398 protein-coding genes, 1 pseudogene and 5 riboswitches (2 of these 404 only partly in view) are annotated in these 461,373 nt (G+C 71.7%); of the genes and pseudogenes, 154 read left to right on the top strand and 245 right to left on the bottom strand.

Annotation, left to right across the window (positions count from 1 at the left end):
• Together ACFYTT_RS03425 and ACFYTT_RS03420 are read left to right on the top strand one after the other, a co-directional pair.
• Positions 1-1,091, top strand: the 3' portion of a protein-coding gene (locus ACFYTT_RS03425) for an aspartate aminotransferase family protein (protein WP_387257501.1). It extends 274 nt beyond the left edge of the window; the window shows 1,091 of its 1,365 coding nt (coding positions 275-1,365); its start codon lies beyond the left edge, outside the window; it ends in the stop codon at positions 1,089-1,091.
• On the top strand, positions 1,088-2,026 hold the full coding sequence (locus ACFYTT_RS03420; RefSeq protein ID WP_387257500.1) for a phosphotriesterase: 939 nt from the start codon (positions 1,088-1,090) through the stop codon (positions 2,024-2,026). Before ACFYTT_RS03425 ends, ACFYTT_RS03420 begins: the two co-directional genes overlap by 4 nt.
• A gap of 30 nt (positions 2,027-2,056) precedes the next feature.
• Here the strand turns inward: ACFYTT_RS03420 and ACFYTT_RS03415 are convergent, their stop codons facing one another.
• The 4 genes from ACFYTT_RS03415 to ACFYTT_RS03400 are packed head-to-tail and all read right to left on the bottom strand — an operon-like array spanning position 2,057 to position 7,020.
• On the bottom strand, positions 2,057-2,812 hold the full coding sequence (locus ACFYTT_RS03415) for an SDR family NAD(P)-dependent oxidoreductase (RefSeq protein ID WP_387257499.1): 756 nt from the start codon (positions 2,810-2,812) through the stop codon (positions 2,057-2,059).
• Positions 2,794-3,939, bottom strand: coding sequence for an aminotransferase class V-fold PLP-dependent enzyme (locus ACFYTT_RS03410; RefSeq protein WP_387257497.1), 1,146 nt, complete (start codon positions 3,937-3,939; stop codon positions 2,794-2,796). Before ACFYTT_RS03410 ends, ACFYTT_RS03415 begins: the two co-directional genes overlap by 19 nt.
• On the bottom strand, positions 3,932-5,428 hold the full coding sequence (locus tag ACFYTT_RS03405; RefSeq protein WP_387257494.1) for an aldehyde dehydrogenase family protein: 1,497 nt from the start codon (positions 5,426-5,428) through the stop codon (positions 3,932-3,934). The genes ACFYTT_RS03410 and ACFYTT_RS03405 overlap by 8 nt, the downstream gene beginning before the upstream one ends.
• On the bottom strand, positions 5,425-7,020 hold the full coding sequence (locus ACFYTT_RS03400) for a thiamine pyrophosphate-dependent enzyme (RefSeq protein WP_176093774.1): 1,596 nt from the start codon (positions 7,018-7,020) through the stop codon (positions 5,425-5,427). The genes ACFYTT_RS03405 and ACFYTT_RS03400 overlap by 4 nt, the downstream gene beginning before the upstream one ends.
• Before the next feature lie 228 nt (positions 7,021-7,248).
• Between ACFYTT_RS03400 and ACFYTT_RS03395 the strand changes: the two genes are divergently transcribed.
• Entirely contained in the window at positions 7,249-8,268 is a 1,020-nt protein-coding gene (locus ACFYTT_RS03395; protein ID WP_387257490.1) for a LacI family DNA-binding transcriptional regulator, read from the top strand.
• Positions 8,269-8,353: 85 nt separating this feature from the next.
• Here ACFYTT_RS03395 and ACFYTT_RS03390 read toward each other — a convergent pair whose 3' ends face one another.
• The 5 genes from ACFYTT_RS03390 to ACFYTT_RS03370 all read right to left on the bottom strand — a co-directional run bounded on the left by ACFYTT_RS03390 (position 8,354) and on the right by ACFYTT_RS03370 (position 15,552).
• Positions 8,354-9,667, bottom strand: a complete 1,314-nt coding sequence (locus tag ACFYTT_RS03390) for an aspartate aminotransferase family protein (protein ID WP_387257488.1) — start codon at positions 9,665-9,667, stop codon at positions 8,354-8,356.
• 197 nt (positions 9,668-9,864) lie between these two features.
• Positions 9,865-11,064 (bottom strand): ABC transporter substrate-binding protein, encoded by a 1,200-nt coding sequence (locus tag ACFYTT_RS03385; protein ID WP_176093773.1) that lies wholly within the window; start codon positions 11,062-11,064, stop codon positions 9,865-9,867.
• 92 nt (positions 11,065-11,156) lie between these two features.
• Entirely contained in the window at positions 11,157-12,557 is a 1,401-nt protein-coding gene (locus tag ACFYTT_RS03380; RefSeq protein WP_387257486.1) for an aldehyde dehydrogenase family protein, read from the bottom strand.
• Positions 12,554-14,374, bottom strand: a complete 1,821-nt coding sequence (locus ACFYTT_RS03375) for an ABC transporter permease subunit (RefSeq protein WP_387257484.1) — start codon at positions 14,372-14,374, stop codon at positions 12,554-12,556. Before ACFYTT_RS03375 ends, ACFYTT_RS03380 begins: the two co-directional genes overlap by 4 nt.
• Complete coding sequence (locus ACFYTT_RS03370; RefSeq protein ID WP_387257482.1) at positions 14,371-15,552, bottom strand: ABC transporter ATP-binding protein; 1,182 nt, start codon at positions 15,550-15,552, stop codon at positions 14,371-14,373. The genes ACFYTT_RS03375 and ACFYTT_RS03370 overlap by 4 nt, the downstream gene beginning before the upstream one ends.
• Positions 15,553-15,719: 167 nt before the next feature.
• Here ACFYTT_RS03370 and ACFYTT_RS03365 point away from each other — a divergent pair, with 167 nt between their 5' ends.
• The gene (locus tag ACFYTT_RS03365; protein ID WP_387257481.1) at positions 15,720-15,935 is read left to right on the top strand and encodes a hypothetical protein; all 216 of its coding nucleotides are present in this window, start codon (positions 15,720-15,722) and stop codon (positions 15,933-15,935) included.
• A gap of 15 nt (positions 15,936-15,950) precedes the next feature.
• On the opposite strand, the gene ACFYTT_RS03360 is transcribed toward ACFYTT_RS03365, so the two are convergent.
• Positions 15,951-18,746 carry a BTAD domain-containing putative transcriptional regulator gene (locus ACFYTT_RS03360; RefSeq protein WP_387257480.1) on the bottom strand — a complete coding sequence of 932 codons (2,796 nt, stop codon included), beginning with the start codon at positions 18,744-18,746 and terminating at the stop codon, positions 15,951-15,953.
• A 513-nt stretch (positions 18,747-19,259) separates the two neighbouring features.
• Here ACFYTT_RS03360 and ACFYTT_RS03355 point away from each other — a divergent pair.
• The 4 genes from ACFYTT_RS03355 (at position 19,260) to ACFYTT_RS03340 (ending at position 26,029) form a co-directional block, all read left to right on the top strand.
• Complete coding sequence (locus ACFYTT_RS03355; protein WP_387257478.1) at positions 19,260-19,946, top strand: hypothetical protein; 687 nt, start codon at positions 19,260-19,262, stop codon at positions 19,944-19,946.
• A 400-nt stretch (positions 19,947-20,346) separates the two neighbouring features.
• Positions 20,347-20,931, top strand: coding sequence for a hypothetical protein (locus ACFYTT_RS03350; RefSeq protein WP_387257476.1), 585 nt, complete (start codon positions 20,347-20,349; stop codon positions 20,929-20,931).
• 269 nt (positions 20,932-21,200) lie between these two features.
• Entirely contained in the window at positions 21,201-24,569 is a 3,369-nt protein-coding gene (locus ACFYTT_RS03345; protein WP_387257475.1) for an endo-1,4-beta-xylanase, read from the top strand.
• A 338-nt stretch (positions 24,570-24,907) separates the two neighbouring features.
• Complete coding sequence (locus tag ACFYTT_RS03340; RefSeq protein ID WP_387257473.1) at positions 24,908-26,029, top strand: M14 family zinc carboxypeptidase; 1,122 nt, start codon at positions 24,908-24,910, stop codon at positions 26,027-26,029.
• Between the two features lie 100 nt (positions 26,030-26,129).
• On the opposite strand, the gene ACFYTT_RS03335 is transcribed toward ACFYTT_RS03340, so the two are convergent.
• Positions 26,130-27,782 carry an amidohydrolase gene (locus ACFYTT_RS03335; protein WP_176093767.1) on the bottom strand — a complete coding sequence of 551 codons (1,653 nt, stop codon included), beginning with the start codon at positions 27,780-27,782 and terminating at the stop codon, positions 26,130-26,132.
• A gap of 1 nt (position 27,783) precedes the next feature.
• Positions 27,784-28,362, bottom strand: a complete 579-nt coding sequence (locus ACFYTT_RS03330; RefSeq protein ID WP_131053353.1) for a TetR/AcrR family transcriptional regulator — start codon at positions 28,360-28,362, stop codon at positions 27,784-27,786.
• Positions 28,363-28,754: 392 nt separating this feature from the next.
• Between ACFYTT_RS03330 and ACFYTT_RS03325 the strand changes: the two genes are divergently transcribed.
• Genes ACFYTT_RS03325 through ACFYTT_RS03315 form a run of 3 tightly spaced genes read left to right on the top strand, consistent with a single transcriptional unit; the run spans position 28,755 to position 32,538 of the window.
• Complete coding sequence (locus ACFYTT_RS03325; RefSeq protein ID WP_387257470.1) at positions 28,755-30,410, top strand: MBL fold metallo-hydrolase; 1,656 nt, start codon at positions 28,755-28,757, stop codon at positions 30,408-30,410.
• A complete protein-coding gene (locus ACFYTT_RS03320; RefSeq protein WP_387257468.1) occupies positions 30,410-31,492 on the top strand; it encodes a hypothetical protein in 1,083 nt (360 codons plus the stop codon). The genes ACFYTT_RS03325 and ACFYTT_RS03320 overlap by 1 nt, the downstream gene beginning before the upstream one ends.
• Positions 31,489-32,538 carry a hypothetical protein gene (locus ACFYTT_RS03315; protein WP_387257466.1) on the top strand — a complete coding sequence of 350 codons (1,050 nt, stop codon included), beginning with the start codon at positions 31,489-31,491 and terminating at the stop codon, positions 32,536-32,538. Before ACFYTT_RS03320 ends, ACFYTT_RS03315 begins: the two co-directional genes overlap by 4 nt.
• A 24-nt stretch (positions 32,539-32,562) precedes the next feature.
• On the opposite strand, the gene ACFYTT_RS03310 is transcribed toward ACFYTT_RS03315, so the two are convergent.
• The 10 genes from ACFYTT_RS03310 to ACFYTT_RS03265 form a co-directional block, all read right to left on the bottom strand.
• Positions 32,563-34,059, bottom strand: a complete 1,497-nt coding sequence (locus tag ACFYTT_RS03310; RefSeq protein ID WP_387257464.1) for an FGGY-family carbohydrate kinase — start codon at positions 34,057-34,059, stop codon at positions 32,563-32,565.
• On the bottom strand, positions 34,060-35,694 hold the full coding sequence (locus ACFYTT_RS03305; RefSeq protein WP_176093762.1) for a fucose isomerase: 1,635 nt from the start codon (positions 35,692-35,694) through the stop codon (positions 34,060-34,062).
• 49 nt (positions 35,695-35,743) lie between these two features.
• Complete coding sequence (locus ACFYTT_RS03300; protein ID WP_387257460.1) at positions 35,744-36,625, bottom strand: dihydrodipicolinate synthase family protein; 882 nt, start codon at positions 36,623-36,625, stop codon at positions 35,744-35,746.
• Positions 36,622-37,644, bottom strand: coding sequence for an exo-alpha-sialidase (locus ACFYTT_RS03295; protein WP_176093760.1), 1,023 nt, complete (start codon positions 37,642-37,644; stop codon positions 36,622-36,624). Before ACFYTT_RS03295 ends, ACFYTT_RS03300 begins: the two co-directional genes overlap by 4 nt.
• Entirely contained in the window at positions 37,641-39,173 is a 1,533-nt protein-coding gene (locus ACFYTT_RS03290) for a tripartite tricarboxylate transporter permease (RefSeq protein ID WP_387257459.1), read from the bottom strand. The genes ACFYTT_RS03295 and ACFYTT_RS03290 overlap by 4 nt, the downstream gene beginning before the upstream one ends.
• Positions 39,170-39,664, bottom strand: coding sequence for a tripartite tricarboxylate transporter TctB family protein (locus tag ACFYTT_RS03285; RefSeq protein WP_176093758.1), 495 nt, complete (start codon positions 39,662-39,664; stop codon positions 39,170-39,172). Before ACFYTT_RS03285 ends, ACFYTT_RS03290 begins: the two co-directional genes overlap by 4 nt.
• Complete coding sequence (locus ACFYTT_RS03280; protein WP_176093757.1) at positions 39,664-40,629, bottom strand: tripartite tricarboxylate transporter substrate binding protein; 966 nt, start codon at positions 40,627-40,629, stop codon at positions 39,664-39,666. Before ACFYTT_RS03280 ends, ACFYTT_RS03285 begins: the two co-directional genes overlap by 1 nt.
• Positions 40,626-41,309 (bottom strand): GntR family transcriptional regulator, encoded by a 684-nt coding sequence (locus ACFYTT_RS03275; RefSeq protein ID WP_176093756.1) that lies wholly within the window; start codon positions 41,307-41,309, stop codon positions 40,626-40,628. Before ACFYTT_RS03275 ends, ACFYTT_RS03280 begins: the two co-directional genes overlap by 4 nt.
• A gap of 571 nt (positions 41,310-41,880) precedes the next feature.
• On the bottom strand, positions 41,881-42,933 hold the full coding sequence (locus ACFYTT_RS03270; protein WP_387257958.1) for a ribonucleotide-diphosphate reductase subunit beta: 1,053 nt from the start codon (positions 42,931-42,933) through the stop codon (positions 41,881-41,883).
• Positions 42,930-45,305, bottom strand: a complete 2,376-nt coding sequence (locus ACFYTT_RS03265; protein WP_387257457.1) for a ribonucleoside-diphosphate reductase subunit alpha — start codon at positions 45,303-45,305, stop codon at positions 42,930-42,932. Before ACFYTT_RS03265 ends, ACFYTT_RS03270 begins: the two co-directional genes overlap by 4 nt.
• A gap of 134 nt (positions 45,306-45,439) precedes the next feature.
• Positions 45,440-45,648: riboswitch (cobalamin riboswitch) on the bottom strand.
• Positions 45,649-45,768: 120 nt separating this feature from the next.
• On the opposite strand from ACFYTT_RS03265, the gene ACFYTT_RS03260 reads away from it, so the two are divergent.
• Positions 45,769-57,717, top strand: coding sequence for an amino acid adenylation domain-containing protein (locus ACFYTT_RS03260; RefSeq protein ID WP_387257455.1), 11,949 nt, complete (start codon positions 45,769-45,771; stop codon positions 57,715-57,717).
• On the opposite strand, the gene ACFYTT_RS03255 is transcribed toward ACFYTT_RS03260, so the two are convergent.
• From ACFYTT_RS03255 to ACFYTT_RS03155, 21 genes are all read right to left on the bottom strand, one after another.
• Positions 57,663-58,646: a DMT family transporter gene (locus ACFYTT_RS03255; protein WP_387257453.1), complete on the bottom strand. Its 984-nt coding sequence runs from the start codon at positions 58,644-58,646 to the stop codon at positions 57,663-57,665. The two genes, ACFYTT_RS03260 and ACFYTT_RS03255, sit on opposite strands and share 55 nt — an antisense overlap.
• A 69-nt stretch (positions 58,647-58,715) precedes the next feature.
• Complete coding sequence (gene cofC, locus ACFYTT_RS03250; RefSeq protein WP_131053163.1) at positions 58,716-59,414, bottom strand: 2-phospho-L-lactate guanylyltransferase; 699 nt, start codon at positions 59,412-59,414, stop codon at positions 58,716-58,718.
• A complete protein-coding gene (locus ACFYTT_RS03245; RefSeq protein WP_131053162.1) occupies positions 59,411-60,241 on the bottom strand; it encodes a nitrilase-related carbon-nitrogen hydrolase in 831 nt (276 codons plus the stop codon). The genes cofC and ACFYTT_RS03245 overlap by 4 nt, the downstream gene beginning before the upstream one ends.
• A gap of 109 nt (positions 60,242-60,350) precedes the next feature.
• The gene (locus ACFYTT_RS03240; RefSeq protein WP_176093751.1) at positions 60,351-61,358 is read right to left on the bottom strand and encodes an LLM class flavin-dependent oxidoreductase; all 1,008 of its coding nucleotides are present in this window, start codon (positions 61,356-61,358) and stop codon (positions 60,351-60,353) included.
• A gap of 42 nt (positions 61,359-61,400) precedes the next feature.
• The gene (hydA, locus tag ACFYTT_RS03235) at positions 61,401-62,816 is read right to left on the bottom strand and encodes a dihydropyrimidinase (RefSeq protein ID WP_131053160.1); all 1,416 of its coding nucleotides are present in this window, start codon (positions 62,814-62,816) and stop codon (positions 61,401-61,403) included.
• A gap of 47 nt (positions 62,817-62,863) precedes the next feature.
• Entirely contained in the window at positions 62,864-64,225 is a 1,362-nt protein-coding gene (locus tag ACFYTT_RS03230) for an aminotransferase class III-fold pyridoxal phosphate-dependent enzyme (RefSeq protein ID WP_131053159.1), read from the bottom strand.
• Between the two features lie 30 nt (positions 64,226-64,255).
• Positions 64,256-64,819, bottom strand: coding sequence for an amino acid synthesis family protein (locus ACFYTT_RS03225; protein WP_199489138.1), 564 nt, complete (start codon positions 64,817-64,819; stop codon positions 64,256-64,258).
• 129 nt (positions 64,820-64,948) lie between these two features.
• Entirely contained in the window at positions 64,949-65,818 is an 870-nt protein-coding gene (locus ACFYTT_RS03220) for a nitrilase family protein (protein WP_387257450.1), read from the bottom strand.
• Positions 65,812-67,296, bottom strand: a complete 1,485-nt coding sequence (locus tag ACFYTT_RS03215; RefSeq protein ID WP_387257448.1) for an NAD-dependent succinate-semialdehyde dehydrogenase — start codon at positions 67,294-67,296, stop codon at positions 65,812-65,814. The genes ACFYTT_RS03220 and ACFYTT_RS03215 overlap by 7 nt, the downstream gene beginning before the upstream one ends.
• A gap of 58 nt (positions 67,297-67,354) precedes the next feature.
• Positions 67,355-68,146: an IclR family transcriptional regulator gene (locus ACFYTT_RS03210; RefSeq protein WP_161594958.1), complete on the bottom strand. Its 792-nt coding sequence runs from the start codon at positions 68,144-68,146 to the stop codon at positions 67,355-67,357.
• A 113-nt stretch (positions 68,147-68,259) separates the two neighbouring features.
• A complete protein-coding gene (locus ACFYTT_RS03205; protein ID WP_387257445.1) occupies positions 68,260-69,438 on the bottom strand; it encodes an ABC transporter substrate-binding protein in 1,179 nt (392 codons plus the stop codon).
• Positions 69,439-69,458: 20 nt separating this feature from the next.
• Positions 69,459-70,280 carry an ABC transporter permease gene (locus ACFYTT_RS03200; RefSeq protein WP_131053155.1) on the bottom strand — a complete coding sequence of 274 codons (822 nt, stop codon included), beginning with the start codon at positions 70,278-70,280 and terminating at the stop codon, positions 69,459-69,461.
• Positions 70,277-71,068 carry an ABC transporter ATP-binding protein gene (locus ACFYTT_RS03195; RefSeq protein ID WP_131053154.1) on the bottom strand — a complete coding sequence of 264 codons (792 nt, stop codon included), beginning with the start codon at positions 71,066-71,068 and terminating at the stop codon, positions 70,277-70,279. Before ACFYTT_RS03195 ends, ACFYTT_RS03200 begins: the two co-directional genes overlap by 4 nt.
• A 38-nt stretch (positions 71,069-71,106) precedes the next feature.
• Positions 71,107-72,063, bottom strand: coding sequence for an ABC transporter permease (locus tag ACFYTT_RS03190; RefSeq protein WP_387257444.1), 957 nt, complete (start codon positions 72,061-72,063; stop codon positions 71,107-71,109).
• 375 nt (positions 72,064-72,438) lie between these two features.
• Positions 72,439-73,398: an ECF transporter S component gene (locus ACFYTT_RS03185; RefSeq protein ID WP_387257441.1), complete on the bottom strand. Its 960-nt coding sequence runs from the start codon at positions 73,396-73,398 to the stop codon at positions 72,439-72,441.
• Entirely contained in the window at positions 73,395-75,026 is a 1,632-nt protein-coding gene (locus ACFYTT_RS03180; protein ID WP_387257438.1) for an ABC transporter ATP-binding protein, read from the bottom strand. The genes ACFYTT_RS03185 and ACFYTT_RS03180 overlap by 4 nt, the downstream gene beginning before the upstream one ends.
• Positions 75,023-76,270 (bottom strand): CbiQ family ECF transporter T component, encoded by a 1,248-nt coding sequence (locus ACFYTT_RS03175; RefSeq protein WP_387257435.1) that lies wholly within the window; start codon positions 76,268-76,270, stop codon positions 75,023-75,025. Before ACFYTT_RS03175 ends, ACFYTT_RS03180 begins: the two co-directional genes overlap by 4 nt.
• A complete protein-coding gene (locus ACFYTT_RS03170) occupies positions 76,263-77,207 on the bottom strand; it encodes a hypothetical protein (RefSeq protein WP_387257433.1) in 945 nt (314 codons plus the stop codon). The genes ACFYTT_RS03175 and ACFYTT_RS03170 overlap by 8 nt, the downstream gene beginning before the upstream one ends.
• The gene (locus ACFYTT_RS03165) at positions 77,204-78,652 is read right to left on the bottom strand and encodes a prenyltransferase/squalene oxidase repeat-containing protein (protein ID WP_387257431.1); all 1,449 of its coding nucleotides are present in this window, start codon (positions 78,650-78,652) and stop codon (positions 77,204-77,206) included. The genes ACFYTT_RS03170 and ACFYTT_RS03165 overlap by 4 nt, the downstream gene beginning before the upstream one ends.
• Positions 78,653-78,798: 146 nt before the next feature.
• Positions 78,799-78,868, bottom strand: a riboswitch (cobalamin riboswitch).
• A gap of 125 nt (positions 78,869-78,993) precedes the next feature.
• Positions 78,994-79,482: a hypothetical protein gene (locus ACFYTT_RS03160; RefSeq protein ID WP_357214083.1), complete on the bottom strand. Its 489-nt coding sequence runs from the start codon at positions 79,480-79,482 to the stop codon at positions 78,994-78,996.
• Between the two features lie 40 nt (positions 79,483-79,522).
• Positions 79,523-80,578, bottom strand: a complete 1,056-nt coding sequence (locus tag ACFYTT_RS03155; RefSeq protein ID WP_387257428.1) for a peptidase — start codon at positions 80,576-80,578, stop codon at positions 79,523-79,525.
• Between the two features lie 96 nt (positions 80,579-80,674).
• A riboswitch (cobalamin riboswitch) is annotated at positions 80,675-80,804 on the bottom strand.
• A 103-nt stretch (positions 80,805-80,907) separates the two neighbouring features.
• On the opposite strand from ACFYTT_RS03155, the gene ACFYTT_RS03150 reads away from it, so the two are divergent.
• Both ACFYTT_RS03150 and ACFYTT_RS03145 read left to right on the top strand, forming a co-directional pair.
• On the top strand, positions 80,908-81,447 hold the full coding sequence (locus ACFYTT_RS03150) for a DUF4240 domain-containing protein (RefSeq protein WP_176093747.1): 540 nt from the start codon (positions 80,908-80,910) through the stop codon (positions 81,445-81,447).
• 375 nt (positions 81,448-81,822) lie between these two features.
• Positions 81,823-83,130, top strand: a complete 1,308-nt coding sequence (locus ACFYTT_RS03145) for a hypothetical protein (RefSeq protein WP_387257426.1) — start codon at positions 81,823-81,825, stop codon at positions 83,128-83,130.
• Between the two features lie 99 nt (positions 83,131-83,229).
• Here the strand turns inward: ACFYTT_RS03145 and ACFYTT_RS03140 are convergent, their stop codons facing one another.
• Together ACFYTT_RS03140 and ACFYTT_RS03135 are read right to left on the bottom strand one after the other, a co-directional pair.
• The gene (locus tag ACFYTT_RS03140; RefSeq protein ID WP_387257425.1) at positions 83,230-83,865 is read right to left on the bottom strand and encodes a Crp/Fnr family transcriptional regulator; all 636 of its coding nucleotides are present in this window, start codon (positions 83,863-83,865) and stop codon (positions 83,230-83,232) included.
• Between the two features lie 492 nt (positions 83,866-84,357).
• Entirely contained in the window at positions 84,358-85,281 is a 924-nt protein-coding gene (locus ACFYTT_RS03135) for a CDP-diacylglycerol diphosphatase (protein WP_387257424.1), read from the bottom strand.
• Positions 85,282-85,526: 245 nt separating this feature from the next.
• Between ACFYTT_RS03135 and sodN the strand changes: the two genes are divergently transcribed.
• On the top strand, positions 85,527-85,931 hold the full coding sequence (gene sodN / locus ACFYTT_RS03130; protein WP_131054169.1) for a superoxide dismutase, Ni: 405 nt from the start codon (positions 85,527-85,529) through the stop codon (positions 85,929-85,931).
• A 135-nt stretch (positions 85,932-86,066) separates the two neighbouring features.
• Here the strand turns inward: sodN and ACFYTT_RS03125 are convergent, their stop codons facing one another.
• The 6 genes from ACFYTT_RS03125 to ACFYTT_RS03100 all read right to left on the bottom strand — a co-directional run bounded on the left by ACFYTT_RS03125 (position 86,067) and on the right by ACFYTT_RS03100 (position 94,049).
• On the bottom strand, positions 86,067-88,460 hold the full coding sequence (locus ACFYTT_RS03125; RefSeq protein WP_387257422.1) for an RICIN domain-containing protein: 2,394 nt from the start codon (positions 88,458-88,460) through the stop codon (positions 86,067-86,069).
• A gap of 72 nt (positions 88,461-88,532) precedes the next feature.
• Positions 88,533-89,384 (bottom strand): sugar phosphate isomerase/epimerase family protein, encoded by an 852-nt coding sequence (locus ACFYTT_RS03120; protein ID WP_387257420.1) that lies wholly within the window; start codon positions 89,382-89,384, stop codon positions 88,533-88,535.
• Positions 89,385-89,390: 6 nt separating this feature from the next.
• Positions 89,391-90,575, bottom strand: a complete 1,185-nt coding sequence (locus tag ACFYTT_RS03115) for a substrate-binding domain-containing protein (RefSeq protein ID WP_387257418.1) — start codon at positions 90,573-90,575, stop codon at positions 89,391-89,393.
• A gap of 11 nt (positions 90,576-90,586) precedes the next feature.
• Positions 90,587-91,570, bottom strand: a complete 984-nt coding sequence (locus ACFYTT_RS03110; RefSeq protein ID WP_387257416.1) for an ABC transporter permease — start codon at positions 91,568-91,570, stop codon at positions 90,587-90,589.
• Positions 91,567-92,541 carry an ABC transporter permease gene (locus ACFYTT_RS03105; RefSeq protein ID WP_387257414.1) on the bottom strand — a complete coding sequence of 325 codons (975 nt, stop codon included), beginning with the start codon at positions 92,539-92,541 and terminating at the stop codon, positions 91,567-91,569. The genes ACFYTT_RS03110 and ACFYTT_RS03105 overlap by 4 nt, the downstream gene beginning before the upstream one ends.
• Positions 92,538-94,049 carry a sugar ABC transporter ATP-binding protein gene (locus ACFYTT_RS03100; RefSeq protein WP_176093739.1) on the bottom strand — a complete coding sequence of 504 codons (1,512 nt, stop codon included), beginning with the start codon at positions 94,047-94,049 and terminating at the stop codon, positions 92,538-92,540. The genes ACFYTT_RS03105 and ACFYTT_RS03100 overlap by 4 nt, the downstream gene beginning before the upstream one ends.
• A 437-nt stretch (positions 94,050-94,486) precedes the next feature.
• Here ACFYTT_RS03100 and ACFYTT_RS03095 point away from each other — a divergent pair, with 437 nt between their 5' ends.
• Positions 94,487-98,032 (top strand): ThuA domain-containing protein, encoded by a 3,546-nt coding sequence (locus ACFYTT_RS03095; protein WP_387257413.1) that lies wholly within the window; start codon positions 94,487-94,489, stop codon positions 98,030-98,032.
• A 93-nt stretch (positions 98,033-98,125) separates the two neighbouring features.
• Here the strand turns inward: ACFYTT_RS03095 and ACFYTT_RS03090 are convergent, their stop codons facing one another.
• Genes ACFYTT_RS03090 through ACFYTT_RS03075 form a run of 4 tightly spaced genes read right to left on the bottom strand, consistent with a single transcriptional unit; the run spans position 98,126 to position 102,449 of the window.
• A complete protein-coding gene (locus ACFYTT_RS03090) occupies positions 98,126-99,382 on the bottom strand; it encodes a mandelate racemase/muconate lactonizing enzyme family protein (RefSeq protein WP_387257412.1) in 1,257 nt (418 codons plus the stop codon).
• A 1-nt stretch (position 99,383) separates the two neighbouring features.
• A complete protein-coding gene (locus tag ACFYTT_RS03085; RefSeq protein ID WP_387257411.1) occupies positions 99,384-100,211 on the bottom strand; it encodes a carbohydrate ABC transporter permease in 828 nt (275 codons plus the stop codon).
• Positions 100,211-101,176, bottom strand: a complete 966-nt coding sequence (locus ACFYTT_RS03080) for a carbohydrate ABC transporter permease (protein ID WP_387257409.1) — start codon at positions 101,174-101,176, stop codon at positions 100,211-100,213. Before ACFYTT_RS03080 ends, ACFYTT_RS03085 begins: the two co-directional genes overlap by 1 nt.
• Before the next feature lie 4 nt (positions 101,177-101,180).
• Complete coding sequence (locus ACFYTT_RS03075; RefSeq protein ID WP_387257408.1) at positions 101,181-102,449, bottom strand: ABC transporter substrate-binding protein; 1,269 nt, start codon at positions 102,447-102,449, stop codon at positions 101,181-101,183.
• Positions 102,450-102,596: 147 nt separating this feature from the next.
• Between ACFYTT_RS03075 and ACFYTT_RS03070 the strand changes: the two genes are divergently transcribed.
• Complete coding sequence (locus tag ACFYTT_RS03070; protein ID WP_131052414.1) at positions 102,597-103,367, top strand: FadR/GntR family transcriptional regulator; 771 nt, start codon at positions 102,597-102,599, stop codon at positions 103,365-103,367.
• Positions 103,368-103,452: 85 nt separating this feature from the next.
• On the opposite strand, the gene ACFYTT_RS03065 is transcribed toward ACFYTT_RS03070, so the two are convergent.
• A complete protein-coding gene (locus ACFYTT_RS03065) occupies positions 103,453-104,844 on the bottom strand; it encodes an RICIN domain-containing protein (RefSeq protein ID WP_387257406.1) in 1,392 nt (463 codons plus the stop codon).
• 309 nt (positions 104,845-105,153) lie between these two features.
• Here ACFYTT_RS03065 and ACFYTT_RS03060 point away from each other — a divergent pair, with 309 nt between their 5' ends.
• Positions 105,154-105,615 (top strand): GNAT family N-acetyltransferase, encoded by a 462-nt coding sequence (locus ACFYTT_RS03060; protein ID WP_387257405.1) that lies wholly within the window; start codon positions 105,154-105,156, stop codon positions 105,613-105,615.
• A gap of 477 nt (positions 105,616-106,092) precedes the next feature.
• On the opposite strand, the gene ACFYTT_RS03055 is transcribed toward ACFYTT_RS03060, so the two are convergent.
• The 4 genes from ACFYTT_RS03055 to ACFYTT_RS03040 form a co-directional block, all read right to left on the bottom strand.
• A complete protein-coding gene (locus ACFYTT_RS03055; protein WP_387257403.1) occupies positions 106,093-107,283 on the bottom strand; it encodes a helix-turn-helix domain-containing protein in 1,191 nt (396 codons plus the stop codon).
• Positions 107,273-107,431, bottom strand: a complete 159-nt coding sequence (locus tag ACFYTT_RS03050) for a hypothetical protein (RefSeq protein WP_254876825.1) — start codon at positions 107,429-107,431, stop codon at positions 107,273-107,275. Before ACFYTT_RS03050 ends, ACFYTT_RS03055 begins: the two co-directional genes overlap by 11 nt.
• Positions 107,432-107,618: 187 nt before the next feature.
• Positions 107,619-108,764, bottom strand: coding sequence for a helix-turn-helix domain-containing protein (locus tag ACFYTT_RS03045; RefSeq protein WP_387257957.1), 1,146 nt, complete (start codon positions 108,762-108,764; stop codon positions 107,619-107,621).
• Positions 108,765-109,666: 902 nt separating this feature from the next.
• Positions 109,667-110,110 (bottom strand): GNAT family N-acetyltransferase, encoded by a 444-nt coding sequence (locus ACFYTT_RS03040; protein ID WP_176093731.1) that lies wholly within the window; start codon positions 110,108-110,110, stop codon positions 109,667-109,669.
• Between the two features lie 101 nt (positions 110,111-110,211).
• Here ACFYTT_RS03040 and ACFYTT_RS03035 point away from each other — a divergent pair, with 101 nt between their 5' ends.
• The 11 genes from ACFYTT_RS03035 to ACFYTT_RS02985 are packed head-to-tail and all read left to right on the top strand — an operon-like array spanning position 110,212 to position 121,913.
• Positions 110,212-111,510, top strand: coding sequence for an ATP-grasp domain-containing protein (locus tag ACFYTT_RS03035; RefSeq protein ID WP_387257402.1), 1,299 nt, complete (start codon positions 110,212-110,214; stop codon positions 111,508-111,510).
• Entirely contained in the window at positions 111,507-112,334 is an 828-nt protein-coding gene (locus ACFYTT_RS03030; RefSeq protein ID WP_387257401.1) for a Rossmann-like domain-containing protein, read from the top strand. Before ACFYTT_RS03035 ends, ACFYTT_RS03030 begins: the two co-directional genes overlap by 4 nt.
• Entirely contained in the window at positions 112,331-113,386 is a 1,056-nt protein-coding gene (locus ACFYTT_RS03025) for a PLP-dependent cysteine synthase family protein (protein WP_387257399.1), read from the top strand. The genes ACFYTT_RS03030 and ACFYTT_RS03025 overlap by 4 nt, the downstream gene beginning before the upstream one ends.
• On the top strand, positions 113,383-114,411 hold the full coding sequence (locus ACFYTT_RS03020; protein ID WP_387257397.1) for a dipeptide epimerase: 1,029 nt from the start codon (positions 113,383-113,385) through the stop codon (positions 114,409-114,411). Before ACFYTT_RS03025 ends, ACFYTT_RS03020 begins: the two co-directional genes overlap by 4 nt.
• On the top strand, positions 114,408-115,712 hold the full coding sequence (locus ACFYTT_RS03015) for an MFS transporter (protein WP_387257395.1): 1,305 nt from the start codon (positions 114,408-114,410) through the stop codon (positions 115,710-115,712). The genes ACFYTT_RS03020 and ACFYTT_RS03015 overlap by 4 nt, the downstream gene beginning before the upstream one ends.
• Before the next feature lie 29 nt (positions 115,713-115,741).
• On the top strand, positions 115,742-117,289 hold the full coding sequence (locus tag ACFYTT_RS03010; protein ID WP_387257393.1) for an ABC transporter substrate-binding protein: 1,548 nt from the start codon (positions 115,742-115,744) through the stop codon (positions 117,287-117,289).
• Positions 117,286-118,230: an ABC transporter permease gene (locus tag ACFYTT_RS03005; protein ID WP_387257392.1), complete on the top strand. Its 945-nt coding sequence runs from the start codon at positions 117,286-117,288 to the stop codon at positions 118,228-118,230. The genes ACFYTT_RS03010 and ACFYTT_RS03005 overlap by 4 nt, the downstream gene beginning before the upstream one ends.
• The gene (locus ACFYTT_RS03000) at positions 118,227-119,060 is read left to right on the top strand and encodes an ABC transporter permease (RefSeq protein WP_387257390.1); all 834 of its coding nucleotides are present in this window, start codon (positions 118,227-118,229) and stop codon (positions 119,058-119,060) included. Before ACFYTT_RS03005 ends, ACFYTT_RS03000 begins: the two co-directional genes overlap by 4 nt.
• The gene (locus ACFYTT_RS02995) at positions 119,057-120,598 is read left to right on the top strand and encodes an ABC transporter ATP-binding protein (RefSeq protein WP_387257388.1); all 1,542 of its coding nucleotides are present in this window, start codon (positions 119,057-119,059) and stop codon (positions 120,596-120,598) included. The genes ACFYTT_RS03000 and ACFYTT_RS02995 overlap by 4 nt, the downstream gene beginning before the upstream one ends.
• Entirely contained in the window at positions 120,595-121,218 is a 624-nt protein-coding gene (locus tag ACFYTT_RS02990) for a GNAT family N-acetyltransferase (protein ID WP_387257387.1), read from the top strand. The genes ACFYTT_RS02995 and ACFYTT_RS02990 overlap by 4 nt, the downstream gene beginning before the upstream one ends.
• Before the next feature lie 50 nt (positions 121,219-121,268).
• Complete coding sequence (locus tag ACFYTT_RS02985; RefSeq protein WP_176093722.1) at positions 121,269-121,913, top strand: helix-turn-helix domain-containing protein; 645 nt, start codon at positions 121,269-121,271, stop codon at positions 121,911-121,913.
• Between the two features lie 54 nt (positions 121,914-121,967).
• On the opposite strand, the gene ACFYTT_RS02980 is transcribed toward ACFYTT_RS02985, so the two are convergent.
• From ACFYTT_RS02980 to ACFYTT_RS02915, 14 genes are all read right to left on the bottom strand, one after another.
• Positions 121,968-123,062 (bottom strand): alpha/beta hydrolase family protein, encoded by a 1,095-nt coding sequence (locus ACFYTT_RS02980; protein WP_387257385.1) that lies wholly within the window; start codon positions 123,060-123,062, stop codon positions 121,968-121,970.
• Positions 123,063-123,073: 11 nt separating this feature from the next.
• Complete coding sequence (locus ACFYTT_RS02975; RefSeq protein ID WP_176093720.1) at positions 123,074-124,072, bottom strand: LLM class flavin-dependent oxidoreductase; 999 nt, start codon at positions 124,070-124,072, stop codon at positions 123,074-123,076.
• Positions 124,072-124,401 carry a TIGR04076 family protein gene (locus ACFYTT_RS02970; protein WP_387257383.1) on the bottom strand — a complete coding sequence of 110 codons (330 nt, stop codon included), beginning with the start codon at positions 124,399-124,401 and terminating at the stop codon, positions 124,072-124,074. Before ACFYTT_RS02970 ends, ACFYTT_RS02975 begins: the two co-directional genes overlap by 1 nt.
• Positions 124,398-125,402 (bottom strand): zinc-binding dehydrogenase, encoded by a 1,005-nt coding sequence (locus tag ACFYTT_RS02965; RefSeq protein WP_387257381.1) that lies wholly within the window; start codon positions 125,400-125,402, stop codon positions 124,398-124,400. Before ACFYTT_RS02965 ends, ACFYTT_RS02970 begins: the two co-directional genes overlap by 4 nt.
• Positions 125,399-125,812, bottom strand: a complete 414-nt coding sequence (locus ACFYTT_RS02960) for a nuclear transport factor 2 family protein (protein WP_387257380.1) — start codon at positions 125,810-125,812, stop codon at positions 125,399-125,401. The genes ACFYTT_RS02965 and ACFYTT_RS02960 overlap by 4 nt, the downstream gene beginning before the upstream one ends.
• Entirely contained in the window at positions 125,809-127,056 is a 1,248-nt protein-coding gene (locus tag ACFYTT_RS02955; protein WP_357214004.1) for an amidohydrolase family protein, read from the bottom strand. Before ACFYTT_RS02955 ends, ACFYTT_RS02960 begins: the two co-directional genes overlap by 4 nt.
• The gene (locus ACFYTT_RS02950; RefSeq protein ID WP_387257379.1) at positions 127,053-128,738 is read right to left on the bottom strand and encodes a hydantoinase B/oxoprolinase family protein; all 1,686 of its coding nucleotides are present in this window, start codon (positions 128,736-128,738) and stop codon (positions 127,053-127,055) included. The genes ACFYTT_RS02955 and ACFYTT_RS02950 overlap by 4 nt, the downstream gene beginning before the upstream one ends.
• A complete protein-coding gene (locus ACFYTT_RS02945; protein WP_387257377.1) occupies positions 128,731-130,419 on the bottom strand; it encodes a hydantoinase B/oxoprolinase family protein in 1,689 nt (562 codons plus the stop codon). Before ACFYTT_RS02945 ends, ACFYTT_RS02950 begins: the two co-directional genes overlap by 8 nt.
• A complete protein-coding gene (locus tag ACFYTT_RS02940) occupies positions 130,416-132,467 on the bottom strand; it encodes a hydantoinase/oxoprolinase family protein (protein WP_387257375.1) in 2,052 nt (683 codons plus the stop codon). The genes ACFYTT_RS02945 and ACFYTT_RS02940 overlap by 4 nt, the downstream gene beginning before the upstream one ends.
• On the bottom strand, positions 132,464-134,524 hold the full coding sequence (locus ACFYTT_RS02935) for a dipeptide ABC transporter ATP-binding protein (protein WP_387257373.1): 2,061 nt from the start codon (positions 134,522-134,524) through the stop codon (positions 132,464-132,466). The genes ACFYTT_RS02940 and ACFYTT_RS02935 overlap by 4 nt, the downstream gene beginning before the upstream one ends.
• 2 nt (positions 134,525-134,526) lie before the next feature.
• Positions 134,527-135,411, bottom strand: a complete 885-nt coding sequence (locus ACFYTT_RS02930; RefSeq protein ID WP_176092673.1) for an ABC transporter permease — start codon at positions 135,409-135,411, stop codon at positions 134,527-134,529.
• Complete coding sequence (locus ACFYTT_RS02925; protein ID WP_131054863.1) at positions 135,411-136,421, bottom strand: ABC transporter permease; 1,011 nt, start codon at positions 136,419-136,421, stop codon at positions 135,411-135,413. Before ACFYTT_RS02925 ends, ACFYTT_RS02930 begins: the two co-directional genes overlap by 1 nt.
• Before the next feature lie 18 nt (positions 136,422-136,439).
• Positions 136,440-138,095, bottom strand: coding sequence for an ABC transporter substrate-binding protein (locus tag ACFYTT_RS02920; protein ID WP_387257372.1), 1,656 nt, complete (start codon positions 138,093-138,095; stop codon positions 136,440-136,442).
• 202 nt (positions 138,096-138,297) lie between these two features.
• Positions 138,298-139,809 (bottom strand): DHA2 family efflux MFS transporter permease subunit, encoded by a 1,512-nt coding sequence (locus ACFYTT_RS02915; RefSeq protein WP_387257370.1) that lies wholly within the window; start codon positions 139,807-139,809, stop codon positions 138,298-138,300.
• A 199-nt stretch (positions 139,810-140,008) separates the two neighbouring features.
• Here ACFYTT_RS02915 and ACFYTT_RS02910 point away from each other — a divergent pair, with 199 nt between their 5' ends.
• Complete coding sequence (locus tag ACFYTT_RS02910) at positions 140,009-140,467, top strand: MarR family winged helix-turn-helix transcriptional regulator (RefSeq protein WP_387257369.1); 459 nt, start codon at positions 140,009-140,011, stop codon at positions 140,465-140,467.
• A 46-nt stretch (positions 140,468-140,513) separates the two neighbouring features.
• On the opposite strand, the gene ACFYTT_RS02905 is transcribed toward ACFYTT_RS02910, so the two are convergent.
• The 5 genes from ACFYTT_RS02905 to ACFYTT_RS02885 form a co-directional block, all read right to left on the bottom strand.
• Positions 140,514-141,269 carry an ABC transporter ATP-binding protein gene (locus tag ACFYTT_RS02905; protein WP_387257367.1) on the bottom strand — a complete coding sequence of 252 codons (756 nt, stop codon included), beginning with the start codon at positions 141,267-141,269 and terminating at the stop codon, positions 140,514-140,516.
• 3 nt (positions 141,270-141,272) lie between these two features.
• A complete protein-coding gene (locus tag ACFYTT_RS02900; RefSeq protein WP_387257365.1) occupies positions 141,273-143,327 on the bottom strand; it encodes a dipeptide/oligopeptide/nickel ABC transporter permease/ATP-binding protein in 2,055 nt (684 codons plus the stop codon).
• On the bottom strand, positions 143,324-144,334 hold the full coding sequence (locus tag ACFYTT_RS02895; protein ID WP_176092690.1) for an ABC transporter permease: 1,011 nt from the start codon (positions 144,332-144,334) through the stop codon (positions 143,324-143,326). Before ACFYTT_RS02895 ends, ACFYTT_RS02900 begins: the two co-directional genes overlap by 4 nt.
• A complete protein-coding gene (locus ACFYTT_RS02890; protein WP_387257363.1) occupies positions 144,331-145,887 on the bottom strand; it encodes an ABC transporter substrate-binding protein in 1,557 nt (518 codons plus the stop codon). Before ACFYTT_RS02890 ends, ACFYTT_RS02895 begins: the two co-directional genes overlap by 4 nt.
• 89 nt (positions 145,888-145,976) lie before the next feature.
• Complete coding sequence (locus ACFYTT_RS02885; RefSeq protein ID WP_387257362.1) at positions 145,977-147,185, bottom strand: MFS transporter; 1,209 nt, start codon at positions 147,183-147,185, stop codon at positions 145,977-145,979.
• 154 nt (positions 147,186-147,339) lie between these two features.
• Between ACFYTT_RS02885 and ACFYTT_RS02880 the strand changes: the two genes are divergently transcribed.
• Positions 147,340-148,158 carry an MOSC domain-containing protein gene (locus tag ACFYTT_RS02880; RefSeq protein WP_387257360.1) on the top strand — a complete coding sequence of 273 codons (819 nt, stop codon included), beginning with the start codon at positions 147,340-147,342 and terminating at the stop codon, positions 148,156-148,158.
• Positions 148,159-148,223: 65 nt separating this feature from the next.
• Here ACFYTT_RS02880 and ACFYTT_RS02875 read toward each other — a convergent pair whose 3' ends face one another.
• The 10 genes from ACFYTT_RS02875 to ACFYTT_RS02830 form a co-directional block, all read right to left on the bottom strand.
• Complete coding sequence (locus tag ACFYTT_RS02875) at positions 148,224-148,559, bottom strand: VOC family protein (RefSeq protein WP_387257358.1); 336 nt, start codon at positions 148,557-148,559, stop codon at positions 148,224-148,226.
• Positions 148,556-149,539 carry an LLM class flavin-dependent oxidoreductase gene (locus ACFYTT_RS02870; protein ID WP_387257356.1) on the bottom strand — a complete coding sequence of 328 codons (984 nt, stop codon included), beginning with the start codon at positions 149,537-149,539 and terminating at the stop codon, positions 148,556-148,558. Before ACFYTT_RS02870 ends, ACFYTT_RS02875 begins: the two co-directional genes overlap by 4 nt.
• 7 nt (positions 149,540-149,546) lie before the next feature.
• Entirely contained in the window at positions 149,547-150,518 is a 972-nt protein-coding gene (locus ACFYTT_RS02865) for an enoyl-CoA hydratase/isomerase family protein (RefSeq protein ID WP_131051572.1), read from the bottom strand.
• A 9-nt stretch (positions 150,519-150,527) separates the two neighbouring features.
• Entirely contained in the window at positions 150,528-151,526 is a 999-nt protein-coding gene (locus ACFYTT_RS02860; protein ID WP_131051571.1) for an LLM class flavin-dependent oxidoreductase, read from the bottom strand.
• Positions 151,526-153,073, bottom strand: a complete 1,548-nt coding sequence (locus ACFYTT_RS02855; RefSeq protein WP_131051570.1) for a class I adenylate-forming enzyme family protein — start codon at positions 153,071-153,073, stop codon at positions 151,526-151,528. Before ACFYTT_RS02855 ends, ACFYTT_RS02860 begins: the two co-directional genes overlap by 1 nt.
• On the bottom strand, positions 153,070-154,074 hold the full coding sequence (locus ACFYTT_RS02850; RefSeq protein ID WP_387257353.1) for an LLM class flavin-dependent oxidoreductase: 1,005 nt from the start codon (positions 154,072-154,074) through the stop codon (positions 153,070-153,072). Before ACFYTT_RS02850 ends, ACFYTT_RS02855 begins: the two co-directional genes overlap by 4 nt.
• Entirely contained in the window at positions 154,071-155,171 is a 1,101-nt protein-coding gene (locus ACFYTT_RS02845; protein WP_387257352.1) for an LLM class flavin-dependent oxidoreductase, read from the bottom strand. The genes ACFYTT_RS02850 and ACFYTT_RS02845 overlap by 4 nt, the downstream gene beginning before the upstream one ends.
• 81 nt (positions 155,172-155,252) lie before the next feature.
• A complete protein-coding gene (locus ACFYTT_RS02840; RefSeq protein ID WP_387257351.1) occupies positions 155,253-156,272 on the bottom strand; it encodes an acyl-CoA dehydrogenase family protein in 1,020 nt (339 codons plus the stop codon).
• 13 nt (positions 156,273-156,285) lie between these two features.
• Positions 156,286-157,437 carry an acyl-CoA dehydrogenase family protein gene (locus ACFYTT_RS02835; RefSeq protein ID WP_357213916.1) on the bottom strand — a complete coding sequence of 384 codons (1,152 nt, stop codon included), beginning with the start codon at positions 157,435-157,437 and terminating at the stop codon, positions 156,286-156,288.
• Between the two features lie 30 nt (positions 157,438-157,467).
• The gene (locus ACFYTT_RS02830; protein WP_387257349.1) at positions 157,468-159,015 is read right to left on the bottom strand and encodes an AMP-binding protein; all 1,548 of its coding nucleotides are present in this window, start codon (positions 159,013-159,015) and stop codon (positions 157,468-157,470) included.
• Between the two features lie 70 nt (positions 159,016-159,085).
• Between ACFYTT_RS02830 and ACFYTT_RS02825 the strand changes: the two genes are divergently transcribed.
• Complete coding sequence (locus tag ACFYTT_RS02825; RefSeq protein WP_387257348.1) at positions 159,086-160,069, top strand: MBL fold metallo-hydrolase; 984 nt, start codon at positions 159,086-159,088, stop codon at positions 160,067-160,069.
• Between the two features lie 3 nt (positions 160,070-160,072).
• Here ACFYTT_RS02825 and ACFYTT_RS02820 read toward each other — a convergent pair whose 3' ends face one another.
• From ACFYTT_RS02820 to ACFYTT_RS02770, 11 genes are read right to left on the bottom strand one after another with little or no spacing between them, the layout of a single operon-like run.
• Positions 160,073-161,629, bottom strand: coding sequence for a class I adenylate-forming enzyme family protein (locus ACFYTT_RS02820; protein WP_387257347.1), 1,557 nt, complete (start codon positions 161,627-161,629; stop codon positions 160,073-160,075).
• On the bottom strand, positions 161,626-163,149 hold the full coding sequence (locus ACFYTT_RS02815) for a class I adenylate-forming enzyme family protein (RefSeq protein WP_387257346.1): 1,524 nt from the start codon (positions 163,147-163,149) through the stop codon (positions 161,626-161,628). The genes ACFYTT_RS02820 and ACFYTT_RS02815 overlap by 4 nt, the downstream gene beginning before the upstream one ends.
• Positions 163,149-163,643 carry a VOC family protein gene (locus tag ACFYTT_RS02810; RefSeq protein ID WP_387257344.1) on the bottom strand — a complete coding sequence of 165 codons (495 nt, stop codon included), beginning with the start codon at positions 163,641-163,643 and terminating at the stop codon, positions 163,149-163,151. Before ACFYTT_RS02810 ends, ACFYTT_RS02815 begins: the two co-directional genes overlap by 1 nt.
• Position 163,644: 1 nt before the next feature.
• The gene (locus ACFYTT_RS02805; protein WP_387257343.1) at positions 163,645-164,568 is read right to left on the bottom strand and encodes an SDR family NAD(P)-dependent oxidoreductase; all 924 of its coding nucleotides are present in this window, start codon (positions 164,566-164,568) and stop codon (positions 163,645-163,647) included.
• Complete coding sequence (locus ACFYTT_RS02800) at positions 164,565-165,749, bottom strand: acetyl-CoA acetyltransferase (RefSeq protein WP_131051560.1); 1,185 nt, start codon at positions 165,747-165,749, stop codon at positions 164,565-164,567. The genes ACFYTT_RS02805 and ACFYTT_RS02800 overlap by 4 nt, the downstream gene beginning before the upstream one ends.
• Positions 165,739-167,169, bottom strand: a complete 1,431-nt coding sequence (locus ACFYTT_RS02795) for a zinc ribbon domain-containing protein (RefSeq protein WP_387257342.1) — start codon at positions 167,167-167,169, stop codon at positions 165,739-165,741. Before ACFYTT_RS02795 ends, ACFYTT_RS02800 begins: the two co-directional genes overlap by 11 nt.
• A complete protein-coding gene (locus tag ACFYTT_RS02790; protein WP_131051558.1) occupies positions 167,160-167,951 on the bottom strand; it encodes an ABC transporter ATP-binding protein in 792 nt (263 codons plus the stop codon). Before ACFYTT_RS02790 ends, ACFYTT_RS02795 begins: the two co-directional genes overlap by 10 nt.
• Positions 167,948-168,835, bottom strand: a complete 888-nt coding sequence (locus ACFYTT_RS02785; protein ID WP_131051557.1) for an ABC transporter permease — start codon at positions 168,833-168,835, stop codon at positions 167,948-167,950. Before ACFYTT_RS02785 ends, ACFYTT_RS02790 begins: the two co-directional genes overlap by 4 nt.
• Positions 168,836-168,840: 5 nt before the next feature.
• Positions 168,841-169,764 carry an ABC transporter permease gene (locus tag ACFYTT_RS02780; RefSeq protein ID WP_387257340.1) on the bottom strand — a complete coding sequence of 308 codons (924 nt, stop codon included), beginning with the start codon at positions 169,762-169,764 and terminating at the stop codon, positions 168,841-168,843.
• Positions 169,761-170,603 carry an ABC transporter ATP-binding protein gene (locus ACFYTT_RS02775; RefSeq protein ID WP_387257338.1) on the bottom strand — a complete coding sequence of 281 codons (843 nt, stop codon included), beginning with the start codon at positions 170,601-170,603 and terminating at the stop codon, positions 169,761-169,763. The genes ACFYTT_RS02780 and ACFYTT_RS02775 overlap by 4 nt, the downstream gene beginning before the upstream one ends.
• Before the next feature lie 2 nt (positions 170,604-170,605).
• Positions 170,606-172,129, bottom strand: coding sequence for an ABC transporter substrate-binding protein (locus ACFYTT_RS02770; protein ID WP_161594898.1), 1,524 nt, complete (start codon positions 172,127-172,129; stop codon positions 170,606-170,608).
• Between the two features lie 193 nt (positions 172,130-172,322).
• Between ACFYTT_RS02770 and ACFYTT_RS02765 the strand changes: the two genes are divergently transcribed.
• Genes ACFYTT_RS02765 through ACFYTT_RS02755 form a run of 3 tightly spaced genes read left to right on the top strand, consistent with a single transcriptional unit; the run spans position 172,323 to position 174,387 of the window.
• A complete protein-coding gene (locus tag ACFYTT_RS02765; protein ID WP_387257337.1) occupies positions 172,323-173,060 on the top strand; it encodes an enoyl-CoA hydratase/isomerase family protein in 738 nt (245 codons plus the stop codon).
• The gene (locus ACFYTT_RS02760; RefSeq protein WP_161594896.1) at positions 173,057-173,875 is read left to right on the top strand and encodes a VOC family protein; all 819 of its coding nucleotides are present in this window, start codon (positions 173,057-173,059) and stop codon (positions 173,873-173,875) included. Before ACFYTT_RS02765 ends, ACFYTT_RS02760 begins: the two co-directional genes overlap by 4 nt.
• Positions 173,872-174,387, top strand: a complete 516-nt coding sequence (locus ACFYTT_RS02755; RefSeq protein ID WP_161594895.1) for a flavin reductase family protein — start codon at positions 173,872-173,874, stop codon at positions 174,385-174,387. Before ACFYTT_RS02760 ends, ACFYTT_RS02755 begins: the two co-directional genes overlap by 4 nt.
• Positions 174,388-174,439: 52 nt before the next feature.
• On the opposite strand, the gene ACFYTT_RS02750 is transcribed toward ACFYTT_RS02755, so the two are convergent.
• Complete coding sequence (locus tag ACFYTT_RS02750) at positions 174,440-174,916, bottom strand: MaoC family dehydratase (protein WP_131051551.1); 477 nt, start codon at positions 174,914-174,916, stop codon at positions 174,440-174,442.
• A gap of 89 nt (positions 174,917-175,005) precedes the next feature.
• Here ACFYTT_RS02750 and ACFYTT_RS02745 point away from each other — a divergent pair, with 89 nt between their 5' ends.
• Entirely contained in the window at positions 175,006-176,157 is a 1,152-nt protein-coding gene (locus ACFYTT_RS02745) for an acyl-CoA dehydrogenase family protein (protein ID WP_387257334.1), read from the top strand.
• Positions 176,158-176,203: 46 nt separating this feature from the next.
• Here ACFYTT_RS02745 and ACFYTT_RS02740 read toward each other — a convergent pair whose 3' ends face one another.
• A complete protein-coding gene (locus tag ACFYTT_RS02740) occupies positions 176,204-176,839 on the bottom strand; it encodes a TetR/AcrR family transcriptional regulator (protein ID WP_131052241.1) in 636 nt (211 codons plus the stop codon).
• Between the two features lie 109 nt (positions 176,840-176,948).
• Positions 176,949-177,422, bottom strand: coding sequence for a MarR family winged helix-turn-helix transcriptional regulator (locus tag ACFYTT_RS02735; RefSeq protein ID WP_176093715.1), 474 nt, complete (start codon positions 177,420-177,422; stop codon positions 176,949-176,951).
• A 79-nt stretch (positions 177,423-177,501) separates the two neighbouring features.
• Between ACFYTT_RS02735 and ACFYTT_RS02730 the strand changes: the two genes are divergently transcribed.
• Together ACFYTT_RS02730 and ACFYTT_RS02725 are read left to right on the top strand one after the other, a co-directional pair.
• Complete coding sequence (locus ACFYTT_RS02730; protein WP_387257332.1) at positions 177,502-177,876, top strand: cupin domain-containing protein; 375 nt, start codon at positions 177,502-177,504, stop codon at positions 177,874-177,876.
• A 170-nt stretch (positions 177,877-178,046) separates the two neighbouring features.
• Positions 178,047-179,657, top strand: coding sequence for an MFS transporter (locus ACFYTT_RS02725; RefSeq protein ID WP_131052238.1), 1,611 nt, complete (start codon positions 178,047-178,049; stop codon positions 179,655-179,657).
• Between the two features lie 262 nt (positions 179,658-179,919).
• Here ACFYTT_RS02725 and ACFYTT_RS02720 read toward each other — a convergent pair whose 3' ends face one another.
• The 10 genes from ACFYTT_RS02720 to ACFYTT_RS02675 form a co-directional block, all read right to left on the bottom strand.
• Positions 179,920-180,447, bottom strand: a complete 528-nt coding sequence (locus ACFYTT_RS02720; protein ID WP_236145639.1) for a flavin reductase family protein — start codon at positions 180,445-180,447, stop codon at positions 179,920-179,922.
• A 57-nt stretch (positions 180,448-180,504) separates the two neighbouring features.
• Positions 180,505-181,635, bottom strand: coding sequence for an LLM class flavin-dependent oxidoreductase (locus ACFYTT_RS02715; RefSeq protein ID WP_357215224.1), 1,131 nt, complete (start codon positions 181,633-181,635; stop codon positions 180,505-180,507).
• Between the two features lie 5 nt (positions 181,636-181,640).
• Positions 181,641-189,773: an amino acid adenylation domain-containing protein gene (locus tag ACFYTT_RS02710; RefSeq protein ID WP_387257329.1), complete on the bottom strand. Its 8,133-nt coding sequence runs from the start codon at positions 189,771-189,773 to the stop codon at positions 181,641-181,643.
• A complete protein-coding gene (locus ACFYTT_RS02705; protein WP_387257328.1) occupies positions 189,770-193,030 on the bottom strand; it encodes a type I polyketide synthase in 3,261 nt (1,086 codons plus the stop codon). Before ACFYTT_RS02705 ends, ACFYTT_RS02710 begins: the two co-directional genes overlap by 4 nt.
• Position 193,031: 1 nt before the next feature.
• Entirely contained in the window at positions 193,032-198,332 is a 5,301-nt protein-coding gene (locus ACFYTT_RS02700) for an acyltransferase domain-containing protein (protein ID WP_387257327.1), read from the bottom strand.
• Between the two features lie 471 nt (positions 198,333-198,803).
• Complete coding sequence (locus tag ACFYTT_RS02695) at positions 198,804-199,481, bottom strand: response regulator (RefSeq protein WP_387257325.1); 678 nt, start codon at positions 199,479-199,481, stop codon at positions 198,804-198,806.
• Positions 199,478-201,073, bottom strand: a complete 1,596-nt coding sequence (locus ACFYTT_RS02690; protein WP_387257322.1) for a sensor histidine kinase — start codon at positions 201,071-201,073, stop codon at positions 199,478-199,480. Before ACFYTT_RS02690 ends, ACFYTT_RS02695 begins: the two co-directional genes overlap by 4 nt.
• A complete protein-coding gene (locus tag ACFYTT_RS02685) occupies positions 201,070-201,237 on the bottom strand; it encodes a hypothetical protein (protein WP_387257321.1) in 168 nt (55 codons plus the stop codon). Before ACFYTT_RS02685 ends, ACFYTT_RS02690 begins: the two co-directional genes overlap by 4 nt.
• Before the next feature lie 144 nt (positions 201,238-201,381).
• Entirely contained in the window at positions 201,382-201,750 is a 369-nt protein-coding gene (locus ACFYTT_RS02680) for a hypothetical protein (RefSeq protein WP_387257320.1), read from the bottom strand.
• Between the two features lie 129 nt (positions 201,751-201,879).
• On the bottom strand, positions 201,880-202,794 hold the full coding sequence (locus tag ACFYTT_RS02675; RefSeq protein ID WP_387257319.1) for an oxidoreductase: 915 nt from the start codon (positions 202,792-202,794) through the stop codon (positions 201,880-201,882).
• A 102-nt stretch (positions 202,795-202,896) separates the two neighbouring features.
• On the opposite strand from ACFYTT_RS02675, the gene ACFYTT_RS02670 reads away from it, so the two are divergent.
• A complete protein-coding gene (locus ACFYTT_RS02670; protein ID WP_131054499.1) occupies positions 202,897-203,718 on the top strand; it encodes a helix-turn-helix domain-containing protein in 822 nt (273 codons plus the stop codon).
• Between the two features lie 262 nt (positions 203,719-203,980).
• Positions 203,981-204,661 (top strand): lytic polysaccharide monooxygenase, encoded by a 681-nt coding sequence (locus tag ACFYTT_RS02665; protein ID WP_201272429.1) that lies wholly within the window; start codon positions 203,981-203,983, stop codon positions 204,659-204,661.
• A gap of 73 nt (positions 204,662-204,734) precedes the next feature.
• Here the strand turns inward: ACFYTT_RS02665 and ACFYTT_RS02660 are convergent, their stop codons facing one another.
• Genes ACFYTT_RS02660 through ACFYTT_RS02625 form a run of 8 tightly spaced genes read right to left on the bottom strand, consistent with a single transcriptional unit; the run spans position 204,735 to position 211,366 of the window.
• Positions 204,735-205,124 carry a VOC family protein gene (locus ACFYTT_RS02660; protein WP_131054498.1) on the bottom strand — a complete coding sequence of 130 codons (390 nt, stop codon included), beginning with the start codon at positions 205,122-205,124 and terminating at the stop codon, positions 204,735-204,737.
• A gap of 12 nt (positions 205,125-205,136) precedes the next feature.
• Positions 205,137-205,415, bottom strand: coding sequence for a helix-turn-helix transcriptional regulator (locus tag ACFYTT_RS02655; protein ID WP_131054497.1), 279 nt, complete (start codon positions 205,413-205,415; stop codon positions 205,137-205,139).
• Between the two features lie 57 nt (positions 205,416-205,472).
• Positions 205,473-207,041 carry a hypothetical protein gene (locus tag ACFYTT_RS02650; RefSeq protein WP_131054496.1) on the bottom strand — a complete coding sequence of 523 codons (1,569 nt, stop codon included), beginning with the start codon at positions 207,039-207,041 and terminating at the stop codon, positions 205,473-205,475.
• Complete coding sequence (locus ACFYTT_RS02645; protein WP_161595003.1) at positions 207,041-207,340, bottom strand: YciI family protein; 300 nt, start codon at positions 207,338-207,340, stop codon at positions 207,041-207,043. Before ACFYTT_RS02645 ends, ACFYTT_RS02650 begins: the two co-directional genes overlap by 1 nt.
• Entirely contained in the window at positions 207,337-208,656 is a 1,320-nt protein-coding gene (locus tag ACFYTT_RS02640; RefSeq protein WP_161595002.1) for a hypothetical protein, read from the bottom strand. The genes ACFYTT_RS02645 and ACFYTT_RS02640 overlap by 4 nt, the downstream gene beginning before the upstream one ends.
• A 43-nt stretch (positions 208,657-208,699) precedes the next feature.
• Positions 208,700-209,461, bottom strand: a complete 762-nt coding sequence (locus ACFYTT_RS02635) for an SDR family NAD(P)-dependent oxidoreductase (RefSeq protein WP_176093710.1) — start codon at positions 209,459-209,461, stop codon at positions 208,700-208,702.
• Entirely contained in the window at positions 209,458-210,438 is a 981-nt protein-coding gene (locus ACFYTT_RS02630) for an alpha-ketoacid dehydrogenase subunit beta (RefSeq protein ID WP_131057882.1), read from the bottom strand. The genes ACFYTT_RS02635 and ACFYTT_RS02630 overlap by 4 nt, the downstream gene beginning before the upstream one ends.
• A complete protein-coding gene (locus tag ACFYTT_RS02625; RefSeq protein ID WP_176093709.1) occupies positions 210,431-211,366 on the bottom strand; it encodes a thiamine pyrophosphate-dependent dehydrogenase E1 component subunit alpha in 936 nt (311 codons plus the stop codon). Before ACFYTT_RS02625 ends, ACFYTT_RS02630 begins: the two co-directional genes overlap by 8 nt.
• 130 nt (positions 211,367-211,496) lie before the next feature.
• Between ACFYTT_RS02625 and ACFYTT_RS02620 the strand changes: the two genes are divergently transcribed.
• Positions 211,497-212,627, top strand: coding sequence for a mandelate racemase/muconate lactonizing enzyme family protein (locus ACFYTT_RS02620; protein WP_387257314.1), 1,131 nt, complete (start codon positions 211,497-211,499; stop codon positions 212,625-212,627).
• Positions 212,628-212,683: 56 nt separating this feature from the next.
• On the opposite strand, the gene ACFYTT_RS02615 is transcribed toward ACFYTT_RS02620, so the two are convergent.
• The 6 genes from ACFYTT_RS02615 to ACFYTT_RS02590 all read right to left on the bottom strand — a co-directional run bounded on the left by ACFYTT_RS02615 (position 212,684) and on the right by ACFYTT_RS02590 (position 218,620).
• Complete coding sequence (locus tag ACFYTT_RS02615) at positions 212,684-213,001, bottom strand: L-rhamnose mutarotase (RefSeq protein WP_161595024.1); 318 nt, start codon at positions 212,999-213,001, stop codon at positions 212,684-212,686.
• 122 nt (positions 213,002-213,123) lie between these two features.
• Positions 213,124-213,957 (bottom strand): carbohydrate ABC transporter permease, encoded by an 834-nt coding sequence (locus ACFYTT_RS02610; RefSeq protein WP_131055423.1) that lies wholly within the window; start codon positions 213,955-213,957, stop codon positions 213,124-213,126.
• Positions 213,954-214,913, bottom strand: a complete 960-nt coding sequence (locus ACFYTT_RS02605) for a carbohydrate ABC transporter permease (protein WP_131055425.1) — start codon at positions 214,911-214,913, stop codon at positions 213,954-213,956. The genes ACFYTT_RS02610 and ACFYTT_RS02605 overlap by 4 nt, the downstream gene beginning before the upstream one ends.
• A gap of 61 nt (positions 214,914-214,974) precedes the next feature.
• Positions 214,975-216,273 (bottom strand): ABC transporter substrate-binding protein, encoded by a 1,299-nt coding sequence (locus ACFYTT_RS02600; RefSeq protein WP_254876823.1) that lies wholly within the window; start codon positions 216,271-216,273, stop codon positions 214,975-214,977.
• Positions 216,274-216,288: 15 nt separating this feature from the next.
• Positions 216,289-217,296, bottom strand: a complete 1,008-nt coding sequence (locus ACFYTT_RS02595) for a Gfo/Idh/MocA family protein (RefSeq protein ID WP_387257309.1) — start codon at positions 217,294-217,296, stop codon at positions 216,289-216,291.
• Positions 217,297-217,360: 64 nt separating this feature from the next.
• Positions 217,361-218,620, bottom strand: a complete 1,260-nt coding sequence (locus ACFYTT_RS02590; RefSeq protein ID WP_387257308.1) for a M20 family metallopeptidase — start codon at positions 218,618-218,620, stop codon at positions 217,361-217,363.
• A gap of 113 nt (positions 218,621-218,733) precedes the next feature.
• Here ACFYTT_RS02590 and ACFYTT_RS02585 point away from each other — a divergent pair, with 113 nt between their 5' ends.
• The gene (locus ACFYTT_RS02585; protein ID WP_387257306.1) at positions 218,734-219,603 is read left to right on the top strand and encodes an amidohydrolase family protein; all 870 of its coding nucleotides are present in this window, start codon (positions 218,734-218,736) and stop codon (positions 219,601-219,603) included.
• An 88-nt stretch (positions 219,604-219,691) separates the two neighbouring features.
• Here the strand turns inward: ACFYTT_RS02585 and ACFYTT_RS02580 are convergent, their stop codons facing one another.
• The 4 genes from ACFYTT_RS02580 to rpmB form a co-directional block, all read right to left on the bottom strand.
• Positions 219,692-220,366 (bottom strand): DUF6891 domain-containing protein, encoded by a 675-nt coding sequence (locus tag ACFYTT_RS02580; protein ID WP_387257304.1) that lies wholly within the window; start codon positions 220,364-220,366, stop codon positions 219,692-219,694.
• A 120-nt stretch (positions 220,367-220,486) separates the two neighbouring features.
• Positions 220,487-220,792 carry a 30S ribosomal protein S14 gene (gene rpsN / locus ACFYTT_RS02575; RefSeq protein ID WP_387257302.1) on the bottom strand — a complete coding sequence of 102 codons (306 nt, stop codon included), beginning with the start codon at positions 220,790-220,792 and terminating at the stop codon, positions 220,487-220,489.
• The gene (gene rpmG, locus ACFYTT_RS02570) at positions 220,792-220,959 is read right to left on the bottom strand and encodes a 50S ribosomal protein L33 (protein ID WP_095565727.1); all 168 of its coding nucleotides are present in this window, start codon (positions 220,957-220,959) and stop codon (positions 220,792-220,794) included. The genes rpsN and rpmG overlap by 1 nt, the downstream gene beginning before the upstream one ends.
• Complete coding sequence (rpmB, locus tag ACFYTT_RS02565) at positions 220,959-221,195, bottom strand: 50S ribosomal protein L28 (protein WP_131053864.1); 237 nt, start codon at positions 221,193-221,195, stop codon at positions 220,959-220,961. Before rpmB ends, rpmG begins: the two co-directional genes overlap by 1 nt.
• Before the next feature lie 147 nt (positions 221,196-221,342).
• On the opposite strand from rpmB, the gene ACFYTT_RS02560 reads away from it, so the two are divergent.
• Positions 221,343-222,599 carry a CobW family GTP-binding protein gene (locus tag ACFYTT_RS02560; protein WP_387257299.1) on the top strand — a complete coding sequence of 419 codons (1,257 nt, stop codon included), beginning with the start codon at positions 221,343-221,345 and terminating at the stop codon, positions 222,597-222,599.
• A 101-nt stretch (positions 222,600-222,700) separates the two neighbouring features.
• Here the strand turns inward: ACFYTT_RS02560 and ACFYTT_RS02555 are convergent, their stop codons facing one another.
• From ACFYTT_RS02555 to ACFYTT_RS02540, 4 genes are all read right to left on the bottom strand, one after another.
• Positions 222,701-223,657 (bottom strand): ATP-binding protein, encoded by a 957-nt coding sequence (locus ACFYTT_RS02555; RefSeq protein WP_387257298.1) that lies wholly within the window; start codon positions 223,655-223,657, stop codon positions 222,701-222,703.
• Positions 223,658-223,781: 124 nt separating this feature from the next.
• Positions 223,782-224,870: an LLM class flavin-dependent oxidoreductase gene (locus ACFYTT_RS02550; RefSeq protein ID WP_387257297.1), complete on the bottom strand. Its 1,089-nt coding sequence runs from the start codon at positions 224,868-224,870 to the stop codon at positions 223,782-223,784.
• Positions 224,860-225,252 carry an SCO5389 family protein gene (locus ACFYTT_RS02545; RefSeq protein WP_176093705.1) on the bottom strand — a complete coding sequence of 131 codons (393 nt, stop codon included), beginning with the start codon at positions 225,250-225,252 and terminating at the stop codon, positions 224,860-224,862. The genes ACFYTT_RS02550 and ACFYTT_RS02545 overlap by 11 nt, the downstream gene beginning before the upstream one ends.
• A gap of 141 nt (positions 225,253-225,393) precedes the next feature.
• Positions 225,394-225,801: a Fur family transcriptional regulator gene (locus tag ACFYTT_RS02540; RefSeq protein ID WP_131053868.1), complete on the bottom strand. Its 408-nt coding sequence runs from the start codon at positions 225,799-225,801 to the stop codon at positions 225,394-225,396.
• A gap of 265 nt (positions 225,802-226,066) precedes the next feature.
• Here ACFYTT_RS02540 and ACFYTT_RS02535 point away from each other — a divergent pair, with 265 nt between their 5' ends.
• Together ACFYTT_RS02535 and ACFYTT_RS02530 are read left to right on the top strand one after the other, a co-directional pair.
• Positions 226,067-226,201: a hypothetical protein gene (locus ACFYTT_RS02535; RefSeq protein WP_387257296.1), complete on the top strand. Its 135-nt coding sequence runs from the start codon at positions 226,067-226,069 to the stop codon at positions 226,199-226,201.
• A gap of 351 nt (positions 226,202-226,552) precedes the next feature.
• A complete protein-coding gene (locus tag ACFYTT_RS02530) occupies positions 226,553-228,076 on the top strand; it encodes a non-reducing end alpha-L-arabinofuranosidase family hydrolase (protein WP_387257295.1) in 1,524 nt (507 codons plus the stop codon).
• Positions 228,077-228,421: 345 nt separating this feature from the next.
• Here ACFYTT_RS02530 and ACFYTT_RS02525 read toward each other — a convergent pair whose 3' ends face one another.
• The 3 genes from ACFYTT_RS02525 to ACFYTT_RS02515 all read right to left on the bottom strand — a co-directional run bounded on the left by ACFYTT_RS02525 (position 228,422) and on the right by ACFYTT_RS02515 (position 231,424).
• On the bottom strand, positions 228,422-229,546 hold the full coding sequence (locus ACFYTT_RS02525; protein WP_387257293.1) for an AbfB domain-containing protein: 1,125 nt from the start codon (positions 229,544-229,546) through the stop codon (positions 228,422-228,424).
• 136 nt (positions 229,547-229,682) lie between these two features.
• Positions 229,683-230,897 (bottom strand): MAB_1171c family putative transporter, encoded by a 1,215-nt coding sequence (locus ACFYTT_RS02520; protein ID WP_387257292.1) that lies wholly within the window; start codon positions 230,895-230,897, stop codon positions 229,683-229,685.
• 14 nt (positions 230,898-230,911) lie between these two features.
• Complete coding sequence (locus tag ACFYTT_RS02515) at positions 230,912-231,424, bottom strand: ImmA/IrrE family metallo-endopeptidase (protein ID WP_387257291.1); 513 nt, start codon at positions 231,422-231,424, stop codon at positions 230,912-230,914.
• 316 nt (positions 231,425-231,740) lie between these two features.
• Between ACFYTT_RS02515 and ACFYTT_RS02510 the strand changes: the two genes are divergently transcribed.
• Positions 231,741-232,256 (top strand): phosphoesterase PA-phosphatase, encoded by a 516-nt coding sequence (locus tag ACFYTT_RS02510; RefSeq protein WP_236145902.1) that lies wholly within the window; start codon positions 231,741-231,743, stop codon positions 232,254-232,256.
• A gap of 9 nt (positions 232,257-232,265) precedes the next feature.
• On the opposite strand, the gene ACFYTT_RS02505 is transcribed toward ACFYTT_RS02510, so the two are convergent.
• Together ACFYTT_RS02505 and ACFYTT_RS02500 are read right to left on the bottom strand one after the other, a co-directional pair.
• Positions 232,266-232,676, bottom strand: coding sequence for a helix-turn-helix domain-containing protein (locus tag ACFYTT_RS02505; protein ID WP_131054994.1), 411 nt, complete (start codon positions 232,674-232,676; stop codon positions 232,266-232,268).
• A gap of 417 nt (positions 232,677-233,093) precedes the next feature.
• Positions 233,094-233,846, bottom strand: a complete 753-nt coding sequence (locus ACFYTT_RS02500; RefSeq protein WP_387257289.1) for an alpha/beta hydrolase — start codon at positions 233,844-233,846, stop codon at positions 233,094-233,096.
• 151 nt (positions 233,847-233,997) lie between these two features.
• Between ACFYTT_RS02500 and ACFYTT_RS02495 the strand changes: the two genes are divergently transcribed.
• The 15 genes from ACFYTT_RS02495 (at position 233,998) to ACFYTT_RS02425 (ending at position 251,361) form a co-directional block, all read left to right on the top strand.
• The gene (locus ACFYTT_RS02495; RefSeq protein ID WP_236145901.1) at positions 233,998-234,678 is read left to right on the top strand and encodes an HAD family hydrolase; all 681 of its coding nucleotides are present in this window, start codon (positions 233,998-234,000) and stop codon (positions 234,676-234,678) included.
• 230 nt (positions 234,679-234,908) lie between these two features.
• Positions 234,909-235,364, top strand: a complete 456-nt coding sequence (locus ACFYTT_RS02490; protein WP_387257288.1) for an STAS domain-containing protein — start codon at positions 234,909-234,911, stop codon at positions 235,362-235,364.
• 644 nt (positions 235,365-236,008) lie between these two features.
• On the top strand, positions 236,009-236,476 hold the full coding sequence (locus tag ACFYTT_RS02485) for a hypothetical protein (RefSeq protein ID WP_357215243.1): 468 nt from the start codon (positions 236,009-236,011) through the stop codon (positions 236,474-236,476).
• Positions 236,476-237,873 (top strand): hypothetical protein, encoded by a 1,398-nt coding sequence (locus ACFYTT_RS02480; protein WP_387257287.1) that lies wholly within the window; start codon positions 236,476-236,478, stop codon positions 237,871-237,873. Before ACFYTT_RS02485 ends, ACFYTT_RS02480 begins: the two co-directional genes overlap by 1 nt.
• Positions 237,870-239,273, top strand: a complete 1,404-nt coding sequence (locus ACFYTT_RS02475; RefSeq protein WP_387257285.1) for a VWA domain-containing protein — start codon at positions 237,870-237,872, stop codon at positions 239,271-239,273. The genes ACFYTT_RS02480 and ACFYTT_RS02475 overlap by 4 nt, the downstream gene beginning before the upstream one ends.
• Positions 239,274-239,287: 14 nt before the next feature.
• Positions 239,288-240,400: an AAA family ATPase gene (locus tag ACFYTT_RS02470; RefSeq protein WP_387257284.1), complete on the top strand. Its 1,113-nt coding sequence runs from the start codon at positions 239,288-239,290 to the stop codon at positions 240,398-240,400.
• On the top strand, positions 240,397-243,210 hold the full coding sequence (locus tag ACFYTT_RS02465; protein ID WP_387257283.1) for a DUF5682 family protein: 2,814 nt from the start codon (positions 240,397-240,399) through the stop codon (positions 243,208-243,210). Before ACFYTT_RS02470 ends, ACFYTT_RS02465 begins: the two co-directional genes overlap by 4 nt.
• A gap of 400 nt (positions 243,211-243,610) precedes the next feature.
• Positions 243,611-244,348: a GntR family transcriptional regulator gene (locus tag ACFYTT_RS02460; RefSeq protein ID WP_357215150.1), complete on the top strand. Its 738-nt coding sequence runs from the start codon at positions 243,611-243,613 to the stop codon at positions 244,346-244,348.
• 92 nt (positions 244,349-244,440) lie between these two features.
• Positions 244,441-245,262, top strand: a complete 822-nt coding sequence (locus ACFYTT_RS02455) for a cyclase family protein (protein WP_387257280.1) — start codon at positions 244,441-244,443, stop codon at positions 245,260-245,262.
• Positions 245,259-246,098: a cyclase family protein gene (locus ACFYTT_RS02450; protein ID WP_131053023.1), complete on the top strand. Its 840-nt coding sequence runs from the start codon at positions 245,259-245,261 to the stop codon at positions 246,096-246,098. Before ACFYTT_RS02455 ends, ACFYTT_RS02450 begins: the two co-directional genes overlap by 4 nt.
• Positions 246,095-247,444 (top strand): sugar ABC transporter substrate-binding protein, encoded by a 1,350-nt coding sequence (locus ACFYTT_RS02445; RefSeq protein ID WP_161594951.1) that lies wholly within the window; start codon positions 246,095-246,097, stop codon positions 247,442-247,444. The genes ACFYTT_RS02450 and ACFYTT_RS02445 overlap by 4 nt, the downstream gene beginning before the upstream one ends.
• Positions 247,445-247,577: 133 nt before the next feature.
• On the top strand, positions 247,578-248,450 hold the full coding sequence (locus ACFYTT_RS02440; RefSeq protein WP_217705998.1) for a carbohydrate ABC transporter permease: 873 nt from the start codon (positions 247,578-247,580) through the stop codon (positions 248,448-248,450).
• Positions 248,451-248,454: 4 nt separating this feature from the next.
• Positions 248,455-249,342, top strand: a complete 888-nt coding sequence (locus ACFYTT_RS02435; RefSeq protein ID WP_387257277.1) for a carbohydrate ABC transporter permease — start codon at positions 248,455-248,457, stop codon at positions 249,340-249,342.
• Positions 249,343-249,362: 20 nt separating this feature from the next.
• On the top strand, positions 249,363-249,884 hold the full coding sequence (locus ACFYTT_RS02430; protein ID WP_131053019.1) for a PPC domain-containing DNA-binding protein: 522 nt from the start codon (positions 249,363-249,365) through the stop codon (positions 249,882-249,884).
• Positions 249,874-251,361 carry an FGGY-family carbohydrate kinase gene (locus ACFYTT_RS02425; protein WP_387257275.1) on the top strand — a complete coding sequence of 496 codons (1,488 nt, stop codon included), beginning with the start codon at positions 249,874-249,876 and terminating at the stop codon, positions 251,359-251,361. The genes ACFYTT_RS02430 and ACFYTT_RS02425 overlap by 11 nt, the downstream gene beginning before the upstream one ends.
• A gap of 42 nt (positions 251,362-251,403) precedes the next feature.
• On the opposite strand, the gene ACFYTT_RS02420 is transcribed toward ACFYTT_RS02425, so the two are convergent.
• Genes ACFYTT_RS02420 through ACFYTT_RS02410 form a run of 3 tightly spaced genes read right to left on the bottom strand, consistent with a single transcriptional unit; the run spans position 251,404 to position 252,466 of the window.
• Positions 251,404-251,829, bottom strand: a complete 426-nt coding sequence (locus tag ACFYTT_RS02420; protein ID WP_131053017.1) for a hypothetical protein — start codon at positions 251,827-251,829, stop codon at positions 251,404-251,406.
• A 17-nt stretch (positions 251,830-251,846) separates the two neighbouring features.
• Positions 251,847-252,107: a hypothetical protein gene (locus tag ACFYTT_RS02415; RefSeq protein ID WP_131053016.1), complete on the bottom strand. Its 261-nt coding sequence runs from the start codon at positions 252,105-252,107 to the stop codon at positions 251,847-251,849.
• Positions 252,104-252,466: a DUF2089 domain-containing protein gene (locus ACFYTT_RS02410; RefSeq protein WP_357215134.1), complete on the bottom strand. Its 363-nt coding sequence runs from the start codon at positions 252,464-252,466 to the stop codon at positions 252,104-252,106. The genes ACFYTT_RS02415 and ACFYTT_RS02410 overlap by 4 nt, the downstream gene beginning before the upstream one ends.
• Positions 252,467-252,719: 253 nt before the next feature.
• Between ACFYTT_RS02410 and ACFYTT_RS02405 the strand changes: the two genes are divergently transcribed.
• From ACFYTT_RS02405 to ACFYTT_RS02390, 4 genes are all read left to right on the top strand, one after another.
• Complete coding sequence (locus ACFYTT_RS02405; RefSeq protein ID WP_387257956.1) at positions 252,720-253,547, top strand: class I SAM-dependent methyltransferase; 828 nt, start codon at positions 252,720-252,722, stop codon at positions 253,545-253,547.
• 111 nt (positions 253,548-253,658) lie between these two features.
• A complete protein-coding gene (locus tag ACFYTT_RS02400) occupies positions 253,659-254,366 on the top strand; it encodes a YcnI family protein (RefSeq protein ID WP_387257273.1) in 708 nt (235 codons plus the stop codon).
• A gap of 15 nt (positions 254,367-254,381) precedes the next feature.
• Positions 254,382-256,169, top strand: a complete 1,788-nt coding sequence (locus ACFYTT_RS02395; RefSeq protein ID WP_387257271.1) for a FixH family protein — start codon at positions 254,382-254,384, stop codon at positions 256,167-256,169.
• Entirely contained in the window at positions 256,166-256,786 is a 621-nt protein-coding gene (locus tag ACFYTT_RS02390) for a DUF1775 domain-containing protein (RefSeq protein ID WP_387257269.1), read from the top strand. The genes ACFYTT_RS02395 and ACFYTT_RS02390 overlap by 4 nt, the downstream gene beginning before the upstream one ends.
• Before the next feature lie 99 nt (positions 256,787-256,885).
• Here ACFYTT_RS02390 and katG read toward each other — a convergent pair whose 3' ends face one another.
• Positions 256,886-259,162 carry a catalase/peroxidase HPI gene (gene katG / locus ACFYTT_RS02385; protein ID WP_387257268.1) on the bottom strand — a complete coding sequence of 759 codons (2,277 nt, stop codon included), beginning with the start codon at positions 259,160-259,162 and terminating at the stop codon, positions 256,886-256,888.
• 40 nt (positions 259,163-259,202) lie between these two features.
• On the bottom strand, positions 259,203-259,628 hold the full coding sequence (locus ACFYTT_RS02380; RefSeq protein WP_387257266.1) for a Fur family transcriptional regulator: 426 nt from the start codon (positions 259,626-259,628) through the stop codon (positions 259,203-259,205).
• Positions 259,629-259,954: 326 nt separating this feature from the next.
• Here ACFYTT_RS02380 and ACFYTT_RS02375 point away from each other — a divergent pair, with 326 nt between their 5' ends.
• Positions 259,955-261,430 carry an NAD(P)/FAD-dependent oxidoreductase gene (locus tag ACFYTT_RS02375; RefSeq protein WP_387257264.1) on the top strand — a complete coding sequence of 492 codons (1,476 nt, stop codon included), beginning with the start codon at positions 259,955-259,957 and terminating at the stop codon, positions 261,428-261,430.
• Between the two features lie 21 nt (positions 261,431-261,451).
• On the opposite strand, the gene ACFYTT_RS02370 is transcribed toward ACFYTT_RS02375, so the two are convergent.
• Entirely contained in the window at positions 261,452-262,393 is a 942-nt protein-coding gene (locus tag ACFYTT_RS02370; protein WP_387257263.1) for an acyltransferase domain-containing protein, read from the bottom strand.
• Positions 262,394-262,407: 14 nt separating this feature from the next.
• Positions 262,408-262,686: a hypothetical protein gene (locus ACFYTT_RS02365; protein ID WP_387257261.1), complete on the bottom strand. Its 279-nt coding sequence runs from the start codon at positions 262,684-262,686 to the stop codon at positions 262,408-262,410.
• Positions 262,687-263,302: 616 nt separating this feature from the next.
• Between ACFYTT_RS02365 and ACFYTT_RS02360 the strand changes: the two genes are divergently transcribed.
• Both ACFYTT_RS02360 and ACFYTT_RS02355 read left to right on the top strand, forming a co-directional pair.
• Positions 263,303-264,157 carry a helix-turn-helix transcriptional regulator gene (locus ACFYTT_RS02360; protein ID WP_176093681.1) on the top strand — a complete coding sequence of 285 codons (855 nt, stop codon included), beginning with the start codon at positions 263,303-263,305 and terminating at the stop codon, positions 264,155-264,157.
• On the top strand, positions 264,154-264,342 hold the full coding sequence (locus ACFYTT_RS02355; protein ID WP_176093680.1) for a DUF397 domain-containing protein: 189 nt from the start codon (positions 264,154-264,156) through the stop codon (positions 264,340-264,342). Before ACFYTT_RS02360 ends, ACFYTT_RS02355 begins: the two co-directional genes overlap by 4 nt.
• 95 nt (positions 264,343-264,437) lie before the next feature.
• Here ACFYTT_RS02355 and ACFYTT_RS02350 read toward each other — a convergent pair whose 3' ends face one another.
• The 15 genes from ACFYTT_RS02350 to ACFYTT_RS02280 all read right to left on the bottom strand — a co-directional run bounded on the left by ACFYTT_RS02350 (position 264,438) and on the right by ACFYTT_RS02280 (position 277,047).
• Positions 264,438-264,794 carry a nuclear transport factor 2 family protein gene (locus ACFYTT_RS02350; protein WP_131052301.1) on the bottom strand — a complete coding sequence of 119 codons (357 nt, stop codon included), beginning with the start codon at positions 264,792-264,794 and terminating at the stop codon, positions 264,438-264,440.
• Entirely contained in the window at positions 264,791-265,258 is a 468-nt protein-coding gene (locus ACFYTT_RS02345; protein ID WP_387257257.1) for an SRPBCC domain-containing protein, read from the bottom strand. Before ACFYTT_RS02345 ends, ACFYTT_RS02350 begins: the two co-directional genes overlap by 4 nt.
• Complete coding sequence (locus ACFYTT_RS02340) at positions 265,255-265,602, bottom strand: helix-turn-helix transcriptional regulator (RefSeq protein ID WP_131052303.1); 348 nt, start codon at positions 265,600-265,602, stop codon at positions 265,255-265,257. The genes ACFYTT_RS02345 and ACFYTT_RS02340 overlap by 4 nt, the downstream gene beginning before the upstream one ends.
• Before the next feature lie 96 nt (positions 265,603-265,698).
• Positions 265,699-266,484, bottom strand: coding sequence for a spermidine synthase (locus ACFYTT_RS02335; protein ID WP_176093678.1), 786 nt, complete (start codon positions 266,482-266,484; stop codon positions 265,699-265,701).
• A 53-nt stretch (positions 266,485-266,537) separates the two neighbouring features.
• Positions 266,538-266,873 (bottom strand): hypothetical protein, encoded by a 336-nt coding sequence (locus tag ACFYTT_RS02330; protein ID WP_387257255.1) that lies wholly within the window; start codon positions 266,871-266,873, stop codon positions 266,538-266,540.
• A 68-nt stretch (positions 266,874-266,941) separates the two neighbouring features.
• Positions 266,942-268,102, bottom strand: coding sequence for a CaiB/BaiF CoA-transferase family protein (locus ACFYTT_RS02325; protein WP_176093677.1), 1,161 nt, complete (start codon positions 268,100-268,102; stop codon positions 266,942-266,944).
• Positions 268,103-268,114: 12 nt separating this feature from the next.
• Positions 268,115-268,633, bottom strand: a complete 519-nt coding sequence (locus tag ACFYTT_RS02320; protein ID WP_131052307.1) for a gamma carbonic anhydrase family protein — start codon at positions 268,631-268,633, stop codon at positions 268,115-268,117.
• A 3-nt stretch (positions 268,634-268,636) separates the two neighbouring features.
• The gene (locus ACFYTT_RS02315) at positions 268,637-269,785 is read right to left on the bottom strand and encodes an acyl-CoA dehydrogenase family protein (protein WP_131052308.1); all 1,149 of its coding nucleotides are present in this window, start codon (positions 269,783-269,785) and stop codon (positions 268,637-268,639) included.
• A 4-nt stretch (positions 269,786-269,789) separates the two neighbouring features.
• Positions 269,790-270,674 (bottom strand): ABC transporter permease, encoded by an 885-nt coding sequence (locus tag ACFYTT_RS02310; protein WP_387257252.1) that lies wholly within the window; start codon positions 270,672-270,674, stop codon positions 269,790-269,792.
• Positions 270,671-271,474 carry an ABC transporter ATP-binding protein gene (locus ACFYTT_RS02305; RefSeq protein WP_131052317.1) on the bottom strand — a complete coding sequence of 268 codons (804 nt, stop codon included), beginning with the start codon at positions 271,472-271,474 and terminating at the stop codon, positions 270,671-270,673. The genes ACFYTT_RS02310 and ACFYTT_RS02305 overlap by 4 nt, the downstream gene beginning before the upstream one ends.
• A 17-nt stretch (positions 271,475-271,491) precedes the next feature.
• The gene (locus tag ACFYTT_RS02300; protein ID WP_131052310.1) at positions 271,492-272,571 is read right to left on the bottom strand and encodes an ABC transporter substrate-binding protein; all 1,080 of its coding nucleotides are present in this window, start codon (positions 272,569-272,571) and stop codon (positions 271,492-271,494) included.
• A gap of 197 nt (positions 272,572-272,768) precedes the next feature.
• Complete coding sequence (locus ACFYTT_RS02295) at positions 272,769-273,782, bottom strand: LysR family transcriptional regulator (RefSeq protein WP_387257250.1); 1,014 nt, start codon at positions 273,780-273,782, stop codon at positions 272,769-272,771.
• A 132-nt stretch (positions 273,783-273,914) separates the two neighbouring features.
• The gene (locus ACFYTT_RS02290; RefSeq protein ID WP_161594924.1) at positions 273,915-274,592 is read right to left on the bottom strand and encodes a TetR/AcrR family transcriptional regulator; all 678 of its coding nucleotides are present in this window, start codon (positions 274,590-274,592) and stop codon (positions 273,915-273,917) included.
• Positions 274,593-274,651: 59 nt separating this feature from the next.
• Positions 274,652-275,488, bottom strand: coding sequence for an enoyl-CoA hydratase/isomerase family protein (locus ACFYTT_RS02285; protein ID WP_176093674.1), 837 nt, complete (start codon positions 275,486-275,488; stop codon positions 274,652-274,654).
• On the bottom strand, positions 275,485-277,047 hold the full coding sequence (locus ACFYTT_RS02280; protein WP_387257248.1) for a class I adenylate-forming enzyme family protein: 1,563 nt from the start codon (positions 277,045-277,047) through the stop codon (positions 275,485-275,487). Before ACFYTT_RS02280 ends, ACFYTT_RS02285 begins: the two co-directional genes overlap by 4 nt.
• A 210-nt stretch (positions 277,048-277,257) precedes the next feature.
• Here ACFYTT_RS02280 and ACFYTT_RS02275 point away from each other — a divergent pair, with 210 nt between their 5' ends.
• The 9 genes from ACFYTT_RS02275 to ACFYTT_RS02235 are packed head-to-tail and all read left to right on the top strand — an operon-like array spanning position 277,258 to position 285,646.
• The gene (locus tag ACFYTT_RS02275) at positions 277,258-278,031 is read left to right on the top strand and encodes an SDR family NAD(P)-dependent oxidoreductase (RefSeq protein WP_131052315.1); all 774 of its coding nucleotides are present in this window, start codon (positions 277,258-277,260) and stop codon (positions 278,029-278,031) included.
• A complete protein-coding gene (locus ACFYTT_RS02270; protein ID WP_387257247.1) occupies positions 278,031-278,822 on the top strand; it encodes a crotonase/enoyl-CoA hydratase family protein in 792 nt (263 codons plus the stop codon). The genes ACFYTT_RS02275 and ACFYTT_RS02270 overlap by 1 nt, the downstream gene beginning before the upstream one ends.
• Positions 278,823-278,824: 2 nt before the next feature.
• Entirely contained in the window at positions 278,825-280,000 is a 1,176-nt protein-coding gene (locus ACFYTT_RS02265; protein WP_131056650.1) for an acyl-CoA dehydrogenase family protein, read from the top strand.
• Complete coding sequence (locus ACFYTT_RS02260) at positions 279,997-281,409, top strand: 4-hydroxyphenylacetate 3-hydroxylase N-terminal domain-containing protein (protein ID WP_131056652.1); 1,413 nt, start codon at positions 279,997-279,999, stop codon at positions 281,407-281,409. Before ACFYTT_RS02265 ends, ACFYTT_RS02260 begins: the two co-directional genes overlap by 4 nt.
• Positions 281,406-282,470, top strand: a complete 1,065-nt coding sequence (locus ACFYTT_RS02255) for an acyl-CoA dehydrogenase family protein (protein ID WP_176093670.1) — start codon at positions 281,406-281,408, stop codon at positions 282,468-282,470. Before ACFYTT_RS02260 ends, ACFYTT_RS02255 begins: the two co-directional genes overlap by 4 nt.
• Positions 282,471-282,517: 47 nt before the next feature.
• A complete protein-coding gene (locus tag ACFYTT_RS02250) occupies positions 282,518-283,912 on the top strand; it encodes an acyclic terpene utilization AtuA family protein (RefSeq protein ID WP_387257245.1) in 1,395 nt (464 codons plus the stop codon).
• On the top strand, positions 283,909-284,217 hold the full coding sequence (locus tag ACFYTT_RS02245; RefSeq protein WP_131055210.1) for a DUF4387 family protein: 309 nt from the start codon (positions 283,909-283,911) through the stop codon (positions 284,215-284,217). Before ACFYTT_RS02250 ends, ACFYTT_RS02245 begins: the two co-directional genes overlap by 4 nt.
• A complete protein-coding gene (locus ACFYTT_RS02240; protein WP_131055208.1) occupies positions 284,214-285,242 on the top strand; it encodes a CaiB/BaiF CoA-transferase family protein in 1,029 nt (342 codons plus the stop codon). Before ACFYTT_RS02245 ends, ACFYTT_RS02240 begins: the two co-directional genes overlap by 4 nt.
• Positions 285,239-285,646: a YybH family protein gene (locus tag ACFYTT_RS02235; protein ID WP_387257243.1), complete on the top strand. Its 408-nt coding sequence runs from the start codon at positions 285,239-285,241 to the stop codon at positions 285,644-285,646. Before ACFYTT_RS02240 ends, ACFYTT_RS02235 begins: the two co-directional genes overlap by 4 nt.
• Here ACFYTT_RS02235 and ACFYTT_RS02230 read toward each other — a convergent pair.
• Both ACFYTT_RS02230 and ACFYTT_RS02225 read right to left on the bottom strand, forming a co-directional pair.
• Entirely contained in the window at positions 285,626-286,420 is a 795-nt protein-coding gene (locus ACFYTT_RS02230; protein WP_387257241.1) for an SDR family NAD(P)-dependent oxidoreductase, read from the bottom strand. The two genes, ACFYTT_RS02235 and ACFYTT_RS02230, sit on opposite strands and share 21 nt — an antisense overlap.
• Positions 286,417-287,556 (bottom strand): thiolase family protein, encoded by a 1,140-nt coding sequence (locus ACFYTT_RS02225; protein ID WP_387257238.1) that lies wholly within the window; start codon positions 287,554-287,556, stop codon positions 286,417-286,419. Before ACFYTT_RS02225 ends, ACFYTT_RS02230 begins: the two co-directional genes overlap by 4 nt.
• A 145-nt stretch (positions 287,557-287,701) precedes the next feature.
• On the opposite strand from ACFYTT_RS02225, the gene ACFYTT_RS02220 reads away from it, so the two are divergent.
• Positions 287,702-289,150 carry an aldehyde dehydrogenase family protein gene (locus tag ACFYTT_RS02220; RefSeq protein ID WP_387257236.1) on the top strand — a complete coding sequence of 483 codons (1,449 nt, stop codon included), beginning with the start codon at positions 287,702-287,704 and terminating at the stop codon, positions 289,148-289,150.
• A gap of 43 nt (positions 289,151-289,193) precedes the next feature.
• On the opposite strand, the gene ACFYTT_RS02215 is transcribed toward ACFYTT_RS02220, so the two are convergent.
• The gene (locus tag ACFYTT_RS02215) at positions 289,194-289,970 is read right to left on the bottom strand and encodes a hypothetical protein (RefSeq protein WP_387257234.1); all 777 of its coding nucleotides are present in this window, start codon (positions 289,968-289,970) and stop codon (positions 289,194-289,196) included.
• Between the two features lie 334 nt (positions 289,971-290,304).
• Here ACFYTT_RS02215 and ACFYTT_RS02210 point away from each other — a divergent pair, with 334 nt between their 5' ends.
• A complete protein-coding gene (locus tag ACFYTT_RS02210) occupies positions 290,305-291,480 on the top strand; it encodes a low temperature requirement protein A (protein WP_387257232.1) in 1,176 nt (391 codons plus the stop codon).
• Positions 291,481-291,508: 28 nt separating this feature from the next.
• On the opposite strand, the gene ACFYTT_RS02205 is transcribed toward ACFYTT_RS02210, so the two are convergent.
• The 3 genes from ACFYTT_RS02205 to ACFYTT_RS02195 are packed head-to-tail and all read right to left on the bottom strand — an operon-like array spanning position 291,509 to position 294,305.
• Positions 291,509-292,120 carry an LUD domain-containing protein gene (locus tag ACFYTT_RS02205; RefSeq protein WP_131052292.1) on the bottom strand — a complete coding sequence of 204 codons (612 nt, stop codon included), beginning with the start codon at positions 292,118-292,120 and terminating at the stop codon, positions 291,509-291,511.
• Positions 292,102-293,511 carry a lactate utilization protein B gene (locus tag ACFYTT_RS02200; protein WP_387257955.1) on the bottom strand — a complete coding sequence of 470 codons (1,410 nt, stop codon included), beginning with the start codon at positions 293,509-293,511 and terminating at the stop codon, positions 292,102-292,104. The genes ACFYTT_RS02205 and ACFYTT_RS02200 overlap by 19 nt, the downstream gene beginning before the upstream one ends.
• 17 nt (positions 293,512-293,528) lie before the next feature.
• Positions 293,529-294,305 (bottom strand): (Fe-S)-binding protein, encoded by a 777-nt coding sequence (locus tag ACFYTT_RS02195; RefSeq protein ID WP_387257227.1) that lies wholly within the window; start codon positions 294,303-294,305, stop codon positions 293,529-293,531.
• Between the two features lie 208 nt (positions 294,306-294,513).
• Here ACFYTT_RS02195 and ACFYTT_RS02190 point away from each other — a divergent pair, with 208 nt between their 5' ends.
• The gene (locus ACFYTT_RS02190) at positions 294,514-295,338 is read left to right on the top strand and encodes a trypsin-like serine protease (RefSeq protein ID WP_357215063.1); all 825 of its coding nucleotides are present in this window, start codon (positions 294,514-294,516) and stop codon (positions 295,336-295,338) included.
• Positions 295,339-295,389: 51 nt separating this feature from the next.
• Here ACFYTT_RS02190 and ACFYTT_RS02185 read toward each other — a convergent pair whose 3' ends face one another.
• From ACFYTT_RS02185 to ACFYTT_RS02120, 14 genes and pseudogenes are all read right to left on the bottom strand, one after another.
• Positions 295,390-297,816 carry an ATP-binding protein gene (locus tag ACFYTT_RS02185; RefSeq protein ID WP_387257225.1) on the bottom strand — a complete coding sequence of 809 codons (2,427 nt, stop codon included), beginning with the start codon at positions 297,814-297,816 and terminating at the stop codon, positions 295,390-295,392.
• A 152-nt stretch (positions 297,817-297,968) separates the two neighbouring features.
• On the bottom strand, positions 297,969-298,445 hold the full coding sequence (locus tag ACFYTT_RS02180) for an SRPBCC family protein (protein WP_387257224.1): 477 nt from the start codon (positions 298,443-298,445) through the stop codon (positions 297,969-297,971).
• Positions 298,442-298,825, bottom strand: coding sequence for a metalloregulator ArsR/SmtB family transcription factor (locus ACFYTT_RS02175; RefSeq protein ID WP_357215058.1), 384 nt, complete (start codon positions 298,823-298,825; stop codon positions 298,442-298,444). The genes ACFYTT_RS02180 and ACFYTT_RS02175 overlap by 4 nt, the downstream gene beginning before the upstream one ends.
• Positions 298,826-298,898: 73 nt before the next feature.
• Entirely contained in the window at positions 298,899-300,014 is a 1,116-nt protein-coding gene (locus ACFYTT_RS02170) for a MerR family transcriptional regulator (RefSeq protein ID WP_387257223.1), read from the bottom strand.
• 39 nt (positions 300,015-300,053) lie between these two features.
• Positions 300,054-300,512, bottom strand: a complete 459-nt coding sequence (locus ACFYTT_RS02165) for a hypothetical protein (RefSeq protein WP_387257222.1) — start codon at positions 300,510-300,512, stop codon at positions 300,054-300,056.
• Positions 300,513-300,638: 126 nt separating this feature from the next.
• A pseudogene (locus ACFYTT_RS02160) lies at positions 300,639-300,866 on the bottom strand (MerR family transcriptional regulator); the annotation flags it as partial.
• Positions 300,865-301,011 carry a hypothetical protein gene (locus ACFYTT_RS02155; RefSeq protein ID WP_387257221.1) on the bottom strand — a complete coding sequence of 49 codons (147 nt, stop codon included), beginning with the start codon at positions 301,009-301,011 and terminating at the stop codon, positions 300,865-300,867. The gene ACFYTT_RS02155 and the pseudogene ACFYTT_RS02160, both read right to left, overlap by 2 nt.
• 52 nt (positions 301,012-301,063) lie before the next feature.
• Positions 301,064-301,663 carry a hypothetical protein gene (locus ACFYTT_RS02150; RefSeq protein ID WP_387257219.1) on the bottom strand — a complete coding sequence of 200 codons (600 nt, stop codon included), beginning with the start codon at positions 301,661-301,663 and terminating at the stop codon, positions 301,064-301,066.
• Positions 301,660-302,994, bottom strand: a complete 1,335-nt coding sequence (locus tag ACFYTT_RS02145; protein ID WP_387257217.1) for a hypothetical protein — start codon at positions 302,992-302,994, stop codon at positions 301,660-301,662. The genes ACFYTT_RS02150 and ACFYTT_RS02145 overlap by 4 nt, the downstream gene beginning before the upstream one ends.
• Positions 302,991-303,791 (bottom strand): ABC transporter ATP-binding protein, encoded by an 801-nt coding sequence (locus ACFYTT_RS02140; RefSeq protein ID WP_387257216.1) that lies wholly within the window; start codon positions 303,789-303,791, stop codon positions 302,991-302,993. Before ACFYTT_RS02140 ends, ACFYTT_RS02145 begins: the two co-directional genes overlap by 4 nt.
• Before the next feature lie 68 nt (positions 303,792-303,859).
• Positions 303,860-304,660, bottom strand: a complete 801-nt coding sequence (locus ACFYTT_RS02135; RefSeq protein ID WP_387257215.1) for a hypothetical protein — start codon at positions 304,658-304,660, stop codon at positions 303,860-303,862.
• Entirely contained in the window at positions 304,657-305,214 is a 558-nt protein-coding gene (locus ACFYTT_RS02130) for an RNA polymerase sigma factor (protein ID WP_387257214.1), read from the bottom strand. Before ACFYTT_RS02130 ends, ACFYTT_RS02135 begins: the two co-directional genes overlap by 4 nt.
• A 136-nt stretch (positions 305,215-305,350) precedes the next feature.
• Complete coding sequence (locus tag ACFYTT_RS02125) at positions 305,351-306,265, bottom strand: aldo/keto reductase (protein WP_387257213.1); 915 nt, start codon at positions 306,263-306,265, stop codon at positions 305,351-305,353.
• Positions 306,266-306,334: 69 nt separating this feature from the next.
• On the bottom strand, positions 306,335-307,627 hold the full coding sequence (locus ACFYTT_RS02120) for a GAF domain-containing protein (protein ID WP_131053452.1): 1,293 nt from the start codon (positions 307,625-307,627) through the stop codon (positions 306,335-306,337).
• A gap of 402 nt (positions 307,628-308,029) precedes the next feature.
• Here ACFYTT_RS02120 and ACFYTT_RS02115 point away from each other — a divergent pair, with 402 nt between their 5' ends.
• Entirely contained in the window at positions 308,030-308,698 is a 669-nt protein-coding gene (locus tag ACFYTT_RS02115; protein ID WP_236145754.1) for a lytic polysaccharide monooxygenase, read from the top strand.
• A 518-nt stretch (positions 308,699-309,216) separates the two neighbouring features.
• Positions 309,217-309,567 (top strand): Lsr2 family protein, encoded by a 351-nt coding sequence (locus ACFYTT_RS02110; RefSeq protein ID WP_131053450.1) that lies wholly within the window; start codon positions 309,217-309,219, stop codon positions 309,565-309,567.
• A 465-nt stretch (positions 309,568-310,032) separates the two neighbouring features.
• Here ACFYTT_RS02110 and ACFYTT_RS02105 read toward each other — a convergent pair whose 3' ends face one another.
• The 9 genes from ACFYTT_RS02105 to ACFYTT_RS02065 form a co-directional block, all read right to left on the bottom strand.
• Entirely contained in the window at positions 310,033-311,952 is a 1,920-nt protein-coding gene (locus ACFYTT_RS02105; RefSeq protein ID WP_387257210.1) for a TOMM precursor leader peptide-binding protein, read from the bottom strand.
• A complete protein-coding gene (locus tag ACFYTT_RS02100) occupies positions 311,949-313,901 on the bottom strand; it encodes a TOMM precursor leader peptide-binding protein (protein WP_387257208.1) in 1,953 nt (650 codons plus the stop codon). Before ACFYTT_RS02100 ends, ACFYTT_RS02105 begins: the two co-directional genes overlap by 4 nt.
• Positions 313,898-314,785, bottom strand: a complete 888-nt coding sequence (locus ACFYTT_RS02095; RefSeq protein ID WP_131052332.1) for a TauD/TfdA family dioxygenase — start codon at positions 314,783-314,785, stop codon at positions 313,898-313,900. The genes ACFYTT_RS02100 and ACFYTT_RS02095 overlap by 4 nt, the downstream gene beginning before the upstream one ends.
• Complete coding sequence (locus ACFYTT_RS02090) at positions 314,778-316,385, bottom strand: hypothetical protein (RefSeq protein ID WP_387257206.1); 1,608 nt, start codon at positions 316,383-316,385, stop codon at positions 314,778-314,780. The genes ACFYTT_RS02095 and ACFYTT_RS02090 overlap by 8 nt, the downstream gene beginning before the upstream one ends.
• 1 nt (position 316,386) lies before the next feature.
• On the bottom strand, positions 316,387-317,184 hold the full coding sequence (locus ACFYTT_RS02085) for an ABC transporter permease (RefSeq protein ID WP_387257205.1): 798 nt from the start codon (positions 317,182-317,184) through the stop codon (positions 316,387-316,389).
• A gap of 1 nt (position 317,185) precedes the next feature.
• Entirely contained in the window at positions 317,186-317,980 is a 795-nt protein-coding gene (locus ACFYTT_RS02080; protein WP_131052334.1) for an ABC-2 family transporter protein, read from the bottom strand.
• Positions 317,977-319,002 carry an ATP-binding cassette domain-containing protein gene (locus tag ACFYTT_RS02075; RefSeq protein ID WP_387257204.1) on the bottom strand — a complete coding sequence of 342 codons (1,026 nt, stop codon included), beginning with the start codon at positions 319,000-319,002 and terminating at the stop codon, positions 317,977-317,979. Before ACFYTT_RS02075 ends, ACFYTT_RS02080 begins: the two co-directional genes overlap by 4 nt.
• 19 nt (positions 319,003-319,021) lie before the next feature.
• Positions 319,022-320,374 (bottom strand): glycosyltransferase family 2 protein, encoded by a 1,353-nt coding sequence (locus tag ACFYTT_RS02070; RefSeq protein WP_357215017.1) that lies wholly within the window; start codon positions 320,372-320,374, stop codon positions 319,022-319,024.
• Between the two features lie 119 nt (positions 320,375-320,493).
• The gene (locus tag ACFYTT_RS02065; protein WP_131052337.1) at positions 320,494-320,700 is read right to left on the bottom strand and encodes a hypothetical protein; all 207 of its coding nucleotides are present in this window, start codon (positions 320,698-320,700) and stop codon (positions 320,494-320,496) included.
• A gap of 425 nt (positions 320,701-321,125) precedes the next feature.
• Here ACFYTT_RS02065 and ACFYTT_RS02060 point away from each other — a divergent pair, with 425 nt between their 5' ends.
• Both ACFYTT_RS02060 and ACFYTT_RS02055 read left to right on the top strand, forming a co-directional pair.
• A complete protein-coding gene (locus ACFYTT_RS02060) occupies positions 321,126-321,683 on the top strand; it encodes a TetR/AcrR family transcriptional regulator (RefSeq protein ID WP_387257202.1) in 558 nt (185 codons plus the stop codon).
• Positions 321,680-323,239: an MFS transporter gene (locus ACFYTT_RS02055; protein ID WP_387257198.1), complete on the top strand. Its 1,560-nt coding sequence runs from the start codon at positions 321,680-321,682 to the stop codon at positions 323,237-323,239. The genes ACFYTT_RS02060 and ACFYTT_RS02055 overlap by 4 nt, the downstream gene beginning before the upstream one ends.
• A 17-nt stretch (positions 323,240-323,256) precedes the next feature.
• Here ACFYTT_RS02055 and aztA read toward each other — a convergent pair whose 3' ends face one another.
• Positions 323,257-323,895, bottom strand: a complete 639-nt coding sequence (gene aztA / locus ACFYTT_RS02050; protein WP_387257196.1) for a zinc ABC transporter ATP-binding protein AztA — start codon at positions 323,893-323,895, stop codon at positions 323,257-323,259.
• A 50-nt stretch (positions 323,896-323,945) separates the two neighbouring features.
• Here aztA and aztB point away from each other — a divergent pair, with 50 nt between their 5' ends.
• The 4 genes from aztB to aztD all read left to right on the top strand — a co-directional run bounded on the left by aztB (position 323,946) and on the right by aztD (position 328,173).
• Positions 323,946-324,824 (top strand): zinc ABC transporter permease AztB, encoded by an 879-nt coding sequence (gene aztB, locus ACFYTT_RS02045; protein ID WP_387257954.1) that lies wholly within the window; start codon positions 323,946-323,948, stop codon positions 324,822-324,824.
• Positions 324,821-326,005, top strand: coding sequence for a hypothetical protein (locus ACFYTT_RS02040; protein WP_387257193.1), 1,185 nt, complete (start codon positions 324,821-324,823; stop codon positions 326,003-326,005). Before aztB ends, ACFYTT_RS02040 begins: the two co-directional genes overlap by 4 nt.
• Complete coding sequence (aztC, locus tag ACFYTT_RS02035) at positions 326,002-326,916, top strand: zinc ABC transporter substrate-binding protein AztC (RefSeq protein ID WP_387257191.1); 915 nt, start codon at positions 326,002-326,004, stop codon at positions 326,914-326,916. The genes ACFYTT_RS02040 and aztC overlap by 4 nt, the downstream gene beginning before the upstream one ends.
• Positions 326,917-326,994: 78 nt before the next feature.
• Positions 326,995-328,173, top strand: a complete 1,179-nt coding sequence (gene aztD, locus ACFYTT_RS02030) for a zinc metallochaperone AztD (protein ID WP_387257187.1) — start codon at positions 326,995-326,997, stop codon at positions 328,171-328,173.
• Positions 328,174-328,299: 126 nt separating this feature from the next.
• On the opposite strand, the gene ACFYTT_RS02025 is transcribed toward aztD, so the two are convergent.
• Complete coding sequence (locus tag ACFYTT_RS02025) at positions 328,300-331,686, bottom strand: S8 family serine peptidase (protein ID WP_387257185.1); 3,387 nt, start codon at positions 331,684-331,686, stop codon at positions 328,300-328,302.
• Positions 331,687-332,484: 798 nt separating this feature from the next.
• On the opposite strand from ACFYTT_RS02025, the gene ACFYTT_RS02020 reads away from it, so the two are divergent.
• From ACFYTT_RS02020 to ACFYTT_RS02010, 3 genes are all read left to right on the top strand, one after another.
• A complete protein-coding gene (locus ACFYTT_RS02020) occupies positions 332,485-332,802 on the top strand; it encodes a MerR family transcriptional regulator (protein ID WP_131053302.1) in 318 nt (105 codons plus the stop codon).
• 28 nt (positions 332,803-332,830) lie between these two features.
• Positions 332,831-333,199, top strand: coding sequence for a VOC family protein (locus ACFYTT_RS02015; protein WP_131053303.1), 369 nt, complete (start codon positions 332,831-332,833; stop codon positions 333,197-333,199).
• A 115-nt stretch (positions 333,200-333,314) separates the two neighbouring features.
• Positions 333,315-333,602 carry a hypothetical protein gene (locus ACFYTT_RS02010; RefSeq protein ID WP_236145740.1) on the top strand — a complete coding sequence of 96 codons (288 nt, stop codon included), beginning with the start codon at positions 333,315-333,317 and terminating at the stop codon, positions 333,600-333,602.
• Positions 333,603-333,664: 62 nt separating this feature from the next.
• Here the strand turns inward: ACFYTT_RS02010 and ACFYTT_RS02005 are convergent, their stop codons facing one another.
• Complete coding sequence (locus tag ACFYTT_RS02005; RefSeq protein ID WP_387257181.1) at positions 333,665-334,498, bottom strand: NAD(P)H-binding protein; 834 nt, start codon at positions 334,496-334,498, stop codon at positions 333,665-333,667.
• An 89-nt stretch (positions 334,499-334,587) separates the two neighbouring features.
• Between ACFYTT_RS02005 and ACFYTT_RS02000 the strand changes: the two genes are divergently transcribed.
• The gene (locus ACFYTT_RS02000; protein ID WP_387257179.1) at positions 334,588-335,598 is read left to right on the top strand and encodes an AraC family transcriptional regulator; all 1,011 of its coding nucleotides are present in this window, start codon (positions 334,588-334,590) and stop codon (positions 335,596-335,598) included.
• Here ACFYTT_RS02000 and ACFYTT_RS01995 read toward each other — a convergent pair.
• Entirely contained in the window at positions 335,508-335,888 is a 381-nt protein-coding gene (locus ACFYTT_RS01995; RefSeq protein WP_131053306.1) for a VOC family protein, read from the bottom strand. The genes ACFYTT_RS02000 and ACFYTT_RS01995 overlap by 91 nt on opposite strands.
• Positions 335,889-335,976: 88 nt before the next feature.
• Here ACFYTT_RS01995 and ACFYTT_RS01990 point away from each other — a divergent pair, with 88 nt between their 5' ends.
• From ACFYTT_RS01990 to ACFYTT_RS01975, 4 genes are read left to right on the top strand one after another with little or no spacing between them, the layout of a single operon-like run.
• Entirely contained in the window at positions 335,977-336,375 is a 399-nt protein-coding gene (locus tag ACFYTT_RS01990) for a winged helix-turn-helix transcriptional regulator (protein WP_387257178.1), read from the top strand.
• 52 nt (positions 336,376-336,427) lie between these two features.
• Positions 336,428-337,018, top strand: coding sequence for a DinB family protein (locus ACFYTT_RS01985; RefSeq protein ID WP_387257177.1), 591 nt, complete (start codon positions 336,428-336,430; stop codon positions 337,016-337,018).
• Between the two features lie 43 nt (positions 337,019-337,061).
• Positions 337,062-337,559: a metallophosphoesterase family protein gene (locus tag ACFYTT_RS01980; protein ID WP_387257176.1), complete on the top strand. Its 498-nt coding sequence runs from the start codon at positions 337,062-337,064 to the stop codon at positions 337,557-337,559.
• A gap of 41 nt (positions 337,560-337,600) precedes the next feature.
• The gene (locus ACFYTT_RS01975; RefSeq protein WP_131053309.1) at positions 337,601-337,885 is read left to right on the top strand and encodes a DUF427 domain-containing protein; all 285 of its coding nucleotides are present in this window, start codon (positions 337,601-337,603) and stop codon (positions 337,883-337,885) included.
• Here the strand turns inward: ACFYTT_RS01975 and ACFYTT_RS01970 are convergent.
• From ACFYTT_RS01970 to ACFYTT_RS01960, 3 genes are all read right to left on the bottom strand, one after another.
• Positions 337,869-338,387, bottom strand: a complete 519-nt coding sequence (locus ACFYTT_RS01970; protein ID WP_387257175.1) for a hypothetical protein — start codon at positions 338,385-338,387, stop codon at positions 337,869-337,871. The two genes, ACFYTT_RS01975 and ACFYTT_RS01970, sit on opposite strands and share 17 nt — an antisense overlap.
• Positions 338,388-338,589: 202 nt before the next feature.
• Entirely contained in the window at positions 338,590-339,198 is a 609-nt protein-coding gene (locus ACFYTT_RS01965) for a TetR/AcrR family transcriptional regulator (protein ID WP_131053312.1), read from the bottom strand.
• A 58-nt stretch (positions 339,199-339,256) separates the two neighbouring features.
• On the bottom strand, positions 339,257-340,414 hold the full coding sequence (locus tag ACFYTT_RS01960) for a MalY/PatB family protein (protein WP_387257173.1): 1,158 nt from the start codon (positions 340,412-340,414) through the stop codon (positions 339,257-339,259).
• A gap of 65 nt (positions 340,415-340,479) precedes the next feature.
• A riboswitch (cobalamin riboswitch) is annotated at positions 340,480-340,683 on the top strand.
• 39 nt (positions 340,684-340,722) lie between these two features.
• On the opposite strand from ACFYTT_RS01960, the gene bluB reads away from it, so the two are divergent.
• Positions 340,723-341,358: a 5,6-dimethylbenzimidazole synthase gene (gene bluB, locus ACFYTT_RS01955; RefSeq protein WP_176093642.1), complete on the top strand. Its 636-nt coding sequence runs from the start codon at positions 340,723-340,725 to the stop codon at positions 341,356-341,358.
• 13 nt (positions 341,359-341,371) lie between these two features.
• Here the strand turns inward: bluB and ACFYTT_RS01950 are convergent, their stop codons facing one another.
• Positions 341,372-342,109: a VOC family protein gene (locus ACFYTT_RS01950; protein WP_387257171.1), complete on the bottom strand. Its 738-nt coding sequence runs from the start codon at positions 342,107-342,109 to the stop codon at positions 341,372-341,374.
• 159 nt (positions 342,110-342,268) lie between these two features.
• On the opposite strand from ACFYTT_RS01950, the gene ACFYTT_RS01945 reads away from it, so the two are divergent.
• From ACFYTT_RS01945 to ACFYTT_RS01930, 4 genes are read left to right on the top strand one after another with little or no spacing between them, the layout of a single operon-like run.
• A complete protein-coding gene (locus ACFYTT_RS01945) occupies positions 342,269-342,904 on the top strand; it encodes a SipW-dependent-type signal peptide-containing protein (protein ID WP_217705996.1) in 636 nt (211 codons plus the stop codon).
• Between the two features lie 9 nt (positions 342,905-342,913).
• Complete coding sequence (locus tag ACFYTT_RS01940) at positions 342,914-343,546, top strand: hypothetical protein (RefSeq protein WP_131053315.1); 633 nt, start codon at positions 342,914-342,916, stop codon at positions 343,544-343,546.
• Between the two features lie 12 nt (positions 343,547-343,558).
• Positions 343,559-344,806 carry a signal peptidase I gene (locus tag ACFYTT_RS01935; protein ID WP_387257170.1) on the top strand — a complete coding sequence of 416 codons (1,248 nt, stop codon included), beginning with the start codon at positions 343,559-343,561 and terminating at the stop codon, positions 344,804-344,806.
• A complete protein-coding gene (locus ACFYTT_RS01930) occupies positions 344,803-345,282 on the top strand; it encodes a hypothetical protein (RefSeq protein WP_357214985.1) in 480 nt (159 codons plus the stop codon). The genes ACFYTT_RS01935 and ACFYTT_RS01930 overlap by 4 nt, the downstream gene beginning before the upstream one ends.
• Before the next feature lie 28 nt (positions 345,283-345,310).
• Here ACFYTT_RS01930 and ACFYTT_RS01925 read toward each other — a convergent pair whose 3' ends face one another.
• On the bottom strand, positions 345,311-346,219 hold the full coding sequence (locus ACFYTT_RS01925) for a LysR family transcriptional regulator (RefSeq protein ID WP_387257168.1): 909 nt from the start codon (positions 346,217-346,219) through the stop codon (positions 345,311-345,313).
• A 110-nt stretch (positions 346,220-346,329) separates the two neighbouring features.
• Here ACFYTT_RS01925 and ACFYTT_RS01920 point away from each other — a divergent pair, with 110 nt between their 5' ends.
• Both ACFYTT_RS01920 and ACFYTT_RS01915 read left to right on the top strand, forming a co-directional pair.
• The gene (locus ACFYTT_RS01920; protein ID WP_387257166.1) at positions 346,330-347,286 is read left to right on the top strand and encodes an FAD-dependent oxidoreductase; all 957 of its coding nucleotides are present in this window, start codon (positions 346,330-346,332) and stop codon (positions 347,284-347,286) included.
• Positions 347,287-347,386: 100 nt separating this feature from the next.
• The gene (locus ACFYTT_RS01915) at positions 347,387-347,941 is read left to right on the top strand and encodes a hypothetical protein (RefSeq protein ID WP_131054579.1); all 555 of its coding nucleotides are present in this window, start codon (positions 347,387-347,389) and stop codon (positions 347,939-347,941) included.
• Here the strand turns inward: ACFYTT_RS01915 and ACFYTT_RS01910 are convergent.
• From ACFYTT_RS01910 to ACFYTT_RS01885, 6 genes are all read right to left on the bottom strand, one after another.
• Positions 347,928-348,305 (bottom strand): helix-turn-helix transcriptional regulator, encoded by a 378-nt coding sequence (locus tag ACFYTT_RS01910; RefSeq protein ID WP_176093637.1) that lies wholly within the window; start codon positions 348,303-348,305, stop codon positions 347,928-347,930. The two genes, ACFYTT_RS01915 and ACFYTT_RS01910, sit on opposite strands and share 14 nt — an antisense overlap.
• A gap of 64 nt (positions 348,306-348,369) precedes the next feature.
• Entirely contained in the window at positions 348,370-348,891 is a 522-nt protein-coding gene (locus ACFYTT_RS01905) for an SRPBCC family protein (RefSeq protein ID WP_387257165.1), read from the bottom strand.
• Between the two features lie 111 nt (positions 348,892-349,002).
• Complete coding sequence (locus tag ACFYTT_RS01900) at positions 349,003-349,644, bottom strand: response regulator (protein ID WP_387257164.1); 642 nt, start codon at positions 349,642-349,644, stop codon at positions 349,003-349,005.
• A gap of 52 nt (positions 349,645-349,696) precedes the next feature.
• Entirely contained in the window at positions 349,697-351,673 is a 1,977-nt protein-coding gene (locus tag ACFYTT_RS01895) for a GAF domain-containing sensor histidine kinase (RefSeq protein WP_254876817.1), read from the bottom strand.
• Between the two features lie 55 nt (positions 351,674-351,728).
• Positions 351,729-352,214 carry a hypothetical protein gene (locus tag ACFYTT_RS01890; protein WP_176093635.1) on the bottom strand — a complete coding sequence of 162 codons (486 nt, stop codon included), beginning with the start codon at positions 352,212-352,214 and terminating at the stop codon, positions 351,729-351,731.
• Positions 352,215-352,383: 169 nt separating this feature from the next.
• Positions 352,384-355,479, bottom strand: coding sequence for a hypothetical protein (locus tag ACFYTT_RS01885; RefSeq protein ID WP_387257162.1), 3,096 nt, complete (start codon positions 355,477-355,479; stop codon positions 352,384-352,386).
• Between the two features lie 413 nt (positions 355,480-355,892).
• On the opposite strand from ACFYTT_RS01885, the gene ACFYTT_RS01880 reads away from it, so the two are divergent.
• Positions 355,893-357,116 (top strand): serine hydrolase domain-containing protein, encoded by a 1,224-nt coding sequence (locus ACFYTT_RS01880; RefSeq protein ID WP_254877052.1) that lies wholly within the window; start codon positions 355,893-355,895, stop codon positions 357,114-357,116.
• Between the two features lie 86 nt (positions 357,117-357,202).
• On the top strand, positions 357,203-357,379 hold the full coding sequence (locus tag ACFYTT_RS01875) for a hypothetical protein (RefSeq protein WP_161595041.1): 177 nt from the start codon (positions 357,203-357,205) through the stop codon (positions 357,377-357,379).
• Between the two features lie 58 nt (positions 357,380-357,437).
• On the opposite strand, the gene ACFYTT_RS01870 is transcribed toward ACFYTT_RS01875, so the two are convergent.
• The 5 genes from ACFYTT_RS01870 to ACFYTT_RS01850 all read right to left on the bottom strand — a co-directional run bounded on the left by ACFYTT_RS01870 (position 357,438) and on the right by ACFYTT_RS01850 (position 361,378).
• Positions 357,438-358,004 carry a DUF2087 domain-containing protein gene (locus ACFYTT_RS01870; protein WP_176093632.1) on the bottom strand — a complete coding sequence of 189 codons (567 nt, stop codon included), beginning with the start codon at positions 358,002-358,004 and terminating at the stop codon, positions 357,438-357,440.
• 77 nt (positions 358,005-358,081) lie between these two features.
• Positions 358,082-358,873, bottom strand: coding sequence for a class II glutamine amidotransferase (locus ACFYTT_RS01865; protein ID WP_387257160.1), 792 nt, complete (start codon positions 358,871-358,873; stop codon positions 358,082-358,084).
• A 29-nt stretch (positions 358,874-358,902) separates the two neighbouring features.
• Positions 358,903-359,697, bottom strand: coding sequence for an amino acid ABC transporter permease (locus ACFYTT_RS01860; RefSeq protein WP_387257156.1), 795 nt, complete (start codon positions 359,695-359,697; stop codon positions 358,903-358,905).
• Positions 359,694-360,374, bottom strand: coding sequence for an amino acid ABC transporter permease (locus ACFYTT_RS01855; RefSeq protein WP_217705994.1), 681 nt, complete (start codon positions 360,372-360,374; stop codon positions 359,694-359,696). Before ACFYTT_RS01855 ends, ACFYTT_RS01860 begins: the two co-directional genes overlap by 4 nt.
• Positions 360,375-360,385: 11 nt before the next feature.
• Complete coding sequence (locus ACFYTT_RS01850) at positions 360,386-361,378, bottom strand: glutamate ABC transporter substrate-binding protein (RefSeq protein WP_387257153.1); 993 nt, start codon at positions 361,376-361,378, stop codon at positions 360,386-360,388.
• A gap of 225 nt (positions 361,379-361,603) precedes the next feature.
• Between ACFYTT_RS01850 and ACFYTT_RS01845 the strand changes: the two genes are divergently transcribed.
• The 6 genes from ACFYTT_RS01845 to ACFYTT_RS01820 all read left to right on the top strand — a co-directional run bounded on the left by ACFYTT_RS01845 (position 361,604) and on the right by ACFYTT_RS01820 (position 371,275).
• Positions 361,604-362,584, top strand: coding sequence for a LysR family transcriptional regulator (locus ACFYTT_RS01845; protein ID WP_387257150.1), 981 nt, complete (start codon positions 361,604-361,606; stop codon positions 362,582-362,584).
• A gap of 453 nt (positions 362,585-363,037) precedes the next feature.
• On the top strand, positions 363,038-369,511 hold the full coding sequence (locus ACFYTT_RS01840) for a hypothetical protein (protein ID WP_387257148.1): 6,474 nt from the start codon (positions 363,038-363,040) through the stop codon (positions 369,509-369,511).
• A gap of 158 nt (positions 369,512-369,669) precedes the next feature.
• A complete protein-coding gene (locus tag ACFYTT_RS01835) occupies positions 369,670-369,933 on the top strand; it encodes a hypothetical protein (RefSeq protein ID WP_131050847.1) in 264 nt (87 codons plus the stop codon).
• Between the two features lie 3 nt (positions 369,934-369,936).
• A complete protein-coding gene (locus ACFYTT_RS01830) occupies positions 369,937-370,197 on the top strand; it encodes a hypothetical protein (protein WP_131050848.1) in 261 nt (86 codons plus the stop codon).
• Entirely contained in the window at positions 370,194-370,850 is a 657-nt protein-coding gene (locus ACFYTT_RS01825; RefSeq protein WP_387257143.1) for a hypothetical protein, read from the top strand. Before ACFYTT_RS01830 ends, ACFYTT_RS01825 begins: the two co-directional genes overlap by 4 nt.
• Positions 370,847-371,275 (top strand): hypothetical protein, encoded by a 429-nt coding sequence (locus tag ACFYTT_RS01820; protein WP_131050850.1) that lies wholly within the window; start codon positions 370,847-370,849, stop codon positions 371,273-371,275. Before ACFYTT_RS01825 ends, ACFYTT_RS01820 begins: the two co-directional genes overlap by 4 nt.
• A 210-nt stretch (positions 371,276-371,485) precedes the next feature.
• Here ACFYTT_RS01820 and ACFYTT_RS01815 read toward each other — a convergent pair whose 3' ends face one another.
• Positions 371,486-371,722: a DUF977 family protein gene (locus ACFYTT_RS01815; protein WP_387257139.1), complete on the bottom strand. Its 237-nt coding sequence runs from the start codon at positions 371,720-371,722 to the stop codon at positions 371,486-371,488.
• Positions 371,723-372,263: 541 nt separating this feature from the next.
• Here ACFYTT_RS01815 and ACFYTT_RS01810 point away from each other — a divergent pair.
• The 5 genes from ACFYTT_RS01810 (at position 372,264) to ACFYTT_RS01790 (ending at position 375,722) form a co-directional block, all read left to right on the top strand.
• Positions 372,264-373,466: a helix-turn-helix domain-containing protein gene (locus ACFYTT_RS01810; RefSeq protein ID WP_387257137.1), complete on the top strand. Its 1,203-nt coding sequence runs from the start codon at positions 372,264-372,266 to the stop codon at positions 373,464-373,466.
• Between the two features lie 244 nt (positions 373,467-373,710).
• Complete coding sequence (locus ACFYTT_RS01805) at positions 373,711-373,980, top strand: hypothetical protein (protein WP_176093625.1); 270 nt, start codon at positions 373,711-373,713, stop codon at positions 373,978-373,980.
• The gene (locus ACFYTT_RS01800) at positions 373,973-374,587 is read left to right on the top strand and encodes a DUF6879 family protein (protein ID WP_176093624.1); all 615 of its coding nucleotides are present in this window, start codon (positions 373,973-373,975) and stop codon (positions 374,585-374,587) included. The genes ACFYTT_RS01805 and ACFYTT_RS01800 overlap by 8 nt, the downstream gene beginning before the upstream one ends.
• Before the next feature lie 49 nt (positions 374,588-374,636).
• A complete protein-coding gene (locus ACFYTT_RS01795) occupies positions 374,637-375,428 on the top strand; it encodes a DUF6082 family protein (RefSeq protein WP_176093623.1) in 792 nt (263 codons plus the stop codon).
• A gap of 9 nt (positions 375,429-375,437) precedes the next feature.
• Entirely contained in the window at positions 375,438-375,722 is a 285-nt protein-coding gene (locus ACFYTT_RS01790; protein WP_387257134.1) for a hypothetical protein, read from the top strand.
• Positions 375,723-375,789: 67 nt separating this feature from the next.
• Here the strand turns inward: ACFYTT_RS01790 and ACFYTT_RS01785 are convergent, their stop codons facing one another.
• From ACFYTT_RS01785 to ACFYTT_RS01775, 3 genes are all read right to left on the bottom strand, one after another.
• Positions 375,790-377,286, bottom strand: coding sequence for an alpha/beta hydrolase (locus ACFYTT_RS01785; RefSeq protein WP_387257132.1), 1,497 nt, complete (start codon positions 377,284-377,286; stop codon positions 375,790-375,792).
• A gap of 215 nt (positions 377,287-377,501) precedes the next feature.
• A complete protein-coding gene (locus tag ACFYTT_RS01780) occupies positions 377,502-378,104 on the bottom strand; it encodes a response regulator transcription factor (protein ID WP_131050853.1) in 603 nt (200 codons plus the stop codon).
• A complete protein-coding gene (locus tag ACFYTT_RS01775; RefSeq protein WP_387257129.1) occupies positions 378,101-379,249 on the bottom strand; it encodes a sensor histidine kinase in 1,149 nt (382 codons plus the stop codon). The genes ACFYTT_RS01780 and ACFYTT_RS01775 overlap by 4 nt, the downstream gene beginning before the upstream one ends.
• Before the next feature lie 107 nt (positions 379,250-379,356).
• Here ACFYTT_RS01775 and ACFYTT_RS01770 point away from each other — a divergent pair, with 107 nt between their 5' ends.
• From ACFYTT_RS01770 to ACFYTT_RS01760, 3 genes are read left to right on the top strand one after another with little or no spacing between them, the layout of a single operon-like run.
• Positions 379,357-380,238, top strand: a complete 882-nt coding sequence (locus ACFYTT_RS01770; RefSeq protein ID WP_131050855.1) for an ABC transporter ATP-binding protein — start codon at positions 379,357-379,359, stop codon at positions 380,236-380,238.
• Between the two features lie 25 nt (positions 380,239-380,263).
• Positions 380,264-380,983, top strand: coding sequence for an ABC transporter permease (locus ACFYTT_RS01765; RefSeq protein WP_131050856.1), 720 nt, complete (start codon positions 380,264-380,266; stop codon positions 380,981-380,983).
• A complete protein-coding gene (locus ACFYTT_RS01760) occupies positions 380,980-381,666 on the top strand; it encodes a GPP34 family phosphoprotein (RefSeq protein WP_387257126.1) in 687 nt (228 codons plus the stop codon). The genes ACFYTT_RS01765 and ACFYTT_RS01760 overlap by 4 nt, the downstream gene beginning before the upstream one ends.
• Here ACFYTT_RS01760 and coaD read toward each other — a convergent pair.
• Positions 381,663-382,106, bottom strand: coding sequence for a pantetheine-phosphate adenylyltransferase (gene coaD / locus ACFYTT_RS01755; RefSeq protein ID WP_387257124.1), 444 nt, complete (start codon positions 382,104-382,106; stop codon positions 381,663-381,665). The two genes, ACFYTT_RS01760 and coaD, sit on opposite strands and share 4 nt — an antisense overlap.
• Entirely contained in the window at positions 382,103-382,636 is a 534-nt protein-coding gene (locus ACFYTT_RS01750) for a DUF6817 domain-containing protein (protein ID WP_387257122.1), read from the bottom strand. Before ACFYTT_RS01750 ends, coaD begins: the two co-directional genes overlap by 4 nt.
• Before the next feature lie 285 nt (positions 382,637-382,921).
• Here ACFYTT_RS01750 and ACFYTT_RS01745 point away from each other — a divergent pair, with 285 nt between their 5' ends.
• The 5 genes from ACFYTT_RS01745 to ACFYTT_RS01725 all read left to right on the top strand — a co-directional run bounded on the left by ACFYTT_RS01745 (position 382,922) and on the right by ACFYTT_RS01725 (position 389,366).
• On the top strand, positions 382,922-383,677 hold the full coding sequence (locus ACFYTT_RS01745; protein WP_387257120.1) for a hypothetical protein: 756 nt from the start codon (positions 382,922-382,924) through the stop codon (positions 383,675-383,677).
• A 102-nt stretch (positions 383,678-383,779) separates the two neighbouring features.
• Complete coding sequence (locus tag ACFYTT_RS01740) at positions 383,780-384,934, top strand: LuxR C-terminal-related transcriptional regulator (RefSeq protein WP_387257118.1); 1,155 nt, start codon at positions 383,780-383,782, stop codon at positions 384,932-384,934.
• Positions 384,931-385,464 carry a hypothetical protein gene (locus tag ACFYTT_RS01735; RefSeq protein WP_387257116.1) on the top strand — a complete coding sequence of 178 codons (534 nt, stop codon included), beginning with the start codon at positions 384,931-384,933 and terminating at the stop codon, positions 385,462-385,464. Before ACFYTT_RS01740 ends, ACFYTT_RS01735 begins: the two co-directional genes overlap by 4 nt.
• Positions 385,465-385,674: 210 nt before the next feature.
• Positions 385,675-387,549 carry an ABC transporter ATP-binding protein gene (locus ACFYTT_RS01730; protein WP_387257114.1) on the top strand — a complete coding sequence of 625 codons (1,875 nt, stop codon included), beginning with the start codon at positions 385,675-385,677 and terminating at the stop codon, positions 387,547-387,549.
• Entirely contained in the window at positions 387,546-389,366 is a 1,821-nt protein-coding gene (locus ACFYTT_RS01725; RefSeq protein ID WP_387257111.1) for an ABC transporter ATP-binding protein, read from the top strand. Before ACFYTT_RS01730 ends, ACFYTT_RS01725 begins: the two co-directional genes overlap by 4 nt.
• On the opposite strand, the gene ACFYTT_RS01720 is transcribed toward ACFYTT_RS01725, so the two are convergent.
• Complete coding sequence (locus ACFYTT_RS01720; RefSeq protein ID WP_131050859.1) at positions 389,345-389,611, bottom strand: acyl carrier protein; 267 nt, start codon at positions 389,609-389,611, stop codon at positions 389,345-389,347. The genes ACFYTT_RS01725 and ACFYTT_RS01720 overlap by 22 nt on opposite strands.
• A 200-nt stretch (positions 389,612-389,811) precedes the next feature.
• Between ACFYTT_RS01720 and ACFYTT_RS01715 the strand changes: the two genes are divergently transcribed.
• The 4 genes from ACFYTT_RS01715 to ACFYTT_RS01700 all read left to right on the top strand — a co-directional run bounded on the left by ACFYTT_RS01715 (position 389,812) and on the right by ACFYTT_RS01700 (position 395,369).
• Positions 389,812-391,239 carry a condensation domain-containing protein gene (locus ACFYTT_RS01715; RefSeq protein ID WP_387257107.1) on the top strand — a complete coding sequence of 476 codons (1,428 nt, stop codon included), beginning with the start codon at positions 389,812-389,814 and terminating at the stop codon, positions 391,237-391,239.
• Between the two features lie 120 nt (positions 391,240-391,359).
• Positions 391,360-393,033: a lysine--tRNA ligase gene (gene lysS / locus ACFYTT_RS01710; RefSeq protein WP_387257105.1), complete on the top strand. Its 1,674-nt coding sequence runs from the start codon at positions 391,360-391,362 to the stop codon at positions 393,031-393,033.
• 114 nt (positions 393,034-393,147) lie between these two features.
• A complete protein-coding gene (locus ACFYTT_RS01705) occupies positions 393,148-394,269 on the top strand; it encodes an Ldh family oxidoreductase (protein ID WP_387257103.1) in 1,122 nt (373 codons plus the stop codon).
• Positions 394,266-395,369, top strand: a complete 1,104-nt coding sequence (locus ACFYTT_RS01700; RefSeq protein WP_176093576.1) for a glycosyltransferase — start codon at positions 394,266-394,268, stop codon at positions 395,367-395,369. The genes ACFYTT_RS01705 and ACFYTT_RS01700 overlap by 4 nt, the downstream gene beginning before the upstream one ends.
• A gap of 38 nt (positions 395,370-395,407) precedes the next feature.
• Here the strand turns inward: ACFYTT_RS01700 and ACFYTT_RS01695 are convergent, their stop codons facing one another.
• The 7 genes from ACFYTT_RS01695 to ACFYTT_RS01665 form a co-directional block, all read right to left on the bottom strand.
• A complete protein-coding gene (locus ACFYTT_RS01695) occupies positions 395,408-396,478 on the bottom strand; it encodes a sulfotransferase family protein (RefSeq protein WP_387257100.1) in 1,071 nt (356 codons plus the stop codon).
• Complete coding sequence (locus ACFYTT_RS01690) at positions 396,475-398,157, bottom strand: B12-binding domain-containing radical SAM protein (protein WP_131050865.1); 1,683 nt, start codon at positions 398,155-398,157, stop codon at positions 396,475-396,477. Before ACFYTT_RS01690 ends, ACFYTT_RS01695 begins: the two co-directional genes overlap by 4 nt.
• 64 nt (positions 398,158-398,221) lie before the next feature.
• Complete coding sequence (locus ACFYTT_RS01685; protein WP_131050866.1) at positions 398,222-398,692, bottom strand: DUF6027 family protein; 471 nt, start codon at positions 398,690-398,692, stop codon at positions 398,222-398,224.
• Positions 398,693-398,720: 28 nt separating this feature from the next.
• Positions 398,721-399,695 carry an arginine deiminase family protein gene (locus ACFYTT_RS01680; protein WP_131050867.1) on the bottom strand — a complete coding sequence of 325 codons (975 nt, stop codon included), beginning with the start codon at positions 399,693-399,695 and terminating at the stop codon, positions 398,721-398,723.
• Complete coding sequence (locus ACFYTT_RS01675; RefSeq protein ID WP_387257096.1) at positions 399,670-401,019, bottom strand: sulfotransferase; 1,350 nt, start codon at positions 401,017-401,019, stop codon at positions 399,670-399,672. The genes ACFYTT_RS01680 and ACFYTT_RS01675 overlap by 26 nt, the downstream gene beginning before the upstream one ends.
• Positions 401,013-403,049: a methyltransferase domain-containing protein gene (locus ACFYTT_RS01670; RefSeq protein WP_387257093.1), complete on the bottom strand. Its 2,037-nt coding sequence runs from the start codon at positions 403,047-403,049 to the stop codon at positions 401,013-401,015. Before ACFYTT_RS01670 ends, ACFYTT_RS01675 begins: the two co-directional genes overlap by 7 nt.
• Complete coding sequence (locus ACFYTT_RS01665) at positions 403,046-403,501, bottom strand: rubrerythrin (RefSeq protein ID WP_176093579.1); 456 nt, start codon at positions 403,499-403,501, stop codon at positions 403,046-403,048. Before ACFYTT_RS01665 ends, ACFYTT_RS01670 begins: the two co-directional genes overlap by 4 nt.
• A 346-nt stretch (positions 403,502-403,847) precedes the next feature.
• On the opposite strand from ACFYTT_RS01665, the gene ACFYTT_RS01660 reads away from it, so the two are divergent.
• The gene (locus ACFYTT_RS01660; RefSeq protein WP_201272239.1) at positions 403,848-404,600 is read left to right on the top strand and encodes a class I SAM-dependent methyltransferase; all 753 of its coding nucleotides are present in this window, start codon (positions 403,848-403,850) and stop codon (positions 404,598-404,600) included.
• Positions 404,601-404,665: 65 nt separating this feature from the next.
• On the opposite strand, the gene ACFYTT_RS01655 is transcribed toward ACFYTT_RS01660, so the two are convergent.
• On the bottom strand, positions 404,666-405,838 hold the full coding sequence (locus tag ACFYTT_RS01655; RefSeq protein WP_387257089.1) for a sulfatase: 1,173 nt from the start codon (positions 405,836-405,838) through the stop codon (positions 404,666-404,668).
• Positions 405,839-406,020: 182 nt separating this feature from the next.
• Here ACFYTT_RS01655 and ACFYTT_RS01650 point away from each other — a divergent pair, with 182 nt between their 5' ends.
• The 4 genes from ACFYTT_RS01650 to ACFYTT_RS01635 are packed head-to-tail and all read left to right on the top strand — an operon-like array spanning position 406,021 to position 410,146.
• On the top strand, positions 406,021-406,755 hold the full coding sequence (locus ACFYTT_RS01650) for a QueT transporter family protein (protein WP_387257086.1): 735 nt from the start codon (positions 406,021-406,023) through the stop codon (positions 406,753-406,755).
• A gap of 7 nt (positions 406,756-406,762) precedes the next feature.
• Positions 406,763-408,445: an ABC transporter ATP-binding protein gene (locus ACFYTT_RS01645; RefSeq protein WP_387257082.1), complete on the top strand. Its 1,683-nt coding sequence runs from the start codon at positions 406,763-406,765 to the stop codon at positions 408,443-408,445.
• Positions 408,442-409,239: an energy-coupling factor transporter transmembrane component T family protein gene (locus ACFYTT_RS01640; RefSeq protein WP_387257080.1), complete on the top strand. Its 798-nt coding sequence runs from the start codon at positions 408,442-408,444 to the stop codon at positions 409,237-409,239. Before ACFYTT_RS01645 ends, ACFYTT_RS01640 begins: the two co-directional genes overlap by 4 nt.
• Before the next feature lie 40 nt (positions 409,240-409,279).
• Complete coding sequence (locus ACFYTT_RS01635) at positions 409,280-410,146, top strand: HAD family hydrolase (protein WP_387257078.1); 867 nt, start codon at positions 409,280-409,282, stop codon at positions 410,144-410,146.
• Here the strand turns inward: ACFYTT_RS01635 and ACFYTT_RS01630 are convergent.
• Positions 410,091-411,284 (bottom strand): DUF455 family protein, encoded by a 1,194-nt coding sequence (locus ACFYTT_RS01630; RefSeq protein WP_387257076.1) that lies wholly within the window; start codon positions 411,282-411,284, stop codon positions 410,091-410,093. The genes ACFYTT_RS01635 and ACFYTT_RS01630 overlap by 56 nt on opposite strands.
• A 213-nt stretch (positions 411,285-411,497) precedes the next feature.
• Here ACFYTT_RS01630 and ACFYTT_RS01625 point away from each other — a divergent pair, with 213 nt between their 5' ends.
• Positions 411,498-412,253, top strand: coding sequence for a phytanoyl-CoA dioxygenase family protein (locus tag ACFYTT_RS01625; protein ID WP_161594865.1), 756 nt, complete (start codon positions 411,498-411,500; stop codon positions 412,251-412,253).
• 61 nt (positions 412,254-412,314) lie between these two features.
• Positions 412,315-413,946 (top strand): B12-binding domain-containing radical SAM protein, encoded by a 1,632-nt coding sequence (locus tag ACFYTT_RS01620; RefSeq protein WP_387257073.1) that lies wholly within the window; start codon positions 412,315-412,317, stop codon positions 413,944-413,946.
• Positions 413,947-413,977: 31 nt separating this feature from the next.
• On the opposite strand, the gene ACFYTT_RS01615 is transcribed toward ACFYTT_RS01620, so the two are convergent.
• Positions 413,978-415,399, bottom strand: a complete 1,422-nt coding sequence (locus ACFYTT_RS01615; protein WP_176093584.1) for a sulfatase-like hydrolase/transferase — start codon at positions 415,397-415,399, stop codon at positions 413,978-413,980.
• 119 nt (positions 415,400-415,518) lie between these two features.
• Between ACFYTT_RS01615 and ACFYTT_RS01610 the strand changes: the two genes are divergently transcribed.
• On the top strand, positions 415,519-416,463 hold the full coding sequence (locus ACFYTT_RS01610; protein WP_387257070.1) for an NAD-dependent epimerase/dehydratase family protein: 945 nt from the start codon (positions 415,519-415,521) through the stop codon (positions 416,461-416,463).
• A complete protein-coding gene (locus ACFYTT_RS01605) occupies positions 416,453-417,352 on the top strand; it encodes a PHP domain-containing protein (protein WP_387257068.1) in 900 nt (299 codons plus the stop codon). Before ACFYTT_RS01610 ends, ACFYTT_RS01605 begins: the two co-directional genes overlap by 11 nt.
• Here ACFYTT_RS01605 and ACFYTT_RS01600 read toward each other — a convergent pair.
• Entirely contained in the window at positions 417,305-418,807 is a 1,503-nt protein-coding gene (locus ACFYTT_RS01600) for a class I adenylate-forming enzyme family protein (protein WP_387257066.1), read from the bottom strand. The genes ACFYTT_RS01605 and ACFYTT_RS01600 overlap by 48 nt on opposite strands.
• Before the next feature lie 108 nt (positions 418,808-418,915).
• Here ACFYTT_RS01600 and ACFYTT_RS01595 point away from each other — a divergent pair, with 108 nt between their 5' ends.
• Positions 418,916-420,586 carry a thiamine pyrophosphate-binding protein gene (locus tag ACFYTT_RS01595; RefSeq protein WP_387257064.1) on the top strand — a complete coding sequence of 557 codons (1,671 nt, stop codon included), beginning with the start codon at positions 418,916-418,918 and terminating at the stop codon, positions 420,584-420,586.
• A 40-nt stretch (positions 420,587-420,626) separates the two neighbouring features.
• Positions 420,627-421,934 carry a protoporphyrinogen/coproporphyrinogen oxidase gene (locus tag ACFYTT_RS01590; RefSeq protein ID WP_387257061.1) on the top strand — a complete coding sequence of 436 codons (1,308 nt, stop codon included), beginning with the start codon at positions 420,627-420,629 and terminating at the stop codon, positions 421,932-421,934.
• On the opposite strand, the gene ACFYTT_RS01585 is transcribed toward ACFYTT_RS01590, so the two are convergent.
• The gene (locus ACFYTT_RS01585) at positions 421,923-422,816 is read right to left on the bottom strand and encodes an aminoglycoside phosphotransferase family protein (protein WP_131050884.1); all 894 of its coding nucleotides are present in this window, start codon (positions 422,814-422,816) and stop codon (positions 421,923-421,925) included. The two genes, ACFYTT_RS01590 and ACFYTT_RS01585, sit on opposite strands and share 12 nt — an antisense overlap.
• Positions 422,817-422,989: 173 nt before the next feature.
• On the opposite strand from ACFYTT_RS01585, the gene ACFYTT_RS01580 reads away from it, so the two are divergent.
• From ACFYTT_RS01580 to ACFYTT_RS01560, 5 genes are read left to right on the top strand one after another with little or no spacing between them, the layout of a single operon-like run.
• Positions 422,990-424,006, top strand: a complete 1,017-nt coding sequence (locus tag ACFYTT_RS01580; protein ID WP_131050885.1) for an ATP-binding cassette domain-containing protein — start codon at positions 422,990-422,992, stop codon at positions 424,004-424,006.
• Entirely contained in the window at positions 424,003-424,827 is an 825-nt protein-coding gene (locus ACFYTT_RS01575) for an ABC-2 family transporter protein (RefSeq protein ID WP_176093590.1), read from the top strand. Before ACFYTT_RS01580 ends, ACFYTT_RS01575 begins: the two co-directional genes overlap by 4 nt.
• Complete coding sequence (locus ACFYTT_RS01570; RefSeq protein WP_387257057.1) at positions 424,824-425,633, top strand: ABC transporter permease; 810 nt, start codon at positions 424,824-424,826, stop codon at positions 425,631-425,633. Before ACFYTT_RS01575 ends, ACFYTT_RS01570 begins: the two co-directional genes overlap by 4 nt.
• A 16-nt stretch (positions 425,634-425,649) precedes the next feature.
• Positions 425,650-426,726 carry a hypothetical protein gene (locus ACFYTT_RS01565; protein WP_387257055.1) on the top strand — a complete coding sequence of 359 codons (1,077 nt, stop codon included), beginning with the start codon at positions 425,650-425,652 and terminating at the stop codon, positions 426,724-426,726.
• Positions 426,723-428,600, top strand: coding sequence for a GMC oxidoreductase (locus ACFYTT_RS01560; RefSeq protein WP_387257053.1), 1,878 nt, complete (start codon positions 426,723-426,725; stop codon positions 428,598-428,600). The genes ACFYTT_RS01565 and ACFYTT_RS01560 overlap by 4 nt, the downstream gene beginning before the upstream one ends.
• Here ACFYTT_RS01560 and ACFYTT_RS01555 read toward each other — a convergent pair.
• Positions 428,578-429,807 (bottom strand): aminotransferase class V-fold PLP-dependent enzyme, encoded by a 1,230-nt coding sequence (locus tag ACFYTT_RS01555; RefSeq protein WP_387257953.1) that lies wholly within the window; start codon positions 429,805-429,807, stop codon positions 428,578-428,580. The two genes, ACFYTT_RS01560 and ACFYTT_RS01555, sit on opposite strands and share 23 nt — an antisense overlap.
• 52 nt (positions 429,808-429,859) lie before the next feature.
• A riboswitch (SAM riboswitch) is annotated at positions 429,860-429,975 on the bottom strand.
• Between the two features lie 477 nt (positions 429,976-430,452).
• On the opposite strand from ACFYTT_RS01555, the gene ACFYTT_RS01550 reads away from it, so the two are divergent.
• The 6 genes from ACFYTT_RS01550 to ACFYTT_RS01525 are packed head-to-tail and all read left to right on the top strand — an operon-like array spanning position 430,453 to position 444,327.
• Positions 430,453-434,046 carry a hypothetical protein gene (locus tag ACFYTT_RS01550; RefSeq protein WP_387257050.1) on the top strand — a complete coding sequence of 1,198 codons (3,594 nt, stop codon included), beginning with the start codon at positions 430,453-430,455 and terminating at the stop codon, positions 434,044-434,046.
• A gap of 52 nt (positions 434,047-434,098) precedes the next feature.
• Complete coding sequence (locus tag ACFYTT_RS01545) at positions 434,099-434,284, top strand: hypothetical protein (RefSeq protein WP_387257048.1); 186 nt, start codon at positions 434,099-434,101, stop codon at positions 434,282-434,284.
• Positions 434,281-436,713: a LamG domain-containing protein gene (locus ACFYTT_RS01540; RefSeq protein WP_387257045.1), complete on the top strand. Its 2,433-nt coding sequence runs from the start codon at positions 434,281-434,283 to the stop codon at positions 436,711-436,713. Before ACFYTT_RS01545 ends, ACFYTT_RS01540 begins: the two co-directional genes overlap by 4 nt.
• Positions 436,714-436,746: 33 nt before the next feature.
• Positions 436,747-438,021, top strand: a complete 1,275-nt coding sequence (locus ACFYTT_RS01535; protein ID WP_387257042.1) for a ComEC/Rec2 family competence protein — start codon at positions 436,747-436,749, stop codon at positions 438,019-438,021.
• A 2-nt stretch (positions 438,022-438,023) separates the two neighbouring features.
• Positions 438,024-442,499 (top strand): DUF6603 domain-containing protein, encoded by a 4,476-nt coding sequence (locus tag ACFYTT_RS01530; RefSeq protein WP_387257040.1) that lies wholly within the window; start codon positions 438,024-438,026, stop codon positions 442,497-442,499.
• A complete protein-coding gene (locus ACFYTT_RS01525; protein ID WP_387257038.1) occupies positions 442,492-444,327 on the top strand; it encodes a hypothetical protein in 1,836 nt (611 codons plus the stop codon). Before ACFYTT_RS01530 ends, ACFYTT_RS01525 begins: the two co-directional genes overlap by 8 nt.
• Positions 444,328-444,432: 105 nt before the next feature.
• On the opposite strand, the gene ACFYTT_RS01520 is transcribed toward ACFYTT_RS01525, so the two are convergent.
• Positions 444,433-445,269: an alpha/beta fold hydrolase gene (locus ACFYTT_RS01520; protein ID WP_387257036.1), complete on the bottom strand. Its 837-nt coding sequence runs from the start codon at positions 445,267-445,269 to the stop codon at positions 444,433-444,435.
• Positions 445,270-445,331: 62 nt separating this feature from the next.
• Positions 445,332-446,033 carry an alpha/beta fold hydrolase gene (locus tag ACFYTT_RS01515; RefSeq protein WP_131053149.1) on the bottom strand — a complete coding sequence of 234 codons (702 nt, stop codon included), beginning with the start codon at positions 446,031-446,033 and terminating at the stop codon, positions 445,332-445,334.
• Positions 446,034-446,492: 459 nt separating this feature from the next.
• Between ACFYTT_RS01515 and ACFYTT_RS01510 the strand changes: the two genes are divergently transcribed.
• Positions 446,493-446,795, top strand: a complete 303-nt coding sequence (locus ACFYTT_RS01510) for a hypothetical protein (protein ID WP_176093602.1) — start codon at positions 446,493-446,495, stop codon at positions 446,793-446,795.
• Between the two features lie 93 nt (positions 446,796-446,888).
• On the opposite strand, the gene ACFYTT_RS01505 is transcribed toward ACFYTT_RS01510, so the two are convergent.
• Positions 446,889-449,753 (bottom strand): BTAD domain-containing putative transcriptional regulator, encoded by a 2,865-nt coding sequence (locus ACFYTT_RS01505; RefSeq protein WP_387257032.1) that lies wholly within the window; start codon positions 449,751-449,753, stop codon positions 446,889-446,891.
• Between the two features lie 86 nt (positions 449,754-449,839).
• On the opposite strand from ACFYTT_RS01505, the gene ACFYTT_RS01500 reads away from it, so the two are divergent.
• Positions 449,840-452,587, top strand: a complete 2,748-nt coding sequence (locus ACFYTT_RS01500) for an ATP-binding protein (RefSeq protein WP_387257030.1) — start codon at positions 449,840-449,842, stop codon at positions 452,585-452,587.
• 119 nt (positions 452,588-452,706) lie between these two features.
• On the top strand, positions 452,707-453,186 hold the full coding sequence (locus tag ACFYTT_RS01495) for a sigma-70 family RNA polymerase sigma factor (RefSeq protein WP_387257027.1): 480 nt from the start codon (positions 452,707-452,709) through the stop codon (positions 453,184-453,186).
• Between the two features lie 7 nt (positions 453,187-453,193).
• On the opposite strand, the gene ACFYTT_RS01490 is transcribed toward ACFYTT_RS01495, so the two are convergent.
• A complete protein-coding gene (locus tag ACFYTT_RS01490; protein ID WP_131053144.1) occupies positions 453,194-453,730 on the bottom strand; it encodes a TetR/AcrR family transcriptional regulator in 537 nt (178 codons plus the stop codon).
• An 87-nt stretch (positions 453,731-453,817) separates the two neighbouring features.
• Here ACFYTT_RS01490 and ACFYTT_RS01485 point away from each other — a divergent pair, with 87 nt between their 5' ends.
• A complete protein-coding gene (locus ACFYTT_RS01485) occupies positions 453,818-454,708 on the top strand; it encodes an NmrA/HSCARG family protein (protein WP_387257024.1) in 891 nt (296 codons plus the stop codon).
• A 72-nt stretch (positions 454,709-454,780) separates the two neighbouring features.
• Here ACFYTT_RS01485 and ACFYTT_RS01480 read toward each other — a convergent pair whose 3' ends face one another.
• The 10 genes in view from ACFYTT_RS01480 to ACFYTT_RS01435 are tightly spaced (at most 22 nt apart) and all read right to left on the bottom strand, a layout consistent with a single transcriptional unit that may run on beyond the window.
• A complete protein-coding gene (locus ACFYTT_RS01480; protein ID WP_387257021.1) occupies positions 454,781-455,218 on the bottom strand; it encodes a RidA family protein in 438 nt (145 codons plus the stop codon).
• Positions 455,215-455,946, bottom strand: coding sequence for a 2-keto-4-pentenoate hydratase (locus ACFYTT_RS01475; RefSeq protein WP_387257018.1), 732 nt, complete (start codon positions 455,944-455,946; stop codon positions 455,215-455,217). The genes ACFYTT_RS01480 and ACFYTT_RS01475 overlap by 4 nt, the downstream gene beginning before the upstream one ends.
• Positions 455,943-456,980 (bottom strand): 4-hydroxy-2-oxovalerate aldolase, encoded by a 1,038-nt coding sequence (dmpG, locus tag ACFYTT_RS01470; RefSeq protein WP_131053141.1) that lies wholly within the window; start codon positions 456,978-456,980, stop codon positions 455,943-455,945. The genes ACFYTT_RS01475 and dmpG overlap by 4 nt, the downstream gene beginning before the upstream one ends.
• Positions 456,977-457,909 (bottom strand): acetaldehyde dehydrogenase (acetylating), encoded by a 933-nt coding sequence (locus ACFYTT_RS01465; protein WP_176093605.1) that lies wholly within the window; start codon positions 457,907-457,909, stop codon positions 456,977-456,979. Before ACFYTT_RS01465 ends, dmpG begins: the two co-directional genes overlap by 4 nt.
• On the bottom strand, positions 457,906-458,700 hold the full coding sequence (locus tag ACFYTT_RS01460) for a 2-keto-4-pentenoate hydratase (RefSeq protein ID WP_387257014.1): 795 nt from the start codon (positions 458,698-458,700) through the stop codon (positions 457,906-457,908). Before ACFYTT_RS01460 ends, ACFYTT_RS01465 begins: the two co-directional genes overlap by 4 nt.
• A complete protein-coding gene (locus ACFYTT_RS01455) occupies positions 458,697-460,208 on the bottom strand; it encodes a 2-hydroxymuconic semialdehyde dehydrogenase (protein ID WP_176093607.1) in 1,512 nt (503 codons plus the stop codon). Before ACFYTT_RS01455 ends, ACFYTT_RS01460 begins: the two co-directional genes overlap by 4 nt.
• Before the next feature lie 18 nt (positions 460,209-460,226).
• Positions 460,227-460,502, bottom strand: coding sequence for a EutN/CcmL family microcompartment protein (locus ACFYTT_RS01450; RefSeq protein ID WP_131053137.1), 276 nt, complete (start codon positions 460,500-460,502; stop codon positions 460,227-460,229).
• On the bottom strand, positions 460,502-460,828 hold the full coding sequence (locus ACFYTT_RS01445; RefSeq protein WP_176093608.1) for a BMC domain-containing protein: 327 nt from the start codon (positions 460,826-460,828) through the stop codon (positions 460,502-460,504). Before ACFYTT_RS01445 ends, ACFYTT_RS01450 begins: the two co-directional genes overlap by 1 nt.
• Positions 460,829-460,850: 22 nt before the next feature.
• Positions 460,851-461,141, bottom strand: a complete 291-nt coding sequence (locus tag ACFYTT_RS01440) for a BMC domain-containing protein (RefSeq protein ID WP_117230022.1) — start codon at positions 461,139-461,141, stop codon at positions 460,851-460,853.
• 10 nt (positions 461,142-461,151) lie between these two features.
• Positions 461,152-461,373: the end of a 2-amino-5-chlorophenol 1,6-dioxygenase subunit alpha gene (locus ACFYTT_RS01435; protein ID WP_357214820.1), read on the bottom strand. The gene runs 618 nt beyond the window's last position; only the last 222 of its 840 coding nucleotides appear in the window; its start codon lies beyond the right edge, outside the window — the gene reads right to left on this strand; the stop codon is at positions 461,152-461,154.

The raw sequence follows: 461,373 nt of genomic DNA, 5'->3' as shown, positions 1-461,373 counted from the left end.
TGATCCACGGCCACGTCCACCCGCAGGTCACCGAGGCCATCCGGGACCAGGCCGGCCGGGCCACCGCCGTGCTCGCCCCCAACACGGTGCAGATCGACCTCGCCGAGGAGCTGTGCGCCCGGGTGCCCTCGCTGGACCGGCTGCGGTTCACCAACTCCGGCACCGAGGCAACCATGATGATGATCAAGACGGCTCGGGCGTACACCGGTCGTGACCTCGTGCTGAAGATGGACGGCTCGTACCACGGCACCTTCGACGGCATGGAGATCAACGCGGCGACCCCCGGCTCCGAACGCGGCGCGCCGTACACCGCCGGGGTGCCGGCGAACCTCGCCGACAACGTGGTCATCGGGTCGTTCAACGACACCGACGGCGTGGTCTCGCTGATCGAGCGGTACGCCGACCGGCTGGCCGCCGTCATCGTCACCCCGATGGCCTCCATCGCCACCTGGATCCCGCCGGCACCCGGCTTCCTCGAGGCCGTCCGGGCAGCCGCCACGGCCCACGGTGTGCTCCTGCTCTTCGACGAGGTCATCGCGTTCCGGGTCGCACCCGGGGGCGCGCAGCAGCGCTACGGCGTCACCCCGGACCTCACCGCCTACGGCAAGGTGATCGGCGGCGGCATGCCGGTCGGCGCGTACGGCGGACGGGTCGACGTGATGGCGGTGACCGACGCGGCCGGTGGGCCCCGGCTGGCACACGCCGGCACGTTCAACGGCAATCCGGTGACCGCCGCCGCAGGGCTGGCCACGCTGCGGCTGCTCGACGCCGACGCGTACCCGCGCCTGGAACGGCTCGGTGAGCGGTTCGCCAGCCGGCTCCGGGGCGCCTTCGCCGACCTGGACCTGGCACTGGAGGTACGCCAGGTCGGTTCGCTGGTCAGCGTCGCCACCACCGAGCGCACCCCGGCAGCCTGGGGTGAGGTCAACGCCGCGATGCGGCTCGCCCTGCTCAACCGGGGGGTGTGCGGCTGGGGGGTGTTCGCGTTGCCGACCGTCTTCGACGACGCCGAGATCGACGAGGCGGTCGAGATCATCCACGACGCGCTGCGGGTTCCGGCGGCGGCGCTGCACGAGGTGCCGGTCGGATGAGCGCGGGACGGATCGTCACCGTGCTGGGCGAGATCGACCCGGCCACGCTCGGCACCACGCTGATGCACGAGCACCTCTACATCCGGCTCTGGGAGATCCCCGGCCGTTTCGACGTCGCCGGCCTGCCCGACGACGACGACCTGCTCGTCGAGGAGCTGACCGCCTTCACCGCACAGGGCGGCAACGCCCTGGTGGAGCTGACCGTGCCCGGCATCGGGCGGGAACCGGCACGGATGGCGGCGCTGGCCCGCCGCACCGGCCTGCACATCGTGATGGGCTGTGGGTGGTACCGGCAGCCCTACTACCCCGCCGCCGAGGACGTCGACCGGCGCAGCGTCGACCAGCTCGCCGACCGGCTGGTCGAGGAGATCCGGCACGGTGCCGACGGGACCGGCGTACGCCCCGGCATCATCGGCGAGATCGGCGCGGACAAGTCGTGGATCTCCGCCCAGGAGGAGCGCTGCCACCGGGCGGCGGCCCGGGCCAGTCGACGGACCGGGCTGGCGATCGCCACCCACTCCGTCGGCAGCGACGTCGGCCTGCACGCCCTCGACCTGTTCGAGGAGGAGGGCGTCGCGCCGGACCGGGTGGTGATCGGCCACGCCGACAGTCATCCGTCGCTCGCCTTCTATCGCACCGCGCTGGACCGGGGCGCCTGGCTGTCCTTCGACAACCTGGGCGCCTTCCCTCCGGCGTACACGGAACGGATCCTGGACGCCGTCGCGACCCTGCTCGGCGAGGGACACCACCGGATCGTGTTCTCCCAGGACGTGTGCAAGCGGGACATGTTCGCGCTGTTCGGCGGCAACGGGTACGGCTACGTGCTGGGCAGTGTCCTGCCGGGCCTGCGCGCCCGGGGTGTCGCCGAGAAGCAGTTGCACCGGCTGACCGTGGAGAACCCCCGCGAGGTGCTCACCGTGGCGGCGGTCGACTAAGAGCGGCACCCGTCCCGTGCGCGGGGCGGGTCACCCGCCCTGTTGCGCCCGACGCCACCGGGCACCGCCGTCGAGCACCACCACGGTGCCGTTGCCGGCGGTGCCGGTGACCAGCTCGACGGCGGCCCGCGCCACCTCGTCCACGTCCACCTCCGCCGCGCCACCGGCGGCCGACCCGCCGGAGTGCCGGGACGCCCACGGGGTGTCCATCCAGCCCGGCGCGATCGCGCTGACCGAGACTCCGGGCGGGGCGACGGCGGCGAGCCCCTGGGTGAAGGCGACCAGCGCCGACTTCGACACGGCGTACGGCAGGCTGCTGCCGGCCGGGTCGAAGGCCGACGTCGACGCCACGTTGAGCACCCGGCCCCAGCCGGTGCGACCCATCGCCGCGAACGTCGCCCGGCAGAGCGCCACCGGGGCGAGCAGGTTGACCCGCAGCAGCGACTCCCACACCTCGTCGTCGGCGGCGTCCAGGTCGTCGAAGGGGATGAAGCGGGTGGTGGCCGCGTTGTTGACCAGGATCTCGACCGGACCGAGGGCCGCCGTCACCGCGTCGACCAGGCGGGGCGCGGCGGCCCGGTCGGACAGGTCGGCGCCGACGGCGACCGCCTCGGCACCGGCCGCCCGGACCGCCGCCACCGTCTGCTCCGCGCCCCGCGCCGAGCTGGCGTAGTGCACCGCCACCCGGGCGCCGGCCAGCCCGAGCCGCACCGCGACGGCCCGGCCGAGTCCGCTGCCGGCGCCGGTGACCAGGGCCACCCGGCCGGTCAGCGTCGCGTCTGCCATGCGTCGATCCCCTCCAACAGTCGGTCGATGTCGTCGTCGTCGTTGAACCCGTGCGGGTCGACCCGCACCCGGCCGGACGGGTATCCCCACACGTCCACGCCGTGCTCACGCAGGTGACCGGCGAGCGCGGGGGCGTCGTCGACGGCGAACGCGACCACGCCGGCCCGCCACCGCGGCTGCGCCGGGGTGAGGACCGTCAGGCCCCGTCGGGCCAGCCCGTCGACGACCCGCCCCACCAGGTGTGTCACCCGGTCGGCGATGGTGTCGACGCCGGCGGCGCGGACCAGCCGGATCCCGGCGGTGGCCGCCGCGAGCAGCGGCAGCGCGGCCAACCCCACCTCGGTGCCGGCCGCGCCGGACGGTACCGGTGGGAGTTCGGTGAGCTGGTACGAATCCGCGATCCGGGCGCTGACGTAGCCGACGTCCAGCGGCGTGCCGGTGGCGGCGGCCTCCCGGACCGCGAGGAAACCGATCCCGGGCGGGCCGAGCAGCCACTTCATCGCGGTGCTGACCAGCGCGTCGATCCCGTCGCGGGCCATGTCGACCGGCACCACGCCGGTGGACTGCGCGGCGTCGACGAACAACCGCATCCCCCGGTCGGCGCAGAGACCGGCCAGGTCCGCCAGGTCGTGCCGGTAGCCGTCGAGCGCGGCCACGTGGGAGACGGCGAGACAGCTCGTACCCGGATCGGTGAGTGCGGCGAAGGCGTCCACCGCCGCCTCGTCCGGTGCCCGGCGGACCAGCCGGACCCGCAGGCCGTGGCGGAGCGCGGCCCAGGCCATCGTCGGGTACGTGGTGTCGTCGACCAGCACCGTCGAGCCGGCCGGCAGGCCCAGCAGCCGCAGTGCCAGGTTCGTCGCGCGGGAGGTGTTCTCGGTGATCGCGACCTCCGCCGGTGCCGCGCCGACCAGAGCGGCGAACTCGGTGCGCAACCGGCCCCAGTCACCGAAGTAGTCGGCGCGGTGCGTCAGCGGGTCGCCCGCCCACCGGTCGACCCAGGTCGCCATCTCGGCGCGTACCGGCTCGGCCAGCGGCGCGATCCCACCACTGAACAGGTACGCCCTGGTCGCCAGCAGCGGGACGGCGGCGCGCAGGGCGGCGAGCCGCTCCCGCTCGGGGTCAGTCATCGGTCCCACCCTCCCGTGCGGTCGCCACGTCGGCTTCGCCGAGGTGCACCACGACGTGTTTGAGTCGGGTGAACTCCTCGAAGCCGTACCGGGACAGGTCGCTGCCGTGGCCGGACTGTTTCACCCCGCCGTGCGGCATCTCCTCCGCGCCGACGCCGAAGGAGTTGACGCAGACCTGACCGACCTCCAGGTCGCGGGCGAACCGCATCGCCCGGCCGACGTCACGCGTGTAGACGGCGGCGGCCAGCCCGTACGGCGAGTCGTTGGCGCGGTGCAGCGCCTCGTCCTCGTCGTCGAAGGGCTGCACGGTCACCACCGGTCCGAAGACCTCCTCGGCGACGATCGGCGCGTCGTCCGGGACACCGGCGAAGACGGTCGGCGCGTAGAACGCCCCGTCGGGCAGCCCGTCCGGGTGCACGATCCGCCCGCCGGTCAGCGGGGTGTGGCCCGCCGCCACGGCGTCCGCCACCAGCGCCGCGACCCGGTCCCGGTTGGCCCGGTCGATCAGCGACCCCTGGTCCACCTCGTGCAGCGGGTCGCCGACGGTCAACCGGGCGGTCCGCCGGGCCAGCGTCTCGGCGAACTGTTCGTAGCGCGAGCGCTGCACCAGGAACCGGGCGGCGGCGGTGCAGTCCTGCCCGGCGTTGAAGAACCCGAGCGAGAGAGCGGCGTCCAGGGCCCGGTCCAGGTCGGCGTCGGCGAACACCACGAGCGGGCTGTTGCCGCCCAGTTCCAGATGGGTACGCGCGACGTGCCGGGCCGCCGCCGCTTGCACCCGTCGGCCGGTGGCCGTACCGCCGGTGACCGAGACCAGGTCCACGTCCGGGTGGGCGGCAAGCCGGTGGCCCTCCTCGGCCCCACCGGTCACCACGTTGAGCACCCCGTCGGGCAGGCCGGCGCGGGCGGCGAGCGGCCCCAGCGCCAGCGCGGTCAGCGGGGTCTGCGCGGCGGGCTTGAGCACGATGGAGTTGCCGGCGGCCAGGGCGGGCCCGACCTTCCACGCCGCCATCAGCAGCGGATGGTTCCAGGGCGCGAGTCCGGCCACCACGCCGAGCGGTTCGCGGCGCAGCATGCTGGTGTGCCCGGGGACGTACTCGGCGGCGGCGACACCGTCGAGATGGCGGGCGGCGGTGGCGAACCAGCGCAGCGCGGCGGCGGTGCCCTCGACGTCGACCGCGTGCCGCAGCCGCAGCGGCGACCCGGTCTCGGCGGTCTCGGTCCGGGCCAGTTCCGCGCCGTGTTCCTCGACCAGGTCGGCGAGGCGCAGGAGCACGGCGGCGCGGGCGGCCGGCGAGGTCCGCCGCCAGACCCCGCCGACGTAGCGCTGCCGGGCGACGTCGACGGCCAGGTCCACACCGGCCGTTCCCGGCCCGGCCAGTCGGCGTACCAGTCGGCCGCGCGCCGGGTCGGTGACCGGTTGTTCGGTGTCGCCGCCGTGCCAGGCGCCGTCGATCCAGGCGCCGGTGGCATCGGCGAGGAGGCCGGTCACGGGACCACCACCAGGGTCGGGCCGTCGGCGTCGAGGCCACGGGCCACCGCGGCGGCGAGGTCGGCCGGGTCGTGCGGTTCGGCGTACCGGCACCCGAGCGCGGCGGCCAGCGCCGGGTAGTCGGGGGCGCGCTGCTGGCAGCCGACCGGCCCGGCGCCCTGCTCGTCGAGCAACCGGGCGATCTCGCCGAATCCGCCGTTGCGCCACACGACGGTCACCAGCGGGATCTCCCGTTCGGCGGCGACCAGCAGTTCGGGCATGGTGAACATGAGGCCGCCGTCGCCGACGAGCGCCACGGTGGGCCGTCCCGGGGTGGCCACCGCCGCGCCGATGGCGGCCGGTACCGCGTACCCGAGGGTGCCCAGGCCGGAGGGGTTGAGCCAGCCACGCGGGCCGTGCACCGGGAACAACGGGGTGGCACCGTAGTAGTTGGCACCCGTCGAGTCGACGGCGAGACAGGCGTCGTCGGGCATGGCATGGCGCAGCGCGGCGATCCACGACGCGTACGGCGCACCGAGGGCGGCGGCCTCGGCGTCGAGCCGTCGACGGCAGGTGTCCGCCGACGCGGCGCCGGAGCGGTCCGCCACCGGCAGCCGGTCGGCCAGTTCGGCGAGGACGGTCGCGACGTCGGCGGTGAGGGCGATGTCGGCGGGCAGGTGGCGGCCGATGGCGACCGGGTCGACGTCGATGTGCACGAGTCGGCCGGTCAGCCTCGGCCGGGTGGCCCAGAAGTCGGTCGGGCCGAGTTCGGTGCCGACGGCCAGCACCACGTCCGCGCCGGTGAGCAGGTCCTCGGCGGCACCCTGCGGTACGCCGTACTGCTGGGTGACGATCCCGGCGTGCAGTCGGTGCCGGGCGTCGATGGTGCCCTTGCCGTTGAGCGTGGTCAGCACCGGGGCGTCCAGCCGTTCGGCGAGGCGACGCAGGTCGTCGGCGGCACCGGCCGCTCCCCCACCGGCGACGACCACCGGTCGGCGGGCGTCGGTGAGCAGTGCCACGGTCTCGTCCACGATGCCGGCGTCCGCCGGTGCCGGTCGGCGTTCCGATGCGGTCGGCCCGGTGCGGTCGGGGTCCACCGGGGCGTCCCAGAGGTCCTGCGGCACCTGGACCACCGCCGGTGCGGGGCGTCCCCAGCGGCGGGGTGCCAGGGCGTCACGGACCGCGTGCAGGACGTCCTCGGGTTCGCAGGCCCGGGTGACCCGGTCGGTGACGGCGCGCAGCAACGCGTCCTGGTCGCGCAGTTCGTGGGCGTGGCCGCCCCGGCCGCCGCGCTCGGCGCGGGACAGGTCACCGGCGAGCACCAGGATCGGCACCGCGTCGGAGTACGCCTGGCCGACGGCGGTGGCCACGTTGGCGATGCCGGGGCCGCAGATGACCGAGCAGGCGGCCACCTGCCCGGTCGAGCGGGTGGCGCCGTCGGCCATGAACCCGGCGCCCTGCTCGTGCCGGGCGGTGACGTGGTCGACCCGGGCGGCGTCGAGGGCCCGGTAGAGACCGAGGGTGTGTGTGCCGGGGATGCCGAAGACGCGGGTCACCCCACCGGCGGCCAGAGCCCGCACCACGGCGGTGCCGAGGGTCGTTCCGGGAATCATCGTCACTCCTGCCGAAGGGTTAGACGGTCATGGTTGAGTCGGCCGGCCCAGGCGGCTTGGAATACGTATGCATAGTGCTATGATGCGTTGGCCGCCGTCAAGGCCACCGCACCGCCGAGGTCGCGGGCCCGACCGGCCGATACGGACGCGCGGCCCACTGATGCGATGGATGGCGAGATGACTGGTGGACCCGGTGTCGAGGCACAGCCTCCCGGGCAACGTCGGAAGGTGAGCAGTCACGACATCGCCAAGCTGGCGGGCGTGTCTCAGTCGACGGTCTCCCGGGTGCTCAACAACAACCCCCGGATCACCGCGGTCACCCGCAACCGGGTGATCGCGGCCATGGAACAACTGCGCTACACCCCGAACGCGGCGGCCCGGACGCTCATCACCGGCCGCAGCCATTTGATCGGCCTGGTGGTCTCGAACATCACCAACCCGTTCTATCCGCAGCTCATCGAGGCGATCGTGGCCACCGCCGCCGAGCACGACTACAACGTCGTCCTCGGCAACACCCAGGAGAGCCCGCGCCGGCAGATGGACTACCTGAAGCTGCTGGTGGAGCACCAGGTCGACGGCGCGATCCTCACCTCGGCGTTGCAGAGCGGCGGCGACGACCTGCAACGCGTCATCCGCGCGGGCACCCCGGTCGTGCTGGTCAACCGCACGCTGTCGGGCAGCGCGGTGGACAGCGTGCACATCGACAACCGGCGCGGCGGGGCGATCGCCACGGAGCATCTGATCCGGCTCGGCCACCGCCGGATCGCGTTCGCCGGCGGGCGGGCCGACACCTCGACCAACCAGCTCCGGTTGGAGGGATACCAGCGGGCGATGGCCGAGGTCGGTCTGCACGTCGACCCGGAGCTGGTCGTGCACGGCGACTTCACCCACCTCAGCGGTGGCATCACCGCACACCGGCTGCTGACCGCCGGACAGCCGCCCACGGCGATCGTCTGCGCCGACGACGTCATCGCGCTCGGCTGCATCGACGCCCTGCACGACCGCCGGATCCGGGTGCCGCAGGACGTCGCGGTGGTCGGTTTCGACGACGTGCCGGTGGCGGCGTTGAAGGGGATCGGCCTGACCACGGTCCGCCAACCGGCCCCCGAGATGGGGCGACGCGCCTTCGACCTGCTGATGCACCGCATCGGCGGCGCGGACCGCCAGCGCCCGCCGGTCGAGGAGGTGCTGCCGGCCGAGCTGGTGATCCGGGACACCTGCGGGGCCCGGGCCGGCGGACGCGCCTGACATCACCGCCGGGCCGCCGCCGCCCCGTCGGGCCACCACGGCTCGGCGGCGGCCCGACGGGGCCGAGCGGTACGACCCGGTGCGCTCAACCGGTCCGGGCCGGTTGCGCCGCTGTGGTGATCGCCGCACCGAGCCGCTCGACGATCTGGTCGAGTTGGTCGTCGGTGAGCACGAAGGCCGGTGAGAGCTGGAGGCTGTCGCCGTTGATGACCCGCGTCAGCACGCCCGAGGCCCGGGCCTGCCGCACCACCCGGTCGGGCAGCCCGGGGTCCCGGTCGACGTCCAACGCGACCGCGCCGAGCAGTCCGGCGTGCCGGACCTCGCGGACACCGGGCAACCCGGCCAGCGCCGGCAGCCGGTCGGCGAGGCGCCCGGCCAGCACGGTCACCCGGGGCAGGAGGTCGTCCTCGGTGAGCAGGCGCAGGTTGGCGATCGCGGCGGCGCAGGCCACCGCGTGCCCGGAGTAGGTGTAGCCGTGGCGGAACACGCCCGCCGTGTCGTCGGTGAACGCCTCCCAGACCCGGCGGGCCGCGATCACCCCGCCCAACGGCACGTACCCGGAGGTGACGCCCTTGGCGAACAGCAGCAGGTCCGGCTCGATGCCGTAGCTGGCCGAGGCGAACCAGTCGCCGGTGCGCCCGAAGCCGGTGACGACCTCGTCGGCGACGAGCAGCACACCGGTGCGCCGGCAGATCTCGGCCACCTCGGCCAGGTAGCCGGGTGGCGGCGGGTGTACTCCCCCGGCCCCGATGACGGGTTCCACGAAGAAGGCCGCCACCTGCGCGGCGCCGATCTCGTCGATGGTGCGGCGCAGCGCCTCGGCGTCGTCGTGCGGCACCCGGTGGAAGCCCGGTGCCGCCACCCGGCCGTAGCCGGCACTGTTGGCCGCGATCCCGGCCAGGGCGGTGCCGTGCCCGTGCATGCCGTGGTAGGACAGGTCCCGGGAGATGACGACGCCGCGTTCGGGCTGGCCGCGCAGTGTCCAGAAGCGGCGGACCATCTTCACGGCCGTGTCGACCGCGTCGGAGCCGCCGGAGGTGAGGAAGACCATCGGGTCCGGCATCGGGGCGAGCTCGGCGATCCGGTCGGCCAACGCCAGCGCGGCCGGGTTGGCCATGTCGCCGAAGGTGGAGTAGGCGGCGAGACGACCGGCCTGCTCACCGACGGCGGTGGCGATCCGGGACTGGCCGTGGCCGACGTTGGCGTACCAGAGTCCGGCGGTGGCGTCGAGGTACCAGTTCCCGTCGCTGTCGCGTACCCGCGCACCGTGTCCCTCGACGATGGTCAGTTCGCTGGCGAGCGTGTCGCGAAGGTGGGAGAACGGGTGCCACAGCCGGGAGGTGGTCGGCGGCCGGTCGGCCGCCGAGGGTGGGCGACGACGGGACGGCGTGGTGGTCACGGGCAGGCTCCTTACTGGGCCCGGCGTCACACCGGTCTCGTGCCGGGCGACCGCCCGGGTGCCGGGGCGGACCGTGGACGCGCGGCAGCGCGCCGGGTCCTCGGGCGGCGTGCGGGGCACGAGTGGCGCGAGGCGGCGTGGGGACGGTGGGGGTGGTCGGCCGGGGCGGCCGGCGGTACCGGTCGCCCCGGCGACGGTCAGCCGGCGATGAAGCTCTGGAACCGTTCGTTGACCACGTCGTAGTTGCTGCGGTCGGTGCCGTTGTACGGCTTGTACCAGTAGAAGGAGTCGATCCGGAAGGTGATGTCGTTGGGGACGCCGCCGAGTTCGGGCACGTTGTTGGTGGACGTCGTCCAGTGGTCGGCGAGGGACTTGTCGGCGGCCTCGTAGATCGCCGTCGAGGGGATCGGCTGCCGCCACGCCTCACCGATGCGGGCGCCGATGCTCGGCTCGAACCGGAAGGCGATGCTGGCCATCGAGGCCTTCACGTTCGGCGCGCCCTTCGGTACGGCGAGGAAGTCCACGTGCGCGAGAGCCTGGTTGAGCGTGTACGCGACGGGGGCGCCCTGGTCGATCAGGTCCTCGATGCGCGCGTTGGACATCGCGACCATGGTCGCCTCGCCGGTGGCGAGCAACTGCTGGGCCTCGGTGCCGGAACCCCACCACTTCACCACGTGCGGCTTGATCTGCTCCAGCTTGCGGAAGGCGCGGTCGAAGTCGAGCGGGTACATCTGCTCCGGCGTGACGCCGTCGGCCAGCAACGCGGCCTCGATCACCTTCACCGGCTCGAAGTTCTGCAGGGACCGCTTGCCGGGGAAGCGCTCGACGTCCCAGAAGTCGGCCCAGGACGTCGGGCGCGAGTCCGCGTTCGGGTACGAGTCGAGGTTGTAGGCGAGCACGATGGACGCCTCGGCGTACCCGATCGCCTTGGGCAGTTTGTACTGGTCGTCCATGGTGTCCAGCACGTTCTTCGGGAACAGCGAGTAGTCGATGTCCTCCAGGCAGCAGTCGGCGAACTGCTCGTAGTTGCCGGCGGTGACGCTGAACTGGTCGATGTCGACGCGTCCGGCACCGACCTGGCTCTCGATCCGGTTGTAGATGTCGGTCGACCACGGCACCTCGACGACCTCGACGCCGGTGATCGCGGTGAAGGGTCGCCACACGTGCTCGAACTCGGTGTCGGAGAAGGTACCGCCGAAACCGACGTTGGTGATCTTGCCGCTCAGGTCACCCGTGTTCCACGGGCGTCCCTCGAAGTCGCCGGCGGCCGGCGCGTCCGATCCGGTGTCGCTGCCGCAGGCGGCGAGGAGGGTGACCGCGGCCAGTGCGGCGGCGGCGTGGCGCAGGGCCCGGCCGGTACGGCGGGCGTGGGCATATCGTCCGGTAGGTGGGGTCATGTCGATCGGCTCCATTTCATCGCTGGGCGCTCCGGCCCCGTTGACTGGCGCACTCGGTCGTTCGGCACGGTGGGGGCGGTGGTCGTCGCGCGCTACTCGGAGGTGGACGGCCCGGCCGGTGGCGGGCCGTACCAGTGGGTCTGGACGTTGGCGAACTCGCCGAACCCGTCGGCGGCGAGTTCGCGGCCGATGCCGGAGCGCCGGATACCGCCGAAGGGCAGCCGCCAGTCGCTCTGCACGATCTCGTTGACGAAGACCATGCCGGCCGGCAGGGCGTCGGCGAAGTGGTCGGCGCGTTCCGGCGAGGTGGTCCAGACGCTCGCGCCCAGGCCGTACTCGTCGCTGTCGGCGAGCCGCAGCAGGTCCTGCGTGCTGTCGGCGACGAGGACCGGTGCCACCGGCCCGAAGGTCTCGTCCCGCCACACGGGTGCGTCCACCGGCACGTCGGTGAGGATGGTCGGTGGGTAGTAGAAACCGGCGCCGGCGACCGGTTCGCCGCCGAGGACCACCCTCGCCCCGGCGGCGACCGACTCGCGGACCTGCGTGTGCAGCAGGTCGCGCAGGTCGGCGCGGGCCAGCGGGCCGACGTCGGTCCGTGGGTCGGCCGGATCGCCGACCCGGTGGGCGGCGAACCGGTCGGTCAGCGCGGCGAGGAACTCCTCGGCCACCGGCCGTTCGACGAGGAACCGTTTGGCGGCCACGCAGCTCTGCCCGGCGTTGCCCAGCCGGGACCGGGCGGCGGCGGACGCGGCGGCCTCGACGTCGGCGTCGGCCAGCACGATGAACGGGTCGGAGCCGCCGAGTTCCAGCACGACCTTCTTGACAGCGGCTCCGGCGGCGGCGGCGATCGCCGCGCCGGCGGTGACGCTGCCGGTGACCGAGACCCCGGTGACCGCCGGGTGGGCGATCACGTCGGCCACGGCCGACTCCGACACCAGCAGTGGGGTGAACACGCCGGGCGGCAGACCGGCCCGCGCGACGACGTCGGCCAGGGCGAGGGTGGAGAGCGCGGCGTTCGGCGCGGGCTTGATCAGGCAGGTGTTGCCGAGTAGCAGGTTCGGTACGGCCAGCCGTAGGGCCTGCCAGTACGGGAAGTTCCAGGGCATCACGCCGAGGATCACTCCGGTGGGACGCAACCGGATCCGGGCCGGCAGGTCCCCGGCCAGGGGCCGCCGGTCGGCGAGCAGGGTGTCGGCATGGTCGGCGAACCCGTCGCACAGCGCCCGGCACTTGTCGACCTCGGCCACCGACTGCGCCACCGGTTTGCCGATCTCGCGGACCAGCAGGTGGGCCAGGTCGTCCCGGGCCGCGCCGAGGGCGGCGGAGAGGGCCCGCAACGCGTCGGCGCGCTCCGCCGGCGGGCGCTCCCGCCAGTGCCGTTGGGCACCGGCCGACTCGGCCACGAGCTGCCGGGTCGCGTCGGGGGTCAGCGTCGCGGAGCGGCCGATCCGTTCGCCGGTGCGGGGGTCGACGCTGAGGTAGTCACGGCTCACAGGATCGATCCCTTCATGCCGGTACGGCGCTGGCGGAGACGGAGCATCAGGGCGACCACCCCGAGCACGGTGATCACCACGAGCATCTCGGCGACCGAGACGACCGCGAGGATCGGCGAGAAGCGCACGTGCAGGTCCTCCCAGAGCCGCAGCGGGAGGGTGCGCAATCCGGTGCCGGCGAGGCTGATGGTGAAGACGAGCTCGTCGAAGCTGGTCAGGAACCCGAAGAAGGCGGCGACGAGGAAGCCGGGCCGCAGCACCGGGAAGGTGACCGTGAGGAAGGCGCGCACCGGTGACGCGCCCAGACCGCGCGCGGCCTGCTCCAGCCGGTAGTCGAACGCGCGCAGGTTGGCCACCAGGATCAGGGTGACCAGCGGTACGGCCGGAATGGCGTGTCCGATGACCAGCCCGGTGAAGGACCCGTCCAGTCGCAGGTTGAACAGCACGAGGTAGAGCCCGAAGGCGAGCGCCACGCTGGGGATGATCAACGGGGTCGCGATCAGCCCCATGATCAGGTCCTTGCCGGGGAAGGTGCCCCGGACCAGCGCCAGCGCCGCGAGCGTGCTCAGGACGGTGACCAGAACCGCCACCACCACGCCGAGCCGGATGCTGGTCAGGAACGCGTCCACCCACCGCGAGTCGGCCAGGAACTCCTGGTACCAGTTCGTGGTCAGGTCGGTGGAGGGGAACGCGGCGAAGGTCGACCGCTGGAAGGACATCAGCACCGCCGCCAGCATCGGCACCAGGCACAGCGCCAACCCGAGCCCGGCCAGCAGGTGACCGGGCAGGCGGTAGACGGCCGACGGCAGCCGCCCGACCCGGGCCAGCACCGTCGCGCTGCGCCAGCCGGCGTCCAGGGCGCCACCGCCCCGCCGGGACACGGCGGCGTTCTCCGGACGCCAGATGGAGCCGATCGGCACCACCCGGGACACCGCCAGCAGCACCACGAACGCGGCCACCAGCAGCACCATCGACATGGCGGAGGCGAACGCGGGTTCGCCGACGGCGGTGGTGAGGGTGCGGTTGAGCAGCACCGGGTAGACCTGTTCGCCGGAGCCGCCGAGCAGGTCGGGCGTGATGAAGAAGCCGAGGCCGAGCATGAAGACCAGCACACAGCCGGCGAGCACGCCGGGCATGCTCAGCGGCAGGAACACGAAGGCGAAGGCGGCCGGGCCACCGGCGCCGAGCCCGTTCGCCGCCTGCGTCAGGCGGGGGTCGATGCGGCGCATCACGGTGTAGAGCGGCAGCACCATGTACGGCAACAGCACGGCGATCATGCCGATCAGCACCGCCTGCTGGGTGTACATCAGCTGGAGCGGTTCGTCGACCACGCCGAGCTTCAGCAGGACCGTGTTGACGGGTCCGTTACGGGCGAAGATGGTCATCCAGCCGAACGTGCGCACCAGCAGCGCCACGAAGAACGGGATGACCACGAGCGTGGTGACGGTGGCGCGGACCAGCCGGGGTCCGTGCGACATCAGGTAGGCCAGCGGGTAGCCGATGACGAGCGCGCCGAGCATCGCCACGGCGGCGTAGACGAAGGTACGCCCGAGCGCCTCCAGGTAGAGCGACTCGGTGAGCAGGGTGCGGTAGTGCCGGAACGGGTCGCCGGCGGGAAGGCTCTGGGTGGCCAGCCGGACGACCGGATAGGCCAGTGTCAGGGCGTAGAAGGCCAGCACCGGGAGGAGCAGCAGGGCGGTCCGGTCGAACCGCGACCGTCGGGTGGGTGCCGGTGCCCCGGCGTCGGTCGGGGGGTCCTGCTGCGGCGAGTCGGCGGTGGGCCGGAGGTCCGGGACGCGGACGGGGACTCCGGTCACCGCAACACCACCGCTTCGTCGGCGGCCCAGCGCAGGAGAAGTTCGTCACCGGCGGTGTAGCCGGCCATGCCGACGGTGTTCTCCCGGATCAGGTGCAGCACGGTGTCGCCGCCGACGAGGACCGTGTAGCGGCTGCGCTGACCCATGTACAGCACCTCGGTGATCCGCCCGGACATCCCGGCGCCCGGGCCGTCGGCGGCCGGTCCGGACCCGGCCGACAGGGCGATCCGCTCGGGTCGCACCACCACCACGGCCTCGTCCCCGGTGGCCAGGCCGGGGCTGGTCCGGCCGTACGCCAGGGCGCCGTCGGCGGTCCGCAGGGCGCAGGTGCCGTCGGTGATCCGCTCGACGCGGCCGCGGAACTCGACGGACTCGCCCATGAAGGTGGCGACGAAGGCGTTCGCCGGGCTCGCGTAGATCTCGCGCGGGGTGCCGACCTGCTCGATGCGGCCCTCGTTCATGATCACGATGCGGTCGCTCATGGTGAGCGCCTCGTCCTGGTCGTGCGTGACGTAGATGATCGTGGACGCGATCTGGCGGTGCAGGTTGACCAACTCGAACTGCACCGCCTCGCGCAACCTGCGGTCCAGCGCGCCGAGCGGCTCGTCCATCAGCAGCACCGGCGGCTCGAACACGATCGCCCGGGCCAGCGCCGCCCGCTGCTGCTGCCCGCCGCTGAGCTGACTCGGGTACTTGTGCGCGTGCGCGCCGAGCTGCACCAGGTCGACGGCGTGCGAGACCCGGCGCTTCAGCTCCGCCCCACGGATGCCGCGCATGCGCAGCGGGAAGGCCACGTTGCGCTCCACGGTCATGTGCGGGAACAGCGCGTAGCTCTGGAAGACCATGCCGATGTCGCGGCGCTCCGGGGGCAGCCGGTCGAGGCGTTGCCCGCCCAGGTGGATCGTTCCCGCCGTCGGCGTCTGGAAGCCGGCGACCATCGACAGGACCGTCGTCTTCCCGCTGCCGGAGGGGCCGAGCAGGGTGAGGAACTCACCGCCGCGCACCTCGAGGTCGAACTCCCGGACGGCCTGGAAGTCGTGGTAGCGCTTGGCGACCGCGGTGAAGCGCAGTTGCCGGTCGTCCGCGTCGGCGGCCTCCGACGCCGTGCGCGGCACGGCCGGTGAACCGTCCGTCTCGTGTGCGGTGGACACCCCACCGTGCTGGGCCCGGCTCGACACTGCTACCGCTCCTTGCTGTCTGGGACGGTTGTGCATACGTATTCGTAGCATGCGACCCACCAACAGGGGAAGATCCGATCCGCAGGTGGAATCCGATTCGATACCTTGCGTTCGCCGCGCTGCCGCGCAGCTTGAGGTCCTTGCATGACGATCCGCGAAGCATCGATGTGACAAATCTGCACCCGGCAACGGTGTGCATAGCTAGTACGGCGGGGCTGCTCTGGACGACCCGCGACGACCTGGCCGACCTGTACGGCGACCCGCTCGCCGTGTGGCGCCCGTGGGCCGACGACCTGCGCGGGCGCCCGATCGAGTCCGGTCACCACGTGGCCGAGGAGAACCCGGCCGGGCTGACCGAGGCCCTGCACCGCTTCCTCGGCTGACCGGCGCCGCGCCGCCTAGCCTGAGCGCGGCACCTCGGCGAGTCGCCGCCGGGCGCCCTCGGCGGCCGGGTCGCCCAGGTCGTCAAAGATGGAGGCGGCCAGCCGCCAGGCCGCCGTCGCCCCGTCGAGGTCGTCCATGGCGGCGCGGGTGTCGCCGAGACGGGTCAGGGTCTCCGCCTGGTGGTAGCGGTCGGCCGAGTTCCGGAACAACTCGATGGACTGCTCGTAGCAGTCCACCGCCGACTGGTACTCCCCCATGCCGTGATAGGCGAAGCCCAGGCTGTCCAGCGTCGCCGCCTGCCCGTTGCGGTCGTCGATCAGCCGTTGCTGGGCGAGCGCCTCGGTGCAGTCCGCGATCGCCTGCCGGTGGTTGCCCAGCACGGCGTGGAGGTAACCGATCGCGTTCAGCGCCCGCCCCTCGCCCGCCCGGTTGCCGACGAGCCGGTAGAGGCGCAACGCCTCGTGGGCGTGCGTCAACGCCTCGTCCCGTCGGCCGAGCACGAAACAGTGCTCGGTGTAGTTGTGCAGCGTCTGCGCCAGTCCGTCCTGGTCGCCGAGCTTCTCGTACAACGTGATCGCGCGCTGGAGGCGGTCACCGGCGGTGTCGTACTCGCCCAACCGGTAGGCGGCCCGGCCGAGCAGGCGGTTGGCGGTGGCCTGCGCCTCCAGGTCACCGAGACGTTCCGCCGACTCCAACGCAGCCTGCTGGGCGGTCAACTGGTCCTGCCAGAGCCCGCCCGGCGCGAGGAACGTGGTCAGCGCCCAGGCCAGCCGCCAGGCGTACGCGTCGAAACCGGTGGCGGTGGCCTGCCGGACCACCCGGAGCAGCACGTGCCGTTCGGCGGTGAACCAGGCCAGCGCGGCGTCCTGGTCGACCATCGGCACGCGGACGTTGCCGGGTAACGCCGGCAGCGCGGTGACCGGCGGCCACTGCGGCTGCAGCAGGCGACCGGCCGGTTCGGCGCTGTGCAGGTAGTGGTCGTACAACCGGCGATGGGCCGCCCACCGCTGGTCGGCCGGCTCGTCGGCGTGGGACAACTCGGCCGCGTACGACCGCAGCAGGTCGTGGAAGGCGTACCGGTCGGGGCGGTGCTCGGTCAGCAGGTGCAGCCGGGTCAGTTCGGTGAGCACCGGGGCGACCGCGACACGCGGCCAGCCGAGCAGCGCGGCGGCGGCGAAGCCGCTCAGCTCCGGTCCCGGGTGCAGGCCCAGCAGGCGGAACAGGCGTGCCGCGTCCGGGCTCAGCGCCTCGTACGACCAGGAGAACACCCGCCGTACGTCGCCGTCGGCGAGCACCGCGAGCCGGGTCTCCGGGGCCCGCAGCTCGGCGACGACCGCCTCCAGCGGGAACGTGGGCCGGGTGGCCACCCGGGCCGCGACGATGGAGAGCGCGAGCGGCAGCCGGCCGGCAGCCTCGATCATCTCGGCCACGGCGGCCGGTTCGGCGTCCAGACGGCTGCCGTCGACCCGGCTGCGCAGCAGGTGCGTCGACTCGGTGTCGGTCAGCACGTCGAGGGTCAGCAGTCGGGCGCCCTCGACGGCGACCAGCGTGCTGAGCTGGTCCCGGCTGGTCACCACGACGACGCAGCGACCCGCGCCCGGCAGGAGCGGGCGCACCTGGTCGGCGTCGCGGGCGTTGTCCAGCACGATGAGCATCTCGCGGTCGGCCAGCAGACTGCGGTACAGGCCGGTGCGGGCGTGCTGGCTGCTGGGTATGCGGGCCAGTGGTACGTCCAGCGCCTCCAGGAAGCCGAGCAGGGCGTCGGCCGGGGAGACCGTCTCGCCCTCGTCGTAGCCACGCAGGTTGACGTAGAGCTGCCCGTCGGGGAAGCGGTCGGCGGCCCGGTGCGCCCAGTGCAGCGCCAGGGCGGTCTTGCCGACCCCGGCCATCCCGCACACCACGGTGACGACCACGGAGGTCGGTCCGCCGGCCGGGTGTCCGACGACCGCGTCGAGGCGGGCGAGCTGCTCCCGACGGCCGACGAAGTCGGGCGTGGTGAGCGGCAGCTGCGCCGGGCGGGTCCGGGCGGTGGCGGGCGCGGGTTCGGCACGCGGTGGCGGGCCGGGCGGCGGGCAGCGGTGGTGCAGGATGTCGTCGTGCAGGCGGGTCAGCTCGGGCCCCGGGTCCATTCCGGTCTCCTCGGCCAGCACCTGCCGGGCCTGCCGGAAGGCCGCCGTCGCTCCGGCCACGTCCCCGCTGTGGTACAGGCCGGTCATCAGGTGCGCCCAGGCACGCTGCCGTAGCGGATGCCGTTCGAGCAGGGCCCGCAGTCGGGGGATCACCTGCGCCGCCGCACCGAGCGCGAGCTGGGTGCCGGCGTGGTCCTCCTCGGCCAGCAGACGCCGCTCGGTCACCTGCCCCACCCAGCGCGACAGGGCCCGGGGCAACGGCAGCCCGGCCAGGACGGGGCCTCGCCACAACGCCAGCGCCTGCGCCAACTCGGCCTCGGCACGAACCGGATCGCCGCAGGTCACGGCGGTGCGCCCGCGCGCCACGGCGGCGTCGAAGCGGTCCAGGTCGCGTTCCTCCGCCTCCACCCGCAGCAGGTAGCCACCGGCGGTGGTGACGATCCGGCCGTCGCAGTCGATCGCCTGCCGCAGCCCGCGCACGTAGGTGCGGATGTTGGCTGCGGCGGAGGCCGGCGGCTGGTCGCCCCAGAGCACGTTCACCAGTTCGTCGGCGGGTACGGCCTCACCGGGTCGGGTCAACATCAGGGCCAGCAGCAGTCGTTGTTTGACCGAGCCGAGGTCGACCGGGTGCCCGTCCCGGGACACCGACAACGGGCCGAGAAGGTGGAAGCGGAGAAGCATCAGTCACCTCAGCCGACGGCCTGAGTCATGGGACCGGACACCATCCGAACCGCGTCGTCGCGCGGCCGGACCGGCCGACCGCCAAGAGTCGAGGACAATTCATTTGTACGCCAATTGTGCGCGACGGATACGCCGGAGACCGTACCATCGGCCGCCAATCGATGATCTTCCCAAACGGTGGCTGTCGAGGTGTACATGCGGGAACGGATGCAGCAGCCGGCCGAGCGGGCGGCTTGACGACCGGCGGCGACCGACCCCACCCGGGGCCACTCCGGTGGGCGTGGGGGGGGGGGGGCGGGCGCGACGGGCCGCCCGCCGGGACCGGGCCCGCGGGCCGCGCCGAGGGGGGCGGGGCCCCCGCCCCCCCCGGGGGGGGGGGCGCCCGGGCGCCGGGCCCCCCCCCCGCCCCCCCCGCCCCCACGCCCACCACGGTGTGGGCGGGCCCGCCCACCGGCGGCCGGGCCGGTCGGGACGAAACGGCCACCGGCGTTCTGATCTCCTCCGGAGGTGTCGATGAGTGAGAACCCGCCGCCCCAGCACAACTCGTCGGGCGACCGGGCCACGGGCCTGGTTCACCCGGCCCGGCGACGAACGCCGCTGGCCGGTCGCCCCCTGCCACGGCTGCCGATCCCGGTGTCCCGGCTCTCCGGTGAGAACGTGGACCCTCTCCTGCGGACTCGGCGGCCGGTGCGGCGGTACCTCGCCGACCCGCTGCCCCGCGCCGACGTGCTGCGGGTCTGTCAGGCCGCCGTCGACGCCGCGCAGCCGGTCGCACCGGAGGACACCGACGCGGCCCGCTGGTTGGTGTTCGTCCGCGCGGTCACCGACACCACCCCGGGCGTCCACGAGTACCGCGACGGCGAGCTGATCGACGCGGCCGGGCTACCGGCGGCCGAGGCGATGGCCGGGCTGCCCTCGGGCCCGTTCGCCACGGCGCCGTGCGTGCTGGCGCCGGTGTGGGATCTGAACACCGCGCCGACCGGGCAGGGCGTCGACGTCCACCTCACCCTGTTGCTGCGTTCCGGCGCCAGCCTGCACGCCGCCCACCTGCTGGCGGTGCGGCGGGGTTTCGGCGGATGCCTGTTCCGGAATCCGCATCCGGCCGCGCCGTCCGGCGTCGCCGGTGGGTACGACCTGACCGCCCGGCCGTTCCTGGCGCTGGCCGTCGGCCGGCCGGACCCGCGGGAGCACGCCGGATGAGTCGATCGGGAGATCCACCGCCCGGTCAGCCGGTGGTCGACGCTCTTCACGACCTCGCGATGGCCCACGGGACGGAATAGCCACCTCGGCGACGGTCGATGTTGCCGGACCTGGTCCGCGCATGCTGGAATGGCTCATATCGCCGCAGCGCGGGGGCAAACGCGCTGGGAACGGCCAGCACGGGAGCAGTGCTATGCCGGCAGCGCGCCGCATCGGCAGACGGTCGCGCGCCGCATCGCCAGGCCATCACCACGACGACGGGCACATTTCCGGGCAGGTGTCCCCGCCGTACGTGTGTCCTTCGGTTCTCGTCAGCGACGCGGCTGCGGCGCGGACGTGCCGGGGGTGTCCGACGTGATCTGCCGACGCAGCAGAACCGGCGACGAGGTGAGAAGCAGTCATGATTTCCCTACAGAGTGTGGCGGGGTGGTACCGGAACCGCTTCGTGTGGGTGGCGGTGATCGTGCTGACGGTCTCGGTGACCGCAGTGGCGCTGGTCAGCGCGGCCGAGACGGACACGAAGCCGACGGACCTGCGCGGGCAGCTCATGACCTGGATGCGCGCCACGCTCGAACAGGCGGACCCGGGGCAGCACAACCACGCCGGCCATACGCCCCAGCAGGCGGCCGACGGGCAGGAGACGCCGCCGGAGGTGGTCTGCGGGGTCCACGTCTACGGCTTCGAGCCGGCCGAGGTGACCTCGATCGCCGACGTCCGGACGGTCTACGGCTTCCACCTCTGCGGGGTGGCCGAGCAGAAGCGCACCTGGGACTGGGCGGTCAAGCTGGCCGGTCCGGTCATCATGGACCGCTCCACCAACCCGCCGGGCATCCAGGTGGTCGAGGCGACCGAGGACGTCTTCTTCATCGACCGGCTGCGGCAGATGTTCCCGGCGAAGTACGCCGACCTGGCGCAGAAGGAGTCGCTGGAGCCCGGGGAGATGGCCGACCTGCGGCGCCGGTACGACGCGGCGGCCGGGCTGTGACCCGTACCGCCTGACGCGGCGACCGTTCCCGTCAGTTCCGGAGGTAAGGAAGGGTCCCCTGCTATCGCCTGGTGCATAGCAGGGGACCCTTCCTTACACATCGCTGTCAACCTCCGTCAGGCCGATCGTTACCGATCCATTTTCCGAAACTTTCCGGAAGTTCTGGTCACGACATTCGGTCCGACATAACATGCACGCGCTTGGATGCGTCCGGTACGCCTCCGGTGAATCACCCCGCCACCAGCCCCGATCGCGTAAAGGGAACACCGATGCGCTTCTGGAAATCCGCTCGCCGATCGCGACAGCGATCGCGACTTCTCGCCGTCCTCTGCACCACCACACTCGTCGCGGCGATCGCCGTCGCACCCGGTCCGGCCGCCGCCGCGCAGACCGTACTCTCCTCCGACTTCGAGTCCGGCTCGTACGCGCCGTGGGGGGCTCGGGGCGATGTGACCCTCGCTATCGCGCCGGAGGGCCACGACAGCGACAACAGCCTCTCGATCACCGGCCGGACGGCGAACTGGCAGGGCCCGGCGACCAGCGCGACGGCCCTGTTCACCCCCGGTACCCGCTACTCGGTCAGCGCCTGGGTGAAGCTCCCGGCCGGCACCGAGGGCACCGCCGGTGTGCACTTCACCGTCGAGTCGACGCCGGCCGACGGCGGCGACAACACGTACACCTGGATCGGCGACAGCGTGTCCGCGGGTGCGGACGAGTGGGTGCGGATCGGCGGCGACTACACGCTGCCCACCGGGCTCAGCGCGGCCACCCTCTACGTCGAGGCGGAGGGGACCACCCCGTTCCTGCTCGACGACGTACTGGTCACCGCGCCGGACGGCGGCACCGGACCGGCGCCGGGCACGGTGGTCGTCGACACCGACTTCGAGGACGGGTTGGACGGTTGGGGCCCACGCGACGGCGGGCCGGGGGCGCCGAGCGTCACGCTGACCGACGTCGCACACGGCGGGGAGGCCGCGGCGCTGGTCAGCGACCGGGTCAACCAGGGCGCCGGGCTCGGCCGGGACGTGACCGGGCTCGTCGAGCCGGGTGTGACGTACGAGTTCAGCGCCTGGCTGCGCTTCGCCGAGGGCCAGCCGACCGACGAGGTCTGGCTCAGCCTGGCCAGCACCAGCGGCGGCAGCCAGTCGTTCGCCACCCTCGCCCAGTTCACCACCGTCACCAACACCGGGTGGACGCAGGTGACGGCCCGCTTCACGGTGCCGGCGGCGGAGAGCGCGTACCTCTACGTCGAGACCCGCTGGCAGGGCGCGGACGTGCCCGGCAACACCAGTGACTTCCTCGCCGACGACATCGTCGTCCGGGTGCCCGAGCCGCCCGTGGTGGAGGACCTCACCGGCATCCACGAGACCACCGACTTCCCGGTCGGGGTGGCGATCGACGGCCGGGAGACCGAGGGTGCCGCCGCGCAACTGCTGACCCGGCACTTCAACCAGATCACGGCGGAGAACCACATGAAGCCGGAGGCCTGGTACGACGACGAGGGCGCCTTCCGCCCGCACGACCAGGCGCTGACCCTGATGGACTTCGCCCGCGACAACGACCTGAAGGTCTACGGTCACGTGCTGGTCTGGCACAGCCAGACGCCGGCCTGGTTCTTCCAGGACGCGGCCGGGCAGCCGCTGGGCACGTCCGCCGCCGACCAGCAGGTGCTGCGCGAGCGGCTGCGCACGCACATCTTCGCCGTCGCCCGGTCACTGAGTGAGCGGTACGGCGCCTTCGGCTCCGCCACCAACCCGCTGAACGCCTTCGACGCGGTCAACGAGGTGGTCAGCGACAGCGGCGAGTACGCCGACGGCCTGCGCCGCAGCGAGTGGTACCGGATCCTCGGCGAGTCCTTCATCGACCTGACGTTCGAGTACGCCGACGAGGCGTTCAACGACGTGTACGCGGTCGACGGCACCGACCCGGTGACCCTGTTCATCAACGACTACAACACCGAGCAGAGCGGCAAGCAGGCCCGCTACCGGGCACTGGTGGAGCGGCTGATCGCCCGGGGTGTGCCGGTCGACGGCGTGGGCCACCAGTTCCACGTCTCGCTGGCCACGCCGGTGAGCAGCCTGGAGGCGGCGCTGGACGCGTTCACCGACCTGCCCGTGACGCAGGCCGTCACGGAACTCGACGTCACCACCGGCACGCCGGTCACCCAGGCGAACCTGATCGAGCAGGGCTACTACTACCGGGACGCGTTCCGGATCTTCCGGGAGCACACCGACGATCTGCTGGCCGTCACCGTGTGGGGGTTGACCGACGGTCGCTCGTGGCGGTCCGGCAACGGCGCGCCGCTGCTCTTCGACGACAGCCTGCGCGCCAAGCCCGCCTACTACGGCGCGGTCGACGGTGAGCTGCCAGCCCGGCTGCGCACCGCCACCGTCTTCGCCGGGGACGTACCCCTGACGGCCGCCGCACCGACGGATCTGACCTGGAGCAAGCTGCCACTGCACCCGGTGGAGGAGGCGGCCCGGTTCCAGTTGCGCTGGGCACCGGACCACCTCACCGCCTACGTCACGGTCACCGATGCCACGGTCTCCGCCGACGACCGGGTCGAGTTCGTCCTGAACGGGGAGACCTACCGGGTCCGGCGGGACGGCACCGGTGACGTACCGGCGGTGGCGGCGGCCCGGGACGGCGGCTACCACCTGGTCGCCCACCTGCCGCTGACCGAGGCGACCCGGGGCGACACGCTCTCCCTCGACGTCCGGGTCACCGACGACGGCACCACCTCCGGCTGGAACACGCCGGGTGCGGTGGGCACCCTGACCCTGGTGGAGGAGTTGTCGTACCTGGAGGTGCGCCGGGCACCGAGCGCGCCGGTGGTCGACGGCACGGTGGACACCGTCTGGGCGCAGGCGAGCACGGTGACCACGGCGAAGCAGGTCTCCGGCACCGACGGGGCGGTGGCGCAGGTCCGTACGCTGTGGCGGGACCAGACGCTCTACGTGCTGGCCGAGGTGACCGATCCGGAGGTGGACGTCTCCGGGTCGGACCCGTGGACCCAGGACTCGGTCGAGATCTACGTCGACGCGGGCAACGCCAAGAACGGCTCCTTCCGCTACGACGACACCCAGATCCGGATCAACGCCGACAACGTGGTGTCGTTCGGCACCGGTGACGAGGGGTTCCAGGCGGGACGGTTGACCAGCGCGGCCGTGCGGACCGCGACGGGCTACACCGTCGAGGCCGCGATCAGCCTGCTCGAGTACGGCGGCATCGACACGTTCCACGGCCTGGACTTCCAGGTCAACGACGCCGCCGGCGGTACGCGCACGTCGATCCGCAACTGGGCCGAGCAGGAGGGTGTCGGCTACCAGAGCACCGCCCGTTGGGGCGTCGGCCGGCTGGTCGAGGGCTCCACCGTGGAGGTCACGCTCACCCGGGTGGCCCGGTGGAACTCCGACAGCGGCGGGGGCTACTGCGCCACCGTCACCGCCACCAACACCGGCGACAAGCCGGTGGCCTGGACCGCGATCGTCGACCTGGAGGGCGACATCTACACCGCGTGGAACTTCACCCGGGAACGCCAGGACGACGGCAGCTACCGGATCAGCGGTGTGGACTGGAACCGCACCCTGAAACCCGGCGCCAGCACCCACAGCGTCGGATACTGCGCCAACCTGTAGGAGTCGACTCCGGCCCCGGTCGACGCCGGGGCCGGAGTCGGCGGATGGCGGCCATCGCGCTGAGCGATGGCCGCCATCGGCGTACCCGGCAACGGGTGGCGGAGCGGGCCGCGTAGGACATTCGACGGAGCCGCGAGCACCCGATCCTGAACAGACGACGGAACTTCTTCACCGCCCTTGACCTGCGAAAACGCCCCCTTGTTGAATGAGCGCACCGCGGAGCCTTCCGACCGGGAAGGTCGCAGCCAGCCAGCACAGCGGCGCTCACCGGCGCGCGGAGTCGCACACGATCGTCTTGCTGGGCGCTACCCGCGGTCACCCGAGAAGGGACGTCACCAGTGTCCAGACCACGTCGCCGGCATCTCATCCTCCTCGCCGCGCTCCTGCTCGCCCCCGCCGTCGTACCCGGAACCGCCCAGGCGAACGGGCCTTTCGTGCCGCCGAACCAGGAGACCGTCAACCGCTCCTCGATGCTCAGCGCCGCCGAGGTCTCGGCCGAGCTGCGTGCGTTGCAGGCCCGCAGCAAGGGCGCCCTGCGGGTGCAGGAGGTCGGCCGCAGTGGCCAGGGCCGCCCGCTGGAGGTGGCCTTCATCGGCACCGGCAGCACCCGGATCTGGATCCAGGGCCGCATCCACGGCAACGAGCCGTACGGCGCCGAGGCCTCGTTGGGCTTCCTGAAGACGCTCGTCTCCGGCGGTAAGCACGCGCGGGAGGTGTTGCAGCAGGTCAGCTTCGCGGTCGTCCCGATCTATAACCCGGACGGTTCCGAGGCGTACCGGCGGCAGGACAGCGTCCACAACGTCGACCTCAACCGCGACTGGGGAGTGGACCGGCCGATCTTCGACCGGCTCAACGCGGTCCGGGCCGGTCTCGGTCAGGCGCCGCTGTCCGAGCAGACCTTCGCCAACTACACCCAGCACCGTGCCGTCGAGTCGCAGGCGTTCTGGTACGTCTGGGCCGACTTCAAACCACACCACATCATCGACCTGCACCACCAGGGCACGTACGTCGTCGGCGACACCGACGAGATGACCACGTTCTCGGTCGGCATCTCCCTCGACCCCGGCATGCTCACCCCGCAGCAGTGGGACACCGTACGCCGGATGGGCGTGGTGGCCGCGGACGCGGCGGGTCGCAGCGGAGTGGTCAACGTGACCCGCTACCCGTACATCAACATCCCGGAGGGCGTCACCTCGGCCGCCATGCTCAACGGCCCAGGGCCGCGCGGCGAGTACGCCAACTGGCGCAGCAACGCGATGTTCTTCGAGTCGCGCGGCGGCATCGGCCACAAGAGCAGCGGCTACCTGATCAAGCAGAACGTCGACGGGCTCTGGGCCATCGTCGACTCGATCAGTGACGGCTCGCTGGCCGACGTCGACGCCGACCGGTGGAGCGACATCCCGGCGCGGGGTGCCTCGATCTCCACCTGCGCCAAGTTCCCGCAGCAATGTGAGTTCTGATCTTCGACGCGATCGCTGACCCGACGGTGGTCCACGTTCCGGTCCCGGAACGTGGACCACCGTCGTCGCGTCGACCTGACCGTCTCGGGACGAGGGCGGCTCAGGCGGTCCGGCGGCCGGCGCACCAGGTGCCGGTGACGGCGATGTCGCCGAGATGGTCGGGGTCGGCGTGCACCGGGTCCTGGTCCAGTTCGACCAGGTCGGCGGCGGCCCCGGGGCGCAGCACACCGGCCCGGCCGGCCAGCCCCAGCGCCACGGCGGCGTCCCGGGTGTAGGCCGCCAGGGCTTCGGTGACGGTGAGACCCTCGTCCGGGTGGACGATGTCGCCGCCCGCCACGCGTCGGGTGACCGCGGCCTGGATGCCGACCAGAGGCGAGAGCGTGCCGGCGGGATAGTCGGTGCTGGCCGCCACCGACGCTCCGGCGTCGCGCAACGTGCGCAGCGGGACGAGCCGCAGCGGTGCGGGCAACGGGAGCACCGTCAGCTCCGCGCCGAGGTCGTGTAGGAAGGACGGCTGCGTGACCACGTGCACGCCCGCGTCGGCGAGCCGACGCGCGGTGGCCGGATCGCAGACCATCGCGTGCTCGATCCGGATCGGGGTGTCGAGCCCGTCGACGGCGGCGAGGGCGTCGGCGAGGGCACCGTTTCCGACCGCGTGCAGGGCCGGCGGCAGGCCACGGTCGACCGCCGCCCGGACAGCGGTGGTCAGCCGGTCACGATCCAGCACGCGAAGGCCGTTGTGCCAGCGGCCGTCCGGGCGGCGGGTCGGGGTGCCACCACGCCGGGACAGGGCCAGGGCCCGGCGCCCGTGCCGCAGCAGCGCCCGGGGCATGCCGGCGACCGAACGGAGCATCTGTCCACCCGTGAGGCACAGATCGCACCGCTCGCCGCCGTCGACGAGGAGCTTGAAGCCACCGAGCGGGGTACGGGGATGTCCGTGATCCCGATCCGGGTCGAGGTCGGGCAGGGTGGGGTCACCGATCTCGGCCGCGCCGACATGCCAGCGGTGCACGGTCACCGCCAACTCGGGCGCGGCGCGGGCGTACCGGGCGGCGCCCTCCGGCGGCACCGCGAGGTCGCCGATGCGGGTGATGCCGTGCCGGGCCAGGATCCGGCTGTGCGCGACGGCGCGATCCACCCAGGCGTCGTCGTCGCCGGTGGCGCGGCGGGTCAGCGACTCGGCGACGAAGCTGGCCTGTTCGACGAGGACGCCGGTGGGGCGTCCACGGCGGTCCCGTTCCAGGTGGCCGCCGCCCGGGTCGGGGGTGGCGCTGCCGTACCCGAGGGCGGCCAGGCCGGCGGAGTTGACCGTGGACTCGTGATAGGTGACCGAGAACAGGTGCAACGGCCGGTCCGGGCAGGCGGTGTCCAGTTCGGAGGCGGTCGGTAGGCGACCCTCGGCCAGGTGCAGCGGGCGTACCCCGTGCAGGCGCAGCCAGCCGGTGCCGTGGTCGGCACGGACGACGGCGGCGATCCGGTCGAGCAGCTCGCGCAGTGTCGCGGGATGCGCGTCGAAGGCCCGGGTGTGCTCGTCAGCGGCCACCAGATAGAGGTGGTGGTGCGGGTCGACGAAGCCGGGTAGCAGGGTCCGGCCGGCGAGGTCGTGCACGGGCGCGCCGGGGCCGGCGGCGGCGCGTACGGTCACCGCGTCCCCGGCCGAGAGAATCACCTCGCCGTCGATCGCCACCGCCTCGACGACCGGGTGGGCGGGGTCCATGGTGCGGATCGTGCCGCCGCTGAAGACGGTCCTCATGTCACGCTCCGAGTTGGGCGAGCAGCCCCTCGGCCCACGCCGCGAGGAAGCGGTCCCGCGCGACGTGTCCCGGCGGGCAGCCGTAGGTGAACTCGCTGATCGCGAAATAGAACAGCGACGACAGACTCACGGCGGCGACGGCCTCCGCGTCGAACCGGGGACGGTCGCCGGCGAGCTGCGCCAGCCAGGCGGCGACCTCGTCGAAGCCCGGTTGGAACAGCCGCTGGTAGACGTCGGTGAGGTCGACCGGCAGGTCGCCGCCGCCGCGTAGGACGAGTCGGTAGAGGTCCCGGTCCGCCTCGACGGTGGCGAGCACCGCCCGGCCGGCGACCGCGATCGCGGTACGCGGGGCGGTGAGGTCGGCGATCCCGGGTTGGGCCTGTGCGGCACGGCGACTGTGTAGGACCCGGTCGAAGGCGGCCACGAGCAGTTCGCGTTTCGACCCGACGTGGCGGTAGAGCCCGCCCGCGCCGGGAGACAGCCCGGCGGCGGCCTCGATCTGCGTGATCGTGGTGGCCCGGTAGCCCTGCTCGGCGAAGAGACGCAGCGCCACGTCGATGATCTCGTCCCGACGACCCATCACATAAGTAAACACTTACTTACCGGGTTCCCGCAACCGCTGCGCCACCCCGCTACCACCGCCGACGGTGGGCTCGGCGCGCGTGCCCCGCCCCGTTCGTGTCCGGCGGGGCCGGTTTGATCCGCCCGCTTCTTCTACGACGAGCGCCACGTCCGGCGGCACGGGGCGATCCCGGAACCGATCCGCGGCACGCTGTTCGGCAAGGGGGCGGCGGCGACCCCCGCACCGGCCACCGATGCCCCGGTGAACAGATCACCGTCGCGCTGCTGGGTGCGCCCGCCGCGCCGGATCGGGGTTCTTCACCGGCCGGTCACCGTCCGTTCGGCTCCCGTGCGTACCGTGGCCGTAGCGTCCGACGCCGACTCACGTATCGGGAGAAGGACGGGTTTCGGGTGTGGCTCGGGGCTGACAAGAAGGAGTTCGAGGCGTTCCTCGACTCCGCCGCTGTCTACTGGCGCAAGAACGTGGGCGCCGCGTCGTCGGAGCGGTACCTCGTCGTCGAGGTGTTCCACCAGGACATCCGAGTGGCGATGCGCAACCTGGCGGTCGCCAACGCGATCCGCCGGATCGTGCCCGCCCAGCTCGTCGTCGTCACCGGCGTCGAGCAGATGTGGCACGAGGCGCTGTGGACCGAGTTCGACGTCAGGCTCGTCGAGCGTCTCGCCCGGGCGTACGGCGCGACCGAGGTGGTGGACCTCTATCGGCTCGTCGAGGGGCCCGCCCGGTCGGGCACGCCCGAGCAGGTGCCGGTGGAGCTGTTCGGCAGGCGGTTGACCCCCGGCCCGTCGATCGGCGCGGCGACGCTGGCCGAGTTCGTCAGCGCCACCTACTGCCGGGTGACCAAGCGGCCCCGCCCGCCCGAGGACCCCGGCGCCGACCCGCGCTACCGGCGGCGGGAGGCGTTGGCCCGGGCCATCTCGTCCAGCTACGACGCCCTGCTCGGTGGCGGATCCGTGGTGGCGCTGGTGACCAGTCACGTCGACTACGACCACTGGGGGCTCGCGGTGGACTCGGCGCGGCGGGCCGGCGTACCGGTGGTGCACACCCAGCAGACCGGGTGCCTGAAGGCGTACGCGCTGTTCCCCGAGGCGGACACCGGCCGGCACACGTTCCGGGGTGAACTCACCCACCAGATCGGCGCCTTCTTCGCCGAACGCGTCTGGTCGCGGCGCGACGAGGTGCGGCGCAACGCGGAGTTGGTGGCCTGGCGGTCGAAGGTCAACCTGGGTCGGCCGAGCTGGTGGCGCGGCGGTGCGAGCGCCTCCGTGGACATCAGCAACAGCGCGGAACGGGCCCGGCTGCGGACCCACTTCGCGGCGCGGCTGGGCTTCGACCCGACCCGGCCGGTGGTCGCGGTCTTCAACCACGCGGTGTCCGACGCCCCCGGCACCAACCACCAGTCCTTCCCCACCCTGGCCGACTGGTTCGAGGAGACCGCGCGGTATGCCGGCACCTGCACGGAGGTGCAGTGGCTGTTCCAGGACCACCCGAGCCAGTTCCGCTACGACAGCACCGGCTTCTTCGACTCGGTCGCCGCCCGCCACGGGCGGCACCGGCACATGGTGTTCCAGCCCAGCAGCGAGCTGAGCAAGAACGGCCTGTGGAGCCTGGTCGACCTGGGTGTCACCGTCCGGGGCAGCGTGAGCAACGAGCTGCCCGCGTACGGCATCCCGGTGATCCAGGCGGGGTGGTCCGAGTGGAGCGAGTGTGGTCTGTCCACCGTGGTGGAGGATCCGGAGGCGTACCGGAAGGCGCTCGACGCGGCGATCAGCGGTCTCTGCGGTGGACAGGAGCTGATCTCGGTCGAGCAGGTCGAGCGGGCGCGACTCTGGCTCTGGTTCTATCGCAGCGCCAGCGACCTGGTCACCCCGCAGGTGCCGCACTGGGAGGTGTGGCCCACCGGGTATCTGCTCAAGGCGGTGCAGACCGCCTTCCGGCACATCGAGAGCGACGCCGATCCGCTGTTCGACGCCGTCGCACGGATGTGGACCCGGCGGGAGCCGGTGCTGACCCGGACGGACCTGCGGGCGCCGGAAGGAGTCCGGTAGTGGCCGTCGGCACGTGGTTCGCCACCGAGTTCGACGAGCCGGCCAAGCCACGCGGTCTGCCCGCGCTCTTCGCCTCGGGCGTGGACTCCGAGGTGCTGGTGGCCGACCGGATGGCCCGGGGCGTCGCGATCCTGGGACGGGTCCAGGGCGTCTCCGGCGCGGTCGTCCTCAAGGTCCGCACCGGCGGGCGGGCGGTCCGCGTCCGCGTCGACCTGCACGTCGACGGCGCCTCGCAGACCGCCTGGTCCCGGGTGGCCGCACCGACCCGGGGCGTCCGCGAGCTGCCCCGGCTGGTGATGGTCCGGGCACAGGGCACCGACCGGGTCGCCGCCCTGATCCGCCGTCAGCACGGCCGGCTACGGATGGTCGAGGCGCACGCCTGGGTCGAGTTCGACCTGGGCGCGGAGGAGATCGGCGCGGACGAGCTGCTGATCGTCGAGGTGGCGGAGGCGACGCTGCCGGCGTGGGCGTCCCCGTCGCTGAGCGCGCTGGCCGCGGTCGGTGTACGGATCAACCAGGTGGAGGTCACCGCACTCGACGACGTCGATCCGCCGGGCACCTCGGGCCGGGTCACCGGGCAGGCCGCCCAGCACACCGGGCTGGCCAGCGCCGGTGGTCTGGTGGGGGCACGCGGGCGCGGTGAGGGTCCCGCCCGCACCGGATTCGTCGTGGTCAACGCCGACGCCACGTCGGTACGGTGCCGGCTCCGGGTGACCACCGCCTCGGTGGCCCCCTCCGCCATCCGCGACCCCCGTCGGGCGTGGATGCGTCGCGGCAAGGCGCACACCGTGTTGAAGGCGGTCCGGGTGGCGCAGCGCGGGGCCGGATACGCGTTGTTCGAGGCGTCGCCGTTCACCGGGCCACCGCGCCCGGAGCAGCTCCGCGTACGCGCCGCGAACCTGGTCGACGGCGGTGACTGCCGGGTGGCGGTGACCACCGACGACGCGGAGACGCTCGACGTGGTGGTCACCCGGACGACGCCGGGTCCGGTGCTGATCGGAGTGGACGAACCCGACGCCACCGCGATGCGCCGACGGGTCTGCGAGGTCGTCTGCCGGGTCGTCGAGCTGGAGTGGTCGTGACCGGCTCCCCCGGCCACGACCCGGTACTCACCGACGACCCGACGGCCAACCGGGCCGCCGTGGCGCGGATCCTGGGGTCCGGGTCAGGCGGCACGCTGCGGCTGCCGGCCGGCACCTACCCGCTCGACCGGGGACTGGTCGTCGGCGACGGCTGGACCCTGGCCGGCGCCCCACCGGCGGACGGGACGGTCCGGACCTGGCTGACCTCGTCCACGTCGGACGGCGAGCCGCTGATCCACGTGCTCGGCTCGCGGGTCACCGTGCGGGACATCGGTCTGCGCCCGCCGCCGTGTGCCCCCGGCTCGCACGGCGGCGACCGGGGCACCGCCGTCACCGTCGGCAGGTACCTCTACCCGGCCGAGACGGAGTGGATCTCCGACGTACGGATCCACGGTGTCCGGGTGGAGCGTCCCGGCACCCGGACGGCCAACTGCGTCACCCTGGTCGGTGCGGTCCGGGACGTCGTAATCTCCGACGTGACGATCGTCGGCGGCTGCACCGGGGTCGCCGTGCACTGGGGAGCGGTCGGCGACGGGGTCGACGCGATCCGTGGCCCCTCCTACCACCCGCATCACGTCACTATCTCCGACCTGCGGGTCTCCGACGCCTTCGAGGGCTTCTACCTCAGCTCGGTGCACGACGTCGAGGTGGACCGGGCCTGCCTGTCGGAGGTGGAGATCGGCTTCCGGCTGCTGCCCGGCGACAACACCGACCGTTTCCACCGGGCGCACGGCACCTCGATCGGCGAACGCATCCGGGTGTCGCGGATCCACGTCGCCTGGAACGGCCCGTTGTACGCGGTGCGGGTCGCGGGCTGGGGACGCAGCGAGGTCGACCACTCGGTGCGGGTGCTGGAATACCGAGACGTGGTGGTCACCGACTGCACCCTCGTCCCGCTGCCGCCGGCCACGCCCGGTCCGGCCGATCCGCTGCGGGCCCGCGCCCCCGTCGTGGTCGAGCAGGCGACCGGGGTGGTCCTGGAGGCGATCCGTGTCGACCTGCGGACGCCGTCACCCGACCGCAGGTGCTGCCCGGCCGGCGCCTGATCGGTCCCCCGGCGATCCGGCCCGCTACCCGGTGCCGCTCTGCAACCGCGCGAGGGCGTGCACCTCGGCCCGCGTGTTGCGGTACAGCGAGGTGTAGCCGGCGTAGAGGCCGTCGTAGGTGGCGGTCACCGAGGGATCGGGGCGCACGATCTGCCCGGGCCGGGTCCAGTCGGTGTCCGGGGCGGTCAGACCGGCACCGATCGCGGCCAGCAGGGCGTCGCCGTAACTGGCCCCGATGGTCACCTCCGGCACCTCCTGCTCCCGGCCGGTGACGTCGCTGACGATCCGGGTCCAGAGTCCACCCTGGGTGCCGCCGCCCACCGCGACCAGCCGCGCGACCGGGTTCTCCGGGGTGTCGAGCAATTCCAGGATCTGCCGGATGCCGAAGGCGATCCCCTCGTACCCGGCGCGGAACAGGTGACCCCGGCCGTGCCGCAGGGTCAGTCCGGCTATCACGCCCCGGGCGTCCGGGTCGAAGATCGGGGTCCGTTCCCCGGCGAAGTACGGCAGCAACAGCAGGCCGTCCGCGCCCGGCGGCACCGCCGCCGCCTCCTCGACCAGCGTCTCGAACGGCACCTCGCCCACCAGGTCGCGCAGCCAGGTGGTGAGGCTGCCGGAGGTGGCCATGCCGGCCGCGAGGCAGTACGAGTCCGGAGACACCCCGACGGTGTTCCAGAGCTGCGGATGCCGGGCCACGCCCCGGAGTTGCTGGACGAAGAACATGGTGGAGCCGTACATCAGCATCAGGTCGCCGGGTCGGCGGACGCCGACGCTGACCGACTCGGCCCAGGCGTCCACAGTGCCGGCGCAGACCGGCGTGCCCACCGGCAGCCCGGTCGCCTCGGCCGCCGCCGGGGTCACCTCGCCGACGACCTGGGCCGACCAGGCCAGTCGGGGCGCGGGCAGGTCACCCATGATCTCGTCGTACCAGGGCCGGTGCCACTGCCGGGCCTCGATGTCGTACAGCGGCACGGACTGGCTGGCGGTGTGGTGGTCCAGGACGTACTCGCCGGTCAGCTTCCGCACCACGTACGAGCTGGAGTTGTACCACCGGGTGGCCCGCTCCCAGACCTGCGGTTCGTGGCGGCGTACCCAGAGCGCCTTGGGACCGACCGCCTGGGTGGTGATCGGGGTGGCCGCCCGCTCCAGCACCGCGTCGGCGCCGAACCGCTCGGTCAACTCGGTGATCTCGGCGGTGGCCCGCATGTCGATGCCGTAGAGGATCGCCGGGCGGACCGGTTCGTCCCGCTCGTCGCAGAGCACCAGACAGGGGCCGACACCGCTGACGCAGACCGCCGCGATCCGCGCGCCCTGGGCGGTGGCGGTCAGCTCGGCGGCGATGGACACCACGTCGGCCCACCAGACCGTCTCGGCGTCGACCTCCGCCCAGCCCGGCCGGGGCAGCGACATCGACCGGGGTCGGGGGCGGACGGCGGTGGCCAGCACCCGCCCGGTGGCGTCGGTGAGCACACCCTTGCTGCTCCCGGTGCCCAGGTCGATGCCGATCAGCAGCGGTGCCATCTACAGGTTCACCTGACCGCAGAGGTGCACCGCCAGGCCCAGTTCGGCGAACATGGCGGCCTTGGCGGCGAGCGCCCGGTCGGCGGTGGCGGCGTCCGGGGCGTACACCACGTTCAGGTGGTTGGCCTTGTGGCGGGCCATCAACTGGTCGCGGTCGACGCCGTGCAGGACGGCGTGCATGATCGGCCACTGCGGGGTGGTGGCGTCGAGGCGGCGCTGGGTCTCCTCGGCCGGCAACTCCACCGCGCTGCCCCGACCCAGGTCGACGTGGAGGACGCCGTCGGCGATGAAGACCCGGGACCAGACGATCTCCCCCGGCTTGGACACGCCGCTGAGGGTGCCGCCGCCGAGCGGGAAGTACATCGGCGGCTGCCGCATGCTCCAGCTCTTGTCGTAGCCGCCGTTGTGCGAGGCCGGGACCGAGCCGGAGATCTCCATGACCCAGACGAACCGGCCGTCGTACTCCTCGCCCCAGCGGATGTCGTGCAGGGTGGTCGCCGGGTCCAGCCCCATCGCGGTCCAGATCCGGTTGGTCACCAGGGAGTCCACCGCGACGCCCTCGTCGACCTCGTTGAAGTGCGGCAGCGGCGCGTCGGCGTAGAGTTCCCGGGCACCGTCGCGGCTGGTCACCGGCGGACGGGAGACGTTGTTCAGCAGCCCCTCGACCAGGTCGCTGGCGGGTACGACGTCCTTGAGCCCCTGCTGGTACTGGATGCCGACCGCGTCCAGGCCGAAGTCGTCGGCGATGCGCAGCGCGGCCACGTACATCTTGAACTGGCTGTGCAGTTGGGCGTCGGTCAGCTCGGTGGCCTCGTCGGTGCCGGTGTGGAAGGTGAACCCGGCCGCGTCCAGCCAGTCCCGAACGGCCTGCGCCTCGGCGTCGGTGACCGTCGCCATCTCGGCGACCAGGGCGCTCTGCGACAGCCGTTCCTTGTAGACGCCGAGCGGGTTGAGCAGCTCGTCGTCGATGATGGCGTTGTACATGCCCATGCAGCCCTCGTCGAAGACGCCGATGATGGCCTTGTCCCGGACGAGCTGCGCCGCGAGCGCCCGACCGAGCCGTACCTCCTCGGAGGCCGGCAGCTCCGGCAGATCCCGGACGTGGCTCTGGTCGTGCTCCAGCTTCCCGGTCTCCAGCCAGGTACGCAGCCGCGTCACCGCCCAGTCGTCGGTGAACTTCTCGCTCCACAGGATGGAGTGCGCCACGCCCGCCTTGGTGAGGCTGGCGGTCAGGCCGAGCAGGCCGACCAGGCCGGGGAACTCACCGCTCCAGTTCGCCACCACCAGGATCGGGCCCCGGTGGGTGCGCAGCCCGGCCAGCACGTGGTGGCTGTACTGCCAGACCGCCTCGGCGACGATCAGCGGCGCGTCGGGCGGGATCGACTTGAACACCTCGATGCCCTGGCGCTGGCTGGCGATGAAGCCGTGCCCGGCGGTGTCGTCGACCGGGTGTGCCCGCTGCACCCGGTGGCCCAGGGCGGTGACCGCCCGCTCCAGGTCGGCCTCGAACTGCCGCTGCACTGGCCAGCAGGTGACGTTGGCGCTGGGCCGCAGGTCGCCGCTGGCGACGGTCCAGACCACGCCGGGCTCGGCCACGGGCTGGTCGGTCAACTCGGGAAAGGCGTAGCTGCTCACGCGGGGCTCCTTCGAGGGCGGCGGTGTCGGGTGACGGCGGTGTCGGGGGTCAGAGCAGGTCGGCGACGTCGGCTTCGAGCGCGCGACGGTCGTCGGCCGAGATCGGGTCGAGCGGGGCACGCATGCCGCCGGCCGACAGCCCGCGCAGTTCCAGGACGGCCTTGAGGTGGGCCAGGTTGCCCTGCCGGGTGGCGGCCACCGCCCGCAGCGACCGTTCCCGGGCCACCGCGAGCGCGTCGGCGTCCCCGCTGCGCAGGGCGTCCCGGACCGCGAGGAAGGGTGCCGGCAGCGCCGAGCTGACCCCGGAGACCACTCCGGCGCCGCCGGCCGCGACGACCTCGGTGAACTCCGCGTCGGCACCGGAGTACGCCGGCAGGTCCCGGTCGCCGAGCGCGGCGAGGTACTCGGCCAGCACCGAGGTCGGCTCGCCGCTGATCTTCACGCCCGCCAGACCCGTCCCGGCCAGCCGGGCCAGCGACCGTGGCGAGACCGTCGTGGTGGTCCGGGCGGTGAAGAGGTACGCGTACACCGGCCGTCCGGCGGCGGCGGTCACCACCGCCTGGTAGTAGTCGAGCAGGGCCCGCTCGGTGGCCGGGAAGTAGTGCGGGGTGAGCGCCGCGAGTCGGGCCGCTCCCCGGTCGACGGCCGCCCGGGTGAGACGAACCGCCTGGTGGGTGCTGGCGTGCCCGACGTGCCAGTAGGTGCGCTCGGGCCCGAAGGCGTCACCGGCGGCGGCGGCGACGTCCAGCCGCTCGTCGTCGGTGAGGGTGGTGAACTCGCCGGTGGTGCCGGCGACGAACACCCCGTCGACGGGGTGCGCGGCGAGTTGGTCGTAGGCCGCCCGGGTGGCCTTGAGGTCGACCGCGCCGTCGGGGTCGAACAGGGTCGGCAGGGCGCTGATCAGGTTGGCTCCGGGGTGGGCCGTGGTCATGAGATGTGCTCCGAGGGATCGAGCAGGGCGAGCACGATGCCGCGCCGCTGCCAGGTGTACGTCACAGCGAGCCGGTCCCCGACGGGGATCAGGCAGGGGTACGAGAACTCGTTGTCGCCGGTGGTCAGGACCCCCGAGTCGGCGGGCCGATAGCCCTCGTCCGCCGTCTCGCCGAGCGATTCCTCAAGGGTCAGCCAGGGCCGGAAGGTCTGCCCCTCGTCGGTGGAGACGGAGACGGTCAGGGGCGCCCGGCTGGCCCAGTCCCCGGTGGTCGGGTTGTGGGCCAGGTGGACGCGGTCGCCGAGACGGGTCACCGCGATGCCGGAGTTGTTGTTCGGCACGGTGGACAGCGAGCCGGGCGACCAGGTGCGGCCGTCGTCGACGCTGGTGGCGGTGACGAGCCGGCCGGCGGTGCTGCGGGCCAGCAGGCGTACCTCGCCGGTCGGGGTCTGCCAGAGCGCGGGCTGGATGGCGCCCGCGCCGGGGAAGGTGGCGTGGTCGAGCCGGATGTCCGGGGACCGCTGCCAGGTGTCGCCGTCGTCGTCGCTGCGCTCCACGAAGCAGTCCCATCGGGGGCGCTCGCCCCACCTCTCGGTGGAGGCCCCGGCGAGCAGTCGGCCGGAGCGTAGGCGCAGCGGCGGGGTGCGGACCGGTCCCCGGCCGCCGGGCTCGGCGTCGCCGAGCGGTCGGGGCGTCGACCAGGTCCGGCCGCCGTCGGTGGAGACGACCCGGTGGGTCACCCAGGTCGAGATGGTCGCGCCGACCTTGAACCAGCAGACCAGGTCCCCACCGGTACGCCGGTGCAGCACCGGGTTCCAGCAGGGTGCCAGGTCGCCGCTGACCACCGTCGGGGCGCTCCACCGGTCGTCGGTCCCCCGGCTGAGCCAGATCCGCGAGTCGGCCGCCCCTTCGTGGTCGCCCTGGAACCAGGCGACCACGAAGGTGTCCTCGGTGACGCAGACGGTGCTGCCGTGGCACTGGCCGGGCACGTCCCGGACCACGAAGTGTCGTGTCGTCACCGGCTCGCTCCGGCGGGGACCGGCGGATCGGTCGGGGTGTCGCGGTCGGTGGGGCCCTGCCGACGCGCCTTCATCCGGCTGCGGATGCGGGGCACCGCCACGGCCAGCACGGCCAGCACGAGCAGGCCCACCGCGATCGGGCTGGTGTAGATGGTCTCCAGTCCGCCCAGCTCCATCGACCGGCGGAAGTTACGCTCGGCCAGCGGGCCGAGGATCAGGCCGAGCACGATCGGGCCGGCCGGGAAGCCGTACCGGCGCAGCAGCAGGCCGAGTACGCCGAACAGGACCATGACGCCGACGTCGAAGACGCTGTTGTTCACCGCGTACGTGCCGACGATGCAGAAGGCCAGGATCACCGTCCACAGGAACCGGCTGGGCAGCTCCAGCAGCTTGGCTACGCCGCGCATGCGCAGCAGGCTCAACCCCAGCGTCAGCACGGTGGCGAAGAACATGATGCCGGCGATCGAGTAGACCAGGTCCGGTTGCGAGGTGAACAGGCCCGGACCGGGCTGGATGCCCCAGATGATCATCGAGCCGAGCATCACGGCCATCACCGAGTCGCCCGGTACGCCGAGGGCCAGCGTGGTCAGCACGGACCCGCCTACACCGGCGTTGGAGGAGCCGTCGGCGGCGGTGAGCCCCTCCAGGGAGCCCTTGCCGAACTTCTCCGGCTCCTTGGAGACCCGCTTGGCCTGGTTCCAGGCGACGATTCCGCCGATGTCCCCGCCGACGGCCGGCAGCACGCCGACCACGGTGCCGACCGAGGATCCGACGGCGATCGGCTTGACCATCTGCCGGGTCTCCTGCTTGTTCGGCCACCAGCGGCCGAAGCTGGTGATCGCCTTCTGGGTGCTGTGACGACGCGAGATCATCTGGCTGAACACCTCGGCGATGCCGAACAGGCCGATGATCACCGCGATGAACGGAATCCCCTCGACCAGTTGCGGGATGCCGAAGGTCAGCCGGTCCGAGCCGTCCATCGGGTCCCGGCCGACGGTGCCCAGCGCCAGACCGAACAGGCCGGCGATGAGGCCCTTGACGAGTTGCCGGCCGGAGACCTCGATCATCATGGTGAGACCGAAGACCACCAGCGCGAACATCTCCGGCGAGCCGAAGCGCATGGCCACCGTGCTCAGCGGGATCGCGGCGACCATCAGCACCGCGATGCCGACGAAACCGCCGACCGCCGAGGCGAAGGCCGACGAGGTCAGCGCCAGGCCGGCCTTGCCCTGCTTGGCCATGGCGTAGCCGTCGAAGGTGGTGGCGATCGACGCCGGAGTGCCCGGGGTGTTGATCAGGATGGCCGGGACCCGGTCGCCGAACTGTGCGCCGATCAGGATGGTCAGCAGCACGGCCAGGCCGGGCAGCGGGTCCATGGTCAGGGTGAAGGCGCTGGCCAGGGCGACCGCCATGGTGGCGGTGACGCCCGGGAACGCGCCGACGAGCATGCCGATCGCGGCACCTGCGAGGACGCAGACCAGCATCTGTACGGAGAGGAGGGCACCGAAGCCCTCGACCAGTGCGCTCATAGCGGGACCCTCAGCAGCAGGCCGAACAGGCCGTAGATCAGCACGGTCACCCCGGCGGGGAAGAACAGCAGGTCCTTGATCCCGCGACCCCCGGCGATCCAGGTGAGTGCGGCGACGAAGACCAGTCCGGAGACCAGGAAGTGCAGGTAGTACCAGAGCACCCCGAAGGCGAGCGTGGCCGCGACGAAGCCGACCACCCGGGCGATCCCCGAGCGGGTGGCCGGTCCCTCCTCGTCCTCGTCGTCGGCCACGGCGGGCGTGGTGACGAAGGCGAGGACGATCTGCAGGGCCGACAGACCGATGATCCCGATGGCGAGCGTCTCCGGCCAGATCCGGGGACTCACCGCCAGGGCCCGGGCGGGCAGCTCGATCGAGCGGGCCAGCCACAGGAACACGGCGCCCAGTACCAGGAAGACCATCCCCGGTGCCGCCGCGCGCCAACGCGCGGCGGCACCGTGATCACCCTGGATCGGCGGGTGGTGGATAGCCATCAGCCGTAGATCTGGCCGAAGCGGTCGTACTCGGTCTGGGCGAACTGACTGGCCTCGTCCGGCGAGGTCGCCAGCGGCGTGTTGCCGGCCTTGGTCATCACGTCCTTGAACGCCTCCGAGGAGGCGGCCTTGCGGACGGCGTCGGCGAGCCGCTGCCGGACCTCGTCGGGCAGTCCGGCGGGGGCACCCATCAGGCCCCAGCCACCGATGACCACGTCGACGCCCTGCTCGGTGGCGGTGGGCACGTCCGGCAGCGAGGAGACCCGCTCCGGGGCCAGCACGGCGAGGATGCGTAGCTGGTTGTTTCCGGCCGCGGCGGCGGACTCGCTCACCCCGGCCATCACGGCCTGGACCTCGCCGGAGACCCCGGCGGCCACGGCCGGCGCGCCGCCGTCGTACGGCACCGGCTTGAAGGTCGCACCGGCCGCCTCGCCCAGGGCGAGGGTGGCGGCCTCCCAGATGGCGCCGGCACCTGAGTTCGACACGGTGATCGTGCCCGGCTCACGCTTCGCCGCGGCCAGCAGGTCGTCGAGGCTCTGGTACGGACTGTTCGTCGGCACCGACAGCGTGGCCGGCGCGTTCATCACCTGCCCGAGCACGGTGAACTGCTCCGGGGCGATGTCGGCGCCCTGGTGCCCGAGCATCGCCACCTCGACCGGGATGAACCCGATCGAGTACCCGTCGGCGGGCCGGCCCTTGAGGTAGGTCAGGCCCACCCGGCCGCCGCCACCGGTCCGGTTCTCCACCACGATCGACCGGCCGAGGTCCGCCTCCAGCTCCTTGGCCAGGGTGCGGGCGGTGAGGTCGGAGCCACCACCGGCGGCGGCGTGCACGACGAGGGTGAGGTCCTTCTCCGGGAAGTTCTCGCCGGAGGCGGTTTCGCTCCCGCCGCGGTCGGCGCAGCCGGTCACCACGAGGGTGCCGGCGACGGCCAACGCGGCGAGGCGCAGCATGCGTGATCTCATAGGTCGTTCTCTCTCTGGACGGGGGTCGGGGGGTTCGCGGAACGCAGCCGGGAGCAGGTCGTCTGCAGGTGTCGGTGCAGCTCGGCCTTGACCTCGGCGACCTTGCCGGCGGTGATCAGCCCGGCCAGGTCGTGGTGCTCCCGCGCCGAGGGCGCGAGGTCGGCCAGCCGCTTGCCGGAGGCGTGCAGCAGACCTTCGATGGTGGGGCGGAACTGGTCCCACAGGACGCTGAGCCGGGTCATCCCGGCGGTGGCGAAGAACGCGCTGTGGAACCGGATGTCCGCGGTCGTGAAGGCGACCGGGTCCCGGTCGTTCACCGCCGCGTCCATGTCGATCAGGGCGGTACGCAACTGACGGGCGAGGACGTCGCGCCGGACGGTGATGGCCCGCTCCACCGCCAGCAGCTCGAACGACTCCCGCAGAGCCATCAGCTCCTCGATGTCGGCGTCGTTCAGCGACCGGGTGACGGCGTTGCGGCCGGAGCCGGTGACCAGTCCCTCCGACCGCAGGATGCGGATGGCGTCACGGACCGGACCCCGGCTGACCTGGAAGGAGTCGGCCAGCTCCTCCTCGACGAGCCGGGTGCCCGACGGCACGTCGCCCACGATGATGCGACGGCGCAGCTCGCCGGCCAGCTTCTCGCCGAGGGACTCCGCCCTGATCGGCCTCACGTCCAACACGTTGTCCTCCTGATAACTGTTAACAGTTAACACTCGACTCATCCCACGGTCAACGGAAGATGACGAACGAGTTTCTCGATGTTTCCTGCCGGCATTTCGCCTGGTGGATGCCCCGGACGGGCCGAAGATCGGACCCTGCGCGTCGGTCACCGGCGCGCGGGGCGGGAGCACGAGGGCCGCCACGGGCCGCTCAGCGGGCAGCGGGGTCAGGCCCGGCCGCCGGTCCCCACGCCGTGGTCATGGCGACAGGGTACGGGCGCGGCCGTCTCGTCGACGCGCACGGAAGCGGGACGTGGACGAGGTCGGCACACTCAGGCTCGGTCGGTGTCCGGTACGAGCGCTGTCGAGCTGACAGCGGCGACGGATCGCGAGGCCGATAGCGCAACCGGTTCAGCTCGACAGCGGCCGACGACACGACCACGCCGGACACCACCTCCGCTCCGGCCACAGGGCCGGGCACCCGCCACAGGACCGGGCACCGCCACAGGACCGGGCACGGCCGGAGCCGAGCCGGAACGCCGAGGTCCCGGGTGGCGTCACGCCACCCGGGACCTCGGCACAGCCAGGTCGATCAGAAGTCGTCGTCGAAGCTGACCGAGCCGGTCACCCCGACCTGGTAGGCGGAGACCCGCCGCTCGAAGAAGTTCGACAGCTCCTGGACGTCCTGCAACTCCATGAACGCGAACGGGTTGCCGCTGCCGTACATCGGGGCGATGCCGAGGACGGCCAGCCGCCGGTCGGCCACGTGCTGGAGGTACTCCCGCATGTCGGCCGGCGACATGCCGGAGACGCCCTGCTCCAGCAGGTCGACGGCGAACTGCACCTCGCACTCGACCGCCTCGGCCAGCATGTCCTTGACCTGCTGCTCCAGCTCGGCGTCGAACAGGTCCGGCTCCTCGGCGCGGACGGTGTCGACCACGTCGAAGGCGAAGGCCATGTGCATGGACTCGTCGCGGAACACCCAGTTGGTGCCCGAGGCGAGGCCGTGCAGCAGCCCCCGGGAGCGCAGGAAGTAGACGTAGGCGAAGGCGCCGTAGAAGAACAGGCCCTCGATGCAGGCGGCGAAGCAGATCAGGTTCAGCAGGAAGGCCCGCCGGTCCTCGCGGGTCCGCAGCTCGCGCAGGTCGAAGATGGAGTCGATCCACGTGAAGCAGAACTCGGCCTTGCGGGCGATCGACGGGATGTTCTCCACCGCCGCGAACGCCTCGAACCGTTCCTTCTCGTCCGGAACGTAGGTGTCCAGCAGGTTCAGGTAGAACTGGACGTGCACCGCTTCCTCGAACAGCTGCCGGGAGAGGTACAGCCGGCCTTCCGGCGAGTTGACGTGCTGATAGAGGTTGAGCACGAGGTTGTTGGCGACGATGGTGTCGCCGGTGGCGAAGAACGCCACGAGCCGGGACACCAGGTGCTGCTCGGCCGGGGAGAGTTTGGCCAGGTCGGCGAGGTCGGAGTGCAGATCGACCTCCTCCACCGTCCAGGTGTTCTTGATGGCGTCCTTGAAGCGGTCGAAGAACTGCGGGTAGCGCATCGGCCGCAGGGTCAGGTCCATGCCGGGATCGAGCAGCAGGTGCCGCTCCCCCACGCCGGTGCTCGTGCTGGTGCTGGTCTCGGAGACGGTGGTCACTGGCATGCCTCGCAGCTCTCGGGGTTCTCCAGGGAGCAGGCCAACGCCTCGTCGTCGCTGACCGCCACGACCGGCGTGACGCTCGGGGTGACGGCGACGGTGGCCTGCTGGATCCGGGTCGCCGGACGCGACCGCAGGTAGTAGGTGGTCTTCAGCCCGGACTTCCAGGCGTACAGGTACATCGAGGAGAGCTTGCCGATGGTCGGCGCGCTCAGGAACAGGTTCAGCGACTGCGACTGGTCGATGAAGGGGGCGCGGGCCGCCGCCAGGTCGATCAGCGCCCGCTGCGGCAGCTCCCACGCGGTCCGGAACAGCTCGCGTACGTCGGCGGGCAGCTCGACCACGCCCTGCACGGAACCCTCGGCGCGCTTGATCTGCTCCCGGATCGGGGCCGTCCACAGCCCGCGCGCCTTCAGTTCGCGGACCAGATAGGTGTTGATCTGGAGGAACTCGCCGGACATCGTCTCGCGCTTGAACAGGTTGGACACCTGCGGCTCGATGCACTCGTAGCAGCCGGCGATCGAGGCGATGGTGGCGGTCGGGGCGATCGCCACCAGCAGCGAGTTCCGCAGGCCGTGCCGACCGATCGTCTCGCGCAGCGCGGCCCACCGCTCGGTCTGGCCGACCTCGGCGCCCCACAGGTCCGGGTGCAGCTCACCCCGGGCGGCGCGGGTCTCGGCGTACGCGGGATGCGGGCCGAACCGCTCGGCGAGCCCGGCGGAGGTCTCCAACGCGGTCAGGAAGATCTCCTCCTGCACGCGGGTCGACAGCTCCCGGGCGGCCGGGGAGTCGAACGGCAGGCGCAGCGTGAAAAGCGCGTCCTGGAGGCCCATCAGCCCGAGCCCGACGGGGCGCCAGCGCGGGTTCGACGCCGCCGCCTGCTCGGCCGGGTAGTAGTTGATGTCGATCACCCGGTCCAGGAACACCACGGCGGTCCGCACCGTCGCGCGCAGCCGCTCCCAGTCGACCCCGTCCGCGGTGACGTGCGCGCCCAGGTTGACCGACCCGAGGTTGCAGACCGCCGTCTCGGCGTCGTCGTTGACCTCCAGGATCTCGGTGCAGAGGTTCGACAGGTGGATGGTGTTGCCCGGGGCACCGGTCTGGTTGGAGAGCCGGTTCGAGGCGTCCTTGAAGGTCATCCACCCGTTGCCGGTCTGCGCGAGCGTCCGCATCATCCGGCCGTACAGGTCGCGGGCCTTGACGGTCTTGACCGCCTTCTTCTCCGCCGCGCGGTACGCCTCGTCGAACGCCTCACCGAACAGGTCGGGCAGCTCGGGAGCATCCGACGGGTCGACCAGCGACCAGTCGCCGTCCGCCTCGACCCGACGCATGAACTCGTCCGGAATCCAGTTGGCGAGGTTCAGGTTGTGCGTACGACGGGACTCCTCGCCGGTGTTGTCCCGCAGTTCGAGGAACTCCTCCACGTCCGGGTGCCACGGTTCGAGGTAGACGCAGGCCGCGCCCTTGCGACGACCGCCCTGGTTGACCGCGGCCACCCCGGCGTCCAGCGTCTTGAGGAACGGCACGATGCCGTTCGACCTGCCGTTGGTGCCCCGGATCAGGGCGCCCCGACCGCGCACCCGGGACCAGGAGATGCCGATGCCGCCGGAGAACTTGGACAGCTTCGCGACCTGGTGGTAGCGCTCGTAGATGGAGTCGAGCTCGTCGCGCGGCGAGTCGACCAGGAAGCACGAGGACATCTGCGTGTGCCGGGTGCCGGAGTTGAACAGCGTCGGCGAGCTGGGCAGGTAGGCCAGGCTGGACATCAGCCGGTAGAAGCCGATCGCCTCGCCGGGCGTCTGGGACAGGCCGCAGGCGACCCGCAGCAGCCAGTACTGCGGCGTCTCCACCACGAGCCGGGTCTGCGGGTGCCGCAGCAGGTACCGGTCGGCGACGGTGCGCAGGCCGAAGTACTCGAAGCGCAGGTCCCCCGCCGGGTCGACGGCGTCGTCCAGCTTGCGGGCGTTGCGGGCCACGAACGCGGCGGTGTCGACGCCGATCAGGCCCAGGCCGTGTGCGTACCGGATGGACTGGCTGAAGCTGGCCACCTGCTGTCCGCGGACCTCCTTGTCCACGTACGCGGCCAGCAGTCGGGCCGCCAGCTTCGAGTACTGCGGCTCCTCACCGATCAGTTCGGCCGCGGTCTGGATGGAGAGCTTGTCCATCTCGGCCGTGGTCGCGCCGTCGTACAGCCCGCTGATGGTCTTCGTCGCCACCCGCAGCGGGTCGATCTCGTCCAGGTCGGCGACCCACCGCTCGACCGCCTTGACGATCTTGTTGACGTCCACCGGCTCGGTGTCGCCGTTCCGCTTGCGGACCTGCATGACGTGCCGGCGTTGCTCCGGCCCCGCCTGCTCCTGGGTCACCGTCATGTTCCCCTCCTCACGCCTGTCCCCGAGATCGTCGGGTCCGCGCGGGAGGACGCCGCCGGTCTGCCGACGGCACTGCTGCCGTGACGACCAGCTCCTGGCGTCGGCCGTCCCACGCGGCCTTCGACCGCCGCACACGTCGCGTGCGGCGCGCTGGCAGGTCTTCGGACTCGTGGGCCTGATGCTCGCGCCTACTGGCCGTCGCTTCCCAGACCTGGCGGGTCCAGTGCGTGATGACGGCGGTCGTTCCCACTCACCGCTGCGGGGCAGTCCCGGATTCACACCGGGTTCCCTCTTGCCTCGACCGCCGTGGAGCGGCGGTCGAACCAGCTACGGGGCACACCATATATGGGTGCGGTGCGGAGATGGCAACACCAGATGCTGTGCCGGGCGTGTCGCGTGTCAGATGACGGGCATCCCGGCGACCGTCGGCCGGGTACTCGATCATGCCCACTAGCATCGTCGCGTGCAGACTGCGGCCGGACCCGGCGACCGACGGACACTGCTCGACGTCCTCGTCCAGGCCGCGGATCGCGCACCCGACCAGGTGGTCGTGCACGTTCGCGAGGACGGCACCGAGCGCACCGTCACCGTGCGGCAGTTGCGGGACGAGTCGCTGCGGGTGGCGGGCGGCTACCGGGCGGCCGGCGTGATCCCCGGCACCCCGGTGATCCTGGTCGCCGACGCCGGCGACGACTTCCAGCCGCTGTTCTGGGGGGCGCTCGCCGCCGGGCTGGTCCCGGTGCCGCTGCCGCCCGAACCGGCCCGGGTACGGGCGGTGCGCGAGCTGCTCGCCGACGCGGTGACCGTGGTGGACGACGCCACCGGGGCGGTCGCCGACGGGCTGGCGGGCCTGGTGCTGCGGCTGGCCGACCTGCGTACCAGCCCCCCGCTGGAGGAGTCGTTCGCCGCCGACCCCGACGACGTGGCGTTCCTCCAGTTCTCCTCCGGCAGCACCGGCACGCCGCGCGGGGTGGAGCTGACCCACGCCAACGTGCTGGCCAATGTGGAGCAGTCCCGGCTGGCCAGCGGCGCCGGGCCGGACGACGTGCTGGTCACCTGGATGCCGTACTTCCACGACATGGGGTTGATCGGCACCCACCTGACCCCGCTGGCCATCGGGTGCACGCAGGTCCGCGTACCTCCGATGGCGTTCGCCAAGCGCCCGGCACTGTGGTTCACCGCCGCCCACCGGCATCGCGCGACCCTGCTCTCGGCGGCGAACTTCGCGCTGGCGCTGGCGGTCCGCCGGGTCCCGACGGATCTTCTCGCCACGCTCGACCTGAGCCGCGTCCGGTGCGTGGTGGTGGGCGCGGAGCCCATCTCCCCCACGGTGTGGCGGGCCTTCCTGACGCACGTCCGCCCGGCCGGGCTCGCCCCGGCCGCCCTGCGACCGGTGTACGGCCTGGCGGAGGCGACCCTCGCGGTGACCTTCCCGCCGCCCGGGGAGGTCGCCGCGCCGCTGGTGCTGGACCGTGCCGCGCTGAGCCAGGGCCGGGCGGTGAGCACCGCGCCGGGTACGCACGCGGTGGAGCTGATGGACCTGGGACACCCCGTGCCCGGCTGCGAGGTACGCGTCGTCGACGAGCGGCACCGTCCGCTGCCCGAGGAGCGGGTGGGCCTGGTCGAGGTACGCGGCCCGAACGTGGCGCGCGGCTACCACCGGGATCCGCAGGCCAGCCGGGAGACCTTCGTGGACGGCTGGCTGCGCACCGGTGACCTGGGCTTCCAGCGCGCCGGCCGGCTCTGTGTGACCGGCCGCGCGAAGGACGTGATCTTCGTCAACGGCCGGACGTTCCACGCGTCCGACCTGGAGGCGGTGGCCGCCGCGACCGCCGGGCTGCCGGCCACGATGACCGCGGTGGTCGGCTGCACCGACCCGGACAGCGGCGGCGAGCGGATCGTGGTCTTCGTGGCCTGGGCCCGTCCGCCCGCCGGGGCAGCCGTGGTGCTCGACGCCACGCGGGCCCGGGTCGCCGAGGCGGCCGGGCACCACGACGTGCGGGTGCTGCCGCTTCCGCCCGGCGCGTTCGCCCGCACCACCAGCGGCAAGCTGCGGCGGCGACGGATGCGCGAACGCTACCTGGCCGGTGACTTCGCCGACCGGGAACGCCGCTGGCACCTGGCGGCGACCAGCCGCCCACGCCCGTCGACGTCCGACCCCACTCCACCGGCGACCTCGACGGACCCACACCCGGTATCCGCGCCGCCGTCCCCGGGGCCGCTGTCCCGGCGACGGGTCGAGCAGGTCGTCCGGGCGGTCTGGGCCCGGGTGCTGGACCGGCCCGCCGACACCATCGCGGCGGACGACCGCTTCCTGGCCATCGGCGGGTCGTCGCTCACGGCGATGGAGGTGCTGGCCGGGCTGGAGGACGCCCTCGGCACCACGTTCGATCCGGCGGACCTGCGGGACTGTCCCACCGTCGCCGCGCTCACCGACCGCATCCTGGCCGGGCCGTCGGCGACCCGGACGGCACCGCTCGGGAGTCCCGTCCCACCGGCACCGGACGACCGCTCCGGCGCGACGCCGCTCGCGGTCATCGGGATGGCCTGCCGGTTCCCCGGCGCGGACGACCCGGACGAGTTCTGGCGCGGGCTCGTCGACGGCGTCGACGCGGTGCGGCCGGTGCCGGAGCACCGGTGGACGCCGCAGGACGGCCGACCTCGCTGGGGGTCCTTCCTGGACGACCCGATGCAGCTCGACGCGGACTTCTTCGGGCTCTCCGACGAGGAGGCCCGGCTCACCGACCCGCACGCCCGACTGTTCCTGGAGATCGGGTACGAGGCGCTGGAACGGGCCGGGTACGCCGGCCCGCGCCGGCAGGGCCGACGTGTCGGCGTCTTCGCCGCCGTCGGCGAGAGCGCCTACCCCGAGCTGCTGGCCGCCACCGGTGCGGTGACCGGACCATCGGCGCTGGTCGGCAACCTGCGCAATCTCGTCGCGGCCCGGCTGTCGCAGACGCTGGACCTCGCCGGCCCGGCGATCGCGGTGGACACCGCCTGCTCGTCGGCGCTGGTCGCGCTGCACCTGGCCGCGCGCAGCCTGGCCACCGGCGAGTGCGACATCGCGGTGGTCGGCGGCGTGAACCTCAACCTCACCGAGACCGCCTACCGGCTGCTGGACGCCGCCGAGGCGTTGTCGCCGACCGGGCGGTGTCGCGCCTTCGACGCCGACGCCGACGGTTTCGTGCCCGGCGAGGGCGGCGCGGCGCTGGTCCTGTGCCGCCCCGACGACGCGTACGCCGCCGGGGACCGGGTGCTCGCGCTGGTCGCCGGCACCGCCGTCGGCAACGACGGCCGGTCGTTGAGCCTGCTCGCCCCGAATCCGCAGCGGCAGTGGGAGGTCATCGCCCGCGCGTACGCGGACGCCGGGCTCGACCCGGCCGCCGTCTCGTACGTCGAGGCGCACGGCACCGGCACCGGCCTCGGTGACCCGGTGGAGGCCCGATCACTGGCCGCCGCGTTCCCGCCCCGCCCCGACGGCACGCCCCGCTGGCTCGGGTCGGTCAAGACCAACCTGGGGCACCTGCTCAACACCGCCGGCATGCCGTCGCTGCTGAAGGTGGTGCTGGCCCTGCGGCACCGGCAGTTGCCGCCGTCGCTGCACCACGTCCGGCCGTCCACGCGGTACGACCTCGACGCCGCCGGTTTCACGGTGCTCACCGAGGCACGCCCGTGGACCGCACCCGGACCGCTGGTCGCCGGCGTGAACGCGTTCGGTTTCGGCGGCACCAACGCGCACGCCGTCCTGCGCGAGGCGCCGCCCCGGGAGCCCGTACCGCCGCCGGACGGCACCGGCGCGCACCTGGTGACGCTCACCGCGCGATCGGCGGCCTCGTTGCGGCGCAGTGCCCTCGACCTCGCCAGGCACCTGCGCGCCCGGGGTGACCTCGACGTGGCCGACGTGGTCGCCAGCGCCGGCACCGCCCGTGACGACGCGCCGTACCGGTTGGCGCTCGTCGCCGACGACTCCGGGCTGGCGGACCGGTTGGCGGCGGCCGCGACCGCGTACCGGGACGAACCGGTCGGCCGGCGGCCACGCATCGTCTTCGCCTTCCCGGGCGACGGATCGCCGCCGGACGCACCGGCGGTCCGTGACCTGCACGACCGGCTCCCGGTCTTCCGGGCCCTGCTGACCGGGGCCTGCGCCGCCGCCGGCCCGGTGGCGGGACGACCGCTGCTCGCCTGGTGCCTGCACGACGGGGCGGAACGGACGGACCGGCGGGTCAGCGCCCCGGCGGGCGTGGTGGTGGCCCTGGCCCTGGCCGGGCAACTCGCCGCCTGGGGGGTGCGGCCCGATGCGCTGCTCGGACACGGTGTGGGTGAGCTGGCGGCAGCCGCCGCCGGGGGCGCGCTGGGCGTCGCCGAGGCGGTCCGGCGGTCGGTCGCGCTCGCCGATCCGGCCGCCGCCGGGGACGGCCACGCCGACCGGGACGACGACGGGTACGCCCTCGTGGCGCTGCGGGGCGTGCCGGTGTTCAGCCCGGCGGCCGGGCGGTGGGATCCGCCGGACCCGCTGCGGTGGGCCACCGGGGCGGCGAGCGGAGCGCAGTGGCGTGCGGCGTGGCGACGGCTCCACGACGACGGGTACGACACCGTGGTCGAGCTGGGCGTCGCCGACTCCACCCGGGACACTGCCGCCCTGGCGCCGGACTCCGGCACCGGTGGCGTCGGCGCGACGGAGCATCGTGGCGGGCAGGTCGACGGAGCGGCCCATCCCATGGTCCGGATGGTCGCCGTGCCCGGCGGGCCCACCGCTACGGCGTCGTTGCTGGCCACGGCCGGACGGCTCTGGGTCCGGGGTGGTCCGCTCGACCGTCCCGCCCTGTACGCCGGGCGGCAGCGGGTGCCGGTGCCGACCTACCCGTTCGCGCGTCGCGCCTTCCCGCCACCGGGATCACCGCAGGCCGCACCGCTGCACGTCGTCGCCTGGCGGGAGGTGCCGGTGGTCGCGGGCGTACCCGCCGGGTGGGTGCGGCTGCGCGGCCCGGGGGTGGGCGGTCCGTTCGCCGACGCCCTGGTCACCGCACTCACCGCCGACGGGGTCGAGGTCCGCACGGCCGACACCCCCACGGTCGTCGCTGACGACACCCCCGGCGTCACCGTGCTGCTCGCCGGGGCGGCGGTGGACACGCCGGACGTGGCCGCGCTCGACGCCGCCGTCACCGCGCAGGTACACGCCGTCCGCGCCCTGATCGACGAGGACGCCGACCGGCCGGGCCGGTTGCTGGTGGTCACCGAGGACGTGCACGTCACCGGCGCGGCGGCGGAGCGTGCCCGCCCGGTGCAGGCGGTGCTGGCCGGGTTGACCGCCGCGCTCGCCGACGAGCGTCCGGGCCTGCTCGTGCAGACCGTGGACCTCTGCTCCTCGGACGGTACGGCGACGCGGGTCGACGCCGTCCGCCGCGAGTTGTCCGCCCTCGCGGCGGGCCCGGCAGCCGTCTCGCCCGGCCCGCGTGCGGCGACCGGGGTGGCCTGGCGGGACGGACGCCGGATGGCACGTTTCCTCGATCCGGTGTCGCCGGGCGCAGGAGGAGTCCCCGACCCGGTGGTGACGTCCGTCGACCGGGCCGTCGGCGCTGCCGGTGGCGGGTCTGCCGGGGCGGGTGCCGTGTACCTGATCGTCGGCGGTGCCGGTGGTGTGGGCGCGGCGCTCGCCCGGTCCCTGGCCCGCCGGGAGCAGCCGACCCTGCTGCTGGCCGGCCGGTCGGACCACGCACCGGCAGCGTTGCTGGCCGAACTGACCGCGCTGGGGGCGACGGCGACGTACCACCGGTGTGACGTGACCGTGGCCGCCGACGTGGACGCCCTGCTCGCCGCCGTGCCCCGGGTGGACACCGTGTTCCACGCCGCCGGCACCGTCCGGGTCGGCACCCTGCGCGCCAAGTCCGTCGCGGACGTCCTCGGCGTGCTGGGTCCGAAGGTACGCGGCAGCCACCTGCTCACCGAGGCGCTGCGGCGACACGGCCACGACCGGACGGCCCTGGTCGGGTTCTCCTCGGTCAGCGCGGTGCTGCCCGGCCTGGCCGGCGCGATCGGTGACTACGCCGCCGCCAACCGGTTCCTCGACGCGTTCGCGACCGCACACCGGGCCACGGGCCGCCCGGTCCAGGCGGTCGGCTTCGCCGCGATCAGCGACACCGGCATGGCCGCCCGGACCGGCGGTGGCGGCCCCGGTGCGATGCCGGTCGACGACGCGCTGCGCGCCCTGGCGCTCGCCCGTCGTGTCGACGCCGCACACGTCGTCGTCGCGGCCGGGCCGGAGAGTCCGGCCACCGCGCCGACGGTCGGCGTCCCGGTCGGGGCCGCCGTCGCGACTGCCGCCGTCGCGACCGCCACTGCCGACACCGGCGCTGTCGACGTGCCGCGTGGAATCGCCGGTGGGGACGGCGGACCGGGCCGGGACGAGGTGGCCGGGCTGCTGCGGCGGTTGCTCGCCGAACCACTGCACCGGCGGCCCGACGAGATCGCCGACGACACCTCGTTCCTCGCCCTCGGCCTGGACTCGCTGGCCGCCGTGGACCTGGTCAAGCGGCTGGAGGAGGAACTCGGCCGGGAGCTGCCGGTCACCCTGTTCTTCGAGTACACCACCGTCGCCGACCTGGCCGCCCACCTCACCGGGATGCGCGACGCCGAACCCGTGACGCGTACGCCGTCGGTCGGGTCGCGGACGTCGGTCGAGGGCGACCCGTTCCCGCTGACTGCCGTGCAGCGGGCGTTCCACGTCAACGACCGGCTGCACCCGACCGTGGCCAGCTTCGCCTTCGTCCAGCAGACCGTCACCGGCCCCCTGGACGCCTCGCTTCTCGGGCAGGTGCTGGCGCGTCTGGAGGCGCGTCACCCGATGCTGCGGGTCCGGTTCGCGCCCGGTCCGGGTACGCCTCGCCAGGTGGTCAGGCCCGTGCCGGCCCGACCGGCTCCGACGCCGGACTGGTACACGGTGCGGACGTTCACCGAGCCGTTGACCGAGGTGCGGGAGCGGCTGTGCAACACCCCGGTCGACCTGTCCCGGCAGCCGCCGTTGCGAGCGGTCCTCGTCCGGGAGGCACCCGATCGGGCCCACCTGATGCTGGTGCTGCACCATGCCGCCGGGGACGGGTTCAGCCTGAACCTGCTCAGCGAGGAACTGTGGGCCGACTACACCACCCTGGCCCACGGCCGTACGCCGGTGCACCGCCCGCCCGCGCCCGGGTTCGACACGTACGCGCGCGAGGTGGCCGTGCCCACGACGGCCGACCTGGCGTACTGGCGGGATCTGCTGGCCGACGGCACGACGCTGCGGCTGCCCTTCGACGGTGACCCGGACGGACCTCCCGGCCCGCCCCTGCTGACCCTGCCGAGTGAGGTGGCGCCGGATCTGGTGTCGGCGTTGCGGGACCGGGCCGCCGAGGCCGGCGTGACGCTGTTCCATCTGCTGCTGGCCGGGTACGTGCGCTGCCTGGCCCGGTGGGGTGGGCAGCGACGCGTGCCGGTGACGGTGGCGCGGGCCGGTCGCGACGCCCGGCTGGCCGGGATCGACCGCATCGTCGGACCGTTCGCCGACACCCTGCCTCTGGTCCTCGACGTGGACCCCGACGAGCCGCCCGGACGGCTCGCCGACCGACTCCGGGTCGCCTGGTCGGCGGCGCAGCGACACGGCTCGGTCACCAGCCTCGACCTGGCCCGTCTGCTCGACCGGCCCGGTGCCGGGCCGCGTACCGCCAGCCCGGCCGGGTTCAGCTTCGCCCGGTTCCCGGTCACTCTCGACCCGGACTGTCCGGTCGCCGTGACGCCCACGGCGGCCGGTTCCGGTTCCGCCGCCACCCGGTTGAGTCTGCTCTGCTGGGAGGCCGGTGACGGTCTCGGCCTGTCGTGGAACTTCCCGCGCCGACTGTTCTCCCCGGCGACGGTGGCCCGGCTCGCCGCCGAACACCGGGACGACCTCGTCGCGATCGCCACCGGCCGACCGCCGCTGTCCACTGGTGACTCCACGCGTCCCGCGACGGTCCTGGCGGTCGCCGACGCCGGGCGGCAGCCGGTCGGCGGGGGCGACGTCACCGCCCGGATCCGGGCGGTCTGCCGACGCACCCCGGACGCGGTGGCGGTGACGACCGGCGCCCGGACCGTGACCTACCGGACGCTGGACCGCGACGCCGACCGGGTGGCCGCGCTGCTCGCCCGGCACGGGGTACGCCCCGGCGACCGGGTCGGCCTGCTCACCGCCCCCGGACCGCAGACCGTGGTCGGGGTGGTCGGCATCCTGCGGGCCGGGGCCGCCTGGGTGCCGCTGGACGCGGCCCACCCACCGGCCCGCCTCGCCGACCACCTGGTCCGGGCCGGAGTCAACGTACTGCTGCACGACGACGACTCGACCGCCGTGGCAGCCCGCCTCGACGCTGCCGCACGACCGGTCCCCTTCGACGGGATCGCGACCGTCGCGGACCACGACGTGCCCTCGGTGCCCGAGGCGGCACCGGACCGGACCGCCTACGTGATCTTCACGTCGGGGTCGACCGGGCGACCCAAGGGCGTACCGGTCAGCCACGCGTCGATGCGCACGTACCTCGACTGGGCCGTCACCACCTTCGGCTACCGGCCCGGGGACCGGCTCGCCCAGACGGCGTCGAGCTGCTTCGACGCCTCGGTCCGGCAGATCCTGGCCCCGCTGCTGGTCGGGGCCACCGTGGTCACGTTCACCCGCACCCTGCTCCGCGATCCGCAGGCGTTGCTGTCCCGGATCGCCCGGGACCGGATCACGGTGTGGAGTTCGGTCCCCACGCTGTGGGAGCGGATCCTGCGCGCCGCCGAGGAGCACGGACGCCGGCACGGCGAGGTGCCCGACCTGACCGCGCTGCGCTGGGTGCACGTGGGCGGCGAGGAACTGTCGCCGGTGGCGGTCCGGCGCTGGTTCGACCTGTTCGGCGACGCCCGGATCACCAACCTGTACGGCCCGACCGAGACCACCGTCAACGCCACCTGGCACCTGATCGACGCGCGGCCGGACGACGCGGAACGCCGACTGCCGATCGGCCGTCCGGTCGGCGGGGCGGTGGTCCGCGTCGTCGACCCGGACGGTCGGGACTGCCCGCCCGGGGTGGCCGGCGAGCTGTACCTCGGCGGTGCCGGTCTCACCAGCGGCTATCTCGGCGAGCCGGAGCTGACCGAGGCGGCGTTCGTGATCCACGACGGCGAGCGGTTCTATCGCAGCGGCGACCGGGGCCGACTCGCGCCGGACGGGACCCTGGAGTTCCTCGGCCGCCTCGACGACCAGATCAAGATCCACGGTCACCGGGTGGAACCCGGCGAGATCGAGGCGGTGCTGCGGACCCATCCGGAGGTCGCCTCGGCGACCGTCCTGCACCGGGCCGATCCGCACCCTCGCCTGCACGCCTTCGTGCTGCCCGCGCCGCAGACCACCCCCACCACGGCCGCGCTGCGCGCCCATCTGGCCGCTCACCTGCCGGCGCACATGGTGCCCGCGCGTCTGCACCTGCTGGCCAGCCTGCCGTTGACCGCCACCGGCAAGGTCGACCGCGAATCGCTGGCGGCGCTGGCGGACCGCCGCGCACCGGCAACCGGCCGCACCGGTCCGGCCGGCACCGAAGCGGAGCTGGCCCGCATCTGGGCCGGTCTGCTGGACCTGCCGGTGGTCGGCCCGGACGACGACTTCTTCGCCCTCGGCGGCGACTCGATCCTGGCCCTGGAGGTCTTCGCCCACCTTCAGGAGCGCCACGCGGTCACGGTGAGCCCGACGCTCCTCTACGAGCACCGGACTCCGGCCGCCCTGGCCGCCGCGCTCGACGCCGGTGCGGCGGACGACGATGCCACGACGGGCCCGACGACCGTCGACAGTGGACCGGTTGTCGACGCCGTGCCGCAGACGGACTCCGCCGCGCCGTTTCCGGTCACCGCCGCCCAGCGTGGGTTCCTGCTCGCCGACGCCGTCCTGCCCGGTGCCGGGACTGCCTGGCTGGCCCGGTTGCGGCTGCACGGGCCGTTGCGCCGGGACGCCTTCCAGCGTGCGGTGGACCTGCTGGTCGCCCGGCACCCGATGCTGCGGACCGTCTTCCCGGCCGGTGCCCGGCCACCGGTGCAACAGGAACTGCCCGTCGCGATGCGGCTGCCGGTGGCGTACGAGAGCGTGACCGGCCCGGCCGAGGTGGCCGCTCGGGTGGCGGAGGAACGTCGCCGACGGTTCGAGCCGTGGGCTTGGCCCCTGCTGCGGTTGCGCCTGCTGCGGGTCGCACCGGACGACCACGTCCTGCTGGTGCACGCCCACCACCTGATCGGTGACGGCTACAGTGCCGCGCTGCTGGGCCGCGAGTTGCTGGCCGCGTACCACGCCGACGGGACGGCCGATCCGCTGCCGCCGCTGCGGGCCGGTTTCCGGGACTACGTACGGCTGCTGGCACAACGGGCCGCCGCCGCACCGGACCCGGCCGCGTACGCGTGGTGGTCGCAGCGGTTCGGGTCCGCGTACCGGCCACCGGTGCTGCGGGCGGAGACCGATCGGCGGCACGCCGACGGCACCACGGATCCGGGGACCCCGGTCCGCGCGTTCACGCTCGACGCCACGGTGGTGGCGGGACTACGCCGGCTGGCCACCGACGCGTCGAGCACCCTGTACGCGCCGGTGCTGACCGCGTACCACCGGGTGGTGGCCCGGTACACCGGTCAGGACGACCTGGTCCTCGGGTTGGCCGTGACCGGACGCGACCACCCGCTGCCGGACCTGCACCGGATCTTCGGGCCGTGTGCGGCGATGCTGCCGCTGCGCCTGACCGGCACCGAGCCCTTCCCGGTCCATCTGGCCCGGGTCGCGGCCGAGGTCAGCGCCGCCCGGCAGTACGCCGACCCGCCGTCGATCGCGGCGGCCGTGCCGGCCGGACGACCCGACGGCGCGCCGACCGGCGCCCAGTTCTTCTTCAGCTTCCTGGACTTCGACGCGCTCCGGCCCGCCGCGACGGGGACGGTCGGGCCGGACCGGCTCGACCTCTCCTGGGACGAGGACAGCGAACTCGCCCCGCCGCCGCTGGGCACCGACCTGTTCCTCACCGCCCGGCCGGTGGCCGACGGGCTGCGGGTCACCCTGCGCGGCTCCCCCACGGCGCTGAGCGCCGCCGACCTGGACCACCTCGCCGACCGGCTCCGCGCCGACCTGAACGAGGCGGCGACCGGGCCGGAGCCGGCGGCAGCCGGCCCGAACGCCGCCCCGTCCCCGACGAGCCCGGTGGCGACCGCACCGAGCCAGGGGCCGGCCTCGCCGCACACGAGCACGGCGGCGACCGTCCGACCGGGTCCGACGCCGACACTGACCGCCGCCATCGTCGGGTACCTGCCGTCGCCCGCGCAGCTCGCCGTGATCGCCGGGCTGCCCGCCGGGAGCCTGCCCCGCGAGCAGCTTCGCGAGCTGCTCTTCCCCGGCGGGCGACCCCGGCTGTTGGAGGAGCTGTCCACTCCGCTGGGCACCTCCGGCTTCGTCTGTCTCCCCCGTTTCGCCGACGAGCTGACCACCGCCGGGGACGGGCTCGCCACCGAGGCCGCCGCCGCCGTCGACCTCGCCGCCGGTCTCGGCGCGACCTGCGTCTCCCTCGCCGGCCTGATCCCCGCCCACACCGGGTACGGGGTGGGGGTGCTGCGGCGCACGCGGACCGCCACGGCGGTCACCACCGGTCACGCGGCCACGGTCGTCTCGGTGGTCCTGACCGTCGAGGCAGCGCTGGCGGCGACCGGGCGCAGCCTGGCCGGACGGACCGTCGCCGTGGTCGGTCTCGGCTCGATCGGGTTCTCCTCGCTGCGGCTGCTGCTGGCCCGCGCGCCCCGGCCACCGGCCCGGCTGCTGCTCTGCGACCTGCCGGCGACCGCGCCCCGGCTGGCCGACCAGGTGGACCGGCTCCGCGCCGACGGGCTCACCGCCGCCGTCGAGATCTGCCCCACCACCCCGGCGGTGCCCGACCCCGCGTACGCCGCCGACCTGATCATCGGGGCCACCAGCGCGGCCACCGAACCACTCGACGTCGACCGGTTGCGCCCCGGCACGATCGTGGTGGACGACTCCTTCCCGCACGCGCTGGATCCCGCCCGGGCGCTGGCCCGGATGCGGCGGGACCGCGACGTGCTGGTGGTCGGCGGCGGGCTGCTGCACGTCGGACCGACCAGCCGTACGGTGCCGGTGGACCTGCCGTCGGCGGCGGTCGCCGGACACGCGGCGGCACTCGGGTTGCCCGGCACCATCGCCTCCTGCCAGGTGGAGTCGCTGCTGCGGGCCGCTACACCCGCCCTGCCGCTGGTGCACGGCCTGGTGGACGACTCGACGGCGGCGGCGTACGCGGTGGCACTGACCGAGGCGGGGGTCACCGCCGGGCCGCTGCACCTGCTGCGTCACCGCGTCGAGTCGGACCTCCCGGCGGCGCTGCCGGAGGTGCCGACGACCTGAGGCACGCGCTGCTCCGGCTGCCGCACCGCCGGCCGGGAGCTGCGGTTCTCGTGCAGCGCGAGCAGGACCACCGAGGCCAGCACCAGCGCCAGGCCGACCCACTGGCTGGTGCCGAGTCGACCGTCGAGCAGGGTGAGCCCGACCAGGGCTGCGGTCAGCGGGAAGGCCAGTTCGGCGAGGGTCGCGTTGGACGCGGGCGTCCGACGCAGGGCGTGGTAGTACAGCGTCAGGGCGAGCAGGCCGGGGATGGCGGCGAGCAGCACCAGCCGGGGCACCAGCTCGATCGGCACGCCGACCGGGGTGCCGGTGGCCGCCGCGAAGGTGGCCAGCGTGACCAGGCCGACGCTGAACCGCAGCGTGGTGACGTGCAGGAAGGAGAGTTCGGCGCTGACCATCCGGCCGAGGACGGTCCCGGCCGCCCAGAGCGCCGCCGCGCCGAGGGCGAGTGCGGCCGCGGCCAGGCCGCGCGGCTGCGCCGCCAGCGGGTCGGGGAAGGCCAGCAGCCAGGCGCCGACGAGCGCGGGCACCGCGAAGAGCGGGAACCGGGGGCCGACCCGCTCCCCCAGCAGCATGGCGGCCAGGACCAGGGCGAGCACCGGTTGGAGCTTCTGCAACACCTGTGGGGTGATCGGGTCGCCCAGCCGGAACGCGGCGGTGAAGAGCGTGGTGGCCAGCGCCGAGGAGCCGGCGCCGATCACCAGCACGGCCAGCTTCGTCCGCGCCGAGGACCGGGCCAGCGCGCGGACGGCCGGGATCACCCAGGGTGACACCAGCAGCACCAGCACGACGTGTTCGGCCAGCACCACGCTCAACGCGGGGAGTTCCCGGGCCAGCGGCTCCCGCAGCAGGCTGGAGAAACCCCAGAGGCTGGCGGCCACGGCGACCAGCCAGGTGCGATCGCCGGTGGCCCGGCTGGTGAGCGGGCGCATCGTGTTCCTCCGGTGGGGTGCCGACCTCGTGATCAGTGAATCATTCTCGACGTCCGGGCCGAGGTCACCTCAGGCCGGGTGCCGGATGCCGTGCGGATGGGCCCGACGAACGGGCCGGGTGCCGACGGGCGGGCCGACGGACGGTGGTGTCGCGGCCCACGCCCGGGTGCCGGCCCCGAGGTCACCGACCCGCAGGTCCAGCAGGTGGGCCACGGTGTCCACGTCCCGGCGCAGCCCCGGGGCGAGCACCGGCAGGTCGTGGTAGCCGTCGGCGAGGAAGCGGCGGCGCGAGCCGGGCCCGAGGTAGGGACGGAAGTCGGCGGCCTCGGTCAGTGCCAGCAGGGTGGTGCCGGTACCGTCGGCGTCCGACACGACCGCCCGTGGGTACGCTCCGGCCGCCGCCAGCGCCGCGTCGAACTCCGCCGGACGGGCCGCGGCGAGGTCGGCCATCACCACGGCCAGGCGCGCGTCGCCGTACGCCTCGCCGGCGAGCCGGAGCGCCGCCTGGACCTCCGCGTTCAGGTCCGGCGGGCCGACGCGGCCGGCGACCACGGCACCGCAGGCCAACGCCGTAGCGGTGACCTGCGGGTCGGTGGTGGCGACGACCACGGCGCGGACCCGCCGGGCCCGGGTCAGCCCACCGAGCACGTCGGTCAGCATCGCCCGGGCCAGCGCGGCACGGTCGGTGGCGGCCAGGCCGACACACCTGGTCTTGGCCGCCGCGAAGGACTTGGCGGGTACGACCACCACCCACGGACCCGGGGTCACGTCTCCGGCTCCATCCGGGTCAGCCGACCGTACAGCTCGGGCCGGCGGTCGCGCAGGAACGGGCGGCGACGGCGGGACAGGTCCACCAGGTCCAGGTCGACCTCGGCCACCGCGATGTCGTCCCGGTCGTCGGCGGCCTGGGCGAGCACGTCGCCGTTGGGGCCGTAGACCGCGCTGAGGCCGAAGTACTCCTTGGTCCCCTCGGTGCCGACCCGGTTCGCGCAGATGACGAAGAGCCCGTTGAACACGGCGTGGGCGCGCAGCTCCAACTGGAACACCTCGCGCATCGGCGCGCTCGCCGAGGCGACCGGTACGCAGAGCACCGAGCCGCCGCGCAGGGCCACCACGCGGCTGAGTTCGGGGAAGTGCCGCTCGTAGCAGATGATGGTGCCGACCCCGGTCTCGCCGGTCTGCACCACGTCGGGCTCGGTGCCGCCCGGCTGGAAGTAGAACTTCTCCGGGAAGCCGTTGGAGAACGGCAGGTGCGACTTGCGGTACACCGACTTCAGCTCACCGTCGACGTAGGTGCAGGCCGTGTTGTGGTAGACGCCGGGGACCTGGCCCGCCTCGAAGATCGAGGAGACGACCGTCATCCGGTGCCGCTTCGACCGCTCGGCCGCCATCCGGTTCGAGGGACCGTCGAGTCCCTCGGCGTACCGGAAGTAGTCCAGGTCGGGTTCGGGCTGGACGAACGGCACCGCGAACAGTTCCGGCAGCAACAGGATCCGGGTGCCCTGGTCGGCGGCGGCGTCGATCAGGTCGGCGGCGCGGCCGATCGTCTCGGTCCGGTCGTCGGTGGCGCGGAGTTGCAGGGCGGCGAGTTTCACGAGGGGACCTTTCCGACCACCGGGGCGACGCCGGTCAGAGCCGGCCCCGAACGGTCTGCTACCGCTGATGAGCGCTGATCAGGACTGCGGTCAGGGGTTCCGGCCCCGGTCATGCCTTTGCGGCCTGGGCCAGCCGGGTGAGGGTCTGCTCCTTGTCACCGAGCGTGGAGATGATCGGGCAGCGCACGCCGGCCTCCTGGTACGCCTGGAGCTTCTGGAAGGCGTCGTCGGTGGTGCCGCAAGCGGTGACGTTCTGCACCAGGCTGTTCGGGACCAGGTGCATCGCCCGCTTGATGTCCTCGGGCGTGGCGGGCCACCCGGCGATCTCCTGCAACCGGTCGACGAGTTCCCGCTCCACCCCGCAGTGCTCGGCGATGTGCGGCTGCTGGCACAGATAGAGGGTGAGGAACGCCTTGCAGGCGTCGATGGCCTCCTGCGGGTCGTCGTCGTTGACGCTGCACGAGACGATCTGGGTCAGGTCGATGGCGTCGCGGCCGTCGGTCCGCTTGGCCAGGCCACGGCCGATCGCCTGCTTCGCACCCACCATGTACGACGGCGGCAGCAGGAAGTCCATGTGCACGCCGTCGCTGATCTCACCGGCGAGTTCGAGCATCCGGGGACCGACCGCGCCGATGTAGATCGGGATGTCGACCGGCTTGTTCTCCCGGTACATGCTGTCGAAGCGCACGTCCTGCATCTGGACGAACTCACCGTCGAAGTTGACGACCTCGTTGCGGAAGAACGTCTGGAGGACGGTGATGTACTCGCGCATCGACTTGAGCGGCTTGGACAGCGGCTGGCCGACCTTGGTCGCCAGCGGCTCCCACCAGGCGCCGATGCCCAGGATGGCCCGGCCCGGCGCGATCTCGTCCAGCGTCTTGAAGGTGACCGCCATCAGGGCCGCGTTGCGGCTCTTGTTGTTGACCACACCGGTGCCGATCTTCACGTTGCGCGTCTTGCTCGCGATGATCGCCGCCGGGACGATGCCGTCGCGGGCGAGTCGTCCCTCGGCGACCCAGACGGACTCGAACCCGTTCTGGTCGGCGAACTCGGCCTGCCAGTAGGTCTGTTCCAGGCTGAGTCGCTCACCGACGTGGATACCCAGGGGAAGTGTCATCTGTCCAGCTCCGCTCGTACGTGGTGCAGGGGATTCGGTGGGTCAGAGGAGACGCGGCGCGTCGCGGGTCAGGAAGGCGCCCCGGCCGGGGGTGTCGGTCCGCAGGCCGTCGGGGTCGACCAGGTGCTCGCCCCGGGAGAAGACGTGCACCGGTCGGCCGGTCACGCGCATGCCCTCGTAGATGTTGTAGTCGGTGCGCGTGTGCGAGCCCGCCGCCGTGATCACGTGGTCGGCGGCCGGGTCCCAGACCACCAGGTCGGCGTCCGCCCCGACCGCGACGACGCCCTTGCGGGGGAAGAGGCCGAACAGCTTGGCCGGGCGGGCGGCGACCAGGTCCACGAAGCGGCACGGGTCGATCACCCCGCTCACCACGCCGGACTGCCAGAGGACCATCAGCCGGTCCTCGACGCCGGGGACACCGTTGGGCACCTTGGGGAAGTAGCCGGGGCTGCGCAGCTTCTGCGGCGGCAGGTCGTCGGGTTGGTGCAGGCAGAAACCGGCGTGGTCGGTGGCGACGGTGGAGAGGGCACCGGTGGCGAGCATCCGCCACAGGCCGTCCTGGTTGCTGCGTTCCCGGATCGGCGGGGAGCAGACGTACGCGGCGGCCCGCTCCCCCAGGTCGGCGTAGTCCTCGTAGGCCACCACGAGGTACTGCGGGCAGGTCTCGCCGTAGACCCGTGACCCGGCGGCCCGGGCCCGGCTGATCTCGTCGGCCGCCTCCGCGCTGGACACGTGCACCACGTACAGCGGTGTGCCGATGGTGTCGGCGAGCACGACCGCGCGGTGCACCGCCTCGGCCTCGGAGTCGTGCCCGTGCGCCCGCATGTGGAAGCTCTCGGCGGTCCGGCCGCTGTCCACCAGGCGCCGCACCTCGCGGGCCACCATGTGTCCGTTCTCGGCGTGCACCATCGGCAGCACGTCGAGGTCGCGGGCCAGCTCGAAGCCGTCGAGCAGCTCGTCGTCGTCGACCATCTGGCCCGGGTAGGCCATGAAGAACTTCCAGCTCGTCGCGCCCTCGCCGACCAGCCGGCGCAGGTCGTCGAGGACGTCCGGCTGGGCGGCGCGGGGCGGGACGATGGCGTGCAGGCCGACGTCCACCACGGCCTTGGCCGCCGCCGTGTCCCGCCGCCGCAGGTACGTGTCGTACAGCGTCCGGTCGGGTTCCTTCTTGACGAAGTCGATGACCGTGGTGGTGCCGCCGCACGCCGCCGCGACCGTGCCGCTGTGGAAGTCGTCGGCGGTGTGGGTGCTGAAGCCGTCGACCGGGTACTCCAGGTGGGTGTGCGCGTCGATGCCACCGGGCATGACCAGCTTGCCCGTCGCGTCCACCACGTGGTCGGCGGTCCAGTCCGTGCCGGTGCCGAGGGCGACGATCCGGCCGTCGCGTACCAGCACGTCGGCGCGGATCGCGGCGTCGGCGTTGACGACCGTGCCGTTGGTGATCAGCGTCGTCGGCATCGTGCCTCTCCTCTCCCCGGCGGGTCCGTCACCCGCCGGGCCGTGGCTCAGTTCTGGTAGTGCTCGTCGGCGAGGTCGAGCACCTCGTCGAGGACGCCGAGCGCCAGGTCGATCTCGTCGGCGGTGATGACCAGGGGCGGGGTCAGCCGCAGGACGTTGAAGTTGGCGGTCAGGTAGACGCCCCGCTGCATCGCGGCCTTGAGCAGCCGGCCGACCGGTGCGGCGGCCGGTCCCTTGGCGTTGAAGGGCACGAGCGGTTCGCGGGTGTCGCGGTCGCGGACCAGTTCCACGCCGTAGAACAGCCCCCGGCCCCGGATCTCGCCGATGCTCGGGTGGCGTTCCGCCAGCGTGGCCAGACCGGCACCGAGCCGCTCCCCCATCGCCCGCGCGTTGCCCACCACGTCCTCGTCCTGCATGATCCGCAGGGAGGCCACGCCGGAGGCGCAGGCGAGCGGGTGCCCGGCGTACGTCAGGCCGCCCCAGAACATGTTGTCGCGCAGCCACTCGGAGATCCGGGTGGAGACCGTCATCGCGCCGAGCGGCACGTACCCGGAGTTCAGCCCCTTGGCGGTGGTGAGGATGTCCGGCACGACGTCCCAGTGGTCGCAGGCGAACCACTCGCCGGTACGCCCGAATCCCGCCATCACCTCGTCGAAGATGAGCAGGATGCCGTACCGGTCGCAGACCTCGCGCAGCGAGCGCAGGTAGCCGTCCGGCGGGTAGAGCAGCCCGTTCGTGCCGGTGACCGGCTCGACGATCACGGCGGCCACGGTCTCCGGGTTCTCGTACCGGAGGATCTCCTCCAGGTGCGGGCCGCCGGAGCAGACCGGGCAGGGGTCGGGGTGCCCGGCCGGGCAGCGGTAGGTGTACGGGTCGAGCATCCGCACCACACCGCTCATCCCCGGCTCGGCCGCCCAGCGGCGCGGGTCGCCGGTCAGCGACATCGCGCCCGCCGTGGCGCCGTGGTACGAGCGGTACCGCGCGATGACCTTCTGCCGGCCGGTGACGTGCCGGGCCAGCCGGACGGCGTTCTCGTTGGCCGCCGCGCCGCCGGTGGTGAAGAAGCTCATCTTGAGGTCACCGGGGGTGATGCCGGCCATCATCTCGGCCAGTTCCGCACGGGACCGTTCGGCGAAGCCGGGTCCGATGTAGCAGAGCTGTTCGGCCTGGGCGCGGATCGCCTCGACCAGTCGGGGGTGCTGGTGGCCCAGGTTCAGGTTGACCAGTTGGGACTGGAAGTCGAGGTAGCGGCGGCCGTCGTAGTCCCAGAACCACGAACCGGATCCGCCGGCCACGGGAATGGGGTCGAGCTTGCCCTGCACCGACCAGGAGTGGATGACGTACTCCTTGTCGGTCTCCTTGAGCCGCTCGCTGGTCCAGGTGGTGGTGTCGGTGTCGGTGATGGTCATCGGCTGGCTCCGTCCCGTCGAGCGCTGGCGTCAGTTGCTCTTGAGCTCGGCGCCGAAGGCGGCGAGGCGGGCCAGCGGGCGTCCGGTGTTCGACGCGGCGCAGACCACGAGGATCTCCCGGGGCCGGGGCACGTCGGCCACCTGGAGGGTCACCGTCTGGTGGTGGGACCGGGTCTTCGAGTCCAGCTTGTGCTTGAGCGGGATGTCGATCGGGCTGCCGGGTACGCCGACCTTCTCGGCGGCGGGCAGCAGCTCGGTGCCACCGGCGGCCGTCCGGAAGACGTTGCCGAAGCGCAGGTTGTGGATCAGCGCCGAGCCGTGCTCGACCTCGCCGTCGATGCCGACGAGCGCGGCCTTGCCGAACGCCTCGACCTCGGCCCCGAGCAGTTCCACGCAGGCGGGGCCGACCAGCTCGCCGATCTCCTGGCCGATCTCGTCGGCCAGGGTGACCAGGTCCTGCACGTACTCGCTGGGGTAGGGATTCTCGATGACCACGCCGGCGAAGGCGACCCGGTGCACCGGCTGCACCGCTCTGCCGTTCTCCAGCCGCGTCTCTTCGAGGTGACGGATCAGCTTGCGAACCCGGATGCTCACGATCACTCCTTAGTGGTTCATTGGATGAACCATTGGTTCATATCCTGGCGTTGCCGAGGGTGCGAGTCAATAGCCCCCAGGGACGTATCCGGCTATCCGGCGAGGTTCATCTCTCGCCGTCCACGCAGGTCAGCGCGGTGACGGCAGCACTGCGGGCAGAGCCGGTCCGTCGGTCACATAGAGATCGGTCCGCCGGTCGGCGAGCGGTTGGTTGAACGGGTTGTGCAGCCGTTGCGCCCGCGTACCGATCAGGTCCACCTCGGCCAGCACGAGTTCCTCACGGTCCCCGCTGGCCGGGCCGGCGATCGGCCAGCCGTCCGGTCCGACCAGGACCGACCGGCCGATGAAGGGTTGACCGCGTTCCGCCCCGATCCGGCTGATCCCGGCGACGTAGCACTGGTTGGAGTGCGCGCCGGTCATGCACATCAGGTTCGCCATCGCCGGTGCCGCCCTCGGCTGTCCCGGCACCGGCACCCAGTTCGACGGCAGCACCACCAGGTCGGCCCCCTGCACCGCGGCGCTGCGGAACGTCTCGGGGAACCAGGCGTCGTAACAGATCCCGATGCCGATCCGGCCCAGTGGCGTGTCGAAGACCGGGAAGCCGTCGACGTTGCGGTCGTAGATGTCCTTCTCGTCGTTCCACAGGTGGGCCTTGCGGAACGTGCCGAGGTGCCCGGTCGGACCGATCAGCACCGCCGAGTTGAAGACCGCGTCGCCGTCGCGCTCGGTCACCCCACCCACGATCCACACGTCCAGTTCGGCGGCGAGCCGCGCCCACGCGGCGACCGTCGGCCCGTCCGGCACCGGCTGGGCGTACCGGGTGGCCTCCGCCCGGTCGGCGAAGACGTACCCCGCCGAGGCCGCCTCGGGCAACACCACGAGTCGGGCTCCCCGCTCGGCCGCCGCCCGGATCCAGGCGGACGTGCCGGCGACGTTCGCCGCGACGTCACCGAAGACCGGGGCCATCTGCACCCCGGCGAGCAGGAAGCGGGTCACCATGGTGCCCGCACCGCCGCGTACTTGACGGTGAGGTACTCGTCGATGCCGACCGTCCCGCCCTCGCGCCCCAGACCGGACTGCTTGACGCCGCCGAACGGGGCCGCCGGGTTGGAGATGACGCCCTGGTTGAGGCCCACCATCCCGCTCTCCAGCCGCTCGGTCACCCGCAGACCACGGCCCAGGTTCTCGGTGAAGACGTACGCGGCCAGGCCGTACTCGGAGGCGTTGGCCAGGCCGACCGCCTCGTCCTCGTCGTCGAAGGCCACCACCGGGGCGACCGGGCCGAAGATCTCCTCGCGGATGCACCGGGCGTCGTCCGGCACACCGGAGAGCACGGTCGGCGCGAAGAAGTGCCCCGCTCCCTCGACCGGCCCGCCACCGGTGACGACCGCCGCACCGGCCTGCGTGGCGTCGGCGACCAGCTCGGCGACCGAGGTCACCGCGACGCCGTCGATGAGCGGCCCGACGTCGGTCGACGGGTCCAGCCCGTGCCCGACCCGCAGCCCGCCGAGTCGCTCGGCGAGCGCCTCGACGAAGCGCGACGCCACCGAGCGGTGCACATAGAACCGGTTCGCGGCGGTGCACGCCTCGCCGACGTTGCGCATCTTGGCCTGGACCGCCCCCTCGACGGCCAGGTCGAGGTCGGCGTCGGCGAAGACCAGGAACGGCGCGTTCCCGCCCAGTTCCATCGAGGTCCGCAGCACCCGGTCGGCGGACTGGGCCAGCAGGGTCCGGCCGACCGGGGTCGAACCGGTGAACGACAGCTTGCGCAGCCGCTCGTCGGTGAGCAGGGCCGAGGTGACCCGGCCGGACTGCGAGGTGGTGATCACGTTGACCACGCCCCGGGGCAGGCCGGCCTCCTCCAGGATCTGCACCAGCGCCAGCATGGACAGCGGGGTCTGCTTGGCCGGCTTGACCACGACGGTGCACCCGGCCGCCAGGGCGGGACCGATCTTGCGGGTGCCCATCGCCATCGGGAAGTTCCACGGGGTCACCAGCAGGCAGGGGCCGACCGGTTGGCGCATCACCACGACCCGCGAGTTGCCGCCCGGCGCCGGCAGGTAGCCGCCGTCGATGCGGACCGCCTCCTCGGCGAACCAGCGCAGGAACTCGGCGGCGTAGCTCACCTCGGCCTGGGACTCGGCGAACGCCTTGCCCATCTCCAGCGTCATCATCCGGGCCAGGTCGTCACGGCGCTCGATGATCAGGTCGAACGCCCGCCGCAACACCTCGCCCCGTTCCCGGGGCGGGGTCGCGGCCCACCCGGCCTGGGCCCGGGCGGCGGCGGCCAGCGCGTCCCGCCCGTCCTCGACCGAGGCGTCCGCCACCTCGGCGACGGTCGTGCCGGTCGCCGGGTCCTCCACGGGCAGGACGGCACCGTCCCGACCCGCGCGCCACTCGCCGTCGACGTACAGCCCCTTGGGGGTCTTGTCGACCACCGTCAGTGCCGCCGCCAACACCTCGGCTGGTACGGCCATTGTCTCCTCCTTCACCGCACACCTCGCCGTGGACGAGCCGGTGCGGTCGGCGGGTGCCCTAGCGTCTGGCGAAGGCACTCGGAATGTCGATGTCTGCGTTACTGAGCAGGTCGGTGAGCTGCCGGGCGGCCTTGATCACCGACTCCGCCATGGTGTCGATGCGCTCGCGGGTGATCCGGTACGTCGGCCCGCCGATCCAGACCGCGTACGGCGTGTTGCCGCGCAGCCGCACCGGTGCCGCGACCGATGCCGCCCCGACCTCAAGTTCGTCGTACGCGAAGGCGAATCCGCGCTCCCGGACCGCGTCCAACGAGGCCACGAAGGACTCCAGGTCGCCCACCTCCGGCGGGGCGTGCTCGGCGAACTCCTCGGTGAAGTCCTCCCACACCGACTCCGCGCTCAGCGCCGCCAGCAGCACCTTGCCGGTGGAGGTGGCCCAGACCGGCTGGGTACGGGGTACCGGCTTGAGCGTCTGCCCGATCAGCGACGGACCCGGCACCTGCGCCACGACCATCACCTGTGGTGGCAGCAGCACGTCGAAGCCGGCGGTCTCCCGGGTCTCCTCGGCGAGGTTGCGCAGCACCTCGCGCATGTGGCCGTAGGCGCCACCGCCGTCGAGCAGTCCGCCCACGATGGAGAGCAGACCGAGGGACACCCGGTAGCGACGGGTGATCGGATCCAGGGTGAGCCAGCTCTCCCGCTCCAGCACGGTGAGCACCCGATAGCAGGTGGCCTTCGGGATACCCGCCTCGCGGGCGACCTCGCTGAGCCCGACACCTTCCGGGTGCGCCGCCACCGCCCGCAGGAGCCAGATCGTGCGTCGCACCAGGCCCGCCTCACTGGGCGCCATCGCTACCTCCATCAATTGCCGTCAGCCGTGAGATACGGCCCACATCTTGGCAGAAGCCATCGGCTGCGGCCGGGTGCCGAACGGCGGGAGCCGCGCGGCACCCGGCCGCTCGCCTACCTGCCGCCTTCGGTGATCGTCACGGTCTCCGGCGTGTAGGAGTTCCCGTTGGCGTCGAAGCCGTCGGCGTTCAGTTCGTCGTTGGCGCGCTTCGACAGGTCGGTGCGGAACGCGTCGGAGTCCGGCACGCCCTTGAGCACCCCGCCGCCCATCGCGATCTTGATCGTCTGGTCCCAGGCCGCCTGGTCCATCATCCCGACGCCGTTGGCGGCCGGCCAGATCAGCTTGTTGATCTCGTTGAGCATCCAGGTCTGGTGTCCTTTGCCCAGCGCGCTACCGGCGTTGAGCACGATGTCCACACAGTCGTCCAGCTCGTCGCGGCAGAAGCCCCAGCCCCGGTAGGACGCCTTGAGGAACTTCACCGCCGTGTCCTGGTTGGCCTGCTCGTTGAGCCAGTCACCCCGGGCGTAGACGCCGTCCTCGAGGCTGGTGTAGCCGGCGTCCTGGAGGTTGATCACGGAGAAGTCCGACGGCTGGTACAGCTCGCCGGTGTCCGGGTTCTTGGTCTCCAGCAACTGGGCATACTCGTTGTAGGTCTTGGCCTGGGCGGCGTCGACCTCCTTACGCAGCAGCAGCGACATGTCGAACGGCTGCTGGATGATCTCGGCGTCCTTGGTCGGGTCGACACCGGCGTCCTTCATCGCGGCGAAGAGCACCAGCTCGTTGCCGTAACCCCAGCTGCCGACCTTCTTACCCTTGAGGTCGGTCAGCTCCTTGATGCCGGAGTCGGCCCAGGCGACCTGGAGGTACGCGCCGCGCTGGAACACCTGGCCGATGTTGACCAGGTCCGCGCCCTGTTCCCGGGTGACCATCGTCTTGGTGACGTGGCTGACCGCGAACTCGGCGTTGCCGGCGGAGAGCACCTGCTGGGGGACGATGTTGACGCCGCCCTCCTGGATGGTGACGTCGAGGCACTCCTCGGCGTAGTACCCCTTCTCCTTCGCCGCGTAGTAGCCGGCGAACTGGGCCTGGGCGACCCACTGGAGCACCACCCGGACCTTGGTGGTCGACTCGCAGTTCTTGGCGGCCTCGGCCGCGGACTCGCTCGGGCCGTCGGACATGCCGCCGCAGGCCGAGGCGGCGAGCAGGACGGCGGCGAGGCTGGCGGCGATCGTGATCGGGCGGTTCCTCCGCGAGGTCCGCCGTAGGTGCAGGGCCATATCTGACTCCAACATTTCGTGGGGGATCCGGGCTCTTAGGAGTCGCTGTCGTGCAGGGACTCGTGCCAGGGCATCAGGAGGCGTTCCAGCAGGGACGTGGCACCGAACAGCAGCAGACCGAGGGCACTGGCCACGGCGATCCCGGCCCAGGCGTACTCGAAGCGGGGCAGGGCCGCCTGGTAGGCGATGTACACCCCGAGCGCGTTGCTCGGTCCACCGAAGTACTCGGTCACGATCACGCCGATCACGGCGAGCGTGCTGCCGAGTTTGAGCGCGTTGAACAGGTACGGCAACGCGTTGGGCAGCCGCAGCATGAGCGCCACCTGTCGTGGCTGTGCCGCGAGCGACTGCATGATCTCCAGGTGCAGGGGTGAGACCTGGAGGAGTCCCCTGGTGGTGTTGACCAGGACCGGGAAGAAGACCATCACCGCGGCCACCCCCGCCTTGGACATCGGGTTGGTGACCCCGAACCAGTTGTTGAAGATCGGTGCGAGGGCCACGATCGGGGCGCAGTTGATGATGACGGCGGCGGTCAGCACCGGGCCGGACACGCCCGGGAAGCGGCTGAGCGCCAGCGACACCGTGACCCCGGCGACCGCGCCGAGGAAGAGGCCGAGGAGTACCGCCCGCACGGTGACCACCGAGGCCGACATGATCGTGCCGAACTCGGAGCGGAACGCGGAGGAGATCTCCACCGGCGCCGGCACGATGAACGACGGGACGTCGAAGACCGTGACGACCAACTGCCATGAGCCGAGGATCACCACCGCCGTGAGCACGACCGGCAGGAACCGGCCGAGGGCCGTCCGCACCGCGGCGGCGGGCGGGGTGGTCCGCGCGAGAGGCGTGGCGCTCATCGGGCCGCCTGCTCGGCCGGGGCGCCGTGCAGCGCCGCGCGCACCTCGGTCACCTTGGCGAAGAACGCGTCGGTGGTCCGGGTCGCCGCGGTCCGTGGGTACGGCAGGTCGACGTCGATGCTGGCGGCGATGCGGCCGGGCCGGGCGGACATCACGACGATCCGCGAGGAGAGGAAGACCGCCTCGGAGATGCTGTGCGTCACGAAGACGACCGTGGTTTGGGTGTCCGACCAGATCCGGAGCAGCTCGCCCTGCAGGCGTTCGCGGTTCATCTCGTCGAGCGCGCCCAGCGGCTCGTCCATGAACAGGATCTCCGGGTCCGCCGAGAGCGCGCGGGCGATAGCCACCCGCTGCTGCATGCCGCCGGAGAGCTGCCAGGGGAAGTGGCGGGAGAAGTCGGTGAGCCGGACCAGTTCCAGCATCTCGTGGGCCTTGGCCCGCCGGGTCGACTTGTCCACTCCGGCCACCTGCAACGGCAGTTCGACGTTGCGCTGCACGGTCCGCCACTCGAAGAGTCCGGCCTGCTGGAAGACCATGCCGTAGTCCCGGTCCAACCGGGACGCGGCCGGCGTCTTGCCGTTGAGCGACACCGTGCCGCTGGTCGGCTCGGTGAGGTCGGCCAGGATCCGCAGCAGCGTGCTCTTGCCGCAACCGCTGGGACCCAGCAGGGACACGAACTCGCCCCGCTCGATCGACAGGTCGATGTCCTCAAGCGCCGTCACCGTGCGGTCTCCGCCGGTGAACTGCTTGGTGACTCCTCGCACGGAAATGATCGCGGCCTCGGACATCAGCTTCTCTCCAGGAGTTGTGGAGGCGGACGGGGTGGTCACCGGGTCTGCCGGTTCCGGAGCGCCACGCGCTCGATGAGTGCCAGGGACTGCACGAAGACGATGCCGGCCGCCGCCGCGACCAGGACGGCCGCGTACAACTTCTCGGGGCCGTTGGAGTAGTAGTAGGCGAAGGTGAGGATGGCCCGGCCGATGCCCCGGCCGGTGCCTGCGGAGAGCTCGCCGACGATCGCGCCGACCACGCTCGCGGTCGCCGCGAGGCGCAGGCCGGCGAAGACGAAGGGCAGCGCCGCGGGCATCCGCAGCCACCCGAGTACCTGCCAACGGCCGGCACCGACGCTGCGCATGAACTCCAGTTGGACCTTCGGCGGCGACTTGAGGCCGCGCAGGGTGTTGATGGTGACCGGGAAGAACGCGAGGTAGGCGGCGATGCCGGTGACCGCCACCCAGGGGGGTGCGCCGGCCTTGCCGCCCCAGATCACGATCATCGGTGCGATGGCCACCAGGGGGACCGTCTGCGACGCCACCAGCCAGGGCATCAGCCCCTTGCTCAGCGGCACCACGTTCAGGAAGAGGACGGCGAGCAGCAGTCCGAGCGACGCGCCGGCCACCAGGCCGTAGAACGCCTCGCGCAACGTCACGCTGGTCTCGCCGAGCAGATAGACGCCGAGTGTGGTCGCGTCGCCGCGCCGGGCCGGTTCGACGAGTGCGCCGAGGATCGTCCACACGTGCGGCATCGACAGGTCGTCGGTGGCGACGGGGAAGGCGATCCGGGTGCCGGGCACGATGTCGCCGACGGCCCGGCCCACCGCCTTGTACCCCTCCCACAGGCCGGCGAGCGCCGCCACCACGAGGACGGCACCGACGGCATCGCGACCGCGTCTGCTCGCGGCGGCCAGTCGGGCGGATCGGCGGCGTGGTGTCGGCGGGTCCACCTGCCCGGCGGGTCCGCCCTGGGCGGCCACCGCGGCGGTGGTCGTTCTTGTCACGGTCATGCAGGCACTCTCCGAATCCCTCGGAAGCGTCGTCTGGCGTGGGATCCGCCGGGCTTCCCCCGGCCCGGATCGGATCACTGAGTGAACTGGTGGTTCACCATAGGAGCGTGAGCGAGGCCACGTCAACGGTTCTGAGCCGTCCTCAGATCACGATTTACGACCTCGTAACCCACGCTCACCTGCGGATACCGCAATCCGGGCAGACGTCCACCACTCGTCGCCACACTCCGCGACAGATCAGGCACTACACGTGTCGGCGGCCCCTGACGAGGCCGTGCAGCGGTCGTGGCGACGGGGGTCAGGACAGCGCGGAACCCCTTGTGTCGGCCGCCGACCGCGTCCGGGCAAACCCGTCCGCCGACCGGGCACCCCGGCTCATCGTTCGGGTGGCGTACCGCCCCCGGTTCGTCCCGGCAGGGCGGTCGGCACCGCGTCGGGCCCGACACCGTGCCCGCCGACGGGCGCACCCGACGCGGAGTCGACCGTCGCAGTGGCCGTCCCGGAGTCGACCGTCGGCGTACCCGACGCCGGGCCGACCGTCGGCGCGGCGAAGGTCACCGGGGCGTCGAACGCGGCCCGGCGGGCGGCCCGGCGCAACGCGGCCAGGACCGCTGGACCGACCAGGACGATCGCGACGGCGGTGGTGACCGCCCGGCCGGTGTCCCAACCGAAGGTGGAGGTGACGGCGGTGAAGACCGCGAAGCGGTGCAGGTTCTCCAGCATCGGCGCACCGGCGACGTACGAGAGCTGGGTGTCCGCGCCGACGCTGAACGGCCAGAACCAGAGGTTCATCAGCAGCCCGTACGCGTAGGCGGCGACCGCTCCGTACCCGGCCAGCACGGCGATCTCGGCCCGCCCCCGCAGCCGGGACGGCAGCAGCCCCGCGCCGAGCCCCAGCCAGGCGGCGGCCAGCATCTGGAACGGCAGCCAGGGTCCGACCCCGGCGGTGAGCAGCGCGGAGGCGAACAACGAGATGGCGCCCAGCAGGAAGCCAAAACCGGGCCCGAACACCCGACCGGCCAGCACCAGCAGGAAGAACACCGTCTCGATCCCGGCGGTGCCGGCGCCGAGCGGGCGGAGCGCGGCGTTGACGGCGGCGAGCACGCCGAGCATCGCCAGGGCCTTGCTGTCGATGCCGCCGGAGCTGAGTTCGGCCAGGACGAGGGCGAGCAGGACCGGCAGGACGACGATGAAGACCAGCGGCGCCTCCGTGGTCCGCGCCGTCGCCTCCGGCTGCGCGGGCACGAAGAACGGCCAGGTGAAGGTGGCGAACGCGGCGACGGAGGCCAGGGTCAGGATGACGGCCGTACGCGGGGCGACCCGCAGCACGCTCACCGCGCCGACCCGGATCGGGCCAGTGCCGTGGTGACCTGGTCCACTGTCAGCCAGGGCTGCGGGGCCAGGACCTTGGCGACCTGGGGCGCGAACGCCGGTGAGGCGAGCATGACCTCGGCGGCGGTGCCGTCGGCGACGATCTCGCCCTGGGCCATCACCACCACCCGGTCGGCGAGGCTGGCGACGAGTTCCACGTCGTGGGTGGCGACGACGACCGCCCGACCCTGCGCGGCCAGCCGCCGGACCACGGTGGCGAACTGCCGTTTGGCCCGGTAGTCCAGTCCCCGGGTGGGCTCGTCGAGCAGGACCACCGGCGGGGCGGCGGTGAGCTGGACCGCGAGCGCGAGGGCCAGCCGCTGTCCCTCCGACAGGTCCCGTGGGTGCCGGTCGGCGGGCAGTCCGGGGGTGAGGTGGTCCAGCAACGCCCGGCACGTGCCGGCGGGCATCTCGGACTCCCGATCGGCCTGGGCGCACTCGGCGTCCACCGTCTCCAGATAGAGCAGGTCGCCGGGGGTCTGCGGGACCAGACCGACCCGGCGGCGGGCCCGCGCGGCGGGCAGCGTCTTCGGGTCCGTGTCGCCGTCCGGGCCGGGCACGGTCACCGTGCCGCCCTGTCGGGGGCCGCTACCCTGCACCGCCCAGAGCAGGCTCGACTTCCCGGAGCCGTTGCGGCCCATCAGGGCGACGACCTGGCCCGGGTGCAGGTCGAGGTCGACACCGCGCACCGCCACCGTGCCCGGGTAGCGCACCACCACACCCCGCGCGGCCAGCGCCGGTACGCCCTCCGGTGCCGGTGCCGCCGGTGGGGGCGACGCGTCGGCGAGCCGTTGTCGGAGGTCGCCCGCGCGCCGTCGTGCGTCGCGGACGGAGAGCGGCAGGGGTGTCCAGCCGGCGGCACGACCCAACTCGATCAGCGGTGGGGCCAGGTCGATGTCGGCGAGGACGGCGTCCGGTGGCCCGTCGAGGACAGTGCCGTCACCGGGGAGGTAGAGCAGCCGGTCGGCGTACTGCACGACGCGTTCGAGTCGGTGCTCGGCCACCACCACGGTCACGCCGAGGTCGTGGACCAGGCGGGTGACGGCGGCCAGGACGTCCTCGGCGGCCGTCGGGTCCAGCGCCGAGGTCGGTTCGTCGAGCACCAGCACCTGCGGGTGACTGGTGAGGACCGCACCGATGGCGACCCGCTGCTGCTGCCCGCCGGAGAGTGTCCGCAGCGGACGGTCCCGCAGCTCGGCGATGCCGAGCAGGTCGAGGGTCTCCTCGACGCGCTTGCGCATGACCGGCGCGGGCAACGCGAGTTGTTCCATGCCATAGGCGAGTTCCTCCTCGACGGTGTCGGTGACGAAACCGGCGAGCGGGTCCTGACCGACCACGCCGACGACGTCGGCGAGGTCACGCGGCGGGTACGTGCGGGTGTCCCGGCCGTGCACCGTCACCGTGCCGTACAGGGTGCCGCCGGTGAAGTGCGGCACGAGGCCGTTGATCGCCCGCAGCAGCGTCGACTTGCCCGCCCCGGTACGCCCGGCGACCAGGCACAACTCGCCCTCCGGGATGTGTAGGCAGACGTCCCGCAGCATCGGTTCACGGCTCTCCGCGTACCGGACGGTGACCCGGTCGAAGTCGATCATTGGTGCGCCTCCGGCTGGGCGGTGTCGCGGCGCGACGTGTGGCCGGTGCGGCCCGTCGTCGCCGCCGAGGGGACGGCCAGCGTTCGCGCGGCGGGATTCGCCGTCGGTGCCGGTGGGGCCAGCCAGCCCGGCGCCACGGCCACCAGCACGGCGAGCACCACCAGGGGCGTCAACTCCGGCCAGGTGAGCGGACTGACCGGTGGGTAGAGCCGGTCCGGGTCCACCGTGCCGGCCGTCATCATCAGCGCAGCAGTGGCCAAGCCGCATCCGGCGACGGTCAGCTCGGCCAGCCGCCACCGGTCGGGACGGTAGCGGCTGCGGCGGACGTGGCGGCCCGCCAGCAGCATCCCGGCGACCGCCGTGGCCAGGCCGGCGAGGAGCATCGGCAGACCGAGGTAGCCCGGCACGGTCGCGTCGAGCAGGCCGTACGTGCCGACGCAGACACCGACCAGCCCGGCGAGCACCAGGGCACCGGTGAGGGCACGTCGACCGGCCGGCACGGCGGCGGTGCGTCCGTAGCCGCGCGAGTCCATCGCCGCCGCCAGCGCGAGCGACCGGTCCAGGGCGTCGGCCAGCACCGGCAGGGCGATGCCGCGCAGGGCACGCAGGCCACGCCCGGAAGCGCCGCGCAGTCGGCGGGCGCGGCGTACCCGCAACACGCTCTCGACCAGTTGCGGGGCGACCGACAGGGCGACCACCACCGCCGTGCTGATCGCGTACAGGGCACCGGGCACCGCCTTGAGCAGCCGTTTCGGGTTGGCCAGGGCGTTGGCGGCACCGAGACAGATCAGCATCGTCGCCAGCCGCAGCCCGTCATAGAAGCCACCGAGGAGCTGTTCGGCGGCGACCGGCCCGAACAGCCGGATACCGGCCGCCCAGGCCGGCAGCGGGATCTCCGGCAGGTGGAGCAGGACATGGTCGCCCTGGCCACCACCGAAGACGAGCCGGAACAGCACCCGCATCGCCACGATCACCGCACCGAGCACCAGGTACATCCGGAACGCCAGCGCCCAGGGGGCGTCGCCGCGACGGCGGACCACCACCAGCGCGGCCGCGGCGACGATCATCGCCAGCGGCAGCGGATTCGTGGTGTGGCTGGCCGCCGTCGCCAGTCCGAGCGCCCAGCACCACCACGCGCCCGGGTGCAGGCTGCGCGGCAACCGGCCGGCCCCGGCGGACCGGGCCCTGGACGGCACCGGCACCCGGGCGGGTGGGCCGCTGTCGACGACGGACCGGTCAGTCATCCGGTTCGGCGGTACGCCGACGACGGGCCGCGAGGACACCTCCGCCGACCAACGCGACCAGCAGGAACACGCCGGCCAGGGTGCCCAGCGGCAGGCCGTCGCCGTCCCGGGCCCCGGTGACCTCGACCGGCGGGAGCGATCCCGTCGGGTCGGTCGGTGGCGCGGGCGCGGCACCCAGCGGTGGGACGCCGCCTGTCGTCGGCGGCACCTCCGGCGGCGGGCCGGAGGCATCGCCGGTCGGCGCGACCGGGGCCGGGGCGGCGGGCGTACCGCCCACACCGGTCGGGGCGCCGACGCCCGGCGCCCCGGGTGCGCCTGCGGCCGGCGGCGGGACCACGGGCGGCGGGGCGCCCGGCGGTGGCGGGGCGGGTGCGGGTGGTGGCGGGGCCGGTGCCGAGGTGCGGGGCGGCGGCGGTGCCGCAGGTGTGGTGCGCGGGGGTGGTGCCGGCCGGTTCGGTGCCACCGCAGGCCGGGGCGCGTTGTCGGCGCTACGGTTGAAGGAGAACGACCAGCCTTCGAAGCTGCCCGCCGGTGGCTTGCGGTTGAGGACCCCCCGGTCGCTGTACGCCCACGAACCCCCGTCCGGCGCGTGCCAGTACGACCAGTAGGCGCTGGCCGGCGGGGTATCGACGCACTTCTCCGTGGCGGTCGAGGGTTTGCCCTCGATGCGGCAGATGAAGCCCTCGCCCCAGCGCAGGGTGCCGGCGATCTGGAACCCGGCGTTCTTCAACGCCGCCAGACCGGTGGCCTGGTCGCCCGGGGCGCAGCGGACCACCACCCCACCGCCGAGTTCCTTGAAGTCGACGACCACGGTCACCCCGTTGGCGTCGGGACAGTGGCCGGCACGGCCGGCGGCCTGTGCCGGAACCGCCCCGACGGCCGTGCTCGCGCCGGCCACCGCGAGCACCAGTGCCGCGCGGATCGCACGGCGGCTCATGTGGCCCGCCGGCGGCCCAGCACCAGCAGCACCGCTCCCCCGCCGACGAGCAGCAGCGCGGTGAGCACGTACGCGCCGATGGCCACGCCGGTCGTCGGCAGGCGTCCCGGGCCGCCCGCGACAGGGCTGGTGCTCACGGTCGGTGTGGCGACCGGCGTGGACGGCGTGTCACTCGGGGACAGACTCGGCGTCGCGCTGGCGGTGGGCGGGGCGGTCGGTGGCGGTGGCGAACTCGGCGTCGGTGACGCGGTCGGCGTCGGTGAGCCGGTGGGCGTGGGCGACGCGCTGGCCGACGGGGTGGGGCCGCCGGTGGGCGGCGGGTCGAGACCGATCCGCCCGAGCGGCACCTGGGCCAGGCCGAGCAGCGCCTGGGCGGTGGCCCGACGCCACTGGTCCCGGAGGTTGTCGGTGATGCCCGCGCCGACCGCCTCGGTCAACGCGTCGGTGTTGTAGGCGATGGCACCGGCCTCGGCCGCGGCGACACCGCCGTTGCCCGTGGTGAGCTGGAGTGCCGCCAACGCCTCGGCGGCCCGCTTCGCTTCGCTGTCCCGCCCCGCCGCGGCCAGGGCCTGCCCGGCGAGGCCGGTGCTGTTGGAGTTCGCGCCGCTGGTCGGCCCCGACCCGCCGAACGACCCGTCGGCGCGTTGCTGTGCCGCCAGCCACTGGGCACCGCGCTGGGCGGCGTCGTCCGCGCCGTCGGCCCCGCTGGCCAGCAGCGCCTGGACGGCCATCGCGGTGGAGTCGACGTCGAGCGTGGCGTTGCCCTGGGCGTCGCAACTCGGCGACGGTGCGCCGTCCGCGTCGGGATAGAGCCGGAAGCCGCCGGCCACGCACTGCTGCCGGACCAGGAAGTCGGCCGTCTCCTGCGGTGCGCCACCGCTGCGGGCCAGCCCGAGGAGGGCGAAGCTCTGGTCGAAGGTGTTGGACGGGTCCTGGCCGGACGCCTCGGTGGTGCGGCTGGTGATCCGGCCGTGCTGGTGGCCGGTGTCCGCGCCGGAGACTAGTGACAGGGTCTCCGCCCGCAGGTCCCAGCCGCCGAAGTCGGTCGGGTCACCACCGGCGGCGGAGGCGGCGTAGAGCAGCTTGGCGGTGGCCCCGCCGTCGGTGAAGCCCTCGATGCCCCAGTCGTCGTAGCTGTTGTAGGAGCGCACGTTCGCGGCGATCTGTGCGGTCGCCGCCTGCCGGGTCGACGCGTCGACGCCGGTGGCCGCGAGGGCGAGCACGCCGTCGATGGTGAGGCCCCAGTCGGCACCGCCGAACGGGCCGGGCAGGACTCCGTCGGCGTACTCGCCGGCGAGCCAGCGCGCGGCGTCGCCGGCGGCGGCGGTGTGGGTCGCGGTCGGTGCGGCCACCCCGCCCAGCGGTGTGGCGACGACGACGGCGAGCGCGGTGGCGGTCGCGGCGCCGAGTCCGGCGCCGACGCGCCGGAGCGAGCAGGAAAGCATGAGGGGTGCCTTTCGCAGAGCGGTCGGTGAAAGCTCCGGAAGGCACCGGCGGCATCCCGTACACGTGGTCGCGACGAGATGCCGAAAGTCGGCTACCCGGACCCCACCCTGTAGACCTCGACAGTGGAAGCCGCTCGTCCTGTTCGGGGCATTCCGGCTCGCGAGACAGAGCTCGCACACGGTTGCGGGTCAGCGCCGGCTTCGACCGGCTTCCCCCCGAACGGGACGCATTCAGTTGTGGCCCGGCAGGCCGGGTGTCGACACCGTACCGCCCGGTCGCCCTACGGCGCCAGACGGCGTCGACACCCGGCGGGCGCGCGGCCCGTCAGGCAACCCGCAGGTCAGGGGGCGGTGATGCTGGGTGCCGTGCCGGTGCCGAAGGACCATCCCTCGACCGTTCCCGGCGCCGGGTTGTAGCTGGTCGCCCCCAGCGTGCTGTAGGTCCAGGCGGCGCCGCTGCCGGAGGCGTGCCAGTAGGACCAGTACGCGCTGGCCGGCGGGGTGTTGACGCAGGGCTCGGTGGCGGAGGTCGGCTGGCCGTTGATCCGGCAGATGAACGCCAGACCCCATCGTTGCGTCCCGGTCACCGTGTAGCCGGCTCCCTGGAGCGCGGCCAGCCCGGTGGCCGGGTCGCCGAGCGCGCACGCCACCTGGACGCCACCGCCGAGCGGGCCGTAGTCGACCACGACGGTGACCCCGGTCGTGCCGGTGCAGGCGGCGGCGTGGGCGGCGCGCGGCGACGGTTCGACGGCGATCAGGCCGAGTGCGACGACGGCCGCGGCCAGCAGGCCGGCGAACCACCGGCGGGCGGGACTCTGGACATGGGACATGGGCACTCCTTCGCCTCAGGGAACGGGAATCGGTGGGTGATCAGAGGCAGGGCAGGGTGGGTGCGCCGGTGGCGGCGCCGACGGACGAGAGCCGTGCGTACCCGGTGCCGGTGACACCGAGGACGGCCTGGGCGGTGGCGCGGGTGGCGGTGCCCGGGTCGAAGGCCCCGCCGTCGAAGTCGACGGCGCCCCGGTCGGCCGTCGGCGCGGCGCAGCCGACCTGCAACCCGGTCAGGAAGATCCGGGCCCGCAGCCAGGCCAGCGGTCGGCCGCCGTCGCGCAGGGCCTGCGCCGCCAGTCCGGTGCTGTTGGCGTTGGCGATCCCGTCGGCGTTGACGAACCCGCCGTCGACCCGCTGCACCGACACCAGCCAGCGCAGTGCCGCGGCGGCATCGGAGTGTCGTCCGGCGGCCCGCAGCGCCTGCGCCGTCAGGGCGGTGGCGTCCACGTCGGAGTCGCAGACCGGCTGCGCCGGCAGCACCGGGTAGCCGCCGTCCGGGCACCGGGTGCCGACCAGCCACGCGGCGGCCGACGGGGGCACGCCCGCCACGGTCCGGCGCAACGCGAGGATCGCGAAGGACTGGCTGAACGCGTTGCTGTAGTCACCCCACGCCGACCGGTCGGTGAAGCGGCCGTCGGGCGCCTGCAACCCGCGCAGCCGGGTGACGAGGTCCACCCCGCCGACGTCGGTCGGGTCGCCGCCGCGTACCGCGACGGCGAGGGCGAGCTTGGCGGTCGCGCCCGCGTACGCCTCGGTGGTGCCGTCGCCGACATAGCCGTCGCGGACGTCCGGCCGGGTGACCCAGGCCAGCGCCGACGCGCCGAAGTCGTCGGCGACACCGGCGGCGGCGAAGGCGAAGACCGCGTCGAGGGTCAACCCCTGGTCCGGGTACGCGACGCCGTCGAAGACGGTCTCGAATCGTTCCCCGTCGACCAGTTGCCGGGCCAGCCAACCGGCGGCTGCGTCCGAGCGGACGCCGCCCACCTGGACGGGGGCGGCGATCGCCGGACCGGTGAGAGTCAGGGTCAGGGTGAGGGCGGCGAGCACGCCGCAGAGCAGGGTGAGCGGGCGGTGCCGGCTCAGGCGGACGACCATCGGGCGCGCCTTTCCGGCCCGGCGGTCGTCAGAAACCCGGCCCGCCCGTCAGGACGTGGCTGGCCGGCCTCCGACCCGTGGGCCACGACGGGTGAGGTGCAGGAGCGCGGGTACGGCAGGTATTCGGGCTCGCCACCGGGGTTACCCCCGGCGGCCCACCGTTGCGGGCCAGCGCCGGACTTCGACCGGACTTCCCCCACACGTGACCGCGGCTGTGGAATTGTCGGGCCAGTCTGATCGGCCCTCGCCGTCGCTGTCAATGTGCGACCGGTCGCACGCCGTGCGTCACGCCGACTCCCGATGTCGGTGCTCGCCGCTATCGTCCGGCCATGACGAACAGTGATCTTGCCGTCCCCCCGACGCTGCCGACGGCCGAGGAGGAGGACCGCTTCTGGGCGCTGGTGGAGCAGGCGTGGGCCGGGTTGGGGCCGGAGCCGGCGGCCCTGCGTCGCGCCCTGATCGACCGCGATCCGGCGCACGACGACGGGTACGCCATGGACCCGTGGCTCGACCCCTTCCTCGACGAGCTGCGCCGGCTCTCCGCCGACCTGTCCCGCGCGGAGTTGGTCGCCCTCGACCGGGTGATCGAGCGCAAGCTGTACGACATCGACCGCGCCGACATCCACGAGATCACCGACGGTTCCGACGACGGCTTCCTGTACGCGCGCGGCCACATCGTGGCGTTGGGCCGGGAGTTCTACGAGGCAGTCCGGGCGAATCCGGCGACGGCAGTGCCCGACGCCGGCTGCGAGGGCTTCTGCTACCTCTTCTCCCACCTGCATCACGAGCGGTTCGGTGACTGGCCGGAGACCGGCTCGGGGATCAGCCGGGAGTCGTGCAGCAATCCGGCCGGCTGGGCCGACGCGTAGCTCCCGTCGGCACGACCAGGACACCCCCGGACCGACGTCGTCTGTGAGGTATGTTCGGTTCGACTCGCTCAATGCCACACACACGCTATCGGCGTATGCACATAAGTGAGCAGACGATCTCCCCCGCGACCGGCACCGTAGTGGTTCCCGAGTCGCGAGGGAGGTGATTTTCATGAAGAAGCTCACGGTTCGCCGGCTGGAGTCGGTGAAGACCAGCGCTGTCGCCGCTGCGTGTGTCGTCTCCTGACGGTGACACGCCACCTGAAGGCCGGCACCCGGACGGCAACTCCGGGTGCCGGCCTTCATCGATCCGCATGAGATGAGCGAAAAGGACGACTGACCATGGCCGGCTACCCACCAGACACACTTGTCCGAGTGCGCCCGTTCGACCACCGCGCGGAGGGCGACACCGTCATCATCGGCGATGTCGAGCGGCAGGTATTCCTGTCGATCCCCGCCGAAGGGCTGGATCTGCTCCACTCGCTGGCCGCCGGCAACTCGGTGGGCGAGGCGGTCCGCCAGTACGAGCAGAAGTACTCCGAGACGCCCGACATCACCGACTTCCTGGACGCGCTGGGCGACGAGGGCTTCGTCGAGGTCGACGGCGAGGCCGCCGCACCCGGCCCCGCCCCGGCCCCCGCCCCGGCCGCGACGTCCCGCCCCCGGCGCAGCTGGAGCCTGAACTGGCTCAGCCCGACGGTGGCCCGCCGCATGGTCAGCCTCCCCGTGCTGCTGCTCTGCGTCCTGGTCATCGCGGGCGGCGTGTATCTCGCCGCCGACGATCCCGACCTGCTGCCCACGCCCGGCGAGACGCTGCTGTTCCCCATCCACTTCGCGGCGCTGACCTGGGCGACGTTCATCCTCACCCTGGTCGGGGTCGCGATCCACGAGGCCGCGCACATGGTCGCGGCGCGGGCGGCGGGCGTACCGTCGCGGCTCGTCATCGGCAACCAGATGTACATCCTGGTGGTCCAGACCGACATGAGCACGATCTGGATGGCGCCGAAGCGGCAGCGCTTCGTCGCGTTCATCGCCGGGACCCTGGTGGACGGTGTGCTCGCCTCGTCCTTCGTCTTCGCCCTCTGGGCGGGCCGGCAGGGCTACCTGCAACTGCCGGAGTGGGGCGCGCTGCTGCTCACGGCACTGCTCTTCACGTACCTGGTCCGGATCATCTGGCAGACCTTCCTGTTCCTGCGGACCGACGGCTACTACATCGTCGCCACCGCGCTCGGTTGCCGGAACCTGATGTCCGACACCGAGGACTACCTGCGCAACCTGGTCGCGCGGATGGTGCGGCGCGCACCCCGGGTGGACCAGTCCGGCCTGCCCCGGCGGGAGATGCGCGTCGTGCGCTGGTACGCCCTGGCGTGGATCGGCGGGCGCCTGATGGCCCTGCTCACCCTGATCTTCGTCGGGATCCCGCTGCTGTGGGGCTTCATCTACCAGTTCCTGCTCTTCGTCTCCGGCCAGGACTCCATGATGGGGTCGTTTGACTTCGTCACCATCGCGGTGATCAGTTTCCTTCTCGACGGCGGCGGGCTGCTGCTCTGGGGACGCAGCCTCTATCGGGGTGCCCGGGAGCGACGTCGCCGGCACGACGTCCGGTCGGCCCGGGAGCAGGCCCGCGCAGCCACCCCGAGCACCACGACGCAGAAGGTCGTGGAACCGAGCGGCCAACAGTGACCCCTCGGTCGTCTCCCCCGACTCCCGCCTGCGGCCGACGTGGTCGCAGGTGGGAGTCGGCGGCGTTGCGGGTGGCGGCCGGCGCAGGGCGCGCAGCGGTCACGCCACGGCGTCGGGACGAGCCAGCCGGCCCGGCCCCAGGCCCATCCGTTCCATCAGGTAGTCGACGATCAGGCGCGGATCGGCGTGGAGGGAACCGCACGGTGCTCTCCGGATCATCCCGCGATCGGTGAAGCGTTGCAGGAACAGTCCGACCCGGGAGCGGGTCGTGCCGATCATCGCGGCGTAGTCCTCGTGGCGCAGCTTGAGACCGATCCGGATGGTGCGTCCGGAGGCGGTCCCGAACCCCTGTGCCAGGTCGAGCAGTCGCATCGCCAGGCGCGCCTCGCAGTCGGATGTGGTGTGTTGCAGCAGCAGCGAGCGGTGCCGACGCGCTTTCAACATCTGGCTGTGCAACCACACGTCGCAGATGCTCGCGTCGTCGAGAAGGTCCCGCAGGACGGCGGTGTCGAGCACGATCAGATTCGTGTCGACAACGGCAGCGGGAATGTACTGGTTAGGCATTCCGGGAAGTGAGTCCTCGCCGAAGTAGTCGTTCCTCGACAACACGTCGATAATGGTCCGGCGACCGGTCGGAGAATAGTGCTCCAGGTATATCGCGCCACCGTCGATGAAATAGACACGACCGTCCGCGCCCTCCGTCTGGTGCAACAGATCACCGGCCGCGAGCGTCACCCGTCGGGCCGCCACCGTGTGTGAGTAGAGAGCGGACCGTACGCCCCTCATGAGGCGGTGTGTCAGCTCGGAGCCGCGCGGCACGAGCATGTCGTCCAGGACGTTCGTGGCGGTCCGCGTACTGGCCAGGGTCATCTCCGTTCACCGTCCCGATGTCTCGTCAGCGCGGTGGGTGCCCAGGGATCGCGCCGGACCATCAATGATCTTGACGTCCGTTCCTGATACGCTAGCGAGTCACCCGGCCGCCCGTCAGTCGCGCGTTTTACCGGCTCCGGCGGACCGAACGGTTCCTCAGATGTGACCACCCGGCCAGAATGGGTCCGATTCGACCGTGGCGTCAACCCGTGAAATGGCCGCTCGCACCGCTTGTCGCCCACCGCGCGAGGGCGTCCCGCTCCGCACGGCACACCACCGCGGCTGGTGTAGCATGTCGTGTTCCGCCGCCCGGGGCCGGACACGACACATCGTGGCCGAGGTGCCCGACCGCTCGGGTCACGCGTAGGCGAGCAGGAAGTCGACGGTGCCGGTGCCGCCGGGCTGGCCCGGCGGGACGGTCAACCCCGGCTCGCTGTTCAGGACGTAGAAGCCCCCGTTGCCGATCAGGCGTGGGGTCACCGCCATCGCCTGGGCCGCCATGGTCGATCCGGTCGGTCGTACCACGCTGTCGAGCAGGAGCCGGAAGAGATTGTCGTTGAGGTTGGCGACGTGCAGGACCCGGTAGGAGCGCGGGGCGGGGGCGCCGGTGCTGGTCAGCCCCCAGATCGGCACGATCTGGTCGCGCCACCGGGCCGGGTTGTTGGTGATCGAGGCGTCGTGGTTCTGTAGTTGGGTCTGGATGCCCGAGTGGATCCCGGCCAGGTGGATGTGGAGTTGGTCCTGCTGCCGGATCATCGGGTCGGCCGAGTTGATGCCGAGCCCGACGTGTGGATAGACCACGTGTCCGGGCTGGCCGGGTTGGGCGTTCAGCCACGCGTCGAGCCAGTAGTTCGGGGCGGCGGCGGTGGTGATGAACGGGCACTCGATGCCGCTGACACGGCAGGTCGGGACGAGCAGGTAGTCGTGGTTGGACCCGGACCCGCCGTTGAGGACCACGTACGTCGCGGTGGTGCGCAGGCACTGTGGGAACGGCGGTCCGGGCTTCGCTCCGGTGCAGACCTGCACCCGGTCCCACAGGTCGTACCGACCTCCGGTGTCGCTCGGGTAACCGCAGAGGGCGGAGGGCGTGGGACAGGCGGCGGCGCCCGGAGCACCGGGGACGTCCGGGTTCGCCGGGGGGCCTCCCCCGTCGGCGGGGCCGCCGTCGGCGCGCGCCCGACCGGCCGCGACCAGGCCCAGGAGGCCCGTGGCGCCGACCGTTCCCGAGAGCCTGACGAACTGGCGTCGGCCCAGTTCCGTACCGGTCCTGTCGTCGCCCACCGTCAGCCTCCAGGGTTCCCGATCCGCGCGGACGCGCCGGTGTCCACCTCCGGCAGGGACGCCGGGCGGACGAATCGGACGCGATGTCGACATTAGGGCGGAGAAGCCGAAAGCTCCTCGACGTCGAGGGCCGGTCCCCTGATCGTGTCCGCCAACCGGTGATCATCGTCTCCCGGCCGCCGCGTTGACCTGACGTGCGGTTGAGGTTTTAGCGTGCGAGGGAAGGAAACCGAGAAGGGCAAGCCATGCGACTGTCACGTCTGTTCACGCCACGCACGGTGGCGAGCGCCCACTGCGACCTGCCGTGCGGGGTCTACGACCCGGCCCAGGCCCGCATCGAGGCAGAGTCGATCAAGGCGATCTGCGAGAAGTACCAGGCGAGCGACGACCCGGAGTTCCGGACCCGCTCGCTGATCATCAAGGAGCAGCGGGCCGAGTTGGTCAAGCACCACCTGTGGGTGCTGTGGACCGACTATTTCAAGGCTCCGCACTTCGAGGCGTACCCGCATCTGCACCGGCTCTTCAACGAGGCGACCAAGCTGGCCGGGGCCGGCGGCGCGAAGGGGTCCGCGGACCCGGCCGTGGCCGAGCAGCTCCTGGCCCGGATCGAGGAGATCTCGACCATCTTCTGGGAGACCAAGAAGCAGTGACCGTGAGCCGGGCGGCACGTGCCGCCCGGCCTCGGCCGGGGTCGGGGGGGGGGGGGGCGGGGCCCCGCCCCCCCCCCCCACCCCCCCGGGGGGGGGGGGCGGGGGGGGGGGCCGCCCCGCCCCCCCCCGACGTCTTCAGCTACGCAGGTTCCACTGCTGGTTCGTGCCGCCGTGGCAGGCCCAGAGGTGCACCTTCGTGCCGTTCGCGGTGCCGTTCCCGCTGGCGTCGAGACAGAGCCCGGACTGGGCGCCGGTGATGGTGCCGTTCGGGTTGACCGTCCACTGCTGGTTGACCTGCCCGTTGCAGTCCCAGATGATCGCCAGGGTGCCGTTCGCGGTGCCCTGGCCGGACGCGTCGAGGCACTTGGTGCCGTACACCACGAGTTGCCGGCCGGCGGTGTACGTGAAGCGCTGGTTGGTGCCGCCGTGACAGTCCCAGAGCTGGGCCTGCGTGCCGTTGGTGGTGCTCGATCCGCCGATCTCCAGGCAGCGACCGGACTGCCCGCCGACGAGTAGGACGTTCTGCTGGCCGCCGCCGCTCTGCGGACCGGCCGCCGCCATCACCGCCTGCGCCCCGGCGGGCCAGTTGTTGTTGCTCACCGTCACGTTGCCGTTGACCACGTTGCCGCGATCGCCGTTGGTGACGTTGCTGCTGCCGTTGGTCGACCAGTTGTTGGTGACGGTGAAGTTGCCCATGTTCTCGGCGTACCAGTAGTTGGCGGTGGCCCAGGTGCCGGTCGACGAGAAGACGTTGTTGCGGGCGGTGAAGTAGCGGGAGCCCTCGTCGAAATAGAGCCCGAAGTGGCCGTTGGTCCGCAGGCAGTAGTTGTCGGCGATCAGTCCGCCCGGATTCGCCGACAGGGTGTAGATGCAGCCGCCGTCGTTCATCTGCTGCATGACGTCGTGCACGTAGTTGCCGATGACCCGGTTGTTGGACGCGGTGGTGGCGGTGCTGTAGCGCGGCTGGTAGTTGTACAGCCCCCGGTCGGCGTAGTGGTTGCTGCCCCCGGCGTCGTTGGAGCCCCAGCCGTACCCGACGGACATGCCGGTGTACGGCATGTTGTAGACCTCGTTGTACGAGACGGTGGAGTTGGTGACGTAGGTGGTCAGCACCGAGACGATGCCCCGGTACTCGATGCCCAGGTCGTGCAGCCGGTTGTTGCTGATGGTGATGTCCCGGTTGACCATGCGCTGGTCGCTGGGGTGGTGGGCGTCGGCGCGTACGCCACCGACGACGATGCCACCGGCGACGTTGCGGGCGATCTCGGACCGGGTGATGGTGATGGTGCTGGCCCCGAGGCCGACGCCGCTGCCGTGGGCGTTGGCGTCGTTGCCGATCCCGATGGCGGTCTGACCGAGGTTGACGAACGAGGAGTCGGTGAAGGTGACGTTGTTGGCGGCCGAGATCTGCACGGCGGCCGGCATCTGCTGCCAGTTCGGGCGGGTGGCCTCGAACTGCGGGCAGCCGTTGTGGCAGGAGGTGAAGGCGGGCCAGCTCCAGTTGCCGGCGATGTACGCGCCGGTCTGCTGGTCGACGTAGCCCTGGGCGCTGCTGGCGCCGAGCCAGCTCGTGCCGGTCACGGTGACCCCGCTGAACGTGATGTGGTGGGCCGGGGCCGCGTACGCGCCGCCGATCTGGATCAGGGACTGCACCGTCGGCAGCTCCACCCGGGCGGTGCTCATGTTCTGCCCGGCCAGCGGGATGTAGGAGAGGGCCCCGCTACCCGGGTCCAGATACCACTCCCCCGGCGTGTCCAGGAACTCGTAGGCGTTGCTCAGGTACAACGGCCCGGCCCGGTGCGGGCTGGTGAAGGTGTCGTACCCGAAGTTGTTGTTGCTCCAGCCGGGTTGCTGCATCCGGATCTGGTTGCCGCTGATGCTCTGCACCGACACGTACCGGTCGGTGAACGAGTTGACGCTCTCCATCTGGATGCGGCTCTGATTGGCCAGGTTGTTGAGGTAGCCCAGCGCGCTGCTGGTGAACCGCATCCCGGTGCTGTCGGCGGTGAAGTCGGCCCGGTTGACCTGGGTACGCGCCCGGGTGGCGACGGCACCGTCGACGTAGAGCTGCCGGCTGTCCAGTCCGGCGCCGACGTTGGCCCGCCAGATGTTGCGTCCGGCGTCCACGAGGGACCAGCCGGTGACCGCGCGGGCGCCGCTGATCACCGGGCGGGCCGACGGGGCGGCCTGCCACAGCACGCGGTATCCGTTGGTGCCGGAGTCGGCGGCGGTGAAGCGCAGCGGCGCGGTGAGCCGGTAGGTCCCGTCGGCCAGTTGCACCACGATGTCGCCGGACATCGCGCTGTTCAGGGCACGGACAGCGGTCTGCGCGCCGGTCAACGAACACGGCGCGGCGGCGCTACACGTGCTGCCGCTGCCCGTCGGCGAGGCGTAGAGGGTGGTGGTGGCGGCGAGGGCCGGGGCGGCGGAGGTGGCCACGACGGTGGCGGTGAGCACGCTGGTCAGCGCCACCGTGGTCACCGCGGCCAGCACCCGGCGGGGTGTGGAGGGACGAGGCGGTCCGGACACGGGAGGTCTCCTTCAGCTGGGACGGGTGGTGGTGATCGTGCGGGTGGTGGCCGTGCGGGGGTGGTGGCCGGCTCAGCCCAGGAGCCCGCGCAGGTAGGCCAGGCCGTCGAGGGCGAGCCGGTCCGGCGACGGGGCGAGGGGCCGCCAGATGGACGCGGCGGTGGCGATCGTCTCGTTCTCGGCGGTGAACGACTCGATGCAGACCGCACCCCGGTAGCCGGTGCCGGCCAGCACCGCGAACAGGCGCGGCCAGTCCAGGTGGTCGCTGCCGGGAGCGCCCCGGTTGGTGCCACTGACCTGGACGTGCTTGATGTACGGGCCGGCGACGGCGAGCGCGGCGTACGGGTCGGCCTCCTCGATGTTCATGTGGTACGTGTCGATCATCAGGCCGACGTTCGACGGCAGACCGTCGATCAGGTCCATCGCCTGGTCGATCGTGTTGACCACGCTCGTCTCGTACCGGTTGAGCGCCTCCACTCCGATGGAGACGCCCCGCGTACCGGCGTACTCGGCGACCGGGGCCAGGGCCCGGCGGAAGTCCGCGTAGCAGGCGACGCGTTCGGCCGCCGTCATCCGCCAGGTCCGGCCCACCGAGGCGTAGACCGGACCGCCGACGCTCGGCGCGCCGACGGCCGCCGCGCTGTCCACACAGCCCTTGAGGTACGCCACGGTGGCCGCCACCACCGCCGGTGTGGCGTCGACGAGGTCCCGGCCGGGCGGGGTGACCGCGCAGACGCCGGCGGCGCTCAGCCCGTGTGCCGCGAGCAGGTCCCGGGTCCGGACCGGGTCCCAGTCCCCGGGCTGCTCGATCGGCAGCTCGACCGTGTCGAAACCGAAGCCGGCGATCCGGGGCACCAGCTCGGCCAGGGCCGCGTCGTCGACCGGTGAGGTCCACACCCAGGGGTTGACGCCGATCTCGTACACCGGGGCCTACTTCCAGCGCTGGGGGTACCCGGGCAGGTCGGTGCAGCCGCACATCGCGTAGTGCAGCGGCGGCATGTCCGGGTCGAGGTAGCTGTCCAGGTTCTCCTGCGTGATGGTCGGCTGCGGCAGCTTCCACGGCTTGGAGACCTGCTCACCGTCGAGGATCCGCAGGGCGGCGATGATCGGCGTGCGCCACTGGTAGGTCGGGTAGGTCGGCGCGATGGCGGTGAGCCCGGCCTCCTTCCACACCTTGAGGAAGTCGAGCTGGTCCTCGCCGTTGATCGGCGGCACCGGCTTGCCGGCGTCCTGGAACGCCTCCACCGCCGCGACGGCGACCGCCCCGGCGTCCATCCAGACGCCGTCGATGGTGCCGTACCGCTGGAGGTAGTCGTCGACGATCTTCTTGGTCTTGGCCGGGTCGCCGTCGGTGAACTCGACGCCGACGACGTCGACGCCCGCCTTGTCGAACGCGACCTTCGCCGCCGCCCAGCGCGTCTCCAGCACGTCGACGCCGGGCAGGATGCGCAGCGCGAGCAGCTTGCCGCCGGGCTTCATCCGCTGGCTGACGAACTCGGCGCCCACGTGACCGAAGCCGTACCCGCCGATGGGGTTGATGAACGTCACCGGGCAGTCCGTGTCGACACCACGGTCGAAGACGATCACCGGCAGGCCGGTGCGGCAGGCGGCCTCCACCGCCGGGGTGAGGGTGGCGGTGGTGTTCGGCGAGACGATCAGGGCGTCGCAGTCGCGGCCGAGCAGGTCGTTGATGTCGGCGATCTGCTTCTGGTCCTTACCTTCGGCCTCCACGTGCACGAACTCGGCGATCCGGTCCCCCTGTGCGGCCACCTCGGCCTGCATGGTCTTGTAGCCGACCTGACGCCAGGGGTTGTTCAGCGCCGCGTTGGAGAAGCAGATGCGGTGCGGTCCGGCCTTCTTGTAGGAGGCGGTGTCCACCATCGCCGGGTCGAGCGCCTGCTCCCACGGTTTGTCCGCCGGGCCGGTCGGCGTGGCCTGCAACAGGGCCAGCTCGGCGTCGTACGCGGCCTGCTCGAAGAAGGAGGACTGTTCGCCGGTGCCGGCCCCGGCGGGCGCGGACGAGGCACCGGACGGGTTCGCGACCGGCTGGTCGGTGGCGCAGCCGGCGAGGGCGAGCAGTGTCACCACGCCGAGCGCGGCCAGAGAGCGTTTCATCGGGATCCCCTTTATCTGGACGTGGAACGTCGGGCCGCGACCGCCACGGCGACCAGGATGATGGCGCCCTGGACCGCCGGTCGGAGCGCGCCCGAGATGCCGTAGAAGTTCATGAGCGCGAAGAGCAGTTCGAGGGTGGTGGCGCCGAGCATCGCGCCGACGACCGAGCCCCGGCCGCCGCCCAGCGCCACACCGCCGAGGACGACGGCGGTGATGGCACCGAACTCCAGGCCGGCACCGGACTGGAAGGAGACCCCGCTGTAGCCGCCGATCAGGATCGCCGCGACCGCCGCCGCGAGGCCGCTGAGGACGAAGGCGGCGGTGCGGGTACGCCACACGCGTACCCCGCTGAGCCCGGCGGTGCGCGGGTTGTCGCCGACGGCGACCAGGATCCGCCCGAAGTCGGCGCGGGTCAGCAGCACCGCCACCGTGGCGACGACCACAAGGATCACCAGCGCGTACGGGACGCGGCCGAGCAGCGGCACGTCCTCGAAGGCGCGCCGGCCGTACTGCCGGAACTCCTCGGTGAGCCCGCCCTTCGGCGCCCCGTCGGACCAGAGGTAGACCGCGCCGACGAGGATCAGGAACATGCCGAGGGTGGTGACGAACGAGGGCACCCCGAGCCGGGTGGTGACCAGGCCGTTGACCAGTCCGACGAGTGCGCCGCCGGCGAGCAGCACCAGCACCACCGGCCAGGTCCGCGTCGGGTCGCTGTCGATCAGCCGGGCGGCCACCACCACCTGCGCGGTGACCAGGGCGCCGACGGAGAGGTCGAACTCGCCGCAGACGATCACGAAGTACTGACCGGCGGCGAGCAGGATGATCGGCGCCGAGCGGCCGAGGAACGACAACAGCGACGGCGGGCTGAGGAAGTCGGGCTGGCGGACGGTGATCAGGACCAGCAGCACCACCAGGATCGCGAGGATCGGTGCCAGGCCACCGGGCCGGGTCCACTGCGCCGGCTGGAGCCGACGCCGGAGGGTCTGCGTGCTCACCCGGCCGCCTTCCGCATGGTCCGGCGGGCGTAGACGGCCACCGCCGCGATGATGATCACGCCCCGGACCACCTGCTTGGCGAACGCGTCGACGGCGAGCTGGTTGAAGACGGCGTCGATGGTGGCGAGCAGCAGCACGCCGCCGACCGTGCCGATCACGCCGCCCCGGCCGCCGGCCAGCGCGGTGCCGCCGATCACCACGGCGGCGATCGACTCCAGGTCGTAGAGGCCCTCCGAGCCGACCCGGGGCGCACCCGAGCCGAGCCGGCTGGCGAGATAGATGCCGGCGATTCCGGCGCAGAGCGAGCAGAGCACGTGCGCGGTGACCCGCACCCGGTCGGTGCGTACCCCGGAGAGCCGGGCGACCTCCTCGTCACCGCCGACGGCGAGCAGATGGTGGCCGAACCTGGTCCGGGCGAGCGCGAACCAGGCCGCCCCGGCCACCAGGAGCAGCAGCAGGAAGGCCACCGGCACCGGCCCGACGCGCTGGTAGCCGAGGGTCTGCACGAGGGTCGGTGAGGTGCTGCCGGCCGGGCCGGCGTACCCGTTGTCGAGGTATCCCTTGAGCAGCAGCCCGACGCCGAGCGTCGCGATGAACGCGTTGATCCGCCCGGCGGTGACGAGCAGGCCGTTGAGCAGCCCGATCCCGGCGCAGACCAGCAGCGTCAGGCCGATCGCGGGCAGCATCGCGCTGTCCCGACCGGCCATCGCCTCGGCGGCGACCAGCGTGCTCAGGCTGACCACGTACGCGACGGAGAGGTCCAGCGAGCCACCGAGGATGACCAGGGTCTGCCCGACGGCGACGAAGCCCAGTCCGGCGGCGACGTGCAGCAGGCTCACCGTCGTGGACTGGTTGACGAGTTGACCGCCGTCGAGCAGGACGACGAGCCAGCCGATGGTGAGGGTGAGGGCCAGGGCCACGAACACCCCGGGCACCGGGCGTCGGGCGGGCAGCAGCGCGCGGGTGGTCACGCGGCGGTCTCCCGTACCGTGCCGAGGGCGAGCCCGACCACGTCCTCCTCGCGGCTGCCGGCGGGCAGTTCGCCCACGATCCGGCCGTCGCGCATGACCACGATCCGGTCGCTCATGCCGAGCAGTTCGGGCAGGTCGGACGAGATCATCAGCACGGCGGCGCCCTCTGCGGCGAGGCGGCGGACCAGGTCGTGGATCGCCGACTTCGCGCCCACGTCGATGCCTCGGGTGGGTTCGTCGAAGAGCAGGACCCGGGGGTGCAGGGCGAGCCACCGTGCCAGTACGACCTTCTGCTGGTTGCCGCCGGAGAGGAAGCGGATCTCCTGGTGGTCACCGGCGGCGCGGACCTCGACGGCGGCGAGCAGTTCCCGGATCCGGGCGGTGCGCGCGGCCCGGCCGGAGCGGATCGGGAAGGCGGCGCGGCCGGCCAGCAACGCGTTGTCGAGCACCGACTGGCGGCCGATCGTGCCCTCGCCCTTGCGGTCCTCGGTGACGTAGGCGATCCCGGCCCGCATCGCCGCACGCGGGGAGCGCAACCGGACCGGTCGGCCGTCGAGGCCGACCTCGCCGGTGGTGAACGGGGCGGCCCCGAACAGGGCTCGGGCCAGGGCGGAGCGGCCGGAGCCCTGGAGCCCGCCGACGCCGAGCACCTCGCCCGCGCGCAGGTCGAGGTCGATGTCGCGCAGTCTGCGGTTCCCGCCGCGCCGCACAGTGAGCCGGACCGCGCCGACGTCGGCCGGGGCGGCGCGCGGCGGGTAGTAGTGCGACAGCTCGCGGCCGACCATGTGCCGGACGAGGTCGTCGGCGCCTGTGTCGGCGGTGTCCGTGGTGGTCACCCGGCGGCCGTCCTTGAGGACGGTGATCCGGTCGGAGAGGTCGAAGACCTCGGCGAGCCGGTGCGAGACATAGAGGATGCCGATGCCCTGTTCCTGGAGCCGGCGCACCAGGGCGTAGAGCAGGGTCACCTCGTGGTCGGCCAGCGCGGCGGTGGGCTCGTCCATGATGATCAGCCGGGCGTCCAGGGCGAGTGCCTTGGCGATCTCCACGACCTGCTGTTGCGCGACGCTGAGCCGCCCGACCGGCGCGTCGGCCGGTAGGGCGGTCTCCCCGACCGAGGCCAGGAGCTGCCGGGTGCGTTCGCGCATCCGACGACGGTCGACCAGGCCACGGCGCGTCGGCTCGTGGCCCAGGAACACGTTCTCCGCGACGGTGCGTTCCGGCAGCAGGTTGAACTCCTGGTGGATGATGCCGATTCCGGCCCGCTGGGCGTCGCGGGGGCCGCCGAAGGCGCGCGGCTCGCCGTCGAGTTCGACGGTGCCCTCGTCGGGGGCGTACCCGCCGGAGACGATCTTCATGAGGGTGGACTTGCCGGCACCGTTCTCGCCGACGACGGCGTGCACCTCACCCGCGGCGACGTCGAGACCCACCCCGTCGAGGACGCGGACGCCGAGGAAGGACTTGCTGATGCCCCGCAACGCGAGCAGGGGCACCGGACGCCGGTCTGACATCGTCGAAGATCCTCACGGATAGTAGCCAAGATCGGGTGCCGTCCGCCGCCGAAGATCCTCCAGCGTGGACGGTCATACTGTTTTGTCATCCAGGTGCGGCACTTCGTGTTGTCGTGCGCAAACTTTCGCTTGACACAACCGAAACATCACACGTATGAAGATAGATGTTCGGGTATGAGTTCGCAATCCCCCGTCCGCCAGGGACTTTCGGGCACCGTCCCACCGGCGCGGACCGGGAAAAACACACCTGCGCGAGAGCCAGCACCGGCACGGAGACACCATCCATGGCGTCGTTAACATCCGACGACATCGATGCATGGTGCGCTCCGGCTTCCCACCCCCACCCGACGGCACCTCAGTCCGACATGACGGTGAGTCACCACCGGAAGCGTTGGCGCGCCACCCGTATCCCCCCGCCCGTCCCACGAGGAGACGCCATGCGTCGCACGACATCCATCATCGGAGTGATCGCGGGTCTGTTACTGACCTTCGCGGTCGTGAACCCGGCGGCGGCGGCTCCCGCCTTCCGGGCCCTGGTGTTCACCAAGACCGCCGGTTACCGGCACGACTCCATCCCGGCCGGCGTCACGATGTTCCAGCAGCAGGCGGCGGCCAACAACTTCGAGGTGGTGCACAGCGAGGACTCGGCCGTCTTCACCCCGGCCAACCTCGCCACCTTCGACGTCCTCGTGATGTTCCAGACCTCCGGCATGGTCTGGACCTCGGCCGCCCAGCGTCAGGCGGTGGAGGGTTTCCTCGCCTCCGGCAAGGGGATCGTCGCGGTCCACAACGCCACGGACATGGGCATCGAGGGTGAGTACCCGTGGTGGGACCAGACCGTCAACGGCGGCGCGCACATGCCGGAACACTCCCCCGGCGTCCTGCCCGGCACCGCCATCGTGGCCGACAAGAAGCACCCCTCCACGGCCACCCTGCCGGACCGCTGGAACCGCAGCGAGGAGTGGTACAACTTCGACAAGAACCCGCGCGGTGACGTGCACGTGCTGGTCACGGCCGACGAACGGACGTACAACCCCGGTTCCCGGGCGATGGGTCCGGACCACCCGATCTCCTGGTGCCGTGCCGTCGGCGGCGGTCGGGTCTGGGCCACCGCGATGGGCCACGCCATCGAGTCCTACAGCGAGACCCACTTCCGCAACCATGTGCTCGGCGGGGTGAAGTGGGCCGCCGGCAACGAGCCCGGCGACTGCGGCGGCACGGTCTGGGGCAACTTCGAGAAGCGCTCGCTGGACACCAACACCGTCGACCCGATGGCCCTGGCCGTGACCCCCGACGGTCGGGTGATCTACGTCCAACGCGGCGGCCAGATCAAGATCTTCAAGCCGAGTACGAGCAGCACCGTCACCGCCGGCACGCTCAGCGTCTACACCGGCGGTGAGGACGGCCTCACCGGGCTGGCCCTGGACCCGAACTTCGCCACCAACGGGTACGTCTACCTGTACCACTCGCCCGCCAGCAGCTCCACGGACATCAACCGGGTCTCCCGCTACACGCTGAGCGGTGACACGTTGAACATGTCCAGCGGGGTCACCGTCATCGACATCCCGGCGTACCGCGACCGGACGTACCCGGAGCCCGGCCACACCGGCGGGTACATGGACTTCGGGCCGGACGGCAACCTCTACATCGGCACCGGTGACGACGTCGCGCCCAACCTCGACCCCAACTGGCAGGGCTACGCGCCGCTGGACTGGCGCTCGGGCAAGCACATGCTCGACGCGGCCCGCACCGCCGGCAACACCAACGACCTGCGGGGCAAGCTGCTGCGCATCCGGCCCTCGGCGAGCGGCGGCCACACCATCCCGTCGGGCAACCTCTATCCGCAGGGCACCGCGCAGACCCGGCCCGAGGTCTACGCGATGGGCTTCCGCAACCCGTTCCGCTTCTCCATCGACCCGGCCAACGGCTGGGTCTACCTGGCCGACTACGGACCCGACCGGAACCCGCCGACCACCAACCGTGGCCCCGAGGGTCTCGTCGAGCTGAACGTGATCAAGGCACCGGGCAACTACGGCTGGCCCTTCTGCCACGGCGACAACCAGCCGTACGCGCCGTACAACCCGGACACCGGTGCGGTCGGGGCCAAGTTCAACTGCTCCTCCCCGGTCAACAACTCCCCCAACAACACCGGTTTGACCAGCCTGCGCCCGGTGGTCGCGCCGAACATGTGGTACGGCTACGGCACCTCGACCACCTTCCCGGAGCTGGGCTCCGGCGGCTCGGGGCCGATGGGCGGCCCGGTCTACCGCTACAACGCGGCGAACCCGTCGCAGACGAAGTTCCCGCCGTACTACGACGGGGTCCACTTCTTCTACGAGTGGTCGCGCAGCTACCTCAAGGAGGTGCACTTCGACTCGGCGACGGCGGTCACCCGGACCAACGCGTTCCTGCCCACCACCCGGTTCAACAAGCCGATGGACATGGAGTTCGGCCCGGACGGATCGCTCTACCTGCTGGAGTGGGGCACCAACTTCGGCGGCGGCAACAGCGACTCGGGTCTCTACCGGATCGACTACGTCCAGGGTGGACGGTCCCCGATCGCCAAGGCCACCGGCACGCCCACCAGCGGCAACGCCCCGCTGACCGTGCAGTTCTCCAGCGCCGGGTCGGCGGACCCGGACCCCGGTGACACGATCAGCTACCAGTGGACCTTCGGTGACGGCACCACGTCGACGGCGGCCAACCCGTCGCACGTCTACACCGCCAACGGCAACTACACCGCCCAGCTCAAGGTCACCGACAGCACCGGCAAGACCGGCTTCGCCAACGTGGCGATCACCGTCGGCAACACCGCTCCGGTGGTCACCATCACCACCCCGGCGCACGGCGGCATGCTCACCTTCGGTGACCGGGTCTCCTACCAGATCAGCGTCTCCGACCCGGGTGGGGCGGCGATCGACTGCTCCAAGGTGATCCTCAACCCGGCGCTCGGGCACGACGACCACGCGCACGAGACCACCGACCTGCCCGGCTGCTCCGGCACCATCCCCACCGACCTGCTCGGCGGGCATCCGGACGGCGCGAACCTGTTCTATGTGCTCAACGCGCGCTACACCGACAACGGCGGGGCGGGCGGGGCCGCACCGCTGACCGGGCACGCCCAGGTGATCCTCCAGCCCAAGCACAAGCAGGCCGAGTACTACAGCAGCCAGTCCGGCACCCGGGTGGTCGACCAGGCCGGTGCGGAGAGCGGCAAGCGGATCGGTGACATCTCCAACAACGACTGGGTGGCCTTCACCCCGATGAGCCTCTCCGGCATCAGCACGGTCAGCTACCGGCTGTCGTCACCGTCCGGCGGCGGCACGATCGAGCTGCGGGCCGGCTCCCCCACCGGCACGCTGCTGGCCACCACGCCGGTGCCGGCCACCGGCGGCTGGGACAACTACCAGTCGACACCACCGGTGAACGTCACGGCCCTGGCCGGTACGCACACCCTGTACCTGGTCTTCAAGGGCAGCGGTAACAACTGGTTCGACCTCGACTCGCACACCTTCGGCGGTGCGGGGGTCGGTGTCGGTGGCACCGGTGGGGTGGCCGGGCGGACCTGGACCCTCACCGCGCAGCACAGCGGCAAGGTGATGGACGTCAACGGGGTCTCCACCGCCGACGGCGCCCAGATCCACCAGTGGGCCGCCAGCGGTGGGAACAACCAGAAGTGGCAGGCGGTCGACGCCGGCAGCGGTGCCGTCACCCTCAAGGCGGTGCACAGCGGCAAGTGCGCGGAGATCGTCGGCTCGTCCACCAGCGCGGGTGCCTTCCTCCAGCAGGCCACCTGCGGCACCGGCAACCAGCAGAAGTTCACCGTCACGGCGACCGGCACCAGTGGTGTCTACACGGTCCGGAGCGTGCTGAGCGGCCTCTGCCTGGACGTCAACGGCGCGGCCACCACCGACGGCGCCCGGCTGGTGCAGTGGACCTGCCACGGCGGCACCAACCAGCAGTGGCGTTTCGGCGCGGCCTGACGACCGCGACGCTGACCCGCCGATGACAGCGGTCGGGACCGGCCTCCGCACCACGGAAGCCGGTCCCGATCGCCGTGCGCGGACCCGGTCGGTTCAGTGGCCGTCGGACTCGGCCAGCGGTGCGCCGGCCCGCCCGCCGTGGCCGTTCACGCCGCCGACCGTCGCGCCGGTCGGCAGGTACGCCGTCCGGGCCGGTGCCGAAGCGCCGTACTCCGGCAGCAGCCGCCGTCCCGCCGACCCGGGCCGGACGTCGGGCCCCTCGGTGCTGCGGGCCGCCGGAGGGCGGACGGCGGCGCGGATCGTTCGCTCGTCGACGCGGACGCCGAGGCCCGGCGCGTCGCCGAGGACGAAGGCACCGTCCTCCACGTGCAGGTCGAGCGTGACGCCGGCCGGTGGACGCAGGTCCTGCAACTCGCTGGTCAGGTGGTTGGGCACCGACGTCGCCGCGTGCAGCAGCCCGACCGGACTGTTGCCGATCGGGCTGACCGGCAGGTCGTGGGCGTGCGCCAGGGCCGACGTGCGCAGGAAGTGGGTGACTCCCCAGACGGCGGCGGTCTGGACGATGTCGACCGCCCCGGCGGCGATCAGCGGGCGGTACTGCTCCAGCCCGGTCAGGTTCTCGCCGGTGGCGACGGAGGCGCGCACGCCCCGCCCGACCGTGGCCAGGCCCTCGGCGTCCCAGCGGCGGACGGGCTCCTCGATCCAGATGAGATCGAGGGTGCGTTCGAGTTCGCCGACGTGGCGGACGGCCTGCTTGCGGGTCCACGCCTCGTTGACGTCGAGCATCAGACCGGGGCGGCGTCCGTGCCCGGCCTCGGTCAGCACCTCCTCGACCAGGCCCAGGCGATGCCGGTCGCGGGCGATGTCCAGACCTCCCTTGAGCTTGGCGGCACGCAGCCCGTGCGCGGCGTACGCGCGATAGGTGTCGACCAGCTCGTCGTCGGTCAGGCCGATGTCCAGGCCGGAGGCGTACGCGGGCACCCGCCGGTCGCGTCCGCCCAGCAGTCGCCAGAGCGGCTGGCCGGCGGCCTGCGCCTTGATGTCCCAGAGGGCGGTGTCGAGCGCGCCGATGGTGCCGAAGACGGAGCCCCCGTGTCCGGCCTTGAAGCTGTGGCGCAGCATCCGGTCGTAGAGCGTCGTGACGGCGCGCGGGTCCTCGCCGTCGAGGGCCGCGAAGATCCGTTCGATCTCCACGTGCGGGCCGAGGCCGACTCCGGAGATCCCCTCGTCGGTGTCGACGATGACGATCGACACCGGCACCACCCCGTCGGCGAAGACGCCGTTGGCGTCACCGACGGGGCGTCCCCATTCCTGCACCGTGCTGAGCGTCCGATATCCGGTGATCCGCATGTCAGCCCTTCGTGGAGCCGGCGGCGACGCCGTCGGCGATCTGGCGCTGGAGGAAGAGGTAGACCAGCAGGACGGGGAGCGCGGCGATCAGCACGCCGGAGGCGAAGGTCGGGATGTCGTCGGAGTACTGCCCGCGCAGCGAGGTGACGCCCACCATCAGGGTGCGCTGGTCGGCCGAGGGCATCATGACCAGCGACATCAGGACGTCGTTCCAGCAGAACAGGGCGTTGAGGATGCCGACGGAGAGCAGCGCCGGGGTGCCCAGCGGCAGCATGATCCGGCGGTACACGCCGTAGAGACTGTTGCCGTCGATCCGGGCCGCGTCGACGATCTCCGGCGGGATCGACCGGTAGTAGCTGGTCATCAGGAAGACGGTGAAGGGCAGGAACTGGGCGACGTAGACGAGGATCAACCCGGGGTACGTGTCGATGAGCGCCGTGTCGGCCATGATCCGGGCCAGCGGCACCATGATCACCTGGAACGGTACGAAGAGACCCGCGAGGCAGCCGAGGAAGAGCGCCCGCGACCCGCGGAAGCGCACCTGGCTGAGGGCGAAGCCGGCCATCGAGCCGAGCAGCAACAGAAGGAGCACCGACGACGACACCACGATCACCGAGTTGACGAAGTATCGGCTCATGCCGACGCTGCTCCACGCCGTCTCGATGTTGTCCCAGCGCAGCTTGTCGGTCAGGGCGAAGCGGTCGAGGATGTAGTCGCGCCGGGTCTTCATCGCGACGTTCGCGGTGAAGAGCAGGGGGTAGATCGTCGCCAGGGCGAGCACCAGCATCGGGACGGCGATCAGCCACCGCCCCGGCCGCAGGCGTGACATCAGTTCTCCCTTCCGGCCCGGCTGAGCAGTTTGATCTGCACCAGCCCCACCACGAGCATGATCACGAAGAGGACCGTCGAGGCGGCCGAGGCGAGGGCGGGACGGTTCATCTGGCCCTGCTGGATCCAGATGTAGTACTCCGGGAGGTAGGTGGACCCCTCCGGGCCGCCGCTGGTCATCACGAACAGCAGGCCGAACATCGAGGTCAACATGCCGATCATCGTGGTGACGAAGACGAACTGGATGGTCCGGGACAGCCCCGGGACGATCACGTGCCGGATGACCTGGGCCAGTGAGGCCCCGTCCACCCGGGCGGCGTCCAGCAGGGCGGCGTCGAGGGTCGCGAAGCCGGCGAGGAAGACCACCAGGGACATCCCGAAGGTGGCCCAGACGTGCACGCCGACCACCACGAACATCGCGATGTCCGGGTCGCCGAGCCAGTCGATCGGGCCGACACCGGCCGGGCCGAGCAGGGAGTTGAGCGGGCCGTCCACCGCGAGCAGCAGGTTGAAGATCGCGCCGACGATGACCGGAGAGAGCACGGCCGGAAAGAAGTAGACGCTGCGGTAGAGCCGGTGCCCGGGGACCCGGAGGTAGATGAAGGTCGCCAGCAGGCCGGGGATCGCCACCGCCACCGGCAGCAGCAGCACCAGCCACCCGACGTTGCCCAGCGCGGTCCGGAACAGCGGGTCGGCCAGCAGTTCCCGGTAGTTGTCGACGCCCACCGCCGTGCCGTCGCGGGCACCGTCCCCGGTGAACGAGAAGTTGACGCCGAGCAGCAGCGGATACAGCCGCAGCACCACGATGATCAGCACAGCGGGGGCGACCAGGACGTACGGTGCGAGGCGCTCGGAGCGCAGGCGGCCGGCGGCCCGCGTCGCACCGGTCCGGCGACGGTCGGTCGCCGCGTCGGTCCGTCCGGCCGGAGCCGGACGGACCGACGACTGTGCGTTCCCGATCGGCACGAACTCAGCCCGCCTGGTCGGAGGCGGCCAGTTGCCGCACCACCTCGTCGACGCCGGCCGAGCCGCTGAGCAGTTGCTGGGACAGTCGGCCCATCAGGTCCAGGGTCTTGGAGGAGAGCGCCACGTGCAGGGCCGGCTTGCCGTCCGCGGTCTCGGCCACGATGCCGGCCACCGCCGGACCACCCTGCGACACGTCGATCGTGGTGTCGGCGGCGATCGCGCCCGCGTCCGCGTAGAAGGCGTTGAGCGCCTCGGTCGAGGTGAGCGAGCGGACCAGGTCGGCGGCGACCTTCGGGTCCTTGGTCCACTTGGCCACGCCGTAGCCGATCCCACCATCGAAGGGCAGGCTCGGGGTGGTGCCCTCGGTGACCACCGGGGCGTTCATCACGCCGAGCTTCTCCGGCGTCAGGAACTCGTTGAAGTCCTTCCAGTGCCCGACGTCCGACATCAGCCCGATGACGTGGGCGGCCTTACCGGACTGGAAGAGGGCGAACCCGTCGTTGAACATCGCGGTCGAGTTGGCGCCGTCGGTGTTCAGCCCGGCGTCGCCGGCCTCCTGCCAGAGCTGGAAGACCCGCTTGACGTGGGGTGAGTTCCAGTCGCGCTTGCCGGCGATCCAGTCGTCGTACTCCTGCGCGGTGAGCGTGGCGGAGCCCAGTGCGGAGAGCCAGAACTGGATGCCCGCGCCCTCCTTGTTGCCCAGCGCGAAGCACTTGGCGCCGGCCTTGGCGATGGCGGCGCAGTCGCTGAGGAACTCGGTCCAGGTCGTCGCCGGGGCGGCGGGGTCGAGCCCGGCCTTCTCGTACACCGCCTTGTTGTAGTAGATGGGGTGGCCCTGCAACGTCACCGGGCCGGCGTAGGTGCGGCCGTCCTTGGTGAAGGCGTCCCAGCCGGCCAGGCGCTCCCGGTCCTCGGCGAGGTACTCGTCCAGCGGCACCAGCGCGTCGACCCGGTCCCGGATCTGACCGCCGCCGTTGAAGAGCATGACGTCCGGGCCCTTGCCGGTCTGGATCGCCGCGCCCAGCAGCGTGTAGTACTGGTCGAACGGCTGCGCGACGAACTCGACCGTCACGTCCGGGTGTTTCTTGGCGAAGTCCGCCTTGGCCTTGTCGAGGTACGGCGCGGCGGACGCCTCACCGGACTTCCAGTCCCACACCACCAGCTTGCCCTCGGCGCCACCGGCGGACCCGCCCGATCCGGTGGCGCTTCCACAGCCGGCCATCGCTACCAGTCCCACAACGAGGACGGCGGACCATATTGTGCGCTGTTTCATCGTTGTTCACCTCTGAACGGCAATGGCCGACGGCTCCACCGCAGGCCAACAATGTGCGAAAACGTAACTCGTATGACGTCTGACGTCAACGGTCGGACGTACACTGACCACCGGACGTCGTGCCACGGCAAGCAAATCGGAGGGGACATGACGCCATCGCAGGAGACGACCGTGGATGCCACGGCCGCCCCGGCCTGGACCCGCCGGCCGCAGAACCTGGCGCGCGCCGTCACCGCCGAGCTGGTGCAGCGGATCGTGCGCGGGATGCACCCGTCCGGGTCTCCCCTGCCCCCCGAGCCCGTGCTCTGCGAGACCTTCTCGGTGAGCCGGACCGTGGTCCGGGAGGCGGTGAAGGTCCTCCAGGAGAAGGGCCTGGTGCAGGTACGCCAGGGCGCCGGCACCACGGTCACCGAGCCCTCGAACTGGGACATGCTCGACGAACTCGTCCTCGCCGCCACCATCGCCGAGGACGACAGCCTCGCCATTCTCGACGACCTGGTGGTCACCAGACGGCTGCTCGAATCGGACATGGCGCACGTCGCCGCCCGGCAGGCCGACGCCGAGACCATCGAGCGCCTGCGGGCCCTGGTCGACCGGATGGACGAACTCGTCGACGACACGGTCGCCTACCACGAGCACGACCGGGCCTTCCACGACACGGTGATGCAGGCGTCCGGCAACCGGATCGCCCGTGGGGTGGTCCGCTCGCTGGAGAGCCAGGTCGCCAACACCGCCCGGTACATGGGTCGCACCCAGCGCTCGCTCTGCGTGGCGTCCAACCGGGGACACCGCCGCATCTACGAGCGGATCGCCGCCCGCGACCCGGCCGGTGCCGCCGACGCGATGTTCACCCACATCACCGAGGCGTGGCTGGTCCGCCGCAAGGGCTCCGGCAAGCCGACCCGACTGCAACGCTGACACCGCCCCTCCATTCGCCGCCGGCAGCCGTCACCGGTCGTCGACCGGTGACGGCTGCCGTGGTGATCCCGCTGTCCTGTCGAGGTCAGGAGAACTGCGCGAAGAACCGCCAGATCTCACCCTTGGTCCAGGTCGTGATGCCGCTCTCGCCGTACGTCCCGTCCACCGGGCCGGGCATGTGCCCGTTGTCGAAGGCCGCCCACTGCACCGGGTAACCCGACCGGCAGCCGGAGTACAGGGTGGTGATGTGGGTGCGGCTGCCGCCACCGGGCTCGGGCGGATTCTGCGCCGCGCACCCGTTGTTGCGGACGAACGTGTCGCGCAGCGCGCGCCCCTGACCGATGTTGAGCACGTTGTCCGTGATGCCGTGCAGCCCGAAGTACGCGATCGGCTGGGTGCCGCCGGAGCAGCCGCTGATCTGGGCACCGGCGATCACCGCGACGGCCCGGAACACGTCGGCCCGCGCGCAGGCCAGGGCGTAGCTCATGCCGCCGCCCCAACTGAAGCCGGTGGCGAAGCGCTGCCTCGGGTTGACGCAGAGGTCGGCCTCGATCCGCCGGATCATGTCGTCCACGAACGTGACGTCCTCGCCACCGGCGTTGCCCCAGCCGTTACCGAGCCCCTGCGGCGCGACCAGGATCGCGCTGTTGTTGGACTGCTCCTGCTGGCCGTAGTACGACCAGGCGGTCCCGCTGGTGCCGCCGTTGGAGATCTCCTGCATGGTGCCGCCCCGCCAGTGGAAAGCGAAGATCAGCCGGTACGGGTTGTTCGGCTGGTAGTTGGCGGGTACGCGCAGGATGAACGACCGGCTCTTGCCGCCGCTCTGGATCGTGTGGGTGCCGCTGGTCAGCGTGGGCGTACGGCCGCATCCGCTGCCGCCCGTCGGCGGCGGGGTGGGGTTGCTCCCGTCGACGCGGGCGAGCTGCCACTGCTGGTTGCCGCCGTTCCAGTCGGCGTACTGGACGATGTTCGCCCCGTCGGCGGTCGACGCGCCCTGGACCTCGACGACCTTGCCGCTGTGCCGGCTGACCAGCCGGACGTGACCGCCGTCCGAGTCGGCCAACCGGAACTGCTGGTTGGCCCCGTTGTTGTCCGACCAGGCGACGATCGGGGCACCGTCGGCGGTGGACTGGTTCTGCACGTCGAGGACCTTGCCGGAGTGCCGGGACTTGAGCCGATAGAAGCCGCCGCCGGAGTCGACGAACTGCCACTGCTGGTTCGCGCCGTTGTTCCGCGTCCACTGACTGATCCGCGCGCCGTCGTTGGTGGCCGAGGCGTACAGGTCCAGCGCCTTGCCGCTGGTCCGGTTCACCAGCACGTACCACGCGGTGGTGTCGACCGTCGCGGCGGACGCGGGCGCGGCGTTCACCGCCACGACCGTGCCGGCCGTCATGACCACGGCGAGCGCGGCGGCCAGTCCGGATCGTCGACCGCGTCTCGGCGGGGAGGCGGGACGGGCCTCGCCGATGACTGTCATGGTCCACTCCTTCGGTCGGGGTCGCTCGCGGGCGGGACCGCCCGCGAGCGCCCGGCTGGGGGTGCCGGCGTCGGGTGGTGGCGTCAGCACGTCGGTGTGTCGTGGGGATGCCCGGACGGCGGCGCCCGATCCGGCGACACGAGCCCACGAGGGAGCGGTCCACCAGGTCGGGACGCCGTGTCGACGCCGGACGACCGGACCGCTCGCTCATCGAAATCTAACGATGCAAACGTCATACGTCAAACGACAGATGTAGGGCTGGCCCGGAAAGTGGCTGCACTGCGCCTCGCCGGGGACCAGAATGGCGCGGTGCGGATCACCGAGATCGACCCCGGCGCAGACGAGACACTGGCCCGAACGCTGCTGTCGATCCAGCACGTGGCGTACGCGGTGGAGGCGTCGCTCATCGGCGACGACCGCATCCCACCCCTGCACGAGACGCTCGACGCGCTGCGCGCCGCGCCGCTGCGCTGGCTCGGCGCCCACCACGACGGACGGCTGGTCGGTGCGGTGGCCTGGTCGGAGAACCCCACCGAGCGGGACATCGACCGGCTCGTGGTGGACCCGACGGCCCACCGTCGCGGCACCGGCACCGCCCTGGTGCGGACGCTCCTCGCCTCGGCCGGCGACCGGCGGACCGTGGTCGCCACGGGCGCGGCGAACCTCCCGGCCCGCCGGCTCTACGAGCGTCTCGACTTCCGCCTGATCGGCGAGCGCGAGGTCGTCCCCGGCCTCCGGATCGCCGAGTACGTCCGCGAACCGGCCACCTGACCCGTGGGGCTCGGTCGAACCGTTGCCCGGGACGCTCCTGCGCCGGGGACGCCTGGGTGGGTGTCGGGCGCCATGGACATGTCATGTTGGCGCTCGGTATGCGGTATCGCCGAGATCATGGACAGTTTCCGTTAACGCGAAACGGAAACTGTCCATGATCTCGCGTCGGCCACGAGTCGTGCGTCCGAGCGAGGTCACCGAGCCCCTGCCATCCTGAGGCACTCGCGGAGTCCCGCGAAACTGACGGGCAGGATGGAGATCCGCCACACGTGGGCACCGGTGCTCTGTGAGAAGCTGCGGCTGGAGAACTAAGCCAGCGGTTTTCGGGCGAGCAGGAGAGCCGTTGTCTCGGTAATGAACGCCCAGGACGCTGACACCTCGGCGGGAAGTCGGCCATCCTGTTCACGCATCCGTGCGGGAACGTACCAAGCGGCGTTGACAATGATCTACCGGGCTTCGTCGCTGGGCCGCAGCGGTTCAGACCAGCCCGAGGCTGATGGCGAGTTGGGTGATCGTCGTCGACGCGTCCTGGTCGCGGGCGACGTGGGCGACCATCTCTCGTACCGCCGGCCGGTGCCGGATCTCGGCGGGCGCGGTGGCGTCGGCCTGGATCAGCACTCGGGCAGCGTTGGTGGCGTCGTCGGTGTCCAGGTAGGCGCGAGCGGCGTCGACGAGGTGCGCGGCGCGATGCTCGACGGGCAGCCACCGCCACTCGTCACGCCCGATCGCCTTCTCGTGCCGCGCGACGGCGTCCGAGGTGTCGCCGAGTGCGACGGCGGCGGTGACCCGGGCCAGTTCGACGGCGGTCGGGCCGAACGCCGTGCGGTGGTGGTCGTGTCCCTCGCCGACTCGGGCGGCCATCTCGGCGGCTTCGTCCAGCAGGTCAGCGGTGGCGCGGTCGTTGCCGCAGGTCGCGGCGATGAGGGCGGCCTGCACGAGCAGACTGCCGCAGAGCGACACCTCCGGTGGTTCGCCGGTGTCGGGGTCGGGTGGGGCGATCTGGTAGGCGGCGGCCAGCATCACCGAGCGCGCCCGCGCCGACGTCCGGAGCACCTGACCGAGCTGCACCGACGCGCACGCCAACAACAGTCGGTCACCGGTGGCGGCGGACATGGCCCGGTCGGCGGCCAACCAGGCAAGCTGATGCTCGTCCAGCTTGACCAACAACGCCGTGGTGACACGGTACGCCTCCACCACCAACGTCCGACCCGCCTCCGAGTCCTGGGCGTACGCCCGGTGCACCGTGGTCAACAGCCCTGGCAGCAGGTCGATCAGGTGCGGGTATCGGGCGTGCTGGTAGGTGGTCCACGCGTGCGCGACCTCCCGCGCCACCCGCTCCGACGGCATCACCTCGCCGCGCGCCGACGGTCGACCGAGAGCCATCTCGTACGTCGACATCGCCGCCCTGATCCGGGCGACACCCTCATGACGCTCGACCGCATCAGCAGGCTCGGCGTCACGGCCGAGCAGAGTCGCGGCATCCACCCGCAGCACGGTGGCGATGTCCCGGATGACCGACAGCCGCTCCAACGACCGCACGCCACGTTCGACCTTGTCCACCCAACTCTTCGACTTGCCCAGGCGGTCGGCGAACGTCTGCTGCGACAGATTCCGCCGCGCCCGCAGGTAGGCCACCCGCCGCCCGATCGGCACGGGATCACCGGGCACGACGCCACCGCCGATCCGGCACCGCCCGGGTCGTCTCCTCGACCGGTATCCGCTCCGCCTCAGCCTGCGCCAGGATGCGCTGCTTCGCGGCCTCCCGCTCCGCCGCTTCCGCCTGCTCGCCACGGCTGTGCCCTCGCTCGTGTTCCACGCCGCCCACGTACGACCCCTCATCGGACAGGGCACGGTGGTGTGGGTACTCGGGAAGATGTGGCCACCGCCGCGCCGGTTCAGAGGCGCGACCGCTGCACATCGAAGACGGACGAACATGCGGACCGCGCTGTAATCGGGACGCTACGGAACGCACACTTGCTAGCTGGAACGCTTACGCACCACCGCTACGCGGCGAGGCTCATCCGCTCGCACAGCCCCCGCAACTCCGGCGAGGTCGCGCCCTTACGCAGCAACGACCGTGCCGTCTCCCGCGCCGACACCGACGATCGGGCGTGTTGCGATCCGACCCGTTCGGCAGCGAGCAGCATCCGCACCGCATCTCGGTCCCGGCCGACCGCCTCGGCGGCACGGCCCATGTCGAGCCAGAAGTACACCTGCCGCACCGCTGGCAGGCCCGCCAGCTCCACGCCCGACGCCGTCTGCAACGCCGCCTCCGGACGCCCCGTGTCGAGCAGGAACGCCATCAGCCACAGCGCCACGTTCCGTGGCCCCCAGGCGAGGTCCCACCTGTCGGTCTCCCCGGTGTGCGCCGCGATCTGCCCCGCCTCGGCAAGGTGCTCCTCCGCCCCCGCCTGATCCCGCAGCCCGGCGAGGTGATGCGCCCGCGCCAGGTGCAGGAACCCCAACACGTCCAACGCGCCATCTGCTCCACTGCCCGAAAGATCGGCTGACGCGACGTCACACAGCGCCCGCGCCGGACCGTACGCCCCCGAGTAGGCCCACACCCGCGCCCGATTCGCCGCCGCGACCCCGGCCGCCACCGGATCATCAAGCAACCCGGACGCCTCGGCACACCGCTCCGCCGCCAGCCACGCATGCGCCGGGTAGCTGACGTTCAGCAACGATCCCATCGCCACGCCGTACACCGGCACCATCTCCGTCAACGCCGCTCGTCGATCGGTGAGGCCGTGCATCGCCGGCACCAGGTCGACAAGCCGCCGCAACGCGCCCGCGTAGTCACACCGCCCGTACAGGCCACGCACGAGCGCCGCCTCTCGGCGTACCTGCTCGACGGTCGCCACCGCATCGGAACGCTTGGACATCGGCGTGTCCATCATGATCCGCCACACCCGCTCGGCGTCGATGCGCGCCGCGTCGAGCTGCCGATCAGTCGGCGTGTACGCCTGCCCGGTCAGGTCCACTACCGAGCATTCAAGGGCCGCCGCCAGATCCACCACCATGTACCGGTCGGTGCGCTGCTGGCCACGCTCGATCCGCGACCAGGAGGTGTGGGAGATCCCCGCCCGACTTGCCGCATAGCGCACACTCCAACCACGCAACTCGCGGCGAGCACGAATACGATCACCAATCGAGGGATCAACAGGTATCGGCCGACGAGCCATCAGCGGCACTCCCAGTTCACACGAGAACCCCTGCCGACCATCCCCGGCAGGCTGCCACTCCGGACGGTACACCGATCAGCACCGACAGCACCCGCACGTGCTTGATCATCAAGCAAGCCGTCAGAAGTTGAGGCGGACCTTCGAGCATCCGCCACCAGCTGGAACGCTACTCAATCCCCATGCACACACGGTGCTCAAGGCTCTCACTGCTGGCCAACGTTTCACGGGGGTCCTGTTCCCCCGTCTCCAAGAGCGCATACGGTCTGCGGGTGGCCCGGTCGCGCCTCCTACCCGCTCGCGACCGTTCACGGCCTCACGCTTATGCCGATGAACGTACGTCGTGCGGTCGGTGATGTTCTCCGTGCCAAGGTCACGCTCGATCCTGGATCGAGTGGCATCTCTTCGCTTCCGTAACCACTCGATCCCGGATCGAGCACGACCTTGAGGCCGGCGAGCGAGTGCGCCGGCGGGACGTTGATCCGATGCCCGGACCTGCCCTCCGATGAGCTGTTCCAACGAGGGAGCCTGATCAACGCACTCCATCAAGCACGGCATGTGGAGGGCGATAGCCGTTGGGAGGCGCTGACGACTGCACGAGCTGACGCTCTGGAGGGCTTTGACAACCTGCTTAAGGTACTCAGCGCACGGTAGGCAACCACTCAGGTGGGCTTGGCTTGTCTTCGGGGTGCACCTGTCGTCAGTCACCCTGCCGGCGCGCCGACTCTACGAGCGTCTCAGCTTCCTCCTGGTCGATGAGCGTGAGGTGATCCCCCGCCTCCGGATAGCCAAGTGCGCTCACCGACTGGCGGACTGAGCCGGTACTCCGGACAGGCCAGGCAGCGCTGTCACCTGACGTCGAGCCGGAGCGGTCAGTCCAGGTAGAGCCGGTAGCCCTGGGCGGTGGGGCGCAGGCCGCATGACTCGTAGAACCGGTGGGCGTGGAGACGGTCCACGCGGGACAGCAACTGGACCTTGTAGCAGCCGGCCGTCCGGGCCAGGTCGACGACCGTGTCGAACAGGCGACCGGCGACGCCCAGACGACGCGCCGCGTGCGTGACAATGACGTTCTCGACCAGCATGAACGGTCGGCCGCCCCGGGTGAGGTTGGCGACCACCACGCCGTCGACGGTGCCCACCACCGCGCCGTCGCGCACTGCGACAAGCACGGTGCGGCCGGGCTGGCCGGCGATCTCACGCCAGATCCGCGCAGCCCGTTCGGGCGGCAGCACCGGATCGTCCGGGTGCAGTTCGGCGTAGAGACCCAGCAGCGCCGCCAGGTCATCCTCGGTCGCCGTGCGCACGACTGTCGTCACGGGCGTCACCCTACCGACACGCCACGCCACACCCCCTCCTTCCTCTCGCAAATGAAAACCGTTACCATTGCCATCGCCTGTTGCCGAGTGGGGAGGCGCCGATGGCGCACGTGTTGTTGGTGGAGAGCTGGGTCGGGGCGATGAGCCACCTCCTGCCGCGAGCGGTGTTGGAGGCCGGGCACCGGTTCTCGTTCCTGACCCGGGACCTGCACCACTACCTGCGCGGTGCGCCGCCCGGCGGCACACATCCGCTGCTGGCCGCGCAGAACGTGCTGACCGTCGACACCAACGACGTACCCGCGCTGTTGCAGCAGGCCGTGCGGCTGCACGCGGCATTGCGCTTCGACGGCGTACTCACCTCGTGTGATTACTACCTGGACACGGTCGCCCAGGTGGCCGCGCACCTCGGGCTGCCCGGTGCGGACCCGGCGGCGGTGCGGCGGGCGTACCGCAAGGATCTGGCCCGCACGGCGATGGCCCGCGCCGGTGTGCCGCAACCCCGGTTCGCGCTTGCCGACGGCTGGGCGGCCACCGCGCAGGCCGCGCGCGAGCTGGGGTATCCGCTGGTGCTGAAGCCGGTGGACCTGTGCGCCGGCATGTACGTGCGGCAGGTGGCGGATCCGACCGAGCTGCGCGCCGCGTTCGACGCCCTCGCCGCGTTCCCGGTCAATGCTCGGCGGCAGCCGAGGGTGCCGGTGGTGCTGCTGGAGGAGCTGCTGACCGGTCCGGAGGTGAGCGTGGAGACGGTCACCGTCGACGGCGTGACCACGGTCGTCGGGATCACCGACAAGAGTCTCGGCGGTGCCTCCGGGTTCGTCGAGACGGGCCACATGTTCCCGGCGGTGCTGGACCCGGCGACCCGTGAGCGGGTCGGCGAGGTGGCGGTGGCCGCCCTGGAGGCGGTCGGGTTGGACCGCGCGGTCGGGCACACCGAGCTGCGGCTGACGCCGACCGGGCCGCGCGTGGTGGAGGTCAACCCCCGGCCCGCCGGCAACCAGATCACCGAGCTGGTGCGCCGGGTCACCGGCGTGGACCTGCCGATGGTGTACGCGCAACTCGCGCTCGGCGAACACCCGGACCTCACCCCGGCCGACACCGGCGTACGCAGTGCCGCGATCGCGTTCGTGCTGCCGCCGCGACCCGGCGTCGTGGCGCGGATCGACGGCACCGGGACCTGGTCGACGGATCCTCGGGTGGTCGACTTGTCGGTGAAGCCGGACGGCCACCGGGCCGGGGACGCCAGCAGCAACAACGACTACCTGGGTCACGTGATGGTGGTCGACACCGCCGGTGCCGGTGCGCGGACGGTCGCCGACCGGCTGGCCGGGCAGGCCCGGGTCTCGTACCTCGACGAGAGCGTTCCGGCCGGTGCCGACGCCCGGGTCGGGGTCGGGGCGTGACCGCCACCTCGCCGGCCCGACCGGCGTACCGGTCGATGTCGGCGCTGGTGGAGGCGGTGCGCGCGGGACGGCTCGGGGCCGATCCGGCGCGGGCCACGGTCAGCGTCGGGTTCGTCACCCGGCAGGGCGTGCGGCACGCCTCGCGGGCGCACGGCTACCGCAACCACGTGCTGAGTCTGCGGGTCGACGCGGCGGTCGGATCGTGCGCCATCGAGCCGGGCGAGCTGCCCGACGAGACCGCGTACGACTGCGTCGGCGCGTCCGTGGCGGAGCTTCTCGCCCACCCGCTGCTGCCGGTGCGGGTGGCCGCGCTGGACGCGTACCTGATGGCAGTGCGCCCGCACGCCGAGGCGGCGGACGCGACGGTCACCGTGCCGGGCGGCGGGTCGCTGGCCAAGTCACGGGCGCGCGCCGAGGCGGTGGTGGACCTGCTGCCCGCGAGCAGCCGCACGGTGCTGGTCGTCGGGGTGGTCAACTCGCTGTTGGAGCGGCTGCGGGCGACCGGTCGCCGGTATCTGCCGTGCGACCTGGCCGGGGGCCGCACCGAGTGGGGCGAGCCGCACCTGCCCGACGCGACGGCGGTGCTGGACCGCTGCGACGCGATCCTGGCCTCCGGCATGACCCTCGGCAACGACACGTTCGCGCCGTTGCTGGCGCACGCCGCCGCCGAGCGGAAACCCTTCGTGGCGTTCGCGCAGACCGGCAGCGCGGTGCTGCCGTGGTTCCTGGGCGCGGGCCTGACCGCCGTGTCGGCCGAACCGTACCCGTTCTTCTGGCTCGACGGCGGGCCGACGACCCTCTACCGCTACGGGGTGTCCGGATGAGCGCGCCGCAACTGTTGAACCTGGTCGGACACACCCCGCTGGTCTACGTCGACGCGCCGCTGCCGCACCCGCACGGCGGCTTCTGGGCGAAGGTCGAGTGTGCCGCGCCGGGGGGCATGAAGGCCCGCGCGGCGGTCACCATGCTGGCCGGGGCGCGGCGTCGGGGCGAGTTGCGCGACGGCGCGCCGGTGGTGGAGTCGACGAGCGGCACGTTGGGGATCGGGCTGGCGTTCGCCGGGCACGCCTTCGGGCACCCGGTGGTGCTGGTGGTGGACCGTGAGTTGGAGCCGTCGATGCGGGCGCTGCTGCGCGCGTACGGGGCCCGACTGGAGGTGGTCGACCGGCCGCATCCGACCGGCGGGTGGCAGCAGGCCCGGCGGGACCGACTGACCGAGCTGCTCGCGACGCTGCCAGGGGCGTACTGGCCGGATCAATACCACAACCCCGACAACGTGGCCGGGTACGCGAGCCTCGGTGACGAGATCGCCGCCCAGGTCGACGCGGTGGACGTGCTGGTGTGCAGTGTGGGCACCGGCGGGCACAGCGCCGGGCTGGCCCGGGCGTTGCGGCGGTCCTGGCCCCGCCTGCGGCTGATCGGCGTGGACACGGTCGGGTCGAGGATCTTCGGTCAACCGGCCCGTCCCCGGCTGATGCGCGGCCTGGGCAGCAGCATCCATCCCGACAACGTGGACTATCCGGCCTTCGACGAGGTGCACTGGGTCGGTCCGGCGGAGGCGGTGGACACCTGCCGTCGGTTGGCGCGTACCGGCTTCGTCACCGGGGGGTGGAGCACCGGGGCGGTGGCCCGGGTCGCCGCCTGGGCGTCGCGGACCCGGCCGGACGCGCGGGTGGTGACGGTCTTCCCGGACGGCCCACACCGCTATCTCGACAGCATCTTCGACGACGGCTGGTGCGCCCGGCACGGGCTGCTCGACTCCGTACACGGACACCCGGTGGAGATCCCGCACCCCGGCGCGGTGGAGGTCACCCGGTGGAGCCGGTGCCGGACGGTGACCGATCCGGTTGCCGACCGGGGGCGGGTGCCGGCATGAGGCTGACCTGGCAGGCGTACCCGCTGGTGCTGCGGGAGCCGCTGCGCATCTCCCGGTCGGTGATGGCCCGTCGGGAGGCGGTGCGGCTGACCGTGACGCACGACGGTGTCACCGGGCACGGCGAGGTCGTCACCAGCAACTATCTCGGACTCGACCGGGCGGCGATCGAGGCGTGCTGCGCCGGGTGGGCGGAGCGGGTGGCAAGCTGCCCGGATCCGGAGACGCTCCGGGCCGAGCTGGGCGCGTATCCGGGGCCACCGGGGGTGCGCGGGGCGCTCGACGCGGCCGTGCACGACCTGCTCGGGCACGCCCGGGCCGTACCGGTGCACCGGCTGGTGGGGGCGCCGCAACCGACGCCGGTGGCCACCGCGTACACCATCGGGCTGGTGCCGGTGCCGGAGGCGGCGGCGACCGCCCGACGGCTGGTCGCCGCCGGGTTCTCGGTGCTGAAGGTGAAGGCCGGCGACGCGGACGACCTGGCCCGGGTGGCGGCGGTCCGGGCCGCCGCGCCGGACGCCCGGCTGCTGCTCGACCCCAACGGCGGCTGGTCCGCCGAACAGGCCGTACGGCAGCTCGACGCGCTCGCGCCGCACAAGCTGGACGCGGTGGAACAGCCCATCCCGCCGGGCCGCCCCGACCTGCTGGCCTGGGTGGGTGCCCGCAGCGGCACGCCCGTGATCGCCGACGAGGACGCCGCCGGTCCGGCCGACCTGGACCGGCTGGCGGGCGCGGTCGCCGGGGTGAACGTGAAGCTGGCGCGGTGCGGCGGCATCACCGCCGCCGGGGACATGATCGAGGCGGCCCGGCAACGGGACCTGGACGTGATGCTCGGCTGCCTGGTGGCCAGTTCGCTCGGCATCGCCCCGGCGGTGCACCTGGCCGGTCTGGCCCGCTGGGTGGACCTGGACGGCCATCTGCTGCTCGCCGACGACCCGTGGACCGGCATCGGCGGTCGGGACGGTGTGCTGCGCCTGTCGGGGGCGGCCGGGCTCGGGGTGGCACCGGCGGCGGAGGCACCCCGGTGAGGGCCACCTGGGCGTCGTGGCGCGGCTTCCCGGTGCCGATCCGGCTGCTGGTGGTCAACCAGCTCGGCGTCAACGTCGGGTTCTACATGCTGCTGCCCTTCCTGGCCGGCTATCTCACCGACCAGATCGGGCTCTCGGCCGCCCTGGTCGGCCTGGTCCTCGGGGTCCGCAACCTGAGCCAACAGGGACTGTTCCTGCTCGGCGGATCGGCGGCGGACCGGCTCGGCGCACGCGGGGTGATCATCGCCGGGTGTGGGCTGCGGGCGGTCGGCTTCGCGGTGTTCGCGGTCGGCGGGTCGCTGTCGGCGCTGCTGGTCGCCTCGGTGCTGACCGGTCTGGCCGGTGCCCTGTTCAACCCGGCCGTGCGCGCCTATCTGGCCCAGGCCGCCCCGGACCGGCGGGCCGAGGCGTTCGCCCTGTTCAACGTGTTCGCCAGCGCGGGGGCGCTGATCGGGCCGCTGGTCGGCAGCGCGCTGCTGCTGGTCGACTTCCGGGCGGCGGCGACCGGGGCCGCGCTGGTGTTCGCCGCGTTGACCGTGGCGCAGGCGCTGGTGCTGCCGGCCCAGCCGGTGACGGCCAGCGGGCAGAGCGTCGGCCGGGACTGGCGGGAGTCGCTGACCGACGGCCGGTTCCTGGCGTTCACGGTGGCGTTGAGCGCGCTGTTCGCGTTGCAGACCCAGCTCTATCTGGTGCTGCCGGTGCAGGCGGAGGCGGTCACCGGCACGCCGCTGGCGGTCGCCGCACTCTTCGTCGTCTCCACCGTGGTCACCGTGGCGGGGCAGGTCCGCATCACCGCGCGGCTGCGTCGCCGCGTCGACCGGGGCACCGCGATCGCCGCCGGGATGGCGGTGACCGGCGCCGGTTTCCTGGTGCCGCTGCTGCCGCTGGGCGGTCCCCCGGCGGTCCGCGTCCTGCCGGTGCTCGTCACCACGCTGGCGCTGGCAGTGGGGGTGATGGTGGCGCAGCCGTTCGTGCTGGAACTGCTGCCCGGATTCGCCCGCACCGGGCTCACCGGCACCTACTTCGGCGTCTTCTATCTCGCCTCGGGCGTGGTGGCGGCGCTCGCCACCACCGCCGTCGGCGGGCTCATGCAGACCGGATCGGACGGCGCGGCCGAGCGGGTCCCGGCCGGGGCGTGGCTGCTCTGCGCCGCCCTCGGACTGGCCTCGGCCGCGGCGGTGCGGGTGCTGCACCGCCGGAACCTGCTCGGCCCCCGACCGGTCGCCGACACCACACCGGACACCGTCCCGGGCGACGCGCGGATGCCCGCCGTCACCCCTCGCCGCCCTGGCGCGGCCTGAACACCGCAACACCTTCGAGAGGAAACCCCATGTCGATCCACCTGTCCCGCCGCACGCTGCTCGGCGGCGGCGCCGCCCTGGCCACCGCCCTGCTCACCGGCTGCGGCGGCGACTCCACCGGCGGCCCCGGTGCCGGTGACACCCCGAGGCGGGGCGGCCGGTTGCGGGTCGCGTTCGCCGGTGGCGGTGCCACCGAGACGCTCGACCCGCACCTGGCGAACCTGTTCAACGAGGCGTCGCGGGCCAAGGCCGTCTTCGACAAGCTGGCCGACTACGGCCCCGACGTGTCGATCCAGCCCCGACTGGCGCTGAGCTGGGAACCGAACGCGGACCTGACCCGCTGGCGGGTGGCGCTGCGCGAGGCCACCTTCCACGACGGTCGGCCGGTCCGCGCCGCCGACGTGCTCGCCAGCTACGCCCGCATCGTCGACCCGGACCGGGCGTTCCGGGCCCGCGCCAGCCTCGCCCTGATCGACCTGCGGGCCAGCCGGGCGGTGGACGACCGCACCGTCGAGTTCGCCCTGCACCGGCCGTTCGCCGAGTTCGGCAACGTCCTCGCCGCGTTCGGCGCGTACATCGTGCCGGAGGGTGCCGAGTCGTTCGACCGGCCGATCGGTTCCGGCCCGTTCACCGTCAGCAGCTTCACCCCCGGCCGATCGCTGCTGCTGGCCCGCTACCCGGACTACTGGGAGGGTGCCGCGCACCTCGACGAGCTGGAGTACGTGATCGCCAACGAGGAGTCGGCCCGGATCAACGCCCTTCTCGGCGGGCAGGTCGACTACGCGCACGACGTCAGCCCGACCACCGCGCGGACGCACACCGGCAACGACCGCGTCGCGATCACCCGGATGCCGAACAGCAACCTGCTCGGCTTCACGATGAAGGTGGACCGTCCCCCGTTCGACAACCGGGACCTGCGCGAGGCGATGTTCCTGCTCACCGACCGGGAACAGCTCGTCGAGACGGTGCTCTCCGGCACCGGGCAGGTCGGCAACGACCTCTTCGGCAAGGGCTTCCAGTACTACGCCGACGACATCCCGCAGCGCACCCGCGACCTCGACCGGGCCCGCGCACTGGTGGACCGGGCCGGTGCGCGCGGGCTGCGCATCCCGTTGGACACCGCGCCGGTCGCCGCCGGTTTCGTCGAGGCCGCCAGCGTCTTCGCCGACCAGGCCCGTCAGGTCGGGCTCACCGTCGAGCCGGTGCAGCGCAACAAGGACACCTACTGGCGGGACGTGCTCGACGGCGGGGTGATGGCCACCTTCCGCAGCGGTGCCATGCCGATCGAGACGCACATCTCGCAGCGGCTGCTGACCACCTCCACCACGAACGCCACCCGCTGGATGCGGCCCGAGTTCGACGCGCTCTACGGCACCGCCGTCTCCTCCACCGACGAGGCGGGTCGCCGTCGCGCGTACGGGGACATGCAGCGGATGCTGCACGCCGAGGGCGGGCTGCTGGTGTGGGGGTTCGCCGACTTCCTGGTGGCCACCGCCCCGAAGGTGCGCGGAGTCTCCGCCGAGGCGCCCGCGAACACCCTGGACTGGGCCCGCTTCGACAAGGTGTGGCTGGCTTGAGTCTGACCCGCTACACCGTGCAGCGGCTGCTGCTCGGCGTCGGGCAGGTCGCCGGCATCACCACCGTCGTGTTCGTCCTCACCGAGGCGCTGCCCGGGGACGCGGCGGTGGTGATCGCCGGTGACCATCCCGACCCGGAGCGGATCGCGCTGATCCGCGCGCAGCTCGACCTCGACCGACCGGCCTGGTGGCGCTTCCTGGACTGGGTGGTCGGGCTGCTGCACGGCGACCTCGGTGCCTCGCTGATCTCGCAGCGGCCGGTGCTGGACCTGATCGTCGGCGGGGCCGCCGCGACCCTGCTGCTCGCGGTCGCCACGCTGGTGCTGCTGGTGCCGCTCGCCGTCGGGCTCGGCATGCTCGCCGCCCGCCGCGAGGGGGGCCGGCTCGACCGGACACTCACCACCCTCGCGGTCGGACTGTACGCGGTGCCCGAGTTCGCCCTGGCCATCCTGCTGGTGGCGGTCTTCGGCGTCCGGCTGGGCTGGTTCCCGCCCACCGCTGTCGGCGCCGACCTGCTCGCCCAGCCGGGGGTGCTGGTGCTGCCACTGCTGGTGCTGCTGGCCCGGCCGATCTGCTCGATCAGCCGGCTGACCCGCGCCGGCATGGTGGACGCCCTGCGTACGGAGTACGTCCACCACGCCCGACGCCTCGGTATCTCCACCCGGCGGCGCTGGCTGGCGCACGCGCTGCCGACCGCCGCCGCGCCGGTCGTGCAGCAGGTCGCCCGCACCACCGACTGGCTGCTCGGTGGCGTCATCGTGGTCGAGGCGGTCTTCGTCATCCCCGGGCTGGGCACCGCCCTGGTCGACGCGGTCGCCGCCCGGGACGTACCCACCATCCAGGGGCTCTGCGTGGTCGTGGCGGTCACCACCGTGCTGGTCAACCTGGTCGCGGACCTGGTGGCGTTCCGGCTCGCCCCGCGTACGGTCGGTGTCCGGTGACGGCCCGACGGCGCAGACCCCGGGCGGTCGTCGGGATCGTGCTGCTCGCCGTGCCGCTGCTGCTCGCGGTCGCCGGACCGGTGCTGGTCACCGAGTCCGACGCGCGGACCCGACCGTTCGACGGCACGGGCCTGCTGGGCACCGACTTCGTCGGCCGGGACGTGGTCGGGCAGGTGCTGCTCGGCGGGTGGTCCGTCGTCGCGGTCGCGGTCGCCGCGACCCTGCTGGCCTATCTGCTGGGCGTGCCGCTCGGCCTGGTCGCCGCGCTGACCCGGCACCGACGGCTGGACGAGGCGTTGATGCGTCCGCTGGACCTGCTGCTCGCCATCCCGTCGTTGCTGCTGCTCATCCTGCTGGCCGCCACCGCGCCACGCGGGCCGCTGACCCTGGTGGTGATCGTCGCGGTGGTCACCCTGCCGGAGGTCGCGCGGATCACCCGCGCCGCCGCGTTGCCACTGGCCCACGGCACCGTGATGGAGGCGATGCGGCTCTACCGGGAGACCTGGTGGCGGCGGGCGGTCGGCTACGTCGCGCGGGGCATCCGCCGGGTCCTGCTCGCCGACGCCGGGGTGCGCTTCATCGGCGCGGTCTATCTCGTCGCGACGGCCAGCTTCCTCGGCATCGGGGTCGCCCCGGACGCCGCCGACTGGGCGGTCATGGTCGACCGCAACCGGGGCGGGATCTTCCTGCAACCGTGGGCGGTCGTCGTCCCCGCCGCGCTGCTCGTCGCGCTCGCCGTCGGCGTCAACCTGGTCACCGACGCGCTGTTGACCGGCCGGGAGCCGACGGTGGAGCCGGACGCCGCGCGTGTCCGGGAGGAGGTCCGATGATCCGGGTCGACGGGCTGGGTGCCGTCGCCGACGGACACCGGCTGCTGCGGGACGTGTCGTTCGCGGTGCCGGCCGGTGGGGTGCTCGCCGTCGTCGGTCCGTCCGGCAGCGGCAAGTCCACCCTCGGGCGGGCGCTGCTCGGCGAGGTCGGTCCCGGCGTACGCCTCACCGGCCGGGTCGAGATCGACGGTCGGGTGGTCGGTCCCGAAACCCCGGCGCCCGGTGGGCTCGTCGGGTACGTCCCGCAGCAGCCCTCGGCCGCGCTCACCCCGGTCCGCCGCGTCGGCCCCGTGCTGCACGAGATCGCCCGCCGACACCGTCCGGTCCCCGGCCGCCGGGCCCGCCGCGTCGCCGTCCGGGAGGCGGTCCGGGCGGTGTTGACCCGGGTGGGGCTGCCCGCCGACATCCTGCGGCGCTACCCGCACCAACTCTCCGGCGGGCAGCAGCAACGGCTGGTGATCGCGCACGCCCTGCTGGCCGGGGCCCGCGTCCTGGTCGCCGACGAGCCGACCACCGGGCAGGACGGCCTGCACCGCCGCGACGTGGCCGCCGAGCTGCGCCGCCTGGCCGCCACCGGGGTCACCGTCGTCCTGCTCAGCCACGACCTGCACCTGGTCCGCGCGATCGCCGACGACGCGATCGTCCTGGACCGGGGCGTGGTGGTCGCCGCCGGTCCGGCGCACGCGGTCGTCGGGGAACCCACCCGGTCCGCTCCGGCGGCCCGTCCCGACGCCGGGTCCCCGCCGCTGGAGGCTCTGCTGCGGGCCGAGGGGCTGACCGCCGCGCACCGGGGCGCCACCGTCCTGCACGGTGTCGACGTGACGCTGGGCGACGCGCAGTGCCTCGCGCTGATCGGTCGCTCCGGCAGCGGGAAGACCACCCTCGCCCGCTGTCTGGCCGGGCTACACCGGCCGGACACCGGCACCGTCACCCTCGACGGCCGTCGCCTGCACGCCTCCCTCGACCGGCGGGTCCCGCCCGACCTCGCCGCCGTCGGGTACGTCTTCCAGGACCCCCGGGCGAGCTTCCACCCGTACGCGCCGGTGCTGGCGCAGGTGACGCGGCCCGCCGTACGGCTGCGGCGGCAGGGACCCGCCGACGTGCTGGCGGCGGCCCGTGCCCTGCTGGATCAGGTCGGCCTCGACCGGGACCTGGTCACCCGTCGGCCGGAGCGGCTCTCCGGGGGCGAACTGCAACGTGCCGCCCTGGTGCGGGCCCTGCTGACCCGGCCACGCCTGCTGGTCTGCGACGAGATCACCTCCGGGCTGGACGGCGTCAACCGGGACCGGATCCTCACCCTGCTGGACGAGCTGCGGCAGGCGCACCGCCTGGCGTTGCTGGTCATCACACACGACCCGGAGGTCGTCGTCCGGCTCGCCGACCGGGTGGTCGTGCTCGACCACGGTCGCGTCGTCGAGCACGGTCGGGCCGCCGACCTGCCCGCCGGTGCCCGGTCCCCGCTGACCCGCGCGCTACTGGATCCGGCGATCGCGCTACCCGCAACCACACCCGACACCGAGGAGATGAGCAGGACATGACCGACGAGACGACCGGACCGTACGACATCCGCACCGCCGGGCCGCAACACCTCGACGGTGCCCGCAGCGTCATGCTGGACACCTTCTACCAGGTCTTCGGCTACGGCTACCAGCCTCTTTGGCACGCCGACGTCATCGACCTGGCCGGCACCTACCTGCGCCCGGAGCGGCACGCCCTGTTCGTCGCCACCAAGGGTGACGAGGTGGTCGCCACCACCGCCGTCCGCGCCGCCGCGCCGAACAGCCCGCCGCATCCGCGCTGGCTGGCGGAGCGCTACCCGGCGGCGAGCACGGCCCAACTCTTCCGGGTGTACGTCCGTCCCGAGCACCGGCGCAACGGGCTCGCCCGCGCCCTCGTGCGGCGTGCCGTCACGTTCGCCGCCGGGCAACCCGACTACCGGGTGGTCTATCTGCACACCGACACCCGGGTGCCCGGTGCGGAGGCGTTCTGGCGCGGCGTGGCCGACCTGGTGCACGACCCGCGCGACGGTGATCCACACGCCTCCCCCACCGTCCACTTCGAGATCCCGCTCCCCGGCCGCAGACCGGCACACGGGGACCGGATCGCCGCCGATTCGGCACGGTCGGGGGCTTCCCCAAGGGCCACCTCCGTTCGATAGCATCGAACACGGGTCCGGACGGGTTCCGGCCAGCGCGACAGGAGGTCCCCATGCGGTCCACGGGCAGTCATCCGGTCCCGGAGCAGGCCCGCCCCGACGGCGGGAGCAACGGCCACACCCCGGCCGACCTGGTCGGAGCCCGGATCCGCCAGTACCGCAAGGAGCGCGGGCTGACCCTGCGCGGCCTCGCATCCCGCTCCGGGCTGTCGATCGGCTTCCTGTCCCAGGTCGAGCGCGGCATCTCGTCCATCGGGCTGACCGCGCTCGGCAGCGTGGCCAAGGCGCTGGACCGGACGGTGGGCGACTTCTTCGACGCCAGCACCGCGCCGGTCGGGGGCACCGTCACCACGCTGCCCCACCACTTCTCGCTGACCAGGGCGGAGACCACCGCCACGCAGTACGTCTCCGGACAGCAGACCTATCGGATGCTCTCCGAACGCGGGCCGGACCTGCTGCTCGAACCGATGCTGGTGCACATCGCCCCCGGCGGTCGGCGGGAGAACGCGTACGGGCACGCGGGCGAGGAGTTCGCCTACGTCATCTCCGGCGAGCTGCTCTACGAGGTCAACGGCGTCGAGCACCGGCTGCACCCGGGCGACAGCGTGCACCTGCGCTCCACGGTGCCGCACACGATGTACAACGACACCGACGCGGTGACCACCGTGGTCTCGGTCGTCACGCCCCGACTGTTCTGACGGCGACCCCGGCTTGTTCACTGTGATGAAACAAGCCGGCAACTCCGGGCGGGCTCACCGTCCGAGGCAGCGCCCCACCTCATCCATGGTGGCCTGCCAGATCGCCGAGCCGGGACCGATCACGTCGAAGTGGTCGCCGGGCAGTTCGAGATGGGTCAGCTCGTCACCGGCCGCCCGAGCCGCCACCGCGTACCGGCGGTTGATGTCGACCAGGTCCGGGCTGTCGCCCGCCCCCTGCACCAGCAGCGTGGACACCCCGATCGGCAGTCGGGCCATCGGGTCACCGGCCGCATATCGCTCGGGGACGGTCGTCGGGGTGCCACCGAGGGCGGCGCTGACCGCACCGTCACCGAGCTGGCGGCCGTCGGCCTCGGCCAGGTCCAGCACACCGGCCAGCGACACCGCCAGGGCCACCCGTGGCCCCGGGCCGTCGCCGGTCGCCAGGTCCGCCGCCGCCCGCAGGGCCAGTTGCCCACCGGCCGAGTGCCCGAACACGGCGATCCGGTCCAGGTCCAGCACACCGGCGTCGGCCACGTCCGGCAGCACCGCCAGTGCGGCGGCCACGTCGGCGGTGGTGGCGTCCCAGCCGTGCCGGTCCGGCCGCCGGTACTCCACGTTCCACGCCGCGTAGCCGCGTGCGGCCAGGTCCACGGCGAGCGCGTCCATCAGGTCGGCTCCCCAGACGGAGCGCCAGAAGCCGCCGTGCAGCAGCACCGCGACCGGCACCGGACGTGCCGTGTCCGCCGTGGGCAGTCGCAGCTCACCCCACTGGTCGGCGTCCGCGCCGTAGCCGACGCGTACCGCCGGGGACCGGTGCTGGTGCACCGCGTGGCGGATCGCCCAGGCCAGACCCCACACGCCCCGGCCGGAGAGGTGGCGGGCACCGGCGACGGCCGTGGCCACGGTGAGGTCGTACCAGACGACGTGCGGGGCGGCCCCGCTCATCAGGGCCCGCGCGGACACCGTCGGACCGGGCAGCACCACCACCGGCGCGGCGGTCGCCGCCAGCGCCGATTCCAGCGCGGCGGCCGAGTCGACGGCCACCAGACGACCGGTGCCGCCGAGGTCGGCGGCGGTGGCCGTGGTGAGCGACTCCAGCAGGGCGAGGTCGGCGACGAGGTCCGGGCCGACCAGCACGGTGACGTCCATGGGGCTCTCCTTCAGCGACGCAGCAGGGGCAGGACGGCGGTGCCGAGCAGGTCGACGCCCCGGTCGTCGGTCAGCCCGTGCGGGGTGCCGAACTCCACCCGCCGGACCCCGGCGTCGATGAGCTGCTGGGCCTGGGCGGCGACCTGCTCGGGGGTGCCGGAGAAGGCGAAACGGTCGAGCACCTCGTCCGGGATCAGCCGACCGGCGGCGTCGTGCTCGCCCGCGTCGACCAGTTCCCCGACGCGCGCCACCAGGCCGTCCGGCAGGGTGACCGTCGGGTCCAGGTCGGCGACCACCGCGAGGTACATGGCGACCTCGGTCCGGGCCTTGGCACGCGCCGCCTCGCCGTCGGTGTCGACCACCGTCACGGCACCGAGGACGATGCCGACCTCGTCCACGTCGCGCCCGGCGGCGAGAGCACCGACCCGGAGCCGGTCCCGGACGACCGGCACCATGTCGGGGTTCGCGCTGCCGCCCACCTTGATCTCGTCGGCGATCCGGCCGGCCAGGGCCGCGCCCTTCGGTCCCCACGCCCCGATCAGCAACGGCGGATCGGGGCGCTGCACAGCGTAGCGCAGCGCGGTCTCCGGGGCCAGCGTGAAGACCTGCCCCCGGTAGCCGTCCCGGTCGCCGCGCAGCAGGCGGTAGACGACCGCCGCCGCCTCCTCGATGGTGGCCAGCGGCTTCGGTTGGGGCAGACCGACCGCGCCGAGCCAGGTACCGCGCGCCAACCCCAGGTAGGCCCGTCCGGCCGAGGCCAGGTCGAGCGCGGCGAGCTGACCGGCGATCTCGTACGGCGCCAGGCTGTACGGGTTGAGGCAGGCCGGGCCGAGGCGTACCCGGCTGGTGGCCTGGGCCATCTCCAGCAGCGGGAAGATCGGCGGCTGGTACATCAGGTCGCCGAAGACGGTCAGCACGTCGAATCCGTGCGACTCGGCGGCACGGGCCAGCCGGGCGTACGCGCCGGCCGGCTTGTCGCTCTGCAGACCGAGTCCGATCTCGACCGTCATCAGGTGAGGTCCGCCGAGTTCATCCGGCGTCGGCAGGTGCGTTCCACCTTCATGATCAGCCGCTCCTCCGGGTCCGGGCAGGCGAAGAGCGAGTCCTGGTCGAGCCAGTCCCCGGCGGCCAGGTCCCGCTGCTTGGCGGCGAGGAAGGGCAGCACGGCGGCGAGGGCGTAGACGCAGAAGTGCTTGCCCTCGGGCAGCTTCAGGTGGGCGCTGTTGACCAGGTCGAACGAGTCGCCGACGGCCATGCCGCAGACCGAGCGCCCCTCGATGCGGTCCACGGTCACCGTCAGGTCGTAGATCTCCATGTCGCCGTCCGGGCTGTCGGTCATCCTCGCTCCTCCTCGTCGAGTCGTACGATGATCTTGCCGGTGGTCCGTCGGGCGGCCAGGTCGTCCAGGGCCACCGGGGTCTGCGCCAGCGACACCACCCGGCTGACCGGGGGCCGGACCGCGCCGGAGTCACAGAGGTCGAACAGCGCCCGGTAGGCGGCGGCGACCGCCTCGGGACGACGCCACGGATACTGCGAGCCCCAGGAGAGCCCGATCAGGTCGGCGTTCGCCGCGATCAGCCGGGCCGGGTCGACCGGCGGTGGCGGTCCACCGGCCGCGCCGACGCTGACCAGGCGACCCTCGAACGCGAGGCAGTCCAGCGACCGGGCGAGCAGGTCACCGCCGACCGGGTCGACGACCACGTCCACACCCTGCCCGTCGGTGGCCTCCCGGACCCCCGCCACGAAGTCCTCGCCGGTGTAGTCGATCGCCACGGAGGCACCCTGGGTCCGGCAGACCTCGGTCTTCGCCGGGCCACCGGCGGTCGCCACGACCCGCGCGCCCCGCGCGACGGCGAGTTGGGTGACCGCGATGCCGACCCCACCGGCACCGGCGTGCACCAGCACCGTCTGCCCGGCGGTGACCCCGGCGCGTTCCAGGGCGAACCAGGCGGTCTGGTAGGTGACCGGCAGGGCCGCCGCCACCGTCGGGTCCACGGAGGAGGGACGGGGCACCACCACGGTCGCGTCCACCGTGACGGTGTCGCCGAGGGCGCCGCGCGGCAGCGCCGGGCAGGCGATGACCTCCTGGTCCAGCAGGTGCTCGGCACCGGCACCGGCCGCCACCACGCGACCGGCCGCCTCGACGCCCGGAGTCATCGGGGGCTCCGGCCGCACCGGGTACTCGCCCCGGCAGAGCGAGACGTCGAGATAGTTCAGCCCCACGGTGCGGACCGCGAGCTGGACCTCACCGGGACCGGGCGCGGGGTCGTCGGGCCGCTCGGCGACCGACAGCACCCGGCCGGGTTCACCGGTGTCGTAGGCGACCAGCCGCCGGATCATCGCGCCGCCACCGGCTCGCGGAGCGACTCGGCGTGGTGGTGCACGATCTGCCACCGGCCGTCGACGCGGCGCAGCACGTCGGTGACGCGGGCGGACGACGGCGGCTGCTCGGCGTCGGCCCGCGCGATCAGCAGGTAGCGGGCCAGGCCCACGTCGCCCCACACGTCGATGCGCTTGTCCTGCGCCGCGAGCACCGCCAACTGCGGGCGCTGACCGGCGGCGTCGCGCTGGTCGCGGTAGGCGTCCAGCTCCGCCCGGGTCCGCAACGGCCCGGGCAGGTGGGTCTCCCAGGTGGTCACGTCGGCGTGCAGGTGCCCGTCGAAGCGGTCGCGGTCCCCGGCGAGGAAGGCCGCGTACAGGTCGTCGATGAGCGCGGCGATGTGTGCCGCGTCGGTTGCCACGATCGTCATGTCGTCTCCGTCCGGTCGTCCCGGGCGATCCGCCCGCCCTTCATCACCCAGCGCACACCCCGGAACGCCGAGGTGGCGGCGAGCGGGTCCTCGTCCATCGCGATCAGATCGGCCAGCTTGCCGACCTCGACCGTGCCCCGGTCCTCCTCGACGCCCAGCCACCGCACCGGGCCCCGGGTGCCGGCGTGCAACGCCCGCGCCGGGCCGATCCGCTCGGCCATGTACTCCAGCTCCCGGACCGTGGCGTTGGTGCCCTCGAAGTGCCAGAACGGCGGCATGTCGCTGCCGAGCAGCACCTCCACCCCGGCCTCGACGGCCATCGCGAAGCTCTCCAGGTGCCGGGGTCCGGCCCCGAGCGAGCGGCACTGCATCCACTCCGGTACGCCCAGCTCGTCGAAGAACTCCTTGCAGCGGGTCACCAGCAGCGTCGGCACCAGTGCGGTGCCCTGCTCCGCCATCCGCGCCACCACCTGCGGGGTGAGCTGGTAGCCGTGCTCCACACAGTCCAGTCCCAGCTCCACCGCCGCGCCGATCACCTCGGCGGGCCCGGCGTGCGCGGTCACCTTACGACCCCAGGCGTGGGCCGTCTCCAGCACCGCGGCCAGCTCGTCGGCGAACAACTGCGGGGTGTTGATGCGCTCGTGCTCCCCGGCGATGCCGCCGGAGATCATCACCTTGATCAGGTCCGCGCCGGCCTTGATCTGGCTCCGCACGCCCTGACGGAAGCCGACCGGTCCGTCGCACTCCAGGGTGTCGCTGCTCTCGTGGCCGTGCCCGCCGGTGCAGACCAGCGCCCGCCCGGCGGTGTGGATACGGGGGCCCTGGGCCCGACCGGCGGCGATGGCGCGGCGCAACGCGAAGTCGGCGTGGTCCTTCTCGGCGACGCAGCGCACCGTGGTCACGCCGCAGTGCAGCGTGCGCCGGGCCCCGTCGGCCATGTAGTACGCCAGGTCGTGCGGCCCCATCGTCTTCACGTCGTCGCCGCCGGCACCGGGCAGCGACAGCGAGAAGTGGGTGTGCATGTTGGCCAGACCGGGCGTCAGGTACGCCCCGTCCAGGTCCACCTCGCGGACCGCACCGGCGGCCCGGGCCTCCTTCGCCACCTCGGCGTACGGGCCGACGGCCGCGATCCGGTCGCCGCGTACCCAGACGGCGGCGTCCGGGATCGGGTCCACGCCGTCCACCACGCGCGCGTCCAGCACGGTGCAGTGGGCCAGCAGCAGGTTCGGTTCGACGGCGCTCATGCGATCACTCCATAGGTCTCACGGGCGGCGTCGGCGGAGACGTATCCCTCCGCCACGTCACGGCGCACCGCCTCCGGATCCCGCAACGAGGGATCACCATGACCACCACCACCAGCGGTCAACAACGACACCCGATCACCCGCCACCACCGCAGTCCGACGCGTACTCACCCGCGCCTCACGATCCGTACCCGGAAACACCACCACCTGATTCGGCTCCGGCGACAACCCACCCGCCAACGCCCACGGCGCACTCCGCGTCTTCTTGATCACCGAAAGAAACTCCCCCGACGACACGAAACGAATATCCCGCCGCAACCCACACCCACCCCGGAACCGCCCCGCACCACCCGAATCCGTCCGAATCTCCACCCGCTCGAAGAACATCCCGGTGCGGGCCTCCAGGACTTCGACGGGGGTGTTGCGGGCCTGGGTCTGGCACAGGTGGTTCGCCGGGCCGATGCCGTCGTGGTCGACGGTGCCGCCCCAGCCCACCGGGTCGTTGTTGCTGACCGCGAAGATCTGACCGGTCTCCGGGTGCGCGCCGACCATCATGAACCCGGGCACGTCACCACCGCTGGACGCCGGCAGCCGCTCCGGCATCCCCTGCGCCAACGCCTTGTAGATCAGCTCCAGGGCGACCGTCCCGGTCCACTGGGTGAAGGTCGCCGCCGGGTAGACCGCGTGGAACAGCGTGCCGGGCTCGGCGCGTACCCGCAGCGGGGCGAAGTGCCCGGCGTTGCTCTGCTCGGTGGGGGTGGTGATCGCCTTGAAGGCGACCCGGCAGGTGGCGATGGTGGCGCCGAGCGGCAGGTTGACCGGGCCGGGGACCGCCGGTGAGGAACCGGCGAAGTCCACGGTGAACGTACCGTCGGCGACGGTCACCGTGGCCCGCATCAGGATCGGCTGGTCGGTGACGCCGTCGTCATCGAGCCAGTCCTCGGCCGTCCAGGTGCCCTGCGGCAGGGCGGCGACCGCCTCGGCGGCGGATTCGGCGGCCGTGGCGATGAGCCGCTCGACCACGGCGTCCACGGTGGCCGTGCCGTGCCGGCGGTACACCTCGGTGAGTCGGCGCTCGCCGGTGCGCAGCGCGGCGATCTGCGCGTGCAGGTCACCCAGCACCGCGTCCGGCATTCGCGAGTTGAACCGGATCAACTCGTGGATCTCCCGCACCGGCACACCCCGGGACACCACCTTCGTCCCCGGGAAGATCAACCCCTCCTGGTGCATGTCCGTCGAGTCCAACACGTACCCCGGGTCCTTCGCTCCGAGGTCCATCCAGTGCGCGCGGATGCAGAGGAAGCCGATCAGCTCCTCCCCGTCGGCACCTTCCGGGTCGGGCAGGAAGACCGGGGCGAACAGGGTGGCGTCGTAGCTGTGCGCGGCGTTCCAGTACGGGTAGTTGAGCAGCACCACGTCGCCGGGATGCAGGTTCTCCCGACCCACGTACTCCACGCCCCTGGCCAGCGAGTAGTCGTTCGCGCCGAGGAACCGGGACAGTCCGGTCGACTCCGCGACCAGCCGCAGGTCACGGTCGTAGACGGAGATGCCGAAGTCGTGCACCTCGTAGATGACCGGGTTGAAGGCGGTACGCACCAGCGTCACCCGCATCTCCTCGGCGGCGGAGGTGAGGTAGCTGCCGATCACCTCGACGGTCGCGCCGTCGACCGGGGGCTCACCCATCGACGTCCACCCCGTAGACCTCCCGGGCGGCGTCGGCGGAGACGTATCCCTCCGCCACGTCACGGCGTACCGCCTCCGGATCCCGCAACCCCGGATCACCATGACCACCACCACCAGCGGTCAACAACGACACCCGATCACCCGCCACCACCGCCGTCCGACGCGTACTCACCCGCGCCTCACGATCCGTACCCGGAAACACCACCACCTGATTCGGCTCCGGCGACAACCCACCCGCCAACGCCCACGGCGCACTCCGCGTCTTCTTGATCACCGAAAGAAACTCCCCCGACGACACGAAACGAATATCCCGCCGCAACCCACACCCACCCCGGAACCGCCCCGCACCACCCGAATCCGTCCGAATCTCCACCCGCTCGAAGAACATCCCGGTGCGGGCCTCCATCACCTCGATCGGCGTGCCCCGCCCGGTGCTGCCGGAGACGTGGGTGGCGGCCTCCATGCCGTCGTGCTCGGGGGTACCGCCCCAGCCGACCAGGTCGTTGTTGCTCACCGCGAAGATCTGACCCGTCTCCGGGTTCGCGCCGACCATCATGAACCCCGGCACGTCACCACCACTGGACGCCGGCAACCGCTCCGGCATCCCCTGCGCCAACGCCTTGAGGATCAACTCGACGGCGACGATGCCGGTCCAGAGCGTGAAGGTCGGCTGCGGGTAGACCGCGTGGAACAGGGTGCCCGGCTCGGCGCGTACCTCCAGCGGGGCGACGGTCCCGGCGTTCGACGGCTCGTCCGGCGAGGTCAACGACTTGAGGACGACCTTGCAGATCGCCTCGGTGGCACCGAACGGCATGTTGATCGGCCCCCGGGTGGCCGGTGCCGAGCCGGCGAAGTCCACCACGAAACGTTCGTCGCTGACGGTGACCGTGACCCGCATCTTGACCGGGTCCTCGGTGATGCCGTCGTCGTCGACCCAGTCCTCGGCCGTCCAGGTGCCCTGCGGGAGGGTGGCCAGCGCGGCCCGGGTGCGGGCCTCACCGTCGGCGATGATGTGGTCGACGGCGGCGGAGACGGTGTCGCGGCCGAACTTCTCGATGATCTCCAGCAGTCGACGCTCGCCGGTACGCAGCGCGGCGATCTGCGCGTGCAGATCACCGAGGACCGCGTCCGGCATCCGCGAGTTGAACCGGATCAACTCGTGGATCTCCCGCACCGGCACACCCCGGGACACCACCTTCGTCCCCGGGAAGATCAACCCCTCCTGGTGCATGTCCGTCGAGTCCAACACGTACCCCGGGTCCTTCGCCCCCAGGTCCATCCAGTGCGCCCGGACACAGAGGAACCCGACCAGGTCGCCGTCGGCGTCGGCGTCCGCCGGGTCGGGCCGGAACACCGGCGCGAACAGCGTCGCGTCGTACGCGTGCGCGGCGTTCCAGTACGGGTAGTTCAGCAGCACCACGTCACCCCGGTGCAGGTTCTCCCGACCCACGTACTCCACGCCCTTGGCCAGCGAGAAGTCGTTCGCGCCGAGGAAGAAGGTCAGCCCGGTGGCCTCGGCGACCAGGCGCAGGTCGGCGTCGTAGATCGACAGGCCGAAGTCGTGCACCTCGTAGATGACCGGGTTGAACGAGGTCCGGATCAGGGTGGCCCGCATCTCCTCGGCCGCCGACAGCAGATAGCTGCGGACGACCTCGACCTGCGCTCCGTCCAGTGTGGTCATGCCGACTCCTCCAGGGTGACCAGCAGGTAGCGGTGCTCGTCGACGGTGACGCGCTGGCCACTGGGCACGACCGTGGTGGAGGTGCCCTCGTCGACCAGGGCCGGACCGCTGAACGTGTCGCCCGGCTCCAGCGCGGCCCGGTCGTACACCGCGAACGGGACCACGGCGCGCGAGCCGAAGTCGTACGCGTCGCGGTGGGTGAGCAGCGCCCGGGACGGGTCACCGTCGCCGCGCGGGTGGGTGCCCAGCTCCGGGCGGGTGGTCCGGCCGATGCCCCGGACCCGCAGGTTGAGCAGTTGCAGCGGATTGTCCATGGTGTGGCCGTACCGGGCCCGGTGCACCTCGTCGAAGGCGCCGCGCACCGCGTCACGATCCAGCGTCGACCCGACGGTCACCATCAGGCTGTGCTCCTGGCCCAGGTAGCGCACCTCGAACTGGCGCTCCAGCACGGCCTGGTCGGCCGGCACGCCCTGCTCCACCAGCGAGGCGACCGCCTCCGCCTCGACGGCCTTGAACAGCTCCTCCAGCTCGTCCAGCCCCACCTCGTCGAGGCCGGCCATCACGGTACGGCTGAAGTCGTTCACGATGTCCGCCGACAGCATGCCCCAGGCGGAGAAGCCGGACGGCGCGAACGGCACGACGACCTCGCCGATGCCCATCTCGCGGGCCAGCAGCGGAGCCAGCAGCGGCCCGGCACCGCCGAAGGCCAGCAGCGAGAAGTGCCGGGGGTCGTGCCCCCGCTCCACGGTGATCTGGCGGACCGCACCCACCGTACGGGCCAGCAGCACGTCGAAGACTCCGGCGGCGGCGGAGGTGGCGTCCCGCCCGAGCGGCTGCGCCAGTTGCTCGTCGATCGCCGCCCGCGCAGCCTGGTCGTGCAGGCCCATGGTGCCGGCGAGGAACCGGTCCGGGTCCATGTAGCCGAGCACCACCGCCGCGTCGGTGACGGTCGGTCGGGTGCCGCCCCGGCCGTAGCAGACCGGTCCCGGATCGGCCCCGGCGCTCTGCGGCCCCACCTTGAGCAGCCCCCGGTCCAGCCAGGCGATCGAGCCGCCACCGGCACCGATGGTCCGGATGTCGTACGTCGGGATCAGCAGCGGGAAGTGCTCCAACTGCGCCTCGTACGCGGCCACGGCGGTGCCGCTCTCGATGACGCAGGCGTCCAGCGAGGTGCCGCCGATGTCGAACGTCAGCAGCCGCTCCCGGCCCAGCTCCGAGGCGAGGTACGCGGCACCGACGATGCCACCGGCCGGGCCGGACAGCACGGTGTGCGTCGGTGACGTCTTCGCCACCGCGCTGGTCATCGAACCACCGCCGGAGCGCATGATCAGGAACTGTCCGGTGAAGCCCCGCTCGGCGAGACCGGACTCCAACTCGTCGACGTACCGCTCGAAGATCGGCCGGATGTACGCCTCCAGCACGGTGGTGCTGGTCCGCTCGTACTCGCGGTACTCGCGCACGATGTCGGTGGAGAGCGAGAGGCTGACCTCGGGGAACTCCTCGCGGATCAGCCGGGCCGCCTCGCGTTCGTGGGTGGGGTCCAGGAACGAGTGCAGGAAGCAGATGGCGATCGAGGTCACCTGCTGGTCCACCACCAGCGTGCGGGCGGCGGCGCGGACGCTCGCCGGGTCCAGCTCCTCCACCACCCGGCCCCGGTGGTCGAGGCGACCGCGCACCCCGGCGGTGAAGCGGCGCTGCACCAGGCTCGGCGGGCGCTGGTACTGGAAGTCGTACATGTGGTCCGACGGCACGTTGCCCCGGCCGATCAGGAAGATGTCGCGGAAGCCCTCGTTGGTGATGATCCCGGTCCGGCCGCCGCGCCGCTCCAGCACCGCGTTGAGTCCCAGCGTGGTGCCGTGCGTGAACAGCTCCACCTCGGCCAGGTCGGTGCCGAGCGCCTCGATTGCGGCGAGCACCCCGTCGGCGGGACGGGCCGGGGTGGTGGACGCCTTGCGGAAGCGCACCCGGTTGGTCCGGGTGTCCAGTTCCATCGCGTCGACGAACGTGCCGCCGATGTCGACGGCCAGCCGGATGGGACGACGGGTCATGGCGTGTCGGCCTGCTTTCCGATCAGGGCGGGAAGTTCCGGGACACGCCAGCAGGCGGCCCGGCTCGCGCCGTACGACTGAAGTTCCTGCGGCTGGGAGCGACAGGTGTCGGTGACGAAGGGGCACCGGGCGGCGAGCGCGCAGCCGGTGGCCGCGTCGGTCTCCTCCAGGTCCTTGACCAGCTCCACCCCCGCGACGGACGCGGGCGGCGCGCCGAGTCGCGGCGCGCTGGCCAGCAGTGCCCGGGTGTAGGGGTGGCGGGGGTCGTCGAACACGACGTCGACGGGCCCCTCCTCGACCACGCGACCGAGGTAGAGCACCGCCACCCGGTCGGCGAAGCCCCGGACGGTGGCCAGGTCGTGCGAGATGAAGACCGAGGCCCGGTCGGTGTCGGCGGTGACGTCGGCGATCACGTCGAGGATCTGGGCCTGCACGGTGACGTCGAGGGCCGAGGTGGGCTCGTCGAAGACGATCAGGTCGGGCTCGCCGACCAGGGCGCGGGCGATACCGATGCGCTGGGCCTGACCGCCGGAGAGTTCGTGCGGGTAACGCCGCAGGATGGACCGGTCGAGTTCCATCCGGTCCAGCACGGCGGCGACCCGGGCCTCCCGCTGGGCGGCGGGCAGGCCGGCGGCGCGCAGCGGCTCGGCGATGGAGTCGCCGACGGTACGCCTCGGGCTCAGCGACCCGATCGGGTCCTGGAAGACGAGCTGGGCGCGGGTCCGCAGTCGACGCAGTTTCCGGCCCCGGGGTGCGGGGCGGCCCGGTTGCCGGACCAGGTGCTGCCCGGCGACGGCGACGGACCCGGAGGAGGGTGCGACCAGCCCCATGATGAGTTTGGCGAGGGTGCTCTTGCCGCAGCCGCTCTCGCCGACCACGCCGAGCGTCTCGCCGGGTGCCAGGCGCAGGCTCACGCCGCGCAGCGCGTGGTGTCCGCCGGAACCGAAGCGGCTGCGGTAGACCACATGCGCGTCCTCGATCTCCAGCACGGCGGACCCGGACTCCGTCGCGTCGGGTGCGACGGTGGGCGTGGGCGCCGCCTCGTCGGTGGTGATTGGGCCGGTCTGCGGGTGGTAGCAGGCCAGCGACCAGACGGCGGCGGGCGCGTCCGTCCCACCGGCCGGCACCGCCAACTCGGCGGTGGGCGCGTCCATCGGGGTGGTGGGCGGACGGCTGCTGGTGCAGGTGTCGTCGGCGTGCGGGCAGCGGGCCGCGAACGGGCACTGGTGCGGTGCCTCGCGCAGCAGCGGCATGGCGCCGGGGGTGGCCACCACCGGTCGACCGCCGACGTCGGGCACCGAGCGCAGCAGCGCCCGGGTGTAGGGGTGCGCCGGTTCCCGGAAGACCTGGTCGGCCGGTCCGCTCTCGACCACCGTGCCCGCGTAGAGCACCACCACCCGGTCGCAGACCTCGGCGATCGACGCGAGGTCGTGCGAGATCAGCAGGACACTGCGACCGTCCACCTCGGCGGCGTGCCGGAACTGGCGCAGGATCTCCCGGGTGAGCGTCACGTCCAGGCCGGTGGTCGGCTCGTCGGCGATCAGCAGACCCGGTGCGCAGCCGGTGGCCAGCGAGATCATCACCCGCTGGGCCATGCCGCCGGACAGCTCGTGCGGGTACGCCTCCAGGCGGCGTTGCGGGTTGCGGATGCCGACCGCCTCGAACAGCTCCCGCGCGGCTTCGCGGGCCCGTTCGGCGGACATGTCCTGGTGGGTGACGAGCCGGTCGGTGAGCTGGCGCCCGACGGTGCGGGTGGGGCTGAGCGCCCCGCGCGGGTTCTGGAAGCAGATCGCCGCCCCGCGTCCCCGGTGCGCGGCGAGGGCCGTCTCGTCCATCCGCAGCACGTCCGCGTCGTCGAAGCGGACCCGCCCGCTGGCGTGCGCGCCGGTGGGCAGCAGGCCGACCACCGCACGGGCCACCATGCTCTTGCCGCCGCCGCTCTCGCCGACCAGGCCGACCACCTCGCCGGGCCGGACGGTGAGGCTGACGTCGCTGAGGGCGGCCACCTGCCGGCCGGCACGGTGGATGACCACGGAGAGGTTCTCGATGGAGAGCATGGTTACCGCCGCTTCGCGTTCGCGCGTTCCTGCAGGCCCTCGCCGAGCAGGCTGAACCCCAGCACGGAGACGAACAGGGCCAGGCCGGGCGGCACGCTGGTCCACCACCGGCCGCCGACCACGTCCGGGGCGCCGAGGCTGATCATGGCGCCCCACTCGGCCTCCGGGATGCTGACGCCCAGCCCGAGGAAGGAGAGCCCGGCCAGGGTGAGCATCGCCCAGCCGCAGTTCAGCGGCGCGATCGTCCGGACCGGGGTGAGGCTGTTGGGCAGCAGGTGCCGCCAGAGGATGCCGGTCGTCGAGGCCCCGGAGGTCACCGCGGCGTCGACGAAGGGCAATTCTCGCTGGGTGCGTACCTCGGCGCGGACCAGTCGGGCGTACGCGGGGGCGTTCACCGCCGCGATGGTGATGATGAGGTTGACCGTGCCGTTGCCGAGCAGGGCCGCCACCGCCAGGGCCAGGATGAAGGTGGGGAACGCCTGGAAGATGTCGACGATCCGCATGAGCACGTCGTCGATCCAGCCGCCCCGGTAACCGGCCACCAGGCCGAGCAGCGTGCCGACCACCACCGCCAGGGCCACCGCGGCGACCGCGATGCCCAGGTCCAGCCGGGCCGCGTGCAGCACCCGGCTCCAGATGTCCATCCCGTTGGTGTCGGTGCCGAGCAGGTGCGCGCCGCCCGGGGCGGCCAGGGTGGCGTTCGGGTCGACCTCGGTGGCGCCCCAGGAGGAGAGCAGTGGCGCGGCCAGGGCGGCCAGCGCGACCACGGCCAGGATGGTCGCGCCCGTGATGATCAGGATGCGGGAGAAGCGGTCGTCCCGACTGCCGGTGACGATCACCGCGTCGGCGCCGGCGTCCCCGGGGCCGACACCGCGCAGGTCTGCCATCAGATCCTCACTCTCGGGTCGAGGATCGCGTGGACCACGTCGGCGATGAGGAACACCAGCACGTAGCAGAGCGCGATCACCACAACGGACGCCTGCACCACCGGGTAGTCCCGGTACAGCAGGCCGCGCAGCGCCCACTGGCCGAAGCCCTGCCAGGAGAAGACGTACTCGACCAGGACGGTCGAGCCGATGGCGGTGCCGAAGACCAACGCGGCCAGGGCCGGCAGCCGCAGCAGCGTGGAGCGCAGCAGGTAGCCGTAGAGCAGGGTCCGTTGCGGCAGCCCGTGCGCCGCCGCCGCGGTGTACGCCTCGGAGTTGAGCACCTCCAGCGCCGACGCCCGGACGCTGCGCAGCAGCGGTGCCATCACACCGACGACCAGGGTCAGCACCGGCAAGGCCAGGTACGCGGCGGCGCTGGCCAGCGCCGGTCCGTTCCCGGTCAGCGCGGCGTCGACGAGGCCGGCGCCGGTCAGCGGGGTCAGGTTCGTGTCCGGGTCGACCCGTCCGCTGGGCGCCGGGAACCAGCCCAGCATGCTGTAGCCGACCAGCACGAGCACCAGGCCCAGCCAGAACTCCGGGATGGAGTTGCCGACCAGGGCGAAGATCCGGACGCCGTGGTCGCCGAGGCTGTTGGCGCGCCGGGCCGACCAGACCCCCAGCACGGTCGCCACCACCAGCGCGATGGAGACCGCGATGACCACCAGCTCCAGGGTGGGTCCGATCCGCAGCGCCATCTCCGCGCCGACCGAACCGCCGCTCTGGATGGACGTGCCGAAGTCGCCGGTGACCAGCCCACCGAGGTAGTCGAGGAACTGCCGCCACAGCGGCTGGTCCAACCCGAACCGGGCGCGGGCCGCCTCGGCGTCCGCCTCGCTGGCGTTCTGGCCGAGGATGCTGCGGACCGGGTCGCCGGGCAGCACCCGGACGATGAGGAAGGTCAGGACGACCACCCCGAGCAACACCGGGATGAGCTGGAGCAGCCGCCTGACGACGAAACGAAGGATTCGCATGAAGGGAGCCGGCCGCGCCTAGGCCGACCTGGTCAGGTAGCGCAACCGGGCGAGGCCGTCCATCGGCTGCACCCAGCCGGCCACCGCCTCGCGGACCGGGAGGTTGAAGTTGGGCTGGCAGATCACCACCCACGGCACGTCCTCGGCGAGGATCTGCTGGACCCGCTGCCACAGCGCGTTGCGGGCGGCCTCCTCGACGGTGGTGTGCGACCGCTCGTAGATCTGCTCGATCTCGGCGTTCGTGTAGTTCGAGTAGTTGAGGTTCGCGCCCTTCACGAAGCTCGTCGCGAGCATGTACTCGACGTCGTTGACCCAGAGCTGCCCGGAGGTGAGCTGGAGCGGGATGTTCTTGCGGGTCCGCCGCTCACCGAGGGTCGCCGGGTCCAGCGGGGTCAGCTTGAGGTTGATGCCGGCCTTCGCCGCCTCGCTCTGCACCTGCACCGCGATGCGCTGCTGCTCCTCGTTGTCGGCCTCGAAGACCAGTTCCGACTCGACCGAGGCCCGACCGGCGGCGTTCAACGCGGCGCGGGCCCGGTCCACGTCGTGGGTGAACGGGTAGCCACTCTCGTCGTACCCGGGCATGTCCAGCGGCACCGGGCTCTTGGCGGCACGGGCGTCACCGCCGTACACGTTGTTGATGATCTGCTCGTACGGCACCGCCCAGGCCAGGGCCTTGCGGACGTCGACGTTGTCGAACGGCGCCGAGGTGACCGACATCTGGATCGCGACCTGGCGGTTGCTGGCCGCCGAGATCACCTTGACGCCGTCGGTGCTGCGCAGGTCCTCGATGTCGCGCTGGCTGACGCCGAGGGCGATGTCGATGTCACCGGCCTGGAGTTGCAGCCGCTGGTTCGAGGCGGCGGGCACCACGGAGATCCGGATGGTCGGCGTCTTGGGCGCGTCCGGACCCGGGTAGCCGGTGTTCGCCGCCAGCTCGATCTCCTGCCCCTGGGTGGCCTTGGCGACGTTGTAGTAGCCGCCGGTGGGGGCGTTCTTGGCGAACCACTCCTTGGCCCACGGGTCGTCGGCGGTGGCGTGCTTCTTGGCCTCCTCCGAGTCGAAGACGTACAGCGAGATCGCCTGGATCTGCCGGGTCAGCGCGCTGGGGAACGCCTGGTGGAACTCGACGGTGTAGTCGTCGACGACCTTGACCTGGTCGGCCTCGGTCAGGCCGATGGTGCGGTAGATGCCGGCCACGTTCGCCTGGGCGGCGAAGGCGCGGTCCTTGGACCACTTCACGTCGGCGGCCGTCATCTCGTTGCCGCTGGCGAACGTGACGCCCCGGCGCAGCTTCAAGGTCCAGACCTTCTGCTCCGCGTCCGGCTCGAAGGACTCGGCGAAGGTCGGGGTGACGTTCTGGGTGTCGAGGATCTGGCTGTCACCGGCGGTGGTGACGCCGTAGTCGATCATGTAGGGGAAGACGTTCTTGAACATCATCAGCGCGGTCAGGTCGAAGCCGACGAAGTCCTGATCCCAGCTGGACAGGTAGCTCGACACCGCGATCCGCAGCGTGCTGGCGGTCTGACCGCCGGACGTCGAGTCGTCCGAGTTCGAGTCGCTGTTCGCGGCGCAGGCGCCGGTAGCGAGCAGGAGCGCGAAACTGCCGCCCAGTTGCAGCACCCCGCGACGGGAGAAGGCGGGCGAGGAGGGGCCCACACCAGGTGTACGTGCCATGAAGTAGTCCTCCTAGAACTACGAGGCGGACGGGCCGCGCAGCGGACCCACTCGTGTTCTATCGGATTAAGTGGAAGTGAACAAGACCCCCAACCCTGTTCACGACCGAACTCCCGAAATTGTCAGCCAGACCCGGCCGAACGGCTGATGAAGTGCGGCGCAAGTGTTCACACAAGTTCACACAACTGATACGTACGGCTGTTCACCGCACCTCCGGCGTCACCCCGGTATTCGGGGCGCGCAGCGGTCCGGGCACGAACGCGGCGGCCAGTCCGGCCACGAGCGCGAACCCGACCACGAACCAGTACGTCCGGCCGTACGCCTCGGGGGCGAAGGTCCCGGCGGCGGCGAGACGGTCCTGGAGGGCAACCGCCACCACGGCGATGCCCAGCGACCCGCCGATCTGGTTGAGGATGAACAGCGCGCTGGTGGCCCGGGGCGCGTCGGCGGCACCGACGGCGAGGTACATGAACGCCATCACGCCCGGCACCGTGAACCCGATCCCGAATCCGCCGACGCCGAACGCGACGGCGGTCACCGTCTGCGACGTGTCCGGTCCGACGCCGGAGAGCACCAGCGCGGCGAGTGCGGCGAGCAGCATGCCGATCGGTGCGGTGGCCCGCGCGGTGAGGCGGGAACCGGTCTTGCCGACGGCGATGGCACCGGCGGCACCGAGGATGCCGGAGGGGACCATCAGCAGGCCGGCGTGCAGTGCGCCGAACCCGCGCGCCTGCTGGTAGTAGAGCGGGGTGAGGAACAGCAGCGCGTTGGCGACCGCGCCGACGAGCAGCATGGTGACCACCGACATGGTGAACCCGCGCTTCTGGAACAGCCGTACGTCGATCAGCGGTGCGCTGGTACGCAGGGAGTGCAGCACGTACGCCACGAGCAGGGCCGCGCCGACGACGAAGGCGGTGACCGCCCGCCCGTCACCGAAGTCGCCGCGGTGCGCGGCGGTGACGAGGCCGTAGATCAGCGCGGCGAATCCGGGCGAGAGCAGGGCCAGGCCGAGCAGGTCCAGTTTCGGCGCGGTGGTGTCCCCGGTGGGACCGTCGGCGGGCAGCACACGAAGCGCGAGCACCAGCGCCACCACGCCGACCGGCAGGTTGATGAAGAACATCCACCGCCAGCTGATGTCGTCGACGAAGAAGCCGCCGAGGATCGGGCCGAGCACCGGGCCGACGGTGAGCGGGATCGAGATGAGGCCCATCGCCTTGGTGACGCGGGCGGGGCCGGCGGCGCGGGCGATCAGTGCCTGCACGACCGGGAAGATCATGCCGCCGCCGATCCCCTGGACCACGCGGAACGCGATCAGGCTCTCGGCGGACCAGGCCAGACCGGACAGCAGCGAGCCGAGGGTGAACAGCACGACGGCGAAGATCCACACTCGTCGGCCGCCGAACCGGTCCACCCCCCACCCGGCGACCGGGGTGGCCATCGCGACGGCGAGCAGATAGACCGCGGTGACCCACTGGATGGTGGACAGCGGCGCGTCGAACACCGCGGTCAGGCGCGGCACCGCGACGTTGACGATCGTCTCGTCGAGAAGCGCCATGAGCAGGGCCAGCAGCAGGACCCCGGCCATCTTGAGGAAGGCCGGGTCGAGGCGGTCGTCGGTGACCGGGGTCGGGCCGGTGGGATCGGGCGCGTCGTCGGTTGCCCACCGCGACGCGGCCCCCTCGGTTGCAGCCAGAGACGGCGTGTCACTGGACATGGTGTGGACCTCCGAGCCGGGTGATCGGGGATTGACGCTGGGATACTACATGCATGTGCACACATTATTCTGGCGCACTTCAGCGTGCCTTACGCGTGTTTCCCTGCCCCTACTTGCAGTCAGGCACGAAAAGAAGATGCTGTTACATTGAATGAGCAGCGACATGTAGGGTAGGGCGGCAGCAGACGAAGGGGGCCCGATGGCGGAGCGACGCGACGGACAGCCCGACCTGCTCGCCCTGTGGCGGCAGCTGACCGTCCTCACCGGTCGACTCGGGCAGACGCTGGACCGACGGCTCACCCGCGACTTCGACCTGACCCTCACCGAGCTGCTCGTGCTCGACGAGCTGACCCGGGGCAACCCTCGGGGCATGCGCATCCAGGACCTCAGCGACGCGGTCGCCCTCGACCAGTCCTCGATGAGCCGCCTGGTCACCCGCCTGACCGCCAAGCAACTCGCGGCCCGGGTGAGCTGCGCGCACGACCGCCGTGGGGTCTACTGCCAGATCACCGAGCCCGGCCTGGAACGGCACGCCCTGGCCGCCCAGGCATGCCGGGCGGAGCTGGCCACCGCACTGGACGCCGCCGCCTTCGACGAGCGCCTGGCCTCCGTCGTCGCGCGGCTCACCCGCCCCGTCGGCCTGCCCGCCGAGATGTAAGGAGGGGTCCCCTGCTATCGCCTGGTGTATAGCAGGGGACCCCTCCTTACATCCGGGGGGCGGCGGCGAGCAGCGTGCGGGTGTACGGGTGGCGGGGCGCGGTGGTGACCTGCGCGGTCGCGCCCTGCTCGACGATGCGGCCCTGGTGCATGACCGCGATCCGGTCGGCGAGCTGCCGGACGACGGCGAGATCGTGGGAGATGAACAGGCAGGCCAGCCCGAGGTGGTCACGAAGGTCGCAGATCAGGTTGAGGACCTTCGCCTGCACCGACACGTCGAGCGCGGTGACCGGTTCGTCGCAGACCAGTAGGCGGGGACCGAGCGCCAACGCCCGGGCGATCGCCACGCGTTGCCGCTGCCCGCCGGAGAGGTCGCGGGGTCGGCGGTCACCCGCCGGTGGGTCCAGCCCGACGAGGTCCAGCAGTTCGGCGACCCGCGCGGCCCGGGACCGGGCGTCGCCGATCCGGTGGATGTGCAGCGGCTCCGCCACCGCCTGCCGCGCCGTCTGGCGAGGGCTGAGGGTCAGGTAGGGGTCCTGGAAGACCATCTGGATCTGCCGCCGGTGCGTGCGCAGCTCCCGACCGCGCAGCCCGTGTACGTCCACCCCGGCGAACCGGACCACGCCCGTGTGCGGCCGGTGCAAGCCGGTGATCACGCGGGCGAGTGTCGTCTTGCCGCATCCCGACTCGCCGACAAGTCCGACGATCTCCCCCGCGTCGACCCGGAGCGTGACCTCCTCGACCACCCGAGGGGCTGCGCGGGATCCGGAGTAGCCGGCGCTGACCTGGTCCACCCGCAGCATCGGTCAGCCACCGTCCCGTTCACCGGCGGCGGCCGGCAGCTCGGCGCGGCCGGGTGCCCGCAGGCACGCCGACCGGTGCCCGGTCCGTGGGTCCACCGTCACCGGTACGGGTGTCTCGTGGGCGCAGGCGGGCACCGCGATCGGGCACCGTGGCGCGAACGCACAGCCCGGCGCGTCGTCCGGGCCGGCACCGGAGCGCCCCGGCATGGTGCGGAAACGGGTGCCGGGTGCCGCTCCCGCTCGGGGGACGGCGTCGAGCAGACCACGGGTGTACGGGTGGGCGGGGTCACCGGTCACGGCGTCGAGCGGTCCGGACTCGACGATCCGGCCGGCGTAGACGACGGCGACCCGGTCGGCCAGCCGGGTCACCACGGCCAGGTCGTGACTGACGATGATCATGGACATGTCCAGGTCCTCGCGGAGGCGGGCCAGCAGGTCGAGCAGGTGGGACTGCACGGTGACGTCCAGGGCGGAGGTGGGTTCGTCGGCGACCAGCAGGGCGGGTCGCCCGGCGAGGGCGACGGCGATCTGCGCGCGTTGCCGCATCCCACCGGAGAGCTGGTGCGGATGGCGCCGGGCGACGGTGGCCGGGTCGGTCAGGCCCGCCAGGCGCAGCAGGTCTTCGGTGACGCGGCGGGTCGCCGCCCGGCCGCCACCGCGACCGGCGTTGCGGACGGCCTCGTCGACGTGCGCGCCGATGGTCCGCAACGGGTTGAGAGTGGCGAGGCTGTCCTGGAAGACCACGCCCACCCGGCGGCCGTGGAGTCGGCGGCGGGCGGACGGGGCGAGGCCGACGAGGTCGTGGACGTCGGGTCCGATCCGCAGCGTCGCCGAGCCGGAGACGGTCGCGCTCGGGTCCAGCAGGCCGAACGGGGCCAGCGCCGAGGTGGTCTTGCCGCTGCCGCTCTCGCCGACGATCGCCAGGATCTCGCCCCGGGCCACCTCGTAGTCGACTCCCGCGACGACCCGACGCCGCCCGCCGCCGGACGGATAGCTGACCACGAGGTCGCGGACGGACAGCAGGGCGTCGTCCCGCTCGCCGCCGGGCGCGACCCCACCGGGAACGGAAGGACCGCCGGGAGCAGCAGCACCGTCGGGACCGGCAACGTCACCGGGTCCGGAGGCTCCGCCGGATGCCGGAGCCTCGGTGGAAACGGAAGGTCCGCCGGGAGCAGGGGACGCGTCGGCCGACGGCGGACGCGGGATTCGCGGGCGCGTCGGGAGCACCCACCGCAGGATCGAGGGGCGTTCGTCGCCGGCCGCCAGGCGCTCGCCGAGCAGGTTGCTGGCGAGCACGATCGCGGTGATCGCGATGCCCGGCGGGTACGCCAGCCACCAGGCCGAGCCCAGATGCGGTCGCCCCTCGACGAGCATCTGGCCCCACTCGGCGTGCGGGGGCGGGATGCCCAGGCCGAGGAAGCTCAACGTGGCCACGCCGAGCACGATGGCGCCGACGTCGGTGCTGGCGTAGACCAGGCACGGGCCGAGCGCGGGCGGCAGCAGGTGCCGGCCGAGAATGCGGGCGGGTCCGGCGCCGAGCAGCCGCAGGGCGTCCAGGTGTGGGCTGTCGCGCAGACCGGCGACCCGGGCGCGGGCGATGCGGGCGTACGGGGACCAGGCCCACAACGACATCGCGATGACGAGATTCTCCGTGCCCGCACCGCGTACGCCGACGACGGCCAGCGCCACCAGCATGCCGGGCAGCGAGACGGCCATGTCGACGATCCGGGCCACGATCCGGTCGACCCGGCCGCCCAGGTACCCGGCGATCGTGCCGACCACCACGCCGACGGTCACCGAGATCGCCAGGACCGCCGCGGTGACGGTGAGGGAGATCCGCGCGCCGTGCAGGATCCGGCTGAGCTGGTCGCGACCGAGCTGGTCGGTGCCGAGCAGGTGCTCGGTCGACGGGGGCAGCAGGCTCGCGGCCAGGTCGTTGGCGGTCGGGTCGGCCGGAGCGAGCAGCGGCGCCAGCAGTCCGACGACCGCGAACACCAGCAGCGGCAGCGCCACCATCGCGGTCCGCAGGTGTCCGGTGATCCTCGGGAGGCGGCTCATGTCGGCTCTCCCCGGACGGCCGGGACGCGACGGGTCCCGGGTGGGCCGACGGTGCGGCGCGATCGCGGGTCGACGAGCCCCTGCACCACGTCGGCGAGCCGGTTGGCCAGGATGAACCCGCCGCCGAGCAGGAGCGCGCTGGCCTGGAGTGCCGGTACGTCGCGGGCGGCGGCGGCCCGGACGAAGTAGGCGCCGAGGCCGGGCCAGCCGAAGATCTGTTCCACCACGACCGTGCCCACCAGCAGGGTGCCGATGGTGAACCCGGCGACCGACAGGATCGGCCCGGCGGCGTTGGGCAGGCCGTCCCGGAACACGATGGACAGCGGTGAGCTTCCTCGGGCCTGTGCGGCCAGCACGTAGGGCCGGTCGAGCGCCTCGCGCAGCGTCACGGCCACCACCCGGCTGAGGACACCGGCCGCCGGCAGTCCGAGCACCGCCATCGGCATCACCCAGGTCGCCGGGCCCGCCATGCCCGAGGTGGGCACCAGGCCCAGGCGGAGCGCCAGCAGCAGCACGAGCAGGTAGCTGAGCCAGAACGCCGGTACGGAGGTGGCCAGCAGCGCCCCGACGCGCAGAGTGCCGCGCAGTGGGCCGCGACGCAGCACCGCCCCGGCGACACCGACCACCACCCCCACCGTCAGGGCGACCACGGTGGAGCCGGCCACCAGGCCGAGGGTCACGCCGATCCGGTCGGCGATCTCGGGTCCGATCGGTGTGTCGGTGCGCAGCGACACACCGAAGTCTCCGGTGACGGCGTCGCGCAGCCACCGCGCGTACCGCACCGGAGCCGGGGCGTCCATGCCCAGTTCGACGCGGACGGCCTCGACCTGTTCGGGGGTGGCCGGGCGGCCGGCCCGGGTCGCCGCGAGCATCGCCGCCGCGTCGCCCCGGGCCAGCAGGACGAGGGCGAAGGTGCCGGCGGAGAGCGCGAGGAGTACGCCGACGGTGTCGACGGTCCACCGTGCGACCCGACCGCCGACGCGGCGCAGCCACCCGGCCCCGGTCACCCGAGGGTGACCCCGGTCAGTTCGAGGTCCACGTCGCTGGGCGGCACGGCGAAGCCCTGCACCCGGTCGCGTACCGCCCACAGGCGCGGCCGGTACGCCAGCGGCACGAACCCGACGTCGGCGGCGACCGCGTCGTACAGGTTCTGGTGGGCCGCCGCGCGGGACGCGGGGTCGCGGGCGTACAGCGCCTTGTCCACCAGGTCCTCGGTCTGCGGGGTGACCCACAGCGGGGCCCTCGCACCGCTGGTGAACAGCGACACGATCGAGCTGGACGGGTCGTACGGTGCGCCGAGGGTCTCGAAGAACGTCAGGTCGTAGCGGCCCTCGGCCCGCTCGTCGTAGTAGGTGGCGGCGTCGACCGGGGCGATCTCCACGGTGATGCCCACCTCGGTGAGGGCGGCGGCGATCGCCGAGGCCATGGTGCGGGGGTCGAGTTGGCCCTCGGCGGGGGTGGCGGGGACGAGCAGCCGCAGGGCGAGCGGCGTGCCGTTCTTGGCGCGGGTGTCGCCGTCGCGGGCGTATCCGGCGGCGTCCAGGACCCGGTTCGCCGCCGCCCGGTCGAATCCGATCGGCAGGTCGGTGCCGGAGTCCGGCACGTCGGGCGGGAACACCCGCCGGGCCGGCTCGGCATAGTCCAGCAGCAGTGTCCTCGCCAGGGAGGTGGTGTCGACGGCCCGGCTCACGGCCTCCCGGACGGCCCGGTCGCCGGCCGGACCGTCCGGGTTGAACCCGAGCATGATGGAGACGTCCGGCGCGCCGGTGAGCAGCGTGACGTCGTCGCGTTCACCGAGGGCCCTGGCCTCGATCGGGGTGATCGGCGCGAGGTAGGCGCCGCCGATCAGGTCGATCTCGCCGTTGGTGAGGGCGTCGGCGCGCGCCTGGGAGTCCGGGATGACGCGGAACTCCAGCCGCTCCACCTCGGGTCGGCTGCCCCAGTAGTCGTCGTTGCGGGTCAGCACCGCACCGGTGGCGCTGGTCGAGTCCAGTTTCCACGCGCCGGTGCCGACCGGCTGCCCGAACGTGCCGTCGGCGGCCACCGACGCCGGGCTGAGCAGCCGGACGGGACGGACGATCGACAGTTCCTGGAGCAGTGGCTCGTACGGTTCGGCCAGGGTGAGACGGACGGTGTCCGGGTCGGGGGCCTCGACCGTGGTGATCACCCGGGACGCGCGGAAGAAGGAGAACCGTTCGTTGCCCACCCAGCGGTCGAAGTTCCACTTGACGGCGGCGGCGTCGACCGGCGTGCCGTCGGTGAAGCGGACGCCGTCGCGCAGGTCGAACGTGACCTGCCGGCCGTCCTCGGCGACGGTCCAGGACTGCGCCAGCCCCGGTTCCAACGCTCCGTCCCGGCCGTAGGTCACCAGCGGCTCGTAGAGGGCGTCGAGCAGCAGGAAGTTGCCGGTGAACGCGTGCGGGTCCAGCGCGCCGGACTCGGCGCTCAGCGCGATGCGCAGGGTGGTCGACGAGGCGGTGTCGTCGGCACCGGCACCGCAGGCGCTGGTCAGCGCCAGCGAAACAGCGAGGGCGGCAACGAGCGGACGGGGTCGCGGCACGAGTTCTCCCGGGGTGCGTCAGCCGGCGGCATTGCGGTGGCCGCTCGATAGGTCTAGTCGGCGAGGCGGCGTACCTGGTTCCCGCGACGTCACCGTGGACCGGCGGCTCGGGACCCGGCCGTCGCGTCCCGGCGACTCCGGACCAGCGCGCGTCCGCCCAGCAGGAGCGGCGGAAGCAGTACGCACTGGGCCGCCACCGCCAGCCAGAACCCCGGCAGCAGCCCGGCCGCCTCGAAGGCCCCGTACGCGTTGCCGCCGACCACCCCGCTGAGGAAGGAGCCGACGCCGACGGCCAGCCGCTGCTGCCCGAAGACCACCGTGGCGGACCGGCGCGACCGGGCCAGCGCCTCCAGGTCGTTCTTGAGGAACAGCACGGCGTTGCCGAGGCTGATCACGGTCACCCCGACCAGGAGGCTCGACCAGTGGCCGGCGGCGAAGGCGACCATCCCGACCGCCAGGCAGCCGAAGCCGACGGCCATCGCCGGCCGGTACGCCATCCGCCCGACCCGCTCGGCCACCAGTGGCTGGGCGAGGGCCAGGCCGAGGGAGTACCCCATCATGGCGGCCCCGAAGACCAGGGTGGCCACCCGTCCCTGCGCATAGCTGGAGAGGTACTGATAGAACTGCATGTAGAGATAGATGGAGAGCGCGGTCACGGCGAACGGCAACACCGCCACACCGGACAGCACCCGCCGGAACGGCTCCACCGGCACGGTCGGTGCACCCGACGGCTCGCGGGGCAGGAACAGGTGCCCGAGCGCCAGACCGGCGTAGAGCGCCGTGACGACGGTGAACATCGCCCCGGGGTACCGGATGAGCAGTGCTCCGACCACCGGTCCGAGGGCGATGCCGAGGTTCCCGGCGGCGTTGCCGGCGGAGACCAGGCGGGGCCGCGCCTCCGGGCCGACACCGTGCACCAGATATCCCCGGTACGCCGGTGAGTAGAGCGCGCCGCCGGCCGAGATCAGCACCAGACCGGCGACGGTGAGCCCCGGCCGCCCCTCCCCCGCCAGGAACCCGCATCCGCCCAGCGTGTACAGCACCGTCGCGCCGCGCAGGCACCGTTGCAGGCCGATCCGCTCGGCCAGTGCGGCGGTGACCGGTGCGCTGGCGAACTGCACCAGGGTCGCCACCCCGAGCAGTACGCCGATCTGCCCCATGCCCAGACCCATCCGCTCGCGCAGCAGCACCGCGAGGTACGGATAGATCGAGAACGAGCCGACGTTGACCAGCAGGCCGCTCGCCAGCACCGCCCACTGCGCGCCGCTGAAGGACCGCGCCGCCCCGCTCCCGGGCATCCCGCTCCCCCGCCTTCGCCGTCCGGCACCGCAACCGCTGTCGATCGCCTCCACGTACCGCGTCGTCCGACAGGCCGGTCGAGTTCCCGGCGTTCCGTCCGGTGACAGTTAACCTCGGACGGTCCAGGTTGGTGGGAACGCAAGGAAGGCAGCGATGCCGAAGGTCGTCGCGCTGCGGCGCTATCCGCTCAAGAGCGCACGGGCCGAGATCCTGCCGGAGGTCGACGTCGAACCGGCCGGCCTGCGGGGTGACCGGGTGTGGGCGTGCGTCGACGGACAGGACGCGACCATCGGCAGCGCCAAACACCCGCGACGGTGGGGACGCCTGCTCGACGTCGGTGCGACGCTGCGCGACGGCGATCCCGAACCGACGCTGACCCTGCGCGTCGACGGCCACGAGGTGCGGGCCGGGACCGCCGAGGCGGAGACGGTGCTCGGTCATCATCTCGGCCGCCCGGTGCGACTGATCCGGGAGGTGCCGTCCGACCCGAGGCTGCACCGGACCCTGCCGCAGGACGCGGGCCTGGTGCCGCAGTGGATGGACGACGTACCTCCCGGCCAGGACACCGTCACGGCGCTCGCCGGAGCACAGCCTGGTGGACGCTTCGTCGACTTCGGTGCCGTACACCTGGTGACCACCGGCGCGTTGTCTGCGCTGGGCGCACGGACCGGCGGAGCCGGCGCGGCGGCGGCCCGTTTCCGGCCGAACCTGGTGCTCGACGCGCCTGGTGATCCCGAGCCGGGTCAGGAACTGCGACTCGGTGACGTCCTGCTCCGGGTGGTCGTACCCACGCCCCGGTGCGTCGTCCCCGGGCTCGCCCAGGCGGACGTACCCGCCGATCGCGGCGTCCTGAGCGCGCTGGCCCGGCACTACCGCGTCCCGGTGGCCGGGTTGGGCCAGGCGGCCTGCTTCGGTGTCTACGCCGAGGTGGTCGAGCCGGGGCGACTACGCACCGGCCAGCACGTGCACTGACCAGCGCATCGCCGCAAGGGTGGTCAGCGGCCGGTCTGTGCCGCGCGGGCTCCGGTGGACGGCGGTCAGCCGAGGCGCTGGTAGACGACGAGCGGGTTGCCGCCCGGGTCGACGACGACCGCCCGTCGCTCGTGCGGGCCCACCACGACGTCGCCCGCCGTGCCGCCTGCGGCCGTCACCTGCGCGAGGCAGGCGTCCAGGTCGTCGACCTGGATACTGAGCAGGGTCCGGCCGGCGACGGGTTGCTGTGACGCGTCGGCCAGTCCCACGGTCACCGTGCCGTCGGTGAGCGCGGCGTACCGGTCGCCGTCCCGGAAGCGGACGGTCAGCCCGAGACGGGTGTAGAAGTCGAGCTGGGCGTCCAGCTCGTCGGCGGGAACGATCACGTGTCCGATCTTCATCTGCGGAACCTCGGCATGACCTCGCGGGCGAAACGTTCGACGATCCGCATCGAGTCCTCGATGGGCTGGCCGAGCCACTGCGCGCGGAAGACGAAGTGGTTGAATCCGGCGTCGGCGAAGTCCTGCACCTTCGCGGCGATGTCGTCGGGGGAACCGAAGAAGAGTGCCCGCTCCTTGATGGCCTCCCACTGGGATTCGAAGAAGTCCATGCCGTACTGCACGTACTCGCCGTAGGAGCGGCGGACCGCGTCACCGGCGAGGGCGTACGCGTCGTCGAAGGAGTCGGCGACGCAGAGGTCACGGTGGATCGGGAAGACCGCGCCCTCCTCGCTGAAGCCGGCCGCCCGGCGCTGTTCGCGGTAGTCGGCGAGGTTGCCGACGGCCCAGTTGCGCCGGACGTTGGACGGGGCCAGCCAGGGCAGTCCCTGACGGGCGATCCGGGCGATGCCGGTGGGGCCGTTGGCACCGACCCAGACCGGCGGGTGCGGCTGCTGGACGGGCAGCACGCTGCACCGTACGCCGTCGAGGGTGAAGTGCCGGCCCTCGTGGTGGACGGTCTCGCCGGTCCAGAGCCGCTGCATCACCGCGAGCGCCTCGTTCATCCGGGAGACCCGGGTGCGCCGGTCGATGCCGAACGAGTCGAACTCCACCTCCCGGTAGCCGGCGCCGATGCCCAGGACGAACCGACCACCGGACATCTGGTCGATGGTGGCGATCTCCTCGGCCCAGTGCACCGGGTGCCCGAGCGGCAGGATGAGGATGCCGGTGCCCAGCTCCATCGTGCCGGAGTGGTCGATCAGCCGGCTCAGCAGCGGCAACGGCTGCGGGGTCCGCAGCGACGACAGGTAGTGGTGGATGCCGTAGACCGAGTCGTAGCCCAGGTCGCGGATGTGCTGGACGTACTCGACGGTCTCGCCGAGGCGTCGACCCAGGTCGTCGTCGTACGCGTACTGGTGGTCGAGCAGGACGCCGAACTTCATCGTGCGCCTACTTCTCGCGGGCCCGGGAGTCGCTGAGCCGGAAGTACGGCGCGACGAGCCGGTCCCGGTCGGCCAGCGCCTGCGCGATGCCCTTCTCCCGCCGCTCCTTGAGGAAGTTCCAGTCGCCGTCGGCGAAGCTGACGTTGGTGGCCCAGCCGTGGCCGACCCACCCGGTCATCGCGCCCAGGCCCTTGCCCCGGGCCTCCATCACCACCTGCATCATCGACTTGCCCATCATCAGCGAGTCCAGCGGCATGACGGCGATCGCGTCGGCGTAGTCGTCCACCCACCGCGACAGTTCCTCGCGCTCGACGACCTTGGTGACCAGGCCCTTGCGTTCGCCCTCCTCGGCGCCGATGGCCCGCATGGTCAGCATGACGTCCTTCATCGTCGTCAGGCCGACCTTCTCGATCCAGTGGTACATGTCCTGCGGGGCCGGGCCGAGGTAGCGGAACGCCGGGTGGGTGAAGCGGGCGTCGGGGCTGGCGATGACGATGTCGGCGGAGAGCGCGATCTGGAAGTGCCCGCCGTAGCAGTAGCCCTGCACCTGGCAGATGGTGGCCTTCAACGACTCGATGATGGGCCGGGTGAAGCCGGAGCTGAGCACGTTGCGGTCGGGCAGGATGCGCTGCCGCTGCGCCGGGCGGCGGCGGGACGCCTTGTCGGTGCCGGTCTTGTAGCCGATGTAGTGGCCGAGTTCGGCGGCGTCGGCGCCGGTGCCGAAGTGGTCGCCCTCCCCCTTGAACACGATGACCTTCACCCGGTCGTCGGTCTCCGCCTCGCGGACCAGGTCACCGACGCGTTCGAAGGCGGCGACGGGGATGGCGTTGAGCCGGTCGGGGCGGTCGAAGGTGATCGTCGCGACGGACCGCTCCTCGTCCACGTCGTACCGGACGTACGTCGCGAGGACCTCGGGGTCGACCTCCATGTTCTCGACGTCCCACTGGTCTGCCAGCAGCTCGGCTTCGGTCTTCTTCACGGCGGTTCCTTAGGGTCGGCTGGTGCGGAAGGCGGGGAACACCTCGGTGGCGAACAGTCGCAGCGAGGCGCGCAGTCGCTCGGTCGGCATGCCGAGCCATCCGGGACGGAAGATGAGATGGTCGAAGCCGAGGTCCCGCAGGGCGGAGATGCGTTCGATCAGGAACTCCGGCGAGCCCAGCAGGAGGGTGTTGCGGACCAGGTCGTCGAAGCGGTCGCGCTGCCAGCGCAGCGCCGGGTACTCGGCGTAGGTGGAGTACTCCCGCCGGGCGTGCGGCAGGGCCTCCTCGACTGCCTGTTCGGTGGTGGGCGCGCAGTACAGTTCGACGCCGACCGGGCGCTGCACGGTGGCGGGGTCGCGGCCGTACTCGGCCAGCGCCTCGTTGTAGACGGCGAGGTGCTCGGGCAGGAACCGGCGGCTCGGTGAGTTGCCCGGCGCGTACCAGGCGTCGCCGAGGCGGGCGGCGCGGCGGACGGCCTTGCGACCGCCCGCGCCGATCCAGATCGGCGGGCCGCCCGGGGTCAGCGGTCGGATGCCGATGGTGGCGTCGACCTGCGGATAGAACTCGCCGTCGTGGGTGACCGGCGTGCCGCCCCAGAGGGCCCGGATCAGTCGCAGGCTCTCGTCGAAGCGGCGGAACCGGGCCTGCGGGTCCAGGCCGAAGGCGGCGAACTCGTTCTCCCGGTAGCCGGCGCCGACACCGAGGACCACCCGTCCACCGGAGAGGTGGTCCAGGGTCGCGAACTCCTCGGCGACGTGCACCGGATGGAACATCGGCAGCAGCAGGATGCCGGTGCCGAGGGTCATCTCACCGGAGCGCGGGATCAGGCTGGCCAGCATCGAGATGGGCTGCGGGGTGGCCAGGTTGGACTGGAAGTGGTTGATCGTCCAGACCGAGTCGTAGCCGAGTTCGGCGGCGAGTTCCACGGTGCCGAACAGGTCGCTCAGGTGCCGGCCGAGGTCGTCGCCGTGCGGATACTGGTGCGACGCCATGATGCCGAACTTCATCAGCTCCGACCTCCCTCGGCGGCGGGTGCCGCGACCCGACTGGTCTTGCCGGTGGTGCTGCGTTCCAGGGCGGGTACGAACTCGACGCGTCGGGGTGCCTTGAAGTGGGCGAGCCGGTCGCGGGCGAACGCGACGATGCCGTCGGCGAGGACCGCGTCGGGGATCGAGTCGTCGGTCCGGCGGACCACGAGGGCCACCGGGATCTCGCCCAGCCGGTCGTCGGGGCGACCGAGCACCCGGACGTCGTCGACCAGCGGGTGTTCGCGGAGTTCGTCCTCGATCTCCTCGGGCCACACCTGGAAGCCGCCGCACTTGATCATGTCTCGCTTCCGGCCGACCAGGAACAGCACGCCGTCGTCGTCGACGTAGCCGATGTCGCCGGTGTGCACCCAGCCGTCGCGGACCAGTTCGAGGGAGGCGGCCGGGTCGTCGACGTACCCCTTGGTCAACGCGGAGCGGACCACCACCTCGCCCTCCGCGCCGACCGGCAGCGCGGTGCCGGTCTCGTCGCGGATCTCCAGCTCCACCCCGGGATAGACCCGGCCGGCCGAGCCGGGCTTCCACCGACCGGCCTTCATGTCCCGGCCGTTCCACCCGGCGATGTGCCCGGCCTCGGTGGACCCGTAGTTGACCAGGATGGGTACGTGGTAGCGCTGCTCGAAGGCCCGCCGGACCGGCCAGGAGATGGCCTGTCCGGCGACCAGGACCGACTTCACGCCCTCGAACGGCAGGTCCCGTTCGGTGTGCACGATGTCGAAGACCATGGTGGGCAGGAAGAAGAAGTTGTCGAAGGCGAATCGTCGCATCAGTCCGTCGAGCCGGTCGACGCCGAAGCGTTCCCAGACCACCGCGGCCCGGCCGACGAAGTACGCGAAGAGCAGCGAGTGCTGGCCGCCGCTGTGGAACAGCGGCAGGGCGATCAGGTTGGGCTTCGCGTCGGTCGCGGCGCTGCCCTCGGCGTCGGTGCCGGTGGCCACCCGCGCCATCCGCATCAGCGACTCCCGTGAGCCGCCGTGGGTCACGCTGACCGCCTTGGGCCGGCCGGTGGTGCCGCCGGTGAACAGGATGCACGCCTCCGCGTCCGGTGCGACGTCGACGGCGGGTACCCGCGTCGGGCGTCGCCACGGCAGCGCCGGCGCCCCGGCGACCGGTTCGCTGACCGAGCGGACCGGCAGGTCGGTGCCGGCCAGGAACTCGGCGACGACCTCGGGCCGGCGGTCGTCGACGAGCAGCAGGCGCGGGGTGGTCTTGGCGACCGACTCGGCGAGTTCGGCGGCGTTGTAGAGGCTGCTGACCGTCACCGGCACCGCGCCGATCTTCCAGGCGCCGAAGAGGAAGAACACGACCTCGGGGCCGTTGGTCAGATAGCAGGCGACCCGGTCACCGGCGCCGACGCCCTCGGCGCGCAGTGCGGCGGCGACGCCCCCGGCCAGCAGGTCGATCTCGTCGAAGGTCCACGACCGGCCGTCCTCGCCGTGCAGGCCCGGCACGTCGCCCCGGTCGGTGCCGCGCCCGTGCAGGATCAGGGCGAGATTCGCGCCGCTCATCGCGTCGACTCCTCGGTGCTCGGGGTGGCGACCCGGCTGACGACCTCGGCGCCGAATCGGGCGAGCTGGTCCATCGCCTCCTCCTGACTGGCGCCGACGAACTGGTGCCGCAGGGACACCTCGGTGATGCCGAGGTCGTTCTCCCAGCGGCGGAGCTTGTCGACGATCTCGTCGGCCGACCCGACCAGACAGTCCTGGGCCAGGTAGCGGTCCAGGTCCAGCGACTGGGCCTCGTCCCACGACTTGTAGCCCGCGTACTGGCGTTGCAGGTGCGGGCGGACCGCCGCGACGGCGCTGCGGTAGCTGTCGCCGATGAACGCCTCGCGGCTCATCGGGTACTCGCGGACCGGGTCGAGGCCCCGTTCGGCGAGTTCGGCGCGGTAGACGCCGAGGAGTCGGGCGAGTTCGGCGTCGTCGCCCTTGGGGCCGATGAGCCAGGGGGCGTCGAGCCGGGCCGCGCGTCGGATGGCGGGTTCGGCGAACGCGCCGATCCAGATCGGCGGGCCGCCGGGCTGCACCGGGCGCAGCGGCAGGCTGGCCTGCGGCACCTCGCCCCAACTGCCGGCGGCGTCGATCGTCTCGCCGCGCCACAGGGCGCGCAGGAGCGGGACGTACTCGCGCAGGCGGCGCAGCCGGTCCTCCCACGCCACGCCGAAGGCGGTGGTCTCCCGGCGTCGGTAGCCGGCGCCGATGCCGACGGTCAGCCGACCACGGGTCAGCACGTCGAGGGAGGCGAGGTCCTCGGCGAGGGCGATCGGGTTCAGCAGGGGCGCCAGCAGGACGCCGAAGCCGATACGGATGCGGTTGGTGGCGTGTCCCAGGTGACCGGCGAGCGGGATCGGCTGCACGAACGCCGACCGGGCCAGGTAGTGGTGTCCGAGGTAGACGCCGTGGAAGCCGGCAGCTTCGGCGGCGGCGGCCTGGGCGAGGACGCCGTCGATGCCCTCGGTGGGCGACGCCGCCGGGTCGAACTGGGCGCTGAGGAAGCAGCTGATCCTCACCCGACGACCGCCTCGGCGGCGGCGGGCGCACTCACCGTGTCGTCCTTCGCGGCGGTGGCGCGGAAGTGCGGGATGACCTTCGCGGCGAACTCCTCCATCGACTTGAGCGCGGCCTTGCGGTCCAGCGACGGGATCCGCAGCCAGCCGATGTAGTGGTTGATGCCGAGCTGTTCGCGCAGCATCTCGATGGTCTCGATGACACGGTCGGCGGAGCCGAAGTTGCCGCCGTGGGTCAGGGTCTGCTCCAGCGTCAGCAGCTCGATGTTCTTGGCGACCGCCGCGTAGTAGGCGCGCTCCTTGTCGATGGCCTCCTCCGAGCCGGGGATGACCTTGCCGACGGACTTGTAGTAGTTGAGGGCGGCCTGGGCTGCCGCGCGCAGTCCCTCGCTGCTGTCACCGCACCAGACCTGCTGCATGAAGGGCAGGTCGTAGGTGCTGATGTCGAATCCGTTCTCCCGCATGCTCTGCCGGTAGAGGTCGAAGTTGCGTTGCATCACGCCCAACGGGGTGAAGTTCGGCGAGGTGATGATCGACTCGCCGAGGGCGCCGCGTTCGCGGAAGCTGTCCGGGGAGACGGTGCCCTGGAGGATGGGCGGACCACCGGGGGTGTACGGCCGGGGGTAGGTCGTGACGTTGTCGTACTGGAAGATCTTGCCGTGGTAGGAGAAGTTCTCCTGCGACAACGCGAGCCGCAGCACCTCCAGCGTCTCCTGGTAGCGCTGCTTCGACTCCTCCAGCGGGATGCCGAAGCCGGCGAACTCGGCGGGCTGGTAGCCACGGCCGACGCCGATGGAGACCCGGCCTCCACTGAGTACGTCGAGGGCGGCGATGTCCTCGGCCAGCCGCAGCGGGTGGTGCAGCGGCAGCACGAGGACTGCGGTGCCGATGGTGATCTGTCGGGTCCGCTCGGCGACGGCCATGCCGAAGTTCACCGGGCTGCCGAGGATGCCGTACTTCGAGAAGTGGTGCTCGGCCAGCCAGATCGAGTCGAACCCGAGCTCGTCGGCCAGCTGGATCTCGTCGAGGGTCTCTCGCAGCACCTGGTGATCGGATGTGCCGTCACTCACCGGGAACAGGTTCATGATTCCGAACTTCACGGCTTCTCCTCGTTTATTCCGACCAGCCGGTATGTTACCGCTGTGGTCGTCGACCTGCAAGGGTTTCGCAGGTCAGCGGGGTTACGACGAACGTCGAGAGGCGATGCGCAACTCGCCGGCACGGCGGCGGTGCCAGGAGCCGCGACCGAATCGGGCGTCGAGCACCAGGGCTCGGCGCAGGAACAGGTGCGGCACCGCCTCCATCGTGATGCCCATGCCGCCGTGCACCTGGATGCACCGCTCGGCGGCGAACACCGCCGCCGCCCCGGCCGCCGCCTTGGCCGCGTGCACCTGAATCTCCGCGTCCGGGCGTCCGTTGTCGACCGCCCAGGCGGCGTAGAGGGTCAGGTCCCAGGCGGCCTTGCGGGCCGTGGCGGCCTCGGCGAGCTGGAAGGCGACGCCCTGGAACGAGCCGATCACCCGACCGAACTGCTGACGGGTACGCGCCTGCTCGGCGGCCAGCTCGATGGCGCCCTGGGCGACACCGCAGAGTTCGGCGGCGACCACCAGCGTGGCGCGGGCCGCCCCGGTGCCGGCCGGCACGATCTCCTGCGGATCGGGCAGCGTGACGTCCGACAGCGGCACCGACGGGTCGACCGACTCGCGCGCGGTCACCTCGACCGGCACGCTGGTCCACACGCCCTCGGCGGCGCCCAGGGCGACCACCGCGTCCGCCTGTGCCGCGTACGGCACCAGAGTGCGGACCGCCGAGCGGGGCGACACCTGGTCCGCCCGCGCGGTGGCCCCCGGCACGTCCACCGCCGGGGTCAGCACCCGGCTGCCGTCGAGCACCTCGTCCGGCAGCGACGTACCGTGCCCGCTGCCGCAGAGCAGTTGCACCGCCGCCGCGTGCGCCGGGAACCGGCTCGCGACGAGCCGTTCGCCGAGCGCCTCGACGGCGACGAGCAGGTCGATCAGGCTCGACCCGATGCCGCCGACCTGCTCCGGCACCCCGAGGAGCCCGAAGTCGCGCAACAGCGTCACGTCACCGGTGGGGGCCTGCCAGTGCGTCGGCAGCCCGCCGGTGGCGCGTTCCGCGTCGGCCAGCGCGCCGACGGTCTTGGCGATGTCCTGCTGTTCCTGGGTGAATGTTGCCCGCACGCGATGACTCCGCTCAGCGTGAGCGGGGCAGGTTCAGCACCCGCTCCGCCAGGATCGATTTCTGGACCTCCTCCGTGCCGCCCTCGATGGTGTGGGCGCGGGCACGCAGGTAGCGGCGCATCCGGGCGGCGGCGCCGTCGCCGTCGAGCAACACCCCGCCCCCGTCGTCGAGGTGCACGGCGAGCCGGTTGGCACGCTGCACCACCCCGGCCCAGAGGCTCTTGAGGGCCGAGGTCTCCGGTCCGGGCACTCCCCCGGCGCGGCTCTCGCCGAGCATCCGCATCGACCCGATCCGCACCGCCTCGGCGTCGCACTGCAACGCGCCGACCGCGTCGACGAAGGCACTGTCGTCGGCCACCCCGCGCGCGATGCCGAGGTCGACGACCCGGTCCACCGCCTGGCGGGCCCACACCCAGAGGTTCAGCGCCATGCTGCCGCGCTCGAAGGCGAGCGTGGTCAGGGCCACCCGCCAGCCGTTGCCGACCCCGCCGAGCACGTCGGCGTCGGGGACGAAGACGTCGTCGAGGAACATCTCGTTGAACTCGGTGTCCCCGTTGATCATCGTCAGCGGCCGGACGGTGAACCCGTCCATCGGGGCGAGGAAGTAGGTGATCCCCTGGTGCTTGGGCGCGTCGGCGTCGGTGCGGGCGAGCAGCAGGCACCGGGAGGCGTTGTGCGCGTTCGACGTCCAGATCTTGGCGCCGTTGACCAGCCAGCCGCCGTCCACCTTCGTGGCGGCGGTCCGCAGACCGGCCAGGTCGGATCCGGCGCCGGGCTCGCTGAAGCCCTGACACCAGTACTCCTCGCCGCGCAGGATGCCGGGCAGGTGCCGGGCCTGCTGCTCGTCGGTGCCGTGCGCGATGACGGTCGGTCCGGCGAGCATCATGCCGACCCCGTTGAGCGGGTACGGCGCCCCGCGTACCGCGGCCTCCTCGTTGAAGATGGCCTGGGCCAGCGAGTCCAGACCCCGGCCACCGTGCGCGACCGGCCACGACAGCCCGGCCCAGTTGCCGGCGCAGAGCCGGTCCTGCCAGACCCGCGACCAGTTCTCGCGCTCGTCCTGCGACAACTCCTCCTGGTCGGGGACGTCGCTCAGCGCCTCGTCCAACCAGGCGCCGACCTCACGCCGGAACGCCAGGTCGGACGCGCTGTCATCGAAGTCCATCCGCCCCTCCCCTCGTGTCGTACCGTCCGGTCACGCCGTCACCTCGCGGGTACGCCGCAGCCGGGCCTTGTAGAGCTTGCCGTTCGGATCGCGCGGCAGCGCGTCGCGCACCAGGTAGGACACCGGGCGCTTCGGCTTGGCCAGGCGGTCGGCGAGGTAGCGGCGCAGCCCGTCGACGGCGGCGTCGCCCTCGGGCGCGTCGTCGCGCAGGACGACGTGCGCCTGCGGCACCTCGCCGAACTCCGGGTCGGGTACGCCGATCACCCCGGCGTCGGCGACCCACTCGTGGGCCAGCAGCGCCGCCTCGATCTCGGCCGGGTAGACGTTCACGCCGCCGACCAGGATCAGCTCCGACGCCCGGCCGGTGATGTAGAGGAACCCGTCGGCGTCGACGTGGCCGACGTCCCAGACGGTCATCAGGCCGTCGCGGCGGGAGCCCTCGGTCTTGCCGGGATCGTTGTGGTACTCGACCCGGTCGTTGCCCTGCCGCATGTACACGATGCCGGTCTGCCCCACCGGCACCTCCTCGCCCTGCTCGTCGAGGATCCGCAGGGTGGAGATGGACGCCGGGCGGCCGACCGTGCCGGGGTGCGCGAGCCACTCGTGCGGGCGGGCGATCGTGGTGCCGACCTCGGTGGAGCCGTAGTACTCGTAGACCACCGGGCCGAACCAGTCCAGGATCCGCTGCTTGACCTCCAGCGGGCAGGGTGCCGCGCCGTGCAGCACGTAGCGCAGCGAGGAGACGTCGTAGTCGGCGCGTACCGACTCGGGCAGTTGCAGCAGCCGGTAGAAGTGCGTCGGCACCATGCTCGTGCCGGAGACCCGCTGCTCCTGGACGCGCCGCAGGAAGCCCTCCGGCGTCCAGCCGTCCATCAGCACCATCGTGCCGCCGGCGTGCAGCGCGCCCATCGCCGGGGTGATGTTGGCGGAGTGGTACATCGGCGCGGAGACCAGCCAGGACGCGAAGGCCGGGCGTTCCATGCCGAACTCGGCGAACAGCCACCGGTAGGTCAGCGCCCCGGCGTCGGCGTCGATGCCGCTCAGCGGGCGCTTGACGCCCTTGGGGCGGCCGGTGGTGCCCGAGGTGTACATCATCAGCGAACCCGCCGGGACCTGTTCCGGACTCACCGCCGGCATGTCGGCGGTGAGCGCCGACAGCGGCTGCGCCCGGTCGGTCTGCGGGGTGCCGTCGACGAAGACCTGGATGCCGGGTGCGGCCTCGGCGGCGGAGACGACGACCTGCTCGACGCGCGCCGAACCGACCACCACCTTGGCGCCGCTGTCGGCCAGGACGTACGCGATCTCCGGCTCGGTGAGGTGGTAGTTGAGCGTGACCAGGTACAGGCCGGACTGCATCGCCGCGAGGTACATCGCGATCATGCCGGCGCTGTTGGTCATGACCGCGGCCACCGTGTCGCCGACCTGGAGCCCGGCCCGGGTACGCAGACCGTGCGAGATCCGGTTCACCTCGGCGAACAGTTCCCCGTAGGAGATCCGGCGGTCGTCGGGGGTGACCACCGCGCACAGGTCGGGTGCTGCGGTCGCCCACAGCCGAAAGCCGGTCCGCTCCTCGCTCATCGGACTCCTTGAGTTAGATTCCGACCATCCGGTATGTTGTGTTGTCCCACCGTAAGGGAGCCGAGCGACGATGTCCATACCCGCGATCGACGCCCACGCCGCCAGCTACCGCGCCCGTGAGGTGCCCGCACCCGCCCAGGTCGCGGACGGTGTCTGGGCCGTGCCCGTCCCCCTGCCCGGCAGTGCCCTGCGCTACGTCACCGTCTATCTCCTGGACACCGCCGACGGGCTCGTCCTCGTCGACGCCGGCTACGACCACCCGGCCTGCTGGCGCGCGTTCACGCAGTCCGTGGAGTCCCTCGGGCACCGGGTCGAGGCGATCGGCACCGTCCTGCTCACCCACAACCACCCCGACCACGTCGGCTTCGCCGCCCGGCTCCAGACGACCACCGGAGCCCGCATCGTGATCGGCCGCCCCGACGACTTCGCCACCATGCACCGCACCCGGGGCACGTTCCTCGCCCAACTGCGCGCCGCCCTCGACCTCACCGGAGCCCCCGCCGACGTGGTCGAGTCGATGTACGCCGACGCCGTCGACGTCGCCGTGCACCACGAGAGCCTGCGGCCGGACGTGACCGTCACCGACGAGACCGAGTTCCGCTTCGGCGACGTGACCGTGCGCGCCGTCCCCACCCCGGGGCACACGTACGGCCACACCGTCTATCTCGACACCCGGGGTCTGGTCTTCACCGGCGACACCATGATGGCCGAGGGCCCCACCCAGCTCGCCATCGTCAGCCGCCCCGAGGACGACCCGGCCGCCGACCTGTTCCGCAGCCTGGCCCGCATCCGCGCCCTCGACGCCGCGGTGGCCTGTCCGGCCCACCAGTTCCCGTACCGGGACGTCGCCGCCCGGGTCGACGAGCTGACCGCGTACCACCGCGACGAGGTCGACGCGGTGCGGGACCTGACCGTGGTCGACGACGACGCGTGGACGCTGGCCCGGCGGATGACCTGGCAGAAGCCGTGGGACGAGCTGGGTCGGGGCACCCGCCGCTTCCACCTCGTGCACGCCCTCGCCCTGCTGCGGACGGCGACCGGCACCGACCGGTGACGCTCAGCCGGGCCGCTGGTCGCCGTACGTCCAGTCCGGCCGTAGTGTCGGCCGCAGGTCCCGCAGGCTGCGCTTGAGCACCTTGCCGGACGGGTTGGTGGGCAGCTCGGTCACCAGGTAGACCTCCTTGGGCACCTTGAACCCGCCGAGCCGCTCCCGGGCGTACGCGATCAGCTCCTCGGCGGCCAGCCCCGGGCGGCCCACCACGAACGCCACCGGGACCTCCACCCACACCGGGTGCGGCGCCGCCACCACCGAGACGGCCAGGACCAGCGGATGGCCGGCCAGGACGTTCTCGATCTCGGCGCTGGACATGTTCTCCCCGCCGCTGCGGATCATGTCCTTGAGGCGGTCCCGGATGTAGAGGTAGCCGTCGGCGTCGAAACAGCCCACGTCACCGGTGTGGAACCAGCCGTCGCGGAAGGCGGCACGGGTCGCCTCCGGGTCGTCGAGATAGCCGGGGCTCACCTTCGGCCCGCGCGCGATCACCTCGCCGTTCTCCCCCACCGGCACGTCGTCGCCGTTCGCGTCGACCACCCGCACCTGGACCCACGGCGCGGGGATGCCGACCGAGCCCTGCTTGCTCTGCGCGTGGGCGGCGTCCAGATAGGTCAACCCGCTGCACGTCTCGGTGAGACCGTAGCCCTCGATCAGCCGCGCGTTCGGGAACAGGGTGCGCGCCACCGCGTACAGGGCCGCGCTCACCTGGGAGTAGATCACCCAGCGCACCGAGGAGAGGTCGGCGTCCACCGTGTTCTCGCTCTCGCGCCGGAGCATGTCGAGCATCGTCGCGGCCATCACCATCCCGGTGATCCGCTCGGTGCCGATCGCCTCCAGCACGGCCGCCGGGGCGAAGCGTCGCTGGAGCACCATGCAGCCGCCGACGTGCCAGATGCCGTACCCGGGCAGGTCGGTGCCGCCGACGTGGTAGAGCGGCGCGAAGTTGAGGATCCGGTCGCCCGCCCGCAGCCCGAGTTCGACGATCTGGGCGTGCATGTTCATGTTCACGTTGCCGTGGGTGAGCAGCACGCCCTTGGGCAGGCTGGTGGTGCCGGAGGTGTAGACGATCCGTTGCAGCGCGTCCGGATCGAGGTCGGCGTCGGGCACCCGGGCGCCACGGTGGGCCTCGATCAGCGCCCGCAGGTCGGTCCAGCCGTCGCCGATCGGTTCCAGCGCGTACCGGCGTACCTGCGGCAGGCGGGCGGTGGCCAGGTCGGTCAGGTCGGCGAACTCGGGGACGGTCGCGACCGCGCACACGTCGGCGTGTGCGAGCAGCCGCGCGATCTCGCCGGAGGTCAGCCGGTAGTTCAGCGGCACGAAGACCGCGCCGAGCTTCGCCGCCGCCAGCGACAGGATGAGGAACTCGGGCACATTGTTCGCCACGATCGCGATCCGGTCGTCCCGGCCCAGCCCCTCGGCGGCGAGACCGGCCGCGAGCGCGTTGACGTCCTGGTCGAGCTGCCGGTGGGTCCACCGCCGGCCCTCGAACACCAGCGCGTCGTCGTCGCCGAAGCGCCGCGCGTTGCGGGCCAGCATGGCGGCCAGGTTGGCGGTGCTCACCGGGCCGCCTCGATCTCGCGAAGCCCCTTCTTGAGCACCTTGCCGGAGTCGTTGCGCGGCAGCGTGGTGACCACCTCCACGTACTTCGGGACCTTGTACCGGGCCAGTTCGGCCCGGCAGTGCTCGCGCAGGTCCTCGCCGGTGACGGTGGCGCCGTCGCGCAGGATGACGAACGCCTTCGGCACCTCGTCCCAGGTCGGGTCCGGTACGCCGATGACGGCGACCTCGGCGACGTCCGGATGCTGCGCGAGAACCCGTTCGATCTCGGCGCTGGCGATGTTCTCCCCACCCGACTTGATCAGGTCGGCGCGCCGGTCGACGAACCACAGGTAGCCGTCGGCGTCGATCCGGCCCACGTCGCCGGTGAGGAACCAGCCGTCGCGGCGGGTCCGCCGGTTGGCCTCGTCGTCGTTCCAGTAGCCGGGCGACACCTTCTCGCCACGGACCACGATCTCCCCCTCCACCCCCGGTGGCACCGGCTGGAACCGCTCGTCGACGATCTCGATCCGGACGCCCGGGAACGGTGCGCCGAGCGCGCCGAGCTTGCTCTGCTCGTGGGCGGCGTCGAGGTAGCAGGCGCCGTTGCACAGCTCGGTCATGCCGAACGTGTCGACCAGCCGGACGGGCGGCAGCCGCCGTTTCACCTCCTGCCGCACGCGCGGCGCGACCCCGGCGAACAGCAGGTAGCGCAGCGACCGCAGGTCCGGCGGCTCGGCGAGGTCGAGCAGTCCGAAGAGGATCTGGGCGGCGAGGACCATGCCGGTGACGTGTTCCTCGGCGGCGACGCGGGCGATGTCGGCCGCCTTGAACGTCGGCGTCAACACCATCGTCGCGCCCGCGACGAAGGTGGCCAGGCCGGGTGCCTCCAGACCGCTGACGTGGAACAGCGGCGCGGAGACCAGGATCCGGTCCTGCGGGGTGAGTTCCAGTTCGAGCAGTTGGGCGAGGTGGTTGGCGGTCAGGTTGCCGTAGGTGTGGATCACACCCTTGGGGCGGGCCGTGGTGCCCGAGGTGTAGAGCAGGCGGTGCACGTCGCCGGGCTCCTTGGCCGCGTCCGGGACCCGGACGCCCGCCGGTTGGCCGGCCAGCAGGGCTGCCAGCCGCCGGGCGTCGCCGACCACCCGGTCGCCGTTGGCGACGGCGGTCCGCAGGCCGGTACCGGCCAGCAGCCGGCCCGCGTCGTCGGCGAAGTCGTCGTCGTAGAGCAGCGCGGTGATGCCGGCCTGGTCGATGACGTACGCCTGCTCGTTCGGGTGCAGCCGCCAGTTCAACGGCACCGAGATCGCGCCGATCCGGCTCAGGGCGAGCAGTTCGAGGACGTACGTGGCGGTGTTGCGCCCCAGCACGCCGACCAGTTCACCAGGGCCCAGCCCGGCCGCGAGCAGCGCCGCCGCATGCCGGTCGACGTCGGCGTCCAGCTCGGCGTACGTCCACCGGGCCGCGCCGTCGACCAGGGCCTCCCGGTCGGCGCGGCGCAGTGCCTGCCGGCGCAGCGTCAGCGAGAAGTTGCTGCCCGCCATCAGCCGTCCGCCTCCCGCCGCCGGGCGAGGATCTCCTCCCGCGACGGCAGCGACACGAACTCCAACAGGTTGCCGTCGAGGTCGCGGGCCGCGAACGCGGTGATGTACCCATAGTTCTCCAGCAGCACCCGGTTCGGCGGGGTGAGGCACTCGGCGCCGAGCGACACCAGTCGGGCGTGCAGCTCCTCCATCTCGTCCACGGGCACCGCGAAGCTGAGCAGGAAGGGGCCCAGTTCCAGGTGCCCGCCGGTGGCGGTCCGGGTCGGGGTGCCGTTCCACTCGATGAGTTCGAGCTGACCGATCTGGCTCGGCCCCTGGAGGTACTGCACCCGGCCGGTGGTGCCGGCGGGCAGCCCCAGCGACACCTCGATGCCCAGCCCGCCGACGTCGGTACGCAGCGTGCGGCGGTAGCCCAGCGCCTGCTCGTAGAAGTCGGCGGCCCGGTCGACGTCGGAGACGGTCACCGCCACGTGGTGCACTTCGCTGACCGGCATGTCACTCGCCTTCCGTACGGTCCGACGGGCCGGACAGGGCCTGCTGGATCAGGGCGACCTCGTCGGCACCGCTGTCCGGCACGATGAAGTCGTCCAGCCGGCAGATGTCGTCGATCGAGTCGAGGATGTCGTCGGGCGAGGCCGGTGCGACGCCGCCGTACCAACCGGGCGTGACGCCCAGGAAGATCCGCCCGACCCGGCCGCCGCCGACGGTGAGGATGTGCCGGTTGAGCTGGCACTGTTCGGAGGCGAGGAAGGTGGCCACCGACGCGACGTGCTGCGGGTCGAACCGCTCGGTCAGGTCGCCGAGGAGGTTCTCGGTCATCCGGGTCGCGGCGGTGGGGGCGATCGCGTTGACCAGGATGCCCCGGCGGGCGCCCTCCAGCGCGAGCACGTTCATCAGGCCGACCAGGCCGGCCTTGGCCGCGCCGTAGTTGGCCTGCCCGAAGTTGCCGAACAGCCCGGACGACGAGCTGGTCAGCACGATCCGGCCGTAGCCCTGCCCGACGAGGTGCGGCCAGGCGGGCCGCAGCACGTGGAACGCGCCGGCCAGGTGCACGTCGAGGACGGCGGTGACGTCCTCCTCGGCCATCTTCGCCAGCGTCCGGTCGCGCAGGATGCCGGCGTTGTGGATGATCCCGTCCACCCGCCCGTAGGCGTCGATGGCGCGGCCGACCAGGTCCGCGCCGCCGGCTGCGGTGGCCACCGAGTCGGTGGACGCGACGGCGGTGCCGCCGGCCGCGCGGATCTCGTCGACCACGGTCTGCGCGGCACCGGAGGAGCCCGAGCCGTCGACCGCGCCGCCGAGGTCGTTGACGACCACCTTGGCGCCGCGCGCGGCGAGCGTGTGGGCGTGCGCCCGGCCGATGCCGTTGCCCGCGCCGGTGACGATGACGACCCGGCCGTCCAGGCTGACCCGGCTCATCGCTCGCTCCCCAGGACCGCGACGAACGCGACGCAGGAACCCGGCTGGCCGCCCAGGTTCTGGGCCACCGCCACCCGGGCGTCGGGCACCTGCCGGGCGCCGGCCTCACCCCGCAGTTGGGTGAAGCACTCGAAGACCATCCGCAGCCCGGTGGCCCCGATCGGGTGGCCGAACGACTTCAGCCCGCCGTCGGTGTTGACCGGCAGCGCGCCACCGAGGTCGTACCGGCCGTCGAGGATGTCGCGCCATGCCTTTCCGCGCGCCGAGAATCCCAGGTCCTCCATCAACACCACCTCCGTCGGCGTGAAACAGTCGTGCACCTCGGCCAGCGAGATCTCGGTGGCCGGGTCGGTGATCCCCGCCTGCTCGTACGCCTGCCGCGCCGCCTCCACCACCTCGGGGAAGGTGGTGAAGTCGTAGCCGTCGGCGGCCAGCCCGGCACCGGACCCGGCGACGAAGCCCATCCCGCGCAGGAAGATCGGCTTGTCGGTGTACCGGTAGGCGTCCTCGGCGCGGACCAGCACCGCCGCCGCCGCGCCGTCGGAGACACCGGAGCAGTCCAGCACGCCGAGGTCCCCGGCGATCCGGGGCGAGCGCTCCACGGCCTCGGCGGAGACCGCCTTACGGAACTGGGCGCGCTCGTTCAACGCGCCGTTCGCGTGGTTCTTCGTCGCGACCTTCGTCAGGGCGCTCCGCATGTCCCGGGCGTCGACCCCGTACGCGCGCTGGTAGGCGGGGGCGAGCAGGGAGAACCCGGCCGGCGCGGTCCAGTCCACGTCGGTGCCGTCGGCCGGTGGGAAGACCGCCGACAGGCCGGAGTACGACGAGTCCTTCAGCTTCTCCACGCCGGTCGCCATCACCATGTCGTACGCGCCGGAGGCCACCGCGAACGCGGCGTTGCGCAACGCCTCCGAGCCGGTGGCGCAGTAGTTCTCCACCCGCGTGACGGGCTTGCCGACCAGCCGCAACGGGCGGGCCAGCGTCTGCCCGGACATGCCGGAGCCCTGGGTGCCGACCCAGAACGCGTCGACGTCGTCGAGGGTCAGGCGGGGTTGGGACGCCACGCACTCGCGGACCGCGTCGACCAGCAGGTCGTCGGCGGAGGAGTGCCAGTGGTCCCGGAACGGGGTGCAGCCCATCGCGACGATCGCGACGTCGTGGGCCAATCGCCTACTGGCCATCGAGGGTGTCCTTCCTCGGGCGGAGTTTCCAGAAGTAGTTGTGGATCGCGTCGGTGGTCCACAACCGTCGGAAGGTGGGTGTCATCGACATCCCGACGACCACGTCGGCGGGGTCGACGTCGGTCGCGTACGCGCTGAGCCGACCACCGCCGTCCACGTCGGCGACGACGATCGCCACCTCCGGTTCGGGCATGGTCGTCAGGTGGTCACGGGTCGACGAGACGACCTGGGCGGTGCGGTCGCGCAGCGAGACGGTGGTGGTGGGCTCCGCCGAGGCGGCGACGACGCCGCAGCGGGCGCAGACCCGGCTGGGCGGGGTGGTGACCGTGTCGCAGGCGGTGCAGCGGCTGCCCTCCAGCCGGTACTTCCAGCCGGCGCGACGGTGCATCGGCGGGGCGGCCGGTGCCGGTGCCGCCGGGCGGGCCGGGCCCTGCACGTCCAGCAGACCCCGCCAGCGCAGGTAGCGGCCGTAGCCGAGGCGGTGCCGCGGGTCGAGCTGGGCCCGGACGGACGGTCCGCCGCGCGCCGCGCGGACCTGGTCGCCCACCCGCAGGACGAACGCGTCGGCGCCCTCGGTGACCGACAGCAGCAGGATGTGCTGGCCGGGTTCGGCCTCGTCGAGCGTGGCGGCGAGCAGCAGGCCCGGGTGGGCGGCGCCGGTGAAGCCGGTGAGCCGTTCGATAGCCGCGTCCTGACCCGTACCGCCGAGCGCGCGCCGCAGGGCCGCCGCACACCGGGCGTTGGACGACGACACGACCACGTGGTCGACGCCGTCCCGGCCGGCCTCGGTCAGGGCCCGCCGGGCCACGTCGAGCCCCGCCTCGGCGAGGACCTCCGCGGTGAACCGCTCGTCCCAGACCCGGTCGTGCCGCTCCCCCGGCAACCGCCAGCGTTCCAGCAGCTCCACGGTCCGGCCGGTGCGGGCGAGCAGGACGGCGGCGCGGGTGCCGCCACCCACGTACGCGGCGGCGGCGTCGCCCTGGGCCAGTTCGTCGGGTGCGCCCGGTCGGGTGGTCCGTACGTCGGCCAGCGCGGCCACCGCGCCGGTCCGCAGGACCGTGTCGAGCGCGACCGCGCCGGACCGGTGGCCGTGCAGGTCGACCGCGCTGATACCGGGGTCCAGGCCGACGGCCTCGTGCACCACCGTGGCGGAGGTCTTCCCCTGGTAGGGGGCGCTCGTGGTGGCCAGCAGCAGGTGCCGGTCCGTCAAGGTGCCGGCGGCGATGTGCCGCAGCGCCTCGACGGCCATGGTGATGCTGTCCTCGTCGAAGGCGGCGACGCCGCGTACCGGTCCACCGGCGCGGGGCGGTCCGGTCGCGTCGATCCTGTTGTCGTCGAGCGCGTACGCCGGGAGGTACGCCGCGTACGCGTCGATGCCGTGCTGCTCGTGCATGGGTGCCGGGTTCTCCTTCAGCTCCACGAGGGGATGGCGGCGAGCAGTCGCCGTGTGTAGTCCTGCTCCGGCCGGTCCAGTACGCGTTCGGCGTCCCCCTCCTCGACGACGCGTCCCCCGCTCATCACCGCGATGCGGTCGCACAGGTCGCTGGCGAGCATCAGGTCGTGGGTGACGAAGAGCAGGCCGATGCCGAGTTCGTCGACCAGGGTGCGGAACAGCTCGACGACCTTGGTCTGGGTGGTCACGTCGAGGGCGGTGGTGCACTCGTCGGCGATCACCAGCGAGGGGCGGGTGACGACGGCGAGGCCGATCGCGACCCGCTGCTTCAACCCGCCGGAGAGCTGGTGGGGGTAGCTGTCCAGGACCCGGGTCGGGTCGGTGATGCGCATCTGCTCCAGCACCTGCACCGAGCGACGTTCGATCTCGGCCCGGGTGATGCCGGGAACGTGTCGTCGCAGCACCTCGGCGAGGTGGACACGGACCTTCATCAGCGGGTTCAGCGAGCGCGACGCGTCCTGGAACACCATGCCCACGGCGCTGCCACGGACCCGTCCGGTGCGGTCCACCCCGGGGGCCACCACCACGTCACCGGCGAGCGTGACCGAACCCTGCTCCACCCGGACGTTGCGTTCCAGCAGCCCGACGACGCAGCGGGCCAGGGTGGTCTTGCCGCTGCCGGACTCACCGACCACCCCGACGATCTGGCCGCCCCGGACCTCGAGGTCGACGGTGTCGAGCAGCCGCAGGTCGTCGGTGGCGAGCCGGGCGGTGACGGAGAGACCGCTGATGGTCAGCAGGTCGGTCATCGGCGCCTCTTCCGTGGGTCGTGGTGGGTGAGCAGCGCGTCGCCGAGCAGGTTGACCAGCAGCACCAGCAGGGTGATGGCGAGGCCGGGGAAGAACGCGAGCCACCAGGCCTGGCTCAGCTCGTCCTGACCGGAGGCGAGCATCGAGCCCCAGCTCGCCCGCGCGGGTCCGACCCCCAGGCCGAGGAAGCTCAACGCGCTCTCGATCAGGATCGCGGTGCCGACCTGGAGCGTGCCGAGCGCGACGATGGTCCCGGCGAGGTTGGGCAGGACGTGCCGGAAGACGATCCGGGCCTCGGAGGCGCCGGCGGCGCGCAGCCCGATCACGAACTGGCGTTCCCGCACTGCCAGGGTGGCCGCGCGGGTGACCCGGGCGCAGACCGCCCAGCCGGTGAGCGCCAGCACCAGGAACAGCACCGGAAGCGAGCTGCCCCGGTTCGAGATGATCGCGAGGGCGACCAGGATGAACGGCAGGGCGAGCTGGGCGTCGATGAGGATCGAGATGACCCGGTCGACCCAGCCCCGGAAGTAGCCGGCCAGCACGCCCAGCAGGGTGCCGGGGCCGATGGCGACCAGCGCGCCGACCAGGCCGATCATGATGGTGAGCTGGCCGGCGGAGACGAACTGGGTCAGCAGGTCCTGGCCGAGCTTGTCGGTGCCGAGCGGGTGTGCCCAGCTCCCGCCGTCGAGGAAGCCGGGTGGCTGGCGGGTCGCGTCCAGGTTCTGCCCGCGCTCGGGCAGCAGCCCGGTGAACGGCAGGACGAACACCAGGACGGCGACCACGGCCAGCGGCAGGGACAGCCAGAACACCGAGGTACGCGCGCGTCGGGCGGTGCGTGCCGGCGGCACCGGCGCGGTGACCGGGTCGAGTTCGAGTTGGCTCACGGCACTCACCTCACCCTCGGGTCGACGATCGAGTGGATGACGTCCACGAGCAGGTTGAGCAGGACGAAGACCAGGGCACCGAACACCACGATCGCCTGCACCAGCGGGAAGTCACGGAACTGGATGGCCTGCAACGCGAGCTGCCCGAGGCCGGGCCAGGAGTAGACGTACTCGACGGCGACGGCGCCGGAGAGCAGGATGCCGGTCTGCAGGACGACGATGGTCAGGATCGGCATCATGGCGTTCTTGAACGCGTGTCGCCAGACCACCCGGCGACCGGCGATGCCCCGGGCCCGCGCCGCGTCGACGTACGGCTCGGCCAGTGCCTCGCTCATCGAGGCCCGGGTCAGCCGGGCGATGTGCGCCATCGGGTAGACCGACATGGTGAGGGCGGGCAGGATCAGGTGCCGGAGACTGCCGGACTGCCCGGCGGGTAGCCAGCCGAGGTTCACCGCGAAGAGCACCACCAGCATCATCCCGAACCAGAAGACCGGCACGGACTGGCCGAGCAGGGCCAGCGTGGAGGCGGCCCGGTCCCACCAGGTGCCTTCGCGGGTGGCCGCGAGCACGCCCAGCGGGACGCCGACGAGCAGGGCGAGGAGCATGCCGGCGGCGACCAGTTGCAGGGTGTACGGCAGCCGGTCGGCGATCATGCTGGTGTTCGCCTGGTAGAACTGCAGCGACTGCCCGAGGTCGCCGGTGAAGACGCCCTTGAGGTAGTTCAGGTACTGCACCACGAGCGGCTGGTCGAGCCCGAGTTCGGCGCGCAGCGCCTCGCGTTGTTCGGGCGGCGCCATCGGCCCGAGGATCATCGTGGTCGGGTCGCCGGAGAGTCGGCCGAGGGCGAACGCCAGGCTGAGCGCGATGAGCAGCGACGCGAACAGCGACGCGAGGCGGACGCCGATCCGGCGTACGGTGCTGGCCTTCATCGGCGGTTCCTCCATCGCGCGCCGGGCATCGCGGCCAGCAGTTCGCGCGTGTAGTCGTGGCGCGGCGTCACGAAGACCGTCTCGCAGGGGCCCGCCTCGACCACCTGTCCGCGGTACATGACGTGCACGGTGTCGCAGACGGCGCGGACCACGGCCAGGTCGTGGCTGATCATCAGCAGCGCGGCACCGGTGGTCGTCCGGATCTCCCGGAGCAGGTCCAGCACGTCGGCCTGGACGGAGACGTCGAGACCGGAGGTCGGCTCGTCGGCGACGATGAGTCGGGGACGCATGAGCAGCGCGCGGGCGACGCAGACCCGCTGCGCCTGGCCGCCGGAGAGCTGGTGCGGGAACCGGTCGAGGATCTCCGGCGCGAGCCGGACCCGACCGAGCAGGTCGGCGTCGGTGATCCAGGAGGTGCGCCGGGGTTGCAGGGTACGCAGCTCCCGCAGCCCGGAGCGGACGGACTGGCGGGGGTCGAGGGAGCCGTGCGGGTCCTGGAAGACCACCTGCACCTCGGGGCGCAGTCGGCGCAGTTGCCCGCGCCCGATCGAGGAGAGCGAGTGGCCGAGCAGCCGGATGTCGCCCGTGCCGCGTGGCCCGAGCCCGGTCGCGGCCATCGCCAGCGTCGTCTTGCCGGAGCCGGACTCGCCGACGACGGCGACGCTCTCTCCGGCCGCGATGCGCAGCGACACCTGGTCCACCGCACGGAACACCTCCCCCGTGCTGCGGTTGCGGTGCTCGACGACGAGGTCGTCGACCGCCAGTACGGGCACGGCCGCCTCCGGGGTGCGGGGATGCCGGGTGTCGCCCGGCATCCCCGTCTCCACTGCCTCGGACATCGTCAGCGGGTCGTCTTCGTGAAGTCCACGGTGTTCAGGGGACCGAACTCGACGCCGGTGACACCGGGTGCGGTCGCGTAGTTGAACACCTGCCGGTACAGCGGCACGTAGCAGTGCTTCTCCACCACGCCCATCGTGTTGAGCTGCTCGTAGATCGGAGCGGCCTGATCGGCGTCGTCCTGCTCCAGCGCCTCCTGGGCCATCTCGTCGAAGCGCGGGTCGGGGCAGTTGCCGGTGATGGACTGGGTCTTCATGAAGCCACTGGCGAAGAAGTCCGGCACGGCGACGTTCGGCACCCCGGCGAAGATCGCGATGCCGGGCACCTGGCGGCCGATGACGCGCTTGACGAGCGTGCCGTAGTCGAGCGGCTCGTAGTTGACCTTGAAACCGGCCTGCTCCAGGCTGCCGCCCACGGCCTGCGCGACCTCCTCGATGTTGGTGTACTGCGCGGCCGGATAGGTGATCTGGACCGTCGGGCCACCGGAACCGACCAGTTGCTTGGCCCGGTCCAGGTTCGGGGTCACGCTCTGCGCCGGCTGCTCACCGGGCCGGACGTTGAGCAGTCCGGCGTCGGCGACCGCCTGGCCGTCGAAGATGCCGCGCACGATCGCGTCGCGGTCGATGGACAGGGCCGCCGCCTCGCGCAGTTCGGGCTTGTCGAACGGGGCCTTGGTCGAGTCCAGGAAGGCGATGATCTTCATGGCGGTCTCGGTGCTGACCACCTCGACGTTGGCCGCCTTGGCCGCGGAGGCCTGGGCCGGCGGGAGGTCGAAGGCGACGTCGACGCTCTTGCTCTGGATCAGGGCGAGCCGCTGGGCGGCCTCGTTGGCCCAGGTGAAGGTGATGCCCTGGTTGCTGGGCGCCGTTCCCCAGTACTCGGGGTTGGGCTTCACCGACATGTCGCGCCCGGCGTTTCCGCCCGCCCACACGTACGGGCCGGTGCCGACGGGGGCGGCGGCGAAGCCGTCCGAGCCCTTCTCCTCGTAGTACTTCGGGGGCACGAGGTAGACCGTGGTGAGCAGGTCCGGAATGTTGTACTGCGGGGCCTTGGTCTTGAGCACGACCGTGCCGGCGTCCGGGGCCTCGATCGAGGTGACGTTGCCGAAGTAGGACTTCAGCTGCGACGCCTCGCTGTCCCGGGTGAGGGTGATGGTGTTCGCGACCGCCGCCGCGTCGGCCTTCTCGCCGTTGCTAAAGCTGACGTCGGGCCGGACGGTGAAGGTCCAGGTGGTCGCGTCGGTGCGGGTCCAGCTGGTGAGCAGGCTGGTGTCGGCCGGGCCGAGGTTGTCGTCGGTGCCGATCAGCGTTTCGAGCATGGTGGCCCAGACGATCTGGCCGGACCGTGCGCCGACGATGGGGTCGAGGGTCGCGGGCTGGGCCGCGAGCAGCGCCCGGATGGGCGTGGAGTCCGACGCGCCGGAATCCGACGAGTCGGAGTCGCCGCAGGCGGTGAGGCCGATGCCGGCGAGCGTCAGTGCCGTAGCGAGCGCCAGTGTGCGCCGTGAGTGCGAGGATTTCATGATCATCATGGCTGTCCTTCACAGGGGATGGACCCGTCGTACCCCCGCGTGACGCGGCGGTGACGTTCGCCACAAAGTACCGACCAGCCGGTATCAAGTCAACGGGTCGAGCCGGTATCTCGTCCATGACAATCAGATCACATGAGCAGGTCAGGCCCGGACATTGCCTTCATACCGACCGGTACGTATTATGCCGAGGGTGACTCCCACACTCACCCACGAACGCGACGGCCACGTCGCCCGGGTGCGATTCGACAACAGCGCCCGTGGCAACTGTCTCGACAACACGACGCTTCGCGAACTCGTGGACACCCTGGAGACCGCGGCGGCCGACGAGGCGTGCGCCGTCATCCACCTCGACATGGCCGGCCGGCACTTCTGCGGCGGCTGGGACACCTCGGCGTTCGGCCGACTGCGCGGTGCGACCGCCGCGACGGTCGCCGCCGGACTACGGGACAGCGACGCCGCCCTGCACCGCGTCCGGCACCTCCCGGTACCCGTGGTCGCCGCCGTCCGGGGTCAGGTCGTCGGCTTCGGCGCCGGCCTGCTCGGCGCGATCCACCTGCCGGTCGCCGGCGAGGGCGTCCGGCTCTCCCTCCCGGAGGCCCGGTTCGGCTTCGCCCCCGCCGGGGTCGGCCACACCATCGCCCGGTCCGTGCCCCGCCCACACGCCTACCACCTGCTGACCGGTGCCGCGACGGCGACCGCCCGGGACCTGCTCGCCTGGGGCTTGGTCGCCCAGGTGGTACCCGACGACGACGTCGACCGCGCGGTGGACGCCCTCGTCGACACGCTGCTCGCCGTGCCGTCCCGGACGCTGCGCGCGGTGGTCCAGGTCGTCGAGTCGAGCCTGGAGTCCGGCACCGCCGACCGGGCCTACGAGATCTCCGCCGGCACCATCGTGGCGGGGCTGAGCACCCGGGAGGTCTCCGGATGAGTCAACCGTTCCGGCCCGGTGAGGCCGTCTGGGTGGAGTTGTGCACCCCACGGCCGGAGCAGGCCGAGGAGTTTTATCGCACGCTGTTCGGCTGGACCGTACGCACCGAGCGGCTCGGCACCACCACGTACCGGATGTGCAGCCTGGACGGCCGCGACGTGGCCGGCATCTCCGACGCCACCGCGCTGCACGGCGGCCGGCCCCGGGGCTGGATCGCCTACTTCGCGGTCCACGACATCCACCGCTCCGCCGCGCAGGCGGTCGCACTCGGCGGCGAGTTGGTGACCCCGCCGCGTTACCTGCCCGCCGCCGGGACCGGTGCCGCCGTCATCGACCCGTTCGGCGCCGCGTTCGGCCTCTATCAGGGCGAGTCCCGGGCCGGTGTGCAGATGCTCAACTCGGTCGGCGCGCTCTGCTGGAACGAGCTGGACACCGGGGAGCCGGACCGCGCGGTGGCCTACTACCGGTCGCTGTTCGGATACACCACCCGGCAGCACGGGGACTCCCCCACCGCCCGTCCCTACAGCCTGCTGATGCTCGGCGACGTCCCGGTCGCCGGCGTGCTGGCCCTGGACAACGACTGGCCGAACCTGATCCCGTCGAAATGGATCACCTACTTCGCGGTCGCCTCGCTGGACGACGCGCTGCGCCGGGTCGTCGCGCTCGGCGGGACGCCCACCGTCGGTCCGGTCGACAGCCCGCACGGGCGGCTGCACCTGGTGAAGGATCCCGGCGGGCACACCCTCTGCCTGATCCAGCTGGAAGACGGACTACGCCCGCACCATCCCTCCTCCGACCCGGCGGTGACCCGATGACGGCCGAGCCCCTGTTCGACTCCGCCGAGTTCCGTCAGGTGTGCGGACACTTCCCCACCGGCGTCACGGCGGTGACCGCGGTGACCGGTGACGGCACCGTCGCCGCGCTGACGGTGAACTCCTTCACCTCGGTGTCGCTGCGCCCCCCGAAGGTGCTGTTCTGCGTCACCAGCTCCTCGTCGAGCTTCCCGGTGCTGATGGACTCGGCCCGGATCGCCGTGCACATCCTCAGCCAGGACCAGGAGGACGTGGCGCGCCGGTTCGCCACCTCCGGGCTGTCCGGGGCGGACAAGCTCGACGGTGTCTCCTGGGTGCCCGGGCCGGACGGCGTCCCGCTGCTGCCCGGCACGCCGGCGGTCCTGGCCGGGCGCCGCGACACGGCGATCACCAGCGGCGACCACGTGATCATCCTGATCGACGTGGACCACGTGCACCTGAAGCCGACGAGCGTCCCGGCCCTGTCGTTCTATCGGGGGCGGTTCGTCGCGCCGTCGAGTACGCCGGGAGAGTGACCCGCCGAGACGGCGGGGAGGTGACCGCCGGTATGCCCGGCGGTCACCGCCGTCACGGCAGGTAGCGGAAGAGGATCTCCGCCACGCAGCAGGTGGTGGAGTCCTCGGCGAACTCCACCACCACCGACGCCTTGGCCTGCACGCCGCCCGGCACCCCGGCGATCGGCTCGGCGGCGAGCAGCGTCGCGGTGCCCTGGATCGGCACGCCCGGCGGCAGCGGCTTGACGAACCGGACCCGGTCCAGCCCGTAGTTGACGCCCATCGAGAACGTCGTGACCTCCAGGATGTCCGCGAGCAGACGCGGCACCAGAGCCAGGGTGAGGAACCCGTGCACGATCGTCGTGCCGAACGGGCCGGATCGGGCCCGTTCCACGTCGACGTGGATCCACTGGTGGTCCTTGGTCACGTCGGCGAAGCGGTCGACCTCGTCCTGGGTGACCACCTGCGGCTCACTGGCACCCAGCTCCCGGCCGACGAGGTCGAGCAGGTCGGCCGGGGTGGGCGCGATGGTGCGGGAGGCGGTACGCATCGGGCGGCTCCATTCGTGGGATCAGGGAGGATGAAGCATACCGACCGGATGGTATGCTCCCGCCAGGGTTCAGGACGAGGAGGTTCTCCGTGGCGTTTTCCGCGTACCAACTGCCCGAGGAGCATGAGGCCGTTCGCGAGGCCGTTCGGGCGGTCTGCGACCACCGGGTCGCCCCGCACGCCGCCGCCGCCGACGAGAACGCCGAGTTCCCGCAGGCCTCCTACGACGCCCTGCGCGCGGCCGACTTCCACGCCCCGCACATCCCCGTCGAGTACGGCGGTGCGGGCGCCGACGCGCTGGCCACCGCGATCGTCATCGAGGAGGTCGCCCGGGCCTGCGCCACGTCGTCGCTGATCCCGGCCGGCAACAAGCTCGGCACCATGCCGTTGCTGCTCGCCGCCGACGACCGGCTCAAGCAGCGGTACCTGCCACCGGTCGCCCGGGGCGAGGCGATGTTCTCGTACTGCCTCTCCGAGCCGGAGGCCGGCAGCGACGCTGCCGGTATGCGGACCCGCGCCGAGCGCGACGGCGACACCTGGGTACTCAACGGCGTGAAGCGGTGGATCACCAACGCCGGGCTGAGCGAGTACTACACGGTTTTCGCGGTGACCGACCCGGACGCCCGGTCGCGGGGCATCTCGGCGTTCCTGGTGGAGCGCACCGATCCGGGGGTCAGTTTCGGTGCTCCGGAGAAGAAGTTGGGCATCAAGGGCTCGCCGACCCGCGAGGTCTACCTGGACAACGTCCGGATCCCGGCGGACCGGATCATCGGCGCCGAGGGGACCGGGTTCGGCACCGCGATGAAGACCCTGGACCACACCCGGGTCACCATCGCCGCGCAGGCGCTCGGCATCGCGCAGGGTGCGCTGGACTACGCCAAGGGGTACGTGGCCGAGCGTAGGCAGTTCGGCAAGGCGATCGCCGAGTTCCAGGGTGTGCAGTTCATGCTCGCCGACATGGGCATGAAGCTGGAGGCGGCGCGGCAGCTCACGTACGCGGCGGCCGGCAAGTCGGAGCGGGGTGACGCCGACCTGACGTACTTCGGTGCGGCGGCGAAGTGCTTCGCCTCGGACGCCGCGATGGAGATCACCACCGACGCGGTGCAGTTGCTCGGCGGCTACGGCTACACCCGGGACTACCCGGTCGAGCGGATGATGCGGGACGCCAAGATCACGCAGATCTACGAGGGCACCAACCAGGTGCAGCGCATCGTGATGGCCCGCCAGCTGCTCAACGGCTGAATCGTGACGGCCCGGTAGCCGCTCGACGGCTCCGGGCCGGGTCGGGTCAGACCAGCCCGTCGAGCACCATGGCGCTGAACTGGCGTGCCACGTCGTCGACGCTGAGCTTGCCGCCGACGTTGAGCCACTGGTAGGCCCAGGCGCACATGCCGACGAGCCCGAAGGTGACGATCCGGGAGTCGACGTCGGCCCGGAAGACGCCGCGCGCCACGCCGTCCTGGATCATGCCGGCGAAGGCCGCCTCCAGCCGGTCGCGCTTGCGGGTCACCTCGGCGAACAGGTCACCGGTGAGGTAGCGCCGCTCCTGGTAGAAGATGGTGACGTGGGAGCGGTACTCGGCCACGCTGGTCAGGCTGAGCCGGATCAGCTCCGCGACCCGCACCTTCGGGTCGTCGCTGCCGCTCTCGATCCGCTCGATCGCGGCGAGCTGCGCCTCCAGGTACTCCTCCTGGATGTGCCGCAGCAGGTCGTCCTTGCTCTCGAAGTGGTGGTAGAAGGCGCCCTTCGTGAGCCGCGCCTGGTCGGCGATCTCCTGCACCGACGTGCGGTCGAAGCCCCGGCGCTCGAAGAGTTCGAGGGCGCTCGTGATCAGGGATCGACGGGTGTTCTCCGGGTCGTAGCCGTCGGGCCAACGCTGCCGGCGGCGTGTGGTTGCCGGGCGGCTGGACGTCGCACGAGCCATCTGTGGCCTCCGCCTTTCATACCCCGTCAATGTCCCGTCATCCTACCGCCCGGTCGGAAGGTTGTGGGGACCGCGCGCCCGGCGATTCACGCGGGTGACTCCGTGCCCGCTACCAGAAGGGTCGCAACGGCGGTACGTCGTCACCGGCGATGTTCCGGATCACCCGGGCGAGTTCCTGGCGCAGCGCGGTCAGCCCCTCGTCGTCCAGGCTGACGGCCAACCGGGACTCGATCTCGGCCAGGGTGCGGCCCGCCGTCCGCATGTGCTCGCGGCCCTTGTCGGTGAGGACGACGAGCTTGCGACGACCCCCGAGCGGGTACGGGCGGCGCTCGACGTAACCGGCCCCTTCGAGGTAGTCGACGATCTGCCCGGCCGCCTGCTTGGTCACGCCGAGTTGACCGGCCAGCTCGGTGCTGGTGGCACCCGGACCCTGCAGGAGCTGGAAGACGAATCCGTGGATGGGACGCAGGTCGTCGTAGCCGATCGCGTCGAGTTTGGTGACGAACTCGGTGAGGACGAGTTGGAACGCCATGCCCAACAGGAAGGTCAGCGGAGTTCGCTCGAGTGGGTCCGGTTCAGTCATGCAAAACAGCTTGACACAGCCTGCAAGCAGGACTTTACTGACGATACGCAAGTAAAGCTAATTTACTCGGAGGTCGCCGATGAATGTCATCAGTGAGACGGAAGCCCGCACCACCACCACTCCCGCCGGCCGGATGTTCGGTCTCGCCGGCCCGAGCCAGGGCAGCGCGGAGGTGAGCACCTGGCGAGTGGAGCTCGGCGAGGACGCCGCCACCCCGGTGCACGGCATCGACGCCGAGCAGGTGTGGATGCCGATCTCCGGCGCCTTCGAGGTCACCGTGGGCGACGAGACCAAGCTGGTCAAGGCCGGCCAGGCGCTCGTCCTTCCGGGCGGCGTCACGCGTCAGCTCAAGGCCGTCGGCGGCCCGGCCCAGGCCCTCGTCGCCATGAAGGTGGGCGGCAAGGCCATGCTCCCGAACAGCGACAACAAGGTGCCGCTGCCCTGGGCGGAGTGACCCGCCCCCGGGTGTCGACTCCGCCGAGGTACGGAGGCACCACCAGTCCCGGGCGGGCTGGTGGCGCTTCCTCTCCCCCCATCACCTGGGTTCGATCGCATTACCACCCCTCCGGTTGAGCCTTCGACGCCCGGGTTTGGCGTGGTGATGCCAGTCTGCAAAGGACGGCAATGCAACCCCAAGCTCCCGCGTTACCCCCGCTGACCCCGGCCCGGCGCCGGGCGATCTCGACGCTGATGGCGGTCATCGTACTGATCGTCGTCATGGACATCACCATCATCAACGTCGCGCTGAACCCGATCCAGCTCAGCCTCGGCGCCAGCAACGCCGAACTCCAGTGGTCGCTGGACACCTACCTGATCACGTTCGCCGCCTTCATCTTCACCGGCGGGGTCTGCGCGGACCGGTTCGGTCGCAAGAAGGTCCTCGTGGCCGGGCTGCTGATCTTCGGTATCGCCTCGACACTGGCCGCGTACGCCGCCGACGTCGAGTCACTCATCCTCTGGCGGGCCGTGATGGGCGTCGGCGCGGCCGTCATCCCCACCGTCACGCTGGCCGTCATCATGGCCACCTTCCCCCCGCCGGAGCGCCCGAAGGCCATCGCCACCTGGGCCGCCGCCGCCGGGGTGGCCTTCGCCGTCGGCCCGATCCTGGGCGGCCTGCTGCTGGAGAGCTTCTGGTGGGGCTCGATCTTCCTCATCAACGCCCCGTTGGTGCTGATCAGCGTCGTGCTGATCGCCCTCTGGGTGCCGGAGAGCCGCAGCCCGATGAAGTCGCGTTTCGACCCGCTCGGCGTCCTGCTGTCGATCGTGGCGATCGGCCTGCTGGTCTACGGCATCGTGGTCGGCGGCGAGGACAACGCATGGCTCTCGCTGCCGGTGCTGGGATCGATCGTCGCCGGGCTGGTGCTGATCGCCGTCCTGGTCCTCGTGGAGAGCCGGATGGCGAGCCCGTCGCTCGACGTGACGCTGCTGCGCAGCAGCCGCTTCTCCGCCGGCACGGCCGCCATCGCCCTGTGCTTCTTCGCCCTGATCGGCGCGATCTTCGTGATCCAGTTCTACTACCAGGCGGTGCGCGGCTACTCCCCCATGCAGGCCGGCCTGCTGATGCTGCCGATGGGCGTGGGCACCGTGCTCACCTCCGCGCGGTCGCCCAAGCTGGCGGCCCGGTTCGGGCCGCGCACGGTGGTGGCGGCCGGTGCCGTCGTCATGGCGCTCTCCTTCGTGCTGACCACCCTGATGGACCGGCAGACCGGGGTGTGGCTGCTCATCGTCGCGCAACTGCTGTTCGGCATCGGCTGGGGCTGCATCATGGCGCCCGCCACCGGCTCCCTGATGTCCGTGGTACCGCTGCCGAAGGCCGGTGCCGGGCAGGCGGTCACGCAGACCGCCCGCCAGGTGGCGGGTGCGCTCGGCGTCGCCGTGATCGGCAGCGTGCTGGGCAGCGTCTACCGCAGCTCCCTCGGCGACGCGGTCGACGTGCTCCCCGCCGGGCTGCGCGACGAGGCCGGTGACTCGATCGGCGGCACCCTGCGGGCGATCGCGTCCGCCGGCCTGACCGACGGACGGGCCACCCTGGTCGACGCCGGTATGGAGGCGTACCTCACCGGTATGCGCGCCGCCATGATCGTGGCCATCGTCGTCGTGCTCGGCGCGGCGGTGATCTCGCTGCGGTGGCTGCCGAAGCAGCTGCCCCCGCCGCCCATGCCGCCCGCGCCCCCGGCGCCACCGGCCACCTCGACGGAGCAGCCGCAGAGCGTGGCGGCCAAGCCGGTGGGCTGACCACTCCCCCGCGCGCACCCGGGTCCACGGCCGTTCACGGCCGTGGACCCGCTGCGTCGGGCCCGACGACGGGTCACCTCGGGGACACACACGACGAAAGCGCCGGGTCACGTCCTTGGTGTGGACGCGACCCGGCGCGTACTCCTGGCACCGGACCGTCGGGGATGGGGACGGTCGGCGGCCCGTCGGCGGGTGACCGGCGCGACCGTCGGTGCTCATGTCCCCCGGTCCGTCGACTGACCGGGGAAACAGTGGGCCGGGCTCAGCCCCCCGCGGGCTGCCCGGGCACGGGGACGTGGAAGCCACGGCGGTACCACAACAGCGGCCGCGCCTCGCCCGAGACGTGGACCTCGGTCAGGTGGCCCACCAACAGGTCGTGGTCGCCGACGGTGAGGCGGTCGGCAAGCGTGCAGCGGAACACCGCGTGGGCGTCGCCCAGGTACGGCACCGTGCTGCCGGCCAGGTCCCGGCAGTCCGATCCGGCGAAACGGTCGGCACCCCGGGCCGCGAACCGGCGGGCGGTCCCCTGCTGCTCCTCGCCGAGCAGGTTCACCGCGAACTCGCCGGCGTCCACCATGGCCGTGAAGCAGCTCGACTCGTGCCCGATGCCGACGACGAGCAGGGGCGGTGCCAGCGAGGCGGAGACCACCGAACTGGCGGTGAAACCCCAGCGTCGCCCCTCGCGGTCTCGGGTGGTGACCACGGTCAGCGGTGCCGCGAGAAGCGACATCGCGTCGCGGAACGCCACGCTGTCCAGGACTGGTCGTACCGCACCGACGGGTGTTCCCACGGCCGTTCCTCCCTCGTGCCTGACCGTGCCCGGATGCCCGGAGCACGGCGCGGACGGTCAACGGGGCGACGACGCCCGGCGGGCGGCCTCCCGGGCCTGTGCCGAGAAGTCACCGCGGTTCTCCGACACCCATCGCTGCGAGGCCCGGCGGCTCTCCAGCGCGCCGGTGAAGTGCGGCGCCACGTACCGGGCCAACAGCTCGTAGCTGTGCTTGGTCTGTTCCCGGGTGGCCCAGTCCTGGGTGTTGACGAGCAGGGTGCCGAAACCGCCGCTGTCGGCCTGCATGCGGGCGATCGCCTCGACGGCGTCCTCCACCGATCCGATGATGGCGGTGCGGGTCTCCATCGCCACCTCGGGTTCGCGTCCCTCCGGCAGCTTCGCCTCGGCGCCGACGGTGTCCTGGACGTACTCCCGGAACCAGCGGCCCATCCCGGCGCGGACCTGGTCCATCGCCTCCTGCCGGGTGTCGGCGATGTGCACGCAGATGGCGACGCGCCACGAGGCCCGGTCCATCGTCCTGCCGTGCGCGGCGGCCTCGTCCTCGGCCGCCGCCCACAACTGCGCCAACGGCGGCTCCACCATGCCGGGACGACCGGCGAAGGTCAGCGCGGACAACCCGTAGCGTCCGGCCAGTCGCATGCCGCGCTCCGAACCGGCGCTGGCCACGGCCACGTCCAGGGACGGCCGGGTGTACGGCTTCAGGTGCAGCCGGGCGTCGCGCAGCTCGAACCAGTCGGTCTTGCGGGTCAGCGGGGTGGGGTCGGTCAGCAGGTGGACGACGGCGTCGAGCGACTCGGCCATCATCCGCCGCTGGTCGGAGGCGGCGATGCCCATCATGTGCGCGTCGGCCGGCGAGACGCCCGCGCCGACGCCGAACATGGCCCGGCCCCGGCTCTGGTGGTCGAGCTGCACCACGCGGTTCGCGGCGGTGAGCGGGTGATGGTACGGCAGGCTGATCACGCCGGTACCCAGTCTGATACGCCGGGTCCGCTCGGCGGCGGCGGCCAGGAACACCTCCGGGGAACTGATCGTCGACCAGCCGCCGGAATGGTGCTCGCCGACCCACGCCTCGTCGATGCCGAGGGTGTCCAGCCATTCGATGAGGTCCAGGTCGCGCCAGATCGCGGTGGTCGGATCCTCGCCGAGGGAGTGGAACGGCGGGATGAACGCGCCGAACGTGAGGGACATCGAACTCACCCTTCAATCAGTGGGGAAACCTGCGGATCCGCTGCGGGCGGGGGCAGGAGCTTGCCGATCTCGTCGGCCAGCACGGCGAGGTGGGGCTGCTGCATCACGGTGTAGTGGTCGCCCGGCACGTCGAGACGGACCCCATCGGTGACCAGGTCCATCCACGCCTGTGTGGTCTCCACGTCGGCGCCGCCGTCGCGGGCGCGCAGGAAGCAGACCCGACCGGAGTAGGGCTGCGGCTGGTGGTCGAGCAGGGCCCGGAAGTTGCGGGAGAAGCGGTCCGCGATGGCGGTGAGCGTGTCCAGGTCCACCTCGGCCGGCAGGACCTCGCGGCGGCGCGCCTCGGCGTACAACAGGTCCAGCGCCGAGTTGTCCGCCTCGGGGGTGAAGGTGGCCGGGTCGGGTCGCCACACCCGGCCGGTCAGCCCGGCCAGGTCGCGGGCCAGCCAGGACAGCAGCACCGTCTCGTCGACGGCGTCCTCGCGTCGCCGGGGCGGCTCCATGATGTCCACGGCGAGCACCACCTCGACCTCCGCCCCGGTGGCGGTGATCTGGCGGGCCATCTCCAGCGCGATCATGCCGCCCATCGACCAGCCGCCGAGACGGTATGGTCCGGCGGGGAACTCCCGCCGCACCACGTCCACGTAGTGCGCGGCGAGCTCCGCCAGGCTCTGCGGGGCCGGGTCCACGTCGGGCACCTGCAACCCGTAGAACGGCTGCCCCGGTCCCAACCGGTCGGCGAGTCCGGAGTAGCAGAGCACGTCGCCGCCGACCGGGTGGACGAAGAACACCGGGACCGCGTCCCCGCCGGTCCGGATCGGCACCAGGGCCGCCCGACGGTCCGGTGCGGAGGTGTCCCGGACCAGGTCGGCCAGGTGCCGGATCGTCGGCCGGGCGAAGAGTTCCGCAAGCGGCAGCACTCGACCGGTACGCGCCCGGATCCGCGCCATCAGGCGTACCGCGAGCAGCGAGTTGCCGCCCAGGGTGAAGAAGTTCTCGGTGACGCCCACCCGGTCCCGCGCGAAGAACTCGGCCCAGAGGTCGGCGAGTTGCCGCTCCACCTCGTCGCGGGGCAGGGCCGACTCACCCTCGGCGTCGCCGCTGTCCGGCTCCGGCAACGCCGACCGGTCGATCTTGCCGTTGGCACTCATCGGCAACTCGTCCAGGACCGTCAGGTGCTGCGGCACCATGTACTCCGGCAGCATCCGCCGCAGCGCCTGGTCGATCGCCTTGACCGCGATCTCGCCCGGCTCGGCGTGGTCCGGGTCGGCGTGGTCCGGATCGAGCACCACGTAGCCGTGCAGGCGCTTGGCGCCCTGCCTGGCACCGTGCGCGACGACGGCGGCGGAGCGTACCCCCTCGCACTGCGACAGCGCGGCCTCGATCTCCCCCAGTTCGATGCGGTAGCCCTGCACCTTGACCTGGAAGTCCTCCCGGCCGAGGAACTCGATCAGGCCGTCCGGCAGATAACGACCCAGGTCTCCCGTGCGATAGAGGCGCTCGCCGGTGAGGGGGTGGCGGACGAAGGCGGCCCGGGTGCGTTCGTCGTCGTTGAGGTAGCCCTGCGCCAGGCCGACACCGCCGATGTACAGGTCCCCGGTGACCCAGACCGGGCAGGGTTGCAGCGCGTCGTTGAGCACGTGGAACTGCTGGTTGCGCATGGGCAGGCCGTAGGGAACGCTCGCCCAGCGCGGGTCGACCGCGTCGATCGGGTACAGGATGGACCAGATCGCCGCCTCGGTCGCCCCGCCCAGGCTCCAGAGGTCGGCCTGCGGCGCGACCTGACGGAGCCGGTCCGGCAGGGTCACCGGGATCCAGTCCCCGCTCATCATCACCACCCGCAGCGGGATCGGGCGGTCCTCGGTGCGGGTCAGGACGTGTTCGGCGAACATCTCCGCCAGGGCGGGCACGCTGTTCCAGATCGTCACCCGGTGCGTGGTGACCAGTTCACACCACCGTTCCGGTTCCCGTTGCGCCTCCGGCGGGGGCAGGACGACGGCGCCACCGACACCCAGGAGTCCGAACACGTCATAGACGGAGAGGTCGAAGTTGAGGGCGGAGAGCGCCAGCACCCGGTCCTCGGCGGTCACCCCGAAGCGCTCGTTGACGTCGTCGATCGTGTTCCGCGCGCTGGTGTGGGTGATCATGACGCCCTTGGGCAGGCCCGTCGACCCGGAGGTGAAGATGACGTACGCGAGGCTGTCGGGGCTGGCCTGGCGGGCACGGGCGGACCGGCGGGTCCGGCCGGCGGGCAGGGTGTCCACGGTGGTGCGGACCACGCCCTCCGGCCACCGGGTCCGCTCCTCGACCCAGGACTGGGTGAGCACCAGCGAGATCGCCGCGCTGTCCAGCAGCAGGCGGAGCCGCTCCGGCGGGACGTGGGCGTCGACCGGCACGTAGGTGGCGCCCGCCTTGAGGACGCCGATCACGGCGACGATCTGCTCCCAGCCCTTCTCCATCACGACGCCGACCAGGGTGCCGGGGCCGGCGGCGTTGTCGGCCAGCCACTGCGCCACCCGGTCGGAGCGGCGGTCGAGTTCCCGGTAGGTCAGGCGACGGTCCGTGGTGATCACCGCCGGCCGGTCCGGGTACCGGGCCGCCGCCTGGAGGAACGGGGCGTGCAGCAGCCCCGTCGGCACCGGGCCGGTGGTGGCGTTCACCGCGCGCCGGACCGCCAGGTCCGTCTCCGGGGTCAGCACGGGGGCCGGGCGACGCCAGGTCGACTCGTCACGGCACAGGTCGCGCAACGTCCCGACGTACGCGTCGAACATCGCGTCGATCATCCCGGCCGGGAACAGTTCCTCGATCACGTCCCAGTTGACGACCAGCGCACCGGCGTCCTCGACGACCTGGTGGTCCAGCCACACCTGGGGCGTCCGGATGGAACTGGCCACCTCGCGGCCACCGGAGCCGAGGTCGAGCAGGTGCTGGGCCAGCCCGGTGGCCGCCGCGCCGTCGTCCTTGGCGGCGAAGTTCACCGTGCTGGCGAAGACCACGGGCATGGTCGCCCGGGCCGAGCCGCCACCGGCCGCGTTCAGTTCGCGCAGCACCTGCACGCCGCTGAACTGGCTGTGTTCCAGGTCGCTCCAGAGCTGCCGTTGCACGCGGACGGCGCGGGTGCCGAAGTCGTCGGTGCGGGTGCTGTCGACCTCCAGCAGCGACGTGGTGCTGAAGTTGCCGAGCATCCGGCTGACGTCCGGGTGCACCGGTGCCCGGTTGAAGAAGAGCACGTTGAGGGTGAACCGGCTGGACTTGCTCCAGGCGGCCAGCACCTGCGCGTACGCGGTGCACAGGGCCGCCGAGGCGGTGACGCCCCGGGCGGTGGCGAACTGCTTGAAGCGCGTCCAGTCGGCCGTGTCCAGGCGTGCCGACCGGTGCGTGAAGACCGGCCGGTCCACCTGGGCCGGGCTCGTGGCCAGCGGCAGCTCCGGTGCCGGGGGCAGGTGTTCCAGCCGCCGCATCCAGTACTCCCGGGCCTCGGTGTGCCGGGGCCCGCCGATCTCCTGCTCGCGGGCCAGCACGTAGTCGCGGAACGTCAGCTCCAGCGGCGGGAGCGACGCGTCGTCGCCCCGGTAGGCGGCGGCCAGTTCGCGGAAGAGCATCGACGTGCTCCAGGCGTCGATGATGAGCGCGTCGAAGCCGAAGTGCAGCCGGGTGCGGTGCGCGTCGACCCGGGTCGCCCGGACGTCGAACAACGGCCAGACCGTGGTGTCGAAGACCTGGGTGGTCATCTCGGCACGGATCTCGTCGAGCCGCTCGTCGCGTCGCCGGTCGCTCTCGGCGCGCAGGTCGACCACCCGGATGCGGTACGGCGGCACCTGCGGCAGGACCCGCTGGTGGCCCTCGGGGCTGACCACCGCCCGCAGCATGTCGTGGCGGTCCACCATCCGGCGCAGTGCCGCGCCGAGGCGGTCGACGTCGAGCTGCTCGATGTCGACCTCCAGGAAGAAGTACGTGGAGGTGTTGCCGAGTTCGAACGCGTCGGAGCGACCGACCAGGTACGCCTGTTGCAGGTCGGTGAGCGGGAACGGTGCGTACCGGTCGGCCGGGGCCGGTCGTACGGTGGTGCTCTCCGGCCGTCCGGCCGGCGCGGGCCGGTCCGTCGACGCGGCACCGCCGAGGCGGGTGTGCGCCGTCTCGGCGAGGCTGACGATGCTGCTGCCGTCCAGGAACGCCACCATCGGCAGCGAGACCCCCAAGGCGGCGGAGAGCCCCTCCTTCACCTCCAGCGCCATGAGCGAGTCCAGGCCGAGGTTCTGCACCGGCTCGTGCCGGTCGAGCCCGTCACCGTCGGCAGCGCCCAGGGCACGGGCGACGGCGTCGGCGACCAGCTTCTCGACGGTCGACCGGTCCAGCGCGCCGGTGGGCACGGCGGTCGGCGGCGGTGACGCGGCCACCGTCGGTGCGGCGGTCACGACGGCTCGGGGTGCGGGGGCGTCGGTGCGCCTGAGGTTCTCCCGGCCGGCGCGCTTGAGCAGGACACCGTCGGCGGAGACGACCGCCCGCCCCGCGTCGTCGTAGAGACGCACCTCTGCGTGCAGCGTCGCCGGGCCCGCCGTGGGCAGCAGCCGTACGTGGCAGTACGACTCGCCGCCGTACGCGGGCATGCCGTGGAAGCGGAACCGTTCGATGCCGACGAGCAGGTAGGCGGCGTCGGCCTGCCGATCGGCGGGGAGGCAGGCGAACAGGGCCTGGAACATGGCGTCGGTGAGACCCGGGTGCAGCAGATAGTCGTCGGTCTCGCCGGGATGCCCGGCACGCATCCGGGCCACCGCCTCGCCGTCACGTTGCCAGACGTGGTCCACCCACTGGGCGGACGGGCCCAGATAGAGCTTGCGGTGCCACATCCGCCGATAGAACTCGGCTCCGGTCAGCTCCCCGGCCAGGTCGGCCCGGAGTGCGGCGAGGTCGACCGGGGACTCTGGTGCCGACGGCGGCAGCAGGCCGGCGTGGCCCCGGCTGTGCAGCACCCAGGTCGGGTCCGCGTCGGAGTCCGGGTGGGCGGCGTAGTACCGGTACCCGAGGTGCCCGGTGGCGTCCGGCTCGACCAGCAGGTGGGCGTCGACGGCACGTCCGTGTTCGAGGACCAGGCTCTGGGTCACCGTGCAGTCGGTCACCTCGATCGGGCCCGGTCCGCGCAGGTGCCGGACGGCGGCCAGGGCGGCTTCCAGGTAGACGCCGATGTTCACCACCGGCAGGCCGTCCATCACGCAGTCGCCGAGGCAGGGGTGGCGTGCGGCGTCGAGCCGGGACTCGAACTGGACGACGTCCAGCGGGGACGGCACCCGGCGTCCCAGCAGCGACCGTGATGCGGTGTCCGGGACGGCCGCCGTCGTCTCCCCGGCCCGGTCGGTCGGGACGGTGCGTCCCGGTTCCGCTGCGGGATACCAGTGCCGTTCCCGGCGGAAGACGCTGGTCGGCACCGGTACCCGGCGGCGTCCCCGGCCGAGCGTGGTCCAGTCCACCGCGACGCCCCGGCTGTGCAGCGCGCCGAGGCTGTCCAGGATGGTCCGGCAGTCGTCGTGGCCCTTGCGCAGCGACGGCAGGAACAGCCGGGGCCGGTCGCCGACGGGGGCGTCGTCGATCCGCCGCACCATCGCGGCGAGCACGGGCGCGGGGCCGACCTCCAGGAAGACCGTGTGGCCGTCGTCGAGCAGGGTCCGGGCGGCATCGGCGAAGCGCACCGTGCCGCGTACGTGCTCGCGCAGGTAGCGGGCCGAGAACCCGTCGGCGCCGTGGTAGGTGCCGGTGACGTTGGAGAGCACCGGGATCCGTGGCGGGTGGTACGTCAGCGTGCCCGCCTCGCGCTCGAACTCGGCGAGCACCGGGTCCATCAGCGGCGAGTGGAAGCCACGTGTGGTGGTCAGCCGCTTGCTGCGGATCCCCTGCGACTCCAGCGTGTCGAGCAGGGTCGCCAGCGCCGCCGGCTCGCCGGAGACGACCACGTCGGCGGGGCCGTTGACCGCGGCGACCGACAGCCGCCCGGCGTACGGCGCGAGTGCCGGTTCGAGCCGGGCCGGCGGAGCCGACACGTTCGCCATCGCCCCGGCGGCGGTGGTGTGCATCAGCTGGCCGCGTCGGGTGGCCAGTCGGAGTCCGTCGGCCAGGTCGAAGACTCCGGCGAGGCACGCCGCGACCAGTTCGCCGACGCTGTGCCCGAGCAGCGCCGCCGGCACGATCCCCCAGGAGCGCCAGAGGGCGGCCAGGGCGTATTCCACCGCGAACAGCGCCGGTTGGGTGTTGCGGGTGTCGTGCAGCGGCACGGCGTCCGGCGCGACGGGTGTGGGTCCGGCGGCGGCGAGCAGCGTCTGCAGCGGCGTGTCCAGCAGCGGTCGAAGCAGTTCCGCGCACTCGTCGATGACCTGCCGGAACACCGGTTCGGTCCGGTACAGCAGGTCGGCCATGCCCGGGTACTGGGCGCCCTGGCCGGTGAGCAGGAACACCACGCCGGGTGTGGCGTGCGGCCGGGCGTGGTCGCGGCGCAGTCCGGGCGCGGTCCTCCCGGCCCGCGCCGCCCGGAGCTGGTCACGCAGGTGGGCGGCGTCGGTGCCGACGGCGGTCAGCCGGTACGGCAGGTGGGCGCGGCCGGTGGCCGCCGAGTGACAGACGTCCGCCACCGCTCCGGCACCGGCCGGCTCGGCCAGCAGTGCCTCGTAGCGGCCGGCGAGTTCGTCGAGGGCCTGCGGGGAACGGGCGGAGAGCGGGAGAAGGTGGGCGGTCCGGGGGGACTCGTCGGGCGCGGCCACCGGTTCCGGTGGTCCCTCGGCGACGATCAGGTGGGCGTTGGTGCCGCTGGCACCGAAGGAACTGAGCCCGGCGATGCGGGGGCGGTCGCCGCTGCGCCAGTCCCGGGCGGTGGTGGGGATCTCCAGCGCCATCTCGTCGAGCCCGATGTCGGGGTTGACCGTATGCAGGTGCAGGTGCGCCGGGATCCGTTGGTGGCGCAGGCTGAGCACGACCTTGATCAGACCGGCGATGCCGGCGGCCGGTTCGAGGTGACCGATGTTGGTCTTCACGGAACCCACCAGCAGGGGCTCGGCCGGGTCCCGCCGGCCGAGGACCGCGTCGGCGGCACGTAACTCGATCGGGTCGCCCAGCGGTGTGCCGGTGCCGTGCGCCTCCAGGTAGCCGACCTCCTCCGGGCGTACCGAGGCGGCCCGCAACGCTGCGCGGATCACCTCCTGCTGGGCGCTGCCGTTGGGTACGGTGATGCCGCCGCTGCGGCCGTCCTGGTTGACCGCCGAGCCCCTGATGACGGCCAGGACCCGGTCGCCCTGGGCGAGCGCGTCGGAGAGTCGCTTGAGCACCACCACCCCGCAGCCCTCGCTGCGGACGTAGCCGTCGGCTGCGGCGTCGAAGGTCTTGCACCGACCGTCGGGGGCCAGCATCCGGGCCCGCGAGGCGACGACCGACCACTCGGGCGCGAGCAGCACGTTGACGCCGCCGGCCAACGCCATCGAGGTCTCCCCCGACCGTAGGCTCTGGCAGGCGAGGTGGACGGCCACCAGGGACGACGAACAGGCGGTGTCGACGGAGAGGCTCGGCCCGGTCAGCCCGAGCCAGTACGACAGTCGGCCGGCGGCGAAGGTCGAGGCGTTGCTCGTCAGCGCGTACGCCTCCAGCGTCGCCGCGTCGACCTCGCGCATCTGGCGTTGGCAGTAGTCGTACGTGGTGACCCCGAACCAGACGCCGGTGGCCGAGCCGGCCAACCCGTCGGGTGCCTGACCGGAGTCCTCGACGGCCTCCCAGCCGACTTCGAGCAGCAGCCGTTGCTGCGGGTCGAGCCAGGCCGCCTCGCGTTGGGAGATGCCGAAGAAGGCGGCGTCGAACTGGTCGATGTCGTCGAGGAAGCCGCCCCGCCGGGTGTACATCGTGCCGGGCGTCTCCGGTGACGGGTCGTAGTAGCGGTCCACGTCCCACCGGGAGGCGGGAACCTCCGTGATCGCGTCCTCGCCCCGGTCGAGCAGGTGCCAGAACTGGTCGGGGGTGCGGACGCCGCCGGGCATCCGGCAGGCCATCCCGACGATGGCGACGGGTTCGGTCGCCGCCGCGCGGGTCGCGTCGAGTTCGTCGCGCAGACGGCGGATCTCGCGCAGGCTCTCCACCAGGATCGCCTGGCGGTCCTTGGGGCCGGTCATCGGATCTCCCCGGTGCCGGTGGACGCGTTCAGTTCCTCGGCCAACATGTCGAGCAGTTCCTCCTCGGACAGTTCCTCGACGTGTTCCACCACCCGGTGCGGTGCCACCGGCGGCGCTACGTCGAGGTCCGGTGGCGCGTCGTCGCCGGCCCCGGCGACCAGGGCGGTCAGATGCGCGGTGAGTGCCGCCACGGTCGGGTGTTCGAACATGACGGTGGCGGGGAGCCGGCGGTCCAGTGCGGCGCCGAGCCGGGCACGGATCCGGGCGGCGAGCATGGAGTCCATGCCGAGCTGCACGAAGCCGTCGTGCGGCTCGATCCGCGAGGCGTCCATCCGCAGGATGTCGCAGACCACGTCGAGGACGAGCCGACGGAGATCGTCGGCGGTTCGGGCGGTCGGCCCGGTCGTCGGGTCCGGCGAGGTATCGGTCACCTCCGGTGTGCGCGGCTCCGGTGTGGTCGGCTCGGATGCGGTGGCCGTCGGCCGGGGCCGCGTACGCGGACGGTCGGTCTGGTCGAACCAGAGCCGCTCGTGCTGCCAGGTGTATCCGGGTAGCGGCACCATCGGCACCGGGTGGGGGGCCCGGCGGCGCAGGGCGTCGGACAGTCCGTTGGCGTGCAGGGCACCGAGCACGGTGGCCAGCCCGTACGTCTCCGGTTCGTCGCGTCGCAGCGACGCCAGTGCCAGGCCGTCGCGGTCCGCGCGGTCGAAGCCCTCCTCCACCGCGCCGGTGAGGATCGGGTGCGGGCTGAGCTCGACGAAGACACCATGGTCCTCGGCGACCAGTGCCTGGACCGCCGGCCAGAACATCACCGGCGCCCGCAGGTTGCGCACCCAGTAGTCCGGGTCGAAGCCGGAGCCGTCGCACCACTGGCGGGTCACGGTGGAGAAGACGGGCACCGTGCCGGCGCGGGGACGGATCCCGGCCAACTCGGTGAGCAGGTCGTCGGTGAGGGCGTCGACCTGCGGGCTGTGCGAGGCGACGTCGACGCGTACCGGCCGGCTGAAGACGTTGTCGGCCCGCAGCCGGTCGGCGATGCGGGCCAGGGTCACCGGGTCACCGGAGAGCACCGTCGAGGTCGGGCTGTTGCAGACCGCCACCGACACCAGGTGCTCGTGCCCGGTCACCAGCTCCTCGGCGGCGGCCGTGGGCAGTGCCGCCAGCAGCATCTCGCCCTGCCCGGCGATCCGCAGCAACAACGCGCTGCGCCGGCAGACGATGCGCGCGGCGTCGTCCAGACTCAACGCCCCGGCCAGATACGCCGCGGCGATCTCGCCCATGCTGTGCCCGACCACGGCGTCCGGTTCGACACCGGCGGCGCGGTAGCGGGCGGCCAGACCGACCGCCATCGCGAACAGGGCCGGTTGGATGACGTCGATACCGGTCAGTTCGGTGCCCTCGGGCAGGCCGTGCACCGCGTCGAGGATGCTGCGGCCGAGCACCCGACGGAACGCCTCGTCGCACTCGGTCACGGCGGCGCGGAAGTGCGGGCAGTGGCGCATCAGCTCCGCGCCCATGCCGGCGCGCTGTCCACCCTGGCCCGGCACCACGAAGACGACCTTGCGTCCGGCCCGGTTGCGGGCCCGGCCACGACTGACGCCGGACGCCTCGCCGGTGTCGAGCCACTCGGTGAGCCGTCGGGCCGCCTCCTCGTGGGTGGCGGCGACCACGGTGAGTCGGTGGTCGTGCTGGGTCCGGCGGACCACGGTGGCGTACGCGATCTCGGCCAGAGGTCGGGCCAGCGCCTCGGGGCTGCGTAGATGTGTGACGTAGGCCCGCGCCATCGCGGTCAACGCCTCGGGTGCCGCCGCGGTGAGGGACAGCACGACGGGCTCGCCGTCGGACTCGTCGACGACGACCGGGGTACGCGGCTCGGGCGCCGGCCCGAGCACCACGTGGGCGTTGGTGCCGCCGGCCCCGAACGAGCTGACCGCGCCGTAGCGGCGGTCGGTGGGCACCTCCCAGCTCTGCGCGGTGCGCGGAATGAACAGCCGCGTGTCGTCGAGGTCGAGATGGGGGTTGAGTCTCTCCAGGTGCAGCAGCGGCGGGATCGCGCGGTGCCGGATGCTGAGCGCCACCTTGATCATGCCGACGATGCCCGCGCCGGCCTCCAGGTGACCGAGGTTGGTCTTGGCGGAGCCGAGCGCACACCGGTCCGTCGCGTCGGTGGCCGCGCCGTAGACCTCCCCGAGCGCCTCGACCTCGATCGGGTCGCCGAGTTCGGTGCCGGTGCCGTGTGCCTCCAGGAGGGTGACCTGCCCGGCGTTGACCTGGGCGTTGCGCAGTGCCGTGGTGATGACCGCGCGCTGGGCGTGTCCGCTGGGCGCGGTGAGGCCGTTGGTGAGGCCGTCCTGGTTGACCGCCGAGCCGGCGATCACCGCCCAGATCCGGTCCCCGGCGGCGACCGCGTCGGAGAGGCGCTTGAGCACCACCACGGCGACGCCTTCGCCCCGGCCGTACCCGTCGGCGCGGGCGTCGAAGGTCTTGCACCGGCCGTCCGGCGCCAACGGCAGCCCTCGGGCGTGTGCCTCGGTCAGGGTCGGCGAGAGGATGACGTTCATGCCGCCGACCACGGCGGTGTCGCATTCCCGCGTCCGCAGGCTCTGACCGGCCAGGTGCACGGCGACCAGCGAGGACGAGCAGGCGGTGTCCAGGGTCAGGCTCGGTCCGCGCAGGTCCAGCAGGTACGACAGCCGGTTGGCGATGATGCAGCCGACGCCGCCGACCACCGTGTACGTGTCGACGTCGGCCGGTTCGGCGAGCTGCAACTGGAGGTAGTCGGTGGCGTTGGCGCCGACGAACACTCCGGTGGCGCTGCCCCGGAGCTGGTCGCGGGTGAGGCCGGCGTTCTCCAGCGCCTCCCAGGAGGTCTCCAGGAACAGTCGCTGCTGGGGGTCCATCCGGGCCGCCTCGCGCGGGGAGATGCCGAAGAAGTACGGGTCGAAGTCCGCCACCCCGTCGATGAATCCGCCCTGGCGGAACACGTCCCCGGGCGGCGCGTCCTCGGTGTGCCACCGGTCGCGCGGCACCTCCACGATGCCGTCGACACCGTCGATCAGCGCCTGCCAGAACGTCTCCGCCGAGGTGACGCCGCCGGGCAGCCGGCACCCGATGCCGACGATCGCGAGTGGTTCGCGGGCGGAGCGTTCGAGCGCGTCGACCTTCTGCCGGAGTTGCCGGACGGCGGAGAGGGCCGCGGTCAGCGTGGCCTGTGGTCCTGGTGTGGCCGGGTCTCCCGGACGAGATCCGTCGGCCATGTCAGATCATCTCCATCCGTCGGTTGAGCTCGGCGAGTTCCGCCGCCAGCTCCGCTTCGAGGCTGTCCAGCGATTCGTCCGCAGGCGTCGGTGCCGCCGTCGGCGCGGGCTCGGGTCGGCGTGCCGCCGCCGGTTGCCGGGCGTCTTCCGGTGGGCCGAGCCGGTCGGCCAGATGGCGGGTGATCTGGTCGATGGTCGGGTGGTTGTAGATCAACGTCGCCGACAGGCGCAGGCCGGTGAGCCGTTCCAGCCGGTGCCGCAGTTCCAGCGCCATCACCGAGTCGACGCCCATGCTGCGCAGCGGCGTACCCTCGTCGAGGCGGTGTTCCGGCAGGCGGACGACCTCGGCGACGTGGGTCAGCACCGCTGCGGCCAGCAGCGCGCGACGCTGCTGCGGGTCGGTGACCTCGGCCAGGGTCGGCCCGGTGGCAAGCTGCGTCGGGGTGGTGTCGTCCGGGGACGCCTCGACGGGCAGGCCACGGGTCCGCACCAGACCGAGCCCGCGCAGATCGACCAACAGTTCCCCGTCGGAGCCGAACAGGCGTACGTCCGCGACCGGGTACCGCTCGTCGGACACCGGCCGGTGCACCGCGTGCGCCCACGCTGAGGTGCCCGGGGCCCGGTGCACGACCACGCGTTCGGCGCCGGTGCTCAGGTACGCGGTGTCCGGCGTCGCCGTGGCCAGCAGCGGCGCGAGTGCGGACTGCAGGGCGGCGTCCAGCACGGCGGGATGCACGCGGGTGTCCGGCAGCGCGGCCGTGGTGGGCGACCCGATGCGTGCCAGCGCCTCGACATCGTTGTGGCGGATCTCCAGGATTCCCTGGTAGGCGGGGCCGAAGCGCAGTCCCCGGGTGGCGAGGTCGGCATAGAAGGCGGCCCCCTCGACCAGGGTGGGCGTACGGGCGGCCACGGCGGCCGGGTCCACCGGTGGTGGTGGGTCCCCGGTGGCGGCGGTGAGCAGGACACGCATCACCGGCGTCGGTCCGTCGTCGCTGACGCCGAAGACCTGGAGCTGTGCCGGACGGGTGGTGGCGTCGAGGGTGACCTGCACCCGGCGGCTGCCCCGGTCGGGGATGGCCAGCGCCTGGCTGAACACCAGGTCGGACAGGACCGGCGGGGCGCAGGGCAGGGTCTCGGCGGCGGCGCGCAGGGCGACGTCCACATAGAGCGCGCCGGGGACGACGACCTGGCCGCCGATCCGGTGGTCCCCGATGGCGGCGGTGTCGGCGTCGTACCGCATCTGCCAGTAGTGGTGCCCGGGGACGATCGGTGAGTCCAGGCGGTCGGCGAGCACGGCCGTGGCGGCTCCGGTCGGCGCGGCGACGGGCGGGGGCGTGTCGCCGCCGTCGAAGCCGGCCATGCCCTCCGGCCAGTACCGCTCCCGCTGCCAGGGGTAGGGCGGCAGGGTGACCCGAGCGTCGCCGGGGGTGAGTGCCCGGTCGAGCGCGACCGGGACACCGGCCACGTGCAGGGCGCCGAGGGTGGACAGCAGGGTGTCCCGTTCCGGTTCGTGCCGACGCATGCTGGGCAGGACGGTGACGGTGCCGTCGGAGGCGGCGACCACCTGTTCGACCGCCGGCAGCAGGATGGGGTGTGGGCTGGCCTCCACGAACACGCCGGCACCGTCGGCCAGCAGTCGGGCGATCTGGTCGCCGAAGAGCACCGGTTCGCGCAGGTTGTCGACCCAGTAGTCGGGCGAGAGGTCGGTGCCGTGCACGACCGTGCCGGTGACCGTGGAGTACAGCGGGAGGCGGGCGGCATGGTGGGTGAGCCCGTCGAGCGCGGCCAGCAGGTCGTCGCGGAGCACGTCCATCTGCGGGCTGTGCGAGGCGACGTCGACGTTGACCCACCGGCAGAACACGGCGGCGCGTTCCAGCGTCTCGGCGATCCCGGTAAGGGCCGCCACGTCACCGGAGAGCACGGTGGAGCGGGGGCTGTTGTTCACCCCGATGGACACCACCGCCTCGTGTCCGCTGATCGCCTCCCGGGCCTCGTCGACGGTCAGTTCCACGGCGAGCATCGCGCCCTGGCCGCTGAGCCGGCGCATCAGCCGGCTGCGTCGGCAGATGATCTGCGCGGCGTCGTCCAGGCTGAGGATGCCGGCGACGTGTGCGGCGGCGACCTCGCCCATGCTGTGGCCGACGACGGCGTCGGGGGTCACTCCCCAGGCACGCCACTGTGCCGCGAGCGCGACCTGCACCGAGAAGAGCAGGGGCTGCACCACGTCGATCGGGCCGAAACTCGCGGCGTCGGGCGGCTGGCGCAGCAGGTCGCGGACCGACCGGCCCAGGTGCGGGCGGCAGGCGGCGTCGCAGGCGCGGATCGCGGCGTCGAACGCCTCCGCGCGGCCCAGCAGACCCTGCCCCATACCCACCCACTGGGAGCCCTGACCGGGGAAGACGAACACGGTACGCGGCGGCGCGTCGACCGCCCGGTCGCTCACGGCGAGGCCGACGACGTGTTCACCGGCGGCGAACCGGCCCAGGTGCTCGGCGAGTTCGGGCACCTGGTGGGCGACCACCGCGAGCCGGTGCGACTGTCCGGAACGGCGGAGCGCGGCGGCGGCCAGGTCGGCCATGGAGGGTGGGTGTTCCGCCGGGGTGCCGATCGCGGCGGCGACCTGCCGGGCCAGGTCGCGCAGCGCCTGCGGGTGCTGCGCGGAGAGGGTCACCAGTTCCGCGGTGTCCTCGTGGTGGCCGGGCGGGCGGACGTCGAGGCCGAGGGCGCGGCACTCGGCCAGCGTTTCCGCCAGGCCGTGGTCGTCGTCGCGGCGCAGGGTGGGCAGCGCCTGCGCGGGCCGGTCGACGTTCTCGACGCTCTGCCGCAGCGCGGGCAGCAGCACCGGAGCGGCACTGATCTCCAGGAACAGGTCGTGGCCGTCGTCGAGGAGGAACCGGACGGCGTCGGCGAGCAGCACCGGCTGGCGCAGGTTCCGGACGAAGTAGTCGGCGTCGGCCTGCCGCCAGTCGAGCGGACGGCCGGTCACCGTCGAGATCATCGGTAGGCGTCCGGGGCGCGGGGTGAGCCCGGCCAACGCGGTCCGCAGGTCGTCGCTGACCAGGTCGATCGCCGGCCCGTGCGCGGCCAGGTCGACCCGGATCAACGAGCAGAGCACCCCGTCGGCCTTCCACTGCGCGACGAGCGTCCGCAGCGTCTCCCGGTCACCGGTGAGGGCGGTGGAGCGGGGTCCGTTCTCGGCGGCGACCACGGCGGCGAGGCCGCGCTCGGTGAGCAGGGCGGTCACCTCGGCGGCGGAGAGTTCGACCAGTGCCATCCCGCCGCCGGTGCCGGCCACCCGCCGCTGCTGGTCGCTGTAGTGGTGGATGAGGTGCACCGCGGCGGTGAGGTCGAGGATGCCGGCGATGACCGCGGCGGCCACCTCGCCGAGACTGTGTCCGACGACCGCGTCCGGCCGTATCCCCCTGTCCTCCAGCCAGGCGGCCAGGCCGACCTGGACGGCGAACAGCAGTGGCTGCATGACGCCCACGTCCTCGGCGTCCTCGCGGCCCCGGTCCCGGAACATCTCCTCGACCAGGGATATGCCGGTCAGGCGGTGGAACTCGTGGTCGCACCGCCGCACCACGGCACGGAAGACCGGTTCCGTCCGGTAGAGGTCGCGGCCCATGCCCGTCCACTGCTGACCGTACGGGGAGCAGACGAAAGCGACCCGGGGACGGGTGCCCTCGGGTCGGGTTCTCTCGACGGGCGGCACCGTCATCCGGGCGGGTTCTGTCCAGCCCTCCAGCACGAGGTGCACGTTGGTGCCGCCCCAGCCGAACGCGCTCACGCCGGCCAGCGGCGGCTGCTGCGCCGGCCACGGCTCCACCTCGGTGGGTACGCGCAGCCGCAGGTCGTCGAAGGCGATGTGCGGGTTGGGCCGGTCGAAGTGCAGGTTCGGCGGGATCGCCCGGTGCCGCAGCACCAGGACGGCCTTGAGCAGGCCGGCGACGCCCGCCGCGCCTTCCAGGTGCCCGATGTTGGTCTTGACCGAGCCGATGACCAGGCTCTGCTGCGGTGGCCGGTCGGCGCAGAGCACCGCGCTGAGGGCGCCAGCCTCGATCGGGTCGCCGAGCATCGTGCCGGTGCCGTGCGTCTCGACGTAGTGCACCTCGCCCGGGTCGACGCCCGCCCGCCGGTACGCCTCGCGCAGCACCTCCTCCTGCGCGACGGGGTTCGGTGCGGTGAGGCCGTTGCTGCGGCCGTCGTTGTTGGTCGCGGAGCCCCGGATCGTGCAGTAGATGTCGTCGCCGTCGGCCAGCGCCAGGCGCAGGGGCCTGAGCACCAGCGCGACGGCGCCCTCCCCTCGGCCGAAGCCGTCCGCGTCGGCGGAGAACGCCTTGCACCGGCCGTCGGGCGCCAGCCCGCCGAAGCGGGTCAGCGCCACCATGGACGTGGGGTCGAGCAGCAGGTTGACCCCACCGGCGATGGCCGTCGTGGACTCTCCCGCCCAGATGCTCTGGCAGGCCAGGTGCACGGCGAGCAACGACGATGAGCAGGCGCTGTCGACCACGACGCTGGGTCCGCGCAGCCCGAGGGCGTACGACAGCCGGTTGGCCACCATGTTGAGCGCACGTCCGGTCGCCGAGTGCGAGGTCAGCCGGGACGCGGCACGCTGGGCCAGGTCGGCGAAGTCGTGCCAGATGGCGCCGACGAAGACGCCCGTACGGCTACCGTCGAGTCGCCCGTCGGCCAGGCCGGCGTCCTCCATCGACTCCCACGCGACCTCCAGGAAGAGTCGCTGCTGGGGGTCCATCTCCTGGGCCTCGCGGGGCGAGATGCCGAAGAACAGTGGATCGAAGCCGTCGATGCGGCCGGGGAGGAACCCGGCCTGCGCGGTGACGGCCGTCGCCGGGTCGGCCGGTCCCCCACCGACCGGTGACTCCGGGTTCCATCGGTCCGGCGGCACCTGACGCACCGCGTCCGACCCGTCGAGCAGGGCACGCCAGAACTGGGCGGGTCCGTCACCGGCCGGTAGCCGGCAGGAGAGGCCGACGACGGCGATCGGGTCGTTGATGGTCGTCGGCGCGGCGGCGGGTGCCGCGATTCCGGTGACACGGACGCCGTCGAGCACGCCCTCCAGCAGGCCGGTCGTCAGGCTGCGGACGGTCGGTCTGGCGAACAGCAGCGTCACCGGCACCGGTCGGCCGAGCAGGTCGGCCAGAGCCTTCACGAGATGCGTCGCCCGCAGCGAGTCCAGCCCGTAGCTGGAGAATTTGTCGTCCTGCCTGATGGTGGCGGGATCACGACCTACGAGGCGGCCGATTTCCGCGAGGAGCCAGTCGGCCAATTCGTCGTAGCGCATCGGCGCAGAGGAATTCCTGTCTTCCGCCGTCAATTCTTACCCCCGTCGGGCAAAGCGGTTAACCGAGCTCTTGACTCATGAACATCAGCCAGCGCACCGCACGTTACAAGCTGCGTTTAAGGGATGTCAAGGAGCTTGACATAACCATCCGATTCGCGCTTTATGAGGGGATATTTCTGCCCGCCACCCACAAGGAATGGCCGTTTTGTCCGGAATAATGTTACAGGTGCCGCCGAACGGGTTCTTCTGCCGTTAACGCAAATATCCATCTTCCCGACATAGCCCGTGAAATTCTGGCGGTCCGCATTTCGCCTTGTCAGGGGAGGGCCGGGCCGGCGTCCGAGCGCGATGCACGACGACTTCCACACAAAACAACGGCACAGTGATTTACGCGCTTGACCGCGATGTGAACGATTGATAGAAGGGCCGGTCGACGCGGTCGGCAACCCGGTTGCCGCACACGCGTTCCGGTCAGCGTGGCGAGTCCGCCTGCGGCTCCAACAGCCCGGCCCGTTGTGCCAACATCGCGGCCTGCACCCGGTTGTCGCAGCCGAGTTTGGCGAACACCCGGTAGACGTGCGTCTTGACGGTGCCCTCGGAGACGAACAGCCGCTGGCCGATCTCGGCGTTCGACAGGCCCTGGGCCACCAGGACCAGGACCTCGCGTTCCCTCATGCTGAGCATGCCCACCTTGACCAGGTCCTCCTCCGGCCGCACGGTCGCGGCGGGTAGCCGGTCGAGGACCTGACGGGTGATCTTCGGGGACAGGTAGGCGTTGCCGGTCGCGGCGGCGCGGATCGCGTACGCGAGTTCGTCGGCGGCCGACTCCTTGAGCAGGAAGCCGGCCGCACCGGCGGAGAGCGCCTGCGCCACGTACTCGTCCTGACCGAAGGTCGTCAGCATCACCACCTGGACGGCCGGCACCAGAAGGCGGATCTCCCGGAGCGCGGCCAGACCGTCGAGAGCCGGCATCTGGATGTCCAGCAGCGCCACGTCCGGACGCTGCCGCACGGCCTGCTCGACGGCGGCCCGCCCGTCTGCGACCTCGGCGATCAGGTCGATGTCGGCGGCCGGGTGCAGGATCGTCCGGATCGCGGTACGGATCAGCGAGTCGTCGTCGGCCAGCAGGACCCGCCGGGGTGCGGTCATGACGGCTGCTCCTGGAAGATCTGCTTGTCGACGAGCACCCCGTCGCGGAAGCAGAACCGGTAGAGGGTCTGGCCGAGGTCGGCGTCGGTGTCGTGCCGGTCCAGGATAGACGCCTGGTAGTCGACGCAGACGGCACCGGGTACGTCCCGACCACCGACGACCCCGGCCACCGCCGCGTCGGCATCCGGCAGCAGATCGCGTACCTCGGCTTCGGACTGTCCGATCCGGACCGCATCGTAGGTGTCGCGGTCGACGATGACCAGCGCCGTCATCAGCCAGATCCCCGCCACGCAGAGCACCAGGCAACCGGCGACGGACAGCGCGGTCGCGGCGAGGACGAGCCGGGACCGGCGGCGGTCGCGCTCCATCAGCACCGCGAAGTCGGCCTCCGGCTCGGCGGCGGGCGGCGGCCGGTGCGCGGCGGTGGGCGCAGCGCGTTCGTCACCCGGGTACGGCAACGTGGCCGCCAGCCGGAACCCGCCGTCCAGGGTCGACCCGTGATAGAGCATGCCGCCGGCGACCCGGACCCGTTCGGTCAGCCCGAGCAGTCCCTGACCGGAGGTGGCCCGCACGACCCCCCGCCCCACGGTGTTGGTCACCCCGGCTACCAGCGCGTCCGGCTCGTACCGCAGCGACAGCACGATCGCGCCGCCCTGGGCATGGCGCAGCGCGTTGGTCAGGCCCTCCTGGATCACCCGGTACGCGGCGTGCTCGGTCAGTGCCGCCAGCGGTCGGGACTCCCCCTCCCGGACGATCTCCACCTCGGCACCGGAGGCACGTGCCTGCGTGGCGAGGTCGTCCAGGCCGGTCAGTGGGCGCACCGTGGACTGGCTGTCGTCCTGCCCCAGGATGCCGAGGATCTGCCGCAACTCGGTCATCGCCGCCGAGGACGTCTGGCGGACCAGGTCGGCGGCCTCGGATCGCCCGTCGTCGTCGGCCGTGCGCAGCATCCCTGCGTAGAGCGAGATCAGCGTGAGCTTGTGTCCCAGCGAGTCGTGCAGGTCCCGCGCGATGCGGGCCCGCTCCCGCGTCTGCGCCCGCCGGGCCACCTCACCCTGCTGGCGGTGCAACTGCACGTTGCGGTGGTGCAGGGCTGCCAACAGCACCCGCCGGCGACGGACCAGCCGCGCGACACCGGCCGGCAAGGCCGCCATCAGCACGAACAACGCCGAGTACATCACCACCAGGTCCACGCCCAGCGGGTCCGTCCATACGATGGACCCCACGAAGCAGACCCAGGCCAGCACCAGCCCGGCCGCGACCTGCCACCACCGGGCGAGGCGGTAGCCGAGCGAGGCGCTCAGCACCACGAGCAGCAGGCCGCTCGGCCCGCCGGTGCCCAGACCGACCAGAGCCGCGGCGACGTAGGCCGGCAGCGGACTGGTCAACCGCAGCACCATCAGGATCGGCGTGGTCACCGCGACCAGCCACGGCATCGACGGGTACCAGTCGGTGACGGCCGCCGCGATCGTCGCCGCCACGGTCACCAGCAGCACCAGGGCGATCTCGTAGACCCACCGCCACACCCCGTTCAGACCGGCCCGCTCCCGCCACCGGGTCACCCACAGCCACGTGTGACTGCCCACGGTCATCGGGTCGGTCCTCGCCCTCGGGTCTCGTCGTGGCCGATCCGGTCGACCGCCTCGTACGCCTCCAGCAGCCCGGCACCGGTCCGCCTCCGGTAGATCCTGGCCGACGACGCCCAGCCCGCGCTGTCGAGGGTGTCCCGTACCTCCGCGTGCACGATCGCTGTCATGCTCCACAGTGTCGCGACAGCCGGTCCGGGTCGGCGTCTGGCGGACGACGGAACCACGCCTCGCACTTTCGTTGACCCGCGTCCGTCACGAGAAGCCGCCCGGGCGGCGAACACCCGGGCGGCGGCTTTCTCTCCGTGTCCCGCTCATTCGGGAATGGTGATGCCCCGTTTCTCGGCCAGGGTCCCGTCGACGAAGCAGAATCGCCACAACTCCGGGCCCGGTTCGCCCAACGGCGCCACGGTGTAATAGATGCACGAGGCGCCGGCCGGGATGCCCTGCCGCCCCGGGTCGTCGGGGTAGAGGTCCTTGTCGCGCATCCCGCTCAGCGGCTCGGGCAGGGCGGTGCGGACGTCCGCTTCCGCCGCCCCCACCTGCTGCGCGTCGAACTGCTCCCGCGTGACGCCGGCACCGAGCACCTCCTTGCCCAGCGCGATCGCCTGGTAGACGGTCCACCCGATGCCACCGCACAGGACCACGATGACGGCGGCGATGACGAGGCCGACTTTTCGCATGACAGTTCCTCCGTCGTGATGGGGAGGTCCAGCGTCTCGGGAATCGACCGCCGAATCGTCAGTGCTTCGTCGGATCCGCGACGCGGCGCGGTACGACGAAAGTGCGACCGCGCTCTGTCCGCCACCGGCTCACAGATATCGGACGCCGGTCAGCCGGGCCGCCTCCGCCCACATCCGCCGGCCGTTCTCCGGGTCCTGTGCCGTCGCGCTCGCCCGCACCTCGGTGACCGGCCCACGGATCTCCTGGAAACCGCGCGGCCCGAAGAACTGCCCACCGCGTACGCCCGTCGCGGTGGCCGCGTGGAGCTGGGGTCTGGCACCCGCCTCGACTCGGCTGATCAGCAGCGGGCTGAGTCGACCCACGGCACGCAGGAGCACGGAGCGGTTGGCCAACGCGCGGGGGGTGAGGTTGGTCCGGGTCATCCCGGGATGGGCGAGCACGCTGATCACCGGTGACCCGCAGGCACGCAGCCGACGGTCCAACTCCAGGCCGAGGATGGTCGCGACCAGCTTGGACCTCGAGTACGCCGTCGGGCCGTGGTAGGACTTCTCGGAGTTCAGGTCGGCGAGGTCCAGGCCGCGCCGCCGGTGCACGATCGACGAGACGGTGACCACCCGAGGCTGCCGTCCGGCGGTCAACCGGTCGAGCAGCAGGCCGGTCAGCGCGTACGGGCCGAGTGCGTTGGTCCCCATCTGCATGTCGAATCCGTCCGCCGTCGGGGCCGGACGGGCGCCGGTCAGCGCCACCCCGGCGTTGTTGACGAGCAGGTCGAGCGGTCCGGGCAGGGCGGCGGCGAAGGCGCGGACGGAGTCGAGCGAGGCCAGGTCCAGTCTCCGCACCTCGACGTCGGCCCCCGGCACCCGGCGTCGGATGTCGAGGGCGGTCTGTTCACCGGCCGCGACGTCGCGCACGGCGAGCAGCACCGAGGCGCCGTGGCGGGCCAGTTCCAGGGCCGTGACCCGCCCCACGCCCGAGTTCGCCCCGGTCACCACCGCCCGGCGTCCCTGCTGGTCGGGAATCTGTTCTTCGGTCCAGTTCGGCATGGTCGTCGACGCTAGGAGGTGGCGCGGTCGGCCGGAGAGACCTCGCCAACCTGGGACCACCGGACCTACCCTGCGGCCGGACCGGACCGGCAGACTCGGGGGGTGACCACGGCCTACGCCCGCGAGTTGGCGGACTTCCTGCGCAACCGCCGCTCCCGGCTGCGGCCGGAGGATCTCGGTCTGACTCCCGGGCCGCGCCGCCGGGTCGCCGGCCTGCGCCGCGAGGAGTTGGCCCTGCTCGCGGGCGTGAGTACCGACTACTACCAACGTCTGGAGCAGGGACGCGACGTGCGCCCCTCCGACGACGTGCTGACCGGCATCGCCCGCGCGCTCGCCCTCAACGCCGAGGAGACCCGTCACCTGCACGCGCTGGCCCGCCGGGCGCAGCGGCCGCCGACTCCCCGGCGCCGTTCCCGGGAGACCGTCCCGGAGAGCATCCACCGGCTGCTGCACAGCCTGCACACCCCGGCCGTGGTGGTCAGCCGTCATCTGGACCTGCTCGCCTGGAACAGGATGGCCACGGCGCTCTACCCGGGCATCGGCCCGGGCAACGTGCTGATCGACATGTTCACCCATGCCGAGGCGCGCGACCGGTGCGCCGGGTGGCGGGAGACGGTGCTGGACTATCTGGGCTTCCTGCGCGCGGCGGTGGCCGTCGATCCGGAGCACCCGCGCGCGCAGGAGATCGTCGGCACGTTGACCATCCGCAGCGAGGAGTTCGGCAGGCTCTGGGCCCGTCACGACGTACGCGAGTCGGTCCACGGCAGCAAGGTCTTCGCCCATCCCCAGGTCGGGGAGTTGCGTCTGGACTGGGACGCGTACACGCCGCCGGGACGCACCGGGCCGATCCTGATCGCCTACACCGCCGCACCGGGCAGTGCCGCCGCCGAGCGGCTGTCGCTGCTCGCCGCGTACGCCGGGTGACGGCGGCGACCCACCCCGACCACAGCAGTGCGAACCGGACAGGAATCGACTTCCGGAAATCTAATCTCGGGCGATCGGCGAGCCTGGTCCATCCATCCTGAAAGCCCCGCTGAGCTGCGATTGCGGGCGACTCGGACCAACCGCATCCAGTCCGCCCACATCGATCTTTCATCGACCATCGTTGATAATCGGAAACATCGGTGTAATGCTGGGCCTTGGAAGCGCTCCCACATCGATCCGATCGCTGAACGGAGGACGTAACGTGCGTTCACACAAGCCCGACCAATCCGGCCCGCGAGTCCGGCCCGCTGCCCGCCAGCCCCTTCGGGCGCTCGTACTGCTGCTCGCCCTGGTGGCCGGGATGATCCCCTGGGTCGGGACCGCACAGGCCCACGGCACCATCATCAACCCGGCGTCGCGGGCGTACCAGTGCTGGCAGACCTGGGGCAGCAACCACACGAACCCGGCCATGCAGCAGCAGGACCCCATGTGCTGGCAGGCGTTCCAGTCCAACCCGGACACCATGTGGAACTGGATGAGCGCGCTGCGGGACGGGCTGGGCGGCAACTTCCAGGCCCGCACTCCCGACGGGCAGCTGTGCAGCAACGGCCTGTCCCGGAACAACAGCCTGAACCAGCCCGGGGCGTGGAAGCGGACCAACATCAGCAACAACTTCACGGTCCAGCTGCACGACCAGGCGAGCCACGGCGCCGACTACTTCCGGGTGTACGTCAGCAAGAACGGGTTCAACCCCGCCACCCAGACCCTCGGCTGGGGGAACCTGGACTTCATCACGCAGACCGGGCGCTACGCCCCGGCTCAGAACATCACCTTCAACGTCTCGACGTCCGGATACACCGGACACCACATCGTGTTCGTCATCTGGCAGGCTTCCCACCTCGACCAGGCGTACATGTGGTGCAGCGACGTGAACTTCGGCTGATCCGGTAACACCGCCCACTGCGGCATCGGCTCCGGCTCGGGACCTGTCCCGGGCCGGAGCCGCCGCGTACCCGCTACTTCATCGCGGCGATCTGGATCAGGTTGCCGCAGGTGTCGTCGAGCACGGCGGTGACCACCGGGCCCAGGTCGGTCGCGTCCTGGACGAACCGCACACCCAGCCCCTTGAGGCGTTCGACCTCGGCGTGGACGTCCTCGACGGCGAACTGGGTGTACGGGATACCGTCGGCGACCAGCGCCTCCTTGAAGGGTCGGGCCGCCGGGTGGCCCTCCGGCTCCAGCAGCAGTTCCACGCCGTCCGGGTCGGCCGCGGACACCACGGTGAGCCAGCGCGCCTCACCGGCCGGCACGTCGGTCTTCTTCACGAAGCCCAGCTTCTCGGTGTAGAAGGCGAGCGCCTTCGCCTGGTCGTCGACCACCACGCTGGTGATGTTGATGCGAAGCACGGTTGCTTCCTCTCAGTCGGTGGGCCACCGCTCGGCGATCGCGCGCAGCGGGCCGGTGTCGATGTGGTGGAACTTGTACCGGCCCTGTCGCCGGACGTGCACCAACCCGGCCTGTTCGAGCACCGCCAGGTGCTGCGAGATGGCCTGACGCGACGAGGTCAGGCCGTGCTTCATGGCCAACCGGCCGCAGATCTCGAACAGGGTCTGGCCGTCCCGGTCGACCAGCTCGTCCAGGATGATGCGCCGCGTCGCGTCACCGAGGGCCTTGAACAGATCCGGTTCCGCGTCCACCGACACAGTTATAGGCAAGTGCCTACTTGCCTGTCAAGCCGCCACGCGCCGTCCGGCTCAGCCGACCGAGTGGGCGTGCCGGACGGTCCGCTCGGCCAGCCACAACCAGCGACGCTGCACCTCTCCGCTGGTGGCGGCGACCATCGACAGGGCGTCGCCACCCACCTTGCGCAACGCCTCCGCCCCGGCTGCCGGGTCGTCGAGCAGCGCCGCGCCGTCGCGGAACGCCTCCGCCTCGCTCGACCCGCCGAACCGGGGTGCGACCTCGTCACGCCAGAAGTCGGCCCAGGTCAGCCCCGGATTCCAGGAGAACCTGGCGTACGCCAGGTAGCTGATCTCGTTGGTCGGGTGGTACGCGGACGCCTCGGCGAAGATGGTCAACCCGCGCATGCCGGCGGCGGCGGTCCGGGTGGCCATGTCCGTGTACATCTCCGGCACCCACGAGTGCCGCTGCCGGTTCCACTGCGACCCCGCGTGCGTGCGCAGCACGTTGGTGCGGTGCGGCAGTGCCGCCACGTGCTCGGCGGTCAACCGGTCCCGGTTGTCGTACCAGAAGCCCCGGTTGACGCAGTACTGGTACGCCACGTCGTCGGGCAGGTCGGCCAGCGGCCCCTGCGCGTCGAGGTCGAAGATGTTGTCCCAGTAGACCTCGACCAGGTGGCGCAGCGGCACCCCGGCCGGGCCGGGTCGGCGGGCGGTGTCCAGCAGGGTCGGGTACACCGACCGCATCGCCTCGTACGACCAGGAGGTGCGCTCGCCACCGGTGCGGTCGACACACCGCGCGCAGGCGCAGCTACCGTAGTCGCCGGTCTCGAAGTTGATCCCGCCGACCGGCAGGGTGTCCAGCAGCCAGTCGATGGCGTCCCGGTGCCACGCCAGGTTCTCCGGCTGCGACGGGCAGGCGGCCATCATGTACTCGCTGGCCGGGAAGTGCAGGTCGCCGAACTCGTCGATGTCGAAGCCGACCTTCTTCGGCAGTTCGGCCGCCAGATCGGGGCGCTGCCGCAGCCAGGTCGCGAGGTTGTAGCGGTGCCGTCCGTCGAAGTAGATGCCGCCGTAGGCGTTGATGCCCACCCCGGCGATGATGCGTACGCCCCGGGCGTTGGCGTACTCGCACAGGTCCCGGGCCGCCTCGACGCCACCGTGGGCGTCCCGCAGCAGCCCGTAGACCACGATCCCGCCGATGCGTTCGGCGCTGCAGAAGTCCACCAGTCGCCGGTAGTCGGCCCCGAAGGCGTCGGCGCCCTTGGCATACGGGTTCAGCGCGCCGATCTCCTGCTGGCCGAGCTGGCGCAGGTCCCAGTTGGTGGAGTGGTCCCAGGTCCACAGTGTCCGCAGCGGCAGCCCGGGTGCGCTCTGGTGTGACCCGACCGGCAGGCCGGCCGGGGTGGCCCGGGCCAGCAGGTCCCGGACGGCGTAGACCAGGCCGGCGAAGGGATCGCCGACGACGCGGATCTCCCCGGTGGCCGGCACCTCGACCCGGAAGCCGCCCTCGGGCAGCGTCGGGTCGGGGACGAACCGGACCGGCTCCGGCCCCTCCCCCAGCGTCTCGACCAGCAGGGTGGCCGCGAACGGCGCGTGCTCGGTGCCGTGCACCCGGACGCCGGAAATCTGGCGGTACGACATCATGACCTCCCGAGGGACTGCGGAGTGGCGGCCAGGTAGTCGACGACGTCGAGAGCCGTCCACACCCGGTGTCGCCAGTACGGATCGTGTGCGACGAGGGCGCGGGCGGCCGCCGCGTCGGGTGCCCGCAGCACGAGGACGGAGGCGCTCAGATCGGCGCGGGCCCCGGCGAGCAGGGCGGTGCCGTCGGCGAGCAGTCCGCGTACGTGGGCCAGGTGGGCCGTGCGGTGCGGCTCGCGTCGGTGGACCGCGTCGGCGGCGAAGGTGGCGGTGACCAGGAAGGTCGGTTCGAAGATCACGTGTCCGCCCCGATCGCCCCGACGAGGCGTTGCAGGGCCACCCGGTAGACACTCTGCGGCCGACCCGCGCCGGTGCTGACGTGCACGCCGACCTCCTCGGCGAACCCGGCCGCGCGCAGCGCCTTGAGCAGCCGGCGGGCCGAGCGGGTCTCCACCCCGTACGCGTCGGCCAGACCCCGCGCGGTCACCTGGTGGGGGTCCATCTGGTGCAGCGCCTCCAGCAGACGCCGGGTGGACAGCGGCCCGAGGCGCAGTTGCTCGGATACCCGCAGCACCCCGGGGGTGGTCTCGCGCAGCCGCTGCTTGACCGCGCTCTCCCGGGTGGAGTAGATCTCCCCGTCCGGGAAGACCACGTGCGTCTCGCCGCCCCGGCCCAGGGCGAGAGCCTGTCGGGCGTTGGCCTCGGCGGCGGCGATGGTGGTGCCGGCGCCGAAGCCGACGGTGTGGTCGCCGTCGACTCCGCGCAGGCTGAGCAGCGAGGCGTGCCCGGCCCGGTGCCGGGCGATGGCGCTCTCCACGGTGCCCCGGCTGGTGGTGATGACCAGCGTCCGGTCGTCGATGGTGTTGAGTCGCCCGCGCATCCGCTCGGCGTGTTCCAGCAGTGCCTCGCGCAGCCGCAGGCGCTGCCGTTCCGCCTGGTAGGGGTCCTGCGGACGGTTCGCCGACTCGGCCACCTCGATCATCATCACCGCGATCTGGGTGGCCCGGGACTGGCGTACCTCGGCGGCGAGCCAGGCTCGGCGCAGCGCGTCGCGGACCGAGGCACGGGTGTGCTCGACACGCCAGACCGGCACCCCGCGCTCGCGCAGTTCCCGGTGCACCGCGCCGAGGCAGGTCAGGCACGCCTCGACGGCGCCGGACTCGTACCGCTCGCGGTGGTAGGCGGTGATCTCGGCCAGACCGGAGAAGAGCAGGCCGGACGAGTCGGCGATCGGCAGGATGTCGGTGGGCGGGCTCAGTTCGATGTCGTGGTACGTCTCCCGGACGGTCTCCGCCTCGATGGTGTCCACACTGACCCGGGGCAACTGCCCGCCGCCGGCCAACAGCATCCGGGACAGGGTGCGGTACAGGTCGATCCCTGCGTGCCGGATGTAGTCGATCTCGGCACGCAGCCCACCGGCCGCCGCGGCGAAGGCGTACGGGATGCGCCCGGTGAACAGCAGCACCTGGCACAGGTCGTCCAGCTCACGGGCGAGGTCAGGGGCCTGCTCAGGGTCGGTGTACGCGCGGGTGGTCACCTCCTCCGCACGGCCCTCCCCGGCCGCCACCTCCTGCACGAGCCGGATCGAGTCCTCCGGGCCGATGATCCCGATCACGCTGCCGCCTCCACGTCGTCACCCTCGCCGTCGGTCGGGCTGCTCAGCCGGTGTAGACGGTGCCGGCGATGCCGGCGCTGGCCGGTGCCGCCAACAGCGTCAGCACCGACGCCACGTCCTCGGGACGACCCAGCGCCGCCTCGATCCGGGCGACCTGGGCACCGTCGGTGCCGTTGGTCCGTGCCTCGTCCAGCGACCGCCGCATCAGCGGTGTGTCGATGTCACCGGGACAGAGGGTGTGCACCCGGATCCCGCGTGGACCGAGGTGCCGGGCCAGCGTCAGTGCCAGGCCGTGCAGTCCTCCCTTGCTCGCGCCGTAGGGTACCGACCCGGATCCGGTCAGCACGCCGGCCTTGGAGCCGACCAGGACGAGCACCCCGTGACCGTCGGTCAGGTGCCGTACGGCGTGCTTGGCGACCAGGAACGGTCCGGTCAGGTTGACCTCGATCACCCGCTGCCACAGCTCCAGCGGCAGGTCGGTGACGTCGGTGCCCTGCCCGCGCATGATCCCGGCGACGTGCAGCACCGCGTCGATGCCGCCGAGGTCGGCGGCGACCGCGTCGAGCACCGAGGCGACCTGCGTCTCCCGGGTCACGTCCACGGCGTGGGCCACGGCCGTCGCCCCGACGGCGCGGGCCTGCGCGGCGGCACCGGCGGCACCGTCGGCGTCGGCGTCGAGCACCGCGACGGCCGCGCCCGCCGTGGCGGCGGCCCGGACCGTGGCGAGCCCGATGCCGGAGGCACCGCCGACGACGACCACCCGGCGGCCGGTGAGCAGGCCGGCCGTCGGGGCGACGCCGGTCACCGGCGGACCGTTCCGCGGACCGCCTCGGCGACGTGTTCCGCCTCGGGCACCACGGCCTTCTGCAATGCCGGGGCGGCCGGCATCGGCACGTCCGGGGCGGCCACCCGGGCCACCGGGGCCCGCAGGTCGGCGAAGCACTCGGACGCGGCCCGGGCGGCGATCTCCGCACCGAATCCGCCGGTCAGGTTCGCCTCGTGGGCGACGACCAGGCGGCCGGTGCGCGCGACCGACGCGCCGACGGTGTCGAAGTCCAGCGGGTTGAGCCACCGCAGGTCGATCACCTCGGTCTCGATCCCCTCCGCGGCGAGCTGGTCGGCGGCGGCCAGGGCTGCCGGGACCATCCGGGACCAGGCCACCACGGTCGCGTCCCGGCCGTCGCGGACCACGCGGGCGCCACCGATCGGCTCGACCGGTGCGTCGGTGCGTACCGGGCCCCGGGTCGGGTAGAGCATCCGGGCCTCCGCGACCACCACCGGGTCGTCGCTGACGACTGCGGTACGCAGCATCTGGTACGCGTCGTCCGGGGTGGACGGCAGCGCCACCCGCAGGCCGGGGGTGTGCGCGAAGTACGCCTCCACCGAGTGCGAGTGCTGGGCACAGGCGCCCGGCGAGTACCCCTGCTGCATCCGGATCACCAATGGGGCCTTCCACCGGCCGGCGCTGGAGTAGCGGATGGTGGCGATCTGGTTGACGATCTGGTCCATCGCCACGAAGGAGAAGTCGGCGTACATGATCTCGGCGATCGGTCGTAGACCGGTCATGGCCGCGCCGAGCGCCATGCCCAGGAAGCCGGTCTCGGAGATCGGGGTGTCGAAGATCCGGTCGCTGCCGAACCGCTTGTGCAGTCCCTTGGTGGCACCGAACGGGCCGCCGGGCAGGGCGACGTCCTCACCGAAATAGACGGTGTCGGATCGGCTCTCCAGCGACCAGGCCAGGGCCGCGTTGACGGCCTGGATGTACCGCAGCGACTCAGACATAGACGTACTCCTTGATGGTCGCCGGGTCGGGGAACGGCACCTCGCGGGCGGCCACGACGGCGGCCTCCACCTCGGCCTCCACCTCCGCGTCAACGGCGTCGAGCCGGGCGGTCAGCGCGGCGTCGGCGGCGGCCCGGATGCGGGCCAACGGCTCGCGTTCGCGGGCGGCGGCGATCTCCCCGGCCGGCCGGTAATGCTGCACGTCGCCGCTGTAGTGGCCGACCAGGCGCTCGGTCATGGCCTCCACGATGGACGGGCCCGAGCCCTCGCGGGCGCGGGTGACCGCCTCGGCGACGGCCTCGGCGACCGCGTCCGGGTCGTTGCCGTCGACGACCCGGCCGGGGATCCCGTACCCGGCGGCGCGCTCGGCGAGCTGTCGGATGCGGACCATGTCCTCGATGCGGGACATCTCCGAGTAGACGTTGTTCTCCACCACCAGGACCAGCGGCAGGTCGAGCACGGCGGCGAGGTTGATCGCCTCGTGCACGTTGCCCTGGTTCATCGCGCCGTCACCGATGCTGACCACCGAGACCGCGCCGCTGCCGGTGCGTTGCGCGGTGAGCGCGGCACCGGTGGCGATCGGTACGCCGGCGCCGACGATGGAGTTCTCCCCCATGAACCAGCGTCCGGGGTCGGAGAGGTACGGCGAGGCGGCCCGGCCGCCGTTGACCGCCGAGTCACGCCCCATCATCTCGGCGAACAGCCCGGTCATGTCCACGCCCCGGGCCAGCGCCCAGCCGTGCCCCCGGTAGGTCGCGGTCACGTGGTCACCGTCGCGCAGCGCGCGGGCGGCACCGACCGGGATCGCCTCCTGACCGTTGCACAGGTGGATCGAGCCCGGGATCTCGCCGTCGTCCTTGAGGGCGGCCAGCCGCTCCTCGAACCGGCGGATCCGGGCCATCGCCCGGTAGTCGTCCGGCAGACCCATCACACCCCCATAGATGAATTAGAGCCCTATTCCGGCTCGTTCGGATTGGAGCCTAGACCAGGGACATCATGCTATGGAAGAGTGCATGAGCAAGTTTGTGGCCGTTATAGGGCTCTAATTTGGGGGCAGCATGGAGATCACCGCCGTCGAGTCGGTGGTGCGGGGCGACGCGCACTTCGTCGCGGTGCACACCTCGACCGGACTGGTCGGCGTCGGACAGTCCGCCTGCTGGGGGTATCCGGGAGCGGTCCACGCGGTCGTGGAGGCGTTCCGTCCGCACCTGCTCGGCGCCGACCCGAGCCGGATCGAGCACCACTGGCACCACCTGTACCGGATGGGACCGTTCCGGGGATCGGTGCTCACCGCCGCCGTCTCCGCGATCGACCTCGCGCTCTGGGACCTGCTCGGCAAGCGCCTCGGCGTACCCGTCTGGCAGTTGCTCGGCGGTCGGGTCCGCGACCGGATCCGCCTGCACCTGCTGCTGCCCGGCACCGGCGCGCAGGACCTCGCCGCCCAGGCCGCGGCGGCGGTCGCCGACGGGTTCACCGCGGTGAAGTTCGACCCGCTGCCGGCGGACTACGGTGACCTGTCGCTGGCCCGACTGGTCACCGACACCGAGGCCACCACCGCCGCCGTCCGCGACGCGGTCGGATCCGACGTCGACCTGCTCATCGAGCTGCACCGCAAGCTCACCCCGTTGCAGGCCGAGGCGGTCGTCCCGGCGGTCGGTCGGCTGCACCCGCTGATGGTCGAGGACGCGATCCAGATCGACAGCGTCAGCAGCCAGGCTGAGCTGAGCCGCCGCGCGCTCGGGGTGCCGATGGCCAACGGCGAGCGGCTGCACACCATCTGGGAGTTCAAGGAGCTGCTGGCGCAGGGCGGGGCCCAGTACGTCCGGCCCGACCTCGGCCTGGCCGGCGGCATCAGCCACGCCCGTAAGATCGCCGCGCTGGCCGAGTCGTACCACGCGGCGGTGGTCAGCCACAACTGCCTCGGACCGCTGCTCACCATGGCCTCGGTGCACCTGGACACGGCGATCCCGAACTTCGTGACCCAGGAGTACTCCCCGCTCGACGACACCCTCGCCGACGGTCCGGCGCGGGCCTGCGTGCGCCGCGAGGGCGGCTTCCTGCCCATCCCCGAGGAGCCCGGCCTCGGCGTCACCCTGGACCTCACCGACGAGACCCCGCTGGACCTGACCGGCCGCCCGCTCACCCGCATCCCCCACCGCGCCGACGGCTCCATCGCATACGCCGTCTAGACGCATGTAAGGAGGGGTCCCCTGCTATACACGAGGCGTTAGCAGGGGACCCCTCCTTACATCCGACGGCCGGGATGGTGGAAGACGGGATACGCCCACAGCGGCTCGCCGTCGGCGTCGGCGATCTCGGCGAACAGGTGCGACAACGACGCCGTCCAGCGCGCCTGCACCTCGGAGGCGCCGGTGACCCGGCCGGCGTGCGCGAAGCCCCACCGGGTCCGCAGCACACAGATCAGCAGCAGACCGTGCCGGTAGATGTGGTAGTCGTACACGCCCGCCTCGTCGAGCAGGGCGGCCATCTCCGGCCACAGCTCGACGTGCCGGCGCTCGTACTCGGCCTCCGCCCCGGGACGCAGGCGGTACAGGTGGCACACCTGCACTCCCGGCCCACGGGCCGGTCCCGCCCCCGATCCGGTGCCGGGATCGGGGGCGGGACCGGGGTGACCCGCGCCCGGACAGTGAGGAGTATCCGGGTCGGGCCGGTCGGCCGGTGTGCTCACTTGCCGGAGCCGGCGAGCGCACCGGAGACGAGTTGGCGCTGGAACACCAGGTAGATGATGAGCACCGGGAGCAGGGCCACGATCAGGCCGGCGCTGACCAGCGGCACCGACACGTCGTACTGGCCGCTGAGCAGGGAGACGCCGACCATCAGCGTCTTGGAGTCCGAGCCGCCCATGATGACCAGCGGCAGCAACAGGTCGTTCCACATCCAGACGAAGTTGAAGATGGCCAGCGCCGCCAGTGCGGGGGTGGCGATCGGGGCGAGCAGTCGGAACAGGATGGTGAAGTGTCCGGCGCCGTCGACGCGGGCGGCCTCGATCAGCTCGTCGGGCACCTGCTGGAAGTAGCCGGCGAGCTGGTACGTGCCCAGCGGCAGACCGAAGGCCGCGTACGCCAGGATCAGGCCCTGGTACTCCCCGGACATACCCAGGTCCAGCACGGTCTGGTAGAGCGGGTAGATGATCGCCTGACTGGGGATGGTCAGGGTGATGATGATGAACAGGAAGACCAGCTTGCCGCCCCGGAAACGCAGCTTGGTCACCGTGTACGCGATCAGCATGGCGGCCAGCACCGACAGCACCAGTCCGCCGACCGTGGTGATGATGGAGTTGAACAGCAGTCGGGGCATGTTCATCCGCTTGAACGCCTCGACGTAGTTCTCGAAGGTGATCCCGGCCGGCAGTCCGAGCGGATCCCGGGCGAACCCGGTCTGCGTCTTGAGCGAGCTGACCACGGTGAACAGCAGCGGGTAGAGCGCCGCCACCGCGACCACCACCAACGCAAAGACCAACAGGTAACGCCCGATCTGGGCGGAGTGTCGCCGGTTCATCGCGGCTTCCGGGTCCCCTCTTTGAACATGTGCCGCACGCTGAAGATCGACAACACGGCGACGAAGACGAACAGGGCGATGCCGATGGCCGAGCCGTACCCCCGGTCGAGGAACTGGAAGGTGGTGAGGAAGACCAGGTACTCGGGGAGCATGGTGGCGTTGCCGGGGCCGCCCTGGGTCAACGCGTAGATCAGCGGGAACAGCCAGATCAGCACGCCGGAGGCGCAGAGCACGCTCCAGTACGCCACGGTGGGGCGCAGCATCGGCACCACGACGGAGTAGAGGCGCCGCCAGAAGTTGGCCCCGTCGAGGTACGCGGCCTCCAGCACCTCCTCGGGGATGGTGGCGAGCCCGGCCAGGTAGGTCATCACGCCGAGGCCGAAGAAGCTCCACAGGGCCACCGCGACGAGGGAGAAGAGCGCGCTGTTCTGCCCGTTGAGCCACTCGATGGCCAGCGGCTCCAGCCCGACGGCGCGCAGCAGGGCGTTGATCGGTCCGTCCGGGCTGAGGATCTGCCGGAACATGATGCCGACCACGATGGGCGCGATGGTGTACGGGACGAAGTAGACGGCCCGGAAGAACTTCCAGCCCGGTGCCCGCTGGTGGATCAGCACCGCCAGCACGAGCGGCAGCACGATCCAGACCGGCAGGGTGGCCACCACCAGCAGGGCGTTGCGGAAGCTGGCCAGCACCACCGGGTCGTCGAACATCCGGGTGTAGTTGTCCCAGCCGGCGAAGGAGCTGTCGCCGAACCCGCTGGAGGATTCGAAGCTGGTGATGACGCCTCGGATCAGCGGCACCAGTTTGAAGGTGACCGCCAGGGCCATTCCCGGCAGGACCAGCAGGGCGCCGAGCCACCATTCCCGGGCGTGCCGGGGTCGCCGGTTGCGGCGTACCGGCGGGGGTGGGTTCGTCGCGACGGCCGAATCGGCGGCCGACGCGGTGGAGATGCTCATCGGGCTGTCCTCCCCGGAGGCTGGCGGGTGGGGTGGCGCCCGGCCACCCCACCCGGTGCGACTAGTTGCCCTGCTTCTTCGTCGGGCTGCGCTCCAGCGCCTGCTGCATCTGGTCGGCCCACTTGTCGACGGTGAGCTGACCGAGGGTGATCTGCTGCCAGCCTCGGGCCAGTGCGTCGGCCTCCGGGCCGGAGAGCATGACACCGGCGTGCAGGGTCGGCTCGGCCACGAACTCCTGGATCTTCTTGAAGGCCGGCGACGAGGGCAGCAACGCGGGGTCGACGTTCTTGTTGAGCGGCTGACCCTTGGCGTGCTTCACCCAGAGCTCGCCGTTCTCCTTGCCGGCCAGCCAGGTGATGAACTCCAGGCCGGCTTCCTTCTTCTCGCTCCACTGCGTCACGCCGTAGACGGCGCCCTCGATGCCGGAGAACTTCCCGGCCAGCGGCGCGGACTGGTTGATCACCGGCCACCGGGTGACGCCGAGCTTGTCGTCGCCGAGGGCCTTGCCGAACGCCTCCCAGTTCACCGCGTCGGAGATGATGGTGCCGGCGAAGGCGGCGTCACCGCGCTGGAAGATGTCCGCGCCGTCGGGCAGCATCGTGATCGACGGGGCGTTCTTGTTCGTCCAGCCCTTGGTGGTGATCTCGGCGAGCTTCTCCAGGACCTGGACCAGCTTCGGGTCCTTCCAGGACAGCGTGCCGGCGAGCAGGCCGCGGATGTCGTCCTCGGTCAGGTAGTTGCGGGCGATCTCCGGGAAGTCCCAGTACGCCGGGAAGGTGCCGGACAGCCCCAGCGCCAGGCAGGTCTTGCCGGAGTTCTTGATCGCCTCGCAGGCGGCGCCGAACTCGTCCCAGGTGGCCGGCGGGTTCTCCGGGTCCAGCCCGGCGCCGCGCAGCACGTCCTTGTTGAAGTAGAGGACGTTGCCCTGGTAGGAGAAGGGCACGCCGAAGCAGGCCTTGCTGGTGTCGAAGCCCTCGCAGGCGCCGCTGTAGGTGACCAGGTCCTTGTTGATCTCGGCGGCCCGGTCCCCCAGTGGCACGTACGCGCCCCGCCGGTCGAACAGCTCCAGTCCGGCGTTGTTCGCCATCACGTCCGGCCCGGACTGCGAGGTGATGTACGGCCCCTGCACCTCCGGGTACTTGTCGAACGGGACCGACTGCAGGTCCAGCTTGATGTTCTGGTGGCTGGCCTCGAAGGTGGTCTTCACCTGCTGCCAGTACTCGGAGCCGCCCGGCTCCCAGGTGAGCACCTTCAGGGTGACCGGGCCGTCGGCGGCGTCGCCACCGCCCCCGCATCCGGCCAGCATCGCGGCGGTGGCCACACCGGCGGCGAGAACGCCGGTCAATCTACGTCGAAACATCGGCGCAAGCTCCTGTCAGGAGAGGGGTTCGAGGGAGGAGATCCGACGGGGTTCGCCACCGGCGGCGGCGCTGTCGGCCATGGCCGTGGCGACCTGCACCACGTGCAGTCCGTCGGCGAGCGGGACGACCGCCGACGACTCGGTGCCGGTCACCTGACCGACGAAGTGGCGTAGTTCGGCGGCGAGCGCGCCGCCGCCGTCGGCCGGCGAGAGCAGCCAGTCCGGCGCCTCGGTCCGCTCGGCCTGGACGAGCAGCGTGGGGTGGCCGAGGTCGACGTGGCCGACCCCGTCGGTGCCGTACACCTCGACCAGGTCCGAGGTGTGGTTGGGCGTGGTGTCAGGTAGGAGATAGCTGTTGCGGATCGACGACACGACGTCGTTGGCGTGCCGAAGCTCCGCCCACACCAGGACCGGCGAGGCCGGTCCCGGTCGGGTCCGGGCGGTCGCGCGGACCTCGACCACGGGCGACTGGGCGTACCAGATGGCCAGGTCGACGTCGTGCACGGCGGTGAGCAGGGCCGGGTGCTCGTCGGGGAAGATCCGGCTGAGTGCGCGCGGCCGGTCCCGACGGGAGGAGACGGCCAGCACCTGGCCGAGCCGGCCGGCGCGGACCGCGTCGTACAGCGCCCGGTGCGGGGCGCTGTGGCGCAGGATGTGTCCGGGCTGGCAGAGGACCCGGTGGGTGCGGGCCGCCGCGACGATCGCGGCGGCGTCGGCGACCGTCGCCGCGAGGGGCTTCTCGACCAGGACCGGCACCCCGGCGGCGAGCAGCGCGACCGCGACCGCGCGGTGGGCGGGTCCGGGCACGCAGACCGAGGCGGCCTGCGGGGCGCCGGCGGTGAGCAGTTCCTCGACGGTGCCGAAGGTGCGGGCGACGCCGTGCGCGGCGGCGGCCCGGTCGCGCACGGCGGGGTCCGGGTCGACCAGCGCGGTCACGGGTACGCCGAGCGACCGGTACGCGGCGACGTGCCGCAGCCCGAACGCTCCCGCGCCGACGACGGCGACCTCCGGCACGGCGCTCATGCCGCGCCTCCGCCGGAGCGGGTGCCCTCGACGGGTACCGGGGCAGCGCGCCCCGCCACGCGGTTCACGCCGTCACCGCCGCGACGGTCGCGTCCGGCCCGGCGGGTTCCGGTACGGCCACAGCGGCACCGGCGGCGGTAGCGCTGCCGGTCGGATCGACGGCGAGCCGTCCGTCCAACACCGCCCGGGTGAGCCGTTCGAAGGCGGTCACACCGACCTCTAGGCACCGCTCGTCGACGTCGAACGAGCCGGAGTGCAGGGGCGCGCCACCACGCTCGCCGGTGACGCCGAGCTTGACGTACAGGCTGGGGCCAAGTGCGCCGAGCAGCGCGAAGTCGTCGGTGGTCAGCGGCGGCACCGCGAGGTCCGTCACCTGCATGAGGCCGGGCAGCTCGGCGTGGGCGAGCGCGACGAGTTCGGCCGCGTTGCGGACCGGCGGCATCTCGTTGGCCCAGGTGAAGCGAACGCCGAGGTCGAGCGCGGCGGCCTGCTGGCGGGCGACCCGCTCGATGACCGTCTTGAGCCGCTCGCGGGTGCCCTCGTCGAGGGTGCGCAGCGTGCCGGTGGCTTCCGCGTACCCGGCGACCTGGCTCTGACTGGCCCCGCCGGAGATGGTGCCGATGTTGAAGGCCACGAGTTCGTCGGCGTTGCGTGACCGGGCCACGGCGGCGTGCAGCATGTTCACCATGCCGCTGAGCCCGAGGATGGCGTCGCGGCCCAGCGCCGGGGTGGCGGCGTGCGCGGCCCGGCCGAGGACCTCGACGCGGAACGCGTCCTTGGCCGCCATGGCGGTGGTGCGGTCCACACCGAGCGCGCCGACCGGCAGGTCGGGCCAGCAGTGCAGGCCGAGTACGGCGTCGAAGCGTCGGCCGCGCAGCGCCTCGTCGACGAGGACGGCGGCGGCTCCGGAGGTCTCGCCGAACGGGATCTCCTCGGCCGGTTGGAACAGCACGGTGACCGAGCCCCGGGCCGGCGGTGCGGCGGCGAGCCGGGCGGCGGTGCCGTAGGCGACGGTCATGTGCACGTCGTGTCCGCAGGCGTGACAGACCCCGGCGTTCGTCGACGCGTAGGGGGCGGTCTTGGCGTCCTGCACGGGATAGGCATCCATATCGGCCCGAAGAAGGACCGACGGCCCCGGGAGGGACCCTTCGAGTTCGAGGAGCAATCCGGTACCGGCGATTCCGGTCCGCAACCGCCCAAACGGCTGAAGCTTCTCGGCCAATGTCCCGGCCGTACGGTGTTCAGTAAACCGCAGCTCGGGGTGGCGATGGAGCTGACGCCTCAGCCGTACCAGCTCATCAACCCCGTCGTGTCCCCGCGCCACCCGGCCCACCCCTCGCTCGCGACCTGCAATCCGGACCTAATTGAGACAAGAACCTAAGTCAGGGGGGTGTCCGCGTCAATAACCCGCCAGAATTTGGGTTATCGTCCGTGACCATGGACCGCGCTGACGCCCATCTGCACCTGTTCGCCGACGGCTACCCGGGCAGGTACGGGCGCTCCCCTGCCGGCGGCCAGGAGATCGCCGCATATCAGGACATCCGTCGTGTGCACGGCATCGATCGGGCCCTCGTGGTCGGATACGAGGGCGAGTCGCGCTTCGCCGGGAACAACGACTACCTGGCCGGTCTCGCCGCCCGGCACCCCTGGATTGCCCCGGTCGCCTACGTTCCACCAGGTGGACCGGCGGACGGGCAGTTGGCCCGCTGGTGGGCAGCCGGGTTCGTCGGGCTGGCCGTGTACCTGACGGACGCCGAGGCGGCCGACCGCTTCACCGACTGGGTGGCCGGCTCCGCCGGCGACCTCATCACGGCCGGTGCGGTGCTCAGCCTCAACGCGACCCCGGCCGCCACCCGCCGACTCGGCACCGCGCTCGCCGCCCTCGACGGATGCCCGGTGTTGTTCAGCCATCTCGGGTTGCCCGGCAGCCGGGCGACGCCCCCCGACCCGCAGCAGGCCGCCGAGACCCTGACACCGCTGCTCGACCTGGCCCCGCTGCCGCACGTCGGGGTGAAGATCTCCGGCCTGTACGCGGTCAGCGAGCCGCCGCACGCCTGGCCGCACACGGCGGCCCGCCCCTTCGTCGAGCTGCTCCTGGAGCGTTTCGGGAGCCGCCGACTGTACTGGGGCTCGGACTTCCCGCCCAGCCTCGACCACGTGTCGTTCGCGCAGACGCTGGAGCCCGTCGGTCTGGACGACCTCTCCCCCACCGAGCGGGCGGACGTCTTCGGCGCCAACCTGCGCCGCGTCCTCGACCGGGCGACCGCCACGGGAGGCGACGTGTCAGCGGCCGAGCCGTCGTCCTGAGGTCGCGCCGGGGCACACCAGCCCGCCAGCCGGCAGTCCTACCGGGTGTCGCACCGGCGAGCCGGGGGCGGCCCGCCGGTGCCGACGTTCAGATCACCGACGCGTACCACTGGGCGCCGGTGACGCGGATCCGCTGGGACTGCTTGCGGTTCCACTCCACCCGCAGGCCGTGCTCGCGCAGCACCGGGAAGACGAGGTCGTCCAGGAGGCGTTCCAGGTCGGCCTGGTAGCCGGCCTGCTGCTCGGCCTCGGAGAGGGCGGCATAGGCGGCCTCGTCGAAGTCCACCGGCGGATAGGCGCCGTAGCCGAGCCAGACCTGGCCGTCCTCGCTGTCGATGAGCGACTCGGTGTCCTGCTGGTGATACCAGAGGTAACCGTGCCAGTGCCGGGAGTCGTCCCGCTCGTCGTGGATCTCGCCCGCCGCGCAGGTGCCGCAGCAGCTGAAGTTCTCCCTGGCCACCACTCCGCGCCGGTGGAGTTCGGCGAAGGCGCGGGTGAGGTTGCCGCACACCTCGCCCCACCCGCGTTGCTGCTCCCGCCGCGCCGCCAGCGCCGTCCCGTACGCCGCGCGCAACTCCTCGTCGGTGGCACCGTGGCGCTGCTCGTCCTGGTCGAAGAAGTCCACGAACTCGTCGGCGTCGGTCTCGCCGCGCACGATCCAGGCCCAGATCTCGGCCTCGATCTCGTCGCGTCCGGGCTCCCCGATGCGCTCGGTCAGGAACCGTACGCCCGTCGGACGCTCGTTGTAGATCCATTCGGTCACGGCGAGGATCTTCACACGCCCCTCCGACAGCCGCGCCCGCCCGACGTCGGCACCGGACGCCGGGCGGGACAATCGGGGTTCACCCGTCGGTGGCGGCACCGGGTCCCTCGGCGTCGCGTCTCAGCGGGACGCCTTGCGGACGCCGGGCAGCTCGCCGCGCAGGGCCATCTCGCGGAACCGGACCCGGGACAGCCCGAACCGGGCGAGAACACCTCGGGGGCGACCGTCGATCATGTCGCGGTTGCGCAGCCGGACCGGGCTGGAGTCGCGGGGCAGCCGGGCGAGTCGGCGTACCGCGTCCTCCCGGTCGGCCGGGTCGGTCCCCGGGTGTGCGATGGCCCGCTTGAGAGCGGCGCGGTGCGGGCCGTACCGGGCCACGAGTTCCACCCGGCGTTCCTGACGACCGACCAGGCCGGTGCGGGCCATCAGCGTGCCTCGCGGAACTCGACGTGCCGGCGCACGATCGGGTCGTACTTGCGCAGCACCAGCCGGTCGGGGTCGTTTCGGCGGTTCTTCCTGGTCACGTAGGTGTAGCCGGTGCCGGCCGTGCTGCGCAGGCGAACGATCGGCCGGACGTCGGTCTGCCGGGCCATCAGACCGTCACCCCCCTGCCGCGCAGTCGGGCGACGACCTTCTCGATGCCGTCGCGGTCCACGGTCCGCAGCGCCTTGGCGGTCAGCGTCAGCCGAATCCAGCGGCGCTCCGAGGGCAGCCAGTAGCGGTGGTTCTGCAGATTCGGGTTCCACCGGCGGCGGGTCCGCCGATGGGAGTGGGACACGGCGTTGCCGAAGCTCGGCTTCGCCCCGGTGACGTCGCAGCGTCGCGACATGGCCTGCTCCTTCACAGATGGAAACGACAGGACCGCTCCCGACAGGTCCGGGGTGCACGCCGAGGAGGCGGGCGCGACGGGCTTCGTCTCGGGAACGATCACGTGTATATAATGACAACCGTTTTCAACTAAGTCGAGAGGGCTGTGATGTCCACGTCATCCGTCACGTCGACCGGCCCGGCCGCCGTCCAGCGAGCCGGACCGCCCTCACTGACCGTGCTCAGTGGCTTCTGGCCGGCCGCGACCTACGCCGTCGCCCGCACGCTGCTCACCGCAGACCCGGCGCTGCTGCTGGTCCGGCACGACCTGGGCGACGTACGGGCCGGTGTCGTGCACCGGGTGGTCCGCGACCGGTCGGGGGTGCTGGAGGACGAGCGGATCACGCTGGCCCACGGCTGCGCCTCCTGCACACTGCGCGACGACGTGCTCCCCACTCTCGCCCGGCTGGCCGGCACCCATCCGCACCGGGACCTGGTGTTGATGCTGCCGGAGGTGGTCGAGCCGGAGGCGGTCGCCGCCGCCTGCGCCCACTGCCTCGTCGACGGCACGCCGCTGACCGACCTGCTGCACGTCGACTCCTACGTCACCGTCGTCGACGCCGAACACCTGCTCGACGGCCTGGCCAGCACCGACGACCTGAAGACCCTGGACATCCACGCCGCCGCCGACGACGACCGGGCACTCGCCGACGTCGTCGTCCGGCAGATCGAGTACGCCGACACCCACGTCCTGTGGGGACACTCCCCCGACGGCGGCTACGACACGCACCGCCTCGCGACGTTGCTGGCACGCATCGCGCCGTGGGCGATCCAGATCCGCGTCGACGACGACCTGGTCGACGCGCACGCCCTGGCCCGGCGGCTGCGCCGGACCGACCGGCACCGACCGGAGACCCCTGGCGTGCTGGTCCGCGGCCTGGAAGGGCACCTGCTCGGTGTCCACGAACCCCACCCCGACCAGGGGATCGTCTCGGTCGTGTTCCGGGCCCGCCGGCCGTTCCACGCCGAGCGCCTGCACGCGGTGCTGGAGGACGTCAACGCCGACGTGATCCGCTCCCGGGGGCACCTCTGGCTGGCCAGCCAACCCGAGGCGGTCGTCGCCTGGGACTTCGCCGGCGGCGGCCTCGGCCTCGGCTCGCTCGGGCGCTGGCTGACCTGCCTGCCGGACACGCACTGGGACGAGGTCTCCGACCATCGCAGGCTCGCCGCCGCCCTCGAATGGGATCCCTACTACGGCGACCGCAACCAGCACCTGGTCTTCGTCGGTCTGGACCTCGACCCGGCCGCGCTGCGGCACACCCTCACCGGATGCCTGCTCACCGACGCCGAACTCGCCGACGGCGAGGACGTCTGGCGCGGTTACCCCGACCCGTTCGCCGGGTGTTTCCCGATGACCGACGCCTGACCGGCGTCACCGGTCCGCGCGGCCGCTGCCCGGGTGGCAGTGCTCGCGCGGACCGCGTCCGGACGCGGCCCGTCGAACCCGGCCGCGCCCGCTGCCGCCGCTCAGGCGGGTACCGTCGCGGGGCCCATCTGGAAGTCCGGGTCGATCTGCGTGGTGAGGTCCACACCCGTACGGTCGTTGGCCCAGGCCACGGCGTTGCGCCGGTGGAACTCGTGGGCCCAGCGGGTGAACGCCTCCCAGTCCTGGGTGGTGGCGTCCACGACCTCGGCCAGCCGGCCCAGCGCGGCCCGGTTCTCCGCCTCCACCTCCTCCAGCGGTCCGAGGACGCCCCGCTCGGCCCGGCGCACGTACGCCGAGCGCCCCACCCAGGTCAGCAGGTCGTCGCCGACGTGCTCGCGGAGGAACTCCACGTCGGCGGCGTCCTCGACCTTGTTGCCGATCACGGACAGGGCCACCCCGTAGTCCCGGGCGTAGCCGGCGTACTGCTGGTAGACGCCGACTCCGCGTACGGTCGGCTCGCAGACCAGCACGGTGCGGTCGAAGCGGGTGAACAGCCCCGAGGCGAACGAGTCGGCACCGGCGGTCATGTCCACCACCACGTACTCGCCGGGGCCGTCGAGCATGTGGTTGAGCAGCAGCTCCACCGCACCGACCTTGGAGTGGTAGCAGGCGACCCCCAGGTCCTCGGCGGTGAACTCGCCGGTCACCGCCAGCCGCACCTCACCGACGGGCGCCACACAGCTCGTGTAGATCGGGTTCTCCTCGTCCACCCGGAGCAGGCGTGACCCCCGCCCCGCCGGGGTGGTCTTCACCATCTCGGCGGCGGAGCCGATGCGCGGGTTGTCGCCGCGCAGGTACTCCTTGATCGCGGGCAGGTGGGCACCGAGCGGCACGGGGGTGGCGGCGTGGTCCGGTCCACCGAGGGCGACGGCGAGGTGCTGGTTGATGTCGGCGTCGATTGCCAGCACCGGCCGGCCCGCGGCGGCGAGGTGACGGGCGTAGAGCGCGGTGAGCGTCGTCTTCCCGCTGCCGCCCTTGCCGACGAACGCTACCTTCACCGCGACCACCCCTTGACGCTAACGGGAACCGTTTCCACAAGCGCGATGGTAACGGGTGGTGCGGCTTCCGCCGCGCGGAACCCGCTGATCGCGTCAGAAAATGGTCACCGGGAGTCCGTCTCGATTACGGGGCGCCACCCCCGGCAGACCACGCCGTCTCCGGCTCGGTCTGCGGGACGGGCAGGTCGAGGACGTCCACGGCGAGCCGACGGATCGTGTCGAGGGTGGCGTCCCGGCCACCGGCCGCCTCCACCATGAACAGCAGATGGCGTACGCCCGGCAGCGCCGTCGCCCGGGCCACCGCCTCCCGGCATCGATGGGGCGAACCGACCGGGTGGATGTCGATCAGATGGTCCACATAGCGCTCCGGATCGCGACGCCCGCCCGCGGCACCGTCCAGCCGGACGTACTCCCGGGTGCCGGCCAGCAGCGGAGGGAGACCGGCGCGAACCGCCCGCGCCGCCGCGTCGTCGGTCGCCGCCACCTGGGCGACATGGGCGCTGGCGTGGTGGATGCCGGCCGGATCGCGCCCGTACGCGGTGGCCACCCGCGCGTGTCGGGCCAGCAGTTCCGCCTTCTCGGCCAGGTCGGCGTGCAGGCCGAGCAGGAGCGGAAGGCCGTACCGGGCGGCGAGGTCGACGGTGCCCGGGGTGGTCGCGGCCACCCAGAGCGGCACCCCGCTGCGCGGTCGCGGCACCACCGGCACCGGCCGGAACGGGAAGCGCGCGTTGCCGGCCACGGTCGGCTCGCCGGAGAGCCACCGCAGCAGCAGTTCCACCGAGTCGCCGAAGCCGTGCCGGAACCGGTCCAGGCCGGTACCGAAGACCTCGAGGTCCACCCAGGGGCCACCCCGGCCCACCCCCAGCCGGAACCGGCCGCCGGAGAGTTCGTGCAGCAGCACCGCCTCCTCCCCGAGTGCCACCGGGTGCCGATTGGACAGCACACAGGCGGCGGTGCCGACCGTGATGCGCCGGGTGGCGCCGAGCAGGTGCGCGGCGAAGGCGACCGCCGAGGGACAGACGCCGTACGGGATGAAGTGGTGCTCGGCGATCCACACCCCGGTGAATCCGGCGGTCTCCGCCGCACGGCCGTACCGGTGGGCGTCGGCGAGCGCGTCGGCGTGGGTGTCGCCGGGCCGCTGCCCGGCGAGCAGGAACAGGTGCGCGTGCACACCGCGTTCCGCTCGCCGGGTGCGGTGGTGATCAGCAGTCACGCAGCTCGGGCGACTGGTTGAGCAACTGGCCCCGGGTGGAGACGAACCGGCGGTAGGTGTCCGAGTCGACTGCCGCCGGCCGGAAGGCCGCGACCCGGTGGCAGTTCTGGAAGGCCAGCTTCACGCCGAAGTGACGCTCCAGGCTGGACCGGATGGCGTCGCTGGCCAGGGCCCGCAGCAGTTGCCCCCGCTCCGCCTCGCTGGGTGGCGGGAGCACGTTGTCGGCGAACTCCTCGCCCGAGGCAGCCAGATCCGACGCCACGCGGCTGACGGTCTGCCAGGCGTACGGCAACGACTCCCGTACGCAGGCCACGAACTCCTCGTCGTCGACCGGGCCGGACTCGGCGGCCCGCAGCAGGTCGGGCGGCACGGTGAGAGACATGCTCCTCCTCAGTTAACGATCACGGTTTTCGCTTTCGTTAGACTGAGCACACCATGCCGGTGACCACCCGTCAATGCCCGAACACGGAAAGCCACCACGGAGTCCGGCGAGCCACCCCCGTCAGCCCCGAGAGGAGCCGCGCTATCGGGCCGCGCAGTCGGCGCAGACACCCACGATCTCAAGCGTGTGGTTGAGGTCGGTGAAACCGTGCTGAGCCGCGACACCTTCGGCCCACTCCTCCACCGCCGGGCCGACGACCTCCACGGTGCGACCGCAGTCGCGACAGACGAGGTGATGGTGGTGGGTACGACTGCACCGGCGGTACAACTGCTCGCCGGAGGGCAGGCGTACCGTGTCGACCTCGCCCGCGTCCACCAACGCCTGGAGCGTGCGATAGACGGTGGTCAGGCCGACCGACGCCTTCTGGTCCCGCAGTTGGGCGTGCAACCCCTGGGCGCTACGGAACTCGGTCAGCTCGTCGAGCAGCCCGACGACCTCGGCCCGCTGCCTGGTGTTGCGGGCAGCGCCCGGAATCGATTTGATCGCCATCGCCACTCCCCTTCGTCCGGGCCTCGGGCCGGCGTGGCACCCTCGCGGCCGGGTCGGCGACGCGAGGCACATCGACTCGTCGCCGGGTCATTATGACAGCCACCGTCGCACCGGCCTCCGGCCACTGCGCGTCGCGGTGGTGTCCGCCACCGAGGCGGGCGTGCGCGGCAGGAGGCGGGCAGACGGTGGGCACCGACATCGACGGCGGCGTGGAGGTCCGGCCGGGAGGCGCGGGTTCGCCATGGTCGCCGGTCGATGCGCCCGGGTGGACGACCGGATTCACGAGTACCGGCCGACGAGCGCCGGAGAGCTCCTGGTCGGCAAGGCGAGCCATCACGGGCGCGCCTGGCACGCGGTGGCCGGCGACCACGTGCGACTGGTCGTCTGGTTCGACAGCTGACACGGCGGGTCGACTCCCGATCGCGACGACGGGAACTCCGGAGGCTCACCCCGCCGGCTCGTCGGGCGTGCACGGCCACCCCTGATCGTCGGTGCGGCAGCTCCGGCGCGGGGGTGTCGAGTCGGGAACGTTACGACTTGACGAACGGCATGTTATCGCTCACAGTCGATGCCTAAGGACGGCGCCTGCGGTCTACCGGGCAAGCTCGCTACGCCGGATCTGGGATCGGGCGCGCCCGAGGAGAGCGGCGATCATGTTAGCGCTGCCATCCCGTGCTCGCGTCCGACCCGTGCGTCACGGTGCGCCCGGCTCCGGGTGGACCGCTCATCTGTTGGTCATTGAAGGAGGATCATGTCTGCCTTCGGTAGATCTCCATCGATCGCACCGCCGTCGCGGCGGCGCCGGTGGTTGCCGCGGGTCATCGCTGCCGGCGTGGCAGCGGTGATGGTCAGTGGTGCCGCCGCCGCGGTGCTGGCGACGCCCGCCGCTGCGGCCACGGTCGACACCAACGCGTGGTACGTGCTGGTGAACCGCAACAGCGGTAAGGCCCTGGACGTGTACAACCTGGCCACGAACGACGGCGCGCGGATCACCCAGTGGACGCGCAACAACGGTAACCAGCAGCAGTGGCAGTTCGTCGACTCCGGTGGTGGCTACTACCGGTTGAAGTCCCGGCACTCGGGCAAGGTGCTGGACGTCTACAACTTCTCCACCGCCAACGGCGCGTCCATCGTGCAGTGGAGCGACGGCAACGGCACCAACCAGCAGTTCCGGCTCGCCGACTCCGACGGCGGGCACGTGCGCCTGATCAACCGCAACAGCAACAAGGCGGTGGAGGTGCAGGGGGCGTCCACTGCCGACGGCGGCAACATCGTGCAGTACGACGACTGGGGCGGCGCCAACCAGCAGTGGCAGCTCGTCCGCGTCGACGGTGGGACCACGCCCACCACTCCGCCGCCGTCGGGTACGTGTGGTCTGCCGTCGTCGTACCGGTGGTCCTCGACCGGCGCGTTGGCGCAGCCGCGCTCGGGCTGGGCGTCGTTGAAGGACTTCACCCACGCCCCCTACAACGGCCAGCAGCTCGTCTACGCCACCACCCACGACACCGGCACCAGCTGGGGGTCGATGAACTTCGGCCTCTTCTCCAACTGGAACCAGATGGGCTCGGCCAGCCAGAACGCCATGCCGTTCTCCGCCGTCGCCCCCTCACTGTTCTACTTCGCACCGCGCAACGTCTGGGTTCTGGCCTACCAGTGGGGCGGCCCGGCGTTCTCCTACCGCACGTCGACCAACCCGGCGGACGTGAACAGTTGGGGGCCGGCGCAGACGCTGTTCACCGGATCCATCTCCAACTCCGGCACCGGCCCCATCGACCAGGCTCTCATCGGTGACAGCCAGAACATGTACCTCTTCTTCGCCGGTGACAACGGCCGCATCTACCGGGCCAGCATGCCGATCGGGAACTTCCCCGGCAGCTTCGGCTCCAACTACACCACGATCATGACCGACACCACGAACAACCTGTTCGAGGGTGTGCAGGTCTACAAGCTCCAGGGCGAGAACCGGTACCTCATGCTCGTCGAGGCCATCGGCTCCCAGGGACGCTACTTCCGCTCCTTCACCGCCACCAGCCTCGGCGGCACCTGGACCCCCCAGGCCGCCACCGAGAGCAACCCCTTCGCCGGTAAGGCCAACAGCGGCGCCACCTGGACCAACGACATCAGCCACGGCGAACTCATCCGCACCAACGCCGACCAGACCATGACCGTCAACGCCTGCAACCTGCAACTGCTCTACCAGGGCCGTTCACCCAACTCCGGCGGCGACTACGGCCTCCTGCCCTACCGCCCCGGACTACTCACCCTGCAACGCTGATCACCCTGCAACGCTGAACCACCACCACACACCCGGCGGGCCCGCAGTGGGCCCGCCGGGGTGAGCACCCCGGCGGCCCTGTCCCGTACCCGTGGGACAGGGCCGCCGGTGGCGTCTCCGCCGGTCAGGTCTCGGGCCGTCCGGCGGTGGCGGCGAGGTCACCACGGTGTCTGGCGGCGATCATCCCGGCAGCGCGTCGCACCAGTTCCGCCGCGGCCGGGATATGGCCGGTCACGCCGCTCAGATCTTCGGCGTGCTGCCCTGCCCCACGTTGCCGTGCTCCACGATCAGCCGCCGCCCGAGCGGCTCCCAGTCCGAAAGCGGGGAGCGGGGTCTACGCGCATGTCACAGGGCAGGTCGGACCACGAAAGTGGCCGAGGACGCGGAGGCGCCGTCGCCGATCGGGGACACCTGCATCTGCCGCTGACCGTCGTGGCGGAGGTACCGGTTCGGGTAGTTGTAGGACCGCAGTGACGTGTGCGTACCGCCGATGCCGCCGACCTGGCAGAACGTCGCGTCGGCGCGGAACACGTCGCCGCCTTCGGCACGGTGCAGGAACACCCGGAACTCGTGGTGCCGCAGGTAGTGCCCGGGGAAGTTGACCGATTCGAAGGAGAGGCAGGCGCCGGCGAGGCCGGTACGCACGACGAACCCGGAGTCGGCCCTCGCACCGGCGCTGCTGCCGGCGTCGACGGCATCGACCTGGGCCTGGAAGCCGGCGTGCCGCACCCGACGGCCGGGCAGGGCGGCCACCTCCAGACCGATGCGGGTACCCGGGGTCAGGGCGGTGCCGGCCGGAGCCGTCGGCGTCGACGAGGGACTCGCGGGGACGCTCACCACCGGTGGTGGCACGGCGGGGACGGGACCCGCGGACGTGGGGGCCGCAGTGGCGCGGCGGGACACGCTGGCACCGCCGCCGTCGGTGGTCGGGATGGCGCCGGGAGACAGGGTGGGCACCCCCGTGGCTGCCGACGGTGTGATGGCGCCGAGGTCACCCGGGCCGAGCGGTTGCCCGTCCACGTCCGGGCCGGGCACCGCCGCAGCGAACTCACCGCGTACCGGTTCGGGCGCGTCACCGCCGTACAGTGCCGTCGCGCCGACGACGGTGCTCACGGCGACCACGGCGACCCCGCAGAGCAACAGCCTGCGCCGAACGTCGGCCGCGCCGGCACCGTCGGGCCGGTGCGGCCCGCCGGGCGGCGGAAGCAGGTCGGTGGCGGGCGCGTCACCCGCGAGTGCCGGACCGGACACGGTGCCGGCCTCGGCGGAGGTACGGGTCGGCCGGGCGGACGCGGACAGCACGATGCGGGGCAGGAGCGGGGACGGAGTGCTGCGTCGCGGCAGATCAGCGGGCCGGTCATGGCGACCGCCGCCCGATCGGACGGAGGCTGTCGGGGTGGCATCGGAGTCGGACGGGGAGAGCCAGCCGCCGATACGGAGACGTGGCTGGTTGGTGCCCTTCTCGGACATGGTGGTCTCCTGCCGCTTCCCGCGCACGCGCCCGCCCGGACAAGTCATCTGGTTGCGGCCCATACGCTCTCATCACCACACGGGTCGGCGCCAGTCCTCGTCGAGGACCAGGTGCCGTGCCGACGCCCCGGCCGACCTAGTGGGTGTCGAGGGTACCGGCGACGGAATCGCGGACCAGTGGCTCACCCAGCACCCTGGAGAGCGGCGCAAGACGCCGCGCGTCGGCCTCCACGTCGGCGGGTCCGATGTCTCCCGACGGCGGTTCGACGCCGGGCTCCACCGTGCCGCCGGCCACGTGTCCCTGCGCGTACCGCCGGACGGCGTCCAGGATCCCGGCGGCCTCCCCGGCGGCGGCGGTACGCGCCTCGTCCCAACCGGCCTCCTCGGCGCGCCGCCGGGCCTGCGCCACCACCAGCGGATCCGGGGGGCCCACCGCCTGAAGGCCGTCGCCGATCTCCACGCACCGCCGGTACAACCGTTGTCCGATCCCCCACACCCACCGGGGGTTGCGCTCCGGCCGGCGGGGCGGGTGCAGCGCGATGCTCGGCACGGCCTGGTACAGCAGGTGCCACAGCGGATGCAGGTCGCGGTGGAGCGCGCTCTTGCGGGGGAACGCCCGCAGACCGTCGACGGTCCGCCACACCGTGGAGAGCACGAAGCTCGAACAGATCAGGACGACCGAGAGCGTGACCAGTGACTGCGACGCGACCGGCTCGGACCAGGCGGGTGTGGTGTCGGCCAGTCTCCAGGCGAGGAACAGCGCCTTGTGCGCCACGAAGGCGGCGCCGAAGAACGCACCGGCACTCAGCAGCCGCATCACGACCTTCAGCCGGGTGCCGGCGAAACGCGCGTAGCCCAGCGACATGCGCAGGATGTCCACCACGGAGACGCCCAGGTACGCCAGGAAAGCGAGCATGTAGACGATGACCTGCGGCTTGTCGCCGTAGCGCTCGGCGAAGTGCATCGGCTCGGACTCGGCGAAGTCGGCCGCCCAGAACATCGTGATCATGACGGTGGCCACCACCGCCAGGAACAGCCATCGCCGTCGCATCGACCGACGCGCCCGCTGCGGATCCCCCAGGTGCAGGAAGAGGAACTGGATGGCGGTGGCGGTGATCAGGGCCGCGCCGTGCTCGACGGGCTTGGCCAGGTTCGGCACCCCGGACACTCCGTCGATGAAGCTGTGCACCGGGGCCCACCCTGCGGTGACGGCGACGCCGCAGCCCAGGCAGATCCCCAGACTGGCCAGGATCCTCGGGTTCGACGGGTCACGCCGTAGCGCGCCCAGCTTCACGACGAACGCCGCGACGGCGACCACCAGCGCCACGACGTGGCCCGCCGCCACCAGCATGCGTACCTCCCGGCTCAGTCGGTCAGCGTGGCGGCGATGCGGTACATCACCGCCGCCGTCTCGTCCGCGAGGTCGTCGAAGCCGCCCACCTGGCCGGCGGTGGCCATCTGTGCGCCGAGGTAGGTGGCCAGCAGCTCGGCGTCGTGTTCCTGGCGGTCGTGGAACGTCGACGACGAGCGGGCCAGCAGTGCCTGCACGTCCGCCGCGTCGGGCGGCTCCGGCGTGGTGGGCGGCAGCACCACCTTCCCGGTGTGTCGCAGGGCGATGTGCATCAACTCGTGCAGGATCGTCTGGGTCTGCAGGACCGGGGACGAGTCGCGGCTGTAGAGCACGTAGTCCGTCTCCGTGGTCGCCACCCACAGCCCACACGGACCGGCCTGCTCGCCCATCGTCATGGCAAGGACCTGGATGTCCCGGCGACGGGCGGCGGCCAGTGCGGAGATCGTCCCGGGAAGCGTCAGCGGTGCCGGCAGGTCGACCACGAGTTGGCGGATCAGCTTCTGGATCTGCCGTCTCTGCCGCCACATCGTCGCCGCGCCTCCCCCGTGCGAGCCTCCACCGAGACGATCCCGTGCCTGCCGTCCGCCCTCGTGTCCTGGTCCGACGTCCGGTCCATCGAGCCTCGCGCCGCGCCACAATAGTGGCGGCACAAGGGGGCAGCATAACCAACCGGCGTCGATCGCGGGATCCCCACGCGGCGCGAGCCCCTGCCGCGATGTCCCGGCCCGACGGGGCAGAATGCGGGACGTGCACGACACCAGGGAGGTCGAGGCCGGTCGACCGGCGCTACGGTCCGCGCGCGTGGTGACCGAGGTGTTCGCACCGGCGCTGCTGGCCGCGGCCATGCCCGTCGTCATCGGAGTGACGAGTGTGTCGCCCCTCGTCGACGGCCTCGGCTGGGCGCTGGTCGGCGCGCTGTTCTGCTCGGCGATCCCCAACGCGTTGATCTGGTGGGACGTCCGCCGTGGGCGGCTGACCGACCACCACATCCGGGTCCGCGAACAGCGTCGGACCCCTCTTTTGTACGGCCTGCTCTCCGTACTCGTGGGACTGTCGCTGATGATCGGTCTCGGCGCGCCCCGACCGGTCACCGCGATCATCGTGGTGATGTTCCTGCTCGGGGTGGCGGTGACCGCGGTGAACCTCGTCTGGAAGCTCAGCATCCACGCCGCGGTGGCCGCCGGGTCGGCGGGGGTGCTCGTGGTCGCGTTCGGTCCCGTGCTCCTCGCCACCGCCCCGTTGGTGGCGCTGGTCGGCTGGTCGCGCGTACGGCTGCGGGATCACACCGTCGCCCAGGTGATCGCCGGCACCGCAGTGGGGGTGCTCGTCGCGGCGCCGACGTTTCTCGCCCTGCGGTGATCGGGGGCGCTACGGGTCGAAGCGGTCCCGGCGCGCCTTGCTCCGTGCCTCCAGCGCGGCGACCTGCTCGACGATCGCCCGCAGGCTGGCCCGGGGCGCGCCGGGCGGCATCCGGCGGGCGAGCACGGTGATCGTCTCCAGATCCGGGTCGCTGACGGACTCGGCGTCGGTCACCCGGTCGAAGAAGAAGTTCGGCTCCACCCGGAAGAAGTTGGCCAGTTGCTGGATGGCCGAACGCGACGGATTGTCACGCTCTCCCCGGAGCAGGTAGTTGACGTAGCTGGTGGACAGACCGGTCGCCCTGGCCACCTCGTCCGGCGAGAACGCCTTGTCGGTGCCGGGCTTGAGTCGCGTCTCGAACAGGTGCCGCAATCGGGCCGCGAACGAGGTCGGCCCGTCGGCGCTACCAACGTCGGCCATGACCACCTTCCGATCCACCTGCGACATCCGTCGCGACCCGTCCGGGGTCGACCACGATAGTTGCTGAACGTCGCGGCGCTGTGCTCTACTGAGCTGCACCCGACAACTATTGTGGCAGTGACACCGTAGCGGACACTGCCCGATACCCAAAGACATCCACGGCCACCGGCAGATGTCGAATCGGTATCAGTGTCGGATGACGAGCGTCAGTGGTGGGCACGGCACGGGGAAACGCAGGCTGTCACGGCGTGCGTTGCCGCATCTCGGGCGGCCGGTAGCGGGCGCAGGGCTCGTCTGCCCTCCGCGTCCGGAACGCCCGCCCCCCTGGCGCCTGGCCCGGGGCGGTGCACGCCCCGGGCCACCTGGAATCACACATCACCCGACCGGCGGCGCCATGATGCGCCTCCCCGAGTCCGGTCAGGCGCTCGCGGATACCGGGCGCAGGTGCCGGGCGAAGAACCGGGCCGCGTCCTCCCCGGCGAACTGCGGGACACCGGTGTGTCCGCCCATGTTGGCGTGCAGCGTCTTCTCGGTCGAGCCGAAAGCGTCGAACAGGTCCAGGGCCGCCTGCCGGTCGTTCCCCTCGTCATCCCACTGCAACAGCACGTGAAGCGGAATGGTGACCTGGCGTGCCTGCTCGAACATGATGCGAGGCACGAGACTCCCGGCGAAGAAACCGGCGGCCACGATACGGGGCTCGACCACCGCGAGCCGGATACCAACGGAGATCAATCCCCCTGAGTACCCGACCGGGCCGCCGATCTCGGGCAGCGACAGAAGCACGTCCATGGCGGCCTGCGTCTCCGGGGCCGCCTTGTCGACGAGCGGTAGGACGAGGGCGTCGACGATCTCGTCGCTGACCGGCTCACCGGCCTCCAACGCCCGGCGCAGATCGACACGGGCCTGCTCGGCGGCGGCCCAACGGGGCCGGTCACCGCTGCCGGGAAGCTCGATGGCGGCTGCCGCGAAGCCCTCTGCCACGGCGTGCCGGGCTCGCGCCACCAGACGGGGGTACATCGTGCGCAGTCCGAGCGGGGGGTGGCCGAGCAGAATCAGCGGGACCGGCGCGGATGCGGACGCGGGCGTCCACAGAATGCCGGGAATCTCGCCGAGGACGAATTCGCGTTCGCGGACGCCGTCGTCGAGCCGATGCGCGGTAGTGAATCGCATGGTCGTGCCTTTCGGGAGTGCTCGTGAACGGCGCTCCCGGACGACCTATCGCCCGACCGTGGCCCCAGAGGGGAGCGCCCATTTCCACAACGTCACGGGTGCCACCTCCTCGGTCTCTCGCACGGACTCGGAAGAAGTCTACGCTGGGCGGGTGATCCGGGCCGTGATCGTGGACGTCGACGACACCCTGTGTCTCACCCAGGCCGCCGCGCTCGCGTTGGAGAACGAGGTGCTGGCGGAGATGGGACGACCTCCGATCCCCCCGCACGTCCACCTGTCGACGTGGGGCGCACCACTGCTGGACGCCATGCCCATCCGATCGCCCGGCCTCGACCTGGCCCGGTTCACCGCGTTGCACCAGCGGGCGCTGGAGCGGCACGTCGCCGACGGTCGTCTGGACGTGGTCCCGCCGGAGAACCTGCGGGCACTGGACGAGTTCGTGCTCTCCGGCCGGAAGGTGTTCCTGTTGACGTCGCGGACCGAGGCCGAGATCCGGCACATGCTGGCACCGGACCACGTCCTGGCCACCCGGATCAGCGGCGTCTACCACGCCGGGAACATGCGCTTCCGCAAGCCGGACCCCCGCGCCTTCGACGAACTCCTGGCGTCCACGGGACTGCCGCCGGCCCAGTGCGTCTACGTGGGGGACTCTCCCGGTGACGCGCTGGCTGCCGGCGGCGCTGGCCTGCACTTCATCGGCTGTCTGCAGAGCCGGATCCGGACGCCCGCGGACTTCGACCCCCGGTACGTCGACGCTTTCGTCGACGCCTTCCCCGCCATCGTCGACGCGGTCCGGCAGCTCGATCCGGTCACCCCGGTCTCCAGCGGGTGACCTGCGGCGGAACAGGGGTCGGCGGACGGCGATCCCGACCCCGGTCGGCCACTGCAGCACCGGCGGACGTGGCATCGGTCGCCGGCGGCGGGTACGGTCGAGGCAAGGCGTCCTACGCGCCACGTCGAGGTCGGCACCTGAAGCGCTGTCCTCCCCGGCGCCGGATCGATGGTGGCAACCTCATCCGGCCGCGCCAGTGCCCTTCGCCAGGGCAGGGACCGAGCATTCACATGAATGTCGTCACTGACCAGGAACTCCTGCAGTTCCACCACTATGACGCCAGCCCGAGCACCCGGCACGTGACCCTGTCCGGTGAGGCCGATCTGGCCACCGCCACGCGTATCCAGCACCACCTCGGACTACTCCTGGCCCCCGAGTGGATCACCCATCTGGAGCTCGACCTGACTCCGCTGAGGTACCTCGACTGCGCCGCTCTCTCCGCGCTGCTCGTGGTCAGGGAGACCGCCGTCGCACGCGGGCAGCGGATCACCGTCACCGCCACGAGCGGCACGGCGAGGGTGATCGCGCTCAGCGGCGCGGAGCACGTCCTGCGCGCGTCCGGCCACCTCGCCGGACCGACCGCGTCGATCACGCGCGAGGTGACCGGCCCCCACCGCCCGCCGGCCGCCGTCGTTCCGGGACGTCTCGTGGACGCGGGACAGTCGGATCGACCGGCATCCTGCTGACAGGTCAACCCGGCAGACAGCGTCCACGCCGGTGGCGGTCGGCCTAACCGGCGGCCCCGATGCCACCGACGGCCAGCCCGGCCGCCAACAGCACCGCCAGCGCTCTACCGGCGGCGACGGCGGACGCGATGCTCCACCAGGTCGAGTCGGTCCTGCGGGGGCCGCAGTACCGGCACCGCCTGGGTCAGCAGAATCCGGATGTGGTCGTCGTCGTACGTCACGCCCTACCTCCAGACCGCGAAGAGTTCGAGATGCGGATCCGCCTGCCCGCCCATACCTGACGAACTCGGCGAGACCGTCCGGCGGTCTCGCCTCCCCCGTGTCGTCGCATCTCCACCTCCTGATGCATGAACGCGATGGACGGGCCGCGAGGCTAACGCCGGGTTCCCCGTCGTCGCACCTGCCGGGTGCGGGTGAGAGAGCGCGCACTTCCCGTAGAGCATCCTAGGAGGATGGCCTGGTGGTCGGCGGATGGTGGGACGACCTCGGCGCGGCGGGATGTCGTACCCGTGGGCCATGATCTTGTCAGCACGGCGGCGCCGGGACCGGTCGGCGCACGCATCACCACGGCGGACGCCGAGTCCGCAGCGGGCGGGAGGATTGCGGTGACGGACCTGGACGGGACCGCCTGGCGGCGGCGGAGCGTGGTGGCGGTGGTGCCGCCGGCCCGCCCCCGCAAGCTGGCGAAGGTGCCCTTCGTCGAACTGGCCGACGGCCGATTGCAGGGAGTCGTCTCCAGCGGCTCGGACATCGAGCGGGTCTACGTCTCGTCGGTGACCGCCGGCACCCACGCCTACCACTGCAGCACCAACAACAACCGGCCATGCGGCGGGCTGCGGGGTGCGCCCTGCAAGCATCTCCAGGCCCTCGCCGAGGAGGCCGTCCTGCAGTACGGTGTCGCGCGCGTCGCCCGGTACCTGCGAGTCGACGCCGGTGACGAGGTGCGCGGCGGGGCCGACCTGCTGGCCCGGATGGACACCCGGCACGAGCCCACCCCGGCCGCCGTGGTGTTCAGCCGGTTCCTGCGCCACCTGGCCTACCTCGAACTGCCGGACAGCAGCACCGCACTGCCCGAGCTGCACTGGTTCCCGGCAACCGGGGCGGTTCGCTGATGCTCGGCACCCAGTTGGCACACCTGCAGCAGGACCTTCCGGCGGGCCTGGCCGACGCCGACACGGTGGTGGCCGGCTTCGACGCGGCACTGGTCAGCGGATTCGCACGGGTCGGGGACGAGGCCACGGCAGCGTTGACGGCACTGGCCGACGCGGTGGCGGGCACCCCGTTGGGCGCCTGCGCGGCCGACGCGGTGGGCCGGGTGACGGCGGGCGGGTTCGGCCCCGACGACCTCGCCGTCCTGGCGGGCGCCCGGTCGGCGCTGCTCGGCGCGGCGCACGACGCACTGCTCGACCGGTTCGACACCGCCGTCGGGCGGGACCGGGCCCCGTGGGCGGCACCGGCCGGCGCACCGGTCGAGACCACTGCCGCGAGCGGCGCGGCCGCAGCCTGGCTGCACGAGGTGGCCGTGGCCGGTTGGCGCGGCGTCGACCACGAGTTGCTCTCCGCCGTCGGCTCGCCGGTCGAGGCCGCCCTGGCCGAGCCACGGCTGCGCCGCATGGCGGTGCTGCTCGACGGGCTCTCCGCCGAGGTGCGGGCGAGCCTGCCGGTGGCCACGATGCCGCAGGTGCCGGCCCGACGCTGGGGTGACCTCTGGAGCCGCGCCGTGCTGCTCGCGCAGGACCGGTCCGGTCCGGTGGACGACGTCGAGCGGGTCTCCGGGCGTCTGCTCCCGCTCGGGGTGGACGTGCACGAGCACGCCACGGCGGTGCAGGTGCAGGTGCACGCCGTGCTCGAACCCTCCGACGGCGGACCGGCCCGACTGGTGCGTACGGCGGTGGCGGCGGCGAAGGTCGAGACGATCACCGGGCCGGCGGTGTGGCGGCTCCTGGCGGCGTACCCCGTGCTGCTGGCGGCGGTGGCGCAGCGTCGGTCGGTGACCGTCACCGACCTGCCGGTGCGCGGCGCAGACCTGACCTGGTGCGAGGCGCAGGCCCGGCCGGGCGAGCCGGCCGACCCGTTCGCCACCGGCCGGTTGTTGCTCGCCGACGCGACGGCGGCGGCCACCGCCCCGCTGGACCGGCATCCGGCCGCGATCGCCGAGCCGGTCCTGCTGGAGGGCTACCGGGTACGCAAGGGTGGCGACGGGCTCACCCTGGACCGGGACGGCGAGTCGATCGGCGTCGCCGTCGAGCGGCTGCCGGCGGCCGGTCCGCTCACCGCCGCACTCGTGGCCGCCTCGACCGCCTGCCTCGGCCTGGCCCGCTGGGACGACGGGCGGTGGTGGGTGCAGCCGCTGGCGGTGCAGGCCAGCGTCAAACGTGCGCCCGTCGAGGCGCACAACGGTGACTGGGCCGAGGGTGTCACCGACCCGAAGGTGGCCAAGGCCGAGGCCAGGGCGGGCGACGCCGTGGCCGTTCTGCGCGAACGCGCGGGACGGTTGCTGCGCCGATGACCCACTTCCCCGACGACCGGGCCGCCGCGAACCGGCGGCAGGTGCTCTACTGGCGGCTGCTGGGTCGGATCTTCGACCCGGACGAGCAGCCCACCCTGGAGTCGGCGAGCATGGCCGTGGTCGAGGACCTCGGCCTGCCGGCCGCCCTGCTGGACCCGTCGGTGTCGGTGGACACCGTGGTGCAGCGCTTCCCCGAGGTGGCCGACGAGTTGCGGGGCCTGCTCGTCGACACCGACCCCGGCACCGAGGCGGAGGCCAACCCCGAGCCGGAGGCCGGCACCGACGCGGAGGCCGACACCGAGGCGGAGGCCGGGTCGACCGCCGGGCCGCATCAGCCCGGCGAGGCCGAGGTCCGGCGCGCGGCGCTGGTGTCGAAGGTGCTGCTCAACGTCTTCGCCACGGGTGCGGGGCCGGTCACCGCCAATCAACTGGCCGGTTGGCAGGCGGACGCCGGGTGGTTCGAGCAGGCGCTCGGCAGCGCGCCCGGCGAGCTGCGCCGGCAGGGCACCGGGCTCGGCGCCACCCTCGCCGGGATCGAGGGTGACCTGGTCCGACGGATGCGCCTGCGGGAGGTGCTGGCGGACCCGACGCTGGCCCGTCAGCTCACGCCCAGCATGTCGCTGATCGAGCAACTGCTGCGGGACAAGTCCCACCTGTCCGGCGTCGCCCTGGCCAACGCCAAGGCACTGATCCGCCGCTTCGTCGACGAGGTCGCCGAGGTGTTGCGGACCCAGGTCGCGCAGACCAGCGTCGGCAGCATCGACCGCTCGGTGCCGCCCAAGCGGGTCTATCGCAACCTCGACCTGGAACGCACCATCTGGCAGAACCTGACGAACTGGAGCCCGGAGGACGAGCGCCTCTACGTCGACCGGCTCTACTACCGGCAGACGGCGCGCAAGACCACGCCGTCGCGGCTGATCGTGGTGGTGGACCAGTCCGGGTCGATGGTCGACTCCATGGTCAACTGCACCATCCTGGCGTCCATCTTCGCCGGGCTGCCCAAGGTCGACGTGCACCTGATCGCGTACGACACGCGGGCGTTGGACCTGACCCCGTGGGTGCACGACCCGTTCGAGGTCCTGCTCCGCACCAACCTCGGCGGCGGCAACGACGGGCCGTTGGCGATGGCGATGGCCCGCCCGAAGATCGTCGAGCCGAGGAACACGGTGATGGTCTGGATCTCGGACTTCTACGAGTTCGGCCGGTCCCAACCCCTGTTCGACGGCATCGAGGCGGTGCACCGGTCGGGGGTGCGGTTCATCCCGGTCGGCTCGGTCAGCAGCTCCGGCCAGCAGAGCGTCAACCCCTGGTTCCGGCAGCGCCTCAAGGACCTGGGCACCCCGGTCGTCTCCGGCCACATCCGCAAACTCGTCTTCGAGCTCAAGAGCTTCCTCACCTAGGAGAGACACCCCTGATGTCCGAGATGCTGCGTGCCCCCGCCGAGGTCAAGTACGCCGACGAACTCGACTTCCTGGAGTCGGTGGACACCGGTCCGAAGCCGTACTCCTGGCGGTTGAGCCCGCGCATGGTCCGGCTGTTCGTGCTCGGTTCGGAACGCGCCGACGGTCTGGACCGGGAGATCCCGCAGAAGTGGTTCGGCGACCGCAGCTTCGTCGAACGCAGCATCGTGACGCTGGCGTCGGACCGGGGCCTGCTGCTCATCGGTGACCCGGGCACCGGCAAGAGCTGGCTCGCCGAGCTGCTGTCGGCGGCGATCTGCCGCAACTCCACGCTCGTGGTGCAGGGCACCGCCGGCACCACCGAGGACCACATCAAGTACTCGTGGAACGTCTCGATGGTCATCGCCAAGGGACAGTCGCGCGAGTCGATGATCCCGTCGCCGATCATGACCGCGATGGAGCAGGGCGTGGTGGGGCGTTTCGAGGAGCTGACCCGCTCCACCAGTGATGTACAGGACGCGTTGATCTCCATCCTGTCGGAGAAGTACGTCTCCATCCCCGAGTTGAACGACGACAACATCGTCTTCGCCCAGCCCGGGTTCTCCATCATCGCGACCGCCAACAGCCGGGACCGGGGCGTCAACGACCTGTCGTCGGCGTTGAAGCGACGCTTCAACTTCGTCCGGATCCCGGTGGTCACCAACAAGCGCAGCGAGGCGGAGATCGTCCGGTTCCGCACCGAGGAGCTGCTGCGCCGGCACCACGTGGAGCTGGACGTGCCGCCCACGCTGCTGGACATCCTGCTGCAGAGCTTCGCCGACCTGCGGGCCGCCGCCGCGTCGGCGACCAGCGACGACGAGAAGCTGGAGTCGGCGCTCTCCACCGCCGAGCAGATCGGGGTGCTGGAGGACGCGATCCTGCACAGCCAGTTCTTCGGCGACCGGACGCTGCGCGCCGAGACGCTGGCCGGGTCGCTGATGGGGTCGCTGGCCCGACGCAGCCCGGAGGACCTGGCCATCCTCAACAAGTACCTACACGCGGTGGTGGAACCCCGGGCCAAGCAGGACGGCGGTGAGTGGCCCGGCTTCCTCGACGGCGGCCGTCAGGCGATCGCCGCCCTGTCATGAGCGCCCCGGCGACCGTTGGCGCGTTCGGCGCCCTGCGTGAGCAGCTCACCGACGCGGCCGCCGCGTTCGCGGGCGGTCCGGACGCGTTGGCCGACATCCTCGCCGGGATGGTCGACGACGTGGACCGGGCCCTGGGCGAGCGGCTGGAGATCTTCCCGGTCTGCCACCATTCGCCGGCCTCGGCGCTGGCCATGGTGCGCCGGTTGCGGAGCAAGCAGCCTCGGGTGATCTATCTGGAGCTCTGCGAGGACCTCCGACCGTTGCTGGGGGAACTGCGCAACTGTCGGTTGCCGGTGGCGGTGCAGGCGTTCGCCTCCGAACTCGACGGCTTCCCCGCCGCGTGGGGTCCGCTCAGCGTGATCGCGCCGGTCACCGAGGCGTCCGCCGAATACCAGGCGATCGCGTACGCGTTGGAGACGCCCGGGGTGGAGCTGGTGCTGGTCGACCGCTCCACCGATCACGTCTTCCAGTGGTCGCCCCGGGGCGAGACCCCGCCCCAGGGCGAGGCGGCCGGTGCGGAGAGCGGTGCCGAGGCGGGTGAGCAGGCGGCCCTGCACGGCGACGCGGTGGGTGTGGAGATCGGCGACCTGCGTCCCCGGTTCGCCGAGTTGGAGGCGCACCTGCTGCACCACGGCAAGGTGCGGCACTGGTCGGAGTGGTGGGACCAGTACGTCGAACGGCCGCTCACCGTCGCCGACCACGACACCTACCGGCAGGTGATGGTGCTGATCGGCAGCCTGTTCCGGCGGTTGCGTCCCGCCGGGTCGGACCGCACCGACCACGACGAGGACCGGGAACGCTACATGTGGACCCGGATCCGGCAGCACCTGGCCGTCTCCGGGGCCGACCCCGAGGACTGCCTCTACGTCTGCGGTGCCTTCCACGCCGCCAGCCGCGTCGCGCAGTTCGGCCTGGACTCCACCGCCCCGGACTTCGACATCTCCCCGCGTACCGCGACGCGGTGGCGGTACGGCCTGATCCCGTCCAGCCACTCGGCGATCGAGGCCCAGTTCGGTCTCGCACCCGGATCGGTGTCGATCGCGGCGGCGAGCTGGACCAATTCGGTGAGCGGGTCGCGCCTGACGCCGTACCGGCTGGACGGTCAGCGGGGTGGCACGCCCCGGGGCCGGCGGGGACGCGCCGCGCCGGATACGGCACCGGACGAGGCGGTCAGCGACCGGCTCTCCGGGTTCCTCGCCGCGCCACCCGCCCTCGACGGGCTCGACGAGGCGGAGCTGCGCCGGTGGTGCGTGGACATCGTCCGGCTGGCCCGGCGCAACGGCTACCTGGCCAGCACCGCCGACGCGATCGCGGTGTTCGAGACCTCGATCCTGTTGGCGGGGTTGCGCAACCGGGCCCGGCCCACCCCGTACGACTTCGCCGACGCGGCGGTGACCTGCATCGAGAAGGACGTGGTGCCGGGTCGACGGGACGTGCGGCGGCTCTGCGAGATCCTGCTCGGCGGGGACCGGATCGGGCAGGTCGGCTACGACGCCCTGCCGCCGTTGGCCCGCGACGTGCTGGACCGGCTCCAGCCGCTCGGTCTGGACCTGGAGAAGCGGACCATGCAGCGGGCGTTGCTGGATCTGCACGGCAACCCGGAGCTGGCCGGCTGCTCGGACCTGCTCTGGATGCTGCGGCACGTGCTGCCGCCGGACGCGGTCCGGCCGATCATGGGTGAGCGTCGGCTCGGCCACCGGTCCATCCAGGAGAGCTGGGATCTGGCGCTGGGCCGTCACCAACGCGCGCTTATCGAACTCGGGTACGAGGGGGTGACCGTCGAGCAGGTGCTGGAACAGCGCCTGCGTCGGGCGGCACACGGCCCGGACGCCACCGCCGCCGGTGCTCTCGCCGCCGTCGAGGACGCCATCCGGCTGCTGGACAGCCCTCGGCTGGTCGACGAACTGGGTGCCCGGGCGGTGGAGCTGCTCGCCGCCGAACGCACCGTCGACGACGCGCCGCGCGTGCTGCGCCGGATCCGCCGGCTGCTCGCCCACCACCAGGCCACCGCGCCGACGCTGCCGGCCTGGTGCGCGGCGTTCGTGACCACCGGGTACGCCCACTACTGCACGTTGCTGCCGACCGCGTTCGTCGAGGAGGAGACCGGCGTCCGGCAGGTCGGGGCGATGCTCGGGTTCCTGTTCAGCCTGGAGAGTCTGGCGCTCTCCCTCGGCTGCGACCGGTCCCAGCTCGAACTCGCGGTGGGTCAGTCCCATCCGGAGGCGCCGGCCAAGGTGGCCCTGCTCTGGGCGGCCCGGCACCAGCTCGGTCTGCTGCCTCTGACCGAGCTGCGGGCCCAGTGCCAGGAGCTGCTGGCCAACCCGCTGGTGGTGCCGGCCTTCCCGCAGTATCTGTCCGGGTTCGTGCACGCGCTGGAACCGGTGCCGGGGCTCGCGCCGTTCGTGGTGGAGACGATGTCCACCGCGTTCGCCCGACTGCCCGACCCGGTCCTGCTGCCCTGGCTGCCCAACCTGGTCACCACCCTGCGGCAGCACGGCGCCGAGTCGGTGCCGTTGCTGGTCCGCGAGGCGGGGCGCACGTTCCCGGGCACACTCTCCGAGTTGGACTCGTGGGTCCCGCCCTGGCTGCGTACCTCCCCCGCCGTCCCCACCGTCGCGCCGCGCGCCTCCGGTGGGGCGGCCGGGCCGGTGCACGCCCTGCTGGCCGCTCATCCGGAGCCGGTGGACGCGGTCGCCGGCCTCCTCGGTGTACGGGGCGACTGGTGTGCTCCCCGCAGCGGTGCGGCGGTCCTGGTGGAGGCGCACCCGAGCACCGCCGAGGCGGTCGCGTCACTGTTGTCCGACAGGTAGCACCGGCGGCGCGTGGGGCATCTGCGCCCCACGCGCCGCAAGCGGCGTCTGCGGGATGCATGGCGCCCGACCCCGTGCGGCGCGCGGTATGTATGCGTCGCCGCCGGCTCACTCCGCTCGGCCGCAGGCCACTCGTCCGTGCCCCCGGTTGATGCCCATCGACGCAATCCCGGATTCGGCTGTCACGTCCGCGCTACGGCGGCGTCGCGATGCTCCGGACTGCTCAGCGTCGACCCTTCGCTCACAGAGCGTCTACCAGCGCTTTCGGGCGTCCAGACCCGGCCGAACTGACCTCTTGACGGGTCATTCATGTTACGGCTACGTTTCCGTCTACCGTACACCGTCGACGATAAGTCGCCGGGCTTCATCAAATCCGGGCCCCCTTCGGGAAGGTTGTCGCATGGTCAACTCGGCCGAACCCGCATCGTCCGTCACCGCGCTGCGCGTGCCCCAGAAGGTCGTGCTCAGCGAGTCGACCTACGACGTACTGCGGGCGGCGATCCTGGACGGCACTCTGCCGCCGGGCACCCGGATCGTGGAGGAGTCGCTGGCCCGGCAACTCGGCGTCAGCCGCGCGCCACTGCGCGAGGCCATCTGGCTACTCAAGCGGGACGGCCTACTCGTCGAGGAGTCCGCGCGCACCACCCGCGTCGTCCAGTTGACCGAGGACGACGTCCACGAACTGCACATGGTCCGTACCGTGCTGGAGACCCTGGCCTACCAGCAGGCGTCACCGCGGCTGCGACCGTCCGACGTCTCCGACCTCGAGGATCTGATCTCCCAGATGCACGAGGCGTCGGCGGCCGGTGACACCCGCCGGATCGCCGACCTGGACTACCGGTTCCACCGCGCCCTCTGCGCGCCGTGCGGACTTCCCCGGATCATGAAGGCCTGGGACGAGCAGCATGTGCTCTTCCGTCTGTGGCTCAACATGGTCGGCCCGACGTTGGGCGTGCAGGACATCGCGGAGTCGCACCGGGTCCTGCTCGGCGTCGTGCGTGACGGTGACGCCGAGGCCATCTCCGAGCAGGTGATCCACCACGTCTACCTGGTCGGCGGCGTGATGGCCGACCAACGTAGCCGCTGGGCGGCCGCCCAGCCCCGTCTCTACTTTCCGCAGGCTGCCCCAGGCGCCTGATCGACCCCGTGCGCCGCCGGCGCCTGATCGACCCTGCGCCGCAACCTCGCCAGGCCGATGCCCCGGACCGCACCGAGAGATAGCGAGGCCCGATGAGAACAGTCAACCTGACGCTGCCGCTCTATCCGTTCATGCCGGTCGGCAACGTGTGGGCCTGGGACTCCCCGTTCCAGCTCACGCCCGTGACGACTCACGAACGGCAGGGTGTCTCGACCCACCACATGAGCTTCCACAGCGAGGCGGGCACCCGTCTCATGCTCGGCGCCTGCTACGACGACGACGCACCCCGCATCCACGAACTCGACTACGGCACGCTGGTCGACCGCGAGACGGTCGTCATCGACATCCCGAAGCAGGCCGGCGAGGAGATCGAGGCCGACGACATCGAGCTCGCCGTCGTCGGCGATCCCGACTACCGCGACGGTGACGCCGTGCTGCTGCGCACCGGGTGGGGCGACGACGAGCGCTACCGCACTCTCGGTGACGACTACGCGACCACCACCCCGCACTTCTCGCTGGACGGCGCGAAGCGGCTGGCGGAGGTGATGACCGAACGCGGTAGCGACCTGATGCTGACCGACTGCGCGTACATCGGCAATCTCGGCGAGGGCTTCATGTTCCCGGAGTGGGCCTCCCGCAAGCCGTGGGACCGTCCGCCGTTCCCCTCCCCGCAGGCCCGCATCTACATGCGGCACTACACGCCGCAACGCGGGGCCGGCGGCGGTGCCCCGGACTGGGGGTCGTCGGTCGTCCTGCATCTCGCGATGTCCCCGGTCGCCGCGGTGGCCAACTGCGGCGCGCTGCGCAGCAAGCGGGTCCGGATCACCGTGCTGCCCCTGTTCCTCGCGGGAGCCGAAGGAGCCCCGTGCACCGTGCTGGCCGTGGACGGCGACGAGGCGGGAGAGGCCCGATGACCCTGCGCACCATCAACCTGACCCGCCCGATCACCACCGAGTCACCGGCCGGCAGCTTCTTCCCCTGGGAGGCGCCGTACCGGACCGAGGAGATCGCCACCCTGACCTACAACGGCGCGAACCTCTTCCACATCACCATGGGCAGTGGCTCCGCGACCCGGTTGCTGGGTCCGGCGCTCGGTTCGCCGACCGGAGCCACCGTCGACCAGCTGCCACCACAGCGGCTGCTCGGCCGGGCGGCGGTCGTGCTGTCCTGCCCGGTGGGGCCGGGCGGCGAGATCTCCGCTGACGCGATCCGTGCCGCTCTGGACGACGCCGACCTGCGGGCCGGTGACGCGGTGGTCCTGGCCACGGGGTGGGGGGACGATCCGGATCGCTTCGCCGACGCGGCGTACTACCTCGACGGGCCCTACCTCAGCGTCACGGCGGCCCAGTTGCTGGTCGAACGCCTCCGCGCCAACTCGTCGGACATGCTGCTCACCGACTGCCTGTACCTCGACCGGCCGGGTGGCGACCACGCCCGGACCGAGTGGACCGCACTACAGCCCTGGCTTCGCCCGGCGTACCCGTCGGACGCTGCCACGATCTATCTCCACCACTACCGGCCCGAGAAGGTGCGGCACGACTGGGCCGCCACCCTGGCTCTGACCGAGTCCATCTGGACCGTGGCCGGACTGGTCGGATGCGGCGCCCTCGCCGGGCGCCGGATCCGGCTCACCCTCGCCCCGCTCAACGTGCAGGGCGTCGGCGAGGTGCCCTGCACCGTGGTCGCCCAGATTTCCGGCGACGACGGTGCGCCCGAAGCACCGGTCTTCTCGTCAGGAGAACCGACATGAAGCAATCATTTCGATCGATAACACGAACCCTCGCGATAGCCCTGACCGCGACCCTGGCCGTCACCGCCTGCGGCGGGGGCGGCGCCGGGAACCAGGGCCCGGAGTACACCGGCGACACCTTCGACTGGAAGCGCTACGACGGCCAGTCGATCAAGGTCTACGTGGCCGACACCGGTCAGGTGGAGAGTCTGCGGGCCGGGCTGGCCGAGTTCACCGACCTCACCGGCATCACCGTCGAGATCGAGGGGTCCGACGTCACCAGTTACCGGCAGAACCTGCCGGTGCGGCTCACCTCGCGGGCCTCGGACTTCGACGTCATGGCGACCTTCCCCGAGGTCGACGGCCTGCAGTTCGCCAAGAACGGCTGGTACACCGACCTCGGCCCCTACCTCACCAACCCGGGGATGACCAACCCGGAGTACGACTTCGAGGACTTCGGGGCCGGTATCCGCAAGGCGATGACGGTCGAGGAGCAGACCGTCACCGTCCTCTGGGAGATGCAGACCGATCTGGTCTACTACCGCAAGGACCTGCTGGAGAAGGCGGGTCTGGAGGTGCCGACCACCTTCGCGGAGTGGGACGCCGCCGCTGCGGCCGTGCACGACCCCGGCAACCGGGTGTACGGCTTCGCGCTGCGCGGCATCCCGTACCAGACGACCACACCGTTCTCGTCATTCCTGTACGCGCACTGCGGTGAGTGGGTCGCCGACGGCAAGGCCGCGATCAACACGCCGGAGGCGCTCAAGGCATACGAGGCGTACGGACAGCTCGGCACGAAGTACGGGCCGCCCGGCATCGCCGGATTCGACTGGCCGGTGCCCTCCCAGCAGTTCGCGCAGGGCAACGTCTTCGCCTTCCTGGACGTGAACCTGTTCGTCAAGGACCTGGAGGATCCGACGAAGTCCCGGGTGGCCGGCAACGTCGGGTACACCACCGTCCCCCGTGCCGACTGCGACGCCGCGCCGTTCATCGGCGGTTGGGGCTACGGCATCAACCCCTTCTCCGAGAAGGGTGACGCCGCCTGGTACTTCATCCAGTGGGCCACCAGCAAGCAGATGAACCTCGACCTGAAACTCACCGGCTGGCCCAGCCCGCGTGCGTCGGCCTGGGGGTCGCCCGAGTTCAAGCAGGCGGACAAGACTCCCGAGTTCACCCAGGTGGTGCTGAGCAGCACCGAGACGGCACGGGCCCGGATGAACCCGCCGGTGACCCCGGGCGTCGAGGCCCGCGAGATCGCGGGACTGGTCGCCAACAAGGGCCTGGAAGGCCAGACCGGCGACGCCCTCAAGCGGACGGCCGACCAGCAGAACGACAAGCTGCAGGGCCTGCTCGACGCGATGCGCTAGTGATCGGTCGCGGCCGGAGGCCCCGCCTCCGGCCGCGGACCTCGCAAGGGAGGACCTGGTCCCGATGGCTCCGCTCACCGAAAGCCCCCCACGGTCTGCGCACAAGCCCCCGCAGCCCGTACCCCGCCGCACGTTGCTCGACGTCCTGGACCGCTACGACCGGTACATCCTGCCGGCCCCGGCACTGATCGTCGTCGTCGCGATGCTGGCGTTCCCGATCGGCTACACCGTCTATCTCAGTTTCCACGAGTGGTCCGGCGGGCTGCGACCACCGGAGTTCGTCGGTCTGGACAACCTGACCCGCTCACTGGGCGACAGCCAGTTCTGGGGCAGCATCTGGCGCACCGTCTACTTCGTCACCCTGTCGGTGGGGCTGCAGGTCGTCCTCGGCGTCGGCGCGGCCCTGCTGTTCCACCAGCGCTTCCCTGGTCGAGGGGTGGCCCGCACCCTGTTCATGTTCCCGATGATCGCGACGCCGGCCGCTGTCGCCCTGGTCTGGAAGATGATGTTCGACCCGACCATCGGCATCCTCAACTACCTCGTGCAGTCCGTCGGTGGACCGACCCTGCTCTGGATCAGTGACGCCAACCTCGTCATCCCGGCGCTGGCGATCGTGGACACCTGGATGTGGACACCGTTGGTGATGCTCATCGTGCTGGCCGGGCTGGCCGCACTTCCGCAGGAGCCGTTCGAGGCGGCCAAGGTCGACGGGGCCGGGCCGGTGCGTACCTTCGTCAGCGTCACGTTGCCGCTGTTGAGCCCGGTCATCCTCGTCGCCGCGCTGTTCCGACTCATCGACGCCATCAAGACGTTCGACATCATCAAAGTCATCACGGACGGCGGTCCCGGCACCGCCTCGGAGACCCTCAACCTGTACGCCTTCAAGCAGGGCCTGTCGTACCTGCACTTCGGGTACGGGTCGATGCTGCTGGTCTGGCTGACCCTGCTGGTCTTCGTCGTGGCGATCGTCTTCACCCGCCTCCGGGCGCGGACCGACCAGGGGTGAACCGATGTCCGAGATCCTGACCGCCACCCGAGCCACCGCGCCACCGCCGACCCGACCGGTGGCCAGACCTCGCCGACGGCGTGGATCGATCCTCGGTCGGATCGCGCTCGCCGTCACCGTCACCGTCGCACTCGCCCCGGCGCTGTTCGTGTTCTTCTGGATGTTGACGTCGTCGTTCAAGCAACAGGTCGACATCTACACGATCCCGCCGAAGTGGTTCGACTTCACGCCCACCCTGGACAACTACCAGGCGGCGCTGACCCGCACCCCGTTCGCGCGCTACATGACCAACAGCCTGGTCGTCGCCACCTGCTCCAGCCTGCTCGGGCTGCTCATCGGTGTGCCTGCGGCCTACAGCATCGCCCGCTACCGGCAGACCAAACTGTCGCTGTCACTGTTGACCGCCCGTCTGCTACCCGGGGTGGCCTATCTGGTGCCGTTCTTCGTCGCGTTCACCGCGTTGCGGATGGTCGGTACCTACCCGGCACTGATCCTGTCGCACGTCATCATCACGTTCCCGCTCACCGTCTTCATCATGGTGAACTTCTTCGCCGCCCTGCCCGACGAGGTCCACGACGCGGCGCAGGTCGACGGGTGCGGGAAGCTGGAGACGTTCTGGCAGATCGCCGTGCCGCTGACCCGACCCGGCATGCTCACCGCCGGCATCCTCGCGTTCATCTTCAGCTGGAACGACTTCAAGATGGCGCTGATCCTCTCCGACGGCGACAGCCGCACCCTGCCGGTGGCCGTCTTCAACTTCGTCCACGAGGCGTCCCTGGACTGGGGGCCGATGATGGCCTACGCCTCGATCATCATGCTGCCCGTCTTCGTCCTCACCCTCGCCGCGCAGCGGCACATCGTGACCGGAATGACGATGGGCAGCGTCAAGTAACCAGCACCTCGGGAGGCACCATGACCAGCACCGTACCCGCCGTCGTCAGTCGCGCCGCCGGCAACGGCCGTGTGATCGCCGCGAGCATCAAGCCCGGCGCCCAGTTGACCGACTCGATCGAGCAGGTGTGCCGTGACCACGGCGTACACACCGCCGTCATCCTCTCGGTGATCGGCACCATCCAGGAGGTCTACCTGCGCAACCCCCGAGACATCACCACGCTGCCGATCCACCGCGAGCACGAGTTCGCCGACGAGATCGACACCGTCGTGCTGCAACGCCCGATGGAGATCCTCTCCATCCAGGGCAACGTCACCACCCTCGACGGCAAGCTGTGGGCGCACTGCCACGCCCTGTTCTCCGAGGCGGGTGGCAACGTCCGTGGCGGACACGTCTTCCGGGCCACCGTCTGGAGCCAGGGTGAGGTCTTCCTCCAGGAGCTGACCGACATCCGCATCGACCGCGAGTACGACCGGGAGGTCACCGGTCTGCCGCAGATCCGCCTGCACGGGTGCGACGCGGGACCTGCCGATGGCCGGTGACCCCTGCCTGCTCGGCGTCGATATCGGCACGTCGAGCAGCAAGGGCGTCCTCACCGATCCGGCCGGGGCCGTACTGGCCGTCGCGACCCGCCCGCACCGGGTGTCGCGGCCCCGGCCGGGCCACGTGGAGCACGACGCCGAGGCGATCTGGTGGGCAGAGTTCGTCGCCATCGTGCGGGACCTGCTCGCGGCGGTTCCCGGGCCGGTCGCCGCCGTCGCGGTCAGTGGCATCGGTCCGTGCGTCCTGCCGGCCAGCGTGGAGGGACGGCCGCTGCGACCCGCGATCCTGTACGGCGTCGACACCCGGGCGACAGCGGAGATCGCCGAACTGACCGATGCCATCGGTGCCGACGAGATCGTCCGGCGCGGCGGCAACCGGTTGACCAGTCAGGCTGTTGGCCCGAAGCTGCGGTGGGTCCGACGGCACGAGCCAAAGGTCTGGGCGGACACCTGTCGGTTCTTCATGGCCAGCTCGTTCCTGGTGTTCCGGCTCACCGGCGAGTACGTCCTCGACCACCACTCGGCCAGCCAGTGCGACCCGCTCTATGACCTACACGGGCAGTCCTGGATCGACGACCTGGCCACGCAGATCGCCCCGGGACTGGAGTTGCCGAGACTGCTGTGGCCCACCGAGATCGCCGGCCGGGTCACGCGTGACGCCGCACGGGCCACCGGCCTGCCCGAGGGCGTCCCGGTCACCGCCGGCACGATCGACGCCTGGGCTGAGGCCGCCAGCGTGGGTGCCACCAGAGCCGGCGACCTGATGCTGATGTACGGCACCACCATGTTCCTCACCCGCACGGTGACCGCACCGGTCGTCCATCCGAGGTTGTGGGCGACCACCGGCCTCTTTCCCGGCAGCTTCTGCGTCGCGGGTGGCACCGCCACCTCGGGTGCGGTGGTCGAGTGGCTGCGCGATCTCGTCGGCGGGACCGACTACGAGCGGCTGGCCACCGAGGCCGCCGTGGTGCCCGCCGGCGCCGACGACCTGGTGGTGCTGCCGTACTTCGCGGGCGAGCGAACTCCGCTGTTCGACGAGAAGGCGCGTGGTGTCGTCGCCGGCCTGACCCTCGACCACGGGCGTGGACATCTCTATCGGGCGGTGCTGGAAGGAATCGGGTACGCGGTCCGGCACCACCTCGACGAGATGGCCGGTCTGCTGACGCCACCCGAGCGGGTCATCGCGGTGGGCGGGGGCGCCCGTCCGCTGTGGACCCGAATCATCTCGGACGTCACCGGTCAGCCGCAGCTGGTCCCCGAGCAGACGATCGGGGCCAGCTACGGCGACGCGTACCTTGCCGGCCTCGCGGTCGGGCTGGTCGACAGCGACGACGACTGGACACGGTGGGCTGCCCGGGTGGAACCGGATCCGTCGACGGCCGCCGCTTACCACCGTGGCTACACGGCATACCGTTCCCTGTATCCGGCGACCCGGGACATCGTCCATGGGATGACCGAACGGGCGGAGGCCGGCTGAGACCTCCAGGGCCACGACGCGGAGTGACCTCCGGGGCGAGGGTCACTCGCAGAAGACCTGCACCTTGGCCTCGGACTGGTCCACGTCGATGGTCATGTCGTCGAGCTGTTCGACGAGGTCCTCGATGTGCTGGGGCTTGAGCTGGGTCAGGTCGATGGGTACGCCCGACTTGGCCAGTTCGACGTTGACCTTGCTGAGTGCCTGCGGGGGGACCAGGCTGGTGAGGCGTACCCCGGCGCGCAGCAGTTGCAGCGGAACCCGGATGTTGACCCGGCCCGGACCGTCCTCGTCCTGCGTGGTCACCATCACGCGCAGGTACTTGGGGCGGGCCTTCGGGCGGGTCAGGGTCGTCGCCGTCGGGGATTCCGGCTGCTCACGCTCCAGGGCGCCGATGAGCTGTTCCGCCTCGTCTGCGGTGATCTTCCCGTCGGCCAGCATCTGCAGGATCTGGCGGCGTTGCTCGTTCATGTGCCCTCTTCCTCGACTCATCTGACGCTTACCAGCAGGGTCTTGTCGCCCTGCGCGATCTCGATCCGGGTGCCGGGCAGTGCCCCCAGCACCTGTCCCACGCCCCGGAACGCAGCCACCGGGTTCACCCGGGTGACCAGGCAGGCGACCAGTGCGACCGGCACGGCGAGCAGCAGTAGTGGGCTGATCAGCAGCAGGACCGGTAGCACCGGCACGAACCGTCGCCGCCAGCGGCCGTCGGGACGGCGGTGACGGATCGTCACCAGCTGCGGGATCACCGCGATCTCTCCAGCTCCGCCAGCGCCTGCGCGACGTCGATCTCCCCTCGCCGCAGTCGGTCGACGACGTCGGCGCCGGTGGGCGCCGGGTCGGTGTCGACGAAGTCGAGCTGCGCGGCGATCCGGTTCAGACGGGACTTGATCGTCGGGTAGCTCACCCCGAAGATCCGCTCCATCTCCTTGATCGACCCGTGCGACCGCACGAAGGCGGCCACGAACACCTGGTCGTCGACACCGAGTTGCGCCAGTTGCGGCGGCTCGAACTGTCCTTCGACCGCGACGCCGCTGTCGGTCAGGCGGACCCGTTCGACCACGAACGGTTGCCCGCGGGTCAGATCCGTCAGTTCCTGCCAGTCCATCTGTGCCCCCTGTCGCCGTCAACCCGCGTGCGATTTATTTGTACCTTGATTTTCTTAATCGCGCAACGCCCAAGACTTAGGATAGTTAATGTGATCTTGTTCCAACGACCCCGCCGACCCGAGTCGAACGACGCGCGAAGACTGGAACGAATACCGTGATCGTTAAGGTCCGGGCGGGCGGGGTATAGAGGCACGACGATCGATGATTCGACGGCACCAGCAGAGACGCAGGGGGAAGCCCGTGAGTAACCGAATCAGCGCGAGCCGCGCCAGCCACGACACGGCGGCGGTGTTCGACCGCAGCGCCGCCACCTACGACCGCGTCGGTGTGGAGTTCTTCGGCCCGATGGGGCGGGAACTGGTACGCCGGGCCGGGGTGCGCCCGGGACAACAGGTCCTCGACGTCGGATGCGGACGAGGCGCCGTCCTGATGCCCGCCGCACAGGCGGTGGGGCCCGACGGCGATGTCGTCGGCATCGACCTGGCTCCGACCATGGTCGACCTGACCCGCGCCGACGTGGCCACCGCCGGCCTGCCGAACGTCCGGGTCGAGGTCGCCGACGCCGAGGACCCCCCGCTGCCGGAGGCCACCTTCGACACGGTGCTCGCCGGACTCGTCGTGTTCATGCTGCCGGCGCCGCTGCCCGCACTGCGCGCCTACCACCGGCTCCTGCGCCCCGGCGGGCGGCTCGGCGTCACCACCTTCGCCGCCTACGACCCGCGCTTCAGCGAGGCACTCGGGACGCTGGCCCGACACGTGCCGCCGGAGCGCCGCCAACCACCGGCCACCGGCCGGGAGGACGACTTCGCCACCCGCGAGTCGACCGGCGACCTGCTGCGCCGCGCCGGCTACCACCAGGTCACCGTCGAGGACGTACCGTTCGAGAGCCGGTTCCGCGACAGCGACCACTTCGTCGCCTGGGTCTGGTCACACGGATCCCGCGCGATCCTGGAGAGCATCCCGCCCGAGCGGTTGCCCGCTGCCCTCGCCGACGTGGCAGACGTGCTGTCCCCCGGCGGCGGAAGCGTCCGGCTGACCACCACCATCCGGTTCGCCCTCGGCACCCGCGCCGATTCCTGATCGGGGCAGAATTCCGACAATGCCGGGAACTCCGGGCGGGGCGTGCCCGACCAGGTAACCGAGGTGCGTACGCACCGGTCGCCGCGCCCCCTCCCGGAAGGTTGTCCAGACATGTTCTTCACACGTCGTCGGGTCGCACAGCTCGGTGCTCTCGGGCTCCTCACCGCCGCGACGGTGGCGCTGACCGGCTCACCGGCCGCCGCGCACGTCACCATCAGCCCGTCGGTGACGACCGCCGGCTCGTACGCGGTGCTGACGCTGGGTGTACCGCACGGCTGCGACGGTTCTGCGACGACCAAGGTGTCCATCCAGATTCCCGAGCAGATAGTCACGGTCACGCCGACGGTGAATCCGAACTGGACAGTGGAGAAGGTGATGGCGGACCTGAACCCGCCGGTCAAGGACAGCCACGGCAACGAGGTCACCCAGCGGGTCGCCGAGGTGGTCTACACCGCCAGGACGCCGCTGCCGGACGACCTGCGGGACACCTTCGAGCTGTCGGTGAAGCTGCCTGACGCCGCCGGTGAGACGCTGGCGTTCCCCTCGGTGCAGACCTGCGAGCAGGGCGAGACGCCCTGGGTGCAGCTGCCCGCCGAGGGCCAGAACGCCGACGAGCTGGAGTACCCGGCACCGAAGTTCGTGCTGACCGCGCAGGCCGACGGCGACGCCGACGACGCCTCGGTGCAGCCGGTGGCGCAGACGAGCACGGAGTCCAGCGACGGTGGCACCGGCGCGGTCGGGTGGATCGCCCTGGTCCTCGGCGCGCTGGGTCTGCTGGCCGGCGGGCTGGCGCTGGTGCGTACCCGCAGGACGGCCTGACGGGCGGAGACGCAGGTGACGTCCCCGAGCGGCCTGACGGCACGGCGGGCGGCAGCCGGCGGGCGGGCGCGGTGGGCTTGGTCCGCCGTGCTCGCCGTCCTGCTCGGCCTGCTGGCGGCCGTCGTGCCGGCGACCCCGGCCGCCGCCCACGCCGTCCTGCTGGGCACCGACCCGGCCGACGGTGCCGTGCTGGCGACCACGCCGGGCCAGATCACGTTGACCTTCAACGAACCGGTCGCGGTCCGCCCGGGTGGCGTGCGGCTGCTCGACGCGGCCGGCGAGGAGCTGTCCGGCGACAGCCGGTCGGTGGACACCACGGTGGTCCTGACCGTGCCGCCGGAGCTGCCCGGCGGCACCTACATCGTCACGTTCCGGGTGATCTCCGCCGACAGCCATCCCGTATCGGGTGGGTTCAGCTTCGCGGTGGGCGCGCCCAGCAGTTCCGCCGTGGCGGTGCCGGAGAGCAGTCCGGGACGCGGGCTGGACGTGCTGCGTCAGGTCTTCGAGGCGCTCGCCTACCTCGGCCTGTTGGTCGGTGCGGGCGTACTCGTCTTCCTGCTGGTCCTGCTGCGCGCCGACGCGCCGGTGCTGCGGCGGCGGCTGCGGCGGCTGGCCGCCTGGTCGGTGGGGCTGACCGTGCTGGCGCGGCTGGTCCTGGTGCCGGCCGTCCCCGCCTGGCAGGACGGCCGGAACCTGGACGGACTGGTCGACCCTGCCCTCTGGAGCGCCGGGCTCGGTGCGGAGGAGTCCCTCAGCTCCCTGTTGGTGCTGCTGGGTCTGGCTGCCGCCTGGTGGGCGACCGCTGCCGCCGGGCCGGCGCCCGCCACCGCAGCGGCCGGGGACACACCGACAGCCGCAGGCACACCGACGGCCGACGCCACCGGTGGCCGGCGGGCGGCGCTGACGGCCGTGGCGTTCGCCGGTGTCGTCCTCGCCTGGGGGGCGGTCGCCCTGGTCGGGCACACCCGCACCTATGGTCCGGCCTGGCTGGTCGTCCCGGCCGACGTGCTGCACGTGGTCACCGCCGGTGTGTGGCTGGGCGGGCTGGTGGCCCTGGCCTGGACGCTGGCCCGGTCGGCCGACCTGCCGCCGGGAGCGGCGGCGCGTACGGTGTCCGCGTTCTCGCGCACCGCCGCCGTCCTCGTGGGCCTGCTCGGCGTCGCCGGGGTGCTGCTCGGGTGGCGCATCCTGGGGTCCTGGGAGGCGCTGTGGGGCACGGCCTACGGTCTGGCCCTGCTGACGAAGGTCGGGCTGACCGTCGTGGTGCTGGCGGTGGCCGCACACAACCGTTTCCGGCTGGTGCCCCGGGTGGTGGCCACCGACCGTGACGAGGGACCTCCGGCGGCGTGGCGGCTGCTGCGCCGCTCGGTCCGGTGGGAGGCGGCGCTGCTGGTCGGTGTGGTCGCCGCGACCGGGTTCCTGGTCACGCAGAGCCCGGTCACCGACACCGGTACGCGTCCGCCGGCCGACGCCGGGGACCGTCCGATCGTGGCGGAGGCGCCGCTGGGGTCGGGTCGGGCCGTCGTCCGGCTGACCCCCGGGGTGGTAGGAGTGAACTCGATGGAACTGAACATCCTCGATGCGGCGGGCCAGCCGATCGCACCGGTCGACGACCCGAGGTTGACGGTCCAGCTGCCCGCGATGGACGTCGGTCCGCTGGAGCGGACGCTCTCGCCGACCGGGCCGGGCCGGTACGAGGCGGTCGTCGACCTGCCGCTCGCCGGTTCCTGGGTGGTCCAGGTCAGCGTGCGGACCTCCAAGTACGAGAGTCCGGTCGCCCGCGTCACGGTGGACGTCGGATGAGGTCGCGACGGTGGATCCGGGCGGCTGCCGTGGCGACCGGTGTCGTCGCGTACCTGGCGTGGGGGGCGGTGCCCGCAGCGGCGCACGTCGAGGTCGCGGAGGCGAAGCCGAACGGCGACGGCACCACGACCCTGACGTTCGCCTTCGACCACAGTTGTGACGACTCCCCCACCACCGAGCTGGTCGTCGCGCTGCCCGAGGGGGTGACCGCGATTGGCACGGTGGAACCGGAGGGGTGGTCCGCCGCGCTCTCCGGGAATCGAGTCACCTTCACCGGGCCGGGGCGGGAGACCGCCGAGGTGGGCGTGACCACTCGGATCGTGGCCCAGGCGGGCGACACGTTGCACTTCCCGGTGCTGCAACGGTGCGCCGACGGCAACTCGCTCGACTGGATCGACCGCACCGCCGACAGCGACTACCCGGCGCCACGGTTGATCACGACCAACGCCGTGCTCGAGACCCCGCCGGAGGCGACCGTCGCGCCGCCGGCCGCCGCTGGCGGCGGGACACCGTCGGAGGGCGGGGGCGCGACGCTGGGCCAGGCGTTGACCGTGGTGGTCGTGTTCGTCGTGCTCGCCGCCGGGGCGGGTCTCCTGGTCGCCCGTCGTCCCGCGTAGGGCGTCGGCGGGTTCTGCGTGCCCGTACGGTCCTTCGGAACGGGAGGGGCCCCGGTCGATCGTCGACGATCGGCCGGGGCCCCTGCGGTGCGACGTGGATCAGGCCAGGTCGAACCGGTCGAGTTCCATCACCTTGGTCCAGGCCGCGACGAAGTCGGCCACGAACTTGCCGTGGGCGTCGTCGCTGGCGTAGACCTCGGCCAGCGCCCGGAGCTGCGAGTTGGAGCCGAAGACGAGGTCGACCGCGGTGGCGGTCCACTTCACCTCGTCGGTGGCCAGGTCGCGGATCTCGTACACGTTCTCCTCGGACTCCGACGCCTTCCACCGGGTGCCCGGGGAGAGCAGGTTGGCGAAGAAGTCGTTGGTGAGCACGCCGGGCCGGTCGGTGAGGACGCCGTGGCGGCTGTCGCCGACGTTGTTCCCGAGGGAGCGCAGGCCACCGATCAGGGCGGTCATCTCGGGCGCGGTCAGGTTGAGCATGTAGGCCCGGTCGACGAGCAGGACCTCCGGCTGGGTCTTCTCACCCGGACGCAGGTAGTTGCGGAACCCGTCGGCACGCGGCTCCAGGACCCGGAACGACTCGACGTCGGTCTGCTCCTGGCTGGCGTCGGTGCGACCCGGGTGGAACGGGACGGTGATCTCGACCCCGGCGTCACGCGCCGCCTTCTCGACGGCGGCCGAGCCGGCCAGCACGATCAGGTCCGCCAGGGAGATCTTCGCGCCACCGGCGGAGTTGAACTCCCGCTGGATGTCCTCCAGGGTCTTCAGCACCGCGGCGAGCTGCTCCGGCTGGTTGACCTCCCAGCTGCGCTGCGGCTCGAGACGGATCCGGGCACCGTTGGCGCCGCCCCGCTTGTCGGTGTAGCGGAAGCTGGCGGCCGAGGCCCACGCGGTGGAGACGAGCTGGGCGGTGCTCAGCCCGGACTCCAGGACCTTGGCCTTGAGGGCGGCGACGTCGGCGTCACCGACCAGCTCGTGGTCGACGGCCGGGACCGGGTCCTGCCAGAGCTGGGCCTCGGGGACCCATGGGCCGAGGAAGCGGCTGACCGGACCCATGTCGCGGTGCAGCAGCTTGTACCACGCCTTGGCGAAGGCGAGCGCGAACTCGTCGGGGTTCTCCAGGAACCGGCGGGAGATCCGCTCGTACGCCGGGTCCACGCGCAGCGACAGGTCCGTCGTCAGCATGGTGGGCTTGTGCTTCTTCGACGGGTCGTGGGCGTCCGGGATGATCGCCTCGGCGTCCTTGGCGACCCACTGCTTGGCGCCACCCGGGCTGGTGGTCAGCTCCCACTCGTAGCCGAAGAGGATCTCGAAGAAGCGGTTGCTCCACTCGGTCGGCCGGTCGGTCCAGGTGACCTCGAGGCCGCTGGTGATCGTGTCGGCGCCCTTGCCGCTGCCGTGCGTGCTCAGCCAGCCCAGGCCCTGCGACTCCAGCGGGGCGCCCTCGGGCTCGGGGCCGACGTGGTCGTCGGCGACGCCGGCACCGTGGGTCTTGCCGAACGTGTGGCCACCGGCGATGAGCGCGACGGTCTCCTCGTCGTTCATCGCCATCCGGGCGAAGGTCTCCCGGATGAAGTGCGCCGCCGCCAGCGGGTCCGCGTTGCCCCGGGGGCCCTCGGGGTTGACGTAGATGAGGCCCATCTCGGTCGCGCCGACGCCCTGGGACATCTCCTGCTCGGAGACGTAGCGCTCGTCACCGAGCCAGGTGTCCTCCGGCCCCCAGAAGATCTCCTCGGGCTCCCACACGTCGGGGCGGCCGAAGGCGAAGCCGAAGGTCTTGAAGCCCATCGACTCCAGGGCCACGTTGCCGGCGAGCACGAGCAGGTCGGCCCAGGAGATCTGCTGGCCGTACTTCTGCTTGACCGGCCACAGCAGGCGGCGGGCCTTGTCAAGGTTGGCGTTGTCCGGCCAGCTGTTGAGCGGGGCGAAGCGCTGCCCGCCGTCGCCGGCGCCGCCGCGACCGTCCTCGATGCGGTACGTGCCGGCGGCGTGCCAGCTCATCCGGATCATCAGACCGCCGTAGTGGCCGAAGTCGGCCGGCCACCAGTCCTGCGAGGTGGTGAGGACCTGGGTGATGTCCCGCTTGAGCGCCTCGACGTCGAGCTTGGCGAACTCCTTGGCGTAGCTGAAGTCGGCGCCGAGCGGGTTGCCCTTCGACGAGTGGGCGTGCAGCACCGAGAGGTCGAGCTGGTTGGGCCACCAGTCCCGGTTGGTGTGCGGGCGACCGCCGGTCTTCGGGGTGGGCGAGTCGATCGCCGGGTTCTCGCTCTCGCTGCCGTGCGCGGTCACCGAGTCGTGCGCGACCGGGCAGCCGGACTCGGCCTTCTTGTCCACGCCCTGGGCACTCGACGGACCGTCGTGCTGTGGGTTACTCAATGTGCTTCCTTCCGACCTGGCGGATCACTGGTGGTGCGTGTCACTGGTGGTGCGTGCGGTCGCAGTCGGGGCAGGTGCCCCAGTAGACGACCTCCGCCTCGTCGACCACGAAGCCGTGGTCGTCGGAGGCGGTGAGACAGGGTGCGTCGCCGACGGCGCAGTCCACGTCGGCGATCGAGCCGCAGGAGCGGCAGACGACATGGTGGTGGTTGTCCCCGACCCGGGACTCGTATCGGGCGACGGCTCCGGCGGGCTGGATGCGCCGCACCAGACCGGCGTCGGTCAGCGCCCGCAGCACGTCGTAGATGGCCTGGTGGGACACGGTGGGGTGGTCAGCCCGGACCAGCCGGGTCACCGCGTCGGTGTCGACGTGCGGGTGGTCCCGCAGCGCCGCGAGCACCGCCAGTCGGGGCCGGGTCACGCGCAACGAGACCGCGCGGAGCTGGGCCTCGAAGTCGGACGTCATGCCGGCCAACCTACTCCACTCTTTTGGAATCAATCAAGTTTGCTGACGCTCCGCACGCCCGTGTCACGGTCTGTTCGCGTCGGCCCTCGCGTGGGCGACGGGCGACGCCGGTGAGCACCGTCACAGAGGCAACGGACGGCGCACGGTGCCGGACACGGCACCCTGCTCCGGGCGTGGCCGGAGCCACCATGGTGCGGGTTTCGCCGCCGACGCACCGGAAATCAGAACAGATTGGTCGAGCCGCCGGTTCCGCCAGGCCGGGAGCGCGCCTGAGGATGACGTGCAGACGCCCGAGGGCGTGGCTCACACCGGGACGGAGAGCGCAGATGAACCGAGACAGGACCGCCGACGGCACGGGCACCGGTGACCGGCGGCACCGGGTGGTGATCGTCGGATCCGGCTTCGGCGGCCTCTTCGCGGCCAAGGCGCTCCGCCGCGCACCGGTGGACGTGACGATGGTCGCGCGCACCACCCACCACCTGTTCCAGCCGCTGCTCTACCAGGTGGCCACCGGCATCCTCTCCCCCGGCGAGGTGGCGCCCGCCACCCGCGAGATCCTGCGTCGGCAGCGCAACGCCGAGGTCCTGCTCGGCGAGGTCACCGACATCGACCTGGAGACCCGGACGGTCACCGCGAACGCGCCGCTGACCACGTTCCGCGTCGAGTACGACAGCCTGATCGTCGCCGCCGGGGCGACGCAGTCGTACTTCGGCCACGACGAGTTCGCCGAGCACGCGCCCGGCATGAAGAGCATCGACGACGCGCTCGAACTGCGCGGGCGGATCTTCGGGGCGTTCGAGCTGGCCGAGTTGGAGACCGACCCGGCGACGATCGCGCGGTGGATGACGTTCGTGGTGGTCGGCGCCGGACCCACCGGTGTGGAGATGGCCGGGCAGATCGCCGAGTTGGCGCACCGGACCCTGCCGGGCGAGTTCCGCCGCATCGACCCCCGCAAGGCCAGGATCATCCTGCTGGACGCCGGTGACTCGGTCCTCGGCACGTTCGGGGACCGGCTCTCCGGCAAGGCGTTGCAGCAGTTGCACCGTCTCGGTGTCGACGTGGAGCTGGGCGCCACGGTGGTGGGCGTGGACGACGACGGCATCGAGGTGGCCGACCGGGACGGCCGGCGACGGCGCATCGAGTGCCGGACGAAGATCTGGGCGGCCGGTGTGTCGGGGTCACCGCTGGGCGCGCACCTGGCCTCCCGGGCCGGCGCCGAGACCGACCGGGCCGGTCGGGTCAGGGTCGAGCCGGACCTGACCCTGCCCGGTCATCCCGAGGTGTTCGTCGTCGGCGACCTGATGTCGCTGGACCGGCTCCCGGGGGTGGCGCAGGTGGCCATCCAGGGCGGGCGGTACGCGGCCCGGCAGATCCTGCGCCGGCTGCGGGGCGAGCCGGCGGATCAGCCCTTCCGGTACCGCGACAAGGGCAGCATGGCGACCATCTCGCGCTTCTCGGCGGTGGCCACCGTCGGTCGGCTGCGGTTGGCCGGACTGACCGGATGGCTGCTCTGGCTCGCCGTGCACCTGTTGTACCTGGTCGGCTTCAAGAACCGGGTCACCGCCGTACTGCACTGGTTCGTCAGCTTCATCGGTCGGGGCCGCTCCGAGCGGACCGTGACGTTGCAGCAGGTGCTGGCGCGTACCGCGTTGCGGGAGGCCACCGAGTCCGCCACGCCCGCGGTGACCGCGGCCGCCACCGGGTCGGACGGGTCGACGGGTACCGACGTACCCGGGCAACGGGCGGCCGTGCCGGGACCGGAGGCCGCGCGGCACGGCGCGCCGGAGCAGCCGACCGGCTGACTCCGGCACCGACGCGGATGGTCAGATCGGGAAATGCCCCCGACGCCAGTGCCAGTGGCGACCCGCGCGCAGGTGGTCGACGACCGCGCGGTGCAGCACGGTGCGGCGTGGCAGGTCGTCCAGGGGCGTGCTCAGGCTGCGGAACACGAACCGCCGCACCTCGACGTCGGCGTCCAGTCCCTCCGGCTCCTCGTAGGGCTCCAGGGTGAACCGGCGCTGGAACTGGACGATGTGGGAGTCCTCCGGCAGGTACTCCCGCAGTTGCGGGTCGAGCAGCCACGAGCCGCAGGAGAACGCCGTGTACTCCTCGTCGGGGAAGTGGCGCGGAAAGAAGGCGCGGGCCCGGTCGAGCGAGTCGTCGACCGCCTGCGGGCTCAGCGGCCCCGACTCGGGGACGTGCAGGCCGATGGTGTCGCCGCGTTGGTGCTGCAACCGGCCCAGCTCGTAGACGCTGCCGCGCGCGTGCAGGGTCAACCAGCTCTGCATGACCGGCCAGCCCTCGCGGTGCATCCGCCGGTCGATCGCGAGGTTGCGGCCCAGGTCCGCCAGGGTCGTCCAGGACACCGCGTCGGGGACGCCGTGGTCGCGGTGGAAGGCCCGCACCACGTCGAGCAGGGCCAGGTACGCGTACACGTACAGGTGCCGCCAGGCCGGTCCGCGATCGCGGGGCACCTCCGGGCCGGGCGGCAGCCACTCGTGTCCGCCGAGGTCGGCGCGGACCAGGGCGATCGAACGGTCGAGCAGCCACCGCAGCTCCGGGGTCCACAGCGCCGAGTCGGGATCGGGCCAGCCGGCCAGGATCTCGGCGGCGTCGTCCGGGCGTACGGCGAGCCGGTCCAGGATCTCGGGCGCGTCGGCCTTCGCGGGCAACGGGGCCGACGGACGGTCACCGGCGAGCCGGTCGACGCGCGTGACGTCCTCGACGGGTACGCCGAGCCGGGCGGCGATGTCCTCCAGGTCCACATCGACGAACCTACTCAGCGAGGTGACCGCCGCAAGCCCCGGCGACGCGCCTGCCCGACCGCCACGGGCACCGGGACGGTCCGCAGTCCGGCCGGCTGGACGAAGATCGCCCTGCGGTGGACCGCTTCTCCCCGATCGTTGACCTGGTAACCCTCAAGCCAGCGCCACCCGTCGTACGTGGTCCACTCCAGCACCCTGATCACGCGGAACAGGATCGGCCGGACGAACTGCACACTGGCCTCCGGCCCCACCCGCAGCAGGTCACCGGCCCGGGGTCTGCTCAGGTCAGCCATCCGAGGAACCTCCGGTGCAGCAGCCCCGCCGGGGCCCACCCCATGTCCCGGCTGGCCGCCAGCAGACACGAACCCATGTAGAGCGTCAGGGAGACCGGAGCCCGGTCGTACTCGGCCCGCAACTCCTGACGACGCGTCCGACACGGCCAGGGCGCACCACACCCCGCACACGTCCAAACCGGCACCACCGGCCCGTGCGCCGTCACGACGCCTCCCCCGGCCAGTGGCCCCGATTGATCGGCACCCGGTACCGCACCCGACACGGCAGATCCCGACCACACCGACACGTCACCCGCCTCAGCACGTGGTTCCACCTCGGCCGATGCCGACGCGCAAGCGTGAGAGCCGCCGCAAGCAGGAACTGGTCGTAGGTCAGATGCCAGGACATACCGCCCCCTGTCGATAGGGAGCATGGCGACCGGGCCACGCACGGTCATCCGGCCGCCACACCCGGTGCCAGATTCCCCGACAGGCGTGGATAGTGCAATATTTCATTTTGAATGAAACGTATTGGGGTCTTTCATATTGATAGATTCGGTTGCTAAGCGTGGCCGACAGGTGTTACATACCGAGCGCAGGCATCGCCCGGTATGTAGTCACGGAGAGGGATAGGTCAGTGACGACAGATACCGGCTCAACAGTCCCGAGGCGCCAGCTCGGTCGGTACCTGCGGCAGCTTCGCGAGGAAGCCCGCATGACGATCAAGGCGGCAGCCGAGTCGCTGGAATGGTCGACCCCGAAGATCTGGCGCATCGAGACGGGCGCCACCTCGATGCGCTCGCTCGACGTCGAAGCGATGTGCAAGATATACAGAGCGTCACCAGAATTGACCGAGGCACTGATGGGCCTCGCCAAGGAGACGAAGGGCCGTGGCTGGTGGCACTCGTATGGCGACGCCATCCCTGAGTGGTTCGAGCTGTACGTGGGGCTGGAAGCCGCAGCCGCTCGCCTGCGAACCTACGAAGCGCAGCTTGTCCCTGGCCTCTTGCAGACAAAGGCGTACGCCACCCGCGTCTACGAGGTGGCCCGACCCGAGATGACCCGCGAGGAGATACAGCGAGGCGTGGCCGTGCGCCTTGGTCGACAAGCTCTCCTGACACGCCTCACGCCCCGTGCCCCACAGTTCGACGTACTGCTCGACGAGTCCGTCCTACGGCGCGGTGCGGATACGGAGCAGCTACAGCACCTGGTCACGGTCAGTCGACAGCCGAACGTCTCGCTGCGGGTGGTCCCGATCGCCGTCGGTCTGCACCTGGGCAACATGACCAGCGGCACGTTCACGATCCTCGACTTCGACGGAGGAACCGAACCGTCGATCATCTATTCCGACAGTCTCACCGGTGCCCTGTACCTCGACAAGCCGAGCGAGGTCACAACGTACGGGGAGGCGTGGACCGCCATGGAGAAGCCGGCGCTGACCGAAGCGCAGTCCCGCAAGCTCATCGCATCGATCGCGGAGGAACAGACATGACGGCACTGAGGTGGAAGAAGAGCACGCGCAGCAACGGGGGCGGCAACTGCGTCGAGGTTGCCACCCCGTCCCAGATCGTCATGGTCCGCGACAGCAAGGACCGGCAGGGGTCGACGCTGTCCTTCACCGCCGACCAGTGGACCGACTTCGTCCAGGGCATCAAGGCCAGCCGTTTCGACGCCTGAGCACCGGTCAGCGAGTGTGGTGGCAGTCGGTCACCACACTCGCCGACCACCACCTTCCACAGCCCTGCGCGGTGATCGACCCGGCACCGCGTGCCTCAGGACAGCGGAACGACGTAGGAGTCGACGCGGGCGATGAACCCGTCGTGGAACGTGAACAGATCGTTGAAGGCGAAGCGGAACGGCCCGTGATCGACGCTGGTGCCACGTCCCTCGCCGGTGGCGACGACGACCGGGCCGTCCTCGTAGACACGCTGCACGTCGAGTTCGGGGCTGCCGGTGAAGCCCGGGTTCTCGATCTCGCCGTCGAACGCCGTCTTGCCGTGGGTGGTGCGGTGGCCGTGGATGACCCATTCGACGTCGTCGCTGAGGGTCGCGAGGATTCGCCGGTGGTCGCTCGTCCGGAATCCCTCGAAGTACTCCGCGACGAGGTGGCGTTGGGTCTGCTGGGTCATCGGGTGCTCCGTCCTGGCGTGACATCGGAATGGTGCAAGTGAGTGGCTAGTGCGTCGAGAATCGAGGCCAGCCCGTCGGCTGCCTGGGCCGTCCGCAGTTCGGGCGGCAGTCGGCGCTGGTGAACCGTGAGATCCGCGCCGCCGTCGGCAGGGTGAACGGTGACGGTGGTCCGCAGGCCCGTGGTGGACTCGTCGAACACGAGCCGGTGCGGTGCGTCGACGCTCACATAGACGAACCGGAGCCGCCGGGTCGCGCCGTTCGGCCCACGGGTGTCGAGCGCGAATTCTCCACCGGGACGCAGGTCGACGGTCACCGATTCGGGCGGCACGGTGGCGTGCGTACCGCCCCAGAACGCCGCGATGCCGGACGGCGAGGTGAAGGCCACCCAGACCCGCTCCGGTGCCGCCGGGAGACGCCGCCGTGCGATCAGTTCGTCGCCGTGCAGTTCCGCGCGGGCGGTCATCGTGGCGCTCCGTCGTCGGCGAGGTGCTGCGCCAGGACGTCGAGCCGGTCGTCCCAGATGCGGCGCTGATCGTCGATCCACGTGCTGAGCTGCGACAGGTGGTCGACCCGGAGCCGGCACGGACGCTTGGTGCCCTCGCGCCGCTGCTCCACGAGACCGCACCGCCGCAGGACACCGACGTGGTGCGAGATCGCCTGCGGGGTCATGGCGAACGGCGCGGCGAGTTCACCCACCGTGGCATCACCCTGTGCGAGGCGAGCCACCAGGGCACGGCGGACGGGATCACCGAGTGCGGCGAAGGCCGAGTCGAGGTCAGGCCCGGGTGCGACGAGCGAGGCTGGCATGACACCAACCCTAATACAAGCCACTGTTTGCACAAGCACTTGCTTGCCAATACGCCGTCGACGGGCAGGCGTCACGCTGGCGGAGAAGGCCGGGTGTCAGTGCCCGGCGTCGTCGGTGCGCGGTCGGGCACCGCCGACGAAGACGTCGAGCGTCGGTCCGTGCAGCACGTCGCCGGGTACCGGGTCACGGCGTGCCCGCTGTGTCAGGCGCGCCACCGGTAGCCGACCCGGGCTCCTGGCCGCCGCGAGCACCAGGTTGCCGTACCGCCGGCCGCGCAGCATCCGCCGGTCGGCGACGACGCAGACGTCGGCGAAGACCGCGCGCAGGGTGGCCGCCTGTACCCGGGCGAGGACCAGCGGCGGCAGGTCGGTGACGTTGACCAGGTAGACGCCGCCCGGCCGCAGCGTCCGGGCGACCTCGGCGGCGAACGCCACGGTGGCCACGTGCGGCGGCATCCGGGCCGCCCGGTAGATGTCCGCGAACACCAGGTCGTACGCGTCGGCGGGGGCTTCGGTGACGGCCTCGCGCGCGTCGTCTACCCGGATCTCGACCCCGGGCTGCCGCAGCGGCAGGTCCCGGGTCACCAGGTCGACCACGGCAGGGTCCCGCTCGACGACCACCTGTGCCGAGCCGGGCCGGGTCGCACCGACGTAGCGCGGCAGGGTCAGCGCGCCGCCGCCCAGGTGCAGCACGTCGAGCGGATCACCGGCCGGTGCGGCGAGATCGGCCACGGCGGCCATCCGACGCACGTACTCGAAGTGCAGGTAGGTGGGGTCGGCGAGATCCACGTACGACTGCTCGACGCCACCGGCCAGAAGCGTGCGCCCGGTGGGCCGGGCCGGGTCGACGACCAGTTCCAGCCGGTCGTCGGTGGCCTCCATGAGCAGGCAGGCTAGTCGACCCGCCGGGGCCGGGGCCGCACGACCCGACGGCCTCAGCTCCCGAGCATCGGCGGGCGGTCGCTGTTCAGGTGGAAGGCGCGCTCCTCGGCCTCCTGGCGGGCCGCGACGAAGTCGCGTTGCCAGTCGGGAGCGCCGTCCGGGATGCGGGCGACCACGTTCTCACCGTGGATCCGGCCGTCGGCGTCGATGAGGCTGACACCGACCACGGTGTGCCCACGCCCCGGGATGGCGTAGTGGCGCACCGTCCACCGCGCCGACACCTGCGCCGCGTGACGGCGACGTCGGGTGCCCGCCGTCAGCACCCCTCCGATGAGCGCAACGGCGGCCAGCACGACGAGGAGGACAGCCATGAACGCGATGATCCGCACCCGCCCGAGGGTACCCGGACTCCCGCCGGACCTGCACATAACGGCGACGCCACCCGCACCGCCCTCCCCTACTCACCTGGCAGGAGGGCCGCCCGCACCTCCGCGTCGTGGGCGCCGAGCGCCGGGCCGGGCCAGCGGATCGTGCCGGGGGTGGCCGACAGGCGTGGTGCCACGTTCTGCATCGGGATGGGACCGAGGTCGGGATCGGGCACCCGCACGATGCTCTCCCGCGCCTGGAACTGCGGGTCGTCGAGCATGTCGCGGGCGGTGTACACCCGGCCGGCCGGCACCCCGTGCTGCTCCAGGACCGCCAGGATCTCGTCGGCCCGGTGGTGCACGGTCCAACCGGCGATCAGGTCGTCGAGCTCGCGCTGGCGTACGCCACGGGCGGCATGGGTGGCGTACTCCGGCGAGGTGGCCAGGTCGGGTCGTCCCATGGCGGCGGCGAGGCGGCGGAACACGGTGTCCTGGTTCGCCGCGACGAGCACGAAGTCGCCGTCGGAGGTCGGGTACACGTTGGACGGTGCGATGCCGGGGAGCACGGCACCGGAACGCTGCCGCGTGACACCCGCGATGGCGTAGTCGGCCACCAGCGCCTCGGTCATGGCCAGCACGGACTCGTAGATGGAGACGTCCACGACCTGACCGGCGCCGGTGCGCTGGCGGGCGTAGAGCGCGAGGAGGGCGCCGTACGCGGCGTGCATCCCGGCGAGCATGTCCCCGATCGACAGTCCGGTACGGCTGGGTGGCCGGTCCGGGTCGCCGACGAGGTGGCGCAGGCCGCCCATCGCCTCACCGATCGAGCCGTATCCGGCCCGGGTGGCGTACGGCCCGGTCTGGCCGAAGCCGCTGACCCGGATGAGGATCAGTCGCGGGTTGGCGGCGGACAGCTCGTCCCAGCCGAGCCCGTAGCGCTCCAGGGTGCCCGGTCGGAAGTTCTCCACCAGGACGTCGGCCTGTGCGACGAGCGCGAGGACGAAGGCCCTGCCGTCGGCGGACTTCAGGTCGGCGGTCACGCTGCGCTTCCCGCGCGCGATCACGCTCCACGACAGCGACCTGCCGTTCTTGCTGTGGCCCCAGTGACGCATCGGGTCGCCCTGGTCGGGCTGTTCGACCTTGACGACGTCGGCGCCGAAGTCGGCCATCAACTGGCCGCAGAACGGTCCGGCGATGAGCTGGCCGAGTTCGACGACCCGGACCCCGTCCAGCGCCGGTATCTGCTGCTGCATCGATGTTGCCCTTCAGTCGATCCGGCGGAGTGAGGTGCGGTACCGGCGTGCCGACTCGACGTAGCGCGCGGCGTTGATCCGCAGGACGTCGGCATCGGGCGGGGTGTCGCGGATCGACACCGGCACGCCGAGTGCCATGGTGCGGGGCGGGACGACGAAGCGGGGTGGCACCAGCGCCGCCGCGCCGACCAGCGCGCCGGCACCGACCACGGCATCGGCGAGCACGACGGCCTGCGAACCGACGAGCGCGTCGTCCTCGACGACGCAGCCTTCCAGGTGGGCGAGGTGCCCGATGACGCAGCGCTCGCCGACCCGGGTGGCGTGGCGCTCGCTGGCGTGGACGACAGTGCCGTCCTGGACGTTCGTGCCCGCGCCGATGACGATCTCGTTGCCGTCACCGCGCAGCACCGCGCCGGGCCACACCGAGGTGTCGGCTCCGAGGCGGACACGGCCGATCACGACCGCGTCCGGGTGGACGTACGCGGAGGGGTCGATGTCGGGGACCAGGTCCCCGAGGGCGTAGATCGGCACGGGTCACAGCTCCAGGGACTTGCTGATGATGCTCTTGAGGACCTCGCTGGTGCCGCCGTAGATGCGGGTGACCCGCGCGTCGGCGTACATCCGGGCGATCGGGTACTCGGTGACGTAGCCGTACCCGCCGTGCAGTTGCAGGCACCGGTCGACGACGCGGCCCTGCATCTCGGTGCAGAACAGCTTCGTCTTGGCCGCGTCGGCCGGGGTCAGTTCCCCGTCCAGGTGCGCCCGCACCGCCGTGTCGAGCAGGGCCTGCCCGGCCTCCAGTTCGGCCGCCATCGCGGCCAGCTCGAACTTGGTGTTCTGGAAGTGCCCGAGCGGGCGGCCGAAGACCGTCCGCTCGCGGACGTACCGGATGGTGTGTTCGTGAGCGGTGGTGGCCTGCGCGACGGCGCCGACGGCGATCGCGAGGCGTTCCTGGGCGAGGTTGTGCGTGAGCGCGGTGAAGCCGGCGCCCTCCGGCCCGAGCCGGTTGGCGACGGGGACGCGCGCCCCGTCGAAGGCCAGCTCCACGGTGTCCTGGGTGGCGAGTCCGATCTTGTGCAGTCGACGCCCGACGGTGAAGCCCGGCGTGCCCTTCTCCACGACGAGCAGGGAGAGCCCGGCCCGGCGGTCGTCCGGTTCCCGTCCGGTGCGGACCACCACGACCACGAGGTCGGCCAGTTCCCCGCCGGTGATGAACGTCTTCGCACCGTCGACCACGTAGTGGTCGCCGTCGCGGACCGCGACCGTGCTGATGCCGGCGAGGTCGGAGCCGACGCCGGGTTCGCTCATCGCGATCGCGGTGTACAGGTCACCGGAGGCCAACCCGGGGAACCACCGCTCCCGCTGGCCCTCGTCGGCGAAGGCGAGCAGGTACGGCAGCACGATGTCCAGGTGGGTACGCAGACCGCCGAGGGTGACCACGGCGCGGGCGGTCTCCTCCTGGATCACCACGTTGTAGCGGTAGTCGACGGTGCCCGCTCCGCCGTACTCCTCCGGGACGGAGAATCCCATCACCCCCACCGCGCCCAGGGTGCGGAACAGGTCGCGGGGCACGATGCCGTCCTCGCACCACTGCTGGTGGTACGGCGACACCTCCCGTTCGATCACCTTGCGGACCAGGTGCCGGAACTCCTCGTGTTCCGGTGCGAACAACGTGCGCCGCATCGCCTCAGACGCTCTCTTCCTGTGCCGGGCGTTTGGCCTGGTCGTGGTCCTCCCAGAAGATGATCTTCCGGTTGAGCAGCGCGAGGATGCCGTGCACCGCCAGGCCGATCGCCGCCATCACCACCAGCAGCGCGAAGACCCCGTCGACGTGCAGTTGGGCGTTGCGCTGCAACAGCATGTAGCCCAGCCCCTGGGAGGAGCTGATGAACTCCCCGGTGATCGCGCCCAGCAGGCTGAACACGGCGGCGACCCGCAGACCGGCGAAGATGTACGGCAACGCCACCTTGACCCGCAGCATCCGGAACGTCTGCCACTCCGATGCCTGCAGCATCCGCATCAGGTCGCGTTGTTCGCGGGTGGAGGACTTGAGTCCGACGATGACGTTGACGAACACCGGGAAGAAGGCCAGCACGGTGGCCAGCGCGATCTTGGGTGCCATGCCGAAGCCGAACCAGGTGACCAGCATGGGCGCGATGGCGATCTTGGGGAAGTTCTGGAAGGCGATGATGTACGGGGAGAAGCCCTTCTCCAGAGGCGGGATGCGCACCAGGACCGCCGCGACGATGATCGCCGAGACCGAACCCAGCACGAACCCGATGCCGAACTCGGAGACCGTCACCAGCAGGTTCCGGTACAACTCCGTGCCGGTGAGCATGATCCACAGTTCGTCGAGCACGTCCAGCGGCGGCGGCAGGATCAGTGGCTCCACACCGAAGATCTCGATGGCCGACACCCAGGCGGTGAGCGCGACGAGCGCGATCAACGGACTGACGATGAGCGTGGGGTACCGGCGCACGAGTGACCGGGACCGACGCCTGCGCGCGGTCGGCTGCTCGGGACCGGTCGCCCCGGCCTCGCCCTGGACGGGCTCGCTCCTGGTCACGGTCATCCCACCGCTCCTCGTGCATGCAGGTGTCCACGGATGTGGCTGGTCAGCCTCGACGCCTCCGGCGAGTCCATGACGTCGAACGTGCGGGGACGGGGCAGGTCGATCCGGACCTGGTCGAGGATCGTGCCGGGACGGCCGGAGAGCACCACCACGACGTCGCTGAGGAACACCGCCTCGGCGATCGAGTGCGTCACGAACAGCGTGGTGGCGCCGGTCTCCGACCAGATCCGCAGCAGTTCGGAGTTCATCGTCTCCCGGGTGAGGGCGTCGAGGGCACCGAACGGCTCGTCCATCAGCAGCAGGCTGGGTCGGCTCATCAGGGCCCGGACGAGCGCGGCACGCTGCTGCATGCCGCCGGACAGCTCACGGGGGTAACGATGCTGGAAGCCGTCGAGACCGACCAGTTCCAGCAGGTCGGCAGCCCGTTGGCGGGCCTGGGGCGAGCGGTCCCGGGCGACGTCGGCCGGCAGCATGACGTTGCGGAAGATGGTCAGCCAGGGCAGCAGCACCGGCTGCTGGAACACCATGCCGAAGTCCCGTCGCGGCCCGTCGACCGGTGTGCCGGCCACCTTGGTCGTGCCACCGCTGCTGGTCTCCAGCCCGGCGACGATCCGGAGCAGGGTGGACTTGCCGCAGCCGCTCGGGCCGACCAGCGACACGAACGAGCCCTGCCGGACCTCCAGGTCGATGTCGGTCAGCGCGACCACGTCACCGGCGTTGGTGCGGAAGGTCTTCGACACCCCGCTGACCTCGATCCCGGGGGCCACGCCGACGGCACCCGGTCCGCTTGTGGATTGCATGGTCACGCTGACCTCCATCAGCTGGGTGCTGTCACGGCACGTACGGCCGCCTTGTCGAAGGTGTTGACGCCGGCGATCAGGGACCCGTCGTAGATCGCGCCGACCTCGACCGGCTTGGTGAGCTGCCCGTTCTCGGTGAGGTAGCCGACGATGTACTCCAGTTGGTCGGGGCGGATCGAGCCGTACTCGCCGTTGTCCGCCGCCTTGATGGCCTGTAGTCGGGCCGTCACCTGGGCCACGCCGGAGGCGATCACCGCCGCGTCGTCACCGGCGGGCTTGGTCTCCGGGAACTTGCGGTAGTGCAGCTTGACCGCTTCCTCGGGGTTGGCCTGCATCCACTCGGTGGCCTTGGCGACGCCCCTGGCCCACGCCTCCAGCGCGTCCTTCTTTCCGCTCATGTTGGACGTGGTGGTCGCCGCGACGACGCCGATGACGAGCTTGTCGTTGATCGCGCTGTCGAGCAGCTTCAGCTCGGTCCCGGCCTGCTGGAAGCCGACGACCGAGGTGTCGGTGTCGCTGACCGCGTCGACCTGACCGCTCCTGATGGCGTTGGCGGCCTGTGCACCGGTGCCGATCGCGACGAACGTGATGCTGTTCGGGTCGACGCCGGCCTCGGCCGCACCGGCCTTGGTGAAGGTGACCGCACCGCTGGCGAGGTTCGGCACGCCGACGGTCTTGCCGCCCAGGTCGCCGAGACCGTTGATCGCGCTGTTCGCGGGCACGGCGGTGACGACGATGCCGCGCTGGCTCAGCGAGTACGGGATCACGAAGGGCTGTCCCTCCGAGATCGGCGGGACGACCGCCTCGCCGGAGACGACCGCGACGTCGATCTGGTCACCGACCATCGCCGACAGCGCCACGGCGGTGCCCTCGATCCGGGTGATCTCGACCGTGAGCTTGTCCTCGCCCCAGAAGCCGAGCAGGTCGGGCAGCGAGGTGTACATGGCGGCACCGGGCGACAACACCGCTCCGGCGAATCCGAGGCGGAGCGTCATCTCGCCGTCGGCACCCGTGGTGCCGGAATCGTCGTCGCCACACGCGGTAAGAGGTAGGAGAGCGAGCGCGGCCACCATCGCCAGCGCCCTGCGCCTTTTCATCGTCGAAGCCACCGAATTCCTCCAAAGCCTGGAATAAATCCTGCGAATGCAGATGCGTGAGGGTCACAGGAAATGTGCTCGAAATCATCGTCACGGCCTGGGGAGCGGTGGTCAACGTACGATTCGGTCTACCGCATACCTAGTTCGACTGCACCCATAGCGGGGAAGTATCGGTCGCATTCGGCGACGCGCATGCGTCAGCTTGCGAGGCGGACCTGGCGACTCGCCGCGGCCGCGCGGGCGTCGCGGATCCGCGCGTCGACGGCGGCACCGGCGGCGACCAGACCGAGGCCGAGGTCCTGTTGCTCCTGTAGCGCGGTGACCCATCGTTTCGCGTCGGTGTGGATCACGCCGGTGAGGGCGTTGACGCCGACCGACCGGTCCCCCGGACGGCGGAGCAGCCGCAGCCGGCGGACCTGCGCGGGCGTGATCTCCTGGACCACCGCGCCACGTGCCCGAGCCTCGATCGCCAGGCGCAGGGTCAGGAACGTCGAGCCGACCCCGGCCAGCACGAGCGGGATCGTGGAGGAGGTGCGGGCGACCTCCACGACGACCGTGGCGGCGACCCCCCGCGCCGCCATCGCCCGTTCCACGTCCGTCCAGGCCTGACCTCGGCGGTCACCGACGACCATCGGCACGCCGGCGAGTTGTTCCAGCGGCACCGGCCCACCCGCGCAGGGCGTGCCGGGCGGCGAGACCAGCACGACGTGTTGCTCGCTGACCAGCAACTGCTCCAGTTCGTCGCAGACGATCAGGCCGGCGGTCAGGCCCAGCTCGCAGTCGCCGGAGCGGACGAGTTCGGCGACGCCGTCGTCACTCTCGCTCTCCTCGACCCGCACCACGGTGTCGGGATACTTGCGACGGAAGCGGCCGAGCCAGGGGGCGAGGGGGTCGGCGACGAGTCCCGCCCCGGCGGCGACGGAGATCTGCCCCGCGTGCAGTTCACGGACCCGCTGCACGGCGACCTGCGCCCGCTCCACCGAGCGGACGACCTGGCGGGCGGGGCCGACCAGGGCCTGCCCGGCCGGGGAGAGCACCAGGCCACGGCCGACGCGGAGGAACAGGTCGGTGCGCAGTTGCCGTTCCAGGCTGCGGATCGCCTGGGACAGCGACGGCTGGGACAGGTGCAGGGCCTTGGCCGCGCGGGTCACCCCGCCGTAGTCGTGAACGGCCAGGAAGTACTCGAGCTGACGAACCTCGATGCTGGTCATCCCGCACCTCACGCATCATCGCCGGGGGTTCTAGCCGGCGAGTGTTCCAGAATCAAGTCTGGTTTTCAACGGTTGCGTTAACGCGCGATATCGCCGATAGTGCCTGGTCAGAGACAGCCGCAGCGATCAACGTCACGGAGAGACAGAACCGGTTCTGCTGCCGACCGACTCCGGCGGCAGGTCCAGTAACCGGCACGCCAGCGCGATCTCGAACCGCGCCTCGTCCGCCGAGAGCAGACCGGCGATCCAGTTGCGGGTGGCCGAGCCGAAGCAACCGGCCACCACCCGCAGCACCATCCACGCCTCGTACCCGGGGGTGCTGTCGTGGCCGTGCGCGATCACCGAGAGCAGCCGTAGGTGCATCTGCTGGACCTCGTCGTGGGTCTCGCGGTAGTCCGGGTTCGTGCCGATCAGCACCCGCGCCAACGCCGAGGTGACGTGCGGTTGACGCTGCTGCGCGGCGAACTCCCGCAACAGGTACGCGCTGACCCGCTCGCCCGCGGTCGAGCCGGCCAGGTCGATGTCGGCCTGCTGGACCCGGACCAGCGCCCGCTCGAACCGGGCCCGGGCCATCGCCAGGAGAAGATGGTCCTTGGACGGGAAGTAGCGGTACACCGTCGCCAGCGACACCCGCGCGTCCTCGGCGACCCGCTTCATCTGCAACGCGTCCTCGCCACCCGTGGCCAGCATCGCCGAGGCGCTGGCCAGGACGCGACTACGCCGGTCGTGCTGGGCCGGGGTGCGTGGCTGAGCCGGAGCTGCGACCACGCGCGACGCGGCTACCTTCACCGCGGAGGCTTTCACCGTCACGTCGGACATCGTGGCGACGGAACGGCCCGCCGTCCACTCCGCAGCACCGGACTTGTCCGTCATCGCCCCTCGAACCGGGCGGGACGGCGTTCGCGGAACGCCGCGATCCCCTCCTGCGCGTCCGCCGAGAGCCGGTTGATCGACTGGGCCATCGTCTCCGCGGCGAGGGACTCCTCGACGCCACGGGCGAACGAGTCGCGGAGCAGTTGCTTGGTGAGCCGGGTCGCGATCGGTGGGCCCGCCGCCAGTCGCGCGGCGAGGGCCTCGACCCGTCCGGGCAGTTCGTCCGGCTCCACGACGTCCTCCAGCAGACCCCACTCGTGGGCGCGGTCGGCGTCGACGATCTCCGGCAGCAGGCACAGCCGGGTGGCCAGGCGTGGCCCGACCAGCCGGGGCAACAGCCACGATGTGGCGAAGTCCGGCGACAGACCACGGGCCAGGAACATGGTGCCGAATCGTGCCCGCCTGCTGGCCACCACGAAGTCGCAGGCCAACGCCAGGCCGAAGCCGGCGCCGGCGGCGAGCCCGTCGACCTGTGCGATCGTCGGCTGCGGGAGCGACACCAGGGTCTGACAGGTGCGGGCGACGGCCGCGAGCTGCGCGTGCGGATGCGGCGCCCGGTCGCCGCCGTCGAGGTCGCCACCGCTGCAGAACGCCCCGGCGGTGCCGGTCACCACCACCACCCGGGCGTCGCCGGCCGCCGCCTCGCTCAGGGCCGCGCCCAGCTCGTCCCAGGCCGCATAGGTCATCGCGTTGCGTCGTGCCGGACGGTCGATCGTGACGGTCAGCACCGGTCCGTCGCGGGTCACCCGCACCGCCTGCGCATCGGTGTCGCCGGACGCGGCCCCCGGGTCGGCCGGTCGGGCCGGCGGGACGCCGTGCTCCGGGGCGCTCACGTGGTCACCGCCAGGTCGGCGGCGAGTGCGGCACGGACCGTCTTTCCGGACGCGTTCTTCGGCAGCGCGGCGACGACCACGACCCGCGCCGGTGTCTTGTAGCCGGCCAGCCGGGACCGGCAGTGGGCCCGCAGCTCGTCGGGGTCGGGCACGGCACCGGGCGCGGCGACGACAGCCGCCACGACGATCTGCCCCCACCGCTGGTCCGGCAGGCCGACCACCGCCGCCTCGGCGACCGTCGGGTGGTCCACCAGCACGTTCTCGATCTCGGCCGGGAAGATGTTCTCGCCGCCGCGCAGGATCATGTCGTCGACGCGGCCGGCGAGATAGAGGTAACCCTCGTCGTCCCGCCAGGCCATGTCTCCGCTGCGGATCCAGCCGTCGACCACCTTGGTGGCGGTGAGCTCGGGGTTCCCGACGTAGCCGCTCATCACCGTGTCGCTGCGCGTGCGGATCTCGCCGACCGTGCCGACGCCGACCTCGTTGCCGTCCGCGTCGCACAACCGCAGGTCGACGCCGAACATCGGACGGCCGATCGAGCCGAGCAGGTGCGGCTGCCCGGCGAACGCGGCACGGTGGTCGGCCGGACGCAGGATCGTCTGCCCACCCCCCTCGGTGCCGGCGCCGAAGGTGTTGTACAGGTCGCAGCCGAACGTCTCGTGCAGCCGACGGACGAGCTCGGGAGGCATCGCGGAGCCGCCGTAGGCGATGCTGCGCAGGGCGGGGGCCGCACCCGCGTCCGGATGGTCGAGCAGTGCGACGACCATGCTCGGCACCAGCAGGCACCGGGTCACCACGCCGCTGCGCAGACAGCCCAGCACCGCCGCCGAGTCGAACTGCGGGAGCAGCATGAGCGCCGCGCCCCGGGAGATCGCGTAGTAGAGCCAGCCCATCCCGGAGACGTGGAACAGCGGGGTGCCCGCGTACAGGCACTCCCCCGGCTGGAATCCCTGTTCGAGCACGCCCTTGGCGGTGTTCGCCTTGAGCATCCGCTGGGTCTGCGCGACCACCCGAGGGGTGCCGGTGGTCCCGCTGGTCAACATCCACAGCAACACGTCGTCGTCGCTGGTCGCGGCCGGCAGGCTGGCCGGGCCGGGCGGGTCGTGCGCGTCGCCGAACTCCTCGATCGAGGCGATCCCGGCCGACGGTCCGTCCAGGGTCAACACCAGGCGCAGCCCCGGTGCCGCAGCCCGCAGGTCGTCGAGCAGGTGTGCGTAGCGCGACTCCAGCACCAGCACGGCCGGGTCGGCCAGCGCCGTCAACGCGGAGAGCTCGGCAGCGGCGAGCCGGTAGTTCAGCGGCGCGCCGATCGTGCCCAGCTTGAGCGAGGCGAAGAGCGTCACCGCGTAGCCGACGCTGTCGGTGCCCAGGATCGCTATCCGTTCGCCCGGTGCGATGCCGGCCGCCCGTAACGCGCTCGCCAGCCGCGACGCGCGGGCCTCCAGTCCGGCGAACGTCAGCGCGACCCCGTCGGGGGTCCGCAACGCCGGTGCGTCCGGGTAGGCGTGCGCACTCATGGTGGGCCAGTCACCCGGTCCGACCGAGGCCAAGGATCTCACCGGCTCACTCCCGCAGAATGTGCTTCCGAATATGCCCGCGCCACTGCCACGGACGACGTTAGTCGGCACACAATCCGTGTCAAGACGAAGGCGCCGAACCGTCCGATAGGCATCCCCTATCTGTTCGGCGCAGAGGTGTATTGGACGTGGCCGCGTTTTACCGTAATCGTCAATGGCGTCAGTGGTGCAATGGCGGCAGGAGAACTGAACGTGAATCTGGACAAGGCCACCGTCGTGGTGACCGGTGGGGCCTCCGGGCTCGGCCTGGCCACCACACGCCGACTCGTCGCCGGAGGCGCGACCGTGGTGATGGTCGACCTGCCCACCGCGACCGAGGCCGGCACCGCCGAGGCGAAGGCGCTCGGCCCGGCCGCGACGTTCGTCGCCGCCGACATCACCAGCACCGAGGAGATGTCCGCAGCCGTGGACGTCGCGCGGGAGCGCGGGCCGGTACGGGGGTTGGTGCACTGCGCCGGCCGGGGCAGCGACCGCCTGCGCATCCTGGACAAGGAGGGTCGACCCGCACCGATCGAGGGCTTCGCCGAGGTGGTCCGGGTCAACCTCGTCGGCACGTACAACGTGCTGCGTCTGGTCGCCGCGGCGATCGCGGAGGCCGAGCCGGTCGACGGGGAACGCGGCGCGTGTGTGCTCACCGCGTCGGTCGCCGCGTTCGAAGGTCAGATCGGCCAGGCGTCCTACACCGCCGCGAAGGCCGGGGTGCACGGGATCACGTTGGTCACCGCGCGGGACCTGGCGAGCCGGCAGATCCGGGTCAACACGATCGCGCCCGGGGTGTTCGACACCCCGATGCTGGGGCGGCTGCGCGACGACCTGCGCGCCGGGCTGGCCGCGAGCGTCCCGAGCCCGAAGCGACTCGGCGCGCCCGACGAGTACGCGGCACTCGCGGTGCACATGCTCTCCAACGGCTACCTCAACGGTGAGACCGTCCGCCTCGACGGGGCGATCCGGATGGCGCCACGCTGATGGCCGGCGCTCCGCACGCACCAGCCGACGCGCCCGCCGTCCTCCTGCACCGCCACGGTCACGTCGCGGTCGTGACGGTGAGCCGGCCGCACCGACGCAACGCGATCAACCGGGTCACGGCGGAGGCGCTGGCCGAGACGTTCATCTCGCTCGACTCCGACGCGAGCGTCCGGGCCGTCGTGCTCACCGGCGCCGGTGGCACGTTCAGCGCCGGGATGGACCTGCGTGACTTCCCGGTCCAGGGCCGGCCGAGTGTGCCCGGCCGGGGGTTCGCCGGGTTCGTGCAGTCTCCGCCGCAGGTGCCGATCGTCGCCGCCGTCGAGGGTTGGGCGCTGGGGGGCGGCTTCGAGATGGTGCTCGCCTGTGACCTGGTCGTGGCCGCCGAGGACGCCCGGTTCGGGCTGCCGGAGGTCACTCGCGGGTTGGCCGCCCGGGGCGGCGGCACGTTCCGGCTCCCCCGCCGACTGCCCTACGCCCTCGCGATGGAGCTCGTCCTCACCGGCGCACCGATCGACGCCCCGCGCGCCGCCGGGTGCGGGCTGGTCAACCAGCTCACGCCGGCCGGTGGGGCGCTCGACGGGGCACTCCGGTTGGCGCAGACCATCGCCGCGAACGCACCGCTCGCGGTCGCCGCCAGTCTGCAGGTGCTGCGGCGCAGCCCGGACTGGTCCGACGACGAGGCGTTCGCCCGGCAGGACGAGTGGTTCGACCCGGTGTTCGCCTCGGCGGACGCGGCCGAGGGCGCGCGCGCGTTCGCCGAGCGGCGCGCGCCGGTCTGGGCGGGGCGGTGACCATGCCGGACCCGACATTCGACGCGCTGGTCACCGAGATCCACGCGTTCGCCGCCGCCGAAGGGCTGGTCCGTCACGACCCGGAGGCCGTGGTGGACGAGCCCGGCGGCGGTGACAGCGGGCTGGCCGTCTCCTCGGCGTTCCAGCGACGGCTCTTCGACGCCGGCCTCGCCTGGTTCGACGGACCCGTCGAGCACGGCGGCCGGGGCCTGGACCCGGACGTCGCCGCCGCGCTGCGTGACGTCCTGTGCGGGTACGCGCTGCCCGACCAGGCGTACTTCACGGTCAGCCGGCGCATCGTCGCGCCGACGATCCTGGCCCACGGCACCGCGCCGCAGCGGGACCGCTGGGTCCGGGCCCTGTGGCGGGGGGACGCCCTCGCCTGCCAGCTCTTCTCGGAGCCGGAAGCCGGTTCCGACCTCGCCGCGCTTCGCTGCACGGCGGTACGCGACGGTGACGACTGGGTGCTCAACGGCCAGAAGGTGTGGTCCTCGTGGGCACATCTCTCCGACGTCGGCGAGTTGCTCGCCCGCACCGGGGCGCCCGCCGACCGTCACCGGTCCATCACCGCCTTCCTGGTGGAGATGGACCGTCCCGGCATCACCGTCCGGCCGATCCGTCAGATCAACGGCGACAGCCACTTCAACGAGGTCTTCTTCGACGACGTCCGGATCCCCGACAGTGCCCGGCTCGGTGCCGTCGACGACGGTTGGGCCGTCGCGATGTCCACGCTGACCAGCGAGCGCGCGGCGATGGGCAGCCGGGACAAGACGTACCTGAGCCAGCCGTTCCGGCGGCTGCGTGCCCTGGTCGGCGACCGGAACCCACTCGGCGAGGCCGACCGGGAGCTGCTGGCCGAGGCGTGGATCCGCGAGCAGCTCGCCGGGGTCACGGCGGACCGGGTCGCCACCGCGGGGCTCTCGCCGTCGGTGGGCAAACTCGCCCTCGTCGACGACCTCGGCTTCTACGGCCGCGCCGCCGCGCGGCTGCTCGGACCCGACCTGGTCGCCGACGACGGCAGCTCGGGCGGCTCCGCCTGGTCGGACTTCCTGCTCAGCTCACCCGCGCAACGCATCGCCGGCGGCACCGACCAGATCCAGCGCGGCATCGTCGCCGAGCGGGTGCTCGGCCTGCCCCGTGACCGGCACCCTCGAACGAAAGGACCCGCAGCGCCATGATGACCGGGGAACAGTACCGGCAGAGCCTCCGTGACGGCCGTCAGGTCTACCTCGCGGGCCGGCGGATCGAGGACGTCACCGAGGAGCCGCTGCTGCGGCAGAGCATCGCGATGACCGCCGCGAACTACGACGAGTTCTACCGGCCCGGCGACGACGCGTACGGGCCGCTGTTCTTCATCCCGCGCAGCGTGGAGGATCTGCGTTACCAGGAGGTGGAGCAGCTCAAGTGGGCCAATCCCACCCGCACCACGTCGGTGAGCCTGCTGATGCTGATGACCGCCGCCAGCCGGATCCGGTCGCAGTTGCCGGAGTACGCCGACCGGGTGATGGACTACTTCGAGCACGCCAAGAAGGTCGACCTGCGCTGCGTGCAGACGATCACCGACGCCAAGGGCAACCGGGCCCTGTCGCCGATGAAGCAGGACGACCCGGACCTGTACGTCCGGGTGGTCAGCCGGGACTCCGGCGGGGTGGTCATCCGGGGGGCGAAGCTGCACATCACCGGTGCCCCGATCGACCACGACCTCATCGTGATGCCGACCAAGCGGATGAAGCCGGGTGAGGAGGACTGGTCGATCGCCTGCGCGGTGCCGGTCAACTCGCCCGGCGTGAAGATCGTCGCCACCACGTACGCGCCGCGTCCGGACCTGCCGACCGACTACTTCCCCTACAGCGGTCGGCGCAACATGGCCGAGGGGTTCGTCATCTTCGACGACGTCTACGTGCCCAACGAGCGGGTGTTCCTCGACGGCGAGGTGGAGCACTCCGCCACGTTCGCCCACTCGCTCGGGCTGTGGGAACGCATCGGCAGTGTCGCGCACTACGTCGAGATGGCCGACACGCTCGTCGGTATGGCCCAGCTCATCGCCGAGGCCAACGGGTTGCAGCGCATCCCGCACATCCGCCAGAAGATCGCCGAGCTGATCAACTACGCGACGATGGTGCGGGCCGGGCTGGAGGCCGCCGTCAACAACGCCCAGTTCACCGCGGAGGGTTGGGCGTCCCCGGACGAGCTGATGACCAACGCGGCGAAGTACTTCGCCGCGTTGAACTACGCCGAGATGGTGCGCAACCTGCACGACGTGGCCGGCGGCAGCATCCTCACCGCGCCGATGCTCGACGACCTGCGTCACCCGGAGACGGGCGAGTTCGTCGCGAAGTACATGCGCACGATGGAGGGCGTCGACGCCGAGCACCGGATGCGGCTCTTCCACGGCATCCGCGACTTCACCGCCGACACGTTCGGCGGCTGGCAGAGCGTGACCATCCTCCAGGGCGGCGGAGGGTTGCACGCGCAACGCCTCATCGTCGAGAAGCACTACGACATGACGCACGCGAAGCACCTGGCCCGCAAGGTGTGCGGGATCGAGGAGCCGACCGCCGATCCGACGCCGGGAACCGTGTCGTGACCGCTGCGGAGGAGGTGGCCGCGGAGCTGGGCTCCGCGCTGCGGGACTTCCTCGGCGCGTACGCCCACCCCGTCGTGCCGGTGGAGGACGGCGGGCACGTGTGGTCGCGGCTCAGCGGCGAGCTGGGTCTGGCCGGGTTGCTCGTCCCGGAGTCGCGGGGTGGGCTGGGCTTCGGCGCGGCCGAACTGGTCGCCGTCGCGGCGGAGTTGGGCCGCGCGGTCGTCGGCGGCCCGTTCGTGCCGGGTGCGGTCGCGGCGGCGACGGCACTGTCGGCGGTGGACACGGCCCGCTCGGGTGAGCTGCTGGAGGGCATCGCCGCCGGGTCCCCGCTGCCCACGCTGGTGCACGTGCCGTTCGCCTCGGGCCGTCGGGTGGCCGCGTCGACGGCGGCGGACGGCGCGCTTACCCTGACCGGCACGGTCGGGCCGGTGCTGGCCGTCCCGCCGCCCTGCCCGATGCTGGTGCCGGTCGACGTGGCGGGGTCGCCGGTGCTCGCCCTCGTCGCGCCGGACGCACCCGGCGCGACGCTGACCGCCCTGCCGTCGCTGGACCTGAGCCGACCGGCCTGGCGGGCGGGGTTCGACGAGACCCCCGCCACCGTCCTCGCCGACGGTGCCGCCGCCGCCGGGGCGATCCGGCGGGCCGAGATCGCGACCTGCATCGCGCTGGGCGCCGAGTGCGTGGGCGTGGCCGGGCACGCGTTGGAGCTGACCGTCGACCACGCCAGGACCCGCCACCAGTTCGGGCGGCCGATCGGCGCGTTCCAGGCGTTGGCGCACACGCTGGCCGACCTCACCGTCACGGTCGAGGTGGCGCGGTCGGCCGCCGCGTACGTCACGCGGTGCGGCGGGGACGAGCGCAGCGCGCACACGCTCGCGGTCAAGGCGTCCGAGGCCGCCGTGACGGTCACCACCGAGGCCATCCAACTGCACGGCGGGATCGGCTTCACCTGGGAGTACCCCGCCCACGTCCTACTGCGCCGGGCGCACGCCGCCGCGGTGCTCGCCGGAACGCCGGACCAGCACCGGCGCGCACTGTTCGCACTGGTCGACGAGAGGTGAACGATGAGTACTGACGACCGGTCCCGGGTGCGGTTCGTCGCGCCCGGGTGCGGTTCGTCGCGCCCGCCGCCGTGATGGGCGGTGGCTTCTCCACGAAGTCGTTCCGCGCCGCGCTACAGACGAAGCCCGACTTCATCGCCTGCGACGCGGGCAGCACCGACTGGGGTCCGTACTACCTGGGCGCCGCGGCGAGCTGGGCCGGTTACCGGCAGACCCGCCGGGACCTGGAGCGCATGGTGATCGGCGCGCTCGACATCGGGGTGCCACTGCTCATCGGGTCGGCCGGATTCACCGGCAGCGACGCCGGGCTCACCTGGTTCCGTGGGATCGTGACGGACATCCTCGCCGCCCACGGCCGGACCGCCCGGATCGCCACGATCCGCACCGAGCAGCCGAAGGACTGGGTGCTCGGCAAGGTCCGGAGTGGACAGACGTGGGGACTCGACGGCCGCCCCGAGCTGACCGAGGCCGACGTCGAGCGGGCGACGCGGATCGTGGCGATGATGGGCCCCGAGCCCTACGCCGAGGCGCTCGACGCCGGTGCGCAGATCGTGCTGGCCGGCCGCTCCTCGGACGCGGCGATCTATGCGGCCGTCCCGCTGCTGCGCGGCATCGCGCCCGGCCCGGCCTGGCACATGGGCAAGACCGTCGAGTGCGGGTACGCCATCGAGGAGCCGATCGGTGCCGGCGAGTGCATCGTCGGCGAGGTCGACGACGAGGGCTTCACGGTTCGCCCGGTCGGCGGCCGGTCCCGCTGCACCGTCCGGTCGGTGGCCGCGCAGATGCTGTACGAGAACGCGACGCCGTACCTGTTGCGGGAGCCGCCGGGGACGCTGGACACGTCGGCGGCCCGGTACCTCCAGCTCGACGACCAGAGCGTCCGTGTGGTCGGGGCGACGTTCACCCCCGAGCCGTACAGCGTGCGGCTGGAGGGCGTCGAGCAGCTCGGCTACCGCAGCATGTGCCTGTTCGGGGTCCGCGACCCCGCCGTGGTGGCCAACGTCGCCGACTACACCGCCGCGATCACCGACCTCGTGCACCGCACCGCCCGGGACCGGTACGGCCTGGACGAGTCGGCGTACACGTTCGGGTTCCGCCGTTACGGATACGACGCCGTCCTCGGCGCCGCCGAGCCGAACGCGGCCACCGGGTACGCCGGCTGCTACGAGATCGGGTTGGTCGCCGAGGCGGTCGCCGCCGACCAGGAGATCGCGCACGAGATCGTCTCGGGGGCGATGCCGTTCTTCATGCACGGCGTACGGGTGCCCGGCGTCGCCAACTCGGCCAACGGCGCGCTCGCCTACGCCCCGTCGGTCGTCGACGTCGGGCCGGTGTTCACCTGGAGCGTCTGGCACGGCGCGGCACTGGAACACCCGATGGAACCGTTCACCCTGGAGATCACCGATTCGGCCGCCGTGGAGAAGGTGACGGTCAACGCATGAGCGACATCCGATCGGACTGCAGCACGTTCCGCACCCGCAACGCCGGGGCGTTCCTCGTCTCGGTGGACATGGTGTTCCGCACCGAGGAGGCGTACCTGACGTGGCGCGACTCCGGGGCCGTCACCGCCGGGACGGTCGCCGACCTGCTGCACGTCGACCCCGCGACCGTCCAGGTCATCGACTACCCGGCCGCCAACGCCATCAAGGTGACGATGCCCCGCCGGACGGTCGCCGGTGGCCCCGACGACACCGACCTGGACAGCGCGGCGCAGTTCGTGCCACTGCTCGCGCTGCGCCTGCCGTGAGTCGGGGGCCGCTCGCCGGGGTTCGCGTCGTGCTGCTCGCCGGTGCGGGCCCGGCGCCGTTCGCCGGGATGCTCCTGCGGGACCTGGGCGCGGAGGTGATCCGGGTGGACCGCCCGGGTGGCGGCGTCGGCGTCTCCGGGCTGCCGGCGCACCACGACTCCCGGTCGTCGGGGGTACGGGCGGTCACCGTGGACCTGAAGACCGACGAGGGTCGGGAGACGGTACGCCGCCTGGTGGCCACCGCCGACGTGTTCGTCGACCCGTACCGTCCCGGCGTCGCGGAGCGGCTCGGGCTCGGTCCGGCCACGCTGTGTGCCGCGTGTCCGGCGCTCGTCTACGTCCACATGACCGGCTGGGGCCACGAGGGGGCCTGGGCGCAGCGGGCCGGGCACGACATCAACTATCTCGCCGTGGCCGGGGCGCTGCACCCGACCGGTCCGGCCGACCGGCCGCCGCTGCCGCCGTTGAACCTGCTCGCCGATTTCGGCGCGGGTGGCACGTACCTCGTGATGGGGGTGCTCGCGGCGTTGCTGGAGCGGACCCGTACCGGACGGGGTGCGGTGCTGGACGTCGCGATGACCGACGCGGTGGCGTCGCTGACCACGCTGCTGCACGACATGCGGGCGGCCGGACTGTGGTCGGACGAACGGGAGTCCAACATCTTCGACGGTGGCGCACCGTTCTACCGCACGTACCGCACGGCGGACGGCGGGTTCATGGCCGTCGGCGCGATCGAGGCGGCGTTCCACGCGGCGTTCCTCACCGTCCTCGGGATCGACCCGGCCGGCTGGCCGCAGCACGACCGCAGCCGCTGGCCAGACCAGCGGCGGGAACTGGCCCGGATCTTCGCGTCCCGGACCCGGGCCGAGTGGGCGGAGGTCTTCGACGACGTGGACGCCTGCGTGACCCCGGTGCTCACGCCGGGTGAGGCACCCGAGCACCCCGCGCTCGCGTCACGGCGCACGTTCGTCGACTCGGGCGGGCGCCCGGCCCCCGCTCCGGCCCCGCGCAGGGTGGTCCGGTGACTCCCGCCGCGCAGACGCTGCTGCTGGAGGTGTCGGCGTTGCAGGCGGCGTACTGCCGAGGGATCGACGACCGCGACCCCGACCTGCTGCGCGCGGTCGTCACCGACGACGTGGAGGTCGTCGGCGCCGACGGGGTGCGGCGGACGGGGGCGGAGGAGTTCGTCGGGCTGTTCGCCCGGTACTGGACGGCCGCCGCGTCACCGGGCCTGCACCTGGTGTCCAACGTGGAGGTGCTCGGCGACGGCGATCCGGTGGCGGTCCGGTCACTGTTCCACGCGGTGTCGAAGGACGCCGACGGCCAGATCGTGCAGACCTGGGGTCGATACCAGGACCTCGTCACCCGGGCCACGCACGGCGGTCTGGTCCTCGCCGCCAAGCGGATCTCAGTAGTGCACCGCCGCTGACGTCCCGCCGGAGACCGTGAGCACCTGCCCGGTCAGCCCCGAGGACGCCGTGGACGCGAGGAACACCACCACCGCGGCGACCTCGGCGGGCTCGACGAAGCGACGCAGCGACTGGCGGGCGGCCAGACGTCGCAGGTGGTCCTGCGGGTCCGTGCCGGACGGAGCGGCGGCCAGCAGCATCGCCCGGACCTCACCGGTGAGCACCACACCGGGCTGGACGACGTTCGCGGTGATCCCGTCCGGGCCCAGTTCACGGGCCATCGAGTGGGTCAGGTGGACGAGAGCGGCGTTGCGTACCCCGGAGCTCACGTTGTGCCGGGCGATCCGTGCCGCCTCGCCGCCGATGTTGACCACCCGGCCGGAGCCACCGGCCCGCAGGTGTGCCACGGCGGCACGGACGACGCGCAGGTAGCCGACGACCTTCTCCTCGAAGTCGGTCCGCAGCAACGCGTCCGTCGTCGAGAACAGCCCGTCGGGCACTCCACCGGAGACCCGGGCGGCGTTGTTCACCACCACGTCGAGGCCACCGAGCGCGTCTGCCGCGTCGGCCACCGCGCGCCCGCACCCGACCGGGTCGGTGATGTCCGCCGCGTGCACCGACGGTGCCGGCAGGCCGGCGTCGGTGCACGCGGTGACCGCTGCGGCGGCACCGGCGGGATCCCGGCAGAGCACCGCGCAGCGGGCCCCCGCCGCTGTCGCAGCCTCGACGATCGACCGGCCGATCCCCCGGGAACCACCGGTGACGAGCACCCGCCGACCGGCCAGCAAGGTCACTCGGCCAGCTCGACGATCGTGGCGTTGGCCAGGCCGCCCGCCTCGCACATCGCCTGCAGGCCGTACCGGATGCCCTGGTCGCGCATGTGGTGCAGCAGCCGGGTCATCAGGATCGCCCCGGACGCGCCGAGCGGGTGGCCGACCGCGATCGCACCACCGAGCGGGTTGAGCCGCTCCGGTTTCGCGCCGGTCTCGGCGAGCCAGCCGAGCGGTACCGGCGCGAACGCCTCGTTGACCTCGAACGCGCCGATGTCGTCGATGCCGAGGCCCGCTCGGGCGAGCACCTTCTGCGTCGCCGGCCAGGGCGCGCTCAGCATGACGACCGGGTCGTCGCCGACGACCGTACCGCTGTGGAAGCGGGCCATCGGTGTCAGGCCGAGCGCGCGGGCCCGGTCACCGGTCGTCACGAGAAGGGCGGCGGCGCCGTCGGAGATCTGGGACGAGTTGCCCGCGTGGATGACGCCGTCGGGGCGGAACGCGGGTGTGAGACCGGCCAGGGTCTCCACCGTGGAGGTCCGGCGGATACCCTCGTCGGCGGTCAGCCTGGTGTCCGGCAACGTGACGAGTTGGCCGGCGAAGGCGCCCGCGTCGGTCGCCTGCGCGGCGAGCGTGTGCGACCGTACCGAGAACTCGTCGAGAGCGGTGCGGGACAGTCCGTACCGCTCGGCGATCATCTCCGCGCCCTCCCCCTGGCTGAAGGAGTCGCGGGCGTAACGGGCGCGGACCTTGGGGCCGTAGGGCATGCCGGTCGCGCGGGCCGCGCCCAGCGGTACCCGCGACATCATCTCCACGCCGCCGGCGACGACCGTGTCGGCCATGCCGGACAGCACGCTCGCGACCGCGAAGTGCAGGGCCTGCTGGCTGGACCCGCAGGCCCGGTCGATCGTGACGCCCGGCACCGTCTCGGGCCAACCGGCGGCGAGCGCGGACATCCGGCCGACGTTGGTGGACTGGTCACCGAGCTGGTTGACGCACCCGAACATGACGTCGTCGATCTCGGCCGGGTCGACCCCGGTCCGCGTGACGAGTGTGGTGAGCACCTCGGCGGCGAGATCCACCGGGTGCCAGTCGGCGAGGGCTCCGTTGCGCCTGCCGATCGGGGTACGAACGGCGTCGACGATCACCGCATCACGCAAGACTGCTCCTCAGGCCGCAGGGCTCCCTCTCCCCATCCCACCCGGCCGGGCAGAGGTACACAAAGACGAACCGCGTATCGCTCGATAGGCACTACCCATCACCGCGCGACCGCCGACGGTCTCCGGCCGGTCCTATGGTCGCCTGATGGGACAGGGACTGTACGTCGACGGCCGCTGGCGCGCGGCCTCCGACGGTGACACGGCGGACGTGGTGAACCCGGCGACCGAGGCGGTGATCGGCACCACGGCCGTCGGCACGGTGTCCGACGCGGCCGACGCGGTGGCCGCCGCACACCGGGCGTTCCACGACGGTCGCTGGTCCGGACTGCTGGCGGCCGACCGTGCCGCCGCCCTGCGCCGACTGCGGCGGAGGCTGAGCGACCGGATCGACCACCACGTGGCACTGTCGGTCGCCGAGTCGGGTGCGCCGCGGGGCCAGTCGGCGGCGTTCGTGGCCGCCGCGCTGGCGCACCTCGGGTACGCGATCGAGGTCGCGACCGGGGAACACGACCGGATGCTGCCCCCGCCGCCCCGTGCGGCCGGTAGCCCACCCCGGACGACGGCGAGTCTGGTGCGCCGGGTGCCGGTCGGGGTGGTCGCGGCGCTCACCCCGTACAACGCGCCGTTGCTGCTGACCCTGCCGAAGGTCGCGGCAGCCCTGGCGATGGGCAACACGGTGGTGGTGAAGCCGTCGCCGTACACGCCGTTGGAGATCCTCGCCCTGGCCGAGGCCGCCGACGAGGCCGGGATACCGCCCGGTGTGCTGAACGTGGTGACCGGTGGCGCCGACGTCGGCGCGGCGCTGAGCGGTGATCCCCGCGTCGGTCTGGTGACGTTCACCGGCTCGGACACGGTGGGGGCGCAGGTGATGGCCCAGGCCGCCCGCAACGTCACCCGGGTGGTGCTGGAACTCGGCGGCAAGTCGGCGCTCGTGGTCAGGGCCGACGCCGACCTCGCGATGGCGAGCCGGATCGGTGCCGTGAACACGACCACGCTCGCCGGTCAGGGCTGCGCGTTGCTCACCCGTCACCTGGTGCACCGCGCCGTGGTCGCCGACTACGTGGCGGCGCTCGCGGAGCGGCTCTCCGCCGCCGTACCGGGTGACCCCGCCGACGAGCGGACGACCCTGGGCCCGTTGATCAGTGCCGCGCACCGGGACCGGGTGTCCGCAGCGGTCCGCGCGGCGCGGGCCCGGGGCGCCCGGGCGGTCGTCGACGGTGGACCGGTCGGCGTCGACGGCCGTGGCTTCTTCCACGAACCCGTGGTCCTGACCGGTGTCGGCAACGACGACCCCGTCGCCCGGCAGGAGATCTTCGGCCCGGTCGCGGTGGTGATGCCGTTCGACACCGACGAGGAGGCGGTGGCCCTGGCGAACGACTCACCGTACGGGTTGGCCGGTGCGGTGGTGTCCGCCGACCGGGTGGCGGCCGTCGCGGTGGCCGAGCGGCTGCGCGCCGGACGGGTGAGCGTCAACGACGGTGCGACCCCTAACGTGCGGTTGCCGTTCGGCGGTTTCGGGCGCTCCGGGATCGGCCGGGAGTTCGGCCTGGAGGGGGTGCTGGAGTACACGGAGGTCCAGACGTTGCAGTGGTAGCCGATCCCGGGGCCGGGTGGAGCCCCGGGGCCGGCAGGGTGGGTCAGCAGCCGAGGCGGCGGCTGGCCAGGGCGATGTCGTCGATCCAGAGGTCGAACGCACCCGGGGTGGTGCCGCCCTGGTAGAGCTGCCAGCCGATCTTCACGGTGTTGACGTTCGGCAGGATGAACGGCACGTCGTTGCCGCCGTGCTCGGTGGTGGAGGCGGTCAGCTCCGGGTTCGCCACCCCGTCGATCCAGACCGTGACGCGGTTGTCGGTCGGGTCGATCTTCCACTCGAAGCACTGCCAGGTGTCCTCGACCACGGGGGCCGACTCCCGCCAGTTGGTCCAGTCGCCGGTCGGCCCGCCGTCGGCGCCGACGCCCCAGAAGATGCCGGGGACGGTGGGGGCGTACTGGCCGCCGACCGGCCGGACGACTTCGGTGCTGCCGCTGCCGGTGGCCTCCACGAGGGTGAAGTGCGCCCAGTCGGGGGCGGTGGGGAAGGCGTCCACGCGCAGCCGCATCCGGCCGTAGAAGCGGTTGCCCGGTGCGGCGAAGTCGTCGACGCGCAGGAAGGCGCGTCCGTTGTCGACGGTGTGGACGTGCAGCACCTGGTTGCCCCGGTGGGTGCGTTCCACGGCGAGCGTGCCGTTGCGGGTGTCGATGCCCCAGTTCAGGCTGCTGGCACCGCCGCGCGGCAGGCGTTCGAAGTCCTCGCAGAACAGCAGGTGCCGGGTGCAGGAGCCGCGTTGCGAGGCGTTCGCGGCGTCGGACGGGACGCTGCCGGCCGTGACGGCGAGCGTCAGCGCGGCGGTCAACGCGGCGAGAAGTGTGCGCATGCCTGTCCTCCGATGGTCGCCACTGCGGCGGTCCGCCGCCGGGCACCCGGCGTCCGACCTCCGGTGCGTCACGGGTGCCCAGGCGGGACGGTGGGACACGGGCCCGTCGACCGCCTGTGGAAGCGTTCCCATATATAGCAGACGGTGGATGTCTGCGCTGACCGTGCCCGGCCTTTTGGGCCCGGTCGGCGCGAGTCGGCACGGTTCGCGCGAGGAGGAGGCGCGTACTCGACGGACCGCGCACCTGACAGCCGGGACATTCATACGATATAGCCCATATGGAGACGCAAGGGGAATCCGCGGTGACGGTGCCGGCCGACGGCCGGATACCGCGATGACCTCTGTCAACAGCCTGCTCCGCAGTGCCGCCGCCCCGCGCCGGGCCACCTTCCTGGAGCTCTTCTTCGACCTCGTCTTCGTCGTCGCGCTCGCGCTGCTGTCCGAGACCCTGGTGACCGAGTTGACCTGGCGCGGCGTCGCCGAGACCGTCGTCGTGCTGCTCGCCGTCTGGTGGGTGTGGGTGCTGACCACACTGGTCACCGACCTCTACAACCCGGACAGCTGGGTCATCCAGGTGGTGACGGTCGGCGTCATGTTCGGCGCGCTGATGATGGCCGCCGCGCTGCCGTCCGCGTTCGGCGACCGCGCGGGCATCTTCGCCGGGGCGTACGTGGCCAGCCACCTCGGTCGAGGATTCCTCTTCTTTTTGACGTTGCACGAGCCGGTCCCGCGCCGACGGGCGGTGCGGATCTGGGCGTGGTTCGGGATCTCCTCGGTCGGGTGGATCGCCGGTGCCTTCGCCGACAGTGACGTACGCCTGTGGTGGTGGGGTGGGGCGGCGGCCGTCGACTACCTGGCCTTCGCGTTCGGTTACCCGTTCCCCGGTCGACGACGGATCGGCACGGCCCAGTTCAACCCGATCGCCGAACACACGGCCGAGCGGTACCACCAGTTCTTCATCATCGCCCTGGGCGACATCATCCTGGTCGCCGGCCTGACGTACAGCGCGTACCCGGTCACCGCCGACCGGACCGCGGCGATCGTGGTGGCCTTCGCCAGCGCCACGCTGCTGTTCCGGATCTACGTACACCGGGCCGCGGCGCAGTTGACCCAGGCCATCGAGAAGGCCCGGGAACCCGGCCGGTTCGCACGGTCCGCGCCCTACACCCACCTGCTGATGATCGGCGGGGTGGTGACCGCCGCCGCCAGCGCGAAGCTGATCATCACCGAGCCGGCCGGGACGGTCGGGCCGGAAGTGCTCGCCGTCGTCGTCGGCGGACCGGCGGTCTTCCTCCTCGGTCGGACCCGCTTCGAGTACGAGGTCTTCGGCCGGGTGGCCTGGCCGTTGCTGGCCGGTATCGCGCTCCTCGGCGTGCTCGCCCCGGTCGCGTCGGCACTCACCCCGCTGCTGGCGGTGGTCTGCGCCAACCTGGTCCTGTTGGCGATCGTCCTGTTCGATGTCGCACTCGGCGGACGCCGCAACCCCGTACCGGCCGCGCCACCGCTGTGACCCGCCGCGACAGCGGCCGGGCCACGCCTCAGGGCAGCAGGATGACGTGCAGCGTCCGGGGGCCGTGCACGCCCTCGACCCGGTGGAGTTCGATGTCGCTGGTGGCCGAGGGTCCGCTGATCCAGGTCAGTGGGCGGTGCGGGGTGAGGCGGGCGAGCGCCGCCGGCACCCCGGCGACCACCTGGGCGGCGCGGACGACGCAGATGTGCAGGTCCGGCAGGAGGCTGAGGACACGTCGTCCCTGGTCGGGTGAGCCGTCGAGGACGACGGTGCCGGTCTCGGCGACGGCGACGGCAGCGGCGGTGACGACACCGTCCGCGGCGGCGATCCGGGCGTTGTCGAGCCCGTCGTCGGGCAGCACGGTCACCGTCGCGGGCAGCCAGGCCGACGGCAGCCCCGGTGGGACGACCACCGTCGCGGAGGCCGGCAGGAGGTCGGCGATCGTCTCGGCGACCGTCGTCTCGGGCACGCGGTGCACCCGGGCCCGGTAGTCGGTCAGCCGGTCCACCAGCAGGTCCAGGTCGACTGCACCCTCCCGCCGGTAGTCGCGCGGCACCGGGATGCCGGCTCCGCTCTCGCCGATCGCGGCGCGCAGCCGACCGAGGACGACGTCCCGGCCGCTCACCGCTTCGACCACCATTCGCGGAAGGACTCGGCGGGCGGCTCGGGCAGGTCACGGCTGGCGGTCCAGCCGTCCAGGGGCGGCGGCAGGCCCCGCCCGCGCCGACCGAGCAGCCGGCCCGACCGGGCGGCGCGCTGGGCGGCCGCGTACAGGGCGGGATGGTCCATGGTGTACGCGGCGGCGGCCATCGCCGTCGCCTCGGCGCGCGGGTGGGGTGCCTGGTCGCGGAGGTGCACCAGCAGATCCGGGATGTTGATCTTCACAGGACAGGCGTCGTAGCAGGCGCCGCAGAGCGACGACGCGTACGGCAGGGAGGCGTTGTCGGCGATCCCGGTCAGTTGCGGGGAGAGCACCGCCCCGATCGGACCCGGGTACACCGAGCCGTAGGCGTGCCCGCCGGTGCGTTCGTACACCGGGCAGACGTTCAGGCAGGCCGAGCAGCGGATGCAGTGCAACGCCTGCCGGCCCACCTCGTCGGCGAGGACGGCGCTGCGCCCGTTGTCGAGCAGCACCAGGTGGAACGCCTGCGGGCCGTCGCCCGGGGTCACGCCCGTCCACATCGAGGTGTAGGGGTTCATCCGCTCGCCGGTCGAGGCCCGGGGCAACAGTTGCAGGAACACCTCCAGGTCGCGCCAGGTCGGCACCACCTTCTCCACACCCATCACGGTGATCAGCGTCTCCGGCAGGGTCAGACACATCCGCCCGTTGCCCTCGGACTCGACCACGGCCAGAGTCCCGGTCTCGGCCACCGCGAAGTTCGCCCCGGACACCGCCACCGGCGTGGTGAGGAACGTCTGCCGCAGGTAGCGTCGGGCCGCCGCCGCCAGGACCACCGGTTCGTCGGTCAGGGCCGGGTCCACCCCGGGCATGGCACGCAGGAAGATCTCCCGGATCTCGGCCCGGTTGCGGTGGATCGCCGGCACCAGGATGTGGCTGGGTCGGTCGTCGCCGAGTTGCACGATCAGCTCGGCCAGGTCGGTCTCCACCGGGGTGATCCCGGCGGACTCCAGGGCCTCGTTGAGGCCGATCTCCTGGGTCGCCATCGACTTGACCTTGATCACCCGGTCGCTGCCGGTGGCCGCGACCAGCTCGGTGACGATGCTGTTCGCCTCGGTCGCGTCGGCGGCCCAGTGCACCACTCCCCCGGCCGCCGTGACCCGTGCCTCCACCTGCTCCAGCAACTCCGGCAGCCGCGCCAACACGTCGGCCTTGATCGCCGAACCGGCCGCCCGCAACTGTTCCCAGTCCGGCACCTCGGCGATCACCGCAGCGGACTTCGCGCGGATCGTCGCCGTGGCGTGTCGGAGGTTGCGGCGCAGTTGCGGGTCGGCCAGGGCCCTCCGCGCGCCGTCCGGGAAGGGTTCCGCACCCCGCAACTGCCCCACACCCTGCGGTGCCGTCGCCGGCATGCCGAGAAAGGTCCGGCTCACGACCTCACCACCAGTTCGCCGCGTTGGTCAGGAGTATCGCCGCCCGGCTCGGTCGAGGCCAGGATCTCCGCCAGGTGCACGGTGCGCACCCCGGTCCGCAGCCGGGACAACCCACCGCCGATGTGCATCAGGCACGACGCGTCCCCCGCCGTGCAGACGTCCGCGCCGGTGGCGAGCACGTGCCGCATCTTGTCCGCCAGCATGGCCGTCGACGTGTCCGCGTTCTTCACCGCGAACGTCCCGCCGAACCCGCAGCACTGCTCGGCCGCCGGCAACTCGACCAGGTCCAGACCCCGCACCTCGCGCAGCAACCGCAGTGGCCGGTCCCCCACCCGCAGCACCCGCAGCGAGTGACACGTCGGGTGGTAGGTCACCCGGTGCGGATAGAAGGCACCCACGTCGGTCACCCCGAGCACGTCCACCAGCAACTCCGACAGCTCGTACGTGCGCCCGGCCACCGACTCGGCACGCGAGGCCAGCCGCTCGTCACCGGCCCGCCGGGCCACCACCCCGTGCTGGTGGCGTACCGACCCGACACACGACCCCGACGGCGCCACGATCACGTCGTACGGATCGAACACCCGCGCGTACCGGCGCACCAACGGCAACGCCTGCCCCTGGTAGCCGGTGTTGACGTGCATCTGCCCGCAGCAGGTCTGCCCCTCGGGGAAGACGACCTCATGCCCGAGCCGCTCCAGCAACCGCACCGTCGCCTTCGCCGCCTCGGGGAACATCGTGTCCGCCAGGCAGGTCACGAACACCGCGATCCGCACGTCACACCTCCGCCCGCCCCGCGATCGTCCGTGCCGCCGCACCGCCACGGTCAGACCGGCGGGGCGCGATCCGGTTGAGTCTGCCGCACCGGCCGCCGCCGCGCAGCCGGGTCCCCACCGTCCGACCGCCACCGGTGTCCGGGAACCGGCCGGACAGCAGACGGTCGGGCCACCGTGGGCGTACACCACCCCCGACGAAGGAGAACCGATGCTGAGAAGAAGTGGGGCGCTCGTCGCCCTGGCCGCCGTGGCGCTCGCGTCCACCGCCCTCGCGGCGGCACCGGCGGCGGCCGCGACGAGCTCCGGACCGGACATCCGGGTGCCGGTCACGTCGACCACGACGTATCCCGCCAGCGCCACCGTGCTGCTGACGTTCCCCGGCGGCCGGTGCAGCGGCTTCATGATCAGCCCCCGAACGGTGGCGACCGCCGGGCACTGCGTGCACACCGGAGGCTCCCGGGGCAGTTGGCGGACGAACGTCGTCGCGTACCCGGGGCACAACGGGACGACCGCACCCTTCGGCTCCTGCGCGGCGACCCAGCTCTTCGCACCACAGGGCTGGACCGGCTCGTTCACCCACCCCGGCGGCAGCGACCCGGCCTACAACTACGGGGCGGTGCAGCTCAACTGCGGCATCGGCAACGTCACCGGCTGGTACGACCTCGGTTACACCACCCAGCCGCTGACCGGCTCGTGCACCACGACGCACGGGTATCCGGCGGACCGGCCCGGACAGTGGACCAGCGTCGACCGCATCCGCTACGAGACCTCGACGCAGCTCTACACGTCGCACAGCTTCGGCGGCGGGCAGGACGGCAGCCCCGTCGCCTACACCCCCGACCCGGAGGACTGGTGCCCGCTGCCGCCGCGACTGGACTTCCCCTGGCCGAAGCCGCCCTGCCCGTGCCCGCTCGCCCGCACCGCGCTGGGGATCCTGACCAGCGGCCCGGACGGGGTCGGCCCCGGCGTGGCCTACAGCGTCGCCACCCGGCTCACCCAGCAGGCCGTGGCCAACCTCGCGCAGTGGCGGTGACTCCTGCCCACTCCGGCCGGGGCGGCCGTTCCCGAGTCCGCCCCGGCCCGGTCAGGCCGACCGGGCCGGCGCGGCGGTCAACCGCGCCCGGACCTGCGCGGCGTCCGCGTGGTCGAGTTGCTCCAGGATCTCCAGCGCCCCACACCAGGCGGTACGGGCCAAGTCCGGCTCGCCGGCCGCGCGGTGACTGTCGCCCAGGTGGGTCAACGTGGTCGCCTCGAAGTAGCGTTCCGCCGACTCCCGCCACAGCATCAGCGCCTGGTGATAGCACCGGATCGCCTGCGGCTGCCGGTCCAGCCGGTAGTGCACGAAGCCGAGGCTGTCCCAGGTGTGCGCCTGCCAGTACCGGTTGCCGACCTGCTGTTGCAGCGCCAACGCCTGCTGGCAGTGCGCCAACGCCTGCGGGTATTCGCCGAGCTGGCTGTGGTACCAGCCGATGTTGTTCAGCGCGTTGGCCCGGCCGCCGACGTTTCCCGCCCCGATGAACAGCTCCAGCGCCCGCCGGGCCTGGTCGAGGGCGTCCCGCAACCGTCCCTGACGTTCAGCAAGGATGCCGAGGTTCAGATGCACCCGGGCGCTGCCGACGGCGTCACCGAGACCGGCGTAGAGCGCCAACGAGGTGTCCAGGTGGGACCGGGCCTGCTCGTGGTCCTCCCGCCGTAGGCAGGCCACGGCCCGGTTACGGTGGGCGCGGGCCTGGCCGTCCCGGTCGTCCACCCGTGCTGCGGCGGCCAACGCCACCTCCTGCACGACCAGTTGCTCCGGCCAGGCGCCGATGCGGTCGAGATAGGTGTTCAGGGTCCAGGCGAGCTGCCAGGCGTGCGTGTCGAAGCGGGCCTGTGCGGCGAGAGCGACGAGCGTGAGCAGCACCCGATGTTCCCGGACGAGCCAGTGCCACGCCCCGGCACGGTCGGCGGGCGGATCGACCACCGCCCCGACGCGTGCCGGGACGAGGTCGATCGGGTCACGATGGTCGTACAGGAGCAGCGCGGCGGCGTACGCGGTGTGCAGGTAGTGGTCGAGGAGACGGCCGAGGGCCTCCCGGCGTACCGGATCGGGGTCGTGTGTGGCCGCCTGCTCGGCCGCGTAGGCGCGCAACAGGTCGTGCAGGACGTACCGGCCGGGCCGTGCTTCGGCGACCAGGTTCGCCTCGACGAGGGCCGTCAGTGCCCGTCCCGCCTGCGCGGCGGGCACGCCGGTGAGACTGGCCAGCGCCGCGACGGTGGCCTCCGGCCCGGGGTGCAGCCCCAGCAGGCGGAACGCCCACGCCGTGGTCGCGTCGAGACTCCGGTACGACCAGGAGAAGACCGCCCGGATGTCGAGCGTCCGGTCGCCGCCGGTGAATCCGTCGAGGCGCCCCGGCTCGGTCAGCTCGTCGGCGAGGCGACCGAGGCTGAGACCGGTCCGGGTGGCGGCCCGTCCCGCCACGATGGCCAACGCGAGCGGCAGTCCGGACGCCGCGCCGACGATCCGCGCCGCCGCCTGCGGCTCGCCGGACACACGCTGCGGACCGAGCCGCGCGACGAGCAGCTCGTACGCCTCCGGCGGCGTCAGCGGTGCGAGGACGAACGGTTGGGCGGCCTCGATGCCCACCAGTCCCGGCAGTTGGTTGCGGCTGGTCACCAGCACCAGGCACCCGGGCGAGTTCGGCAGCAGTGGACGCACCTGCGCGGCGTCCCGGGCGTTGTCGAGCAGCACGAGCACCTGCCGGTCGGCCAGCAGGCTGCGGAACAGTCCGGAGCGGCCGGACAGTCCCGCCGGGATCCGCGGCGCGGACACGCCGCACGCCTCCAGGAACTCCCGCAGCACCTCCGCCGGTTCCGGTACCGGCCCGTCCGGGTCGAACCCGCGCAGGTCGACGTAGAGCTGTCCGTCGGGAAAGCGGTCGGCGACCCGATGTGCCCAGTGCAGTGCCAGCGCGGTCTTGCCGACGCCGGCCGTACCGCTGATCAGCGCGACCGGAACGGTGCCCGGCGCGCCGTGCTGGCGTGCCAGCAACATCGCCAGCCCGGCGAGCACCGTACGCCGTCCCACGAACACGGGTACGGCCGCCGGAAGCTGCCGGGGTGTCACCGGCGGCGTCACGTGCGGGGCGGTGTCCTCAGCACGCCGGGCGAGCTGCGCGTGGGCGGCGGCCCGGAGCCGGTCCTCCGCACGGCCGGCGTCGACGGCGCGCAACAGTCGCCAGTGCGCCGCGTCCCAGCGGCTCAGCTCCGCCATCTCCGTCGGCACCGGGCGGCCGGTCTGCGCGGCGTGGGCCAGGCAGGCGGTCACGTAGGAGACGACGAACGGCCACTCGGGCAACGACTTCGCGTTGAGCTTGTCGCTGAGCGTGGAGCGGGCCAGCGCTGATCCCAGCGCCGTCGACACGGCCACCAGGGTGTTCAGCGACGGGGACCCGCAGTGTTGCCGCAGGCGCCTGAGGTCGTCGACGAACCGGGCCAGAGCCGCCTGCGCCTCCCCGGCCGGTCCGCTCATCCCGCACCCCTCCCCAGCCGGACGCGATCGCCAATCCATAGAGGATTGTCGACCCACTCGCTCCCGTCGTGGGTCGGCGAATCCGCTGATGTCGCGATATCTCGGGAAAACGTGTCCTGGCAGAGCGAGGCAGCGGACGCTGGATACGCCTGTCACTGCGCCTCGAAGTGCTCCTTCATCGCCGGGTAGTAGTCGTCGAAGTTCGGCCTCGGCTGACCGGTGTGCGCGGCGACCAGGGCGTCGAGGTAGTACTCCCACCCCGGCCCGACCTCGCCGGCGTGCTCCGTGCCGGTCAGGTAGTGGGTGAACCGCAGCTCGGTCACGCCCGCGCTCTCGACGAGCGTCATGTCCAGGTGCCAACTGCCGTACTCGTCCACCGCGGAGACCGTGAGCCGGCTCGGCGGTTCGCACGCCTCGATGGTCACGTCCATCCAGGGCTCGTCCTCCTCGTACGCCATCTGGACCTTGATCGTCCGCCCCGGTGCCGCGTCGCCCTGCCACGGGCCGAACCAGCGCGCCGTCCGTGGTGACTCGGTGAGGCTCGCCCAGACGTCGGCGACGGGTGCGCGGAACGTGCGGGTCAGCACGAGGTCGTCGCCGAACAGTCGGCCGGTCGGTGTCGGTGTCACGCCGTCTCCTTCGTCGATGGATGCCGTTCGGTGGTGATGGTGCCCCGCTCGGTGGCGGGGCGCCGTTCGCGGCGGGTGCGGTAGACCTCGGTCTCCAACGCGTCGAGGTGCTGCTGCCACCGGGACGGGCGCATCAGCCGTCCCAACCACCCGACCAGTTCGTCCAGGGGCGCGGTGGTCAGGGTGTAGACCCGCCGCCGCCCGTCGGCCGTGTCGCGCACCAGGCCGGCTTCCCGCAGCACACGCAGGTGCCGACTGACGGCCGGCCGGCTGATCACGAACCGGTCGGCGATCTGCCCGGCCGAGAGCGACTCGTCGCGCAGCATCAGCAGGATCTCCCGACGCACCGGATCGGCGATCGCCGCCGCCACCTCGTCCACGACTAAAGCGTAACCCATAGGTTACGCTTTAGACCACTCTCGCCTGAGCTGATCCCCGGTTCGATGCTGAGCTTCAGGCCACGAGGAGTCGCAGGCCCAGTTCGGCCGCGTCAAGGTCGGTGAGCTCGCGGTTGCGGTCGGCCCACCGGCCGGAGGAGAGGTCCTGTCGGAGGGCGCGTACGGCACGCTGCTCGGCCGCCGGCCCGACCCGGGTCCACACCGACACCGCGCGGCGGACCTGCTCCTCCAGGTACGCCTCGGGCCGGCGCCAGTACGCCTCGAAGAAGCCGTCGGCACAGTCCCACGGGACGAGCACCGGCTCCATGCGGGCCCCGATCGCGCGGGCCAGCTCGTCCACCGAGGGGCGGCCGACCACCAGGCCGGCGACCTCGGGGAGGTAGTCCCGGCTGAGCCAGAACCGCTGACGCCAGCCGGTGTCACTGGCGTCGTGCGTGAACACCACGACACGACGGGCCACCCGCCGCATCTCGCGTAGCCCGGCGATCGGGTCGTGCCAGTGGTGGACGGTGCTGAAGGCCAGCGCGGCGTCGAACGCCCCGTCCTCGAAGGGCAGGTTCTCCGCGCTGGCGGCCACGCACGGTGCCGCGTCCACGGGACGTTGCGCCCTCATGGTCGCCGCGGGTTCCACTGCGGTGACCTCACGATCGGCGGGCTCGTACGAGCCGGTGCCCGCCCCGACGTTCAGCACCGTACGGGCGTCACCGAGCGCTTCCCAGACCCGCGCGGCGATGCGCGGCTCGGTGCGTCGCGTCGCCGGATACGCGGACCCGATGGACTCGTACAACTGCGCGCCGCAGACCCGCAGGTGCTCCTCCGGCGTCATGCTGATGCCCATCGCCCGGGCCTCCAGTTCCCTGTCAATGGCGGTGACCGTGGCGATGGCCCGGTCCCGTTGTGCCAGCAGCAGGCCACGCAGTCGGTGCAGATGGGCCACCGCGTCGCTGGTCGGATCGTCGACCAGCGCGGCGATCTCCCGCAGGCCGAAGCCCAGCCGCCGGTAGGCGAGCACCTCCCGCAGTCGTTCCACGTCGCTCGCGGAGTAGGCCCGATGGCCGGCGCCGGTCCGGGCGACCGGTCGCAGCAGGCCGATCTCGTCGTAGTGGTGCAGCGTCCGCACGCTCACGCCGGCCATACTCGCCACGCGTCCCACGGTCAGGTACTCGGTCACCTCGTCGACGATGCGGCATGACGTCACGTGAGGTGCAAGCTAGCTGTCGTGCGACGGTGTCGGGACACCGGGCCGACCGATGGTTCGAGTCGGCGTGCCCCTCGTCCGTGCCGCCAGGACTGCGAGCGCGGTGACACTGACGAGTACGGCCAGGACGGCGACCGGACCACCCGGCCCGAGCGCGGGCATGACCGCCGGAACCGTCCCGTCGAAGAAGCTGCTCGCGTCGTCGTAGCGGATGGCGATGGCGACGGCAGAGCCGGCCGCAACAAGTCCGGCCGCCGCGCTGACCGCGAGGGGTCGGCGTGCGGGGGGCCGCAGCAGTGCCCACAGCGCCGCGCTGTACAGGACGATGACGGCGGCGAGGTGGACGAACCAGCCCGGAAATCGGTGCAGCGGTATTTCGATGCTGCCGTAGCCCGCCCACGGCAGCACCAGGACCGCCAACAGGTTGCCGAGAGCACCGACGATGACGGCGATCCGGATTGCCACTCTCATCTCCCGTCCTTCGCGTGCGCCGGCGTGGCGGGCGCTCCCGTCCGCCACGCCGACGACCGGTCACGAGGTCTGGAGCGAGACGCCCAGCACGGCGGTCGCCGCAGGTACCTCGGTGGACAGGATGTACTCGTACGAGCCGGTGCCCGCCCCGACGTTCAGCACCGCGCGGGCGTCACCGAGCGCTTCCCAGACCCGCGCGGCGATGCGCGGCTCGGTGCGTCGCGTCGCCGGATACGCGGACCCGATGGACTCGTACAACTGCGCGCCGCTGACCCGCAGATGCTGCTCCGGCGTCATCCCGCACCTGCTCGCGATCGTTCGCACTCCATGATCGCGAGCAGGTGTCGTCGGGTCAGTTGGACCAGGTGAATCCCGCCAGGTGCGAGGTCTCCTGGGCCTGGTCGACACCGAGGGCGGCGACCACCCCGGCGGCGGCCAGCAGGATGAGGGACACGACCGTGCGGCGCAGGCGCATGATGACCTCCATGACGAGCAGCACGAGCTCGATTTCCTCGAAGAGTATCAATCCTTCGCGCAAGCCGGGGGACGCCTCAGGGGATCGACTCGGTGGCTTCCCTGCGGGCCGGGCCGGCCAGCGAGTAGGCGATCAGCCCGCCGAGGGCGAACACCGCCGCCGTCACCGTTGCCGCAGTGCTGTCGGTCGGTTGGGCCTGCCAGGTCAGGACCGCTCCCCCGGTGCCCTGCTGGGGATACATGACCGCGACGGTGGTCCAGCCCAGCGGCAGGAACCACGATCGACCGGCGCCCACCACCGTGGCGCACAGCGCCGTCAACCCGAGCAGGCCGGCGGCGTCGCGGAACACCAGCGTGGCCGGCCCGAAGCGGGCCCCGGTGTACCGCGTGGCGAGCAGGGCCAGCAGAACCACCAGGAGGCCGGCCAACAGGTGCGCCGCACGCCGTGGCGGCCATCGCCGCGCGGCGGTCCGGTCCAGGTTCTCGTCCGGGGCGGTCAGGGTGGCCGAGAGCACCGCGACCATCAGCAGGACGGTCAGCACCACCATCGTCGGGGCGACGTCGCGCTCGTCGGCGACGGTCCGCCACAGCGTCCAGATCACCGCCGCCCCGCCGACGGCGACGGCCAGGGCCAGGGGTACGCGCCGGGAGCGCAGGTAGAGCAGCGTCCAGGTCACCGGGAACTCCGGGACAGCAGTTCGCTGGTGTCCTCGCAGGCGCGTTTGGCGTCACGGACCGCCGTCACCCGGGCCAGCGCCTCCTCGGCGGAGACCTCGCGCAGCCCGTTCCACAGGGCGAGCGCCTCGGCGTTGAGTTCGAAATCCTCCTGGATCATGCCCGGAATCAGCCCGACGTCGGATCGCGGCTCGCGGCCCAGCAGCCAGTACGCTGCCGCCCGGTCGACCGCCTCGTGGTGTTGCCGGCACTCGATGTCGACAGGTACGCCCAGACCTCGGACGACCTCGACGGCCACGACGTCCGGGTGCGCGAGCCCACCGAACTTGTCGATCCGGACCGGCACCTCGACGACGTCGTCGCGGGACGGCGTCTCCCCGTCGCGCCCGTACGTGGAGGTGTCCTCGTGCACGGCGGTCGGGGCGTCCGGGAGTTTCGCCAACGCCACCAGACCGTCACGGGCCAGCGGGGCCAGGTCGTCGAGGACCCTGGCGTTGACCCGGCTCACGCACACCGTCGGAGCGTCCTCGGTGCAGACCATCTCCCGGGCGACCGGGTCGACCGGTGCGTCGAGCACGGCCGGGTCCCGGGGCACCACCGCCACCGCCCCGACGAGCCCGAGCAGCACCGGCACCAACGCCGCCGTACGGGTCCGCCAGCTATCGCCGACGAACAGCACCAGGCCGGCGACGGCGAGTAGGGCAAGCCAGATCGCCAGCGCACCGCTGACCTGGTTGTCGATCGTCTGATAGGCGTGGAACTGGCTCGTGCCGTGGATCGGGGACAGCGCTGCGGCCAGCCACTCCGGGCGGAGGAACATGCTGAAGGAGACGAACAGGACGCCGGCCACGCCCAACGCGGGTGCGGTCGCCGGAACGGGGAGCAGACGCCCGATCCCCAGACCGAGCCAGGCCGCGGCGATCAGGGACAGCACGCCGACGCCGGTGACGACGGTGAAACCGAGCAGAGGCAGGTAGCCGGCGCTGGTGGCGATCCGGGCGACGCCCGCCACGGTCACCAGCAGGTAGGCGCTGCCGAGGGTGAGGGCCATCGCGCCGAGGACCGGCAGCATCCGCTGGACGGGCGGTCGGGCGGTGGTGCCGAAGAGCTCGGCGACGTTCGAGCGGTGCTCCCGACGCCCCTGCCAGGCGCCGGCGGCCAGCGCCAGCGGCCACATCAGCAACAGGTACTCGCGGGTGACCAGGGCCAGCGACATCAGGCCACCGGACCATCGGGCCGGAGCCACGTAGAGTGCGCCGACTCCGGCGAGCACGGTGATCAGCGCGGCACCGAGCGCGGCGGAGCGGCGGATCTCGACACCCAGGATGCTCATCGGACGGCCTCCGCGCGGTGCCGACGCAGGATGGCGGAGTAGCCCCGCTCGGTCGGGCTGTCGCCCGGGTGGCTCTGGTCGCCCTGGGCGCTGAGGGCCTCGGCGGTGCCCTGCCAGACCAGGCGGCCCTCGTTGATCAGGATGACGTCGGTGCAGGCCGCCGCCACGTCCTCGACCATGTGGGTGGAGACCACGACGCAACTGTCGGTGCCGAGGTCCCGCAGCAGCTCGCGGAAGTCGAGTCGTTGTTCCGGGTCGAGGCCGACGGTCGGTTCGTCGAGCAGCAGGAGCTGCGGGTCGTTGACGATGGCCTGCGCGATGCCGGCGCGGCGCAGCATGCCGCCGGAGAGGGTCTTCAGCCGGGTGTCGGCCCGGTCGGTCAGGCCGACGCGGTCGACGGCCCGCTGCACCGCCGCCGGGATCGCCGCCTTGGGCATCTCCTTGAGCCAGGCCATGTATCCGACGAACTCGCGCACCGTGAAGCGCGGGTAGAAGCCGAAGTGTTGCGGCAGGTAGCCCAGGCCGCGACGGACCGCTCGCAGGTCGACGCGGCCGTCGACCGGGTGTCCGAGCAGCGTCAGGCGCCCGGCGGTCGGCGCGAGCACGGTGGCCAGGGAGCGCATCAGCGTGGTCTTCCCGGCGCCGTTGGGGCCGAGCAGTCCATGGACCCCGGTGGTCAGCGCCAGGTCGAGGCCGTCGACGGCCAGGCGCCGCCCGGCGCGGACCCTCAGGCTCTCGGCGTGGACGACCCAGGGACTGGTGGTGGCGGCCGTCTCGGCCACGCTCAGGGCACGCATCGGCATCTTCCTTCGTTCGGGGTCGGTGGAGAGGGACGCGGCGTCGCGCGTCCGGTGGCGCAGAGGTCCTACTGCTGGGCGGCTCGTCGGAGCCCATCGGTCCGCAGCAGCACGGTGAGGGTCAGGGCGACCGTGGCCAGTGCCCAGACACCGGTGCTCTCCTCGGTCAGCACCAGTGGCGTCCGGGCGGCGGCGAGGCTGGGGGTGATCACCGCGAGTGTCCAGATCGCGATCAGTCCGATCGCGGCCCGGCGTACGCCGACGAGACTCCCCAGCACGAGCGTGGCGGCGGTGAACGTCAGGCAGGGCAACAGCGTCAGCGCCGGTGGCACGCCGGTGCCGTAGCCGGCGAGGGCGAGGGGCGGGATGACGACCACCAGCACCGTCGCGGTGCGGCGCAGCAGGGTCGTCAGACCGGCCCCGGGGGTGGTGGCGATCAACTCCCAGGCGGGATCGGCCCGGCGGTGCCAGGCGATCGCGACGCCGGGCAACGGGGCCAGTGGGGCGAGCAGCAGCACCAGCGACGGCAACGCGGTCCACAACTCGCTGAGCAGGACGGCGCAGGCGAGTACCGCGGCGGTCATGGCCAGCCAGGGGGCGAGCGTGCCGACCAGCCAGCGGCGGCGCAGCACCGTCCAGGACCGGCTGCGGGCGACCGGGGCCGGGGACGCGGCGATCTCCCGGTCCAGGGTGACGGCGACCCGGGCGAGGACGGTACGGGTGTCGGCGGTGGTGCTGCCGGCCAGCCGCGCCCGGCAGTCGGCGCAGTCCTCCAGATGCACCTCGATGGCCCAGACGCCGGGCTCGTCGAGGCGGGGGTCCGCGGTGGCGTACCGCTCGATCTGGGTGAGGGTCGGATGGGGGGTCATGACAGGGCCTCCCGTAGCGCGATCCGGGCTCGGCGGACACGGGACTTGACGGTGTTCTCGGGCACGCCCAGCAGCACGGACGCCTCCCGGGTCGAAAACCCGTCCAGGACGGTGGCGCGCAGGGCGGCCCGGACCTCGGGCGGCAGGGTGAGCAGTGCCTGTTCGAGTTCCTGTCCGATCCGCGCCGCCATCACCTCGTCCTCGGCGGCGGGTGCCGTGGCCGGCGTCAGCGGCACCTGCGGCAGTTGCGCCGTGCGGGCCCGGCGACGGAACGCGTCGACCAGTCGGTGGGCGGCGATGGTCCACAGCCAGCCCACGGCGGTGCCCCGCGCCCCACCGCCGCTTCCCGTCCGGGCTCCGGCGAAGGTGCCCGAGGCCCGCCAGACGGTCAGGTAGGTGTCCTGGAGGACCTCGGCGACGATGTCGGGGTCGGCGCACCGGCGGCGCAGCCGCACCTCCAGCCACGGCGCGGTACGCCGATACAGCTCGTCGAAGGCCCGCCGATCACCACGGGCGACGCGCCGCACGAGTTCACCCTCGTCCGCTGCGTCCATGCCGGTACTCACACCGGGTAAGACGACGGTCGGACCACGATCGGGTCCCGGATCACTGTGACGGCCATCACCTTCGTCCTGCCAGTCGGGCGCGGCGGCGGGCGTGCCCACCGGTGTCGGTGTCGCGCGTAGTCCGTCAGGTCCAGGGCAGGGCGGCGCGTTCCTGCCAGTAGCGGTCCGGCGGCAACGCCAGGTCCGCCCACCGGGTCGGGTCGACGGTGAGCGTCTGCGCCCGCAGGTTCGAGGCCAGTTGGTCGGCGGTGGCGGCCCCGGACAGGACGATCGTCGCCCACGGCTGGTGCAGCGCCGCCGCGAGCGCGGGCGCGTCACCGACGTCCTCGCGTACGGCGAGACGGCCGTTGGCGAGGGCCTCCTTGACGATGACCAGGTACCCCGCGTCGTGCGCCTCGGCCAGGGCCGGGCCGGCGCTGGGCTCCAGCAGATTCCAGGTGGCCTGCACGCTGCGGAACAGCGGCTCGCCGTCGACGCGGACGTCGAGCGCGTCGCGGATGACCTCGGCCTGCCTCGGTCCGCTGGTCGAGAGTCCCACCAGCACACCCTGCCGGCCGAGGTCGGCGAGTCGTCGGTGCAGGGCCACGTCGTGCAGGGCGGGACTCTCCGGAGTGACCGAGTGGATCTGGTAGAGGTCGAGGTGGTCGCCGAGCAGCGCGGTGGTCTCCGCGTACTGCCGGTCGAAGGTGGCGAGGCGATGGTCCTTGACCTCGTGCGTCTCGGCCTCGACGCGCCAGCCTGCGGTGTAGGTGTAGCCCCACTTGCTCCCGACGACGACGTCGTCGACGTCCGGCCGGCTCCGCAGCCAGTGCGCGAGGAACTCCTCGGCCCGGCCGTACGAGCGGGCGACGTCGACGTAGCGGACCCCGGCGGCGTACGCCTGGTCGAGGAGTTCGCTCGCGCGGGCGCGTAGCGCCTCGACGGTCCGCTCGGCCGGCAGGTCCGCGGCGCGTCCGAGATTGATGTAGCCCGGACGGCCGACGGCCGCCAGTCCGAACCCGATCCGGGAGCCTGCGGCCAGGCGCGCGATGGTTGCCATCAGCCCATCCAACACCGCAGGCCGCGCGCCGTCGTCGCCACCCGCGTCGTTCCCGGCCGGCACACCGGTTCAGCGGTGCAGGTAGGCGGCGAGGCCGCCGAGTTCCTCGTTGGCGATGAACACCGAGCGGACGTTGATGATGGCTTCCTCGACGTGGGTGGGGCAGCCCCACGCGGCGTCACCCCAGGAGTCGGCGATCTTGATCTCGGCCGGTGCGGCGCATCCGGCCGCACCGCCGAGTTGGCAGTGTTCGGGGTGCGGCACCGCGACCTGCGCGGCGGCGGCGGACTGCATCCGAGCGTTGAGTTCGGCGGCGGCGGCAGCACGGCGCTCGGCCTCGGCGCGGAGTTCGCGCTCGGCGCGTACCGCCTTGGCGAGTTCGTCGTGGGCTGCGGCGGCGCGTTCCTCGGCGGCCTTCTGCGCCCGCTCGATGTGGTGGCGTTCGATGGCGAGTGCCGCGGTGCCGGCGAAGAGCCGGGCGATGGCGAGATCGGTGTCCTGCGGGACGCGCGGAACGCGGTGGTACATGGCGAAGGTGCCGAGCAGGCCGCCGTCACGGGCCAGGATCGGCGTGGACCAGCAGGCGGCCAGCCCGGCCCGGTCGGCCAACTCGCGGAAGTCGTTCCAGAACGGGTCGGTCGCGATGTCGGTGACGACGACCGGCTGACGCCGGTGGGCGGCGGTGCCGCAGGAACCGACGCCCTCGCCGGTGGCGATGCCGTCGATGGCCTCGTTGTAGAAGTCCGGCAGGCTGGGCGCCGCCCCGTGGCGCAGGTGCCGGCCGTCGGGGTCGGCCAGCAGGACCGAGACGAGCACCTCCAGCGGCGCGAGGTTCTCGATGCAGCGGGCCATCCCGTCGAGAACCTCGGTCAGCGGTGCCTGACGGGCGATCTGCTCCAGCAGCGCGCGGTGTTCGGCCATCAACCACTGGGCGTGCTTGACCTGGGTGGTCTCCACACCGATCACCCGGATCCCGATCACGGTGCCGTCGGCGGCGCGGCGCGGTTCGTAGGTGAAGTCGAAGAAGGTCTCCCGGGCCTGCGGGCCGGTGCCCAGCACGACCCGGACGTCACGTCCGGTGTAGGGCTCCCCCGCGCGGTAGACCTGGTCCAGCAGGCCGATGAAGCCCTGACCGGCGAGTTCGGGCATCAGGTCCGCCAGCGGGACCCCGGTACGCGCGCGTTCCTGGCCGATCGTCGTGAAGAATGCCGGGTTCGCGGCCTCCAACACGTGCGACGGCCCGGCGAGTGCGGCGAATACGGCGATGGACTGGCCGAACAACGTGCGCAGGTCGTCCTCTGCCGCAGGCGTGGTCCCCGCCGGACCCGCAGCAGCAGGGCTCCGGCCCGATAGCGCCGTCATGATGTGTGGTCCGCCCCTCGCCGTCGATCCCGTTCCGAGCGCTGTCAACCTACGGGACGACGCCCATCTGCTCACAAGTCGTGGCCGTGCTGCCGCGCACGCCTCCTCAACCGCGTCGCGGGCGGTGCAGGCGGTCCGTGACCACGGCCGTCACCACCTCCGATTGCCCGTGCGACGTGGGATGTGCATTCCGCAGCGCCCGGAAAATTGTCGATCATCCTATGTCGACCTGTCGAGATCGATCCGAGGCGGTGCCGCCCCGGTGAATCCCGGCGACGACTTCAGTAGTTCCGAAACACCGAAAGCGAATAGACGATCATTGATATGCGCTACCCTCGATGCAATACTCGTTGGAAGCGCTCCCACACACCGTCCCGGAGCGCTCGGAACGGAGGATGCACCGTGCGTTCACACCACCCCCCTCGATCCCGGCCGGCCGTCCGCCGCCCCCTCCAGGTGCTCACCCTGGCGCTCACCATGGTGGTCGCGATGCTGCCCTGGGCCGGCGCCGCCCAGGCCCACGGCACCGTCATCAACCCGGCGACCCGCGCCTACCAGTGTTGGCAGAACTGGGGCCACCGGCACATGGATCCGGCCATGCAGACGCAGGACCCGATGTGCTACAGGGCGTTCCAGGCCAACCCCGACACCATGTGGAACTGGATGAGCCAGTTGCGCGACGGCCTGGGCGGGCAGTTCCAGGCCCGTACGCCCGACGGCCAACTGTGCAGCAACGCCCTCTCCCGGAACAACGCCCTGAACCAGCCGGGCGCCTGGAAGGCCACCACGGTCAGCCGGAGCTTCACGCTCCAGTTCTACGACCAGGCCAGCCACGGCGCCGACTACTTCCGGGTCTACCTGACCCGGCAGGGGTTCAACCCGGCCACCCAGCAGGTCGGGTGGGGGAACATCGACCTGATCCAGACGACCGGGCGGTACGCGCCGACGCAGAACATCTCGTTCAACGTCTCGACCTCGGGCCGTAGCGGACAGCACGTCCTCTTCGTGATCTGGAAGGCGTCGCACATGGACCAGACCTACATGTGGTGCAGCGACATCAACATCGTCTGATCCGCAAGGTCGCAATTACGCCGCTACTCCGGTCCGGGCATCTTCCGGGCCGGAGTAACGGTGCGTAGGGCGACACTCGCCGCCGCAAATGCCGCCCCACAATTCGTTCCGCCGCCCCGGCCAGCCGTTCCGCGAACAGTTCCTCGGAGCGCCACCACAGCCGCGCGAGGCCGGCGTCGAGGGCCTACACGGCACACGCCGACGACACGCGGACCGCGATCTCCCCGGGACGGGTGTCGCCGGCCTCCCGGCACCGGAAGAAGAAGGCCCGGCGGCAGCCACTTCCTCCGGCCGGAGATCGCCCGGCGGATCGCGCCTCCGCCGCGACACATAGTCGCCGTCCACTTACCGCACCGAACATTTTCGGGTCGCGCGGGACGGGCAGATCCGCACCGGGGATGGGACCGGTCAATACCTGGGCTGTTATGTGGATCCCGTTGACGCGACAAGTATCGCAGGCGCTATTGTGACTACCACGTTCGTGGAACTGTCTCCACTGGAAGGGAATGTGCTCAGACGTGGCTAAGCAGATCATTCATAAGCTGGTCGACGACCTGGACGGCGGCGACGCCGACGAGACCGTGAAGTTCTCTCTCGACGGCGTGCAGTACGAGATCGACCTGTCCAGCAGCAATGCCGCGAAGTTGCGGGAGGCGTTCGCCTCCTACGTGGCCCACGGCACGAAGGTGGGTCGCGGCGGTGTGGTCGTCGGTGGCCGGGCCGCTCGTGGTCAGGGTTCCGCCAGCACCGACCGGGAGCAGAACAAGGCGATCCGGGAGTGGGCCAAGAAGGCCGGTAAGGACATCTCCGACCGGGGCCGCATTCCGCAGGAGATCGTGGACGAGTACCACGCGAAAGCCGGTCGCTGACCGACCGCACGGCACCTCTCACACGGCGCGACGAAACGCTCGTTCCGGTGCGGTGAAGCTTCTGCCCACACACGGGGGCACGCGCACCGTGACGGGCCTTTTACCGGTGGTGCATGAATCTGCCCCGGTGACACAGGAATCGCATCGACGTCCGGTCACCGATCTCCCCATCGGTGCCGGCGTAGCGAAGGCGATAAGGCGCTCGCCACCGCAGTCACTGACAGACGTCGCGGCTTTTGCGCCGCGCAGGCCACCACCTACCTTCAGGCCGCGGCCGGTACAGCTGCACGCACGATCACACCGCCGACACCCGTCGCCGGTGCGGCAGTGCCGGATCGCGCACACGGCCGGCGTGGACCTGGTAGCTCACCCGCGAGGTCAGCCCGGACGTTCCCGGCGCGAGGGCACCAGCATGGTCGGTGGTGGCGGCTGGTGGCCGTCACCGCCGACCTGTCGCGGTGCGGGTCAGGGAAACGGGTGCGGGTGCGGGTTGATCTCCTCGGGCGGCAGCGACGTGGACCGGTAGCCCAGCCGTACCGGGAGTTCCCTGAGCCGGGGCAGGTCGACCCGGCGGTTCCGATGCCCGAAGACCATCGGCAGCGTGCCCGGGATGATGACCTTGACGCAGGTGAGGTCGACGGTGGCCTGTTCCCGGGCCGTCTGTTCGACGACGACCACGTCCAGGCCGCTGTCGAGGTACCGATCGACGACCCAGCGCAGATCGTCGAGCAGGTCGGTGGCGGGCCGGTACCGCTTCGCGGGCGGGAACGCGGTCTCCATCGAGAGGATCTCGTCGCGCTGGTAGAGGAAGGCGAAACGGTCCCAGCTCTGCGGGGCGGCGGCGACCAGCGCGTGGTCCTCCATCGACCGGACCAGGTCGGAGTCGGCGACCAGGTCGGGTGCGGTGGTGTCGGCGGCCACCATCTCCTTCGTGGCGTCGGCGACGCTGGCCAGTTCGACCAGTCCGGACCAGAGTGCCCGTTCGGGGTCGAGGTGTGCGCCCGCGCCGCAGAACGCCTTGGGTTCGCCGGCCCGGTCGTCCTCGTCCACCAGCATCAGCCAGAGCGCGGGGATTCCCTCCGGCATGGTGGTGTCGAAGACGTGCAGCCGGCTGCCGGTGGTGCGTTCCAGCCAGCGCACCAGCAGCCGGGTCGCCGGGTCCGCCGAGGTCAGCGGGTCGATCCGGGGCACCGGCAGCCGGGCGAACCAGGTGGCCAGGAAGGCGTCGCGCTCGGCCACCTCGAAGATGCCGTGCAGGACGGCCTCCTCCAGGTTGCCGCCGAGCGCGCAGCCGTTGGAGCTCTCCAGGCCGAACGCCGTGGCGTGCGAGCCGTAGTAGGCCGTGCTCTCCGGGACCAGGACCGGGCCGTCGCGGCGGAAGGAGTACGCGTACACCCACTCCACCGGCAGGTCCGGGTGGTAGCGCACGGCGTTGTGGTGCGGCGGCGAGTCGGGCAGACCGAGCGCCGGGGGTGCGACGGCGCGGTCCGGGCCGAGTTCGCGGAACGAGGCGTGGACCCGGGTCCGGCGGGCCCGGGGCAGGGTGCCGCCCAGCCGTTCCAGTGCCTCGGCGATGGCGACCGACACGCTGGCCGGATAGCTGAACGTGCGCCCGTATCCGGACAGTTCGGTGCAGCAGGCCGGGCCACCGATGGCGGCGGCCAGGATCATCGGGTGGTTGTGGTGGAGCGTCATCGACGAGATCAGGCCGGTCTCGACGTCGACCATGGTCTCCAGCAGCCGCTCGTGCTCGGCGGGGAGGCTGCGGGCGCGGTAGTTGTCCGGCGCCGACTTGGGGCGGGACACCAACGTGAAGGTGCCCGCCTCGGGACCGTCGTCGGGCAGGGTCGCACACGACGGGCACTCGGGGTCGGCGATGAACCGGTGGCGGCTGACCGCCAGCGTGACGGTGCCGACCTCCAGCACCGCGCCGGCGCACCGCGGAGGGGCACCGCGGGCCACCCGCGCGAGTTCGTCGGTGACCAGCGCGGCCACGGTGGTGCGCACCGGTGGGCCGAGGACGGGGGTCGGCGCGGTGACGGATCCCTCGTACAGGGCACGCCAGAGCGCCGAGCGCTGGGGTGTCCCGGTGACGCGGGCCCGACGTTCGCGGACACGGACGCAGTGGTGGCAGCCGGGTTGCCCGACCGTGACGTACGGGCCGACCCGCACACCGCGCAGCGTCGGGTAGACCGGAAGGAAGTCCCGTCCCTCCTGGTGGGCGCGGCGGGCCGCGTCCTGCACCCGGTCGGTCTGGTCGTCGACGACGAACAGGTCCACCGGGCGGTCGGTCCGGATCGCTTCCGTCGCGTCCGCGACGGCCTGGAACAGGGCGCCGTCGCCGTGGACGCGAACGGCGTGCGTCAGCGTGGTCGTGTCGGTCATCCAGCGCCTCCGGGTCGTGGCGTGAGCATGGCTTCGACGAGGAACGGGAGCACGTCCCGGGTGTCGGGCAGGTGGTCGACCGGCCGTAGGAGAAGGCGCTGCCCGGCGGCGTCCACCTCCTTGAGCAGTGGCGGGAGCCAGGCGTCCCACTCGCCGGCACCGAGGTCCGGGCCGACGTCCGCACCGGCCGGTACGCGTCCGGTGAGGGCGGCGACCGCCGTCTGCATGGCCTGTTCGAGGGCGGTCGCGGTGTCCGGGGCGGTGCTGTGGGCGAGCCAGCCGCCGGTGGTGCCGACGAAGACGGTCGGCGTGCTGGAGGTGTCACACCAGGCGGCGAGGTCGTGTCCGAGGACGCTCATGTCCGCTGCCCTGGTCCGGACCGGTTCCGGCCAGTCGGCGGGGTCGAGTGCGGAGCCGGCCGGGTGCGTCGCGTCGGAGGGTGGGTCGGACAGGTGACCGGCGTCCGGTGCCGTCGCGGTCGTGCGGCGCAACCTGAGCAGCGCCCGGCCCACCGCCTCAGTCCAGGTGAAACCGGCGGCCAGCAGCACGGCGGTGGGCTCCGCCGGGACGACCTCCCCGGCGACCAGGTCCCACCAGTGGGTCGGGGTGGCGTCGGCGACCGTGGCCGCCTGCCCGGCGAGCGACTCCACGGCGGCCACCGCGGCGCGGTTGAGCGCCTGGCGGCGGTCGTCGCCGATGGCGGTCACGGTCGCCGGTCCGGTCCCGGTGCCGGTCACGTCGGCGACGGTCGCCTCGATGCAGCTCACCGACGTCTGTGACTGGCGGCCGGTGCCGATGTCGAGCACCGGACCCAGTCGAGGGTCGATCAGGGTGGCCACCCGGGTGGCGAACGTCTCGGCGTCGACCGCCGGACGTCCGGTCATCGTGGCGATCCGCTCGGCGAGGTCGACGGCCGCTCGGTCGCGGCGGCAGGCTCGGCAGCGGGGATGGACGGTGAGCAGGTGTTCGCTGGTGACGGCCGATGCCAGGTCGATGTGGGTCATGCGGTTGGTGGTGTCGGTCTCGGCGCCGACGGCGTGCCGGAAGTAGCCGAAGCCGAGGGCGGTGCCGACGAGGGCGCCCACCGGCGCGGTCAGGTACTCCGGGACCTGGTCCGGCCGGTCGTCCCGCCACGGGGCGTCGCCGGAGCGGCTGGTGCCGTGCAGGCTCCAGACCACGCATTCCCAGCAGCCACCGGCTGCCCCGCCGCCGGTGGGGCCGACCCATGCGCTGCCGCTGAAGGCGAGGGCGTGCAGGGCGGCGACGCCGTGGGCGCGGGCCACCCGGTTCAGCGTCAGCGCCCGGCCGGCCATCAGCCGGTCGGTGCAGTGCAGGACGGCGTCGTGCGTACCGATCAGGGCGGTGAGCGCGGCGGCGTCGGTGAGCGCGGCGGCGAGGTCCGGACGCAGGTCCAGCTCGGCGGTGGGGTCGTCGGCGCGGTGGCGGTCGAGGATCCGCCGACAGGCCGCCGGGTCGGTCGGCGACTCGGCGGTCGTGACCAGGGTGGCCCGCCGGAGTCCGAGGTCGAACAGGGTCTGGACCAGTGCGGTCAGGCCCGCACCGGCGCCGACCAGCAGGACCCGACTGTTGCGGAAGGACTCGAAGCGGTGCGGCGGAGCGTCGGCGGCGTGCTCGGCGAAGGAGATGGCCTGGCGGTACCGGTCCAGTTCCCAGTCCTGAAGTCCGTGTGGCGGGTCCCGGTCCAGGTCGCGGGCGATGCCCCGGTCGACGAGCATGGTGACCAGGTCGGTGACCAGGCGCTGTTGCGGGGCGGGCAGGCCGGCGGTCAGGTCCGCGACGGTGCGGGTGCCGTCCAGGTGCGGGGCGATCCGGCGGATCAGGCCGTACGCGGATCCGCCGCTGATCTCGGTGCCGGTGGTGCCGGTCTCCAGGTAGACGCCGTCCTCGGTGGGCACGTACATCAGGTCGTCGCGCAGTTTGGCCCTCATGCCGCCACCGCCCGGTCGAGCATGCCCATCCGGACCAGGACGGTGCGGCCGGTGTCCTGGAACGCCTGGCGGCCGTGCAGGTAGCGGGAGTTGTCGACGACCAGGACGTCACCGGCCTGCCAGGGCACGGCGACGGTGAGATCGGCCGCGACCTCGGCGGCGGTGGCGACGAGGGCGCCGTCCACGGGTGGTCCGTCCGGGGTGCGCACCCGTAGTCGCCGATCGTGGTACTCGTCGTCGCGGGGGCGGCTGACGAACAGCGAGTTGCAGAAGGCGGGTACGGCGCCGAACCTGGTCGGCGGCGTGCAGTGGGTGCCGAAGCCGGTCGTCATCCCCTCGTCGGTGACGTCGACGTGGATCGACTCCCACGGGCGCAGGTACGGCTCCCACCGTCGCAGAGCGCCCCGCGCCTCGGCCGGGTCGGTGGTGCCGAACATCCGTTGCCAGTCGGCGGTGGGCATCCGGCTCTCCCAGACGATCTCCATCTGCGTGAACCGCTCACGCGCCGGTGTGGGGAGGGCGGCGAGCAACGCGACACCGTCGCAGAGCGTGGTGCCGCCCCCGCCGTCGGCGGCGGGCCGTTCGCAGAAGAAGGTCATCAGGTCCGGTGAGCCCGGGGCGTACGACGCCTCGCGGTGCAGCGGCATCCCCTGGGTGCCACGGGTGACCGTGGTGGTGGTCGGGTCGTCGTCGACGACGTCCCGCTCGTCGTGGAAGGCGCCGTCGTACGGCAGGGGCGACATCACCGCGTCGCCGAGCCGGACGAACGCCTCGCGTCGGCGGTCGCCGTCGCGCAGCAGGGCCGCCCCGTGCCGAGCCACCGTCGCCAGGACCGTCTCCGGCGCCGGCTGACCGGTGAGCACCGGGATCCGTTGGTCATCCATTCGTGGTTCCTTCCGTGAGTGCCACGGCCAGCAGTCCGGCACGCGACGTGGGCGCGCCGAGCAGGAGTTGCAGGACGGGGGTGTCTCCGCCGGGCAGGCCGAGTCGTGCGGCGATGTCGGGGGCCGAGAACCCGCCGATCGGGCGGATCGCCGCGCCGACCGCCTGCGCGGTCAGGGCGGCCAGTTGCACGACGGTCCCGGTGAGCAGGTGGAGTCGGCGAAACTCCGCAGGGGTCAGCCCGGTCATGGGTCGTCCTCCCCCGGCGACGACGACGATGCTGACGCCGGCGGTCGCCATGCGGTGCGCGACCACGGTGGTGGGCGGTCCCGGCCGGTCGGCACCGGTCGACGGTCGGAGCAGGTGGTGTCGGGGGTCGTAGCGGTAGGCGCCGGGCGGCAGCCCGTCCACCTGGCCGACCAGGCACCACAGTGTCGGGTACAGCGGGTGCCGGGCCAGCTCGTCCAGGGCGGCGGTGGTGGGCCGGTGGCCACCGGCGTACGCGAGGACGTCGGCGAGCTGCGCGAGGCGCAGGCCAGGGGCGAGGTCGCAGGCCGACGCCCGGCCGGCAGCGGCACCGGTCAGGTCCAGCGCCGCGACCTCGGGCAGGTGGACGGGGGCCGCGTCAGACGGTGTCATGGCCTGCGGTGCAGGTGGTGGCACCGCGCGCCGCGGCATGTCGGTTTCGGCCCAGGCGGCCCGGTGCAGGGCCACCGCGTGTGGATCGGCGTCGGCCAGGACGAGCCGGTCGTGGGTCAGGCCGACCGGCTCCGGTGGCGCGGTCCGGCAGGGCGGGGTGCCGGGTCCGGGCGGGGTGTCGGGTCCGGGCGGGGTGCCGGCTTCGGGCGGGGTGTCCGGCGTGGCGGCGGTGGGGATCTCGATCACCGCGTAGACGGTCTCCAGCATGCCGTCGAGTCCCAGCAGGTCGTCGGCGGCCCGTGGATCGGGGGCCAGGTCAGCGGTGCCGGTCTGCGGCCACGTGAGCAGTTGCCCGAGCAGCACGCCGACGTCGACGGTGGCGAGCTGGTAACCGAACGCGCGGTACTTGCTGCCGTTCTTCCACGGTCGGCAGGCCAGCAGCAGCGCGCTACGTCCGGCGCCGTCCGTGGCGGTCGCCGGGCCGAGCAGCCGGTCGACGTCGGCGGCGGGATTCGTGTCGCGCAGCAGTTCGAGGCAGTGGTGGACGTGGTCGTAGTGGTAGACGCCGGAAGGCAGGTCCCCGGATCCGGTCCAGGCGAGGTAGATCTCGCCCGGGTAGTAGGCGCCGCCGGACGGTACGGTCCAGCGCAGGGTGAACCAGGCGGGCAGGACGCGGGTGAAGGCCGGCCCACTGAACGGGGTGCCGGTCAACGCCGACATCCCGGCCTGGGTGAGCATCTCCACCCGGCGCGGTCCGTAGCCCAGCAGCAGCGTGCTGATCCGGTCGAGGCCGGTGTCGGTCAGCGGTGGTGCGCCCGGCCCCGGCCAGGGCAGCGACGTACGCGGGCTGCCCGGGTAGCGTTTGCTCTGCGGCGGCAGGTAGGAGGTGGGTGCCGCGCCGGTCTGGGCGTCGACCGCGTCCAGGTAGCGCGTCACGACGTCGCTCTGTGCTTCGGGTGTCATCTCAGGTCCCCGCGCTCTCGTAGCGACGCAGCCCGGCCTCGAAGATCCGCCAGGCGGCGAGGGCGCAGGCCAGCGCGACGACCGGGGTCAGCAGGCCGATCGTCGCCGAGACGCCCTTGTCCAGCAGGGCTGCGGCGGGAAAGTAGCCGACGAAGGCGACCGGGACGACGACGAGCAGCGCCCGTACGCCGGTGCCGTAGACGGTCAGCGGGTACCGGGCAAGGTCACCGAGCATGTGCACGCTGACCGCGACGGAGTTCGACGGGCTCAGCAGCCAGAACGTCAGCGCGTTGGTGGCCAGGCTGACGGCGATCTTCACCAGCAGACCGCTGGCCAGCAGCAGCACCGCCCACAGCACGGTGACCGGCGACCAGACCACGTCCGTCCGCCCCACCGCGCCGGCCAGCAGCACCGTGCCGATCACGACGTTGCCGAGGCCGTTGACGCCGACCGCCGCGCCGGTCACCTGGAGGATCACCGGGTAGGGGCGGACCAACAGGTAGTCCAGGGCACCGAGGTTGACCATGCCGCTGAGGTGCCAGGTGCCCTCGAAGAACAGGGAGCCGACCCCCTCGGCGAGCATCACCATCGCGCAGACGCAGAGGACCTCCCACTGTGTCCAGCCTTCGAGGACGGGCACCTGCCGGAAGATCGTGGCCACGAAGATCAGCCCGGCCAGTTGGCCGAGTACGGCTGCGGCGATGGTGAGCATCGCGTCGGCCCGGTACTCCAGGACGGCCCGCAGGTGGGCCCCGAGCAGCCGCCGGTAGATCCGTACCGCCTCGATCGTTGCGAGCATGTCAGCCTCCGTGCACCACGAGTCGGCGTACGGCGACGCGCCAGAGCAGCCGGGCGCCGGTCCAGAGCACCGCGACCCAGAGCACCTGGACGCCGATCAGGTACAGCGACTCGGTGCCCCGGACCTGGCCGAGGAAGATCAGTGCCGGGGTGGAGACGATGCCGGGGAACGGCGACCAGGCACAGATCGTCTGGAGCCAGTCGGGGTACAGGGCGATCGGCACCAGCGCGCCCGAGAGGATGTTGGTGATCGCGATCCGGGACATGCTCAACCCGTGGAAGTTGCCCGTCCAGAAGCAGGCCAGGCCGACCAGGTAGACCAGTGCGAACTTCAGCGGCACCATGGCGAGCAGGCTGAGCAGGAAGAGCCCGGCCTGGGTGGGGTCGGGCAGCGGCATCCCGCCGAACGCCAGCAGGAGCACCGAGCCCATCACCGCGACCACCAGCAGTTCGCCGACGAGATAGCCGATCGTCTCGGCGAACCGGGCCACCTGGTAGTCGATCGGGCGGAGCAGGTCGATGGCGACCGAGCCGTCCAGCACCCGCAGGGCGACCTGCCCGTCGGTGAAACTGGACAGCAGGGTACCGGCCAGGAAGGCGACGAAGAGGTACGCCTTCATCTGTTCCCAGGTCAGGCCGGCCATCTCGCCGCCGGGGTCGGCGGCGAACAACGCCCGCCACACCGCGAACAGCGCCACGGTCTGCACCGCGACCCCGGCGAGTTGCAGCAGGAACTCGCCCCGGTAGACCAGGACCGTCGACCAGGCCATCCGGGCCAGCGTCCGGTACGCCCTCATGCCGGTCGTCCCACGGTCGGCTGACCGAGTTCGCCCGCGTACGCCCGGCGGACCACGTCCTCGATGGAGGGCTCGTCGATCCGCAGGTCGACCACCGGCACCCGGGCGGCGATCGCGGCCACGATCTCGCCCGCGCCGTAGGTAGCGTGGTCGAAGGCGATCGAGACGTGTCGCGGTGAGGTGCCCGGGGACAGGCGGGTGCCCGGCAGGTGGGGGTCGTGGGCGGCGGACCAGTCGGCGTCCAGGGTCAGGTGCAGCGTGCGTTGCCGGGCGACCTGTGCGCGTACGGCGTCGATCGGTCCGTCGAAGATGGCCCGACCACCGTCGATGATCATCAGACGTTGGCAGACCTGCTCGATGTCACCGATGTCGTGCGTGGTCAGCAGCAGTGTCGTGCCGTTACGGCACTGGGCGCGCAGGAAGTCGCGGACCGCCTGGCGGGCGATGATGTCCAACCCGATCGTGGGTTCGTCGAGAAACACCACCGAGGGTGAGTGCAGCAGGGCGGCGGCGAGGTCGGCCCGCATCCGCTGGCCGAGGGAGAGTCGGCGGGTCACCACCGGCAGCAGCTCCCCCAGGCCGAGCAGGGCGTCGAACTCGGCGATCCGCTCCGCGTACCGTCGTTGCGGAATCCGGTGGATGTCGCGCAGCAGCGCGAGTGAGTCGCGGACCTGGAGGTCCCACCAGAGCTGGCTTCGCTGGCCGAAGAGCACGCCGATGTTGCGGGCGTTGGCGAACCGGTTGCGGTGCGGCACGATGCCGCAGACCTCGACCTGTCCCGAGGTCGGCTGGAGAATGCCGGTGAGCAGCTTGACGGTGGTCGACTTGCCGGCACCGTTGGGTCCCACGTAGGCCACGGCCTCCCCGGCCGCGACCGTCAGGTCGATGCCGTTCACGGCCGTGTGCGAGCGGTGCCTGGGCCGGACCAGATGGCGCAGCGATCCGGCCAGTCCCGGTTGCTTGTCGGGCGTCCGGAAAGTCTTGGTCAGGCCACGGGCCTCGATCACGGTGGTGGGGGTCATCGGCGTCGTGGGGTCGGCGTCACTCGGCCGGGAGGGCCGGTGGGACGCGCGGGCGCAGGCGCAGCACCGTACCCAGGCCCTCGACCTCGCCGACGGTGCTGTCGAACGCGGTCCGCAGGACGCGGGTGAGATAGCCGAAGGTGGACATGTCCGGGTCGACCGCCTTGGCGAGTTCGGCTCCGGTGTCGACCAGATGGACCTCCCCGGCGAGGGCACCGCCCACGTTGACGAACTGGCAGAACTCCTCCCACCTCAGGTAGCGCCAGAAGTCGACGCTGACGACCGCGTCGAGGCTGCCGGGCGCGATCGGCGGGTCCATGCCGATCAGGTGGTGGTTGGTGGCGCTGACCGGAACGGAGAAGTCGAAGGTCACGGCCCCCTCGGGCAGCGTCGTCCGGTCACTGCCCGTGCCGACCCAGAGCACCCGCTCGCCCGGCAGCTGCGGGGTGAGAAGCGCGACGGCGGTTCCGATCCGGCAGGCCGACCGGGCCAGGCAGTCGGCGATCGCTGCCCGGTAGCCCACCACCCGCTCCGCCGAGTCGTAGACGTCCAACATGCCGAAGAACTCCCACTCCAGGATGAGGTACTTCTCGGCGGCGAGACTGCGGTTGGTCCCGAACTCCTGCCAGTTCCGGTCGACGTTGCGGTGATGGGGCAGGTGGTAGGCGGCAGCCGCTTCGTCGAAGGCGAAGTTGCGGTCGTGCAGGCCGAGGTGTTCGTGCACCCGGTAGAACAGCTCGATGTCCTCCAGCCCCCAGCGCAGGCCGAACCGCTCGTCGAATCCGCCGACCGCGTCGAACAGCGCTCGGGAGACCGAGACGTTGTGGGTGTAGGCGAACATCCATCCCGCCTGGAGCCATTCCTCCCCCACCGGGGCCACTCCGGCCGGGAAGCGCAGGTCACCGCCGCCGTCGGCACGTCGGTGCGGCACCGGAATGGTCGGCTCGCCGGCCAGCGCGGCGTTGACGTACGGCAGTCCCAGTTCGTCCCGCCGCCCCAGCAGGACCGCGGGGCGGCCCGCGCCCCGGTGGTGCACCAGGTGCCGTTCCACCAGCTCGGGTGTGGCGTACGAGTCGGAGTCGAGAAAGAGCAGCAGGTCGGCCGAGGCGTGCCGCACCCCCGCGTTACGTGCCGCCGCCCGGCCCTGCCGCTCGGGCAGTTCGACCAGCCGTAGGTTCAGCCCCTTGCCGGCATCGGCCACGTCGGTGTACTCCCCGCCGTCACCGCCGTCGCGCACCACGATCACCTCGAACCGCTCCGGTGCCAGGCTCTGCCGACGCAGCGACCGCAGCGTCAGCTCCAGACACTGGGCGTCCTCGTACGTGGGGATCACCACGCTGATCTCGACGCCGGTGTTCACCTCGGAGGTCATTCCTGAATCCCTTCCCGGATCCGCACGTACTGGCAGGGATTGGGGCGTCGACGTCGACGTCGACGCCCCAACCGGGCGCTGGACCACCGCGTCGCGGCTGACCAGCGCCCGCTACCCGATCAGTGGCAGTTGACGCAGCACCAGCTGATCGGTCGACCGCCGCAGCCGCAGGAACCGCCGCCGCAGGTCTTGCCGTCGCTCGCGCCCTCGGTCAGGACGACGCTGCCGACCGGCGCCACCGCGTACAGGCCGGTCGACTGCTCGTCGCCGTCCGCCCACGAGATGTCGGTGGCGTCCAGGTCGGACAGATCCAATGCTCCACTCATCACAAACTCCTTTCGAGTGAGGTGATCATCGCGACGAGTGTAGGGAGCGCTCCCAAAGTCGCTCCACTCAAGAAAGGTAACAGGACGGTAAACCACCGTTGACGTGTCTCTTTGTCGCACAATTCTCAGCGTTCAACCTCAGTTGAACAGGGCAAACGATGCTCGGCACCACTTGAACATGTCGCAATGCAATGACTTTGATCGATGTTTGCAGCATTCTTTCCGGGGTCGCACACATGCAAGGAGGGGACCCTTGTAATACACCAGGCGTTAGCCGGGGACCCCCCCTTTCACGCGCCGCCCCGTGCAGCGAGACGGGCCACACCGGGAAGGCGCGCGGCATCTAGTACGTTTGTACTTGTACGGACGTACTAGATGGAGAGGCTGAGCATGACCACCGGACGGCCCGCATGCGGGAAGCGCCCATGACCCCCCGACGGGATCCCGAGGGGCGTCGGCGCGCGATGCTCGACGTCGCCGCGCAGGAGATGATCGACAACGGCTGGGAGGCGCTGACCCACCGCCGGGTGGCCGAGCTGGCCCAGGTGCCACTGGGCGCCACCACCTACTACTTCGACTCCCTCGACGACCTGCGCACGAGTGCGTTGGAAATCGTCGTCGCCCAGGCCGACGAGGAGATCCGGCAGGTCGCGCAGGCCGTCCACGCCTGTGCGGGAAGCCCCGAAGGTCTTGCCGCGCTGTTCATGGAGTACCTGAGCGACCGCGCGCGGCTCAAGGCCGAGAACCTGCTCTACTACGCCGGCGTCCAGCAGCCCGAGTTGCGTCCGTACGCCCAGCGCTGGATCCGGGGCACGACCGAGATGCTCTCGGCGTACGCCACCCCGGAGGCCGCCCAGGCCACCGCCCTCTACCTGGACGGCGTCATCCTCTACACCCTGCTGCACGACCGGCCCGTCGACGAGCGGGCCCTGCGCATGGCCATCGCCGCCCTGATGGGGACGTCCCTCCCGGAGAACCAGTGAGTACGACGCACACCTCGGGCGCACCCGGGGCCACCGCAGGGCACCTGTCCCCCCGGCGCCGATGGGCCGCCCTGGCCGTGCTCTCCACCAGCCTGCTGGTGGTGGTCATGGACATGACCATCCTGAACGTCGCCCTGCCCGACATGGCCGCGGCGCTGTCGCCGACCGCCGCCCAGCAGCTCTGGATCGTCGACATCTACTCGCTGGTCCTGGCCGGGCTCCTGGTCAGCATGAGCACCCTGGGCGACCGGTGGGGTCGCCGCAGGTTGCTCCTGGCCGGATTCTCGGTCTTCGGTGGCGCGTCCCTGCTGATCCTGGTGGCCGAGTCGGCTCCGATGGTGATCGCGGTACGCGCCCTGCTGGGCGTGGGCGGGGCGATGATCATGCCGGCGACCCTGTCGATGATCCGGAGCCTCTTCACCGATCCGGCCGAACGCGCCAAGGCGCTCGGCATCTGGGCGGCGGTGGCCTCCCTGGGCGCGGCCGTCGGGCCGATCGTGGGTGGCGTACTCCTGGAGCACTTCGCCTGGCAGGCGGCGTTCCTGCTCAACGTGCCCTGGATGGTCGCGGCGATCGTCGCGGCGGTGCTGCTGCTGCCGGAGGCCCGCAACCCGAACCCGGGCCGCTGGGACGCGTTGGCCACCGTCCTGTCCATCGCGGGCATGACCGCCCTGGTGTGGAGCATCAAGCGCATCGCCAAGGAGGGGCCGACCGATCTGCTGGCGCTGGCGGCCCTGACGGCGGGGCTCGCCCTGCTGGTGTGGTTCGTGCTGCGGTGCCTGCGCAGCGATTCGCCGCTGCTGCGGGTACGCCTCTTCGGCGTCCCCTCGTTCACGGCCGGCACGTTGGCGGCGTTGTTCACCATGATGGCCATGGGGTCGGCACTGCTGCTCTCGGCCCAGTGGCTCCAACTCGTGCGGGGCATGTCGCCGTTGCAGGCGGGTGTCGCGTTGCTGCCGCTGGCCATCGCCGCGACGGTGGTCTCGCCGCTGGCACCGGCGCTGGCCCAGCGCATCGGCGCCCGTACCGTCCTGGTGGGGGGCCTGGCGCTGGCGGGCCTGGGTTTCGCGGTCCTGGCCGTGGCCCCCGAGCCGCTCGGCTACACCCCGGTCGGGATCTTCCTGGCCCTGCTCGGGGCCGGGATGGGCTCGCTGGCCATCGCCTCGGCGATCATCATGTCCGGGACACCCGCCGAGCACGCGGGCAGCGCCGCCGCCATCGAGGAGACCTCCTACGAACTGGGCGCGGTGCTGGGCGTGGCCGTGCTGGGCAGCACGGCGGCGGCGTTGTACCGCGCCGAACTCCCGGCCTCGGACCTGGCCGCCGCCGGGCTGAGTCCCGAGCAGGTGGGGGTGGCCCAGGAGTCGCTCGGTGGCGCCCTGCACGTGCTGGACGGACTGGGCCCGGCCGGGGCCGCTGCTGCCGCCCAGGCCCAGGACGCCTTCACCCACGGACTGATGCTGGTCGGTGGCATCGGCGCCGCGATCATGCTGGTGTCGGTGGTCGTGGTGTTCGCCCTGACCCCGAAGGGACTGGACGTGACCAAGGGCCACTGAGGGCCGGGTAGGGGTCGTCACCGGGCGATGGCGGTGCTGGTCATGGTGCCGTCGAGGTGGAACGTGCGGTCGGCGAACGCCGTCTCGGCGGGGTCGTGGCTGGCGACGACCACGGCCGCGCCGGTGGCGACGCGCTCGGCGAGCAGCTCGTGGACCCGCTGTCGGCTGTGCGTGTCGAGGGCGGTGGTGGGCTCGTCGAGGAGATAGACGTCGGCGTCCTGGACGAGCGCCTGGGCGATGAGCGTGCGTTGTCGCTGACCGCCGGAGAGTTCGCGCAGCCGTTGGCGGGCCAGGTGGGCGATGTCCAGTCGCTGCATGATCTGCGCGATCGCCGCACGGTCGTCGCGGCTGAGGCGGCGACGCAGCGTGAACCGCCCGATCTGAACGCATTCGGCGACGGTCAGCGGAGTGGCGTCGATGTCGCTGGTGCGCTGCGGCAGCAGGGCGAGGCGGGTGCCGGGCCGACGGTGGACGCGCCCCTCGGCCGGCTGCGCGACGCCGGCCAGCAGGTGCAGCAGCGTGCTCTTGCCGGAGCCGTTGGCGCCGGTCAGCGCGATCACGGCTCCGGATGCGACGCCCAGGTCGACATGGCGCAGGACGGGAACGTCGGCGTATCGAAAGCCGACGTTCTCGGCGGTCAGGACGTCGGTACCCACAGCAACCCCTTAACGGCAACGATTTTCGTTTCAGTATAGTCGGCCGGGTGATGTCGTCCCTGGTCGAACCGTTCACGGTGTCCTTCGTCGTCCGCGCGCTCGTCGGCGGCGTGCTGCTGGCCGGCGCGTGCGCGCTGGTCGGCGTCTGGGTGATCGCTCGTGGGATGACCTTCCTCGGCGAGGCGATGAGCCACGGCATGTTGCCCGGCGTGGCGATCGCGTCGATCCTCGGCGGCAACCTCGTCGTCGGCGCCGCCGCCAGCGCCTTCGCGATGGCGGCCGGGGTCAACGCACTCCGACACAGCCGCGAGTTCGGACGCGACACCACCATCGGGCTGCTGTTCGTCGGGATGCTCTCGGTCGGCGTCATCATCGTGTCGCACTCGCGGTCGTTCGCCACCGACCTGACGGCGTTCCTGTTCGGCGACGTGCTGGCGATCCGCTGGTCGGACCTGGTGATGCTGGGCGTCGCGGTCGCGGTGGTCGCCACGGTGACCGCCGCGTGCTACCGGCCGTTCCTCGCGCTGACCTTCGACCCCCGCAAGGCCCGGACCCTCGGGCTGCGCCCCGACCTGGCCAACGCGGCGATGCTCGCGCTGCTCACCATCACGATGGCAGTCGCCTTCAGCGTCGTCGGCACACTGCTCGCCTTCGGCATGCTGATCGCACCGTCCGCAGCGGCCATGCTCGTCGCCCGGCGGCTGCCCGCGCTGATGTTGGCCAGCTTCCTGATCGGCTCCGCCGCCACCGTGGTCGGCCTCTGGATCTCCTGGTACGCCGCGACCGCCGCCGGTGCCACGATCGCGGCCGTCACCGTACTGATCTTCTTCACGATTCTCGGCGCGCGGTGGGTCACCACCGAGGTGTGGCGTCTCCGGTCCCCGGTGCCCGCATCCGTCGCCACCCCCACGCTGGAAGGACGTCCGTGACACCAACCGACAGGCCGCTGGCCTGTGTCGTCGCCCTGAGCCTCGCGCTCACTGTGGCCGCCTGTGGATCGGATGATCCCCCGACGAGCGAGGAGACACCGCACGGCTACGTCGCCGGTGCCGAGGAGATGACCGAGGCCCAGTCGGCCATCGCGTACGCGACCCGTGGCGCCGGGCGACTGCACCTGCTCGACCTGATCACCGAGTCGGAGAGCGGGATCGACCTCCCGTTCGGCGCCGAACGGATCACCGAGGACGGTCGATTCGTCTACGTCGACGACGGTGACCGGCGGGTCGAGATCGTCGACACCGGGGTCTGGACGGTCGACCACACCGACCACGTCCACTACTACCGCGCGCCGGCACGTCCGGTCGGTTCGCTGACGCTCGACGCGCCGATCACGACGGTCGCCGGTTTCGAGGCGCACACCACCATCGGCACCGCCGACGGCACGGTCCTCGTGCTCGACCGACGCGCACTCGAAGCCGGCCAGGTCACCCGGCTCGCCACGATCCCCTCCGGCAGTGCCACGGCGCTCGCCGTGCCGTACGCGGAGCACCTTCTCGTCGCCGTCGGCGACGATCCGGGTCGGCCGGCGGACCGGATCGTCGCCATGGACGAGCGGGGCGAACCGACGGGCGGGCTCGACGTCGCCTGCGTCGCCCCGCGCGGATGGGCGGTGTTGCGCGGCGGCGCGGTCATCGCCTGTGCGGACGGTCTCCTCCGGGTGAAGCGCGACGGTGACCGGCTCACCGCCACCACGCTGGCCAGTCCCCGTGAGCCGGTCGCCACCGACGCGTTCGGATACCGACCGCGCAGCAACGAGGCGGCGGTCGCGGACCACGACGGGATCTGGTCGGTCAACGCGGCCAAGGCCACCCTGCGCTACCTGCCGGTGGACGACCGTCGGCTCGTGGCGGCGGCCTCGCCGGCCGACGGGAGCACGGTGCTGGCCCTGGACGACACCGGCACCCTGGTCAGCTACGACCTGGAGACCGGGAAGGTCCTGGCACAGTCGACCGTGCCGGCGACGAACCTGACGCTCGACGTCGACCGCGCCTACCTCACCGAGCCAGCGGCCCGGGTCATCCACGAGATCGACTCTCGTGACGGGCTACGCACCGCCCGGAAGCTGCGGGTCGCCGAACGACCGGATCTCGTGGTGGAGGTCGGCCGGTGAAGGCGCCCAGACTCCTGACGGCACTCGCCACGGTGGCCGCCCTGCTGGCCGGCGGCATCGCCTGCACCGGACCACAGCCGACCCGCATCGTGGTCACCACCAACATCCTCGGCGACGTGGTCCGCGAGATCGTCGGCGACCAGGCTCGGGTCAGCGTGCTCATGAAGCCGAACGCCGACCCGCACTCGTTCGCCGTCTCCGCCCGGGAGGCACACGCCATGCAGACGGCCGACCTGCTCGTCTACAACGGCCTCGGGCTCGAGGAGGGCGTGCTGCACCATGTGGAGGCGGCGAGATCCGAGGGGGTGCCCACGGTGGAGGTGGGTGCCCGGGTCGAGCCGATGGACTATCGGGACGGCGACGCCGCCGGCCTTCCGGATCCACACTTCTGGACCGACCCCGTTCGCGTCGTCACCGCGGTGCGGTTGCTGACCGAGGAAATCGTCACGCACGTCGACGGCGTGGACGCCGACACCTTCCGGCGGCGCGCCGAGTCGTACGCGAAGCAGGTCGGGGAGTTGGACGCGACGGTGGCGGCGCGTTTCGCCGGGGTGCCGGAGCAGCGCCGTGTCCTGGTCACCAACCACCACGTCTTTGGCTACCTCGCTGCGCGCTACGACCTCACGGTCGTCGGCGCGATCATTCCGAGCGGGACGACTCTGGCCTCGCCGAGCGCCTCCGACCTCGCCTCGCTGGTCACCGCCATCGAGACCCACCGGGTACCGGCCATCTTCGCCGACACCGCGCAACCCGCACGCCTCGCCGAGGTCCTCGCCAGCGAGGCCGGCATCTCCGTACGCGTCGTCGGGCTGTACTCGGAGTCGCTGAGCGACTCCGACGGTGACGCGCCGACCTATCTGGACATGATGCGTTTCAACGTCGACGCGATCATCGGTGGCCTGAGCGGCTGACCCCCGGCGCGACCCGTCCGGGTCCCCTCTGTATCGTAGTTGAAAATGGTTGTCACTTTCAGAAGGAGAGTAATCGTCGTGACTCGACGCAGTAGCCGTGGTCTGGCCGTGCTCATGGCCGCATCGCTGGCGCTCGCCGCATGCGCCACCGAAACCACCGGCGAGAGCGGATCACCCGCACCGTCGCCCAACGGATCGGTGCCGGATCCGGTGGCGATCACCTACGACGGCGGCATCTACGTCCTCGACGGTGAGACCCTGCGGGTGGCGCACACCGTCACCCTCGACGGGTTCAACCGGGTCAACCCGGCCGGCAACGCCACCGGTGTCTTCGTCTCGACCGAGGCCGGCTTCCAGGTGCTCGACGCCGCCGCCGGCACGATGACCGACATCACCTACCCCGGTGCCAAGCCCGGCCACGTCGTCCTGCACGGTGACCGCACCATCCTGTTCACCGACGGCACCGGCGAGGTGCACAGCTTCGTCTCGGCGGACCTCGCCGACGGCAAGCCCGCCGGGCGGCAGTACAAGACCGCACAGCCGCACCACGGCGTGGCGGTCGAACTGCGCGACGGCACCCTCGTGGTCACCCTGGGCACCGAGGAGTCCCGGCCCGGCGCGATCGCGCTCGACAAGGACGGCAAGGAGATCGCCCGCAGCGAGGAGTGCCCCGGCGTACACGGCGAGGCCGTCGCCCAGGGCGAGGTCGTCGCGTTCGGCTGCAAGGACGGCGTCCTGCTGTTCAAGAACGGCGCGTTCGTCAAGGTTCCCAGCGACCGGGCGTACGGTGCCGTCGGCACCCAGGCCGGCAGCGGTGAATCGCCCGTCCTGCTCGGCGACTACAAGATCGATCCGGACGCCGAGCGGGAGTTCCCGGAGCAGTTCGCGCTCATCGACACCGCCGCGAACGCCCTGAAGGTGGTGCCGATGCCCGAGGGCGTCAGCTACAGCTTCCGCTCCCTGGCCCGGGGCCCGAAGGGCGAGGGCCTGATCCTCGGCACCGACGGCAAGCTGCACGTGGTCGACCCGGCCACCGGCACCTTCGCCGCCTCGTGGCCCGTCGTGGCCGCGTGGAAGGAGCCGATGAACTGGCAGGAGCCCCGTCCCGCCCTGTTCGTGCGCGGCGACACCGCCTATGTCACCGAGCCCGTGAGCAGGAAGGTGCACCGGCTCGACCTGACCACCGGCACGATCGTCGGCTCGGTGGAGCTCCCGTCGGCCCCGAACGAGATCAGTGGGACGCTGTCCGCCCACTGACCGCAGCGCTGTGGTCCGAAGCAGCAGCACTGTGCCGCCCGGTCGGATCGACCGGGCGGCACGGGCGCTCTCGGCTGCCGGGTCGGGCCGGTGAGGCCCGGCGCGGCAGCCGAGGTCAGCCCAGCATCACCCGTTGCGCAGCCGGTACGCCCGGATGATCGTCTGGTCGAGGCTGTTGCCCGCCCCGTCGGTCGCCGAGGCACGCAGCGACACGAACCCGCCGGAGCGGGGGTGCTGGACCGTCGCGGTCAACTTCGTGCCGGTCGACCGGACCGTGGCCGGCTGCCAGGTCTTTCCGTCGTCGTAGGAGACCTGCACGGTGACCTTTTTCGGCGTCACCGCGACTCCCTCGTTGCCGAGCACGCGCAGCGGGATGTCGAGGCGCTTACCGGCCGGCGCGGCGGCGTCGCGGTCCAGCTTCGGATCGAACCGCACCACCATGACCGGCAGGCGTTCCCAGTCGTCCCCGGCCGGCCGCGCGGACCGGAACTGCCAGGTCAGAGCGACCTCGGTGGACAACTCGGTGAAGCTGCGCCGGGAGGAGGTCTCCAGTCGGTACGACGCCGCTTCCGGCGGCACCTCGAAGAAGCCGAAACCGGCGTCGAGCGCCCCGATGTACTCCTCGACCAGCTCGTCGCCCCGGTACAGCGCGGTGCGTCCGCTGTCCCCGTTGGAGACGCCACCGTGCCCGGCCGCGTCGCCGTGCAGCGGGATGTCGATCCGCATGAAGTCCTCGATACGGCTCGCGCTGCTGAACGGGGTGTCGTTGCGTAGCAGGGTCGGCCCGATCGGTGCGGCGTTCCAGACGTCCCGGTAGCTGCGGCCGGCCCGGTATCGCTCCGACGCGCCGTAGAGGATCTTCCGGAACTCCTCGTCGAGTTCCCCGTCGCCGCTCTGCGCGACACTGACTGCGCCCGACCAGGCGGAGTCCGTGGTGCTGTGGTATTCGGTCCAGGCGTCGCCGACCGGCAACGACGCGCTCGCGGTCCAGCCGTACACCCCGTCGAACTCCGCCGACATGCTCCGCTCGATCATGTCGCCCAGGCGTTCACCGCGCAGTTCGTGCCGTACCGTGGCCAACTCCGCGCGCCGCACGTCCTTGCGGTAGCCGGTGGGCAACCGGCCGGGGAATCCCTCACCCAGGTGATAGATGTACGGGCTACCGGCGAAACCACCGTCGCCGTCCGGCCTGGCCCACTGGTGTGCGACGAAGCCGCTGATGTGATCGTGGGTCGCCCGGTCTCCGAGTTGGGCCGTGTAGAGGCCGTCGAAGCCGCCCGCCCACACGTCGATCTTCGCCGGTGAGTTCTCGTACATGTCCACCAGCACCCCGGCCTGCACCAGCACCGGGCGGGCGGTGCGTTCCGGCACCGTCGCCGTGATCCGCTTGCCCTTCCGGGCGTCCAGCGTGACCGTCAGGTCCCGGTTCAGGTCGATCTCCGGGCGGCTCAGCACGGTGCTGCGCTCCCGCTCGCCGAACTCCTCGACGAGGCCGGTCACGGCGTAGCGGCCGGTGGGGATCCGGATGGTGGCGGGTCCGCCGGACGTGCCGTCGAGCGCCTCGTACGCCGGGCCGTCGATCCCGTTGACCAGCGTCCAGTACGTGTCGGCCGCCGCCCCCGTCGAGTCGAGGTGCCGGACGGTCAGGTCGTAGCTCTCCACCTCGCGGTGCACCCCGACCGGGACGACGGTACGACGTTGACCGGCGGTCGCGACCAGGTGCCCGCTGTAGTAGCCGTCCACCCCGTCGACGCTGGTGTCGACCGTGGCGGCCACCTCGGCGGTGCCACCGGCCGCCACGGTGACCTGCGGCGCTGCGGTGCGGAACATGCCGGCGGGGGCGGCCTTGCCGTCCGGCCCGATGATCTGCCAGGTCAGGTCGAGGGTGAGCGGCTCGCTTCCGTCGTTGCGCAGGGTGACCGTCCGGGTGATCGGGTCGTCGTCGTGGTGCGGCCACCGGGTGCGGCCGTACGACACGCTCGGCGGATCGGCGGTCACCGCCTGCCCCACGGCACGCGCGACGTCGACCAGACCCGATCCCTGCTGGTAGGCGGTGTCACCCGGCCGGGGGTTGGCCGAGCCCATCAGGGTGGACTTGAGGCGCGTCGCGTCCCAGTCGGGGTGCTGCTGCGCGAGCAGCGCCGCCGCGCCCGCCACGTGCGGCGCGGCCATCGAGGTGCCGGACTCGGCGACGTAGTGCTCGCCGACCGGTACGCCCATCACGCCCTCGGCCGCCCGCGCGGCGACGATGCCGACGCCCGGCGCGGTGATGTCCGGTTTCACGGCGTCGTCACCGACCCGCGCGCCCCGGCTGGAGAAGTCCGCGAGACTTCCGTCCCGGTCGACCGCCCCGACGGTGAGCGCGGCGTCCGCGCTGCCCGGCGAGCCGACCGTACGGTCGCCCGGTCCGTCGTTGCCGGCGGAGACCACGAAGAGGGCGCCGGTCTGGGCGGTGAGCGTGTTCACCGCCTCCTCCATCGGGTCGATCTCCGGCCCGTCCCACCCGCCGAGGCTCATGTTGATGACCGTGGCCTGCTTGTCCACGGCCGCCCAGTGCATCCCCGCGAGGATCGCCGAGTCCTCGCACCAGTCGTCGCAGACCTTGGCGGAGACCAGGTCGGCGTCCGGCGCCACACCCCGGTACGTGCCGCCGGAGGCGGTGCCCCGGCCGGCGATGGTCGAGGCCACGTGCGTGCCGTGCCCGTACCGGTCGACCGGATCGGTGCCCGGCACGAAGGTGACCGCCTCGCTCACCGCGTCGGCCAGGTCGGGGTGGGTCAGGTCGACGCCACTGTCCAGGACCGCCACGGTCACTCCGGCTCCGGTGAAGCCCGCCTCGTACGCGGCGGGCGCGCCGATCTGCCGTACACCCCGGTCCACCGCCGGCCGGCGCCTCCCGTCGAGCCAGATCCGCTCGACGCCGGGAATGCGGTCGGCCGTCTCCGGTCCGCCCCCGGTCAGCGCCGTCCAGACGTCGGCCAGGTCGGTCTTGTCCGCGCTGACCGCGACGCCCTCGATCGCCGGTAGCGCCCGGTCCACCCGGACCTCGCCACCGGGCACCGGCGAGCCGCCGCGCCGGGCCGCCGCCCCGTCCGGATACGCCATGATCATCGGCAGCCGGTCGCGCGCGGCGTCGTGGTAGCCGTACTCGATCAGCTTGCTGACGTTGAACAGTCGCCGGTCCAGCACGCCGGAGGCGATCAGCGGCACCGCGTCCACGGGTACGACGTGCAGCTCACCGTCGATCTGGTGGGACCGGAAGCGGATGTCCGCACGGTCCTTCGCCGGACGGATCGTCACGCGGCCGCCCCGGTCGACGGTGATCCGGTCCCCCGTGATCAGCGTGACCGTGGCCGGTTGGTGGCCGGCCCCGGCCGGCGACCCGCCACTGCGTCCGGTTCCGCCGTCACCGGGCGCACCACCGCCGCCCGGCGCAGCACCGCCGGGTTGCCCCAGCCCCAGCACGAGAGCGGTGGCCAGCCCGGCCGCACCGATCCGTTTGAGTCCCCTCATCAGACCTCCACATCAGACGATCACGACGTAGAAGCATCATCCGGACCACTCATCAGATTCCTGTTAGGACAGGAAATCTGCGGGCGCGAGGGGGCACGGTCCGGTGGCGTGGCTGGTCATGGAACGGTGATGGATCCGCCCGCATCCAAGCGTTCCTCGACGAGCTCCTCCGGTCCCGCGTGCCCCGCGCTTTTCCGCACTGACCGCGATACCGCAATGCCGGACCGTGACCGAGAAAATCTATGCCCGAAGCGCTAGACATTCGCTCCAGGCTTGGCTAGTGTTCCTGGTGTTGAGAGATGAGGTCCGAGAAAGACGCAGACGACCAAGACCGAGCATCACGCAGGGCCCGGACGTTCGCGGCTCGCTCGGCAAGCGGTGCAAGGACCTGCAACCGCAGCAGTAACCTGACGAGATTCCAGGTCAGGGCAAGACGGGCAGGGCACTCCCCAGCCCGGCAGGACAGCTCGCCGCACGTGTGCGGGGCCATGAAGTCGCGTGGGCTCCGACACCGGCGGGCAGCACGACACATGTGGAAGCAGAGGAAAGGGAGGGCTGAACACCGTTGGATCGCCCGCTGCCAGGACACAGATGCAACTCTGGCGCGGACACCGCAGTTTCCATCGAACGAGAGGTGGTCTCCGGTCACGCTTATGCGATCCTCGCACCCCACGCCTCTGACGGCGTCAGGTGCGGACACGACAACCCGACGAATCAGTCGGTAGATGGTGTTTCCAACCCGTAACCCCGGGCCCCGGCGCTGACGCGCCGGGGCCCTCGTCATGGAGAGATTCGTATATGGCCCAACCCGATGACATGTTCGGCGACGACGACTACCCCGCCTACACGATGGGCCGCGCTGCGGAGATCACCGGCGCCTCGCAGGACTTCCTGCGCCGGCTCGACGAGGCGAAACTCATCGCCCCGTCCCGGTCGGCCGGTGGGCACCGCCGCTACTCCCGCTACCAGTTGCGGCTGGCCGCCCGGGCGCGGGAGATGGTCGACCAGGGCACTCCGCTGGAGGCCGCCTGCCGGATCATCATCCTCGAGGACCAGCTTGAGGAAGCCCGCCGGCAGAACGAGACGTACCGGCGCCAACAGGAAGCCGGCACCTGAGTCGTACCGGTGTGAAGTAATGGTGGGCATGTCTCAGCAGACCTCGCACCGGCACCATGCCATCGACTACGTCGAGCTCACCGTCACCGACCTGACCGACGCCAAGCGTTTCTACGCCGACGCGTTCGGGTGGCGGTTCACCGACTACGGGACCGCCTACGCCGGAATCCACGGCGCGACGCCCGGATCCGAGGTGGGCGGTCTGCGCCTGGACCAGCAGGCGCGGACCGGCGGTCCGTTGGTGCTGCTCTACTCGACCGACCTGGACGAGAGCGTCGAGGCCGTCCGGAAGGCCGGCGGTGAGGTGGTCGAGGGGCCGTACGACTTCCCGGGCGGTCGTCGCTTCCACTTCACCGACCCGAGTGGAAACGAGCTGGGCGTCTGGGCCGAGGCGTAGGGGCTACGCGGACAGTGACGAGAGGTCGGTCGGGCCGGCCGGTCCTCTCGTCGTCGGCGGCACGCCACGGCGGGAGGGGCGCAATCGGGACCGGTCCCGGATACCCTTGCCGCATATGGCTACTTATCGCAGCGCCTCAGTGCTCCTTTCCGCAGACGGCACCCGGACCCCCGGCACCGCCGCGCTCTTCGCCGAGCCGGCCCGCAAGGGTGGGATCCCGCCGTGGGCGGGTGACTTCCGGCCGGCCAACAGCGCCGGCAACGGCCCCAAGAACGCGGTCGGGAAGACCTTCACGTTGGAGCTGCCCGACGGCAGCACCGGCACGGTCGTGGTCCAGGGCCTCAAGCGCGGTAAGGGGGGCGTCGTCCTGGCGCTGATGGGCGAGGACGCACCCCCCTTCTGATCACGGAGACGGATCGCCGCCGCCTGCTGACAGCACCGGTGACAGCCGGCGGCGGCGTTTCGTCACGACCAGGCGCCGGCCGCTGCGGCCCGCTCGGCGTAGGTGTCGAAGTGGATCGGTTCGCGCCCGAGGAGCCGCCGCACCGTGTCGGTCGGCGGGGCGAGGTACCCGGCCCGCATTCCGGCGAACATGCTGTTCAGCGCCGTCGCGTCGGCCTCCGACCAGCCCTCGGCGAGCCCCTCGCTCCGGTACTCCTCCGGCGTCAACTCCACGTACCGGATCGATCGGCCGGACGCCTCGGCGATCGTCGCCACCGCCTCGGCGAAGGTGAGTGCCCGCGTGCCTGACAGCTCGTACACCTGCCCGTGGTGGCCGTCCTCGGTCAGCAGGATCGCCGCGACGTCGGCGATGTCCTGGACGTCGATGAAGGGTTCCGGAGTCGCGCCCATCGGCAGGGCGAGGCGACCGTCGACCAACGGTTGGCGCCACAGGTCCTCGTCGAAGTTCTGGTGGAAGTTGTTCGGGCGGATGATCGTCCACTCCGCGCCGGAGTCGCGTACCGCCTGTTCCGCGCCGAGCATGCTCGGCGAGAAATCGGGGTCGAGCTTGTCGATGCCGCGTCCGCTGAGCGCCACGAAGCGGCCGACACCCCACGTCACCGCCGACGACACGAAGTCGTCGGCCACCGCCGGATCCGCCGGAGCAATCAGGTAGACGGCCGACGCTCCCGTCACCGCCGGCTGCCAGGTGTCCGGCTGCGTCCAGTCGAAACGTACCTCGCCCGAACGGGAAGCGGCCCGCACCTGCTCGCCGGACGCCCGCAGCGCGCGTACCAGTCGACGTCCGGTCTTCCCGGTCCCCCCGATGACGAGGATCTCGTTCGTTTCTTTCGTCATGTCCACGAGTCAACCCGCCCGGCCAGCGGCGGGACATGGCTCGTCGTACGCCCGGCATGTGCGATCGTCCGCACCCCTATGGTGGAGCGATGGACCCGTTCGACACGCTGCTGCGGGACGTCCGCGCCGAGGGTGCCGCCTTCGGCAGGTCGGTACTCTCGCCGTCGTGGGCGCTGCGGTTCACCGACGGCGCACCCCTGACGCTCTGCGTACCGCTGCGTGGCGAGGCGTGGATCGTCCACCCGGAACGCGACGAGCCGGTTCTGGTCCGGGTCGGCGAGGCTGTCGTGGTGCGGGGGCCGCAACCCTTCGTCCTCTCCGCCGAGCCCCGGTCGACCTTCCGACCCGACGAGCTGCGCGACGTCGACTGTCGCCAGTCGCCGGGCATCCGGACACCGGACCCGGACCCGGACCCGGACGAGCAGATGCTGCTCCTGGCCGGGGCGTACCACGTCCAGGGGCAGGCCCCGCATCGGCTGCTCGGAGTGCTCCCGCCGGTGCTGGTCGTACCGGACGACCACGACTGTTCGTCGCTCCGTGACTACCTGGACTTCCAGCTCGGCGGGTGCCGCCCGGGTCGGCAGGTCGTGCTGGACCGTCTGCTGGACTGGCTGCTGGTCTGCACGATCCGGGACTGGTTCGACCAGCCGGGCGCCGAGGCTCCCCGCTGGTATCGGGCGCTGGGCGACGACACGGTGGGCCCGGTGCTCCGCGCCATGCACGACGCCCCCGGTGCGCCCTGGACGCTCGCCTCCCTGGCAGCCCGGGCCGGGGTGTCCCGCACGACGCTGGCCAAACGATTCACCGAGCTGATGGGTGAGCCACCGCTGACCTACCTGACCGACTGGCGGATGACACTCGCCGCCGACATGCTGACCGGCACCACCGCGACGGTCGCCGCCATGGCACGCCAACTCGGATACTCCGACGCCTTCGGCTTCAGCACGGCCTTCAAGCGTGTCCACGGGGTGAGTCCCCGCGAGCACCGCAGGCTCGCGCAGTCCGGGAGTCAGGTGGCGGTGACGATACGGTCGACCAGTTCCGGCACCCACTCGACGTACTCGACCTCGGCCCCTCCGGCATGCCGGACGTACAGGTAGCGGCCGGTAGGGCTGGTCGCCTCCGGCGTGGTGATCACGCCACCCTCGGCGGTCAGCGCGGCCACGACGGCATCCAGATCGTCGACGACGACGGTCGCCGAGGCGTGCGCGTAGCGGGCGCGTTGCGCTGGTGGGCCGGCGATCACCAGGAAGTCACCGAGCGCGGCCAACTCGACCGAGTCGAAGCCGAACCGCAGATCCGGCTCCGCGCCGACCAGGGTCCGTAGCGACGGCAGCGAGGTGTCGAGGTCGTCCACCCAGAGCCGGGCGTACGTCTTCAGGACGGTCATGTCAGCTCCTGTACGTTGACGTCGTCGACCAGACCGTAGGCCCGCACGACGGCCGGGGTAAGTACGCACCTTTCGGTAACCGGTGCGGGTGAAGGAGCAGCGGCACGTGGACGAGCCGTCTCCCGGTACGCCGACGGCGGCGCAGGTGGCCCAGGTGCACCTGGTGGCCAATGAGGTGTTCGGCGTGGTCGGCACCAAATGGGCCCTGCCGGTCATGGAGGCCATCGGCACCGACACGCGTCGCTTCGGTGAACTGCACCGCAAGGTCACCGGCATCAGCCATCGGCTGCTGACCGCGACGCTTCGTCAACTGGAGCGGAACGGGGTGGTCGACCGGACGCTCCACCCCACCGTGCCGCCTCGCACCGATTACCGGCTCACCCCTGCCGGTCTGGAACTCCATCAGACGATCAACGGGTTCTGCCGGTGGAGCCGCCGTCATCTGGACGATGTCCTGGCCTCCCGCCGCCGGTTCGAACAGACGTGACGCCGTCCTCTCCGGCCGCGCGGTGGCGGCCCGGACGAGGAAGACTGCGGGTATGGCTGACGAAGACGACGCGAAGGCGGCGCTGCTGCACTACCTGCAGGCAACGCGCGACGACCTGATCTGGAAGCTCGACGGACTCAGCGAACGCGAAGTCCGACTCCCCCGCACGCCGACCGGCAACAATCTGCTGGGGATCGTCAAGCATGCCCTGAACACCGAAGCCGGCTACTTCGGTCCCACCTTCGGTCGCGCGTTCCCGACCCCGAAGGAACTCGTCTCCGAGTCGGATTTCGACGAGGACCCGCAGGCGGACTGGTACGCGCGGGAGGACGAGACGAAGGACGGCCTGATCGACCTGTACCGCCGCGTCGCCGTCTTCGCCGATCAGACGATCACCCGGCTACCGCTGAACGCGGTGGGACAGGTGCCGTGGTGGCGGCCGGAGCGGCAGGCGGTGACGTTGCACCGGGTCATCGTCCACGTGACCTGGGACCTCGCGCGTCATGCCGGGCACGCCGACATCCTGCGCGAGCAGCTCGACACGAGAATCGGCCTGCGGCAGGAGAACACCAACATCCCGACCGACTATCCGTGGCCGGATTACCTCGCCAGGTTGACCCGACTGGCCGACCGCTTCGCCTAGCGCCTGGCCGGTCGCCGTGTGCGGACGGGGTTACGCTGGCCGGGTGCGGTTGGTCATCATGGCGGACACCCACCTGCCGAAACGTGCCCGGGACCTGCCGGCCGAGCTGTGGGCGGCCGTCGACACCGCCGACCTCGTGATCCACGCCGGCGACTGGGTCGACGCGTCGTTGCTGGACGACCTGGAGCGACGTCGTGCCCGACTGATCGGCGTCTTCGGCAACAACGACGGCCCCGAGTTGCGTACCCGGTTGCCGGAGATCGCCCGCGCGGACGTCGGCGGCCTGCGGATCGCGGTGGTGCACGAGACCGGTCCGGCCGGCGGCCGGGAGCGGCGGTGCGCGGCCCGGTTCCCCGACTGCGACCTGCTCGTGTTCGGGCACTCCCACATCCCCTGGGACAGCGAGGCGCCCGGTGGCCTGCGGTTGCTCAACCCCGGTTCGCCGACCGACCGGCGGCGCCAGCCGTACGCGACGTACCTCACCGCCGAGGTGACCGAGGGTCGGCTCGACGCCGTGACGCTGCACGAGGTGCCGCGCTGACACGGGGTGAACCGGCGCGCGGATCGGCATAGTCTGGGCCCATGCCGAAAGCGATCTGGAACGACCTGGTCATCGCCGAGAGCACGGACACCGTCGTGGTCGAGGGTAACCACTACTTCCCCCGCGCGGCGCTCCGCGACGACCTGTTGCGCGAGTCCGACACGCACACGCACTGCCCGTGGAAGGGCACCGCGTCGTACTACACGCTCGATCACGACGGGAAGACCAGCGTGGACGCCGTCTGGTACTACCCGGAGCCGTTGCCGGAGGCGGAGATGGTCCGGGACCGGGTCGCGTTCTGGAAGGACGTCACGGTCGTCGGGTGACCACCACCGCGGTCACCCAGAGCACGATGGCCGCGCCGAACGAGGTGACGGCCGCCGCGAGTTCCGGCATTCCCCTGACGTAGGCGCCGAAGGACGCGACCGCCACCAGGGCGAGTGCGAGCGCTGTCCACACGTACTCGCGTTGGCGGAGGATCGCGACGAGCGGCACGAAGTGCGCCGCGACGATGACCAGGACGAGGGTGGGGATCAGCCTCGGGTGTCCGGTCGGCACGGCGACCAGGCAGACGCCGCCGATCAACAGTCCCTGCACGACGCCGACCCGGTTGAACCGGCGCATCCAGGACGCCGACAGTCGGCGGTGGTCCTGCGGTCGAGGCCGGGTCATCCCCAGGGCGAGGACGGTGGCGGTGATCACGGTCGCGGCGACGAGCAGCGGGATGCGCGCGGCGGCGGGCGCGGGGTGCAGGCCGGAGACCGCCCAGAGCAGGGCGAAGCCGGTGAGGACGAGGGTCCCGGTGCGGGCCAGGGCACGCTCGGACACGGCGACGTCCTCGGTGCGCGTGCGGGTTTCTCCGGTGTCGGTCATGACGTCCCTTCCCTGGTCACGGAGCCGGGCAGCAGGTCGTGGGCATGGCTGCCGTTCGCTCGCAGGACGGGTGGTGAACTATCGCTCAGCATAGTGAACGTTTATGCACCCGTCGAGTCGAGGGTCTGTCCGGCGGAGCCCGACTCGACGACGTCACTCAGCCGTCGGCCGGGACGGGCTCCTGGATCGCGGTGCCGGAGTAGAGCCGGTCGATGGTGCCCCACCAGCGCCGCAGGCCGTCGTGGCCCATCGGATCGGTGCCGAGCACGTCGGTGATGCGGTCGCGCAGCAGGATGATGGAGAGCTCGTGGGCCAGCAGCACGACCGCGAGCTGTGCCCGGTCCACGTCCGGGGCGACCGCGCCCGCGTCGGCCATCCGGTGCATGAGCGAGTCGGCGAACCCCTGCAGCATCCGGTACGCCTCGACCGAGCGCGACGTGGTGCCGACGAGCAGGTGCGCGAGATACCGGGTGGCCGACGGGGAGGACAGCGCGTCGGCCGACGCGAGGAAGCGGTCGGGCGGGCCGGAACCGGCTGTCTCGGCGAGTGCCTCCAGCGCGTTGCCCAACACGCCCAGCACGTGCGCGTCCACGGCGGCGACCAGGCCCTCCCGCGACCCGTAGTGCTTGATGATGAGCGACTGCGAGACTCCCGCGCGCTCCGCCACCTGCTTGAGCGACGCGGCCGCCGGCCACTGTTCGCCGAAGAGTTCCAGGGCCGTGTCCCGAATGATCGCCTTGGCGGTGCGATCCTCGGGTGCATACATGTTCACCACAGTAGCAATCCCGGCGTTCGCTGCGAACGGGCCGGCAGTGCCACCGGCGTCAGGTCAGTGCCCCGGCCATCCGCCGCACTCCTTCGGCGACCAGCTCGGGGGTGGTGCCGAGGTTGAATCGCGCGTGTCCCGCTCCCCCGGTGCCGAAGACGGGGCCGGGACTGAGCGCCACCCGGCCGCGTTCGAGGAAAGTCGCGGCGGGGTCGTCACCGAGGCCGAGGGCGCGGCAGTCGAGCCAGGCCAGATAGGTGCCCTCGCCAGGGCGGTATCGGACCGCGGGAAGGTGTTCGGCGAGTAGCCGGGCGAGGAGACGACGGTTCTCGTCGAGATCGGCCAGGAGGGCGTCGAGCCATCCGCCGCCGTCCCGCAGGGCGGCGACGTGGGCCAGCACTCCGACATGGCTGGGGCTCTCGTTGACCCAGGCGGGGATGCGGGCGAGATCGTCGACCGCAGCGGGTCCGGCGACGGCGACGGCGGCCTTGAGACCGGCGAGGTTCCAGGCCTTGGACGCGGAGATCACCGAGAAGCCGTTCTCGGCGCCCGGCACGCTCAGGTACGGCGTGAACCTCGCCCCGGCCAGCACCAGCGGCGCGTGGATCTCGTCGACCACCACACGCACACCATGCCGGTCCGCCAGTGCGGCGACCTCGGCGAGTTCGTCGGCGGTGTGCACGCTGCCGGTCGGGTTGTGCGGGCTGCACAGCAGGTACGCGGGCCGGGAGCCACGACGTGCCGCGCGCCGGAACGCGTCGTCCAGGACCGTCATGTCGATCCGGCCGTCCGTGCCGAGCGGGGCCTCTTCGATGGGGCGACCGGTACGCCCCACCACCTGGTAGAACGGCGCGTAGACCGGGCAGTTGACCACGACAGCGTCCGTCCGGCCGCAGATCACGTCGAGGACCTCGACGATGCCGCTCATCACGTCCGGGACCATCGTGGTGCGGTCCACGGCGATGCCGTCGAAGTCCCAGCGGTCGCGGGCGAAGTTGGCGAGCGCCTCGGCGTAGGCGGTGCCGGCGGGGTAGCCCGTGTCACCACGTCGGACGGCCTCTGTGATCGCGTCGACGACCGGCCCGGCCAGCGGCGCGTCCAGTTCCGCCACGAACATCGGCAGCACGTCGCCCGGGTGGGCGCGCCACTTCTCGCTCGTCCGCTTCCGGAGCTGATCGAGGGTGAGCTGCCGCAGGGGCGTGGTCTCGGAGGTCACGGCACCGAGACTAGTGACTCGATCGGGAAGCGCCGACGGACGACGGTGTCCGGTAGGGTGCTCGGCGGCACGAACTGTTGCGAGGTGCCCCGCCGGTGGTGGGGAGAATCGGGAAGCCGGTGAGAGTCCGGCACGGGCCCGCCGCGGTGACCGGGGAGCTGCCGCCCACGCGCGTCACGCGCAGCCACTGGCCCGGCTCGGGCCGGGAAGGCGGGCGGTGAGGTGACGATCCGGAAGTCCGAAGACCGGCCTCGCGCCTGGTTGCCCTGCCGTGAGGGCAGGGCCTGGAGCGCAGCGGGAGCCTGCCCATGTTCGACGATGTGTACGAGGTCATCCACGCCCGCCGGGACGTACGGGGCGAGTTCACCGGCGCGCCGATCCCGGCCGAGGTCCTCGATCGGGTACTGGCCGCCGCGCATGCCGCGCCCAGCGTCGGTCTGTCGCAGCCGTGGGACTTCATCCTGGTCCGCGATCCTGGGTTGCGGGCGGAGTTCCACCGCCACGTGCAGCAGGAACGGGACGTCTTCGCCGCCGGTCTGCACGGGGAGGAGGCGCGCCGGTTCAGCCGGATCAAGATCGACGGAGTGGTGGAGTCGACGCTCTCCGTCGTGGTGACGTACGACCCGGACCGGGGGTCCCCGACGGTGCTGGGTCGGCACGCCATCGCCGACGCCGGCCTGTACTCGGTGTGCCTGGCGATCCAGAATCTGTGGCTGGCGGCCACGGCCGAGCGGCTCGGCGTGGGGTGGGTCTCGTTCTACCGGGAGCCGTTCGTGCGGGACCTGCTGCGGATCCCGGCGGGTGTCCGCCCGGTGGCCTGGCTGTGCCTGGGTCCGGTCACCCACCTGGAGCAGGTGCCGGACCTGGAGCGACACGGCTGGCGGCAGCGCCGTCCCTGGCAGGCAGCGGTGCACCGGGACCGGTGGGAGCCGTCGGACCGCTGATCCCGGGTGCGCGTCAGCCGGGGGCGAGGAGGCAGAACTCGTTGCCCTCCGGGTCGGCCATGACCGTCCACGGGAGATCGTCGCGGCCCACGTCCACGGTGGTGGCGCCCAGTGTCCGCAGCCTGTCCACCTCGGCCTGCGGGTCGTCACCGGGATACGGGCGGACGTCGAGGTGGACCCGGTTCCAGCCGGTCTTCACGTCGGGCGTGCGGAGGAAGTGCAGGTACGGGCCCACGTCGGCGGCGGAGCGCAGGACCGCTGCGCGGTCGGTGACGTCGTGCACACGCCAGTCCGTGGCGGTGCTCCAGAAGTCGGCCATGGCGCGCGGGTCCGCGCAGTCGACCACGACGGCGGCGACCGGTCCGACGTACTGGAGCGTCGGCCGGGGTTCCAGGACGCAGAACTCGTTGCCCTCCGGGTCGGCCATCACCGTCCACGGGACGTCGCCCTGACCCACGTCGGCGGGGGTGGCACCGAGTTCCTTCAGACGCGCGACCGTCGCGGCGTGATGGTCCGCCGAGGTGGTGGCGAGGTCGAGGTGTACCCGGTTCTTCGCCGTCTTGGGTTCTGCGGAGACGACGAGGTCGACGAAGACGGCGACCGGGTCGGGATAGTCGACACCCTCGGGTTCGAGGTTGGTGACGCCTGGCTCCTCGCTGGAGATCCCCCAACCGAGCGCCGCCGCCCAGAAAGCGCCCAGCGCGGAGTCGTCCCGGGCCTTCATGTTGATCTGCACGAGTCGCGTTGCCATCCGGCGATGCTAGCGGCATCGCGAAACGAATTCGATTTACTTGATGCCGGTCGATACACCTCCGTGAAGTTTCGGAATTTATGCCCGACTTGTCCGCATTAGAGCTTTATCGTGTCCCTGCGTGACAGCACGCCAACGGGGATGCACGAGGAGGACAAGTTGACTGGACCGACAGGGATGACGACGGGCGAGTCGAGCAGTCGAGGAGGTCGTCGCAAGCTCAAGGCGATCCTGGCCGGCGGGCTCGCGCTCGGCCTCGGCGCCACGATCACCCTCGCCGCCTGGAACGACTCCGAGTACGCCTCGGGCACGTTCACCGCCGGTAGCTTCAGCATGGAGGGCAGCACGGACGGCACCACCTACGCCGAGCACCCGACCGCCGGCACGGCGGCGGCGTTGGCGTTCAGCACGGGCTTCGACAACATGAGCCCGGACGACGTGGTCGCCGCACCGTTCGCGGTGCGCCTGACCGCGGCCACGACGTACGACGCGACCGTCACGGTGGCCTCGGCCACCCCCGCACCGCCCACCTTCGTCGGGCTCACCTACGGGATCGCGACCGTCCCGACGTTCGGCGACTGTGCTCCGACACCCACGACTCCGACCTGGATCGTGGCCGAGGGCACCGCACTCGACTCGGTGACCGGCGCGGTGTCGTTCAACCTGACCCAGGGCACTCCGCCCACGACACCCGGCGCTCCGGTGTTCCTGTGCTTCGTCGTCACGGCGGACGCCGGTCTGGTGCAGGGCACGTCGGTCACGGAGACCTGGCAGCTCCTCGCCGAATCCGTGTAGGTGGTGGCCGTGGTCAACCGTCGCACGCCGGCCGGGACACCACGGCTCCGCCGGACCCGTGCCGTACTCGCCGGTGCCCTGGTCATCGGCCTGGGCACGACGTCCACGCTCGCCGCGTGGACGGACGGCGAGTACGGCACCGGGTCGTTCGCGGCCAGTGTCTTCGGCACCGAGTCGCAGACCGCGTCGAGTACCTGGGCCAGCCACACCCCGGCGGTGAACGCCGCGACGCTGGCGTTCACCGCGACGGCGATGTCCCCCTCGGTCTCGTTCTACGCCTACCTCGACATCCGGACGACAGCCACGACGAACGTCGGCGGCACGGTGGCGCTGACCGGTTCGTCCAACAACGCCGGTGCCCTGCTGCCGGTACTGGAGTACCGCGTGGTGCGGACCGCCACCACCAGCACCACCTGCGCGGCCGCCGCCTTCACCGGTACCCCGACATGGATCGTCGGGCCCAGCTACCTGGGCATCACCTCGGTTCCCGGGTCGCCGGTGTCGTCGGCCATCACGGCGCCGGCCGGCGCGACGCCACAGTTGCGGTTCTGCTTCGAGGCACGTGTGCAGTCCGGAGCCGGCAACGCGTACCAGGGCACCACCGGTGCGGTCACCTGGGAATTCACTGCCACGTCTACGTAAAGGACCGGTCGGATGGTGGGACCAGCGCGTCAGCGGCGTCGACTCCTCGCGAGGGTCGGCGATCTGGCGCTGACCCTGCTCGCCGTCGGCGGAACGGTGTGCGTCGTCCTCGTCCCGCTGGCGTTCTTCTTCGACATCTCGCTCATCCTGTTCAAGACCGGGTCGATGAGCCCGAGCATCCCCGCCGGATCACTGGCGGTGGTGCGGGAGATCCCCGCGTCCGAGGTCGTCGTGGGAGACGTCGTGACCGTCGACCGTTCGCCGCTGGCACCGATCACCCACCGGGTGGTCGAGATCGCCGACGGGGGTGGGTCCACGCGCCTGCTCACGCTGCGCGGGGACGCGAACGACTCCAACGACACCGCTCCGTACGCGGTGACCCACGTACGGCTGGTCGAGTGGTCGGCGCCCCGGCTCGGGTACGCGGTCCGCACCGTGTCGAACGTGTACGCGATGAGCGCGATCACGATCAGCACCGCCGCGATCGTGACCTGGGCCTTCTGGCCGCGTAGCGAGCCCCGGCCACCGGCTCGCCATCGGCGGACGGGGCCGGACGGGGCGACACCGGATCGAGAGACGGGCGCGCACCCGAGTTCGACCCTGCGATGCCTCCTTCTGGCCGTGGCGGTGCTGCCCGGTGTCACCGCTGCGGTGCTCGCGGCACCGAGCCCGGCCCGCGCCGACCCGACCGAGGAGGTCATCCGGAGCCGGTACCTCACCCTGGTCTCGATCGGCGACGAGGCGCGGATGACCACCATGTCGCCGGAGGAACCCGTGCCCTGGCAGGTGGGTGTCTCGGCACACGCGCCGCAGCCGGGCACGGTGACCATCTCGCTGTCGGCCTCCGGCCCGCTCGCCGCCAGGCCGGACGGACTCCAGGTGACCGCCGCCGTCTGCCCGCAGCGGTGGGTGAAGGGCGCCTGCCCCACCGGCCAGGAGAAACAGGTCCTCGCGGACGGTCCGGCCACCAGGTTGACCACGGCACCGGTCACCATCGACTCGATGCGCGCCGATCAGCAACGGTGGGTCCTCGTCACCGCGAGCCTGCTCGCCGGCGCGACGGCCGCCGGGTCGGCGGACCTGGTCGTCACCGCGACCGGGTTCGGCGACCGGGCCTCGGCCGGCGGCACGGTCGGCCCGCTTCCGCGCACCGGACCCGACCTGCGGACACCGTTGGCCGTCGGGGCCGGTGCGCTGCTCGCCGGCCTTCTGCTCGTGCTCGCCGTACGCCGACGCCGCATCCGGGTGGGGCGGCCGTGAGGCGTCCGGGCACGCCGGCTCGACCAGCCACCGCACAGGTCGGGCGCCGGTGGCTCGCGGGTACGGCCGCCCTGGTGCTCGCCTTCACCGTCGGGGTGCTCGCGCCGCCGCGATCGACGATGGCGGCGTGGACCGGCACCGAGTACGGCCAGGGGACCCTCCAGGCCGGCACCGTCAGTCCACCGACCAACCTGCAGTGCAGCGCGGGTACGCTCACCCCGCCGACCTTCACCTGGACACTGCCCGTCGGGGGCCTGACCCGCAGCGGCTTCACGTGGTCGCTGTCCGGCAGCTTCACCGGCGGCGGGACACTCGGTCCCACGGCCACCAGCGTCACCGTCCCCGGCGGGCTGCTCTCCATCGGCACCGGCACCTTCCGACTGGTCGCGAACGGACCCGGCGGTTGGACGTCGACGCAGGTCACCGGCTCGCTCGGCATGCTGACCGCGGTGCTCTACACCTGCAGCGTGCCGTAGGCCCGGTAGCAGGGCGACGGCGGCGGGCTCAGGGCTGGCCGAGCAGCGCGAGAAACCCGCGCAGGGCCGGGTTCGTGCTGTCCCGGGGCCAGGCGAGGGCGACGTCCACGGTGGGTGTCGGGGCGGTGAAGCGGCGCAGGCGTACCCCGCGCATCCGTAGTGCGCGTGCGCGACCGGCCGGGACTGCCGCGACCACGTCGCCCTGCGCCACCGCCCGCAGCAGCTGCTCGTCGTCCGGCTCCTGCCGGACGAGCCGGAAGCCGCCGTGCGGCCAGACCTGTGCGATCGTCCGGTCGAACATCCCGGGGCCGTTCTCCCGGGGCCACATCACGGCCGGCAGGTCGACCACCTCGGCGCGGCTGATCCGGCGGCGACCGGCGGCGAGAGCGTGCCCTGCGGGCAGCGCCAGCAGCAGTTCCTCGGTGTCGACGGTCCGGCAGGCCAGCGCCGGTTCGTCGAGTGGCGGGCGGACGAACGCCGCGTCGAGCCGGCCGGCCAGCAGTCCGGCCACGTTCGGTGCCGTCCAGGCCGTCTCCGGGACCACCTCGACCTGCGGGTGGGCGGCCCGGAACCGGGCCACCAGGTCGTCGACCCGGCCGCCGCGCGCCGAGCGGGTGTACGCCAGGCGCAGCCGGCCGCCCCGTCCGCCCGCCAGGCCCCGGATGCGGGCGGTCGCCGCGTCCACCTCGGCGAGCAGCCGCGCGGCTTCGTCGGCGATCCGCGCGCCCACCTCGGTCAGCGTGCAGCCCCGGCTGGTGCGGCGCACGAGCGGCACGCCGAGCTGACGTTCCAGCGCGCGGATCTGCTGGCTGAGCGCGGGTTGGGCGACGTGCAGCCGCGCGGCGGCCCGGGTGAAGTGCAGTTCCTCGGCGAGCACCGCGAAGTACCGCAGTCGGCGCAGGTCGGACCAGGCTTCTCGGGCCGGCACGTCGGACATGGAGCCACCATAAGCGCCGCTTATCGCCGACTGCCCCATGTCGTCTTGGACGTCAGCGTGGCGTCACCGCCACGATTCGAGACAGGCGGCACGACAGACGGGAGCGAGCGATGGCGGCAGCGGCGGACGTGGTGGTGGTCGGCGGCGGCATCGTCGGGATGACGGTGGCCGTCACCCTGGCGCGACGCGGGGCACGGGTGGCCGTGCTGGCGGCGGACGAACCGGCGGACACGGTGTCGGCGGTGGCCGCCGCGGTCTGGTATCCGAGCCACACCGACGAGGACCCACGGGTGTCGGACTGGGCACGCCGGACCCGGATCGAGTTGAGCCGCCAGGCGGCCGACGGCGTGCCGGGGGTGGTCGACCGGCCGACCCGGATGCTGCTGCGCGGCCCGGACACCGGGCCGCCGTGGTGGTCGGCGGCGTGCGCGGACCTGGTGGCGGAGCCGGCGACGCCGCCGTACACGGCAGTGCTGCGGTTCACCGCTCCGACGGTGGAGATGACGCCGTACCTGGCCTGGCTCCGGCAACGGTTGGAGGCCGACGGTGGGCGGCTGCTGCGCCGCCGGGTGGACCGGCTCGCCGACGCGTTCGACCTCGCGCCGACGGTCGTCAACGCGACCGGCCTGGCCGCCGGCCGGCTCGCCGCCGACCCGGCCGTGTACCCGGTGCGCGGTCACCTGGTGTTGGTGGCGAATCCGGGCCTGACCGTCTCGGTACGCGACGAGGACGACCCGGCGGGGATCACCTACGTGCACCCGCGCCGACACGACGTGGTTCTCGGCGGCACGTACCAGCCGGGCGTGGGGCACACCGCGCCCGACCCGGACACCGCGACGGCGATCCGACGGCGCTGCGTCGCCCTCGTGCCGGAACTGGCCGACGCCCCGGTGCTCGGCGAACGGATCGGACTGCGTCCGGCACGCCACGGCGGCCCCCGGGTGGAGGTGGACCGGTCGATCGGTTCCGGGCATCGGCTCGTGCACGCCTACGGTCACGGCGGAGCCGGGGTCACGCTGTCCTGGGGGTGCGCCGACGAGGTGGCCGATCTCGCGGTGGGCGGTTGAGCGGGACACCGGCCTCGGCGCCGATCCGGGAAGGGCTTGACGCTCCGCACGGCATCGAGCAGAGTCGATTTATGTAGCTGTCTTGACACGGGGAGGACACATGAAGGCCCTCGTCACCACCGTCTCGGCCGCAGCCCTGCTGTTCCTGGCCACAGGCAGCGCCCCCGCCGATCCACCGCCGACCGACGCGCCCTGCACCGGGCAGATCCACGCCAACCCCGGGTTCGAACGCGGCACCACCGGCTGGACGGCCGGCCCCCGCATCGTCGTACTCGGTGACGCGGCGCGGCCCGCCCACTCCGGCCGCGCCTACGCCACCTTCGCCGGGCTGGACGTGACCCGGTCGGATCTGCTGCGGACCACCGTCACCGTGCCGGCCGAGTGCGACCTGACGGTCCGCTTCCGGGTCCGGACCACGACCACGGAGAGCAGCCGGAGCGACTACCTGAACGTCGGGCTGGCGGTCACCGGGATACCCCCGAAGACGAGATTCTCACTCGCCTTCGACGGTGGGGCACAGTGGCGCGAGTACGCCATGTCGAGCGGGACGGCGACGGTCGAGCGCACCGCGACGGTCAGCTTCCTCGCCAGCGAGACGGCCGGCAACGGCGTCACGACCTTCGACCTCGACGACGTGACCTTCACCCTGAGCTGACGCCGGAGTGGCCGTCGCGGCCGGGCTCGGACGCCTCCTCGGCGTCCGACATCGCGGCGAGGACCTCGTCGAGGCGCTGGTAGCGCTCCTCGGCCCGCTGGCGGTACCGCTCGATCCACCCGGCCATCAGGTCCAGGACCTCCACTTCGAGGTGGGCGGGCCGGCGACGCCCGTCCCTGCCACGGGTCACCACGCCGGCCTCCTCCAACACCGCGAGGTGCTTGGCCACGGCCTGGAGGCTCATGTCGAACGGCTCGGCCAGCTCGGTCAGCGTGGCGTCCCCGGCGGCGAGCCGGGCCACGATCCGCCTGCGGGTCGGGTCGGCCAGGGCCGAGAAGACGGGCGACAACGTGTCCGCGCTCATGTCGGCCGCCGTCGCACGGCGATGCCCGGCGGTGCGACGGCTTCCGCCACATCGGTCTCACGCATCATGCGACCCGTTCGACCAGCAGACCGTCGAGCTGCTCGTAGCCCTCACGAACCCCGACCTCCATACCCGAGGCCAGGAACGCGTCCCGATCCTCGAACGAGTCGACGAGCGAGGTGGCGGTGAGCCGGGTGCGCCCACCCAGGTCCTCGAAGGAGAGTCGTTCCAGCGCGACGCCGTCGGGCATCCCCTCGAAGGTGAAGGTCTGGACGATCAGCTCACCTGGCCGCACCTCGTGGAAGCAGCCCCGGAACCCACCCTCGAACCCCTCGGCCTGCTGGACGTAGCGGTACGATCCGCCGCTCCGGCAGTCCCACGTGTCGATCACGGTCGCGATGTCTCGGGGACCGATCCAGCGGGCGAACAACTCGGGATCGGTGTGCGCCCGGAACACCGCGTCCGGCGGGGCGTCGAACTCGCGGGTGATGATCACCTGAGGGACCGTGGGGTCGGCCACGATCCGGGTCTCACGGGTGCTGGCGGTCATGGTGGTGCTCTCCTTCGCGGCAACGTCGACAAGCATGTTGAACTGCTATTTCAACTACTCGGTTGAGCATCGCAGCGCGCCCCGATGATTGTCAACCAATTGGTTGAGTAACCTCGGTCGGGTCTCGTCCGCCGCCGAAGACGGCTCTCAGAGACCGACGTCGCGGGCGAGGAGAGCCGCCTGGACCCGATCGGAGACCCCCAGCTTGGCGAAGACCGCGGAGAGCTGGTTGCGGACCGTCTTCTCGCTCAACCCGACCCGGCGGGCGATGCGGGCGTTGGTCTCGCCGGCCGACAGGTACCGCAGGATGTCCCGTTCGCGCGGGGTGAGCTGGTTGAACGGTGCGGGCAGTTCCACCGGCCGGCGCTGCAGGTCGGCCAGCACCCGAGGGCCGACCCGGGGGCCGAGCACGAGTCCACCGCCGGCCACGGTGCGCAGCGCGTCGACGATCACGTCCGGGTCGGTGTCCTTGAGCAGGTAGCCCCGGGCGCCCGCGTGCAGCGACCGGCTCACCACCTCGTCGTCGTCGGCCATGGTGAGCATGAGCACGGCCGTCGCCGGACGGTCCCGCACGATCCGGCGGGTGGCCTCGACGCCGTCGCCGTCGGGCAGACCGATGTCCATGGCGACCACGTCGACCGGCTCGGTCATCACCAGCCGGATCGCCTCGGCGCAGGTGGCGGCCTCCAGCACCGCGCTGACCCAGCCCTCCCCCTCCAGCATGATCCGCAGTCCACGGCGGACCACCGGATGGTCGTCCACGATCAGCACCCGACCCTGTCCGGACATCTCTCTCGCCCCACTTCCGGCCCGACCGCCTCGACCAGCCCGGCTCATGGTGTCAGCCGGGTCCGTCCACCGGAACGGGGGCCGACGCGACCGGCTGGAACGGCAGGCGTACCCGTACCAGGGTGCCCTGCGGTGCGCGGTCCACCAGGTCGCACTCGCCGCCCAGTTCGGCGGCGCGTTCGCGCATGGAGTCCAGACCGACGCCGCCCGGGCGTCGGGCGCGGACACCGACACCGTCGTCGCCCACCTCGACGACCAGGGCGCGACCCCGGCGTACCACCACGTCGCAGGTGGTGGCCTGGGCGTGCCGGGCCACGTTGGCCAGTGCCTCACCGACGATGCGGTACGCCGCCACCTCCACGGCGGCGGGCAACCGGTCCAGTTCGTCCTCCACCCGCAGGCGCACCGACAGGCCGGGGCCGTCGAAACGCTGGCACTCCGCCCGTAGGGCCGATTCCAGCCCACGGTCCAGGGCGGGTGGGCGTAACTGGTCGACCAGTTGGCGTACCTCGGCGGTGCAGGTCCGGAGGTCCTCGGCGAGCCCGTCGAGGATGCCGACCAGTCGCTGCCGGTCGGTGGCGAGCTTGCGGGCGGCCCGTACCTGCATGGACATGCCGGCGAAGGTGGGACCGAGCCCGTCGTGCAGGTCGCGACGCAGCCGGCGGCGCTCCTCCTCCCGTGCGGTGACCAGTCGCTCGCGAGAGGCCCGCAGGTCCCGGATCAGGCGCGCGGTCGCCGCCGCCACCGAGGCGTGCAGGGCGACGTCGCTGAGCAGGCGTCGCTCGACGGAGGTGAAGCGGGTCCCGGGGGTACGGTGTGCCACCACCAGCGAGCCGACGCGCTCGCCGTGGGTGACCATGTCGAACCGTTCCACCGAACCGGTGGGCCGGCCGTGTTCGGCGTGCACCTTCTGGGGCCGATCCGGGTCGTGGTCGGCGGTCAGCTCGACCGCGACGTAGGGCACCTGGAGGGAGCCGGCGACGGTCCGGGTGAGCAGCGGCAGCACGGCCTGCGGCTCGACGGTCCTCTCCAGCAGGTCCCCGAGGCGGGCCAGGACCGCGTACGGCTCGTCGCGCTCCCCGTAGAGCAGGCGGTTGACGCCGCGCTGCACCCGGTGCCGCAACGGTTCGAAGGTCACCGCGATCAGCCCGGTGGTCACCAGCGAGGCGTTCGAGGTGTCGCCGCGCAGCACCAGGTCGCGCAGCAGGCTCACGGTGGAGACGAAGGCCACGATCAGCAGCAGGCTCATCACCAGCCAGACCAGCGTGCGGTTGATCACCTGTTCCAGGCCGTAGAGCCGGTAGCGCAGCACGGCGAGGGTCATCGCCCCGGGAATGGCGATCACCATGAGCACCCAGGCGCCGGAGAGGTTGAGCGCGTCGAGCACCAGTCCGAGCAGGAACAACACCGCGGCGGCGAGCAGGCAGGCCAACTGCTGGCGGGTCTCGCCGGTGGCACGCCGCCAGCGACCGGCCAGCGCGACCAGCACCGCCAGCAGCGCCAGCACCTCGACGCCGATCGCCAGCAGCGCGATCTGCACCAGCGTACGGGCCTGGGCGGTGGCGGCCGGCTCAGCCGAGAGCAGTAGCCGGCGGGGGTCGCTGAGCGCGGCAACCGCCAACGCCACGGTGGCCACGACGGTGGTGACGACGATCAGGTACGCGACCAGACGCCACCGCCGTCCCGGCAGCCGGCCGTCGGGGAAGACCAGCAGGGCGAGGATGACCAGTCCGTACGGCGGCCACCAGAGCCACTGCCCCACCCAGGCGACCGGAGTTATCCCGGACCAGCTCAGCGACAGGGCGGCGACGGCGGCGGTGAGGCCGGCCGCGGTCATCAGCCGCCCGACCGGATGGCCCGGCACACCGGCGAGCACCAGCGTGCCGAGCGCGGTGAACGCGGCGGCCATGCTGGCGGTCACCGCGACCGGGCCCTGGGCGGCGGCGTCCCGGCTCCACAGGTGGCCGATGACCACGAGCAGCGCGACGGCCGTCCCCGCCACCGCCAGGGCCCGACGGCGGACGGTCACTGGTGGCGGGGTCGGCGACAAAGGAGCCTCCGGGACGGGTCGGAAAGGGGTCGGGTCAGCGAGCCCAGCCCGCCGCGTGCATGGCATTGTGCAGCAGGTTGCCCCGATGGCCGTGTGAGTGCCACGGCAACGCGTCGACGACGTCGGTGAAGTTCGGAGCGTCGCAGTCGGGCAGGTCGGAGAGCACCTCCTCGACGTCGATCCGGTGGTCGCCGAGCACCTGCGGGCGTTCCCGGACGAACTGCTCGACGTGCGCCAGCACCGCCTTGAAGCGTTCGCGCAGGACCTCCGGCGCGGCCGGGCGGTGCGAGGGGTGCAGTTCCACCAGCTGCCAGTCCTGCGAGAAGGCCGGGATCAACTGCCGGCCGGTCGGGTCGAAGAACTCCACCGGGCCGTCGAGCTTGTCGTAGTGCCTCTGCTCGTCGAGCAGTTCGGCGAGGTTGCGGTAGACGTGGCAGAAGGTGTCGTCGCCGGCCACCAGCACGATGCGCGGGTCGGTGTCGGCGGAGGCACGGTCCGGTTCACGAGTGGGCAGGGTCATGGTGGTCTCCTCAGGATCACGCGAAGCGTAGACACGCGCGGGGTCCACGGTGGCACCGTCGCGGGTGTCGCGTTCGTCGGCGAAGGTCCGACCTGCCCATCGTCACCCGGTGGGTGTCCCGCCGACCCGGGGCGGATGTCCCGGGTCGGCGGGATCGTGGCCCGTCCGGTCAGCCCAACCGGATCGCCCGACTGGCCGCACGGGTCATGTCGGCCGTCGCGGTGACGTCCGGCAGCCCTTCGACGTGCGCCTTGGCCTTCACCCGCCCGGACCAGTGGGCGTACCGGGCGGCGAGCTGGTTGGCCCGCAGCTCGGCGGCGCCGAACAGGCAGGCGCTGAGCGGGTCACGGGGTGCGCCGCTCGTGGCCTGCGGGCAGCCGGCACCGTACTGGCCCTGGTTGGCCAGGGGGTTGAACCCGGACTGGTCGCCGCCGCACGGGTCCCAGCCGTCGTGCTGCGTGCAGCCGGCGTAGTTCGCCAGCGCCTGCGCCATCGCGTTGTGCAGGTGCCGGTTGGCGGACTGGTCGGCGTCGCTGCGGGGCCGGGCCCAGTCGGCCGGCAGGCCGTGGCTGCCGAAGAGCAGCCCGCGCAGGCCGTCGTCGGACTCCAGGGCAGTGCCCCAACCCAGCTCGGTGTACGCCTGGAGCAGCCGCAGCGCGTCGGAGACCTTCTTGCCCTGCTGCCACAGCGCCTTCGCCGAGTCCCAGGTGCCGGGGTCCGGCGCGGCGGTGCCGGAGCCGGCCAGCATCACCCGGTAGAAGTACTTCTGCCGGCCGGCGAGCATGCTGGCGGCCTTGGCCCGGGCGGTCGCCGTCTGGGCGTCCACCGCCGGGATCGCGGCGGACTCGAAGGCCGTCCGATAGGTGGTGTTCCACCGCTCGTCGAGGAACTTGCGCTCGTCGTAGCAGTAGCCGTCGGGAATCTCGGAGCGGACGCTCCAGGAACAGTAGACGCCGATCGGGAAGACCCGGGTGGCACTACGGACCTGCTGCCAGTCCCCGCCGGCCCACTTCACCCGGGACCGCACGGTGATCTGCAGGTCCCCGCTGGTGGTGTGGAAGCGGGGTCCCTCGTTCTCCACCACGTTGACGAACTGCGCCTCGTAGCAGCTCGTGAAGGAGGGCCGGTGGGCCGGCGGCAGGCCGTGGGCGGCCAACTGGAACGGGTTCGGCAGGGTGTTGTGCCGCAGGGTCGCCGGGACGGCGCGGTTGCCGAGAGTCCCGGTGCAGGGGCCGATCGAACCGGTCTCGCCGATCCGGTTCCCGGCGGCGATCTGCTGGTCCGGGCTGCCCCACATGTCGTACTCGGGGATCGCGTCGCTGCCGTTCCAGAGCACCGCGCGGCGGACGTTGTCGACCTGGTCCCGCCAGCCGTTCATGGCGGTGCGGTAGTCGTCGACCAGCGCGGTGAACAGAGCGTTGGTGGATCCGTCGTCGGTCGGCTTGCTGAACTGCCGGACCCGCTCGTTGATCTCGTCACCGGCCAGCGCCACCGCCTCGGCCCGCCCGGTGTCGATGCGCCTGGCGTACTGCGGGTTCTGCAGTTGCAGGATGTTGTAGGTGCGGGCGGCGGTCTTCCAGGCGGCGGCGTTGGCCACCGGTCCGGTGGTCCAGGCGCCGCCGACCCGCTGACCGGCCCACTGGGTCAGGTAGTTGATCGAGCCCTCGGGCAGGAAGAGGTCGAGCTGCGAGACCGGATCGGCGGTGCTCGTCCCGGCAGGGACGGTGAAGGTGCCCTCGGCGGCGGCGCGCAGCGTGGCGAACTCGAACGTCGGCGACTCGGCCTTCGGGAAGTACGTGTTGATGTAGTCCGGGATCGGTTCCCCGGTGATCTCCTTGTGGTGCACGTAGGTGGTGATGACCGTGTTCAGCGGGTCACGGGCGATGTTCTGCAACGCCACGTGGGTGGCGAGGGCCATCGCGTCGACCTTGCGTTCGATGGTCTGCAACTGGGTGGCGATCCGGCCGAGGTTGGCGTGGACCTGGTCCAGCGACCGGGTCAGCGCGTCGAGCTGGGCGACCAGGTTGGCGTACATCTCGCCGAGCGCCGCCTCGATCCGGTCGAAGCGCCGGTCCATGCCCTGGGCCAGGCGGTTGATCTGGTCCCGGAGCTTGCCGATCTCGGCCTGCACGGCGGCGTTCGGGTCGCCGCCGCCGGCGAACAGACCGATCAGGCTCACCGCCGCGCCGAGCAGGTTACCGGTGAGCACCGCGGTGCCCATGGCGACGGCGGCGGTGCTCAGCCCCTGGCCGAGCACGGTGGTCATGTAGGTGTTGATGGCGGTGACCGAGGTGACGATCGCCTTGCCGATGGTCTCCAGTTGCTTGCCGAACTTCTTGTCGTGGAAACCCATCACGGTGGAGAGCACGCTGACCGTGGAGCCGAGCCCCTCGAAGATCGTCTTGTTCTCGGCGGTCTTGCGCTTCTCCTCGTCGATGACCGCCGCGGTCGGCTTCGGGTCGCCGTTGAGCGGGTAGGTCGCCGCCCTGGCCACCACCTCGTCGGCCCGGGCGCGTCCGCCCGCGTCCAGCACGGCCAGCGCCGCGTAGGCACGGTCCTGCACCAGCGCGCGGAAGGCGGCCGGGTCGTCGCGCTCGTCCCGGATGGCGGTCAGCGGCACGTAGTGGCCGAGCGTGCCGGCGTTGCCGTCCGGACGCGGTTCGTGGATGCGGGTGGCCAGCAACGTGTCCACCGGGGTGCGGACCGCCGTCTTGGTGCGGCCGGTGAACGCGGCGTCCCACCCGACGGTCAGCGGGTCGTCCACCTTCGCCCGTCGGTGCAGCTCCATCCAGGTCTCGCGGACGACGTCGCGGGACTTCGCGTTCCACGCGGCGTCCTGGTAGCCGCCCCGGACCAGGTTCAGCATGTCCGGTACGACGTTGGCGCCCTCGGCGCCGACGGTGCTGTCCAGGAAGGTCCGCACCGTCGGGCCGGTGAGCACCGCGCCGCTGCTCGGGGTCTCCCCCAGCCGCGCGAGCAGGGCCATCGCCAGGGCGAAGCGGGACCGCTCCTCCCCGCTGCCGTCGGGCGCCACCGTGGCGACGGCCGCGCGGGTGCCGTTGGCGTGTGCCGCCACCTGGGCGGCGTCGGCGTTCGGGTTCGCCGTACGCCAGTCCAGCAGTTCGGCGGTGAGCAGGGCGTCGGTGAGCCCGGCGGCACCGTTGTCGTGGAGCTGCACCACGGCAGCGAAGAGCGCACCGTGCACGGTGTGCTCGTCGAACGGCACCTGCTCGACCGCCCGCGCCGGAGTCTGGTGCATGGTCACGGTCAGCACCGCCGCGATCCCGACGGCACACCACCGTCCGAGGGTGCCCCGGCGGCCCGTGGGCCTGCCGTGTCGGCCGGGCGGTCTGCCCGACCCCTTCGCCGCTGTCGTCACCACGTGTTCCTCCCAAGACCGGGACCGGACGGGCCGGGCCGCATCGAACCTGACCGTTCCGAGGCTGGTGGGCGGGACGTCCCGGAGGACAGGGACGACCGCCCGCCGTCCAGGGACATCCGTACCGGCGGGGTGCCGGGTCATGCGCGAGACCTGCGGCGGTGGTGCTGCGGTAGGCCGCTGGTCGAATGCGGCTCACTCCGCAGTGGGAGTCGAATCTCGCGCCTGAGCACGATGCACTCCGACCAGGACACATCGATGCTATTTCCATGTCTCGTACTCTTCGGACACTCAAGGTGGTGGCCACCAGCCTCACGCTGGTCGCCACGATCGCTGTCGTACCCGCCTCCGCCGTGGCGCAGCCCGGCGCGTCCGCCGGAAAGCTGGACCGCACCGGGCTGCGCGCCGCGCTCGCGGCGGTGCCCGAGGCCGGTGTGCCCGGCGCGCTGGCCGCCGTGCGCGACGGCCGACACGACTGGCAGGGCGCCGCCGGCCAGGCGTTCCTGACCAAGCCACGACCGATGCAGCCGCAGATGCGTCACCGCATCGGCAGCATCACCAAGACGTTCGTCGCCACCACCGTGCTCCAGCTCGTCGACGAGGGCCGACTGGGTCTGGACGACCCGATCGGGCAGCGGCTGCCCGACGTCGTACCGGGCGAGACCGGCGCCCAGGTCACCGTCCGGATGCTGCTGAACCACACCAGCGGCATCGGCAACTACACCAACGCGATGATCGACTCGTACGCGGCGATCAACCGGATGCAGGTCACCACGTACGCTCCGGCCGAGCTGGTCGCCATGGGTCTGGCCATGCCGCCGACCAATGCCCCGGGCGCGGGATTCAGCTACTCGAACACCAACTACGTCCTGGCCGGAATGCTGATCGAAGCGGTCACCGGCAGCAGTACGGCGACCGAGGTGCAGCGGCGGATCCTCCGACCGCTGAAGCTGACCGGCACGTCCTTCCCGGGCACCGATCCGACGATCCGCGGTCCGCACGGTGGCGCCTACTTCGCCCCCTTCGGCGCTCGCGACGTGAGCGAGTTCAACATGAGCTGGGCCGGCGCGGCAGGTGAGATGATCTCCACCACGGCGGACCTGAACACCTTCTTCCGGGCGCTGCTCCGTGGTGATCTGCTCCGTCCGGCCACCCTCGACCAGATGCTCACCCGAGTGCCGATGGTGCCGGGAGTGCCGGAGGCCGGTGGCTACGGTCTGGGCATCTATTCGCTCTCCACCCCGTGCGGCGAGGTCTGGGGTCACGACGGCGCGGTCATCGGTCACCTGACGTACTCACTGCACAGCCGGGACGGTGTGCGCCAGGCGTCCTCCGGGATCAACCTCAGCCACTACCAGATCGGGCTGCCCGACGCGCATCCGGTCGACATCGCCTGGCAGACGTTCGTGCTCACCGCGATCTGCCCGACCGGCGGCGTGAGCAGCCGTTCGGCGCAGGCGGTGCCGCAACTGCCCAGCGTGACCCGGATGCCGGGTACCGACGCGGTGGTGGCGGTGCCCTGACCCGTCCGGACATCGACGGTTCACGGGTGATCCGATGATCGCCCGTGATCCGGTTTGGTCCGTCGGCGATCGGGAAGATCTTCTGTATGTCTATCTGGAGCAGGTTCACCCAGCGGCGTAGGCGGAAGATCGAAGAGCAGCGCGACGCGGCCGTGGCCAGGGCCATGGCCCGTGGGGCGACCCCGGAGGAGTCGGCGGCCGCCGGAGACCGCGCGGCGCGCGGTGACACCGCCGCGACCGTGTTCCGCATCTCCAACATCTGATCCGCACCGTGCGGCCGGGACAGCACCGTCCCGGCCGCACGTCTGTGTCCTTGCTTGATCAGGCGGACGACTCGCGCGCGGGTAGCGTGCGCGACGTGCCGTAGGTGGTGCCGGCGCGGTCGCGTTCCAGCCAGCCGGCGTCGACCAGCATCCGCCGGGCACCGGCCACGTCGTCGGTGACGGCGGAGAGTCGCCGGTTGATCTCGTCCTCGTCGCACGGGCCGTCGAGGTCGAGGAAGCGGACCAGCATCTCGGCCAGTAGTTCCCACCGCCGCGACAGGGGCGGCGGAAAGGCGGTCAGCCGGCCGTGCGAGAAGACGCTCCGCAGCTCCGGATAGACCACGAGCAGACGGCTGATCGGCTGCTGACGGTCCAGGTCGGCGGCGGTCTCCCGCAGGGCGTCGAGCCGGGCCCGGTAGACGCCGGTGCCGGTGACCACGCCGATCGCGTGGAGCCGGGCGAGCGCCGCTCCGGCCTTCGGTACGGGGATGTCCAGCGCCTGGGCCAACTGGGTGGCCGTGAGCCCGTCGTCGCCCCGGCGGGCGAGTTCGGCCAACGCCTGGAGGCGCTCGGGAGTGGCGAGCGCGGTGAGGATCTCCGCGGCGTGCGCGGCTTCGGCGGACATCCGATCATTCTGCCAGCGCCCTCACCTCGACCCGGACGGCGCGGAACGGGAAGGCCACCGTGGCACCGGGCGCGTGCTCATCGGACGCCGCTCTCCACGGCCGCGACCGGGGGCAGCTCGGGCCGCGTCAGGTGTCGGGAGACCCGCAGATCGGAGCGGCGGACCTCGAGCACGTGCCGTTGGTCCAGTTGGTGCCAGGGCGGGGTGGGTTGGTCCCAGCCCGTCGAGGCGACCACCACGCGATCGGGTTCGACGAGGTAGTTGAGGGGGAAGAACCCGGGGCCACGACGCCGGCTGACAGCGGAGTCCGGATCGTGGTCCGCGTAGGCGAACAACGACTGTTCGGTCAGCAGCAGGCAGTTGAGGCCGCTGTACCGGGTGGCGTGACGCCGTACCTCGGCGGCGGCCGAACTGAGCGCGGTCACCGGGTCGGTGCGGCGCAGGAACTGCCTGACCAGGAGGAAGAACCGTTCGCTGTCGGTGGTACCGGCCACCGCTTCACGCATCTCCGGTTCGAGCAGATCGTCGACGGCGTCGGCCGGGGAGAAGTCACCGTTGTGGGCGAAGGCGACCGTCGCGGACCGGAACGGGTGGGTGTTGGCCAGGACGAGCGGTGACCCGGGATTGGCCAGCCTGATGTGCAGCAGGGCGGCATCGGTGGTGATCCGGCTCAGCGCGGAGGTGAATCCCTCGCTGGTACGGGCCGACGTCGGCTCCTTGTCGACGCGGAGTTCACCGTCGTGCCAGTGGGCCACGCCCCAGCCGTCGCCGTGTTCGGCCGACAGTTCGGTGAATCCGGGCAGTTCGGTGGCGAGCAGCTCGGTCAGGCGACCGGCGGACGCGCCGACCACACCCAACAGACGGCACATGTGCATACTCCCGGGGTCAGGGTGGACGGTCAGCCACGCTGCTGCAGCACCGTGGCGAGCCACGACAGCAATGCGTTGACCGCGACGAACATGAGGGTCATCACGAGGTAGGTCTGGATGAGGGCGTGGGTGTACTCGCCGAGCACCCGGCCCGCGTGGAGCAGTTCGAGGAAACTCACCACGTAGCCGAGCGTGCTCTCCTTGAGCAGGCGGATGAACTGCGTCACCAGCGCCGGGGCGACGCGCCGCAGGGCCTGCGGGAGCACCACCAGCCGCATGGTGGCCGATGGGCTCAAGCCCACGCAGAGTCCGGCCTCGGTCTGTCCCCTGTCGACGGAGAGGATGCCGGCGCGGAAGATCTCGGCGAGGGCGGCCACGTTCGAGACCACGATCGGTACGACCAGTTGCCAGAAGATCGGTAGCCGTAGCCCGAAGCGAGGCGCCAGGATCAGGAAGGCGAACAGCAGCAGCAGGATCGGCACCGCGCGGAACAGTTCCACGTACGCCACCGCCGGCCACCGGATGACCCGTCGCCGGGACAGCCGGCCGAGCGCGACCAGGAATCCCAGCGGCGCGGCGATCACGGCGCTGACCCCGGCGGCCAGGAGGGTGGCCGCGAGGCCCCGGAGCAGGAAGGCCATCACGGGCCACTGCCCGAAGATCGTCCATTTGGCGGGGTCGAGCTGGCCGTGGGCGTGGAACTCGGTGATCGCAAGCCAGAACAGACCGACCAGGAGGACGGCGGTGCCGATGGTCGCCAGCCGGATCCATCGCCGGCCCCGGGGACCCGGCTGGTCGAACAGGGCCTGCTCGGACACGCTCATCGTCCGATCGCCACCTTCTTCTCCAGCAGCCCGGTGACGAAGCCGATGCTCAGGGTCAGGATGAGGTAGAGCGCCGTGCTGACCAGGAAGGTCGGGCCGGCGTCGGCGAACTCCAGGTTGATCAGGTCGGTCTCGCCGGTCAGCTCGGTGACACCGACCGCCGCGGCGAGGGAACTGCTCAGGGCGATGGCGATGAAGATGTTCCCCAGCGGCTGGACCATCGAGCGGAAGGCGCGCGGAAGGATGACGTGACGCAGACTGCGTGCCGTGGTCATGCCCAGGGCCCGGGCCGCTTCCGCCTCACCGGGCGGCACGGTCCGGATGCCGGACCGGATCGTCTCGGCGACCAGCGCGGCCCCGTACATCGCCATCGCGGTGGTGACCGTCCAGAACAGGTCGTACAGGATCCCGATCTCGGGCAGCCCGAACACGAACAGCACCAGCAGGACCAGCAGCGGCGTGTTGCGCATGAACTGCACGTAGATCGCGGCGCAGAGCCTCAGCAACGGCACCGGCACGATCCGCATGATCGCCAGCAGGGTGCCCAGGACCATCGCGCCCGCGAACGAGGCCGCCGTGAGCTCGACGGTGACCAGGAGGCCGGCTCCCAGCCGGCCGAGGTGGCTGAGCACGCCGTCGACCAGCGGGATCCCAGCCACCTCCGACACGTACGGCACGGGGACTACGCTCAGCTTCCGGCCACGGAGCCGAGGACCGGCGGGGTCGGCGGTTCGCCCTCGATCGCGGTGCCCAGGGTCAGTTTCCAGATCCGGTCCCACAGCCCGGCTTCGACGATCTTGGTCAGCCAGCCGTTGACGAACGTCTTGAACTCCGCGTCACCGGGAGGCAGACCGATCCCGTAGGGGTCCTCGGTGAACGGTTGGCCGACGACCTTGACCTCCGGGTCGCGTTGCGCGTTGCCGAGCAGGATGGCCTGGTCGAGCACGTACGCCTCCGCCCGGCCCTGGCGAAGCGCCTGGACGCACTGGTCGTTGGTCTCCAGCAGGAGCAGCTTCGCGTCCGGCACCACCTGCTTGAGGGTGTTGACCGCCGTGGAGTTGGCCTGGGTCACGACCGTCCGGCCGGCCAGGTCCGACGGCGTCGTGATGCCGGTCTCCGACTTCTTCACCAGGATCGAGGTGCCGGAGTTGAAGTACGGCCCGGCAAAGTTGATCTTCTCGGCCCGGGCCGGGGTGATGGTATAGGTGGCCAGCACCGCGTCGACGGTGCCGTTCTCCAGCAGTAGTTCCCGGGTCTGCGCCGTCACCTGGACCAGTTCGACCGACGGCGTCCCGGTGATGTACTTGGCCAGGAGTTGAGCCAGGTAGGCGTCGAAGCCGGTCACCTTGCCGGTGGTCGGGTCCTTCAGCGAGAACAGGGCGGCGGTGGCGGTGCCCCCGACGCGCAGGGTGCCCGCCTGCTTGATGGTGGCCGCCCGGCCACCGGCCGACAGGTCGGCCGGGTCGGCGACGGGAGCGTCGGCCAGGATCTTCTCGATCGACTCGCCGCCCGCTCCCCCGTCGGCGGCGGCGGTGCCGGGCGGCGCCGGCAGGGGGGCGGAGCTGCACCCTGCGGTCACGCCGAGGGCGGTGGTCAGTGCCACGGCGGTGGCCAGGACGGCTGCCCGTCGACCGGCGAGCCGGCGTCGGCCGCGAACGGCCAGGACGGTCGATGGTTCCACTGTGTCTCTCCTGAGGGTGTGTCCGGGGACTACTCGGGGGTGGGTGAACGCCGGCCGCTCGTGGTCGGCCGTGGGCAGGACGGCGCCGACGACGGATATCTGGGGGCACCGTCCGATAGCGGGGGTCAGCCGAATTCGGTTGCGGACAAAGCATCGGGCCGACGCCGCCGAACGTCCAATCAAAACGTCACCGAGCATTCATAAGTGATCCTTATGATTCCACTCGTGTTGGACACGCATCAGTTGCTGATCCTGGCCGAAGTGGCGCGGTACGGCTCGTACACCGCCGCCGCCAAGGCACTCGGTTATTCCCAGCCGGCCATCAGTTATCAGATGCGGCTGCTCGAACGGGCCACCCGGGCATCCCTGGTGATGCGGGCGGGACGAGGAATCGTGTTGACCGAGACCGGCCGCCGGCTGGCCGACCACGCCGAGATCGTGCTGACCGCCCTCGCCGCCGCCGAGGCCGAGATCAGGGCGATGAGCGAGCAGCGGGCCGACACCGTCCGGCTGGGGGCGTTCCGGAGCAGCTGCGCCACCCTGGTCCCCTCGCTGCTGGACCGGCTCGCCCGGAGCACGCCTGACGACGGCGGGGAGCCCGCACCGCAGCTCGTCGTGCAGCAGGTCGAACCGCCCGAGGCCGCCCAGCTCCTGCGGTCCGGCAAGATCGAGATCGGCCTGCTGTGCGACTGGACCAACGAGGCCACCGCCGACGCGGAGCGCGGCCTTCGCCGCGTGTCCCTGATGACCGATCGCCGGTGCGTCGTGGTGCCGGCCGACCACCGGCTGGCCCGGGAGACGTCCGACGGTGACGAGGTCGACTTCGCCGACCTCGCCGACGAGCCGTGGGTCATGGAGACCGTGCGGGAGCGCTTCCTCGCCGCCTGCGCGGAGGCGCGTTTCACGCCCCGCCTGGTGGCCACCGCGGACGACCACGTCACGATCCAGAACCTCGTGACCAGCGGCGTCGGCATCACCCTCATGAACGAGCTGGCCATCTCGGCCCACCTCGACAGTCGGCTGCGCGTGCGACCGCTGGCCAACTGGCCGCACCGTCGGATCTACGCACTGGCCTCGCCGGAGGCCCTGCGCGAGGCACCGGTGGCGCACACGGTGCGCGAGTTGCGCGCGGCCGCCCGCACGATCCGGGGCCGCCTGCGGGCGACCTCGGTCGGCGCGGACCGTCCCGGACTACAGGCAGCGTAGCGCCGGGCGCTTCTGACCAGGCAGAACACACCCGAAACTCCCACTTAGCCTATAGGTTAACGGGTGCTTCGGATCACACTTGCCACCATCGCACCGTCGCCGGATCTAGCCTGTTCGCATGAGTGCAAGCAGGTGTCCCATTCGGCGCTACTTCGTCGAATTCCGCCGGATGTGCAGCACCGTCTGAGTTCGACGGCACAGCCGTATACGGGCATTTGAAACTGCCGTCCGCGGCATCGACATCGCGGCGCGCTCCTCTTTCGGCAGCGAATCCTGCATTTGTCGTGCGCGGACGAATCATTCCTCGATCGCCTCGCTGTGCCGGGCCGAACGGTCGAGCCGTCCGGCGGTGAATCGTCGCGCCGACCGCCGGATCAGAAAGGGGACCAGCGGTTGACTTCGCCACAGGACGGTTCCGGAGAGCAGTCGACACCCGCCGCCACGCGCGGGGACATGACCGAGGCGGTACGGCGGTACGGGTCGCGGTTCGACGGCATGCAGGGACTCGAGCACATCGCGCCGGTCCCCGAGGTCGTCGTCGGGTGGCTGCTCGCGCAGGTGAAGGCGGCGGCCGGTACGCGCGGCACGCACGCCGCCTTCGGCGCGGATCTCGAACGGCGTCTCACCTCGGACTACCTGCTCACCGAGTGGCCCCGGATCCGCAGCGAGACCGGGCTGCCGCTGTCGAGCGCTGCCGATGGCGGCCCGACCCCGTGGCTACGGGTGTCGCTGCGCGACCCGGTGGAGGCGGACCCCGACATCGAACAGATGCCCGACGGGCCACCCGTCACCCTCCAGCGCTGGGCGTTCGGCGGGTGGGAGGTGGCGGAGAGCGGCAGCGCCAGCGACCTGCGGACCGTACGCCTGCCGTTCACCTACTCGCACCCGTTGCCGGCTGACAGCGACAGCGTGCTGCGGCGGGTGGCGCTGACGGTGCAGCCGACGATGACGTACAACCAGACGTCGACCTCGGCGACGGTCACCGGCGCGGTGCAGGCGTTGACGCTGATGCGCAGTCGCGAACGCTCGTGGCCGTACCGCTACCGGATGCGGTGGCAGCTCCGCATGGGCGACGACGTGAACCGGCCGTGGACCGACCTGGAGAGTCCGCCGCCCGAGCGGTTGACGGTGTGGTTCCCGAAACACCTGGTGGAGGCGCCAAGCCCGGACGCGGAGCAGCCCCAACCGGCACCGCTGGAACTCCTCCGTACCGACCTGCCGCTCTTCGGCGTGCAGTCGGTGCTGAACGCCGACCTGATCTTCCGCGACGTCATGGCGTCGTTCCGGCCGCACCTCGCGGCGTTGTCGTCGGCGTCCAGACGGGACCTGTGGGAGTTCTTCGGCGAGTACAGCCTCCGCGCGAACATCCCGTTGGCGTGGACGGGCAGCCACCCGTCGCCGCTGTTGTTCGACGACGACGGGGCCGTGATCGGATATCTCCGGATGCGCACCGAGCTGGTCGCGCGGGAGGTCACCGGTCCGGCCACGCAGGACGCCGTGCTGGAGTCGCACGTGCTGCGGATCCTGCGGGTCGACGGTTCCGCCGAGGTCACCAACGCGGTCGGCGTCGACGGGTTCGTGAACCTCGGCATGTCGGCGACGCCGGCTGAGCCCGGTGTCGAGCCGACCGGCGGAGCCGTCCGGGGGCAGATCGGAGCGCGGCACCAGGTATCACACACGCTGGGATCGGGTGGTGGCGCGCGTACCTCGCACTCGCTGCGGGTGCGCAAGCCGCTGATCCCCCAGGGCGTCGATGTGGTCCTCGATGTCGAACTGGTCCGCGCGACCGGTGCCGCGGCCCGCCCCGAACCGGTGACGCCGCTGGGCTCCGGCGCGGCGCACCGGGCGATCCTGCGGGTACCACCTGCGGACCTGATCATCCGGCGGCCCACCACGCCGCGCTACCTGCCACCCGAGATCGCGCAGCTCCGGTCGATCGGCGTCTCCACCACGCCGTTACGGGTCACCGGTGCCGAGCCGTTGTTCGCCACGGCCGAGACCTGGCTCGCCGCGCACGGCTTCCTGCCGCCCGAGGGCGAGTCGACGCTGGACCGGCTGACCGACGAGGCCACCAGGGTGCAGCGCCTGGTGAACGTCCGCAAGCTCGACGTGACCCGCTCGGGTGTGGGACTGCGCGGCGCCGTGGACGAGATGATCGAGGGTGGCTATCCGATCGTCTTCGAACTCCCGGTCCGCGGTGAGATCCAGCGTGCCGAGGTACGCGTGTCCGCCGAGCGTCGTTTCACCGACGGGCCCCAGGCAGGAGCCGTCCACTTCCTGTTCCTGCCCGACGTCCAGACGCTGAACTGGATCGGTTCGACGCTGCCCGCCAGTGAGGGGCGCAGCCGTTCGCCGTTCGGCTGGAACGGTGGTGTCGCCGGGTCCTCCAGCAACCCGGCCGGGACGACCGGGACGGATCGTCCGGTGCAGGGCTTCTCCGGCGGCGTCAACCGCTTCTCCCGGCCCGCCACCATCACCGACACCACGATCGGGTTCGGGCAGGAGTCGTACGCGCTCAACCCGACCGGCGAGGGCTCGCACGCGTTCCAGGTGCCGGTACGGATGCGCCTGGAGATCTCGTGGAGCCACGGTGACACACCTCCGCCGACCGAGGCGGACGGGATGTTCACGTTGGCGGTACCCACCTACCGCACGCTCGCCGAACCAGCGGAGATCCGCCCGTACCGGGATCCCGCCACGCGGAGTGTCACCGACCAGGATCGTGCCGGCCTGAACCCACCGGACGAGCTGATGTACCGCGACGGGGTGCTACGGCTGCCCAGCCTGGCGCACGTGGACCGGGTGGAGGGCAGCCGGGTGATCCGTGCGCTGGTCAAGGCCCTGATCGGCGCCGGACACCACGCGGTCGCCGCCGACCGGCCCACCGCCGTACTCCCCCGGATGCCCGGCGCGTACCCCGGGGACGACGTGGCGGTGCCAGAGGCACCCGCCCCGGCGGAGGCCACCGGCGACGACGCCCCGGCTGCCGAGGGCGGGACCGTCTGGCCGTGGGGCGCCCGCACGGCGCGATGGCTCGGCGAGGCGGCGAGGTCCGGGTGGGCGTGGTGGCGACGACGGACGATCGGCGATCCGCTGGACCGACCGGAGAGCATGGCGCAGGAGGTGGCCCACGCGGCACTGTCGCCCCACCACCTGACGGCCAACGCCCTGCAGGTCTTCAACAACCAGTACGTGACCGAGAACATCGGCGGGCACGGCATGGTGTCGGGCACCGACGTCTCGGTGACGGTCGAGGGCTACCTCACCGACGTGAGACTCCTGCCGTCGCCCGGGATCATGGACATGGAGAGCTGGCTGCAGTCCTTCGACGGCTCGTCGCAGACGGCGGAGCAGAGCGTCGGGTACGAACTGCCGGCGACGCTCACCGGCACGTACGGCAGCGTCACGCAGTTCGTACCGGCCGGGACGTACACCCATCTCCGGCGGACGGACACCCGCACGACGTTCAGCGACAACACGATGGCGTTCCGGGTCACCACGGAGAACGACGTCTCGGTGTTCCGCTTCTCGGCGACGGCCGTCTATCTCGTCACGGTCACCAAGGGCCTCCGCAACGTGGTGGCCGGGACGCTCGCCGGCCGACCGTACGTCGAGTGGCAGGTCGCGGTCGAACTGCCCGATGCCGTGGAGTTCCTGCTCGTCGAGAACGACCTGATCAACCACCCGGAGCTGCGGCAGATCCCCGGCGTTCCGCAGGTCGACCCGGAACAGAGCCTCGCGATCGCCGACCGCACGTTGCCCTCCTGGTTCGTGCACGGTCGCGGGAGGCTCGGGTTCGGCGTCGCCACCGCAGTGGTCCCCCGGGGCGCACGTCCGCAGCTACGTACCCACGTCCGCGCACTGGTCGAGGCCCAGGCACCGGGCGTGACCAGCCCCGGCAACGCCGCATACCTGCCCGGTGTCCGATCGCGGATCGCCGACCACACGTCCACCCTGGGGCTGCGGACCCTGATCAACGTCGGCCCCGATGGCCGCGCCTCGTTCCACTTCGTACACCGGTCGTGGCTCGGCCCACGGGCCGTGGAGGTCGAGTTCCGCGCGCAGCCGGTCGAGGACGCCGCGCAGCTCGCGGCACGGCGAGGCCGGCAGACCTCGTCCAGCGCGGGCCTGGACACCATCCTGGCCCACTCCTCCGGCGAGGGCGGCTCGCTGCCGACCCCGGGTGCGAGCAAGCTGAGCGTCACCCGGGTCGTCGCCAACAGTGCGGCCTTCTCGCCGGCCGTCAAGCAGTACGGCCACCAGACGCAGCCCACCCTCTCGATCGGCGCCCAACACCAGCGTGTGCAGACCGCGACGTCCCTGCGGGAGTACCGCACCTGGGAACGGACCATCGTCACCACCCAGTTCGACCGCGTCCCCTACACACTCGGCGTGACCGTACGCTCGATGCCGTTGGAGGACGCACTCGTCGTCCGGGTGGGCCGGGCCGCGATCACCGGGCTCCTCACCACGGGCCGGCTCGTCCGGCGGGCCTGGCCGAACCTGCCGACGCTGAACGCGGTCGGCGAGTCGTCCCATGCCTTCGCGGCCCTGGTCACGTTGCGTTTCAGCCAGGCGGAGACGCCTCGCCTCCCGATCGGCGACCACCGGCAGGTCCCGCCGCTGCTGCTCACGTCCGCCCCGACCACCGTCGTACCGCCGCCCACCGACGCGGTCGTCGTCGACCTGGAGATCCCGGCAGCGGTTCGCGACCTGGTGACCGGACCGTCCTGGCGGCTGAGCCGACCGTTCTCCGTGTACGACTTCGACGCCGTCGCGCAGCTCGCCCGCGCGATCCGGACAGTCGACCCGTCCCTGGCCGACGACGACCAGCTACACAACTCGACGTCGGCGGAGGGCATCTTCGTCCGCCTGTCCAGCCTCGTCCGCTCGGGCCGGGTCACCATGCTGGAACCCGCCGCGGTGGGCCGGTTGCTGGGCCGCGCGGGCAGACCGGGTACGTCACTGCAGTTCGCGCTCTACGCGCCCCGACCCGCGAGCTCCAGTCGCAACGTGGCCATCGACGGCATCAACGCCAACACCGACAGCTTCACCACGACCGTCACCGGGGCGACGACGCCGACGATGACCTTCGGCGACGCCCACCCGCTGACCCGGGACGTCACCAACACCGGCGGCCCGGCCGTGCCGGTCCTCGGGGTCGACGCGGCACACGGTCAGGGCGTCGGCGGCTCGGCACAGCGACGCGAGATCCTCCGGTTCGGCACCCCGACGGAGTCGGCCGCCGGCCTCGGCACACCCGGACACCAGGTCGTCGCCGTCGCCGTGATCCGGGTCGACGGCCCCCACGGCACCCGGTGGGTCGTCGGCAACATCGACCTGCGCACCACGGAGGCCCCACCCGCCCCGGCACCGGTCGACGTGGTCACGCCCGGCACGCCGGAAACACACTCCCCTGCCCGGGACGTCGCGCCACCGCACGCCCCGACCATCGCGGAGCAGACCCCGGCCGACCTGCCGTCCACGTCGGCGGCCCCACCGTCCGTCGCGTCGGCGGTACGCACCGACGGCGGTCCGGCGGCGGTCGTCGTCGCCGAAGCTGTCGAGGACGACCCGCTGATGCCCGAGGAGATCACCTCCGTGGACGGGGTCTGGTTCGCCGGTGCCCCGCCGGGACCCCGCGACGAGCTGGCGCTGACCTCCCTGACGCAGGCAGTGCGGGCGGCGGAGGCAGAGCGGCACGTGGTGATCGTCAACACGCCCCGGCTACAGCCGCAGCACGCCTCCGTCGTCGCGGCGATACGTCAGGCGGTGGATCGGCTCGCCTGGTGGGACGGGCGTGGTGTGGTCGTCGCGGTGCTGCGCGCCGACGCGGTGCTGGAGGCGTGGCTCGACCGTGCGGCGGTGGTGACCGTGCGACGAGTGCCGGCACCGGTCGACAAGGACCGGGTGGCGCTGGACACGGTCTGGGAGCTGCGCGGCGCGGGAGGCCGGCGCGAGCTGTTCCGGGAACGACCGACCGCCGACCTGGTGACCGCAGCAGTCGAGGCGGGCCGGACGGTGGCACGCCCACCGCTGCCACGGGAGCTGGCGCGGTGGCTCTCCACCGACACCTGGCCGCAGCGGCAGGCCCTTCTCGACGAGCTGGGAGAGCGGCTCGTACGCCCTGACATGCTCGACGCGCTCGAACAGACCGCGACCGCCGAGGGGCGCCCGGGAGGCGTCCTGACCTGGCTCGACCAGGTTGGTCCGTGGCAGGTGGCGGATCGGATCAGGCACGACTCGGAAGGCGTGCGCGACGAGCTCGGGCTGGTCGACTCCCGCAGCACGCGGCGCGGGATCGCCAACCGGGTGCTGGAGGAGATGTGGGCGGAGAGCCGCGCCGCCCGGGAACTCGCCGCGATGTCCGTGCTCCTGCGGCATGAGCTGGCCGCCCGTGACGACACCGCACCACCGACTGAGACGGCGACCACCCCGGCCGTCGCGGACCCGTGGAGCCCGCATCCTCCGGTCGCCGGGCTGTCGACCCGGCAGATCTTCGCCTACCTGACGCGCGGCGAGCCGGAGTGGCAGGATCCCCGCGCCGGCCGCTTCCTGCTTCGCGCGGTGTTCGACCGCCACCTGTCGTACGACGACTACGCCGCACTGGTCCTGGCGGGCGCCACCAGCACGAGCCAACGGGTGGAAGGTGTCATCGCCACGGCGGTCGCCGTCGTCCTGGAGCTGTCCCGCCGGGTCCCCGACCAGGACCACGACGAGGCGGTGCTCCGCAGCATCGACGACGTGATCACGAGCGTGCAGTGCCTGATCGACCCGACGCTGCGGGTGGAATGGGTGTCGCGGACCGACCCGGCCTGGTGGAGCGGAACGCCGCTGGCCGCCAGCCTGCACCGCGACGGCCGGCTCTCGTCCACGACAGCCCGACTCGACCACCTCGCCGCGCTGATCGCGTCTTGCGGCTACTGACGTCGACGAGTTCTGCCGCGACATCGGCTACCTCGCCCCCGCCCTGACCCTGGTCCTTTCAAGATTCGGGGCTGCGGAAGGCAATTCATGTTGGATAGTGTCTGCCTCGCTACGTTGTGTGTCGAACGCCATTGCCCGCAGCAGACCGGAAGGACGGCATGGCCAGCATCGAGCAAGTCAAGGCCGAACTTGCCCAGGCAGCCGAGCAGTGCAACGCCACGACGAACCAGATCAGAGCCGCCATCGAGGGCACCGAGCAGGTGCTCTCCCGGCTGAGGGCGGTCGCGGCCGGCACCGGACATCCCGCGATCTCGGAGGCGATCAGCCGCGCCGAACAGAGCAAGCAGCGGCTGATCGAGGCGGCCACCGTCCTCCAGGGCAGCACCCAAGCCGCCCGGCAATACATCAGCATCCTTGGCTGACCGGTGAGTATCGGCGAGGTCAAGGCGGCCCTGACGCAAGCGCACCAATCGCTCGACGAGGGCAGGACCACGGTCGAAGGGGTCGGTACGGACCTTGACGAGGTGTCCGCACTTGCGCTCGCCACCCTGCACGACAGCCAGCGGACCGAAGCAGCGCAGGCCCGCAAGGCCATCGCCGACGCCATCCGCGAGGTGAAGCTGATCTTACGGGTCCTCGCCGCCGCTCAGGACAACGGCCGCGCGTACCGGGATGTGCTGGGATGAGTGGCCTGCTCGCCCAGGTCATCGTCCAACTCAAATCCGCCGTGGACCAACTGGACGGCATCGCGGCACGCGCCACACGCGCCGCAGCAGACGCCGCCGAGGCAAACGCCCTCTACACCCGGGTCGGCACAGGCACCGACCATCCGAAGCTCCGGGCTGCGGTGATGCAGAGTCGCGTCGGCGTCGACAAAGCTCACCGGCTTGCCCGGCTGAGCAGCGACGCGGCCCGGCACATAGGCGCGTATATGAATACCATCGCTCCGGGATCGGCTTCGCTACCAGTCTCCGCCTCCGGGCCGCCGTCCGGTGAGGAGATCCTGACGGACAGCGATCGTCGTGCCCTCACCCGCGAACGGATGCGGGGAATGCTCACCCAAGCCGTACGCAAGGCCGACGAGCTACAGGAGCGGGCGGCCAACGCGACCGAGGCCACCCAGCAGATAATCAAGGTCTCTCGTGGCCCCCAGGGTCCTACCGGAACACACCACACGGGCACTGGCACCCCCGCCGCCCCGGGCGCCGCCGCACCACGACCGAAGATTGACAGCGCGGAGGCCGCAGGCAACCTTGTGGTGGTTGGCCTGCTTGCAGGAATGGGCGCGCGGTGGTTCGCGATGGCGGCGGGCAGGATGATTGCGAGGTTGAAGCGATGACGGTTCAGGCGCTCAGCGAGCTTGTCCGGGCGTTGGCAAGGGCTGACTGGGATGCTGCCGAGACTCTTGTCGCGGAGATTGGCCGTGGCGGCTGGGTCGGCGGTCTACAGATCATCGGTGCGGCGTTCACCCTCGCCGTCAACCGTTACTTTGGCCCCGGCACCACCCCGACCGACGTAGCCGCCTGGGTGGCCACGACCCGCGCTCGCTACGACGAGGGCGACACCCTGCCAGCCCTTGAGATGGAAGGCCTCATCCGCGCCGCCCTCGGTGAATCGCAGCTGGTCGACAGTATCCCCGCCGAGACCATGATCGCCGCCGAGATCTTCGTCCTTGGTCAACTGCTCCTAGAGATGACCCTGACTCCGGACGAACTCAATGAGTTCGTGGCAGAGGCAGAGGAGGTCGCAGCCGAGTACATGTAGGCGTGCGTCCATGCTGACATCGACATCCGTCGGCTGAGCTAGGCCGATGATCATTCGGGAGCCTCCCCCAGGACGGAACTTCGCGGTGGCGCGATCATCTTCGTGGAGCTGACGATTTGGCACTGAATCGGCGGTTTCCACTGAGTCTGTGCGTCGATCTCATGGACACAGCAGACTTCGCAGTGCGTGGCTCCTGCGTGGCTCCTGTGGCTAGGGATCCTGCTCCGCTGGGTTGTCGACGAAGACGCCCAAACCTTGTCGGCCGATGAGCTCGCCAGACTCGATCATGGAATCGACTGCCCTGCGGACGGTCGCAGAGGTTGTCGAGTGCTGGGCCATGAGTTCGCGCGTGGTCGGGATCTTCTCGCCTGGCTTCAACAGGCCTGCCTGGATCCGTGCCCTCAGATCATCGCGGATGGATCTCCAGAGGGGCTGGGCGTAGGGCATTCCTTGATGGGATCACCGGCCTTGAGGAAGAAGACAAGCAACCCTAACTTTGCTAGTAATCCTAGAAGACTTGAACGTCAACGCACAACTGAAGGGAGGGGCCATGGGCCGGCGGTGGAAGTGGTTCTTACGACCCGGCAGGGTGGCGCTCGACATCGTCGGGCAGGAGGCGCCGACGCAGCTTCGTCGGCCTGAGGTGGACTCTGTCGTGTCGGACCTCCGGATGACCTCGCGCTGCGACGGTTTGGAGGTCACCGAGTTACCTGAGGAGCGGTCGACGCGGCCGCGAAACGTGGTCGCGGGTCGCTACGTGCGAAGTCGGTCCGGTACACGCAACCGGGGCGAGGGACCGCGATGATTGTGGCAGTGCGGCTGCGCGACACGCCGAGGCGCGAACAGCCATACTGCCACGATCATGTGCGCGCTTCTCGCCCGGCTCGCGGCCTGTGCCGGACCGGGTCGAGGTGGTGACGATGATGGTCGTCGGTGCCGTACTGCTGGGGTTCCTGGCCGGGCTGTTCGCGTTTCGGGTGAAGTCGCGGTGGTGTCCGCGCTGTGGGGAGTCGACCGACGCCATGCCCCCGACCGGCGGCAGCAGATGAGCCACCGGCGCGACCACAACTCCGTACCCCTCGGGCGGCGGGTCGCCGAGCTGCGGGCGCACCGGGGCATGACCCAGCAGGCGTTCGCGGATCGGCTCGGCAAGTCGAAGAGTTGGGTCGACAAGGTCGAACGCGGCGTACGTCAGCTCGACCGGTACTCGGTGATCCGGGAGATCGCCGACGCGCTGCGCCTCGATCCGGAGATGCTCCTCGGCCCCCGCCGGCCGCCACCCACGACACTATGCCTGGACGGTGTCGACGCGATCCGGGCTGCTCTGGCCTGCTACCAGCACCAGCCGGAGCGCACGGTCACGGCGCAGCAGGCCGGTCGACAGGTCGCGCACGCCTGGATGAGTTACCAGCACGGCCGGTACCCGCAACTCGTGGGAACCCTGCCCGGCCTGCTCGACGCGACCCACGGTCTTCGGAGTCTGCTGGCGTCGACCTACCGGATCACCGCCGCCGTACTGGTCAAACTCGATCACGCCGACCTCGCCTGGCTCGCCGCCGACCGGGCCGTCGCCACCGCCGCCGGTGACCCCACCCTCGCCGCCAGCGCCACCATCGGCGTCGCCCAGGCGCTACGCGCCCTCGGCCACCACCGACTCGCGCTCACCGCCGCGCTCACGGCGGCTGACACCACCGACGACGACGCCGTACGCGGCACCCTGTTCCTCCAGGCCGGGCTCGCCGCCGCCGGTGACGGCGACCGTCGCAACGCCCACGACCTGCTCGACCACGCCGCCGCCCTCGCCGACGGACCGATCGACCACACCGACGGACAGCACACCGGCTTCGGGCCGGTCGCCGTCCAGGTGGCACGCTGCCTCGCCGCCCACCGCCTCGGCGACACCGTCCAAGCCGTTGAGCGACACGAACACGCCCTCGCCAGCGACGACTGGCCACGACTGCCACCCGAGCATCGCGCTGCACACCTGATCGACGCCGCCCGCGCCTATCTCGACGTCGGCGATCCCGGCCGAGCCGGACACGTACTGATCGACGCCGACAGCGTCGCGCCCGCCGAGGTCCGCAGTCGCCCCGCTGCCCGTACTCTCCTCGCCGAGATCCTCCAGCGCGGGCCCGCACCGGCCGACGTCGCGCGACTGGCCGCCGTGATCGGCCTGATCCGCCAGCCCTGACCACGCGACCCACGAGTCTCGACCTCGCCCGGACGGCCTTGAGGCATGGTGCACGAAGTACCGCTCGGCGAGCTGATCCGCGCCTTCCCCCGAATCCTGGGCAGCGCCGTCCGTCGTCAGTTAGTGCCCGCGTGAGTGGGACGAAGATTGACTTCGGGTCGTGCGAAACGGAGACTCACTGGCGCGATTCGCGGCCCAACCCTGGCTATTCTGAACGCCCGTTCCGTGACTGTGGGAGATGGGCGTGGAGCCACGATGGAATGCGGACCCGACGGCGACGTTCACGCGACGACTTGGCCGCTCGGCTGGTGAGCTGGGCGAGAGTGGCGGCACGACGACCTGCCCTGACATCTGGGAGCTCTCGAATGGTGACGTGGCGGTCATCGGCCGCGACCTGACCGATGCCTACGCCAGCCGGCTTCCGGACAGCGTCAGCGTCGGCAGCGACGAGCGTCTGGTCGTCATCCCGCGCAGCATGATCCTCGCTGCGAAGCCGGACATCCCGGATGCGTGACCTGCTCCGGATGACGTCCGGGGAACGGCTGAGTCTGTCGGCCTATGAGGCGGACTTCTACGCCACGGTGGAGTCCATTGACGAGCCGATCCTGAAGACCGAGCGGATGCAGACGTTCCGGGAGCCTGGCAGCCCGAGCTGGGAGGCGTTCGACGCGGGCAGGTGGGACGAGGCGTTGCTGATCGCAGCGCAGCCCAACCCGGATCTGGCGCAGTTCTTCGCTCTGCTCGCCGAGCGAGAATCCGGGCTTCACCGTCTGCGGATCGTGGAGCTACCGCTCACGCCGTACCTGATCTGGGAATTGAATTTCCTCCGTTTCCGCGCCGAGGCTGGTGAGCTCATTCGGGTGCTCACCGCCGACAAGGTCTGGGAGTACGAGCAGGAGCACGGCGTGGTGCCGGAGCTGATGGTGGCTGGCGACAGGGCCGTGTACGACGTCCGCTACGACGCCGACGGAACTCCGATCGGCGCGGAGAAGTTCACAGAACCGCAGGTTGTCGAGGGCTGCCGATCGCAGGTACGGGTAATGCTCGCCCGGGCAGAGCCGTTCGACTCGTTCTTCGACCGTGAGGTCGACGGGCTGACACCACCCGACGCCCACCTGTAGTAGCCTCGCCTCCACGTTCGAGCGTGGAGGCGGTGTGTCCCGGTCACGGATGGTCACCGATTTGGCTCGCCGATCGATGACGCCGACCGTGCTCCTCCTCGCAGTGCTGGCGATCCTTGCTGCGGTGCTGCTGTCTCCCGCCGGGCTGCTCTGGATCGGCGAGAGACCCGGTTACGACTGGTCGTTGCTCGGCAACGTCGGTGAGGCTTATGGAGCAGCCTCGGCGATCCTCGCCGGTCTCGCGCTCATGGGGGTCGCCATCTCCCTGATCATTCAAGCGAGGGAGGCCAAAGCAGCTCGCGAGCAGGCACTTCGCGCGCTGCACACCGACCTGCTCAAGATGGCTATCGATGATCCGGGGCTGTTGGAGTGCTGGGGACCGATCGAGCAGTCAACGGACCTGGAGTGGTTCCGCAAACACGTCTACACCAACCTGATCGTGTCGCACTGGCAACTCATGTGGGAAGTTGATCTGCTGAGCGAAGACCACCTGGAGGTCCTCGCTGATCAGTTCTTCAAAGGCATGGCCGGACGGCGTTTCTGGGCAGAGGCGAGGGGCCCACGCATGAAGGCGGAGACGTCCCGACGAGCGCGGCGTTTCACCCTGATCGTGGACCGGAGCTACCAGGCGGCCGTCACTGCGGGTCCGCCAGCCGATGCGACGGACGGCCGATCATCGTCGAACGATCGCGCGGTAGGTCCTGACCCGCATGAGTCGCAGAGCGGAAGGCCCCAGAGCCGCGCAGTAGACCTGGCGCTTGGTGCCGTCCTCGGCGGCGGTGTGGCACTCGCCGCCCGCTACCTCGTCCGACACGGCCGCGCTACCAGCGGAGAAGGCTGAACCCGCACAATGGCGGCGCCGCCGCCGGGCAGCCCACTCCGGGCCGAACTCGGCCAGGCCACCACCGCGCTGCGCCAGTTCCGGCAGGTACTGACCCACGTACGCGCCGCCTCCCCCACCGCTCTCGAACTACGCCGCAACATCGGCATGGTGTTGCTCTCCGAAGGTGAGGCGGCCGAGGCAGTCGACGAACTGCGGCCGCTGCACGATGACCTCTGCGTCGTCTACGCCCCTCAGCACGACGAGACCCAGGAAGTCGCCGAAGTCCTCGCCCGGCTCCGACTCACCCACTGACCCGGACGTTAGGAAGGGACCCCTGCTATACACGAGGCGTTAGCAGGGGTCCCTTCCTTGCATGCGGTCAGCCGCGCGGGCAGGTTCTGTCGGTGGTCGGCATCGTGCCGTGGACCAGGTACGACGTGGTCAGGTTCAGGGCGCAGGCGTTGCCGCTGAGCACGTAGACGCCGTGCCCGCTCTCGTTGGCGGTCACCAGTCGCGCACGCTGCCCGAACTTCTCGCGCAGCAGCTTCCCACCCGCCAACGGGGTGACCGGGTCCTGTCGGTTCTGCAGGATCAGCACGTTGCGCGCTCCCTCGGCGCTGATCGCGACGGGCGGTTCGGACGGCTCGTGCGTCCAGTAGGCGCAGGGGGTGATGTTCGCACTGGCGGCACCGAACAGCGGATACCGCTTGCGGTCCTCGGCCACGGCGCGGCGGTAGGTGTCCACGTCCTCGGGCCACGCGACGTCGTTGCAGGTCACGGCGAGGAAGACGGTGAAGGCGTTGTCGGTCGGGCTGGGCGTTTCCGTCGTCGTCGGCTGCGGCACCTGCGACGGGTCAAGGTACGCCTGCCAGGTCCGGGCCAGGTTTCCGTACTGCATCTTTCCGTAGAGGTGGGCGAAGGTCAGGTAGCGGAAGATGGGGCCGGTGAGCCCGTCGGGTGACGGCGTCCGGTCGAGCCGTTCGGCGATGGCGAAGTAGGTCCTGCGTACCTGTTGCGGCGTGCGGCCCAGCCCGTAGGAGTCGTGCCGTGCCGCTGCCCACGTCGCGAAGTCGGGGAAGGTCTGCTCCATGCCGAGCGCGAACCGGCGCAGTCCGTCCCGGTCGAGGTGGGTGTCGCCGATGTTGCTGTCCAGCACGATCCGGTCGGTGGTGGCCGGGAACATCGAGGCGTACGCCGCACCCAGCGCCGAGCCGTAGGACGCCCCGTAGAAGCTGGCCTTCGTCTCGCCGAGCGCGGCGCGGATCCGATCCAGGTCGCGGGCCATGTTGGCGGTGGTCAGATGTCGCAGCCGCCCGTCGGGGTCGTTCGCCGCACAGCGGGCGGCGACCTCCTCGGCGATCGCCGCCTGTCGGATGACGTCCGCATCGTCGACGGCGTACGGCGGGATGTTCGCCCAGTAGGCGTCGTCGGCGGTGAATCCGCAGCTCATCGGCGTCGAGTGCCCGACGCCTCGGGTGTCCATTCCGATCAGGTCGTAGGCGTCCACGACGCTGGCCGGCAGGCCCTGCCCGATGAGGAACCCCGGCTGGTCCAGGCCGGTGCCACCCGGCCCGCCCGGGTTGAACATCAGCACGCCGCGCCGCTTCTCCGGCTTCGTGCTCGCGATCCGCGAGATCATGAGCTCGATCCGGGTGCCGTCCGGGTCGCCGTAGTCCAGTGGGACGGGCACCGTCGCGCACTGCACCTGTGCCTGCACCGTCGGCGGCACCACCACGTCCGCAGGGCACGCCGTCCACTGTGGCCCGGTCGGCGGTCTGCCGCCCGTCGATTCGCCGGCCGTCGCCGGGACGACCGCCGCCAGGGCACCGACCAGGCCGAGCATCCCGATCAGGGCGATGCCACGCTGTCGTCTCACGTCCAGGTCTCCTGTCGTCGTCGGGGTGGTCCACCGGGTACGGCCACGGTGCCGTGGGGCACGGTCGGGCGGGAGACGCGTCGGGCTCCTTCGCCGTCCGCCGCGATGGACCTACCTCGATGACACCAAGCCCCGTCCGCCGCGGACAGTGACGCCACGTCACCGCTTTCGGGTCGGGATGTCAGTGCGGGCGTACCGCTACGAGCTGACGCGGCTCACAGCCAGTCGTGTTCGCGGGCGTACCGGGCCGCCTCGTGGCGGGTCCGGGTCTGGGTCTTGCGCATCGCGTTGGAGAGGTAGTTGCGGACGGTCCCGGGCGCCAGGTGCAGTCGGACGGCGATGTCGGCGACCGAGTAGCCCTCGCCGGTGACCCGCAGCACGTCGGCCTCGCGTTCGGTCAGGGGGCAGTCCTCGGTGATGGCCAGTGCCGACACGTCCGGGTCGATCCACCGTTTGCCCGCGTGCAGGGTGGCCACGACCGAGGTGATGTGGGCCGGTTCGGCGGACTTGCTGACGAAGCCCTGGACGCCGAGCCGCAGCGCCTTGCGCAGTACGCCGGGACGGGCGTGCCGGGTCAGCATGAGGACCACCTGGTCCGGGAGCGTACGCCGGATCTCCGCGACCGCGCCGAGGCCGTCGACGCCGGGCATCTCCAGGTCGATGACGAGGACGTCGGGCCGGTGCCGCAGGGTGGCCTCGACGGCGGACCGGCCGTCGTGCGCCTCGGCCAGGACGGTGATGTCTCCCTCCAGCGGCAGCAGTGCGGCCAGGGCCGTCCGCAGCAGCACCTCGTCGTCGGCGAGCACGATGGTGGTCATCGGTCATCCCTGCCCATGGTCGAGGGGGTGCCGGCGTGAGCCGTCGGGAACGTCGCGGCGGTCCGGAACCGCCCGTCCTGCTGTCGCACGGTCAACTCGCCTCCGTCGTCCGCCACCCGCTGACCGAGGACGGAGAGGCCGCTGAGTTCGGTGGGTTCGTCGCCGGTCGCGCCGTCGTTGACGATGGTGATGCCCGACGCGGAGAGGGTGATCTGGACCTGGGTCGCCTGCGCGTGCCGCAGGATGTTGGTGGTCGTCTCGCGCAACACCTGGCCGAGCAGCTCGCCGACCCGGGAGTCGACCTCGCCCTCCCGGGTCACCCGGACCCGGATGCCGGCGGCCTCGAAGAGGTTCTTCGCGTTCTCGATCTCCGCGGTGAGGTTGAGCCGCCGTTGCGCGTGGGCGAGTTCCTTGGTCTGCGCGATGGTGTCGCTGACCAGCGCGTACGTCTCCCGCAGTTCCTTCTCCGCCCGGACGGTGTCGCGGACCAGCAGCTTCTGCGCCAACGCGATCTTCAGTTTGACCACGTGCAGGGTGTGGCCCTGGATGTCGTGCAGATCGCTGGCGAAGCGGAACCGTTCCCGCACGACCGCCAACTCCGCCTCGCGTTCCCGGGTCTGTTCGAGTTCCCGGATCAGGTCGTAGAACCGCTCCCCCACCACCGTCATCAGCGTCACGACGACGGTGAGGGCGGCCGGGACGAGGACGTAGGCGACCAGGACCTGGCGGACGTCGTCGCGCTCCACCAGGAGTCGTGTCGCACCGACGGCGGCGACGTAGGCCAGCAGCGCGACCGCCGCCAGCACGCGCCGTCGCACCTCGCGCAGGGCGAGGGAGCCCACGGCGCAGACCCCCCACCAGGCGTTCGGACTGCCGGTGACCAACGCACCGACCGGCCACACCGCTGCCGCGACGGCCAGGCACGGCAGGGCGACCCGCGCGAGGTCGTCGGCGGTCCACCGTTCGAAGGCGACCAGGGCCGCCACCACCCCCGGGGCCAGGACGAGAGCGTGCCACCAGGTACGCGAGTCGAGGTACAGCAGGAGCAGCGCGGCGAACACCACCGGCGGGAGTGAGGTGATGAGGTTGATCCGGCGCAGCCGTCCCCGCGTCGACTCGGTGAAGCGCGCCGATCTTGCTGTCACCATCCCAGTATCCGGCAGTGACCGGGCCTGAACAGTGACACCACGTCACATCCGGTCATGACGTGCGCGCACTGACGGGTCCCGACGATCCGCGCTGTCATGGAGGCATGTCCAGCACACCAGTCATCGACGTCGAGCGCCTCAACCTGACCTACGGCGACTTCCACGCCGTGCGGGACCTCTCCTTCCAGGTGCGGCGCGGAGAACTCTACGCACTGCTCGGCACCAACGGAGCCGGGAAGACCTCGACCCTGGAGGTCGTCGAGGGGCACCGGAAGCCGACCTCCGGCACCGTGCGCGTCTTCGGGCACAGCCCTCAGGATCGCCGCGCGGTACGTCCCCGAATGGGCGTGATGCTCCAGGAGAGCGGATTCTCCCCGGACCTCACGGTCCGCGAGTCCGTCGGGCTGGTCGGCCGGCTCACCCGGCGTACGGACGACGTCGACCGGCTGCTCGACCTGGTGGACCTCACCGATCGGGCCGGTCGGCGGGTGTCCCAGCTCTCCGGCGGTGAGAAACGGCGACTCGACTTCGCCACCGCCGCCTACGGCACCCCGGAGCTGATGTTCCTGGACGAGCCGACGACGGGCCTGGACATCCAGTCCCGCGACGACGTCTGGGCCACGGTGGACCGGATGCGGGAGAACGGTGCCACGATCGTGCTCACCACGCACTACCTGGAGGAGGCGCAGCAGCGCGCCGACCGGATCGGATTGATGCACCAGGGTCGCCTGCACCGCGAGGGCAGCGTCACCGAACTGACCCGTACCCTGCCCGCGGTCATCCGCTTCACCCTGCCCACGGCGGTGCCGGCGCTGCCGCTGGCGGCGGTCGTCGACGCCGACGGCACGGTCGTGGTCGAGACCTTCGCCCTGCAGAAGGACCTGCACGTGCTGCTGCGGTGGGCCGAGGAACACGCCGTGGAGCTGCGGGACCTCACGGCCGGGCCGACCCGGCTCGACGACGTGTTCCGCGCCCTCGGTAGCTGATCCACCCTTCGACAGGAGTGTCACCATGTTGGCCATCGCGTCCAGCGAGCTGATCCAGATCTTCCGCAACCGGCTGGTCCTGATCACCAGCCTCGTCGTCCCGGTCGCGGTCTGCGTGTTCTTCGTCCGCCAGCACGAGACCTTCGCCGCCATCGGCAGCCTCGGCTACATCGCGGCGATCGTGATGTTCACCGTGGCCGCGTTCGGGCTCTACGCCACCGCCGTCACCACCCTGGCCTCGCGGCGGCAGAACCTGTTCCTCAAGCGGTTGCGCTCCACCGCCGAGAGCGACGCCGGCATCCTCGCCGGTCTGTTGCTGCCCGTCGTCGTCCTCGCCGTGCTCCAGGTGACCGCGATCCTGATCGCCCTGGCCGTCGTCGCCGGTCAGCCCTCCGACGTCCTGCTGCTCGGGGTGGCGACCATCGCCACCCTCGCCATGATGGTCGGCCTGGCGCTGGCGACCGCAGGACTGACGAACTCCCCCGAGCACGCCCAGGTCACCACGCTTCCCGTCACCCTCGGCGTGATCGCCGTGGCAAGCTGGGTGGGCATCACCGGCACGGCGGACCTCGCCTGGCTCAAGCGGCTGCTGCCCGGCGGCGCGGCCACCGAGCTGACCGTGAACGCGTGGAACGGCGGCGTCGCCGTGGCCGACTCGCTGCTCCTGCTGGCGCCCACACTGGGCTGGGTCGCCGTCGCCGTCGCCCTCGCCACCCGACTCTTCCGCTGGGAGCCCCGCCGATGACCACCGACTCGTGGAAGCCCTCGGACCCGCCGACCCTGACCGAGGATCTTCTCCTGCTCCTGTTCCAGCCCCGGTCCGGCACCATCGCCGGCGAGAACACCCTCTTCTACGTCCTCGCCGGAGCCGTCCTCGCCGACCTCGCGCTCAACGGTCAGCTGGCCACCACGGCGAAGGGTCGGATCAGCAGCGTCGCGGAGCACGTACCCTCCGACGACATCCTGAGGGCGACCTGGGACTACCTCGCGGACAAGCCGCGCAGTGCGCAGACCGTCCTGGCGGCGATGGGACCCGGCCTGCGGCAGCCGGTGCTGGACAGGCTCGTCCGGCGTGGCGACATCCGTCAGGAGGAGCGCAAGGTGCTCGGACTGTTCCGCTCCACAGCCCTGCGGGACGGCGGCACCGACCGGCGCGCACGCCTGCTGGACGACGTCCGGCAGGTCCTCGTGGAGGGTGCGGAGCCGTCGGCCCGGATCGCCGCGCTCGCGGCGCTGCTTTCCGCCAGTGGAACGCTTCCCCAGTTCGATCGCGAGATCCCGTGGACGTCGCCGGTGATCACCCGGGCGAAGAAGCTCGAACAGGGGGACTGGGGCGCCACCGCCGCAGCGGAGGCCGTGACCCGCACCGTGACGGCCACCGTCGTCAACAGCACCGTCGCGGCCATCACCGTGCTCCCCCGAAGCTAGCCCCGGCCGCCGAGCGTGCGCAGCGCGGTCGAGGAGACTGCGGCGAGGTCGGGCTGGGCGGGCAGGAACACGGTGGGTACGCCCAACGACTGGTTCATCGCCGCGAGTCGGCACTCGGCCTGCAGGTCGCTGGTGTTGCGTACGCCCCGAACGATCGCCCCGATCCCGTGGTCACGGCAGTACGTGGAGGTGAGGCCGCTCCAGGCCGCCACGGTCACGGAGGTCCACTCGACCGGCAGTGCGGCCCGTACGGCGGCGGCGCGCTGCCCCTCGTCGGTGTCGGGATGTTTGACGCTGTTGACGGCGACGAGCACGACCACCTCGTCGAAAAGGTCACGTGCCCGGCTCACCACGTTCAGGTGCCCCGGGGTGAAGGGATCGAAGCTGCCGGGATAGAGGGCTCGCACGCGTACGCGGACGGTCGACGGCGCGGTCGTCACGGACGCAGGACCTGCTGTACGTCGCTGATGACCGGCGCCGAGGCGAGAGGCGCCCAGGAGGCGAACAGGTCCCGGAAATAGGAGCCGTACTGGTCCGCCACCGCAGGATCGCGCTCGATGACGTCCAGTTCGTTCACGATGGTGAGATCCACCAGCGCCCGGAGTCGCGCCGCGTCCGGCACCAGCATCCGCCCGGTGAACCGGTCGAACACCTGGCCCGTCTCTGCCAGCTTCCGCCAGGTGCGCTTGCGGTCGCAGGCGCCGTACAGGTAGACGATCTCCTCGGCATCGGCACCGACGAGGTCACGCAGCACCGGGCGATCGGCCAGATCGAGCAGAGTGAGGTCGAACCCGTCGGTGCCGTAGACGGCATGGGTGAGGCCGGCGGTCGCCACGTCACTGCCGCAGCCGAGGGCGTCGAGTCGTTCACCCACTCGGCACAGGTGGGCGTACAGGGTGCCGCCGGGATGAGCGATCCGCTCCGCTCCGCGCTCACGGAGCCACTCCCGCATGCCGCCGTCGGTGCGCATGGCCCAACCGTAGATGCCGGCTGTCGAATCCGTCGGGCGACCGCGCGGCGCGCGTCCCCGCCTCGGGCCAACGCGTCGTGGTCGACCACCGCCACCGTGAATCCGAGGGCACGTGCCGCCTGCGCCTCCGCCGCGAAGTGGTCGTCGGGTTGGCGTGGGCGCATCGGATTCGCGGGGACCATCAGGATCACGGACACATCTTGCCGTGCAGGCTCCGGTTGCCCCGATCCGTCGCCCGGATGGCGGTCCTACAGGGTTCGTTGCGGTTTCCCGCAGGCATTCGGTGTGAACGGCGCAAAGCGCCAGCGGCCCATTGAGACAACAGAACATCCGGTCGACCATCGCCGCAGTTGTCCTCGACGCACCGAAGGGAACCGCATGTTCACAGAGCGCAGGGCTCGGCGGGCCGGCCTGATGGCGGCGACGGTGATGAGCCTCGTACTCGGCGTCGCGATCCAACCCGTAGGAGCCGCCACGGCAGACGTCGGCACGACACCTACCGCCCAGTTGGGTAAGGGGACGGTCGTTGCAAGGACCGTCTTCACGACGAGTACGGGCGAGGAGTACGTCGCCGAGCAGTCGGTGTCCGTCGTCGCCGCCTCGTCGGCGGCCTCGACCACACAGGGGTGTCCAGCACCACCACCGGACTCGACGACGTCCGCTCAGACGGTCGGACTGTTCTGCGTACCCAAGGTCCAGTGTCGGACGCTGGACAGCACCTACCGGATCTATGTCATCCCGACCTACGTCGACCTGGTTCGCTGGCGGATGCGGTACACCTGGTGCTGGGAGGGTTCGATGGTTACCAGCGTGACTCCCACCCCGACTACGCCTGACATCCTCAGCGGAACGATCCGCGTGTCCGGCGGCATCTCCCGCACCCAGGGAAGCCTCCCGGCGCGTGGTGGTGTCGATGTCTACACCGAGGGGCTGCAGTTCGACGTGATCGCGTTCGGTCTGCCGATCAAGGCGTTCAACCCAAAGATCCGCTTCTACCTCACCAGCGTCGGCAACGCCTACAACCTGTCAGTTCTCGCCTGACCGACAACCCGCAACGGCAGGCCGTGACATCGTCGCGGCCTGCCGCCAGCGCCCGGTGCACAGGTCCGTTGGGCAGACAGTGCGGTGTGCGCCGACTGAGCAATGGCGCATGCGCGCCGCCTCGCACGATTGCGGGATTACGCATTCGTCGGCACCGAAATGGTCACGGGACTCCGGACGCGCCGCTCGGCTGCTTGGATGGAGTCCGAAGTGGGAGGCTCGATGCACGGACCCTCGAAGCGGGTCGCTTTCGGCGATGCGATCCCATCCATCGTCCGTTGGGGACACTCGCCGGATTCGGACCTCGTCTACCGCGCTCTGCTCATGCTGGGACCACGTCCAGCTCGGGATATCGGCCGGACGCTGGGCCTGTCGCCAGGCAGGCTCTCGGCTGCCCTGGACGAACTGGTGGCGGTCGGCGCCGTGCTCCTCGGAGTCGCGCCAGGACGAGACGAGCAGGTCTGGTCCGCCCGCTCACCGGCAACCGTGCTGGAGTCTCTGCGGAGCAAACACGCTCAGGACAGTGCCGTGCGGTCGGCGGTCGGTCTACCGCCCCCCGTGGCGACGGTGACGTACGCGCGCGAACACCTCGGTGACGGCCTGATTCACCTGCCGAGCCGGGCTGCAGCCCGGCGACGGCTGGCCGACCTCGCGCGAACGACTCGCCACGAACACCTGGCGATGAACACGGAGATGAGCTTCGACCCAACGTCGGCCCGATCCGCCGTGCCGGTCGACCGGGCACTACTCGACCGTGGCGTCACGATGCGGGTACTCGGCCGGCAGAGCACCGACGAACGCGATCCGCTCCTCGGGCACGGACGCCGTCCCGACGAGCCGGGCCCTGACTACCGGCAGGCGCCGTGCGTACCGATGAAGCTGATCGTCATCGACCGCCGGGTTGCGTTGTTCCCGGTCTCTCCGCACAACTTCGACCGGGGATACCTGGAGGTCAGTCAAGCGGCCGTGGTATCCGCGCTGGTGAACCTCTTCGATCGTGAGTGGGACAGCGCCCGTCCACCGCGGAGTTTCAATATGTCCACGATCATACTCGACGACCGGGAGCGGGCGCTGATCGCCCTACTCGCGCAAGGCCACACCGACGTATCCGCTGCCCGCGAACTCCAGGTCAGCGCACGCACGGTGAGCAACATCCTGCGTACGCTGATGGACCGGGTCGGCGTCGAGAACCGCTTCCAGCTCGGGCTGGCGCTCGGGGCGGCTCAGGCCGCCCCGAGCGCTGGAGGTGACCGATGATTTCGCTCTTCCGTCGGCTGGTCGGGACCGGCCTCGTCGTCGCGTTGCTGCTGGTAGCCGCACCGGCCAGCCCAGCGCACGCGTCGCCGACCTTCTGGTCCGCGGTGCCCTGCGCCACCGGGGACATGACCCCGTACGTCGCCGGGCCGTTCGAGATCTGGGTTTCCGGCTGGATCGAACCCTGCCCGGAGACGAACCCTCGACACGTCCTCTCCGCCAGTTTCTCGGTCGTGTACTACCCGGTGAGCGGAGCGCCGTTCCGTGGCCGGCACCTACTGTACGACGGCGCAGGCGTACGCACGGCGTTCGGCGGTCAACTGAACGGCGGCCTTCTCGGTCTCGCCGCCGTCTGTCTGGCGTTCGACACCACCGGGCGTCTCGAATGCCTGGCCGTCGAAAGCACGGGCACCGGGTTCGTCTCGGTGCCCATCGGTGTGGACGACTCGCGGGTGGCCGCGCCCGTCAGCCTCGAGCCCCGAACCGGCAACGGCGGGCCCGGCACCAATCCGACGTGCGGCAACTGCGTCTGACCGAGTTCGCTACGGACCGGTCAAGTGGTAGACCGACAGCCACCACATGATTACCTGCCGTCCGGCTCGCCATGATCTTCGGACCGTGATCGGCCGGCCATATCGCCTAGGCTCTGGATGTCCTGCCGCGCGACGGATTGACGTCGACACCGACACATCGATACGACCGTCGATATGATCGGCCGACGATCGACGCCTGCGGAGGTTCGGATGCGGATGGCACGGTTCTCGGCGGTGTGGCGTGGTGCCCGGTCACGGCTCGACCGCTGGCTGTCCATCGCCCGTCTCCTCCCGCACGCGGGCGTGCCGACGCTGGGCGCGGCCCTCGCGGTGAACGTTCTGCTCGGTCTGCTGCCGATCGGGTTCATCGTGGCCACGAGCGTGATGGTGCAACGGCTCGCCGAGGCGATCGGTGGCGACGAGAAGGCGTGGAGCGCGACGGTGCTCGCGTTGGGTCTCGCCGCGCTGGCCTTCTTCCTCCAGCAGGTGCTCGCACCGGCGCAGACGGCGTTGGGGCATCTGGTGACGTGGCGGGTGGACGCGTGGTGCACGCGCCGCCTTATGACGTCGGCGTTGGTGGACGCGCCGATCTCGGCGTTGGAGGACGCGACGGAACTGGATCGGCTGAGTCGGGCCCGGGAGGCGTTCGGCCGGACCATGCCGACCCCGGGTGACGCCGCCGCCGGTGCGTTGGCGTTGCTGCCCCGGTACGGGCAACTCGTCGGGGCGGTGGTGGTGCTCTGGGTGGCGTTGTCGCCGTGGGCGGCGGTCGTGGCCGGGGTGACGGCGCTCGTGGTGCGCTTCGGTCAGCGTGGGGCGCTGGGGCGGTTCGGGACGTTCCTCAAGGGTCTCTTCCCGACGTGGCGGCACGCGTCCTATGTGCGGTCGATGGCGGCGGGCGCGGCGTTCGCCAAGGAGATCCGGGTGTTCGGTCTGATCGGCTGGGTCCGGGAGCGGCACCGCTCGGAGTACCTGGACTACCTGCGGCAGTTCTGGGCGGGACGGCGGCGGATCAACCTGCGTCCCTTCCTCGGGTACGCGGCGGTCGGCCTGGTCGGGGCGACGGTCGTCTTCGTGTTGATCGCGCAGGCCGCCGCCGGTGGACGGCTGAGCGTGCTGGAACTGGGGCTGGCGGTGCAGGCGGCGCTGATCCCGATCCGCTTCGGGGTGCACTTCCCGGAGAGCGACGTGCCGACGCAGTACGGCCTCCAGTCGTACGAGGCGATGACCGACTTCGCGCGGTCGGCCCGGTCGCGGGCGGCGTTGGCGGCGCCGGTGGCCGGTGAGTCGGCGGCCGGTCGCCCGGATCGGGAGGTGCGGTTCGAGCAGGTGCGGTTCCGGTACGCCCCGCAGGGTGCGGAGGTGCTGCGGGGGTTGGATCTGACGTTGCCGGCGGGCCGGTCGACGGCGATCGTCGGGCTCAACGGCGCCGGCAAGACCACGTTGGTCAAGTTGTTGACCCGGTTGTACGACCCGGTGGCGGGCCGGATCACGGTGGACGGGCGGGATCTGCGCGAGTTCGACGTGGCGCAGTGGCAGTCCCGGATCGCGGTGGTGTTCCAGGACTTCGTCCGGCTGGAGCTGAGCGCTTCGGAGAACGTCGACCTGGCGGCGGGTGCCGACCCCGACGACGAGGCGCCCCTGTGGGCGGCGCTGGACCGGGCGGGGGCACGTGAGGTGGTCGAGGGGCTCGACGCCGGTCTGCGGACGACGCTGTCGAACCGGTACGCCGGTGGGCAGGACCTCTCCGGTGGGCAGTGGCAGCGGGTGGCGTTGGCCAGGGCGATGCGCAAGGTCGCCGCGGGCGCGTCGATGATCGTGCTCGACGAACCCACGAGCCAGCTCGACGTCCGCGCCGAAGTGGACTTCTTCGACCGTTTTCTGGAGATCAGCCGGGGGTTGACGACGGTGGTCATCTCGCACCGGTTCTCGACGGTCCGTCGGGCCGACCACATCGTGGTGGTGGCCGACGGGGTGGTGCGGGAACAGGGCACCCATGAGGAGTTGGTGGCCGCCGGGGGTAGTTACGCCGAGTTGTTCCGGTTGCAGGCCGACCGGTTCGTCGATGCGGAGGCGGGCCGATGAGCGGTCTGGGGCGGGCGGCCCGGTTCCTGGTGGTGCTGGCGCTGCGGACCGACCGGCGGCGGGCGGGGTTGGCCGCCGTCATGATCGCGGCCGGTTATCTGGCCTCGCCGATGGTGGCGGTGCTGCTCGGTCGGCTGGTCGACGCGGCGCTTGCGGCGCGGACGGACGTGGCGGTGACGCTGGCGACGGCGGTGGCCGTGGTGCTGGTCGTCGAGTTGATGATGGCGCACTTCGCGCATCTGCAGTATTTCGAGCTCGCCGAGTTGATGGAGCTGAAGCTGCACGGCGAGTTGATCGAGCGGGCCAACGGCAGCGTGGACCTGGCGCAGCTCGACGACTCCCGGTTCGCCGACGAACTGCAGGTGGTGCGGGACGACATCTCACCGATGCAGGTTCCGGTGGAGGGGCTGCTGCAACTGGCGGGTGTGGTCGGTCAGCTCGTGGTCACGACCGTACTTCTGGGGTTGTTGAATCCGTGGTTGGCGCTGCTGCCGCTGGCGGCGGTGCCGCCGGTGCTGCTGGCGCGGCGTGCGCAGCGGTTGGTGGACCGGGCCAAGGACGACACGGCGGAGGGGATCCGGCGCTCGCAGCACCTGTTGCAGGTCGCCACCTCGGCGTCGTCGGTCAAGGAGTTGCGGCTGTTCGGCACCGGCCCGGACCTGGTGCGTCGCCAGCAGGCCACGATGGCGGCGGTGACGTCGACGGTCTGGCGGGCGCAGGCGAGCGGGGCGGCGGTCCGTGCGGCCGGGCAGGCCTTCTTCGCCCTCAGCTACGGGGCGGCGCTCTGGCTGGTGGTGCGGGACGTCGCCGACGGTCGGGGCAGCGTCGGCGACGTGGTGTTGGCGGTGACGCTCGCGGTGCAGGTGAGTCTGCAGGTCGCCAACGGTCTGGGGCTGCTCGGCACGCTCCAGGGTTTCGGCACGACGGTGCGCCGGCTGGAGTGGCTGCGGGCGGCCAGCGCGGTGCCGGACGGGGTGTCGGAGCCGAGCGGGTCGACGGCACCGACCCGGCTGGACGAGGGCATCCGGTTCGAGGGTGTGGGTTTCCGCTATCCGGGCGCCACCCGGCCGGTGTTGCGGGACGTGACCTTCGAGTTGCCGGCGGGCAAGACCGTGGCGATCGTCGGTGAGAACGGTGCGGGCAAGAGCACGCTGGTGAAGCTGCTGTACGGCCTGTACCGACCGACGCAGGGCCGGATCCTCGTCGACGGCGTGGCACTGGACGAGGTGGATGCCGCGCAGTGGCGGTCGCGGACGTCGGCGATGTTCCAGGACTTCGCCCGGCTGGAGTTGACGCTGCGGGAGAACGTCGGGATCGGCGCGGTGCAGCGGATCGACGATGAGGAGTCGGTGCGGCGGGCGATCGACTCGGCGGGGGCGCAGCGGGTCGTCGACGCGGTGGAGGGCGGACTGGACGGCTACCTGGGCACCGGCTTCACCGACGGGCAGGAGCTGTCGGGTGGGCAGTGGCAGTCGTTGGGTCTGGCCCGGTCCCAGATGCGGATCGAGCCCCTCCTGCTGGCGTTGGACGAGCCGGCGGCGGCGTTGGACGCCGCCGCCGAGCATGCGATCTTCGTCCGGTACGCCGAGTCGGCCCAGCGGGCACAGCGACGTGGCGGGATCACCGTCTTCGTCTCCCACCGTTTCTCCACGTTGCAGATGGTGGATCTGATCGTGGTGCTCCAGGACGGTACGGTGCGCGAGGCCGGGTCACACGCCGAGTTGCTGGCCAGCGACGGGCTGTACGCGGAGCTGTACCTGATGCAGGCGCGCGCGTACGGTCCGTCCGGTGAGGATCAGCCGCCGGTGGCGCGTTGACGGTCGATGAGCGCGGCGAGCCCGGCGACGCTGACGTTGTCCATCAGCTCGACGGCGGAGAGTTCGACGTCGAAGAGGTCCTCCGCCTGGGCGAGCATGTGGACCAGTTGCATGCTGTCGGCGCCCAGCGCGATGAGGTCCTGGCTCATCTCGTCGGGGGTGAATCCGAGAAGGGGCTCGACCACCTCGGTGACGAGTCGGCGTTCGGTGTCGGTCGGTGCGGCGGAGGGGCTCAGCTCAGTCATCTCGCTCTCCAGTCGGGGGCGCCCACGATCGCGGGCGGAACCAGTATGGCCCGCCGTCGATGGACCGAGGCGCCGTGCGGCACCGTGACGTCCGACGATATTGACACTGGCCGAAGTGGCTTCATAGGCTACCTTCCGGCCATAAGCGGCACCGCCGGACAGGTGGTGCCGCCGCCCAGACCGGAGCGGGGGATCCCGGTATGGAGAGGAAGCCCGGCCACGATCTCGTGGTGACGGTGCGGGGGGCACGGCAGGCGCAGGCGTCGGCCTCCTGGGCGCAGCGGGAGATCTGGGGCGTCATCTCCTGGTTGGGTGATCAGCCGCAGAGCTTCACGATGCGCGAGATGGTGCCGGTTCCGGAGGGTGTCACGGTCGCCGGGGTGGGGCGCGCGCTGGAGGAGGTCGTCGCGCGGGTCGACGTGCTCCGCACCCGGCTGGTGATGGACGCGACGGGTCTGCGGCAGGAGGTGGACGGGTCCGGCACCCTGACGGTGCCGGTCTGGTCGGCGGCGCCCGATCGGGTGATCGAGGACGCCAAGGAGCTGGTCGCGGCGATGACCGCGACGGTGTTCGACCTGGCCGAGCAGTGGCCGGTGCGGTTCGCCCTGGTCCTGGCCGACGAGACACCCGCCGCGCTGGTGCTGAACGTCTCGCACGCGGCCGTCGACGCGATCGGGTTGTCCCTGCTGAAGACGGAGCTGCGCGATGCTCTGGCGGGGGTGCCGGTCGAGCCGGTCGAGTCGCGGTGGCAGCCGCTGGATCAGGCCGCGTACGAGGCGAGCGAGCCGGGACGCAGGCGTAGCCGGCGGGCGGTGCGGTTCCGCGAGGACCTGCTCGGCGAGGTGCCGGAGTCGCTCGTGCCGCCGTCGTCCGCGCCGCCGCACACGCCGCGGATCGTGCAGGTCGACATCGAGTCGTCGGCCGTCGCGGTGGCCGCGGAGCTGCTCGCCGACCGGCAACGGGTGAGCACCAGTGCGGTCCTGCTGGCCGCCCAGGCAGCGGTGGTCTCCCATCACACCGGTGCCGATCCGGCGTTTCTGACCCTGATCGTCGGCGGCCGGGTGGAACGCCGGCTACAGACGATGATCGGCCCGGTGGTGCAGAACGGCCTGTTCCGGGTCGACGTCGGGACGGGTTCGTTCACGGACCTGGTCACCCGCTGCTACCGGCAGGCCCTGCTGACCTATCAGCACGGCAACCACGACACCGTCGAGCTGGCCGAGGCGCAGCGCCGGGTGGCGGCACGGCGGGGTTTCGTCCCGCAGGTCGGCGTCTTCTTCAACGACGCCCGGGAGCAGCAACGGTGGTCGGGGCTGCCGCAGGTGCGGTCCGCCCCGCAGGAGTTGGCCGAGGATCTCGCCGCGCTGTGCCGTGACACCCGGATCGAGTACGTGACCGGTTGGGAGCAGCAGGACCTGACCGTGTTCCTGAGCGTCTCGGACGCGTCGGGTGCCGCCGCGTTGCAACTGCGGGTGGACACCGCGTACCTCGGCGTCGAGGACGCCCGGCGGATCCTGGCCGGGATCGAGTCGTTGCTGGTCGCCGCAGCGGTCGGCGATCTCGACATGCGCCACGCGGGGCAGGTCCTCGGCGTCCGTCCGGCGGCGGGTCCGATCAGGTCCGACTGACCGCGTCCGACCGTCCGGCCGCTCCGGCACGCCGACGACTCAGCGTGTTCGTGGTGCGTCCGGACAACGGCGGAGTGCCGGCACTAAGGTGGTGGGCCGACACGGCTGGAGGGGAGTTCGGTGGCTGAGGTTGATGCCGGCGACTGGGTGGCACGGGTTGCCGACGACGTGGTGGCGGAGTGGGAGCGCCGGCCCGGGACACCGGTGCTCGTCTGCGCCTCGGGGATCAGTCCGTCCGGGCCGATCCACCTGGGTAACCTGCGCGAGATCATGGTCCAGCACTTCGTCGCCGACGAGGTGAGTCGGCGCGGGTTGCCGAGCCGGCACCTGCTCTCCTGGGACGACTACGACCGGCTGCGCAAGGTCCCGGCCGGGGTCGACCCGTCCTTCGCGGAGTACGTCGGCCGCCCGCTGACCGGGGTGCCGGACCCGTGCGGGGAGCACGAGAACTGGGCCGAGCACTTCAAGGCGCCGTTCCGGGCGGCGTTGCGGCAACTCGGTGTGGTCGTCGACGAGATCTCGCAGACCGCCATGTACACCGGTGGCCGGTACCGCGAGCAGGTCGTCACGGCCATGCGGGCCCGGGAGCTGATCGGGTCGGTGCTGGGCAGGTACCGCACCAAGGTCGACCAGGGCGAGTCCGAGGAGGGGCTGACCGCCCAGGACACCTACTACCCGTACAAGGTCTACTGTGCGGTCTGCCGGCGCGACGACACGACGATCGTGTCCTTCGACGACGAGACCACCGAGATCCGGTACACCTGCGTCTGTGGGCACTCCGACCGGGCCTGGCTGGACCGGCAGGACCCGGGCAAGCTGGTCTGGAAGGTCGACTGGCCGATGCGGTGGGCGTACGAGCAGGTCCTGTTCGAGGCCGCCGGGGTGGACCACTCCTCCCCCGGCTCCAGCTACACGGTCGGCGGCGAGGTGGTCGACCGGGTGTACGGCGGCAAGGCTCCGGTCTATCGCGGCTACTCGTTCGTCGGCACCAAGGGGGCGGCGAAGCTCAGCGGTTCCGCCGGTGCCGCGCCGACGCCGGACGACGCGTTGCGGATCCTGGAGCCGGCCCTGGTGCGCTGGTTGTACGTGCGGCGTCGACCGAACCAGTCGATCACGGTGGCGTTCGACCAGGAGGTGAGCCGGCTCTACGACGAGTGGGACGCCCTGGTGGGACGGGTGCGGGCGGGCAGCGCGTCGGAGGTCGACGCAGTGGTGCTCGACCGCTCGTCGCGTACCGCGGAGGTGGAGTTGCCGCAGACCGCGCGGCCGATGTCCTTCCGCACGCTGGCGTCGGTGTACGACATCACCGCCGGCACCGAGGAGCAGACGCTGCGGATCCTGCGGGACATGACGCCGCAGGATCCGGTGGGCTCGTTGGACGAGGTGCGTCCCCGGCTCGACCGCGCGGCGGACTGGGTGGCCACGCACGTGTCACCGGCGGAGCGTACGCAGGTGCGGAGCGAGCCGGATCGGGAGTTGCTGGCCTCCCTCGATCCGGTCCAGCGCGAGGGGTTGCGGCTGCTCGTCGACGGGCTCGTGGAGAACTGGACGCTGGACGGGCTGACCGCGCTGGTCTACGGGGTGCCGAAGCAGCAGCTCGGTCTTCCGCTGGACACCGCGCCCAGCCCCGAGCTGCGGGCCGCCCAGCGGGCGTTCTTCGGTCTCGTGTACCGCCTCCTGGTGCACCGGGACACCGGCCCTCGACTGCCGACCCTGTTGCTGGCGCTCGGTGCCGACCAGGTCCGGGCGCTACTCACCCCGCAGGAGGCCGACGCGACCGCCGGCCGGGCGTGACCTGGAGTCGACCGACGTCGATCACGGTCATCCACGGGGATGGATTGCCGGGTGGGTCGGTGATGGGTTAAGAAGGCTGTCTGCCTCCGACACCCGACATCCGACAGGACGCCCATGGCCCTCATCGCCGTCGCAGACCTCCGTCGACTGGTACTCGCACTGCTCGGTCAGGCCGGCACACCGGACGACGTCGCCGAGGTCGTCGCCGATTCGCTGATCGGTGCCGACCTGGCCGGGCACGGCTCGCACGGCGTGCTCAAGCTGCCGTCGTACCTGCGGGACATCGCCCAGGGCCGGTTGAAGCCGACCGCGCGTCCGTTCGTCGTCGACGACGCGCCCGCGACCGCCGTCGTCGACGGCGCGGGCGGTTTCGGTCACCTGGCCGCCCGGTACGCCGTCGACCTGGTGGTGGAGAAGGCCGCCCACAGCGGACTGGCGGCGGTGGTGATGTCGCACGCGCACCACACCGGGCGGCTGGGCGGCTGGTCCGAGCGCATCGCCGACGCCGGCCTGATCGGGTTGTTGACCGGCGGGGAGGGTCAGGGTCCGTGGAAGGTCGCGCCGCACGGTGGGACGGACGGTGCGCTGGCCACCAACCCGGTCACCTGGGCCATCCCACGTGCGGCGGGCCAGCCCCCGGTGGTGCTGGACTTCGCCACCAGCATGGTCTCCATCGGGAAGTTGCAGATCGCGCGGGCCGCCGGGGCGCAGAGCGTGCCCCCGGGGTGGGTGCTGGACGCGCAGGGCAGTCCGAGTACCCGGCTGGAGGACTTCTTCACCGGCGGGTACCTGTTGCCGTTCGGAGGCCACAAGGGTTTCGCGCTCGCGGTGATCGCCGAGTTGCTCGCCGTCGGGCTCAGCGACGGTGACCGGTTCGCCGGTGCGGAACGGTCGAGTTGCCTCTTCGTGCTCGCCGTCGACCCGGCCCGGTTCGGGCCACCGGAACGGTTGCACGATTTCGTCGAGGCGACGGTGCGGCGGCTCAAGGCGGTGCCGGCCGATCCGGACTCGGGTGAGGTGCTGGTGCCGGGCGAGCCGGAGCAGCGCGCGCGGGCGGCGGCCGACGGGGTGGTGCTGCCCGACGCCACGTGGCGGGACCTGTGCACGGTGGCCGCCGGGCTGGGCATCGACGCACCGGCGGCGGCCAACGCCTCGGTTGCGGCCGACGCCTCGGTTGCGGCCGACGCCTCGGTTGCGGGCGGGGCGGAGTCGATCCCGGCGGAGGGCACGGCGTGAACATCCTGGTGGCCGGACGGCTCGGCCGGTACCCGGAGCGGATCATGACGTTGGCCGAGCGGGGGCACCGGTTGACGTACGTCACGATGCCGGCACCGGCACAGCGGCCCACGCCGGACGTGCTGCCGTCGAGTGTGCCGCAGTTCCGGCTGCCGGCGGGGCCGGCCGGTGCGGAGTTGACCCGGATCGCGGCGGAGCACCGCGTCGACGTGGTCTACAGCCTGAAGAACGTCTGGGACGGGTCGTTGCAGTTGCTCGGCGAGTTGCTCGATGCCGGGGTGGGTCCGGTGGTGCGCCACCACAAGGAGCACTTCTGCGAGCCGGCCGAGCTGGAGCGGCGGGCGTTGACCGAGACCGCCGGGCAGATCTACATCAACCAGGAGTCGTGGGACTACTTCCGTGGGGCGTACGGGGTCAGTGACGCATCGGCGCACCTGCTGGACCCGGACTACCTGCCGGCGCGGTACTTCACCGACGACCTGACCGGCAAGCTGCGCGAGCGGGACGGGGAGCCGCACCTGCTGGTCGCCGGTGGGGTGTCCAGCACCCGGGGCCGTACCGACATCCGCGAGCTGTGTGCGGCGTTGAGTCGTCGCCGGGTCCACGTGCACATCTACGGCGGCAAGTACATCGGTCCGAACGCCCAGTCGATCTGGAGTGTGGACAACGCGCACGCCCGCGCCGCGTACGCGCGGCTCGCCGAGAGCGGTTACGTGCACCTGCACGACCACATTCCGCCGGAACGGTTCGTCGCCGAGTGGTCCCGGTACGACGCCGGGTTGATGCACGTGGTGGCGCAGGGCACCCACGAGGTGGGTTTCCAGCGGATGAACCGGCCGAACCGGCTGGTGCCGTACCTGGCCGCCGGGCTGCCGGTGGCCCAGCAGCGCGGCGGCCAGGAGGCCATGGAGCGGATCGTGCGGCAGGAGGGGATCGGTTTCCTGTTCGACGGGTACGACGAGTTGGCCGACGTGTTGCACGACCGGGCGCGGCTGGGTCGGCTCGGCGCCGACGTGCTGGCCCGGCGTGGGGAGTACACGTTCGAACGGCACGCGGACGCGCTGCTGGAGGTGTTGGCGGGCTACGCCGGGCGACGTTGACCGGCGGCTCTGCCGTCGGCGTGAGGAGGGGTCCCCTGCTATGCCGTAGGCGTTAGCAGGGGACCCCTCCTTGCACCGAGGCGGGTGAGGCGGGCGCGGGTGTGGATCCACCGTACGGTGGCGTCGCGCCGCCACCGGCGTACGGCGTTGCGGTCCTGCCGCAGTGATCGGTACTCGACTCCGGCCCGCAGGACGCCCTCGCGCAGGCGCAGCAGTGCCGGATGGGGCGGTACGGCCGGTCCGGCGTCGACGGGGTAGCCCAGTTCGGCCATGACCGGCCCGGCGGCGGCCTCCACCAGGCCGACCTCGGTGGGGGGCAGGCGGCGGCGCCAGGTGCCGACGCTGCTGGTGGTCACCGGCTGGCCGGCGTTGCGCCACGACTCCGAGAGACTGGCCAGCGCCCTGGCCGTCGGGGTGCGGTCGTGGGCGAAGAGCGCGGGTTCCGGCGACTCCCCCAGCCAGGCGCAGAGCTGCGTGATCATGTCCCGTGGCTGCTGCACCAGGTCCTCGTAGCGCAGCAGGTGGACGGTGTCGGGGCCGTGGCGGGCCAGCGCGGCGGCGGCCGAGGTCTGCTGCCGCGCCCAGAGTCGCCCGGTGAGGTAGGGGTGGCAGTGCCCGAACACCGCCCGGCGGGCGGAGGCGGCCACGTCCCGGGGGTCGCGGACCAGCCAGACGAACCGGGCCGCCGGGTATTCGGCCAGGACGTCGGTGACGTGGTCGACCATGAAGGTGCTCTTGCAGCCCCAGCGGGCCTTCCCCTCCGCCTCGCGGTACTGCTCGTACAGTTCGGCGACCACCCCGAAGAGGGTGGGGCTGGCCCGGGCCACCGCCAGGTCGGGGTCGACGCGGTGCGGCCACGGGGAGATGTGCCGGTCGAGCAGGAGACAGGCGTCGTCGACGAGCCGCCGCCGGTTGCCCTCGTCGGTGAGGTCGCCATAGCAGTCGGCCACCGGTGCCAGGTAGCGCATGAAGTGCGGCGGGTGCGGGACGGCGATGCGGGAGTGTGCGTTCAGCACCAGGCGGAGCAGGTTCGAGCCGGAGCGTTCGGTGCCGATGATGAGTACCGGGCTCTGGCTGCGCCCGCTCCGCCCGGTGCCGTCCGTCGTCACGCCGAGCCGGCGGTGACCAGTCCTCCGGTCACCTTCTTCGCGCCGCAGGCCATCAGGCTGCTTCCGGCGGCGGCGACCTCCGGCGAGGCCACCTGGTCCAGGGTGTACCGCTCCGAGCCGGGCACCAGCGGCGCGCCGGCGGAACTGGCCTCGGCCCGCCAGCCCGAGCCGGCGTACGAGGTGGAGCGCGTGAGCCCGTCGTCGGGGTTGGGGTGGAAGTGCGTGAAGTTCTCGGGCCAGTGCTGGAAGTCCATCACCGGGCCGGGCTGGTAGGCGTCGTAGACGCGCTTGTAGGCGTCGCGGCAGGCCTGCTCGGAGAGCCCGCTGACGTTGAGGAACTCGTCCTCGTGCAGGGCCTGCTCGATGGAGAGCCAGTTGACGTGGTCCAGTTCGCTGCGCATCAGGCCCGACTGGAGCGCCTGCTGGTAGACGGTGGTGCCCGGCATCGCGGAGAGGTACTTGACCCGGGTCACGTGGTTGTACGTCTCGGCGAACTCGACCATGTGGTTGAGGGATTCCTCGCTCTCGTTGGGCAGGCCGACGATGAGCAGGGCGCCGAACCGTACGCCGCCGTCGAACGTGGTCCGCATGGCCCGGACGGTGATGTTCTCCGAGTTGCCCTTGCGGGCCTCGCGCAGCACTTCGGAGCCGAGGGACTCGACGCCGTAGAGGATGATGTCGGCGCCCGCGTCGCGCATCGCGTCGATCCTGGGCTTGTCCATGTCGGCGCACCGGGTCAGGCAGGTCCAGCGTAGGTCGTGGTCCTTGATGACGTCGCAGATCTCGATGGTCTGGCGGCGGTGGGAGCTGAACGTGAGGTCGACGAAGAAGCTGAACTCGATGCCGTAGCGGCTCTTGAGCCAGGCCAGGTCGGCGTCCATCTTCTCGGGTGACTTGGCGCGTACCTGGGGGGTGGTCCGGTAGCAGAAGGAGCAGTCCATCTTGCAGCCACGGCTGTAGGAGGAGATGATCTGCGGCTGGAGGCCCATCGGGCTCTGCGCCTGCGGCCACAGTTCCAGGCGCATCCGGGGCAGCGCGTCGAGGTCCATCATCTGTCCACGCGGCGGGGTGCGCTTGACGACGCCTTCCGGCGTCCGGTAGACGATGCCGCGGATGGTGGGCAGGTCCTGTGACCAGCGGCCGGCGGCGTAGCTCTCCATCAGGTCGAGGATCGTGATCTCACCCTCGCTGATCACCGCGATGTCGCAGGCGGTGTGCTCCATGAACAGGTTGGGCACCGAGGTGACCAGCGAACCGCCGCAGATGATGGGGATCTCGGGTGCGTTGTCCCGGACCATGGCCATCAGTTCGTTGCAGAACGGGAAGTTGTCCTCGAAGGTGCAGATGCCCAGGACGTCGGTCTGGCCGATGATCTGGTCGTAGGCGGCCTGGAGGGGGTTCGGCGTGTACCGGACGTCGACGATCCGCACCGGGTAGCCGGCGTTGTGCAGGACGGTGGAGATGTAGGAGGCCCCCTCGTAGGGGGACGTCAGGAAGAACTCCCACCCACGCGGCATGGTGAACGGTGACGGCCCGACGACCAGGGTGAAGCGGGGCAGTGTCGGGTCGGTGGGCACCGGCGTCAGGTCCTGCTCCCGCATCTGTTCCTGGTAGCGGTGGTCGACGGAGTTGGTGGCGTTGGCGTACAGCTCGGGAGCGAGGGAAAGTACACGAGGCATGACTGAGACCTTCCTGTCGTCGCCGCCGGGGCGTCCGGTCGGGACGTCCGGCGATTGAGCACGATTATATCGAGGGTTGTCGATCTAGAGGTCGGTCGTCGTCGGACGGGCCGGACTCACCGGCCACCGGGTAGACGCTCGGGTCGTCGAGGGGGACCTTCAGCCAGGAGATCATCTGACGCACCTGGTGGTACGCGGCCAGCCGGCGGGCGTCGTCGTCCGCGGCCTCCGCCTCGGCGATCGGCTTCCACAGTCGCCGCACCATGACCGGGCCGATCTCCAGCAGCCCCTCGCTGCCGCCGGTCGCCCAGCGGGCCAGCACGTAGCGGGCCAGCACCCCGACCGGGATGCCCAGGTTGCGCGACATCCCACGCAGGGTCACCAGCGGGTCCAGCATGCCGTACCGCATGACCTCGTCACGGAAGTTGGCGTGCGGGTCGTCCTCCGGCCACGTGGCGCGCCAGCGTTCCAGGCGGACGAGGGGCTCCTCGGCCGGATCCCCGCCCACGTTCTGCTCCGACGCTGATGTGGTCATCTCGCCTCCCACGTCGCTGTCTACGTGCTCACTCCGCCCGGTGCAGGATGCCCGTCATGCAGCCCAGCGCCCCGGCGGCCCGGACGTGCTGGTCGACGCCGACCTCGGTCACGGTCACACCGACACCCTCCAGACGACGGCGGATGCCCGGCGCGCCGGCCGGCATCAGGGCCCGCCGGGGCCCCAGCGCCACCAGGTTCATCCCCCGTCGCCGCAGCAACTCGTCGTCCGGCGCGAACTCCACCGAACGGACGTCCCGGGAGCGCAGCAGCGCCCGCAACTCATCGGTCGCCGCGGCGGCGTGCACCGCCGCCAACCGTTCGTCGAGGAAGGTCACCGCGCCCAGGAGGTGCTGGACACCCGGGCCGAGGCGGACGGTGACCACCTGCACGCCCTGGTCCGCCAGGACACGCCGCAGACACTCCGCTCCGGCCGCGCTCGTCCGGAAACCCACCCCGACCATCACCGTGTCGCGGTCCAGCCACAGCGCGTCCGCGCCCTCAAGGGTGGCGCTGCCCGCCACCGTGGCCAGCACCGGGTATCCGGCGGCGGCCAGTGCGGCGGCGGCGTACCGTTCCTCGCCGGCCCGTTGCGCGGCGGCCGTGCGGCCCACCACCACTCCCGCCGGGGTGGCGACGAACAGGTCACGGGTGAAGACGAAGTTCGGTGGCGTGTCCGCCGCCGGGCGGGCCAGCACCACCTCCACGCCCGCCTCCGCGAACGCCGCGGCGACCGCCTCGGTCTCCGCGCGCATGGCGCCGAGGTCCACCCGCGCGGTCATCAGTGCGGCGGCCGGATCGGTGATCCGTGCCAGGCTCTCCGGCGGCCAGCCGAGCAGCACCGCCCGCAGCGGCGCGGACTCCGACCGGTAGCCGCAGCGGGCCCAGAGCCGACCGGCCGCCACCTCCTGCTCGTGGCTGGTCGACCGGGGCGACCACCCGGCACCGCCCAGAGTGCTCGGCGGCGGCGCGGTGGTCTCAGATCCAGGATTCGTCGTCGTCATATCCCAGCTCCTCGGCCAGTCGCCGCTCCGGACCCCCGATGGCGGCGCGCACCAGCTCCGACCGCCGTCGCCATCGGCCGGGTTGCGGCGGCGCGGTCGCGACCACGGGGTCCCGCAGCCCGTCGGCCGCGATCGCGCGGAGCGGTCCGTCCATCGGCACTCCGAGCCAGTCGGTGATCCGGGTCAGCACGCCCGCCCGGCTCTGCGCGGAGCGCACCAGGTCCTCGAACCGCACCCGCAGGTAGGGCAGCCGCAGCGTGGCGGCGTCGTCGAGGATCGCCCGGTGACAGGAGCGCCACTGCAGGGCGCAGACGTCGGGCAGGGTCGCCCGGGTGTAGTCCTGCCAGCCCTGCGGCAGGTCGAACTTCCACCACCAGCGGTCCTCGGGCCGGTCCCGCCCGTAGCCGGTGATGTTCAGGGGCCGGTCCATCTTGTGGGCGTGGAAGCCGTGATAGAGCCAGCCGTCGTACAGGCCGTTGATGGATCCGGCCGGGTTGCGGGTCAGGTGCAGGACGCGCATCCGGGCGTTCGGGAACAGTGCCCGGAGGAACCCCAGCCGGTAGGCGTTGCTGGGCGTCTTGATCACCAGCGGGCGGGTCGCCAGGTCGTGCGCGGTGGCGTAACGCCAGCCGACAGTGAGCACGAAGGGCGGCTCCTCCACCAGCAGTTCGCCGGGGGCGCCCCGCACGTCCTGGCGCCACGGCGGTCCGGCGAGGTGCGGTGGCATGTCGTAGTAGCCGGTGCGGATCGGCACGCCGCGTACGGCGAGGGCGGCGTGCAGCCGGGCGTGGAACCGGGCCGCCTGCGACAGGCAGGCCGGGTCGAAGTCGGGCTGCGACCGGAGCTCGGCCAGCACCAGGCGGGCCGTGTCGAGCCAGGCCGCCAGGTCGATCTCCAGCGTCGGCCACTGGATGGTGAACCGCCAGGCCGCGTCCAGCAGGAACTGTTCCGGCGAGACCGTCGGGTCCGGTCGGCCGACGTCCAGCGACAGCTCCTCGTCGAACACCCGGCGGCGCGCGGGCGGCAGGGCGGCCAGGTGCGCGGCGTCGAGCTGGTCGCTGCCGGTCCCGCTGTCCGGCGGCACCAGGCCGGCGAGCCGCAGGTACGGGTTGAACTCCGCGCGCAGGTGCAGCAACGCGGGTGTCCGGCGCAGCATCTCGGCGAGCATGCTGGAACCACTGCGGGAGCTGGAGGCGAGCACCACCAGGTCCCGGACCCGGCCGGTGAAGTCCCGCACCACGGGTCGCCGCAGCCGGCGCAGTTCGGTCAGCCGGTCCGCCAGGTGGGCGTGACCGGCGAGCCCGGGCGCGGTGCCGGTCAACACACCGGTTTCCGTACCGAGTACACGCACCAGCGCCACTGGTCCCGGACCGATCCGTCGGCGGAGACCTCGAACGGGTGCACCGCCCGCACCTGGGCCGGGGCGTCGTAGAAGAGCCGGTAGATCTCCTGGCGGGCGGCGGGGGTCGTCTCGTGGGTGTCGATCCACTTGTCGATCGACTCCCAGAGCAGGTACTCCTCCATCGTCAGGTCGGTGAAGCCGGCGCCGAGCAACAGCCGCCGGAAGTCCGGCTCGCGGAACATCTGGAACAGCAGCGGCTGCTTCTTCTTGAAGATCCGGAACATCCAGTACGCGTCCTCGTCGGCGTACGGGACGATCTGGCCGACGATGAACTGCCCGCCCGGTCTGAGGACCCGGAAGACCTCCGACACCGGCTTCTCCGGGTTCGGCAGCAGGTGCAGCACCTCGCGGTTGACGACCAGGTCGAAGCTGGCGTCGGGGAACGGCAGGTCGTAGACGGTGCCCTGGTGGACCTTGTCGAGCCGGGTGGAGGCGAGCGACACCATCTCCGGGGTGATGTCCAGGCCGATCATCTCGCCGACCCGGCCCCGGAAGGCGTTGCCGACCACCCCGCTGCCGCAGCAGACGTCCAGCATCCGGGCGTCCGGGGCGACGTCGCAGAGCGCCGCGTGCTGGGCCAGCAGGCCCTCGTCGGTGAGCCAGGAGCAGGAGTCGTGCCAGTTGCGCGAGCGGATGCCGAACTGACGCTGGTAGACGGCGTAGTCGACCTCGATCTGGCGGCGCCGGACCTGTGCGGTGCGACTGGCCAGCCGGGCGGCGAGCCGGGCGCGCGCGGAGTCGAGCGTGCGTTTGACCAGGCGCTGCCCCAGGTCGTCGTCGAGCGCCAACTGCCGGGTCAACTCGGCCGACACGGCGGCGCGGACGAAGCCGGCGACCTCGCTGCTCTGCAACCGCTTCTTGGTCTGTCCGTCGAAGCGGGGGCTGCGCATCCGGACCGCGACGACCGCGGCCAGCCCTTCGAGGATGTCGACCGTGGTGATCCGTTCCCCGGCGGTCGTGTCGAGCAGGCCGCGGCTGGTCGCGTACGCGTTGATCACCTCGGCCAGCGCGGCCCGCAGCCCGTCCACGTGGGTGCCGTGGTGGTCGGTCCGGACGCTGTTGACGAAGCTCTGGATGTCCTCGGTGTAGCCCTCGGTCCAGCAGAAGGCGGCGTCGAGCGCCAGGTCGTCGGTCTCGTGCCGGACGGTGAGCGGGTCCGGGTGCACCCACACCGCGTCGCGGTGCCGGTGTCGCAGGAATCCGCCCACGCCGGACTGGTAGCTGAGCCGGACGTCCTCCCCGGTGCGCTCGTCGCGCAGCCGCAGGGTCAGCGTCGGGTGCAGGAAGGCGACCTCCTCCAGCCGGCTGCGGATCAGGGCGGCCGAGAACTCCGCGGTCTCCAGGACCGTCTCGTCCGGGAGGAAACGGATGCGGGTGCCGGTGCGGTCCGATGCGCCGACCCGCGTGAGGTCGCCGGCCGGCGCGCCTCGCGTGTAGATCTGTCGGTGGTGGGCGCCGTCGCGCCACACGTCCAGCTCCAGCCGCTCGGACAGGGCGTTGACGCAGGAGAGTCCGACGCCGTGCAACCCGGCCGAGGTGCGGTAGGACCCGGCCTCGAACTTGCCGCCGGAGTGCAGGGTGGTCAGCAGCACCTCGGCGGCCGGGCGCTGGTGCTCCGGGTGCGGGTCGACGGGTATGCCCCGGCCGTCGTCGCCGACCGAGCAGGAGCCGTCGCTGTGCAGGACGACCTCGACGTCGCGGCAGTGTCCCGCCTCCGCCTCGTCCACCGCGTTGTCGACCAGCTCGCTGACCAGGTGGTGCCAGCCGGCCACACCGACCGAGCCGATGTACATCGACGGGTGCCGGCGTACTCCGTCGAGGCCGGAGAGGACCATGATCGTGCTGGCGTCGTACCTGGTGTCGGCGGGCGCCGGGGGCGGGGGCGGGGCGGCCTGCGTGGACTCCATCGGCTGGCTCACTTCCTGGTCGGCGGTCTGCTGGCCGGTGGTCATCCGGCAACCGGCTCGCCGAGCGACCCGGCGGGTACGCCGCGCAGCGCCTCGTGGGCGGCGCTCAGCTTGGCCAGATGCGCGTGCTTGAGGGCGCGCAGGGTCTCCAGCCAGCTCGCGACGTCGGCCAGCCCCTCCTCGTGTGCCTGCTGGACCAGCGCCGGGTAGCGGGCGGTCGCGGCCTCCATCTCGCTGCTCAGCGCGGCGGCGAGGTTGAGGTCGGTGTCGCCCAGCGGCCGCCCGGTGGCCGGGTCGGCCACGGCCTGCAGGAAGTCGAGATGCCCGTGTGCCACGCAGGCCGCGCTCTCGGCGAGTTCGGTGAACAGCCGGGCGGAGTCGAGCGAGCCCTCGATCTCGGACACCTGGGCGAAGTACTGGAAACGCAGGACGGTCGATGCTTCGGCGATGAACGCCGCGCGAATTTCGTCGAACAATTCCTCAGTGAGGGCACTCATTGCACCGTTCCACTCCCCCGAATGATTCGGAGCATTTGCCGACCAACGCGGGAAACGCCGGATTCGGTATCGGAATTCTATTGGACGAAAGGGTGCGGGATTGTCGCCCCCGAATCTCCGTCAAACGTTGACCAGGCACATCACTGCCCGGCCCACCAGGCCCGGTGGTCAGAACTATAGACGCGCCGACCATCGCCCGTCTAGAGTCCAACGTCAATGTCAGTGAGCCTTCGGCAGGGCACGCTCAGCAGCGTTGCGGGGGTTCCTCATCGCCGCCGCGCGCTACCGCACAGCGGTCCCGCGCCGTCGCGGCCGGTCCCGAATTGTGGAAACGACAGGGGGAGCAGTGACAATTAGCGATCAGGACGTCGTCGACCACTTCACCGCGCGGGCGCAGGGCTACGACCGCTCCAGCGCCTGGTGCACCGACACCGAGCTCGGCCGTCTCGTCCTCGACCTGACCTCGCCCCGGCCGGAGCACGAGGTGCTCGACGTGGCCTGCGGGACCGGCCTGGTCTCCCGGCTGTTCAGCGGGCGGGTGGCACGGCTCGTCGGTGTCGACGTGACCGCGGCCATGGCGGAGCAGGCCCGGCCGTCGCTGGACGACCTCGTCCTCGCCCCCGCCGAGGACCTACCCTTCCCCGACGACTCCTTCGACATCACGGTCTGTCGGCAGGGCATCCAGTTCATGGAGTTGCCGGCCGCGGTCACCGAGATGACCCGGGTGACGCGGCCGGGCGGCCGGGTCGTTCTGATCAACCTCTGCGCCTACGGCACCGACGACCGCGACGAGTACTTCGAGATCCTGCGGCTGCGTAACCCGGTGCGGCGGCACTTCTTCCTGCCGGGCGACCTCGGGGACCTGCTGCGCGAGGCGGGCTGCGGCGACGTGGAGACCCGCAGGTACGTCTCGGTCGAGGACGTCGACGTCTGGTCGGACAACGGCGCCATCGACGAGGACGCCAGGGAGGCGATCCGCCAGGTGTACCGGTCGATGTCACCGGAGTTCCGCCGGCTGCACGCGGTGGAGCAGACCGACGGGCGGATCATCGACCGGATGCTCTTCGAGGTCGCGGCGGGGCGCCCGGCCGGGGACTGACGCGAGGGCGACCTCCGGGCCGGCGACGGGTGCTGCTCCCCCGCCGCCCCGGAGGCCGGGTGTGCTCAGTCCACCAGCGGCGGGGCAGGCGGCGCGACCGTCGGGGAGACCAACGGGACGGGGTGGAACTCGTCCGGGTCGGTCGTCAGGTCGTACCAGTCGACGGCGCCGCCCTCCACGGGCTGCCAGATCGTCTTGCTGCGGCCGTCGGTGCGGATCGACGCCAGCGCCCGCAGTTCCCGGTAGTCACTGGCCTCGCGCTTCTCCTCGGGGAAGTAGGTCTCCGAGTACGCGGGCCGGGAGGTGCCGGTCAGGTCCCGGAAGAACGACGTCATGGACTCGCCGTCGGTGGGGGTCTCCGGCAGTCCCAGCAGGTCCAGGACGGTGGGCATGATGTCGACCAGCCGCACCTGTTCGTGGAACTCGCGGCCGGCCGGCACGCCCGGTCCGGAGAAGATCATCGGCACGTGCTGGGTGGTGTCGTGCAGCAGGCAGCCGTGCCCCTCCTCGTACGGGTGCCCGCGCTCCCCCGCGTGGTCGTTGGAATACCAGCCGCCGAGGTCCTCACCGTGGTCGGAGAAGCAGACGACGAGCATCGAGTCGATGTCGTGCCCGGCGGCAGCCAGCCGGTCGAGCAGCACTCCGAGGTAGTGGTCGCTGTAGGCGACCTCGCCCTCGTAGGGGTTGTCGACGGCCACGCCGACGCCCTCCGGCGGCTCGTACGGCCAGTGCGCGTCGAAGAAGTGGGCGAAGAGGAAGAAGGGCGAGTTCTGTTCGTCCAGCCAGTCGCCGGCCCGCTCGGCGACCATCGGCGCCCGCTTGAGGGCCAGCCCGCGCAGCTTCACGTCGCCGACCGCGAGGGGGTCCCGCCCGTCGGGCAGCAGCGGGATCTCGTCGTCGTAGAAGTCGAAGCCGCGGTCGATGCCGTACCACTTGTTGAGACCCGGGCAGGAGACGACGGCGCCGGTCCGGTAGCCGACCTCGCGTAGTCGTTCGGCCAGTGTCGGCACGTCGGCGCGGAGTTGTTCACGGAACAGGTGACGGACGCCGTGGTTCGGTGGTTGCAGGCCGGTGAAGACCGTGGCGTGGCTGACCGGAGTCAGCGGGCAGGACGACACGGCCTGGCGGAACGTGACGCCTCGGCGGCGGAGCCCCTCCACGCCGGGGAACTTCCCGGAATATGCGACGTCGGCGCGGACGGTGTCGAGCGAGACGAAAAGGACACTGGGCCGGTCCACGAGAACCCCCTCGCTGGCTACGGGCAGTCGGGAGATCGTACCTTATCGATGCGTTCATTGACGACCGCAGAAGTGGTCCGACGTCGACACGTTGACGGTGATCATCGTTGGCGTTATGTTCGTCGCGATCGTCTTAGGGGGGCGCAATGCGGTCGTGCATCCTGATGTGGAAATACCCGCAGATGGTGGTCCTCACGGCCGTCACTGCCGCTCTGTACGCGACCGCGTACATCGCGTTGTCGCCGTTCAGCATCGATCTGGTGCCGGGCGTCCTCAGTTTCTCCATCCGCACCATCTTCCCGATGGTTTTCGGAATCCTGTTCGGCCCGGCCGGCGCGTGGGGCCTCGGCATCGGAAACATTGTCGGTGACCTGTTCACGGGCAGTCTGGCACTCGGCTCGGTATTCGGCTTCCTGTCGAACGCCCTGCTCGGCTACCTCGGTTTCACCCTCTGGTCCCGCTTCGGCCCCCGTCCGGCGCAGTTCGACGCCGACGTCGAGGACGCCCCGGCCGGTGACCGGGTCCGCCCGGTGCTGACCTACCTGGCCATCGGTGTGGTCGCGGCGGCGGCGAGCGCGGTCGTGCTCGCCTGGGGCCTCGACCTGCTCGGCTTCGTGCCGTTCCGGGTGGTCGCGGTCACCCTGGCCGCCAACTTCGTGATCGGCAACTGGGTCGGCGGTCTGCTGTACCTCCTCCTGCACCGGAGGGTCCGGGCGATGGGCGTGACCTGGGACGAGATCATGGATCTCGACGAGCCACCGGGCCGAGGACCCCGCGCGCTGCTGGGCACCGCGCTCGTGGCGGTCGGCGGCATCGCCGGCTGGCTCGTCGGAATCCAGATCGGCGGTTCCGACCTGCTCACCCCCGTCGTGGGCGTCGGCTTCGTGGCGGTGCTCCTCGGCTCGCTCCTCCTCTGACGGGACGATGTCCTCCTCGCTGACCGCGCAGCAACTGGGCTTCACCTATCGGCGGTCCTCCACGGCGGCACTGACCGGGGTGGACCTGCGCCTGCCGCCCCAGCAGTTCACCGCGTTGCTGGGTGCGGCGGGCGCCGGGAAGTCCACCCTCGCCATGGCGCTGACCGGCCTGATCCCCCGCAGTGTCCGGGGGCGCCGGGAGGGCACCGTGCACCTCGACGGCCGGGATCTCGCCGAGCTGGCCGCCGCCGAGGTGGCACAGCACATCGGCATCGTCTTCCAGGACTTCGAGAGTCAGCTCTTCGCCACCAGCGTCACCCTGGAGCTCGCGTTCGGGCTGGAGAACCTGGCGGTCGAGACGACCGAGATGCGCCAGCGGGTCGAGGACTACCTGCGCCTGCTCCGGCTGACCGAGCTGCGCGACCGGGAACCGGCCACGCTCTCGGGCGGTCAGAAGCAACGGCTGGCACTGGCGGCGGCCCTGGCGCTCGAACCGGAGATCCTGATCCTGGACGAGCCGACCACCGACCTCGACGCGGCCAGCCGCGTCGAGGTGATCCGTGCGGCGCGGTGGTGGCGCGGTCGGCCTCGGACCCTCGTGCTGGTGGAACACGACACCGAGGCGGTGCTCGGCCCACCCGGCGGACCCGGTGCGGACCGGGTGGTGCTGCTGGAGGCCGGTCAGGTGGCGGTGGACGGCCCGGCCGACACCGTCCTGCGGGACCCCGCACTGCTGCGTCGGCACGGGGTCCGACCACCGCAGGTCGCCGACGTGTGCGACCGGCTCGGGCTGCCCGAGATCGCCCTCACCGTGGCCGAGGCGGTGCCGCTGATCGGATCGCTGCGCCCCTCGGCCGGGCCCGCCCGCGCGCGGGGGGCACCCGGACCGGCGGTGGTCAGCGCGCGACACCTCGACCACGAGTACCCCGACGGTCGGGCGCAGGCCCTGCGCGACGTGTCGGTGGACATCCACGAGGGACAGTTCACCGCCATCATGGGGCGGAACGGTTCCGGCAAGACGACCCTGGCCAAGGTGCTCAGCGGGTTGCTCGTCCCCGATGCGGGGCAGGTCGACGTGCTGGGCCGGGACCTGCGAGGGCTGCCCCGCGCCGACCTGGCCCGCCACGTGGGCTACGTGTTCCAGAACCCCGACCACCAGCTCTTCTCGGCGACCGTGGCGGACGAGATCGCCTTCGGGCCGCGCAACTTCGGTCTCCCCGACGACGAGGTACGCGACCGGGTGGACGCCGCGCTGGCCGACGTCGGTCTGACCGAGCTGCGCCGGACCGACCCGTTCCTGCTGCGCAAGGGCGACCGGCAGCGCCTGGCCGTGGCGGCGGTGCTGGCCATGAGCCCCCGGGTGATCGTGCTGGACGAGCCGACCACCGGTCTCGACGAACGACAGCAGCAGGCGGTCATGCGGCTGCTGCGCCGCCTCAACCGGGCCGACCTTACCGTGGTCATGGTCACCCACCACGCGAACCTGGTCGCCGAGTACGCCGACCGGCTCGTCGTGATGACCGACGGGCGCATCATCCTCGACGGGCCGCCCGAGGTGGTGTTCCGGCGTCGCGACGTGCTCGCCGCCGCGTCGGTGCTGCCGCCGCCCGTGGTGGACCTCGCCGACGAGCTGCGGGTGGACGCGCTCACGGTCGACGAACTCGCCGCCGTCCTCCGAGTGGGTCGGTGACCGTGTACAAGAGCCTCTACCTCCACCGCGCGTCACCGGTGCACGCCCTCGATCCGCGGGCCAAGCTGCTGGGCCTGCTCGCGCTGGCCGGACTGCCCTTCGCCTTCAACGATCCCCGGTACGTGGCGGTGGTCGGGCTGATCGTGCTGGGGCTCTCCGCCGTTGCGGGGTGCCTGGGCAATCTGCGCCGCTTCCGCAACGTCTACCTGCTGGTGTTCGTGGTCAACGTCGTGCTGTGGCAGTTCACCATCGACGGCACCACCACGCTGTTCGTGCTGGGTCCGGTCAGCGTCACCCGGGAGGCGCTGCTGTACGGCATCGCCGCCGCGCTGCGGTTCGTGGTCGTGCTGATGGTCGGTACGCTCTTCGTCTCCTGCACCAGCACCGAGGACGTCACCGTCGGGCTGGTGCACCTGCGCCTGCCGTACACCGTGGCGTTCGTCGTCTCCACCACGTTGCGCCTGGTGCCGGCGTTCGTCACCGCGACGGGCACCGTGATCGAGGCGCAGACGGCGCGGGGCTTCGTGGCGGACAGTCGCAATCCGGTACGCCGGGTCCGCCAGCTCCTGCCCGTCGTGGTGCCGTTGATCGTCTACGCGCTGCGACACGGGTCGATGATGTCGCTGGCGATGGAGGCCCGGGGGTTCACCGTGCGCGGCGACCGGACCAGCTACCGCACCCCGGTGATGACCGCCCGGGACGTCGCCGTGCTGGGCGGGCTGGCGATCATCCTGGCCGGTGCGATACACCTTCGACTGTCCGGTTACGGCGTGGTGCTGCCCGGACGGCTGTGACGGGACCGTGGTGTCGCGGGCTCGGCCGGAAGGGAGCACGATGACGCCTCGCCTGATCGCCACCGACGTGGACGGGACCCTGCTGCGCCCGGACGAGACGGTCTCCGCCCGCACCGGTCGCGCGTTGGCCGCGGTGGCCCGCTCGGGTACACCGTTGGCCCTGGTCACCGGCCGTCCACCGCGTTGGCTGCGTCCGGTGCTGGCGGAGACGGCGCACCGTGGGCCGGTGGTCTGCGCGAACGGGGCGATGCTCTACGACGTACCGACGCAGCGGGTGTTGCGGTCCTACCCGATGGAGGTGGAGTGCCTGCGGGCGGTCGCCGAGAACATCCGGCGCATCCTGCCGGACGCGGCGTTCGCGGCCGAGTACGGTGACGCCTTCGTCCACGAGCCCGGTTACCGGCCCCGCTGGGACGTCGATCTGCCCGAGGTGAGCATCGTGGACCTGACGGTGGTGCTCGCCCGCCCGGCGGTGAAGCTCCTGGTGCGCCACGCCGAACTCGACGCGGACGCGATGTTCGCGCTCGTCCGGCCGGCGGTCGGCGACCTCGCGGTGGTGACCCACGGTTCGGGTGACGCCCGGATGGAGATCTCCGCGCTCGGTGTCACCAAGGCCACCGCGCTGGCCGCGCTCGCCGAGGAACTCGGCATCGACCGGTCCGAGGTGATCGCCTTCGGTGACATGCCGAACGACCTGCCGATGATGGAGTGGGCCGGGCGGTCCTACGCGGTCGAGAACGCCCATCCCGACGTCCGGGCGATCGCGGACGAGGTGGTCGGGTCCAACAGCGAGGACGGTGTGGCCGGCGTGTTGGAGCGGTGGTGGCCGGTCGGCCCGCCCCGACCGGCGGTCAGTGCTCCCCGTCCCCGGTCCGCCGCCGCAGCCGCGCCAACTCGGCGGGACTGAAGCCGGAGAGCCGACGGGCGTCGGTGTTGATCGGGTGTTTGTAGGGCGCTCCGGCGTCGTTGGCCTCCAGGAGTCGGTACACCCGTTCCTCGGCCTCCTGGACGGCCTCTTCGCTGCCCAGGAGGTGCCGGAGCCAGCGGTTGCCGTTGGCGACGTGGGTCACCTCGTCGGCGGTGATGTACTCGAACACCATCGCGATGTGGTCCTCGCCGTCGGCCTTGAGTCGACGGTGGACGTTCTCCGCACTGTCGAGCGCCGCGCCCTCACCGATCCGCTGTTCGATGATGAGCCGTTCCGCGAGGTCGCGGCCGAGGGCGAACTTGTCCCACACCTCGTACTGCACCGGTTGGTCGCCGGGGGCCAGCCCGCACTCGTGGGCCCGCTGCATGAACAGCTCGAAGTGGCGGGCCTCGTCCCGGATCTGCTTGGCGAGGTCGAAGCGCAGACCCCACGGCGCCTCGGGGTGGTGGGCCAGGACCGCCGCGCACACCTCGGTCGCGCACAGCTCGATGCGGTACGCCATGTCGTAGAGGATCGTGCCGTAGCGGCCCGGTCCGTCCGGGGGCACCGCCCGCCCCTCGCGCAGGTCGGGTTCGCGCCCGGGTCGTGCCGGGATCTCCGGAAGGGGTGGGCAGGGGGTGTCCGCGACGGGTCCGGTCGGCAGTCGGGACAGAACGTCCTGGCGGAGGGTGGGCTCATAGGGCAGCACGTCGATGCGGTGCAGCACGTCGGTGAGGCACGCGACGGTGGTCTCGTCGGCGGCGCTCAGCAGTCGGGACCGGTGCTGGAAGACCTGGTCCCGCAGGTCGGGGTAGCAGACACCGACCAACGCCGTCCGTTGCCGCCCCGGGTCGGACATCCGGGTCAGCCGGTTGAGCAGGCGCACCTGGGCGGTGTCCGGGGTGACACCGTCGGAGGTGCGGGTGCGCAGTGTGCCGATCCGCTCGTCGATGAGCTGTGCACCCTGGGCCAGCGCCCAGATCTCCCGCGACAGCGCCAGCTTCTGATCGGTGGCCGGGATCCGGACCAGGACGCTCGCGGCGAGCCCCATGGCCTGTTCCATGGCGTCCCGGATCGTCGCCAGCGCCCGCCGGTTCTGGGTGAGGTCGAGTCCCTGTGGCACGAACTCCGGATCCAAGCGGGAACCTCCCCGAGCGTCCGATCCTGCCGGTCCGGCCGTGGCGGCTACGCGACGCCGTGGGCCGTCCGCATCCCTCTGAGGGCGGATCCTACAGCGCTTTCCGGGGGCCGGGGCAAGAGCCCGATATCCATGGCGGTAACTGTCGTGCCGACTTCGGACTTCGTCTACCATCGATCTCTGTCGCGGCGTTTCGGGAGAGGATGTGACGAGGTGCTCACCGATGAGGAGCGCTTTCTGTTCGACCTGCGGGGCTTCGTGGTCCTCCGCGAGGTGCTCGACCCGGAGCAACTGGGTGAGGTCAACCGGATCATCGACGGCCAGGAGCTTCCGCCGCCCGGTGACACGTTCGCCGACCAGATCTTCTCCGGCTTCCTGAGCTGGGGGCCGGCCTTCACCGACCTGCTCGACCACGAGCGGGTCTTCCCCGTCGTGACCACCCTGCTGCCACGGCCCCGGCTGGACCGCTACTACGGCATCCGGATGCGGGCCGGCACCACGGGCCTGCCCCTGCACGGCGGGGCGCTCGAAGCCGACGGCCAGTCGGAGTTCTACCACTTCCACCACGGCCGGATGGCCAACGGCGTGATCACGGTCAGTTGGGCCCTCACCGACATGCTGGCCGGTCAGGGCGGCTTCGTGTGCATCCCGGGCAGCCACAAGAGCAACCACCCGCTGCCGAAGTCCTGGGACTACCGGGCCGAGGCGGTGCACCATGTGCCGATGGCCGCCGGTGACGTGCTGGTCTTCAACGGGGCGATGGCGCACGGCACCCACCCCTGGCACGCCGACCACGAACGCCGGTCGGTCATGTTCAAGTACGCGCCGGGGCATCTCGCGTGGAGCAAGGTCTATCTGGATTGGGCGGCCGAGCTGCGGCAGTCCCTGAGTCCCCGTCAGCAGGCGTTGTTGGAGCCGCCGTACTGCTTGCCGCACCACGAGGACCCCACCGACCGCTTCGTGCGCTGACCCTCCGCTGCCGGCGCGCCCGTCGCCCACCGACGGGCGCACCACCGTCGAGAGGAACGCGATGACCGCACTGCTGCTGTCAGGGCTCGGCCCGGCCTTCATGAACGAGGGGGTGCTGCGCGGCACGCTGTTCGACCCGGACAGCGTGGACCGCCTCCGCACCGACTACTACCCCCACCTGACCCTGGCCGACCTGGGCTTCGAGCGCGAGGGCCGTCGGCACCCGTTGCTGCGCCCGGCGCGCGGGCGGGGGTCCAGCTCGCTGCGCATCGACGGGCTCGACGGGATCACCGCCGCGCCGGTGCCGCACCTGACCACGACCACGCTGGAGTCCATTCTCGACGCCGCCGACACCGACTACGAGGCGTTCGACCTGTCCGGGGTCTGGCAGGGTGACCGGGAGCCGGTCACCCCGTCGGCCCAGGTGCACGTGGTGCTCCTCTCCACCACCTTCGTCTGGGACCACCGCTCGATGTCCCGGGCGATCCGGTGGGCCGTGGACCGCTTCCCCGGGGTGCCGATCGTGCTGGGCGGTCAGTACAGCAACCTGAAGTATCTGAAGATCATGGCGGCCCACCCGGAGGTCACCTGCGTGGTGCGCGGCGACGCGGAGGAGGCGTTGCCGCTGCTGCTGCGGGCCGTCGCGGGCGGCGGTGACTGGCGCGACGTGCCGAACCTGGTGGTACGCACCGACGACGGTCACATCGCGCACACCGACTTCCGGTACGTGGACATCGAGGCGCACCCCTCCCCCACCATGCGGGGGCGCCGCCCGATCGTGCCGTACGAGTCGATGCGCGGGTGCCCGTTCAGCTGCAAGTTCTGCTCGTTCCCGGCCGCCTCGCCCAGGTGGCGGTACAAGTCGGCGAAGAAGATCGCCACCGACTGGGCCGGGTACGCCGAGGTCAACGGGGCCCGACACATCAGGGCTTCCGACTCGACCTTCACGGTGCCGCCGACCCGTCTGCGGGAACTGTTCGACCTGCTGCCGGAGGTGGGCATCGGCTGGGAGGCGTTCGCCCGGGCCAACGCCATCCGGGACGCGGAGACGGTCGACCGGCTGCTCGCCGCGCACTGCCGGTGGCTGTCCATCGGCTTCGAGTCGATGAGCGACCGGACGCTGACGCTGATGAAGAAGCAGGTGACCGCCGCCGCCAACCGCCGCGCCTTCCAGTTGCTGTCCCGCAGCGACCTGGGCTACCGGTGCTCGTTCATCCTCGGTTATCCCGGGGAGACGCCCGACGACTTCGGCGAGACGTCCACCTTCCTGCGGGACGAGTACGCCGGCCACTTCACCCTGAGCATCTTCTCGCTCCAGGACGAGACGATGCCGGTCTGGGAGGACGCCGAGCAGCTCGGTATCGAGGTCGACGACCCGGAGGCACCGGACTACTCCTGGCGGCACCACGGCATGGACATCCACCAGGCGCGGCGGCTGTGGCGGCAGACGCTGGAGGAGGTGCGGTGGGGCAGCGACACCGCCGTGCACCTGCTCTGGCAGAAGGACTACGAGACACCGCTGATCCCCTGGCGTGACGCCCGGACGAACTTCCGGCTGGAGAAGCTGGTGGAGCGTCTGGCCATGCTGCCCACGACCGAGCCGGACCCGCGCCGGGCCCGACCGAGGATCGTGGGGATCCTCGACGAGCTGGCGCGGGAGGGGGTGTCGGTGCAGCCGGCTCCGGCCGGGTGAGCCGGTCGCGGTGCCTGTGCACCGCGACCGGTCAGATCGCGTACCCGAGGGACCGGAGCTGGGCGCGGATGTCGACGGTGGCGGGTACCGGCTCCGGGGTGGTCCGGGCCAGCGTGTAGGCGTCCAGCAGCGCCCGGAGGTCGCCGTCGTCGGCGGTGGGATCGACGTGTGGCACCAGGTCGTCGTCGAACCGCTCGACCCAGGCGGTCTCCACCTCGTCGATGCCGGCGAAGGACTTGCGGTATCTGCGGGGGACCCGGACGAGGCGGTGCCGGCCCTGGTAGGCGGCCTGCCCGACCAGGACGTGACGCAGTGGGCCCTGCGCCTCGCCGGCCCGCTGGCGTTCCTGGAAGGCGATGAACTCCCCGAGGTCGGAGGTGTACGCCTCGGCGAGGGCCTCCGCGTCGGGAGGTGGGCCACCGCTGCCCCGGGCCGCGTCGGCCAGGCTACGACCGTCCAGGGCGTCGTCCGCCGCCGGCCGCAGACCGGCGAGGTCGAGCACGGTGGGCACGATGTCGACGGTGCGGATCCGGTCCCGGTGCAGGCCGGCGGCGACACCGTCGCCGACCAGGACGACGGGTACCCGCAGCACCGCCTCGGCCATCGAGTTGAAGTGGCCGTTGGTGTGCTCGTCGAACTCCTCGCCGTGGTCGCTGAAGACGACCAGCAGCATGCGCCGACCAGTGGCGGCGACCCGGCGGGTGAGCCGGTCGAGGAAGGGCTCCAGCCGGGTGGTCAGGAAGTGCGCGACGCCGTCCAGGTAGAGCTGCATCAGCAGGTCGTACGCGCCGGTCTCGTAGAGGTGGCCGGCGGCCCGCTTGTAGCGGAACAGCAGTTCGGCGTCCTCCGGGTCGCGGTGGCTCTCCACGAGCCGGTCGACGAACGCCGGCTTCTCCGTGGGCAGCATGGCCTCCAGTTCGTCGACCTTGTCGCGGAATGCCTGGCCGCCGAAGCGGAGGTTGTGGAAGCCGTACGGGGTGTGCACGCCACCGAAGTGGGCCAGTGCCACACAGCCCTCGGAGGCGGCGACGGCGTCGACGAAGGCGTCGTCGTCCTCGTCGAGGTAGACGTCGACGTCCCCGGTGAAGCCGAGTTCGGGGCCGAGGATGATCGGGAAGTCGACCTTCATGATGGTCTGTCTGCCGGCCCGCTTGCCGTGGGTGAAGATCGACGGTGCCCGCAGCCGGCCGTTGTAGAACTCGTGCAGGCCGTTGTGCAGGGGGTAGCGCCCGGTGAGCAGCGCGCCGTGTGCGGCGGCCGTGTAGGGGGCGGCGGTGATCGTGTTCGGGAAGAAGGCACCCCGGCCGACGAGGTCGTCGAGGACGGCGGTGGGTGGTGCCGCCAGGTCGGGGAAGCGCCGACGCCAGAGGTTCAACGGGTTGGCGGCGATCGCGTCGCCGCGCAGGGTGTCGATTGAGACGAAGACGATGTGGTCGTACGGCTGCTCGCCCACGGTGCTCCGATCCTTGGTCCGGCGTGCCGGGACTGGTCGACGGCATCGATCGATTCCACTATTATCATGCCGATGATCTCGATCTACAACGGTCGGCGACACCGGCGTCGAGGACGTTGATGCGCGTCCTGGTGACCGGAGCGGCCGGCTTCATCGGCAGCCATCTGGTGGAGCGGCTGCTCGCGCGCGGCGACGAGGTGCGCGGCGTCGACTGCCTCACCTCCGGCTATCCGCCCGCGACGAAACTGGCCAACCTGGCCACGGTCCGCCACCACCCCCGTTTCGAGCTGGTGACCGTCGACCTCGCCAGCACGCCGACCGCCCCGCTGCTGGACGGGGTGGAGGTGGTCTTCCACCTGGCCGGTCAGCCCGGGGTGCGTACCTCCTGGGGCAGCGGGTTCGGCGACTACGTGACGCACAACGTGCTCGCCACGCAGCGGGTGCTGGAGGCCGCCGCCGCGACCGATCCGGCCCCCCGGGTCGTGATGGCCTCCAGTTCCTCGGTGTACGGCGAGGGGCACCGGTGGCCGACGCCGGAGGACGCCCCGGCACGCCCGGTCAGCCCGTACGGCGTCACCAAGCTGGCCGCGGAACACCTGTGCCGGGTCTACGCCGACCTGCGCCGGGTGCCCACCGTGGTGCTGCGGTACTTCACCGTCTACGGGCCCCGGCAGCGGCCGGACATGGCGCTGCACCGGATGTTCGACGCCCTGGCCACCGGCCGGGAGTTCCCGGTCTACGGCAGCGGTGGGCAGGTGCGCGACTTCACCTACGTCGACGACGTGGTGGCCGCGACGATGGCCGCCGGGACGCGTCCGGTGCCGCCCGGCTGCGTGTTGAACGTGGCCGGCGGGTCGGCACGTTCCCTGACCGACCTGATCGGGCTCGTCGAGGAGGTGACCGGCCGACCCGTACGGGTGCGCGACGGCGGGGCGCCCCCGGGCGACGTGTCCCGCACCGGCGGGTGCATCGACCGGGCGCGGGAGCTGTTGGGCTGGACGCCCCGGGTCGGGCTGCGCGACGGGGTCCGGGCCCAGGCGGAATGGCACCTGCGTGCTGACTGAGCCGGCCGGGGTCGTCGCCGACCTGCACGGGCACTCCCGACTGTCGGACGGCTGGAACCGTCCCGCCGAGCTGGTGACCGTGCAGGCCCGCGCCGGTGTGGAGCTGGTGTCGTTGACCGACCACGACACGCTGGCCGGCACCGCCGCCGCGGCGGCCCGGGCCGCCGAGCTCGGTCTGTCCTACGTGGTCGGTGTGGAGATCACGGCGGCTCCGGTCCGGCACGACAACCACCTGCTGGCGCACGGCGTACGCGCCGACGACCCCGACCTGGCCGCGTTGCTGGCGACCAACCGGCGAATCTGGCGACGGGACGCGCTGGCCGCCCGGGCGGCGCTGCGCGAGGCCGGGGTGACGGTGCCGGAGAGCGCCGCGTACGACGACAGCGACGCCCTCGTCATGCCGCACAGTGTGGCGCGGGACGTGATCCGGACCGGTCGGGCGACCCACCCGCAGGTATGGCAGGTCATCGACGCGGCGTTGGCCCGACAGCCCCCCGAGGCGTACGCGGGGATGCCGGAGCCGGCGGAGATCGCCGAGGTGGTGCACCACGCGGGCGGGCTGCTGGTGTGGGCGCACCCGGGGCGCTCCCGCAGCCCGGAGCGGATGCGGGCGGTGCTGCCGCTGCTCGACGCGATCGAGGTGCACACCCCTCGGCACGACAGCCACGCCACCGCCGAGTGGGCCGCGCTCTGCGCCGAGACCGGCATTCCGGCCTGCACCGGACGGGATCACCACGGCTATCCGAGGTACCAGCCGCCGCCGGTGCCGGTGGACCCGCGCTACCTGGAGCGGCTGGCGGACCGGATCGTCCGGCCGGAGGATCCGGTCCGGTCGCCGCGCTCAGCCGCTGGTGGCAGCGGGCGAGCCGACCAGGGTGGAGCGGCGTAGCTTGCCGGTGTCGGTGTGCGGGATCGCCTCCCGGAACTCGTAGGTCAGCGGCATCTTCGCGGTGGAGAGCAGGAGCTGGCAGTGCCGCCGCAGGTCCGCCTTCGCCGGTGGCGCGTCGGCGACCGCCGGGACCACCACCGCGTGCACGGCCTGCCCGAGTACGGCGTGCGGGCTGGCCGCGACGGCCACGTCCGCGACGCCGGGGTGTTGACGCAGCACCTCCTCCACCTCGGCCGGATAGACCTTCACCCCGCCGACGTTGATCATTTCGGCGCGCCGACCGACGATGTGCAGGTAGCCCTCCTCGTCGAGGAAGCCGGCGTCGCCGAGGCTCATGAAGCCGTCCCGCTCCGGCAGCGCCGGCCCGTCGCCGAGGTAGCTGGGCTGCCGGGTGAAGCGGGAGCGCAGGAACACCTCCCCCACCTCGCCCGCCGCCGCGACGCCACCGTCCTCGCGGTACACCCGCACCTCGCAGTCCACCGGTCGCCCGACGCTGCCCGGGTGCCGCAACCACTCGTCGCCCCGGATCCACAACGCGCCGATGCGCTCCTGGCTGGAGTAGCCCTCGTAGAGGGTCTCCGGCGGGAACACCTCCATCCAGGCGCGCTTGAGCTCCGGCGGGGCACCCGCCGAACTCTGGTGCACGCAGGTCACCGAGGAGACGTCGACCTCGCGCAGTGTCGGCACGGCCAGCAGCCGGCGCATCAGGCTGGGCACGATGATGAAGTAGTTGACCCGGTGCCGTTCGATCAGCTCGGGGATGCGGGCCGGCACCACCTGCGGCACCAGCACCACGGTGTGGCCGAGCGCCAGGCCGTGGTAGAGCTTCGTGAACCCCGCGTGGTGCAGCGGGATCATGGCGAGCTGGACCTGCCCGACGTCCAGGCCCACCGCCCGGTCGCCGGCCGACGGGAAGTCGTCGGCCGGGTACACCCAGTCGGGGCGGCGCAGGATGATCCGGGGACGTCCGGTGCTGCCGCCGGTGGCGTGCGCGGAGCGCGGGGTGCCGGCGGGGAACGCCGCGGGGTCGACCTGCGGTGCCGTCCACAGCTCGGCCGCCGGCACGGTGGTCACCGCGTCGTGCGGAGCGGTGTCCACCACGACGGCGGGGTGGGCCGTGTCGAGCAGCACGGCGAACTCCCGTTCGGTCGACTCGGGATCCAGGGGCAGCACGGTGGCGCTCAGCTTCCAGGCGGCCAGGGTGGCCACCACGTGGTCCAGACCCATCGGCAGGCGCACTGCGACGAGCACGCCCGGGCCCACTCCGGCGGCTGCCAGTCGACCGGCCGCCGCGTCACTGGTGCGGTCCAGTTCGCCCCAGGTCAGCGCGGGGGTCCCGACGGCGTCCGGCACGATGACCGCCGTTCGCTCGGGATGCCGGGCGGCCAACTCCCTGATCCGGTCGCCGATGCGGATCGTCGGGGCCGTCGTTGACAGCTTCTCGGAATGGATCATAAGGTCAATCATATCGAGAACTGTCTTTCGCGAAGACCTCCGAGCCCGGTCCGGGCCGAACCGTCCACGGCCCTGCTGCCGGTCCGCCTCGATGTCAGGGAGTCCTGAATGCGGGTGCAGGAAGCGATCGCGGCCTCGGTCCACCGGCTCGGCGTACGGCATGTCTTCGGTCTGATGGGCCGGGGCAACATGGGATTCCTGCTCGACATGGTGCACCGACACGGGATCGGCTACATCGGGGCGCGGCACGAGACGAACGCGGTCACCATGGCCGACGCGTACGCGCGCAGCACGGGTCGGCTCGGGGTCGCGACGGTCAGTGTCGGTCCCGCGTTCAGCAACGCGCTCACCGGCATCCTGGAGAGCGCGCGCGGCCAGACACCACTGTTGCTGTTCGCCGGGGACACCGCCACGACGCACGGCGACTACGGCCAGTTCCTGGACCAGGCGCCGCTGCTCGACGCGGTCGGGGTCGCCCACCGCCGCCTCGACGAGCCGCACCGGGTCGGCCCGGAGATCGCCGAGGCGGCCCGGCGTGCCGTGCACGATCGTCGGCCGGTGGTGTTGACGGTGCCGCTGGACGTGCAACGCAAGCCGGTCGAGGCGTTGGTCGAGCCGGTCGGGCCGCCCGAACCGGCACCGCATCCGCTTCCGGACGCCGCCGCTCTGGACACCGCCGTGGAGGCGATCCGGCGGAGCCGTCGACCGGTGCTGGTGGCGGGTCGTGGCGCACTCGCACCCCCGGCCCGGGCGGCGCTGATCGAGCTGGCCGAGCGGGCCGGTGCGGTGCTCGGCACGACCCTGCACGCCGACGGGCTGTTCGCCGGTGAGCCGTGGAACGTGGGGCTGCTCGGCGCGCACTGCACCGCGTACGCCGCCGATCTGATGGCGACGGCGGACCTGATCATGGCGTTCGGCACCGGCCTCGACCGGTACACCACCCGGGGCGGGCACCTCTTCCCGCAGGTGCGGGAGATCGTGCACTGCGAGCTTGATCCCCGGCGTGCCGCGTCGGCCCCGGTCACCGTCCGGTTGACCGGGGACACCACGGCAACCGCCCGGTCCCTCGCCGCCGAACTGCGGCGCGGCGGGCATCGGGCCACCGGCTTCCGCACCGGGCCGTGGGATCCGCCGCCGCCGTCCCCGGCGTCCGCGACCGGCACACCGGCACCCGGCTTCGTCGACCTCACCGATTTGCTGTCCACACTGGACGCGTGGCTGCCGGCACACCGGTCGGTGGTGCAGGAGAGCAGCCACGCGGCCGGGAACGCGGTGGGTCACCTGCGGGTCGCCGCACCCCGGGCACGGGTCAGCACGTTCGACTTCGAGTCGATCGGGTTGGGCCTGGCGACCGCCGTCGGCACCGCCGTGGGCCGCCCCGACGCCCCGACGGTCGCCGCCGTCGGTGACGGAGGCGCGCTGATGGCCCTCGGCGAGCTGGAGACGGCGGTCCGCCACCGGTTGCCGATCCTGCTGCTGGTGCTCAACGACAGCGCCTACGGCGCGGAGGCGCGGGAACTGGAGATGCGCGGCCTGCCCATCACCGACGCGTTGTTCCCGACCACCGACTTCGCCGCCGTCGGCCGGGCGCTGGGGGCGGCCGGGACGGTGGTCCGGGACGTCTCCGACCTGGTGGCGATCCGCGACTGGATCGCCCGCCCGGAGGGGCCGTACGTCCTGGACTGCCGGCTCGACCCGACCCTGGTCTCCGGTTGGTTCCAGCTCGCCATCGCCTCGCCCGAGGGCTACCTGCGCCGGCCACGGTGGCAGCCATGCTGAGACGCCGGCCGGCAGCGGTCGGGCAGGAGGGACGACACTCGTGATCGTCATCATCGGAGCCGGCCCGGCCGGTCTGTCGGCGGCCTACCATCTCGGCGACGAGGAGTACACCGTCCTGGAGTCGGAGGCGGAGCCGGGTGGCCTCTGCCGCTCCTTCGACCTGGGGGGCGCCACCTTCGACCTCGGTGGGCACGCCTTCTTCACCAAGCACGACGACGTCCGGGAGCTGGTCGAGCAGCTCTGCGAGCCGGGCGTGTACGCGCAGCCCCGCGAGGCGTGGGTGCACAGTCACGACACCTTCGTCCGGTACCCCTTCCAGAGTCATCTGCACGGTCTGCCCTCGGAGGTGGTGGAGGAGTGCCTGGTCGGCCTCTACGAGGCCGCCCGCCGGCAGCCGCTCGCCGCGCCACCGGCGAACCTGCGGGAGTGGATCGAGCTGACCTTCGGGCCCGGCATCGCGGCCCGTTTCCTGCTGCCCTACAACGAGAAGCTGTGGGCCTTCCCGCTGACCGAGATCGCGCCGGGCTGGACCAGCAACCGGGTGGTCACCCCGGACGTGGCGGCGATCGTCGGTGGGGCGTTACGGCCCGACCGTTTCTCCGACTTCCCGAACGCCGTCGTGCGGTATCCGGCCACCGGTGGCTTCGCCAACCTCTACCAGGGCTTTCTGCGTACGGTCGGCGACCGGATCCGGCGGCACGACGTCGTGGAGGTCCGTCCCGGTGAGTCGACGGTGCGGGTCGAGGGTGGCGCCACGATCGACTACGACCATCTCGTCTCCACCATGCCGCTGGACGAGTTGGTGCGACGCACCGACGGTCTCGACGACTGCTGCCGGGACGCCGCCGCCGAGCTGCGGCACAACAGTCTCCATCTGGTGAACCTGGTCTTCGACCGGCCGGCCATGACCGAGATGCAGCGGGTCTACTGCGCCGATCCCGACATCCCGTTCCACAAGCTGGTGCTGAACTCGAACTCCAATCCCGAGCTGCGCGCGCGCCCGTGCTTCGGCATCCAGGCCGAGGTGAGCTTCTCCGCGCACAAGCGGGTCGACCCGGAGGGCCTGCCGGATCGGGTGTTGGCGGCGCTGCGCCGCATCGGGATCGCCGGGGCCGACGACCGGGTGAGCGCCGCGAGTGTGGTCACCGTGCCTCGGGCGTACCCGGTGCAGACGCCGGGGACCGTCGAGGCGCGCGGGCATCTGCTGGAGGAGTTCCGGCGGCGGCGGATCCACTGTGCCGGCCGGTTCGGTGAGTGGCTCTATATCAACTCGGACGACGCGGTGCTGCGCGGCCGGGTCCGGGCCGAGGAGATCATGGCGGACCGGGCCGGTGGCTCAGTCGACTGACTCCGCCGGGGGCAGCCCCAGCACGGTGGTCATCCACGGCAGCGCGACCTGGAGTTGACGGAGCTGGAACTCGCGGACCAGCGGCAGCTTCGGCAGGAACGGCAGACCGGCCCGGCTGGCGAAGAAGCCGGTGACCAGGGTGACCACCCTCGGGTCGGGATCGGTGAGCAGATCGGCCGGCTGCGGTCCGCCTTCCAGGGTGAGGCTGGGCAGCCAGAACGCGAGGTCGAACTGCGGATTGCCGAGGGCGGCGTGATTCCAGTCGAACAGCACCGGCTGGGTGCCACGGAAGCAGAGGTTGTCACTGCGGACGTCGAGGTGGGTGACCGAGTCGCCGTCCATGCCGGCGAAGTCCGCGGCGTCGAGAATGGTGGGCAGGCACTTGTCCAGCCACTGCGGGGAACAGACCCGCAACGCCAGGAACTGTGCCGGGTCGCGGGCGATCTCGGGCCAGCCGCCCTGGCCGTACTGCGTCTGTGAGGCGGGGATCAGGCCGTCGATGGCGGGGCGCGCCGCCAGGTCACGCAGCGTGTCCTGGACCGCCCGGAGTTGGTCGGGTGACCAGGGCGGCGGCCAGGTCGAGGCGGAGAGATCCTCCAGCACGAGCACGGGCAGCTCACCGTCGTCGTGCCAGCCGAGCAGCTCCGGCATGAACGGCGCGTGCAACTGCTGGTAGACGGCGTGCTCGCGGCGCAACCAGATCGCTCCGGGCTCGTCGTCGGCGTGTTTGACGAAGACGGTGCGGCCGTCGTCGAGCCGGGCGAGCCACCGCCGGTTGTTCGAATATCCACGCCGGACGCGGACCGCGTCCACCACCCGCTGCCCGGTCGCGTGGGCGATCCGTTCCGCCTCGTCGATCGCGATCACCGCGTCCGCCTGCATCGAGTCACGATAACAGAGGGCGTGATCAACCAATTCACGCCGGTCACCCATGACCGGGAACGACGATCAATGGGTATTGCCCGCTCGACGGCCACCCCATATCGTCTGGCAATGCTGACTCGACCGGGCCGATCCGCTGTCACGACGGATGTTCACGGCCGGGTCGACGCGCGGTGATCAGGGCGGAGGGGCTCTCCAAGACGTTCCGGCGGTACGAACGTGAGCCGGGCGTGCTGGGTAGCCTCCGGACCCTGTTCAGCCGGCGTCACACCACGGTGACCGCGGTGGACGAGGTCTCCTTCGAGGTGGCGGCCGGCTCCCGGGTGGCGTACCTCGGGGCGAACGGTGCCGGCAAGTCCACCACGGTCAAGCTGCTGACCGGCGTGACGACCCCGACCAGCGGGCGGTGCACGGTCGACGGGATCGAGCCGTACCGCGAGCGGGTCCGCAACAGCGGAAACATCGGTGTCGTGTTCGGTCATCGCAGCCAACTGTGGTGGGACCTGTCGGTGCCGGACTCGTTCCGGATCCTCAAGCACATCTACGACATCGACGAGGCCGTCTACCGGCGCAACCTGTCGCTGTTCCGGGACGTGCTCGACATCGACGCGCTGGGCACCACCCCGATCCGGGAACTCAGCCTCGGGCAGCGGATGCGCGCGGAGATCGCGGCCAGTCTGCTGCACACCCCCGCCGTGGTCTTCTGGGACGAACCCACGATCGGCCTGGACCTGGTGCTCAAGGAGGCCGTCCGGGACCTGGCCAACCAGATCAACCGGGACCACGGCACGACGATCTTCCTCACCAGCCACGACATCAGTGACATCTCCGCCATCTGCGACCAGGTACTGGTGGTCGACCAGGGCCGGATCGTGCACCAGGGCACGCTCGCGGCGCTGCTGCGGACGGCCCGCCATCGGGCGGTGCACTTCGACCACCGGGGAGACGAGTCGCCGGGACAGGTGGCGGCCCGGATCGAGGAGGCGCTGACCGGCACCAGCGTCTCCGTCGACGACCAGCGGCGGGTGACGATCAGCTTTCCCGTCGACCGGCTCACCGCCCGGGAGGTACTCACCTGGGTGCTGCACCGCTTCGACGTGACCGATTGTTTCGCGCCGGAGCCGGACCTGCAGACGGTGCTGCGGGAGATCTACGGTGGTCGCCAGCCGGCGCGGAGCACGGCTGAATGACGGTCGGCGTCCCCTCCCTGCGTCTGCGCCGCTACCTGCCGTTCGCGGTGAGCGGCCTGCAGGCGACCCTGCAGTACCGTGCGAGCTTCTTCGTCAGCCTCGCCACCACGGCGACCAGCACCGCCGTGGTGGTCTTCCTGTGGCGTGCGGTCTACGCGTCCAGCCCCGACACGGGCCCCGGTGGCTTCGGGATCGAGGGCATCACCACCTATCTGATCGCCGCCCAGGTGCTCGGTGTGCTGCACGCCAACCAGGTCGACAGCGAGATCGGGCAGGACATCCTGCGCGGTGACATCGCCGTCGCGCTGATCCGTCCGGTCAGCTACCCGGTGATGCGGATCTTCACCGCCCTGCCGGTGCTGATCACGAATCTGCTGATGGTGGGCCTGCCCACGTTGTTGATCTTTGCGGTGCTCTTCCCCCTACAGTCCCCGGCCCCGGTGGACCTGCTGCTGTTCCTGGCCGCGGTGCCGTCCTCGGTGGTCATCGCGTTCAGCCTCAACATGCTGGTCGGGCTCTGCGGCATCGTCACCACCAACATCTGGGGCATCCGCATCGTCAAGGAGAGCGTCGTGGTGTTCTTCGCCGGTCAGCTCGTACCACTCGACCTGATGCCGGCACCGCTGGCCGCCGCCGCCTCGGTCCTGCCCTTCCAGTCCATGGTGTACGCGCCGGTCCGTCTGCTGACTGGCCGGTACGACGGCGCGTCCGACGCGGCGCTCGTCCTGGCCGGGCAGGTGGGTTGGGCGGTGCTGCTCGCCGGCGCGTGCGCGGTGCTGTGGCGGGTGTTCGTCCGACGCGTACAGGTCCTCGGCGGATGACCCGCCCCGGTCGTACGCCGCTGCGCTACGCGCGGCTGACCTGGTTCCTCGGCGGGGTCAGCCTCCGGCGACTCGTGGCGTACCGCACCGACTTCCTGCTCGGTGGCGTCGGTTTCCTGCTCCGGGTCGGCGTCCAGGTCCTGCTGATCGGCAGCATCTTCCAGTTGGTGCCCACGGTCGGCGGCTGGCCCCTGGACAAGGTGTTGTTCCTGCTCGGCTTCGCGCTGCTGCCCCGCGGGCTGGACCGGCTCTTCACCGACTACCTGTGGGTGGTCGCCTGGCAGTTGATCCGCAGCGGCGACTTCTACCGGCACCTGATCCGTCCGGTGAACCCGCTGTTCAGCGTCCTGTCGGAGCGGTTCTTCTGGCCCGACGCGCTCGGCGAGCTGCTGGTCGGGTTCGCGCTGCTCGGGTACGCGGGCCGGCGACTGGGGCTGGACGTGGACGCCGAGATGGTCCTGGTCGGTGCCGGTCTGGTGGTCTGCGGCACGCTGATCTACACCGGGATCAAGCTCATCTTCGCCTCGATCGCCTTCTGGACGATCACCAGCCAACCCGCGATGCACGCCGCCAACCAGCTCTCCGAGTTCGCGGCGTTCCCGCTGGAGATCTACCCGGGCGTGCTGCGGTCCGTGCTGACGTGGGTGCTGCCGTTCGCGTTCACCGCGTACATCCCGGTGGAGTTCCTGCTCGGCGGCGACGGCCGGTTGGTCTGGCTCACCCCGCTGGTGGCGGCGGGCGCGCTGTGCGTCGGCTACGGCATCTGGAGCATGGGCATCCGCCGGTACGAGATGACCGGTAGCTGAGAGGAGAGGCATCGGTATGAGAAGACAGCTGCCGCTCGGTGAGCCGCTGGCGCGGGGCTACCAGTTCTATGCGTTCCCGTTGGCGATCCTGGCCACCGAGGCACGGGCCCGGGACTGGATCCTGAGCAACTACATCCACGTCGCCTTCGACCCGAAGGCACCGGACTCGCCGGTGCCGTTCGGCTTCTATCTCTACGACCACGCGATCAGTCCGTGGCTGGAGGTGGTCCGGACCAGCCGTGAGTGGGTCGCGTGCGTCGGCGCGGACATCGTCGCGCTCTGCCGCGACTCCATCGGCGCCGGCTACTACCCCTATCTCAACCTGGACGAGCACCACCTGCCGGGCCGGGCGCCCTACCAGCAGTGGCACCAGACCCACGACGTGCTGCTCAGCGGCGTCGACGACGACGAGGGCACCTTCACCGTCTACGGCTACACGGCGAACGGGTCGCTGCGGACCACCACCGTCGGGCAGGACGACGTCGCCCGCGCGTACGCGAGCCTGGACGAGGTGGAGAACGACTGCTTCCAGGTCTACTTCTACCGGTTGCGACCGGACGCCAGCTACCGGATGCGGTTGCACGTGGTGGGCGGCGCGTTCGAGGAGTACCTGTCCGGTGCCAATCCGAGCCGCCGGGTCGACATGCTCCAGGAGGAGTGGGAGCGGGCCTACGGCGTCGACTCCTACGTGCCGCTGCGCGGGTACCTGCGCGACTACCTCAACGGCGACGCCGCCTACGACATCCGGTACCTGCACGTGCTCTGGGAGCACAAGCGGCTGATGACGGAGCGGTTCCTCCGCCTGGCCGAACTCGCCCCGGCACTGGCACCGCTGGTGGACGACTGCCGTGCGATGCAGACCGACGCGGTGGCGTTGCGCAACGGGATGTTGTGGCACGAGCAGAAGGGACGGTCCTCCCGGTTCGTCGAGGAGGCCATGCCGCGCCTGGAGCGCGTCTTCGACACCGAGGTGCGGGTGCTGCGGCAGGCCGTGGAGGAGATCCGGCGTCATCCGGCGCAGGAGCCGGCCACGGATCACCGGCCTGTCCATCAGGGCACGCCCACGGACGCGGGACGGGGTGGCGGGACGTGAGTGTGGACGCGGAGTGCGCGGTGCTCCTGCGGATGCCGACCCTGCGCCCGGACGACCACCTCCAGTTGCGGATCGTCGGCGCCGGCACGCAGGACTTCCGGTACGACCAGCGCACCGGCGAGTGGACCGCCACGCTCGATCCGGCGGCGCATCCCGACGGTGTCGAGGTCGTCGTCGTCCTCGACGGCGATCCCCAGCTCGACGGGCCGCTGCACCTGAGCACCGCCGAACTGGCCGCCCCGGCCTGCCGCATCGACGGGCGGGTCCACTTCGCGCGGCACCAGGACGTCCTCGTCGGCGAGTCGCACGTCGCCCGGCACTTCTTCCCCGGCGATCCGGAGTCCACGCAGCGCTACGACGTCATCGTCGTCGGCTCCGGTGCCGGTGGCGGCACCCTGGCGTACCAGCTCGCCGAGACTCCGTGGCGGGGCGGTCGGCCACCGCGCGTCCTGCTGCTGGAGGCCGGTAGCTACCTGTTCGGGACGCACACCGGCAACCTGGCCCGCTACCAACCGGTCGGTCCCGACGTGTACCCCAACATCTTTCACCACTGGGGTGCGTTCGGGCGTCGGCGCTGGCGGGCCGCCGACGCCGAGAGCGCCAAGGCACGCATCGCGCAGGGCCTCAACCTCGGCGGCCGGACCCTGTTCTGGGGAGCCTCGGCACCCCGGATGCACCGGTGGGAGTTCCGCGACTGGCCGGAGGCGGTCCGCGACGAGTTGTACGACGTCTGGTACGACCGCGCGGAGCAGCTGACCCGTGTCACTCCCCTGGTCCCGTCGTCGTACCAGACGATGGTCAAGGCGAAACTGCGGGAGTTGCCCGCGTTGGCCGAGTTCCGGCACTTCGATCCGCCGATGGCGATCGAGTACTGCGGTCCGGTCCCCGGGGCGGTGCCGGCGGGTATCTGGTCGGCTGCCGAACTGCTGCTCAGCCGCGCGATGCAGGACGGCCGCTTCGGCAACCTGCGGGTCCACCTGAACCACGAGGTGGTCGGTGTCGAGCGGGCGGCGGGCGAGGTCACCGGGGTGGTGACGTACGACCACCTGGCCGGCCGGGACCGCACCTACCGACTGGCCGACGACGGCGTGGTGGTGCTGACCGCCGGCACCGTCGGCACTGCCGCCGTCGCGCAGTCGTCCGGCCTCGCCGAGGACATCCCGCTGGTCGGACGCGGCATCACCGACCATCCCATCCACGTGGTGAAGTTCTGGATGCGGCAGGGCGGGGACTGGTACAGCCGGTTCGACTCCAGCAAGACCGTCTCCCGGCACCTCACCGACGCCGCCGACACCGACCCCGCCCACCCGTACAGCGTCACGCTGGACCTCGGCGCGAACCTGAACCAGTTCCGCTTCGTCAACGCGTTGGAGTTCACCGGCGCGAACCTGGCCACCGTCGACGGGAAGATGCCGGGCGAACTCGTGTTCATGGTCGAGGCGCCGCTGGTCGAGCAGAACGCCGTCACCCTGACCGAGACCCGGCCGGTGGGCGGGAAGCCCGCCGCGCTGCCCACCATCCGCATCCATCCCAGCCCGCGCGCCCACCAGGTCCAGGACGCCCTCGACACGATCACCGCCGATGTGGTGTCCGCCTTCGGAGGCGAGGTGTACGAGCAGCTCTGGGCTCCGCTCGGCGGGGTGTCGCACGAGGTCGGCACCATGCGGATGGGTCGCGACACGCCGGGCCGGGAGCGGCCGGGGGTGGTCGACGAGGACCTGCGCGTCGCCGGCCACCGCAACCTCTATGTCTGCGACCTGTCCGTCTTCCCGAACTCACCGGCGGCCAACCCGACGCTGACGTTGGCGGCGCTGGCCATGCGCCTCGCCGCCCACCTCAGCACCGGACGACTCACCGCCCCCGGGGCGTGTTGATCACCTGGCGTAGTCCGTGCAGGAGTCGGTCGACGTGCTCGGCGGTCGTGCCGATGCCGATGCTGGCCCGGATCGCGTAACCGTCGGTGGGGCGGCCGAGCCGCGTGGCCGCGTCAGCCAACAGCTTCCGGCTGAGCGGGTGGGCGCAGAACAAGCCGTCTCGTACGCCGATGCCGTGCTCGGCGGAGAGCCGGTGGGTGATGTCGGCTGCCCGCCGGTCGGCGACGGTGAAGCTGACGATGCCGACCCGGTCGTGGTCGGCGTCGAACGTGCGCAGTTCCGCCACCTGCGGCAGGGCGCCGAGGCCGTCGCGCAGTCGGGCCAGCAGCTCCTGCTCGTGGTGAGCGAGTACGTCCGGTGCGGCGGCGGAGATGGTGGCACAGGCGGCGGCGAGTGCCACCGCTCCCAGCAGGTTCGGCGTGCCGGCCTCGTGTCGGGCCGGGCCGGTCTGCCACTGCACCTCGGCGGGTTCGTCACCGACGTGCCTGGTGGCTCCACCGCCGGACAGGTACGGGTCGGCGGCGTCGAGCCAGTCGGCGCGGCCGGCCAGGACGCCCGCACCGAAGGGCGCGTACAGCTTGTGCCCGGAGAGCGCCAGGTAGTCGATACCGGCGGAGGCCATGGAGACCGGGCGGTGCGGGGCCAGTTGGGCGGCGTCGACGGCGATCCGCGCGCCGTGCCGATGGGCGATCTCCGCGATCTCGGCCGTCGGCCAGACCTCGCCGGTGACGTTGGAGGCGCCGGTCACCGCCACCAGCACCGGCCCCGCGTCGCCCAGGTCGGCCAGCGCCCGGGTCAGCCCGGAGGTCACCTCGGGCAGGTCGGCGGGCACCGGCAGGCGGTGCACGTTCGGCCAGGCGAGAAGGTTCGCGTGGTGTTCGCCGGCCCAGGTCACCACGGTGGTGTGCGGGGGCAGGGCCCGGGCGAGCAGGTTCATCGCGTCGGTGGTGTTCCGGGTGAAGATCACATGGTCGTCCGGCCGGACGTCGAGGAAGTCCGCGACGGTCTGACGGGACTGCTCGTACGCCAGTGTGCACCGGCGCGACGCGAGGCCGGCGCCCCGGTGCACGCTGGCGTACCAGGGCAGCAGCTCGGTGACCGCGTCGGCGACCGGGACGAGGCAGGGTGCGGTGGCGGCGTAGTCGAGGTTGGCGTACGCGACGGTGGTGCCGTCGGAGAGGCGGACCGGAAGGTCGACGCCGAGCACGGCAGGAGCGATCGTGGGCACACTCGTCCTCAGGTGACAGTGGACCCGTGCGGGTCCGCGCTTGCCTCCGGCGGTCGCCGACGGCCTGGTCTCACCCGGAGGCACCCCACCGCGGATACGAGGGTTGCCGGTCAGCAGGCCGGGGCCTTGGCGCTGACACTCTTGACCGCTGCCGATGCTGCCACACGGGCGAGCCCGCCCGCCAGTGCCCGTCGGGCACCCGTCATGTCCCTGTTCGTACGACACGAGACAGCCCCTTGAGTCGTCCCGCCTGACCGGTCGGCTCGCCGTCGCGCCGGTCCGGGTGGCGGCTCGGGAGCAGACGTGAATCCGACGCCCCGGGTGCGCGATTGCGCGGGCGCGCTTCACCACGCACAGTGACCACAGTCACCTGCCACCGATCGGCTCGGCGTCCCTTCGCCGCTGTTCTGTCGGCCATGGGAGCGCGGGTCGGCGCGGCATGTCGGTGATTCGACGGATCACTGTCCGGAAAGCGTCTCCACCACGCGGAATAGCACACTCCATCATGGACGGACCAGCGGTTCGACTGTCAGCTTTGCGAAACACTTTCGCGCTCCGATCTGCCCTACGGTGAACCGGCGTTACCGCAGCGACCACGCCGCAACCATTGGGGAACGCATCACCATGCGCATACTCGCCGTGCCCGTCAGGGTGGACGCCCTGTGGCTCGCCACCGACCGGACCGTGACCGGACCGACCGCCGACTTCACCCGCCTGCCGTACGTCGACGCCAGCACCGGCCGGGACGCCGACTTCGGTGAGCGCAACCTCAGCGACGCCATCCTGCCCGGGTCGTTCCAGCAGGACCTGCTGTTGCCGGCCGGCATCCACCTGCACTGGTCACTGCCGGACGCGCTGACCCGGTTGACGCACGGTGCCGCGACCGGCGGTGGTGCGCCCGCCGTCGACCTGCCCCGGGTGCCGAACCGGTGGCTGGTCACCCGGACCGCGCCGGGTGGGGCCCAGGACCGCTGGATGGTGGAGAGCGACGCGCTGGGCGACGTCGACCGGGGCGGGGTGACCTATCCGCTGCGGGCGGCCGATCCACGCGGCACCACCGGACGCCCGTGGCGGTATCTCGGCCGGAAGCTGCCGCTGTCGGCGTGGCCCGGTGTGCCGACCGACCGGGTGGCCGCGCTCACCGCGCTCGGCTACGGCGAGCCGACCTTCGCCGCGTTCTATCCGAACTCGTCGAGCGTGTTCGGGTTGCACGACGACGGCTACGGGGCGGTGCCGCCGCCGAACGGCCTGCGCTACGACGTGGTCGGCTGGTATGCCGAGACGGCCGACGACGAACTGCTGGCGGTGGTGGCGACGGCGGCCGGGCGGAGCTGGCCGCAGACCATCGCCGACGAACTGGACTGGTCGGTGCCGGCCGACACCGGCGGCGACGCTCCGGCGCGGATGCTCTGCTTCGGTCGGCTGACCTTCGCCGCGACGGCGAAGCGGGCGCCGGTGCCCGGCCCGACGACCGACTCCGAGAGCGGGGTCTGGGTGGCGAACACCGCCACCGAGGCGCTCGCCGCGCACCTCGGCGCGGTGTTGCCCGGGGTGACCGAGACGCAGACCGAGAAGCTGCTGGAGGCGCTGACCGTCGCCGACGAGTTGGAGAGCGGCGTGTTGGACCTGCCGGCCCGGCTGGCTCAGGCCCGGCATGCCGCGTCGTTCGGCACGGTCGCCTCCGGGGTGGCCTGGACGGTCCGCCGGCAGGACGACCCGCTGGACGGCGGGGACGAGGGGGCGCCGGTCACGGTGCCGCAGCGCCAGGCCCGGGAACGGTTGGCGCTGCCGGGGAGCTTCGGCGACCTGCTGGTCGCGCTGAACGAGGCGCAGTCGGCGTACGACGCGGCGGCGGCCGAGGTCGCCGGGGCACGGCGGCGGATCTTCGCGGACTGGACCCGGTACCTGGTCTGTGCGTACCCGCCACCGGGTGCCCGGGAGGACTATCCGGACCCGGATCTCGTCGGCTGGTATCTGCGACGGGAGGTGTCGGCGTTGTCCGCCCGGTTGGCAAGGCTGGGAAGTTGGCCGCCGGTGGACACCGGCACGAGTCTGGCGCACCGGTTGCAGGCCGCCCGGCAGGCCGCGCAGTCGGCGCTGGACACGGTCAACGCCACGGCGGCGGCGACCGCGCGGAGCCGGTTCGAGTTGCAACAGGTCCCGGGTACGCCGTACCAGGTGCCGAACGAACCGGTGGTGCTGCTCACCGGTGCGGCGGCCACCCCGTCGGACCGGTACGGCCGCGACGGCGCGGACCAGCCGGACGGGCTGCTGCCGTGCCTGGCGGTGGAGCTGGCCGTCTCCGAGGCCGACCTGCGGACCGCAACCGGGGTGACCCGCCTCGGTGACCTGCTCGCGGCACTGGCCACCAAGCTCGCCACCGGGCAACCGGAACATCCCGCGCTGCGGTCGTGGACGGGTCAGCCGTGGCATCCGGTGCTGCTGCACTGGGAGGTCGAGTTCTTCCCGGCGCGGGCGGGCAACAACCTGGACCCGTCCGGGCGGGACTTCGACCCGGCGTTCGTCACGACTAACTACGAGCTGCCCGACGGGGACCGGGAACTGCGCCCCCGGGCGGAGAAGGACGTGCTGGACACGGCGGCGAACGTCTACACCGGCAGCACGGTGTTGTCGGCGTCGGCGCGGCCGGTGCTCTCCACCCGGATCATGCGGTACCTGCGCGGGACACCGCTGGCCCGGGCGAACGACGAGCGGACGGCGGCGGGACTCGACCCGTGGACCGCCGACCAACTGGACGACGACCCGGGACCGCTACTGGACTGGTGCGCGGCGCAGCAGGACGACGCGCGGCTGGGCACGCTCGCGACGGCGTACCGACACCTCGCCGCGCACGAGGGAAGCAACCTGGCGCAGAGCCTGGGTGGTTTCAACGACGCCCTGGTGATGCTGCAGATGGTGCGTCAGTTGCCGATCACCGACCCGTTGGGTTTTCCAGCCGGGCGGTCGCTGGCGGCGCTCGTGCAGGAGGCGGTGGCGGGTGAGGGGCGGCACGCGCCGGTGCCGCTGAGCGACTTCAACCCGGTCCGGGCGGGGGCGCTGCGGGTGCGGCGCTTGCGGATCGTGGACAGCTTCGGCATCGGGTACGACGTCGACACCGACAAGCCCCGGACCACCACCTGGTTGAGCATGCCGAACCGGCCGACCTGGGTGGCGATGCCGCCCCGGCTGGCGGTGCCGGCGCGGGTACGGCTGGACCTGCTCGACGCCGAGGCCGCCGGGCGAGCGCTGAGCGGGTTGCCGCAGTCGTCCCCGGTCTGCGGGTGGCTGCTGCCCGATCCGCTCGACGACGGGCTGCGGGTGTACGCGGCGGACGGGGACTGGCTCGGCACGCTCTACCTGACCGCCGACCCGGCCGCCCCACGGCAGGCGTGGTGGCAGTCCTCCCCGCAGGGGCCGGTCACCGAGGTCGGGTCGATCGGCAACGTGCGGCTGCGCGCGGTGGTGCAGCGGCTGCGTGGGCTGGGCGCCGACGGGCTGGCCGAGTTCGTGTCCCGGCTCGACGAGTCGCTGGACGCGGTCGAGCCCGAGGACCCGGGGCAGCATCGGGCGCGGGCGGTGCTGGTCGGTCGGCCGGTGGCGGTGGTCCGGCTGGCACTCGATCTGGAGGCGCCGGGGCTGCCCGTGATCCACCAGGACTGGAACGTCTTCCGGCAGGATCTGCGCCGCGTCGGGCGGGAGAGCAACGCGTACCCGTCCGTCCGGTTCCCGGTGCGGCTGGGCGAGCACGGGCGGCTGGGCGACGGCACGCTCGGCTTCTGGCGGGAGCAGCCGGACGGCACCCTGGGCGAGCAGTACCACGACGTGGTCACGCTGGCCGAGCAGGACGGCGACCCGCCGCTCGCCGTCGGGATCGACCTGCCGACGCTGACACTGACCGCGCTGGTGGAGCCGGCCGGGGCGGTACACGCCACCACCGGGGTGCTGCCGACGGTCTCCTGCCGGCTGGATCCCGCCCACCACCATGATGCGCTGGCCCGACTGGAGGTCGGCTTCCTGGCAGCGCCCGTGCTGACCGAGGCCGACGCGCCGGCGCTGGTCACACCGGCGGCCGACCCGGACCGGGTCTGGTCGTGGCGCGAACGCGACGGCGCCTCCTGGGTGGAGGTCGCCGAGCCCCCGGAGCTCGCGGAGGCGTTCCCCACCGCGCTGACCGCTCGCGAGGGCTGGCTCAGCCTGCGTCAGCGCCCGACCGTCTGACCGCTCTCCCCCTCTTCCGGCACGTCCACACCTCGACTCAGAAGGCGACCCGATGCCACAGATCACCCTCGACCTGTCCCTGGAACAGACGAACATGGTCCTGGAGGCGCTCGGCCAACTGCCGTACGTCCGGGTCTACGAGCTGATCGAGACGATCGGCCGGCAGGCCGGTGCGCAGATGCAGGCCCCGTCCGTCGAGGCCGAGCAGGCCCGTCTCACCCCGGTGCGGTCGGCATGAGCCCGGAGCCGCTGCTGTTCTGGCAGCTCGACGACATCGCCCCGGGCAACGTCGTCGTCGACTACGGCAAGGGGCAGCTCGACGGCCGGCTCGAAGGGAACCCGACCGTGTCGCCGGACGACCAGTTCGGTGCGGTGCTGACCCTGGACGGGGTCGGCGACGCCGTGGTCTCGCCCGCGACCCTGCCGCCGTACACGACCTACACGATGTGCGGCTGGTTCCGGGTGCCCACCCAGACTTCGGGCATGCAGACCCTGATGGGCCGCGACCTTTACGGGGTGCACGTCAACGTGCTCGGCCGCATCATGGCCGACCTGCCGGGCACCAACGTCAGGTACTCCAGCGGCGCCGGCCTGTTCACCTACGACACCTGGCACCACCTGGCGGTGACCCGGGGCACCACGCTGCTTCGGATCCACCTCGACGGTGTGGTGGTGCTGGAGGCAAACGTCGGGGCGCCGCCGACGGTGCAGAGCAGCTTCGTGGTCGGGCGGCCACCCGGCAACGCCAGTCAGTACCAGCCGATGTCGGTGGCCGCGGTACGGCTGTACGGCACGGCCCTGAGCGCTGCCGAGGTCACCGAGCTGATGGTCGTGGACGAGTCGCCGGTGACGTCGTTCGTCCGCACCCACCCGCTCGACTTCGAGTTGGCCAACGTCGACCAGCAGCCGGTGTTGTACATCGACGACGCCGCCACCAGCCAGACGCTCACGTTGCGCGTGACCAACTCGTCCCGGCACGACATCACGCTCTGGCCGCTGAGCGGCGCGCCGTCGGTGACGAACCGGCACCTCACCCTGAGCCTGCGGCCGGGCACGATCGCCCCGGCGAGTACGGTCGGGCTGGCCGCGAGCGGGTGGGCGCTGGCCGCCAACGAGGCCCGTACGGAGCTGTATCTGCGCGGTCCGGCGAACGCGGTCGTCCCGGCCGCCGCGTCGGTCGAGTTGCCGTTGACCGGGCTGCGCGCGGACGGCACCGACGGCACCCGGGTGACCCGGGTCGAACTGGCCTATCAGCGGCTCGGCTACACCGGTGAGACCAGCGAGATCGTCGGCACCCGGCAGCAGTCGCTGGAGGTGGTGAACCACCGGGGTCGACCGGACATCCCGCTGGACGTCGCCTTCGTCGGCGGCAACCGGGTGCTCAGCGACGGGTCGGGCACCAGTTCGCTGCGGCTGCGGGTGGCCAACGTCTCCCGCCGGGTGGCGATCGCACTGGCCGGCTCCGCCACCGTCGGCAAGGAGCGGGCGTCGGCGCTGGTCCTCTCGTTCGACGTGCAGTTGGCGAACGAGACCCGGGACTGGGCGTTGACCACGGCCGGCCAGGTCGGTGCGGTGCAGGTGGCGTTGACCGGTGCCACCGGTGTGGCGTGGGACGTCGACAAGCTGATCGACGACGAGCGGGCGATGTGGACGCTGACCCCGAAGCAGGACACGACCATCGCCGCCGAGGAGTGGTTGGAGCTGGGGATCGGGCCGGTCCACGGGCTGACCACGCCGGGTCACGCGCCGGTGGTGCTGTCGTACCGCAACGTCCCCGGGTTCCAGGACGGGTTCGTCAGCGTCGACGTGGAGCGGAGCCCGCTGCTGTTCACCGGCACCCAGGTCGCGCTCGGTGCCGGGACGGCGTCGGCGAAACTGCACCTGTTCGACCGGTTCACCGATGCCAACGGTGGAAGCCTCATCGTGGGGCCGACCAACGCGCCGAACCTACGGCTCGGCTACGACCGGACGTACTCCTGGGTCCAGTCGCATTCCGGCGCACCGCTGGCGATCAACCCGATCGGCAACAACGTCGCGGTGGGCGGCACCGCCGCGCCGTTCAAACTGACCGTACGCGCCGCCACCGAGCACCTGCAGTTGCGCCGCGAGGGTCAGACCGGCGGCAACCAGATCTACCTGGAGCTGTACCAGTCGGAGACACCCGCCGACGTGACCACCTACCCGAGCATCCGGTTCCACCACGCGGGCAAGTTCTGGCACCGGCTGGAGTGCCGCCCCGACGGGTTCATGTTCAAGTGGGGACCGCCGACCAGCGACGACCTGAGTGACATCTTCGCCCGCCTGGGCGTGTTCACGTCGATGCGGGTGGACAAGGTCGCGGTCAGCGGCGGCGAGGGCCATCTCCGGGTGGAACGGCGGGACCAGGCAGCCGGTAAGCAGGTGTTCCTGGAGTTGTTCCAGGCGGATGTCCCGGCGAATCAGGGGACCTTTCCGAGCCTGAGGTTCCATCACGCGAACAAGTTCTGGCACCGGATCGAGGGCCGTCCCGAGGGCTTCCTGTTCAAGGACGGCAACACCGGCTCCGACGAGTTGCGGGACATCTTCGCCCGGACCGCGTCGTTCACCTCGCTGCGTCTCGGATCCACCGGCATCGGTGAGTCGGACCTGCGCCGGTTGCTCGATCTGGCACGGCACTTCCCGTTCTAGGTCATCGGTAGCGAAGCGGAGGAGCACGGCACGATGCCGAACGGCAAACGGACGCGGACCACGAGCAAGACCACCGACTCCAGCAAGGCACCCAAGAACACCGAACGCAAGGACGTCAAGGCCAAGAAGGCGATGACCGACGCCGCCCACAAGGCGGCCATCGCGGCGAAGATATCGGTGGAACTGCTGCAACTGGCCACCACCCTGGAGCCGGTCACCCGATCGACGCCGGCGGTGGTGGGGGCACGCGCGGACACGAACTTCTACGCCACGTTCCTGCGGTCGGGGCAGGGCGACTGCATCGTGTTCAAGACGCCCGGCGGCAAGACGGTGCTCGTCGACTGCGGCTCGACCACCCTGGACACCACGACCGGTGAGGCGCACGCGCAGCACATCTGGAACAGCCTGAACGTGCCCCGCTATCTGCTGGGCAGCAGCACGATCGACGTCATGGTCTTCACCCATCCGGACGAGGACCACTACAACTACCTGACGTCCGTGCTCGACGAGGACCGCACCGGTCGGAAGATGACGGTGGGGCGGGTCTACCACAGCGGCGACAGCCAGGACTACGTCGGCGCCATCGACTGGCTCCGGAAGCACATGGCCGACGCCACGAAGATCTTCAAGGTGGTGCACAACCTGGAGGTCGATCCGTCCGACCAGAGCGTGGTCCGCGGCGAGATCACGCTCGACGGCACCGCGGTGGTCGCCGCCACCGCCGCCGACCAGGTGGATCGTCTCGACGACAAGGGCGGTATCCGGATCATCGCGGAGCCGACCTGCACCGTCACCATCCTCGCCGGCGGGGTCGCGCACGACTACAAGACCGACAAGGACACCAAGAAGGCCAGGAACCGCGCCAGCCTGGTGCTGCTGATCGAGGCGCACGGGAAGAAGCTGCTGCTCTGCGGTGACGCCACCACCAGCACCGAGCACTACCTGATCGCAGCCGGCAAGTACGCCGCACCGACCAAGACCCGGATCACCGGGGTCGACGTGATGCACATCGCCCACCACGGCAGCAAGGTCACGTCAGGCTCGAAGGAACTGCTGGACGTGGTGAAACCCAAGACGGAGGCGATCATCAGCGCGGCCCGGGAGGGCAGCACCTCGCACCACCTGCCGGCCTGGCCCACGGTGGAGAAGTACATCGACAATTTCACGGGCCGCGTCCCTGCCACCGCCCACAAGGGATGGTGCTGGGACATGAACGTGAGCCGGTACAAGGTCCAGCAGATGGACATCCCGGTCCCGGTGTACATCACCGGGTCGCACGGCAACCTCGACATCGCCTGGACGGCCTGATCATGAATCGGCACACCCTGGAGACGCTGCTGGCCACGGTCGCCACCGGCCGGCTCGACCTGCCGCTGTCCAGCCTGGACGCGGACCACGCCACCTATCTCGGCCGTTTCCTGCCCACCGGCCGACTGACCCTGACCGACTGCGTCCGCGTCGACCAGGCCGACGCGGTCGAGGTCCACGGCACCGGCGCACCCGGCCCGTTCGCCGGGCTGGCGGTCACCGCCCGCTTCGCCCTCGCCGCGGACACGGTCACCGGGGTACGGGTCGCCGCCACCGGCGCGCCGACCTGGTCGCTCGCAGACACCTTCCCGGCGCTGGCCGGCACCCTGCTGGCCACGCTGCGCTTCACCGGACCGTTGATGACGCTGGACACGGCGGTGCTGGCACCGACCGGCGCCGACCCGACGCCCGATCCGGCCGACGCGGCGATGCGTTTCACCGGCGACCTGCGGATCACCAGCGAGATGCCCGCCATCGCGCTGCTGTTCCCAGGCACGACACACCCGGTCGTCGGCGACATCACCATGGTCACCCTCGCACCGGACGGCTACCCGCTGCCGCACCCCACGGTGCCGAGCGTCATCCTCTACGGCGCCGACGGGGAGACCCTCCCCCTCGGCCTGTTCGACGTCACCGACCTGCGGTACGAGATCTTCGGCGCCCCCGACCTCAACCTGCACACCGCCGACAGTGAGGTCGTCGCAGTGCTGGTCCTCACCGGCGCGATCGACGTCCGCACCGGTGGGCAGAGCCACCGGGTGCTGCTCTCCGCCCAGGTCGCCGGCTGGGACAACGACATCATCCTGGCCGCCGACTTCAGCGGACTGGGCGCGCTCACCCTCGACGACGTCGCCAACCTCGCCGGGTTGGACCGGTTGACCCTGCCGTTCGACATCGACCCGGACGCCGGAATCAGTCTCGGCGAGGTGGTGGTCTGCCTGGCCCACAGCGGCGGCACCTGGTCGATCAACCACATCGCGCTGACCGTCCGCGCCGAGGCGGACTGGGTCATCGTCGACGACCTGCTGGAACTGCAGGCCCTGGAGCTGACCGTACGGGTCGACCGACCGGGCCCGAGTGCGACGCCGTCGTTCCTGGTCAACGGGCTGCTCGGGATCGGTGACGAGGGCACCCTGCAACTCGTCGCCGACCCGAGGTCACGGCACCTCGGCGGCGGTCTCTACGGCGACGCGCCGCTGCGGATCCGCGAGGTCTACCAGCACTTCACCGGCGCCGATCCCGGTCACCTGCCCGACCTGGCGATCACCCGGTTCCAGGCCGACGTGAACCTGCCGGTCGGCACGACCGGCACCACGTTCGGCGGCGAGATCGTGGTGGCGGGCAACTGGTTCCTCACCGACCAGGTCGAGCTGACCAGTCTCACCTTCGACCTGGACCACGACACCACCGGTACACAGATGCAGGCGATGGCGGGTTTCGTCATCGACGACGTCACCGTCACGATGACCGCCGACTACGACCCGGCCCCCGACCGGAAGTGGGAGTTCACCGGCGAGACCGGACCCGGCCAGCTCATCCCGATCGGGCCGGCGGTGGAGTCCCTGGCCGAACGCTTCGACGGCCTCACCCTGCCGGCGCCGCTGGCCGACCTGACCATCGACAATCTCGGCGTCGACGTCTCCACCGGCACCCAGCGGGTCTTCGTCACCGGCCAGGCCCGGTTCCCGGTCGACGACACCGACGTGGCGATCACCGTCACGGTCGACACCGCGCAGCGCTCCTTCGACGGGCTGATCGCGCTCGCGGTGCCGGTCGGCGACGGCAGCACGTTCCACCCGCAGCTCGACCTGCACCTGGCCGGTGACGCCACCGCGCGGCGGCTGGCCGCCTCGTACACCCATGCCTCCACCGATCCGGTGCCGGACGTGCGTGCCCTGGTCGGTGCGGTCTCCCCGACCGCCGCCGGCTATGTGCCGCACGGCATCGTCGTCGACCCCCGGCACCTGCTCTTCGCCCTGACCCGGCCGGTCGACGGGACCGGGACGGCGTACGTCTTCGGGGTCGACCTCGCGCTCACGGTCGACCTGGCCGACCTGCCGGTGGTCGGCGAGCATCTCACCGGCGACACGACGATCGGGATGGACCTGCTCCGGGTCGTGGCGGCCACCGCCGCGCTCGGTGCCGCCGACGTCACCGCGCTGAACGCGCTGCTGCCGGCGGAGATACCCGCGCTGCCGGCAGCAGGTCTGCCGGCCGGGTTCACCGTCGACGGGACGCTGCGCCTCGGACCGTTCGGCCAGCCGGTGTCGGTGCCGGTCAGCGGGGTGAACGGGACGGCGAACCCGCCGGCCGGGCCGGTACCCGCGCCACCGAAGCAGACCGTCACCGGCGACAACACCTCCTGGCTCCCGGTGCAGCGCGCCTTCGGTCCGGTCCAGCTCGCCCGGGTCGGCGTCGCCTTCCGGCAGCACGACGGCCAGGATCCGCGCCTCGCGCTGCTGCTGGACGCGTCTGTCGCCGTCGCCGGCCTCACCCTCTCCCTGGACGGGCTCGAGGTCGGGATCTCGCTGACCGACCCGCTCTCGGTGCCGTCGTTCGGGCTGTCCGGGATGGGCCTGTCCTACGCTGCCGGCCCGGTCAGCATCACCGGCGCGTTCCTCCGGTCGGAGATCGAGTACGAGGGGGTCAGCTATCCCGCGTACGGCGGCATGGCGCAGCTGCGCACCGAGTCGCTGTCGCTGGCCGCGATCGGGGCGTACGCGCAACTGCCGGCGGGGCCGTCGGTCTTCGTCTACGCGTACCTGGACACCCCGGTCGGTGGGCCGCCGTTCTTCCACGTCCGGGGCATCGCCGCCGGATTCGGCTACCACCGGCGTCTGGTCCTGCCGCCGGTCGACGACGTGGCGTCGTTCCCGCTGGTGGCCGAGGCGACCGGAGCGGCGGCGCCGGGCACCAGCCTCGGTGCCGAGCTGCGCAGCCTCGCCACGTGGCTGCCCCCGTCGGTCGGGGACATCCTGCTCACCGCCGGGGTGCACGTCAGCTCGTTCGAGATGCTCGACTCGTTCGTGCTGGTCGCGGCGACGTTCGGACACCGCTTCGAACTGGACGTGCTCGGGTTGTCCACGCTGACCCTGCCGGCCCGCGCGCCGGGGACCGAGGCGGTCACCCCGGTCGCCGAGGTGCAGTTGGCGCTGCGGGCCAGCTTCGTACCCGACGACGGGTTCCTGGGCGTGCAGGCGCAGTTGACGCGCAACTCCTACCTGCTGTCGCGGGCCTGTCACCTCGTCGGCGGTATCGCGTTCTCGACCTGGTTCGCCGGCGAGCACTCCGGGGACTTCGTGCTGACCGCCGGTGGCTATCACCCGCACTACCCGGTGCCGGCGCACTACCCGACCGTGCCCCGGCTCGGGTTCTCCTGGCAGGTCTCGCCACAGTTGAGCATGTCCGGGTCGGCGTACTACGCGCTGACCCCGGGGGCCCTGATGGCCGGTGGCGGGCTCAGTGCCGTCTACCAGGACGGGTCGCTGCGCGCCTGGTTCGACGCCGCCATGGACTTCCTGATCTCGTGGCAGCCGTACCACTACGAGGCGTCGCTGCACGTCAGCATCGGGGCGTCGTACACGTACCACTTCTTCGGTACGCACACGATCAACGTGCACGTCGGCACCGACGTCGACCTGTGGGGCCCGGACTTCGGCGGCACCGCGACGATCGACCTGCGTGTCACGTCGATCCGCATCTCCTTCGGCGCCGACCGGGGCGGTGGCCCGACGCCGTTGTCCTGGACCGGCTTCCGGTCGACGCTGCTGCCGGCCCCGGCCGAACTGGTCAGCGTCACGCTGCGCGGCGACAGCCATCGGGCGGCGGCCGACGCCGCAGACGACGACCTGGGCGTGGTCGACCCGACCACGCTGGTGCTGAGCACCGACAGCAGCGTCCCGAGCAGCAGGGGCAGGCGCGGCACCGGCACCGCCGAGGCGGCGTTGCCGGCCGACGCGGGCAGCACCCGGTTCGGGGTCGGCCCGATGGGGGTGGCCGTCGGGAACGCGACCGCCACCCACCGGATCACCATCACCCGTGACGGCGTCCCGGCCGAGGACCAGTTCGACTACCGGCCGGTGGTCAAGCGGCTGCCGAACGCGTTGTGGGGTGGCCGGCTCACCCCGTCGCCGACCGATCCGGCACTGACGCCGGATCTGCTCACCGGGTACACCATCACACCCCGCCCGACGGTGACGCCCGAGCCGGCGTGGCTGGACCGGAGCGCGGTGCAGGCCGACACCGCCCTCTTCGAGGTCTCCGACGCGATCGGGCTGCGTGCCCCGGCGGCGGTGGCGGACCTCGACGGCAGCGACGCCGAACGCGCGAAGCTGATCGTCGGCAGCATGACGGCGCCCACCGTTGCCGCTGCCCGGGCCGGGCTGCTGACGGACCTGCTGCCCGACGCGTCGGTCGACCTGACCGGCTTCGACACCAGCCAGTTCCACGAGATCCCCCGGGTGGCCGCTCATGTCTGACAACACCGTCACGTTCGCCGCGCACCGACGCCCGGCGCTGGAGGCCGGCGACTACGCCATCACCGTGACCCAGACCGTCGCGGTCGGCTCCGCGACGGAGTCGTTCGGCACCAGCCGCCGGTTCAGCGTCGGCGGCGACCGGTTCGCCCTGCCACCGACCGCGATCCGCGCGGTCTTCCCACCCGACGGCAGCCTGGGCGACCACGGAAACGTGCTGCCGCACGTGGTGCTCGACCGGCCCTCGCTGCCCTGGGAACGCGATCCGGGCGGGGGCGGCGACGACCGTCCGCCGTGGTTGGCGCTGCTGCTCTTCGACGAGGACGAGAAGCCGCAGCCACGGACCACCACGGTGGGGGCGCTGACCCGGGAGGGCAGGCTGCCCGAGCAGGCGACCGTCCTGGAGCGACACGACTCCGCCGACGACCCGGTGACCGTGATCGACGTGCCCGCCGCTCTGCTGACCAGCCTGATGCCCGCGTACGCCGAGCTGCGGCTGCTGGCCCACGTCCGGGGTGGCACCGGGCCGGATGCCGACCCGGACGCGGCGGTGGTCGTCGGCAACCGACTGCCCGGCGACGGTACGACCAGCACGGTGCACCTGGTGTCGCTGGAGCACCGGTTCCGGGCCGACGGACTCGGTGCCCCCGGGCTCGACCTGCCGCATCCGGGCCGGGGTGGCACCGGCGGTTCCACCGTGCCGCTGGTGAGCCTGGCCAGTTGGCGGTTCGCCTGCGTCAGCGCCGACCACTCGTTTCCCGGGCTGGTGCGGGATCTGGCCTCCGACGGCGGCGACCTGCGGTTGCCCGACGTGGGCAACGCGACCGCGAACGGGTTCCTGACCCAGGGACTGGTGCCGCTGCGGCACCGGCTGCGCCAGGGTGGCCGCAGCATCGGCTGGTACCGGGGACCGTTGAGCACCGGGGCGACCGACGGAGGGCCGGTCACCCCGGCCCGCAGTGCGGACGCGTTGCTGAGGCTGCACACCGACGTCGGCATGTTCGACGTCAGCCATGCCGCGGCGTGGCAGCTCGGTCGGCTGCTCGCGCTGCGCAGCACCGACATCAGCAGCAGCCTCTACATTTGGCGGCGTCGCCGGGACATCGCCGCCAAGCAGACCGTTCCGGTCGACTACCCGCTGGCCGTGCCGGCGGCGGACACCGACATGCCGGAGGGCCTGCTCACCTGGCTGCGCAACCTCGCGCAACTGGACGGTGTGCCCCTGCCCTACCTGCTGCCCGACGAGAAGCTGCTCCCGGCGGAGAGCATCCGCTTCGTCGGTCTCGACCAACGCTGGATCCGACACCTCGTCGACGGCGCGACCAGCATCGGGCGGCTCGGTCCGGCCGACGCGCAGCGGGACGCCGACGATCCGCCGCCGCTGGAGTTCCCGACGGTGACCGGGGCGTTGATCCGGTCGGCGGTCGTGCCCGGTTACCCGGGGCTGCTCGTCGACGCGTACGCCGACCCGGCCGGCACCCGGCGGTTGACGCCCTGGCGCACCGCGCGGCTGACGCCGGACATCCTGCTCTGCCTCTTCCAGGGGGAGCTTGCCCGGCTGGACCTGCACCAACCGCCGGAGGGCCAGCACCTCGCCGTCGAGCAACTCGGCGACGGCACCATCGGCAAGACACTGCGGGCCCCGGGTGGCGTGACGGCCACCCCGACGCCGGTCGGTCCGCTGCCGCTGGGCGCGCTGCGGACCGTGCCGGTGGCCGGGTTGGGTGCGGCGATCGCCGACGCGCTCGGGGTGGCCCCCACCGAACTCGACTCGGGCGATCTGGCGCTGCAGCTCACCGAGACCGCCGAGCGGGTGACCTTCCTGACGTGAACCGGGCGGCCCCCACGTCGGCAGGGCGGCCCGGCACGCGGCCGGCGGCGCGCTGACCCCCGCGCGCCGCCGGACTGCACGGGTATCGCGAACAGCGCGGGCCGGTCAGCGCGTGGTGGCGCGGGCCGCCGTGTCGATCAGGTCGGCCACCGGCTTCGGCTGCGAGACCGTGACCGCGTGCGAGGCCGTGATCTCGACGGTGTGCGACCCGGCCCGCCTGGCCATGAACCGCATCGAGTCGGCGGGGATGGCCAGGTCCTGCGTGGTCACCATGAACCAGGACCGGATGGACTTCCACGCCGTCCGGGTGGCGGTGTCGTCGAGCGCGGCACTGGTGATCGGTCGCTGGGTGACGGCCATCAGGTCGGTGACCTTCCGTGGGACGTCGGCCGCGAACACCCGCCGGAACTGGTCCTGCCTGATGTAGAGGTCGGTGCCCGTACCGGCACCGGGGATCGACACCGGCACGGAGTCCAGGGCCGGGCCCAGTTGTCCGCCCGGGAACTTCGCGGCCAGAGCCGAGGTGCTCTCCCCCTGCTCCGGGGCGAAGCTCGCGATGTAGACCAGTGCCTTGACGTCGGTGTCGCCGTCGGCGGCCTCGCTCATCACCGATCCGCCGTAGGAGTGACCGGCCAGCACGATCGGGCCCCGCACGCTCTCCAGCACGCTGCGCAGGTGTTCGGCGTCGGTGTGCAGGCCGCGCAGCGGATTCGGGGCGGCGACCACCGGATAGCCGTCCCGTTTCAGGTGCGTGATGACGCCGTTCCAACTCGACGAGTCGGCGAACGCGCCGTGGACCAGCACCACCGTGGGCTTGACCCGGGGCCGGTGCCCCGCCACCGCCTGCGCGGAGCCGGCGACCATCGCGGCCACCGCCACACCGGCGGCGACGGCCGTCCACGGAGCGATGCGCCTGGACAGGAACGGAAGGTTGATCTTCATGGGTGGATCCTCTCGATCGGGAGCGGCCCGAGCGGGCCGGGTCTCGGGTACGGACGGAGTGGTCAGACGGAAGCGGCGGCGCGGAGGATGACGTCGGCCACCGCCTGCGGCTGCGACACCGGAAGCGCGTGCGAGGCACCGGCGACCTCCACGGCCTCCCGCGCGTTGGCGCGTTCGGCCATGAAGCGGAACACCGCGATCGGGATGGCGAGGTCCCGCTCCGGGGAGATGAACCAGGACGGGATCGTCTTCCAGGCCGGCTCGCCGGAGCCCTCGTTGAGGGCGGTGGTGTGGAACGGCCGCTGGGTGGCGGCGTCCAGGGCCGCCTGCTCCGGCGTGAGGTCCGCAGCGAAGTGCTCGTGGTAACTCTCCGGACGGACGTAGACGTCGGCGGTGCCGTCGCGCAGCGGCACCTCGTGGAGGTGTTCGCCGAGGGTGGCGCCCGGGAACTTGCCGGTCAGGTCGGGCACGTTCTCGCCCTTCTCCGGAGCCAGCGCGGCCACGTACACGAGGGCCTTGACGTTGTCGTTGCCGGTCGCGGCGTTGGAGACGACCGCACCCCCGTAGGAGTGGCCGACCAGCACGATCGGACCCTCGATCGTGGCCAGCAGGTCGGCCACCACGGCGGCGTCCCCGGAGAGGCTCCGCAACGGGTTCCCGGCCGCGATGGTGCGGTGACCCGCGGCCTGCAGCCGACTGATCACTGCCTTCCAACTGCCGGACTCGGCGAAGGCGCCGTGGACCAGGACGATGGTGGGCTTCATGAGCTGTCTCCTCGACGTGGGCGGTGACGGCACGAACGGCGCCGTCGATGGGTCCACGGTCGTCTCCCGGGCCGCTCACCGAATCAGTCATCCGCCTGCCGCCAGCAACGGTGCGGCGCGGAGGACGACCGGAAGCCGAGTCCTTTCGCCGGAATCGTCCGCTCCTGCTGGTCGCTGTCGGCCGGCGCGCCCCGTCGGGCGGTCGACGGCTGCGGGCGACTCGGTTAGGTCATTCGACCGATGCCCCGGCACCCTCCGCCGCCGGGCTACGTATGCCGCCGAACGAAGTTCACGCCACGGGTCGTCATTTTCTGTCTACATAGTCATCGACCCACACCGTTGCCGATCTCCACGAGGCCGCGAAAGGCTGACCCTGGCGCGCTCACACCACACCGCACGGAATCGATCCAGGGAGGCACCACCATGGGCCGGAGAATTCGTACTGTCGCGGGCCTGACCATGGCCGGCATCGCCGCCACGGTCGCTCTGCACGCTCAGCCCGCGCAGGCCGCCGTCGAGGTACCCCCCTCGGGGCTGAGCATCTTCGAGGGCACCTTCGCCACGCTGCTGCTGCACGTCGCCGAGCCCGACGGCACCTGCCTGGCCATGCCGCCGACCGCGGCGTCGCTCACCGGGGAACGCATCGTCGAACAGGTCAGCGCCTTCAGCGGGCCCAACTGCACCGGCCTCCAGTGGAACCTCGGCACGTTCCGGACCTTCCCCGCCGGCAAGTACCAGTCCTTCCGGGCGTACTCGTTCTGACCGCTCGCTGAGGCGCTGCCCGCCGCAGCGCTGCTGGAGTTGTGTAAGGAGGGGTCCCCTGCTAACGCCTCGTGTATAGCAGGGGACCCCTCCTTACACGTCCGGCGGCGTGTCGTCGCGCAGCTTCGCCAGGCGGCGCCGGATCGCGGCCTCCTGATCCCGGTCCGTGTCGTTGGCCAGGCTCAACGCCACCAGCCATGCCGTCCGGGCGGCGGGCCGATCATCCATCGCATAGGCGATGTCCCCCAGACCCAGATTCGCCCGGACCCTGAGCACCCGGCCGCCGACGGCCACGGCCAGTTCGTCGGCTGCGGCGAAGTCCGCCAGGGACTCGGCGTACCGCCGCTCGCGCAGATAGAGGTTCGCGCGCCGGAGGTGGCACTGGCTGCGGCGGACACCGTGGTCGAGTTGCTCGCTCATGGCCAGGGCGCGGCCGATGGTTCGAAAACTCTCCGCGCGGTCGCCGAGTTCGTACTGCGTGTCGGCGAGGCGGGACAGCACGTCCACCTGGGCCACCTGCTCGCCGAGCGATTCGGCGATACGCAGTGCCTGGTGGAGACAGCTGACGGACCGATCGTGGTCACCGACCGCGAAACTGACCTCGCCGAGGTTGCGCAGTGTCAGCGATTCCCGGGACGCGTCACCCAGCTCGACGAAGATCGCCAGAGCACGGTCGAGCAGGGTCAGTGCTGCGGCGCTGTCGCCGAGGTAGAAGCGGGCGCCGGCAAGGCTGCGCAGCATGTTCGCCGTACCTGCCGAGTCGCCGGCGCCCTCCGCCGCGTCCAGGCATTCGCGCACCACGGTCGCCCACTCCTGCCACCAACCGTCGCGCTGGTAGAAGCCCTGCACCGTGAGCTCCAACTGCCAGGCGTCGTACACCCGACCGCTGTCGTTGGCCTGGCGCATGACGGCTTTCAGCACGTCCCGTTCGGCGGCGAACCATTCGACGGCCTCCCGGGCGTCCGTCGGGTTCTCGTCGACGACCCCGTCGTACGCGGCGGGCGATTCGGCATCGATCTCGGGATTGATGTGGCGGTTGGCCGCGTGGGCGGCACGCCGGTAGTACCGGAGCAGCCGATCCGCCGCCGCGTCACGCTCCGCGCCGGAGTCGGCGCCGGCCAGCAGCTCCCGCGCGTACGCGGCGATCAGATCGTGGGCGCCGTACCGGCCGGACCGGCGTTCCGTGACGAGTCTGCTCCGCGCCAGTTCCTCGACCACGTCGGCGGCATCCTGCACGGCCAGGCCGGCGAGGCTCGCCGCGGCGGGCAGGGTGACGTCCGGGCCCGGATGCAGGGCCAGCAGACGGAACAGGCGTGCGGCGGACGGGCTGAGGCCACGGTAGGACCAGGAGAAGATGGCCCGTAGGTCGCTGTCGGAATCCTCGATGCCGAACGCGTCGAGGCCGCCCTGGGCGTCGCGCAGTTCGGCCGCGACGGCCGACAGCCGCTGTTCGGGATGGGCCAGAGCCCGGGCGGCCACCACGGCCAGTGCCAGGGGAAGCCCCGCGCACCGGTCGACGATCTCGTCCAACGCCTTCCGGTCCGCCAGGGCATGCGTAGACCCGACCCGCGAGACCACGAGCTCACGCGCCTCGTCGTCCGGCAGGACGTCGAGCGCGAGCACGTGCGCCCCGTGTGTCGCGGCGAGACCGGCCAGGCAGTAGCGGCTGGTGACCAGGACGAGGCTTCCCGGAGCACCGGGGAGCAGAGGCCGGACCTGGTCGGCGTCGCGGACGTTGTCCAGCACGATCAGCACCCGACGCTCCGCCAGGACACTGCGGTAGAGCCCGGACCGGGCCAGGTCGCTGGTCGGGATGTCCGGGCCACGGACGCCGAGCGCGTGCAGGAATGCCTGGAGCACCTCTCCCGGGGGCAACGCGGCGTCCGGGTCCAGCCCCCTGAGGTCGGCGTAGAGCTGACCGTCCGGGAACTCGTCGGCCAACCGGTACCCGAGGTGGGTCGCCAGGCTGGTCTTGCCGACGCCGGGGATGCCCTCGATGACGACGATGCGCAGAGCTCCGGCGGCGGTGCGGCCGTGGATGAGCGCGAGCGCCCGGCGCAGGCTGTCCTGGCGTCCGGTGAAGTGGGGAAGGTCCGGCGGTAGCTGGGCCGGACTGACGAGGAAGCCGCCCCCTGACGGGCTCTCGTCGGGCCGCCGACCCGGCGCCATCTCGGGGGCGCCGTGCCGCAGGACCGTCCGGTACGCCTCCTGGAGTTCGCGGCCCGGATCGATCCCGAGATCGTCGGAGAGCCGGCTCCGGAGTTCCTGGTACAGGGCGATCGCTTCGGCCTGCTGCCCGGCTGCGGACAGCGTGAGCAGCAACCTGGCCTGGACGGCTTCGTCCAGCGGACGCTGCGCGGCGACGCGCCGCAGCATCGGTAGCACCAGCCGGGCCGTTCCCGCACGCAGTGCCAGGTCGGTGGCCTCGCCCACCAGGTCGGCGTACTCGTCGTCCACCGACTCGAAGTCGGCGACCGGACGACCGAGCAGGTCCGGAGCGCCGCCGCACGGCCCGCGCGAGAGTTCCAGTGCCTGTACGTAGGTCGTCAGCGCCTGAGCGGGGTCGTCGGTTTCCCGCGCCCGACGCACCAGGTCGCGGAAGCGCAGCAGGTCCAGCCCGTGCGCGTCGACCATCATGCGGTAGCCGGCCGCGTCGCTCGCCAGCCACCGTCCGGGTGTCCGAGGGCGCAGGTCGGGTTCGAACAGCCGCCGCAGGGAGCCCAGGTGAAGGTGGACGATGTTCACCGCGCTACGGGGTGGGCGTTCGTCCCACAACAGCGTGACGAAGTCCGTGATGCCGACCGGCCGGCCGGCGCGGGCCAGGAGCAGCGCGAGGATCAGACGCTGCTGGCGTGATCCCGGGTCGACCTCGCGTTCGCCGCGCCACACCTGCACCGGGCCCAGCACGGCGAAGCGTACGGGTGGACCGTCGTCCGGATTTCCGGCACCCATCAGCATCGCGGGCGGTCTATGATCACGCCTCTCAGCTTAGGTCCGTCGGCAAGGCGACTGAACCCTGACCGCCCGCGATCGTCGTTCCGGGTGTGACGTCATCGCATGAGCTGTTGGTCGGGCGCGAGGTGGAGCTGGCGTGCATCGGCCACTTCCTGCAATCGGTACGGCGCGACGGGGATGTCCGGTTGGTGCGCGGCGAGCCCGGTGTCGGCAAGTCGGCGTTGTTGGACGCGGCGGCGGACCTGGGCGAGGCCGCCGGCTTTCAGGTGTTGCGGGCGTCCGGCTCGGAGTTCGAGGCGGACGTCAGCTACTCCTCGCTCAACCAGCTACTGCTGCCGCTGTACGCCGAGATTCGACGGCTGCCCCCGGCACTGCGCGACGCGCTCACCGTCGCGCTCGGTTTCGGCTCCGGCCCGACGCCTGCGGCACTGCTGGTCTGCAACGCCGCCCGGTCTCTGCTCACCACCGTCGCCAAGAAGGCGCCCGTCCTGCTGATCGTGGACGACGTGCAGTGGGTCGACCGGTCCAGCGCCGTCGCGCTCGGCTTCATCGCCCGGCGGGTGGCGAGGTCACCGGTCGGCGTGATCGCCGCCTTCCGGACCGGCACCGAGAGCTTCCTCGACCGTCGTGGCCTCACCGAGGTCACCGTCGAGCCGCTGAGTACCGAAGCCTCCGCCAGGCTGGTGGACTCGCACTTCCCCACCATGACGTCGCCCACCCGGCGACGCCTGCTCGACCTCGCCCGGGGCAATCCGCTGGCCCTGGTCGAGCTACCGGCCACCCTGGCCGGCGCGGCACATCCCTCGGCCTTCGCCGACGTCGTACCGCTCAGCGACCGGCTTCAGGCCGGCTTCGCCAACCGCATCGCCGGTCTGCCCGAGCCCAGCCGGCTGCTGCTGTTGCTCGCCACGTTCGAGGGCAGCGGCGACGTCCGCACCCTGCGCGGCATGACCGACCTGACCCATCTGGCACCGGCCGAACGACACCAGTTGGTACGGGTCGACGACGCGACCGGGCGCATCACCTTCCGGCATCCCCTCATCCAGTCGGCGATCGTGGCGTCCTCCACGCACGAGGAGCGGTGCCGGGCTCACCTGGCCATCGCCGAGGCGTTGCCGGACGATCCGGAACGTCGGAGCTGGCATCTGGCCGCCGCCACCGCCGGTCCGGACGAGGCGGTGGCGGCAGAACTGGAGCAGGCATCCCATCGCGTCATGCAGCGGGGCGACTCGCTGGCTGCCATCGCCGCCCTGATGCGTGCGGCCGAACTGAGCGCCACTCCGCAGAGCACCGCACGGCGACTGGCGCAGGCGGCGTACATCGGTGCGGAGGCCGGCGGTTCCGGCGATGCGACCACCCTGCTCGCCCGGTCGCGGGAGATGAGCGTCGGCTCGGCCGGTGCGCTGCACGCCGCCGGCGCTGCGGCCCTGCTGATGATCAATGGTGACGGCGACGTGCACACCGCACACCGTCTGCTCGCCGGCGCGATCGAGACGGGCGAGCACGGCTGGCGCGCGGACGATCCGGCGCTCGACGAGGCCATGCACACGCTGCTGTTGCTGTCCTGGTATGCCGGCAGTCCCGACCACTGGGCCGTCTTCCATCGACTTCTCGGGATGTTCACGCCGGGTCCGAGCGACCTCCTCTCGGTGATGAGCAGGACCTTCCCCGATCCGGTGCGCACCGGTGCCGCGGCGGTGGCGGACCTGGAGGCGCTGATCGCGTCGTTGCCCGAGGAGGAGGATCTGACCCGGGCCATGCGGATCGGCACCGCCTCGGTCTATCTGGACCGGTTGGGCGAGAACCGCGAGTACTCGTGGCGACTCGTGCGGCAGGGACGGGAAGGCGGGGCACCACGGCGGCAGTTGGCCGCGATGATGCACCTCTGTCTGGACGGGTTCCTCACCGGCCGGTGGGACGAGACCGAGGAGTTGGCCGTCGAGGCGCAGCAGGTCTGCGGTGACAGCGGTCTGGGGTTCCTGAAGTGGTACTTCCTGTACAACCGCGCGATCGTCGCGGCCGGTCGGGGCCGGTCCGGCGAGGCTTTCGAGCTGGCCGACGAGATCACCCACTGGGCGCTACCGCGCGGGGTGGCGGGAGCGGCTGCCATCGCCCATCACCCGCGTGCGCTGGCCGCCGCCGCACAGGGCGACTTCGAGTCCGCGTACCGGCATGCCGCCGCTTCCAGTCCTCCCGGTGTCCTCGCCCCGTACGTGCCGAACTGCACGTATGTGATGTTCGACCTGGTGGAGGCCGCCGTCCGGACCGGGCGTGCCGCCGAGGCCCGGGCGCACGCCGAGGCCATGCGCGAGGCGGACGTGGCCGCCCTGTCGACCCGTATGCGGCTGCTGCAGCACGGCGTCGACGCGCTCGTGAGCGACGGCGACGACGCCGCCGCCCGGCTCGCGCAGACCCTGGACGATCCGGCTTCCGAGCGCTGGCTGTACGAGGCGTCGCGGATCCGGCTCGCCTACGCCGAGAAGCTGCGTCGTCATCGGGATCCGTCGGCAGCCCGCCATCATCTCCTCGCGGCCCGCGACGGTTTCGCCGCGATGGGCGCCGAGCCGTGGCTGGCCCGTACCGCAGCCGAGCTGCGCGCCACCGGCTACCGACCGGTCGTCGCCGAGGATCCGGCCACCGGTCTCGGCGGTCTGACCAGTCAGGAGCTGGAGATCGCCGGACTGGCCGCCAGCGGCCTCACCAACAAGCAGATCGCCGAGCGCCTCTATATCTCCCACCGCACGGTCGGCGCCCATCTCTATCGCATCTTCCCGAAGCTCGGCGTGTCGGCGCGTGCCGGACTACGTGACGCCCTTTCAGCGCAGTTTCCGAAATAGTGGAATGGTCAACTGAATGGCAATAAAGTAGAAATTAAGAGGCGCCTCGTACGCTTTCCCCGACGCGCTGGAACTGGACGGGGAATTCGATGTCGACAGTCACCGCCACCGAGGATCTCATGCGGGACCTGCACCGCGACAACGGTGGCGCGCTGCTGCACTACCTGCGGAGGCTGACCCCACCGGGGTCCCTCTGCACCGCCGAGGACCTGCTGCAGGAGACGATGCTCCGGGCCTGGCGCAGTCTGGACCAGATGCCGCCGGGCCCGGAGCCGCAACGGCGCTGGCTGTTCACCGTCGCGCGGCGTCTCGCGATCGACGCGTACCGCACACGGCAGAGACGGCCCGTCGAGGTCGGCATCGTCGAGGCGGACCTCGCGCACTCGGTCAACGCGGCGGAGACGGCGATCGCGTCACTCACGTTGCGACGCGCCGTCGGCGAACTCGGCGCCACCCACCGGTCCGTCCTGGTGGAACTGTACGTGCATGGCCATTCCGTCGACGAGGCTGCCGCCGCGCTCGGCATTCCCGCCGGTACGGTCAAATCGCGCGCCCATTATGCGGTACGACATCTGCGCGATTCGCTGATGAACACCTGAGGGTCGTTCACCGCCGGGAGGGGCTGATTCCTTCCAGGGCGAGTCGCACCAACCGCTCCGCCTCGGTCGCGCTTGTGGATTCCGCTGCCAGTGCGATCGCCTTGACGAGGGTCACCAGGTCGATCATCTCGACGTCCGCGCGCACGGTCCCCTCCTCGGCGGCGCGACGCCGCAGCGGTTCGCCGGCCGCCACGAGCATCGCGGAGCAGGACTCGCTCTCCTGTGGCGCCCTGAGCAGGGAGGTGACCAGGCCGCGGGTGGTCGTGCTGTAGACCGCCAGCTCGCACAGCCAGGTCGTCAGTGCCTCGCGGGCGTCCGGCCCGGTCGACAGGTCGCCGGCGCGGGCACAGAGCGCCTCGACGCGGTCGTGGAAGACCGCCTCCAGCAGCGCCCAGCGGGACGGGAAGTGCCGGTGCAGGGTCGCCGAGCCCACGCCGGCGGCTCGGGCGATCTCCTCCAGCGACGCGTACGCGCCGTCCCGGGCGACCGCCTCGCTGGCCGCCGTGACGATCAGCGCGCGGTTGCGTTGTGCGTCAGCTCTCATCGCCTGCCGTTTGGATAAGTGGGGTGTGCCCCCATATCGTAGCCGACATGAAGTGGGGTGCCACCCCACTTGTTCCGAGGAGGAGACATGGCCGTCCTTGTCATCGGTGCCACCGGCAAGCAGGGCGGCGCCACCGCCCGGGCCCTGCTCGACCGGGGCGTCGCGGTACGCGCCCTGGTCCGCGACACCACCGCCGCCACCGCACTCGCCCTCCGCGAACGCGGCGCCGAACTGGTCCGGGGCAACCTGGACGACCCCGCCTCGCTCCTCGCCGCAGCACGCGGAGTGGACGGCGTCTTCTCCATCCCCTTCCCGGATCTCACCGATCTGCAGGGCGATGCCGAACTGCGCCGGGGGCGGCACCTCGTCGAGGCCGCACGCAGGGCCGGGGTGCCGCAGTTCGTCCACAGCAGCGTCGCCGGTGCCGGTGACTTCCACCGCAACCAGCCGGGCTGGGCCGAGGGCCGCTGGGACCGGCACTACTGGGAGAGCAAGGCGGAGATCGACGAACTGGTCCGCACCGGCGGGTTCGCCCGCTGGACCGTCCTCAAGCCCGCGACCTTCATGGAGAACCTGCTGGAGAAGTCCTTCCTGTTCGGCGACTGGTCCAGCGGCACCATCGTCACCGGCTTCGCCGAGGACACCCGCATCGCCTGGATCGCCGTCGACGACATCGGTGCCGCCGCAGCGACCGCCTTCACCGGACCGGGCACGCTCGACGGCAAGGAGGTGGAACTCGCCGGCGACATGCGCACCATGACCGAGGTCGCCGCGATCCTCAGCGAGGTGACCGGCCGGACCGTCACCGCGCCGGTCCTCACCCCGCAGGAGGCGGTGACGCGCGGCCTGCCACCATTCATGATCAGGACTGTCGAGCAGATCAACGAGAACGGCACCCCCGCCCGACCGGAGATCGCCCAGGCACTCGGCCTGCCCACCACCGACTTCCGCACCTGGGCCCGTCGCACCTTCGCCTGACCGCTCGGGTGCCGGGCCGGCTGCGGGACGGCCGGCCCGGCAAGCCCGACGAGGTCGCCCACCCGGTCGAGGTCAGGACCGCCGTCGGGCCACCGCCTGGATCTCGATGAGCAGGTACGGGTGGGGAAGCTGGTGCACGGCGACGGTGGTGCGGGTGGGGCCGGTCTCGTCGAAGTACTCGGCGTAGACCTCGTTGTAGCCGCCGAAGTCGTTCATGCTCACCAGATAGGTGGTGAGCTGGACGAGGTCGTCGAGGTCGGCCCCGACGGAGTGCAGGATGTCGCGGATGTTGTCGATGACGGCGCGGGTCTGCGCGCGGATGTCGAGGTCCGTGACGCCCATCGGGTCCGCCGCAGCACCGACGATCGTGTTGTCCGGCCGGCGGCTGGACGTACCCGAGACGAAGATCAGGTCACCGGCGACCTTGACGTGCGGGAACCGGCCGCGCGGCGTGGCCTTGCCGGGCACCACACCGTCGTGTCGTGCGCCGTTCTCTCCGGGCGGGGTCACGACGCGACCCGCAGGGACGCGGTGCCGAGCGTGTCGACGGTGACCCGGACGTGTGATCCGGCCCGCAGCGGCACGGCGGCGGTGGCCGCGCCGGCGAGCAGGACCGCACCGTCGGCCAGGTCCACGCCGCTGGCGGCGGCGAGCCGGACCGCCTCGGCGAGTGCCCGGCGGGGATCGCCGAGGATCGCGGCGGTGGATCCGATCTGGACGGGTCGCCCGTCGACCTCCATCAGCACACCGAGGTTGTCGATCCCGTCCGGCACCGGCTGCCAGGCGCCGAGGACGAAACCGCTGGCCGAGGTGTTGTCGGCGATGACCTCGGGCAGGGTGAAGCGGAAGTCGACGTACCGGGAGTCGATGACCTCGAGGGCCGGCGCGACCGCCGTGATCGCGCCGCCGTGGACGAGGAAGGCGACCTCCGGCTCGACCTTGGGGTGGAGGTGCGCGGAGAGCCGGAGCGTGCCGCCGTCGGGGATGCGCATGGCGTCGGTGAGCCGGCCCCAGATGACCTCGTCGACGCCCATCTGTGCCATCTTGGCCCGGCTGGTCAGCCCGAGCTTCAGGCCGACGGGACGTTCGCCGCGCGAGAGGCGGTGGGCGACCACGGCCTGCTGCACCCGGTAGGCGGTGGGTACGTCCAGCTCGGCGTCGGTGCCGATCTGCGGGATCGCGGCACGGCTGGTCGCCGCGTCGTCGAGGCGTCGGGCGAGGTGGTCGGTGGTGCTCATCGGCTTCCTCCGGTCGCGGTGGTCCGGTCGGTGGCGGCGACCAGGTCGAGGGCGACGTCGACGATCATGTCTTCCTGTCCGCCGACCATGCGGCGGCGACCCAACTCGACGAGGATCGAGCGGACGTCGATCCCGTAGCGCTGCGAGGCCCGCTCGGCATGGCGCAGGAAGCTGGAGTAGACCCCCGCGTAGCCCAGGCTCAGCGTCTCCCGGTCGACGCGGACCGGCCGGTCCTGCACCGGCCGGACCAGGTCGTCGGCGGCGTCCATCAGTGCGAACACGTCGCAGCCGTGGTCCCAGCCGTGGAGTTCGGCGACGGCGGCGAACACCTCCAGGGGTGCGTTGCCGGCGCCGGCGCCGTGCCCGGCCAGGGAGGCGTCGATCCGGGTGGTGCCGTGCTCCACGGCGGCGACGCTGTTGGCCACGCCGAGGGAGAGGTTGTGGTGCGCGTGGATGCCGATCTGCGTGGCCGGATCGAGGACCTGGCGGTACGCGTCGACGCGCTCGGCGACGTCGCGGGTCAGCAGCCGGCCGCCGGAGTCGGTGACGTAGACGCAGTGCGCGCCGTAGGACTCCATCAGCTTCGCCTGGGTCGCCAGCGCCACCGGGTCGTTCATGTGCGCCATCATCAGGAACCCGGACACGTCCATGCCGTTGTCGCGCGCCCATCCGATGTGCTGCGCCGAGATGTCCGCCTCGGTGCAGTGCGTGGCGATCCGTACGCTGGTCACGCCCAGGTCGCGGGCGGCCTTCAGGTCGGCGATGGTGCCGATGCCGGGCAGCAGGAGGGTGGTCAGTCTCGCGGTGGTGACCGCCTCGGCCGCCGCGGCGATCCAGTCCGCGTCGGATGCGGCGCCGTGCCCGTAGTTGACGCTGGAGCCGGCCAGGCCGTCGCCGTGGGCGACCTCGATCGCCGCGACCCCGGCCGCGTCGAGGGCGGCGGCGATCGTGCGGACCTGGTCGACGGTGAACTGGTGCCGGACGGCGTGCATGCCGTCGCGCAGTGTCACGTCCTGCAGATAGAGCCGGGTCATGCCGGCACCTTCCGATCGGTGCGGAATGCGACCATCCGTTCCGCCGTGCGCAGTGCGGCGGAGGTCATGATGTCGAGGTTGCCGGCGTACGCGGGCAGGTAGTGCCCGGCACCGGACACCTCCAGGAACACCGACACCTGTACGCCGGTGAACCGGGTGCCCAGCGCGGGCACGTACGTGTCGACGTGGTCGAACTGCACGCGTTGTTTCAGCCGGTAGCCGGGCACGTATCCGGCGACGGTGGCGACCATGGTCTCGATCGACGCGGTGACGGCGTCCCGGTCGACGTCCCGGTCGGGGCAGAGGCAGTAGACGGTGTCGCGCATCATCATCGGTGGTTCCGCCGGGTTCAACACGATGATCGCCTTGCCACGGCGGGCGCCGCCGACGACCTCGATCGCCCGCGCCGTCGTCTCGGTGAACTCGTCGATGTTGGCCCGGGTGCCGGGGCCCGCCGACCGGGAGGCGATCGACGCGACGATCTCCGCGTAGTGCACGGGTGTCACCTGGCCGACAGCGGCGACGACGGGGACGGTCGCCTGCCCGCCGCAGGTCACCATGTTCACGTTGGGCTCGTCGAGGTGCTCGCCGAGGTTGACCGGCGGCACCACGTACGGGCCGACGGCGGCCGGGGTCAGGTCCACCACCAGCCGGCCGTGCTCGCGCAGCAGTGCGGCGTGGCGGCGGTGCGATCCGGCAGACGTGGCGTCGAACACGACGCCGACGTCGGCGAACTCCGGCATCGTCAGCAGCCCGTCGATCCCGTCGGCGGTGGTGGCCACGCCGAGCCGGCGGGCTCTGGCGAGGCCGTCGGAGGCCGGGTCGACGCCGACCATCGCCGTCATCCGCAGCGACTCCGACAGGCGGAGAACCTTGATCATCAGGTCGGTGCCGATGTTCCCCGGCCCGATCACGGCCACCCCGGTCATGCCGCCTCCCCCGGGCTGAAGCAGGCCCGGACCGAGCCCAGGCCGGAGATCCGCGCCTCGTACGTCGCCCCGGCGGTGACCGGCACCATCGGTCCGAGTGCGCCGGACAGGACGATGTCCCCGGCGGCCAGCGGAGTGCCCGCGCCGGCGAGGGTCTGCGCGAGCCAGGCCACCGCGTGCACGGGATTGCCGAGACAGGCGGCGCCCGCCCCGACCGAGACCGGTTCACCGGCGTGTTCGAGGACCATCCCGGCCAGTCGGAGGTCGACGTCCGCCAGCGTGCGGGGCTGGTTGCCGAGCACGAAGAGTCCGGAGGAGGCGTTGTCGGCGACGGTGTCCACGATGGAGATGTCCCAGCCGGTGATCCGGGAGTCGACGATCTCGATCGCGGGCAGGACGTGGTCGGTGGCCCGGATCACGTCGGCGGGTGTCACCTGCGTGAACGTCAGGTCGGCGCCGAGCACGAAGGCGACCTCGGCCTCCACCCGGGGTTGCAGCAGCCGACCGACGTCGATCTCGGTGCCGTCCGGGACCGCCATGTCGGCGAAGAGCACCCCGAAGTCGGGCTGATAGACGCCGAAGGCCTGCTGGACGGCGGAGGACGTCAGGCCGATCTTCGCGCCGACCCGGCGGCGACCCGCCGCCTCCCACTCGGCGACCTGTGCCTGCTGCACCTGGTATGCGGCGTCGACGTCGCCGACCGGGATCAGGTCGCCGCGCAGCGGCGCGACGGGGGTATGCGTCTCGTAGGCGGTCCGCAGCAGTCGGGCGGACCGGGCGACATCACTCATGACAGATCCACACAGACGTTTGTCAGTTCGGAGTAGAAGTTCAGGGAGTGGGTGCCGCCCTCACGGCCGACACCGGATGCCTTGGCCCCGCCGAACGGGGTGCGCAGGTCCCGAAGGAACCACGTGTTGACCCAGACGATGCCGGTCTCCAGGCGCGTGCCGGCCCGGTGGGCGCGGCCCACGTCGCGGGTCCAGACGGTGGCGGCCAGGCCGTAGTCGCTGTCGTTGGCCAGGTCGAACGCCTCGTCCTCGTCGTCGAACGGCGCCACGTGGCAGACCGGGCCGAAGACCTCCTCCCGGTTGACGCGGGCGTCGGGCCCCAGGCCGGTCAGGACGGTGGGACGGACGTAGGCGCCGCCGTCGCGGGCGTCGGCGAAGGTCGGAATGTCACCGCCGGCGAGCACCGTGGCGCCCTCGGTCCGGGCCAGGTCGTAGTAGCCGAGCACCTTGTCCTGGTGGGCGTGGGAGATCAGCGGCATGTTCGCCGTCGCCTCGTCGGCGGGCCAGCCGAAGGTCAGCTCGTCGGCGCGGGCGGCGAGCCGGCTCACGAACTCGTCGAACACCGGTCGCTGCACGAGCAGTCGTTCGGTGCAGAGACACACCTGGCCGCCGTTGGTGAACGAGGAGCGCACCGATCCCTCGATCGCGGCGTCGAGGTCGGCGTCGGCGAAGACCAGGCCGGCGTTCTTGCCGCCCAGTTCGAAGGAGACCGCCTTCACGCCGTCGGCCGCCGCCCGCATGATCGTCTGGCCGGTGGCCGACTCGCCGGTGAAGGTGATCGCGTCGACGTCCGGATGCTGGGTCAGGAACTCCCCCGCCGAGTCGGGTCCGAAGCCGTGCACGACGTTGAAGACACCGTCGGGCACTCCGGCCGCCGCCATCACCTCGGCCAGCAGTGTCGCCGACGACGGCGTCTCCTCGGAGGGTTTGACCACCACGGTGTTGCCGCAGGCGAGGGCCGGGGCCACCTTCCAGGTCAGCAGCAGCAGCGGCAGGTTCCAGGGCACGATGACCGCGACCACACCGACCGGTTTGCGTACGGCGTAGTTCAGGGCGCGTCCGCCGGTGGGGGTCGGGGTCGTGAAGGACTCCGTCGGGGTGGTCGACACGATCTCGGCGAACGCGCGGAAGTTCGCCGCGCCACGGGGGATGTCGAGGGTGCGGGCCTGCGAGATGGACTTGCCGGTGTCACCGACCTCCGCCGCCACCAGGTCGTCGAAGCGGCGTTCCAACTCGTCGGCGACCCGGTAGAGGACCGCGGCCCGCTCCCGCTCCCCCATCCGGCCCCAGGGTCCCCGTAGCGCCGAGCGGGCGGCGGCCACCGCGGCGTCCACCGTGGACCGGTCGGCCTCGGCGACGTAGCGGATGGTCTCGCCGGTCACCGGGGAGACCTTGGCGAAGCGCGTGCCGGAGGTGTCGAATACGCCGTCGACGAAGTTCGGCAGGACGGTCGGCTCGCCGGCCGGTCGGCCGGCGAGCAGACTCGGGGACCAGAGCCCGTCGGTCATCACAGGCGTGCCTTTCGGTCAGGACGTGGTGGGCGCGGGGTCGGGGGCTTCGGCGGTGCCGGGATCGGCCACCAGGGCGACCACGGCGGCGTCGACGGTGGACTCGCCGGTCACCGAGGCGGCTGCCTCGTCGGTGACGACCAGCACGGTGGTGCCGACGCCGACGTTGAGCGGGTCGACGGCGACCAGCTCGGAGCCGTCGGGCCGGACCCGGACCAGGACGAGGCGTCGGCCCTGGAGCGAGGGCAGGATGCGGTCCGCCCACACCTTGCCGACGACCTCGCCGAGCACCATCAGGCTTCCCCGCGCAGGCTGGCCATGACCTCGCGGATCCGGGCCGTCTCGGGGTTGTCGAGCAGCGCCGCCGTGGTCGGGTGCGGTTTCGGGTAGACCTGCGAGCTGCGCAGGTCGCCGTGGGCGCGGATGGCGGCCTCGCCGGCGGCGACCGCCTGCCGCACGGCGGCGAGGGTGCCGCGCACGGCGACGGCGAGGTAGCCGCTGGTGACTCGTTCGACGCCGACGCAGCGGACGTCGGCGGTCTTGATCATGGCTTCGATGCCCGCGGAGAGGGCGACGACGCCGCGGGTCTCGACGATGCCGATGGCGATGTCGGAGGACATGTCTGGGTCTCCTTACCGGCTGTCAGTTGCCGACGAGTTGGGGGTCGGCCGCCAGCGCGCTGACGGCGTCGCAGGGGCTGGCGAAGACGATCGAGCGCACCGAGCGGCTCTTGGCCCGGGCGGTCTCCTCGCCGATGTCGACGGCCTCCTCGACGGTGGCGAGGTCACCGCGGACGGCGACGGCGATGATGCCGCCGCCGAGCCGGACGACCTTGGTGACCTCGACCTCGGTGGCCTTCACCATCGCGTCGACGGCGTCGAAGATGGGGGTGAAGCCTTCGGCTTCGACGAAGCCCACGGCTGTGTTCCGCATGCTCTCTCCTCTAGTGGTGGTCTGGCAGGTTCCAGGACAGGACGGCGCCGCCGGTGCCCCAGATGGGGCCGTAGGAGTGCAGGTGTGCCGGGCCGGTGCTCGCCCCGGCGCCGGCGGCGAAGGCCAGGGCCCGGAACTGGCTGTCGGCCTGGGCCTGCCGGGCGAACTCCTCGCGGACGGTGAGGGCTTCGTCGATCTTGCCGGCGGTGAGCAGGTCGAGGATCCGGGTGTT

The sequence above is a fragment of the Micromonospora sp. NPDC003816 genome (genome assembly GCF_042874705.1).
GTDB lineage: Bacteria > Actinomycetota > Actinomycetes > Mycobacteriales > Micromonosporaceae > Micromonospora.
Note: the sequence above shows the minus strand (reverse complement) of the source record. Positions and strands in the feature narration are given on the sequence as shown.

Excerpts from the sequence above, each read along its gene's own strand:
- ACFYTT_RS03420 (WP_387257500.1), top strand. The coding sequence starts at position 1,088 with ATGAGCGCGGGACGGATCGTCACCGTGCTGGGCGAGATCGACCCGGCC.
- ACFYTT_RS03415 (WP_387257499.1), bottom strand. The coding sequence starts at position 2,812 with ATGGCAGACGCGACGCTGACCGGCCGGGTGGCCCTGGTCACCGGCGCC.
- ACFYTT_RS03410 (WP_387257497.1), bottom strand. The coding sequence starts at position 3,939 with ATGACTGACCCCGAGCGGGAGCGGCTCGCCGCCCTGCGCGCCGCCGTC.
- ACFYTT_RS03400 (WP_176093774.1), bottom strand. The coding sequence starts at position 7,020 with ATGATTCCCGGAACGACCCTCGGCACCGCCGTGGTGCGGGCTCTGGCC.
- ACFYTT_RS03385 (WP_176093773.1), bottom strand. The coding sequence starts at position 11,064 with ATGACCCCACCTACCGGACGATATGCCCACGCCCGCCGTACCGGCCGG.
- ACFYTT_RS03360 (WP_387257480.1), bottom strand. The coding sequence starts at position 18,746 with ATGCTTCTCCGCTTCCACCTTCTCGGCCCGTTGTCGGTGTCCCGGGAC.
- ACFYTT_RS03355 (WP_387257478.1), top strand. The coding sequence starts at position 19,260 with ATGAGTGAGAACCCGCCGCCCCAGCACAACTCGTCGGGCGACCGGGCC.
- ACFYTT_RS03350 (WP_387257476.1), top strand. The coding sequence starts at position 20,347 with ATGATTTCCCTACAGAGTGTGGCGGGGTGGTACCGGAACCGCTTCGTG.
- ACFYTT_RS03345 (WP_387257475.1), top strand. The coding sequence starts at position 21,201 with ATGCGCTTCTGGAAATCCGCTCGCCGATCGCGACAGCGATCGCGACTT.
- ACFYTT_RS03335 (WP_176093767.1), bottom strand. The coding sequence starts at position 27,782 with ATGAGGACCGTCTTCAGCGGCGGCACGATCCGCACCATGGACCCCGCC.
- ACFYTT_RS03330 (WP_131053353.1), bottom strand. The coding sequence starts at position 28,362 with ATGGGTCGTCGGGACGAGATCATCGACGTGGCGCTGCGTCTCTTCGCC.
- ACFYTT_RS03310 (WP_387257464.1), bottom strand. The coding sequence starts at position 34,059 with ATGGCACCGCTGCTGATCGGCATCGACCTGGGCACCGGGAGCAGCAAG.
- ACFYTT_RS03300 (WP_387257460.1), bottom strand. The coding sequence starts at position 36,625 with ATGACCACGGCCCACCCCGGAGCCAACCTGATCAGCGCCCTGCCGACC.
- ACFYTT_RS03290 (WP_387257459.1), bottom strand. The coding sequence starts at position 39,173 with ATGAGCGCACTGGTCGAGGGCTTCGGTGCCCTCCTCTCCGTACAGATG.
- ACFYTT_RS03285 (WP_176093758.1), bottom strand. The coding sequence starts at position 39,664 with ATGGCTATCCACCACCCGCCGATCCAGGGTGATCACGGTGCCGCCGCG.
- ACFYTT_RS03280 (WP_176093757.1), bottom strand. The coding sequence starts at position 40,629 with ATGAGATCACGCATGCTGCGCCTCGCCGCGTTGGCCGTCGCCGGCACC.
- ACFYTT_RS03265 (WP_387257457.1), bottom strand. The coding sequence starts at position 45,305 with ATGACGGTGACCCAGGAGCAGGCGGGGCCGGAGCAACGCCGGCACGTC.
- ACFYTT_RS03255 (WP_387257453.1), bottom strand. The coding sequence starts at position 58,646 with ATGCGCCCGCTCACCAGCCGGGCCACCGGCGATCGCACCTGGCTGGTC.
- ACFYTT_RS03240 (WP_176093751.1), bottom strand. The coding sequence starts at position 61,358 with ATGACACTTCCCCTGGGTATCCACGTCGGTGAGCGACTCAGCCTGGAA.
- hydA (WP_131053160.1), bottom strand. The coding sequence starts at position 62,816 with ATGCCGACGACGCTGATCACCAACGGCACGGTCGTCAACGCCGACGCC.
- ACFYTT_RS03230 (WP_131053159.1), bottom strand. The coding sequence starts at position 64,225 with ATGACCATCACCGACACCGACACCACCACCTGGACCAGCGAGCGGCTC.
- ACFYTT_RS03220 (WP_387257450.1), bottom strand. The coding sequence starts at position 65,818 with ATGGTGACCCGCTTCCTGCTCGCCGGGGTGCAGATGGCCCCGGTCTTC.
- ACFYTT_RS03215 (WP_387257448.1), bottom strand. The coding sequence starts at position 67,296 with ATGGCCGTACCAGCCGAGGTGTTGGCGGCGGCACTGACGGTGGTCGAC.
- ACFYTT_RS03210 (WP_161594958.1), bottom strand. The coding sequence starts at position 68,146 with ATGGCGCCCAGTGAGGCGGGCCTGGTGCGACGCACGATCTGGCTCCTG.
- ACFYTT_RS03205 (WP_387257445.1), bottom strand. The coding sequence starts at position 69,438 with ATGTTGGAGTCAGATATGGCCCTGCACCTACGGCGGACCTCGCGGAGG.
- ACFYTT_RS03200 (WP_131053155.1), bottom strand. The coding sequence starts at position 70,280 with ATGAGCGCCACGCCTCTCGCGCGGACCACCCCGCCCGCCGCCGCGGTG.
- ACFYTT_RS03195 (WP_131053154.1), bottom strand. The coding sequence starts at position 71,068 with ATGTCCGAGGCCGCGATCATTTCCGTGCGAGGAGTCACCAAGCAGTTC.
- ACFYTT_RS03190 (WP_387257444.1), bottom strand. The coding sequence starts at position 72,063 with ATGACCGTGACAAGAACGACCACCGCCGCGGTGGCCGCCCAGGGCGGA.
- ACFYTT_RS03180 (WP_387257438.1), bottom strand. The coding sequence starts at position 75,026 with ATGATCGACTTCGACCGGGTCACCGTCCGGTACGCGGAGAGCCGTGAA.
- ACFYTT_RS03175 (WP_387257435.1), bottom strand. The coding sequence starts at position 76,270 with ATGACTGACCGGTCCGTCGTCGACAGCGGCCCACCCGCCCGGGTGCCG.
- ACFYTT_RS03170 (WP_387257433.1), bottom strand. The coding sequence starts at position 77,207 with ATGAGCCGCCGTGCGATCCGCGCGGCACTGGTGCTCGCGGTGGCCGGC.
- ACFYTT_RS03165 (WP_387257431.1), bottom strand. The coding sequence starts at position 78,652 with ATGCTTTCCTGCTCGCTCCGGCGCGTCGGCGCCGGACTCGGCGCCGCG.
- ACFYTT_RS03160 (WP_357214083.1), bottom strand. The coding sequence starts at position 79,482 with ATGTCCCATGTCCAGAGTCCCGCCCGCCGGTGGTTCGCCGGCCTGCTG.
- ACFYTT_RS03155 (WP_387257428.1), bottom strand. The coding sequence starts at position 80,578 with ATGGTCGTCCGCCTGAGCCGGCACCGCCCGCTCACCCTGCTCTGCGGC.
- ACFYTT_RS03150 (WP_176093747.1), top strand. The coding sequence starts at position 80,908 with ATGACGAACAGTGATCTTGCCGTCCCCCCGACGCTGCCGACGGCCGAG.
- sodN (WP_131054169.1), top strand. The coding sequence starts at position 85,527 with ATGCGACTGTCACGTCTGTTCACGCCACGCACGGTGGCGAGCGCCCAC.
- ACFYTT_RS03115 (WP_387257418.1), bottom strand. The coding sequence starts at position 90,575 with ATGAAACGCTCTCTGGCCGCGCTCGGCGTGGTGACACTGCTCGCCCTC.
- ACFYTT_RS03100 (WP_176093739.1), bottom strand. The coding sequence starts at position 94,049 with ATGTCAGACCGGCGTCCGGTGCCCCTGCTCGCGTTGCGGGGCATCAGC.
- ACFYTT_RS03095 (WP_387257413.1), top strand. The coding sequence starts at position 94,487 with ATGCGTCGCACGACATCCATCATCGGAGTGATCGCGGGTCTGTTACTG.
- ACFYTT_RS03090 (WP_387257412.1), bottom strand. The coding sequence starts at position 99,382 with ATGCGGATCACCGGATATCGGACGCTCAGCACGGTGCAGGAATGGGGA.
- ACFYTT_RS03085 (WP_387257411.1), bottom strand. The coding sequence starts at position 100,211 with ATGTCACGCCTGCGGCCGGGGCGGTGGCTGATCGCCGTCCCGATGCTG.
- ACFYTT_RS03075 (WP_387257408.1), bottom strand. The coding sequence starts at position 102,449 with ATGAAACAGCGCACAATATGGTCCGCCGTCCTCGTTGTGGGACTGGTA.
- ACFYTT_RS03070 (WP_131052414.1), top strand. The coding sequence starts at position 102,597 with ATGACGCCATCGCAGGAGACGACCGTGGATGCCACGGCCGCCCCGGCC.
- ACFYTT_RS03065 (WP_387257406.1), bottom strand. The coding sequence starts at position 104,844 with ATGACAGTCATCGGCGAGGCCCGTCCCGCCTCCCCGCCGAGACGCGGT.
- ACFYTT_RS03035 (WP_387257402.1), top strand. The coding sequence starts at position 110,212 with ATGGCGCACGTGTTGTTGGTGGAGAGCTGGGTCGGGGCGATGAGCCAC.
- ACFYTT_RS03025 (WP_387257399.1), top strand. The coding sequence starts at position 112,331 with ATGAGCGCGCCGCAACTGTTGAACCTGGTCGGACACACCCCGCTGGTC.
- ACFYTT_RS03020 (WP_387257397.1), top strand. The coding sequence starts at position 113,383 with ATGAGGCTGACCTGGCAGGCGTACCCGCTGGTGCTGCGGGAGCCGCTG.
- ACFYTT_RS03010 (WP_387257393.1), top strand. The coding sequence starts at position 115,742 with ATGTCGATCCACCTGTCCCGCCGCACGCTGCTCGGCGGCGGCGCCGCC.
- ACFYTT_RS02995 (WP_387257388.1), top strand. The coding sequence starts at position 119,057 with ATGATCCGGGTCGACGGGCTGGGTGCCGTCGCCGACGGACACCGGCTG.
- ACFYTT_RS02990 (WP_387257387.1), top strand. The coding sequence starts at position 120,595 with ATGACCGACGAGACGACCGGACCGTACGACATCCGCACCGCCGGGCCG.
- ACFYTT_RS02985 (WP_176093722.1), top strand. The coding sequence starts at position 121,269 with ATGCGGTCCACGGGCAGTCATCCGGTCCCGGAGCAGGCCCGCCCCGAC.
- ACFYTT_RS02980 (WP_387257385.1), bottom strand. The coding sequence starts at position 123,062 with ATGGACGTCACCGTGCTGGTCGGCCCGGACCTCGTCGCCGACCTCGCC.
- ACFYTT_RS02975 (WP_176093720.1), bottom strand. The coding sequence starts at position 124,072 with ATGACGGTCGAGATCGGACTCGGTCTGCAGAGCGACAAGCCGGCCGGC.
- ACFYTT_RS02970 (WP_387257383.1), bottom strand. The coding sequence starts at position 124,401 with ATGACCGACAGCCCGGACGGCGACATGGAGATCTACGACCTGACGGTG.
- ACFYTT_RS02965 (WP_387257381.1), bottom strand. The coding sequence starts at position 125,402 with ATGATCCGGCGGCTGGTCGCCTACGACACCGGTGAACCCGGCCGGGTG.
- ACFYTT_RS02960 (WP_387257380.1), bottom strand. The coding sequence starts at position 125,812 with ATGACGATCGTGGCAACCGACGCGGCACACATCGCCGCGCTCATCGAC.
- ACFYTT_RS02955 (WP_357214004.1), bottom strand. The coding sequence starts at position 127,056 with ATGAGCGCCGTCGAACCGAACCTGCTGCTGGCCCACTGCACCGTGCTG.
- ACFYTT_RS02950 (WP_387257379.1), bottom strand. The coding sequence starts at position 128,738 with ATGGGTGAGCCCCCGGTCGACGGCGCGACCGTCGAGGTGATCGGCAGC.
- ACFYTT_RS02945 (WP_387257377.1), bottom strand. The coding sequence starts at position 130,419 with ATGACCACACTGGACGGAGCGCAGGTCGAGGTCGTCCGCAGCTATCTG.
- ACFYTT_RS02940 (WP_387257375.1), bottom strand. The coding sequence starts at position 132,467 with ATGACCCGTCGTCCCATCCGGCTGGCCGTCGACATCGGCGGCACGTTC.
- ACFYTT_RS02935 (WP_387257373.1), bottom strand. The coding sequence starts at position 134,524 with ATGCTCTCCATCGAGAACCTCTCCGTGGTCATCCACCGTGCCGGCCGG.
- ACFYTT_RS02930 (WP_176092673.1), bottom strand. The coding sequence starts at position 135,411 with ATGGCAGACCTGCGCGGTGTCGGCCCCGGGGACGCCGGCGCCGACGCG.
- ACFYTT_RS02925 (WP_131054863.1), bottom strand. The coding sequence starts at position 136,421 with ATGCGAATCCTTCGTTTCGTCGTCAGGCGGCTGCTCCAGCTCATCCCG.
- ACFYTT_RS02920 (WP_387257372.1), bottom strand. The coding sequence starts at position 138,095 with ATGGCACGTACACCTGGTGTGGGCCCCTCCTCGCCCGCCTTCTCCCGT.
- ACFYTT_RS02915 (WP_387257370.1), bottom strand. The coding sequence starts at position 139,809 with ATGTCCAGTGACACGCCGTCTCTGGCTGCAACCGAGGGGGCCGCGTCG.
- ACFYTT_RS02910 (WP_387257369.1), top strand. The coding sequence starts at position 140,009 with ATGGCGGAGCGACGCGACGGACAGCCCGACCTGCTCGCCCTGTGGCGG.
- ACFYTT_RS02905 (WP_387257367.1), bottom strand. The coding sequence starts at position 141,269 with ATGCTGCGGGTGGACCAGGTCAGCGCCGGCTACTCCGGATCCCGCGCA.
- ACFYTT_RS02900 (WP_387257365.1), bottom strand. The coding sequence starts at position 143,327 with ATGAGCCGCCTCCCGAGGATCACCGGACACCTGCGGACCGCGATGGTG.
- ACFYTT_RS02885 (WP_387257362.1), bottom strand. The coding sequence starts at position 147,185 with ATGCCCGGGAGCGGGGCGGCGCGGTCCTTCAGCGGCGCGCAGTGGGCG.
- ACFYTT_RS02880 (WP_387257360.1), top strand. The coding sequence starts at position 147,340 with ATGCCGAAGGTCGTCGCGCTGCGGCGCTATCCGCTCAAGAGCGCACGG.
- ACFYTT_RS02875 (WP_387257358.1), bottom strand. The coding sequence starts at position 148,559 with ATGAAGATCGGACACGTGATCGTTCCCGCCGACGAGCTGGACGCCCAG.
- ACFYTT_RS02870 (WP_387257356.1), bottom strand. The coding sequence starts at position 149,539 with ATGAAGTTCGGCGTCCTGCTCGACCACCAGTACGCGTACGACGACGAC.
- ACFYTT_RS02860 (WP_131051571.1), bottom strand. The coding sequence starts at position 151,526 with ATGAAGTTCGGCATCATGGCGTCGCACCAGTATCCGCACGGCGACGAC.
- ACFYTT_RS02855 (WP_131051570.1), bottom strand. The coding sequence starts at position 153,073 with ATGAGCGGCGCGAATCTCGCCCTGATCCTGCACGGGCGCGGCACCGAC.
- ACFYTT_RS02835 (WP_357213916.1), bottom strand. The coding sequence starts at position 157,437 with ATGGACTTCGATGACAGCGCGTCCGACCTGGCGTTCCGGCGTGAGGTC.
- ACFYTT_RS02830 (WP_387257349.1), bottom strand. The coding sequence starts at position 159,015 with ATGAGCGAGGAGCGGACCGGCTTTCGGCTGTGGGCGACCGCAGCACCC.
- ACFYTT_RS02825 (WP_387257348.1), top strand. The coding sequence starts at position 159,086 with ATGTCCATACCCGCGATCGACGCCCACGCCGCCAGCTACCGCGCCCGT.
- ACFYTT_RS02815 (WP_387257346.1), bottom strand. The coding sequence starts at position 163,149 with ATGGCGGGCAGCAACTTCTCGCTGACGCTGCGCCGGCAGGCACTGCGC.
- ACFYTT_RS02810 (WP_387257344.1), bottom strand. The coding sequence starts at position 163,643 with ATGCCGGTCAGCGAAGTGCACCACGTGGCGGTGACCGTCTCCGACGTC.
- ACFYTT_RS02805 (WP_387257343.1), bottom strand. The coding sequence starts at position 164,568 with ATGAGCCGGGTCAGCCTGGACGGCCGGGTCGTCATCGTCACCGGCGCG.
- ACFYTT_RS02800 (WP_131051560.1), bottom strand. The coding sequence starts at position 165,749 with ATGGCCAGTAGGCGATTGGCCCACGACGTCGCGATCGTCGCGATGGGC.
- ACFYTT_RS02790 (WP_131051558.1), bottom strand. The coding sequence starts at position 167,951 with ATGACCGACCTGCTGACCATCAGCGGTCTCTCCGTCACCGCCCGGCTC.
- ACFYTT_RS02780 (WP_387257340.1), bottom strand. The coding sequence starts at position 169,764 with ATGAAGGCCAGCACCGTACGCCGGATCGGCGTCCGCCTCGCGTCGCTG.
- ACFYTT_RS02775 (WP_387257338.1), bottom strand. The coding sequence starts at position 170,603 with ATGTCCGAGGCAGTGGAGACGGGGATGCCGGGCGACACCCGGCATCCC.
- ACFYTT_RS02770 (WP_161594898.1), bottom strand. The coding sequence starts at position 172,129 with ATGATCATGAAATCCTCGCACTCACGGCGCACACTGGCGCTCGCTACG.
- ACFYTT_RS02760 (WP_161594896.1), top strand. The coding sequence starts at position 173,057 with ATGAGTCAACCGTTCCGGCCCGGTGAGGCCGTCTGGGTGGAGTTGTGC.
- ACFYTT_RS02755 (WP_161594895.1), top strand. The coding sequence starts at position 173,872 with ATGACGGCCGAGCCCCTGTTCGACTCCGCCGAGTTCCGTCAGGTGTGC.
- ACFYTT_RS02750 (WP_131051551.1), bottom strand. The coding sequence starts at position 174,916 with ATGCGTACCGCCTCCCGCACCATCGCGCCCACCCCGGCCGACCTGCTC.
- ACFYTT_RS02740 (WP_131052241.1), bottom strand. The coding sequence starts at position 176,839 with ATGGCTCGTGCGACGTCCAGCCGCCCGGCAACCACACGCCGCCGGCAG.
- ACFYTT_RS02735 (WP_176093715.1), bottom strand. The coding sequence starts at position 177,422 with ATGACTGAACCGGACCCACTCGAGCGAACTCCGCTGACCTTCCTGTTG.
- ACFYTT_RS02730 (WP_387257332.1), top strand. The coding sequence starts at position 177,502 with ATGAATGTCATCAGTGAGACGGAAGCCCGCACCACCACCACTCCCGCC.
- ACFYTT_RS02725 (WP_131052238.1), top strand. The coding sequence starts at position 178,047 with ATGCAACCCCAAGCTCCCGCGTTACCCCCGCTGACCCCGGCCCGGCGC.
- ACFYTT_RS02715 (WP_357215224.1), bottom strand. The coding sequence starts at position 181,635 with ATGTCCCTCACGTTCGGCGCGTTCATCCCGCCGTTCCACTCCCTCGGC.
- ACFYTT_RS02710 (WP_387257329.1), bottom strand. The coding sequence starts at position 189,773 with ATGACCGGCCCCAAGGACCGCCAGGCGATCCTGGTGGAGAGCCTGCGC.
- ACFYTT_RS02705 (WP_387257328.1), bottom strand. The coding sequence starts at position 193,030 with ATGGCCGACGGATCTCGTCCGGGAGACCCGGCCACACCAGGACCACAG.
- ACFYTT_RS02700 (WP_387257327.1), bottom strand. The coding sequence starts at position 198,332 with ATGCGCTACGACGAATTGGCCGACTGGCTCCTCGCGGAAATCGGCCGC.
- ACFYTT_RS02695 (WP_387257325.1), bottom strand. The coding sequence starts at position 199,481 with ATGACCGCACCCCGGCGGGTCCTGCTGGCCGACGACGACTCGCTGATC.
- ACFYTT_RS02690 (WP_387257322.1), bottom strand. The coding sequence starts at position 201,073 with ATGACCGTGGGCAGTCACACGTGGCTGTGGGTGACCCGGTGGCGGGAG.
- ACFYTT_RS02685 (WP_387257321.1), bottom strand. The coding sequence starts at position 201,237 with ATGACAGCGATCGTGCACGCGGAGGTACGGGACACCCTCGACAGCGCG.
- ACFYTT_RS02680 (WP_387257320.1), bottom strand. The coding sequence starts at position 201,750 with ATGCGAAAAGTCGGCCTCGTCATCGCCGCCGTCATCGTGGTCCTGTGC.
- ACFYTT_RS02675 (WP_387257319.1), bottom strand. The coding sequence starts at position 202,794 with ATGCCGAACTGGACCGAAGAACAGATTCCCGACCAGCAGGGACGCCGG.
- ACFYTT_RS02650 (WP_131054496.1), bottom strand. The coding sequence starts at position 207,041 with ATGTCGTACCGCCAGATTTCCGGCGTCCGGGTGCACGGCACCGAGCAC.
- ACFYTT_RS02630 (WP_131057882.1), bottom strand. The coding sequence starts at position 210,438 with ATGTCTGAGTCGCTGCGGTACATCCAGGCCGTCAACGCGGCCCTGGCC.
- ACFYTT_RS02625 (WP_176093709.1), bottom strand. The coding sequence starts at position 211,366 with ATGGGTCTGCCGGACGACTACCGGGCGATGGCCCGGATCCGCCGGTTC.
- ACFYTT_RS02620 (WP_387257314.1), top strand. The coding sequence starts at position 211,497 with ATGGAGATCACCGCCGTCGAGTCGGTGGTGCGGGGCGACGCGCACTTC.
- ACFYTT_RS02610 (WP_131055423.1), bottom strand. The coding sequence starts at position 213,957 with ATGAACCGGCGACACTCCGCCCAGATCGGGCGTTACCTGTTGGTCTTT.
- ACFYTT_RS02605 (WP_131055425.1), bottom strand. The coding sequence starts at position 214,913 with ATGAGCATCTCCACCGCGTCGGCCGCCGATTCGGCCGTCGCGACGAAC.
- ACFYTT_RS02600 (WP_254876823.1), bottom strand. The coding sequence starts at position 216,273 with ATGTTTCGACGTAGATTGACCGGCGTTCTCGCCGCCGGTGTGGCCACC.
- ACFYTT_RS02595 (WP_387257309.1), bottom strand. The coding sequence starts at position 217,296 with ATGAGCGCCGTGCCGGAGGTCGCCGTCGTCGGCGCGGGAGCGTTCGGG.
- ACFYTT_RS02585 (WP_387257306.1), top strand. The coding sequence starts at position 218,734 with ATGGACCGCGCTGACGCCCATCTGCACCTGTTCGCCGACGGCTACCCG.
- rpsN (WP_387257302.1), bottom strand. The coding sequence starts at position 220,792 with ATGGCCCGCACCGGCCTGGTCGGTCGTCAGGAACGCCGGGTGGAACTC.
- rpmG (WP_095565727.1), bottom strand. The coding sequence starts at position 220,959 with ATGGCCCGGCAGACCGACGTCCGGCCGATCGTTCGCCTGCGCAGCACG.
- rpmB (WP_131053864.1), bottom strand. The coding sequence starts at position 221,195 with ATGTCGCGACGCTGCGACGTCACCGGGGCGAAGCCGAGCTTCGGCAAC.
- ACFYTT_RS02560 (WP_387257299.1), top strand. The coding sequence starts at position 221,343 with ATGTCCACGTCATCCGTCACGTCGACCGGCCCGGCCGCCGTCCAGCGA.
- ACFYTT_RS02545 (WP_176093705.1), bottom strand. The coding sequence starts at position 225,252 with ATGTCTCTCACCGTGCCGCCCGACCTGCTGCGGGCCGCCGAGTCCGGC.
- ACFYTT_RS02540 (WP_131053868.1), bottom strand. The coding sequence starts at position 225,801 with ATGGCGATCAAATCGATTCCGGGCGCTGCCCGCAACACCAGGCAGCGG.
- ACFYTT_RS02530 (WP_387257295.1), top strand. The coding sequence starts at position 226,553 with ATGTCTGCCTTCGGTAGATCTCCATCGATCGCACCGCCGTCGCGGCGG.
- ACFYTT_RS02525 (WP_387257293.1), bottom strand. The coding sequence starts at position 229,546 with ATGTCCGAGAAGGGCACCAACCAGCCACGTCTCCGTATCGGCGGCTGG.
- ACFYTT_RS02520 (WP_387257292.1), bottom strand. The coding sequence starts at position 230,897 with ATGCTGGTGGCGGCGGGCCACGTCGTGGCGCTGGTGGTCGCCGTCGCG.
- ACFYTT_RS02515 (WP_387257291.1), bottom strand. The coding sequence starts at position 231,424 with ATGTGGCGGCAGAGACGGCAGATCCAGAAGCTGATCCGCCAACTCGTG.
- ACFYTT_RS02510 (WP_236145902.1), top strand. The coding sequence starts at position 231,741 with ATGCCCGTCGTCATCGGAGTGACGAGTGTGTCGCCCCTCGTCGACGGC.
- ACFYTT_RS02505 (WP_131054994.1), bottom strand. The coding sequence starts at position 232,676 with ATGGCCGACGTTGGTAGCGCCGACGGGCCGACCTCGTTCGCGGCCCGA.
- ACFYTT_RS02500 (WP_387257289.1), bottom strand. The coding sequence starts at position 233,846 with ATGCGATTCACTACCGCGCATCGGCTCGACGACGGCGTCCGCGAACGC.
- ACFYTT_RS02490 (WP_387257288.1), top strand. The coding sequence starts at position 234,909 with ATGAATGTCGTCACTGACCAGGAACTCCTGCAGTTCCACCACTATGAC.
- ACFYTT_RS02480 (WP_387257287.1), top strand. The coding sequence starts at position 236,476 with ATGCTCGGCACCCAGTTGGCACACCTGCAGCAGGACCTTCCGGCGGGC.
- ACFYTT_RS02475 (WP_387257285.1), top strand. The coding sequence starts at position 237,870 with ATGACCCACTTCCCCGACGACCGGGCCGCCGCGAACCGGCGGCAGGTG.
- ACFYTT_RS02470 (WP_387257284.1), top strand. The coding sequence starts at position 239,288 with ATGTCCGAGATGCTGCGTGCCCCCGCCGAGGTCAAGTACGCCGACGAA.
- ACFYTT_RS02465 (WP_387257283.1), top strand. The coding sequence starts at position 240,397 with ATGAGCGCCCCGGCGACCGTTGGCGCGTTCGGCGCCCTGCGTGAGCAG.
- ACFYTT_RS02460 (WP_357215150.1), top strand. The coding sequence starts at position 243,611 with ATGGTCAACTCGGCCGAACCCGCATCGTCCGTCACCGCGCTGCGCGTG.
- ACFYTT_RS02455 (WP_387257280.1), top strand. The coding sequence starts at position 244,441 with ATGAGAACAGTCAACCTGACGCTGCCGCTCTATCCGTTCATGCCGGTC.
- ACFYTT_RS02450 (WP_131053023.1), top strand. The coding sequence starts at position 245,259 with ATGACCCTGCGCACCATCAACCTGACCCGCCCGATCACCACCGAGTCA.
- ACFYTT_RS02445 (WP_161594951.1), top strand. The coding sequence starts at position 246,095 with ATGAAGCAATCATTTCGATCGATAACACGAACCCTCGCGATAGCCCTG.
- ACFYTT_RS02435 (WP_387257277.1), top strand. The coding sequence starts at position 248,455 with ATGTCCGAGATCCTGACCGCCACCCGAGCCACCGCGCCACCGCCGACC.
- ACFYTT_RS02430 (WP_131053019.1), top strand. The coding sequence starts at position 249,363 with ATGACCAGCACCGTACCCGCCGTCGTCAGTCGCGCCGCCGGCAACGGC.
- ACFYTT_RS02425 (WP_387257275.1), top strand. The coding sequence starts at position 249,874 with ATGGCCGGTGACCCCTGCCTGCTCGGCGTCGATATCGGCACGTCGAGC.
- ACFYTT_RS02420 (WP_131053017.1), bottom strand. The coding sequence starts at position 251,829 with ATGAACGAGCAACGCCGCCAGATCCTGCAGATGCTGGCCGACGGGAAG.
- ACFYTT_RS02410 (WP_357215134.1), bottom strand. The coding sequence starts at position 252,466 with ATGGACTGGCAGGAACTGACGGATCTGACCCGCGGGCAACCGTTCGTG.
- ACFYTT_RS02400 (WP_387257273.1), top strand. The coding sequence starts at position 253,659 with ATGTTCTTCACACGTCGTCGGGTCGCACAGCTCGGTGCTCTCGGGCTC.
- ACFYTT_RS02390 (WP_387257269.1), top strand. The coding sequence starts at position 256,166 with ATGAGGTCGCGACGGTGGATCCGGGCGGCTGCCGTGGCGACCGGTGTC.
- ACFYTT_RS02380 (WP_387257266.1), bottom strand. The coding sequence starts at position 259,628 with ATGACGTCCGACTTCGAGGCCCAGCTCCGCGCGGTCTCGTTGCGCGTG.
- ACFYTT_RS02375 (WP_387257264.1), top strand. The coding sequence starts at position 259,955 with ATGAACCGAGACAGGACCGCCGACGGCACGGGCACCGGTGACCGGCGG.
- ACFYTT_RS02365 (WP_387257261.1), bottom strand. The coding sequence starts at position 262,686 with ATGGCTGACCTGAGCAGACCCCGGGCCGGTGACCTGCTGCGGGTGGGG.
- ACFYTT_RS02355 (WP_176093680.1), top strand. The coding sequence starts at position 264,154 with ATGACGGCACTGAGGTGGAAGAAGAGCACGCGCAGCAACGGGGGCGGC.
- ACFYTT_RS02350 (WP_131052301.1), bottom strand. The coding sequence starts at position 264,794 with ATGACCCAGCAGACCCAACGCCACCTCGTCGCGGAGTACTTCGAGGGA.
- ACFYTT_RS02345 (WP_387257257.1), bottom strand. The coding sequence starts at position 265,258 with ATGACCGCCCGCGCGGAACTGCACGGCGACGAACTGATCGCACGGCGG.
- ACFYTT_RS02340 (WP_131052303.1), bottom strand. The coding sequence starts at position 265,602 with ATGCCAGCCTCGCTCGTCGCACCCGGGCCTGACCTCGACTCGGCCTTC.
- ACFYTT_RS02335 (WP_176093678.1), bottom strand. The coding sequence starts at position 266,484 with ATGGAGGCCACCGACGACCGGCTGGAACTGGTCGTCGACCCGGCCCGG.
- ACFYTT_RS02325 (WP_176093677.1), bottom strand. The coding sequence starts at position 268,102 with ATGCAGCAGCAGATACCGGCGCTGGACGGGGTCCGGGTCGTCGAACTC.
- ACFYTT_RS02315 (WP_131052308.1), bottom strand. The coding sequence starts at position 269,785 with ATGCGGCGCACGTTGTTCGCACCGGAACACGAGGAGTTCCGGCACCTG.
- ACFYTT_RS02310 (WP_387257252.1), bottom strand. The coding sequence starts at position 270,674 with ATGACCGTGACCAGGAGCGAGCCCGTCCAGGGCGAGGCCGGGGCGACC.
- ACFYTT_RS02305 (WP_131052317.1), bottom strand. The coding sequence starts at position 271,474 with ATGCAATCCACAAGCGGACCGGGTGCCGTCGGCGTGGCCCCCGGGATC.
- ACFYTT_RS02300 (WP_131052310.1), bottom strand. The coding sequence starts at position 272,571 with ATGAAAAGGCGCAGGGCGCTGGCGATGGTGGCCGCGCTCGCTCTCCTA.
- ACFYTT_RS02295 (WP_387257250.1), bottom strand. The coding sequence starts at position 273,782 with ATGACCAGCATCGAGGTTCGTCAGCTCGAGTACTTCCTGGCCGTTCAC.
- ACFYTT_RS02270 (WP_387257247.1), top strand. The coding sequence starts at position 278,031 with ATGGCCGGCGCTCCGCACGCACCAGCCGACGCGCCCGCCGTCCTCCTG.
- ACFYTT_RS02265 (WP_131056650.1), top strand. The coding sequence starts at position 278,825 with ATGCCGGACCCGACATTCGACGCGCTGGTCACCGAGATCCACGCGTTC.
- ACFYTT_RS02260 (WP_131056652.1), top strand. The coding sequence starts at position 279,997 with ATGATGACCGGGGAACAGTACCGGCAGAGCCTCCGTGACGGCCGTCAG.
- ACFYTT_RS02245 (WP_131055210.1), top strand. The coding sequence starts at position 283,909 with ATGAGCGACATCCGATCGGACTGCAGCACGTTCCGCACCCGCAACGCC.
- ACFYTT_RS02220 (WP_387257236.1), top strand. The coding sequence starts at position 287,702 with ATGGGACAGGGACTGTACGTCGACGGCCGCTGGCGCGCGGCCTCCGAC.
- ACFYTT_RS02215 (WP_387257234.1), bottom strand. The coding sequence starts at position 289,970 with ATGCGCACACTTCTCGCCGCGTTGACCGCCGCGCTGACGCTCGCCGTC.
- ACFYTT_RS02210 (WP_387257232.1), top strand. The coding sequence starts at position 290,305 with ATGACCTCTGTCAACAGCCTGCTCCGCAGTGCCGCCGCCCCGCGCCGG.
- ACFYTT_RS02205 (WP_131052292.1), bottom strand. The coding sequence starts at position 292,120 with ATGGTGGTCGAAGCGGTGAGCGGCCGGGACGTCGTCCTCGGTCGGCTG.
- ACFYTT_RS02200 (WP_387257955.1), bottom strand. The coding sequence starts at position 293,511 with ATGCCGGCGACGGCACCGCAGGGTGTGGGGCAGTTGCGGGGTGCGGAA.
- ACFYTT_RS02190 (WP_357215063.1), top strand. The coding sequence starts at position 294,514 with ATGCTGAGAAGAAGTGGGGCGCTCGTCGCCCTGGCCGCCGTGGCGCTC.
- ACFYTT_RS02185 (WP_387257225.1), bottom strand. The coding sequence starts at position 297,816 with ATGAGCGGACCGGCCGGGGAGGCGCAGGCGGCTCTGGCCCGGTTCGTC.
- ACFYTT_RS02165 (WP_387257222.1), bottom strand. The coding sequence starts at position 300,512 with ATGAGAGTGGCAATCCGGATCGCCGTCATCGTCGGTGCTCTCGGCAAC.
- ACFYTT_RS02145 (WP_387257217.1), bottom strand. The coding sequence starts at position 302,994 with ATGAGCATCCTGGGTGTCGAGATCCGCCGCTCCGCCGCGCTCGGTGCC.
- ACFYTT_RS02140 (WP_387257216.1), bottom strand. The coding sequence starts at position 303,791 with ATGCGTGCCCTGAGCGTGGCCGAGACGGCCGCCACCACCAGTCCCTGG.
- ACFYTT_RS02135 (WP_387257215.1), bottom strand. The coding sequence starts at position 304,660 with ATGACCCCCCATCCGACCCTCACCCAGATCGAGCGGTACGCCACCGCG.
- ACFYTT_RS02130 (WP_387257214.1), bottom strand. The coding sequence starts at position 305,214 with ATGGACGCAGCGGACGAGGGTGAACTCGTGCGGCGCGTCGCCCGTGGT.
- ACFYTT_RS02125 (WP_387257213.1), bottom strand. The coding sequence starts at position 306,265 with ATGGCAACCATCGCGCGCCTGGCCGCAGGCTCCCGGATCGGGTTCGGA.
- ACFYTT_RS02120 (WP_131053452.1), bottom strand. The coding sequence starts at position 307,627 with ATGACGGCGCTATCGGGCCGGAGCCCTGCTGCTGCGGGTCCGGCGGGG.
- ACFYTT_RS02105 (WP_387257210.1), bottom strand. The coding sequence starts at position 311,952 with ATGACCGACACGACCACGCTGACGCACGCCGTTCGCGTCCACGGCGAC.
- ACFYTT_RS02100 (WP_387257208.1), bottom strand. The coding sequence starts at position 313,901 with ATGAGGGCCAAACTGCGCGACGACCTGATGTACGTGCCCACCGAGGAC.
- ACFYTT_RS02095 (WP_131052332.1), bottom strand. The coding sequence starts at position 314,785 with ATGGATGACCAACGGATCCCGGTGCTCACCGGTCAGCCGGCGCCGGAG.
- ACFYTT_RS02090 (WP_387257206.1), bottom strand. The coding sequence starts at position 316,385 with ATGACACCCGAAGCACAGAGCGACGTCGTGACGCGCTACCTGGACGCG.
- ACFYTT_RS02085 (WP_387257205.1), bottom strand. The coding sequence starts at position 317,184 with ATGCTCGCAACGATCGAGGCGGTACGGATCTACCGGCGGCTGCTCGGG.
- ACFYTT_RS02080 (WP_131052334.1), bottom strand. The coding sequence starts at position 317,980 with ATGAGGGCGTACCGGACGCTGGCCCGGATGGCCTGGTCGACGGTCCTG.
- ACFYTT_RS02075 (WP_387257204.1), bottom strand. The coding sequence starts at position 319,002 with ATGACCCCCACCACCGTGATCGAGGCCCGTGGCCTGACCAAGACTTTC.
- ACFYTT_RS02070 (WP_357215017.1), bottom strand. The coding sequence starts at position 320,374 with ATGACCTCCGAGGTGAACACCGGCGTCGAGATCAGCGTGGTGATCCCC.
- ACFYTT_RS02065 (WP_131052337.1), bottom strand. The coding sequence starts at position 320,700 with ATGAGTGGAGCATTGGATCTGTCCGACCTGGACGCCACCGACATCTCG.
- ACFYTT_RS02060 (WP_387257202.1), top strand. The coding sequence starts at position 321,126 with ATGACCCCCCGACGGGATCCCGAGGGGCGTCGGCGCGCGATGCTCGAC.
- aztB (WP_387257954.1), top strand. The coding sequence starts at position 323,946 with ATGTCGTCCCTGGTCGAACCGTTCACGGTGTCCTTCGTCGTCCGCGCG.
- ACFYTT_RS02025 (WP_387257185.1), bottom strand. The coding sequence starts at position 331,686 with ATGAGGGGACTCAAACGGATCGGTGCGGCCGGGCTGGCCACCGCTCTC.
- ACFYTT_RS02020 (WP_131053302.1), top strand. The coding sequence starts at position 332,485 with ATGGCCCAACCCGATGACATGTTCGGCGACGACGACTACCCCGCCTAC.
- ACFYTT_RS02015 (WP_131053303.1), top strand. The coding sequence starts at position 332,831 with ATGTCTCAGCAGACCTCGCACCGGCACCATGCCATCGACTACGTCGAG.
- ACFYTT_RS02010 (WP_236145740.1), top strand. The coding sequence starts at position 333,315 with ATGGCTACTTATCGCAGCGCCTCAGTGCTCCTTTCCGCAGACGGCACC.
- ACFYTT_RS02005 (WP_387257181.1), bottom strand. The coding sequence starts at position 334,498 with ATGACGAAAGAAACGAACGAGATCCTCGTCATCGGGGGGACCGGGAAG.
- ACFYTT_RS02000 (WP_387257179.1), top strand. The coding sequence starts at position 334,588 with ATGGACCCGTTCGACACGCTGCTGCGGGACGTCCGCGCCGAGGGTGCC.
- ACFYTT_RS01995 (WP_131053306.1), bottom strand. The coding sequence starts at position 335,888 with ATGACCGTCCTGAAGACGTACGCCCGGCTCTGGGTGGACGACCTCGAC.
- ACFYTT_RS01985 (WP_387257177.1), top strand. The coding sequence starts at position 336,428 with ATGGCTGACGAAGACGACGCGAAGGCGGCGCTGCTGCACTACCTGCAG.
- ACFYTT_RS01975 (WP_131053309.1), top strand. The coding sequence starts at position 337,601 with ATGCCGAAAGCGATCTGGAACGACCTGGTCATCGCCGAGAGCACGGAC.
- ACFYTT_RS01965 (WP_131053312.1), bottom strand. The coding sequence starts at position 339,198 with ATGTATGCACCCGAGGATCGCACCGCCAAGGCGATCATTCGGGACACG.
- bluB (WP_176093642.1), top strand. The coding sequence starts at position 340,723 with ATGTTCGACGATGTGTACGAGGTCATCCACGCCCGCCGGGACGTACGG.
- ACFYTT_RS01950 (WP_387257171.1), bottom strand. The coding sequence starts at position 342,109 with ATGGCAACGCGACTCGTGCAGATCAACATGAAGGCCCGGGACGACTCC.
- ACFYTT_RS01935 (WP_387257170.1), top strand. The coding sequence starts at position 343,559 with ATGGTGGGACCAGCGCGTCAGCGGCGTCGACTCCTCGCGAGGGTCGGC.
- ACFYTT_RS01925 (WP_387257168.1), bottom strand. The coding sequence starts at position 346,219 with ATGTCCGACGTGCCGGCCCGAGAAGCCTGGTCCGACCTGCGCCGACTG.
- ACFYTT_RS01920 (WP_387257166.1), top strand. The coding sequence starts at position 346,330 with ATGGCGGCAGCGGCGGACGTGGTGGTGGTCGGCGGCGGCATCGTCGGG.
- ACFYTT_RS01915 (WP_131054579.1), top strand. The coding sequence starts at position 347,387 with ATGAAGGCCCTCGTCACCACCGTCTCGGCCGCAGCCCTGCTGTTCCTG.
- ACFYTT_RS01910 (WP_176093637.1), bottom strand. The coding sequence starts at position 348,305 with ATGAGCGCGGACACGTTGTCGCCCGTCTTCTCGGCCCTGGCCGACCCG.
- ACFYTT_RS01905 (WP_387257165.1), bottom strand. The coding sequence starts at position 348,891 with ATGCTTGTCGACGTTGCCGCGAAGGAGAGCACCACCATGACCGCCAGC.
- ACFYTT_RS01900 (WP_387257164.1), bottom strand. The coding sequence starts at position 349,644 with ATGTCCGGACAGGGTCGGGTGCTGATCGTGGACGACCATCCGGTGGTC.
- ACFYTT_RS01890 (WP_176093635.1), bottom strand. The coding sequence starts at position 352,214 with ATGACCCTGCCCACTCGTGAACCGGACCGTGCCTCCGCCGACACCGAC.
- ACFYTT_RS01875 (WP_161595041.1), top strand. The coding sequence starts at position 357,203 with ATGTCTATCTGGAGCAGGTTCACCCAGCGGCGTAGGCGGAAGATCGAA.
- ACFYTT_RS01870 (WP_176093632.1), bottom strand. The coding sequence starts at position 358,004 with ATGTCCGCCGAAGCCGCGCACGCCGCGGAGATCCTCACCGCGCTCGCC.
- ACFYTT_RS01865 (WP_387257160.1), bottom strand. The coding sequence starts at position 358,873 with ATGTGCCGTCTGTTGGGTGTGGTCGGCGCGTCCGCCGGTCGCCTGACC.
- ACFYTT_RS01860 (WP_387257156.1), bottom strand. The coding sequence starts at position 359,697 with ATGAGCGTGTCCGAGCAGGCCCTGTTCGACCAGCCGGGTCCCCGGGGC.
- ACFYTT_RS01840 (WP_387257148.1), top strand. The coding sequence starts at position 363,038 with ATGACCGAGGCGGTACGGCGGTACGGGTCGCGGTTCGACGGCATGCAG.
- ACFYTT_RS01835 (WP_131050847.1), top strand. The coding sequence starts at position 369,670 with ATGGCCAGCATCGAGCAAGTCAAGGCCGAACTTGCCCAGGCAGCCGAG.
- ACFYTT_RS01825 (WP_387257143.1), top strand. The coding sequence starts at position 370,194 with ATGAGTGGCCTGCTCGCCCAGGTCATCGTCCAACTCAAATCCGCCGTG.
- ACFYTT_RS01820 (WP_131050850.1), top strand. The coding sequence starts at position 370,847 with ATGACGGTTCAGGCGCTCAGCGAGCTTGTCCGGGCGTTGGCAAGGGCT.
- ACFYTT_RS01815 (WP_387257139.1), bottom strand. The coding sequence starts at position 371,722 with ATGCCCTACGCCCAGCCCCTCTGGAGATCCATCCGCGATGATCTGAGG.
- ACFYTT_RS01800 (WP_176093624.1), top strand. The coding sequence starts at position 373,973 with ATGCGTGACCTGCTCCGGATGACGTCCGGGGAACGGCTGAGTCTGTCG.
- ACFYTT_RS01795 (WP_176093623.1), top strand. The coding sequence starts at position 374,637 with ATGGTCACCGATTTGGCTCGCCGATCGATGACGCCGACCGTGCTCCTC.
- ACFYTT_RS01790 (WP_387257134.1), top strand. The coding sequence starts at position 375,438 with ATGGCGGCGCCGCCGCCGGGCAGCCCACTCCGGGCCGAACTCGGCCAG.
- ACFYTT_RS01780 (WP_131050853.1), bottom strand. The coding sequence starts at position 378,104 with ATGACCACCATCGTGCTCGCCGACGACGAGGTGCTGCTGCGGACGGCC.
- ACFYTT_RS01770 (WP_131050855.1), top strand. The coding sequence starts at position 379,357 with ATGTCCAGCACACCAGTCATCGACGTCGAGCGCCTCAACCTGACCTAC.
- ACFYTT_RS01765 (WP_131050856.1), top strand. The coding sequence starts at position 380,264 with ATGTTGGCCATCGCGTCCAGCGAGCTGATCCAGATCTTCCGCAACCGG.
- ACFYTT_RS01760 (WP_387257126.1), top strand. The coding sequence starts at position 380,980 with ATGACCACCGACTCGTGGAAGCCCTCGGACCCGCCGACCCTGACCGAG.
- ACFYTT_RS01750 (WP_387257122.1), bottom strand. The coding sequence starts at position 382,636 with ATGCGCACCGACGGCGGCATGCGGGAGTGGCTCCGTGAGCGCGGAGCG.
- ACFYTT_RS01740 (WP_387257118.1), top strand. The coding sequence starts at position 383,780 with ATGGCGCATGCGCGCCGCCTCGCACGATTGCGGGATTACGCATTCGTC.
- ACFYTT_RS01735 (WP_387257116.1), top strand. The coding sequence starts at position 384,931 with ATGATTTCGCTCTTCCGTCGGCTGGTCGGGACCGGCCTCGTCGTCGCG.
- ACFYTT_RS01730 (WP_387257114.1), top strand. The coding sequence starts at position 385,675 with ATGCGGATGGCACGGTTCTCGGCGGTGTGGCGTGGTGCCCGGTCACGG.
- ACFYTT_RS01725 (WP_387257111.1), top strand. The coding sequence starts at position 387,546 with ATGAGCGGTCTGGGGCGGGCGGCCCGGTTCCTGGTGGTGCTGGCGCTG.
- ACFYTT_RS01720 (WP_131050859.1), bottom strand. The coding sequence starts at position 389,611 with ATGACTGAGCTGAGCCCCTCCGCCGCACCGACCGACACCGAACGCCGA.
- ACFYTT_RS01715 (WP_387257107.1), top strand. The coding sequence starts at position 389,812 with ATGGAGAGGAAGCCCGGCCACGATCTCGTGGTGACGGTGCGGGGGGCA.
- ACFYTT_RS01705 (WP_387257103.1), top strand. The coding sequence starts at position 393,148 with ATGGCCCTCATCGCCGTCGCAGACCTCCGTCGACTGGTACTCGCACTG.
- ACFYTT_RS01690 (WP_131050865.1), bottom strand. The coding sequence starts at position 398,157 with ATGCCTCGTGTACTTTCCCTCGCTCCCGAGCTGTACGCCAACGCCACC.
- ACFYTT_RS01685 (WP_131050866.1), bottom strand. The coding sequence starts at position 398,692 with ATGACCACATCAGCGTCGGAGCAGAACGTGGGCGGGGATCCGGCCGAG.
- ACFYTT_RS01680 (WP_131050867.1), bottom strand. The coding sequence starts at position 399,695 with ATGACGACGACGAATCCTGGATCTGAGACCACCGCGCCGCCGCCGAGC.
- ACFYTT_RS01670 (WP_387257093.1), bottom strand. The coding sequence starts at position 403,049 with ATGACCACCGGCCAGCAGACCGCCGACCAGGAAGTGAGCCAGCCGATG.
- ACFYTT_RS01665 (WP_176093579.1), bottom strand. The coding sequence starts at position 403,501 with ATGAGTGCCCTCACTGAGGAATTGTTCGACGAAATTCGCGCGGCGTTC.
- ACFYTT_RS01650 (WP_387257086.1), top strand. The coding sequence starts at position 406,021 with ATGGTGGTCCTCACGGCCGTCACTGCCGCTCTGTACGCGACCGCGTAC.
- ACFYTT_RS01645 (WP_387257082.1), top strand. The coding sequence starts at position 406,763 with ATGTCCTCCTCGCTGACCGCGCAGCAACTGGGCTTCACCTATCGGCGG.
- ACFYTT_RS01635 (WP_387257078.1), top strand. The coding sequence starts at position 409,280 with ATGACGCCTCGCCTGATCGCCACCGACGTGGACGGGACCCTGCTGCGC.
- ACFYTT_RS01620 (WP_387257073.1), top strand. The coding sequence starts at position 412,315 with ATGACCGCACTGCTGCTGTCAGGGCTCGGCCCGGCCTTCATGAACGAG.
- ACFYTT_RS01610 (WP_387257070.1), top strand. The coding sequence starts at position 415,519 with ATGCGCGTCCTGGTGACCGGAGCGGCCGGCTTCATCGGCAGCCATCTG.
- ACFYTT_RS01600 (WP_387257066.1), bottom strand. The coding sequence starts at position 418,807 with ATGATCCATTCCGAGAAGCTGTCAACGACGGCCCCGACGATCCGCATC.
- ACFYTT_RS01595 (WP_387257064.1), top strand. The coding sequence starts at position 418,916 with ATGCGGGTGCAGGAAGCGATCGCGGCCTCGGTCCACCGGCTCGGCGTA.
- ACFYTT_RS01585 (WP_131050884.1), bottom strand. The coding sequence starts at position 422,816 with ATGCAGGCGGACGCGGTGATCGCGATCGACGAGGCGGAACGGATCGCC.
- ACFYTT_RS01575 (WP_176093590.1), top strand. The coding sequence starts at position 424,003 with ATGACGGTCGGCGTCCCCTCCCTGCGTCTGCGCCGCTACCTGCCGTTC.
- ACFYTT_RS01570 (WP_387257057.1), top strand. The coding sequence starts at position 424,824 with ATGACCCGCCCCGGTCGTACGCCGCTGCGCTACGCGCGGCTGACCTGG.
- ACFYTT_RS01565 (WP_387257055.1), top strand. The coding sequence starts at position 425,650 with ATGAGAAGACAGCTGCCGCTCGGTGAGCCGCTGGCGCGGGGCTACCAG.
- ACFYTT_RS01550 (WP_387257050.1), top strand. The coding sequence starts at position 430,453 with ATGCGCATACTCGCCGTGCCCGTCAGGGTGGACGCCCTGTGGCTCGCC.
- ACFYTT_RS01545 (WP_387257048.1), top strand. The coding sequence starts at position 434,099 with ATGCCACAGATCACCCTCGACCTGTCCCTGGAACAGACGAACATGGTC.
- ACFYTT_RS01540 (WP_387257045.1), top strand. The coding sequence starts at position 434,281 with ATGAGCCCGGAGCCGCTGCTGTTCTGGCAGCTCGACGACATCGCCCCG.
- ACFYTT_RS01535 (WP_387257042.1), top strand. The coding sequence starts at position 436,747 with ATGCCGAACGGCAAACGGACGCGGACCACGAGCAAGACCACCGACTCC.
- ACFYTT_RS01530 (WP_387257040.1), top strand. The coding sequence starts at position 438,024 with ATGAATCGGCACACCCTGGAGACGCTGCTGGCCACGGTCGCCACCGGC.
- ACFYTT_RS01525 (WP_387257038.1), top strand. The coding sequence starts at position 442,492 with ATGTCTGACAACACCGTCACGTTCGCCGCGCACCGACGCCCGGCGCTG.
- ACFYTT_RS01520 (WP_387257036.1), bottom strand. The coding sequence starts at position 445,269 with ATGAAGATCAACCTTCCGTTCCTGTCCAGGCGCATCGCTCCGTGGACG.
- ACFYTT_RS01515 (WP_131053149.1), bottom strand. The coding sequence starts at position 446,033 with ATGAAGCCCACCATCGTCCTGGTCCACGGCGCCTTCGCCGAGTCCGGC.
- ACFYTT_RS01510 (WP_176093602.1), top strand. The coding sequence starts at position 446,493 with ATGGCCGGCATCGCCGCCACGGTCGCTCTGCACGCTCAGCCCGCGCAG.
- ACFYTT_RS01505 (WP_387257032.1), bottom strand. The coding sequence starts at position 449,753 with ATGCTGATGGGTGCCGGAAATCCGGACGACGGTCCACCCGTACGCTTC.
- ACFYTT_RS01495 (WP_387257027.1), top strand. The coding sequence starts at position 452,707 with ATGCGGGACCTGCACCGCGACAACGGTGGCGCGCTGCTGCACTACCTG.
- ACFYTT_RS01490 (WP_131053144.1), bottom strand. The coding sequence starts at position 453,730 with ATGAGAGCTGACGCACAACGCAACCGCGCGCTGATCGTCACGGCGGCC.
- ACFYTT_RS01485 (WP_387257024.1), top strand. The coding sequence starts at position 453,818 with ATGGCCGTCCTTGTCATCGGTGCCACCGGCAAGCAGGGCGGCGCCACC.
- ACFYTT_RS01475 (WP_387257018.1), bottom strand. The coding sequence starts at position 455,946 with ATGAGCACCACCGACCACCTCGCCCGACGCCTCGACGACGCGGCGACC.
- dmpG (WP_131053141.1), bottom strand. The coding sequence starts at position 456,980 with ATGACCCGGCTCTATCTGCAGGACGTGACACTGCGCGACGGCATGCAC.
- ACFYTT_RS01465 (WP_176093605.1), bottom strand. The coding sequence starts at position 457,909 with ATGACCGGGGTGGCCGTGATCGGGCCGGGGAACATCGGCACCGACCTG.
- ACFYTT_RS01460 (WP_387257014.1), bottom strand. The coding sequence starts at position 458,700 with ATGAGTGATGTCGCCCGGTCCGCCCGACTGCTGCGGACCGCCTACGAG.
- ACFYTT_RS01455 (WP_176093607.1), bottom strand. The coding sequence starts at position 460,208 with ATGACCGACGGGCTCTGGTCCCCGAGTCTGCTCGCCGGCCGACCGGCC.
- ACFYTT_RS01450 (WP_131053137.1), bottom strand. The coding sequence starts at position 460,502 with ATGGTGCTCGGCGAGGTCGTCGGCAAGGTGTGGGCGGACCGCATCCTG.
- ACFYTT_RS01445 (WP_176093608.1), bottom strand. The coding sequence starts at position 460,828 with ATGTCCTCCGACATCGCCATCGGCATCGTCGAGACCCGCGGCGTCGTC.
- ACFYTT_RS01440 (WP_117230022.1), bottom strand. The coding sequence starts at position 461,141 with ATGCGGAACACAGCCGTGGGCTTCGTCGAAGCCGAAGGCTTCACCCCC.